Origin of the sequence: Streptomyces sp. SS1-1 (assembly GCF_008973465.1) — a bacterium.
In the GTDB taxonomy this organism is placed as follows: domain Bacteria; phylum Actinomycetota; class Actinomycetes; order Streptomycetales; family Streptomycetaceae; genus Streptomyces.
This window is the reverse complement of sequence record NZ_WBXN01000004.1, coordinates 6,293,043-6,735,820: the sequence shown is the minus strand read 5'-3', so window position 1 is coordinate 6,735,820 and position 442,778 is coordinate 6,293,043. Positions and strand designations below refer to the sequence as shown.

General features: G+C 72.4%; 445 protein-coding genes, 3 tRNA genes, 3 pseudogenes and 2 riboswitches (2 of these 453 cut by a window edge). Of the genes and pseudogenes, 163 read left to right on the top strand and 288 right to left on the bottom strand.

All coding sequences use genetic code 11. The annotated features are described in order from the left end of the window. The 4 genes from F8R89_RS32225 to F8R89_RS32210 all read right to left on the bottom strand — a co-directional run. Positions 1-69: the start of a helix-turn-helix transcriptional regulator gene (locus F8R89_RS32225; RefSeq protein ID WP_151787283.1), read on the bottom strand. 2,745 nt of this gene lie to the left of the window's left edge; the window shows 69 of its 2,814 coding nt (coding positions 1-69); its start codon is at positions 67-69; its stop codon lies beyond the left edge, outside the window. Positions 70-329: 260 nt separating this feature from the next. After that, positions 330-1,160, bottom strand: a complete 831-nt coding sequence (locus F8R89_RS32220) for a helix-turn-helix transcriptional regulator (RefSeq protein ID WP_151787282.1) — start codon at positions 1,158-1,160, stop codon at positions 330-332. 159 nt (positions 1,161-1,319) lie between these two features. After that, positions 1,320-2,786 (bottom strand): aldehyde dehydrogenase family protein, encoded by a 1,467-nt coding sequence (locus F8R89_RS32215; protein WP_151787281.1) that lies wholly within the window; start codon positions 2,784-2,786, stop codon positions 1,320-1,322. 28 nt (positions 2,787-2,814) lie between these two features. After that, positions 2,815-3,240 carry a hypothetical protein gene (locus F8R89_RS32210; RefSeq protein WP_225994558.1) on the bottom strand — a complete coding sequence of 142 codons (426 nt, stop codon included), beginning with the start codon at positions 3,238-3,240 and terminating at the stop codon, positions 2,815-2,817. Between the two features lie 208 nt (positions 3,241-3,448). Between F8R89_RS32210 and F8R89_RS32205 the strand changes: the two genes are divergently transcribed. Together F8R89_RS32205 and F8R89_RS32200 are read left to right on the top strand one after the other, a co-directional pair. Then, complete coding sequence (locus F8R89_RS32205; RefSeq protein ID WP_192806290.1) at positions 3,449-6,190, top strand: ATP-binding protein; 2,742 nt, start codon at positions 3,449-3,451, stop codon at positions 6,188-6,190. Between the two features lie 120 nt (positions 6,191-6,310). Next, positions 6,311-6,718 (top strand): OsmC family protein, encoded by a 408-nt coding sequence (locus F8R89_RS32200; protein WP_151787280.1) that lies wholly within the window; start codon positions 6,311-6,313, stop codon positions 6,716-6,718. Positions 6,719-6,739: 21 nt separating this feature from the next. Here F8R89_RS32200 and F8R89_RS32195 read toward each other — a convergent pair whose 3' ends face one another. From F8R89_RS32195 to F8R89_RS32175, 5 genes are all read right to left on the bottom strand, one after another. Further along, positions 6,740-9,514 carry a helix-turn-helix transcriptional regulator gene (locus F8R89_RS32195; protein ID WP_151787279.1) on the bottom strand — a complete coding sequence of 925 codons (2,775 nt, stop codon included), beginning with the start codon at positions 9,512-9,514 and terminating at the stop codon, positions 6,740-6,742. 180 nt (positions 9,515-9,694) lie between these two features. Beyond that, positions 9,695-10,036, bottom strand: a complete 342-nt coding sequence (locus tag F8R89_RS32190; protein WP_151787278.1) for a hypothetical protein — start codon at positions 10,034-10,036, stop codon at positions 9,695-9,697. 91 nt (positions 10,037-10,127) lie between these two features. After that, positions 10,128-10,847, bottom strand: a complete 720-nt coding sequence (locus F8R89_RS32185; protein WP_151787277.1) for an alpha/beta fold hydrolase — start codon at positions 10,845-10,847, stop codon at positions 10,128-10,130. Between the two features lie 80 nt (positions 10,848-10,927). Further along, a complete protein-coding gene (locus F8R89_RS32180; protein ID WP_151787276.1) occupies positions 10,928-11,878 on the bottom strand; it encodes an alpha/beta hydrolase in 951 nt (316 codons plus the stop codon). 115 nt (positions 11,879-11,993) lie between these two features. Then, on the bottom strand, positions 11,994-12,782 hold the full coding sequence (locus tag F8R89_RS32175; RefSeq protein ID WP_151787275.1) for a DUF427 domain-containing protein: 789 nt from the start codon (positions 12,780-12,782) through the stop codon (positions 11,994-11,996). A gap of 307 nt (positions 12,783-13,089) precedes the next feature. Between F8R89_RS32175 and F8R89_RS32170 the strand changes: the two genes are divergently transcribed. The 4 genes from F8R89_RS32170 (at position 13,090) to F8R89_RS32155 (ending at position 16,564) form a co-directional block, all read left to right on the top strand. Next, a complete protein-coding gene (locus F8R89_RS32170) occupies positions 13,090-13,560 on the top strand; it encodes a carboxymuconolactone decarboxylase family protein (RefSeq protein WP_151787274.1) in 471 nt (156 codons plus the stop codon). A gap of 107 nt (positions 13,561-13,667) precedes the next feature. Beyond that, positions 13,668-14,483, top strand: a complete 816-nt coding sequence (locus F8R89_RS32165; protein WP_151787273.1) for an alpha/beta fold hydrolase — start codon at positions 13,668-13,670, stop codon at positions 14,481-14,483. Next, entirely contained in the window at positions 14,480-16,006 is a 1,527-nt protein-coding gene (locus F8R89_RS32160) for an MFS transporter (RefSeq protein ID WP_151787272.1), read from the top strand. The genes F8R89_RS32165 and F8R89_RS32160 overlap by 4 nt, the downstream gene beginning before the upstream one ends. 63 nt (positions 16,007-16,069) lie before the next feature. Continuing rightward, positions 16,070-16,564 carry a cupin domain-containing protein gene (locus F8R89_RS32155; RefSeq protein ID WP_151787271.1) on the top strand — a complete coding sequence of 165 codons (495 nt, stop codon included), beginning with the start codon at positions 16,070-16,072 and terminating at the stop codon, positions 16,562-16,564. 157 nt (positions 16,565-16,721) lie between these two features. Here the strand turns inward: F8R89_RS32155 and F8R89_RS32150 are convergent, their stop codons facing one another. Continuing rightward, positions 16,722-17,174, bottom strand: coding sequence for a cupin domain-containing protein (locus tag F8R89_RS32150; protein WP_151787270.1), 453 nt, complete (start codon positions 17,172-17,174; stop codon positions 16,722-16,724). A gap of 272 nt (positions 17,175-17,446) precedes the next feature. On the opposite strand from F8R89_RS32150, the gene F8R89_RS32145 reads away from it, so the two are divergent. The 3 genes from F8R89_RS32145 (at position 17,447) to F8R89_RS32135 (ending at position 22,356) form a co-directional block, all read left to right on the top strand. After that, entirely contained in the window at positions 17,447-18,187 is a 741-nt protein-coding gene (locus F8R89_RS32145; protein WP_151787269.1) for an SDR family oxidoreductase, read from the top strand. Positions 18,188-18,299: 112 nt separating this feature from the next. After that, complete coding sequence (aceE, locus tag F8R89_RS32140; RefSeq protein WP_151787268.1) at positions 18,300-20,984, top strand: pyruvate dehydrogenase (acetyl-transferring), homodimeric type; 2,685 nt, start codon at positions 18,300-18,302, stop codon at positions 20,982-20,984. Positions 20,985-21,093: 109 nt separating this feature from the next. Then, the gene (locus tag F8R89_RS32135) at positions 21,094-22,356 is read left to right on the top strand and encodes a 2-oxo acid dehydrogenase subunit E2 (protein ID WP_151787267.1); all 1,263 of its coding nucleotides are present in this window, start codon (positions 21,094-21,096) and stop codon (positions 22,354-22,356) included. Between the two features lie 95 nt (positions 22,357-22,451). Here F8R89_RS32135 and F8R89_RS32130 read toward each other — a convergent pair whose 3' ends face one another. The 4 genes from F8R89_RS32130 to F8R89_RS32115 all read right to left on the bottom strand — a co-directional run bounded on the left by F8R89_RS32130 (position 22,452) and on the right by F8R89_RS32115 (position 26,978). Beyond that, the gene (locus F8R89_RS32130) at positions 22,452-22,943 is read right to left on the bottom strand and encodes a GNAT family N-acetyltransferase (protein ID WP_151787266.1); all 492 of its coding nucleotides are present in this window, start codon (positions 22,941-22,943) and stop codon (positions 22,452-22,454) included. A gap of 66 nt (positions 22,944-23,009) precedes the next feature. Then, a complete protein-coding gene (locus tag F8R89_RS32125; RefSeq protein ID WP_151787265.1) occupies positions 23,010-23,852 on the bottom strand; it encodes an alpha/beta fold hydrolase in 843 nt (280 codons plus the stop codon). 231 nt (positions 23,853-24,083) lie between these two features. Further along, positions 24,084-25,703 (bottom strand): cytochrome b, encoded by a 1,620-nt coding sequence (locus tag F8R89_RS32120; protein WP_151787264.1) that lies wholly within the window; start codon positions 25,701-25,703, stop codon positions 24,084-24,086. 336 nt (positions 25,704-26,039) lie between these two features. Continuing rightward, positions 26,040-26,978, bottom strand: coding sequence for a 2-hydroxyacid dehydrogenase (locus F8R89_RS32115; RefSeq protein WP_151787263.1), 939 nt, complete (start codon positions 26,976-26,978; stop codon positions 26,040-26,042). 205 nt (positions 26,979-27,183) lie between these two features. Between F8R89_RS32115 and F8R89_RS32110 the strand changes: the two genes are divergently transcribed. The 5 genes and pseudogenes from F8R89_RS32110 (at position 27,184) to F8R89_RS32090 (ending at position 31,545) form a co-directional block, all read left to right on the top strand. Next, positions 27,184-27,951, top strand: a complete 768-nt coding sequence (locus F8R89_RS32110) for a class I SAM-dependent methyltransferase (protein ID WP_225994557.1) — start codon at positions 27,184-27,186, stop codon at positions 27,949-27,951. 58 nt (positions 27,952-28,009) lie between these two features. After that, a pseudogene (locus F8R89_RS32105) lies at positions 28,010-28,168 on the top strand (NAD(P)/FAD-dependent oxidoreductase); the annotation flags it as partial. Positions 28,169-28,218: 50 nt separating this feature from the next. Beyond that, entirely contained in the window at positions 28,219-28,962 is a 744-nt protein-coding gene (locus F8R89_RS32100) for a PIG-L deacetylase family protein (RefSeq protein WP_151787261.1), read from the top strand. 91 nt (positions 28,963-29,053) lie between these two features. Continuing rightward, positions 29,054-30,154: a phenazine antibiotic biosynthesis protein gene (locus F8R89_RS32095; RefSeq protein WP_151787260.1), complete on the top strand. Its 1,101-nt coding sequence runs from the start codon at positions 29,054-29,056 to the stop codon at positions 30,152-30,154. Further along, positions 30,154-31,545 carry an aldehyde dehydrogenase family protein gene (locus F8R89_RS32090; protein WP_151787259.1) on the top strand — a complete coding sequence of 464 codons (1,392 nt, stop codon included), beginning with the start codon at positions 30,154-30,156 and terminating at the stop codon, positions 31,543-31,545. Before F8R89_RS32095 ends, F8R89_RS32090 begins: the two co-directional genes overlap by 1 nt. A 6-nt stretch (positions 31,546-31,551) precedes the next feature. Here F8R89_RS32090 and F8R89_RS32085 read toward each other — a convergent pair whose 3' ends face one another. After that, complete coding sequence (locus F8R89_RS32085) at positions 31,552-32,202, bottom strand: DUF5134 domain-containing protein (RefSeq protein ID WP_151787258.1); 651 nt, start codon at positions 32,200-32,202, stop codon at positions 31,552-31,554. 215 nt (positions 32,203-32,417) lie between these two features. Here F8R89_RS32085 and F8R89_RS32080 point away from each other — a divergent pair, with 215 nt between their 5' ends. Further along, positions 32,418-33,314 (top strand): RNA polymerase sigma-70 factor, encoded by an 897-nt coding sequence (locus F8R89_RS32080; RefSeq protein ID WP_151787257.1) that lies wholly within the window; start codon positions 32,418-32,420, stop codon positions 33,312-33,314. Positions 33,315-33,436: 122 nt separating this feature from the next. Then, positions 33,437-33,934, top strand: coding sequence for an Ohr family peroxiredoxin (locus F8R89_RS32075; protein WP_151787256.1), 498 nt, complete (start codon positions 33,437-33,439; stop codon positions 33,932-33,934). A 27-nt stretch (positions 33,935-33,961) separates the two neighbouring features. On the opposite strand, the gene fdxA is transcribed toward F8R89_RS32075, so the two are convergent. Further along, a complete protein-coding gene (fdxA, locus tag F8R89_RS32070; protein WP_151787255.1) occupies positions 33,962-34,351 on the bottom strand; it encodes a ferredoxin in 390 nt (129 codons plus the stop codon). A gap of 172 nt (positions 34,352-34,523) precedes the next feature. Here fdxA and F8R89_RS32065 point away from each other — a divergent pair, with 172 nt between their 5' ends. The 3 genes from F8R89_RS32065 (at position 34,524) to F8R89_RS32055 (ending at position 37,883) form a co-directional block, all read left to right on the top strand. Beyond that, the gene (locus F8R89_RS32065; protein ID WP_151787254.1) at positions 34,524-36,254 is read left to right on the top strand and encodes an L-aspartate oxidase; all 1,731 of its coding nucleotides are present in this window, start codon (positions 34,524-34,526) and stop codon (positions 36,252-36,254) included. Between the two features lie 149 nt (positions 36,255-36,403). Then, positions 36,404-37,156 carry an SDR family oxidoreductase gene (locus tag F8R89_RS32060; RefSeq protein ID WP_151787253.1) on the top strand — a complete coding sequence of 251 codons (753 nt, stop codon included), beginning with the start codon at positions 36,404-36,406 and terminating at the stop codon, positions 37,154-37,156. A 118-nt stretch (positions 37,157-37,274) separates the two neighbouring features. Continuing rightward, positions 37,275-37,883: a YceI family protein gene (locus F8R89_RS32055; RefSeq protein WP_151787252.1), complete on the top strand. Its 609-nt coding sequence runs from the start codon at positions 37,275-37,277 to the stop codon at positions 37,881-37,883. Positions 37,884-37,953: 70 nt separating this feature from the next. Here the strand turns inward: F8R89_RS32055 and F8R89_RS32050 are convergent, their stop codons facing one another. Beyond that, positions 37,954-38,220 carry a WhiB family transcriptional regulator gene (locus F8R89_RS32050; RefSeq protein WP_151787251.1) on the bottom strand — a complete coding sequence of 89 codons (267 nt, stop codon included), beginning with the start codon at positions 38,218-38,220 and terminating at the stop codon, positions 37,954-37,956. 378 nt (positions 38,221-38,598) lie between these two features. Between F8R89_RS32050 and F8R89_RS32045 the strand changes: the two genes are divergently transcribed. Continuing rightward, entirely contained in the window at positions 38,599-39,525 is a 927-nt protein-coding gene (locus tag F8R89_RS32045) for an RNA polymerase sigma-70 factor (protein WP_225994556.1), read from the top strand. A gap of 21 nt (positions 39,526-39,546) precedes the next feature. On the opposite strand, the gene F8R89_RS32040 is transcribed toward F8R89_RS32045, so the two are convergent. After that, entirely contained in the window at positions 39,547-40,296 is a 750-nt protein-coding gene (locus F8R89_RS32040) for an RNA polymerase subunit sigma (RefSeq protein WP_151787250.1), read from the bottom strand. Positions 40,297-40,777: 481 nt separating this feature from the next. On the opposite strand from F8R89_RS32040, the gene F8R89_RS32035 reads away from it, so the two are divergent. Together F8R89_RS32035 and F8R89_RS32030 are read left to right on the top strand one after the other, a co-directional pair. After that, positions 40,778-40,984 (top strand): hypothetical protein, encoded by a 207-nt coding sequence (locus F8R89_RS32035; RefSeq protein WP_225994555.1) that lies wholly within the window; start codon positions 40,778-40,780, stop codon positions 40,982-40,984. Positions 40,985-41,167: 183 nt separating this feature from the next. Further along, positions 41,168-41,722, top strand: coding sequence for a hypothetical protein (locus F8R89_RS32030; protein WP_151787248.1), 555 nt, complete (start codon positions 41,168-41,170; stop codon positions 41,720-41,722). A gap of 32 nt (positions 41,723-41,754) precedes the next feature. On the opposite strand, the gene F8R89_RS32025 is transcribed toward F8R89_RS32030, so the two are convergent. Together F8R89_RS32025 and F8R89_RS32020 are read right to left on the bottom strand one after the other, a co-directional pair. After that, positions 41,755-43,119 carry an NAD(P)/FAD-dependent oxidoreductase gene (locus F8R89_RS32025; protein ID WP_151787247.1) on the bottom strand — a complete coding sequence of 455 codons (1,365 nt, stop codon included), beginning with the start codon at positions 43,117-43,119 and terminating at the stop codon, positions 41,755-41,757. A 96-nt stretch (positions 43,120-43,215) separates the two neighbouring features. After that, positions 43,216-43,950: an alpha/beta fold hydrolase gene (locus F8R89_RS32020; protein WP_151787246.1), complete on the bottom strand. Its 735-nt coding sequence runs from the start codon at positions 43,948-43,950 to the stop codon at positions 43,216-43,218. Between the two features lie 199 nt (positions 43,951-44,149). Between F8R89_RS32020 and F8R89_RS32010 the strand changes: the two genes are divergently transcribed. The 3 genes from F8R89_RS32010 to F8R89_RS32000 all read left to right on the top strand — a co-directional run bounded on the left by F8R89_RS32010 (position 44,150) and on the right by F8R89_RS32000 (position 46,873). Further along, entirely contained in the window at positions 44,150-45,010 is an 861-nt protein-coding gene (locus F8R89_RS32010) for an RNA polymerase subunit sigma (RefSeq protein ID WP_151787244.1), read from the top strand. 168 nt (positions 45,011-45,178) lie between these two features. Further along, on the top strand, positions 45,179-45,628 hold the full coding sequence (locus F8R89_RS32005) for a hypothetical protein (protein WP_151787243.1): 450 nt from the start codon (positions 45,179-45,181) through the stop codon (positions 45,626-45,628). Positions 45,629-45,982: 354 nt separating this feature from the next. Then, positions 45,983-46,873 carry an alpha/beta fold hydrolase gene (locus F8R89_RS32000; RefSeq protein ID WP_225994554.1) on the top strand — a complete coding sequence of 297 codons (891 nt, stop codon included), beginning with the start codon at positions 45,983-45,985 and terminating at the stop codon, positions 46,871-46,873. Between the two features lie 95 nt (positions 46,874-46,968). Here the strand turns inward: F8R89_RS32000 and F8R89_RS31995 are convergent, their stop codons facing one another. Continuing rightward, positions 46,969-49,767, bottom strand: coding sequence for an AAA family ATPase (locus F8R89_RS31995; RefSeq protein ID WP_151787241.1), 2,799 nt, complete (start codon positions 49,765-49,767; stop codon positions 46,969-46,971). Between the two features lie 117 nt (positions 49,768-49,884). On the opposite strand from F8R89_RS31995, the gene F8R89_RS31990 reads away from it, so the two are divergent. Beyond that, positions 49,885-50,244 (top strand): antibiotic biosynthesis monooxygenase family protein, encoded by a 360-nt coding sequence (locus F8R89_RS31990; protein ID WP_151787240.1) that lies wholly within the window; start codon positions 49,885-49,887, stop codon positions 50,242-50,244. A gap of 77 nt (positions 50,245-50,321) precedes the next feature. Here the strand turns inward: F8R89_RS31990 and F8R89_RS31985 are convergent, their stop codons facing one another. Beyond that, the gene (locus F8R89_RS31985; RefSeq protein WP_151787239.1) at positions 50,322-51,287 is read right to left on the bottom strand and encodes a pirin family protein; all 966 of its coding nucleotides are present in this window, start codon (positions 51,285-51,287) and stop codon (positions 50,322-50,324) included. 146 nt (positions 51,288-51,433) lie between these two features. On the opposite strand from F8R89_RS31985, the gene F8R89_RS31980 reads away from it, so the two are divergent. From F8R89_RS31980 to F8R89_RS31970, 3 genes are read left to right on the top strand one after another with little or no spacing between them, the layout of a single operon-like run. Beyond that, a complete protein-coding gene (locus F8R89_RS31980) occupies positions 51,434-51,967 on the top strand; it encodes a MarR family winged helix-turn-helix transcriptional regulator (RefSeq protein ID WP_151787238.1) in 534 nt (177 codons plus the stop codon). Next, positions 51,964-52,425, top strand: coding sequence for a winged helix DNA-binding protein (locus tag F8R89_RS31975; protein WP_151787237.1), 462 nt, complete (start codon positions 51,964-51,966; stop codon positions 52,423-52,425). The genes F8R89_RS31980 and F8R89_RS31975 overlap by 4 nt, the downstream gene beginning before the upstream one ends. Before the next feature lie 49 nt (positions 52,426-52,474). Further along, positions 52,475-52,822 (top strand): tetratricopeptide repeat protein, encoded by a 348-nt coding sequence (locus tag F8R89_RS31970; RefSeq protein ID WP_151787236.1) that lies wholly within the window; start codon positions 52,475-52,477, stop codon positions 52,820-52,822. Positions 52,823-52,880: 58 nt separating this feature from the next. Here F8R89_RS31970 and F8R89_RS31965 read toward each other — a convergent pair whose 3' ends face one another. Beyond that, positions 52,881-54,269, bottom strand: a complete 1,389-nt coding sequence (locus F8R89_RS31965) for a PepSY-associated TM helix domain-containing protein (protein ID WP_151787235.1) — start codon at positions 54,267-54,269, stop codon at positions 52,881-52,883. 144 nt (positions 54,270-54,413) lie between these two features. On the opposite strand from F8R89_RS31965, the gene F8R89_RS31960 reads away from it, so the two are divergent. Beyond that, positions 54,414-55,061: a peptide deformylase gene (locus F8R89_RS31960; RefSeq protein ID WP_151787234.1), complete on the top strand. Its 648-nt coding sequence runs from the start codon at positions 54,414-54,416 to the stop codon at positions 55,059-55,061. 5 nt (positions 55,062-55,066) lie between these two features. Here F8R89_RS31960 and F8R89_RS31955 read toward each other — a convergent pair whose 3' ends face one another. After that, positions 55,067-56,500, bottom strand: coding sequence for a dihydrolipoyl dehydrogenase family protein (locus F8R89_RS31955; protein WP_151787233.1), 1,434 nt, complete (start codon positions 56,498-56,500; stop codon positions 55,067-55,069). A gap of 119 nt (positions 56,501-56,619) precedes the next feature. On the opposite strand from F8R89_RS31955, the gene trxA reads away from it, so the two are divergent. Then, the gene (trxA, locus tag F8R89_RS31950; RefSeq protein WP_151787232.1) at positions 56,620-57,006 is read left to right on the top strand and encodes a thioredoxin; all 387 of its coding nucleotides are present in this window, start codon (positions 56,620-56,622) and stop codon (positions 57,004-57,006) included. Positions 57,007-57,073: 67 nt separating this feature from the next. Here the strand turns inward: trxA and F8R89_RS31945 are convergent, their stop codons facing one another. The 3 genes from F8R89_RS31945 to F8R89_RS31935 form a co-directional block, all read right to left on the bottom strand. Further along, complete coding sequence (locus F8R89_RS31945) at positions 57,074-58,510, bottom strand: aldehyde dehydrogenase family protein (RefSeq protein WP_151787231.1); 1,437 nt, start codon at positions 58,508-58,510, stop codon at positions 57,074-57,076. Between the two features lie 28 nt (positions 58,511-58,538). Next, positions 58,539-59,711 carry a 4-hydroxybenzoate 3-monooxygenase gene (locus F8R89_RS31940; RefSeq protein WP_151787230.1) on the bottom strand — a complete coding sequence of 391 codons (1,173 nt, stop codon included), beginning with the start codon at positions 59,709-59,711 and terminating at the stop codon, positions 58,539-58,541. 206 nt (positions 59,712-59,917) lie between these two features. Beyond that, a complete protein-coding gene (locus F8R89_RS31935; RefSeq protein ID WP_192806289.1) occupies positions 59,918-60,592 on the bottom strand; it encodes a TetR/AcrR family transcriptional regulator in 675 nt (224 codons plus the stop codon). Between the two features lie 99 nt (positions 60,593-60,691). Between F8R89_RS31935 and F8R89_RS31930 the strand changes: the two genes are divergently transcribed. After that, the gene (locus F8R89_RS31930) at positions 60,692-61,255 is read left to right on the top strand and encodes an NADPH-dependent FMN reductase (protein ID WP_151787229.1); all 564 of its coding nucleotides are present in this window, start codon (positions 60,692-60,694) and stop codon (positions 61,253-61,255) included. 84 nt (positions 61,256-61,339) lie between these two features. Here the strand turns inward: F8R89_RS31930 and F8R89_RS31925 are convergent, their stop codons facing one another. Next, positions 61,340-62,221 carry an LLM class F420-dependent oxidoreductase gene (locus F8R89_RS31925; protein WP_151787228.1) on the bottom strand — a complete coding sequence of 294 codons (882 nt, stop codon included), beginning with the start codon at positions 62,219-62,221 and terminating at the stop codon, positions 61,340-61,342. Between the two features lie 207 nt (positions 62,222-62,428). Between F8R89_RS31925 and F8R89_RS31920 the strand changes: the two genes are divergently transcribed. Together F8R89_RS31920 and F8R89_RS31915 are read left to right on the top strand one after the other, a co-directional pair. Further along, a complete protein-coding gene (locus F8R89_RS31920) occupies positions 62,429-62,887 on the top strand; it encodes a MarR family winged helix-turn-helix transcriptional regulator (RefSeq protein WP_151787227.1) in 459 nt (152 codons plus the stop codon). A gap of 60 nt (positions 62,888-62,947) precedes the next feature. Beyond that, on the top strand, positions 62,948-64,141 hold the full coding sequence (locus F8R89_RS31915; RefSeq protein ID WP_151787226.1) for a CaiB/BaiF CoA transferase family protein: 1,194 nt from the start codon (positions 62,948-62,950) through the stop codon (positions 64,139-64,141). 15 nt (positions 64,142-64,156) lie between these two features. Here the strand turns inward: F8R89_RS31915 and F8R89_RS31910 are convergent, their stop codons facing one another. Next, a complete protein-coding gene (locus tag F8R89_RS31910) occupies positions 64,157-64,864 on the bottom strand; it encodes an SDR family oxidoreductase (protein ID WP_151787225.1) in 708 nt (235 codons plus the stop codon). Positions 64,865-64,965: 101 nt separating this feature from the next. Between F8R89_RS31910 and F8R89_RS31905 the strand changes: the two genes are divergently transcribed. Further along, positions 64,966-65,799 carry a helix-turn-helix domain-containing protein gene (locus F8R89_RS31905; RefSeq protein ID WP_151787224.1) on the top strand — a complete coding sequence of 278 codons (834 nt, stop codon included), beginning with the start codon at positions 64,966-64,968 and terminating at the stop codon, positions 65,797-65,799. On the opposite strand, the gene F8R89_RS31900 is transcribed toward F8R89_RS31905, so the two are convergent. Next, positions 65,796-66,662, bottom strand: coding sequence for a fructosamine kinase family protein (locus F8R89_RS31900; RefSeq protein WP_151787223.1), 867 nt, complete (start codon positions 66,660-66,662; stop codon positions 65,796-65,798). The two genes, F8R89_RS31905 and F8R89_RS31900, sit on opposite strands and share 4 nt — an antisense overlap. Positions 66,663-66,815: 153 nt before the next feature. Here F8R89_RS31900 and F8R89_RS31895 point away from each other — a divergent pair, with 153 nt between their 5' ends. Both F8R89_RS31895 and F8R89_RS31890 read left to right on the top strand, forming a co-directional pair. Further along, complete coding sequence (locus F8R89_RS31895) at positions 66,816-67,400, top strand: hypothetical protein (RefSeq protein WP_225994553.1); 585 nt, start codon at positions 66,816-66,818, stop codon at positions 67,398-67,400. Positions 67,401-67,539: 139 nt separating this feature from the next. Beyond that, on the top strand, positions 67,540-67,932 hold the full coding sequence (locus F8R89_RS31890) for a luciferase family protein (RefSeq protein WP_151787222.1): 393 nt from the start codon (positions 67,540-67,542) through the stop codon (positions 67,930-67,932). Positions 67,933-67,948: 16 nt separating this feature from the next. Here F8R89_RS31890 and F8R89_RS31885 read toward each other — a convergent pair whose 3' ends face one another. The 5 genes from F8R89_RS31885 to F8R89_RS31865 all read right to left on the bottom strand — a co-directional run bounded on the left by F8R89_RS31885 (position 67,949) and on the right by F8R89_RS31865 (position 71,788). Continuing rightward, positions 67,949-69,277, bottom strand: coding sequence for an enolase C-terminal domain-like protein (locus tag F8R89_RS31885; protein WP_151787221.1), 1,329 nt, complete (start codon positions 69,275-69,277; stop codon positions 67,949-67,951). Positions 69,278-69,374: 97 nt separating this feature from the next. Beyond that, positions 69,375-69,824, bottom strand: a complete 450-nt coding sequence (locus F8R89_RS31880; RefSeq protein WP_151787220.1) for a TIGR03668 family PPOX class F420-dependent oxidoreductase — start codon at positions 69,822-69,824, stop codon at positions 69,375-69,377. A 52-nt stretch (positions 69,825-69,876) separates the two neighbouring features. Continuing rightward, a complete protein-coding gene (locus F8R89_RS31875; protein WP_151787219.1) occupies positions 69,877-70,140 on the bottom strand; it encodes a hypothetical protein in 264 nt (87 codons plus the stop codon). 181 nt (positions 70,141-70,321) lie between these two features. After that, the gene (locus tag F8R89_RS31870) at positions 70,322-71,212 is read right to left on the bottom strand and encodes an SDR family oxidoreductase (RefSeq protein WP_151787218.1); all 891 of its coding nucleotides are present in this window, start codon (positions 71,210-71,212) and stop codon (positions 70,322-70,324) included. A 174-nt stretch (positions 71,213-71,386) separates the two neighbouring features. Continuing rightward, positions 71,387-71,788: an SseB family protein gene (locus tag F8R89_RS31865; RefSeq protein WP_151787217.1), complete on the bottom strand. Its 402-nt coding sequence runs from the start codon at positions 71,786-71,788 to the stop codon at positions 71,387-71,389. Between the two features lie 192 nt (positions 71,789-71,980). Between F8R89_RS31865 and F8R89_RS31860 the strand changes: the two genes are divergently transcribed. Beyond that, positions 71,981-72,634, top strand: coding sequence for a phosphoribosyltransferase (locus F8R89_RS31860; RefSeq protein ID WP_151787216.1), 654 nt, complete (start codon positions 71,981-71,983; stop codon positions 72,632-72,634). Positions 72,635-72,681: 47 nt separating this feature from the next. Further along, positions 72,682-73,269 (top strand): GNAT family N-acetyltransferase, encoded by a 588-nt coding sequence (locus tag F8R89_RS31855; protein WP_151787215.1) that lies wholly within the window; start codon positions 72,682-72,684, stop codon positions 73,267-73,269. Between the two features lie 14 nt (positions 73,270-73,283). Here the strand turns inward: F8R89_RS31855 and F8R89_RS31850 are convergent, their stop codons facing one another. After that, a complete protein-coding gene (locus tag F8R89_RS31850; RefSeq protein WP_151787214.1) occupies positions 73,284-74,063 on the bottom strand; it encodes an SDR family NAD(P)-dependent oxidoreductase in 780 nt (259 codons plus the stop codon). A gap of 103 nt (positions 74,064-74,166) precedes the next feature. Between F8R89_RS31850 and F8R89_RS31845 the strand changes: the two are divergent. Continuing rightward, positions 74,167-74,730: pseudogene (locus tag F8R89_RS31845) on the top strand (hemerythrin domain-containing protein). Positions 74,731-74,758: 28 nt separating this feature from the next. On the opposite strand, the gene F8R89_RS31840 reads toward F8R89_RS31845, so the two are convergent. The 3 genes from F8R89_RS31840 to F8R89_RS31830 all read right to left on the bottom strand — a co-directional run bounded on the left by F8R89_RS31840 (position 74,759) and on the right by F8R89_RS31830 (position 78,147). Next, positions 74,759-75,283, bottom strand: a complete 525-nt coding sequence (locus F8R89_RS31840; RefSeq protein WP_151787213.1) for a hypothetical protein — start codon at positions 75,281-75,283, stop codon at positions 74,759-74,761. A 173-nt stretch (positions 75,284-75,456) separates the two neighbouring features. Beyond that, positions 75,457-77,673: a catalase/peroxidase HPI gene (gene katG / locus F8R89_RS31835; RefSeq protein WP_151787212.1), complete on the bottom strand. Its 2,217-nt coding sequence runs from the start codon at positions 77,671-77,673 to the stop codon at positions 75,457-75,459. A gap of 24 nt (positions 77,674-77,697) precedes the next feature. Further along, positions 77,698-78,147, bottom strand: coding sequence for a Fur family transcriptional regulator (locus F8R89_RS31830; protein ID WP_151787211.1), 450 nt, complete (start codon positions 78,145-78,147; stop codon positions 77,698-77,700). A 211-nt stretch (positions 78,148-78,358) separates the two neighbouring features. Between F8R89_RS31830 and F8R89_RS31825 the strand changes: the two genes are divergently transcribed. Next, positions 78,359-79,732, top strand: coding sequence for an alpha-lytic protease prodomain-containing protein (locus tag F8R89_RS31825; RefSeq protein ID WP_151787210.1), 1,374 nt, complete (start codon positions 78,359-78,361; stop codon positions 79,730-79,732). A gap of 63 nt (positions 79,733-79,795) precedes the next feature. Here F8R89_RS31825 and F8R89_RS31820 read toward each other — a convergent pair whose 3' ends face one another. The 5 genes from F8R89_RS31820 to F8R89_RS31800 are packed head-to-tail and all read right to left on the bottom strand — an operon-like array spanning position 79,796 to position 83,672. Beyond that, on the bottom strand, positions 79,796-80,872 hold the full coding sequence (locus F8R89_RS31820; RefSeq protein ID WP_151787209.1) for a serine hydrolase domain-containing protein: 1,077 nt from the start codon (positions 80,870-80,872) through the stop codon (positions 79,796-79,798). Continuing rightward, the gene (locus tag F8R89_RS31815; RefSeq protein ID WP_151787208.1) at positions 80,869-81,789 is read right to left on the bottom strand and encodes a DUF6895 family protein; all 921 of its coding nucleotides are present in this window, start codon (positions 81,787-81,789) and stop codon (positions 80,869-80,871) included. Before F8R89_RS31815 ends, F8R89_RS31820 begins: the two co-directional genes overlap by 4 nt. Beyond that, a complete protein-coding gene (locus F8R89_RS31810) occupies positions 81,786-82,751 on the bottom strand; it encodes a DUF6895 family protein (RefSeq protein ID WP_151787207.1) in 966 nt (321 codons plus the stop codon). The genes F8R89_RS31815 and F8R89_RS31810 overlap by 4 nt, the downstream gene beginning before the upstream one ends. Continuing rightward, positions 82,748-83,455: a hypothetical protein gene (locus F8R89_RS31805; RefSeq protein WP_151787206.1), complete on the bottom strand. Its 708-nt coding sequence runs from the start codon at positions 83,453-83,455 to the stop codon at positions 82,748-82,750. Before F8R89_RS31805 ends, F8R89_RS31810 begins: the two co-directional genes overlap by 4 nt. A gap of 31 nt (positions 83,456-83,486) precedes the next feature. After that, positions 83,487-83,672 (bottom strand): hypothetical protein, encoded by a 186-nt coding sequence (locus tag F8R89_RS31800; RefSeq protein WP_151787205.1) that lies wholly within the window; start codon positions 83,670-83,672, stop codon positions 83,487-83,489. A 437-nt stretch (positions 83,673-84,109) separates the two neighbouring features. On the opposite strand from F8R89_RS31800, the gene F8R89_RS31795 reads away from it, so the two are divergent. Both F8R89_RS31795 and F8R89_RS31790 read left to right on the top strand, forming a co-directional pair. After that, the gene (locus F8R89_RS31795) at positions 84,110-85,534 is read left to right on the top strand and encodes an amidase (RefSeq protein WP_151787204.1); all 1,425 of its coding nucleotides are present in this window, start codon (positions 84,110-84,112) and stop codon (positions 85,532-85,534) included. 42 nt (positions 85,535-85,576) lie between these two features. Further along, positions 85,577-86,023, top strand: coding sequence for a type II toxin-antitoxin system PemK/MazF family toxin (locus F8R89_RS31790; RefSeq protein WP_151787203.1), 447 nt, complete (start codon positions 85,577-85,579; stop codon positions 86,021-86,023). Here F8R89_RS31790 and F8R89_RS31785 read toward each other — a convergent pair. After that, positions 86,008-86,832 (bottom strand): TIGR02452 family protein, encoded by an 825-nt coding sequence (locus tag F8R89_RS31785; RefSeq protein WP_192806288.1) that lies wholly within the window; start codon positions 86,830-86,832, stop codon positions 86,008-86,010. The genes F8R89_RS31790 and F8R89_RS31785 overlap by 16 nt on opposite strands. A 312-nt stretch (positions 86,833-87,144) precedes the next feature. Here F8R89_RS31785 and egtA point away from each other — a divergent pair, with 312 nt between their 5' ends. The 5 genes from egtA to F8R89_RS31760 all read left to right on the top strand — a co-directional run bounded on the left by egtA (position 87,145) and on the right by F8R89_RS31760 (position 91,824). After that, positions 87,145-88,476 carry an ergothioneine biosynthesis glutamate--cysteine ligase EgtA gene (egtA, locus tag F8R89_RS31780; protein ID WP_151787201.1) on the top strand — a complete coding sequence of 444 codons (1,332 nt, stop codon included), beginning with the start codon at positions 87,145-87,147 and terminating at the stop codon, positions 88,474-88,476. Further along, complete coding sequence (egtB, locus tag F8R89_RS31775) at positions 88,473-89,792, top strand: ergothioneine biosynthesis protein EgtB (protein ID WP_151787200.1); 1,320 nt, start codon at positions 88,473-88,475, stop codon at positions 89,790-89,792. Before egtA ends, egtB begins: the two co-directional genes overlap by 4 nt. Continuing rightward, the gene (gene egtC / locus F8R89_RS31770; protein WP_151787199.1) at positions 89,792-90,583 is read left to right on the top strand and encodes an ergothioneine biosynthesis protein EgtC; all 792 of its coding nucleotides are present in this window, start codon (positions 89,792-89,794) and stop codon (positions 90,581-90,583) included. Before egtB ends, egtC begins: the two co-directional genes overlap by 1 nt. Next, a complete protein-coding gene (egtD, locus tag F8R89_RS31765; protein ID WP_151787198.1) occupies positions 90,580-91,542 on the top strand; it encodes an L-histidine N(alpha)-methyltransferase in 963 nt (320 codons plus the stop codon). Before egtC ends, egtD begins: the two co-directional genes overlap by 4 nt. A 66-nt stretch (positions 91,543-91,608) precedes the next feature. Next, positions 91,609-91,824, top strand: coding sequence for a dodecin (locus F8R89_RS31760; RefSeq protein ID WP_151787197.1), 216 nt, complete (start codon positions 91,609-91,611; stop codon positions 91,822-91,824). 12 nt (positions 91,825-91,836) lie between these two features. On the opposite strand, the gene F8R89_RS31755 is transcribed toward F8R89_RS31760, so the two are convergent. After that, positions 91,837-92,325 (bottom strand): hypothetical protein, encoded by a 489-nt coding sequence (locus F8R89_RS31755; protein ID WP_151787196.1) that lies wholly within the window; start codon positions 92,323-92,325, stop codon positions 91,837-91,839. A gap of 78 nt (positions 92,326-92,403) precedes the next feature. Here F8R89_RS31755 and F8R89_RS31750 point away from each other — a divergent pair, with 78 nt between their 5' ends. From F8R89_RS31750 to F8R89_RS31705, 10 genes are all read left to right on the top strand, one after another. Then, positions 92,404-93,402, top strand: coding sequence for an LLM class flavin-dependent oxidoreductase (locus F8R89_RS31750; protein ID WP_151787195.1), 999 nt, complete (start codon positions 92,404-92,406; stop codon positions 93,400-93,402). 79 nt (positions 93,403-93,481) lie between these two features. Beyond that, positions 93,482-95,815, top strand: coding sequence for an ATP-binding cassette domain-containing protein (locus F8R89_RS31745; protein WP_151787194.1), 2,334 nt, complete (start codon positions 93,482-93,484; stop codon positions 95,813-95,815). Positions 95,816-95,880: 65 nt separating this feature from the next. After that, on the top strand, positions 95,881-96,204 hold the full coding sequence (locus tag F8R89_RS31740; RefSeq protein ID WP_151787193.1) for a gas vesicle protein: 324 nt from the start codon (positions 95,881-95,883) through the stop codon (positions 96,202-96,204). 37 nt (positions 96,205-96,241) lie between these two features. Further along, a complete protein-coding gene (locus F8R89_RS31735) occupies positions 96,242-96,724 on the top strand; it encodes a gas vesicle structural protein GvpA (protein ID WP_151787192.1) in 483 nt (160 codons plus the stop codon). Further along, positions 96,721-97,479, top strand: coding sequence for a GvpL/GvpF family gas vesicle protein (locus tag F8R89_RS31730; RefSeq protein ID WP_151787191.1), 759 nt, complete (start codon positions 96,721-96,723; stop codon positions 97,477-97,479). Before F8R89_RS31735 ends, F8R89_RS31730 begins: the two co-directional genes overlap by 4 nt. 4 nt (positions 97,480-97,483) lie before the next feature. Next, a complete protein-coding gene (locus F8R89_RS31725; protein WP_151787190.1) occupies positions 97,484-97,747 on the top strand; it encodes a gas vesicle protein GvpG in 264 nt (87 codons plus the stop codon). Then, entirely contained in the window at positions 97,744-98,106 is a 363-nt protein-coding gene (locus tag F8R89_RS31720) for a gas vesicle protein (protein WP_151787189.1), read from the top strand. Before F8R89_RS31725 ends, F8R89_RS31720 begins: the two co-directional genes overlap by 4 nt. After that, positions 98,103-98,933, top strand: coding sequence for a GvpL/GvpF family gas vesicle protein (locus F8R89_RS31715; RefSeq protein WP_151787188.1), 831 nt, complete (start codon positions 98,103-98,105; stop codon positions 98,931-98,933). Before F8R89_RS31720 ends, F8R89_RS31715 begins: the two co-directional genes overlap by 4 nt. Before the next feature lie 8 nt (positions 98,934-98,941). Further along, positions 98,942-99,151 carry a gas vesicle protein gene (locus F8R89_RS31710; RefSeq protein WP_151788365.1) on the top strand — a complete coding sequence of 70 codons (210 nt, stop codon included), beginning with the start codon at positions 98,942-98,944 and terminating at the stop codon, positions 99,149-99,151. Beyond that, positions 99,148-99,441 carry a gas vesicle protein K gene (locus F8R89_RS31705; RefSeq protein WP_151787187.1) on the top strand — a complete coding sequence of 98 codons (294 nt, stop codon included), beginning with the start codon at positions 99,148-99,150 and terminating at the stop codon, positions 99,439-99,441. Before F8R89_RS31710 ends, F8R89_RS31705 begins: the two co-directional genes overlap by 4 nt. Before the next feature lie 101 nt (positions 99,442-99,542). On the opposite strand, the gene F8R89_RS31700 is transcribed toward F8R89_RS31705, so the two are convergent. The 3 genes from F8R89_RS31700 to F8R89_RS31690 are packed head-to-tail and all read right to left on the bottom strand — an operon-like array spanning position 99,543 to position 102,951. Continuing rightward, positions 99,543-100,289, bottom strand: a complete 747-nt coding sequence (locus F8R89_RS31700) for a succinate dehydrogenase/fumarate reductase iron-sulfur subunit (protein ID WP_151787186.1) — start codon at positions 100,287-100,289, stop codon at positions 99,543-99,545. Further along, complete coding sequence (locus tag F8R89_RS31695; RefSeq protein WP_151787185.1) at positions 100,286-102,241, bottom strand: fumarate reductase/succinate dehydrogenase flavoprotein subunit; 1,956 nt, start codon at positions 102,239-102,241, stop codon at positions 100,286-100,288. Before F8R89_RS31695 ends, F8R89_RS31700 begins: the two co-directional genes overlap by 4 nt. Before the next feature lie 2 nt (positions 102,242-102,243). Next, a complete protein-coding gene (locus F8R89_RS31690) occupies positions 102,244-102,951 on the bottom strand; it encodes a succinate dehydrogenase (RefSeq protein WP_062671743.1) in 708 nt (235 codons plus the stop codon). Positions 102,952-103,034: 83 nt separating this feature from the next. Here F8R89_RS31690 and F8R89_RS31685 point away from each other — a divergent pair, with 83 nt between their 5' ends. Continuing rightward, positions 103,035-103,922, top strand: coding sequence for a LysR family transcriptional regulator (locus F8R89_RS31685; protein WP_151787184.1), 888 nt, complete (start codon positions 103,035-103,037; stop codon positions 103,920-103,922). A gap of 22 nt (positions 103,923-103,944) precedes the next feature. Here the strand turns inward: F8R89_RS31685 and F8R89_RS31680 are convergent, their stop codons facing one another. The 7 genes from F8R89_RS31680 to F8R89_RS31650 form a co-directional block, all read right to left on the bottom strand. Further along, complete coding sequence (locus tag F8R89_RS31680) at positions 103,945-104,724, bottom strand: SDR family NAD(P)-dependent oxidoreductase (protein ID WP_151787183.1); 780 nt, start codon at positions 104,722-104,724, stop codon at positions 103,945-103,947. 89 nt (positions 104,725-104,813) lie between these two features. Further along, a complete protein-coding gene (locus F8R89_RS31675) occupies positions 104,814-105,692 on the bottom strand; it encodes an SDR family oxidoreductase (RefSeq protein ID WP_151787182.1) in 879 nt (292 codons plus the stop codon). A 27-nt stretch (positions 105,693-105,719) separates the two neighbouring features. Continuing rightward, positions 105,720-106,727, bottom strand: coding sequence for an alcohol dehydrogenase catalytic domain-containing protein (locus F8R89_RS31670; protein ID WP_151787181.1), 1,008 nt, complete (start codon positions 106,725-106,727; stop codon positions 105,720-105,722). A gap of 133 nt (positions 106,728-106,860) precedes the next feature. Then, positions 106,861-107,763, bottom strand: coding sequence for a LysR family transcriptional regulator (locus F8R89_RS31665; protein ID WP_225994552.1), 903 nt, complete (start codon positions 107,761-107,763; stop codon positions 106,861-106,863). A 117-nt stretch (positions 107,764-107,880) separates the two neighbouring features. Then, entirely contained in the window at positions 107,881-110,055 is a 2,175-nt protein-coding gene (locus F8R89_RS31660; RefSeq protein WP_151787180.1) for a putative bifunctional diguanylate cyclase/phosphodiesterase, read from the bottom strand. After that, positions 110,013-110,825: an SAM-dependent methyltransferase gene (locus tag F8R89_RS31655; RefSeq protein ID WP_151787179.1), complete on the bottom strand. Its 813-nt coding sequence runs from the start codon at positions 110,823-110,825 to the stop codon at positions 110,013-110,015. Before F8R89_RS31655 ends, F8R89_RS31660 begins: the two co-directional genes overlap by 43 nt. Positions 110,826-111,125: 300 nt before the next feature. Then, complete coding sequence (locus F8R89_RS31650) at positions 111,126-112,109, bottom strand: SCO0930 family lipoprotein (protein ID WP_151787178.1); 984 nt, start codon at positions 112,107-112,109, stop codon at positions 111,126-111,128. 860 nt (positions 112,110-112,969) lie between these two features. Between F8R89_RS31650 and F8R89_RS31640 the strand changes: the two genes are divergently transcribed. Then, on the top strand, positions 112,970-113,734 hold the full coding sequence (locus F8R89_RS31640; protein ID WP_151787176.1) for a DUF4239 domain-containing protein: 765 nt from the start codon (positions 112,970-112,972) through the stop codon (positions 113,732-113,734). A gap of 224 nt (positions 113,735-113,958) precedes the next feature. Beyond that, on the top strand, positions 113,959-114,468 hold the full coding sequence (locus F8R89_RS31635) for a hypothetical protein (RefSeq protein ID WP_151787175.1): 510 nt from the start codon (positions 113,959-113,961) through the stop codon (positions 114,466-114,468). Between the two features lie 103 nt (positions 114,469-114,571). On the opposite strand, the gene F8R89_RS31630 is transcribed toward F8R89_RS31635, so the two are convergent. After that, positions 114,572-115,060, bottom strand: a complete 489-nt coding sequence (locus F8R89_RS31630) for a hypothetical protein (RefSeq protein ID WP_151787174.1) — start codon at positions 115,058-115,060, stop codon at positions 114,572-114,574. A 331-nt stretch (positions 115,061-115,391) separates the two neighbouring features. On the opposite strand from F8R89_RS31630, the gene F8R89_RS31625 reads away from it, so the two are divergent. Next, complete coding sequence (locus F8R89_RS31625) at positions 115,392-116,051, top strand: class F sortase (RefSeq protein ID WP_151787173.1); 660 nt, start codon at positions 115,392-115,394, stop codon at positions 116,049-116,051. Between the two features lie 31 nt (positions 116,052-116,082). Here the strand turns inward: F8R89_RS31625 and F8R89_RS31620 are convergent, their stop codons facing one another. Continuing rightward, positions 116,083-116,934: a polysaccharide deacetylase family protein gene (locus F8R89_RS31620; protein ID WP_151787172.1), complete on the bottom strand. Its 852-nt coding sequence runs from the start codon at positions 116,932-116,934 to the stop codon at positions 116,083-116,085. 169 nt (positions 116,935-117,103) lie between these two features. Here F8R89_RS31620 and F8R89_RS31615 point away from each other — a divergent pair, with 169 nt between their 5' ends. After that, the gene (locus tag F8R89_RS31615; protein WP_151787171.1) at positions 117,104-117,565 is read left to right on the top strand and encodes a universal stress protein; all 462 of its coding nucleotides are present in this window, start codon (positions 117,104-117,106) and stop codon (positions 117,563-117,565) included. Between the two features lie 19 nt (positions 117,566-117,584). On the opposite strand, the gene F8R89_RS31610 is transcribed toward F8R89_RS31615, so the two are convergent. Further along, on the bottom strand, positions 117,585-118,400 hold the full coding sequence (locus tag F8R89_RS31610) for an alpha/beta fold hydrolase (RefSeq protein ID WP_151787170.1): 816 nt from the start codon (positions 118,398-118,400) through the stop codon (positions 117,585-117,587). 57 nt (positions 118,401-118,457) lie between these two features. Between F8R89_RS31610 and F8R89_RS31605 the strand changes: the two genes are divergently transcribed. After that, positions 118,458-118,931, top strand: a complete 474-nt coding sequence (locus F8R89_RS31605; protein WP_151787169.1) for a MarR family winged helix-turn-helix transcriptional regulator — start codon at positions 118,458-118,460, stop codon at positions 118,929-118,931. A gap of 6 nt (positions 118,932-118,937) precedes the next feature. On the opposite strand, the gene F8R89_RS31600 is transcribed toward F8R89_RS31605, so the two are convergent. Further along, positions 118,938-120,083, bottom strand: a complete 1,146-nt coding sequence (locus F8R89_RS31600) for a CapA family protein (RefSeq protein ID WP_151787168.1) — start codon at positions 120,081-120,083, stop codon at positions 118,938-118,940. Between the two features lie 212 nt (positions 120,084-120,295). Between F8R89_RS31600 and F8R89_RS31595 the strand changes: the two genes are divergently transcribed. From F8R89_RS31595 to F8R89_RS36390, 4 genes are all read left to right on the top strand, one after another. Beyond that, on the top strand, positions 120,296-120,841 hold the full coding sequence (locus tag F8R89_RS31595; protein WP_151787167.1) for a sigma-70 family RNA polymerase sigma factor: 546 nt from the start codon (positions 120,296-120,298) through the stop codon (positions 120,839-120,841). A gap of 146 nt (positions 120,842-120,987) precedes the next feature. Continuing rightward, positions 120,988-121,503, top strand: a complete 516-nt coding sequence (locus F8R89_RS31590; RefSeq protein WP_151787166.1) for a hypothetical protein — start codon at positions 120,988-120,990, stop codon at positions 121,501-121,503. Positions 121,504-121,654: 151 nt separating this feature from the next. Continuing rightward, on the top strand, positions 121,655-122,308 hold the full coding sequence (locus F8R89_RS31585) for a zf-HC2 domain-containing protein (RefSeq protein WP_151787165.1): 654 nt from the start codon (positions 121,655-121,657) through the stop codon (positions 122,306-122,308). A 105-nt stretch (positions 122,309-122,413) separates the two neighbouring features. Beyond that, positions 122,414-122,554, top strand: coding sequence for a hypothetical protein (locus F8R89_RS36390; RefSeq protein WP_192806287.1), 141 nt, complete (start codon positions 122,414-122,416; stop codon positions 122,552-122,554). Between the two features lie 7 nt (positions 122,555-122,561). On the opposite strand, the gene F8R89_RS31580 is transcribed toward F8R89_RS36390, so the two are convergent. Together F8R89_RS31580 and F8R89_RS31575 are read right to left on the bottom strand one after the other, a co-directional pair. Next, on the bottom strand, positions 122,562-123,425 hold the full coding sequence (locus tag F8R89_RS31580) for an Fpg/Nei family DNA glycosylase (RefSeq protein WP_151787164.1): 864 nt from the start codon (positions 123,423-123,425) through the stop codon (positions 122,562-122,564). A 34-nt stretch (positions 123,426-123,459) separates the two neighbouring features. Further along, positions 123,460-125,550: a SpoIIE family protein phosphatase gene (locus F8R89_RS31575; RefSeq protein WP_151787163.1), complete on the bottom strand. Its 2,091-nt coding sequence runs from the start codon at positions 125,548-125,550 to the stop codon at positions 123,460-123,462. Positions 125,551-125,713: 163 nt separating this feature from the next. Here F8R89_RS31575 and F8R89_RS31570 point away from each other — a divergent pair, with 163 nt between their 5' ends. Further along, the gene (locus F8R89_RS31570) at positions 125,714-127,135 is read left to right on the top strand and encodes a lipase maturation factor family protein (protein ID WP_151787162.1); all 1,422 of its coding nucleotides are present in this window, start codon (positions 125,714-125,716) and stop codon (positions 127,133-127,135) included. On the opposite strand, the gene F8R89_RS31565 is transcribed toward F8R89_RS31570, so the two are convergent. The 8 genes from F8R89_RS31565 to F8R89_RS31530 are packed head-to-tail and all read right to left on the bottom strand — an operon-like array spanning position 127,123 to position 134,963. After that, positions 127,123-127,956: an amidohydrolase family protein gene (locus F8R89_RS31565; RefSeq protein WP_151787161.1), complete on the bottom strand. Its 834-nt coding sequence runs from the start codon at positions 127,954-127,956 to the stop codon at positions 127,123-127,125. The genes F8R89_RS31570 and F8R89_RS31565 overlap by 13 nt on opposite strands. Then, positions 127,953-128,267, bottom strand: coding sequence for an L-rhamnose mutarotase (locus F8R89_RS31560; protein WP_151787160.1), 315 nt, complete (start codon positions 128,265-128,267; stop codon positions 127,953-127,955). The genes F8R89_RS31565 and F8R89_RS31560 overlap by 4 nt, the downstream gene beginning before the upstream one ends. Next, positions 128,264-129,235 carry an aldo/keto reductase gene (locus F8R89_RS31555; RefSeq protein ID WP_151787159.1) on the bottom strand — a complete coding sequence of 324 codons (972 nt, stop codon included), beginning with the start codon at positions 129,233-129,235 and terminating at the stop codon, positions 128,264-128,266. The genes F8R89_RS31560 and F8R89_RS31555 overlap by 4 nt, the downstream gene beginning before the upstream one ends. Then, positions 129,232-129,987 (bottom strand): SDR family NAD(P)-dependent oxidoreductase, encoded by a 756-nt coding sequence (locus F8R89_RS31550; RefSeq protein WP_151787158.1) that lies wholly within the window; start codon positions 129,985-129,987, stop codon positions 129,232-129,234. Before F8R89_RS31550 ends, F8R89_RS31555 begins: the two co-directional genes overlap by 4 nt. Continuing rightward, the gene (locus F8R89_RS31545; RefSeq protein ID WP_151787157.1) at positions 129,984-131,336 is read right to left on the bottom strand and encodes an L-fuconate dehydratase; all 1,353 of its coding nucleotides are present in this window, start codon (positions 131,334-131,336) and stop codon (positions 129,984-129,986) included. Before F8R89_RS31545 ends, F8R89_RS31550 begins: the two co-directional genes overlap by 4 nt. 39 nt (positions 131,337-131,375) lie before the next feature. Then, positions 131,376-132,401: an ABC transporter permease gene (locus tag F8R89_RS31540; protein WP_151787156.1), complete on the bottom strand. Its 1,026-nt coding sequence runs from the start codon at positions 132,399-132,401 to the stop codon at positions 131,376-131,378. Next, a complete protein-coding gene (locus F8R89_RS31535; protein WP_151787155.1) occupies positions 132,394-133,896 on the bottom strand; it encodes a sugar ABC transporter ATP-binding protein in 1,503 nt (500 codons plus the stop codon). The genes F8R89_RS31540 and F8R89_RS31535 overlap by 8 nt, the downstream gene beginning before the upstream one ends. Next, the gene (locus tag F8R89_RS31530; protein WP_151787154.1) at positions 133,893-134,963 is read right to left on the bottom strand and encodes a sugar ABC transporter substrate-binding protein; all 1,071 of its coding nucleotides are present in this window, start codon (positions 134,961-134,963) and stop codon (positions 133,893-133,895) included. Before F8R89_RS31530 ends, F8R89_RS31535 begins: the two co-directional genes overlap by 4 nt. A 197-nt stretch (positions 134,964-135,160) precedes the next feature. Between F8R89_RS31530 and F8R89_RS31525 the strand changes: the two genes are divergently transcribed. Then, positions 135,161-135,868: a FadR/GntR family transcriptional regulator gene (locus tag F8R89_RS31525; RefSeq protein ID WP_151787153.1), complete on the top strand. Its 708-nt coding sequence runs from the start codon at positions 135,161-135,163 to the stop codon at positions 135,866-135,868. A gap of 55 nt (positions 135,869-135,923) precedes the next feature. On the opposite strand, the gene F8R89_RS31520 is transcribed toward F8R89_RS31525, so the two are convergent. The 6 genes from F8R89_RS31520 to F8R89_RS31495 are packed head-to-tail and all read right to left on the bottom strand — an operon-like array spanning position 135,924 to position 145,361. Continuing rightward, entirely contained in the window at positions 135,924-138,932 is a 3,009-nt protein-coding gene (locus tag F8R89_RS31520) for an alpha-mannosidase (RefSeq protein WP_151787152.1), read from the bottom strand. Between the two features lie 40 nt (positions 138,933-138,972). Then, positions 138,973-140,973: an endo-beta-N-acetylglucosaminidase gene (locus F8R89_RS31515; RefSeq protein WP_151787151.1), complete on the bottom strand. Its 2,001-nt coding sequence runs from the start codon at positions 140,971-140,973 to the stop codon at positions 138,973-138,975. After that, complete coding sequence (locus F8R89_RS31510) at positions 140,970-142,226, bottom strand: glycoside hydrolase 5 family protein (protein ID WP_151787150.1); 1,257 nt, start codon at positions 142,224-142,226, stop codon at positions 140,970-140,972. Before F8R89_RS31510 ends, F8R89_RS31515 begins: the two co-directional genes overlap by 4 nt. A 37-nt stretch (positions 142,227-142,263) precedes the next feature. Beyond that, positions 142,264-143,172, bottom strand: coding sequence for a carbohydrate ABC transporter permease (locus tag F8R89_RS31505; protein ID WP_151787149.1), 909 nt, complete (start codon positions 143,170-143,172; stop codon positions 142,264-142,266). After that, positions 143,169-144,062: a carbohydrate ABC transporter permease gene (locus tag F8R89_RS31500; protein ID WP_151787148.1), complete on the bottom strand. Its 894-nt coding sequence runs from the start codon at positions 144,060-144,062 to the stop codon at positions 143,169-143,171. The genes F8R89_RS31505 and F8R89_RS31500 overlap by 4 nt, the downstream gene beginning before the upstream one ends. A 6-nt stretch (positions 144,063-144,068) precedes the next feature. Then, complete coding sequence (locus tag F8R89_RS31495) at positions 144,069-145,361, bottom strand: ABC transporter substrate-binding protein (protein WP_151787147.1); 1,293 nt, start codon at positions 145,359-145,361, stop codon at positions 144,069-144,071. Positions 145,362-145,616: 255 nt separating this feature from the next. Here F8R89_RS31495 and F8R89_RS31490 point away from each other — a divergent pair, with 255 nt between their 5' ends. Further along, positions 145,617-146,627 (top strand): LacI family DNA-binding transcriptional regulator, encoded by a 1,011-nt coding sequence (locus tag F8R89_RS31490; protein ID WP_192806286.1) that lies wholly within the window; start codon positions 145,617-145,619, stop codon positions 146,625-146,627. Positions 146,628-146,645: 18 nt separating this feature from the next. On the opposite strand, the pseudogene F8R89_RS31485 reads toward F8R89_RS31490, so the two are convergent. Both F8R89_RS31485 and F8R89_RS31480 read right to left on the bottom strand, forming a co-directional pair. Further along, positions 146,646-147,204 (bottom strand): annotated as a pseudogene (locus tag F8R89_RS31485) (serine hydrolase); the annotation flags it as partial. An 82-nt stretch (positions 147,205-147,286) separates the two neighbouring features. Next, positions 147,287-147,898, bottom strand: coding sequence for a TetR/AcrR family transcriptional regulator (locus F8R89_RS31480; protein WP_151787145.1), 612 nt, complete (start codon positions 147,896-147,898; stop codon positions 147,287-147,289). An 84-nt stretch (positions 147,899-147,982) separates the two neighbouring features. Here F8R89_RS31480 and F8R89_RS31475 point away from each other — a divergent pair, with 84 nt between their 5' ends. Both F8R89_RS31475 and F8R89_RS31470 read left to right on the top strand, forming a co-directional pair. Then, positions 147,983-148,720: an SDR family NAD(P)-dependent oxidoreductase gene (locus tag F8R89_RS31475; protein WP_151787144.1), complete on the top strand. Its 738-nt coding sequence runs from the start codon at positions 147,983-147,985 to the stop codon at positions 148,718-148,720. Between the two features lie 129 nt (positions 148,721-148,849). Further along, entirely contained in the window at positions 148,850-150,193 is a 1,344-nt protein-coding gene (locus F8R89_RS31470) for an amidase (protein WP_151787143.1), read from the top strand. A 19-nt stretch (positions 150,194-150,212) separates the two neighbouring features. On the opposite strand, the gene F8R89_RS31465 is transcribed toward F8R89_RS31470, so the two are convergent. From F8R89_RS31465 to F8R89_RS31430, 8 genes are all read right to left on the bottom strand, one after another. Next, positions 150,213-151,394: a GDSL-type esterase/lipase family protein gene (locus F8R89_RS31465; RefSeq protein ID WP_151787142.1), complete on the bottom strand. Its 1,182-nt coding sequence runs from the start codon at positions 151,392-151,394 to the stop codon at positions 150,213-150,215. A 16-nt stretch (positions 151,395-151,410) separates the two neighbouring features. Further along, the gene (locus tag F8R89_RS31460) at positions 151,411-151,989 is read right to left on the bottom strand and encodes a TetR/AcrR family transcriptional regulator (protein ID WP_151787141.1); all 579 of its coding nucleotides are present in this window, start codon (positions 151,987-151,989) and stop codon (positions 151,411-151,413) included. A gap of 214 nt (positions 151,990-152,203) precedes the next feature. Then, entirely contained in the window at positions 152,204-152,377 is a 174-nt protein-coding gene (locus tag F8R89_RS31455) for a hypothetical protein (RefSeq protein ID WP_151787140.1), read from the bottom strand. A 450-nt stretch (positions 152,378-152,827) separates the two neighbouring features. After that, a complete protein-coding gene (locus tag F8R89_RS31450) occupies positions 152,828-154,348 on the bottom strand; it encodes an SDR family NAD(P)-dependent oxidoreductase (protein WP_151787139.1) in 1,521 nt (506 codons plus the stop codon). Between the two features lie 122 nt (positions 154,349-154,470). After that, a complete protein-coding gene (locus tag F8R89_RS31445) occupies positions 154,471-155,811 on the bottom strand; it encodes a wax ester/triacylglycerol synthase family O-acyltransferase (protein WP_151787138.1) in 1,341 nt (446 codons plus the stop codon). Between the two features lie 226 nt (positions 155,812-156,037). After that, positions 156,038-157,258, bottom strand: coding sequence for a glucose-1-phosphate adenylyltransferase (gene glgC / locus F8R89_RS31440; protein WP_151787137.1), 1,221 nt, complete (start codon positions 157,256-157,258; stop codon positions 156,038-156,040). Between the two features lie 52 nt (positions 157,259-157,310). After that, positions 157,311-158,462, bottom strand: coding sequence for a glycogen synthase (gene glgA, locus F8R89_RS31435; RefSeq protein WP_151787136.1), 1,152 nt, complete (start codon positions 158,460-158,462; stop codon positions 157,311-157,313). A 38-nt stretch (positions 158,463-158,500) separates the two neighbouring features. Next, complete coding sequence (locus F8R89_RS31430) at positions 158,501-159,220, bottom strand: IucA/IucC family C-terminal-domain containing protein (RefSeq protein WP_151788363.1); 720 nt, start codon at positions 159,218-159,220, stop codon at positions 158,501-158,503. Positions 159,221-159,449: 229 nt separating this feature from the next. Here F8R89_RS31430 and F8R89_RS31425 point away from each other — a divergent pair, with 229 nt between their 5' ends. After that, positions 159,450-160,529 (top strand): DMT family transporter, encoded by a 1,080-nt coding sequence (locus tag F8R89_RS31425; protein WP_192806285.1) that lies wholly within the window; start codon positions 159,450-159,452, stop codon positions 160,527-160,529. Here the strand turns inward: F8R89_RS31425 and F8R89_RS31420 are convergent. After that, a complete protein-coding gene (locus F8R89_RS31420) occupies positions 160,519-161,718 on the bottom strand; it encodes a transglycosylase family protein (RefSeq protein ID WP_151787135.1) in 1,200 nt (399 codons plus the stop codon). The genes F8R89_RS31425 and F8R89_RS31420 overlap by 11 nt on opposite strands. A gap of 289 nt (positions 161,719-162,007) precedes the next feature. On the opposite strand from F8R89_RS31420, the gene gndA reads away from it, so the two are divergent. Continuing rightward, positions 162,008-163,447: an NADP-dependent phosphogluconate dehydrogenase gene (gene gndA / locus F8R89_RS31415; protein ID WP_151787134.1), complete on the top strand. Its 1,440-nt coding sequence runs from the start codon at positions 162,008-162,010 to the stop codon at positions 163,445-163,447. A gap of 839 nt (positions 163,448-164,286) precedes the next feature. Here gndA and F8R89_RS31410 read toward each other — a convergent pair. The 4 genes from F8R89_RS31410 to F8R89_RS31395 all read right to left on the bottom strand — a co-directional run bounded on the left by F8R89_RS31410 (position 164,287) and on the right by F8R89_RS31395 (position 167,503). Next, a complete protein-coding gene (locus tag F8R89_RS31410) occupies positions 164,287-164,631 on the bottom strand; it encodes a GNAT family N-acetyltransferase (RefSeq protein ID WP_151787133.1) in 345 nt (114 codons plus the stop codon). A gap of 22 nt (positions 164,632-164,653) precedes the next feature. Continuing rightward, on the bottom strand, positions 164,654-165,076 hold the full coding sequence (panD, locus tag F8R89_RS31405; protein ID WP_062671016.1) for an aspartate 1-decarboxylase: 423 nt from the start codon (positions 165,074-165,076) through the stop codon (positions 164,654-164,656). Positions 165,077-165,363: 287 nt separating this feature from the next. Next, positions 165,364-166,209, bottom strand: a complete 846-nt coding sequence (locus F8R89_RS31400) for an aldo/keto reductase (protein WP_151787132.1) — start codon at positions 166,207-166,209, stop codon at positions 165,364-165,366. A 100-nt stretch (positions 166,210-166,309) separates the two neighbouring features. Beyond that, complete coding sequence (locus F8R89_RS31395; RefSeq protein WP_151787131.1) at positions 166,310-167,503, bottom strand: MFS transporter; 1,194 nt, start codon at positions 167,501-167,503, stop codon at positions 166,310-166,312. 260 nt (positions 167,504-167,763) lie between these two features. Between F8R89_RS31395 and F8R89_RS31390 the strand changes: the two genes are divergently transcribed. Together F8R89_RS31390 and F8R89_RS37155 are read left to right on the top strand one after the other, a co-directional pair. After that, positions 167,764-168,654, top strand: coding sequence for a LysR substrate-binding domain-containing protein (locus F8R89_RS31390; protein WP_151787130.1), 891 nt, complete (start codon positions 167,764-167,766; stop codon positions 168,652-168,654). Between the two features lie 122 nt (positions 168,655-168,776). After that, positions 168,777-168,899 (top strand): hypothetical protein, encoded by a 123-nt coding sequence (locus F8R89_RS37155; protein WP_264158897.1) that lies wholly within the window; start codon positions 168,777-168,779, stop codon positions 168,897-168,899. Positions 168,900-168,990: 91 nt separating this feature from the next. Here the strand turns inward: F8R89_RS37155 and uvrA are convergent, their stop codons facing one another. Next, positions 168,991-171,459, bottom strand: coding sequence for an excinuclease ABC subunit UvrA (gene uvrA / locus F8R89_RS31385; protein WP_151787129.1), 2,469 nt, complete (start codon positions 171,457-171,459; stop codon positions 168,991-168,993). 292 nt (positions 171,460-171,751) lie between these two features. Here uvrA and F8R89_RS31380 point away from each other — a divergent pair, with 292 nt between their 5' ends. Then, entirely contained in the window at positions 171,752-173,929 is a 2,178-nt protein-coding gene (locus F8R89_RS31380) for an FUSC family protein (protein ID WP_151787128.1), read from the top strand. 115 nt (positions 173,930-174,044) lie between these two features. On the opposite strand, the gene F8R89_RS31375 is transcribed toward F8R89_RS31380, so the two are convergent. Beyond that, positions 174,045-175,475 carry an endo-1,4-beta-xylanase gene (locus tag F8R89_RS31375; RefSeq protein WP_151787127.1) on the bottom strand — a complete coding sequence of 477 codons (1,431 nt, stop codon included), beginning with the start codon at positions 175,473-175,475 and terminating at the stop codon, positions 174,045-174,047. 641 nt (positions 175,476-176,116) lie between these two features. On the opposite strand from F8R89_RS31375, the gene F8R89_RS31370 reads away from it, so the two are divergent. Next, positions 176,117-177,604 carry a non-reducing end alpha-L-arabinofuranosidase family hydrolase gene (locus tag F8R89_RS31370; protein WP_151787126.1) on the top strand — a complete coding sequence of 496 codons (1,488 nt, stop codon included), beginning with the start codon at positions 176,117-176,119 and terminating at the stop codon, positions 177,602-177,604. A 42-nt stretch (positions 177,605-177,646) separates the two neighbouring features. On the opposite strand, the gene F8R89_RS31365 is transcribed toward F8R89_RS31370, so the two are convergent. From F8R89_RS31365 to F8R89_RS31355, 3 genes are read right to left on the bottom strand one after another with little or no spacing between them, the layout of a single operon-like run. Further along, positions 177,647-178,246, bottom strand: a complete 600-nt coding sequence (locus tag F8R89_RS31365; protein WP_151787125.1) for a TetR/AcrR family transcriptional regulator — start codon at positions 178,244-178,246, stop codon at positions 177,647-177,649. Positions 178,247-178,305: 59 nt separating this feature from the next. Beyond that, the gene (locus tag F8R89_RS31360) at positions 178,306-179,022 is read right to left on the bottom strand and encodes an ABC transporter ATP-binding protein (protein ID WP_151787124.1); all 717 of its coding nucleotides are present in this window, start codon (positions 179,020-179,022) and stop codon (positions 178,306-178,308) included. Next, positions 179,019-180,146: an ABC transporter permease gene (locus F8R89_RS31355; protein ID WP_151787123.1), complete on the bottom strand. Its 1,128-nt coding sequence runs from the start codon at positions 180,144-180,146 to the stop codon at positions 179,019-179,021. Before F8R89_RS31355 ends, F8R89_RS31360 begins: the two co-directional genes overlap by 4 nt. Before the next feature lie 332 nt (positions 180,147-180,478). Here F8R89_RS31355 and F8R89_RS31350 point away from each other — a divergent pair, with 332 nt between their 5' ends. From F8R89_RS31350 to F8R89_RS31315, 8 genes are all read left to right on the top strand, one after another. Continuing rightward, entirely contained in the window at positions 180,479-181,840 is a 1,362-nt protein-coding gene (locus tag F8R89_RS31350; RefSeq protein WP_151787122.1) for an MFS transporter, read from the top strand. A gap of 36 nt (positions 181,841-181,876) precedes the next feature. Continuing rightward, complete coding sequence (locus F8R89_RS31345; RefSeq protein WP_151787121.1) at positions 181,877-182,812, top strand: 3-carboxyethylcatechol 2,3-dioxygenase; 936 nt, start codon at positions 181,877-181,879, stop codon at positions 182,810-182,812. Beyond that, complete coding sequence (locus tag F8R89_RS31340) at positions 182,809-183,696, top strand: alpha/beta fold hydrolase (RefSeq protein WP_151787120.1); 888 nt, start codon at positions 182,809-182,811, stop codon at positions 183,694-183,696. The genes F8R89_RS31345 and F8R89_RS31340 overlap by 4 nt, the downstream gene beginning before the upstream one ends. A gap of 11 nt (positions 183,697-183,707) precedes the next feature. Next, positions 183,708-184,523 (top strand): 2-keto-4-pentenoate hydratase, encoded by an 816-nt coding sequence (locus tag F8R89_RS31335; RefSeq protein WP_225994551.1) that lies wholly within the window; start codon positions 183,708-183,710, stop codon positions 184,521-184,523. A 2-nt stretch (positions 184,524-184,525) separates the two neighbouring features. Beyond that, positions 184,526-184,996 (top strand): nuclear transport factor 2 family protein, encoded by a 471-nt coding sequence (locus F8R89_RS31330; protein ID WP_151787119.1) that lies wholly within the window; start codon positions 184,526-184,528, stop codon positions 184,994-184,996. After that, positions 184,993-185,763: an HpcH/HpaI aldolase family protein gene (locus F8R89_RS31325; RefSeq protein ID WP_151787118.1), complete on the top strand. Its 771-nt coding sequence runs from the start codon at positions 184,993-184,995 to the stop codon at positions 185,761-185,763. Before F8R89_RS31330 ends, F8R89_RS31325 begins: the two co-directional genes overlap by 4 nt. Then, positions 185,760-187,373, top strand: coding sequence for a bifunctional 3-(3-hydroxy-phenyl)propionate/3-hydroxycinnamic acid hydroxylase (locus F8R89_RS31320; RefSeq protein WP_151787117.1), 1,614 nt, complete (start codon positions 185,760-185,762; stop codon positions 187,371-187,373). The genes F8R89_RS31325 and F8R89_RS31320 overlap by 4 nt, the downstream gene beginning before the upstream one ends. Positions 187,374-187,529: 156 nt before the next feature. Next, positions 187,530-188,210, top strand: a complete 681-nt coding sequence (locus F8R89_RS31315; protein ID WP_151787116.1) for a TetR/AcrR family transcriptional regulator — start codon at positions 187,530-187,532, stop codon at positions 188,208-188,210. A gap of 4 nt (positions 188,211-188,214) precedes the next feature. Here F8R89_RS31315 and F8R89_RS31310 read toward each other — a convergent pair whose 3' ends face one another. Beyond that, positions 188,215-188,925, bottom strand: a complete 711-nt coding sequence (locus F8R89_RS31310; RefSeq protein ID WP_151787115.1) for an SDR family oxidoreductase — start codon at positions 188,923-188,925, stop codon at positions 188,215-188,217. 211 nt (positions 188,926-189,136) lie between these two features. Here F8R89_RS31310 and F8R89_RS31305 point away from each other — a divergent pair, with 211 nt between their 5' ends. Next, positions 189,137-189,949 carry an SAM-dependent methyltransferase gene (locus F8R89_RS31305; protein WP_151787114.1) on the top strand — a complete coding sequence of 271 codons (813 nt, stop codon included), beginning with the start codon at positions 189,137-189,139 and terminating at the stop codon, positions 189,947-189,949. A gap of 88 nt (positions 189,950-190,037) precedes the next feature. Here F8R89_RS31305 and F8R89_RS31300 read toward each other — a convergent pair whose 3' ends face one another. Beyond that, the gene (locus F8R89_RS31300) at positions 190,038-190,280 is read right to left on the bottom strand and encodes a DUF5302 domain-containing protein (RefSeq protein ID WP_151787113.1); all 243 of its coding nucleotides are present in this window, start codon (positions 190,278-190,280) and stop codon (positions 190,038-190,040) included. Between the two features lie 219 nt (positions 190,281-190,499). On the opposite strand from F8R89_RS31300, the gene F8R89_RS31295 reads away from it, so the two are divergent. Beyond that, on the top strand, positions 190,500-191,441 hold the full coding sequence (locus tag F8R89_RS31295) for an oxygenase MpaB family protein (RefSeq protein ID WP_151787112.1): 942 nt from the start codon (positions 190,500-190,502) through the stop codon (positions 191,439-191,441). Then, the gene (locus F8R89_RS31290; protein ID WP_151787111.1) at positions 191,438-192,943 is read left to right on the top strand and encodes an aldehyde dehydrogenase family protein; all 1,506 of its coding nucleotides are present in this window, start codon (positions 191,438-191,440) and stop codon (positions 192,941-192,943) included. Before F8R89_RS31295 ends, F8R89_RS31290 begins: the two co-directional genes overlap by 4 nt. A 13-nt stretch (positions 192,944-192,956) precedes the next feature. On the opposite strand, the gene F8R89_RS31285 is transcribed toward F8R89_RS31290, so the two are convergent. Beyond that, a complete protein-coding gene (locus tag F8R89_RS31285; RefSeq protein WP_151787110.1) occupies positions 192,957-193,583 on the bottom strand; it encodes a TetR/AcrR family transcriptional regulator in 627 nt (208 codons plus the stop codon). A gap of 140 nt (positions 193,584-193,723) precedes the next feature. Between F8R89_RS31285 and F8R89_RS31280 the strand changes: the two genes are divergently transcribed. Further along, positions 193,724-194,863 carry an acyl-CoA dehydrogenase family protein gene (locus tag F8R89_RS31280; protein ID WP_151787109.1) on the top strand — a complete coding sequence of 380 codons (1,140 nt, stop codon included), beginning with the start codon at positions 193,724-193,726 and terminating at the stop codon, positions 194,861-194,863. A gap of 66 nt (positions 194,864-194,929) precedes the next feature. Here F8R89_RS31280 and F8R89_RS31275 read toward each other — a convergent pair whose 3' ends face one another. The 6 genes from F8R89_RS31275 to F8R89_RS31250 form a co-directional block, all read right to left on the bottom strand. Then, a complete protein-coding gene (locus tag F8R89_RS31275; RefSeq protein WP_151787108.1) occupies positions 194,930-196,762 on the bottom strand; it encodes an AMP-dependent synthetase/ligase in 1,833 nt (610 codons plus the stop codon). Positions 196,763-196,856: 94 nt separating this feature from the next. After that, positions 196,857-199,025, bottom strand: coding sequence for a 3-hydroxyacyl-CoA dehydrogenase NAD-binding domain-containing protein (locus F8R89_RS31270; protein ID WP_151787107.1), 2,169 nt, complete (start codon positions 199,023-199,025; stop codon positions 196,857-196,859). A 33-nt stretch (positions 199,026-199,058) separates the two neighbouring features. Beyond that, on the bottom strand, positions 199,059-200,273 hold the full coding sequence (locus F8R89_RS31265; RefSeq protein WP_151787106.1) for an acetyl-CoA C-acetyltransferase: 1,215 nt from the start codon (positions 200,271-200,273) through the stop codon (positions 199,059-199,061). Positions 200,274-200,315: 42 nt separating this feature from the next. Continuing rightward, positions 200,316-201,464: an acyl-CoA dehydrogenase family protein gene (locus F8R89_RS31260; protein ID WP_151787105.1), complete on the bottom strand. Its 1,149-nt coding sequence runs from the start codon at positions 201,462-201,464 to the stop codon at positions 200,316-200,318. Further along, entirely contained in the window at positions 201,461-202,486 is a 1,026-nt protein-coding gene (locus tag F8R89_RS31255; RefSeq protein WP_151787104.1) for an LLM class F420-dependent oxidoreductase, read from the bottom strand. Before F8R89_RS31255 ends, F8R89_RS31260 begins: the two co-directional genes overlap by 4 nt. Then, positions 202,486-203,640, bottom strand: coding sequence for a CaiB/BaiF CoA transferase family protein (locus tag F8R89_RS31250; RefSeq protein ID WP_151787103.1), 1,155 nt, complete (start codon positions 203,638-203,640; stop codon positions 202,486-202,488). Before F8R89_RS31250 ends, F8R89_RS31255 begins: the two co-directional genes overlap by 1 nt. Positions 203,641-203,912: 272 nt before the next feature. On the opposite strand from F8R89_RS31250, the gene F8R89_RS31245 reads away from it, so the two are divergent. The 4 genes from F8R89_RS31245 (at position 203,913) to F8R89_RS31230 (ending at position 207,567) form a co-directional block, all read left to right on the top strand. After that, positions 203,913-204,617, top strand: coding sequence for a TetR/AcrR family transcriptional regulator (locus tag F8R89_RS31245; protein WP_151787102.1), 705 nt, complete (start codon positions 203,913-203,915; stop codon positions 204,615-204,617). A 74-nt stretch (positions 204,618-204,691) separates the two neighbouring features. Then, the gene (locus F8R89_RS31240) at positions 204,692-205,174 is read left to right on the top strand and encodes a DUF4334 domain-containing protein (RefSeq protein WP_151787101.1); all 483 of its coding nucleotides are present in this window, start codon (positions 204,692-204,694) and stop codon (positions 205,172-205,174) included. After that, entirely contained in the window at positions 205,171-206,262 is a 1,092-nt protein-coding gene (locus F8R89_RS31235; protein ID WP_151787100.1) for an NAD(P)-dependent alcohol dehydrogenase, read from the top strand. Before F8R89_RS31240 ends, F8R89_RS31235 begins: the two co-directional genes overlap by 4 nt. Positions 206,263-206,346: 84 nt before the next feature. After that, complete coding sequence (locus tag F8R89_RS31230; RefSeq protein ID WP_151787099.1) at positions 206,347-207,567, top strand: TetR/AcrR family transcriptional regulator; 1,221 nt, start codon at positions 206,347-206,349, stop codon at positions 207,565-207,567. A 69-nt stretch (positions 207,568-207,636) separates the two neighbouring features. Here F8R89_RS31230 and F8R89_RS31225 read toward each other — a convergent pair whose 3' ends face one another. Continuing rightward, complete coding sequence (locus tag F8R89_RS31225) at positions 207,637-208,845, bottom strand: oxygenase MpaB family protein (protein WP_151787098.1); 1,209 nt, start codon at positions 208,843-208,845, stop codon at positions 207,637-207,639. A 274-nt stretch (positions 208,846-209,119) separates the two neighbouring features. Between F8R89_RS31225 and F8R89_RS31220 the strand changes: the two genes are divergently transcribed. Then, positions 209,120-209,950, top strand: a complete 831-nt coding sequence (locus F8R89_RS31220; protein WP_151787097.1) for an SDR family NAD(P)-dependent oxidoreductase — start codon at positions 209,120-209,122, stop codon at positions 209,948-209,950. A gap of 16 nt (positions 209,951-209,966) precedes the next feature. Here F8R89_RS31220 and F8R89_RS31215 read toward each other — a convergent pair whose 3' ends face one another. Both F8R89_RS31215 and F8R89_RS31210 read right to left on the bottom strand, forming a co-directional pair. Beyond that, positions 209,967-210,845, bottom strand: coding sequence for a hypothetical protein (locus F8R89_RS31215; protein WP_192806284.1), 879 nt, complete (start codon positions 210,843-210,845; stop codon positions 209,967-209,969). After that, positions 210,842-211,174: a deoxyxylulose-5-phosphate synthase gene (locus F8R89_RS31210; protein ID WP_151787096.1), complete on the bottom strand. Its 333-nt coding sequence runs from the start codon at positions 211,172-211,174 to the stop codon at positions 210,842-210,844. The genes F8R89_RS31215 and F8R89_RS31210 overlap by 4 nt, the downstream gene beginning before the upstream one ends. Before the next feature lie 446 nt (positions 211,175-211,620). On the opposite strand from F8R89_RS31210, the gene F8R89_RS31205 reads away from it, so the two are divergent. Beyond that, positions 211,621-214,593, top strand: a complete 2,973-nt coding sequence (locus F8R89_RS31205; RefSeq protein ID WP_151788360.1) for a carbohydrate binding domain-containing protein — start codon at positions 211,621-211,623, stop codon at positions 214,591-214,593. A 43-nt stretch (positions 214,594-214,636) separates the two neighbouring features. Here F8R89_RS31205 and F8R89_RS31200 read toward each other — a convergent pair whose 3' ends face one another. Together F8R89_RS31200 and F8R89_RS31195 are read right to left on the bottom strand one after the other, a co-directional pair. Further along, positions 214,637-218,560: a glycoside hydrolase family 2 TIM barrel-domain containing protein gene (locus F8R89_RS31200; protein WP_151787095.1), complete on the bottom strand. Its 3,924-nt coding sequence runs from the start codon at positions 218,558-218,560 to the stop codon at positions 214,637-214,639. 94 nt (positions 218,561-218,654) lie between these two features. After that, complete coding sequence (locus tag F8R89_RS31195; protein ID WP_225994667.1) at positions 218,655-220,592, bottom strand: ABC transporter ATP-binding protein; 1,938 nt, start codon at positions 220,590-220,592, stop codon at positions 218,655-218,657. Between the two features lie 156 nt (positions 220,593-220,748). On the opposite strand from F8R89_RS31195, the gene F8R89_RS31190 reads away from it, so the two are divergent. Next, positions 220,749-221,513 carry a crotonase/enoyl-CoA hydratase family protein gene (locus F8R89_RS31190; RefSeq protein WP_151787094.1) on the top strand — a complete coding sequence of 255 codons (765 nt, stop codon included), beginning with the start codon at positions 220,749-220,751 and terminating at the stop codon, positions 221,511-221,513. Between the two features lie 346 nt (positions 221,514-221,859). After that, positions 221,860-222,954, top strand: coding sequence for a mechanosensitive ion channel family protein (locus F8R89_RS31185; protein ID WP_151787093.1), 1,095 nt, complete (start codon positions 221,860-221,862; stop codon positions 222,952-222,954). A gap of 6 nt (positions 222,955-222,960) precedes the next feature. Here F8R89_RS31185 and F8R89_RS31180 read toward each other — a convergent pair whose 3' ends face one another. Then, positions 222,961-224,526 carry a M1 family metallopeptidase gene (locus tag F8R89_RS31180; RefSeq protein ID WP_151787092.1) on the bottom strand — a complete coding sequence of 522 codons (1,566 nt, stop codon included), beginning with the start codon at positions 224,524-224,526 and terminating at the stop codon, positions 222,961-222,963. A gap of 245 nt (positions 224,527-224,771) precedes the next feature. Here F8R89_RS31180 and F8R89_RS31175 point away from each other — a divergent pair, with 245 nt between their 5' ends. Next, a complete protein-coding gene (locus F8R89_RS31175; protein WP_151787091.1) occupies positions 224,772-226,991 on the top strand; it encodes an NADP-dependent isocitrate dehydrogenase in 2,220 nt (739 codons plus the stop codon). Positions 226,992-227,133: 142 nt separating this feature from the next. Further along, the gene (locus tag F8R89_RS31170) at positions 227,134-227,931 is read left to right on the top strand and encodes an N-formylglutamate amidohydrolase (protein WP_151787090.1); all 798 of its coding nucleotides are present in this window, start codon (positions 227,134-227,136) and stop codon (positions 227,929-227,931) included. A gap of 9 nt (positions 227,932-227,940) precedes the next feature. Here the strand turns inward: F8R89_RS31170 and F8R89_RS31165 are convergent, their stop codons facing one another. From F8R89_RS31165 to F8R89_RS31155, 3 genes are read right to left on the bottom strand one after another with little or no spacing between them, the layout of a single operon-like run. Then, on the bottom strand, positions 227,941-228,408 hold the full coding sequence (locus F8R89_RS31165) for a hypothetical protein (protein WP_151788359.1): 468 nt from the start codon (positions 228,406-228,408) through the stop codon (positions 227,941-227,943). Positions 228,409-228,428: 20 nt separating this feature from the next. Beyond that, a complete protein-coding gene (locus F8R89_RS31160; protein ID WP_151787089.1) occupies positions 228,429-229,004 on the bottom strand; it encodes an RNA polymerase sigma factor in 576 nt (191 codons plus the stop codon). Between the two features lie 59 nt (positions 229,005-229,063). Beyond that, positions 229,064-230,494: a S8/S53 family peptidase gene (locus F8R89_RS31155; protein ID WP_151787088.1), complete on the bottom strand. Its 1,431-nt coding sequence runs from the start codon at positions 230,492-230,494 to the stop codon at positions 229,064-229,066. A gap of 146 nt (positions 230,495-230,640) precedes the next feature. Here F8R89_RS31155 and F8R89_RS31150 point away from each other — a divergent pair, with 146 nt between their 5' ends. Continuing rightward, positions 230,641-233,208 (top strand): CHAT domain-containing protein, encoded by a 2,568-nt coding sequence (locus F8R89_RS31150; protein ID WP_151788358.1) that lies wholly within the window; start codon positions 230,641-230,643, stop codon positions 233,206-233,208. Positions 233,209-233,578: 370 nt separating this feature from the next. On the opposite strand, the gene F8R89_RS31145 is transcribed toward F8R89_RS31150, so the two are convergent. Beyond that, entirely contained in the window at positions 233,579-235,369 is a 1,791-nt protein-coding gene (locus tag F8R89_RS31145) for a LuxR C-terminal-related transcriptional regulator (RefSeq protein WP_151787087.1), read from the bottom strand. Between the two features lie 95 nt (positions 235,370-235,464). Here F8R89_RS31145 and F8R89_RS31140 point away from each other — a divergent pair, with 95 nt between their 5' ends. Then, a complete protein-coding gene (locus F8R89_RS31140) occupies positions 235,465-236,550 on the top strand; it encodes a M12 family metallopeptidase (RefSeq protein ID WP_151787086.1) in 1,086 nt (361 codons plus the stop codon). 163 nt (positions 236,551-236,713) lie between these two features. On the opposite strand, the gene F8R89_RS31135 is transcribed toward F8R89_RS31140, so the two are convergent. Then, complete coding sequence (locus tag F8R89_RS31135) at positions 236,714-236,920, bottom strand: hypothetical protein (protein WP_151787085.1); 207 nt, start codon at positions 236,918-236,920, stop codon at positions 236,714-236,716. 211 nt (positions 236,921-237,131) lie between these two features. Here F8R89_RS31135 and F8R89_RS31130 point away from each other — a divergent pair, with 211 nt between their 5' ends. Then, the gene (locus F8R89_RS31130; RefSeq protein WP_151787084.1) at positions 237,132-237,365 is read left to right on the top strand and encodes a helix-turn-helix domain-containing protein; all 234 of its coding nucleotides are present in this window, start codon (positions 237,132-237,134) and stop codon (positions 237,363-237,365) included. Positions 237,366-237,538: 173 nt separating this feature from the next. Here the strand turns inward: F8R89_RS31130 and F8R89_RS36385 are convergent, their stop codons facing one another. Both F8R89_RS36385 and F8R89_RS31120 read right to left on the bottom strand, forming a co-directional pair. Further along, positions 237,539-238,171, bottom strand: a complete 633-nt coding sequence (locus tag F8R89_RS36385) for a hypothetical protein (RefSeq protein WP_225994549.1) — start codon at positions 238,169-238,171, stop codon at positions 237,539-237,541. 58 nt (positions 238,172-238,229) lie between these two features. Beyond that, positions 238,230-239,396: a helix-turn-helix transcriptional regulator gene (locus F8R89_RS31120; RefSeq protein WP_413251279.1), complete on the bottom strand. Its 1,167-nt coding sequence runs from the start codon at positions 239,394-239,396 to the stop codon at positions 238,230-238,232. A 258-nt stretch (positions 239,397-239,654) separates the two neighbouring features. Here F8R89_RS31120 and F8R89_RS31115 point away from each other — a divergent pair, with 258 nt between their 5' ends. Then, complete coding sequence (locus tag F8R89_RS31115) at positions 239,655-239,786, top strand: hypothetical protein (protein WP_413251278.1); 132 nt, start codon at positions 239,655-239,657, stop codon at positions 239,784-239,786. Between the two features lie 3 nt (positions 239,787-239,789). Here the strand turns inward: F8R89_RS31115 and F8R89_RS31110 are convergent, their stop codons facing one another. Both F8R89_RS31110 and F8R89_RS31105 read right to left on the bottom strand, forming a co-directional pair. Then, positions 239,790-240,152, bottom strand: a complete 363-nt coding sequence (locus tag F8R89_RS31110; RefSeq protein WP_151787081.1) for a hypothetical protein — start codon at positions 240,150-240,152, stop codon at positions 239,790-239,792. Further along, positions 240,149-240,583, bottom strand: coding sequence for a hypothetical protein (locus tag F8R89_RS31105; RefSeq protein ID WP_151787080.1), 435 nt, complete (start codon positions 240,581-240,583; stop codon positions 240,149-240,151). Before F8R89_RS31105 ends, F8R89_RS31110 begins: the two co-directional genes overlap by 4 nt. A gap of 135 nt (positions 240,584-240,718) precedes the next feature. Here F8R89_RS31105 and F8R89_RS31100 point away from each other — a divergent pair, with 135 nt between their 5' ends. After that, complete coding sequence (locus F8R89_RS31100; RefSeq protein ID WP_151787079.1) at positions 240,719-240,964, top strand: hypothetical protein; 246 nt, start codon at positions 240,719-240,721, stop codon at positions 240,962-240,964. 16 nt (positions 240,965-240,980) lie between these two features. Next, positions 240,981-241,370, top strand: a complete 390-nt coding sequence (locus F8R89_RS31095) for a WhiB family transcriptional regulator (RefSeq protein WP_151787078.1) — start codon at positions 240,981-240,983, stop codon at positions 241,368-241,370. Here F8R89_RS31095 and F8R89_RS37150 read toward each other — a convergent pair. The 33 genes from F8R89_RS37150 to F8R89_RS30930 form a co-directional block, all read right to left on the bottom strand. Then, a complete protein-coding gene (locus F8R89_RS37150) occupies positions 241,342-242,391 on the bottom strand; it encodes a hypothetical protein (protein WP_151787077.1) in 1,050 nt (349 codons plus the stop codon). The two genes, F8R89_RS31095 and F8R89_RS37150, sit on opposite strands and share 29 nt — an antisense overlap. After that, on the bottom strand, positions 242,388-242,624 hold the full coding sequence (locus F8R89_RS31085) for a hypothetical protein (RefSeq protein ID WP_151787076.1): 237 nt from the start codon (positions 242,622-242,624) through the stop codon (positions 242,388-242,390). The genes F8R89_RS37150 and F8R89_RS31085 overlap by 4 nt, the downstream gene beginning before the upstream one ends. After that, positions 242,621-242,953, bottom strand: coding sequence for a hypothetical protein (locus F8R89_RS31080; RefSeq protein ID WP_151787075.1), 333 nt, complete (start codon positions 242,951-242,953; stop codon positions 242,621-242,623). The genes F8R89_RS31085 and F8R89_RS31080 overlap by 4 nt, the downstream gene beginning before the upstream one ends. Positions 242,954-242,965: 12 nt before the next feature. Continuing rightward, positions 242,966-243,787: an N-acetylmuramoyl-L-alanine amidase gene (locus F8R89_RS31075; RefSeq protein ID WP_151787074.1), complete on the bottom strand. Its 822-nt coding sequence runs from the start codon at positions 243,785-243,787 to the stop codon at positions 242,966-242,968. Between the two features lie 13 nt (positions 243,788-243,800). After that, positions 243,801-244,334, bottom strand: coding sequence for a hypothetical protein (locus F8R89_RS31070; protein ID WP_151787073.1), 534 nt, complete (start codon positions 244,332-244,334; stop codon positions 243,801-243,803). Positions 244,335-244,347: 13 nt separating this feature from the next. Then, on the bottom strand, positions 244,348-244,875 hold the full coding sequence (locus tag F8R89_RS31065) for a hypothetical protein (RefSeq protein WP_151787072.1): 528 nt from the start codon (positions 244,873-244,875) through the stop codon (positions 244,348-244,350). A gap of 17 nt (positions 244,876-244,892) precedes the next feature. Next, positions 244,893-245,228 carry a hypothetical protein gene (locus F8R89_RS31060; protein WP_151787071.1) on the bottom strand — a complete coding sequence of 112 codons (336 nt, stop codon included), beginning with the start codon at positions 245,226-245,228 and terminating at the stop codon, positions 244,893-244,895. A 45-nt stretch (positions 245,229-245,273) separates the two neighbouring features. Further along, the gene (locus tag F8R89_RS31055; protein WP_151787070.1) at positions 245,274-246,164 is read right to left on the bottom strand and encodes a hypothetical protein; all 891 of its coding nucleotides are present in this window, start codon (positions 246,162-246,164) and stop codon (positions 245,274-245,276) included. A gap of 9 nt (positions 246,165-246,173) precedes the next feature. Further along, positions 246,174-247,922, bottom strand: coding sequence for a hypothetical protein (locus F8R89_RS31050; protein WP_151787069.1), 1,749 nt, complete (start codon positions 247,920-247,922; stop codon positions 246,174-246,176). 4 nt (positions 247,923-247,926) lie between these two features. Then, positions 247,927-249,282 (bottom strand): hypothetical protein, encoded by a 1,356-nt coding sequence (locus F8R89_RS31045; protein ID WP_151787068.1) that lies wholly within the window; start codon positions 249,280-249,282, stop codon positions 247,927-247,929. A 1-nt stretch (position 249,283) separates the two neighbouring features. Beyond that, positions 249,284-253,732: a hypothetical protein gene (locus F8R89_RS31040; protein ID WP_151787067.1), complete on the bottom strand. Its 4,449-nt coding sequence runs from the start codon at positions 253,730-253,732 to the stop codon at positions 249,284-249,286. Further along, the gene (locus F8R89_RS31035) at positions 253,729-253,941 is read right to left on the bottom strand and encodes a hypothetical protein (RefSeq protein WP_151787066.1); all 213 of its coding nucleotides are present in this window, start codon (positions 253,939-253,941) and stop codon (positions 253,729-253,731) included. The genes F8R89_RS31040 and F8R89_RS31035 overlap by 4 nt, the downstream gene beginning before the upstream one ends. A 17-nt stretch (positions 253,942-253,958) precedes the next feature. Continuing rightward, positions 253,959-254,465: a hypothetical protein gene (locus F8R89_RS31030; RefSeq protein ID WP_151787065.1), complete on the bottom strand. Its 507-nt coding sequence runs from the start codon at positions 254,463-254,465 to the stop codon at positions 253,959-253,961. Between the two features lie 149 nt (positions 254,466-254,614). Further along, positions 254,615-255,004: a hypothetical protein gene (locus tag F8R89_RS31025; protein WP_225994547.1), complete on the bottom strand. Its 390-nt coding sequence runs from the start codon at positions 255,002-255,004 to the stop codon at positions 254,615-254,617. A gap of 3 nt (positions 255,005-255,007) precedes the next feature. Beyond that, positions 255,008-255,508 (bottom strand): hypothetical protein, encoded by a 501-nt coding sequence (locus tag F8R89_RS31020; protein ID WP_151787064.1) that lies wholly within the window; start codon positions 255,506-255,508, stop codon positions 255,008-255,010. After that, positions 255,505-256,335, bottom strand: coding sequence for a hypothetical protein (locus F8R89_RS31015; protein ID WP_151787063.1), 831 nt, complete (start codon positions 256,333-256,335; stop codon positions 255,505-255,507). Before F8R89_RS31015 ends, F8R89_RS31020 begins: the two co-directional genes overlap by 4 nt. A gap of 13 nt (positions 256,336-256,348) precedes the next feature. Continuing rightward, complete coding sequence (locus tag F8R89_RS31010) at positions 256,349-257,221, bottom strand: hypothetical protein (protein ID WP_151787062.1); 873 nt, start codon at positions 257,219-257,221, stop codon at positions 256,349-256,351. Positions 257,222-257,290: 69 nt separating this feature from the next. After that, complete coding sequence (locus F8R89_RS31005; protein WP_151787061.1) at positions 257,291-257,968, bottom strand: hypothetical protein; 678 nt, start codon at positions 257,966-257,968, stop codon at positions 257,291-257,293. Positions 257,969-257,981: 13 nt separating this feature from the next. Further along, the gene (locus F8R89_RS31000; protein WP_151787060.1) at positions 257,982-258,860 is read right to left on the bottom strand and encodes a hypothetical protein; all 879 of its coding nucleotides are present in this window, start codon (positions 258,858-258,860) and stop codon (positions 257,982-257,984) included. Between the two features lie 47 nt (positions 258,861-258,907). Continuing rightward, positions 258,908-260,665 carry a major capsid protein gene (locus F8R89_RS30995; protein ID WP_192806283.1) on the bottom strand — a complete coding sequence of 586 codons (1,758 nt, stop codon included), beginning with the start codon at positions 260,663-260,665 and terminating at the stop codon, positions 258,908-258,910. A 193-nt stretch (positions 260,666-260,858) separates the two neighbouring features. Beyond that, positions 260,859-264,104, bottom strand: coding sequence for a hypothetical protein (locus F8R89_RS30990; protein WP_151787058.1), 3,246 nt, complete (start codon positions 264,102-264,104; stop codon positions 260,859-260,861). Next, complete coding sequence (locus F8R89_RS30985; RefSeq protein ID WP_151787057.1) at positions 264,079-265,887, bottom strand: hypothetical protein; 1,809 nt, start codon at positions 265,885-265,887, stop codon at positions 264,079-264,081. Before F8R89_RS30985 ends, F8R89_RS30990 begins: the two co-directional genes overlap by 26 nt. A gap of 204 nt (positions 265,888-266,091) precedes the next feature. After that, positions 266,092-266,514 (bottom strand): DUF1360 domain-containing protein, encoded by a 423-nt coding sequence (locus F8R89_RS30980; RefSeq protein WP_151787056.1) that lies wholly within the window; start codon positions 266,512-266,514, stop codon positions 266,092-266,094. 5 nt (positions 266,515-266,519) lie between these two features. After that, on the bottom strand, positions 266,520-267,884 hold the full coding sequence (locus F8R89_RS30975) for a terminase large subunit domain-containing protein (RefSeq protein ID WP_151787055.1): 1,365 nt from the start codon (positions 267,882-267,884) through the stop codon (positions 266,520-266,522). Between the two features lie 75 nt (positions 267,885-267,959). Continuing rightward, on the bottom strand, positions 267,960-268,544 hold the full coding sequence (locus F8R89_RS30970; RefSeq protein WP_225994546.1) for a glycosyltransferase family 2 protein: 585 nt from the start codon (positions 268,542-268,544) through the stop codon (positions 267,960-267,962). Positions 268,545-268,709: 165 nt separating this feature from the next. Then, positions 268,710-269,150: a methyltransferase domain-containing protein gene (locus F8R89_RS30965; RefSeq protein WP_151787054.1), complete on the bottom strand. Its 441-nt coding sequence runs from the start codon at positions 269,148-269,150 to the stop codon at positions 268,710-268,712. Continuing rightward, positions 269,147-269,815, bottom strand: coding sequence for a hypothetical protein (locus F8R89_RS30960; protein WP_151787053.1), 669 nt, complete (start codon positions 269,813-269,815; stop codon positions 269,147-269,149). Before F8R89_RS30960 ends, F8R89_RS30965 begins: the two co-directional genes overlap by 4 nt. Continuing rightward, positions 269,812-270,627: an NAD-dependent epimerase/dehydratase family protein gene (locus tag F8R89_RS30955; RefSeq protein ID WP_225994545.1), complete on the bottom strand. Its 816-nt coding sequence runs from the start codon at positions 270,625-270,627 to the stop codon at positions 269,812-269,814. The genes F8R89_RS30960 and F8R89_RS30955 overlap by 4 nt, the downstream gene beginning before the upstream one ends. Before the next feature lie 14 nt (positions 270,628-270,641). After that, the gene (locus F8R89_RS30950) at positions 270,642-271,322 is read right to left on the bottom strand and encodes a glycosyltransferase family 2 protein (protein ID WP_151787051.1); all 681 of its coding nucleotides are present in this window, start codon (positions 271,320-271,322) and stop codon (positions 270,642-270,644) included. Next, positions 271,319-272,341, bottom strand: coding sequence for an NAD-dependent epimerase/dehydratase family protein (locus tag F8R89_RS30945; protein ID WP_151787050.1), 1,023 nt, complete (start codon positions 272,339-272,341; stop codon positions 271,319-271,321). The genes F8R89_RS30950 and F8R89_RS30945 overlap by 4 nt, the downstream gene beginning before the upstream one ends. Before the next feature lie 31 nt (positions 272,342-272,372). Then, complete coding sequence (locus F8R89_RS30940; RefSeq protein WP_151787049.1) at positions 272,373-272,795, bottom strand: hypothetical protein; 423 nt, start codon at positions 272,793-272,795, stop codon at positions 272,373-272,375. 245 nt (positions 272,796-273,040) lie between these two features. Next, complete coding sequence (locus F8R89_RS30935; protein WP_151787048.1) at positions 273,041-273,244, bottom strand: hypothetical protein; 204 nt, start codon at positions 273,242-273,244, stop codon at positions 273,041-273,043. A gap of 11 nt (positions 273,245-273,255) precedes the next feature. Then, on the bottom strand, positions 273,256-273,588 hold the full coding sequence (locus F8R89_RS30930) for a hypothetical protein (RefSeq protein ID WP_151787047.1): 333 nt from the start codon (positions 273,586-273,588) through the stop codon (positions 273,256-273,258). Between the two features lie 106 nt (positions 273,589-273,694). Between F8R89_RS30930 and F8R89_RS36380 the strand changes: the two genes are divergently transcribed. Then, positions 273,695-273,913 carry a hypothetical protein gene (locus F8R89_RS36380; RefSeq protein WP_192806282.1) on the top strand — a complete coding sequence of 73 codons (219 nt, stop codon included), beginning with the start codon at positions 273,695-273,697 and terminating at the stop codon, positions 273,911-273,913. After that, positions 273,910-274,428 (top strand): GIY-YIG nuclease family protein, encoded by a 519-nt coding sequence (locus tag F8R89_RS30925; RefSeq protein ID WP_192806281.1) that lies wholly within the window; start codon positions 273,910-273,912, stop codon positions 274,426-274,428. The genes F8R89_RS36380 and F8R89_RS30925 overlap by 4 nt, the downstream gene beginning before the upstream one ends. Before the next feature lie 52 nt (positions 274,429-274,480). Here the strand turns inward: F8R89_RS30925 and F8R89_RS30920 are convergent, their stop codons facing one another. From F8R89_RS30920 to F8R89_RS30890, 7 genes are all read right to left on the bottom strand, one after another. Further along, positions 274,481-274,894 carry a hypothetical protein gene (locus F8R89_RS30920; protein ID WP_151787045.1) on the bottom strand — a complete coding sequence of 138 codons (414 nt, stop codon included), beginning with the start codon at positions 274,892-274,894 and terminating at the stop codon, positions 274,481-274,483. Between the two features lie 165 nt (positions 274,895-275,059). Further along, the gene (locus F8R89_RS30915) at positions 275,060-275,509 is read right to left on the bottom strand and encodes a hypothetical protein (RefSeq protein ID WP_151787044.1); all 450 of its coding nucleotides are present in this window, start codon (positions 275,507-275,509) and stop codon (positions 275,060-275,062) included. Beyond that, positions 275,509-277,443, bottom strand: a complete 1,935-nt coding sequence (locus tag F8R89_RS30910) for an FtsK/SpoIIIE domain-containing protein (RefSeq protein WP_151787043.1) — start codon at positions 277,441-277,443, stop codon at positions 275,509-275,511. Before F8R89_RS30910 ends, F8R89_RS30915 begins: the two co-directional genes overlap by 1 nt. After that, positions 277,440-277,739 (bottom strand): hypothetical protein, encoded by a 300-nt coding sequence (locus F8R89_RS36375; protein ID WP_192806280.1) that lies wholly within the window; start codon positions 277,737-277,739, stop codon positions 277,440-277,442. The genes F8R89_RS30910 and F8R89_RS36375 overlap by 4 nt, the downstream gene beginning before the upstream one ends. Beyond that, positions 277,736-278,632, bottom strand: a complete 897-nt coding sequence (locus F8R89_RS30900; RefSeq protein ID WP_151787042.1) for a hypothetical protein — start codon at positions 278,630-278,632, stop codon at positions 277,736-277,738. The genes F8R89_RS36375 and F8R89_RS30900 overlap by 4 nt, the downstream gene beginning before the upstream one ends. Before the next feature lie 537 nt (positions 278,633-279,169). Further along, positions 279,170-279,409 carry a hypothetical protein gene (locus F8R89_RS30895; RefSeq protein ID WP_151787041.1) on the bottom strand — a complete coding sequence of 80 codons (240 nt, stop codon included), beginning with the start codon at positions 279,407-279,409 and terminating at the stop codon, positions 279,170-279,172. Beyond that, positions 279,406-279,588, bottom strand: coding sequence for a hypothetical protein (locus tag F8R89_RS30890; RefSeq protein WP_151787040.1), 183 nt, complete (start codon positions 279,586-279,588; stop codon positions 279,406-279,408). Before F8R89_RS30890 ends, F8R89_RS30895 begins: the two co-directional genes overlap by 4 nt. Positions 279,589-279,747: 159 nt before the next feature. On the opposite strand from F8R89_RS30890, the gene F8R89_RS30885 reads away from it, so the two are divergent. The 3 genes from F8R89_RS30885 (at position 279,748) to F8R89_RS30875 (ending at position 280,780) form a co-directional block, all read left to right on the top strand. Then, positions 279,748-280,053, top strand: a complete 306-nt coding sequence (locus F8R89_RS30885) for a sigma factor-like helix-turn-helix DNA-binding protein (RefSeq protein ID WP_151787039.1) — start codon at positions 279,748-279,750, stop codon at positions 280,051-280,053. Beyond that, on the top strand, positions 280,046-280,468 hold the full coding sequence (locus tag F8R89_RS30880) for a DUF6221 family protein (RefSeq protein WP_151787038.1): 423 nt from the start codon (positions 280,046-280,048) through the stop codon (positions 280,466-280,468). Before F8R89_RS30885 ends, F8R89_RS30880 begins: the two co-directional genes overlap by 8 nt. 96 nt (positions 280,469-280,564) lie before the next feature. After that, entirely contained in the window at positions 280,565-280,780 is a 216-nt protein-coding gene (locus tag F8R89_RS30875) for a hypothetical protein (RefSeq protein WP_151787037.1), read from the top strand. Positions 280,781-280,876: 96 nt separating this feature from the next. On the opposite strand, the gene F8R89_RS30870 is transcribed toward F8R89_RS30875, so the two are convergent. The 15 genes from F8R89_RS30870 to F8R89_RS30810 all read right to left on the bottom strand — a co-directional run bounded on the left by F8R89_RS30870 (position 280,877) and on the right by F8R89_RS30810 (position 289,754). Beyond that, a complete protein-coding gene (locus F8R89_RS30870; protein WP_151787036.1) occupies positions 280,877-281,569 on the bottom strand; it encodes a hypothetical protein in 693 nt (230 codons plus the stop codon). Continuing rightward, positions 281,566-281,739: a hypothetical protein gene (locus F8R89_RS36370; protein ID WP_192806279.1), complete on the bottom strand. Its 174-nt coding sequence runs from the start codon at positions 281,737-281,739 to the stop codon at positions 281,566-281,568. Before F8R89_RS36370 ends, F8R89_RS30870 begins: the two co-directional genes overlap by 4 nt. Before the next feature lie 94 nt (positions 281,740-281,833). Next, complete coding sequence (locus F8R89_RS30865; RefSeq protein ID WP_151787035.1) at positions 281,834-282,046, bottom strand: hypothetical protein; 213 nt, start codon at positions 282,044-282,046, stop codon at positions 281,834-281,836. Then, positions 282,043-282,189, bottom strand: a complete 147-nt coding sequence (locus tag F8R89_RS36365) for a hypothetical protein (RefSeq protein WP_192806278.1) — start codon at positions 282,187-282,189, stop codon at positions 282,043-282,045. Before F8R89_RS36365 ends, F8R89_RS30865 begins: the two co-directional genes overlap by 4 nt. Further along, positions 282,186-282,380 (bottom strand): hypothetical protein, encoded by a 195-nt coding sequence (locus F8R89_RS30860; RefSeq protein ID WP_151787034.1) that lies wholly within the window; start codon positions 282,378-282,380, stop codon positions 282,186-282,188. The genes F8R89_RS36365 and F8R89_RS30860 overlap by 4 nt, the downstream gene beginning before the upstream one ends. Before the next feature lie 59 nt (positions 282,381-282,439). Next, positions 282,440-282,805: an HIT family protein gene (locus tag F8R89_RS30855; protein ID WP_151787033.1), complete on the bottom strand. Its 366-nt coding sequence runs from the start codon at positions 282,803-282,805 to the stop codon at positions 282,440-282,442. Beyond that, positions 282,802-283,101, bottom strand: a complete 300-nt coding sequence (locus F8R89_RS30850) for a hypothetical protein (RefSeq protein ID WP_151787032.1) — start codon at positions 283,099-283,101, stop codon at positions 282,802-282,804. Before F8R89_RS30850 ends, F8R89_RS30855 begins: the two co-directional genes overlap by 4 nt. Further along, on the bottom strand, positions 283,098-283,418 hold the full coding sequence (locus tag F8R89_RS30845; RefSeq protein ID WP_151787031.1) for a hypothetical protein: 321 nt from the start codon (positions 283,416-283,418) through the stop codon (positions 283,098-283,100). The genes F8R89_RS30850 and F8R89_RS30845 overlap by 4 nt, the downstream gene beginning before the upstream one ends. Continuing rightward, the gene (locus F8R89_RS30840) at positions 283,415-284,527 is read right to left on the bottom strand and encodes a hypothetical protein (RefSeq protein WP_151787030.1); all 1,113 of its coding nucleotides are present in this window, start codon (positions 284,525-284,527) and stop codon (positions 283,415-283,417) included. The genes F8R89_RS30845 and F8R89_RS30840 overlap by 4 nt, the downstream gene beginning before the upstream one ends. A 253-nt stretch (positions 284,528-284,780) precedes the next feature. After that, positions 284,781-285,155: a hypothetical protein gene (locus tag F8R89_RS30835; RefSeq protein WP_151787029.1), complete on the bottom strand. Its 375-nt coding sequence runs from the start codon at positions 285,153-285,155 to the stop codon at positions 284,781-284,783. 62 nt (positions 285,156-285,217) lie between these two features. Further along, complete coding sequence (locus tag F8R89_RS30830; RefSeq protein ID WP_151787028.1) at positions 285,218-285,613, bottom strand: DUF4326 domain-containing protein; 396 nt, start codon at positions 285,611-285,613, stop codon at positions 285,218-285,220. Positions 285,614-285,908: 295 nt separating this feature from the next. Beyond that, positions 285,909-288,503 carry a hypothetical protein gene (locus tag F8R89_RS30825; protein WP_151787027.1) on the bottom strand — a complete coding sequence of 865 codons (2,595 nt, stop codon included), beginning with the start codon at positions 288,501-288,503 and terminating at the stop codon, positions 285,909-285,911. A gap of 26 nt (positions 288,504-288,529) precedes the next feature. Then, on the bottom strand, positions 288,530-288,844 hold the full coding sequence (locus tag F8R89_RS30820; protein ID WP_151787026.1) for a hypothetical protein: 315 nt from the start codon (positions 288,842-288,844) through the stop codon (positions 288,530-288,532). Next, the gene (locus F8R89_RS30815) at positions 288,841-289,128 is read right to left on the bottom strand and encodes a hypothetical protein (RefSeq protein WP_151787025.1); all 288 of its coding nucleotides are present in this window, start codon (positions 289,126-289,128) and stop codon (positions 288,841-288,843) included. The genes F8R89_RS30820 and F8R89_RS30815 overlap by 4 nt, the downstream gene beginning before the upstream one ends. Positions 289,129-289,172: 44 nt before the next feature. Beyond that, positions 289,173-289,754, bottom strand: coding sequence for an endonuclease domain-containing protein (locus F8R89_RS30810; protein ID WP_151787024.1), 582 nt, complete (start codon positions 289,752-289,754; stop codon positions 289,173-289,175). Positions 289,755-289,844: 90 nt separating this feature from the next. Here F8R89_RS30810 and F8R89_RS30805 point away from each other — a divergent pair, with 90 nt between their 5' ends. Beyond that, a complete protein-coding gene (locus F8R89_RS30805) occupies positions 289,845-290,048 on the top strand; it encodes a hypothetical protein (RefSeq protein ID WP_151787023.1) in 204 nt (67 codons plus the stop codon). 5 nt (positions 290,049-290,053) lie between these two features. On the opposite strand, the gene F8R89_RS30800 is transcribed toward F8R89_RS30805, so the two are convergent. From F8R89_RS30800 to F8R89_RS30700, 21 genes are all read right to left on the bottom strand, one after another. Beyond that, on the bottom strand, positions 290,054-290,392 hold the full coding sequence (locus tag F8R89_RS30800; RefSeq protein WP_151787022.1) for a hypothetical protein: 339 nt from the start codon (positions 290,390-290,392) through the stop codon (positions 290,054-290,056). Then, complete coding sequence (locus F8R89_RS30795; RefSeq protein ID WP_151787021.1) at positions 290,392-290,715, bottom strand: hypothetical protein; 324 nt, start codon at positions 290,713-290,715, stop codon at positions 290,392-290,394. The genes F8R89_RS30800 and F8R89_RS30795 overlap by 1 nt, the downstream gene beginning before the upstream one ends. A gap of 140 nt (positions 290,716-290,855) precedes the next feature. Further along, complete coding sequence (locus F8R89_RS30790; RefSeq protein ID WP_151787020.1) at positions 290,856-291,218, bottom strand: VVA0879 family protein; 363 nt, start codon at positions 291,216-291,218, stop codon at positions 290,856-290,858. A gap of 52 nt (positions 291,219-291,270) precedes the next feature. Beyond that, the gene (locus F8R89_RS30785; protein ID WP_151787019.1) at positions 291,271-291,522 is read right to left on the bottom strand and encodes a hypothetical protein; all 252 of its coding nucleotides are present in this window, start codon (positions 291,520-291,522) and stop codon (positions 291,271-291,273) included. Continuing rightward, positions 291,519-292,076 (bottom strand): WhiB family transcriptional regulator, encoded by a 558-nt coding sequence (locus F8R89_RS30780; RefSeq protein ID WP_225994544.1) that lies wholly within the window; start codon positions 292,074-292,076, stop codon positions 291,519-291,521. The genes F8R89_RS30785 and F8R89_RS30780 overlap by 4 nt, the downstream gene beginning before the upstream one ends. Continuing rightward, positions 292,073-292,519: a hypothetical protein gene (locus F8R89_RS30775; RefSeq protein ID WP_151787018.1), complete on the bottom strand. Its 447-nt coding sequence runs from the start codon at positions 292,517-292,519 to the stop codon at positions 292,073-292,075. The genes F8R89_RS30780 and F8R89_RS30775 overlap by 4 nt, the downstream gene beginning before the upstream one ends. Continuing rightward, on the bottom strand, positions 292,519-293,136 hold the full coding sequence (locus tag F8R89_RS30770) for a hypothetical protein (protein WP_151787017.1): 618 nt from the start codon (positions 293,134-293,136) through the stop codon (positions 292,519-292,521). The genes F8R89_RS30775 and F8R89_RS30770 overlap by 1 nt, the downstream gene beginning before the upstream one ends. Further along, positions 293,133-293,333: a hypothetical protein gene (locus F8R89_RS30765; RefSeq protein WP_151787016.1), complete on the bottom strand. Its 201-nt coding sequence runs from the start codon at positions 293,331-293,333 to the stop codon at positions 293,133-293,135. Before F8R89_RS30765 ends, F8R89_RS30770 begins: the two co-directional genes overlap by 4 nt. After that, positions 293,333-293,764, bottom strand: coding sequence for a hypothetical protein (locus tag F8R89_RS30760; RefSeq protein ID WP_151787015.1), 432 nt, complete (start codon positions 293,762-293,764; stop codon positions 293,333-293,335). Before F8R89_RS30760 ends, F8R89_RS30765 begins: the two co-directional genes overlap by 1 nt. Beyond that, positions 293,761-294,384 (bottom strand): 3'-5' exonuclease, encoded by a 624-nt coding sequence (locus F8R89_RS30755; RefSeq protein ID WP_151787014.1) that lies wholly within the window; start codon positions 294,382-294,384, stop codon positions 293,761-293,763. Before F8R89_RS30755 ends, F8R89_RS30760 begins: the two co-directional genes overlap by 4 nt. Continuing rightward, positions 294,381-295,277 (bottom strand): recombinase RecT, encoded by an 897-nt coding sequence (locus F8R89_RS30750; RefSeq protein WP_151787013.1) that lies wholly within the window; start codon positions 295,275-295,277, stop codon positions 294,381-294,383. The genes F8R89_RS30755 and F8R89_RS30750 overlap by 4 nt, the downstream gene beginning before the upstream one ends. After that, positions 295,274-296,200, bottom strand: a complete 927-nt coding sequence (locus F8R89_RS30745; protein WP_151787012.1) for a YqaJ viral recombinase family protein — start codon at positions 296,198-296,200, stop codon at positions 295,274-295,276. Before F8R89_RS30745 ends, F8R89_RS30750 begins: the two co-directional genes overlap by 4 nt. Further along, the gene (locus F8R89_RS30740; protein ID WP_151787011.1) at positions 296,200-296,490 is read right to left on the bottom strand and encodes a hypothetical protein; all 291 of its coding nucleotides are present in this window, start codon (positions 296,488-296,490) and stop codon (positions 296,200-296,202) included. Before F8R89_RS30740 ends, F8R89_RS30745 begins: the two co-directional genes overlap by 1 nt. Beyond that, positions 296,487-296,933, bottom strand: a complete 447-nt coding sequence (locus F8R89_RS30735; RefSeq protein WP_151787010.1) for a hypothetical protein — start codon at positions 296,931-296,933, stop codon at positions 296,487-296,489. Before F8R89_RS30735 ends, F8R89_RS30740 begins: the two co-directional genes overlap by 4 nt. After that, the gene (locus F8R89_RS30730) at positions 296,930-297,304 is read right to left on the bottom strand and encodes a hypothetical protein (protein WP_151787009.1); all 375 of its coding nucleotides are present in this window, start codon (positions 297,302-297,304) and stop codon (positions 296,930-296,932) included. The genes F8R89_RS30735 and F8R89_RS30730 overlap by 4 nt, the downstream gene beginning before the upstream one ends. Continuing rightward, the gene (locus tag F8R89_RS30725) at positions 297,301-297,588 is read right to left on the bottom strand and encodes a hypothetical protein (RefSeq protein ID WP_151787008.1); all 288 of its coding nucleotides are present in this window, start codon (positions 297,586-297,588) and stop codon (positions 297,301-297,303) included. Before F8R89_RS30725 ends, F8R89_RS30730 begins: the two co-directional genes overlap by 4 nt. Continuing rightward, positions 297,585-297,983 carry an HNH endonuclease signature motif containing protein gene (locus tag F8R89_RS30720; RefSeq protein ID WP_225994543.1) on the bottom strand — a complete coding sequence of 133 codons (399 nt, stop codon included), beginning with the start codon at positions 297,981-297,983 and terminating at the stop codon, positions 297,585-297,587. Before F8R89_RS30720 ends, F8R89_RS30725 begins: the two co-directional genes overlap by 4 nt. A gap of 191 nt (positions 297,984-298,174) precedes the next feature. Then, a complete protein-coding gene (locus F8R89_RS30715; RefSeq protein WP_151787007.1) occupies positions 298,175-298,567 on the bottom strand; it encodes a hypothetical protein in 393 nt (130 codons plus the stop codon). Then, positions 298,564-298,971 (bottom strand): hypothetical protein, encoded by a 408-nt coding sequence (locus F8R89_RS30710; RefSeq protein ID WP_151787006.1) that lies wholly within the window; start codon positions 298,969-298,971, stop codon positions 298,564-298,566. Before F8R89_RS30710 ends, F8R89_RS30715 begins: the two co-directional genes overlap by 4 nt. 94 nt (positions 298,972-299,065) lie before the next feature. After that, the gene (locus F8R89_RS30705) at positions 299,066-299,251 is read right to left on the bottom strand and encodes a hypothetical protein (RefSeq protein WP_151787005.1); all 186 of its coding nucleotides are present in this window, start codon (positions 299,249-299,251) and stop codon (positions 299,066-299,068) included. Continuing rightward, on the bottom strand, positions 299,248-299,529 hold the full coding sequence (locus F8R89_RS30700; RefSeq protein WP_225994542.1) for a helix-turn-helix domain-containing protein: 282 nt from the start codon (positions 299,527-299,529) through the stop codon (positions 299,248-299,250). Before F8R89_RS30700 ends, F8R89_RS30705 begins: the two co-directional genes overlap by 4 nt. Before the next feature lie 192 nt (positions 299,530-299,721). Between F8R89_RS30700 and F8R89_RS30695 the strand changes: the two genes are divergently transcribed. Further along, on the top strand, positions 299,722-300,174 hold the full coding sequence (locus F8R89_RS30695) for a helix-turn-helix domain-containing protein (RefSeq protein ID WP_151787004.1): 453 nt from the start codon (positions 299,722-299,724) through the stop codon (positions 300,172-300,174). Positions 300,175-300,187: 13 nt separating this feature from the next. Then, the gene (locus F8R89_RS30690; RefSeq protein ID WP_151787003.1) at positions 300,188-300,745 is read left to right on the top strand and encodes a hypothetical protein; all 558 of its coding nucleotides are present in this window, start codon (positions 300,188-300,190) and stop codon (positions 300,743-300,745) included. Here F8R89_RS30690 and F8R89_RS30685 read toward each other — a convergent pair. The 10 genes from F8R89_RS30685 to F8R89_RS37250 form a co-directional block, all read right to left on the bottom strand. Continuing rightward, positions 300,663-302,321, bottom strand: a complete 1,659-nt coding sequence (locus F8R89_RS30685) for a recombinase family protein (RefSeq protein WP_151787002.1) — start codon at positions 302,319-302,321, stop codon at positions 300,663-300,665. The genes F8R89_RS30690 and F8R89_RS30685 overlap by 83 nt on opposite strands. A gap of 92 nt (positions 302,322-302,413) precedes the next feature. Further along, the gene (locus tag F8R89_RS30680; RefSeq protein ID WP_151787001.1) at positions 302,414-302,698 is read right to left on the bottom strand and encodes a hypothetical protein; all 285 of its coding nucleotides are present in this window, start codon (positions 302,696-302,698) and stop codon (positions 302,414-302,416) included. Between the two features lie 255 nt (positions 302,699-302,953). Next, a complete protein-coding gene (locus F8R89_RS30675) occupies positions 302,954-304,324 on the bottom strand; it encodes an NtaA/DmoA family FMN-dependent monooxygenase (RefSeq protein ID WP_151787000.1) in 1,371 nt (456 codons plus the stop codon). An 18-nt stretch (positions 304,325-304,342) separates the two neighbouring features. Further along, positions 304,343-305,530, bottom strand: coding sequence for an LLM class flavin-dependent oxidoreductase (locus tag F8R89_RS30670; protein WP_151786999.1), 1,188 nt, complete (start codon positions 305,528-305,530; stop codon positions 304,343-304,345). Positions 305,531-305,616: 86 nt separating this feature from the next. Continuing rightward, the gene (locus F8R89_RS30665) at positions 305,617-306,639 is read right to left on the bottom strand and encodes an ABC transporter substrate-binding protein (protein ID WP_151786998.1); all 1,023 of its coding nucleotides are present in this window, start codon (positions 306,637-306,639) and stop codon (positions 305,617-305,619) included. A gap of 66 nt (positions 306,640-306,705) precedes the next feature. Continuing rightward, positions 306,706-307,491: an amino acid ABC transporter ATP-binding protein gene (locus F8R89_RS30660; RefSeq protein WP_151786997.1), complete on the bottom strand. Its 786-nt coding sequence runs from the start codon at positions 307,489-307,491 to the stop codon at positions 306,706-306,708. Continuing rightward, positions 307,488-308,471, bottom strand: a complete 984-nt coding sequence (locus F8R89_RS30655; RefSeq protein ID WP_151786996.1) for an amino acid ABC transporter permease — start codon at positions 308,469-308,471, stop codon at positions 307,488-307,490. The genes F8R89_RS30660 and F8R89_RS30655 overlap by 4 nt, the downstream gene beginning before the upstream one ends. Positions 308,472-308,645: 174 nt before the next feature. Further along, positions 308,646-308,795: a hypothetical protein gene (locus F8R89_RS36360; RefSeq protein ID WP_192806277.1), complete on the bottom strand. Its 150-nt coding sequence runs from the start codon at positions 308,793-308,795 to the stop codon at positions 308,646-308,648. A gap of 29 nt (positions 308,796-308,824) precedes the next feature. Continuing rightward, positions 308,825-308,932: riboswitch (SAM riboswitch) on the bottom strand. A gap of 38 nt (positions 308,933-308,970) precedes the next feature. Next, positions 308,971-309,870: a glutathione S-transferase C-terminal domain-containing protein gene (locus F8R89_RS30650; RefSeq protein ID WP_151786995.1), complete on the bottom strand. Its 900-nt coding sequence runs from the start codon at positions 309,868-309,870 to the stop codon at positions 308,971-308,973. A gap of 180 nt (positions 309,871-310,050) precedes the next feature. Beyond that, positions 310,051-310,149, bottom strand: coding sequence for a putative leader peptide (locus F8R89_RS37250; protein WP_318841309.1), 99 nt, complete (start codon positions 310,147-310,149; stop codon positions 310,051-310,053). Between the two features lie 150 nt (positions 310,150-310,299). On the opposite strand from F8R89_RS37250, the gene F8R89_RS30645 reads away from it, so the two are divergent. Further along, positions 310,300-311,040 (top strand): class I SAM-dependent DNA methyltransferase, encoded by a 741-nt coding sequence (locus tag F8R89_RS30645; protein ID WP_151786994.1) that lies wholly within the window; start codon positions 310,300-310,302, stop codon positions 311,038-311,040. Between the two features lies 1 nt (position 311,041). Here F8R89_RS30645 and F8R89_RS30640 read toward each other — a convergent pair whose 3' ends face one another. The 9 genes from F8R89_RS30640 to F8R89_RS30600 form a co-directional block, all read right to left on the bottom strand. Beyond that, positions 311,042-311,500, bottom strand: coding sequence for an RrF2 family transcriptional regulator (locus tag F8R89_RS30640; protein WP_062739843.1), 459 nt, complete (start codon positions 311,498-311,500; stop codon positions 311,042-311,044). 71 nt (positions 311,501-311,571) lie between these two features. Then, positions 311,572-312,834: an acyl-CoA dehydrogenase family protein gene (locus tag F8R89_RS30635; RefSeq protein ID WP_151786993.1), complete on the bottom strand. Its 1,263-nt coding sequence runs from the start codon at positions 312,832-312,834 to the stop codon at positions 311,572-311,574. A gap of 90 nt (positions 312,835-312,924) precedes the next feature. Continuing rightward, the gene (locus tag F8R89_RS30630; RefSeq protein WP_225994541.1) at positions 312,925-314,079 is read right to left on the bottom strand and encodes an LLM class flavin-dependent oxidoreductase; all 1,155 of its coding nucleotides are present in this window, start codon (positions 314,077-314,079) and stop codon (positions 312,925-312,927) included. Positions 314,080-314,132: 53 nt separating this feature from the next. Further along, the gene (ssuE, locus tag F8R89_RS30625; protein WP_151786992.1) at positions 314,133-314,690 is read right to left on the bottom strand and encodes an NADPH-dependent FMN reductase; all 558 of its coding nucleotides are present in this window, start codon (positions 314,688-314,690) and stop codon (positions 314,133-314,135) included. Between the two features lie 77 nt (positions 314,691-314,767). Further along, positions 314,768-316,045, bottom strand: a complete 1,278-nt coding sequence (locus F8R89_RS30620) for a sulfite oxidase (protein ID WP_151786991.1) — start codon at positions 316,043-316,045, stop codon at positions 314,768-314,770. Between the two features lie 63 nt (positions 316,046-316,108). Next, a complete protein-coding gene (locus F8R89_RS30615) occupies positions 316,109-316,873 on the bottom strand; it encodes an amino acid ABC transporter ATP-binding protein (protein ID WP_151786990.1) in 765 nt (254 codons plus the stop codon). A gap of 30 nt (positions 316,874-316,903) precedes the next feature. Next, positions 316,904-317,854, bottom strand: coding sequence for an ABC transporter substrate-binding protein (locus tag F8R89_RS30610; protein WP_151786989.1), 951 nt, complete (start codon positions 317,852-317,854; stop codon positions 316,904-316,906). Further along, positions 317,851-318,414 (bottom strand): GNAT family N-acetyltransferase, encoded by a 564-nt coding sequence (locus F8R89_RS30605; protein WP_151786988.1) that lies wholly within the window; start codon positions 318,412-318,414, stop codon positions 317,851-317,853. Before F8R89_RS30605 ends, F8R89_RS30610 begins: the two co-directional genes overlap by 4 nt. Beyond that, positions 318,411-319,538, bottom strand: coding sequence for an LLM class flavin-dependent oxidoreductase (locus F8R89_RS30600; RefSeq protein ID WP_151786987.1), 1,128 nt, complete (start codon positions 319,536-319,538; stop codon positions 318,411-318,413). The genes F8R89_RS30605 and F8R89_RS30600 overlap by 4 nt, the downstream gene beginning before the upstream one ends. Positions 319,539-320,099: 561 nt before the next feature. Between F8R89_RS30600 and F8R89_RS30595 the strand changes: the two genes are divergently transcribed. The 5 genes from F8R89_RS30595 to F8R89_RS30575 all read left to right on the top strand — a co-directional run bounded on the left by F8R89_RS30595 (position 320,100) and on the right by F8R89_RS30575 (position 326,249). After that, positions 320,100-321,107, top strand: coding sequence for an amino acid ABC transporter permease (locus F8R89_RS30595; RefSeq protein WP_151786986.1), 1,008 nt, complete (start codon positions 320,100-320,102; stop codon positions 321,105-321,107). Next, positions 321,104-323,080 (top strand): FAD/NAD(P)-binding protein, encoded by a 1,977-nt coding sequence (locus tag F8R89_RS30590; protein WP_151786985.1) that lies wholly within the window; start codon positions 321,104-321,106, stop codon positions 323,078-323,080. Before F8R89_RS30595 ends, F8R89_RS30590 begins: the two co-directional genes overlap by 4 nt. A gap of 322 nt (positions 323,081-323,402) precedes the next feature. Beyond that, positions 323,403-324,512 (top strand): ABC transporter substrate-binding protein, encoded by a 1,110-nt coding sequence (locus tag F8R89_RS30585; protein ID WP_151786984.1) that lies wholly within the window; start codon positions 323,403-323,405, stop codon positions 324,510-324,512. Positions 324,513-324,553: 41 nt separating this feature from the next. Next, on the top strand, positions 324,554-325,351 hold the full coding sequence (locus F8R89_RS30580) for an ABC transporter ATP-binding protein (protein WP_151786983.1): 798 nt from the start codon (positions 324,554-324,556) through the stop codon (positions 325,349-325,351). Beyond that, on the top strand, positions 325,338-326,249 hold the full coding sequence (locus F8R89_RS30575; protein ID WP_151786982.1) for an ABC transporter permease: 912 nt from the start codon (positions 325,338-325,340) through the stop codon (positions 326,247-326,249). The genes F8R89_RS30580 and F8R89_RS30575 overlap by 14 nt, the downstream gene beginning before the upstream one ends. A gap of 24 nt (positions 326,250-326,273) precedes the next feature. On the opposite strand, the gene glpK is transcribed toward F8R89_RS30575, so the two are convergent. Then, entirely contained in the window at positions 326,274-327,788 is a 1,515-nt protein-coding gene (gene glpK, locus F8R89_RS30570) for a glycerol kinase GlpK (RefSeq protein WP_151786981.1), read from the bottom strand. Between the two features lie 37 nt (positions 327,789-327,825). Further along, positions 327,826-328,593, bottom strand: a complete 768-nt coding sequence (locus tag F8R89_RS30565) for an IclR family transcriptional regulator (protein ID WP_151786980.1) — start codon at positions 328,591-328,593, stop codon at positions 327,826-327,828. A gap of 146 nt (positions 328,594-328,739) precedes the next feature. Here F8R89_RS30565 and F8R89_RS30560 point away from each other — a divergent pair, with 146 nt between their 5' ends. Next, positions 328,740-329,162: an ATP-binding protein gene (locus F8R89_RS30560; RefSeq protein ID WP_151786979.1), complete on the top strand. Its 423-nt coding sequence runs from the start codon at positions 328,740-328,742 to the stop codon at positions 329,160-329,162. Between the two features lie 111 nt (positions 329,163-329,273). Here F8R89_RS30560 and F8R89_RS30555 read toward each other — a convergent pair whose 3' ends face one another. The 3 genes from F8R89_RS30555 to F8R89_RS30545 all read right to left on the bottom strand — a co-directional run bounded on the left by F8R89_RS30555 (position 329,274) and on the right by F8R89_RS30545 (position 330,087). After that, positions 329,274-329,555 (bottom strand): hypothetical protein, encoded by a 282-nt coding sequence (locus F8R89_RS30555; protein ID WP_151786978.1) that lies wholly within the window; start codon positions 329,553-329,555, stop codon positions 329,274-329,276. Positions 329,556-329,719: 164 nt separating this feature from the next. Then, positions 329,720-329,793 (bottom strand) — tRNA-Pro (locus F8R89_RS30550). Positions 329,794-329,835: 42 nt separating this feature from the next. Beyond that, a complete protein-coding gene (locus F8R89_RS30545; RefSeq protein ID WP_151786977.1) occupies positions 329,836-330,087 on the bottom strand; it encodes a hypothetical protein in 252 nt (83 codons plus the stop codon). Positions 330,088-330,336: 249 nt separating this feature from the next. Here F8R89_RS30545 and F8R89_RS30540 point away from each other — a divergent pair, with 249 nt between their 5' ends. Beyond that, positions 330,337-330,681 (top strand): cupin domain-containing protein, encoded by a 345-nt coding sequence (locus F8R89_RS30540; RefSeq protein WP_151786976.1) that lies wholly within the window; start codon positions 330,337-330,339, stop codon positions 330,679-330,681. Here F8R89_RS30540 and F8R89_RS30535 read toward each other — a convergent pair. Beyond that, positions 330,671-331,675, bottom strand: coding sequence for a LacI family DNA-binding transcriptional regulator (locus F8R89_RS30535; protein WP_151786975.1), 1,005 nt, complete (start codon positions 331,673-331,675; stop codon positions 330,671-330,673). The genes F8R89_RS30540 and F8R89_RS30535 overlap by 11 nt on opposite strands. Before the next feature lie 133 nt (positions 331,676-331,808). Here F8R89_RS30535 and F8R89_RS30530 point away from each other — a divergent pair, with 133 nt between their 5' ends. Further along, entirely contained in the window at positions 331,809-332,969 is a 1,161-nt protein-coding gene (locus F8R89_RS30530) for a Gfo/Idh/MocA family protein (RefSeq protein ID WP_151786974.1), read from the top strand. 77 nt (positions 332,970-333,046) lie between these two features. On the opposite strand, the gene F8R89_RS30525 is transcribed toward F8R89_RS30530, so the two are convergent. Both F8R89_RS30525 and F8R89_RS30520 read right to left on the bottom strand, forming a co-directional pair. Further along, entirely contained in the window at positions 333,047-333,658 is a 612-nt protein-coding gene (locus F8R89_RS30525; protein ID WP_192806276.1) for a TMEM175 family protein, read from the bottom strand. Positions 333,659-333,724: 66 nt separating this feature from the next. Beyond that, on the bottom strand, positions 333,725-334,753 hold the full coding sequence (locus tag F8R89_RS30520; protein ID WP_151786973.1) for a LacI family DNA-binding transcriptional regulator: 1,029 nt from the start codon (positions 334,751-334,753) through the stop codon (positions 333,725-333,727). A 106-nt stretch (positions 334,754-334,859) separates the two neighbouring features. Between F8R89_RS30520 and F8R89_RS30515 the strand changes: the two genes are divergently transcribed. The 3 genes from F8R89_RS30515 to F8R89_RS30505 are packed head-to-tail and all read left to right on the top strand — an operon-like array spanning position 334,860 to position 337,887. Then, on the top strand, positions 334,860-336,026 hold the full coding sequence (locus F8R89_RS30515; protein WP_151786972.1) for a phytanoyl-CoA dioxygenase family protein: 1,167 nt from the start codon (positions 334,860-334,862) through the stop codon (positions 336,024-336,026). Positions 336,027-336,047: 21 nt separating this feature from the next. Continuing rightward, positions 336,048-336,824 carry an SDR family oxidoreductase gene (locus tag F8R89_RS30510; protein ID WP_151786971.1) on the top strand — a complete coding sequence of 259 codons (777 nt, stop codon included), beginning with the start codon at positions 336,048-336,050 and terminating at the stop codon, positions 336,822-336,824. Positions 336,825-336,882: 58 nt separating this feature from the next. Beyond that, positions 336,883-337,887: a Gfo/Idh/MocA family oxidoreductase gene (locus tag F8R89_RS30505; RefSeq protein ID WP_151786970.1), complete on the top strand. Its 1,005-nt coding sequence runs from the start codon at positions 336,883-336,885 to the stop codon at positions 337,885-337,887. A gap of 60 nt (positions 337,888-337,947) precedes the next feature. Here F8R89_RS30505 and F8R89_RS30500 read toward each other — a convergent pair whose 3' ends face one another. The 7 genes from F8R89_RS30500 to F8R89_RS30470 form a co-directional block, all read right to left on the bottom strand. Continuing rightward, on the bottom strand, positions 337,948-340,593 hold the full coding sequence (locus F8R89_RS30500) for a hypothetical protein (protein WP_151786969.1): 2,646 nt from the start codon (positions 340,591-340,593) through the stop codon (positions 337,948-337,950). Further along, positions 340,590-341,393, bottom strand: a complete 804-nt coding sequence (locus F8R89_RS30495) for a hypothetical protein (RefSeq protein WP_151786968.1) — start codon at positions 341,391-341,393, stop codon at positions 340,590-340,592. Before F8R89_RS30495 ends, F8R89_RS30500 begins: the two co-directional genes overlap by 4 nt. A gap of 120 nt (positions 341,394-341,513) precedes the next feature. Then, on the bottom strand, positions 341,514-342,536 hold the full coding sequence (locus tag F8R89_RS30490) for a Gfo/Idh/MocA family protein (RefSeq protein WP_151786967.1): 1,023 nt from the start codon (positions 342,534-342,536) through the stop codon (positions 341,514-341,516). A 25-nt stretch (positions 342,537-342,561) separates the two neighbouring features. Continuing rightward, entirely contained in the window at positions 342,562-343,464 is a 903-nt protein-coding gene (locus tag F8R89_RS30485) for a sugar phosphate isomerase/epimerase family protein (RefSeq protein WP_151786966.1), read from the bottom strand. 1 nt (position 343,465) lies between these two features. Further along, positions 343,466-344,404 (bottom strand): ATP-binding cassette domain-containing protein, encoded by a 939-nt coding sequence (locus tag F8R89_RS30480; protein WP_151786965.1) that lies wholly within the window; start codon positions 344,402-344,404, stop codon positions 343,466-343,468. A 5-nt stretch (positions 344,405-344,409) separates the two neighbouring features. Next, entirely contained in the window at positions 344,410-345,489 is a 1,080-nt protein-coding gene (locus F8R89_RS30475; RefSeq protein WP_151786964.1) for an ABC transporter permease, read from the bottom strand. Beyond that, the gene (locus tag F8R89_RS30470) at positions 345,489-346,505 is read right to left on the bottom strand and encodes a sugar ABC transporter substrate-binding protein (RefSeq protein WP_151786963.1); all 1,017 of its coding nucleotides are present in this window, start codon (positions 346,503-346,505) and stop codon (positions 345,489-345,491) included. The genes F8R89_RS30475 and F8R89_RS30470 overlap by 1 nt, the downstream gene beginning before the upstream one ends. A 297-nt stretch (positions 346,506-346,802) precedes the next feature. Here F8R89_RS30470 and iolC point away from each other — a divergent pair, with 297 nt between their 5' ends. The 6 genes from iolC to F8R89_RS30440 all read left to right on the top strand — a co-directional run bounded on the left by iolC (position 346,803) and on the right by F8R89_RS30440 (position 353,917). After that, positions 346,803-347,762: a 5-dehydro-2-deoxygluconokinase gene (gene iolC, locus F8R89_RS30465; RefSeq protein WP_151786962.1), complete on the top strand. Its 960-nt coding sequence runs from the start codon at positions 346,803-346,805 to the stop codon at positions 347,760-347,762. Between the two features lie 34 nt (positions 347,763-347,796). Then, a complete protein-coding gene (locus F8R89_RS30460) occupies positions 347,797-348,675 on the top strand; it encodes a deoxyribose-phosphate aldolase (protein ID WP_151786961.1) in 879 nt (292 codons plus the stop codon). Positions 348,676-348,758: 83 nt separating this feature from the next. Next, a complete protein-coding gene (gene iolB / locus F8R89_RS30455; RefSeq protein ID WP_151788350.1) occupies positions 348,759-349,646 on the top strand; it encodes a 5-deoxy-glucuronate isomerase in 888 nt (295 codons plus the stop codon). 8 nt (positions 349,647-349,654) lie between these two features. Next, on the top strand, positions 349,655-351,529 hold the full coding sequence (gene iolD / locus F8R89_RS30450; protein WP_151786960.1) for a 3D-(3,5/4)-trihydroxycyclohexane-1,2-dione acylhydrolase (decyclizing): 1,875 nt from the start codon (positions 349,655-349,657) through the stop codon (positions 351,527-351,529). A gap of 86 nt (positions 351,530-351,615) precedes the next feature. Continuing rightward, on the top strand, positions 351,616-353,109 hold the full coding sequence (locus tag F8R89_RS30445; protein ID WP_151786959.1) for a CoA-acylating methylmalonate-semialdehyde dehydrogenase: 1,494 nt from the start codon (positions 351,616-351,618) through the stop codon (positions 353,107-353,109). A gap of 22 nt (positions 353,110-353,131) precedes the next feature. Next, positions 353,132-353,917, top strand: a complete 786-nt coding sequence (locus F8R89_RS30440; RefSeq protein ID WP_151786958.1) for a GntR family transcriptional regulator — start codon at positions 353,132-353,134, stop codon at positions 353,915-353,917. 44 nt (positions 353,918-353,961) lie between these two features. On the opposite strand, the gene F8R89_RS30435 is transcribed toward F8R89_RS30440, so the two are convergent. The 12 genes from F8R89_RS30435 to F8R89_RS30385 form a co-directional block, all read right to left on the bottom strand. Further along, positions 353,962-354,918 carry an NAD-dependent epimerase/dehydratase family protein gene (locus F8R89_RS30435; RefSeq protein ID WP_151786957.1) on the bottom strand — a complete coding sequence of 319 codons (957 nt, stop codon included), beginning with the start codon at positions 354,916-354,918 and terminating at the stop codon, positions 353,962-353,964. Next, entirely contained in the window at positions 354,915-355,664 is a 750-nt protein-coding gene (locus F8R89_RS36950; RefSeq protein WP_225994540.1) for a UDP binding domain-containing protein, read from the bottom strand. The genes F8R89_RS30435 and F8R89_RS36950 overlap by 4 nt, the downstream gene beginning before the upstream one ends. Positions 355,665-355,711: 47 nt before the next feature. Further along, positions 355,712-356,254, bottom strand: coding sequence for an NAD(P)-binding domain-containing protein (locus F8R89_RS36945; RefSeq protein ID WP_225994539.1), 543 nt, complete (start codon positions 356,252-356,254; stop codon positions 355,712-355,714). A 19-nt stretch (positions 356,255-356,273) separates the two neighbouring features. Further along, positions 356,274-357,206: an endo alpha-1,4 polygalactosaminidase gene (locus F8R89_RS30425; protein ID WP_151786956.1), complete on the bottom strand. Its 933-nt coding sequence runs from the start codon at positions 357,204-357,206 to the stop codon at positions 356,274-356,276. Positions 357,207-357,219: 13 nt separating this feature from the next. Continuing rightward, on the bottom strand, positions 357,220-358,131 hold the full coding sequence (locus F8R89_RS30420) for an NAD-dependent epimerase/dehydratase family protein (protein ID WP_151786955.1): 912 nt from the start codon (positions 358,129-358,131) through the stop codon (positions 357,220-357,222). After that, positions 358,131-358,868 (bottom strand): nucleotidyltransferase family protein, encoded by a 738-nt coding sequence (locus F8R89_RS30415; RefSeq protein ID WP_151786954.1) that lies wholly within the window; start codon positions 358,866-358,868, stop codon positions 358,131-358,133. Before F8R89_RS30415 ends, F8R89_RS30420 begins: the two co-directional genes overlap by 1 nt. 29 nt (positions 358,869-358,897) lie before the next feature. After that, complete coding sequence (locus tag F8R89_RS30410) at positions 358,898-360,307, bottom strand: hypothetical protein (protein ID WP_151786953.1); 1,410 nt, start codon at positions 360,305-360,307, stop codon at positions 358,898-358,900. Beyond that, positions 360,304-361,812: a GT4 family glycosyltransferase PelF gene (gene pelF / locus F8R89_RS30405; protein WP_225994538.1), complete on the bottom strand. Its 1,509-nt coding sequence runs from the start codon at positions 361,810-361,812 to the stop codon at positions 360,304-360,306. Before pelF ends, F8R89_RS30410 begins: the two co-directional genes overlap by 4 nt. Positions 361,813-361,970: 158 nt before the next feature. Beyond that, positions 361,971-364,064 (bottom strand): hypothetical protein, encoded by a 2,094-nt coding sequence (locus tag F8R89_RS30400; protein ID WP_151786951.1) that lies wholly within the window; start codon positions 364,062-364,064, stop codon positions 361,971-361,973. Between the two features lie 260 nt (positions 364,065-364,324). After that, positions 364,325-364,987 carry an NUDIX domain-containing protein gene (locus F8R89_RS30395; RefSeq protein ID WP_151786950.1) on the bottom strand — a complete coding sequence of 221 codons (663 nt, stop codon included), beginning with the start codon at positions 364,985-364,987 and terminating at the stop codon, positions 364,325-364,327. Between the two features lie 147 nt (positions 364,988-365,134). Further along, positions 365,135-366,448 (bottom strand): MFS transporter, encoded by a 1,314-nt coding sequence (locus F8R89_RS30390; RefSeq protein WP_151786949.1) that lies wholly within the window; start codon positions 366,446-366,448, stop codon positions 365,135-365,137. 77 nt (positions 366,449-366,525) lie between these two features. Further along, a tRNA-Pro gene (locus F8R89_RS30385) sits at positions 366,526-366,599 on the bottom strand. 113 nt (positions 366,600-366,712) lie between these two features. On the opposite strand from F8R89_RS30385, the gene F8R89_RS30380 reads away from it, so the two are divergent. The 3 genes from F8R89_RS30380 to F8R89_RS30370 all read left to right on the top strand — a co-directional run bounded on the left by F8R89_RS30380 (position 366,713) and on the right by F8R89_RS30370 (position 368,612). Beyond that, positions 366,713-367,240 (top strand): DUF309 domain-containing protein, encoded by a 528-nt coding sequence (locus tag F8R89_RS30380; RefSeq protein WP_151786948.1) that lies wholly within the window; start codon positions 366,713-366,715, stop codon positions 367,238-367,240. 73 nt (positions 367,241-367,313) lie between these two features. Further along, a complete protein-coding gene (cobF, locus tag F8R89_RS30375; RefSeq protein WP_151786947.1) occupies positions 367,314-368,087 on the top strand; it encodes a precorrin-6A synthase (deacetylating) in 774 nt (257 codons plus the stop codon). A gap of 69 nt (positions 368,088-368,156) precedes the next feature. Continuing rightward, a complete protein-coding gene (locus F8R89_RS30370; RefSeq protein WP_151786946.1) occupies positions 368,157-368,612 on the top strand; it encodes a hypothetical protein in 456 nt (151 codons plus the stop codon). Positions 368,613-368,615: 3 nt separating this feature from the next. Here F8R89_RS30370 and F8R89_RS30365 read toward each other — a convergent pair whose 3' ends face one another. Beyond that, a complete protein-coding gene (locus F8R89_RS30365) occupies positions 368,616-369,371 on the bottom strand; it encodes a cobalt-precorrin-6A reductase (protein ID WP_151786945.1) in 756 nt (251 codons plus the stop codon). 195 nt (positions 369,372-369,566) lie between these two features. Here F8R89_RS30365 and F8R89_RS30360 point away from each other — a divergent pair, with 195 nt between their 5' ends. Then, positions 369,567-371,033, top strand: coding sequence for a hypothetical protein (locus F8R89_RS30360; protein WP_413251277.1), 1,467 nt, complete (start codon positions 369,567-369,569; stop codon positions 371,031-371,033). 24 nt (positions 371,034-371,057) lie between these two features. Here F8R89_RS30360 and F8R89_RS30355 read toward each other — a convergent pair whose 3' ends face one another. Both F8R89_RS30355 and F8R89_RS30350 read right to left on the bottom strand, forming a co-directional pair. Next, positions 371,058-371,831 (bottom strand): sulfite exporter TauE/SafE family protein, encoded by a 774-nt coding sequence (locus F8R89_RS30355; RefSeq protein WP_151786944.1) that lies wholly within the window; start codon positions 371,829-371,831, stop codon positions 371,058-371,060. 90 nt (positions 371,832-371,921) lie between these two features. Beyond that, positions 371,922-373,109 (bottom strand): thiolase family protein, encoded by a 1,188-nt coding sequence (locus F8R89_RS30350; protein ID WP_151786943.1) that lies wholly within the window; start codon positions 373,107-373,109, stop codon positions 371,922-371,924. Positions 373,110-373,375: 266 nt separating this feature from the next. On the opposite strand from F8R89_RS30350, the gene F8R89_RS30345 reads away from it, so the two are divergent. The 8 genes from F8R89_RS30345 to galE (F8R89_RS30310) all read left to right on the top strand — a co-directional run bounded on the left by F8R89_RS30345 (position 373,376) and on the right by galE (F8R89_RS30310) (position 380,538). After that, positions 373,376-373,858 carry a Dps family protein gene (locus F8R89_RS30345; RefSeq protein ID WP_151786942.1) on the top strand — a complete coding sequence of 161 codons (483 nt, stop codon included), beginning with the start codon at positions 373,376-373,378 and terminating at the stop codon, positions 373,856-373,858. A gap of 39 nt (positions 373,859-373,897) precedes the next feature. Further along, positions 373,898-374,230 carry a DUF3140 domain-containing protein gene (locus F8R89_RS30340; RefSeq protein ID WP_151786941.1) on the top strand — a complete coding sequence of 111 codons (333 nt, stop codon included), beginning with the start codon at positions 373,898-373,900 and terminating at the stop codon, positions 374,228-374,230. A 104-nt stretch (positions 374,231-374,334) separates the two neighbouring features. Further along, a complete protein-coding gene (locus F8R89_RS30335) occupies positions 374,335-375,216 on the top strand; it encodes a PT domain-containing protein (RefSeq protein WP_151786940.1) in 882 nt (293 codons plus the stop codon). A 133-nt stretch (positions 375,217-375,349) separates the two neighbouring features. After that, the gene (locus tag F8R89_RS30330; protein WP_151786939.1) at positions 375,350-376,159 is read left to right on the top strand and encodes an SAM-dependent methyltransferase; all 810 of its coding nucleotides are present in this window, start codon (positions 375,350-375,352) and stop codon (positions 376,157-376,159) included. Positions 376,160-376,209: 50 nt separating this feature from the next. Then, positions 376,210-377,613 carry a glutamine synthetase family protein gene (locus F8R89_RS30325; protein ID WP_151786938.1) on the top strand — a complete coding sequence of 468 codons (1,404 nt, stop codon included), beginning with the start codon at positions 376,210-376,212 and terminating at the stop codon, positions 377,611-377,613. Position 377,614: 1 nt separating this feature from the next. After that, a complete protein-coding gene (locus tag F8R89_RS30320) occupies positions 377,615-378,811 on the top strand; it encodes an amidohydrolase family protein (protein WP_151786937.1) in 1,197 nt (398 codons plus the stop codon). Between the two features lie 16 nt (positions 378,812-378,827). After that, positions 378,828-379,355, top strand: a complete 528-nt coding sequence (locus F8R89_RS30315) for an NUDIX hydrolase family protein (protein ID WP_062668852.1) — start codon at positions 378,828-378,830, stop codon at positions 379,353-379,355. A gap of 100 nt (positions 379,356-379,455) precedes the next feature. After that, on the top strand, positions 379,456-380,538 hold the full coding sequence (gene galE, locus F8R89_RS30310) for a UDP-glucose 4-epimerase GalE (RefSeq protein ID WP_151786936.1): 1,083 nt from the start codon (positions 379,456-379,458) through the stop codon (positions 380,536-380,538). On the opposite strand, the gene F8R89_RS30305 is transcribed toward galE (F8R89_RS30310), so the two are convergent. After that, a complete protein-coding gene (locus F8R89_RS30305) occupies positions 380,477-382,255 on the bottom strand; it encodes a glycoside hydrolase family 15 protein (protein ID WP_151786935.1) in 1,779 nt (592 codons plus the stop codon). The genes galE (F8R89_RS30310) and F8R89_RS30305 overlap by 62 nt on opposite strands. Before the next feature lie 158 nt (positions 382,256-382,413). Between F8R89_RS30305 and F8R89_RS30300 the strand changes: the two genes are divergently transcribed. Together F8R89_RS30300 and F8R89_RS30295 are read left to right on the top strand one after the other, a co-directional pair. Then, positions 382,414-383,121 (top strand): TetR/AcrR family transcriptional regulator, encoded by a 708-nt coding sequence (locus F8R89_RS30300; RefSeq protein ID WP_151786934.1) that lies wholly within the window; start codon positions 382,414-382,416, stop codon positions 383,119-383,121. Between the two features lie 188 nt (positions 383,122-383,309). Then, a complete protein-coding gene (locus tag F8R89_RS30295; RefSeq protein ID WP_151786933.1) occupies positions 383,310-385,535 on the top strand; it encodes an RICIN domain-containing protein in 2,226 nt (741 codons plus the stop codon). A 79-nt stretch (positions 385,536-385,614) separates the two neighbouring features. On the opposite strand, the gene F8R89_RS30290 is transcribed toward F8R89_RS30295, so the two are convergent. From F8R89_RS30290 to F8R89_RS30240, 11 genes are all read right to left on the bottom strand, one after another. After that, positions 385,615-385,688, bottom strand: a tRNA-Pro gene (locus tag F8R89_RS30290). 81 nt (positions 385,689-385,769) lie between these two features. Continuing rightward, positions 385,770-387,098, bottom strand: coding sequence for an MFS transporter (locus F8R89_RS30285; RefSeq protein WP_151786932.1), 1,329 nt, complete (start codon positions 387,096-387,098; stop codon positions 385,770-385,772). A gap of 111 nt (positions 387,099-387,209) precedes the next feature. Then, entirely contained in the window at positions 387,210-387,569 is a 360-nt protein-coding gene (locus F8R89_RS30280; protein WP_192806275.1) for an MmcQ/YjbR family DNA-binding protein, read from the bottom strand. A gap of 30 nt (positions 387,570-387,599) precedes the next feature. Continuing rightward, the gene (locus F8R89_RS30275) at positions 387,600-388,133 is read right to left on the bottom strand and encodes a GNAT family N-acetyltransferase (protein ID WP_225994536.1); all 534 of its coding nucleotides are present in this window, start codon (positions 388,131-388,133) and stop codon (positions 387,600-387,602) included. Then, the gene (locus F8R89_RS30270) at positions 388,130-388,696 is read right to left on the bottom strand and encodes a helix-turn-helix domain-containing protein (RefSeq protein WP_151788348.1); all 567 of its coding nucleotides are present in this window, start codon (positions 388,694-388,696) and stop codon (positions 388,130-388,132) included. Before F8R89_RS30270 ends, F8R89_RS30275 begins: the two co-directional genes overlap by 4 nt. A gap of 76 nt (positions 388,697-388,772) precedes the next feature. Continuing rightward, the gene (locus F8R89_RS30265; RefSeq protein WP_151786929.1) at positions 388,773-389,672 is read right to left on the bottom strand and encodes a LysR family transcriptional regulator; all 900 of its coding nucleotides are present in this window, start codon (positions 389,670-389,672) and stop codon (positions 388,773-388,775) included. A 34-nt stretch (positions 389,673-389,706) separates the two neighbouring features. After that, positions 389,707-390,900 (bottom strand): glycine C-acetyltransferase, encoded by a 1,194-nt coding sequence (locus F8R89_RS30260; protein ID WP_151786928.1) that lies wholly within the window; start codon positions 390,898-390,900, stop codon positions 389,707-389,709. A gap of 28 nt (positions 390,901-390,928) precedes the next feature. Further along, the gene (gene tdh / locus F8R89_RS30255) at positions 390,929-391,957 is read right to left on the bottom strand and encodes an L-threonine 3-dehydrogenase (RefSeq protein WP_151786927.1); all 1,029 of its coding nucleotides are present in this window, start codon (positions 391,955-391,957) and stop codon (positions 390,929-390,931) included. A 165-nt stretch (positions 391,958-392,122) separates the two neighbouring features. Next, on the bottom strand, positions 392,123-392,491 hold the full coding sequence (locus F8R89_RS30250; RefSeq protein WP_151786926.1) for an SgcJ/EcaC family oxidoreductase: 369 nt from the start codon (positions 392,489-392,491) through the stop codon (positions 392,123-392,125). Between the two features lie 34 nt (positions 392,492-392,525). Then, a complete protein-coding gene (locus F8R89_RS30245; RefSeq protein WP_151786925.1) occupies positions 392,526-393,239 on the bottom strand; it encodes an SDR family NAD(P)-dependent oxidoreductase in 714 nt (237 codons plus the stop codon). A 135-nt stretch (positions 393,240-393,374) separates the two neighbouring features. After that, a complete protein-coding gene (locus F8R89_RS30240) occupies positions 393,375-394,322 on the bottom strand; it encodes a LysR family transcriptional regulator (protein ID WP_151786924.1) in 948 nt (315 codons plus the stop codon). 115 nt (positions 394,323-394,437) lie between these two features. On the opposite strand from F8R89_RS30240, the gene F8R89_RS30235 reads away from it, so the two are divergent. Both F8R89_RS30235 and F8R89_RS30230 read left to right on the top strand, forming a co-directional pair. Next, on the top strand, positions 394,438-394,728 hold the full coding sequence (locus F8R89_RS30235; RefSeq protein ID WP_151786923.1) for a muconolactone Delta-isomerase family protein: 291 nt from the start codon (positions 394,438-394,440) through the stop codon (positions 394,726-394,728). Positions 394,729-394,918: 190 nt separating this feature from the next. After that, positions 394,919-395,548 (top strand): GPP34 family phosphoprotein, encoded by a 630-nt coding sequence (locus F8R89_RS30230; protein WP_151786922.1) that lies wholly within the window; start codon positions 394,919-394,921, stop codon positions 395,546-395,548. Positions 395,549-395,592: 44 nt separating this feature from the next. Here the strand turns inward: F8R89_RS30230 and F8R89_RS30225 are convergent, their stop codons facing one another. The 5 genes from F8R89_RS30225 to F8R89_RS30205 all read right to left on the bottom strand — a co-directional run bounded on the left by F8R89_RS30225 (position 395,593) and on the right by F8R89_RS30205 (position 400,077). Further along, entirely contained in the window at positions 395,593-396,171 is a 579-nt protein-coding gene (locus tag F8R89_RS30225) for a GAF domain-containing protein (protein ID WP_151786921.1), read from the bottom strand. Between the two features lie 61 nt (positions 396,172-396,232). After that, entirely contained in the window at positions 396,233-396,832 is a 600-nt protein-coding gene (locus tag F8R89_RS30220) for a GTP-binding protein (protein WP_151786920.1), read from the bottom strand. After that, entirely contained in the window at positions 396,810-397,181 is a 372-nt protein-coding gene (locus F8R89_RS30215) for a DUF742 domain-containing protein (protein WP_055619132.1), read from the bottom strand. Before F8R89_RS30215 ends, F8R89_RS30220 begins: the two co-directional genes overlap by 23 nt. A gap of 2 nt (positions 397,182-397,183) precedes the next feature. Next, positions 397,184-397,618 carry a roadblock/LC7 domain-containing protein gene (locus F8R89_RS30210; RefSeq protein ID WP_062668835.1) on the bottom strand — a complete coding sequence of 145 codons (435 nt, stop codon included), beginning with the start codon at positions 397,616-397,618 and terminating at the stop codon, positions 397,184-397,186. Between the two features lie 92 nt (positions 397,619-397,710). Next, on the bottom strand, positions 397,711-400,077 hold the full coding sequence (locus tag F8R89_RS30205) for an ATP-binding protein (protein ID WP_151786919.1): 2,367 nt from the start codon (positions 400,075-400,077) through the stop codon (positions 397,711-397,713). A gap of 821 nt (positions 400,078-400,898) precedes the next feature. On the opposite strand from F8R89_RS30205, the gene F8R89_RS30200 reads away from it, so the two are divergent. From F8R89_RS30200 to F8R89_RS30185, 4 genes are read left to right on the top strand one after another with little or no spacing between them, the layout of a single operon-like run. Continuing rightward, on the top strand, positions 400,899-401,945 hold the full coding sequence (locus F8R89_RS30200; RefSeq protein WP_151788347.1) for a cupin domain-containing protein: 1,047 nt from the start codon (positions 400,899-400,901) through the stop codon (positions 401,943-401,945). A 3-nt stretch (positions 401,946-401,948) separates the two neighbouring features. After that, positions 401,949-402,629, top strand: a complete 681-nt coding sequence (locus F8R89_RS30195; protein WP_151786918.1) for a DUF1275 family protein — start codon at positions 401,949-401,951, stop codon at positions 402,627-402,629. Next, complete coding sequence (locus F8R89_RS30190; RefSeq protein WP_225994534.1) at positions 402,626-403,831, top strand: Nramp family divalent metal transporter; 1,206 nt, start codon at positions 402,626-402,628, stop codon at positions 403,829-403,831. Before F8R89_RS30195 ends, F8R89_RS30190 begins: the two co-directional genes overlap by 4 nt. 44 nt (positions 403,832-403,875) lie before the next feature. Next, positions 403,876-404,991 (top strand): ABC transporter permease, encoded by a 1,116-nt coding sequence (locus F8R89_RS30185; protein WP_151786917.1) that lies wholly within the window; start codon positions 403,876-403,878, stop codon positions 404,989-404,991. A gap of 57 nt (positions 404,992-405,048) precedes the next feature. Here F8R89_RS30185 and F8R89_RS30180 read toward each other — a convergent pair whose 3' ends face one another. Further along, positions 405,049-406,242: an MBL fold metallo-hydrolase gene (locus F8R89_RS30180; RefSeq protein WP_151786916.1), complete on the bottom strand. Its 1,194-nt coding sequence runs from the start codon at positions 406,240-406,242 to the stop codon at positions 405,049-405,051. Positions 406,243-406,518: 276 nt separating this feature from the next. Here F8R89_RS30180 and F8R89_RS30175 point away from each other — a divergent pair, with 276 nt between their 5' ends. Both F8R89_RS30175 and F8R89_RS30170 read left to right on the top strand, forming a co-directional pair. After that, entirely contained in the window at positions 406,519-407,697 is a 1,179-nt protein-coding gene (locus F8R89_RS30175; RefSeq protein ID WP_151786915.1) for a Glu/Leu/Phe/Val dehydrogenase dimerization domain-containing protein, read from the top strand. A 75-nt stretch (positions 407,698-407,772) separates the two neighbouring features. Continuing rightward, positions 407,773-408,372 carry a TetR/AcrR family transcriptional regulator gene (locus F8R89_RS30170; RefSeq protein WP_192806403.1) on the top strand — a complete coding sequence of 200 codons (600 nt, stop codon included), beginning with the start codon at positions 407,773-407,775 and terminating at the stop codon, positions 408,370-408,372. 63 nt (positions 408,373-408,435) lie between these two features. On the opposite strand, the gene F8R89_RS30165 is transcribed toward F8R89_RS30170, so the two are convergent. After that, the gene (locus tag F8R89_RS30165; protein ID WP_151788344.1) at positions 408,436-409,221 is read right to left on the bottom strand and encodes an SGNH/GDSL hydrolase family protein; all 786 of its coding nucleotides are present in this window, start codon (positions 409,219-409,221) and stop codon (positions 408,436-408,438) included. A gap of 289 nt (positions 409,222-409,510) precedes the next feature. Further along, entirely contained in the window at positions 409,511-410,419 is a 909-nt protein-coding gene (locus F8R89_RS30160) for a LysM peptidoglycan-binding domain-containing M23 family metallopeptidase (RefSeq protein WP_151786914.1), read from the bottom strand. Between the two features lie 4 nt (positions 410,420-410,423). Further along, positions 410,424-410,584: riboswitch (cyclic di-AMP (ydaO/yuaA leader) on the bottom strand. Positions 410,585-411,082: 498 nt separating this feature from the next. Here F8R89_RS30160 and F8R89_RS30155 point away from each other — a divergent pair. Then, a complete protein-coding gene (locus tag F8R89_RS30155) occupies positions 411,083-411,880 on the top strand; it encodes a tyrosine-protein phosphatase (protein WP_151786913.1) in 798 nt (265 codons plus the stop codon). Positions 411,881-411,895: 15 nt separating this feature from the next. Here the strand turns inward: F8R89_RS30155 and F8R89_RS30150 are convergent, their stop codons facing one another. From F8R89_RS30150 to F8R89_RS30060, 20 genes are all read right to left on the bottom strand, one after another. Beyond that, complete coding sequence (locus F8R89_RS30150) at positions 411,896-412,018, bottom strand: DUF6126 family protein (protein WP_151786912.1); 123 nt, start codon at positions 412,016-412,018, stop codon at positions 411,896-411,898. Beyond that, complete coding sequence (locus F8R89_RS30145; RefSeq protein ID WP_151786911.1) at positions 412,015-412,647, bottom strand: helix-turn-helix domain-containing protein; 633 nt, start codon at positions 412,645-412,647, stop codon at positions 412,015-412,017. The genes F8R89_RS30150 and F8R89_RS30145 overlap by 4 nt, the downstream gene beginning before the upstream one ends. A 98-nt stretch (positions 412,648-412,745) precedes the next feature. Next, complete coding sequence (locus F8R89_RS30140; protein ID WP_151786910.1) at positions 412,746-414,131, bottom strand: aspartate aminotransferase family protein; 1,386 nt, start codon at positions 414,129-414,131, stop codon at positions 412,746-412,748. After that, the gene (gene dxs / locus F8R89_RS30135) at positions 414,128-416,080 is read right to left on the bottom strand and encodes a 1-deoxy-D-xylulose-5-phosphate synthase (protein WP_151786909.1); all 1,953 of its coding nucleotides are present in this window, start codon (positions 416,078-416,080) and stop codon (positions 414,128-414,130) included. Before dxs ends, F8R89_RS30140 begins: the two co-directional genes overlap by 4 nt. 31 nt (positions 416,081-416,111) lie before the next feature. Next, complete coding sequence (gene ispG / locus F8R89_RS30130; protein WP_151786908.1) at positions 416,112-417,287, bottom strand: flavodoxin-dependent (E)-4-hydroxy-3-methylbut-2-enyl-diphosphate synthase; 1,176 nt, start codon at positions 417,285-417,287, stop codon at positions 416,112-416,114. A 4-nt stretch (positions 417,288-417,291) separates the two neighbouring features. Next, the gene (gene hpnH, locus F8R89_RS30125) at positions 417,292-418,314 is read right to left on the bottom strand and encodes an adenosyl-hopene transferase HpnH (RefSeq protein ID WP_055619147.1); all 1,023 of its coding nucleotides are present in this window, start codon (positions 418,312-418,314) and stop codon (positions 417,292-417,294) included. Positions 418,315-418,319: 5 nt separating this feature from the next. Continuing rightward, positions 418,320-418,961, bottom strand: coding sequence for a 1-hydroxy-2-methyl-2-butenyl 4-diphosphate reductase (locus F8R89_RS30120; RefSeq protein WP_151786907.1), 642 nt, complete (start codon positions 418,959-418,961; stop codon positions 418,320-418,322). Then, positions 418,958-420,991 (bottom strand): squalene--hopene cyclase, encoded by a 2,034-nt coding sequence (gene shc, locus F8R89_RS30115; protein WP_151786906.1) that lies wholly within the window; start codon positions 420,989-420,991, stop codon positions 418,958-418,960. The genes F8R89_RS30120 and shc overlap by 4 nt, the downstream gene beginning before the upstream one ends. A 143-nt stretch (positions 420,992-421,134) precedes the next feature. After that, entirely contained in the window at positions 421,135-422,199 is a 1,065-nt protein-coding gene (locus F8R89_RS30110; protein ID WP_192806402.1) for a polyprenyl synthetase family protein, read from the bottom strand. Positions 422,200-422,270: 71 nt separating this feature from the next. Next, entirely contained in the window at positions 422,271-423,698 is a 1,428-nt protein-coding gene (gene hpnE, locus F8R89_RS30105; RefSeq protein ID WP_151786904.1) for a hydroxysqualene dehydroxylase HpnE, read from the bottom strand. Then, on the bottom strand, positions 423,695-423,814 hold the full coding sequence (locus F8R89_RS37385; protein ID WP_413251276.1) for a DUF6380 family protein: 120 nt from the start codon (positions 423,812-423,814) through the stop codon (positions 423,695-423,697). The genes hpnE and F8R89_RS37385 overlap by 4 nt, the downstream gene beginning before the upstream one ends. Next, positions 423,814-424,764 carry a presqualene diphosphate synthase HpnD gene (gene hpnD / locus F8R89_RS30100; protein WP_151786903.1) on the bottom strand — a complete coding sequence of 317 codons (951 nt, stop codon included), beginning with the start codon at positions 424,762-424,764 and terminating at the stop codon, positions 423,814-423,816. Before hpnD ends, F8R89_RS37385 begins: the two co-directional genes overlap by 1 nt. Next, positions 424,761-425,660 (bottom strand): squalene synthase HpnC, encoded by a 900-nt coding sequence (gene hpnC / locus F8R89_RS30095; protein ID WP_151786902.1) that lies wholly within the window; start codon positions 425,658-425,660, stop codon positions 424,761-424,763. Before hpnC ends, hpnD begins: the two co-directional genes overlap by 4 nt. Positions 425,661-426,045: 385 nt before the next feature. Beyond that, positions 426,046-426,825 (bottom strand): ABC transporter ATP-binding protein, encoded by a 780-nt coding sequence (locus F8R89_RS30090; RefSeq protein WP_151786901.1) that lies wholly within the window; start codon positions 426,823-426,825, stop codon positions 426,046-426,048. Continuing rightward, positions 426,818-427,747 carry an ABC transporter permease gene (locus tag F8R89_RS30085; protein ID WP_151786900.1) on the bottom strand — a complete coding sequence of 310 codons (930 nt, stop codon included), beginning with the start codon at positions 427,745-427,747 and terminating at the stop codon, positions 426,818-426,820. Before F8R89_RS30085 ends, F8R89_RS30090 begins: the two co-directional genes overlap by 8 nt. Before the next feature lie 99 nt (positions 427,748-427,846). Further along, positions 427,847-428,719 carry a glycosyltransferase family 2 protein gene (locus F8R89_RS30080; protein ID WP_151788343.1) on the bottom strand — a complete coding sequence of 291 codons (873 nt, stop codon included), beginning with the start codon at positions 428,717-428,719 and terminating at the stop codon, positions 427,847-427,849. A 5-nt stretch (positions 428,720-428,724) separates the two neighbouring features. Continuing rightward, on the bottom strand, positions 428,725-429,504 hold the full coding sequence (locus F8R89_RS30075; protein ID WP_151786899.1) for a CDP-alcohol phosphatidyltransferase family protein: 780 nt from the start codon (positions 429,502-429,504) through the stop codon (positions 428,725-428,727). Beyond that, positions 429,482-430,543 carry an iron-containing alcohol dehydrogenase family protein gene (locus tag F8R89_RS30070; RefSeq protein ID WP_151786898.1) on the bottom strand — a complete coding sequence of 354 codons (1,062 nt, stop codon included), beginning with the start codon at positions 430,541-430,543 and terminating at the stop codon, positions 429,482-429,484. The genes F8R89_RS30075 and F8R89_RS30070 overlap by 23 nt, the downstream gene beginning before the upstream one ends. Continuing rightward, the gene (locus tag F8R89_RS30065) at positions 430,531-431,283 is read right to left on the bottom strand and encodes a sugar phosphate nucleotidyltransferase (RefSeq protein ID WP_151786897.1); all 753 of its coding nucleotides are present in this window, start codon (positions 431,281-431,283) and stop codon (positions 430,531-430,533) included. The genes F8R89_RS30070 and F8R89_RS30065 overlap by 13 nt, the downstream gene beginning before the upstream one ends. Next, positions 431,280-433,082, bottom strand: coding sequence for a DUF5941 domain-containing protein (locus F8R89_RS30060; protein ID WP_151786896.1), 1,803 nt, complete (start codon positions 433,080-433,082; stop codon positions 431,280-431,282). The genes F8R89_RS30065 and F8R89_RS30060 overlap by 4 nt, the downstream gene beginning before the upstream one ends. 281 nt (positions 433,083-433,363) lie before the next feature. On the opposite strand from F8R89_RS30060, the gene galE (F8R89_RS30055) reads away from it, so the two are divergent. The 3 genes from galE (F8R89_RS30055) to idi all read left to right on the top strand — a co-directional run bounded on the left by galE (F8R89_RS30055) (position 433,364) and on the right by idi (position 436,157). After that, entirely contained in the window at positions 433,364-434,335 is a 972-nt protein-coding gene (gene galE / locus F8R89_RS30055) for a UDP-glucose 4-epimerase GalE (RefSeq protein WP_151786895.1), read from the top strand. A 165-nt stretch (positions 434,336-434,500) separates the two neighbouring features. After that, entirely contained in the window at positions 434,501-435,436 is a 936-nt protein-coding gene (locus tag F8R89_RS30050) for a cation diffusion facilitator family transporter (protein ID WP_151786894.1), read from the top strand. Positions 435,437-435,563: 127 nt separating this feature from the next. Then, the gene (gene idi / locus F8R89_RS30045; protein ID WP_151786893.1) at positions 435,564-436,157 is read left to right on the top strand and encodes an isopentenyl-diphosphate Delta-isomerase; all 594 of its coding nucleotides are present in this window, start codon (positions 435,564-435,566) and stop codon (positions 436,155-436,157) included. 18 nt (positions 436,158-436,175) lie between these two features. Here the strand turns inward: idi and F8R89_RS30040 are convergent, their stop codons facing one another. Then, positions 436,176-436,691: an ATP-binding protein gene (locus tag F8R89_RS30040; RefSeq protein ID WP_151788342.1), complete on the bottom strand. Its 516-nt coding sequence runs from the start codon at positions 436,689-436,691 to the stop codon at positions 436,176-436,178. A gap of 280 nt (positions 436,692-436,971) precedes the next feature. Here F8R89_RS30040 and F8R89_RS30035 point away from each other — a divergent pair, with 280 nt between their 5' ends. Continuing rightward, entirely contained in the window at positions 436,972-437,727 is a 756-nt protein-coding gene (locus F8R89_RS30035; protein WP_151786892.1) for an enoyl-CoA hydratase/isomerase family protein, read from the top strand. Here F8R89_RS30035 and F8R89_RS30030 read toward each other — a convergent pair. Next, entirely contained in the window at positions 437,714-438,349 is a 636-nt protein-coding gene (locus F8R89_RS30030; protein WP_151786891.1) for a DJ-1/PfpI family protein, read from the bottom strand. The two genes, F8R89_RS30035 and F8R89_RS30030, sit on opposite strands and share 14 nt — an antisense overlap. A gap of 26 nt (positions 438,350-438,375) precedes the next feature. Beyond that, positions 438,376-439,335, bottom strand: a complete 960-nt coding sequence (locus F8R89_RS30025) for a GlxA family transcriptional regulator (protein WP_151786890.1) — start codon at positions 439,333-439,335, stop codon at positions 438,376-438,378. 113 nt (positions 439,336-439,448) lie between these two features. Here F8R89_RS30025 and F8R89_RS30020 point away from each other — a divergent pair, with 113 nt between their 5' ends. The 3 genes from F8R89_RS30020 to F8R89_RS30015 all read left to right on the top strand — a co-directional run. Next, positions 439,449-440,318 carry an SCO6745 family protein gene (locus F8R89_RS30020; RefSeq protein WP_151786889.1) on the top strand — a complete coding sequence of 290 codons (870 nt, stop codon included), beginning with the start codon at positions 439,449-439,451 and terminating at the stop codon, positions 440,316-440,318. Positions 440,319-440,424: 106 nt separating this feature from the next. Then, complete coding sequence (locus tag F8R89_RS37145; protein ID WP_264158896.1) at positions 440,425-440,556, top strand: LPFR motif small protein; 132 nt, start codon at positions 440,425-440,427, stop codon at positions 440,554-440,556. 92 nt (positions 440,557-440,648) lie between these two features. After that, positions 440,649-442,778, top strand: the 5' portion of a protein-coding gene (locus tag F8R89_RS30015) for a Tex family protein (protein ID WP_151786888.1). Its footprint extends 261 nt past the window's final position; the window shows 2,130 of its 2,391 coding nt (coding positions 1-2,130); its start codon is at positions 440,649-440,651; the stop codon falls past the right edge of the window.

Sequence of the window (442,778 nt, the reverse complement as noted above, 5' to 3'; positions counted from 1 at the left end):
CAGCAGGTCGTCGAGTGCCGCGCACTCACGGTGCCGGCCGACCAGGCCGGGAAGCGGGCTGGCGATCATGCGCGTGGCTCCTTAGGTGGCTCCAGGGGCGGCGAGCTCCCACGACGAGTCTCGGAACGGTCCCTTTGCACGATACCCGGAGCAGAGAGAACACCTTGTGTCTACACCTTGTGACACATTCCACGTGCGAGATGGTGCGGAAGTTGTCACAGGGCGACTCCCTGCGCTGTCGGCCCCCGCCTCTCACCGCGGCGGCCACGCGCCAACCGTAGGTGCCGCGCCGTCGGGCCTGACCCCCGGCACCGGTGAGGGCCACACTCTCAGAAGACCGGCAGGAGGGACAGCAGTCGGAGGTTGGTGTGGCTCTCCGTCCCCGGTGTCGCGGTGTAGACCACGAGCCGCTGGGACTGATCGGGGTCGATCAGCGTCTGGCAGTGCAGTTCGAGCGTTCCGATCTGCGGGTGCACGAAGCGCTTGGTGCCGCAGTACGGTCCCAGCACAGGGCGTTGCCGCCAGAGGCCGGCGAACTCGGGACTCCTCTCGTTCAGCGCGTCCACCAGCGAGGCGACCCCCGAGTCGTCCCCGTCGCGGGAGTAGGCGCTGTGGAGATCGGCCACCAGGAGACGGCTCTGCTCGGCGTGATCGCTCTCGGGGTGGATCGCGCGGGCGGCGGGGTCCGTGAACCACCGGTAGTGGGAACTGCGGGCCGGTCCCGTGTAGGCCGTCTGGTCACCCAGCAGGGCCCTGGCGGGGCGTGTCTGACTCAGCGTCTCGCCCAGGTGGTTCATCACCTGGGCGGGAGTGTCCTGGAGCCGGTCCAGGACGCGCATCATCCCGGGCGCGACGTGATCACCGCGGCGCGCCCGGGACGGCAGGGCGTGACCGGCGAGTTGGAAGAGGAGATCGCGTTCCTCCAGTGACAGGCGCAGACCGCGGGCCAGCGCGGTGAGCATCTGCTCCGAGGGGTGCGGACCGCGTGGCTGCTCCAGCCGGCCGTAGTAGTCCACCGACATGTCGCACAGGGCCGCGACTTCTTCGCGCCGCAGCCCTCCGGTACGCCTGCGGCGGCCACGCGGCAATCCGACGTCCTCGGGTTGCAGGGCGTCGCGGCGCGCCCGCAGGAACGCGGCCAGTGCCGCGCGGTCCGCCATGGTCGTCCTTTCGCAGGGACCCGTGCCGCCCGGGCTCGGGCGGCACGGCCGTGATGCGGTGGTTCGACGAGGTGTCAGCCCTCGGTCGACCAGGACAACGTCGTGTCCGGTCGCCTCATTCCCGGACAGTGCGTTCCCCGGAAACGGTGGCACGGTGTGTCAGCGTGTGATCGCCTTGGTCTCCAGGAACTCCTCGAGACCCGCGCGGCCCATCTCCCGGCCGTTGCCCGACTGCTTGTATCCGCCGAAAGGCGCCTGGAAGTTGTGCTGGCCGCCGTTGACGTCGACCTGCCCGACCCGCAGGCGCATGGCGATCGCCATGGCGTGGTCCTCGTCGCCGGTCACCGCCGCGTTGAGGCCGTAGATCGTGGAGTTGGCGATCTCGACGGCATGGTCGTCGTCGGTGTAGGGGATGACGACCAGGACGGGACCGAAGATCTCCTCCTGTGCGATGACCGACTCGGGCGCGACATCGGAGAAGATCGTGGGCCTGACGTAGGCGCCGGTCTCCAAGCCCTCCGGGCGACCGGGTCCGCCCGTCACGAGGGTGGCGCCGTCGGCGATGCCACGTCGGATGTAGTCGTCGACGCGTCGGCGCTGGGTCTCCGAGGCGAGGGGCCCGATCCGTGTGGCCTCGGCGGTGGGATCACCGACCACGTACTCCTGGGCGGCGGCCCGGAGCTTGTCGACCACGACCGCCTGGAGGCCCTCGGGCACGAGCATGCGCACATAGGCGCCGCAGGCCTGTCCGGCGTTGGCCCAGGCGAAGGCGAGTCCGCGGGTGACGGCGGAATCGAGGTCCGCCTCGGGGAGGATGATGTGGGCCGCCTTGCCGCCGAGTTCGAGTGCGACCCGCTTCACCGTGGCGGATGCGGCACGGGAGACGCTCCTGCCCGCGCGGGTGGACCCGGTGAAGGAGATCATGTCGATCTTCGGGTGGCGGGACAGGGCTTCACCGACGACCGGGCCGGTCCCCTGCACCACATTGAACACACCGTTCGGAAGACCTGCCTCGGTGGCGATCTCCGCGAACATGCGGGCGCTGAGGGGGGACATCTCGGAGGGCTTGACGACAACGGTGTTGCCCGCCAGCATCGCCGGGACCACCTTCGTCACCAACTGCTGCAGCGGGAAGTTCCACGGGGTGATGGCCCCGACCACTCCGACGGGCTCGCGGACGACGAGTGAGTTCTCCACCGTCTCGGTCCATTCGAACCGCTCGGCCGCGGCGGTCGCGGCCAGGGTGGACGCGACCGGGAACCCGACCTGCGCCTGCCGGGAGAAGGCCACCGGGGCGCCCATCTCCAGGGTGATCGTGGCCGCCAGTTCCTCGCTGCGCCTCTGCAGGCCCTCGGCCAGGCGCCGCATGACGTCCGCCCGCCGCTGCGGGGACGTCGAAGCCCATCCGGGGAAGGCGGCGACCGCGGCGGCGACGGCCAGGTCCACCTCGTCCGCCGTGGCCTCGTGGAGGCGGGCGATGACCGATTCATCGGCGGGATACACCACGTCGATCAACGGTCCGGTGCCGGTGACGGCGCGGCCGTCGATCCAGTGGGAAGGAGTCGGGAAGGGGGTGCTGGAGCTGTCGTTCATGCCGACCACGAAACATCGCGCGGCGTGGGACATCCATGCCATCCCATGCCCATGATCCAGGTCACACGGAGAGTGTGAGCGTGGTGTCGGTCAGGATGGGGTCGTCCAGGGACGTGTGCCCGAGGGCGTCCCGCGTCAGCCTGCGGATCTCCAGGTCCTTCGCCGTCAGGGGGCCGCCGCCCCGTGTGTCCCCCTCCTCGGCGCTGTTGGCGCGTTCCAGGGCGGTGTGCACCGCCTGGGAGACGTCAGCGGCCTCGTTCACCACGTAGTACATCCACACCACGCGCGAAGCAGCGGACTGGAACGGCACACCGATCAGCCACCTCTCCGGCTCCGCGAACGGGTCTTCGACGGTGGGCCTTCGACGGCGCGCCACCGCCCGCTCCGGTGCCCGGAGCGCGCGTCCGTCGTCCAGGGTGCCCTGCCCCGCCAGGGTCGCTGTCTCTGCGGCGCCGTGCGCGCCGGAACGGTCCATTGCGATGAGCATGGGATGTCGTCTCCTCTCCGCCTCCAATGCCGGTCCGGTCCGGTCCGGTCGGGCGCCGGGAACACCGGTGCGAGTGAACGAAAGGCGTTCTACCCTTTCTGATGAGACGGCCTTCCGTTCTGTGACACCCGCCACGGAGACGGCCGGGCAGCCGACGCGGCTCCCGCCACAGGCCGCGTTGTCAAGCTCGCCGCGTGTGGGGGGCTGCGTGAACGGGGACCGGCACGAGCCGCTGCGTGGTCGGCGCCGTGAGTGCGGAGCACTGGACGGGCTGGTGGCGGAGGTGGAGGCCGGCCGCAGCGCGGCGCTGGTTCTGCGCGGCGATGCCGGCATCGGGAAGTCCGCCCTCCTGGACCACCTGGCGGCACGCGTCACCGGGCACCAGGTGGCGCGCGGGGCGGGTGCCGAGTCGGAGATGGAGCTCCCGTTCGCGGGGCTGCACCAGTTGTGCGCGCCCTTCCTCGAGCACGCCGGCTCCCTCCCTCCCCCGCAGGCGGAAGCGCTGGCCACGGCGTTCGGGGTGAACGCGGGGCAGCCTCCGGACAGGTTCCTGGTCGGTCTGGCGGTGCTCGGACTGCTGACCGACGTCGCCGCCCGGCGACCGCTGTTCTGCCTCGTGGACGACGCGCAGTGGCTCGACCGGGTCTCCGCGCAGACGCTGGCGTTCGTGGCGCGAAGGATGCTCGCCGAACCGCTGGCCCTGGTCTTCGCCACCCGTGAGCAGCGTGGACGCGACGACCTGGCGGGTCTGCCCGAGCTGACGCTGCGCGGTCTGGACGACGCCGACGCCCGTGCGCTGCTGGAGGCGGGCGCCGAAGGACCGATGGACGAGCGGATCCGCGACCGCGTCATCGCCGAGGCGCGCGGCAATCCCCTCGCACTGCTGGAGCTCCCGCATGATGGCGTCGAGGAGGAGACGGCCGTGGGGGCCGTTCCGCACGGCCCTCAGCGGGTCACCGGCCGTATCGAGCGGAGCTACCTCGCGCGGGCCCGCTCACTGCCGGCCCCGACGCAGCGCCTGCTGCTGGCGGCCGCCGCCGAACCGGTCGGTGACGTGTCGCTGCTCAGGAGCGCGATGGAGCGACTGGGTGTCACCCCGGACGCGGTGGAGCCCGCGGTGAAGGAGGGGCTGCTCGATGTCGGCACGCTGGTGCGGTTCCGGCATCCGTTGGTGCGCTCCGCGATCTACCGGTCGGCGGGGCTCGCGGAGCTGCGAGAGGTGCATGGCGTCCTGGCCGCGGTGACCGACGCCGACCTCGACCCCGACCGCCGTGCCTGGCATCTGGCGCGCGCCACGGTCCGGCCGGACGAGGCCATCGCCGCAGAGCTGGAGGCGTCCGCGGGACGGGCACGGGCGCGGGGCGGCACCGCCGCGGCGGCCGCGTTCCTCGCCCACGCGGCCGTTCTGACGCCGCACCCGCCGCGCAAGGCGACGCGTGCGCTCGCCGCGGCCCAGGCGAAGCTGCGCGCCGGTGCGCCCACGGCGGCGCGCGACCTGCTGGAGCTGGCCCGGTCCAGCCCCCTCGACGAACTCGGCCGCGCTCGCGCGGATCTCGTCGAGGCCCGCATCTCCTTCGCCTCCAGCCGCGTCGACGAAGCGTTCCCCCGCCTGCTGGCCACCGCGCGGCGCCTGGTCCCGCTCGACGTGGACCTGGCACGCGAGACGTTCCTCGACACCCTGTCGGCCGCCATGTTCGCCGGGAGCCTCGCGTCCGGAGCGGACGTACACGACGTGGCGGCGGCGGCGCGCGGGACGTGCCCTCCCCCCACGGGGACACCACGCGTCGCCGATCTCCTGCTGGACGCTCTCACCACCCGTTTCCTCGACGGGTATCAGGACGCGGTCACCGTGTCGCGTGAGGCGGTACGCGCGTTCCGCGGGGAGACGGAGCCCGACGAGGTGCTGCGCTGGTCGTGGGCGGCTTCGGCGTTGGCGGCCGACCTGTGGGACCACGAGGGCTGGACGGAGCTGGTCACCCGCCACGTGCGTACCGCCCGTGCCGTCGGCGCGCTGACCGAGTTGCCGCTCGCGCTCAACTCCCGGGTGGTCGTCCACACGACCACCGGTGAACTGGACGCGGCCGCGCTGCTCATCGCGGAGACCGCCCGGGTCCAGGACGCGGTCGGCAGCGGTTTCGCGCCGTACGGCACGATGACACTCGCCGCCTGGCAGGGGCATGCGGACGAAGCCGCCTCGTTGATCGGGGCGGGCACGCAGGACGCCCTCGGCCGCGGCGAGGGCATCGGTGTGGCCGTCGCGTACCGGGCCCGTGCGGTGCTCCTCAACGGCCTGGGCAGATACGAGGAGGCGCTGGACGCCGCCCGTCGGGCGAGCGGGCATCCGCAGGACCTGGTGGCGGCCGCGTGGGGGCTGGTCGAGCTGGTGGAGGCCGGCGTGCGCAGCGGTCGTCTCGACGCGGCCGAGGCGGCACTGGTCCGGCTGACCCGGGACACGGACGCCGCCGGCACGGACTGGGCACTGGGCGTCCAGACGCGGTGCCGCGCGCTGCTCAGTGACGGAACGGCGGCCGAGAGGCTCTACCGGGAGGCCGTCGAGCGGCTCGCCCGCACCCGGGTCACCATGGAGACGGCCCGGACGCGTCTGCTGTACGGGGAGTGGCTGCGCCGCGAAGGCCGCCGCGCCGACGCCCGTAGGCAGTTGCGGATGGCCCACACCCTCTTCGCGCGGTTCGGCGCGCACGCGTTCGCCGAACGCGCCGTCCGCGAACTGCGGGCCACCGGTGAGACGGTGGCCCGCCGCGACGCTGCCGCCGTGGCGGCGCTCACCCCTCAGGAGAGCCAGATCGCCCGCCTGGCCCGGGACGGGCTGACCAACTCCGAGATCGGGGCCCAGTTGTTCCTGAGCCCGCACACCGTGGAGTGGCATCTGCGAAAGGTGTACGCCAAGTTGGGCATCACCTCACGACGACTCCTGCGCACGGTCCTGTGACCGGTGCCGCAGCACACGGTCTCGGGCCGGGCCGACGTGTCACACGCGCCGGGCCCGCTCGGTCACTGCGTCAGAGGAACCGGCCGGACCCGGTCGCCACCTCGGCCGAGAGGAAGTCCCATGACCACGCGTATCGTGACCGTCGCCGAAGGAGCACGGCTCACCCGTTCCGTCTCGATCGGCACGCACCACCTGACCGCCGACGAGCCCGAGCCCATCGGCGCCGACGAGGGCCCCACGCCAGGTGAGCTGCTGCTGGCCGCGCTCGGTTCCTGCACCTCCATGGCCGTGCGCGCTCTGGCGGATCGGCACGACTGGCCACTGGAGCGGATCGACGTGGCCGTGCGGTTCGGACAGCAGGGTCACATCGTCAAGAACGTCGGGCTGACGGGCGACCTGGAACCGGCGCAGCGGGAGCAGTTGCTGGCGGCGGCGGGACGCTGTCCCGTCCACCGCCTGCTGTCCAGGGAGGCGAAGATCGTCACCGTGCCCGCGCTGCTGGCGGAGCCGGACGTGTCGCACGTCTGATCCGGGTTCGCGTCGGGCGGATCAGCGGGTGGTCGCCACCGTCTCCCACCGCACGGATCCGATCTCCTTGCGGGAGGAGATGCCGAGCTTCGCGAAGACCTTGCGCAGATGCCATTCGACGGTGTGCGGGCTGAGGAAGAGCCGTGCGCCGATCTCCGGGTTGGTGAAGCCTCCTTGCGCGAGCCGGGCGATCTCGACCTCCTTCGCGGTGAGGACCGCCGCCTCCGCCGCGGTGCGTCCGGGTACCTTCTCGCCGGCGGCCTTCAACTCCCCTCGGGCCCGTTCCGCGAAAGCCTCGGCACCGGCCGCGTCGAGCATCTCGTACGCCTCGTTCAGCCGGATGCGTGCCTGTGCCCGTCGCCGTTCCCGGCGCAGCCACTCACCGTGCCGCAGCCGTGCCCGGGCGCTGTCCATCCGGACCCCGGCCGTGTCGAGCCGCTCGATCGCCTCCCGGTGCAGGGCGTCGGCGGCCGCTCCCTCGCTCACCAGGGCACGCGCGGCGACGGACACACCGAGCGCCCAGGGGGTGCCGCTCACCTGCGCCATCTCCTCGATCGTCCGTACGGCCCCGGCCGCTCGCTCGGTACGTCCCAGGCGCACGGCGGACTCGACGAGTTCGACCCGGGACTGCAGGGACAGGCCGAGCTCCTGCGGGTTCTCGCAGCCCCGCTCGGCCGCGGCGTACGCCTCCTCGTACCGGCCGAGGCCGTTGCACAGGACTGCGGCAGCCCACTGGGTGGCCGTCGTCACCTTGCCCTCACCGCGCAGGAGGCGGTCCTGGGTGAGTGTCTCGATCGCCTCCCGGGTCGTCGACTCCCGCCCCCTGAAGGGCTCCACGACGAGTGCGCCGTAGTGCGCGAAGAAGGTGCTGCCCGTGGCTTCGCCGATCGCGCCCGCCTCCACGGTCAGGGAGGCGGCGCCGCGCAGATCGCCGGCGAAGACCCGGTTCGACAGGCGCAGCAGAAGGGCCGTGGGCAGCACGGCGAGCGCTCCGCTGCCGCGAGCGAGGTCGACCAGCCGCGCCGACAGCTCGGACCAGGCGGCGAAGTCCCAGGTGCTGTGCGCCATGCGGCACGCCAACGGCAGCCAGCCCAGGCCCTCCTCCCGGGAGAGTTCTCCTGTCCGGAACGCCGCCACGGCGTCCAGGAGGATCGGCGTGCCGGCCGCGTAGCCCTCGGTCACCACCCGGGCGAGACCCGTCAGGAGCCGGGTCTCCCGGCTCGCGGCGCCGGTGTGGCCCGGCGTGCTCAGCACCACTTCGGCGACGTCACGGACCCCGCCCGTGGTCAGCCGGCCCGCGGTCAGGGCCGCGTAGATCGCGTCCCGGTACGTCTGGTCGGCGAGTGCGGGGTCGAACGGCTGGAGCCGCCGCGCGGCTTCGAGCAGCAGCGGCAGTCCGGCGCTGGCGCTCTTGGCCGCCGACGTGATCTGTCCGCGCAGCAGGGTCGCCCGCCCGGCTGCGGCCTCGTCGAGGTGACTCAGCTCCGCCGCGTCGACCAGTTCCCGCGCGCTGTCGAAGGCGCCCGCCTGGTACTTCGCCCGCGCCGCGGCCAGTGCCCTGGCTCCGCGGCGCACCGGATCGGGAGTCAGCTCGGTGGCCCGGTCCAGGAAGGCCGCCGCCGCGGCGACGCCGCCGCGCGCCTGCGCCCTCCCGGCGGAGCCCTCCAGTTCGGCGGCGACGTCCTCGTCCGGGCCCGTCGTGGCACTGGCGAGGTGCCAGACGCGGCGTTCGGGGTGGAGCGCGGGGTCGATCGAATCGGCCAGGGCCGCGTGCACGCGCCGGCGTGCCTCGAATCCGACGGCGCGGTACGCCGCGGAGCGCACCAGCGGGTGCCGGAAGCGGACCCATGTGCCGAGGGTCAGCAGACCCGACGCCTCGGCTTCGGTGGCGGCGCGGTCCACCTCGATGCCGAGACGCTCGGCGGCGCTCCGCAGCAGGGACACATCGCCGACCGGTTCGGTGGCGGCGATGAGCAGCAACTGCTGCGTCTGCGCCGGGAGGGACCGGATGCGGCGGACGAAACCCGCCTCGATCTGGCTGGACAGGGGGCGGGTGTCCGGTGCGCCGAACCCGCCGGCCAGCTCCAGGAGGGTGAGGCCGCGCGGCAGCTCCACCAGGGCCAGCGGGTTGCCGCGCGTCTCGGCGACGATGCGGTCGCCCACCCGCTGGTCGAGCGGACCGGTGACGACCGATTCGAGGAGCCGGCGGGAGTCCCGCTCGCCGAGTCCGCGCACGACGAGCTCGGGGAGGTCGGCGAGCACCTCGCGGGAGCCGGACTCCCGGACGGCGAGGACCAGCAGGACACGCTCGGCCAGCAGCCGTCGGGCGACGAACTGCAGTGTCTGGGCCGAGACGCGGTCCAGCCACTGGGCGTCGTCGACCAGGCACAGCAACGGCTCGTCGCCGGCAGCGGCGGCGGCGAGCAGGCTCAGCGTGGCCAGGCCGACGAGGAACCGGTCGGGAGCGTCACCGACCTGCACGCCGAAGGCCGTTCGCAGGGCTTCGCGCTGTGGCTCGGGGAGCCCTTCGAGGTGGGTGAGCAAAGGAGCGCAGAGCTGGTGGAGCCCGGCGTAGGAGAGTTCCATCTCGGACTGCACGCCGGCCGCCCTGACGACACGGCACCCGGTCGCCCGGTCGAGCAGGTGGTTCAGCAGCTCGGTCTTGCCGATGCCCGCCTCGCCGCGCAGCACCAGAACGCCGCTGTGGCCGCTTCTGGCCTGCGCGAGCAGGCTGTCGAGGACCTCGCACTCGTCCTGCCGCCCGATGAGCTGGGTCCGTGTGCCGTCCCTCACCATGGCAGCCTCCCGGCTGTCACGATACCCCCGCGTTCCACATCCAGCAGACCTGTCCGAAACTGATCGCCGAGGCTCGCGCGAAGCTGGTCGGCCCCTGGTCGGTCCGGTGCCCCGCCCGCTTCCGGCCGGCCGGAAGTCGCTGCCGCGGGATCCGCGGTGGTCGGGCGGCGCGCCGGCGGATCAGGTCATCGAGCCCACGACGGCCGCCGTGCACACGAAGATCGCCAGGCCGATCGCGATCATGGCGATCAGTGTGCCTCGCAACCAGCGGCCGAACCGGCGGCGGTGCGCCGCCTCGGCCGCGCCGATGGTGTCGGCGATGTGCTCGGTCACCATGCGGGCCACGTATTTCTGTTCCTCCAGGTACCACTGCTCCAGGTCCCGCTTCTGGCCGTGGGTCAGCCCGTCGGTCCTCTCGGTGAAGGCGGACACCCGCCGACGGGCGGCGCTGAGGTGCGCCTCGCGGTACAGGTACGCCTGTATGTCGGCCAGCCCGCGCGCGGCCTGCTTGCTCGTGTTCATGAGGTACTCCCGTGTCACTGCGGTCGGGACGCGCCGCGGCGGGCGCGGGCAGGTGGGTCGCCGCCGGTCTCGGCGGAGACCCACCGTCCGCTCAGCCGGTCGCCTGCGCCGCCTCGTCGATCAGCCGGGCGACGTCGCCCGGACGGGACACGCTGACCGCGTGGGAAGCGGTGACGTGTGCCACCGTGGCCCCCGCGCGCTCGGCCATGTACGTCTGCGCCTGGGCCGGTATGTTGCGGTCCTCGGACGCCACGAGGACCCAGGACGGGATGTCCTTCCACGCCGCGGCCGACGCGCCCTCCGCCAGCGCGGCGTCGGCGACGGGCCGTTGGGTTGCCGCCATGACCGCCGTGACCTCCTCCGGGACGTCGGCGGCGAACTGCTGGTGGAATCTGCTTTTCTCGATGTAGAGGTCCGCGGCCCGGGCCCCGTCGGGGAGCGTGACCGGGACCGGGCGGAGCGTCTCGCCGAGGGTGCTGCCCGGGAACTTGCCGGACAGGTCGACGGCGCTCTCGCCCACGTCCGGCAGGAAGGCCGCGACGAACACCAGAGCCTTGACGTGACCGAGTCCCGTGGCCGCGTTGCTGATGACGGAACCGCCGTAGGAGTGTCCGGCGAGGACCACGGGCCCGTCGATGGATTCCAGGAGTTGCCGGACGTACGCGCTGTCCGCGGTCAGCCCGCGCAGCGGGTTGCTCGCGGCCACGACCGGATAGCCGTGTGACTGGAGCCTCTCGACGACGCCGTTCCAGCTGGACGAGTCCGCGAACGCGCCGTGGACGAGGACGATGGTCGAATTCTGTGCACTCATGGGAGTGGCCTTTCGTTGAGCCGGCACACCGTGCGCGTCATGGGGCGCGCCAGGGTGCCGGCGGTGCCGCGCGGAACGGGTCAGTCGGTGCCGAGGGCCTTGCGCAGGACGTGGATCGCCTGCTCGATCGCCGCGGTCGACGCCTGGGTTCCGCGGACCGGGTTGAGCATCATGAAGTCGTGCAGGCTGGCGTTGTAGCGGACGCTCGTGGTCGGCACACCGGCCTGGATCAGCTTGCGGGCGTAGGCCTCGCCCTCGTCGCGCAGCACGTCGTTCTCGTCGACCGCGACGAACGCGGGCGGCAGCCCCTGGAGGTCCTCGAGCGTGGCGCGCAGCGGCGAGGCCGTGATCTCGTCGCGCTCCGCCGGATCGGTGGTGTAGGCGTTCCAGAACCATTCCATGGCCTTGGCGGTCAGGTGCGGTCCGTGGGCGAAGACGCGATAGCTCTCGGTGTCCTGCCCCGCGTCGGTGACGGGGTAGTAGAGGGACTGGTGCAGGAAGGTCACGTCACCGCGCCGCTTGGCCAGGTGGGTGAGGGCGGCGCTCATGTTGCCGCCGACGGAGTCACCGGCGACGACCATGCGGGAGCCGTCGAGGTCCTCCTCGGCGCCCTGGGTGGTGACCCACTGGGCGGTGGCGTAGGCCTGCTCGATGGCGACGGGGTACTTCGCCTCCGGTGAGCGGTCGTACTCGACGAAGACCACAGCCGCCTCCGCGCCCACGGCCAGCTCGCGCACCAGCCGGTCGTGGGTGCCGGCGTTCCCGAGGATCCAGCCGCCGCCGTGCACGTAGAGGATGACGGGAAGCGTGCCGGTGCTGCCGGCGGGCTTGACGATGCGCACCTTCACCTCGCCGACCCGGGCGGGGACGGTGATCCACTTCTCGTCCACGTCGGGCTTGCCGATGGGCCCGGACTGGACGTCGTCGAGCAGCTTGCGGGCTCCCTCGACACCGAGTTCGTACAGCAGCGGCGGCTTGGCGGTCGCGTCGGCGAACTCCTGCGCGGCGGGCTCGAGGACGATGTCACTCATGATCGCTCCCTGAAATGGTGGCTTTTGGAGGACTTTCCACCTCATCAGACCGTCTTGGGAGCCGATGTGTGACGCGCCGGGAGAAAAGACGTGCCCGCCGCACGACGGGGCTCGGCTAGTCGGACGCCACCCGGGTGGGGTCCGCCGGCCTGGGCAGCAGGGAGCCGTCGACGTACAGATCGACGTGCTCGTTGTAGAACGCGGTCAGTCCGGCGATGCGGTTGGCCTGGATGGTCGGGAAGTCGTACGTCCAGGCGATGTCCTCATGGGAGGCGGTGTCGCTGTCGAACGACCAGTAGTCGCTCGTCGTGCCCTTGTAGGGACACCGGGTCACCGTGTCGGAGCGCCGCAGCCGGGTCCAGTCGATGCTCGCGGGATCGAGGTAGTAGCGGGTCGGCAGGCCGGTCTCGAACAGCTTCACGCAGCCGGAGGCCTCCGCCAGCACGACGCCGTCCACCTCGACCCGCACGGTGCTGCGCGAACGGAGCGCGTCCACGCGCGAGTACGGGCTCCGCGGGTGGACGAAGACCGGCTCGTCCTCCTCGAACCAGGCATCGAGCGCCTCCCATTCGAAGCGCACCGTCTCCCGCAGCGCTTCGGGGGAGCCCTCCCCCCACACCCACGCCGCTCCGGCACGGACCTCCGGCCCGACCCGCAGGGTGTGGCGGTGCGCTACCCCGGCACCGAGTTGCTCGGTGTGCCTGTCGTCGTGGAGCGCTCCCTCCACCAAGTCCTCGATCGGGATGCTGAATTGCGGATAGGCCTGCCACTCCCACACGTACAGCGCGCGGCGCGTGTCGAACACGACACGGCCCGCGACCATGCCCCGGATCCGCCGGGGAACGGGTTCGACGTGCCCGATCGGGACGATGAGACTCGGGTGCAGGATGCTTTCGGTAGCCATGGTGATCACCTGGGGTTCGCTGATGGTGTGCTCGCCGGCCCGGGTCCCGGGAGGGCGGCGCCGACTCAGGCCGACCGGCCTGGTCCATTCGCTCGATGGTATCTCCCGCGCCCGGCGAACACACTGAACGCGGGCCGCGCACGCGCTTTTCACTCACACGGTGTGTCAGATGATGTGTCGTGTCTGCTGCTCCGCGACAGGTCCGCACCTGTCGTGCGTGGGGGGGGGGGGGCGACTTCCGTTGTCACAAAGCGCGCGGGCTCCCGGTCAGTGGGCTGTAATCCCGTTCCTCTTGAGGAGATACGACATGGACGCGCGCATCAACTACTTCGGCAACGCGCTGGCCGGCAAGGTGATGAAGCACCTGAACTCGGCCGGGGCGGCGGTCCAGGCCGCTCTGCCGGTCACCACCCAGGAGCTGGTGAAGATCCGTGCCAGCCAGATCAACGGCTGCGGCTTCTGCACCGACATGCACACCAAGGACGCCGCCGCGGCCGGCGAGGATCAGCAGCGGCTGAACCTGGTGGCCGTGTGGCGCGAGGCCACGGTCTTCTCGGACGCCGAGCGGGCCGCCCTGGAGCTGGCCGAACAGGGGACGCGCATCGCCGACGCCGCCGGCGGCGTCTCGGACGAGGCGTGGGCGCAGGCCGCGAAGCACTACGACGAGGACCAACTCGCCGCGCTGATCTCGCTGATCGCCGTCATCAACGCCTACAACCGGATCAACGTCATCAACCAGCAGCCCGCAGGCGGATACAAGCCCGGCATGTTCGGCTGAGGCAGCCGCTCCGGCCCCGCCGGACGCCGTACCGTCCGCCGTCCGCTCGCCCGGCCCGCGAGCGGGTGGCGGGCCCCTCGGGCAACGCCACCCCCCAAGGACCCCTGATGCCAGACCACCGCGCGCTCGAACCACTGCGACGGGTCAGCACCGACATCCTGGACATCGCCTACTACGAGGCGGGTCCCACGGACGGCGACACCGTGCTGCTCCTGCACGGTTTCCCCTACGACATCCACAGTTACGCGGAGGTGGCTCCACGCCTCGCGGACAGCGGGTTTCGGGTCGTCGTCCCCCATCTGCGGGGCCATGGGCCCACCAGGTTCCTCTCCGCGACGACTCCCCGCTCCGGTCAGCAAGCCGCCCTCCAGGACATCGCCGCGGCGGCGGAACCCGTCGAGCCCGAACGCGAGGCGGGTTTCTGGTACTTCTACTACTTCCTCACCGAGCGGGGCCGGGCCGGACTGGCCCGCGATCCGCAGGGGGTCGCACGCGTGATCTGGAAGCGGAACTCCCCGAAGTGGCCGTTTCGCGAACAGGACCTGGAGCGGGCCGCGCGGTCCTTCGCCAACCCCGACCACACCGACGTCGTGGTCCATCCGTACCGGCACCGCCTCGGGTTCGCCCCGGGTGCCGAACCGTACGCACGGCTGGAGGAGCAGCTGGCCGGGCTGCCCCCGATCACCGTGCCCGCCATCACCCTGGACGGGCTGGCCGACGGCAACTTCCCGGCCACGGACGGGTCCTCGACCGCCCGTCACTTCACCGGCCCCCGTCTCCACCGCACGGTCGCGGACGCCGGCCACAACCTCCCCCAGGAGCGCCCGGAAGCGTTCGCGGCCGCTGTGCGGGACGTACGCGACCTGCGACAGGGACACCCCGCCCGCGCTCGCCTCACCGGACGACGCCAGGACACGACATGAACCGATCCCCCACTCCCGAGAGCACCGCCCCCCTCCGCGTCGCCGGCGCCCGCGGACGGTGGACCCTGCTGGCCACCGTCCTGGGCTCCGGCGTCGTGCTGCTCGGCTCGACGGTGACCAACGTCGCGCTCCCACGCATCGGCCAGGACTTCGACGCCGATCTCGACGCCCTCCAGTGGACGGTGAACGCCTACATGCTGACCCTCGCGGGACTCATCCTGCTGGGCGGTTCCCTGGGCGACCGGTTCGGGCGGCGTCGCGTCTTCGTCCTGGGCCTGGTGTGGTTCGCGGTCGCCTCTCTGTTGTGCGGCCTCGCCCCGGACACGACCACGCTCATCGTCGCCCGGGCCCTGCAGGGTGTGGGCGGCGCCCTGCTCACGCCCGGCTCGCTGGCGATCATCGAGGCGTCCTTCCATCCGGACGACCGGCCGCGGGCGATCGGTCTGTGGTCTGGCTTCGGCGGCATCGGCGCCGCCCTCGGTCCCTTTGTGGGCGGGTGGCTGGTGGACGGGCCCGGCTGGCGCTGGACCTTCGTGCTGAGCGCCGTCCCGGCGCTGCTGTGCGTTCCCGTCGCCCTGCGTCATGTTCCCGAATCCGTGGGCACGGCCCGCGAGCAGCCGGCCGGCGCGGCAGGCCGACGCCGGGTCGGCTTCGACGTCAACGGCGCCTTCCTGGGGGCCCTGGCCCTGGGACTGGTCACGTACGCGCTGACGGAGGCGCGCGACGGCGGACCCGTGGCCGTCGCCGCGGCCGTCGGCGGTGTCGTCGTGGGAGCCGCGTTCCTCCGCGTGGAACGACGTGGCGCCGACCCCATGATGCCGCCGGCGATCTTCTCCTCACGGCAGTTCAGCGCCGTCAACGTGATCACCTTGTGCGTCTACGCGGGCACGGGTGGGTTCTTCTTCCTCACCGCGTTGCAGCTGCAGATCGTCGTCGGGTATCCGGCGATGGCCGCCGGGGCGGCGATGCTGCCCAACACCGTGCTGATGCTGCTCTTCTCGTCCCACGCCGGGACACTCGCCCAGCGGCTGGGACCGCGTGTGCCGCTCACCGTCGGTCCGCTGGTGTGCGGAGCGGGGATGCTGCTCATGCTGCGGGTCGGTCCCCACGCGTCCTATCTCTTCGACATCCTCCCGGCCCTGCTGGTGATGGGCACCGGCATGGTCGTCATGGTCGCTCCCCTGACCGTGACCCTGCTGCACTCGGTGGACACCGCCAACGCCGGGCTGGCCAGCGGCATCAACAACGCCGCGGCCCGGGCGGCGGGTCTGGTGTCCGTCGCTGCGCTCCCGCTGCTGGTCGGTATGGGTCCGGAGGCCTACCGGTCCGGTACGGCCTTCGACGCCTCGTTCGGACGGGCCATGCCGCTGTGCGCGGGCCTGCTCGCCGTCGGCGCGTCGGTCGCCTTCCTCATGCTGCCGCGGTCCGCCGCGGCCTCTCGTCCGCCTCACGGACACATCCACGGCTGGCTGACGGAGCCGCCGCTGGTGTCCCGCTTCACCCGTCACCAGGTCGCCGACTGACAACCGTCCGAGCCCCTCGCCGTGACAGAGGCACGGGGCGCGGGCCGCACGAAAGGAACCACCATGTCGTACCCGTACCCGGAACAGAAGTACTGGGGTGAGGACGGTGAGGTCAGTGCCGTCTTCCGTCCGGCCACCACACCGCCCGACCTCGGTGAGAGCGGGACCGGGAAGGACGCCACCCACTATCTGGCCACCACCGCCACCACCAGGGGCGAGTTCGGGTTGTACCGGGTCGAGATGCGCCCCAGGGCGGGCGGCCCGAAGACCCACTTCCACAAGCGGATCTCGGAGTCCTTCTTCATCCTGGACGGCACCGTGCGCGTGTTCGACGGTGTGCAGTGGGTCGACGCCCGCAAGGGAGACTTCCTGCACGTCCCCCAGGGCGGTCTGCACGCCTTCCGCAACGACTCGGACGCGCCGGCCGACATGCTGCTGCTGTTCACTCCGGGGGCCCCGCGCGAGGAGTACTTCGAGCAGGTCTCCCGCCTGGGTCACGCGTCCGAGGAGGAGCGTGCCGCGTTCTTCGACCGGCACGACTCGTACTTCGTGGAGTAGGACGAGCAGGAGGAGCGGAGCGGGAGCCACGCGCACGGACGGGGCCCCGCACCCGTGACACCGGCCAGGCCGGGAAGGTCACGGGTGCGGGGCCCCGTCGTGGTGGTCCGGCCCCGAGGACCGGCGGTGCCCCGGGGTTCAGTCGGTGGGCCGGGGGTCAGGCGGTCGGCCGGGGGGCGCGCAGGTGAGCGCGCTCCTTCAGCTCCGCCTCGTCGACCAGTTCGAGCATGGGCTTGCCGGGCGCGCACATCATCGTGACGACGAACTCCGTCCTCTCGTCGCTGAGCGCGTTGCCGTCCTGGTAGTGGATGGCGTCGCCGCCCGGCTCCCAGAAGGTGCCGCCGGCCTCGATGACCCGCTCGGGCTCACCCTCCAGTTCGAAGCGGACGGCGCCCTTGATGACGTATCCGAACGCCGGCCCGGAGTGGCGGTGCGGCGGGGTGCCGGGGTCGCCGGGCTCCCACTCGACGTGAATGGTCATCGCCGAGGCGCCCTCGGGAACGACGACCGGCGAGGCGTCCTGGAGCATCTTCGCCGCGCGGGTCCAGCTCGGGCCGTCCGCGTCGCCCGTTCCGTGTCCGTGATGGGCGTGCTGTGCATTCTCCGACATCGAGTCGCACCTTCCGTGGTTCCGCCGTGCCCGGACTGCACACAGTCCGCGGGCACAGGATCGTCTCCGGTCGTGATGACCGCTCGCCGTCCTGACCGGACAGCGGGCGGGTCTGTGACAACTCCCCTCTCCGGCGCGGGCGGCGGCCGGCCACACGGTGTCACACGGATGCCCGGCGTTCTGTCTAGGTGAGACGGGCGCAGTGGCACATCCGCCGCCTTCCGCCCAGGACACCCAGCGGGGCCATCGCCCCCCGGACGGAGGAGACGCAGATGAGAGTCGTCGTTGCAGGTGCCACCGGACTGATCGGTTCCAGGACCGTCGCGCGGCTCCGGGACCACGGGGTGGAGGTCGTGCCGGTGTCGCGCGGGGAAGGGGTCGACGTGAGCACCGGACACGGCTTGGACCGGGCGCTGCGCGGCGCCGACGTGATCGTGGACGTCACCGACGCGCCCTCCCGCCGGCAGGAGGCCGCCACCACCTTCTTCACCACCGCGACGGGCAACCTCCTCCGGGCCGCCGCCGCAGCGGACGTCGAGCACTACGTGGCCCTGTCGGTGGTGGGCGCCGACCGCGTCGGGGCGGGCTACTTCCGGGCCAAGGCGGCGCAGGAGGACCTGGCCCGGCGCACCACCGTGCCGTACTCCGTGGTGCGCGCCACGCCGTTCCACGAGTCCGTGGAGGCCGCCGCCGCGGGCGGCGCCCGGCCCGACGGCGTGCATGTGCCGCCGCTCCTGCTCCGGCCCGTCTCGGCGGACGACGTCGCCACGGTCCTCGCCCATGTCGCCGTGGGGCTGCCGCAGTTCGGCGTGGTCGAGGCGGCCGGGCCCGAGGAGCTCCGGCTGGAGGACGTCACGGCCGCGGTTCTCGACCTGCTCGGCCGGCCCGGCCCGGTGATCGCCGACGCGCGGGCCCCGTTCTTCGGTGCGGTGCTCGATGAGCGGGCCCTGCTTCCCGGGCCGGACGCCCGTCTGGGCCATCACACCTTCGCACAGTGGCTCAAGAGCCGCTGACCCCCGCCCGGCGGCGACACCCGCCGCCCGCATCTCCCTGTCCGACCTGTCGCCCCGCGACACCCACCGTATGCGCGGCCGACGACATCCACGCCGTGAAGAGAAGGCTGCCATGAGTGAACCCCGGCCGACCGAGACCCCCGTGAGCAGTGAGCTGGACCAGCTCCCCGACCGAGACCGCGAGGAGACCGCCGAGTGGCGGGAATCCCTCGACGCCGTCGTGCGCAACGCGGGGCCGGAGCGGGCGGTCTACCTGCTGCGGCGGCTGCACGAGTTCGCGGCGGACACGGGCACGTCCCTGCCGGGGCTGCTGAACTCGGACTACATCAACACCGTCCCGGCCGCCGCGCAGCCGGAGTACGACGGTGACCTGGAGATGGAGACCAGGATCACCGCGCTCAACCGGTGGAACGCGGCGGCGATGGTCACCCGCGGCTCGCGCCTGGGACTGGGCGGTCACATCTCCACCTACGCCTCGGCGGCCTGGCTCTACGAGGTCGGCTTCCACCACTTCTTCCGGGGGAAGGACGGCGACGGCTCCGGCGACCAGCTCTTCGTCCAGGGACACGCCTCCCCCGGGATCTACGCGCGGGTCTTCCTGGAGGGACGGCTGAGCGAGAGCCGGCTGGACGCCTTCCGCCGGGAGGCCGGGGGCCGCGGCCTGCCGTCCTATCCACACCCCCGGCGGCTGCCGTGGCTGTGGGAGTTCCCGACGGTCTCCATGGGACTGGGCCCCCTCGGCGCCATCTACCAGGCCCGCTTCAACCGCTATCTGCACGCCCGCGGGATCAAGGACACCTCCGGCTCACGGGTGTGGGCGTTCCTGGGCGACGGGGAGATGGACGAGCCGGAGTCGACGGCCGCCCTGACCCTGGCCTCCCGGGAGGGCCTGGACAACCTGACGTTCGTCGTCAACTGCAATCTGCAGCGCCTGGACGGCCCGGTGCGGTCCAACTCGAAGATCGTCCAGGAACTGGAGGCACGCTTCCGGGGCGCGGGCTGGAACGTGGTGAAGACGCTCTGGGGCGAGGCCTGGGACCCGTTGCTGGCGCAGGACACCACCGGCGACCTCGTGCGGCGCCTGGGCGAGGTGCCGGACGCCGAGTTGCAGACGCTCGCCGCGCGTGACGCCGCCTACATCCGCGAGCACTTCTTCACGGGTGACGCCCTGTCCGCTCTCTCCGCCTCGCTGAGCGACGCGCGGGTGGTCGAGCTGTTCGAGAATTCACGGGGCGGACACGAGCCGTTGAAGGTGTACTCCGCCTACCGGGCCGCCGTGGAGCACCGGGGCGCGCCGACGGTGGTCCTCGCCCAGACGGTGAAGGGCCACACGCTGGGTCCGGCGTTCGAGTCGCGCAACGCCAACCACCAGATGAAGAAGCTGACGATGGAGCAGTTCCGGGCGATGCGCGATCTGCTGGAGCTGCCCATACCCGACAGCGCCCTCGCCGGCGACCAGGTCCCGTTCTGGCATCCGGGGGAGGACTCGCCCGAGGTGCGGTACCTGCGCGAGCGCCGGGCCGCGCTGGGCGGGCCCGCCCCGGTGCGGCGCGTGGTCGCCAAGCCGCTGCCGGAACCGCCCGCCAAGCCCTTCGAGGAGCTGGAGAAGGGGTCCGGCCACCAGGAGATGGCCACCACGATGGCGCTGGTCCGGCTGGTCAAGGAGCTGATGCGCGACCCGGGGAGCGGGGCACGCTGGGTGCCGATCGTCCCCGACGAGGCGCGCACGTTCGGTATGGAGTCGATGTTCCCCACCGCCGGCATCTACTCGCCGCAGGGCCAGACCTACGATCCGGTCGACGCGGACCAGCTGCTCCACTACAAGGAGAGCACGAGCGGGCAGCTGCTCATCGAGGGCATCACCGAGGCCGGTTCCGTCGCCGACTTCGCCGCCGCCGCGACGTCGTACGCCACGCACGGCGAACCCATGATCCCCTTCTACATCTTCTACGCCATGTTCGGTTTCCAGCGGACCGGCGACCAGTTCTGGGCGCTCGGCGACCAGATGGGGCGCGGCTTCGTGGTCGGCGGCACCGCCGGGCGCACGACGATGACCGGCGAGGGCCTCCAGCACGGGGACGGCCACTCGCACCTGCTGGCGGCCACCAATCCGGCGGCCGTCAGCTACGACCCGGCCTTCGCCTACGAGATCGCGGTCATCGTCCGGGACGGTCTGCGCCGGATGTACGGCGAGCGGCCCGAGGACGTCTTCTACTACTTGACGGTGTACAACGAGCCCAAGCACCAGCCCGCCATGCCGCCGGTCCCCGGCATCGAGGAGGGCATCGTCCGGGGCATCTACCGGTTCCGGCCCGCCGAGACGCCCGCTGCCGGGCCCCGGCTCCAGCTGCTCGCCTCCGGTACGGCGATCCACTGGGCCCTGCGCGCGCAGGAACTGCTCGCCTCCGACTGGAACGTGCGCGCCGACGTGTGGTCGGTGACGTCCTGGACGGAGCTGCGCCGGGACGCCATGCGGGCCGACGACGCCCGGACGCGGGGCGAGGAACGCACGCCGTTCGTCACCCGGGCCCTGGCCGGGGCGCCGGGGCCGGTGCTGGCCGTCAGCGACTGGATGCGGCAGGTCCCCGACCAGATCGCCCAGTGGGTCGAACAGGACTACTACTCGCTGGGCACCGACGGCTTCGGGCTGTCCGACACCCGTGAGGACGTGCGCCGCCACTTCCGGGTGGACGCCGAGTCGATCGTGGTGACCGCGCTGGACCGTCTGGCCCTGGCGGGGCAGGTCCCGCCGGAGACGGTCGCGCGGGCCCGCGCGCACTACGGCCTCGACCGGTGAACCCCCGGGCGAGGCGCCCCCTACCGCCCGCGTCGACCGACGCGGGCCGTGCACGACAGGTCCGGCCCGGCCACGCGCCCCGCCGGCCCGTGAGGAGTTGAACGTCATCATGACCGTTTCCGTGACCCTGCCGGCCCTCGGCGAGTCCGTCACCGAGGGGACCGTGACCCGCTGGCTCAAGCAGGTCGGTGAGCACGTCGAGGCCGACGAGCCGCTGCTGGAGGTGTCGACCGACAAGGTGGACACCGAGATCCCCTCGCCCGCCGGCGGCGTCCTGCTGGAGATCCTCGTCGCCGAGGACGAGACCGTCGAGGTGGGTGTCGCCCTCGGCGTCATCGGCGCTCCCGACACGGCCCCGGCGGCCCCGCCCGCGCCTCCGGTCCCGGCTCCGGCTCCGGCTCCGGCTCCGGCTCCGGCTCCGGCTCCGGCTCCGGCTCCGGCTCCGGCTCCGGCTCCGGCTCCGGCTCCGGCTCCGGCCGAGGCTCCCCAGGCCGCTCCGGCCCTGCCCCCCGCCGCATCCGTGCCCCGCGCACCCGCACCGGCACCGGCACCGGCACCCGCCGTAATCGTGGCACCGCCTGCCGCGTCCACCCTTCCGGCTTCCCCCGCGCCCTCGCCCACCCCGCGGGACGACGCGTCCACGCTTCGCGGGCGCACGGTGCCGATGACCCGTATCCGCCGGGCCATCGGCAACAACCTCAAGAGGGCGCTGCTGGAGCAGGCGCAGCTCACCTCCACCGTCGAGGCCGACGTCACCCGGCTGATGCGCCTGCGGAACCGGGCGAAGGACGGCTTCCTGGCCCGTGAGGGCCTCAAGCTCTCCCCGATGCCCTTCTTCGTCAAGGCGGCCGCTCAGGCACTGAAGGCCCATCCGGTCGTCAACGCCCGGATCAGCGAGGACGAGGGGACCATCACCTACTTCGACACCGAGAACATCGGGATCGCGGTCGACACGGAGGCCGGTCTGATGACCCCGGTCGTCAAGGCGGCCGGCGACCTCACCGTCGCCGGGCTCGCCCGGGCCGTCCACGACCTGGCGGACCGGGCCCGCAGCGGCCACCTCACCCCCGACGACGTGTCGGGCGCGACCTTCACCCTGTCCAACACGGGTTCACGCGGTGCCCTGTTCGACACCGTCATCGTTCCGCCGAACCAGGCGGCGATCCTCGGCGTGGGCGCCACGGTCAGGAGGCCGGGGGTCGTGCGCGTCGGTGACGAGGAGGTCATCGGTGTCCGGGACCTGGTGCACCTGTCGCTGTCGTACGACCACCGGCTGGTGGACGGGGCGGACGCGGCCCGCTACCTGACGTCGGTCAAGGCGCTTCTGGAGTCGGCGGCGTTCGAGGACGACCTGTATCCCGACGCCGTGTGAGCGCAGGGGGCCGGTGCGGGTCGCGTGACCCGCACCGGCCCCCTCACGGCGCTGGGAGTCGGCGGCGAAGCCGGTCTCCGAAGCGCCCGCGCGCGTCACCACCGGGGGACGGGCAGGCCGGCCACCAGGTCGTGGACCGGGACCCAGGCGGTGACGGCGCCGCCCTCCTCCGTGCGCCGTACGGGAGCGGGCGCGTGGCGCAGCATGGCGTCGATCCGCTCGTCGCCGGCCCGGAAGAGGCCGTAGAGCGTCGTCCAGCCACCCGCCCGCGCGTGCTCGCCCAGGTGGTGGAGCAGGCGGGTACCCAGTCCGCGGCCCTGCCAGGAGTCCTCGACGAGCAGCGCCGCCTCCACGGCCGTGTGATCCGGCATCAGGTGGCCCACGGCGAGGATGCGGCCGGTGGCGCCGAGGGCCGCCAGGTGTACCGACCCGGGACGGGACAGCAGGGTGGGCACATAGGTGCGGGGGTCGGCCATCGCCCGGTGGTAACGGCTCCACAGGGTCTGCGGCGAGCAGCGGCGGTGCATCGCCACCATGCGGGCGAGATGGCCGGGGCCCACCCGGATGATCCGCGGTTCGCGGCGCATGAGTCCGTCCTCGGGTTCGGGGAAGGGCCGGCGGTGAGCCGCCGGCCCTTCGAGCACAGGATGGGGTCAGCGCACCGAGCGGGCGGCGTTCTCGATGACGCCGGTCACCTTTCCGGGCTGCGAGACGCTCACCGCGTGGGAAGCCCGCACCTGCGTGGTCGTGGCACCGGCCCGCCGGGCCATGAACTCCTGGGCCGCGGCCGGGATGTTGCGGTCCTGGGTGGCGACCAGGACCCAGGAGGGGATGGTCTTCCAGGCCGGTTCGGCCGCTCCCTCGGCGAGGGCCGCCTCGGTGACCGGTCGCTGGGTGACGGTCATGAGGTCGGTCGTGTTGCGGGGCACGTCGGCGGCGAACTGCCCGCGGAACTTGTCGTTCTGGATGTAGAGGTCGGTACCCCGGGAACCGTCGGCGTTCGTCACGGGCACGGGGCGCAGCGCCTCACCGAGGGTGCTGCCGGGGAAGCGTGCGGCCAGATCGCCCGCGCTCTCGCCCTTCTCGGGGAGGAAGGCGGCGAGGTAGACCAGCGCTTTGACGTTCTTGTTGCCGGTGGCGGCGTTGCTGATCACCGAACCGCCGTAGGAGTGACCGGCCAGGACGATCGGGCCGTCGATGCCGGCCAGGACGTCCTTGAGGTAGGCGGAGTCGCCGCTCAGGGAGCGCAGCGGGTTGGCGACGGCGACGACCGGGTAGCCGTCGTGCCGGAGCCTGCCGATGACGTCGTTCCAGCTCGTGGAGTCGGCGAAGGCACCGTGGACCAGGACGACGGTGGGCTTGGGGCCCCGGTCGGTGGTGCCCTTGTCGGCGGAGGCCGGGGCGATGGTGGTGACGAACAGGCCGGCGGCGACGCCGGCGCCGGCCAGGACGGTCATCGCCGTGCGGGTCCGGCTGGTGCGGGAGATGAGGTTCATGTCGAATGCCTTTCGGGCGGGATCGGTGTGCTCTCGCGGCGCCCATGAGGGCTGCTCGCGGGGATGGGCGGCCACTCGGGCCGACGGGCGCGGGGCGCGCGGTGCGGGCCGCCGGATGGGCGGCCCGGTCGCGTCGGCCGTACGTTGTGTCGCCTTTACACCCTTCAGACCGGAGAACCACTGAAGGTGTGACATGTCGTGAAGATGGTGTCGGTCAAGGCGTGTTCGGGTTCAGGACCCGTGTCGACCGGTGATCTCCTCGTGTTCGGCCACCGTGGGCTTGGGGACCTGTGAGCCGGGGCCGTAGAGGAAGCCGCTGAGCCCGCTGCGCAGCCGCTGGGTGCGACGGCGCACCGCACCGTCCCCGTCGCGCGCGGACGCGGCCTTAAGGGGCCGGTACTGCTCGTGCGCGGTCAGCGTGTGCAGGTGCGCCCGGTCGAGGGGCGCGTGGACCTCGACGTACTCTCCGTGCGGCAGGCGCTTGATGACGCCGCTCTCGCGGCCGTGGAGCACGAGGTCGCGGTCCCGGCGCTGCAGTCCCAGTGCCACGCGCTTGGTGACGACGAAGGCCAGGACCGGAACGACGAAGAGGCCGATGCGCACGGCCCAGGTCACGGCGTCGACCGAGACGTGCAGCCGGGTGGCGATGATGTCGTTGGCGGCACCGACCAGGGCGACCGAGTAGACACTGATCCATGCCACGCCGAGGGCGGTGCGTACCGGGCGGTTGCGGGGCCGGTCCAGCAGATGCTGTTCCCGGTCGTCGTCCGTGACCCACGCCTCCAGGAACGGATAGGCGCCCATGGCCAGGAAGATCAGCACCCCGGCCAGCAGCGGCAGGAGGTTGTCCAGGGCCAGGGTGTGGCCCCAGAGGTCGATCTCCCAACCGGGCATGACGCGCAGGAGTCCGTCGGCGACGCCCATGTACCAGTCGGGCTGGGATCCGGCGGAGACCTGGTCGGGACGGAAGGGCCCGTAGTCCCAGACGGGGTTGATCTCGGCGACGGCGGCCATGAAGAAGATGACGCCGGCCACGAGGAAGAAGTAGCCGGCGGCCTTCACGGCGTACACCTTGGGTGACAGACCGACGACATTGCCGCGGGTACGGCCGGGGCCGGGGTACTGCGTGTGACGGTGGCGCACGGCCAGGGCCACGTGGGCGACGATCAGGGCGACCATGAGTGCGGGGATGACCAGGACGTGCAGGGTGTTGAAGCGGGCGATCAGGTCGTCGCCGGGGAACTCACCGCCGAAGAGGAAGAACGACAGATACGTCCCGACGACGGGGATCGACAGGATCGTGCCGTTCACGACCTGGAGGCCGGTGCCGGACAGCAGGTCGCCCGGCAGGTCGTAGCCGGTCAGCCCCCCGAACATGGCGAGGACGAGCAGCCCGAACCCCAACACCCAGTTCAGTTCGCGCGGTTTGCGGAACGCGCCCGTGAAGAAGACCCGGAGCAGGTGGACGAGGATGGCCGCGACGAAGACCAGAGCCGCCCAGTGGTGGGCCTGGCGCACCAGCAGGCCGCCGCGGACGTCGAAGGATATGTGCAGAGTCGAGTCGAAGGCCTCCGACACCAACTGCCCGCGCAGGGGGGCATAGCCGCCCTGGTGGACGACCAGGTCGGAGGAGGGGTGGAAGTAGAAGCTCAGATAGACGCCGGTGATCAGCAGGATCACGAAGCTGTAGAGCGCGATCTGCCCGAGCAGGAACGACCAGTGGTCGGGGAAGATGAGGCGCCGGGCGGAGCGGGCGACACGGTGGCGGCCCAGCCGGCTGTCGGCCCATCGGGCGAGCCTCTCCCCCGTGTGCTTGTGCTCCGGCTCCACCGGCCGGCTGTCGTGGCCCATCTCTTCACCCTTCGTTTCTGCGTCACCCGCGGCTCGCCGGCTCTGCGGCGGCGGGCTCCGTGCACGGGTCACGGCACGGGCGCGGTGCGACGGCTGCCGGCCGTGCGGCCGTGGCGGGTGTGGTGGCGGCCTGCGGATCGCCCGGCCGGGACGAGCGTCCGGCAGACGTATGGCACGGCGGATCCGACTCGTCCGGCTCGGCCCTGTCGGGCGTGATTCGTGTACGGCTGTCATCGACCTGACCGATGAGACGGCGTGGGTGTGACATGCGGGGCGCCCCGCGCGCGGCACCGGTGGGACGGCCCGGGTCGGCCCCCCCCCCGGCGGGGCCGGGCGTCAGCGGGACACGACGTTCTCCAGCTCCTCACCCGCGGCGAACCGGCTCAGCTGACGTCGGACGAGCCGTTCCGGACGGGGCCACAGGGAAGAGGTGAACGCGCCGACGTGCGGGGTGATGAGTACGCCGGGTGCCGTCCGTAGCGGATGCCCCGTCGGCAGCGGCTCGGGGTCGGTCACGTCGAGCGCGGCCCGCAGCCGGCCTTCGTGGGTCTCCTTCAGCAGGGCGTCGGTGTCGACGACGGCCCCGCGTGCCACGTTGACGAGCAGGGCACCGTCCTTCATGCGGGCCAGCATGCCCGCGTCGAAGAGCTGACGGGTCCGTGGTGTCAGCGGAGTGGAGAGCACGACGACACCGGCGTCGGCCACGAGTTCGGGCAGGCGTGCGCCGGAACGGACGGGCCCCCGGGGTGCGTCCCGCTCCGCGCCGGCGACACGGGTCACCGCACATCCGAACGGCACCAGGAGCTCCTCCAGCGCGGAGCCGACGGCGCCGTAGCCGACGATCAGCACGGACCGCCCGTACAGGGACGGGAAGACCTGGGGAATCCACGTTCCGCCGTGCTGAGCGCGGACCGACTTCGGTATGCCCCGCAGCGAGGCGAGGATGAGGGCCAGGGCCAGTTCGGCCGTGCCCGGAGCGGGGGCACCGCCCGCGTTGCACAGCGTCACGGGGCGGGGGACGCGGTCCAGTTCCGCGCGCAGCTCGTCCGTGCCGGAACTGAGGGCCTGCACGGCGCGGAGCCGTGTCATGCGGGGCAGGGGCCTGCTGATGACATCGATGTCCTTGGTCAGTGGCGGAACGTAGAGCTCCACCTTCGCCGGGTCCGTCGGGAAGGCCGAACGGCCGTCCCAGCGGGCGTACTCGAGTCCAGGTGGCAGGTCGGTGAGATCGGCGAGCTGTGCGGGCAGCCATACCTGCGGGCTTCTCACGGTCATGACGGCGTGTTCTGCTTTCCCTCCGGGTTCCGCGAGCCGGAACCAGAGAACTGACTGCGTGTGCCACCCACCTGTGACAGCCCTTCCCCATGACGGACGTCACCTTTGAGCGCTCGGGCCGGCTCATGGGCGGGACGTCCGCTGTCACACGCCCGGCCCACACGTGGTCTAGCTGGACATGCACCCCGTCATCACCGGAGCACCGGTGTCCCGACCGGATCCGGACTCCTACGCCGTCACCGCCGAGTTCTACGACATCCTCCAGGCAGACCGGGACGCGGCACGGGTCCGCGAGCTCTACGGCCGGCATGTCGCGCGGGCCCGTCTGGGCGTGCTGGACATCGGTGCCGGGACCGGCCGGGTCACGCTGATGAGTCTGGCCGAGTCCGCGGTCGACGTGCACGCGGTGGAGCCCGCACGGGCCATGCGCACGGCCCTGCTCACCCGCCTCGCCACCCTGCCCGCGCGTCAGCGCGAGCGGGTGACCGTGCACCCGTACGCCCTCCACGAGGCGTCGCTGAACACGGCGGCGGACGTGGCCGTGTGCCACAACACGGTCGCCTGTCTCCCACCGGCCGCGCGCGGCGCGCTGTGGCCCGCGATCCACGCGGCTCTGGCCCCCGGGGGCACGCTCCTCCTGGAGCCGCCGCCCGCTCTGCTGCCCCCTCGCGACATCGTGCGCCGGCTGCCCGAGCAGCGGGTGGGCGCACACGTGTACGGCGGACGCATGACGATGTCGGCGGCGGGATACCGCATCCGCACACGTGTCGACTACTGGGTGCGCAGTGGACGGCACGTGCTCCGGGAGCACACGGAGTCGTTCTGGATGTGGCCCGCCTCGCGCGCGGGGCTCGTCGACGACCTGGTGCGGCACGGCTTCGTCCCGCTGCCGGGACACGGCGATCCGCGCGTCCTGGCGGTGACACGGCCGCCCGGGCAACAGTGTCACAACGTATGTCGTCGCCCGGTCTGAGGGGTGACCGGACCACTCGGTCCGGCGCTTTCCCCTCACAGACCGGGACAGGGATCTCATGCCGCGTGTGAAGACGTTCGTGATCGTCGGGGGCGGCCTGGCCGCCGGCAAGGCCGCGGAGGGACTGCGCGAGCACGGCCACGACGGGCCGCTCCTCGTCCTCGGGCACGAGCGGGAACGGCCGTACATCCGGCCGCCGCTGTCCAAGGGCTGTCTCCCCCTGAAGAGTTTGCCCGCCCCGCAGGCGCGGCCGGCGGGGGACGCGACATGACCGGCACCGCGCCCACGCCGCTGCGCCCGATGCCGGCCGACTGGCGGCGGGCCCTGGCCGTGGTGGCCCACCCCGACGACCTCGAGTACGGGTGCTCGGCGGCCGTGGCGTCCTGGGTGGCCGACGGCCGGCAGGTCACCTATCTGCTCGCCACCCGTGGTGAGGCCGGCATCGACACCCTGGATCCCGGCCTGGCCGGCCCCCTGCGCGAGGCGGAACAGCGGGCCGCCGGCGCGGCGGTCGGTGTCCGTGCGGTGGAGTTCCTCGACCACCGGGACGGTGTGATCGAGTACGGGGTCTCCCTGCGCCGCGACATCGCCGCCGCCGTCCGCCGTCACCGACCCGAGCTGTTGATCACCCTCAACCACCGGGACACCTGGGCCGCCGGGGCCTGGAACACCCCGGACCACGTGGCGGTGGGACGCGCCGTGCTGGACGCGGCGGCGGACGCCGGCAACCGCTGGATCTTCCCCGAACTGGCCGAACAGGGGCTGCGGCCCTGGAACGGCGTCCGCTGGGTGGCCGTCGCCAACTCGCCGACGCCGACGCACGCGGTGTCCGCCGAGGCGGGCTTCGAGCAAGGCGTCCAGTCCCTGCTGCGGCACCGGACCTACCTCGAAGCCCTGACCGAGGAGGACCCCGAGACGTACGCGCGCCGCCTCCTCGGCGAGAGCACCGGCGTCCACCGCGCCCGGTTCGCCGGCACACCCGCCGTCGCCTTCGAACTGTTCAGCCGATGACCGGGCGCCCGCGTACCCCGCGCGCCGCTCGCGGCCGTACCCGTCACCACCCCCGCCGGCCGCACGGGCCCGCGCCGAGGAAGGACCGATCATGACGTACGACTCCCCCGCCGTCCTGGACGCAGGACCGTCCGACCGTGTCGATCCGGACGAGTTCGTGCGCGCGGCCGTGCGCTGGCACTTCGCCCCGGAGACCGGTTCCCGCTACTGGCTGGACCGGGCCGAACGGCTCGCCTTCGATCCCCTGCGGGCCGTCAGGGGCGTGGACGACCTGGCGCTCTTCCCCGATCTGACCGACGAACTGCGGCACGTCCCGGTGGCCGACCTGATCCCCCGGGGGTACGGCGGAGACGTCCGGCTGCTCAACGTCTTCGACAGCGGAGGGACGACCGGGGCGCCCAAGCGGGTCGTCCAGCTGGAGGACTGGATGCGGCACAGCACCGCACAGGTCGACGGGCGTCTGCGGGAGCACGGCCTGCCCGAGGGCGCCCAGTGGCTGACCGTCGCACCGACCGGCCCGCATCTGGTGGGGGACGTGCTGCAGCGGGCGGCGGCGTCCCTCGGCGGCCCGGGGCTGAGCATCGACATGGACCCCCGGTGGGTCAGAAGGCTGATCGCGGCGGGCCACGACGACGAGGCCGAGGCCTACACCGACCACCTCGTCGAACAGTGCCGGCGGATCCTGCTGACCCAGGACATCGGCGTCCTGGCCGCCACCACGCCCCTGCTGGAGCGCTTCGCCCGCGAGGACGACCTCCTGGAGCGGATCAACGGTTCGGTCCGGGCGATCGTCTGGGGCGGTACCCACATGGACCCCGACACCCGTCACCTGCTGGCCACGGAGGTCTTCCCCGAGGTGCCGCTCATCGGCATGTACGGCAACACCATGATGCTCACCGCGCTCGTCGAGCGCGCCGGTTCCGACCCCTCGCGGCCCTGCGTCTTCGACCCGGTCTCGCCGTACGTGTTCCTGTCGGTCGTCGACCCCGCCACCGGGGACCGGGTCCGGGTCGGCGAGCGTGGCCAGGTGAACGTCAGCCACGTCAGCAGGTCCATGTTCATCCCCCACAACGCCGAGCGCGACACGGCCCTGCGCGTACGGCCCGCTGACGGTCACGCGGGAGACGCCGTGGCGGACGTGGCACCGGTGCCCACGGTGCGGGGCGAGACCGTGATCGAGGGCGTGTACTGATGGCGGCGGCCGGCGGCGCGGAGCCGCTGTACCTGGACGCCCTGGGCCCCCGCGGCCCCTACCGCACCCGGGTACCGGACATCGTGACGGACGTCTCCGGTGCCGAGGTGGCACGGCTGAGCCTGGTCCCGCCGGTGTATGTCGACCGGGCGCTGGCCGCGCTGCGCGAGGCGGGGCCGGTGCCGCGGGCGGGCCTGGACGCGCTGCTGGAGGCGGCCGGGGAGGAGTTCGCCAACGGTACCGTCGGCGGGCTGGGCGTACGCGAGTACGAGTACCTGGTCAGCAGGACCTCCGGTACCCCGCTGTCCGTGGTGCGCGACGCCACGCGGGGCACGGCGAGGTTCGTCAGCCGCGCCCGTGTCTCCGCCGAGCAGGGCAGACCGCGCGGGACGGTCCGGGACCGCCGGGACCCGTCCCTCGGGGCCGGGCACGCCGTGTGGGCCCGCCGGGGCGAGGTGTTCGCCGTCAACGCCTCCGGCAACCATCCCGGGGTCCACCGGCTGTGGCTGGAGGCACTGGCTCTGGGCTACCGCGTCGCCGTCCGGCCGTCGCGGCGGGAGCCGTTCACCCCGCACCGTCTGGTCGGCGCCCTGCACCGGGCGGGCGTCGGCCAGGACCGGCTGGCGCTGCTGCCCACGGACCACCGGACCGCGCAGAGGCTGATCCGCGGTGCCGACCGGGCGGTGGTGTACGGCGGTGACGAGGTCGTCGCCCGCTACGCCCACGACACCCGGGTACTGCCCCAGGGTCCCGGCCGGACGAAGATCCTCGTCACGGCGGACATGGACTGGCGGGAGCACCTGGACACGATCGTCGCGTCCGTCGCCGACGAGGCCGGAACCGCGTGCGTCAACGCCACCGCCGTCTTCGTCGAGGGCGACCCGGCACCGCTAGCCGAGGCCCTCGCGGCGCGCCTGTCCCAACTGCCGGGTCTGCCGCCCCAGGACAGCCGGGCGGTGCTCCCGGTGTGCCCGCTGGACCGGGCCCGCGCCCTCGACTCCTACCTCAGGTCGGTGGCGGCGGGGTCCCTCGCCTGGCTCGGTGGTGACGGCATCGTCGACGATCTGGGCGACGGGAGTGCCGTCCTGCGGCCGGCCGTCCATCAGGTCGGCGACGCCGGTGCCCCGCAGATCGGGACCGAACTGCCCTTCCCCTGTGTGTGGGTGGCGCCCTGGAGCCGTTCGGACGGCGTCGCCCCGCTGCGGGGGACACTCGTGCTCTCGGTCCTCTCCAGGGACCGTGCCCTGCTCGACGCACTGGTGGCGGAACCCACCATCGCCAACGTGTACGTCGGGGACCACCCGACGTACTGGATGGCTCCGGGAGTGCCCCACGACGGGTACCTGTCGGACTTCCTGATGCGCGGCAAGGCCGTGGTCGGGGCCGAGTGACGCCCGTCAGTGGGGCAGCAGCAGCATCACGGCCGTCCCCAGCGACATCGCGCCGTCGCGCACGTGCCCGTACGGGTCCGTGGCGGCGGCGCGGTGCGCGGGGGCCGTGGCGGTCCGCAGCGCGGGCATGGGGCGTGTCAACGACCGTACGGCGCAGCCGAGGAGATACACCGCCAGTACGGCGGTGACCAGCGTCGCCGTCGTCGGGGCGGCCGCGGCATGACCGTGGGCCGCGGTCGCCGACGGGACGTCCGCGGCCAGGGTGCCGGGGACGCCGGCGGCGCCGTGCCTCGACATCCAGGCCATCGCCGCCATGCCGGCGGCGGGCGGCAGCCGGCCGGCGAACACCGCGGCCGTACCCGCCGTGTCAGGACGGCGGCCGAGGGACCTGACGGGCCGGAAGGCGCTCAGCGGGAACCACAGGGCGGCCGCGCTGAAGACCACCGCCATGGCCCGGCCGGACAGGGGCCGGCCGGGACTCCAGGGCATGGCCGCCATGGCCGCCGCCATGGCGAAGTGCAGGAGGAGGTCCACGCGATCACGGCGACCCACGCGCGGGGCCCGGGCACCGTGCCAGAGCACGTGCAGGGCCGCGACGGTGAACGACAGCGTCAGCATGCCGTGCACGGCGTCGAGAGCCGGCGTCCTGTCCGACACGGTGTACTCCTCCTGGTCCACGACGCTTCGCCGACCTGACCGGGAGCGCGATCGATCCGTGACAGTGTCAGGACAGGAACAACGTGTCGGAGAGTACGGAGTTGCCACGGTGTGCAACCTGCGGTGGCAGGGGAGCCGTGTGGACACCCTCCACCCACGCGCCCGCCCGGGGCCGCTTGTAGCATGGGGGTGCACGAGGCCAGAAGGGATGTTCCATGCACGCTGGCGCCCCACCAGGCAGTCTTGACCAGGCGACGGAGGACTTCCTCTCCGCGCGCCCGCAGCTCTTCGGCATCGCGTACCGGGTCCTGGGCAGCGCGGCGGAGGCCGAGGAGATCGTCCAGGAGACATGGCTGCGGTGGCAGGGCACCGACCGTTCGCAGGTGCGTGAACCGACCGCCTTCCTGACCACGGTGGCCACGAGACTGGCGATCAATGTGGCCCAGTCCGCGCGGGCGCGCCGGGAGTCCTACGTCGGGCCCTGGCTGCCCGAGCCCGTCGACACGACCCAGGATCCGCACCTGGGCGCGGAACGGGCCGAGGCCCTGGGGATGGCGGTTCTGCTGCTGCTGGAGAAGCTGAACCCCGTGGAGCGCGCGGCCTACGTGCTCCGGGAGGCGTTCGACTACCCCTACGGACGGATCGCCGAGATCCTGGAGACCAGCGAGGCCAACTCCCGCCAGCTGGTGAGCCGCGGCCGCAAGCACCTGGCCGCCGAACGCAAGGAGGCCGTCACGCCGACGGCCCACCGGCGGCTGCTGGAGGTCTTTCTCTCCGCGGCGCGGACGGGCAACCTGGCCGTCCTGGAGGACGTGCTCACCGCCGACGTCGTCAGCTACACGGACGGCAACGGGATGCGTGGCGCGTCGAGGATCCCGGTCGTCGGGCGGCCTCATGTCTCGCACTACCTCGTGGCCTTCGCTCCGCGCTTCTGGCCGCAGTCGCGGGTCCGGTGGGTCGAGGCGAACGGCCGGCCGGCCGTGCTGGTCCTCTCCGGCGAGGAGGCCGTCGCCCTGCTGAGCGCCGACATCTCGGAGGACGGCATCGACCGGCTCATGTGGGTGATGAACCCGGCCAAACTGGCGCCGTACGTGGCCTCTCTGCAGGACTGACCTGGTGTCGGCGGTTTCGGCCGCCGGCCGGGAAGGCGTCACAGGAGCGGTCGCTCGTCGGTCATCCAGTAGTCCCGGACGCCTGCCGGGGCCGCGCACCGAGACGACACCGGAGTCATGCAGTGACCGAGCGGATCCAGCCGCCCACCCTGTCGACCGCGAGGGACTTCGACGGGGAGGAGTTCTCGCCCATCTACACCACCACGGTGACCGTGCACGGTGGTGCGGCCTCGCACGGCCGGGCCTCGGGCCACGCCCGCTCGGCCGACGGGGCCCTGGACCTTCAGCTGCGGATGCCGGCCGAGCTGGGGGGCGACGGCCGGGGGACCAACCCGGAACAGCTCTTCGCGGCCGGTTTCGCCGCGTGCTTCCACGGCGCCTTGAGTCTGCTCGCGCGCCACGAGGCCCTGGACCCCGCGGCGATCTCCGTCGTGGCGACCGTCGCCTTCGGCCGGGACCCGGAGGACGGCGGCTATCTGCTGCACGTCGATCTGGTGGTGCGGTGGCCGGGTGTCGATCCGGCGACGGCCGGTGAGCTGATCGGGAAGGCGGACGCGCTGTGCCCCTACGCACGCATGGCGTGGAGAGGAACGCCCACCACCATCACCCTCGCCTCCTGACCGGGCGCGCCCGGTGGCGGCCACCGGTCAGGAGGGGAACCATGGATCCACGTCGGCCGCCTCCTCCTTGCGGACGGTGAAGACGCTGATCTCCTTCTTGTGCGGGGCGCTCTGCGGGGGCAGTGCCGCCACCGCCGGGTGATCACCGACCGCGCCACCCCGTTCGCCCGGCGGGCGGGCGGCCTCGTCGAAGTACTCCGCGTTGACGGCGAGGTAGTGGGCCCAGTGCTGTGGCAGATCGTCCTCGTGGAAGATGGCCTCCACGGGGCAGACGGGCTCGCACGCGTGGCAGTCGACGCACTCCTCCGGGTCGATGTAGAGGGTGCGTACCCCCTCGTGGATGCAGTCCACCGGGCATTCGGTGACGCAGGCCCGGTCCTTGATGTCGACGCAGGGCTGTGCGATGACGTACGTCATCCGTCTTCTCCTCCTCGGCCGTCGGGCGTCCGGGGGGCGCCTTCTCGCGCGGTCGCCGGGTTCGTCCGGTTGACCGGGGAGCCCGGCATGTTGTGACGCGCGCGCCGGCGTGTCACACATGGCCGCCCGGCCTGGTCCTAGTCAGTGACCACCCTGAGCGACGGGAGCAAGCGTGTCTCTCACCGAACAACGTCTTTCCACCACCGTGCTGGTCATCGGTACCGGCGGGTCCGGCCTGCGGGCCGCGATCGAGCTGGCCGAGGCCGGCGTCGACGTGATCGCGGTCGGCAAGCGTCCGAAGGAGGACACCCACACCTCCCTGGCCGCGGGCGGCATCAACGCGGCCCTCTCCACGATGGACCCCGAGGACTCCTGGCAGCAGCACGCCGCGGACACCCTCAAGGAGAGCTATCTGCTCGGGGACCCCCGTACGGCGGAGATCGTCACCCGGGGCGCGGCCCTGGGCATCGACGACCTGGAGCGGTACGGCATGGCCTTCGCCCGCGAGGAGGACGGCCGCATCTCGCAGCGCTTCTTCGGCGCCCACACCTTCCGCCGTACCGCGTTCGCCGGCGACTACACCGGCCTGGAGATCCAGCGCACCCTGATCCGGCGCGCGAATCAGCTGCGCATACCGGTACTCGACAGCGTCTACATCACGCGTCTCCTGGTCCACGACGGTGCCGTCTTCGGGGCCTACGGCTTCGACCTCACCGACGGCACCCGTCACCTCGTCCACGCGGACGCCGTGATCCTCGCGGCCGGCGGCCACACGCGCATCTGGCGGCGCACGTCGTCGCGCCGGGACGAGAACACCGGCGACTCCTTCCGCCTGGCCGTCGAAGCCGGGGCCCGCCTGCGCGACCCCGAGCTGGTGCAGTTCCACCCGTCCGGCATCATCGAACCGGAGAACGCCGCGGGCACCCTGGTCAGCGAGGCCGCCCGCGGTGAGGGCGGCATCCTGCGCAACGCCCTCGGCGAGCGGTACATGAACCGCTACGACCCCGAGCGCATGGAACTGTCCACCCGCGACCGCGTGGCGCTCGCCTCGTACACCGAGATCAAGGAAGGCCGGGGCACCGCGAACGGCGGGGTCTGGCTCGACGTCTCCCACCTGCCCCGCCAGACGATCATGAACCGGCTGCCGCGGGTCTACCAGACGCTCCTCGACCTGCAGATGCTCGACATCACCCGGGACCCCATCGAGGTGGCGCCCACGGCCCACTACTCCATGGGCGGCGTCTGGGTCCGCCCCGAGGACCACAGCACCGACGTCCGCGGGCTGTACGCCATCGGAGAGGCCGCCAGCGGCCTGCACGGCGCCAACCGCCTCGGCGGCAACAGCCTGATCGAACTTCTCGTCTACGGCCGTATCACCGGCCAGGCCGCGGCGGCCTACTCGGAGGCGCTCACCGCGCAGCCCCGGTCGGCGGCCGCGGTGGCCGAGGCACGCGCCGAGGTCGACGAGATGCTCGCCGCGGACGGGCCCGAGAACGTCCGGGCGCTCCAACGCGCGATCCGCAACACCATGACCGAGCACGCCGGTGTCGTCCGGGACGAACAGGGTCTGCGCACGGGCCTGGCGGAACTGGACGCCATCGAGGAGCGCATGCGGGACGTCGGCGTCCACCCCGACATCGCCGGCTTCCAGGACCTCGCCCACGCCTTCGACCTCAAGTCGGCCGCCCTGGCGGCCCGCGCCACGCTGGAGGCGGCGCTGGAACGCCGGGAGACACGCGGGTGTCACAACCGCAGCGACTTCCCCGCCATGGATCCCGCGTTCCGCGTGAACCTGGTCTGGTCTCCGACGACCGGGATCACCCACGAGGACATTCCCGCCGTCCCGGACGAGATCGCGTCCCTCATGACCGAGGTCTCCTCCGAGGGAAAGCTCGTCGAGTGACGATCCTCCGCTCACCGGAAAAGCCGGGGCGTCGTCAGAACGCCTGAAACACCGGAAAGACCGAAAAGGCGGCTCTGCTGTCACAGAAGAAGCGAGCACCCGGTCTTATCTGCGGTAGGCGACATCGCACATTCCGAAAGGTTATTCCCATGAAGGTCGTAGTCATCGGCGGTACCGGACTGATCGGCTCCAAGCTGGTCGCCAAGCTCGGCGAGCACGGTCACGAGGCCGTGCCCGCCGCCCCCAACACCGGCGTGAACACACTCACCGGCGAAGGACTGGCCGAGGTGCTGGCCGGAGCCTCGGTCGTGATCGACGTCTCCAACTCGCCCTCTTTCGAGGACGACGCCGTCATGGAGTTCTTCCGCACCTCCACCACCAACCTCCTGAAGGCGGAGGCGAACGCCGGTGTGACCCACCATGTGGCGCTCTCCGTGGTCGGCACGGAGCGGCTCCAGGACAGCGGCTACTTCCGCGCCAAGCAGATGCAGGAGGGCCTGATCAAGGACTCGGGCATCCCCTACTCGATCGTGCACGCCACGCAGTTCTTCGAGTTCATGAAGGGCATCGCCGAGGCGGCGACCGACGGTGACACCGTCCGGCTGGCCCCGGTCAAGATCCGGCCCGTCTTCTCCGACGACGTCGCCGCCGCCGTCGGCCGCACCGCGGTCGGCGCCCCCGTGGGCGGCGTGGTCGAGGTCGCCGGCCCCGAGGAGTTCCAGCTCGACGAGTTGATCCGCAAGGGGCTGGCCGCCAAGAAGGACCCGCGCCACGTCGTGACCGACGTGCACGCCCCGTACTTCGGTGCGGAACTGCAGGAGACCACGCTGCTCCCCGGTCCGGACGCGCACATCGCCGAGACCCGGTTCGCCGACTGGCTCGCGCAGCAGCAGCAGCGCTGAGCCGTGGGACGGCGGGTCCTGTGACGGAGGCCCGCCACCCCACCTCGAGGGGCCTGTCGTCCGCACCGCGGCGCGGCAGGCCCCTTTCGTCACCTCCACGAAGGAAAGCAGACTCACCATGCCCACTCGACGCGACAAGGCGACGTTCCCGTCGGCCGGTGCGCACCCGGCCGTGACCGGGGCCTACACCATCGACCCGCTCCACAGCACGATCGGCTTCTCCGTCCGGCACGCCATGATCACCAACGTCCGGGGCCGGTTCGACCGCTTCGAGGGCCTCCTCCTGCTCGACGGCTCCGACCCGGCCCGCTCCAAGGCCTACGTCAGCGTCCAGACGGACAGCCTGGACACGGGCGTGGCGGACCGCGACGCGCACATGGCGGGGCCCGACTTCCTCGACTCCGCGACGTTTCCCCTGATGGCCTTCCACTCCACGGGCGTCACCCCGCTCGGCGGCGACGAGTTCCGCCTCTCGGGAGGGCTGCGCATCAAGGACGTCGAACTGCCCGTGGACATCGACGTCGTCTTCGGCGGGTTCGGTGACGACGCCTTCGGCGGTCACCGGGTCGGCTTCGCGGGCTCCGCCACCCTGCGGCGCTCGGACTGGGGGCTGGCCTGGAACACACCGCTCGACACGGGGGGTGTCCTCATCGGCGACAAGGTGACCCTGAACCTGGACATCTCGGCCGTACGGGCCGAGCGGGGAGCGGCGGACGCCGCGGCCTGACGGACACGGATGCGGGTGGGCGGGGATGGTCTTCACCATCCCCGCCCACCCGCATCCGTGTCCGGCCCGCTCAGGCGGCCCTCCCCGTGGCACTCGATCCCCGCACCTCGCGCCGGCGCAGGGCGCGGCGCTCCCCTTCCGTGGTGCCTCCCCAGACGCCCTCGACCGGACCGGCGGCGACGGCCCACGCCAGACACTGCCGAATGACGGGGCAATGACGGCAGACGGCCTTCGCCTCGTCCGTCTGCATCGCCACCGGCCCACTGCCGGCATGGCCGACCGGGAAGAAGAGATCAGGGTCTTCGGTCAGGCAGAGGCCCCTTACACGCCAATCCATGGAATGTCTCCTGTTCGAGGAACGGATATCGATGGGGGGGTGGCTCGTCGCGTGGGGGAAAGCCGCGTGAACGCGGGTGGGACGAAATCGCCTTTCACCGGAAGACCGGACGGTCGGCACGGATGTGACATTCGCCCGAGCCGAAGCCCGCCGCGACGGGACAGGCTCCGAACACGAAAAGGCGGCCGGTCCGGAAGGCCCGCCGAAGAATCCCGCACAAAGGTGTTACGAAACGACGGTGCCGCCGGTCATCCGGGGTGAAGGTGAGCACAGCGCCCTGCCGATCCCTCAGTACGCCGGGCCAGCGCTCCGGCGGCGGCGACGACAAGTCGAGCGACCGCCTCCGCACCTACCGGCGACAGAACGGAGACCGGGATCATGCATCCAGAGGCGACCCCCGTGGAAGGCGACCTGAGCGAGGCCGTTTCCGTCTTCGTGGCGCTCCGGCCCCGTCTGTTCGGCATCGCCTACCGCGTGCTGGGCAGCGCGGTGGAGGCCGAGGACGTCGTCCAGGAGGTGTGGCTGCGCTGGCAGCGGACCGACCGCACCGTCGTGATCAGCCCGGTCGCGTTCCTGTCGAGCACCACCACCCGGCTGGCCATCAACGTGGCGCAGTCGGCCCGTGTCCGCCGCGAGACCTACATCGGTCCGTGGCTGCCGGAGCCCGTGGACACCAGCAACGACCCGGAGGTCGGCGCCGAGCGGGCCGAGGCGCTCGAGATGGCCCTGCTCCTGGTGCTGCAGAAGCTCTCCCCGACCGAGCGCGCCGCCTATGTCCTCAGGGAGGCGTTCGACTACGCCTATCCCGAGATCGCCCGCATCCTGGGGCTCAGCGCCGTCAACGTGCGCAAGATCGTGAGCCGGGCGCGCAAACACCTCACCGACGACCAGCGGGACAGCGTCGACGCCACGGAGCACCGGACGCTGCTCCACGCCTTCGTCGCCGCCGCCCGGCAGGGTGACGTCGCCGGCCTGGAGTCACTGCTCACCCCGAACGCGGTGAGTCTGTCCGACGGCAACGGCATCCGGGGAGCGGCCCGGGTGCCCGTCCTGGGCCGTGCCCGCGTGGCGAACCTGTCCACGGCGTACCCGCGGTTCTGGCCCACGGTCGAGGCCGAACCGGTCGAGGCCAACGGACGCGGCGGCATCCTGCTCCACAGGGACGGCCGGCCCGCCACCTTCATGACGGTCGCGGCCACGTCGCGAGGCATCCACCAGGTGATGTGGGTCTTCAATCCGGACAAGATCGCCGCCTTCCTGGACTCCCGCTCCCGTCACCGCTCCCCAGCCGCCCTCTGCGTCTGAGCGGCCCCGGACGCGGGCACGTCAGACGCGGGGGAAGTTCCAGGACCGCAGCTTGTCGGGATTGAGTACGGCCCAGACCTGGACTACTCGTGAGCCGGCCATGTCGAGGCAGACCACGGCGGCGACCCGGCCTTCGTATCGCACGACGAGACCGGTTCGCCCGTTGACGGATCGAGTGTGCAGGGTGGTGCGGGGGTTGCGGGCCAGCAGCGTCAGCAGACTCCGGGCGACCCGGGGGCCTCCGACGACGGGCCGTGTCAGTGCCCGGACCTTGCCTCCGCCGTCGTAGAACGCGACGGCGCCGGGGTCCAGCAGGCCGGCCAGACGGTCCGCGTCCTGGTCGACGCACGCCTGCCGTACGGCCTCGACCGCTTCGTCCTGCGCGCGGGGTGGCGTGGGGCGTGCGGTCCTGTCCCGGAGGCTGTGCCGGGCTCGGCTCGACGGCGCCGGGAGCGCGCCGAGGTCGTCCTCCAGGCACGGATCGAACACCGCGCGGCTCCGCACGGCACCCTGTGGTGCCCTCTGGATCTCGTGCTCGGAGAGGCCCAGCCGTGCCAAGGCGATGCTCCCCACGGCTCGCGTCAACCAGGCCCGCGGGGCCCCTACGCGGCCCTGCTGGTGTTCGGAGAGCCTGTACCACTCCCGGTACGCCTCGTCGGTGACGTACTCGGCGAGGGCGCCGTCGCCCAGCATCCAGTGGGCGACCTCCAGCAGATGCCGCCGCTCGTCGAGCAGCTCCCCGATCGGCATGGTGTCCGCGACTGGTTCCATACCGTCCCCGTCTCCTGGATGTCCCGTTCACCTGGACGCGGTCGTCGCATCGCCCTCTTCGCCACGTTACTCCGCGGCACCGGGACGGCCGCATCCATGTCCCGGGACCGCGCGCGAGGAACTCCGTCTCCCGTGGGCAACAGAACACACTGTCACGCGGTCACACCGTCTGACATTGCGTCGGAAGCGCATCAGTGTGCTGCGTCGGACGGTCCGGCCATGCGGTCCTTCTACCCGTGGCGGCCTCTCACACACCCGTTTGCCGAGAGGAGTCAGCTCGCCGGCCGACGGCACCCTGTACGCCTACGTCAAGCAATGGACGTTGACCCACTTCGACGCCACCTGCGCCGCCGTCGTCCCCGGCTGCACACCGCGCTGATACGCAAGCCGCGCACAGGGCTGTCACAGCGCTCGTCACTGCCCGGTCAATGCGATGTCGGCGGTTCACGCGCCGACGGCACGAGCCGAGGAAGGACGAGGGATGTACCCAAGCACCGACCGGCAGACCGATCCCGCCGCCGTCACCGCCTCACTGGCGGCGGAGGCCGCACTGCTCGAAGGGCGGATGAGCCTGCTCCGAGAGGCGATCCACTCGGTGGACGCACGCATCGACGCGCTCTCCGAGACCCTGAGGCGACTGCGGTGTCCGGCGACCGGACCCACCGACGGCGAGGCGCCCTCGCGGTAGGGGCGGGTCGGTGGCGCGGCGCGACGAACATGGTGTTCGCGGTGTCGCCGGCCCGCCGCGCACGCGGCCCGACGTGGGCCACTCCCCACACGGTGCGGGTATTCTGCCCCCGGTGCCGGGCCGAGTGTCGGAGCCCGGCGTCGGGCGGCCCCGCCGGACCTGGGGTGAGAACGAGAGGAACGCATGGTCTCCGTGACCCCTACGGCTCGCAACATCGAGATCACCGCCGAGGGCCTCCAGGAGGACCTGGCGCGACTGCAGATCCAGAAGCAGGCACTGGAGCGCGAACTGGCCGCGGTCACCGCTCACCTCGACTCCGTGTCGCGTGCCCTCGGCGCCCTTCAAGCTCTCATGCCCGAGTCCGCTCACGCGTCCGCGGCGGCAGGTCCGGCCGACGACGTCGCTGAGGTGCCGGCGACGGCGGCACCGACGCCTGTGCCGCCCACGGACAAGGCGGACGAGAGGGCCGGTGAGGGGAACCGGGCGGAGGACGGCCGCGACTCCGGCCCGGCTGACGCCGACGGCCCGAAGGCGTACGGCAAGCTCACCGAACAGATCCTGGCCTACTTCGCGGAAGCCGGGAACACCGACGTCCGTGCCAGGGATGTGGCGTCCGCGCTGGGCCGCGACACCGACAGCGGCAGCATCAACGCCGTCCGGAGCACGCTGGACCGTCTCGTCGGTCAGTCCCGCGTCCGCCGTGTGGGCCGCGGTCTGTACCGCGCGGCCAAGCGCTGAGCCGCCCTGCCGGGTCCTCGGGTCTCACAGGCCTACGGGGTCCTGTCGGCCGCCGGCGTCCGCGTCCGCGGACTTTCGATCCGCCGTGGGTCACCACTGGAGACGAAGGCCTCCCTCGGTTGCTGGACCGACGCGAGGGAGATGACGTCGCGGCCGAAGAAGGCGGCGGTCACCCACACGGCGAAGACCCGTGCCTTGCGCTCCCAGCTCGGTACGGCCAGCAGGTGATAGCCACGGTGCATCAGCCAGGCCGGGAATCCCTTGATGACCAGACGCCGGTACTGGAAGACGCCCCGGCCCAGCCCGAGTGTGGCCACCGCCCCGAGACTGTGGTGCACATAGTTCCTGACCGGCCGGCCGCGCAGTGACGCGATGATGTTCTTCGCCAGCAACTTGCCCTGACGGACGGCGTGCTGGGCGTTCGGCACCGTACGGGCGTCCGGCCGGCCCGCGGCGAGATCGGGCACGGAGGCGTCGTCGCCGGCCGCCCATACGTCCGCCACCGCCTCGTTCTCCGTCCCGACCCGGAGATCCGCGCGTACCCGCAGCAGGCCCCGCGCGTCGACCGGGAGGTCGGTGTGGTTGTGCACGATCGGATTGGCGGCGTTGCCCGCCGTCCATACGAGCAGACCACAGTCGTACTGCGATCCGTCCGAGAGCACCACGCGGCCGCCCTCCGCGGAGACGAGTTGCGTGTTCAGATGCACGCGCGCACCCCGCTTCTCCAGCGAGCGCACCACCCACTCCCCCGGCCGGTCGGTGACCTCGGGGAGGATGCGGCCCCGTGCCTCGACCAGGTGGAAGGCGATCTCCTCCGCACCGATCTCCGGATAGTGCTTGAGCGAGGCGGACGCCAGGCTCAACAGTTCACCGAATCCCTCCACCCCGGAGAAGCCGCCGCCGACGACGGTGACGGTGAGGAGCCGGCGGCGTTCCGGACCGTGCGGCAGGTTCGCCGCGCGGTCGAAGGAGGTGAGCAGCCGGTCGCGGATCGCCACGGCCTCCTCCACGTGCTTGAGCCCGTACGCCTGGTCGCTCAGTCCCGGGATCGGGAAGGTGCGGGTGACGGCTCCGGCGGTCATCACCAGGACGTCGTAACGAAGTTCGAACTCCGGTCCGGACTGCGGCCGGACCGTCACCGTGTGCGCGCTGTTGCGGACCTCCGTCACCGCACCCGTGATCACGCGGGTTCGGTGCAGGTGCCGCCGGAGCGATACCGCCGCGTGACGGGCTTCCACCGACCCGGCGACCACCTCGGGCAGGAACGGCTGGTACGTCATGTAGGGGCGGGGGTCGACGACGGTGACCCGCGCCTCACCCCGCCGCAACCTCTTCTCCAGGCCCCACGCGGTGTAGAAACCCGCGTAGCCGCCGCCCACGATCAAGATCTCACGCACGGTGTCCTCTGTTCCTCTTGGTTTCACCCTGGAAGACCGGCCGGCACCGCACCGTGTGACAGGACCGGCCCCGGTCCTGTCACCCCCACCCGCCCCTCAGGCGGCGTCCCGCGCGGCCCAGTGCTTCTCCAGGATCTCCGCGACCTCGGCCGGGCGCTGGAGCACCGTCCAGTGGTTGCAGTCCATCTCGATGACCTCACTGGAGCGCAGGGAGGCACCCAGCTTGCGGCCGAACTCGATCTGACAGGCCGGGTCCTGCCTTCCCCAGAAGACGACGGACGGCGCGGACACCGCGGACAGGCCCGGCTCCCACTCCGCCCCCATGGTGAGCGCCGACCTGTACAGCCTGAGCACCGCGTCCTTCATCGGCTCGTCCACTCGGCTCGCCATGTCCCTGGCCAGGTCCAGGGGTACGTCGAAGCCGGACGCCACCTCCTCCGCGAAAGGCTCCGCACGCAGTTCGGCCATGTAACGATCGCCCTGGACCCGGTCCTGCCAGATCCTGGCCAGCGGATGCCAGACGTACCCGGCGTCGACCGGTCCGTTGCCTCCCGCCCAGGTACGGACGAGATCGGGGCGCAGGGAGGCGACGCGGAGGGTGAGGATGCAGCCCCAGTCGTGCCCGACCAGGTCCACCGGCTCACCGATCCGCTCCAGGCGCCGAACGAGCCAGTCCACGTACTCCTCCTTGGTGGAGCCGAAGCCCGGCGGGCGGTCGGCACCGAAGCCCGGCAGATCCCAGGTCTCGACGTCGGGCCTGGTCAGGTGACGGCGCACACCGTCCCATACGTGGTGGGTGTCGGGTACGCCGTGGATCAGGATCGCGGGCATGGTGAACTCCTTCGTCGGTGGGCGGGATCGCGTGAGGTCGGGCGGCACTCATGGTGTCACACTGTTGCATTCTCGTTGTGCCCCGGAGGCGGCCAGAACCCGTTGTCACATGACCGGCTGTTGTGCGGTCTGCACTGCCGAGGGCACGCCCATCCGACCGTGATGGTGGCCCTGTGGTGCCGGCAGGGAAGGACACCTCATGGCTGGGGACGATGACACCGCACCGCTCGCGGAGCTGCTGGACGAGCGGCAGCATCTGATCGACGTCGCCGGCTGGATGCTGGGCCCGGGAGCCGCCGCCGAGGAAGCCGTCGCCGACACCTACCGGCGGTGGTACGGCCTGACCGACGACGAGCGGACCGGCATCAGCGATCCGCGTATGTGGCTGACCAGGAACATGGGGACCATCTGTCTGGCGCGCCTGTCCGCGCCCGCACGCCCGCTGCCGGGCCAGGACGACGTGGACGCCGCCCCCGAGCCCGGTCTGGATCCGCCGGAGACGATCAGCGACGTCCTGCTCCACGCTCTGGACACGCTCACTCCCTCCGAGCGGGCCGCCTTCGTGCTCAACGACGTCTTCGCCATGCCCCCTCGGACCGTCGCCGATGTCGTCGGGCGGACGCCGCGGGAGTGCGCCGAACTCACCGACCGCGCCCGCCGCAGCCTGCGTGCCGCCCGCGCGCGTCCCACCCCCGCACACCAGCACGACAGGATCGTGCGCGCCGTCCGGGATGCCTGCGCACTCGACGACACGAGGCATCTGGTGTCCCTGCTGTCCCGGGACGCGATCGCGTTCTTCGACGGCGGCGGCAAGATCCGTGCCCTGACCAGGCCGGTCCACGGCGCCCAGCAGGTCGCCCGGGCCCTCCTGACCCTCCTCGTCCCCGGCTCCCGCACGCCGCTCCACCTCACAGCGGTCAACGGTCGCACCGCGATCGTCGTGCGCCACCACGAGCAGGTCGCCGCCGTCATCAGTTTCGACATCACCGACCAGCGGGTCACCCACGTCTGGGCCGTCCTCAACCCCGACAAGCTGCGCGGCTGGAACCGCCCCCACTGAGGAGGCACAACCCCGGCGCGCAGGGCGATGCGCCCGTTGCGCTTTCCACGTGTCAGTGGCAACAATGGCAAGGCGAGTCGGTCCCGGACCGCCGTCACATCTTCATCATGGTGACGAGGAACGCCACCGGACGACGAGGTTCCAGCACTCCTTGAGGAAAAGGAAAACATGGTTCCCGCATCGCGCTCGACACGCGACATCGAAGTCACGACGGAGAGCCTCCAGGCCGATCTCAGCCGTCTGCGGCTGCAGAAGCGGGCGCTGGAGAGGGAGCTCGCCGCCGTCGCCGCTCATCTCGACACCGTTCAACGGGCGCTGGGCACTCTGGAAGTCGTGATGTCGTCCCGGGCAAAGGCAACGGCCTTCGAGGACGCCGGGGACGCCACGCCCTCCCGGCGGGGAACCCACCCGGAGCACGCGTACGGCAGGCTGACCGAACAGATCCTGGAATACTTCGCCCAGGTCGGCGACGACGAGGTGCGGGCCCGCGACGTGGCGGTGGCATTGGGCCGGGCCACCGACAGCGGCAGCATCAACGCCGTGCGCAGCACGCTCGACCGCCTGGTCGGCACCTCCCGTCTCCGGCGCAGCGGCCGGGGCCTCTACCGCGCCGGATGAGGTCGGACGGTCCCCTCCGGCCCACGGGAGATGCCCCGGACGCCGACTCGCGGGGGATCGGTGGGCGCCCGGGGCACATGGCCCCCGCCAGGCTCTCGGGGGCGGGGTGCGGTGCTCTCAGCGCCCGCGTGGAACATCCACCCGTCGCCCTGAACACTGTGACGAGTCTACTGCACCTTCACACGATCTGACACCGTCGTAGGACCGCTCTGAGGGTCCTCCGATGGCAAAGATGTTGTCACTTGTTGTGCCCGACCTTGTGATGTCGCTGTCTCTCACGGATCATGGGACGGTGTGAAGCACACGCACCAGCGGGACGTTCTCCCGCACACCCCCGAAGACCCTTCCTCACCCGTGTCTCCCGGCACGCACACGATCACCGTCCCGCACGGCTCAGCCCACGTCGCCGTGCGGTATCACGTCGTCGGCTCGGGACCCGTCTGTCTCGCTCATCCGGGCGGACCGGGCATCGGCTGGGACTACCTGCGCATGCCGGGTCTCGAGGACGCGTTGACCATGGTCTACGTCGAACCGGTCGGTACGGGCGACTCCGGCCGGCTGCCCGATCCACGCGACTACACCATGGCGACGTACACGCACTTCCTGCACGCGGTGGTCGAGCACCTGGGGCTGCCACGGGTCGCTCTGCTCGGTCACTCCCACGGCGGCTTCGTGGCACAGCGCTACGCCCTCGACCACCCCGCACGGGTCTCCGCCCTCGTCCTCTACGACACCTCACCCGTCGCGGACGAGGAGTTCTGGTCGGCGGCGGTCGACGCCATGGAACGGTTCACGAAGGATCACGTGGACGAGCATCCGGAGGTCGCCGACTACGTCACCGCTCTCACGTCCCGTCTCGACCTGCTGAACGACGACGGCGCCACCGCCGTCCTGCGCACGACGATGCCGGCCTATCTGTACGACTACTGGGGAAGGGAGGCGGAGTTCGCGCCCGCTCGTGGCACGCTCCGCATGTACGCGGCCCCTTCGCGCGGGGAGGACTCGCCCTTCGACGTCCGGGAGGAACTGCCCGCACTCACCTCACCGGCCCTCGTTCTGGCGGGCCGTCATGACTTCATCTGCGGACCGCGATGGGCCGACCTGCTCCACGAGGGCGCGCACGACACCGAGTTGAGGATCGTGGAGAGGGCCGGTCACCTCGCGCACCTCGAACAGCCCGCGGAGTTCGACGCTTCGGTCCTGGCCTTCCTCGGTGCCCACGGGATCGTCGGAGACGTCCGGTGACCGTCGTCCACACCGACCGTTCGTGAGCCGGCGGGCGACGGCCCGGAGGGTGTGGCGCCGGCCGTCGCCCGTGGGGTCGACCGTATCCCGGGCGTTCACGCACTCGACGCGGTCGGCGTGAGGCCGGCGAGGGCAGGCTTCAGCTCCGTCCGCCGTTTGATGCCGAGCTTCACGAAGACCTTGCGCAGGTGGTATTCGACGGTGTGCGCGCTGATGAACAGACGGGCGCCGATCTCCCGGTTCGTCAGCCCTTCGCGGGCCAGCCGTGCCACGTTCAGTTCCTGTTCGGTGAGCCGCGTCACCGATCCCCGTGCGTGGACCGGCAAGGTCTCGCCACTCGCGCGGAGCTGATCCGCGGCGCGCTGGGCGAATCCGTTCACTCCGCGGGCTGTCAGCACCTTGTGAGCGGTGCGTAGCTGTTCGCGCGCTTCGGCGGACCGTCCCCTACGGCTGAGCTCCTCGCCGTACAGCAGGCGGCACCGCCCCACCCAGATCGGGATCCGCTCCTGCTCGAAGCGCTTGATCGCGTCCAGATAGAGGCTCTCGGCCTCGTCCCCCGCACGCAGTTGCGCCTCGGCCATGGCCAGCACCGCCAGGGCGTAGTTGGTGCCCACCGGCCGTGTGACGCCGGCCAACTGCTCGAGTGCCTGCTCGGCGAGGGCGCGCTCACCGGTGTGCGTGGCCGCTTCCACCAGTTCGACCAGGGTGCGCATCGCGAGGTTCAGCTCGTGGGTGTACGGCAGTTCGCGCCGGCCGCAGGCCACCGCCTCGGCGAAGCGACCGAGGCCGTTGTGCAGGACCGCCTCGGAGAGGTTGGCCGCGCTCAGCGCGTATCCCTCGCCGCGCTCGAGCCCGTCGGCCCGAATGCGCTCGGCCAGACGCAGCGCCGCGTCCTCCTGCCCCCGGTACGCGGCGAGGAGGAGCCGTCCGTAGGGCGGCAGCGGGTTGCCGGTCACCTCCTTGATGGCGTCGATCTCGTCGCAGGAGGCTTCCGCCCCGTCCAGGTCGCCGTACGTCATCCGCACGAGCACCAGCAGGCTCAGCGCGATCGGCAGAACGGTGACGACGCCCTCGGCGCGAGCGAGCTCGACCTGCCGGTCGGCGAGCGCGCGCAGCCCGGCGGGGTCCCACAGGTCCTGGGCGGCGCGGGAGGCGAACCACATCCAGTGCAGTTCGAGGAAGTCCGGCGCCTGTTCGAGGAACGCGCGCTGAGCTCGCCGCAGGGTGGGCAGTGCCGCCGTCTGTCCTTCGGTGGCGAGCAGTGCCTGGCCGCGCAGGATCAAATCCCGTGCCCGGTCGGCCCCGTCGGCGGCGGACGTCGCGCGGAGGATCGCGTGCGCGACGGCGGCCACCTGTTCGGCGTCGCCGAGCCGGCCGCCGTAGGTCGCCGCCGCGAGCGCCTCGATGTAGGTGTCGCGGGCGAGGACCGGGTCGAGCCCTTCCAGCCCCCGTGCCGCGTCGAGGAGGTGCTGCGCCCCGCTGCGGTCACGCCGTAGCGCGTATCCCGCACGCGCGCGCAGCCGCACCACGAGGGCCTTCTGGAGCGCGGTGAGGGGCAGGGCGCGAGCGGACTCGAGCAGGCGCAGGGCCGCGTCCGACGCGCCCGCGTCGTGCTTCGCCTCCGCGGCGGCGAGCAACCGCTGGCCGCGGAGGGACGGCGAGGGCGTGAGCTCCGCCGCCCGCTCCAGGAACGCGGCGGCGGCCGCAGCACCGCCGCGCGTGCGGGCGCGCACCGCCGACTTCTCCAGATCGGCGGCGACCTCCTCGTCCGGTTCGAGCGTCGCGCCGGCCCGGTGCCAGGCCCGGCGGTCCGGGTCGTGCTCGGCGCTGGTGACGTCCGCGAGGGCGGCGTGCACGCGCCGTCGGGCGTCGGGTGACGCCGCCCGGTACACGGCCGACCGCACCAGCGGGTGGCGAAAGCCGACGCGCGTGCCGACGACGAACGCATCGGCGGCCTTGGCGGCGTCGAAGGCCTCCGGCCCCAGTCCCAGCAGGGCGCTCGCACGCCACAGCAGCCCCGGGTCACCGGTGGGCTCCGCGGCGGCCAGCAGCAGCAACAGGCGCGCGGGTGCGGGCAACGGGGCGAGCTGCAGGACCAGGCTCTGCTCGATACGGCTCTCCAGCGGCAGGGAACCCGTCAAGGCGAATCCACCCGCGATCTGGGCCGGGCTCAGGGCCCGGGGCAGTTCGCGCAGGGCGAGCGGGTTGCCGCGGGCCTCCGCGATCAACTGGTCGCGCACCCGCCGGTCGAGACCACCGGGTACGGCCAGGCGCAGCAGCTCGCGTGCGTCCTCATAGCCGAGCCCTTCGACGGCCATGTCGGGCAGGCCCGCGAACTCCGGGGCGACCTGACGCATGGCGAGCACGAGGGCGATGCCCTCCGCGTCCAGCCGCCGGGCGGCGAAGGCAAGGGCCCGCGCGGATGCCTGGTCGAGCCACTGTGCGTCGTCGACGACGCACAGCAGGGCCTGCTCCTCGGCGGCCTCGGTGAGAAGCCCCAGCAGGGCCAGTCCCACGAGGAACGGGCTCGGCGCGGCGGCGTCGCGCAGCCCGAACGCCACCTCGATCGCCTCCTGCTGCGGGGCCGGCAGCCGGTCGGCCGAACCCATCATGTGGCCGCAGAGCTGCTGGAGACCCGCGTAGGCGAGTTCCATCTCGGACTGGGAGGCGACGATCCGCTCGATGCGGAGGTGGCCCGCGGCCCGTGCCGTGAGATGGTCCAGGAGCGCCGTCTTGCCGACACCGGCCTCACCGGAGACGACCACCGCCCCGCTGCGGCCGGCGCGCGCACGACTCACCAGCGCTTCCAGTTCCGCCAGTTCGGCGCGTCGCCCCCGCAACGGCGCGATGTCAGGAACCATGTCCGCCTTCGCCGGGAAGTACCGCTCCACCATAGGTTTCGTCCACGCATTCTATCGAACTGGCGTCCTGGACCGCCGGGCCTGGCGGTGCCGTACGCGGTGAGCGTCGACCGGCTGTCACAGCGGCGGCGCGTCCTCGGACAGAAGGGCATGACTCAGTTCCTGGAATCGAAGACCGGTGTCACCGGCCCGGTCACCGTCATGAAGAGCTACACCGTGCCGACGGACGAGGCCGACCACTTCACCGAGGTGTATGAGGAGAACGCCCGGATCATGTCGGCCCAGCCCGGCTTCGTCCGCTCCCGCCTGCACCGCCCCCTCACCGACGGCCCGGAGACGCGTTTCGTCCACGTCGCCGACTGGGCCTCGGGCACCGCGCTCGACCGGGCGACCGCCGACCCGGAGTGGCAGGCGTCGCTGCGGCGCATGTTCGACGATCCGGCCCTTCACATCACCTCGGCGCCCGTGGGCTACCGCGTCGTCGTCGAGCTCCACCCCGCCTCGGAGTAGGTCGTGTCCGCGAGTCCCGCCTGCCGCCCGGCGCCCGGCGCGCACCCTTCGTCTGCCGCCGCGGCCGGTCCCGCGGCTCAGCGGGTCCTTCCGCGAGGCTTCAGCGGCACTCCCGGCAGCTCGGGTGCGGGCAGCGGGTCACCGTCGTAGCCCTTCACCTCGCCGAAGCGGGTGCCCTCCATCCAGTCCCGCCGCGCCTGTTCGATCTCCTCCTGGGTGCGGCCGATCCAGTTCCAGAACATGATCAGCTCCTCCTCGAACGGCTCGCCGCCGAGGAGCATCACGGCGGCGTCCGACTCGGCGCGCAGCGGGAGTTCGGTGCGGCCGCAGCCGAGGTACAGCATCGAGCCCGGCAGGACCGGCACCCCGTCCACCTGCGTCTCGCCGGACATGGACAGCACGGCGTACTCGAAGTCCGGTTCCAGCGGCAGGCGGACGTCGGCGCCCCGGCTCAGCGCCAGGTCGGCGCCGACGATCGGGGTGTACGCCGTGCCGGGCGAGCGGGCGCCGTCGAGGTCGCCGAGGATCAGCGTGGCCCGCAGGCCCGGCGCCGTCACGACCGGCAGCTCGGCGTGGTGCTCGAAGTGCGGCTCGGTGTGGCGGTGGCCGTCCGGCAGGGCGACCCAGAGCTGGGCGCCGTGCAGGAAGCGTGCGTGGGAGCGCGGACTCTCCTCCGAGTGGCTGATCGCCCGGCCGGAGGTCATCAGGCCCAGCTCACGCGGGCGGATGGTCTGGAGGCTGCCCGTGGAGTCCCGGTGCAGCACCTCGCCCTGGTGCAGCCAGCTGACCGTCTGCAGGCCCATGTGCGGGTGCGGGGGCACCTGCATGCCGGGCTCGTCGGCGATGTCGTCCGGGCCGTAGTGGTCGACGAAGCACCAGGCGCCGACCATGCGCCGCCCCAGGTTGGGGAGCAGACGGCGGACCTCGGTGGACTCGCCGAGCCGTACCCGCCGGGGGCTGAGGAGTTCGCGGACGGGCTCCGCGACGACGAACCCGCGGCCGCCGCAGACAGAGGGCACCGCCTCGCGATCAAGATTGCTCATGGCGCCCAAACTAACCCCGTCCGGGGCGCCCCGTCAGTCCGTCGTACGGGCTGTCTTGCGGGCGGGTGTCCGGCGGTGGGCTCCGGCGGCGCGGGACCCGAGGGAAATAGTAGCTATGGCCATAGTAGCCATGTACTCTATTTCGCATGAGCATGGGTTCCATGAACGCCACCCCGGGCTACCTGGTGTGGCGGCTGTCGACGAAGTGGCGGGTCGCGGTCGACCGGGCCGTGGCCCCGCTGGGGCTCACCCACGCCCAGTACGCCGTGGTGGCCTCCCTGTACGGCATGCAGCGCGAGGGCGAGCGGCCCAGTCAGCGGCGGCTCGCCGACCACACCGGTCTGGAGGCCCTGTACGTCTCCAAGCTGGCGCGCTCCCTGGAGAGCGCCGGCCTCCTCGAACGCGCCCGTGACCCCCGCGACCCGCGCGCGGTCCAGCTGGCGCTGACCGAGCGGGGCCGGGAGCGGACCCGCGAGGCCATCGAGGTGGTGCGCGGTCTCCACGAGCGGTGGCTCGCCCCGCTCGGCGGCCTCGACAGCGCCACCGCGCGGGAGTTCACCCGGAATCTGGCGACCCTGCTCGACGCGCCCCTCGACGCACCCCTTGATCCGCCCACCCCGGATCACCGGCACCACGACGAGCACGACGAGCACGACGAGCACGACAAGGAGCAGTCATGACCACCACCCCTCCCCGTCTCGACCCGCGTGTCATAGCCCTGGCCCACTACGCGAGCCGCGCCCTCCTGGAGCGCGTGCTGGCCCGCCACGGCGCCACCTTCCAGCAGTCCGTCACCCTGCGCCTGGCCGCTCTCGCCGACGGGCCGGTCGAGTGCGACGAGCTCGTCGGCCAGGTGACCGGCTCACTCAAGTGCGCGCCGGAGGAGGCCCGTTCCGTGGTCGAGGAACTGGCCGGCGCCGGCCTGCTGGCACCCGAAGGGCCGTCCGCCGTGCGCATCACGGACGCCGGACGCGAGCTGTTCACCACCACGTCCGCCGAGACGGCTCCCGTCTCCGCCCGGATCTACGCCGATCTGCCGGAGGAGGACCTGGCCGTCGCCGGGCGGGTGCTGACGCTCATCACCGAGCGGGCGAACCGTGAGCTCGCCGCCCTGACCCAGGACGCGGCCGCCAGGTAGTGGAATATTCAACCACTCGGGCCGGTTGACCCGCGCGAAGGAGGTCAGAGTGGAGACGACGTACTACGACCACGGGACACCGACCGAGCGCTGGGAGCGGGCGCGGATGTTCTTCGACGCCAAGGACTACGCCGCCGCGGCGCGGGTCCTCGGCAGCCTGGTCGAGGAGGTGCCGGAGCAGACCGGGCCGCGGCTGCTGCTGGCCCGCGCCTACTACCACTCGGCCCAACTGCGCCGCGCCGAGGACGAGTTGCGCGTCATCGTCGAGCGCGACCCGGTCGAGCAGTACGCCCGGCTGATGCTGGGCCGTACGCTCCAGCGCCAGGGGCGGCACGCGGAGGCCGAGCCGCACATGCGCCTCGCCTCGGCGCTGGCCGGTGACTTCGAGCAGAGCTGAGGGACAGCGGGAAGGCAGGGGCCCGGACTCCGTGGTGACGGAGGCCGGGCCCCTCCGTCTACGTCTCCTGTGCGGCGCTCCCCCTGCGGTACGCGATCTCGCCCCGTACGGCGTCCACGGCGACGAACACAGCCAACGGGATGCCGAGCAGCGGGACGACGTAGCCGAGCGCCGCGACCAGCGCGGCCAACGGGACGAGAACGCCCGGGGGCACCTGGCGCCAGGCGCCGCGTGGAACCGGCCGTCCGAACGCCGTGCCCCGCCCGCGCTGCCACCACATGCGGTAGCCCCAGACGATCAGCAGGATCAGCGCGAGCGTGAGCGCCATCAGGGCGATCTGGTTGACCAGCCCGAACAGCACCCCGGTGTGCAGGTCGATGCCCCAGCGGGTCAGCTTGGCGAGCACCGGGAAGTCCTCGAACCGCAGGACGTCGGTGACCTCGCCGGACGCCGGGTCGACGGCGACGGCGTCCTGTTTCGTCGGCCAGGCGCGCTGCACCTGCCGGACCACGTAGGCGGACGAGGCGTCGGCGGGCGGCACGATCTCCACCGGGTCCGACAGGCCCTCGGCGCGGGCGGCCGCGAGGACCTGGTCCAGTCCGGCGCCCGGCCCGTCCGGGCCGCCGGTCGCCGCCGCACCGCCGTGGCCGCCGTGACCGTCACCGGACGCCGGGAGGGACGGGGTGGCCTGGCGCAGGGAGGTGCGCAGGTCGTCGATGTGCGCTCCGGCGTACGTCGACCAGGTCAGGCCGGTCGCCGACAGGAAGAGGAAGCCGAGGGCCGCCCAGACGCCGACCGTGCCGTGCAGACCGAGGGTGCGCCGCCGCCCGGCGGTGCCGCGCACCCGGCGCAGGGCGCGCCGCCGCGAGAACCACAGCAGCAGTCCGCCCGCCGCGATCACCCACAGCCAGCTGGCGGCGAGTTCGCTGTACAGCCGGCCGGGCTCCCCGAGGTGCAGGTCGCGGTGGAACTCGTCGATCCAGGTGCGCACCGGGAGGGCGCCGGTGGACCCGTACTGCTCCAGGGCGCCGCGCACTTCGGCGGTGTACGGGTCGACGAACACGGCCAGGGTGTGGTCGGCGTCGACGCCGTCGGTCCCCGAGAGCATCACGCGCGTGGACTCGCCGTCGGCCGGGGAGGGCCGTACGGCCGCGACCGTGCCCTCGGGGTGGGCCTTCCGGGCGGCGGCGACCTGCTGCGACACCGGCAGTTCGGTGTCGCCGACGGGGACGTACAGCTCGTGGGCGTAGAGCAGCTTCTCGGCCTGGAACGCGCCCGCGTACAGGAAACCGGTGGCCGCGGCGACGAGGAGGAACGGGGCGACCAGCACCCCGGCGTAGAAGTGCAGGCGCAGGACCAGCGGGCGCAGGGCCGCCCAGCCGCGGCGCGGCGGGGCCGGGGCGGCGTCCGGCGCCGGGGCCGGGGCGGTCGGGGAGGCGGTGGACATCGGCGGTTCTCCGGGGGGTGGGGACGGGCTGTGCTCGGGCGGTCCGGTAGTCGGACCGGCGTGCCCCGGAGTTCCCGGCACCCCAAGTGACCTGCGCCACAGGGAAGTTCAAGGGGTGGCCGGGCCGCATGGCATGCTGGGGCGATGTCACTCCCGAACGAGCGCGCGCCCCTCGCCGAGCAGGTCGAGCGGCTTCTCTCCGCCGAGAGCCCGCTGCCCATCGTGGCGGCCGGCGACCCCGTGCTGCGGCGTCCCGCCGCGCGGTACGAAGGACAGCTGGACGCGGCGCTGCTGGCGCGGTTCGTCGAGGCGCTGCGGACCACCATGCACGCGGCTCCGGGCGTCGGGCTCGCCGCTCCGCAGGTGGGCGTCGGTCTGCGGATCGCGGTGATCGAGGACCCGGCGCCGGTGCCCGAGGAGGTGCGCGTGGTGCGCGGGCGGGTGCCGCAGCCGTTCCGGGTGCTGGTCAACCCGTCGTACGAGGGGACCGGGCCGGCGCGGGCCGCGTTCTACGAGGGCTGTCTGAGCGTGCCGGGGTACCAGGCGGTCGTGGCCCGGCACGCCGAGGTGCGTCTGCGGGGCGAGGACGAGCACGGGAACGCCGTCGACGAGGTGTTCACGGGGTGGCCGGCCCGGATCGTGCAGCACGAGACGGACCACCTCGACGGGACGCTCTACCTGGACCGGGCGGAGATGCGCTCGCTCGCCTCGAACCTGGCGATGGCCGAACTCTGGGCCGAGCCCGCGCCGGTCGAGGCGGCGCGGGCCCTCGGGTTCGACCTGCCCGGCTGAGCGGGTCAGCTGTCGCGGTACGTCTCCAGCAGGCGCAGCCACACCTCGCTGATCGTCGGGTACGACGGGACGGCGTGCCACAGCCTGCTGATCGGCACCTGGCCGGCGACCGCGATGGTCGCCGAGTGGATCAGCTCGCCGACGCCGGGGCCGACGAAGGTCACGCCGAGCAGGATCTCGCGTTCCAGGTCGACGACCATGCGGGCCTGTCCGCGGTAGTCCTCGCCGTACAGGTAGGCGCCCGCGGTCCAGGAGATGTCGTAGTCGACGGCCCGGACGCGGTGGCCGGCCTGCTCGGCCTCGGCGAGGGACAGGCCCACCGCGGCGGCCTCGGGGTCGGTGAAGACCACCTGCGGGACGGCCCCGTGGTCGGCGGTGGCGGCGTGCGCGCCCCAGGGCGAGGTGTCCGGCTCCCCGCCCCCGGAGGCGCGGGCGGCGATGGCCGCGCCGGCGATCCGGGCCTGGTACTTGCCCTGGTGGGTGAGGAGGGCGCGGTGGTTGACGTCGCCGGCGGCGTACAGCCAGTCGTGTCCGGTGACGCGCAGGCTGTCGTCGGTCTCCAGCCAGGAGCCCGGCTCCAGCCCGACCGTCTCCAGGCCGATGTCGTCGCTGCGCGGGGCGCGGCCGGTCGCGAAGAGGATCTCGTCGGCCTCGATGCGCTCGCCCTGGTCGGTGACGACGACGACCGTGCCGTCCTCCCGGGTCACCGAGGTGACGGACGTGCCGGTGCGGACGTCGGCCCCGGCCTCGGTGAGGGACTTCGCGATCATCTCGCCGGCGAAGGGTTCCATGCGGTTCAGCAGGCCCTTGCCGCGCACGAGCAGGGTGACCTGGGAGCCGAGGGCCTGCCAGGCGGTGGCCATCTCGGCGGCGACCACTCCCCCGCCGACCACGACGAGCCGGCCGGGCGCGGCCTGGGCGCTGGTGGCCTCGCGGCTGGTCCACGGCTTGACCTGGTCGAGGTCCGGCAGGTCGGGCAGGACGGCCCGGCTGCCGGTGCAGACGGCCACGGCGTGCCGTGCGGTGAGCACCGTCCGGGTGCCGTCGGGGCCGGTCACCTCCACGGTGCGGTCGCCGGCCAGCCGGCCGAGCCCGCGGTGGAGGTCGGCGCCGGTGCCTTCGAGCCAGCTGACCTGCCCGTCGTCGTGCCAGTCCTTGGTGACCTCGTTGCGCCGGGCGAGCACCCGTGCCGTGTCCAGGGGGCCCTGCACGGCCTCGGCGAGGCCGGGGAGGTGCCGGGCGTCGGCCTGGGCGAGGACCGGCCGCAGCAGCGCCTTGCTGGGCATGCAGGCCCAGTAGGAGCACTCGCCCCCGAGCAGTTCGCTCTCCACGACCGCCGTGGTCAGTCCCGCGGCGCGGGTGCGTTCGGCGAGGACCTCCCCCACCGGGCCGCCTCCGAGCACCACGACGTCGTACGCGATGGAATCCGTTTCCGTCATGGGGTCAGTCTTACGGGTGGTGTGCCGGCTGGCCACACGGGTACGCGCGCGGAATACGCGGCCGCGCGGCCGTGTTGTCGCCCACGCTTCGCCCGCCCACCCAGGAAGAGGGATACGCCATGAGCAGCACCATGGAGCTGACCAAGGAGAACTTCGACCAGACGGTCACGGACAACGACTTCGTCCTGATCGACTTCTGGGCGTCCTGGTGCGGGCCGTGCCGTCAGTTCGCCCCCGTGTACGAGAAGGCGGCCGAGGAGAACCCCGACCTGGTGTTCGGCAAGGTCGACACCGAGGCGCAGCCGGAGCTCGCGCAGGCGTTCGGCATCCAGTCGATCCCGACGCTGATGATCGTGCGGGACCGGGTCGCCGTGTTCGCCCAGCCGGGTGCCCTGCCGGAGGCCGCGCTGGCCGACGTCATCGGGCAGGCCCGCAAGCTGGACATGGACGAGGTCCGCAAGGCCGTCGCCGCCCAGCAGGAGCAGGCCGGGCAGAACGAGCAGTGAGGTCCGGTCCGGCCGCCGCACGGGTTCCGGGAGCGGAACCCGTGGGCCTGTGCCGGACCGGTCGCGTTCAGAAGGGGTAGCCCGCCACGTCGCCGCGGACCGTCGTCCAGCGCACGTCGGTGAACGCCTCCAGGTTGGCGTCGCCGCCGAAGCGGGCGCCGGTCCCGGACGCTGCGACACCGCCGAACGGGGCGACGGCCTCGTCGTTCACGGTCTGGTCGTTGATGTGCACGATCCCGGTCGGGATCCGCTCGGCGAGGTCCAGGCCCCGGGCCGCGTCCCGGGTGACGATCCCCAGCGACAGCCCGTACGGGCTCGCGGCGGCGAGTGCGGCGGCCTCGTCGGCGTCGGCGAAGGGGCGCACCGGCGCGACCGGCCCGAAGACCTCCTCGGCGTAGGCCGGGGAGTCGTCGTCGACGCCCGCCAGGACGGTCGGGCGGTAGAACAGCCGCTCATGGGTGCCGCCCGCGGCCAGTTTGGCGCCGCCGGAGGCGCTGGCCTCCACCAGGGAGCGGACCTTCTCCAGTTGCCCGCCGTCGATGAGCGGGCCGAGGTGGACCTGGTCGCGGTGCGGGTCGCCGACGGCGAGCGCGTCGGCCTTGGCGGCGAGGCGCTCCACGTACTCCTCGTACAGCGACCGGTGCACCAGGTGCCGGCCCGTCGTCATGCAGATCTGGCCCTGGTGGAAGAACGACCCCCAGGCGGCCGTGGAGATCACCGCGTCGAGGTCGGCGTCCTCCAGGACGATCAGGGCGGAGTTGCCGCCGAGTTCGAGGTGCGCGCGCTTGAGATGCCGTCCGGCGGCCTCGCCGACGGCCCGGCCCGCGGCCGTGGACCCGGTGAACGAGACGACCGGGACGTGCGGGTCGGCGACCAGCGCCTGCCCGGCCTGCGCACCGCCCGGCAGGACGTGCAGCAGGTCCTCGGGCAGGCCGGCCTCGGCGAAGACGGCGGCGAGGGCCAGGCCGCCGCAGACGGCGGTGCGCGGGTCGGGCTTGAGGACCACGGCGTTGCCGAGGGCGAGCGCCGGGGCGACGGAGCGGATGGACAGGATCAGCGGGGCGTTGAACGGCGCGATCACCCCGACGACCCCCACGGGCACCCGGCGCGTGTACGACAGGCGGGGTGCCTCGGTGGGCAGGACCTGTCCGGCCGGGCGGGAGGCGAGGGCGGCGGCCTCGTAGCACTCCTGGGCGGCGACGTGCAGTTCGAAGTCTGCCTTGCCCGGGATGGAACCGGACTCGCGGACGAGCCAGGTGCGCAGTTCGTCGGCGTGGGCCGCGAACAGGTCGCCCGCCTTGCGCAGGACCGCCGCGCGGGCGAAGTGCGGCAGCCGCGCCCATGCGGCCCGGGCGCCGTCGGCGGCCCGCGCGGCGGCGGTGACGTCGTCCGCGCCGGCCAGTGTGACGGTGCCCAGCGCCTCGCCGGTGGCCGGTTCGGTCACCGTGTGTGTGCCTCCCGAGAGGGGGCGGGGCTGCCAGGACTGGGGGTCGAGCAACGGCATGACGACTCTCCGTTCGGTCACCGGGGGTTCACAGGGGGAGCGGAAGTCCCGAGTAGTTCGCGGCCAGTTCGGCGGCGGCCTCACGGGATGCAGTGATCCGGCGCAGCCGGGCGAGCTGCATCCGGTGGTCGAAGGCGTCCCCGTCGGGTCGTGTGTGCAGCATCCTCGTCATGTCGTCCGAGAAGCGGGTGGCCTGCCAGACGCGCTGGAGGCACAACTCGCTGTAGTGGTCGAGGACATGGGTGTCGCCGGCGCGGTGCCACTCGGTGAGTCCGCGGGCCAGGACGCGGACGTCGGACACGGCGAGGTTGAGGCCCTTGGCGCCGGTGGGCGGGACGATGTGGGCGGCGTCCCCGGCCAGCAGGAGCCGGCCGTGCCGCATCGGCTCGTGCACGAACGCCCGCATCGGTGTGACCGACTTGGCGGTGATGGGGCCGCGGCACAGCGTCCAGTCGTCGTCGACGGCGAAGCGTGCGGCGAGTTCGTCCCAGACGCGGTCGTCGGGCCAGTCGCGGGCGTCGGTGCCCTCGGGCACCTGGAGGTAGAGGCGCGACACCGACGGGGAGCGCATGCTGTGCAGCGCGAAGCCGCGTTCACTGCGTGCGTAGATCAACTCCTCGCAGGACGGGGCCACTTCGGCCAGCACGCCCAGCCAGGCGTACGGGTAGGCGCGCGTGTACGACCGGCCGGCCGGCAGCACGCCCCGGGAGATGCCGTGGAAGCCGTCGCAGCCGGCCACCCAGTCGCAGGTCAGGGTGCGCTCCCGGCCCTCGTGCCGGAACCGTACGACCGGTGCCGTGCTCTCCGGCTTTTCCACGGCGAGCGCCTCCGCGCCGAACAACAGCGGGGGCCCTTTGGCGAGTTGGAGCGCGACGAGGTCCTTCACGATCTCGGTCTGCGCGTAGATGGTCACCGTGCGGCCGCCGGTGAGGGACGGGAAGTCGACGCGGTGGCGTTCGCCGTCGAAGCGCAGTTCGATGCCGTGGTGCACCAGGCCCTCGGTGTCCAGCCGTGCGGCGGCGCCGGCCTCGCGCAGGGCGTCGACGGTGCCCTGCTCCAGCATCCCGGCGCGCTGGCGCTGCTCGACGTACTCCCGCGACCGGCTCTCCAGCACCACGCAGTCGATCCCGGCCCGGTGCAGCAGCCGGGCGAGGAGCAGCCCGGCGGGGCCGCCGCCGATGATGCCGACCGTGGTGCGCATGCACGCCTCCCTGGCGTCGACGCCGCGTGCCCCGCGCACGGTTCGGCCGGGGCCGCGGTGCGCCACCGTCACCGCGGGGTCGGCCGGCTCCGCGCGTGCGACGGCCGGACGGCAGTTCGATGTGGACCGTGCCCAGCCTAGGCGGCGGCAGCCGTCCGGGCATCAGGTCGTCGGCACCGATCTTCTCGGCGGCCCGCGCGGGTGGGTCAGGCGTCGGTGCCGGTCACCCGGGCCACGAGGTCGATCCAGCCCTTCTCCAGCCGCTCCAGGGGCATGCCGCGCTGCCGGGTGAGGTGGTTGATGAGGGCGGGGTCGAGGGAGGCCAGGAGTGTGTGCGCGAGCAGGTCGCAGTCGGCGCCGGGCCGGATCTGCCGCAGCAGCATCGTGACGTGGGTGTGCAGGGCCTGCTGGAAGGGGTGGGCGAAGCGCCGGGAGGGCTCGGGCTGGGCCGCGAGCTGCAGGTCCAGCTGCTCCGCGCACCGGTAGAGCACGGCGAGCCCGAAGGCGCGCAGCCGGTCGACCGGGGGTGCTCCGGGGCCCAGCGGGGGCGGGCCGCCCATGAAGTCGGCCTGGAGCGTGCGCGCCGAGTGGTCGAGCAGGGCCAGGAGCAGGCCGGTGCGGTCGCCGAACCGGCGGAACACTGTGCCCTTGCCCACACCGGCGGCAGCCGCGACGGCCTCCATGGTGACGCCGGCGGCGCCGTGCTCGGCGATCAGCCGGGAGGCAGCCTCGAGCAGCCGGGCGCGGTTGCGGGCCGCGTCGGCCCGCAGGCACGGCTCGTCGGAGGCGGCGCCCACGTCGAGCACCGGGGGTGTGCCGAGGGACTCCTCCGGCTGTGGGAACGGCGGCAGAGCGGCGGACATGAAGCCAGCGTAAAGCATCGGGAATGAAACTGGACCGTAGTCCGCTTAGGATGCTAGAAGTTAAACGGACCCCGGTCCGGATCGTTTCGGCAGTGTTTCAGCATCCTTGGAGTTCGCATGTCTGTTCGCATCCTCGCGCTCGTCGGCAGCCTTCGCGCCGGTTCGCACAACCGTCAGCTGGCGGAGGCGGCCGTCAAGCTCGCTCCCGAGGGCGCCGAGGTCGTGCTGTTCGAGGGCCTGGCCGACATCCCCTTCTACAACGAGGACATCGACGTCGAGGGCGGTGTCCCCGCCACGGCCGCCGCGCTGCGCGAGGCCGCCCAGTCCGCCGACGGCTTCCTGCTCTTCTCCCCCGAGTACAACGGCACCATCCCGGCCGTCCTGAAGAACGCCATCGACTGGCTGTCCCGCCCGTACGGCGCCGGCGCCTTCGGCGGCAAGCCGGTGGCCGTGATCGGCACCGCGTTCGGCCAGTACGGCGGCGTGTGGGCGCAGGACGAGGCCCGCAAGGCCGTGGGCATCGCCGGCGGCAAGGTGCTGGAGGACGTCAAGCTGTCCATCCCGGGCTCCGTGACCCGCTTCGCCGAGACGCACCCGGCCGACGACGCCGAGGTCGCCGCCCAGCTGGCCGAGGTCATCGCGCACATCCACGGCCACGCGGGCGAGAAGATCGCCGCCTGACCAGGCACCCCCTGAGGGCCGGAGCCGAGCGCTCCGGCCCTTCGTGACGTCCGGCCCGCCGAGGGTCGGCCCCACCGCCGGGGGTCAGCCCAGAGCGGCCAGCCGCGGCACGGCGGGAGCCGCGAACTCCTCGACGAACGCCGCCGGCCGTCCCGTGCCCGGCGACAGGATCATCGTGTCGATCCCGAGCCCCGTGTACTCCTCGGCGTCCCGGGTGAAGGCGTCCAGGTCCCCCCGGCCCGCGGCCTCACCGCCGTAGACGAGCGTCCTGCGGATCGCGTCGTAGTCGCGCCCCTCGGTGTCGCAGTGGCGGCGCAGCACGTCGAGCTTGTGCGCGACCTCCTTCGGCGAGGTGGCGAAGAGGTTGCACGCGTCGGCGTACCGGGCCACCAGCCGCAGCGTCTTCATCTCGCCGCCCCCGCCGATCATGATCTCGGGACGGGGCGAGGAGAGCGGCGCCGGGACGTTCAGGGTCTCGGCGAGCCGGAAATGCCGGCCCTCGAACGGGCCGTCGGCCTGCGGGTCCCACATCCGCAGGCAGATCCGCAGGGTCTCCTCCAGCCGTTCGAACCGCTCGGCGACCGGCGGGAAGGGCACGCCGAGCCCCACGTGCTCCCGCTCGTACCAGGCCGCGCCGATGCCGAGCGTGGCCCGGCCCCCGGACAGCACGTCGAGGGTCGTCACGATCTTCGCCAGCAGGCCGGGATGCCGGTACGTCACACCGGTCACCAGCGCCCCGAGCCGCACCGTGGAGGTGTGGGCCGCGAGGTAGCCGAGGGTCGTGTACGCCTCCAGCATCGGGTCCTCGGCGCGGTCGTTGAACTCCATCTGGAAGTAATGGTCCATCACCGACAGCCGGCTGACCCCGCCCGCCTCGGCGGCGGCGCCCACGGCGGCGAGTTCGGCGCCGAGCGCCGGACCGCCTCCGGGGTGGTCGAACCGGCTGATGTGCACACCCACCCGCATGGCTGCTCCTCCGTCCACCGGACCAGGGCGGTCCGTCACGGCGACGCTAGGCGCTCGAGTGCGCTCGAGGTGAAGGACGTACGCCGGAAGGAGGACGTGTGCCGAGAAGGAGCCCGGTGCTTGCACGCGCCCTATAGCCGCATCGGCGGGAAATTGCGCGGATGTCCTATCCTGGAAGGACCCACTGTGTACGGAGGCTTCGGGGCCATGACAGCGACGGATCCCTCACTCACCGCCCTCGCCCAGGGCTGGTGCGCCCTCTCCCTGCTCCACGGCAGGATCGAGGCCCACATCGAACGCGCCCTGCAGAGCGAACACGACCTCAGCGTCCGCGAGTACTCCCTGCTCGACGTCCTCAGCCGCCAGCACCACGGCGAAGGCGGACACCTGCAGATGAAACAGGTCGCCGACGCCGTCGTCCTCAGCCAGAGCGCCACCACCCGCCTCGTCACCCGCCTCGAGGACCGCGGCCTGCTCTCCCGCTACCTCTGCCCCACCGACCGACGCGGCATCTACACCGACGTCACCGACGCCGGACTCCGCCTCCTCGACCAGGCCCGCCCCACCAACGACAAAGCCCTCCGCGAAGCCCTCGACGACGCCGCCCGCAACCCCGAACTCGCCCCCCTCGTCCGGGCCGTCGAGACGCTCCACCTGCCCGCCTGACCTGGACCGCGGCCGGCCCGTCATTGACGTGATCTTCGGCGGGGCCGTACACATGGCGTCATGAGCACCCCGCGCCTCCCCCTCGCCGGCATCACCGTCGTCAGCCTCGAACAGGCCGTCGCCGCGCCCTACGCCACCCGGCAGCTCGCCGACCTCGGCGCGCGGGTGATCAAGGTGGAGCGGCCCGGCGCCGGGGACTTCGCCCGCCGGTACGACACCACCGTGCACGGGCAGTCCAGCTACTTCGTGTGGCTGAACCGCTCCAAGGAGTCCCTCACGCTGGACCTGAAGTCCGAGCGCGGGCGGGAGATCCTGCACGGGCTCCTGGACGGCGCCGACGTCTTCGTGCAGAACCTGGCACCGGGCGCGGCCGGCCGGCTCGGCCTCGGGACGGCGGCGCTCGCCGAGCGGTGGCCCCGGCTGATCCCCTGCACGATCTCCGGCTACGGCACCTCCGGGCCGTGGGCCGGCCGCAAGTCGTACGACCTGCTGGTGCAGTGCCAGACCGGGCTGGTGTCCCTGACCGGGGACGCCGGGAGCGGCGCCCGCGTCGGGATCTCCGTGGCGGACATCGCGGCCGGCATGTACGCCTACAGCGGCATCCTCACCGCGCTGTTCACCCGCGCCACCACGGGGTCCGTCCACCCGGTCGAGGTGTCCCTGTTCGAGGCGCTGGCGGAGTGGATGGGGCAGCCCGCCTACTACACGGAGTACGGCGGCACCCAGCCCGAGCGGCTGGGCACCCAGCACCCCACGCTCGCCCCGTACGGCGCGTTCACGGCGGCCGACGGGCGGCAGGTGCTGCTCTCCATCCAGAACGAGCGCGAGTGGGCGGTGCTCTGCGCCCGGTTCCTGGGGCGGCCCGAGCTGACCGACGACCCGCGGTTCGCGACGAGTTCGGCCCGGGTCGCGCACCGCGCCGAGGTCAACGCCGTCGTCGCCGAGCGCTGCGCCCGCTCGGGCGCCGAGGAGATCCTGAAGGAGCTGGAGGACATCGGCGTAGCCTGCGCGGGCGTCAACGACGTGGCCGCCTTCCTCGACCACCCGGTGCTGGCCGCCCGCGGCCGCTGGGGGACGGTGGACGTGCCGGGCGGCGCGAGCGTCCGCGCCCTGCTGCCTCCGGCCGACCTCGTGGGCGTGCCCGCGCGGATGGACCCGGTCCCCGCGGCCGGCGAGCACACCGACGCGATCCTCGCCGAACTCGGCCACACCCCCGAGGAGATCGCGGCCCTGCGCGCCGACGGCGTCGTCTGAGGCACCGCCCTCGCGTCACCAGGGCAGCGGCCCGTGGATGTCGAAGTAGCCGCCGGTCGGGCCGTCGGGGCCGACCTGCGCCATCCGCACGATGACCTCGGCGCCCTCCTCGACGCTCTGGGTGCCGGTGCGGCCGTTGAGGTCGGTGGCGGTGAAGCCGGGCTCCACGGCGTTGATCCGCAGGGCGGGGAACGCCTTGGCGTACTGCACGGTGATCATGTTGACCGCCGTCTTGGAGGACGGGTAGGCGAGGGCCTGGTAGAAGTGCGCCGGCGATGCGGGGTCGGACAGCCCGGCCAGCGAGGCGAGGCCGCTGCTGACGTTCACCACGACGGGTGCCGGGGAACGCTGGAGCAGCGGCAGGAAGGCGTGGGTCACGCGTACGACACCGAAGACGTTGGTCTCGAACACGGTGCGCATCTCGTCGGCGGTGGTGTCACCGGCGGCGGGAATGCTGTTGTCCGGGCCGCGCAGTTCGATGCCGGCGTTGTTGACCAGGACGTCGAGCCCGCCGTCGGCCTCGACGGTCTTCGCGGCGGCCTGGACGGAGGCGTCGTCGGTGACGTCGAGCAGCACGAACCGCGCGCCGATCCGTTCGGCGGCCGCCCGGCCGCGCTCGGCGTCCCGGGCGCCGACGTACACGGTGTGACCGGCCCCGACGAGCCGGCGGGCCGTCTCCAGGCCGAGTCCCTTGTTCGCTCCGGTGATGAGTGTCGTCGTCATGCGTCCAGCCTCCTGCGCGGCGCGGCCCGCTGCCAGCAGTCCGGTCTTCCTGGGACCACCGGTACCAGGCATCCGCCCGGCGGACGGTGTTCACTGGGGGCATGACGGCGACGGAACTCGGGCGGGCCCTGCGCCGCTGGCGGGACCGGGTCCCCCCGCAGGCCGCGGGGCTGCCCACGGGCGGGCACCGCAGGGCGGCCGGGCTGCGCCGTGAGGAACTGGCCCTGCTGGCCGGGATCTCGGCCGACTACGTCACCCGGCTCGAACAGGGCCGGGCGAGCAACCCGTCCGCGCAGATCGTGGAGGCGCTGGCCCGCGCCCTGCGGCTGTCGGCGGACGAACGCGCGCATCTGTTCCGGCTGGCGGAGCTGGCGCCGCCCGGCCCGGAGACGGTCCCCGGGCAGCTCACGCCGAGCGTACGGCGGCTGCTGGACCGGCTGAGCGGCACGCCCGTCGGGGTCCACGACGCCTCCTGGACCCTGCTGGAGGCGAACCCGCCGTACGCCGCCCTGATGGGCGACCCGCGCGAGCTGCGCGGGTTCGAACGCAACGGTGTGTGGCGGGCGTTCCTCGGTCCGCGGGGCCGGGTGCGGCACACGGAGCGGGAACACCGGGAGTTCCAGGCGGGGATCGTCGCCGACCTGCGGGCCACGGTCAGCCGTTATCCCGAGGACCCCCGGCTGCGGGAGCTGGTGGCGCGGTTGCGTGAGCGCAGTGCGCGCTTCGCCGAGCTGTGGGAGTCGGGCGCGGTCGGCCGGCACGAGACCGGCCGGAAGGTCGTCGACCACCCCGAGGCGGGCCCCCTCACCCTGGACTGCGACATCCTCGCGGTGTCCGGCAGCGATCTGCGGCTCATGGTCTACACGGCCGAGCCGGGCACCCCGGACGCCGAACGCCTCGCACAGCTCTCGGCCGGTCTGACGCCGGTCTCCTAGCTGCGCAGGGCCGCCCGCGCCGCCGTGAGAGCCTGTTCGGCGTAGCCGCGGCCGAACAGGACGGCGTGGACGAGGAGCGGGAAGAGCTGGTGCAGGCCGACGCGTGCGGTCCAGCCGTCGGCGAGCGGCGCCCGCTCCCGGTATGCGTCCAGGACGCGGTCCAGGTGGGGGCAGCCGAAGAGCTGGAGCATCGCGAGGTCCGTCTCGCGGTGCCCGCCGTGCGCGGCCGGGTCGATCAGCCGGACGTGCCCGTCGGCGCCCCACAGCACATTGCCGTTCCACAGGTCGCCGTGCAGGCGCGCGGGTGGTTCGGCGGGACCCGCCAGCTCGGGCAGCCGGGCGCAGACCTGCTCGAACACGGCCGCCTCGGCGGGGCGCAGCGTGCCCGTGTCGACGGCCCCGCGGACGTACGGCAGGACGCGGTGCTCGGCGTACCAGGCGGGCCAGTCGGGGCCGGTGGTGTTGCGCATCGCGGCGCGGCCGATGTACGCGTCCTCGGGTCCGCCGGGTGGGGGCGCGCCGAACGCGGGGGCGCCCGCGGCGTGGAGTGCGGCGAGGTCCCGGCCGAACCGGTCGGCGGCCGCCGCGCCGGGCCGGCCGGTGGCGACCCGGTCGGTGACGAGCCATCGCGCGTCGTGGCCGTGGACCCGGGGGACGCGCACGGAGCGGGCGTCGGCCAGCCAGCGCAGTCCGGCGGCCTCGGCCCGGGCGGCCCCCTCGCCGTCGCCGCGCTTGACCACGACCACGCGCCCGTCGTCCAGGGTCACTTCGGTCAGCGTCGCGGTCAGGGGCCGTTCACCGGTCACGGAACGCCCCGTGAAGTGCGCGGCCGCCGCGCCCGGGCTGTCGAAGCTGCTGTGCACGGGGTCCAGCGTACGGCGCGTGACGGGGGCCGGCCCGGGGGCGCGGGCGGGGCTTGTCCCCCGTGCGGACCACGAAGTTCCGTCCGCGTGCAACCTTTCCGTCAAGTCGGCTGTCTCCTCTGATATCAGGCACTTCACCTCTCTGGGGACACAATGGGACGAACAAGAATGGCGGTGGCGGCGACCGTCGCCGCGCTCGTGGCCGCCACGTCGGCCGTGGCGGCCGTCCCGGCCACGGCCGCCACGACCACCACCAAGGCCACGGCCTGCCCCACGGGTTGGGGCAGTCAGGCGGAGATCCGCTCGGCCGCCACGATGAAGTCGGTGACGGACGTCAGGACCGGCCGGCACGCCTGCTTCGACCGCATGGTCGTCGACGTCCCCGGCGCGGGCACCGGGCGGCTCGGCTACACCGTGCAGTACGTGAGCCGCGTCCACCAGGACGGTTCGGGGCGTCCCGTCACCGTCGGCGGCGGGGCCGTGATCGAGGTGCGGGTCGGCGCGCCCGCCTACGACGCCGGCAGCGGCAGGCCCACGTATCCGGCCCGGGCCGGTCAGCGGCTGCCGGGGGTGAACCTCACGGGATACCGGACGTTCCGGGACACCCGGTTCGTCGGCAGCTTCGAGGGGGACACGCAGATCGGACTCGGCGTCCGGGCCCGGCTGCCGTTCCGGGTGTGGGTGGCGGACGGCCGGATCGTCGTCGACGTCGCGCACAACTGGACCGGGGCGCGGTAGGTCCGTTCCGCCCCCGGAGCCCCTTTGGTGGCGCACGCCGCCCGCCGCCCTGGTCGCGGGCGGTGTGTGCGTCCTCACGCGCCGATTACGGTTCGCCCAACCCCTGGTTGCCGGGCCATGATCGCGCGACTATGGGGCCATGACACTGGCCCAACGCGCCATGGAACGCCTGGAAGTCTGGCCCGACCTCAGTGCGGGCCCGGCCGGCTGTGGCGCGGGGCGGGCCCTGCGCTCCGCCCACAGCGAGATCGTGCACTTCCACTCCGACCGGGACGTGGATCTGCATCTCACCCTGCCCGCGATCCAGCGTTTCGGGCGGAACCTGTGGGAGTCCACGGCGGTGCGGCTGGTGCCGGGGTCGCGCTGGGTGACGCTGCATCTGGGCTGCGAGGCGGACGTCGATCTGCTGATGAGCCTCGTCAGTGTCGCCCTGAAGGCCCATCAGGGCGGCCCGCCGCCCGACGGGCCGCCGCACTGGGCGGCCTGCAATTTCCGCCGGGTGACGGTCCTTCCGCGCGCCGAGGCCGGCTGACGGGACGCGCGGCCGGTCAGCGCACGAGACAGGGCCGCTTGGGGTCGAAGGTCCAGCCCTCGACGAGGTACCGCATCCCGGCGGCGTCGTCCCGGCCCGACAGGGCCTTCTCGCGGTGGAGTTCGTGGGCGGCGAGGAGCCGGTCGCGGTCGAGCCGGACACCCAGTCCGGGGGTGTCCGGCACGGCGACCTCGCCGCCGGTGATCCTGGGCGGTTCCACAGTGAGCCGTTCGCGGCCCTCCTGCCAGATCCAGTGGGTGTCCAGGGCGTTGTACTCCCCCGGTGCCGCGGCGCCGCAGTGGGCCATCATCGCCAGCGAGATGTCGAAGTGGTTGTTGGAGTGGCACCCCCAGGTCAGCCCCGACGCGTGGCACAGCTGGGCGACGCGCACCGAACCCTGCATCGTCCAGAAGTGCGGGTCGGCCAGCGGGATGGACACCGACTGCAGGGCGAGCGCGTGGGTCAGCTGCCGCCAGTCGGTGGCGACCATGTTGGTGGCCGTGGGCAGTCCGGTGGCCCGGCGGAACTCCGCGAGCACCTCCCGGCCCGAGTAGCCGCCCTCCGCGCCGCACGGGTCCTCGGCGTAGGCCAGGGTGCCGACGAGCGGACGGCACAGCTCGACGGCCTCGCGCAGCGACCAGGCGCCGTTGGGGTCCAGGGTGATCCGCGCGTCCGGGAAGCGGTCCTTGAGCGCGCGGACGGCCTCGACCTCCCGAGGTCCGGGCAGGACGCCGCCCTTGAGCTTGAAGTCCCGGAAGCCGTACAGGGCGTGGGCGGCCTCGGCCTGCCGGACGATCGCGTCGGGGGTGAGTGCCTCCTCGTATCGCAGGCGGTACCAGTCGACCGGTGAGCCGGGGTCGCGGACGTAGTCCAGGCCGGTGCGGTCCGCGTCGCCCACGAAGAAGAGGTAGCCGAGCATACGGACCGTGTCGCGCTGCTTGCCGTCGCCGAGCAGGGCGGCGACCGGCACCTCCAGGTGCTGTCCGAGCAGGTCGAGCAGGGCGGACTCGACGGCCGTGACCGCGTGCACGGTGGTGCGCTGGTCGAAGGTCTGCGCGCCGCGTCCGCCGGCGTCCCGGTCGGCGAACGCCGCTCCGATCGCGCGCAGGACCTTCTGGTAGTCGCCGACGCGGGCGCCGACGACCAGCGGCCCGGCGTCGCGCAGGGTCCGGGTGATCGCCTCGCCGCCGGGCACCTCGCCCAGTCCGGTGCGGCCCTCGGAGTCCTCCAGGACGACGACGTTGCGGGTGAAGTACGGGGCGTGCGCGCCGGACAGGTTGAGAAGCATCGCGTCGCGTCCGGCGACCGGATACACGGACAGGCGGGTGACGACGGGCTGGGTCATGACGGGACGCCGATCTGCGGGAGCTGGCCGAGCTGTCTACATATGAAGACGGAGGTTACGTCCGTGGACGGCCCCGGGTCAATGGCGTCCCGGACGGTCAGCTCGCCGAGCCGTACTTCCAGCCCGTCCAGTGCAGGACGGACACCACGATGACCGGTCCCTCGGGCGGCCGGTCCACGTACTGCGGGTACTTGCCCCGCAGCAGCTCCACCGCCGTCTCCCGTTCCGCGCGGGCCTCCTCGCCGGGGGCGCCGGGTTCGAGGACGCGGGCGCCGCCGTCGGCGCGCACCCACCAAAGCCGCTCCCAGTCGTCGTCGTACCGGTCCGCGAGCAGGCAGACGGCCGGGTGGACGGCGATGTCGTGCAGCCGCGCCGGGCGGGGGGTGCGCTTCGGCTTGTGGTCGACGGCGGTCACCACGTCGTCGCCGCGCACCGCGAAGACGACCGGCACCAGATGCGGGCGCCCCGAGGGCGCGATCGTCGCCAGCCGTGCGACCCGCTCAGCGGCGAACCGCTCCCGTGCCTCGTCCTGCTCCATGTCCGGCATGACGGCTCCTTCGGCATGACGGCTGTTTCGGCCGGGGGCGCGGGCCGCGGTGTCACGAGTCGGGTGACGCGTCCGCGGTGTCGTCCGACGTGCTGTCCGAGCCGCGCGCGGTCCAGTCGTAGGGCCCGCCGCCGCGCCACTCGATCAGCTCGGGGTCGTCGACGGCCCGGTCCTCGGCGGGCAGGCCCGCGCGGTGGACCAGGTCCATCACGTCGAACAGGCTGTACGCGGTGCCCGTGGTCTCGCCACGGATCGTCACCGGACGCCCGCCGTCCGGCTCCGGTGGCTGCACCACCACTAGGGGACGCGTGCTCATGACACCACCATGCGCTCTCGACGGCCGCCGCGCAGCCCGGCGTACCGGACGGTCAGTCGGACGGCCCAGCGTCCTGGGGCGGGTCTGCTGCCAGTCATGCCGCCGCCCTACCCACGCACACGGGACCCACACCCGGCGGCGGGTGAGAATCCCGTGTGCGCGGCCGGCGGGCGGCGGACGGCTACGGCAGCGGGGTGCCGCCCGTCGCGTTGACGATCTCCGCCGTGATGAAACTGGCCTCCTGGGAGGCGAGGTAGACGTAGGCGGGGGCGAGCTCGGCCGGCTGGGCCGGGCGGCCCATGGGGCTCTGCTTGCCGAACTCGGCCGTGTCGGGCAGCGTCGCCGGGATCAGCGGCGTCCACACCGGGCCCGGCGCGACGGCGTTCACGCGGATGCCGCGCTCGACCAGCATCTGGGCCAGCCCCTGGGTGAAGGTGACGATCGCGCCCTTCGTCGTGGCGTAGTCGAGCAGATGCGGGCTCGGCTTGTACGCCTGGACCGACGTCGTGTTGATGACGCTGCCGCCCTCGGGGATGTGCGGCACGGCGAACTTCGTCAGCCAGAACATCCCGTACAGGTTGGTGCGCATCACGCGGTCGAACTGCTCGGTGCTGATCGCCTCGATGCCGTCCGGCTGGGACATCTGGTAGGCGGCGTTGTTCACCAGCACGTCGATCCGCCCGAACTCCTCGACCGCACGCTCGATCAGCGCCCGGCAGTTGTCCTCGTCCCGGATGTCGCAGGACACGGCGACCGCCTTGCGGCCGGCCTCCTCGACCAGCCGTGCCGTCTCGCGGGCCTCCTCGGCCTCCTCGTCCAGATGGGTGAACAGGACGTCGGCGCCCTCCCGGGCGAAGGCCAGCGCGACGGCCCGTCCGATGCCGGAGTCGCCGCCCGTGATGACGGTCGCGCGGCCCTCCAGCCGGCCGGAGCCGCGGTAGCTGTCCTCACCGTGGTCCGGCGGCGGGTCCATCGGGCCGGTCCAGCCCGGGTGCGGCTGGTCCTGGTCGGGGAAGTCGGGCTGCGGGTGCTGGGTGGCCGGGTCTTGCTGCCGGTGCTGCGGGTCGGTCACGACGGCCTCCTGGACCGGTGGAACGGGTTCGATCCGGGACCGGGTGCCCGCTCCGCGCATGGCCAAAAGCGATCGCGGAAGCCAGAAGCGATCAAGCCGGACACCCCCCGGACGCCGGCGCACCCCGTGCCCCGTACCCCCCGCGCCCCGCGGCCCGTGCCCCGCGGCCCGTCCTCAGGCGTCCTCGTCGCGGTCGAGCAGCGCCCGTACGCCCTGCGCGGTCAGCGCGAGCTGCTCGGGCGACCCGGCGTCGATCACCAGGGACAGCTCGTCGGAGGGCCAGCCGTGGGCCAGCGCGCCGAGCCGGACCGTGTGGTGCCGGCGCGTCTGCGGCATGGCCTCCTCCAGCCGGGCCGACGACGTGAAGACCGGCACCAGCGAGGTGCCGTCCTGCTGTTCGAACACCGGGAGCGTCAGGGCGGCCGGGCCCGGGCCCTCGCCGTCCGCCGCGGCCGGCACCAGCACCTCGCTGTCCGCCAGTGTGCTCAGCGCCGTCTGGTCGGCGCCCTTCTCCACGACCGTGCGCAGGGCGTCCTGCGTGGCCGCTGCCGTGTTGTCGAAGTGGGGGTCGGTCATGGTGCGTCCCCTCGCCCTGGGAGTCGCCGCGGACCGGGTCAGGGGCGGCCCGTCCGGTGCGCGGCCGGACGCACCGGGTACCCCCGGTCCGGCACCGTATGTGGGCGGGCGCCGGGCCGTCCGTCCGGTCCGGCGTTTCGCCGGGGGCGGGCCGGGCACCCGGCGCCCGCGCCGACGCCGAGGAGGAGTCCCATGTCCTTCCGCGACCGCACCCACGCCGGACGGGAACTGGCTCTGCGCCTGGCCGGCGGGACCGGTTCCGGCGATCCCTTCGACCCGGTCGTCCTGGCCCTGCCGCCCGGCGGTGTGCCCGTGGCGGCCGAGGTGGCCCGCGCGCTGCAGGCGCCCCTGGACGTCCTGGTCTCCGGGGAGATCAGCACGCCGGTCCGGCCGGAGACCACGATCGGCGCGCTCGTCGCCGACGACCCGCCGCTGTACGACCGCAACAGCCTGGCGATGATGCATCTGTCGGAGGACCGGCTCGGCGACATCGTCGTGAACGAGCGCAACGCGCTGCACCGGCGCGAGTACCGCTATCGCGGCCGGCGGCCGCTGCCGTCCGTCGAGGGCCGCACGGTCGTCCTCGTGGACGACGGGCTGACCACCGGGCTGACGGCCACCGCGGCGCTGCGGTTCGTACGCCGTCACGGGCCCGCGCGCCTGGTGCTGGCGGTCCCGGTCGGCAGCCCGCGCACGGTCCGCGCGCTGCGGGCCGAGTGCGACGACCTGGTCTGTCTCGTCCAGCCGCCCGGGCTGCACGCGGTCGGCGAGTGGTACGAGGACTTCGGCGCGGTCTCCGACGAGGAGGTCACCGGGACGCTGCACGCGTTCCGGACCCCCGTCTGACGAAAACGGCCTGCGTCCCGGCGGTGGATCATGGCATCGTGCGCGCCATGGACTTCGACGTGCGCCCCGCCGACGTCTTCGAGGACGTCCGTGCCGTGATCGGACCCAGGTCGCCCACGGCGAGCGTCTGCTGGTGTCTGAGCCACCGCCTCCCCGCGAAGGCCGAGAAGCAGCTGCGCGGCCCGGACCGCGGCGCGTACGTCGCCGGGCTGTGCCGCGCCGAACCGCCGCCCGGGGTCCTCGCCTACGACGGCGACGAGCCGGTCGGCTGGGCGGCGGTCGCACCCCGCGCGGCCACGTCGTACGCCCGCAGCCGCACGATCCCGCACGTCGACGATCTGCCGGTGTGGTCGTTGTGGTGCCTGCGGGTGCGGCCCGGCCACCGTGGGCGGGGCGTCACCCACTCCCTGATCGCCGGGGCGGTCGCGTTCGCCCGCGACCGGGGGGCGCCGGTGCTGGAGGCGTACCCGCTCGACAACGGGGACGCCCGGGCCGACGTGACCATGGCGTACGCCGGTCTGCGCCGGAACTTCGAGCGGGCCGGTTTCGCGTACGCCGCCGACACCACGTCCGTGCTGGCCGGGCACCCCCGCGTCCTGATGCGGCTCGACCTGCGCCGGCAGGCCGCCGTATGAAAGACCTGGTGGACCTAGTGGACGGAGAATCCGCCGTCCACGAAGACCGACTGCCCGGTGACATAGGCCGAGGCCCGGCTCGCCAGGAACACGGCGGCGCCCGCGAAGTCCTCCGCCAGCCCGTTGCGCCCGATGAGCGTGCGGGCGGCGAGCGCGGCGACCTTCTCCGGGTCGGACGACAGCCGGGCGTTCAGGGGCGTCATGACGAACCCGGGCACGAGCGTGTTGCAGGTGACGCCGTACGGCGACCACGCCTCCGCCTGGGAACGGGCCAGTGACTCCAGGCCGCCCTTGGAGACGCCGTAGGCGCCGCTCTGGACGAGGGCGCGGTGGGCCTGCTGGGAGGTGATGTGGATGATCCGTCCGAAGCCCCGCTCGGCCATGCCGGGCCCGAACCGCTGCCCCAGCAGGAACGGCGCCTCCAGGTTCACGGCCAGGGTGGCGTCCCAGACGTCCTCGCCGAGCTCGCCCAGCGGGGGCCGCAGGTTGATGCCGGCCGAGTTGACGAGGATGTCGGGCTCGCCGAACACGGCGGCGGCCTCCTCGGCGGCCGTGCGCACGCCGTCCCGCGTGCTCAGGTCCGCGCTGACCCAGGCGGCGCGGCAGCCGTGCTCCTCCAGGGCGGCGACTGTGGCGGCGAGTTCCGCCTCCCGGCGGGCGACGACCACGACGCGGGCGCCGGCGCGGGCCAGCGCCTCGGTGATGGCGCGGCCGATGCCGGAGCTGCCCCCGGTCACGACGGCGACCCGGTCGTCCAGGGAGAACAGTTCGGAGAGGTAGGTCTGCGAGGTCATGACCGCACCCTACGGGTGGGCCGTGTGAGCCCCGCCGGGGCGGGCACTCGAGGTCCGCGGCGGCCCCGCCCGGGGCCGCCCGCGCGGACCGGAGGTGGAGAACATGGGGCACGGCGGAAACGTCATCGACGAGTTGATGACCGATCACCGCGAGGTCGAGGAGCTCTTCGGGAGGATCGAGGCTCTTCCGCCCGGTGACAAGAACCGCAAGCTGTAGGCCGACCAGGTCACCATCGAGCTGATCCGGCACTCGGTGGCCGAGGAGCAGTACCTCTACCCGGCGGTCCGCGAGCATGTGGAGGGCGGCGACGCGATCGCCGACCGGGAGATCGAGGACCACGCCGAGGCCGAGCAGATCATGAAGGACCTCGAGGGCTGCGACGTCGAGGACACGGCGTTCAACCGGCTGGTCAACCGGCTGACGACGGAGGTGCGGGCGCACATCGCGGACGAGGAGCAGAACCTCTTCCCGAAGCTGCGCGCGGCCTGCTCCCCGGAGGCCCTGGACGAGCTGGGCGACAAGGTGCGGATGGCGAAGAAGACGGCGCCGACCCGGCCGCACCCGGCGGCCCCGGACAAGCCGCCGGCCAACAAGCTGCTGGCGCCGGGCGCGGGTCTGGTCGACCGGATGCGCGACGCGCTGACGGGGCGCGGCAGGAAGGCGTGAGCGGGGAGGCCGTCGTGGGGGCGTCCGCTCAGGCGGCGAGGGCCCGGCCCGGGTCCAGGCGGTCCCGCAGGGCGGGCCCGTGCAGGGCGGCCACCGGTGCCACGAGGTCGGGGTGGCGCAGCAGCGCCGCCGCCTCGCGGTCGTACGGGTCGGGCGAGACCAGGCGGCGGAACTCGGCGGGCACGGCGGTGGCGTGCGCGACCTCGGCGGTGGCGGCCACGGCCCGCCGGGCCAGGTCGGGGTCGGTGAGCAGGCAGGCCGCCCAGCTGGCCACGGCCTCGTCGACCCAGGTGCGCCAGGCGCTGTCCGCGTCGTCGGGCACGGCCGTGTCGGCGCCGGTGATCCAGTCGAGGCCCGCCGAGCCGCCGGGGCCGGCCATCGACACGAGGGCGACGTCGGTCGGGGTGGGATAGCGCAGCCAGGCGGCGACGGTCACGGCCTGCCGGGCCTGCGCCTCGCCCAGGGCGTCGGCGAGGGCGCCGCCGCACGCGGGGTAGGAGCGGATCAGCCACTGGGTGGTCGCCGCTATGAGCGGGGAGAGATCTGCGAGCACTGCGGACCGTCCGGGACTGGCGGGGTACGGGGGTCGCCGACACCGTAGCCCCGCTCCCCCGCCCCGGGACGTGGCCGCCGCCACGTTCGGCGCGTGGCCTGCCCCACACGCGCGCAGACGGAACGAGACGTCCGGGCGGCCGCTGGGGCCGCCCGGACGTCTCGCGGGAGTGATCAGACCAGGTCGTACCGGTCGAGGTTCATGACCTTGACCCAGGCGTCGACGAAGTCCTTCACGAACTTCTCCTTGGCGTCGTCGCTCGCGTAGACCTCGGCGAGCGCGCGCAGCTCGGAGTTGGAGCCGAAGACCAGGTCGGCACGGCTGCCGGCCCACTTCAGCTCACCGGTGGCGGCGTCCCGGCCCTCGAACGTGGTCTGGTCCGAGGACGTCGACTTCCACTCGATGCCCATGTCGAGCAGGTTGACGAAGAAGTCGTTGGTCAGGGCGCCGGGGGTGTCGGTGAGGACGCCCAGCTGCGACTGCTGGTGGTTGGCGCCCAGCACGCGCAGGCCGCCGACCAGGACGGTCATCTCGGGGGCGCTCAGCGTGAGCAGGTTGGCGCGGTCCAGCAGCAGGTACTCGGCGGGCAGGCGGTTGCCCTTGCCGAGGTAGTTGCGGAACCCGTCGGCCGACGGCTCCAGCGCGGCGAACGACTCGACGTCGGTGTGCTCCTCCGTCGCGTCGACGCGGCCCGCCGTGAACGGCACCTGGACGTCGAACCCGCCGTCCTTGGCGGCCTTCTCCACGGCCGCGGAGCCGCCGAGCACGATCAGGTCGGCGAGGGAGACCTTCTTGGCGCCGGTGTTGAACTCGCTCTGGATGCCCTCCAGGACCCGCAGGACCTGCGCGAGCTGGTCGGGGTCGTTGACCTCCCAGCCGCGCTGCGGCTCGAGGCGGATACGGGCGCCGTTGGCACCGCCGCGCTTGTCGCTGCCGCGGAACGTCGAGGCCGACGCCCAGGCGGTGCTGACGAGCTGCGAGACGGTCAGGCCGGACTCGAGGATCTTGGCCTTGAGGACCTCGATGTCGCCGGCGTCGATGGGCTCGCCCTCGGCCTGCGGCAGCGGGTCCTGCCACAGCAGGGTCTCCGCGGGGACCTCCGGGCCGAGGTACAGGGACTTCGGGCCGAGGTCACGGTGGGTCAGCTTGTACCAGGCGCGGGCGAAGGCGTCCGCGAACTCCTGCGGGTTCTCGTGGAAGCGCTTCGAGATCGGGCCGTAGATCGGGTCGAAGCGCAGCGCCAGGTCGGTGGTGAGCATCGTGGGCAGACGCTTCTTCGACGGGTCGTGGGCGTCGGGGATGATCGCCTCGGCGTCCTTGGCCACCCACTGCTTGGCGCCGGCCGGGGACTCGGTGAGCTCCCACTCGTAGCCGAAGAGGATGTCGAAGAAGTCGTTGGTCCACTGGGTCGGCTTGGTGGTCCAGGTGACCTCCAGGCCGGACGTGATCGCGTCGCCGCCCTTGCCGGTGCCGTACGTGGACTTCCAGCCGAGGCCCTGCTGCTCCATGGCGGCGGCCTCGGGGTCGTTGCCGACGGCGTCGGCCGGGCCGGCGCCGTGGGTCTTGCCGAAGGTGTGGCCACCGGCGATGAGGGCGACGGTCTCCTCGTCGTTCATCGCCATGCGGCGGAACGTCTCACGGATGTCGCGGGCCGCGGCGATCGGGTCCGGGTTGCCGTTGGGGCCCTCGGGGTTGACGTAGATGAGGCCCATCTGGACGGCGCCGAGCGGGTTCTCCAGCTCCCGGTCGCCGCTGTAGCGCTTGTCGTCGAGCCAGGTGGTCTCGGGGCCCCAGTAGACGTCCTCGTCGGCCTCCCAGACGTCGGCGCGGCCGCCGCCGAAGCCGAAGGTCTCGAAGCCCATGGTCTCCAGGGCGACGTTGCCGGTGAGGATCATGAGGTCGGCCCAGGAGATGGACTGGCCGTACTTCTTCTTGACGGGCCACAGCAGACGGCGGGCCTTGTCCAGGTTGCCGTTGTCCGGCCAGCTGTTCAGCGGGGCGAAGCGCTGCTGGCCGCGGCCGGCGCCGCCGCGGCCGTCGCTGATGCGGTAGGTGCCGGCGCTGTGCCAGGCCATACGGACCATCAGCGGGCCGTAGTTGCCGAAGTCGGCGGGCCACCAGTCCTGCGAGTTCGTCAGCACCTCGGCGATGTCACGCTTCACGGCGTCGAGGTCGAGGGCCTCGAACGCCTGGCGGTAGTCGAAGTCCGCGCCGAGCGGGTTGGCGACGACCGGGTCCTTGGCGAGGATCTTCAGGTTGAGCCGTTCTGGCCACCACTGGCGGTTTCCGCCGCCCTGGGTCGGGTGGGGGGCGCGATCGTGCGCGACGGGGCAGCCGCCTGTGCCCTCCGCCTTCGCGTCGGTGACGATCGCATCGGAGTTCTCAGCCATGGGAAACCTTCCGGACTAGGTGAATCACAGTGCGCGGGGCGCACCGGTGGTGGTGGAGCAGTCGGGGCACAGGCCCCAGTAGATGACCTCGGCCTCGTCGATGGCGAAGCCGTGGTCGTCGGAGGCGGTCAGACAGGGCGCCTCGCCGACCCCGCAGTCGACGTCGGCGACGACACCGCACGAGCGGCAGACGACGTGGTGGTGGTTGTCGCCGACGCGGCCCTCGAACCGGGCGGGGCTGCCGGCCGGTTCGATACGACGTATGAGTCCCGCCGCCGTGAGGGCGTGAAGCCCTTCGTACACGGCCTGGAGGGAGACATGACCGACGCGCTCGCGCACCCCCGAGGCGATGGCCTCGACGCCGAGGTGGTCACCGGCGCGGACGGCTTGCAGCAGGGCGACGCGCGCGGCGGTCACCCGCAGGCCGGCGCCACGGAGCTCCTCGGCGGGGGTGGGAGTCGCGGCTGCGGTCATGGCGCCAACCTATCGCGCTAAACACGAACGACTCAAGAAAACGAACGATGAAAGTCTGGGGTGCCGCAGGGGGGCTGGTCACTGGTGCACATGACACCCGACAGGCCCCTCCATAGCGCTAAAAACCATCTTTTCTGACATTTACTGATCACTTCTCGTCAAGGCCTCCCTTGGTCGCAGACCCAAGCGAACTCGATGGAGGTACTCACGCATGCTCGGCAGACCCACGGACGGCCGCCGCGCCGCCCTGACCGCTCTCGGCGTCCTCGCCGTCACAGCGATGACCACGGCCGCGGCGGCCGCACCGCCTCCCGCGCCGCTGCCCGCGTCCACCGCCGCCCAGACGGTCGGCGCCGACCGGCCCCCGGCCCAGGTGCTGCGGGCCCTGGAGCGGGATCTGAAGCTGACGTCCGCCCAGGCGGCCGAGCGCCTGGTCAACGAGGCCGAGGCGGGGGTGCGCGCGGGCCGGCTGCGTCTCTCCCTCGGGCAGCGCTTCGCCGGCGCCTGGCTGACGGGGTCGACCGCCGCCGAGCTGACCGTGGCGACGACGCACTCCTCGGACGTGTCGGCCATCGAGGCGCAGGGCGCCAAGGCGGCCGTCGTGCGGCGGCCGCTCGCCGACCTCCAGACCGTCAAGGAGAAGCTGGACAAGGCCGCCGCGAGCGCCGCGACGAAGGACGCCCCGGTCTGGTACGTGGACGTGCCGTCGAACCGCGTCGTCGTGCAGGCGGCCCGGCGCACGGCCGCCACCTCGTTCATCAAGGCGGCCGGCGCCCAGGACGCGGGCGTCGCCGTCGTCGTGTCGGCCGAGCGGCCCCGCCCGCTGGCGGACATCGTGGGCGGCGAGGCGTACTACATCGAAAGCTCCGCCCGCTGCTCCATCGGGTTCTCCGTCACCAAGGGCGAGCAGCAGGGCTTCGTCTCCGCCGGGCACTGCGGCAAGCCGGGCAACAAGACCACCGGCGCCGACCAGTCCGCGCAGGGCGAGTTCCAGGCCTCCACGTTCCCCGGCAAGGACATGTCCTGGGTGGCCGCGAACAGCGACTGGACCGCCACCGCCGACGTCAAGGGCGAGGGCGGGCAGCGGACCCAGGTGACCGGCTCCGTGCAGGCGCTCGTCGGGGCGTCGATCTGCCGTTCCGGCTCCACCACCGGCTGGCACTGCGGGACCATCCAGCAGCACGACACGAGCGTCCGCTACTCCGAGGGCACCGTCGACGGGGTCACCCGGACCACGGTGTGCGCCGAGCCCGGCGACTCCGGGGGCTCCTACCTGTCCGGGTCGCAGGCCCAGGGTGTGACCTCGGGCGGCTCGGGCAACTGCACGAGCGGCGGCACCACCTACTACCAGCCGGTCAACCCCATCCTGGGCGACTTCGGCCTGGTCCTGAAGACGGCGACCGCGCAGAAGGGCACGCAGGCCACGCAGGACGAGCCGGCGAACGAGCAGTGGGCGGCGGGCCGCGTCTACGAGGCCGGCAGCACGGTGACCGTCGCCGGGGTGCGTTACCAGTGCCTCCAGAGCCACCAGGCGCAGACCCGGTGGGCACCGGACGGCACCCCCGCCCTCTGGCAGCGGGTGTAGCGGGACGCACCGCGGCCGGTGCGGGGCCGGGCCCCGCACCGGCCGCGGTGCGTCGATCTTCCGTCAGTCCTCGGCGAGCAGCGCGTACGCCGTGGGCACGAACGGGTCGCGGGCGCGGTAGCGGCGGGTGCACACCGCGACCAGCGCCGTCCCGGTGTCCGGCCGGAAGCCGAGGAAGGCCTGCTGGCCGAGGGTGGCCCCGCTGTGGAAGTACATCGGCCCGCCGTCGGTGGGGTGCCGGAACCACGCCACGGTGTGCTCGTGGACGTGTCCCCGGCCGCGCCGCAGCACCGGGGTGCGCACCGCGCGCAGCGCGCCGGCCGCCGGGGAGCCGGCCGGGTCGAGGTGCGCCTCCAGGAAGGTGAGCAGGTCGTGCGGGGTGGCCCGGACGGCACCGGCCGCGTCGAAACCGCCGGCGTCGAAGGGGAGCGTGGGGGTGCGGCCGTCCTTGGCGTGCCCGGTGGCGTCGGTCTTCGGGTCCTCCGGGCGCAGGGAGGTGGCGTGCAGGCCGAGCGGGCGCAGCACGTGGGCGGCGAGCAGTTCGTCCCAGGGCGTGCCGGTGACGGTGGCCAGGGCGTGCCCGAGCACGGCGACGCCGAAGTTGGAGTAGTGCCAGCGGGTGCCGGGCCGGTGCCGGGGGCGGTGGCTCAGGAAGGCGTCGACGACCCGTTCGGCGGGGTAGCGGCCGTAGGGGTTGGTGCGCCAGGCGGGCAGCGCCGTGCGGTGGAAGCCGGGCGGCAGGGCGGGCAGTCCCCCGGTGTGCGTGACGAGGTGGGCGAGGGTCACGGGGTCGGCGCCGACGGGCGCACCCGGCCGCAGACAGGCCGCGGCGGGTTCACCCCCGGTCAGCAGGCCGCTGTCGACGAGCCGCGCCAACAGCAGTCCGGTGAACGCCTTGGAGGCCGAGCCGATCTCGTAGCGCAGGTCCTGCCGGGGCACCGCCGGGGACACAGCGGTGCCCCCGCAGTGCACGGTGCGGCGGCCGTCGCGGGACAGCGCGAGGACGACGTCGGGGGCGTCCACGGCGTCGACGGCCCGCACCAGCCGCTCGGTCAGGCCGTCGTGCTCCCCGCGGGGGACGGCGGCCCGGCGAGCGGTGTCCTCGGCCGCGCCCGGCCACGGCGCCAGGGGGGCGCTCATGCGGTGGCGTGGGTGAGGGCGGTCAGGGCCCGTGAGGTGGCCAGCACCGAGGCGAACGCGGCCACCAGCGTCGGGTGGTACACGAGGTCGAACACCTCGTCCGGGTCGCCCTCGGGCATGGACCGCACGTCCGGCATGGCGCCGTCGGCCTGCTGCGCGGCGGCGAAACCGGCCCAGGCCCGCTCGTCCAGGGTGGGGCGGGGCAGGCAGGCGTCGACGACGAGGAGTTCGCCGAGCAGGTCCCAGCGCTCCAGGTCCAGCCAGTCGTCGATCCAGACCGGCAGCCACGTCGTGAGGTAGTCGGCGAGGTGCGGCGGCAGCCCCTCGGGGCGTGCCCCCCACTCGGTCAGGTGGAAGACGGTGTGGGTGACGTCGTAGGCGATGCGGCCGCTGACGGTCCACGGTTCGGGGGTGTGGCCCAGCCAGGTGGCGGCCGCGAGGTCCGTCTCGGGCGTGCGCGGGGCGAGGCCGAAGCGCCGCTGGAACGCGGCCAGTCCGAGTCGCCGGTTCGGGTCCACCTCGAGCGCCGACCAGCTCTCCAGCCGGTGGTAGAGGCGCACCGCGCGCTCCACCTCGGGCTCGGTGTACCCGAGTTCCTTGTACGGCAGGTACACCTCGAAGGGGATCGGCGACAGGGGTTCGACGCGCTGGCCGCGGGCCAGCATGCGCCCGCCGTCCAGGGTCTCGCGCCAGGTGTGGTCGAGGAGCCGCCGGGCCAGGTCGGCCTGCCGGGACCCGGCCACGCCCTCCCGGAACAGGACCCGGCAGATCAGGGCGAGTTCGCCGACGGGTTTGAAGCGGTCGAGGAAGCCGATCCGGGGGTCGGCGTCGGGGTCGAGGCGGAATCCGTCGCGGTGGGCCCACAGCCACTCCAGGGCGCGGACGCCGACGGTGTGCATGAGACGGGTGTCGGTCATCCGGGCACTCCTTGTCCCCTGTACCGGTGGTGTGCGCCGGCGCCGGCGGCGGCCTCGGCGGTCGGACGGGTGAGGCACCGCGCGGCGGCGAAGGCGGCCATGAGCGTGGAGTGGTAGCAGTGCGGGAAGTCCGGCTCCCGCCCGTCGCCGTACTCCTGCTGCGGGAGGGCGCCCGAGGCGCACTGCGCGTCGGCGATCCGGGGCCACGCGTCCCGCAGGACGCCGGGGTCGGGCGGGTCCGGCAGGCTCGCCGCCACGACGAGCAGTTCACAGCTCAGGTCCCACATCCCGGCGTCGAGGCAGGTGTCGAGCCAGGCGGGCAGCCAGTGGGCGAGGTAGGCGGACAGGTCCGCGGGGACGCCGTCGGGGGCGCGGCCCCAGTCGGTGAGGTGGAAGACGACGTGGGTGAGCGCGTACCCGGCGGACCGTTCGAACGTCCAGGGTTCCGGGAGGCCGCCCAGCCAGGTGTCCCGCAGGATCCGCTCGGCGTCCTCGGCCCGGTGGATGCCGGCGCGCCGCTCGGCCTTGAGCACGCCGAGCCGGCGGGTCGGGTCCTGTTCCGTCAGCCGCCAGCCGCGGGTGCGGGCGGTGGTGGCGGCGGCCGTCTCGTAGCCGGGGTGCCGCAGCCCGGCGGAGGCGAACACGGAGTAGATCTCCAGCGGGTACGTCGCGAACGGCTCCAGTCGCTGGAGGCGCAGGAACAGCTCCCCCTGGCCGGTCTGCCGCCAGGCGAACCGCAGCAGGCCGGCGGCGGCCTCGTGCAGCGGGTCACCGGCCGGGACGGCCGCGAGGACGCTCGTACAGGTCTGGGCCAGTTCCCCGAGGGGCTTCCAGGTGGCGTCGACCTGTCCGTCGGCGGCGAGCGCGCCCTCGCCGAGGGCGAACTCGTCCCGGTGGGCGGTCAGCCAGGCGAGCGCGGCGGCGCCCACCTCCTGGATCCGCGCGACGTCCGTCGCCGTCATACGAGTGCTCCGGCCGCCCGCATGACCCGCGCGGCCTGCACCTGGAGCGCGACCCGGGGGTCGGTGCCGCCCATCAGCTCCACGAAGTCCAGGCCCGCTTCGAGTCCGAGGGTGTCCGGCACGCCGTCGACGACGGTGAGCCAGCGTCCCGCTCCGGCGGCCTGCTGCCAGTCCCGGCGGCGTACCGCCCGGACGAAGCCGCGGGCGAGGTCCACGGGGCGGCCGCGCGCCACGCGGGCCACCGGGCTGTCCTCCCCGGGCACGGCCAAAGCGGCCAGGACGGCGAGTTGATGGGTCAGCGCCTGCCAGCCGGCCGTCTCCAGCCAGGCGGTCCCGGGTTCCCCGGCGTCGGTGCCGGACGGCGGGGGCAGGGGGGAGCCGAGGCGCGCGAGGGTGCGGCGCATCGCCCAGTGGCTCCAGTGGACGGTCGGGCCGGCGTCGGGGCGGGGCGGGTACGCCTCGGCGGTGCGGCGGAAGGCGGCGAGCGCCTCGGGGTCGGGTGGCGTAGGGAAGAGGACGTGCGGGAGCAGCAGATCCGCTCCCAGTACCCGCACGGCCGCGAGGGTGAGACTGCCCTCGGCGTCGTCCAGTGCGGAGGTGCCGGACATGCGCACATGGTCCCCGCCCCGGAGGGCGGAGACCACGTCGGACGCAAGGTCCTGCACCGCGCCCTGCAAGAGGGCCGAAGTGCCTGACTGCTCCATTCAGCGTGCTCCTGTCGGGTTCGCCGGTCCTCTAGCCCTTCTTCGGGCGCGGGGTCGGCGGGGACAGCAGCAGCGCGGTTTCTCCGGAGAGCAGCGCCAGGGCGGCGCACTCCCGGCTGTCACGAAACACTCCGTCGGGCTCTGCGGGGTCGAGGGCCGCGTCGAGGTCCGTACGGACGCCGGTCGTGTCCTTGGTCGCCTTGTCCATGGAAGGCATATCACCATCTCCTCTGGGGTCAGCCATAGCCTCCACAACCCAGATGACCACATCGCCTCAGAAGGCGCATCTTTTCTCACAAGTGCACATACGTCACATGTTCAACATTGAGGATCAAGGTGGCACGGGGAGGGCTGCCGCACGCCGAAGTCAGCGGTGGCTGACGGGCGTTGGGCGCGCCGGTGGGTGAAGTGACGCCCTCCGCCGCGCCGGCCAGATCGACGGCTGCGGCTTCCGCACGGACCCGCACGGCGGGGACGCCGCGCACGCCGGGGGGGACCGCCCAGCGCCTCCACCTGGTCGCGGCCCGGCGGGAGGCGACCGCCTTCACCGAGGCCGGGCGCGCCGCCCTCGAGCCACACCGGGGCGAAAACGTTTCGCCCCGGCCCGCCGGAGGTTACCGTTCGGTAGACATCGTCGTCCCGGAGGTGCCCCGTATGACGCCCGACCGTGCCGCAGGTCTCGTGGAGTCCGCCCGCGCGCTGGCCGACGGGGAGGTGACCTCGCGGACGCTCGTCGCCGAGGCGCTGGCGCGCATCGAGGCCACGCAGGGGTCGCTGAACGCGTTCCGGGTGGTCAGGGCCGAGGCCGCCCTCGCGGAGGCGCGGGCGGCGGACGAGCGGCTGGCCTCCGGTGAGCGGCTGCCGCTGCTCGGCGTGCCGGTCGCGGTCAAGGACGACATGGACGTGGCCGGCGAGCCCACCGCGTTCGGCTGCCGCGGCGAGTTCCCGCCGGCCGCCGAGGACGGAGAGGCGGTACGGCGGCTGCGCGCGGCCGGGGCGGTGATCGTCGGCAAGACCAACACCTGCGAGCTGGGGCAGTGGCCGTTCACTGAGGGGCCCGCCTTCGGCGCCACGCGCAACCCCTGGAACCCGGACCACACGCCGGGCGGCTCCTCCGGCGGGTCCGCGGCGGCGGTGGCGGCCGGTCTGGTGCCGGCGGCCCTGGGCTCGGACGGCGCGGGCTCGGTCCGCATCCCGGCCTCCTGGACGCATCTGATCGGTATCAAGCCGCAGCGGGGGCGCATCTCCACCTGGCCGCGCGGCGAGTCCTTCAAGGGCATCACCGTCAACGGCACCCTCGCCCGCACGGTCGCCGACGCGGCGCTGCTGCTGGACGCGGCCGCCGGCAACCATCCGCGCGACCCGCACCGCCCGCCGGCCGTCCACGCCTCGGGCGCCGTCGGCCGCGACCCGGGCCGGCTGCGGATCGCGCTCTCCCTCAAGCCGCCGTTCACCGCGGTGCCCGCCCGGCTGCAGCCCGAGGTGCGGGCCAAGGTCATCGAACTCGCCGCGCGGCTCGCCGCGTTGGGCCACGACGTGGAGGAGGCCGACCCGCCGTACGGGCGGATCGGGCTGACGTTCGTGCCGCGTGCCACGGCCGGGATCGCCGAGTGGGCGGCCGACGTGCCCTCCCCCGCGCTCCTGGACCCGCGCACCCGCGGGGCCGTCCGGCTGGGCCGGCTGCTCGGCGGGCCCCCGCTGCGGGCGGCCCGGCGCGCGGAGGCGGTCCTGCACCGCCGGATCGGCCGGTTCTACGAGACCTACGACGTCGTCCTCGCGCCGACGACCGCAGCTCCCCCGCCCCGGATCGGCGCGCTGGCCGGGCTCGGCGGCTTCGCCACCGACCGGGCGATGATCGCCGCCTGCCCGTACGCGTGGCCGTGGAACGTGCTGGGCTGGCCCGGGGTCAACGTCCCGGCCGGCTTCGTGGGCTCCCTGCCCGTCGGCGGCCAGCTGCTCGGCCCGGCCCACAGCGAGCCGCTGCTCATCTCCCTCGCCGCGCAACTGGAGTCGGAGCTGCGCTGGCACGAACTGTGGCCCCCGCAGCAGGGCGAGACGGCACCGGTCGCGGCCGGCTGACCCTCTGGACCGGGCGGTGGGGACAGCCCTTAGGGTGCCTGCGTGAACACGCACACCGAAGAGAACGTCCCGGGCCGGTACGGCCGTTCCGCCACCACCGAGGCCGACCCGCGCGCCGTCGGCAGGGTCCGCACCGAGTACGCGCCCGAGCACGACGGCGACCCGGACCCCGGGGAGATCGTCTGGACCTGGGTGCCCTTCGAGGAGAACGACGGCCGGGGCAAGGACCGCCCGGTGCTCGTGGTGGCGCGGGAGGCCGCCGGGACCTTCCTCGCGGTGCAGCTGTCCAGCAAGGCGCACGACGGCGACCGTGAGTGGGTGGCCATCGGCAGCGGCCCCTGGGACCGCACCGGCCGGGACTCCTGGGTGGGCGTCGACCGGGTGCTGCGTCTGCACGAGGACGGGATGCGCCGGGAGGCGTGCGCCCTGGACCGGGGCCGCTTCGACCTGGTCCGGCGCCGGCTGCACGAGCGCTACGGCTGGACCTGACCCACGGGGAACGCGGCGGCGAACGCGGCGCGGGTCGCGCCGTCCCGGGTGCGGTCGAGAACGCCGAAGACCACGCGCTCGAACGCGGAGCCGAACCGTCCGCCCGGTTCGAGCAGGCCCCGGAACGCCTCCGCGACCCGCGCCGGGTCGTTCTGGAAGACGCCGCAGCCCCAGGCGCCGAGCACCAGCCGCCGGTAGCCGTGCGCGGCGGCGACCTCCAGCACCCGCTCGGCGCGGACGGCGAGCGCGCGGGGCAGCTCGCCGGCGCGCTCCGGGACCGTGCGCCGGACGACGCCCGCGTTGGGCGCGGCGGCGGTCAGGAAGCCCGCCGTGTACGGCTCGGCGAGCAGCCGGCCCCGGTCGTCACGGAAGACGGGCACGCCCGGCGCGTGGATGACACGGTCCGTGTAGAACGGGTCGCGATGGGCGCGGTGGTGGTCGTAGAACGCGGGTGCCGCCCGCAGGCACGTGTACAGGGCCGAGGCGCGGCACAGGGCCTCCTCCTGGGCCTGCGCGCCGTTCAGGAAGCCGCCGCCGGGATTGCGGGCGGAGGCGAAGTTCAGCACGGCGGTGCCGGCGCCGAGGCGGCGGGCCGCCTCCAGGCTGCTCTCCCCGGTGACCTCGAACGACGTCGTCACCGGGGCGGCGTCCGGGACGGGGACGGGGTCGGGGCCGAACATCCGCGTGCTCTCGCGGGCCGCGCGGACGACGGCGGCGAGGGACACCTCGCGGCCGTCCGGCGCGCGGTAGGAGCCCGCGGCGACGATCTCCTCGGTCTCCTTGGCGATGCCGCGCAGGCGCGCGCTCATGGCGCCACCCCCGTGCGCGCCATGAACCCGCGACCGCGCGGGCCGCTCGCGTTCTCCCCCGTCGTGCTCACCCGAGCATCCTGGGCGATCCTGGTGCCGCGCCGCAACAGGAATTCCGGCGGCCCGCGGGCCCCGCGAAACGGCCGGAAAGCCCCAGGACAGCCCGGCGAAAGGGAGATTACCGACCTCGAACATGCCGAGTACGCACTCTTGTGCGAGTCGTCGCGAACGTCTTGGGTGGTACGGGTGTGCCGCTCCGGCCCGCGAGATCCGTGGGCCGGTGGCATCGTGGACTCTCAGGAGGATCCCGATATGTCCGACTCGGTCAGTGACTGTACGGAGCGCTCCCGCTCCGTCGTCACCGAAGCCGAAGTGGAGGCCCTGGTCCGGGGCATCTGCTTCAAGACAGGTCCGCCCCGCACGCTCGGGGTGGAAGTGGAATGGATAGTGCAGGAGCTGCGGGACCCGCGGCTCCCCGTGCCACCCGAACGACTCGAAGCGGCCTTCGCCGCCGTACGCTCCCTGCCTCTCAGGTCGGCTCTCACCGTGGAGCCCGGCGGGCAGCTGGAGCTGAGCTCGCCCCCCGCCGGCTCGCTCACCGAGTGCGTCGGCATCGTCTCCGCCGACCTCGCCGCCGTCCGCGCGGTGCTGGCCGGCCAGGGACTCGCCCTCGCGGGCCTCGGCACCGACCCCTGGCACCCCCCGCGCCGCTTCCTGCGCGAGCCGCGCTACGACGCCATGGAGACCGTGCTGGACCGCCGGGGCCCGGCCGGACGCGCCATGATGTGCACCTCCGCGTCCGTGCAGGTCTGCCTGGACGCCGGGTACGAGGAACCCGGCCCGCTGGGCCACGGCCGGCGCTGGTGGCTCGCCCACCAGCTGGGCGCGGTCCTCGTCGCCGCCTTCGCCAACTCCCCGCTGGCCGGACGGGAACCCACCGGCTGGGTCTCCACCCGGCAGCGGTTCTGGATGGACATCGGCCCGGGCCGCGCGGGCGCGCCCCCGCTGAACGGCGACCCGCGCGCCGGCTGGGCGCGGCACGTGCTGGACGCGCCCGTGATGTGCGTCCGCCGCGAGGACGGTCCGTGGGAGGTGCCCGAAGGGCTGTCCTTCCGCGAGTGGACCCGGTCGGGCGCGCCGCGGCCGCCCACCCGGGCGGACCTCGACTACCACCTGACGACGCTGTTCCCGCCGGTCAGGCCGCGTGGCCATCTGGAGCTGCGGATGATCGACGCGCAGCCCGGCGACGACGGCTGGATCGTGCCGCTCGCCGTGACCACCGCGCTCTTCGACGACCCACAGGCGGCCGAGACCGCCTACCGGGCCGTGAAGCCGCTCGCCGAGCGGGCCCTGTCCCGGCCCGCCCCGCACAACCCGCTGTGGGCCGAGGCGGCCCGCTCGGGCCTGGCCGACCCCGAGCTCCACGAGGTGGCGGTCCTCTGCTTCACGGCGGCCCAGGAGGCCCTGCCCCGCCTCGGCGCGGACACCGCGGTCACGGACGCGGTGGCGGCCTACCACGACCGCTATGTCGCCCGGGGCCGCTGCCCCGCCGACGACCTGCTCGACGGGCACCGCGGCACGGACCGCCCGCACCCCCGGACCCGCCCGCACGCGGGGACCCCGCACGGGAAGGACACCCCATGACCGACCCCGCCCTCGACGCCGAGACGCTCCGCGAGCGGGCCCTCACCACCCTGACCACGGCCCGTGCCCGCACGACCCTGCTGACCAGCTGCGTCGACGAACCGGACCTGACCGCCCAGCACTCCCCGCTGATGTCCCCGCTGGTCTGGGACCTCGCCCACATCGGCAACCAGGAGGAGCAGTGGCTGCTCCGCGCGGTCGCCGGACGGGACGCGATGCGCCCCGAGATCGACGGCCTGTACGACGCCTTCGAGCACCCCCGCTCCGAGCGCCCCTCGCTGCCGCTGCTGCCTCCGGCCGAGGCCCGGGCGTACGCGTCCGAGGTGCGCGGCCGGGTCCTGGACCTGCTGGAGGGCACCGCGTTCCACGGGACGCGGCTGACCGAGGCCGGCTTCGCGTTCGGCATGATCGCCCAGCATGAACAGCAGCACGACGAGACGATGCTGATCACGCATCAGCTCCGCAGGGGCCCCCAGGCCCTGACCGCCCCCGACCCGGACCCGGCGCCCCCGTTCACCGGGCCGTCCGAAGTCCTGGTGCCCGGCGGCCCGTTCACCATGGGCACGTCCACCGAGCCGTGGGCGCTGGACAACGAACGCCCCGCGCACCGGCGCGAGGTGGCGTCCTTCCACATCGACACCACGCCCGTGACGAACGGCGCCTACCAGGCGTTCATCGACGACGGCGGCTACGACGACGAGCGCTGGTGGACGAAGGAGGGCTGGGCGCACATCCGGCAGCACGGCATCCACGCCCCGCTGTTCTGGCACCGGGACGGCCGGCAGTGGCTGCGGCGGCGCTTCGGCGTCACCGAGGCCGTACCGCCCGACGAGCCGGTGCTGCACGTGTGCTGGTACGAGGCCGACGCCTACGCCCGCTGGGCCGGACGGCGGCTGCCCACCGAGGCGGAGTGGGAGAAGGCCGCCCGCCACGACCCGGTGTCCGGCCGCTCGACGCGCTACCCGTGGGGCGACGCCGACCCGGCCCCCCGGCACGCCAACCTGGGCCAGCGCCATCTGCGGCCGGCCCCGGCGGGCAGCTACCCGGAGGGCGAGTCGCCGCTCGGCGTACGGCAGTTGATCGGTGACGTGTGGGAGTGGACGGCGAGCGACTTCCTGCCGTACCCCGGCTTCCAGGCGTTCCCGTACAAGGAGTACTCGGAGGTGTTCTTCGGGCCGGAGTACAAGGTGCTGCGCGGCGGGTCCTTCGCGGTGGACGCGGTGGCCTGCCGGGGCACGTTCCGCAACTGGGACTATCCGATCCGGCGGCAGATCTTCTCCGGGTTCCGCACCGCGCGTTCCGCCGAGGGCGCCTGATGTGCCGTCACCTCGCCTACGTGGGCCCCGCGGAGCCGCTCGGCCGGCTCCTCGTGGAGCCCCCGCACGGCCTGTACCGGCAGGCGTGGGCGCCCCGGCACCAGCGGTACGGGACCGTCAACGCCGACGGGTTCGGCGTCGGCTGGTACGCCGACGAGGACCCGGTGGCGGCCCGGTACCGGCGCGCCGGGCCGATGTGGGCCGACCCGTCGTTCGCGGACCTCGCCCGGGTGGTGCGCAGCACCGCGCTGCTCGCCGCCGTACGGGACGCGACCGTGCCGGGCGCCGACCAGGAGGCCGCGGCGGCCCCGTTCGCCGCCGGGGCGTGGCTGTTCAGCCACAACGGCGCCGTGCAGGGCTGGCCCGGCTCGCTCGCGCCGCTCACGCCGACCCTGCCCGCCGTGGACCTGCTGTCCATGGAGGCCCGCAACGACTCCGCGTTCGTGTGGGCCCTGGTGCTCGCACGGCTGCGCGCCGGCGACGAACCGGGGCAGGCGCTGGCCGACACGGTCCTGGAGGTCGCCGAGGCGGCCCCCGGCTCCCGGCTCAACCTGCTCCTCACCGACGGCGCCACGATCACCGCGACCACCTGGGGCGACACCCTCTGGTATCTGCGCCGCGCCGGCGGCGGCACCGTCGTGGCCTCCGAGCCCTACGACGACGACCCGCACTGGCAGGAGGTCCACGACCGCACCCTGCTCGCCGCGAGCCGTGCCGACGTCCTGCTCACCCCGCTCAAGGAACCGAGCGGCGCCCTGGCCTACGCACCACGCAAGGAGCCCAGCACGTGAGTCCGTTCCGTGTCACCCGCACCCTCCCCGAGGACGCCACCTCGGCCGCCCTGCGCGCCGACGTCCTCGCGGGCCTGACCAGCACCCCGAAGACGCTTCCGCCGAAGTGGTTCTACGACGCCCAGGGCAGCGAACTCTTCGAGAAGATCACCGAGTTGCCCGAGTACTACCCGACGCGCGCGGAGCGGGAGATCCTCACCGGCCGGGCCGGAGAGATCGCCGCCGCCACCGGCGCCCGCACCCTCGTCGAGCTGGGCTCCGGCTCCTCCGAGAAGACCCGCTATCTGATCGACGCCCTGACCGGGCTGCACACGTACGTCCCCGTCGACGTCAGCGAGAGCGCCCTCACCCAGGCCGGGCGGGCGCTCGTCGAGGAGCGGCCGGGTCTGGAGGTGCACGCCCTGATCGCCGACTTCACCGCCGGCCTGGACCTGCCGGACACGCCGGGTCCCCGGCTGGTGGCGTTCCTCGGCGGCACCATCGGCAATCTGCTGCCGCCGGAGCGCGCGGAGTTCCTCGCCTCCGTGCGGACGCTGCTGTCCCCCGGTGACGCGCTGCTGCTCGGCACGGACCTGGTGAAGGACGAACGGGTCCTGGTCGCCGCCTACGACGACGCGGCCGGGGTGACGGCCGCCTTCAACAAGAACGTCCTCGCCGTGATCGACCGGGAACTGGGCGCCGACTTCGACCCGGGCGCCTTCGACCATGTGGCGGTGTGGGACCCCCGCCAGGAGTGGATCGAGATGCGGCTGCGCTCCCGTACCGCGCAGACCGTGAAGGTGCCCGCGCTGGACCTGGCCGTGGACTTCGCGGCGGGCGAGGAGATGCGCACCGAGGTGTCGGCGAAGTTCCGCCGGGACGGGGTGCGCGCGGAACTGTCGGCGGCCGGCCTGGAGCTGACGCACTGGTGGACGGACGCCGAGGGCCGCTTCGCGCTCTCGCTGAGCACGGCCCGCTGACGGACGGCTCGCGCGATGCCCCGCGGTGGGGCACGGTGGAGTGACGCGTGTGAGAGGAGCACCCACATGTCGAACCACACCTACCGGGTCACGGACATCGTCGGCACCTCGCCCGACGGCGTGGACCAGGCCATCCGCAACGGCATCGCGCGGGCCTCGCAGACCCTGCGGAACCTGGACTGGTTCGAGGTGACCGATGTACGCGGCCAGCTCGACGGCGGTGACATCGCGCACTGGCAGGTGACCATGAAGGTCGGGTTCCGGCTGGAGGAGTCCGAGTAGGACTCCCCCGCCTCAGGTCCGTCCCTCGCGCTCCTGCGCCTCCTTCAGGCTGGCGGACGGGGCGGTCCAGCGGGCGCGGACGACCGGGAAGCCGGCCCGTTCGGCGTCCTCGCACACCAGCTCGTCGTCGTCGACCACGACCCGGATCTCCCGGGTGCGGGCGAGGCGGCGCAGCGTCTCCAACTTGGTGCGCCGGGCGGGCCTGCGGTCGTCGTTCCGGCGCATGTGCAGGTCCCCGTCGGGCAGGCCGTGCTCGGCGAGCCAGGCGAGCGTGTCGCGCCGGCAGCGGGCGGGCCGGCCGGTCAGGTAGACGATCTCGCACTCCCGCGCGCTCTCGCGGGCCAGCGCGATCCCCTCGTCCAGCGGCGGGTCCTGCGGGGCGGCGGCGAAGAAGCCGTCCCAGTCGCGCGGCCTGCGCTCCAGGAAGTGCTGGCGGTGCCCGGTGTCGGCGAGGGTGTTGTCCAGGTCGAACACGGCGAGCGGGCGTCGGCTGTCGGTCACGTCCGCCAGGGTACGACCGGTCGCGCCGCCGGACCCGCCGGGCAGGAATCTCCCGCGCCGCCCGGCGTTGAACCCTGTATGAGCTCCGTGATCGCCTCGACCCGTTTCTCCGTCCTCGACCGCTCCCGCACCCGCGCGGGGCACACGGCCCCGGAGGCGCTGCGGGACACCGTGCGGCTGGCACGGGTGGCCGAGGAGCTCGGCTACCACCGCTTCTGGGTGTCGGAGCACCACGGGGTGCCCGGGGTCGCCGGGTCGGCGCCGACCGTGCTGGCGGCCGCCGTGGCCGGCGCGACGCGCACGATCCGGGTCGGCACGGGCGGGGTGATGCTGCCCAACCACCGGCCGCTGGTGGTCGCCGAGCAGTTCGGCGTGCTGGAGTCCCTGTTCCCGGGCCGGATCGACATGGGGCTGGGCCGTTCGGTCGGGTTCACCGGCGGGGTGCGCCGGGCGCTCGGCCGGGACAAGGAGGACGCGGAGGACTTCGCGGGCCAGCTGGAGGAGCTGCTGGGCTGGTTCCGGGGCACCTCGCCGACGGGGGTGCACGCCCGGCCCCCGGAGGGCCTGACGGTGCCGCCGTTCGTGCTGGCCATGGGCGAGGGCGCGGACATCGCGGCCCGCGCCGGGCTGCCGATGGTGATCGGGGACCTGCGGGACCGGGAGCGGATGCGGCGCGGCGTCGACCGGTACCGGGAGCGGTTCCGTCCGTCGGAGTGGGCGGCCGAGCCGTACGTGGTGATCTCGGGCACCGTCGCGGTGGCCGCCACGCCCGAGGAGGCCCGCCGGCTGCTCGTGCCGGAGGCGTGGTCGATGGCGTACTCCCGGACGCACGGCACCTTCCCGCCGCTGCCGCCCGCCGGGCGCGTGGAGGCGCTGTCCCTGTCGGGCCGGGAGCGCGAGTTCTACGAGCGGGGGCTGAGCGGGCAGGTGGCGGGCACCGAGGAGCAGGTCGCGCACGCGCTGGAGACGCTGCTGAAGGAGACGGCCGCCCAGGAGGTGCTGGTGACGACCAGCACGTACGACCGGGAGGCGCTGGTGGACTCCTACCGGCGCCTGGCCCGGATCGTCCACTCCTGACGCGGCGGGCGGGAAGGCCGGTGACCTGGTTGCCTAGGCTGAGGACCCCCGCCCCCGCAGCCTCCCGGAGCACCGCCCCATGCACTCCCCGCACGACCCCTTCGTCCGCGTCCGCGGCGCCCGCGAGCACAACCTCCAGGGGGTGGACGTCGACGTCCCGCGCGATGTGCTGGCCGTGTTCACCGGGGTGTCCGGCTCCGGGAAGTCGTCGCTGGCCTTCGGGACGATCTACGCCGAGGCGCAGCGCCGCTACTTCGAGTCGGTCGCCCCGTACGCCCGCCGGCTGATCCACCAGGTCGGCGCGCCGAAGGTCGCGGAGATCACCGGGCTGCCGCCCGCCGTCTCGCTCCAGCAGCGCCGGTCCGCGCCGACGTCGCGGTCCTCGGTCGGCACGGTCACCAATCTGTCCAACTCGCTGCGGATGCTGTACTCCCGGGCCGGCGACTACCCGCCGGGCGCGGAGCGGCTCGACTCGGACTCCTTCTCGCCGAACACCGCCGCCGGGGCGTGCCCGGAGTGCCACGGGCTGGGCCGGGTGCACCGGACGACCGAGGAGTCGCTGGTCGCCGACCCGTCGCTGTCCATCCGGGAGGGCGCGATCGCCGCGTGGCCGGGGGCCTGGCAGGGCAAGAACCTGCGCGACATCCTCGACGCGCTGGGCTACGACGTCGACCGGCCGTGGCGGGAGCTGCCGGCCGAGCAGCGGCGGTGGATCCTGTTCACCGACGAGCAGCCCGTCGTCACGGTCCACCCGGTGCGTGACGCCGACCGTATCCAACGCCCGTACCAGGGCACGTACATGAGCGCCCGGCGGTACGTCATGAAGACGTTCGCCGACTCGCGCAGCGCGACGCTGCGGGCCCGGGCGGAGCGGTTCCTGACCTCCGAACCCTGCCCGCTGTGCGGGGGCGGCAGGCTGCGGCCGGAGGCGCTGGCGGTGACGTTCGCGGGCCGGACGATCGCCGAGCTGGCCGCGCTGCCGCTCGTGGAGCTGGCGCAGACCCTGGACGGCGGCGGGTCGGAGACCGCGCGGGTGCTGACCGGGGACCTGAGGGCCCGTATCGCGCCCGTGGTCGAGCTGGGCCTCGGCTATCTGAGCCTCGACCGGGCCACGCCCACGCTGTCGGCGGGCGAGCTGCAACGGCTGCGGCTCGCCACGCAGTTGCGGTCCGGGCTGTTCGGTGTGGTGTACGTCCTCGACGAGCCGTCGGCGGGCCTGCACCCGGCGGACACGGAGGCGCTGCTGCGGGTGCTGGCCCGGCTGAAGGAGGCCGGGAACTCGGTGTTCGTGGTCGAGCACCACCTCGATGTGATGCGGGGCGCGGACTGGCTGGTGGACGTGGGGCCGCGGGCCGGGGAGCACGGCGGGCGGGTGCTGCACAGCGGGCCGGTGGCGGAGCTGGCGTCGGTCGCCGAATCGGCGACGGCCCGCTTCCTGTTCGACGACGCCCCGCCCGCCCCGCGCCCGGTGCGCACGGCCCGGGACCGGCTGACGGTCGGGCCGGTCACCCGGCACAATCTGCGCGGGGTGACCGCCGCGTTCCCGCTCGGGGTGTTCACGGCCGTCACCGGGGTGTCGGGGTCGGGGAAGTCCACGCTGATCGGGGAGATCACCGAGGACCTGCCGGGTGTGGGGCGGCTCGTCTCGGTCGACCAGCGGCCGATCGGCCGTACCCCGCGCTCCAACCTGGCCACGTACACGGGGCTGTTCGATGTGGTGCGCAAGGTGTTCGCGGCGACCGACGAGGCCCGTGCGCGGGGGTACGGTGCCGGGCGGTTCTCCTTCAACGTGGCGGGCGGACGCTGCGAGACCTGCCAGGGCGAGGGGTTCGTCAGCGTGGAGCTGCTGTTCCTGCCGAGCACGTACGCGCCGTGCCCGGAGTGCGGCGGCGCCCGCTACAACGCGGAGACCTTGGAGGTGCGGTACCGGGGGCGCGATGTCGCCGAGGTGCTGGACCTGACGGTCGAGGCCGCCACGGACTTCTTCGCGGACACCCCGGCCGTGGCCCGCAGTCTCGGCACGCTCCTGGACGTCGGTCTCGGCTATCTCCGGCTCGGGCAGCCCGCGACCGAGCTGTCCGGCGGCGAGGCCCAGCGCATCAAGCTGGCGAGCGAGCTGCAGCGCGGCCGGCGCGGGCACACGCTGTACCTCCTGGACGAGCCGACGACCGGACTGCACCCGGCCGACGTCGAGGTGCTGATGCGTCAGCTGCACGGCCTGGTCGACGCCGGGAACACTGTGATCGTCGTGGAGCACGACATGTCCGTCGTCGCGGGCGCCGACTGGGTGATCGACCTGGGTCCGGGCGGCGGTGACGCGGGCGGCCGGATCGTTGCGGCCGGCACCCCGGCCGAGGTGGCGGCGGCGCCGGACAGCGCCACGGCACCGTATCTGGCGCGCGTCCTGCCGTGAGGTGTCCGGCCCGGACGGCGTAGCTCCGGGAGCGGGTCCGGGCCGCTGTGGCCAGAGTGGGGTCCATGACCGAAACGGGAACCGGCGAGCGCCGCAAGGGTTCCGCCTCGTCCGCCGCGCGCCGGCGCACCGTGCGGGGGGCGGGAGGCGCCGCCCGCAGTGCCGCCGAGGCGCTGACGCAGCTGATCGGGCATCCCCTGGAAGGGGTGTCGGCCGTCTGCCGCGGTGAGGACGGCGGCTGGGTCGTCGACATCGACGTGCTCGAACTGGCGCGCATCCCCGACACCACGAGTCTGCTCGCGACCTACCAGGTGGAGCTGGACCGGGCGGGCGAACTGCAGCAGTACCGGCGGATCGCACGGTACCGGCGCGGCGCCCAGGACCAGTGACCGCGCGCGCGACCGCCCCACGGGAAGGACCTCCCGCATGACCGTCCACAGCGACGAGATCGTCTGCGCACCCCGCGCCGGCAACGTCTACGACGTACTGGAGCTGATCCTCGACCGCGGCATGGTGATCGACGTCTTCGTGCGCGTCTCCCTGGTCGGCATCGAGATCCTCAAGATCGACGCCCGGATCGTGGTCGCCAGCGTCGACACCTATCTGCGTTTCGCCGAGGCGTGCAACCGCCTCGACCTGGAGAGCGACCCGCGTTCCAAGACCGTGCCGGAGCTGTTCGGCGGGCCGGTCGCCAAGACCATCGGCAAGGCCGGCGCCAAGCGCACCGCCCGCTCCCTGACCGACAAGGTGCGCGACGTGCTCAGCCCGGAGGCCGGGACGCCCGAGGAGGAGGCGGCGGAGGCCGCGGTGGAGGAGGAGACCGCCGAACCCGCCCGCCGGCCCGCCCGCAAGCGCCGCAGTGACGACGACCGCCCGCGGCCGAGGCGCCGCGCGGCCGAGGAGGAATGACCGTGACGGCCACCGCCGCCCCCACCACCGCCGGCACGCTCTACGTCTACGGCATCGTCCCCGAGGGTGCCCGCCCGCCCGGCACCCCGGGTGTGGACGGGGCGCGGGTGCGGCTGCTGACCGGGTCCGGGCTGTGCGCGGCGGTCTCGGACGCGCCGGCGTCCCTGCGGGCCAGGCGCCGGGACCTGACGGCCCACCAGGCGGTGCTGACGGAGCTGGCCGCGCAGGGGCCGGTGCTGCCGATGCGGTTCGCCATGCTCGGTGCCGGCCCGGAGGAACTGCTCGACCGGCTACGGACGCACCGGGCCCATCTGACGGCCCAGCTGGAGGCCGTGCGGGGCTGTGTCGAGATGAACGTGAAGGGCGCCGTCGTGCCCGGGCACTTCGCCGACCTCGTGCGCCGGGACGGCTCCCTGCGGGCGCTCGCCCGGCGCACCCGGCAGCGCCCCGGCTACGAGGCGAACGTGCGGCTCGGCGAGGCCCTGGCGAAGGGGGTCGCCCGGGAGGCGCGCGGCGCGGCACGGGACGTCCTGGCCCGGCTGGTCCCGCTCGCCGTGCGCACCGCGCAGGGCCCCGTCGACGACGAGCAGGTGCTGAGCACGTCGTTCCTGGTCCGCGCCGCCGACGAACAGCGGTTCCGCGAGGCGGTGACCGAGCGGGCCGGTGCCGTCGGCGACCGGCTGGCGCTCAGCCTCACCGGCCCGCTGCCCTGCTACAGCTTCGTGGACCCGCCGGCCGCGCCGGCCGGGCGGTGACCCGATGGGGCTCCTGACCGAGATCCTGCTGCTGCCCGTGGCCCCGGTGCGCGGCACGCTGTGGGTCGCCGAGCAGCTGCGCCGGGAGGCCGAGCGCCAGGCGTGCGACCCGCGCTGGGTGCAGGCCCGGCTGGCGGCGCTGAACCGGGACCTGGACGAGGGTCTCATCGACGAGGCGGCCTTCGAGGCGGAGGAGGAACGGCTCCTCGCGCGCCTGGAGCGTCCCGTCCACCAGGGCGGGCTCCCGCCGCACGGAGGCGCCCGGTGACCGACCTCTCCACCTGGCCGTCCGGCCTGGATCCGCAGCCGGCCGGGCCGCCCTCCGGAAGCCTGGCGGACCTGCTGGAGCGCGTGCTGGACAAGGGCATCGTCATCGCCGGCGACATCAAGATCGACCTGCTCGACATCGAGCTGCTGACCATCCGGCTGCGCCTGTTCATCGCCTCGGTGGAGACCGCGAAGAAGGCGGGCATCGACTGGTGGGAGACGGACCCGGCGCTGTCCTCACGCGCCGCCCGGGACGCGCTCGCCGAGGAGAACGCCCGGCTGCGCGCCCGTCTGGAGGCCCTGGAGGAAGCGGACCCCGACGCCGGCACCGGTTCCCACCCCACGGAGGTGTCCCGATGAGCACGCTCCCGGCCGGCCGGGCGACCGCGCCCGACGTGGAGCCGGCGCCCACCCTCCTCTGTGTCTTCGCGGTGACGGACTCCCCCGCGCCGCCGGACGTGCTCGCCCGGACGCCGGGCCACGACGGCGGCGGCCCGCTGCGCGCCCTGCCCGCGGGCCCGTTCCATCTGGTCGTACAGGACGTGCCCGCCGCGGACTTCGGCGAGGAGGCGCTCGCGGAGCGGCTGAACCGGCCGGACGTGCTGGAGCGTTGCGCCCGCGCCCACCACCGGGGTGTGGAGGCGGCCGCGGGCGCGGGCTCCGCCGTCCCGCTCCCGATGGCGACGCTGTACCTCGACGACGGCAACGCGGTCCGGGCCGTGACCGCCCGGGAGGCGTCCCTGCGGGCCCTGCTGGAGCGGCTGCGCGACCGTACGGAGTGGGCGGTGAAGGTGCACGGCCCGGCGGCCGGGGCCGCGGACCCCGCCGACGGAGAGGGGGCCGCCGACGGGCGGTCGTACCTGCGCCGGGCCAGCGCCCGCCGGCGCACCGAACGGGAGACGCGCGAACAGGCGATGGCCCGGGCCCACGCCGTCGACCGGGAGCTGCGGGCCCACGCGGTCGCCGCGACCCGGCACCGGCCGCAGAGCGAGCGGCTGACCGGCACGAGCGTGCCGCAACTGCTCAACGCCGCCTATCTGGTCGACGACGTCCGGCGCGAGGAGTTCGTGCGGGCCGTCGGCCGGCTGGCCCGCGAGGCCGGGACCGCCGGCTTGGAGGTCACGGTGTCGGGGCCCTGGATCCCGTACTCGTTCGCCCGGCCGGACCCGGTGGAGGTGGTGACGTGAGCGCGCCGGTGCCGTGGGACGGCCCGGAGCCGTACGCGCCCGTCGGGGTGCCCCTGGTCGATCTGCTGGACCGGGTGCTGGCGACCGGTGTCGTGGTCAGCGGCGACCTGGTGCTGGCCATCGCCGACGTGCCGTTGGTGCGGATCTCGCTGCACGCCCTGCTGGCGTCGGTGAGCGAGCGGGTGCCCGCGCCCTGGCCGGACAGCGGGCCGCTGTGACCGCGCCCCGCGCCCACGCCGTGGACCTGGACCCGGAGCGGGTCTCGAACGACCTGGCGGCGCTGGTCCTGACCGTGGTGGAGCTGCTGCGGCAGCTGATGGAACGGCAGGCGGTGCGCCGCTTCGACGAGGGCACGCTCAGCGCCGAGCAGGAGGACCGGCTCGGCACCGCGCTGATGCTGCTGGACGAGCGCATGGACGAGCTGTGCGCGCAGCACGGGCTGCGACGCGCCGACCTGAACCTGGACCTCGGCCCGCTGGGCCCGCTGCTCGCCGATCCCGGCCGGTGACCGGGGGAACACCAGACGGGACCGGGAGGAGCACCTCTCCCGGTCCCGCCCGTCCGCACCGCTCGGCGAACGTCTCGTGGGGGGCCGCCGCCCCGGGGGTGTTACCGCTTGGCCTTCCGGGTGGCGCGCAGCCACTCCTTGTTCATGCTGGTGATGGACATCAGCGGGATGCCCTTGGGGCAGGCTGTGGCGCACTCGCCGGCGAGGGTGCAGCCGCCGAAGCCCTCCTCGTCCATCTGGGCCACCATGTCGAGCACGCGGGTCTCGCGCTCGGGGGCGCCCTGCGGGAGCACGTTCAGATGGTTGACCTTGGCGGAGGTGAACAGCATCGCCGCGCCGTTGGGGCAGGCCGCCACGCAGGCCCCGCAGCCGATGCACTCGGCGTGCTCGAAGGCGAGATCGGCGTCGGGCTTGGGCACGGGCGTGGCGTGCGCCTCGGGGGCCGCGCCGGTCGGCGCGGTGATGTAGCCGCCGGCCTGGATGATCCGGTCGAACGCCGACCGGTCGACGACGAGGTCCTTGATCACCGGGAAGGCGGACGCCCGCCACGGCTCGATGTCGATGGTGTCGCCGTCCTGGAAGGACCGCATGTGCAGCTGGCAGGTCGTGGTGCGCTCGGGCCCGTGGGCGTCGCCGTTGATGACGAGCGAGCAGGCGCCGCAGATGCCCTCGCGGCAGTCGTGGTCGAAGGCGACGGGGTCCTCGCCCTTGAGAATGAGTTCCTCGTTGAGGGTGTCGAGCATCTCCAGGAAGGACATGTCGGAGGAGATGCCGTCCACCTCGTACGTGGACATGGCGCCTTCGGCTTCGGCGTTCTTCTGCCGCCAGACGCGCAGGGTGAGCTTCATGCGTAGCTCCGCTGGGTGGGGTGGACGTACTCGAAGACCAGGTCTTCCTTGTGCAGGGTCGGAGCCTCGCCGGTGCCGGTGAACTCCCACGCGGCCGCGTAGGCGAACTCGTCGTCCTTGCGGGCGGCTTCGCCGTCCGGGGTCTGGGACTCCTCGCGGAAGTGGCCGCCGCAGGACTCGGTGCGGTGCAGCGCGTCGAGGCACATGAGCTCGGCGAGCTCCAGGTAGTCGACGACGCGGTTGGCCTTCTCCAGCGACTGGTTGAACTCCTCGCCGGTGCCGGGGACCTTGATGCGGCGCCAGAACTCCTCGCGGATCTGAGGGATGCGCTCCAGGGCCTTGCGCAGTCCGGCGTCGCTGCGGGCCATACCGCAGAACTCCCACATCAGTTCGCCGAGTTCGCGGTGGAAGGAGTCCGGGGTGCGGTCGCCGTCCACGGCGAGGAGCAGGTTCAGCCGGTCCTCGGTCTCGGCCAGCACCTCCCGGACGGCGGGGTGCTCGTCGGTGACCCGCTCGTGGTGGGGGTTGCGGGCGAGGTAGTCGTTGATGGTGGCGGGCAGGACGAAGTAGCCGTCGGCGAGGCCCTGCATCAGCGCGGAGGCGCCGAGCCGGTTGGCGCCGTGGTCGGAGAAGTTGGCCTCGCCGATCGCGAACAGGCCGGGGATCGTGGTCTGGAGGTCGTAGTCGACCCACAGGCCGCCCATCGTGTAGTGCACGGCGGGGTAGATCCGCATGGGCACCTGGTACGGATCCTCGTCGGTGATCCGCTGGTACATGTCGAAGAGGTTGCCGTACTTGGCCTCGACGGCCTTGCGTCCCATGCGCTGGATGGCGTCGGCGAAGTCGAGGTAGACGCCCTGGCCGCCGGGGCCCACTCCCCTGCCCTCGTCGCACACGTTCTTCGCGGCGCGGGAGGCGATGTCACGCGGGACCAGGTTGCCGAAGGACGGGTAGATGCGCTCCAGGTAGTAGTCGCGCTCGTCCTCGGGGATCTGGTGCGGCGGGCGGGTGTCGCCCTTCGCCTTGGGCACCCAGATGCGTCCGTCGTTGCGCAGCGACTCGCTCATCAGGGTCAGCTTGGACTGGTGGTCGCCGGTGCGCGGGATGCAGGTGGGGTGGATCTGGGTGAAGCAGGGGTTGGCGAAGTACGCGCCGCGCCGGTGCGCCCGCCAGATCGCGGTCGCGTTGGAGTTCATGGCGTTCGTCGACAGGTAGAAGACGTTGCCGTAACCGCCGGAGGCGAGGACGACGGCGTCCGCGAAGTACGTGGAGATCTTCCCGGTGATGAGGTCGCGGGCGACGATGCCGCGGGCCCGTCCGTCGACGACGATCAGGTCGAGCATCTCGGTACGGGGGTGCATCTCGACGTTGCCGGCCGCGATCTGCCGGCTCAGCGCCTGGTAGGCGCCGAGCAGGAGCTGCTGGCCCGTCTGGCCGCGGGCGTAGAAGGTGCGGGAGACCTGGACGCCGCCGAAGGAGCGGGTGTCGAGCAGGCCGCCGTACTCGCGGGCGAACGGCACGCCCTGCGCGACGCACTGGTCGATGATCTCCACCGAGATCTGCGCGAGGCGGTGCACGTTGGACTCGCGGGCGCGGAAGTCGCCGCCCTTGACGGTGTCGTAGAAGAGGCGGTGGATGGAGTCGCCGTCGTTGCGGTAGTTCTTCGCGGCGTTGATACCGCCCTGCGCGGCGATGGAGTGGGCGCGGCGCGGGGAGTCCTGGTAGCAGAACTGGACGACGTGGTAGCCCTGTTCGGCGAGCGTCGCGCCCGCCGAGCCGCCCGCGAGGCCGGTGCCGACGACGATGACGGTGTGCTTGCGCCGGTTGGCGGGGTTGACCAGCTTGGCCTCGAAGCGCCGGGTGTCCCAGCGTTCGGCGACGGGGCCGGAGGGGGCCTTGGTGTCGGCGACGGGTTCGCCGGTCGTGTAGGCGGTGTAGTCGGGGTAGGTCATGTTCAGCTCACCACTCCGGTCATGACGCCCACGGGTACGGCGATGAAGCCGGCCGTGAGCAGCAGCGCGAGGACGTTGGCCGTGGCCTTCAGGGCGCGGTCGCGGGTGCGGCTGCCGGCGCCGAGGGTCTGGGCGGCGCTCCAGAAGCCGTGCCGGATGTGCAGGCCGACGGCGAGCATCGCCACGATGTAGATGACGTTGCCGTACCAGGTGGAGAAGGTGTCCACGACGTTCTGGTACGGGCGTCCCTCCTGGAATCCGCCCGCGTGCACGGTGCCGGTCGTCAGGTCCAGGAGGTGCCAGACGATGAAGAGGCCGAGGATGACGCCGCCCCAGCGCATGGTGCGGGTGGCGTAGGAGGCGCGCGGCTTCTTGTGGACGTACTTGCTGGGGCGGGCCTTGATGTCGCGGCGGCTGAGCTGGTAGGCGGAGACCGCGTGGGCGACGACGGCGACGACCAGGACGACGCGGATGATCCAGAGCGTCCACTCGTAGTGCATGAACGGCTCGCCGACGGTGCGCAGCCAGTGCGCGTAGTGGTTGAAGTCGCCGGCGCCGAAGAAGATCTTCAGGTTGCCGATCATGTGGACGACCAGGTACAGCAGCATGATCAGTCCGCTGACCGCCATCACGGTCTTCTTGCCGACGGTCGAGTCCCACACCGTGCGCGCGAAGGACGGCCGTCGGTCCGTCCGCGTTGCCAGAGCCATGCCCAGAACGCTAGGGCCGGACGGCCCGATCGGTCCAAGACATGGTGCGCCTTGTTTCGATAGCCGCCACCTATGATGGCGGTATGCAGTTCCAGCAGCTCCAGTACTTCGTGGCGGTCGCCGAGACCCGGCACTTCACCCGTGCCGCCGATCTGGTGCACGTGGCGCAGCCCTCGCTGTCGCAGCAGATCAAGGCCCTGGAGCGGGAGCTGGGCGCGGACCTGTTCCTGCGGGCCCGGGGCAACATCACGCTGACGGACGCCGGGGAGGCCCTGCTGCCGCTGGCCCGGCGCATCCTGGCCGACGCCGACACGGCCCGGCACGAGGTGCAGGAGCTGGTGCAGCTGCGCAGCGGCCGGGTCAGGCTCGGCGCCACCCCGAGCCTGTGCACGGGCCTGCTCCCGGACGTGCTGCGCGCCTTCCACGACCGCTACCCGGGCATCCGGCTGCTGATCGAGGAGGGCGGTTCGCACGACCTGGTGCGCGAGCTGGCGCGCGGGGCCCTCGACCTCGCCCTCGTCGTGCTGCCCCTGCCGACGCCCTCCCCCGCGCTGACGACGGTGGAGCTGCTGCGCGAGGACCTGGTGGTGGTGTCCTCGCCGGAGGCGCCCGCACCCGGCGGCCCGGGCCGGCGCGCGGTGCGCGTCGCCGACCTGGAGGGCGAGCGTCTGGTGATGTTCCGGCACGGCTACGACCTGCGTGAACTGACCGTGGCGGCCTGCCGTGCCGAGGGCTTCGAACCGGACCTCGCGGTCGAGGGCGGCGAGATGGACGCGGTGCTGGGGTTCGTCCGGGCGGGCCTGGGCCTGGCCGTCGTGCCGCGCATGGTGGCGACGCGGTCGGGCCGGGGGCTGCGGGTCACCCCGCTGGCCCGGCCCGGGCTGCACCGGACGATCGCGCTGGCCCACCGCAGCGACGTGGCGCCGCCGCGGGCCGCGCGCGAGCTGCAGCGGATGCTGCTGGAGCGGTGAGCGTCCCGTCACCGCCCGGCGCTCACCAGGTGGGGATGAAGCCCCCGTCGATGATCAGATCGCTGCCGGTGATGTTCCGGGAGTGGTCGCCGGCGAGGAAGACCACCAGGTCGGCGATCTCGGCGGGCCGGGAGAAGCGCCCGGTGACGGTGGCCTTGGACGCCTGGGCGACCACCTCCTCCGACGTGATGCCGGCGGCGGCCGAGACCGTCCGCGCCACTCCCCCGCCGCCCAGCCACAGTTCCGTCTCGACCGGGCCCGGGCTGACGGTGTTGACGCGGATGCCCTTCGGGCCGACCTCCTTGGACAGCGCCTTGGAGAACGCCACCAGGGCGGCCTTGCCCGCGCTGTAGTCGATGACCAGCGGGTCCGGGAGGGTGGCGTTGACGGAGCCGACCGTGATCACCGAGCCGTCGCCGGCGTCCAGCATCACGGGCAGCGCCGCCCGGGTGACCCGGACCGCCGCGAGCAGGTTGAGGTCGATCGAGCGCCGCCACTCCTCGTCGGTGACCGACAGGAAGCCGCCGGTGCGGGCGGGGGCGGTGCCGACGTTGTTGACCAGGACGTCGACGCGTCCGCCCGCCGCGGCGACCAGTTCCCCGGCCGCCTGTGGCTCGGAGAGGTCGACCGGCACCCAGGTCACCGAGCCGTCCTTCACCAGCTCCTCCAGCCGGTCCGAGGAGGTGCGCGACCCCGCGACGACCTGGGCGCCGGCCTGGGCCAGCGCCTCCACGACCGCCAGTCCGATGCCCTTGCTGGCTCCGGTGACGACGGCGGTCCTGCCCTGCAGTTCCGTACTCATGCTGCCCCACTCCGATCGGACCCGAGGACCCCCTGCGCCCATGCTCCCCCTTGTGGGGCCGGCCCGCCCGACGGCCGTCGTACACCGCGTCAGTCGCGGACGGACAGCAGGTCCGGCATGCCGATGCGGCCGTAGAACTCGGCGCGGACGGCGTCGGCGACGTCGCTGACCCGCTCGGAGCCGTCGTCGGCCGGGTCGATGGTCGTCCGGAACGGCCGCTCGCCCTTCGGGGTGCCGACGACACGGACGATCGCGCGGGCGACCTCCCGGACGTCGGCGTCGTCCGGTGCCAGGGCCGCGAGCGCCTTGCCCACGTCGTCCATGAGGCCGCCGTACAGGGCGTCGTACGCCTCGGCCGTGGCGGTGTCCGCCGGGTGCATCGCGTGGGCGAAGTGGTTGGTGCCGGAGGTGAAGGAGCCGGGGACGACGAGGGCCGAGTCGATGCCGAAGCGGCTCAGTTCGACGGCGTAGCTCTTGGCCAGGTGGTCCATGGCGGCCTTGGCCCCGAAGTAGGGGGCGAGGTACGGCGGGGTGCCGCCGTAGGTGCTGGTCGAACCCACCCACACCAGCAGGCCGTCCCGCCGTTCTCGCATCTGCGGGAGGACGGCCCGGTTGACGCGCTGGGTGGACACGACGTTGGTGTCGTAGATCTCGGCGATCTGCTCCGGGGTGAAGGACTCGGCCGGGCCGAGCACCATGTGCCCGGCGTTGTGGACGACGACGTCGATCCGCCCGGCCTCGGCGACGGCCGCGTCCACGGACTCCTGGTCGGACACGTCGAGTTCGAGGGGACGCAGGTCGACGCCGTGCTGTTCGGCGTAGGCGCGGGCGTCGGCGACGGCCGGGGCGTTGCGGCCGGTGGTCCGCCGCATGCCGGCGTGGACGGTGTGGCCGGCGTCGGCGAGGGCGCGGGCGGTCAGGGCGCCGAAACCGCTGGAGGCACCGGTGACGAGGACGGAGGAGGGCATGACGGTCTCCTTGGGGGATGCGGAAGGTCAGCCGAAGGTGATGACGCTGCGGCCGTGCGCCGAGCCGTCGGCCATCGCGTCGAGGACGCCGGGCGCCTGGTCGAGGGTGATCGGGGTGACCTCGGGGAGGATGTCGTGGGCCGCCGAGAAGGCGAGGGTGTCGCGCAGGTCGTGCGGGGAGCCGGACGGCGAGGCCACCACGTGCAGCCGGTTGAGGATCATGGGCTGGGTGGGCAGCGTCAGCGGCTCGGGGCCGTAGCCGAGCAGCAGCAGGGTGCCGTCGGGAGCGAGACCGCCGAGGGTGGCGGCGGCCGCCTCCGTGGAGGGAGCCGCGTTGAGGACGACGTCGGCGCCGCCCCACGCCTTCAGGGCGTCCGCCGGGTCGGACTCGCCGGTGGCGACGAACAGGTCGGCGCCCAGCGCCTTCGCCTGGTCCTCGCCGCGCCGGGACCGGCCGATCACGGCCACGTCCGCGCCCATGGCGACGGCGTAGCGCACGGCGAGCGCGCCGACGCCGCCGAGACCGACGACCGCGACGCGGGAGCCCGCCGTCGCCCCGGCCTGGCGCAGCCCGTTGAAGGCGGTCAGACCGGCGCACATCAGCGGGGCCGCGGCGACCGGGTCGAGGCCGTCCGGCAGCGGGGTGGCGAAGGCGGCCTTGAGCAGGACGTACTCGGCGTAGCCGCCGTCGGCCACCACCCCGGTGATCCGCTTGCGCGGGCAGAGGATCTGTTCACCGCGCACGCAGTAGTCGCAGTGGCCGCAGGAGTCGTACAGGAACTGGCCGCCGACGGCCGTGCCGACCTCGGGGAAGGTGACGCCCTCCCCGACGGCGGTGACGACGCCGGTGATCTCGTGCCCGGGGATCACGGGGTACCGGGCGAAGGGGTAGTGGCCGCGCAGCAGGCTCAGGTCGGAGAAGCAGACGCCGCAGGCGGTGACCTTGACGAGGACCTCGCCGGCGGCGGGCTGCGGGATGTCGTGGTCGTCGAGGGTGAGCGGCAGGTTGGCGCCGGTGGCTACGGCAGCACGCATGGCGGGCTCCAAGGGGGCTGGGTGGGAAGGAGGCCGGTGGGTCGTCCCGGCGCTTTCCAGCCTTGGGCCCCGTCGCCCTCCCGTCCAATGCCGGTCCCGGTGCCATTGATGCCCAGCCGGCATCGCCGCAGGTCTACGCGCCGGCCCGGCCCGCGACGGCGGCGCGGGCCGTCTCGACGAAGCCGGTCACGGCCGGTGAGGAACGCCGGGCGGGCCAGGCCAGGGAGACCTGTCCGGGCGGTACGCCGGCGACGGGGACGTAGGCGATGTCGGACCGGGGGAACGCGGCCGCGGCGGCCCCCGATACGAAGGCGATCCCGCGTCCGCTCCGGACGTAGCCCAGCAGTTCCTCCATGTCGTGGAAGGCGGGGCCGTGGTCCGGGCGGGTGCCGTCGGGCCGGGGGTCGGCGTTCCAGACGGCCGACCACGCCTCGCTCGCGTCCGCGTACTCCAGGACGGGCTCGCCGGCGAGGTCCGCGAGGGCGACCTCGCCGTCGTGCGCCCGGGGGTGGCCGGCGGGCAGGACGGCGCTCAGGCGCTCCGTGTAGAGCGGGAGGAGGTCCACGCCGTCGGTCTCCAGCGGCGGCCGGACGAACCCCACGTCGACGCTCCCGTCGAGCAGCGCCCGCGCCTGACTCCACCAGCGCAGGCGCACCAGTTCGACGGAGACGTGCGGGAAGCGCGCCGAGAACGCGTTGAGCGCCGGTCCGACGTCCGTGCCGAGCATGAAGCCGACGACCAGCGCGTCGTCGCCGGCGCCGATGCGGCGGGCGCGCTCCTGGGCGGCCTCGGAGGCGGCGAGGAGGGCTCTGGCGTCGTGCAGGAACTGCTCGCCCGCCGGGGTGAGGGCGACCTCGCGGGTGCTGCGGGTGAACAGCTCGACACGCAGCTCGTGTTCCAGCTGGCGCACCTGGCGGGACAGGGCGGGCTGGGTGACGTGCAGGGCGACGGCCGCCCGCCCGAAGTGCCGGCGCTCGGCGACCGCCACGAAGTAGCGCACCTTGCGCAGGTCCAGATCGATCGGCCTGTCGCGCATGGCCGGACCCGCCTTCCCGGCGGCCTGTACGGACGTGGCGCCGCCGTCTCCCCGGTCACGCTATCCGACCGCGCGGGGCCGGGCCGCCGGGCATCCCCGCGGCCCGGTGCGCGCGGCTCAGCCCGTCGCGTCGACCAGCGCCAGTTCGTGCAGCCGCTCCGGCGGGCCGGGGCGGGCGTAGTACCAGCCCTGCGCGGTGTCGCAGCCCAGTATCCGCAGCTGCTCGGCCTGGGCGCCGGTCTCGACGCCCTCCACGGTCACCGCGAGGTCCAGGCTGTGCGCCAGGGAGACGATCCCCTCGACGATCTTGAGGTCGACGGGGTCGGCGGGGAACCGCTGCATGCTCTGGGTGAACGACCGGTCCAGCTTGAGGACGCTCACCGGCAGCCGGCGCAGGTTGGCGAGGTTGGAGTAGCCGGTGCCGAAGTCGTCCAGGGCGATGTCGACGCCCATCTCGGCCAGCCGGCGCAGCGGCTTGAGCAGGGCGTCGTCGGCGCCGATGAGGGCCGACTCGGTCACCTCCAGGCACAGCGCGTCGGGTTGCACGCCCGCGCGTTCCAGGATGTCGACGGTGTCCTGGACCAGACCGGGGTGGGTGAGCTGGCAGGGCGAGAGGTTGACGTTGATGCGGAGTGGGCCGCCGTCGTGGTACCGCTCCCGCCAGGCGCGTGCCTGACGGACCGACTGCTCCAGCACCCACCGGCCGAGCGGCACGATGAGGCCCGTGTGCTCGGCGAGCGGGATGAACCGGTCCGGGCCGAGGATGCCGTGCTGCGGGTGCAGCCAGCGCACCAGGGCCTCCGCGCCGCGCACACTGCCGTCGCCGAGGTGCACCAGCGGCTGGTACTCGATGAAGAACTCGCCCCGGTCCAGGGCGGTCGGCAGGGCCGTGGTCAGGCCGTGCCGGGTGATCGCGCGGGCGTCGGCCTCCGGGTCGGCCAGCTCGAAGCGGTTGCCGCCCGCCGACTTGGCCCGGTACATGGTGATGTCGGCGCTGCGCAGCACCTCCGCCGCGCTGCGCTCGCCGGCCGGTCCCTCCACGACGCCGATGCTGCCGCGGACGGTCAGCTCCCGGCCGTCGACGCTGATCGGCGCGAGCAGCGCGTTCATGATCCGGGAGGCGAGTTCGTCGACCTCGCGCTCGGTGCCGGGGCCGGTGGTGAGGGCCACGAACTCGTCGCCGCCGAGCCGGGCGACCATCTCGCCGGGCCGGGTGGCGCAGGACTGGAGCCGGTCGGCGACCTCGACGAGCAGCCGGTCGCCGGCCGCGTGGCCGAGGCTGTCGTTGACGGTCTTGAAGCCGTCCAGGTCGAGGTAGCACAGGCCGAAGCGCTGCCCCTCGCCGGCGGCCAGCGCCTTCTCCAGCCGCTCGAAGAAGAACGTGCGGTTGGGCAGACCGGTCAGGGCGTCGTGGGTGGCCTCGTAGCGCAGCCGCAGATTGAGCAGCCGGCGCTCGGTGGTGTCCTCCATGAGGGCCAGCTGGTACCGCGGGGCCCCGTCGGCGTCCCGCAGCAGGGACACCGTGAGGTTGGTCCACAGCACGGTCCCGTCGGGACGGTAGAACGCCTTCTCGAGGTGGTAGTGCTCGCGCTCGCCGCGGACCAGCTCCTCGTAGAGCTTCCAGGTCTGCGGGGCGTCCTCGGGGTGGGTCCAGTCCAGGACGTTGCGGGTCTGCATGGTCTGCCCCGAGACGCCGAACATGCGCAGCAGGGCGCCGTTCACCTGGAGGATGTTGCCGTCCAGGTCGGCGATGCCGATGCCTATGGCCGCGCCCTCGAACACCGCCCGGAACCGTGCCTCGGTGGCGTGCAGGGCCTGGGCGACCACGCCCTGGGCCTTGAGGGCGGCCGCGGAGATCGCCTCCTGCTCGGCGAGGGTGCGGGCGCGCAGCGCCTGGGCGTAGCCGGCGGCCATGGCGTGCTGGAGCCGGGCCGAGCGGGCCCGCAGGTCCTCCTGGTCGCCGTCGCCGCCGCAGTAGAGCACCAGGTAGGCGTCGACGCAGTCCAGCGAGCGGCTGAGCGCCTCCGGGTCGGTGCAGTGGACGCCGACCAGGGCCGCGCCGACCGCCTTGCCCTCGTCGGCGTCGAACGCCCGCGCCTTGAGGGCGTCGCTCAACCGCCGGGCGAGCGGCAGCAGTTGCGCCTCGAACTCCGGCCGGGTCGACGACGTCGCGGTGACCGGGAAGACGGCCCGGCTCCAGATCGTCGCGAACCGGCGCAGTCTGTCCTCCGGCTCGTCGAGCCCCCCGCTCACGCCGTACGCCCCACGCCGGCGAACCCGGAGAAGGCCCATCGGTCGTCGTCCTCCGGTGCGGTGTCCGGACGCCAGAGCGGCATCGGCACCAGTCCGGGTTCCACCATGTCGTACCCCTCGAAGAACCGCGCGATCCCGTCGCGCGAACGCATGATCAGCGGGTTGCGGATGTCCTCGTACACGTCGACCGCGCCCTTGGCCGTCTCCTCGGACAGCGGGATGCCCTCGTACGAGGCGTGCGTGAGCACCAGCATGCTGCCGGGCGGGAGCGCGTCGCGCAGTTCGGCCACCGCTCCGTACGGGTCGTCCTCGTCCTCCACGAAGTGCAGTATGGCAACGAGGAGCACGGCGACCGGCCGGTTCAGGTCGATGAGGCGCCCGACCTCCGAACTGGTCAGGATCTCCTGGGGCTTGCGCAGGTCCGCGGCGACGACGCCCGTGCCCTCGTCACCGGCGAGGACGGCCTCGCTGTGGGCGACGGCGACCGGGTCGTGGTCGACGTACACCACACGGGAGCGGGGGTCGGCCGCGCGGGCCACCTCGTGGACGCTGCCGAACGTCGGTATGCCGGAGCCGATGTCGAGGAACTGGGTGACGCCCTCGCCGGCGGCGAAGCGCACCGCGCGCCGCATGAACGCCCGGTTGGCCTGCATGATCTTGGGCAGACCCGGCATGAACTCCATGGCCTTGCGGGCCGCTTCCCGGTCGACCTCGAAGTTGTACGAACCGCCCAGGTAGTAGTCGTAGATGCGCGAGACGCTGGGGACCGAGATGTCGATGTTCCGTGGGGCCCAGGCGGGACGCTCCATCTGACTCTCCAACGCGTAGGCGATCCGGTGTTCGAGCTGAGGCTACTGATCGCCCGCCAATGGAGCGAGCGGAAACGGAAATTGACCATCCGTTCCCGGTCACTGCCGGTGGCACGTGCCGCGCCGGAACCCCCCGCACTTCCCGGGAAAACCACCGAAGCATTCCACAGGGCCGCGAAGCGGGGGAATCCGGGAGGACGCGCCCGGCCCGTGACGGCACACGGGTCCGCCCCCTGAGCGGTGGGTTCAGGGGGCGGACCGGGGCCGTGCGCGTGGATCAACCCTGGGGAGGTCTGATCCTCACTTCTCCGACGCGCCGACCGGCTTGCCGTCGGGGCGGATGGCGTACCAGGTGCCGCCCACGCCCTGACCGTTGGTGTCACCGGGCTTCTTGTCCCCGGCGAAGGTGTAGATCGGCACGCAGTCGATGGTCTGCTGCCGGATGCCGTCGGGCCGGTCGAAGACCACGTAGCCCTGACCGCGGGGGCCGGACCCCTTCAGGTCGATGCCCTTGGTGTCCTTGGCGTCCACGGGCTTGATGACGGGCCACTTCTTCAGGCACTCGCCGGTGCAGGCCGTCTTCATCGGCCAGGGCGAGTCCTTCATGAAGCGGTACACCGTGTGCCCGTTGCCGTCGATGACGATCTCGCCGAGCTTGGGGTCCTTGCGGGTGGACAGGCCCGGCAGGTCGGTGGTCCGCGCGCCGGCACCGCCCTGCGCCTTCTTTCCGTCGGGGGCGAGCGCGTACCAGGTGCCGCCGACGCCCTGGCCGTTGACGTCCCCGGCGTTGATGTCCTTGGCGAAGCGGTACGCCGGCCAGCCGGCGACGGTGAGCTGCTTGGTGCCGTCGGACCGGGTGACCGAGCCGAGCAGGGCCTTGTCGATGCCGGCGCCGGCCTCGGCGTCGTCGGCGGGGACCGGCGGCCACTTCTTGGCGCAGTCGCCGTCGCAGTTCGACTTGGCGGGCTCGGCGGTGTCCTTGTCGAAGCGGTAGAGCGTCAGACCGCCGCTGTCGGTCAGCACCTTGCCGAGCTCGGCGTTGGTGGAGACGGACAGCTCACCGGCGGTGGACGTCTGCGCGCCGATGCCCTCCTCGCCCGGCGCGCCGGCGTCGGCACCGCCCAGACCGGTGCCCGCGGATCCGTAGCCGCCGCCCGTGGCGGCCGTGGCTCCCACGTTCTGGCTGCTCGCCGGCGGGGTCGTCTCCTGCCCGCATGCCGTCGTCAGCGCCAGCAGCGCCACGGCGCTCACCGCGAGCGAGGCGCTCCGCCACGAGGTCTTCATCGTCAACTCCCCAGAATCACACGGGTGTCGCAGCGCCCTGCTGCGCCGCCGCACGACGAGGAGTACGCAGGGGGACCCCGTACGTGTTCAACGGGCGGACGAAATTCTTTCGGGAACCTGTGAGACCCCTCCCGCCCCAGGCGTACGCCTGGTCACGCGCGTGCAGCCGCCCGTCCCCCGTTCGGGGCAATCCACCCGATCCTCGGCGTGTGGCGGCCGGCAGGCAATCAAGATCTTCGTCGTGCACGGACCCGAACCCACACAATCCACCCTCACCTCGCGGCTGTTGGCCGTGGCGGTGCTGACCTGGCTGCTGGTGACGGCACCGGCCGGGGCCGCGGTGGCCGACGCCTGCGCCTACGCGGACACGGGACCCGGCGGGGTCCAGGCCGTGGCGGTCGCCGGGAGTCTCACCTGGCCCACCCCGCCGCAATGTCCCCCGCCGACCCCGACGCCCACCCCCACGCCGACACCGACGCCGACACCCGAACCGCCGCCTCCGCCTCCGCCTCCACCGCCTCCGCCGAAGCCGAGCCCCACACCCACGCCGAAGCCCACGCCCGAGCCGAAGCCCGAGCCCCCGGCGCCCGGGCCCACACCGCCCCCGCCGGCCCCCGCGCCGCCGCCGGCACCCAAGGCCGCCCCGGCCCCGGCACCCCCGCCGAAGCCCCGGCCGACACCGCCGCCGCCCGCGCCCGAGCCCAGCCCGACCCGCGTCCACTACCCGCCGCACCGCGTCAGCGCGCAGCGCCAGGTGCCGCCCGGCGCCCCGTCGCCCCTGACCTTCGTCCTGCTGATCGCGGTCCCCGCCATCGCGGCGGTCGCCGCCCTGCGTCCCCGCTGACCCCTGGAGGATCCCCTTGCCGGAATGGCTTGTTCTCACCCTCGCGATGCTGGCCGCCTGCGGAGTGGTGGTGATCATCACCCTCGTGCGGCACAGGACCGCCCCCGAGGACGAGGACCCCTCCGAGACCCCGGACGTCATCGAGTACATGACGATGTGGATCGGCGTGGTGTACGCCATCGTCCTGGGTCTGGCCATCGCGGGCGTCTGGGAGGGCCGCAGCGCCGCCCAGGACCACGTCCAGGCGGAGGCCGTGGCGCTGCACGAGATCACCGAGCGCGTCCGGGTCTACCCGCCCGAGGTCCGCGACCGCATTCGGGAGGATGTCAACGCCTATGTCGGACACGTCGTCACCACCGAGTGGAAGGCCATGGCGGACGACGGCGAACTCACGGACCGCGGCACCGCGCTGTTCCAGCGGCTGCGGGAGGACGTCACCGACTACGAGCCGGCGTCGGACTTCGAGGCGCAGGCGTACCAGCCGCTCGTCGACCAGGTGACCGCGGCCGACCAGGCGCGCATCGCCCGCGGCGACTCCACCGGCGCGACCATGCCGGGCGTGGTGTGGTTCGGGCTGCTGGCCGGGGCGGTGATCACCATCGGCATGGTGTTCGCCCTGCAGATCCGGCGCACTCCCCGTGAGCTGGTCCTCGCCGGGCTGTTCTCCGCGCTGATCGCGTTCCTGCTCTTCCTGATCTGGGACTTCGACTCCCCGTACAACCACGGGGCCGCCGACGCGGCGCAGCCGTTCCTGGACCTGTTCCCGCGCGCCAAGGGCTGACGCGCCCTCACCCCGCCGCAGCGCCGGGGGACGCACGCCGCCGCACCGGCCGCGTCGCCCGGCCGCAGCAACATGTTCCCCTGGGCGGCCCACACGGTTGCCCCATTCGTACGACACCGATCGCGCGGGTGCGCGCGCGTTCCTAGCGTTCCGGACATCGAGGTGCGTGTCCGGCGCAGACGGAGGAAGGTCCGTCGCCGCTCCTCGGGACCGGGAGGAACACCATGCGAGCGATACGTGTCGCGTCGGCCGCGCTGCTGGGCCTGGGCGCCCTCGCCGCGACCGCGCCGGCCGCCCACGCGAGCGGCGACGACTCGGGGTTCTGGGCCAGGGTGGTGCCCGGCACGGTGGAGCCCGGCGGGCAGGTGAGGCTGCACGCCAACGGCTGCGAGCAGAGCGTGACCGTCTCGTCCGGGGTCTTCGACACGGTCGTGATCCCCCGGTGGCGGACCACGGCACGGGTCACCGTCGACCGGGACGCGAAGCGGGGCGCCACGTACGAGGTGTCGTTCTACTGCGGCACGTTCTGGCAGAGCGCCGACCTCAGGATCGCCGGGGGCCGGCCCGAGCCCGGGCACCGGCCCGTCCCCGACAAGGGCGTCAAGGCCGGTGCGGGCGGGACGTTCGCCGGGTTCGACCTCAAGGAGATCGGTCTGGGCGCCGCCCTCGTCACCGGCGCGATCGGGACCGCGTACCACCTGTCCCGGCGGCGCGCCGACGAGGGCGACGCCTGACCGCTCCCTGGCTCCGCTGCCACGGAGCTTCGCCCCGGCCCCCCTCGTGGGGGTCGGGGCGAAGCTCCGTGGACGTGCGTGCGACGGCCGAAGGGGTGGCCGGTCAGATCGTCCTCTCCGCCCGGCGCCGCATCCAGAACACGCCGCCGCCCGCGAGGGCCGCGGCGATGAGGCCGCCGCCGATGGCCATGTCGGCCGGCGTCGCCCCCGTCGACGAGCTGCCGCCGAGGCCGCCGCGGACACCGCCGACGACGGTGAAGGCGGCGGGGTTCGTCAGGGTCCGGCCGCCGCAGTTGACGGTGATGCTGTGCGCGCCCGGACGGGCCTTGTGGTCGACGGTCGCGGTGCCCCGGGCGGTGCTGCCGCCGGTCGGCGACAGGGTCGTGGGCCGGAACGCGTCCGAGGTCGCGGTGCCGCCCGAGTGGCAGCCGTCGACGGTGATGGTGAGCTGTCCGCCGCGGGCGATGACGCTGGGCAGCGCCACGATGTTGCTGGGGCCGGGCATGCCGTCCCGCGCAACGGCCGCCGGGGCGGCGACGCCGAGAGCGGCAACCGCGGTGGCAGCGGCCGCCAGGGTACGTGTGGTACGCATGTGATCCTCCGCGGAAGACGCCCCGGGTCCCGTCCCCGGTCCGATCGGCGAGAAAGCGCCTCCCAGAAAGACCCTCAGATGCCGTGCGCGGGGCCGCATTTCGGCGCTGGTCCGTCCTGGTGAGGGGACACGCCGGGCGACCGCCCCGCGAGAACGATCACCGCAGGTCACGCACCGTCAGAATTTCTCGGGGGCCCGCACCTCGTATGGCGCACCGAAAATCGCCGCGCCACCCGTTCGTCTCCGCCCCGTCGCCGCCCGGCCGCGAGGGACTTAGCGTTCCGTTATGCGTGGAAGACACGGCGACGGCCGGGTCGAGAGGGGTAGCCGAATGTCTGGGTCCGAGCTGGAGCGAGCGGAGGAGCGGCGCAGGACGCGCGCTCCCTGGGGCGTGATAGCGCTGGTGCTGCTGACCGGTCTCGCGCTCATCCGCAACGGGTCCGGCGAGTTCGACGTCGGCCCGCCCCAGCCGGCGCAGGCGGCCGCGGCCGACAGCCGTCTGCCCGCCCACCTCGCCAGGTCCGTACGGCCCCTGCCGTACGCCATGCCGAACCGGGTGCGGATCCCCGGCATCCAGGTGAACGCGCCGATCATCCCCGTCGGGCTGGACGCGGACGGCTGGGTCGCCGCGCCGCCGCCGGAGGACCCGAACCTCGCGGGCTGGTTCACCGGCTCGGTGACACCGGGTGAGAAGGGCACCGCGGTTGTCGTCGGCCATGTCGACAACACACAGGGACCGGCCGTGTTCTACGGGCTGGGGTCGCTGGAGAAGGGCAAGCGGATCGAGATCGCCCGCGAGGACGGCAAGACGGCCGTCTTCCAGATCTACGGCATCGAGGTGTTCGAGAAGAACGACTTCCCCGGCGACCGGGTGTACGCCTCGAAGGGCACCGCCGAGCTGCGGGTCATCACCTGCGGCGGCGGCTTCACCAAGCAGAGCGGCTACGACGGGAACGTGGTCGTCTTCGCCGGCCTGGTCGAGGTCCGCTGAGGGACCCCGGCCGGCCGGCGGGCGCGCGGCGTCAGACGAGCCGCACGTCGGGGACGGTCAGGTGGTACCCGGCGTCCAGCAGCTCCGGCAGATAGGTCCGCAGGGCCGCGACGCTCTGCGAACGGTCGCCCCCGGCGTCGTGCGAGAGCACCACGACGCCGGGGGCGGCGCCGTCCCGGACCGCGTGGACGATCTTCCGGGTGCCCGGCGTGGTCCAGTCGAGGGTGTCCACGGTCCACGCCAGGGGCTCCATGCCCAGGTCGGCGCCGAGCTGGAAGGCGGTCCGGTTCCAGGCGCCGTAGGGGGCGCGGAACCAGGCGGGGCGCTCGCCGCAGGCGTCCTCGACGACGTCGCTGGTGCGTTCCATCTCCTCGCGCATCCGGCGGCGGCTGAGCCGGGTCAGCAGCGGGTGCGACCAGGTGTGGTTGCCGATGACATGGCCCTCGTCGGCCATGCGGGCCACGAGGTCCTTGTTGTAGTCGGCCATCTCGCCGCACACGAAGAACGTGGCGCGCACGTCGTAGGCGCGCAGGGTGTCCAGGACGCGGGGGGTGTAGCGGGGGTCGGGGCCGTCGTCGAAGGTCAGCAGCATGGTGCGGCCGCGGGCCGGCATCCGCAGCAGGGGCGCGTGCCGCACGAGGGGCCGGTGGGGGGCCGCGCGGGGCGGGCCGTATCCGGTCAGGGGCCGCAGGCGGTACGAGTTCGGCTTCTGGGCGGGGCGCGCCGGGGGGCCCGCGGCCGGGGCGGGGGCCCGGACCGGCTCGTCTCCGCCGGTGACCGCGGCGAGGACTCCGGCGGTGCCGGCGGCCGAGACGGCGGCGGCTCCGGCGAGCAGCAGACGGCGGCGGGTGAGCAGACGCGGGGGCAGCTGATCCTTCGTCATGACTCATGGGTCGCCCGGCCGGTGACCGGCGCACCAGTGCGGCACCGGGACGGCGGCATCGAAGCACCCGGGCGGCCGAGCCCGGGTCACCCGTCGGCCCCCGCACGCGGGACGGTCGTGGAGGGCCTGCCCGGCGCCCGGAGCAGGGGCTTCCGATAACCTCCGTGCCGTGACGGAACAGGACGCGCAGCGGTTCGAGCGGGGTACCGACGGGCCCAAGGTCATCGTGGTCGGCGTGGACGGCTCGGAGTCGTCGCTCCGCGCGACGGCCTACGCCGCGGGGCTGGCGCGCCGGCAGGGGGCGCTGCTCGCCCTCGTGTACGTGCAGCCGGTGGTGACGGCGGGGGTCGCGCTCGGCGCGCCGGTCGGGGAGACGACGGACGAGATCGCCGAGGAGCTGATCGCCTATCTGCGGGAGGCGACGGAGCGGGTGAAGGGGATATTCGATCTGCGCTGGGAGTTCCACACCTTCCGTGGCGACCCCTACGGCGGCCTGGTGAAGGCGGCGGACGAGCTGAAGGCGGACGCGGTGGTGGTGGGCGCCTCGGAGCAGGCCGGGCACCGGATCGTCGGCTCGGTGGCGGTACGGCTGGTCAAGGCGGGGCGCTGGCCGGTGACCGTGGTGCCGTAGCCGCCGTGCCGGGCCGCGGTCAGAGGGTGCGCAGGAAGTCGAGCACGATCGCGTTGAACTCGTCCGGCTTCTCCATGTGGAGGTAGTGGCCGACGCCGTGGATGGTGGCGGTGCGGCCGTGCGGGACGGCCCGTGCGAGCCGTTCGGCGGCGTCGAGCATGTCTGCGGGTTCCAGGGAGCCGTTGAGGGCGAGCAGCGGGACGTCGAGTCTCGGCAGCCGGGCCCAGGAGCCGGTCACCGGCACGAGCCGGTCCTTCTCGTCCGGTGTGTGCTTGGAGAGGGTGTGCAGGGCCATCTCCCGCAGGCGCCGGGCGATGTCCGGGTCGACGTCGCCGGCGTCGCGGTGTTCGCCGGGGATCACCCGCAGGAAGGCGTTCAGCCAGCCCTCGATGTCGCCGGCGCCGAGGGTGCGCGCGTACTCGGCCTGGATGCCCTTGGTCCACGGGTCGGTGTAGGTGAAGTCGCCGGTGGCGGCGCCGCAGGTGACCACCGCGCGGACCAGTTCCGGGTGTTCCAGGGCGGTGTCGGTGGCGATGACGCCGCCCATGGAGACGCCGACGAGGACGGCGGGGCCGGCGTCGAGGTGGCGCAGCAGGGCGGCGAGGTCGTCGGCCCAGCGGAAGGGCTTCGTGGCGTTGGCGGAGAGGCCGTGGCCGCGTACGTCGACGGCGATCACCCGGTGGTGGGCGGCGAGCGCCGGTATCTGGGCGGCGAAGGCGCGGTGGTCGACGTAGCCGGGGTGGACGAGGACCACGGGGTCGCCGGAGCCGGTGTCGAGGTAGGCGAGGTCGCCGTCGGCCGAGGCGAAGAAGCTGGGTTCCACAGCAGCTGTCATGACAACCAAGGTGTCATCCCATCGCCGCTTTGACAACCCAGGTGTCATGATGGAGGGGTGAACGACACCGCCGAGCCCCTTCCCCCCGACGAGCTGGCCCACCGGCTGACCGAGGTCTTCGACCTGGTGGGGCCGCTGTACCGGCTCACGCAGCACAGCGTCGAGCGGGGCGCGGCCGCCGAGGGCCTGTCCGTCGCCGTCCGGGCGGTCCTGGACCTGCTCCACCGGCGCGGGCCGCTGACCGTGCCGTCGATGGGCCGCACCCTGGCCGTGAGCCGCCAGTTCGTGCAGCGCACGGTGAACGAGGCCGCGGAGCGGGGCCTGGTGGAGAGCGTCCCGAACCCGGCCCACCGGCGGTCCTCCCTGATCCGGCTCACGGACGCCGGACGGCGGGCGATCACGGCCGTGCTGGCCCGCGAGCACGGCGCGCTGCGCGGGACCGGCGGTGACCTGACGGACGCGGACGTGACGGCGTGCGTGCGGGTGCTCGGGGAGCTGGTGCGGCTGATGGAGCGCGGCGACGGCGGCTGACCGCCGCTATTGCGCCATCCGCAGACCGTCCTCGGCCGCGCCCCGGCTCAGGACGACGTCCCGGATGCGGTCCCGCACGCCCTTCAGGTCCGCGCCGCCGGCGATGGCCTGGTTGAGGTCGACCACCCGGCCGGCGTCGACGTCGAAGACCTGCGGCAGGAACTCCGCCCTGGTCACCTCCCAGCGTCCGCCCTTCTTCTCGGGCGGCGTGAAGGTGAAGCGGCCGAGGGTGGACTCGTTGCCGCGCGGGTCCTGCACACCCTGGTCGTTGTACATCGCCCCGGCGACCTGGTCGCCCATGCCGTAGACCACCCAGGTGCCGTTGACCTTCTCGTACGCCTGCGGGACGTGGGCGTGGGTGCCGAGGATCAGGTCGATGTCCGGGCGGTCGCCGCTGCGCGAGGCGGTGAGGTCGCGGGCCAGGGTCAGCTGCTCGTCGTCCGGCGCGTCCTGCCACTCGGTGCCCCAGTGCAGGGACACCACCACGACATCGGCGCCGGCCTTCCGGGCGGCGCGGGCGTCCGCCACGATCTTCTTCTCGTCGATCAGGTTGACCGCCCAGGGCTGACCGGCGGGCAGCGGGAGGTCGTTGACGCCATAGGTGTACGCCAGGTGCGCCACCGTGGCCGGGCCCGCCCGCAGCACGGTCGCGGTGCGCGACTCGCCCTCGGCCCGCGCGGTGCCCGCGTGCTTCACCTTCGCCCGGTCGAGGGCGTTCAACGTGCGCAGGATGCCGGCGGCCCCGTCGTCGAGGCTGTGGTTGGAGGCCGTCGAGCAGCCGTCGTAGCCGGTGGCGGCGAGACCGCGGGCGACCTCGGGCGGCGACTTGAACAGGGGGTAGCCGGTGTACTCGCCGTTCTCGCCGTACACGGTCTCCATGTGACACAGCGCCAGGTCGGCGGCGGACACGACGGGCTTGACGCCGGCGAGCATCGGACGGAAGTCGTACCCCTTGCCCCCGGCGTCGAAGCGCGCGCGGTCGATGACGGACGTGTGCGGCAGCACGTCGCCGGTGGCGACGAGCGTGAAGCCGCGGGGACCGGCGGACGGACCCGGCCGGGCCGCGACCTCGCGGTTGTGGGCCTGGCAGGCGGCGCCTGCGGCGAGGACGGCTGTGACAGCGATGGCCACAAGCCGACTGCGTGCGATCATCAGCTCACCCCTTGTGGTCGTATATACGCATCAAATAGGTACGAAGCGGGACACCATCGCAAACAATTCGGCCACTCCGATTAGCCCGTCCGCGCACCCGCCGCAGGCGGAAGGGACCGTTCACCGCACCGTTCACCGACGCGATCGACCGTCCGCCGCAGGCCGTTGCGCGCGCCCTGTCCCCCGGTCCGGGCTTGCGTTGCGATACGGCCATGACGGCCGGAACCACCCTCACGAACAGGACGACCGCCGAGCACGAGCTCGCCGCACTGCAGCGGGAGCACGGCCGGCCCCTCTTCGCGCTCCTCCTCCGGCTCTGCGACGGAGACCGGCAGCGCGCCGAGGATCTGGTGCAGGAGACGCTGGTGCGCGCCTGGAAGCACCCCGAGGCCCTGCGCGCCGACGACTTCGACTCCGTCCGCCCCTGGCTGATGACCGTCGCCCGGCGGCTCGCGATCGACGCGCGGCGGGCCCGGCAGGCACGGCCGGCCGAGGTCGGGGACGCGGTACTGGAGAACGCCCGCGTCATGTCCGATCACGCGGAACGGGCCGCCGAGGCGCTCGACGTCCGCGAGGCTGTGAAGACTCTCACTCCCGAACACCGTGAAGTCCTGGTGCTGGTGTATTTCCAGGGGGCGAGTGTGGCGGAAGCGGCCCGGACCCTCGGGATCCCGCCCGGTACGGTGAAGTCGCGCGCCTACTACGCGCTCCGCGCCCTGCGCAGGGTGCTTCCGGGATACGCGCCCGACCTGCGGTGAAACCGACGGCCGAGTCAAACCTCCGTAAAGCGCCTTGCTGAACACCCCGGTTGAGTAATCGGCTGTCCCCATCCGTGTTCCGGATAGGGCAACGGCCCACGACCCCGGGGTGGGGCGACGCACCCACCGGAGGAAGGCAGGAAGGGATGCTGCACACAGGTCAGGAGAGCACGGACGGCACAGGCGGCGGCGAACTCACCGTCCCCATGGCGTGGTTGTACGCCGAGTACATCGCCGACGAGCTGCTGCGCACCGGTGATCTGATGCCACCGACGTCCTTCGAGTTCCGCGCCGGCCGGGACGCGCTGGCGCTGACCATCTTCCTGTCCGACACCGACGGCGAGCTGTCCGGCATCCGGGTCGTCACCCAGCTGGAGACGTGGCTGTCCCTGACCGCCTACGACCAGCCGTGGCAGCACTGGGTGCGCGAGACGATGGCCGACCTCGCGGCGCGGGCCACCGCGGCGGGCGAGCCCGCCCCCGATCTGCGGCTGGCCGAGGCGGCCTGGCGCTGGCTGCAGGAGACCGAGCTGCTCGCCCCCGATCTGAACGCGGTGCCGGGGGGCGGCACGTCGGCCGGCGAGGACGAGGGACCCAAGGTCTGGACCCCCGCGTGGCAGCTCGGACTGCCCCTCGGGCACCTGGCCATCCACCTCTTCTGAGAATTTCTCCCCCGGGACCAATCCTCGGCGCCGACCGCTCCGAATCCCCTGGTTGCGATTCTGTGTGTGGCTTGAGTGTTTCGGCCGTCCGGTGCGTACCAATGGGCGCACGGAGTAACACACCCCACACCCAACGGCACGAGGATTCGGCATGAGGTCCCTGGAGAGGCATCGCGACGTCGCCGCGTACGCGCTCGGCGTGCTCAGCGAGGCGGAGGCGTTCCGCTTCGAGGACCACCTCATGGAGTGCGCGCGGTGCAGCGCACACGTGACCGAGTTCGGGCCCGTCACCCGCCAGTTGATGCTGTACCGGCGGTCGACGCCCCGCTTCGTGCACCCCATGGCCCAGCCGGGCCCGCAGATGCTGAACCGGCTGCTCGACGCGGTGGCCGCACGGCACCGCGCCGGCCGCCGGCGCACCCTCTACGCCCTGGCCGCCTCGGCCGTGATCGCCCTGGTCGGCCCCGGCGTGGCACTCATGGTGACCGGCGAGGAGCACACCCTCCAGGTCATCGAGGCCACGGACGCGCGCTCGGGGGTGTGGGCGCAGGTCAGGACCGAGAACGAGGTCTACGGCACCCAGGTCGAGCTCAAGGTGAAGGACGGCGCCGGACCGCGCGCCTGCCATCTGATCGCCGTCGGCCGGGACGGCGCGGAGGAGACGGTGACCAGCTGGTCGGCGGCCCACCACGACGCCCGCGAGAACACGATGAAGGGCGCCTCGGCGATGCACACGGAGGAGATCGCGCGCTACGAGGTGCGGACCTCCGACGGCGAGCATCTGGTGACGATCAAGCCCGGATGACACGGACGGCACGAGGCGGCCGGGCGGCACGGGGTGGCACGGACGGCACCGTTGAACCGTGAAGTTCCGTCAGCGCGGGGGTGTCCGTGCAGTTGCCCAGCCCCTGTGAGCAGCGGAAACTGTAACCGTCGGTCGGCCGGCTCCACGGCGGCCCTGACCGTGCTGGCGCGCTGCACGGCGATCCCGGCGCTGTTCCTCGCCGTGGTCGCGTTCATCGCCTGGCCGGCCACGCGGGGCCTGACCTGAGGGGCCGCTACTTCAGCAGCCGGGACAGCCGGCGGTCCGCGAGCGGCTTGCCGCCCGTCTGGCAGGTCGGGCAGTACTGGAGCGAGGAGTCGCTGAAGGAGACCTCGCGGATCGTGTCGCCGCACACCGGGCAGGGCTCGCCCGTGCGGCCGTGCACCCGCAGGCCGCTCTTCTTCTCGGCCTTCAGCCGCCCGGCCGCGACCCCGCGCGAGCGCTCGACCGCCTCGGTCAGCGTCGTCCGCAGCGCCTCGTACAGCCGGGTGACCTCCTCCGGGGTCAGCGACGCCGCCAGCTTGAACGGCGACATCTTCGCGGCGTGCAGAATCTCGTCGCTGTAGGCGTTGCCGACGCCGGCGATCAGGCTCTGGTCGCGCAGGGCGCCCTTGATGCGCCGGCGTTCGCCTTCGAGGAGCGCGGCGAAGCGCGCCTCGTCGAAGTCGTCGGCGAGCGGGTCGGGGCCGAGGCGGCCGATGCCCGGCACCTCCCGCGGGTCCGTCACGACGTACACCGCGAGCCGCTTCTGGGTGCCGGCCTCCGTCAGGTCGAACCCGGCGCCGGTCTCCAGGGCCACCCGCAGCGCGAGGGGCCCCTTGCCGGGGCGGGGCAGGCCGCTCGGCAGCTCGTCCTTCCAGTGCAGCCAGCCCGCCCGCGCCAGATGGCTGACGAGGCGGGGCCCGCCGTCCGTCTCCAGGTCGAGGAACTTGCCGTAGCGGTGCACGGCGGCGACCCGGTGCCCCTCCAGCGCGCCGACAGGCGGGTCGTACGTCTTCAGGACACTGATCGCGACGGGCAGCACCCGGACGATCTCGTGGCCGACCAGGTGCTCGGTGAGGAAGTCCTTGAGCGCTTCCACCTCGGGGAGTTCCGGCATACGTCCAGGGTGCCATCCGCCGCCGACAACGCCATCAGGCCCGTTCCGGCACCACGAACTCGCACCACACGGCCTTGCCGCCGCCGCGCGCCTCCACGCCCCACGCGTCGGTCAGCAGGTCGACCAGGAGCAGGCCCCGGCCGGACACCCCGGACTCCCCCGCCTCGCGGCGCCGCGGCAGGGCGCTGGAGGAGTCCTCCACCTCGACGCGCAGCCGCCGGTCGTGGCCGGCGAGGACCCGCAGGGTGACCACGGCGGCGCCCTCGGTGTGCATGAGGGCGTTGGTGATGAGTTCGTCGGCGACCAGTTCGATCTCGTCGGCGCGGTCACCGGCGCTCCAGGCGCGCACGGCGGCGCGGATCATGTGCCGGGCGCCGGTCAGGGCCTCCGGGTCGCCGGGGGCGACGTGCTGCTGGAGGCGTCCGCCGGCCTGCGGGGTGTCGAGGACGCGGCGACGCAGCAGGAGCAGGGCCACGTCGTCGTCGCCGCCGCGTTCCTCGGCGACGTCGATGAGCCGGTCGGCGAGCTCCCGTACGTCCGTGGGCCCGGCGCTGACGAGGCCGGTGAGGGTGCGCATGCCGTCGTCGAGGTCGGCGCCCGGCAGCTCGACGAGGCCGTCGGTGCAGAGCAGGAGCGTGTGGTCGGCGTCGAGCTCCAGGGTGCCGACGGGGTACTCGAGGCTGCCGAACTCGGCGGACAGGCCGAGCGGCAGCCCGCCCTCGACGGGGACGCGGCGGCAGGTGCCGTCGGGGGCGCGCAGTATCGGTTCGATGTGCCCGGCGCGGACGACCTGGACGACCCCGGTGGACAGGTCGGCCTCGGCGTAGAGGCAGGTGGCGAAGCGGTCGGTGTCGAGTTCGTGCAGGAAGACGGAGGCGCGGGCCATGACGGTGGCCGGGGTGTGGCCCTCGGCGGCGTAGGCGCGCAGCACGATGCGGAGCTGGCCCATGACGGCGGCGGCGTGCGTGTCGTGGCCCTGGACGTCGCCGATGACGGCGCCGACCCGGCCGCCGGGCAGCGGGATCAGGTCGTACCAGTCGCCGCCGATGTCCCGGCCGAGGGTGCCCGCGGCTCCGGCGGCGCGGTAGCGGACGGCGACCTCGGCGCCGGGCACGCTGGGGATGGTGCGCGGCAGCATGGCCTGCTGGAGGCCGGTGGCGAGGTCCTTCTCCTGTTCGTAGAGCATGGCCCGCTGGAGGCTCTGCGCGATGCTGCTGCCGAGGGCGACGAGGACGTTGCGGTCCTCGGTGGAGAAAGCGCCCCGGTCGCTGTAGAGGAGGCCGATGGCGCCGATCGGGCGGGCCTGCGCGATCAGCGGCATGTAGGCGGCGGCGGTGATGTGCAGGCCGGTGATGTGCGGCCACAGGATCGGGTAGCCCTCGGCGAACTCCTCCGGCGACTCGATGAAGCGGGGGCTGAGGGTGCGGACGACCTCGCTCATCGGGTACGGCTCGTCGATCCGGGTGACCAGGGTGCCCGGGACGAAGCTGCCCGCGGGGCCCTCCGCGACCAGCCGGATACGGCTGCCGGCCTCGACGAGGCCCATGACGAGGCTCTTGGCGCCGAGGAGGGTGAGGCCCTGGACGTCCTTGAGGATATCGATGACGTCCTGGACGGTGCGGGCGTGCGCCAGAGCGGCCGTGGTGAGCTGCACGACGTTGGTCTGCTGCCGGCGCGCCTCGTCCTCGGCGGCCTGTTCGAGCCGTTCCTCGCTCTCGGCGAGTTCGTCGGTGGCGTCGCGGACGATGCCGATGATGCGGCGCGGCCGGCCGGTCTCGTCCCGCCGGATGTAGCCCTGGGTGTGCGTCCAGCGCAGCTCGCCGGAGCGGGTGCGGATACGGAAGTAGGCGCCGTAGTTCTCGCTGCCGTCCTTCAGGGCCTGGGAGACCAGTCCGTCCAGGCGGAAGGCCTCGGGCTGCGGGACCCGCACGGCCAGGCTCTCGGGGTGCCCGTCGTACTCGTCGGGGCGCACGTCGAAGACCTCGTGGGCCTGGGCGTCCATATGGAACAGCCCGCTGTCCAGGTCCCAGTCGAAGCTGCCCATGCGGTTGAGCGCCAGGATCGGTTCCGGGTGGGTGGGCCAGTCGTCCGGGAGTGACAGGGCGCTCGCTCCCCGATCAACCATGGGGCCACCTTGCCAGGATTTGCCCGATTCTTCGACCGGGGCGGCGGGCGGGTGCCCGTGTGACGCGCGAAGGAGTGACAGGTGGGGCGGCGGGTGTGCGCGGGGCGCGACCATGACAGGGCAGGAGCATGAACAGCGGGCACCGGGAGAGGAGGGCACGGCCGTGGACTGGTTCGTCGCACCGGGGTACGAGACGAGCCGACTGGTGTTCCAGCGGGCCCTGGCCGGGGTCTATCTGGTCGCGTTCCTGACGGCGGCCCTGCAGTTCCGGGCGCTGATGGGGTCGCGGGGTCTGCTGCCCGTGCCGCGGTTCGTGGCGCGGGTGCCGTTCAGGGCCGCGCCGAGCCTGTTCCAACTGCACTACTCGGACCGCTTCTTCGCCTGGTGCGCCTGGTCGGGGTGCGCGGTGTCGGCGGCGCTGGCGGCCGGCGTGGACGCGCTGGTGCCGCTGTGGGCGGCCCTGCCGCTGTGGCTGGTGCCGTGGGCGCTGTATCTGTCGATCGTGAACGTCGGCCAGACCTGGTACTCCTTCGGCTGGGAGTCCCTTCTGCTGGAGGTCGGCTTCGCGGCGGTCTGGCTGGGCAACGACGAGGTGGCTCCGCCGGTCGTGGTGCTGTTCCTGCTGCGCTGGATCCTGTTCCGCGTGGAGTTCGGCGCCGGGCTGATCAAGATGCGCGGCGACGCGTGCTGGCGGAAGCTGACCTGCCTGGACCACCACCATGAGACGCAGCCGATGCCGGGGCCGCTGAGCTGGTTCTTCCACCATCTGCCGAAGCCGCTGCACCGGGTCGAGGTGGCCGCCAACCACGTCACCCAGCTGGTGGTGCCCTTCCTTCTCTTCGCCCCGCAGCCGGTCGCGACGGCCGCGGCTGCCCTGATGATCGCCACCCAGCTGTGGCTGGTGCTGTCCGGCAACTTCGCGTGGCTGAACTGGATCACCATCGTGCTGGCCCTGTCGGTGGTCGCGTTCCCCGCCGATCCGCCGGACCGGCCGGACGCACCGCTGTGGTACGAGGTCACGGTCCTCGTGGTGGTCGCCGTGCTCGTCGGTCTCAGCTACCGTCCGGTCGCCAACATGATCTCCCGCCGTCAGGTCATGAACCGGTCCTTCGACCCGCTGCACCTGGTCAACACGTACGGCGCCTTCGGCAGTGTCAGCCGGGTCCGGTACGAGGTCGTGATCGAGGGCACCACGGACACGGCACCGCGTGAGGACTCGGACTGGCGGGAGTACGAGTTCAAGGGCAAGCCCGGTGATCCCCGGCGCTGGCCGCGCCAGTTCGCCCCCTACCATCTGCGGCTGGACTGGCTGATGTGGTTCGCCGCGCTGTCGCCGTCGTACGCCGGGTCGTGGTTCGGGACGCTGATGGAGCGGCTCCTGGAGAACGACCGCGCCACGCTGCGGCTGCTGCGCCGCTCGCCGTTCCCGGCGGACCAGCCGCCGCGCTTCGTGCGGGCCCGTCTGTTCCGCTACCGGTACACGACCTGGCGGGAGCTGCGGGAGACCGGCACGTGCTGGGAGCGGACGTACGTGCGCGAGTACCTGCCGCCGACGCGGCTCGCGGGCGGCTCTCAGAGTCCGTAGACGCGGACGGCGGTCTCCTCGAAGATCTGCCGGTGGCCGGCGGGGTCCGTGAGCGCGCGGGCCGTGTCGAGCACCTGCCCGTACGAGGCGGCCGGCGTGCACACCGGCCAGTCCGAGCCGTACATCAGCCGCTCAGGACCGAAGGCGTCGAGGACGGTGTCGGCGTACGGGCGCAGGTCGTCGAGCGTCCAGCGGGCGTGGTCGGCCTCGGTGACCATGCCGGAGAGCTTGCAGACCGTGTTGGGCAGGGCGGCCAGGGCGCGCACCGCCGGCTCCCACGGCTGGAGGGCGCCGGAGGCGATCGGGGGTTTGCCGAGGTGGTCGAGGACGAAGGTGAGGCCGGGGTGGCGGGCGGCCGCCTCGACGCAGGCCGGGAGCTGGTGCGGCAGCACGACCAGGTCGTGGACCAGCCCGGCCTCCTCCAGGGCGGTGAGGCCGCGCCGGACGTCCGGGCGCAGCAGCCACTTCGGGTCGGGTTCGCCCTGGACCTGGTGGCGTATCCCCTTCAGATACCGTCCGCCGGGCAGCTCGCGCAGCCGGGCCAGGGTGTCGGTGACGTCGGGGCGGGTGAGGTCGGTCCAGCCGACGACGCCGGCGACGAGCGGGTGCCGGTCGGCGAGGGCGAGGAGTTCCGGGGTCTCCTCGGGCACGGTCACCGTCTGGACGACGACGGTACGGCCGACGCCGGCCGCGCGCGCCTCGGGCAGGAGGTCGTCCAGGCCGAAGTTCCGTCGCAGCGACTCCAGTTCGGGGCCGGTGATCCAGTCCTGGTCGCGCACGGACAGGTCCCAGACGTGGTGGTGGGCGTCGACGACGGTCACGGCAGCTCCCACACCACCGGCAGACCGGCGCCGGCGCCTTCGCGGGAGTAGTCGTGCACGACGTCGAGGAGCTGGGCCATCCGGGCCTGCCAGGCCACGTTGACGGGCAGCTCCTCCAGTTCGGCGAGGAGCCGGCCGTAGTCCTCGCACTCCAGGAGGTGGAAGAGGTCGGGCCCGCTGCGCCAGATCGTCCAGGAGGTGGCCCCGGCCGCGCGGATGGCGTCGGTCAGCGCCTTCGGGACGTCCTGGTGGGCGGCTTCGTACGCGTCGACGCGGTCGGCGCGGACCCGGGTGTGCAGGGCGACCCTCATGGCGATGCCTCCTCGGACAGCAGACCGGAATCGAGCAGTTCCTGCCAGAACCCCATCGGCACGGGCGTCGCGAACTGCTGGGCGCAGTCCGTGACTTCGGCGGCGGACCGGGCGCCGACGAGGACGCTGGCGACGGCCGGGTGGGCGGCGCAGAAGGCCAGGGCGGCGGCCCGCACGGTGATGCCGTGGCGTTCGGCGAGTTCCTTGATCCGCAGGGCCCGTTCCACCACGCGTGGCGGCGCCTGGGCGTAGTCGTAGGTCGCGCCGGGCCTCGGGTCGGCCAGCAGGCCGGAGTTGAAGGCGCCGCCGACGACGACGGACGTGTGGCACTCGACGGCCAGCGGCAGCAGCTCGTCCAGGGCGCTCTGGTCGAGCAGCGTGTAGCGGCCGGCGCACAGGACCACGTCGACGTCGGTGTCCATGACGAAACGGGTCAGCATGGCGGTCTGGTTCATCCCCGCTCCGATGGCGCCCACGACGCCCTCGGAGCGCAGCTTCTCCAGCGCCGGATAGCCCTCGCGGAAGGCCTGTTCGCCGTGGTCGTCGGGGTCGTGGAGGTAGACGACGTCGACCCGGTCGAGGCCGAGCCGCTCCAGGCTGGCCTCCAGGGTGCGGCGGACGCCGTCGGCGCTGAAGTCCCACACGCGGCGCCGGTCGGCGGGGACGGCGAACCCGTCGGCCAGGTCGTCGCCGGTGGCGCCGGGGACGGGCTCGAGGCGGCGGCCGACCTTGGTGGAGATCGTGTACGCGTCCCGGGGGTACTGCCGCAGGGCGGCGCCGAGACGGCGTTCGGACAAGCCGAGTCCGTAGTGGGGGGCGGTGTCGAAGTAGCGGATGCCCGCGTCCCAGGCGGCGGCCACCGCCTCGTGGGCCTCCTCCTCGCCGACCTCGCGGTAGAGGTTGCCGATGGCGGCCCCGCCGAAGCCGAGGGGGCTGACCTGGACACCGGTGCGGCCGAGCCGGTTCACCGGGCGGCCTGCCGGAGGCGCAGGCCCTGCATACCGCCGTCGACGGCGAGGGCCGTCCCGGTGGTGGCGCCGGACAGCGGGCTCGCCAGGTAGGCGATGGCACCGGCGACCTCGGCGGCGGAGACCAGGCGTCCGGTGGGCTGGCGGGCCTCCAGCGCGGCGCGTTCGGCGGCCGGGTCGGGGGCCGCGCCCAGCAGCCGTCCGACCCACGGGGTGTCCACGGTGCCGGGGTTGACGCAGTTCACGCGGATGCCCTCGTGGACGTGGTCGGCGGCCATGGCGAGGGTGAGCGCGTGCACGGCCCCCTTGGAGGCGCTGTAGAGGGCGCGCTGCGGGAGCCCGGCGGTGGCCGCGACGGAGCAGGTGTGGACGATCGCCGCGTGCGCGGAGGCCCGCAGGTGCGGGAGCGCGGCGCGGGCCACCCGGACCATGCCGAGGACGTTGACGTCCAGGACCCGGTGCCACTCGGTGTCGTCGTTGTCCTCGACGGTGCCCTGGGCGCCGACGCCCGCGTTGTTGACCAGCACGTCGAGTCCGCCGAGCGCGGCCACGGCGTCCGCGACGGCCGTGCGCACCGAGGCGTCGTCGCTGACGTCGGCGCGGTACGCGAGCAGCGGCTTGTCCACGGCGGAGGGGTCGAGGTCGAGGACGGCGACGCGGGCGCCGCGTGCGGCGAGGAGGTCGGCGGTGGCCCGGCCGATGCCGGAGGCGCCTCCCGTCACCAGCGCCGTGAGTCCCTCGAAGTCGCTCATGCCATCTGCCCCTTCCGCCGCGTCTGGAGGTCGGCGGCCCAGAAGGCGCCGGCCGGGTACGAGTACCGCGCCAGGGACTCGGGCCGCATGGCCGCGGAGAATCCCGGCGCGGTGGGTGCCGTGTAGTGACCTTCCCTGATCACCACCGGGTCGAGGAAGTGGTCGTGCAGATGGTCGACGTACTCGATGACACGGTCCTCGGTGGTGCCGCTGACGGCGATGTAGTCGAACATCGACAGGTGCTGGACGAGTTCGCACAGGCCGACCCCGCCGGCGTGCGGGCACACGGGGACGCCGTGCTTGGCGGCGAGCAGCAGGATGGCGAGGTTCTCGTTGACGCCGCCGACGCGGGCGGCGTCGATCTGGAGGACGTCGATCGCCCCGGCCTGCAGGAGCTGTTTGAACACGACCCGGTTCTGGACGTGTTCGCCGGTGGCGACCTTCACGGGGGCGACGGCCCCGCGGATCGCGGCGTGCCCGAGGATGTCGTCGGGGCTGGTGGGTTCCTCGATCCAGTACGGGTCGAACTCCGCGAGCGCGCGCGTCCATTCGACCGCCTCGGCCACGTCCCAGCGCTGGTTGGCGTCGACGGCCATGCGGACGTCCGGTCCGATCACCTCGCGGGCGACGCGGCAGCGCCGTACGTCGTCCGCGAGGTCCGCGCCGACCTTCAGCTTGATCTGCCGGAAGCCGTCGGCGACGGCCGCGGCGGCGAGCCGGGTCAGCTTGTCGTCGTCGTAGCCGAGCCAGCCGGCGGACGTGGTGTACGCGGGGTAGCCGCGCTCCAGGAGCCGGGCCGTGCGCTCCCCCGCGCCCTCGCGTCCCCGGCGCAGCAGGGCGAGGGCCTCGTCGGGGGTGAGGGCGTCGGTGAGGTAGCGGAAGTCGATCTGGCGGACGATCCACTCCGGCTCGGCGTCGGCGAGGAGCCGCCACAGGGGTTTCCCGGCGCGCTTGGCGGCGAGGTCCCAGACGGCGTTGACGACCGCGCCGATCGCCATGTGCATCACGCCCTTCTCGGGGCCCAGCCAGCGCAGTTGGCTGTCGCCGACCAGGGCGCGGCTGAGGCTGCCGGGGTCGGCGCACAGCTCGTCCACGGACCGGCCCACGACATGTCCGCGCAGGGCGTCGATGGCGGCGACCTGCACCTCGTTGCCCCGCCCGATGGTGAAGGTGAACCCGTGTCCCTCGTGTCCGTCGCCGGCGTCGGTGCGCAGTACGACGTAGGCGGCCGAGTAGTCGGGGTCGGGGTTCATCGCGTCGGAGCCGTCGAGCTCGCGGGAGGTGGGGAAGCGGATGTCGTGGGTCTCGACCGCGGTGACGCGGGCGGGGGTGCCGGGGGCCTGGGACACGGAAGTCCTTTCCGTCGGGGAGCAGGAGGGCGGCGGGGGTCAGTCCTGGGCCCGGCCCGTCGTCACACGGGCGATCATGAGCGCGATGAGGATGATGCCGCCGTAGATGGCCTGGATCCAGAACGACGGGACCTGGGCGAGGGTGAGCAGGTTCTGGACGACGCCCAGGAGGAGGACGCCGGTCAGGGCGCCGAACATGGTGCCCCGGCCGCCGTCGAGGCTGATGCCGCCGATGACGGCCGCCGCGAACACCGTGAAGATCATGTTGTTGCCCTGGTTGGCGCTGATCGCGCCGACGTACCCGGTCTGGATGATGCCGCCGGCGGCGGCGAGGGTGCCGGCGACGACGAACACGCCGAGCATCACCCGCTCCACCCGGATACCGGCGGCGCGGGCGGCCTCCGCGTTCCCGCCGATGGCGTACAGGGCGCGGCCGACGCGGTGGTACTTGAGCAGGAACCCGGTGACCGCGAACGCGGCGGCCGCGAGCCACACCGACATCGGCACGGTGAGGAAGGTGGTCGTGGCGAGGGAGTAGAAGCTGTCGGGCATCCCGAACAGCGTCTTGCCCTTGGTGGCGCCGACGAGCAGTCCGCGCAGGACGATCAGCATGGCGAGCGTCACGATGAACGCGTTGAGCCGGAACTTCACGACGAGGACGCCGTTGAACGCGCCGACCGCCGCGCCGACCACGAGGACGGCCAGGAGGGCGAGCGCGGGCGGCAGTTCGACGCCCCAGCCGGACTGGGCGGCGGGCAGCACGAGCAGCGCGCCGACGGCGGGCGCGATCCCGACGACCGACTCCAGGGACAGGTCGAACTTGCCGGTGATGAGGACGAGCGACTCGGCGAGCACCACCATCGCGAGCGCGGCGGACGCCCCGAGGACGGAGATCAGGTTGCGTTCGGTGAGGAACGAGTCGTTGAGGACCGCGCCGAGGACCAGCAGCAGCACCAGGGCGGGGACCAGGGCGAGTTCGCGGGCGCGGCGCAGCAGGACGGTCCGGGCGGCGCGGACGTCCGGGAGCTTCGCGGACGGGGCCGGCGCGGCCTTGAGGTCAGCCATGGTGGTCCATTCCTTCGATGGAGGCGATCAGCTCGTGGTCGTGCCAGCCCGCCGGGTGCTCGGCGACGACCCGGCCGTGGAACAGGACGAGGACGCGGTCGCAGCGGCGCAGGTCGTCGAGTTCCTCGGAGACGACGAGCACGGCGACCCCGTCGTCGCGGGCGCTGTCGACACGGGCCAGCAGGGACTCCTTGGACTTCACGTCGACGCCTGCGGTGGGGTTGATCAGGACGAGCAGCCGGGGGCCGGAGGCGAGGGCGCGGGCCATGACGACCTTCTGCGCGTTGCCGCCGGACAGGTCGGCGACGGGCTGGCCGGGGCCCTCGGTGTGGATGCCGAGCCGGTCGACGAGGGCGGTCGCGAGGGCGCGTCTGCGCTCGGTGCCGACGAACCCGAACCGGCCGAGGCGGTCCAGGACGGTCAGGGTGGCGTTGTCGCCGACGGTCATGCCGGCGACGAGGCCCTGGTCGTGCCGGTCGCGGGGCACACAGCCGACGCCGGCGCGCAGGGCGGCCCGTACGTCCCCGAACGGCAGGGTGGCGCCGCCGAGTCGCGCGGTGCCGCTCGCCGGGGTGTGCAGTCCGGCGAAGGTCTCGGCGAGTTCGACCTTGCCGCTGCCGCTGATCCCGGCGAGTCCGACGACCTCGCCCTCGCGCACGGTGAGGTCGACGCCGGTGTACGCGGGTGAGCTGAGCGCCCGCGCCTCGAGCAGGACGGGTGCGTCCGGGTCCGTGTCGCGCGGCGCGGCGCCCTGTGCGGCGACGGCCTCCGGGGACTCCCCCGCCATGGCCTCGACCAGGGCCCGGCGCGGCAGGTCGGCGACGGGGGCCGTGGTGATCCAGCGGGCGTCGCGCAGGACCGTGACGGTCTGGCAGACCTCGTACACCTCCTGGAGGTGGTGGGAGATGAACAGGAAGGTGACGCCGGAGTCCTGCAGGGCCCGCATCCTGGTGAACAGCCGCTCGATCTCCCGTTTGTCGAGCTGGGCGGTGGGCTCGTCGAGGATGATGAAGCGGGCGCCGAAGCTCAGCGCCCGGGCGATCTCCACCATCTGCCGGTCCTCGACGCCGAGGTCGGCGGTGCGGGCGTCCGGGTCGACGCGTACGTCCCAGGCGGCGAGGAGGTCCGCGGCCTCGGCGCGCAGCCGGCGCCAGCTGATGACGCCGCGCCGCTGGGGCTGCCGGTGGAGGAACAGGTTCTCGGCGACGGTGAGTTCGGGGACGACGGTGGGCTTCTGGTAGACGCAGGCCACCTTGCGGCGCCAGGCGTCGCGGTCGGCGAGCGGCGGCGCGGGTTCGCCGTCGAAGCGGACCTCGCCGCGGTCGGCGCCCTGGAGCCCGGTCAGGATGCCGACCAGGGTCGACTTGCCGGCGCCGTTGCGGCCGACGAGGGCGTGGGACTCGCCGGGCAGGACGGTGATCCGGCCGTCGGCGAGGGCGGTGGTGGGGCCGTAGCGCTTGACGATGCCCCGCGCGTCGACGAGTGGGGTCGTCATCGGACCGTGTTGCCCCACAGCTCGGGGTCGTCGACGTTCTCCTTGGTGACCAGCGGGGCGGGCAGCTGGTCCTCCAGGATGCCGCTGGGCAGCTTCACGATGGTGGAGTCGTGGTCGGTGGGGCCGGGCCGGAAGGTCTTCCCCTCCATGGCGGCGCGGATGTAGTACATGCCGTACTTGGCGTACAGGTCGGCGGGCTGGGAGACCGTCGCGTCGATCTCGCCCTTGCGGATGGCGTCGTACTCCTGCGGGATGCCGTCGTTGGAGACGATCCGGATGTGCCCGTCCTGCCCGGCCTTCTTCAGCATCCCCTTGGACTTGAGGGTCTGCAGGGTCGGGGCGAGGTAGACGCCGCCGGCCTGGAGGTAGATGCCCTTGATGTCGGGGTGGGCGTTCAGGAGGGTGTCCAGCTTGGAGGCCGCGGTGTCGGACTCCCACTTGGCCGGTATCTCCAGGACCTTCAGCTTCGGGAAGTTCTTCCTCACGCAGGCGCGGAACGCCTCCGAGCGGTCACGGCCGTTGACCGAGGCGAGGTCGCCCATGATCTGCACGACCTTGCCACTGGTGACGTTCTTGCCGAGGTAGTCGCAGGCCTTCTCGCCGTACGCCACGTTGTCCGCGCGCACCACCATGGCGACCTCGCCGTGGTCGGGGGCGACGTCGACGGCGACGACCGGCACGCCCTTGCGTGCGGCCTGGTCGAGACCGGCCTCGATGGCCGCGCTGTCCAGGGGGGCGACGACGAGGCCCTTCACGCCCTGGTTGAGCTGGTTGTTGATGTCGGTGATCTGCTGGGAGGGGTCGCTGTTGGAGTTGACGGTCTTCAGCGTGTCCACGCCCTCCGTCTTCGCCATCTTCGGCACGTAGTCGTTGTACGACTGCCAGAACGGCGAGGTGAGCAGCGGCAGGATCACCCCGACCCGGCCGGTTCCGCCGCCCGCGGCGCCCGCCGCTCCGGTGTCCTCGGTGCTGCCGCACGCGGCGAGGAGGAGCGTGGCGCCCGCCAGCGCTCCCACCGCCCTCGCCGTGCGTGACCTGGTCTGCTTCCGCGCTGGTGTGCCGGGCATGGGGCGGCTCCTCGTCGAGCGTGTTCGAGCACAGGGGTCGAGCAGATGCCCGCATACTTATCAGACCACTTCGGCGAGACAACACCCTCTGGAGCCGATTTTCACGGCTTCCGGCGATAGTGGTCCGACCACCTCGGTGATTACACTGCCGCACAGCAGGTGCCCCGCAGGTGCCTGGCGGCGACGGGAGGAACGGCGTGGACGACGAGACGGCGCCGCAGAAGGGGACCGTGACCCAGCGGGCCATCGAGCGGATCAAGGCGATGATCGGGGAGGGCCGGCTGGAACCCGGCCAGCGGCTGCCGACCGAACGCGACCTGGCCGTGCAACTGGGCATCTCCCGCAGCTCGATGCGGGAGGCGATCCGCGCGCTCACCGTGCTGGGCGTCCTGGAGGCCCGGCACGGATCGGGCATCTACGTCACGCAGCTGGAGGCCGGTGATCTGCTGGAGACGTTCGGGGTGGTCGCCGACCTGTCCCGGGGGCCCCGCCTGGTCGAACTCCTGGAGGTGCGGCGGGTCCTGGAGTCGACGGCGACGGCTCTGGCGGCGGCCCGCATCACCCCGGACCAGCTCGCCCAGGTGGAGAAGCACCTGACGGCGATGAACGCCACCGACGACCCCGAGGAGATCCTCGCCCACGACCTCGCCTTCCACCGGGAGATCGCGGCGGCGGCCGGCAACGACACGATGGCCGCGATCCTGGAGGGCCTGTCGTCGCGCACCTTCCGCGCCCGTGTGTGGCGCGGCTACCAGGAGGAGGGCGCCTTCGAGCGCACCCGGCGCGAGCACGCGGCCATCCACCGCGCCCTGGCCGCCCACGACCCGGAGGCGGCCCGCGCCGCCGCCGCGGCGCACGTGGGAGAGGTGGAGGAGTGGCTGCGCTCCCAGCTGGAGGCGTTCTGAGCCGGGGCCGTTCCGGCGGTGGGGCGGGTGCGTGGCCGCGCCCGCCCCGTCCGCCTCAGGCTCGCCGCAGCCGCAGCGTCACCAGCTCGAAGGGCCGCAGCCGCAACGCGACCCGACGGCCCTCGTAGGACGGTGACTCGGGCAGCGGACGTTCCAGCAGGTCCGTCGCCGTCACGCCGGCCACCTCGAACCCGGCCGTCAGCGTGGCCCGGACCCGGCCGCCGTGCGCCTCGTGCAGACGGACCACCACGTCCCCGCTGCCGTCGTCCGCCAGCTTCACGGCCGTGACCACCACGGCGTCCCGGTCGACGCTCACCAGCGGGGCCACCTCGCGGGTGCCCGCGAGGCGCCGCTCGGGCAGGTTGATCCGCCAGCCCTCCCGCACCGCGTCCCCGATCCCGGCGCCCGGCACCAGCGCGTGCCGGAAGCGGTGCACGCCCTGGTCGGTCTCCGGGTCGGGGAAGCGCGGGGCGCGCAGCAGCGAGACACGGACCGTGGTGGTCGTGCCCCGGTCGCCGTCGGTGCGGACCGTCCGGGTCACGTCGTGGCCGTACGTCGAGTCGTTGACGACGGCGGCGCCCCAGCCGGGCTCCTCCACGTGCACGAACCGGTGGTTGCAGGCCTCGAACTTGGCCGCCTCCCAGCTGGTGTTGGTGTGGGTGGGCCGGTGGAAGTGCCCGAACTGCGTCTCGGACGCGTAGCGTTCGGCGTGCACATCGAGCGGGAACGCCAGCTTCAGGAACTTCTCCGTCTCGTGCCAGTCGACCTCGGTGTCGAACAGCACCCGCCGCTCCCCCGGTGCCAGCGACAGCCGCTGGGTGACGCGGGAGTCGCCGAAGGTCCGCACGATCCGGACCTCGCCGTCGGCCGCGGTGATCTCGTCCACGTCGGTGAGGTCGGTGACGGTGTGCCGGTAGAACGCGTCGACGTCCCAGGCGTCCCACATGTTCGGGAAGTCCGGGTGAAGCTGGAGGAGTCCCGCGGCTCCGCCCGGCGCGACCGTCTCCCGGTCCGCCTCGACGTCGTACGCGGACACGACGAGTCCGCGCGCGTCGATCTCCACGCGCAGCAGGCCGTTGTCGAGGACGAAGCCGCCGTCCGGGCGGGGCGTGAGGGCCGTGCGGTCCTCGGTCACCGGGGTCCGCGCGCCACCCGCCGGTACCCCGGCACGGGGGTGCGGGGCTGCGTTGAAGACGAGTTCGGTCGTCCCCTCCCCCGCCAGGGCCCGCTGGGCGGCGTCGATGATCGCCTCCAGCTCACCGGCGAGGCGCGCGTAGGTGGCGCGGGCCTCGCGGTGCACCCAGGCGATGGAGGAGCCGGGCAGGATGTCGTGGAACTGGTGCAGCAGCACCGTCTTCCAGATCCGGTCCAGCTCCTCGTACGGGTAGGGGAAGCCGGTGCGCACCGCGGCCGTGGCCGCCCACAGCTCCGCCTCGCGCAGCAGGTGCTCGCTGCGCCGGTTGCCCTGCTTGGTGCCCGCCTGGCTGGTGAGGGTGGCCCGGTGCAGCTCCAGGTACAGCTCGCCGACCCAGACCGGGGCGTCCGGGTACTCGGCCTCGGCCTTGCGGAAGAACGCGTCCGGGGTCTCCCAGACGACGGTCGCCGAGCCCTCGAGGTCGCGCAGCCGGGCCGCCTTGGCGATCATCTCGCGGGTCGTGCCGCCGCCACCGTCGCCCCAGCCGGTCGGCGCGAGGGAGTGCCGGGCGCGGCCCTTGTCCTTGAAGTTGCGGGCGGCGTGGGCGATCTCGGCGCCCTTCATCGAGCAGTTGTAGGTGTCGACGGGAGGGAAGTGGGTGAAGATCCGGGTGCCGTCGATGCCCTCCCACCAGAAGGTGTGGTGCGGGAACTTGTTGGTCTGGCTCCACGAGATCTTCTGCGTCAGCAGCCACTTGGAGCCGGCCGCCTTGATGATCTGCGGCAGTCCTGCGGCGAAGCCGAACGTGTCGGGCAGCCACGCCTCGTCGTTCTCGATGCCGAACTCGTCGAGGAAGAACCGCTTGCCGTGCACGAACTGACGGGCCATCGCCTCGGAGCCGGGCATGTTGGTGTCGGACTCCACCCACATCCCGCCCGCCGGGACGAACCGCCCGTCGGCGACGGCCTTCTTCACCCGCGCCCACACCTCGGGCCGGTGCTCCTTGACCCACGCCCACTGCTGCGCCTGGGACATGGCGAAGACGAAGTCGGGTTCGTCCTCGACGAGGGCGGTCATGTTGGAGGTGGTGCGGGCCACCTTGCGCACGGTCTCGCGCAGCGGCCACAGCCAAGCCGAGTCGATGTGCGCGTGCCCGACGGCGCTGACGCGGTGCGCGGACGGCACGGCGGGCGCGGCGAGGACGTCGGTGAGCCGGGCGCGGGCGGCGGCCGCGGTGCCGTTGACGTCCTGGAGGTCGAGGGCGTCCAGGGCGCGTTCCACGGCCCGCAGGAGGTCCCAGCGGCGGGCCGACTCGACCGGCAGCTCGGCCATCAGCTCGCCGAGCACCTCCAGGTCGGCGACGAGCTGCCAGACCTCCTCGTCGAAGACGGCGAGGTCCATCCGGGCCAGGGTGTACTGCGGTTCGCTGCCCGCGGTCTCCTTGTCGCCCAGCTTCGTCGGCAGGAAGGGGTGGTAGTCGAGGATGACGGGGTTGGAGGCCGCCTCGATGTGCAGCGTCACCTCCTCGCCGCCCTCGGCGGGCGCGGCGACGCGCACCCACTGGTTGCGGGGGTTGAGTCCCTTCACCGGGGTGCCGTCGGGCCGGTACACCAGGCCCTCGCACTGGAAGCCGGGCATGTTCTCGTCGAAGCCGAGGTCGAGCAGCGCCTCGACGGTCCGCCCGGCCCACGCCTCGGGGACGGTCCCGGTGACCCGGAACCAGCTGGTGCCCCAGGGTGCGCCCCAGCGGGCGCCGGCCTCGATCGGTTCGGCCGGGGCGGCGAGTCCTTCGGCGACCGGTACCGGCTCGTCCGGGGCGTGCCACACGGCCACGTCGAGCGGCACGGACTCCGGGTACACGGCGGGGCGGACGCGTTCGTCGAGGACGCGCTTCAGGCGGGCTTCGACCAGGGTGCGGTCGTCATGCATGCGGGATGCTCCATCGGTAGGTCGTCCGGGCGGGCGGTGGTCACCAGCGGTGGGTCACGGTCACGGGGGCCGACGTGGTGTACAGCTCCCCTACGGCGCGCAGTTCGAACCGTGCCGCCGTCTCGCCCGGTTCGGGGCGCAGCCCTGCGGTGAAGAAGGCGTGCTGGCAGGTGCCGCCGAGGAAGCGCCGGGTGCCGTCGGGCAGCACGCGGTGCAGGGTGTGGTGGCGGGTGGCGCCGGGCGCGGGGTTCCAGGAGAACCGCAGGTCGCCGCCGGACGCGCCGGTGACGCGGAACCCGGAGGGTGCGGCGGGGGTGGGGGCCGTGTCGTGGACGGCGATGCCGCCGAGCCGCCAGCGCACGGGACCGCCGCCGGCCGGGGTGAGCCGCACCCCGAGGGCGTGCACGGTGCCGGTGAGCCCGGTGAGCCGTACGGTCGTGGTGGTCCAGCCGTCTCCCGTGGTCACGTGGTGGTAGGTGTACGGCGGTGCCTCGCCCGGGGCGGCCGGGTCGGCGGTGGCGACGGCGAGCTCCACGTCGACGCGTCCGGCGTCGGTGCGGTGGGTCAGCTCGACGACGGTGTGCCGGGTGAGCGGCAGCCGGGTCGCGTACAGGTCGAGGACGGCGGGCCGGTCGAGGTCCCCGGCGACGAGCACGCTGGACCCGCCGTGCCAGGCGTCGTCGAAGTCGAAGGTGACGGTAGGCCGTTGTCCCTCGGTGCGGACGACCCAGCGGCGGGAGGGCAGGCGGTCCTGGAGGCCGAGGTGGTTCCAGGGCGTGTCCGAGGTGACCGTCCCCTTCTCGTACCAGCGCAGCCCGTGCCCGGTGTTGAAGACGCTGGCGAACGGCAGCCGGGTCACGGTGGACCGGTCGGCGACGGAGACGGCCGGGGCCCGCCAGGCGTCACCGGCGTCCGGGCGGGACGGGTCGAGGGACCGGCCGGTCCAGAAGCGGTCGTCGGCGGCGTGGAAGTCGCCGGGTGTCCTGTGGTCGGCGGGCAGGTGGTTGCGGGTCCACTCGGGCCGGTAGAAGCCGAGGGACACGACGTGGGAGCGGTCGCGGGGCACGATGGCGTCCCAGTCGACGGACGTGTTCCAGCCGTTGGACTCGACGTCGACGCCCGCCCACAACTCCCTGCGGTCGCGGCCCAGTCGCTCCGCCAGCTGCCCGGAGGAGGCCAGGGTCGCCGCCGTCCAGCGGAAGTCGACGAACATGTCGTCGGCCGCCTGGAAGAAGGGCTCGTTCCGCTCATTGAGCGCGCCCTGCCAGCTCACGGAGCCGTTCACGGTCATCGCGTCGTACCAGGTGACCCGCTGCCCCTCGGCCCGGGCGCGCGCTTTCAGCTCCCGCAGGAAGCCGAGCATGTCCGCGCCGAGCGCCGCGTCACCGCCGCCGGTCTCGGCGTTCACGAACCAGCCGTCGAAGCCGTACGCCTTCGCGACCTCGACCAGCTTCGCGGCCAGCGGGTACCGGCCCGCCGCGTCCCGCTGCACCAGGTCCCGGGTCCACCGCAGCTGCCCGCCGTAGGCGACGGGCGGCAGGAAGACGTTGCCGAGGACGGGCACGCCGTGCCGGTGGGCGGCGTCCACGATCGGCGCGTTCGGCGCGAGGATCAGCCCCTCGCCGGAGGAGCCGCCCCAGAACACCAGCTCGTCGATGTACGCCCAGTGGGTGAGGGCGTAGTAGTCGGCGGTGGGCGAGCCCTGCGACGGGTTGCTCGCGGTCGGCCCGAAGGACACCAGGGACTGGATGCGGGCCTGGTCCACGCGCGCGGTCGGGTTGGCCGGGGTGGGGGTGAAGCGGGGGGCGAGCGGGACGGTGGAGGCGTTGAGGGCGAGGTCGGGGTCGCCGGCCGGGCGCCAGGACTTCAGGCTGCGCCAGGTGATGCCGGGATCAGGTGTCCCGGCGGGCAGGGAGTCCGGGTACCAGTAGGAGGCGTACGGCGGGCCCGCCGGGGCCTTGGCGGCGGCCTGCGCGGGGAGCGACGGCAGGAGTGCGGCCGCCGCGCCGGCGATGAGGACGGTGCGTCTGGTGGGGTTCACGAGCGGGTGCCTCCTTGGGGGGTGGGGAGTACCTGGTCGGGAGCGACGACCTCGGTGATGCCGCGTGCCGAGAGATGGGCGGGGTCGTCCGCGCGGCTGTCGAGGACGGTGGTGGGGCGGGCGCCGTCGGCGGTGAGCCGGAAGAAGGCGTCGAAGACCGGGCCGCCCGGCGCGCACAGGGAGCGGCGGGCCGGATCGGCGGGGACGATCAGGGCCGTCGTACGGGGCTCGGGTGCCCGGGGCGTCGCGCGGGCCGCCCGCTCCAGCACCCGGGCGGTGTCCTTCGGGGTGCGGTCGTTGGTCAGCAGGCCGAGCCCGTACTCGAGTTCGGGGAAGTCGGCGAGGTCGCGGGACACGTCGTGCGAGCACCACCAGGTGATCCCCCACAGGCCGGGGCAGTCCAGGGCGTGGGTGACGGTCGCCTCGGTGAACGCGGCGGCGTGCTCGGGCGGCACGAGGGGCGCGGGCGCACCGACCTCCTGGAGCCACACCGGGCGGTGCGGGTCGTCGGCCCACGCCTTGCTGAGTTCGATCAGGTAGGCGGCGTGGTGCTCGGACGGCACGGAGGCGCGGCCGTGCCGCTGGGCGGTGCCGTTGAACACCCAGGAGTGGACGGCGGTGACGGCGCCGTGCCGGGCGGCCTGGCCCGGGGTGAACGGCTGGTCGTCCTGGTACCAGGTGGCGTCGTACTCGGCGTGCAGGTGCAGCCGGCCGGGGGCGCCCTCCTCGCAGGCGGCGAGCATCCGGGTGAGCCAGCGGTCGATGTCGGCCTCGGTGGCCCGGTCGGGGTCGGGGTGGGGGCTCGCGGAGAACTGGTTGACCTCGTTGCCGAGGGTCATGCCGAGGAAGTTCGGCCGGTCGGCGAGGGCGGCGGCGAGGGCGCGCAGGTAGGCGGCCTGGCCGTCGAGGACGTCCGGGTCGGTGAAGAGGTTGCGGCGGTGCCAGGTGCGGGTCCAGGCCGGCAGGAAGTCGAAGCTGCTGAGGTGGCCCTGGAGACCGTCGACGTTGACGTCGAGGCCGCGTTCGGCGGCGGCGTCGACGAGTTGGACGAGGTGCTCGACGGCCCGGCCGCGGATCAGGGTGCGGTTGGGCTGGAAGTACGGCCACAGCGGGAAGACGCGGATGTGGTCCAGGCCCAGCGCGGCGATGGAGTCGAGGTCGGCGCGCACGGAGTCCGGGTCGAAGTCCAGCCAGTGGTGGAACCACCCTTCGCTCGGGGTGTAGTTGACGCCGAAGCGCACGGCAGGAGGCATGCGTGTCCTTGTGACGGAGGTGCGAGGGGGGGCGGGTTCAGCCCTTGACGGCGCCTTCGCCGACCCCGCGGAAGAAGTACCGCTGGAGGCAGGCGAACAGGGCGATCAGCGGGGCGACGGCGATGATCGTGCCGGCGGCGACGAGGCGTTCGTCGTTGGCGAAGGTGCCGTGCAGATAGTTCAGGCCGATGGTCAGGGTGAACTTGGACGGGTCGCTGAGCACGATGAGCGGCCACAGGAAGTCGTCCCAGGCGCCCATGAAGGCGAAGATCGCGACGACGGCGAGGGTGCCCTTCACGGACGGCACGGCGACGCGCAGGAAGCGCTGCCAGACGTTGGCGCCGTCGACGAAGGCCGCCTCCTCGATCTCGTACGGCAGGTTGAGGAAGGCGTTGCGCATCAGCAGCACGTTGAGGGCGCTGACGCAGCCGGGCAGCACGACCCCGATCAGGGTGTTGTTCAGGCCGAGCTCCCGCATGGTGGTGAACTGGGCGATGATGATGCCCTCCACCGGGACGAGCATCGCGAGGATGAAGACGAGCGTGGCGGCCGTACGGCCCCGGTAGCGCAGGCGGGCCAGGGCGTACCCGGCGAGGGCCGCGCCGACGCAGTTGGTGACGACGTTGGCGGCGGCGACCTTCAGCGAGTTGAGGGCGTAGTCCCAGACCGGGATGGTGTCGGCGACCCGCTCGTAGTTGTGCGGGGTGGGGTCGGCGGGCAGGAAGCGCGGCGGGGAGCTGAAGATGTCCTCGGTGGGCCCCTTGAGGGACGTCGACAGCTGCCACAGGAACGGGCCGACGGTGAGGGCCAGCACCCCCAGCAGGAGCAGATAGCGCAGGGCGAGTTCCCAGACGCGCACCCGGCGGCCGTGCTCGTCCGTGATCCGGGGTTCGCGCGGGGCGGCCGGCCGGGCGGGGGCGGGCGGCGCCTTGTCGATGACGCTCATGACGCGTCCTTCCGGTCGGCCCGCAGCACGAGCAGCATGAGGGCGACGGTGACCACGAACACGACGACGGAGATCGCCGAGGCGTAGCCGACCCGGCCGGTCAGGCCGGTACCGGTGCGCTGGACGAGCATGACGAGGGTGGTGTCCTCGCCCGCCGGGCCGCCGCTCGGGCCGGCCATCAGGTACACCTCGGAGAACACCTTGAATGCGGCGACCGAGGACAGCGCGCCGACCAGGACCATGGTGGAGCGGACGGCGGGCACGGTCACGGTGAGGAAGCGGCGGACGGCGCCCGCCCCGTCGACGGCGGCGGCCTCGTGCAGTTCGCGCGGCACGTTGGCGAGCGCGGCCAGGTAGATGATCATGTAGTAGCCGAGGCCCTTCCAGACCGTCACGGCCATGGCGGACAGCAGGAGCAGCCACTGGTCGCTGAGGAAGCCGACCCGGCCGACGCCGATCGCCTCCAGCACCGAGTTCACCAGGCCGCGTTCGTCGAGCAGCCACACCCAGATCAGTCCCACGACGACGATCGAGGCGACGACCGGGGTGTAGAAGGCGGACCGGAAGAAGGTGATGCCGGGGATGTTCTTCTGCACGAGCAGCGCGAGCAGCAGGGGCAGGACGACGAGGGCGGGGACGACGACGAGGACGTACAGAGTGCTGTTGCGCAGCCCGATCCAGAACATGTCGTCGTGCAGCAGCTCGCGGAAGTTGGCGAGCCCGACGAACTCGCCGGGGACGAGCGTGCGCCGGTCGGTGAAGGCGTTGACCAGGGTGGAGACGAACGGGTACAGGATGAACGCGCCGGTGATCAGCAGGCCCGGGGCGGCGAACAGCCAGGGGCTGGACGGCAGTTGGCGCCGCACCCGGGACACGGTGGAGCTGGCCATCGTCGGCTAGCCCTGCTGCTGGAGAAGCCGGTCGCAGGCCGCGACAGCGTTGTCGAGCGCTTCCTTCGGGCTCTCCTTGCCCTGGAGCGCCTTGGCGACCTCGTTGCGCAGCGCGGTCTTCATCTGCTCGCTGAACAGGACGGGCGTGTAGTTCACGGCGTTCTTCAGCGACTTGGCGGCGGCGACCCGTACGCGGGTCTCGTCGGTGCCGTCCTCCTTCGTGAAGTACGGGTCGTCGAGGGAGCCGGCGGTGCTGGGGAAGATGGCGACCTTCTTGGCGAAGGACATCTGGTGCTCGGCGTCGGTGACGTAGTGCGCGAAGGCGACCGCGGCGGGGGTGCGCTTGGTCTGCGCGTTGACCATCACGCCCATCACGTACATGTTGACGTGCCCGGTGCTGGTGATCTGGTCGGTGATGCCGATGTTCTTGTACAGGTTCGGCGCCTGCTTCTTGAAGTTGCCGAGGTCGAGCGCGCTGCCGGGGTTCATGGCGACGGCCCCGGTGAGGAACTTCTTGCCGGAGGACTCGGGGGTGGCGGTGAGCGCCTGCGGGTCGAGCGCCTTGGCGTCGTACAGCTCCTTGTACTTGGCGAGGAGTTCGACGCCCTTGGTGTCGTTGAACGCGAAGGCGGTGCCCTCCTTGTTCATCAGCGGGACGCCGTAGCGGCCGAAGTCCTCGATCGTGGGGACGTTGGCGAGGGTGGCGACCTTGCCGTCCGTCTTCTCCGCCATGGTGAGGGCGGCGTCGAAGACCTCGTCGTACGTCTTCGGCGGCTTCTCCGGGTCGAGCCCGGCCTCCTTGAAAAGAGTCTTGTTGTAGAAGAGCGGGCCGGTGTTGAGGTACCAGGGGAAGGCGTACGTGCCCTTGAGGCCCGGCACCTGGTGGCTGGCCCACGCCCCGTCCAGGTACTCCTTCCTGTACTTGGCCGCGACCTTGTCCAGGTCGAGGGCGAGGCCCGCCTTGGCGAGCGGGGCGACGAGGTCGGGCGAGACGTTGACGACGTCGGGGAGCGTGCCGCCCGCCGCGTCGGCGCTGATCTTGTCGGCGTAGCCCTCGGCGGGCTGGTCGACCCACTTCACCTTGGTGCCGGGGTACTTCTTCTCGAACCCGGCGATCACGCCTTCGAAGTAGTCCTTGAAGTTGGCGCGCAGGTTCCAGGTCTGGAAGGTGATGTCCCCTTCGACCTTGCCGGAGGCGTCGGCGCCGGCGCTGTCGCCCCCTGACGAACCGCAGGCGCTGAGGGGGAGCGCGACACAGACGGCGAATGCGGCAGCGAGGGCTCTACGGGAGAGGGGCACCGTGAACCGGCCTCCTTGATGGGCGGGTTGGTGGGACGAGGCAGACCCTGCACGCCGTCGCGCGGGACCGTCAATGGCTCTCGCACAGCTAATTGCATTAGTGACTAATGCGCATTAGACGATCCCAGCTGAAGCGCATTAGGATCACGCCACTGAACCGCATTAGTGCGCGGCGCCGCATGAATGCGTCCTGGATGGGGGGATCACTCGATGACGGCGACTCCGGGCCGACGCCCACCGGCCCGGCGGCCGACGATGAAGGACATCGCACGGCACGCCGGGGTCTCGCAGAGCGCGGTCTCCTTCGCGCTGAACGGCCGGCCCGGGGTGTCCGAGGACACCCGTGAGCGGGTGCGACGGGTCGCGGAGGACCTGGGCTGGCGGCCCAGCACGGCGGCGCGCGCCCTGTCCGGGGAGGGGGCGGCGACGGTCGGTTTCGTGCTGGCGCGCCCCGCCGACACGTTGGGGGTCGACTCGTTCTTCCTCCAACTGGTCTCGGGCATCCAGGAGGTGCTGGCGGAGCGGCATCTGGGGCTGCTGTTCCAGGTCGTGGAGGACGTCGCCGACGAGTGCGGGGTGTACCGGCGCTGGTGGGCCGAGCACCGGGTCGACGGCGTCCTGGTCGTCGACCCGCGCACCGACGACCCCCGCCCGGACCTCCTGGACGAACTCGGCCTGCCCGCGGTCGTGATCGGCGGCGCCCCGGACGACCGGCACCCCGGTCTGTCGACGGTGTGGGCGGACGACGCGGGCGCGATGGCGTCCGTGGTGGAGGGCCTGCACGCCCTCGGTCACCGGCGGATCGCCCACATCGCCGGACTGCCGGGGCTGGCCCACACCGAGCGCCGGATCGGCACGCTGCGGGCCGAGGCGGGGCGGCGGGGCCTGGCCGAGGTGCGGTCGGTGACGACGGACTACTCGGACGCCGAGGCCGCGGCCGTCACCCGCAGGGTGCTGGAGGGCACCGCTCCCCCGACGGCGCTCATCTACGACAACGACGTGATGGCGGTGGCGGGCGCCGCCGCCGCGACCGAACTCGGGTTCTCCGTACCGGCGGACGTCTCGGTGGTCTCCTGGGAGGACTCGGCCCTGTGCCGCATGGTCAAGCCCTGGCTGTCGGCCCTGTCCAGGGACAGCGCCGAGTTCGGCCGTACGGCGGCCCGTGAGCTGATCGCCCTGCTGGACGGGGGGTCGGCGCGGGCGGTCGGGGTGCCGGTGCCACGGCTGGTCGAACGCGGGAGCACGGGGGTGGCGCGGGACGCGTGACGGGCCCCGGCGGCCCGGTCAGCGCAGCCCCCGCCCCCCTTCGTACGCGGCCGTCACGATCTCCATGCCCCGGGTGTCCTCGGCGGGCTCCCGCATCTGGTGGGTGACGTAGGCGACGACCGGCCGGCTGCCGGGGCCGATCATCACGAGCGACCCGCCCCAGCCACCACCCCAGCCGCACGCGCCGCCGAACAGGCCGTAGCCGAGCCCCCACCGCGTCGGCATCCCCAGCACCCGGTCGTCGCCGTCGAACTGCTCCTCGCGGGCGCGGTCGCAGCCGGCCGGCGACAGGAGCCGTACGCCGTTCGCTTTTCCCCCGCAGGCCAGGACGGACTGCACGAGCGCGACCGAGCGGGCGTTGCCGTATCCGCTCGCCGCGGGGATCTGGGCGCGGCGCCAGGCGAGGCTGTTGCCGTCCCGGACGCGCACGCCGTTCCCGGCCTCGGAGTCCGCCGGACCGCCGGGCGCACTCGACGTGTAGTCCTCGTCCCGCCCGGCCGGGGGGGGCGCCGGGGCGACCCGGTGGTCGTGCTCGGCCAGGAGGGCCGATGTGGAAGTCGGCGCCGAGCGGCCATGCCCCCATCCACGCGCACGGCGGCGCCGCGGTCAACCGGATTACGGACCGGTGACCGGCTCAGGAGACGCGAACGCGGTGACCGTCAGCCCGCGGAGCCGGAACCCGGCTTGGGCAGCACCGCCATTGCGGTGTCCGCGACCCCCCGCAGCACCCGTGGGTCCAGACCGGCCTTGCCGACCGCCTCCATGCCACGGACCACCGTCAGCAGCAGCGCCGCCAAGTCCTCCGGATCGGCGGCCGCGTCGATGTCGCCGTGGCGCTGGGCGGCGGCGATCTCCGTCCGCAGCAGCGCGAGCAGCGCCGCCATGGCCTCGGCCGACCGCGCGGCCACCACCGGGTCCCGCTCGGCCAGTTCGGCGGTGCCCTTCGCCATCAGGCACCCGCGCCGCTCGGTGTCGGACGCGGAGTTCTCCGCCATCATCCGCACATAGCCCGCCAGTCGTGCCATGGCCTCCGCGTCCGGGCCGCCCGGCAGATGCTCCTCGGCCACCTCGACGACCGCCGCGCACCAGTCCCCGAACACCCGGTGGAACAGCTTGCCCTTGTCGCCGAACGCGCCGTACAGGCTGCCCTTGCCGAGGCCGGTCGCCCGGGCGATGTCGTCCATCCGGGTGCCCGCGTAGCCCGTCGCCCAGAACTGCTCCCGGGCCTGCTCCAGAACCCGGCGTTCGTCGAATGCGCGTGGTCTCGCCATGCCCGCAGCCTATCCGTTCTTGACCCGATCGTCCATAACCACCTACGTTGTGGACGATCCATTCCACAACTGAAGGGGTTCGCCATGTCCGGCGTACTGCAGGAGAAGGTGGCCGTGATCACCGGGGGGACGAGCGGGATCGGGCTGGCCGTGGCCCACCGGTTCGTCCGGGAGGGCGCGCGGGTCTTCGTGACCGGCCGGGACGCCGACCGCCTGGACGCGGCGGTGAAGGAGCTGGGCCCGGCCGCCGTCGGCGTGCGGTCCGACGTCTCGGTCCTGGCCGACCTGGACACGCTCTACGACCGCGTCCGCGAGGAGGCCGGACGCATCGACGTGCTGGTGGCCAACGCGGGCATCGTCGCGGACGCCACCCTCGGCGCGCACACCGAGGCGAACGTCGACCTGACGCTCGCCGTCAACGTCAAGGGCCCGCTGTTCACCGTGCAGAAGGCGCTGCCGCTGCTGTCGGAGAACGCCTCCGTCCTGGTCGTCGGGTCGAGCAACAGCGTGCGGCCCAACGAGCAGCTCGAGGTCTACAGCGCCTCGAAGGCGGCGCTGACCAACCTCGTGCACAACTGGGCCCGGCAGTCACGGGCCCGCCGCTTCCGCGTCAACCTGCTCAGCCCGGGGCCGACGCGGACCCCCGGCCTGCTGGGCGCGGCGGGCGCGGACGTCGACCGGTTCGCCGAGACCTTCGTACCGCTGGGGAGGCTGGCCGACGCCGAGGAGATCGCCGAGGCGGCCCTCTTCCTGGCGTCGGACGCCTCGTCGTTCGTCACCGGCGCCGAGCTGTTCGCGGACGGCGGCTACACCCGGGTGTGACACGGCCTCGGCCCCGCGCCCGCCGGGCCCGGATCCTCCACCCGGACATCCGGGCCCGCCCCCTCGACTCGGGGCCCGGCGCGGGGCAGAGTTCTCCTGCATACCCGTCAGTACGCAGAAGGAGCGCCCGTGACCAGCTGGGTCGGCCGGACCGCCGCCGAGATCGCCGCCGCCGTACGCGAGAAGCGGGCCACGCCCCGCGAGGTGGTGGCCGAGCACCTCGCCAGGATCGAACGGCTCGACGGGCATGTGGGCGCCTTCCGCGTGGTCCGCGCCGAGGCGGCGCTCGCCGAGGCCGACGAGGTGGCCTCGCGCGGGGATCTCGGCGAACTGCCCCTGGCCGGCGTGCCGGTGGCCGTCAAGGACAACCTGGCGGTGCGCGGCGAGTCGATGCGGGTCGGCTCGGCGGCGACGCCGGACGCCCCGGCCGCCGAGGACCATGTCACGGTGGCCCGGCTGCGCGCCGCCGGAGCGGTGGTGGTGGGCCTGACGAACGTGCCGGAGCTGTGCGTCTTCGGCACCACCGAGGGCGTGCACGGCACGGCCCGCAACCCCTGGGACACCTCCCGCACGGCGGGCGGTTCGTCCGGCGGCAGCGCGGCCGCGGTCGCCGCGGGCCTGGTGCCGCTCGCCCTCGGCAACGACGGCATGGGGTCCCTGCGCATCCCGGCGGCCAACTGCGGCCTGGTCACCATCAAGCCGGGCCACGGGGTGGTCCCGGCGGGCATCGGCGACGGCGACTGGTTCGGGATGTCGGAGAACGGCCCGCTCGCCACGACGGTGGAGGACACCCGGCTGATGCTGGCGGTCCTCGCCGGCACCGAGGTCGCGGCGCCGGCGACACCGGACACGTACCGGATCGCGGTGTCGCTGCGCAGTCCCCTCGCCGGGGTCACGATCAGCAAGCCGTACGCGAGTGCCGCGCGCGAGGCGGCGGCGCTGCTGATGAAGGCCGGTCACCAGGTGCGCAGGGCCGACCCGCCGTACCCGATGTCGCTGGGCGTCACCTCGCTGACGCACTGGACGGCGGGTACGGCGGTGGACGCCCGGGGCCTGGACACCGCGCTCCTCACCCGCCGCACGCGGGTGCACGCGGCCGTGGGCCGGCGGTTCGTCGGCCGGGCGCGCTCCGGCGGGGACCGGGAGCGGCTGCGCGCCCGGCTGGAGCCGTTCTTCGCCGAGTACGACGTGCTGCTCACCCCGGCCCTCGCGCGCCGCTCGCCCCGGTCCGTGCCGTGGCACGAGCGGGGCTGGCTGCGCAACGTGCTGGCCAACACCAACTACTCGCCGCTGACCCCGCCGTGGAACCTCACGGGCTGGCCGGCGATGGCGGTGCCGTTCGGGACGCTGCCGTCGGGGGCGCCCACCGCCGTGCAGCTGGTGGGCCGCCCCGGCTCCGAGGCGGCGCTGCTGGCCCTCGCGGAACGCGTCGAGGAGCTGCGGCCGTGGCGCAGGACGGCGCCGCTGGACTGAGCGGGCCGCCCCGCCCGGCTCAGATCTCCTGGGCGAACGGCCCGTCGACGCCGAAGGCCAGCTTCGCGAACCGCTCGCCGATACGGCGGTGGGTCGCCGCGTCGGGGTGCAGGCCGTCGGGGAGCGGCAGCTCCTCGAAGTCCGCCTCGCCGTAGAGCTCGCGGCCGTCGAGGTAGTGCAGGTGCGGGTCGTCGGCGGCCCGCTCCCGCACGATTCGGGACAGCTCGTCCCGGATGACGTTCAGCGTCAGCTTCCCGGTCGCGCGCTCCGCGGGGTCGCCCATCGCCGCGAACCGCAGCCGGCCCTCCCGCAGACCCGTGAAGTCCGGGGCGCAGGGCCCGGGGGTGTCCTCGTGGATCGGGCACAGGATGGGCGAGACCACCAGCAGCGGTGTCGTCGGGTGCCCTTCGCGGACGGTGTCGAGGAAGCCGTGGACGGCGGGCCCGAAGGCACGCAGCCGCATGAGGTCGAGGTTGACCAGGTTGATCCCGATCTTGACGCTGATGAAGTCGGCGGCGGTGTCGCGCAGGGCGCGGGCGGTGAACGGGTCGAGCAGGGCGCTCCCCGCCAGGCCCAGGTTGATCAGCTCCACGTCGCCGAGGGCGGCCGCGGCGGCGGGCCAGATGCCGGTGGGGCTCGCGGCGTCGGAGCCGTGGCTGATGGAACTGCCGTGGTGCAGCCACACCTTGCGGCCGGGGTCGCGGGCGGGCTCGACGGGCGCGTCGGTGCGCAGCGCGATCAGCTCGATCGTCTCGTTGTGCGGGAGCCAGATCTCGACGTCCTTGTCGCCCTCGGGCAGCCCGTCGAAGCGGACGGTGCCGGGCGGCCCCGAGCGGTACTCGTCGGTGCCCGCCGTCATGTCGACGGTGATGACGTTGCCGCCGTCGACGCTGCCCTGTGCCACCAGGCGTCCGTCGGCGAGCAGGTCGTACACGCCGGCGGGGCGCTCGGGCACGCCGACGTAGCTGCGCCGGGTGGGCAGGGCGTCGAGCTCGACCGTGGTGGCCCGGGTGCGGAAGACGAGCCGTACGCCGGACGGATGCGACTCGGCCATGGCCAGCTGCCCGTCGGTGTTCTGCGCACGGGCGCGGGCGGGCAGCCGGTGCGGCAGCAGCCCGTGCTCGGTCCGCTCGGTGTCGAGGGCGCCGCGCAGCAGGTCCGCGGTGACCGTGGTGGTGATCCAGTCGTGCTCGGTGTTCATGTCCTCAGCCTGTCGATCAGGAGGTGGGCTCGGTGGGCCAGTTGCGCAGCAAGGAGTCCAGGGCGTCCAGGATCCGGTTCCAGGTCTCCTCGGAGTCGGGCGCGCTGTGCCGGAAGCCGCCCGCCGACTCCAGGCTGGAGTACCCGTGGAAGACGCTTCCGAGCAGCCGGACCGCGTGCGTGGCGTCCGGTTCGGTCAGGTCGTAGCCGCGCAGGATCGCCCGGGTCATCTGCGCGTGCCGGGGCCCGGCGCTGCGGGCGGCCGTCTCGGGGTCGAGCGGCGTGCGGGCGGCGGCGGCCCGGCCGGGGTGCTCGCGCTCGTAGTCGCGGTAGACGTTGGCGAAGGCGACCAGGGCGTCCTTGCCGGCCCGTCCGGCGACGGCGTCGGCGGCCCGGTCGGCCATCTCCTCCAGCGCGAACAGGGCGATCCTCGTCCGCAGGTCCTGGGTGTTCCTGACGTGCGAGTACAGGCTCGCGACCTTGACGCCGAAGCGCCGTGCCAGTTCCGACGCGGTGACCTGCTCGAAGCCGATCTCGTCGGCCAGCTCGGCGCCGGCGCGGACCAGCCGGTCCGGGGTGAGTCCTACGCGTGCCACAACGATCCTCCCGCTTGCCTTAATCGAGTATGCAACCACCTAAAGGCTTTAGGCAAATGCGCAAGCGATCAAGGAAAAGGGAGGGAGTGGGAGGGAGTGGGAAGGAGCAGGCGGGAGCGGAAAGAGGACTGCGATCCGGCGCCGGACATGCCGAAGCCGCGGCCGGTGTCGTCGGCCGCGGCTCTCCGCGTTCGGTGGGTCGGGTCCGGCGCCGTCAGTCGACGCTGGGCAGGATGTGGGGCTCGGCGAGGTCGTCCTCGTAGCCCGCCAGCCGGATGGGGGCGGACCGGGCCCACACGTCGAGACTGCCGATCTCCTTCGACCCGCGGCCCGCGCGCTCCGTGCGTTCCTTGGAACGCTGTTCGCCGTTCGTCTTCTCAGGTGTCACCGCGCACTCCTTCTGTGTCGGATCACCCTCGGGGGGCGGAGCCGGCCAGTCTGCGGTCCGGTACCTGACGCCCCTTCGGGTCCAGCTCAACGTCGATGCGGACGCGGTGGCGTCGGTAACTGGTGTGCAAGCAGGCCGTTGTGCACCGGCTTGTCCCGGGACGGACCATGGGTGTGGGTTGGGACCCTGTGGCGCTGTCCGTCCGCTCCAGATTAACCAAATGAGCGCATGCCTGCTCGATGGGGCTGCAAACAACGTGTAAATCTCCGGAGTCGACCGGTAACCACCCGCCCGGCATCGGCTGTTCTGCCCCTGAACGCGACGTTTGTGCGTCACCCGTTCGGCGTAGCAGGGCCCCGGTTCGGGACCCAACTCACCCCGGACCCGCGCTCCGCCCGGCCGGATCCGGCCAACACGCCCCGAATCACCGCGATTCGGGGCGTGCGGGCGTCACCACTTGCCGGGCGCGTAGTCCTTCAGGAAGACGCCGTACAGGTCCTCGCCCGCCTCACCGCGCACGATCGGGTCGTAGACCCGGGCGGCACCGTCGACCAGGTCGAGCGGGGCGTGGAAGCCGGCCTCGGCGAGCCGGAGCTTGTCGTAGTGCGGGCGCTCGTCGGTGATCCAGCCGGTGTCGACGGACGTCATCAGGATGCCGTCGGTCTCGAACATCTCCTGCGCGCTGGTGCGGGTCACCATGTTCATCGCGGCCTTGGCGGCGTTGGTGTTGGGGTGCCCGGCGCCCTTGTAGCCGCGGCCGAAGACGCCCTCCATCGCGGAGACGTTCACCACGTACGCCCGTCCGCTCGTCGCCTTCTTCGCGGCCTCGGCCATGCTCGGCCGCAGCGCGCTGATCAGGATGAAGGGCGAGGTGTAGTTGCAGAGCTGGGTCTCCAGCAGCTCGACCGGGGAGATCTGGTCGATGGTCTGCACCCAGGTGTTGGACTCCACGACGTCGGGGACCAGGCCGCCGGCGTCGATGGCCGTGCCGTCCAGGTGCCGGGCGACGCTGGCGTTGCCCGCCACGAGGGCGAGGTCGGCGACCTTCTGGGCGTCCAGGCCGCTCGCGCCCAGCGGCAGCGCGGTGAGACCGTCGACCGCGCCGGAGTTGAAGGCGCCGATCACCTGGTGGGCGGGCAGCTCGCCGGCGGGCAGCGGGGCGCTCTCGCCCTCGACCAGCGCGGCGTAGGCGGAGGGCAGCCGGCGCACGGTCTGGGTCGCGTTGTTCACGAGGATGTCGAGCGGGCCCGCCTCGGCGACCCGCTCGGCGAGGGCCACGGCCTGCGCGGGGTCGCGCAGGTCGATGCCGACGACCTCCAGGCGGTGGAGCCAGTCGCCCGAGTCGTCCATCGCCTTGAAGCGGCGGATGGCGTCCTTCGGGAAGCGCGTGGTGATCGTGGTGTGGGCGCCGTCCCGCAGCAGCCGCAGGGCGATGTACATGCCGATCTTGGCCCGGCCGCCGGTGAGCAGGGCGCGCTTGCCGGTGAGGTCGGCGCGCACGTCGCGCTTGTCCCGGTTGAGCTTGGCGCAGTCCTGGCAGAGCTGGTGGTAGAAGTAGTCGACCTCGACGTACCGGGTCTTGCAGGTGTAGCAGGAGCGCGGGCGCTGGAGTATCCCCGCGATCCGGCCCTCCTCGGTGCGGGAGGAGGGCAGCAGGCCCTCGGTCTCGTCGTCGATGCGCTGGGCCGAGCCGGTCGCGGTGGCCTCCGTGACCGCCTTGTCGTGCGCGGTCTTCGCCGCCCGGCGTTCCTGGCGGCGGCGCTGCTTCACGGTGCGGTAGACGCCCGCGGTGGCCCGGCGCACGGCGATCGCGTCGGGGTGGTCGATCTCCAGCTTGTCGAGCTCCTCGAGCACGCTGAGGCAGACGGCCAGCCGCTCGGGGTCGATGCCGGGGCCGTACACGACGTCGTCGGCGGGCTCCTGTCCGGCCTCGGTCCTGATCGCCGTCGAGCCGTCGTCTGTCACCGTCATCGCCGCTGCCGTTCCCTGATCACCCGCGGCGCTCCGGTCGCGCTCGCATTCGAACGCGGAATTCTACGATTCGCCGGGCCTCTCCTCCAAAATCCGCCGGAAGGGGCCCCGGGGCGCGCCGGTCAGGGGTCGCAGGCGGTGATCAGTGCCGCGACCTCCTCGGTGATCGCACCGGCGAGGACCCCGAGATCCGGAACGGCCCGCCCGTCGGCCACGAGACCGAAGTGCACACCACCCCGGTACGTCGAGATCGCGACGGCCAGCGACTGACCCCGGGCCAGCGGGGCGAAGGGATAGACCTCGGCCACGGGGTGCCCGCCGAGCTTCAGCGGGATGCCGGGGAGCGGGACGCTGGTGACCAGGATGTCGAACCAGAGCCGCGCCGCCTGGGCGACCAGCGGCCCGGCGAAGCGGTGACCGAGCGCCGGCACGTGGTCGGCGAGCAGGGCGACCGCCCCGGCGCCCCGGTGGGGGCCCGCGTCCTTGTTGCGGTCCATGGCCGACCGGACCGCGGCGAGGCGGCGCAGCGGGTCGGGGTCGTCCACCGGGAGCCGCATCAGATAGCCGGAGAGGCGGTTGCCCTGGGGGTGCGCGGTGCGTGGGCGGCGCCGGGAGACCGGGATGAGGGCGCGGGGCGCGACGCCCTCGCTGCCGTCGCCGCGCTCGTCCAGCCAGCGGCGCAGGGCGCCGGCGACGACCGCGATCAGGACGTCGTTGACGGTGCCGCCGACGGCCTTGCGGACGCGGTGCACGTCGTCGATGTCGACGACGACTCCGGCGGTACGGCGGGTGCCGCTCGGCTCGGCGGTGAGCGCGGGCGTGGAGCGGGTGGCCAGGGTGGACACGGCGACGGAGGCCCCGATGTCCAGGGCCCGGCCCACGTCGGACACGGCGCCGCGCACCACGTCGGGGAGCCGGCGCACATCGGGCAGCCGGCCGCGCGCGGGCTCCTCGGGGCGGGGCCGGCGGGCGGGCAGGTCCATCGGGTCGAGGACGGCGGCGGCCAGGGTCAGCGCGCGCAGGCCGTCGGCGAGGGCGTGGTGGAACTTGAACAGGACCGCGAACGACACCCCGTCCTCGCCGGGCAGGACGTGTGCCTCCCACGGGGGCCGGCCGCGCTGCAGGGGGCGCTCCATCAGCCGTCCGGCCGCCGCCTGGAAGTCGGCGGTCGGCGCGTGCAGCCGGACGTGGTCGAGCGGGTCGAAGTCGGGGGCGGGCTCGCGGGCGGCGCCGCCGAACGAGAACGGCGACCGCAGCAGACCACGCGGGCGCCAGGCATCGCGGATACGCATCCGCAGCCCCGGCACGGCGGCGGCCCGCGCGGCGAGCAGGTCGGCCGCGTGGGCGCCCGCGGTCGGGGTGTGCGCCATGAACACGCCGAGCGCCCCCAGGTGCATCGGGTGTTCGGCGGACTCGATGTTCCAGAACGCAAGGTCGAGAGGGGCGAGCAGGTCGGAAGTCAATGGCTTGCCTCGCGTCGGCGGAAGGGTGGATCAGCAGTCAATCGCTCCCTGACGATTACAGTCAAGTACGATCAGGCTACGCACAGTTAACAGCAGATTAAGTCCCGCCTCTCGTGAAGGCAGCGGACTCATGGTGCATATGGGGCCACTCCACCACAGGGAGCGGCACCGGGCATCCCGTGCGTGTCACCCGGGAGGCGTCATCCGCGCCCGTCGCCGGCGGCCGCTACGACACCCGCTGCCCCTTGCCGAGCGCGATCACACCGCCCTGGGACACCGTGTACAGCTCCACGTCCCGGTCCGGGTTGACGCCGATGGTGGCGCCCGGCGGCACGTCGACGTTCTTGTCGAGGACCGCGCCCCGCACCACCGCACCCCGCCCGATGTGCACGTTGTCGTGCAGCACCGACCCCTGCACGACCGCCCCCGGGTCCACCACCACACCCGGCGACAGCACCGACCGGGTGACCTGCCCGCGGATCAGGCAGCCCGCGCTGATGATGGACTCGCCGGCGATGCCGCCCGCGTTGAACCGGGCCGGGGAGAGCTGGCCCGAGTGGGTGTAGATCGGCCAGCTGCGGTTGTACAGGTTGAACGCCGGGCGCTCGGCGATCAGGTCCATGTGGGCGTCGTAGTACGCGTCCAGGGTGCCCACGTCCCGCCAGTAGCCGCGGTCGCGGCTGGTCTCGCCGGGGACGTGGTTGGCCTGGAAGTCGTACAGCTGCGCCTCGCCCCGCTCGGTGAGCTGGGGCAGGATCGAACCGCCCATGTCGTGCACGGACGTCTCGTCCTCGGCGTCCCGCTGGAGCGCCTCGACGAGCGCCTTGGTGGTGAAGACGTAGTTGCCCATGGAGGCGAACACGCGCTCCGGGTCGTCCGCGAGACCGGGCGGGTCGGCCGGCTTCTCCAGGAAGCCGCGCACGGTCTGCCCGTCCGGGCCGGGGCTGATCACCCCGAAGGCCGAGGACTCGGTGCGCGGCACCCGGATGCCCGCGACGGTGACGCCCGCGCCGCTCTCGATGTGCTGCTCCAGCATCTGGCGCGGGTCCATGCGGTACACGTGGTCGGCGCCGAACACGGCGACATACTCGGGGCGTTCGTCGTGGATCAGGTTCAGCGACTGCAGGATGGCGTCGGCGCTGCCGAGGTACCAGCGCGGGCCGAGCCGCTGCTGGGCCGGGACCGGGGTGACGTAGTTGCCGAGCAGGCTCGACATCCGCCACGTCGTGGTGATGTGCCGGTCCAGCGAGTGCGACTTGTACTGCGTGAGGACGCAGATGCGCAGGATGCCGGCGTTGACGAGGTTGGACAGGACGAAGTCGACGAGCCGGTAGGTGCCGCCGAACGTGACCGCCGGTTTCGCGCGGTCGGCGGTCAGGGGCATCAGGCGTTTGCCCTCCCCGCCCGCCAGAACGATGCCGAGTACCGAAGGTCCACCACCACGCATGGCCGCTCCCCTCACCCCTGGTTGCTTCCCAGCCTGCCCGGAGCGGCGCGCCCTAAGCCTGTTTCAGGATCTCCCCGTAGAGCCGGACCGTGCGGCGGGCCACGGCGTCCCAGCCGAACTCCCCCACCGCGCGCTCCCGTCCGGCCTCGCCCATCCGCCGGGCCGCCTCCCGGTCCCCCACGAGCGTGTCCAGGGCCCGGGCGAGGCCCGCCTCGAAGTCGTCGTCCAGCGGGACCAGCAGTCCGGTCCGGCCGTCCTCGACGACCTCCGGGATGCCGCCGACCCGGGACGCCACCACCGGCGTGCCGCAGGCCATCGCCTCCAGGTTCACGATGCCCAGCGGCTCGTACACCGAGGGGCAGACGAACACCGCCGCGTGCGTGAGGAGTTGGATGACCTCCGGGCGCGGCAGCATCTGCGGGATCCAGTGCACGCCCGCCCGCACCCGGCTCAGCTCCTCGTACAGGTCGCGGAACTCGCGGTCGATCTCCGGGGTGTCGGGGGCGCCCGCGCAGAGCACCACCTGCGCGGCGGGGTCGATGTCCCGTACCGCCCGCAGCAGATGGGGCACGCCCTTCTGGCGGGTGATGCGGCCGACGAACAGCACATAGGGGCGGTCGGCGTCGATGCCGAAGCGGGCGAGGACGTCGGTGCGCGGGTCGGGGCGGTACAGGGTGGTGTCGATGCCGTTGTGCACGACGTGGACGCGGTCCGGGTCCAGCGCCGGGTAGCAGCCGAGGATGTCCTCGCGCATGGCGCCCGAGACGGCGATGACCGCGTCGGCGGACTCGACGGCGGTGCGCTCCGCCCAGCTCGACAGGGCGTATCCGCCGCCGAGTTGCTCGGCCTTCCAGGGCCGCAGCGGCTCCAGGGAGTGCGCGGTCAGCACGTGCGGGATGCCGTACTGGAGCTTGCCGAGGTGGCCGGCGAGGTTGGCGTACCAGGTGTGGGAGTGGATCAGTTCGCGGCCGGCGAGGGCGGCGGCCATCGCCAGGTCCACCGAGAAGGTGCGCAGCGCGTCGTTGGCGGTGTCGAGCGCCGGCCAGGGGCGGTGCCGTCGTACGCCGACCGTGCGGCCCTCGCCCCAGCAGTGCACCTCGAGGTCGACGAGCTCGCGCAACTCCCGTGCCAGGAACTCGACATGGACGCCCGCGCCGCCGTACACGTCCGGCGGGTACTCCCGGGTCAGCAGTCCCACTCGCACCCGGAACCCCCTGTCTCAGCGGCTGGTCGTCCCCATGGTCACCCAGATGGGGCGTGCGGGGAAGAGCGCGGGGGCCGGGTGAGGCAGCAGTCGCCGCACAGGCCGCCGCCGGGCACCCGGTAGTAGAGGCAGCAGCTGTGGCGCCGGAAGGCCGTCCCGGTGAGGGTGCCGGTGCCGGCGAGGAGAGGGTGGGCGAGGAGCCGGGCGGTCAGGCCGCGGGTGCGGGCGGCGGCGTCGGCCCGGCCGTGGGCGCGGGTCCAGCCGTCGAGTTGCCGGGCGGTCGCCGCGAGGGCCGATCCGGCGTTGCCCCACAGCAGCCCGCCGGCCACCTTGTGCCGTCGGCCCAGGGCGGCGGCGAGGGGTTCCAGGTGCCCGTCCAGGACGACGGTGGCGACGGTCGCCGCGTCGGCGGGCCGTGCGCGCGTCGCGCCGAGCCACAGGTCGTCTGGGGCGGAGGTGGCCGGGTCCCAGTGCAGCAGCTCCGGATCGAGGTCGGGGACGGCCCCGTAGAGCGCGGCGCAGCCCAGGGTGACCGACCAGAGGCGGGCGGCCAGGCCCTGCTGGGCGACGGACGCGGCGACCCGGTCCTCCCCGGTCCGCAGGGCGCGCGCGACATGCCGGACCCGCAGGTCCAGGGCGTCGCCGTCGGCGTACGCGCGGGCCAGGGGCGTCCCGGCCCGCGGCGCCTCCGGCGGGGTGCGCAGGGCGAAGAAGCCGCCGAGCGGGCGGAGCAGGGCGAGGCCGGGGTCGAGGTCCACGGGAAGCAGTAGTACCAAGCCCTCCTCAGGGCTCCGCCCCGGGGTGTCCCTCATGCGGACACCCGACCGGAGGATGACACCGGGGCCGTCGTACTCCATCAGCAGTACGACACAGTGGGTGCTCTGGGACGACGACGGGAAGAGCGGCGCACGGCATCGTGTTGGTCATGATGGCCGACCGTTCGCCGCGCCGGGGTCACGGCCCCCGCCCTCCGCAGAGGAGCCGCCCATGAGCGCCCTCGCGTTGTCCGTGCTGCTCTCCCTGGTCTCGGCCGTCGCCTACGCCGGCGGCGCGATCGTGCAGGAGCGCGTCGCGGTGTCCTCCCCCGGGCAGCAGTTCGCGCCGATGCGCCGGCCCGGCTGGTGGGCCGCGATCGCGCTGAACGGCCTCGGCGGTCTGCTGCACGTGGTGGCGCTGGCGTACGGCCCGCTGAGCCTGGTGCAGCCCCTCGGCGCGCTGACGATCGTGTTCGCGCTGCCCATGGCGGCGCTCTTCGTGGGCCGCAGGGCCGGCGCGACCGCCTGGCGGGGTGCCGTGATGGCGACCGTGGGCCTGGCGGGCCTGCTCTCCCTGGTCGCCGCGTCCCCGGCGCAGTCGCTGGACACGGCCGAGCGGGTGGCCGTGGCCCTGGTGACCGGCGGCCTCGTCGTGGCGCTGATGGTCGCGGGCCGCGCCGCGCACCGGCACCCGGCGGTGCGCAGCACCCTGCTCGCCAGCGCCTCGGGCATCGCGTTCGGCATGTCCTCCGTGTTCACCAAGGTCGTCGCCGTCGACTGGAACGGCGGGGTGTCCCTCGGCGACCTTCCGGCGCTCGGCACCATCGGGGTCTTCGCGACGGCCGGCCTGATGCTGTCGCAGGCCGCCTACCGGGGCGCGGGCCTGGCGGCGCCGCTGGCCACGCTGACGGTGGTGAACCCGGTCGTGGCGGCCGCCGTCGGCCTCACCCTGTTCGACGAGGCCTTCCGGTACGGCACCACGGGGACCGTGCTCGCGCTCGGCTGCGGTGTGGTCGCCGCGGGCGGCCTGATCCTGCTGACGACCGAGCGGCTGGCCTCCGCCGCCCCCGTCCCGGCGCCGGAGACGGTCCCGTCGGCGCCGCGCGAGGAGATCGTCGTCCCGGACGTGCCCGGCCTCCCGGACGTGCCGGAGGTCCCGGACGTGCTGGAGGACCTGCTCGTCCCGGCGCACGCTGCCCAGGTGGCCGCCGGGGACGCCGGGCCGCGGCCGGTCTGCCTGTACGGCCTCTTCCCCGGCCTCTACGACCCGCCGCCGTCGGCCGACCGGCACCGGATCCGGGTCACATCCTGACGCCGCCGGCCCGCAGATAGGCCACCGGGTCGATGTCCGAGCCGAAGCCCGGGCCCGTACGCACTTCGAAGTGCAGGTGCGGGCCCGTGCTGTTGCCCGTGGACCCGGAGCGCCCGATGCGCTGGCCGGCGCCCACGGACTGCCCGTCCTTCACGGAGATCGCGGACAGATGGGCGTACTGCGTGTAGCGGCCGTCGGCGTGCCGGACGACCACCTGGTAGCCGAACGAGCCCTCCCAGCCGGCGCTCACCACGGTCCCGGCGCCGACGGACTTCACGGACGTGCCGGTCGGGACGGGGAAGTCGACGCCCGTGTGGTAGCCCTTCGACCAGGACGAGCCGGCCTTGCGGTAGGGCGTGCCGGTGCTCGCGCCGACCGGGGCGACCAGCGAGCCGCCGCTCTTCGTGACGCGTTCCTCGCGGTCGGTGGTCTGCTTCTTCCGTGCCGGTTCCCCGGCGGGCTTGCGGGCCGGGGACTTGGGGGCGGCCTTGCGGGCGGGCGCCTCGGGGGCGGCCGCCTTGCCGCGCAGCGCGAGACGCTGGCCCGGCAGGATCAGGTCGGGGTCGGCTCCGACGGTCGTACGGTTCGCGGCGTACAGGCCCCGCCAGCCGCCCCGCACGTTCCGGTCCTCGGCGATCCGGGACAGCGTGTCGCCCGGCACCACCGTGTACATCTCGGCCCTGCCCGCACGGGACTGGGGCGTGGTCTGCGGCTGGACGTCCTGGACGGAGGTCTTCTTCGCCGCGGCCCGCGTGGTGTCCCCGACGGCCTTCGTGGTGGCCGAGTCCGGGTGCACGCCGGGGCTGCCCCCGCCCCTGGTCAGTCCCGCCCGGACCGAGCACTGCGGCCAGGCGCCGGGCCCCTGCCCCTCGAGCACCTTCTCGGCCACGGCGATCTGCTGGTCCTTCGTGGCCAGATCCGCGCGGGCCGCGTACCGGGTGCCGCCGTACGCCTCCCAGGTGGACTGGGCGAACTGCAGGCCGCCGAAGTAACCGTTGCCGGTGTTGACGTGCCACCGGCCGGTGGACTCGCAGGCGGCGACCTTGTTCCAGGTGTCCAGGTCGGCGGCCTGGGCGACACCGGTGCCGATGAGCGGGAGGGCGATGCCCGCGCCGCCCGCGGTGACGGTGAGCGAGGCGCGGTTGATCCTGTTCGGCTGATACCGGCGGTGCCGGCCGCGTACGGCCATGGAGGAGCCCCCCTCGACTGCGTCAGGAGGGGCAAAAGTAAGCGCCGCGAACAGGCCATGACAAGACGGCAAATCAGCCGCCTGTTCGCGCCAAGTGGCGCGGAAGGGGCGCACTTTGACCGACGCGCGGTGCCACTGAGTGCGCCGGGGCCTTCCGTGCGTATGTGCCTGCGACATCGCGCCACCCTGATGTGCGGTCGCCGTACCGGCACGTCAGGATGGACGAGGGGCAATACTGGCGGGCGTGAGTGGCACCGCTGCCATATCGAGATCACTAGGAGCCAACGGCATGAGCACTTCGGCGCAGATCGGCGTCACGGGTCTCGCGGTCATGGGCCGCAACCTCGCCCGCAACTTCGCCCGCAACGGCTACACGGTCGCGGTGCACAACCGTACGCCCGCGCGCACCCGGGCCCTGGTGGACGAGTTCGGCGGCGAGGGCGACTTCATCGCGGCCGAGACCGCCAAGGAGTTCGTGGCGGCGCTGGAGCGCCCGCGGCGGCTCGTCATCATGGTGAAGGCCGGTGACCCGACCGACGCCGTGATCCAGGAGTTCGCGCCGCTGCTCGAGCCCGGCGACATGATCATCGACGGGGGCAACGCGCACTTCGCGGACACCCGCCGCCGTGAGCGGGACCTGCGCGAACAGGGCATCCACTTCGTCGGCATGGGCGTCTCCGGCGGTGAGGAGGGCGCCCTCAACGGGCCGAGCATCATGCCGGGCGGCCCGAAGGAGTCGTACGACTCGCTGGGCCCGATGCTGGAGAAGATCTCCGCCAAGGCGAAGGACGGCTCGCCCTGTGTGACGCACGTCGGCCCCGACGGCGCCGGGCACTTCGTGAAGATGGTCCACAACGGCATCGAGTACGCCGACATGCAGCTCATCGGTGAGGCGTACCAGCTGCTGCGGGACGTCGCCGGGTACGAGCCCGCGCAGATCGCGGAGATCTTCCGCACCTGGAACCAGGGCCGGCTGGACTCCTACCTCATCGAGATCACCGCCGAGGTGCTGTCCCACGTGGACGCGGCGACCGGCAAGCCGTTCGTGGACGTCGTCGTCGACCAGGCCGAGCAGAAGGGCACGGGCCGCTGGACCGTGCAGATCGCGCTCGACCTCGGGGTGCCGGTGTCCGGCATCGCGGAGGCCGTCTTCGCCCGGTCGCTGTCCGGGCACGCGGCGCTGCGGGAGGCGTCGCGCGGGCTGGCGGGCCCGAAGGCCACGCCGCTGAGCGAGTCGGAGGCCGCGGCCTTCGCCGACCGGGTCGAGCAGGCGCTGTACGCCTCGAAGATCGTGTCGTACACGCAGGGCTTCCACGAGATCGACGCGGCCCGCTCCGAGTACGACTGGGACATCGACCTGGGCGCCGTCTCGGCGATCTGGCGCGGCGGCTGCATCATCCGCGCGGCGTTCCTGGACCGTATCCGGGCCGCCTACGACACCCGCCCCGACCTGCCGAGCCTGCTGTCCGACGAGACCTTCGCGCAGGAGATCGCCGACGCGCAGGACGACTGGCGCGAGGTACTGGTCGCCGCGACCCGCCAGGGCGTGCCGACGCCGGGCTTCGCCGCGGCCCTCGCCTACTACGACGCGCTGCGCGCGGAGCGGCTGCCGGCCGCGCTCACGCAGGGGCAGCGGGACTTCTTCGGCGCCCACACCTACCGCCGGGTCGACCGGGACGGCTCGTTCCACACGTTGTGGGGCGGGGACCGCTCGGAGGTGTCCGCGTAGGGCTCTCCGTCCAGGAGGTGTCCGCCGGGGAGTCTTCCGTTCGGGAGATCTCCCGCTCCACCGTCTCGTCCGCCCCGCTCCCGGTCTCGACCCGGGGGCGGGGCGGACGTCTGTCCGGGTGAGCCCGGGGTGCCCCGAGTGGCGCTCCCGGGTGGGGGGTGCCGGGCCGCCCGCCGAGGCTGGCCTACGCCGTACTGCCAACGCCCACGCTGTCGTTCCTCCGCTCCCCGACGGCGGCGGACCGGTCTTGCCTGGCGACGGTGCGGCCACCGCGGTTCGAGATCGCGCCGTAGCCCGCCGGCCCGGCGGGTCAGCTGAGCGAGGCCGGGCGCAGGGTTGAGCACCGCTCTGGCTCCCGTCAGGATCGGTGCCGTGGATCAGATCCGGGCCGGCCGTCAGCTGAGCGGCGGCCCCGGCTCGGGGCTCGGCACCGGCTCCGGTCCCGGCGGGATCGGCGACGGGGCGGGCCCCGGTGGTACGGGGTCGGGCGGCGACGGTGGGCCCGGCGGCACCGGGTCCGGTGACGGGGGCGGCCCCGGCGTGGGCGGCGGCGGCCCGGGGGCTGGAGGCTGCGGGGCCGGTGCCGGGCCAGGGGTCGGGGGCTGCGGGGCCGGTGGGGGCTCCGGGGGTGGGACCGGATGGGGCTCCGGGTGCTGCGGCTCCGGGTCCGGCGCCGGTCCGGGGACCGGATCCGGATACGGGTTCGTCATGGCGTCCTCCAGCGACTCGACGCAGGTCGGCTCTGGACTACTGCCCCGCGTACCCGGGGCGGGCGCGGGCAGTCACCCGCCCGCACCACGCACGACCTGCCGGCAGACGCCGTGAGACGCCGGAAGACGTCAGAACCGTTCGGGATGCGCCCGCAGCCAGTCCTTCGCGGCGGTGAGCAGCCGCGGGTCGGCCGCCGGGGCCTCGTCCGGATGCCGCTCGGCCCACTTGACGACGTACGGGCAGAGCGGCGCGACGACGACGCCCTCGCGCTCCGCCATGCGGTACAGCTCGCGGGCGAGGGAACCGGCGATGCCCTTCCCCTCGTGGGCGGGCTCCACGATCGTATGGACGGGGACGAGGGCGCGGGACGGCTCGTCGAGGACGAAGTACTCGATGTGGCCGACGACCTCGTCGCCCTGGACCGCCTCCAGGCGGCCCGCCGCCCGGTCGTCACGGATCTCGGTGTCGCTCATCGCACGCTCCTGCTCCTGGGACTCAGGCCACCGGCACGGCTTGCGGACTGCGCTCCTGGTCGGAGCCCGGCACCGGCTCGGACGGGTCGGCGCCGAGGGCGACGATCCGGTTGGCGCCGTCCACGTGCACGACGCGCGGCTCGTACTCCCGCGCCTCGGCGTCGGTCATCTGAGCGTAACTGATGATGATCACCAGGTCGCCGGGGTGGACGAGATGGGCGGCGGCCCCGTTGATCCCGATGACACCGGACCCGCGCTCCCCCTCGATGACGTATGTCTCGAGGCGGGCGCCGTTGGTGATGTCGACGATGTGCACGAGCTCGCCGGGATAGAGATCGGCGCCGTCGAGCAGATCCGCGTCGATGGTCACCGATCCCACGTAGTGCAGGTCGGCCTGGGTGACGGTGGCACGGTGGATCTTGGACTTGAACATGGTGCGCAGCACGTTGGACTCCTGGAAGTCGGCTCCCTGCCGGCTTTGTGCAGGTCAAGGGCGATCTTCACTGTACACGGGCAGTCGTTGGGGTCCACGGTTGTGAGGAACATCTCCCAGGGGGTGTGACGGGGGGCGAACACGTCGACGGCCAGGGCGGTGGACCGCCACGGCCACGCCGCGCGAACCTCCTTGGGCGAGGCGGGGGCGACAGGGTGCCGTGGCCCGTCGGGTCACGTGCCGGAGCAGCGGTGGTGGAGCAGGAGCGGGGAGGCGGGCGCGTCAGCCTGTCCACTCCCTCAGAGCATCTCCAGGGGTGTGGCCGCCGTGGGCGGCGGGAACGCCTCGTCGAGGACTTCGAGCGCCTCGGTGGGAAGGCGGAGGTCCACCGCGCCGCGGTTCTCCCGTACGTGGTCGGGAGATCCGGAACGTGGGATCGCGGACACCCCCTGTTCCAGCACCCAGGCCAGTGCCACCTGGGCCGGTGTGGCTCCGAGGGCCCGGGCCACGGCACCCAGTACCTCGGCCCCCAGGATCCGCCCCTGCTCGATCGGTGAGTAGGCCATGACCGCCACCTCGGCCTCGCGGCACCAGGGGAGCAGATCCCACTCGATGCCCCGCCGTGAGAGGTTGTACAGCACCTGGTCGACGGCCACGGCGTCCCCGCCGGGGAGGGTGGCCAGCTCGGTCATGTCGGCGCCGTCCAGATTGCTCACGCCCCAGTGCCGGATCTTCCCCGCCTCCATCAGGTCGGTGAATCCCGCCAGGGTCTCCTCGAGGGGCCACCGTCCCCGCCAGTGCAGCAGGTACAGGTCCAGCCGGTCCGTACCGAGCCGCCGCAGGCTGCCCTCGCAGGCGGCGACGGTGCCCTTCCGGTCGGCGTGGCCGGGCAGCACCTTGCTGACGAGGAAGACCTCGTCCCGCCGTCCGCGGAGGGCCTCCCCGACGAGTTCCTCGGCCGCTCCGTCGCCGTACATCTCCGCCGTGTCGACGACGGTCATCCCCAGGTCCACGCCCAGCCGCAGCGCGGCGATCTCCTGTTCACGCCGGCCCGGGTCCTCGCCCAGGTACCAGGTGCCCTGTCCTGCGGCCGCGATCTCCTCGCCGGAGGGGAGCACGATCGTTCTGGCCGGTTCCGCAGACATCTGGGCCTCCCGTCCGCCGCGGATCCGTGGCCCGCGCACCCGCACCGGGTGCCCAGCCGCACGCCTCCCAGACAGCCGCGCCGCATACGCCGCGGGAAGGTCAGGAGGGGCGTGCGGACCTCGCCGGGAGTTCGCCCGGACCGGGTGCCCGATCCCGCAACGCGACGACCACCGACACGACGGCGCCGCAGGAGAGGACCGTCGCGAAACCGATCATCGCGCTCTGCACGGCGAAGTACCGCAGGGCGATGCTGAACAGGACGGACGGCAGGCCCATGCCCAGGTAGGCGACGACGAAGAACATGGCGAGGACCCCCGCGCGTGAGGCGGGCTCGGCCACCGCGCCGGCGCGTTCGACACCTCCCTTGAACAGCAGCCCGGAGCCGGCTCCCGACAGGGACACGGCGACCAGGTAGAGCCAGAGCGCCGGATGCTGGAGGGCGACGGCGCACAGGACCAGCCCGACCGGGAAGACCACCGCCCCCACGGTCAGGAGCCGGGGCAGTGGGAGGCGGCCCAGCACCAGCTGGGCGGCCGCCGCGGAACCGAACATGAGGAAGGCCGCCAGGCCCACCACGAGGTGCGAGTCGGTGTGCAGGCTGCCGTGGAGCACGCTCGCCCCGAGGGAGGAGATCAGGCCGAGGATCGCGAAGGCGAAGGCGCCCAGCGCGCCGGCCGCGCCGAACGCCCGCCGGCCGCCGGGGCGCAGGACGAACCTGCTGGACGGCCGGGCGGCGGGCAGCTCCAGGTCCACGGTCTCCGGGGTGCACAGCACCAGGGCCAGGCACACCGCCATGGCGAGCGTGAAGATCACCTGGGCGGTGATCAGGGGCGCGGGGAGCCACTCGGCGACGACTCCGGCGACCAGGGGGCCCGAGGCCAGGCCGCCGAGGTTGGCGGCGGTGGCCACGACGCCGGGCAGCACCGAACCCGTCCGGTCGGGACGGGCCTCGTGGTGGAGGTCGTGCAGATACGTCGTCGCGGTCGAGGCCATGAGCCCCAGTCCGACACCGTTGAGGACCCGGCCCGCGATCAGCCCCGGCAGGTCCCGCCACGCGATCAGTACGACCGACGCGAGGATGCCGACCAGCAGCGCCGGGACGATGATGCGCCGCCGGCCGAGCCGGTCCGACAGGTGTCCCAGCCCCAGGAAGGCGCCCGCCGCCCCCACGACCATCGAGGCGTACGCCACGGTGACCGTGGTCGCGCCGAAGTGGTCCCGGGCCTCGTACAGCGGCCACAGCGGGGTCGGCGCGGTGCCGAAGGCCATCAGCACGGCGAAGGCCACCGCCACGAACCAGAAGCCGGTCGCGTGCGAGGCACGGCGCCGGCCGGGGGCACGGGGCGGCAGGCCGGCGCGGGCGAGTGCCCGGGGGTGGTGGGTCGGGTCGCCGGGAGCGTCGGCTGTGGGACGGCTCAGCGGCGTCGGTGCGGCAGGCAGGGGTACCCCTCCTCGGACGGAAGCGGATGACGCCTTCCATCCTCCTCACCAGCGAGGATCAATGCCAACGAATGTTTTTGCTGAGGTCGAGCAATACGGGAGATACTTGTCCTGTGGAGCTACGTCAGCTGGAGCACTTCATCGCGGTCGCCGAGGAGCTGAGCTTCACGCGCGCCGCCCGGCGGCTGCACGTGGTGCAGTCGGGGGTGTCCGCCGCGATCCGCTCCCTGGAGCGCGAGCTCGGCTGCGCGCTGTTCGAGCGCACGTCGCAGCGGGTCCGGCTCACCGGGGCGGGCGCGGCGCTGCTGCCGGAGGCCCGCGCCACCCTGCACGCCGCCCAGGCGGCCCAGGACGCCGTGCGCGCCGCCCAGGACACACTGCGCGGCACGGTGAACGTGGGCGCGATGGCCTCGGTCGAGGTGGTGGACCTGCCGGCGCTCCTCGGGCAGCTGCACGCGCGGCATCCGGCGATCGACGTCCGGCTGCGGCTGGCGACGACCGGCTCGGAGGGACTGGCGCACGCGCTGCTCAGCGGAGACCTGGACGTGGCCTTCCTGTCGCTGCCCGAGCGCAGACCCGCCGGGATCGACGCCCGCGAGCTGGCGACCGTGCCGCTCGTCCTCGTGGTGAACGCCGCCCATCCGCTCGCGCGGCGGGGGGAGTTGACGCTGGCGGACCTCGCGGAGGAGCCCTTCGTGGACTTCCCGCCGGGCTACGGCAACCGCGAGGTGGTCGACCGGGCGTTCGCTGCGGCGGGCGTCGTACGCCGGGTGGCCCTGGAAGTGCCCGACATCGACATGGGGGCGGCCCTCGTCCGGCACGGTCTGGGCATCGCCTTCCTGCCCGCGTTCGCCGTCGCCCGCACCCCGGGCCTGCACGTCCTGGACGTCCACGGCACCGTGCTGCGCTGGAGCATGCATCTCGGCACGTCGTCGACCCGGCGGCCCAGCTCGGCTCTGCGGGCGCTGCTCGACCTGGTCGACCTGCACGTCCTCGCCCTGTGACGCCCGGGCCCCGTCGTGCCCCGCACGCCACGACGGCCTGCGAGAAGTCCGCCCGACACGCCGGCCCGGCCCGCGCCCGCCACGCCCGGGGTACCCCCGACCCCCGACCCCAGGGAGGCGTCATGGACGCCCCCGCCACTGCCCGGGGAAGCGCCATCGCCACGGCCGCCCCGTACACCGCGACACGGATCTGCTCCCTCAGCAGGTCGGCCGCGACCTCGGAGGACAGCGGGCCGGGCGTGTGACCTGGCGCCCCCTGACCGCGGTGGGTCCGGTCGGTCGAGGGGGCGCGGCCGGCTCCCGGAGCCGTCGGCCGTCGCGAAGGGCTTCTGGCCGTCAGGAGCGCGTGAGCCGGGCCGCGAGGTAGGGCGCGGTGGCGCTGCGGCGGGCTTTCGCCACCTTGGCGGGCGGGCCCGCCGCGACGACCCGGCCGCCCGCGTCGCCGCCGCCCGGGCCGAGGTCGACGACCCAGTCGGCGGTGGCGATCGTGTCCAGGTCGTGCTCGACGAGGACGACCGTGTTGCCCGCGTCGACGAGGCGGTGCAGCTGTCGCAGCAGCAGCGCGATGTCAGCGGGGTGCAGCCCCGCCGTCGGCTCGTCCAGCAGGTAGAGCGCGTGCCCGCGGCGGGCCCGCTGCAGTTCGGTGGCCAGTTTGATGCGTTGCGCCTCACCGCCGCTGAGTTCCGTCGCGGGCTGGCCCAGCCGCAGGTACCCCAGTCCCACCTCACGCAGCGTCTCCAGACTGCGGGAGGCGGCCGGGACGGAGGAGAGGAACGTGGCGGCGGCGTCGACGGACAGCGCCAGCACTTCCGCGATGTTCTTGCCGTGGTAGGTGACTTCCAGCGTCTCGGCGTTGTACCGGGCGCCCCGGCAGGTCGGGCACGGCGCGTAGGTGCCGGGCAGGAACAGCAGTTCCACCGCGACGAACCCTTCGCCCTGGCAGGTCTCGCAGCGCCCCTCGGGCACGTTGAAGGAGAACCGTCCGGCCGAGTAGCCGCGCGCCCTGGCCTCGTCCGTCGCCGCGTACAGCTTGCGCACGGCGTCGAACATCCCCGTGTAGGTGGCCAGGTTGGACCGGGGGGTCCGGCCGATGGGCCGCTGGTCGACCAGGACCAGCCGGTCGAACGACTCCACCCCCGACGCGTCCTCGACGTCAACCTCCAGCTGTGCCTCGTCGGGCTCCTCGGGCACGAGTCCGAGGTGGCCGCGGACGACCTCGGCGAGCACCTGCGTCACCAGCGTCGACTTTCCGGAGCCGGACACGCCCGTCACCGCCGTCAGCACGCAGAGCGGTACGTCGACGGACACGTCGTGGAGGTTGTGGCGGGAGACGCCGCGCAGGCGCAGCCAGCCGTGCGGTGCGCGCGGGCGGTGGTCGAGCGGCTGGGCGCGCCCGAACAGGTACCGGCTCGTGGCCGACTCCTCGACCCGTTCGAGACCGGCGACCGGGCCGCTGTACAGCACGCGTCCGCCGCCCTCGCCCGCCCCGGGACCGATGTCGACCACCCAGTCCGCCCGCCGTACGACGTCCATGTCGTGCTCCACGACGAACAGGGAGTTGCCCGCCGCCTTGAGGCGGTCCAGCACGTCCAGCAGCGGTTCCGCGTCGGCGGGGTGCAGGCCCGCGGAGGGTTCGTCGAGGACGTAGACGACGCCGAACAGCCCCGAGCGCAGTTGGGTGGCGATGCGCAGGCGCTGCGCCTCGCCGGGCGACAGGGTCGTCGAGCGGCGCCCGAGGCTGAGATATCCGAGGCCGAGACCGAGCAGTACCTCGATCCGCGCGACCAGATCGCCGCAGATCCGGACCGCGACCTCGGTCGTCTCCCCCGACCGGGCGGTCGACGTGGTGGCGTCGGCCTCGGACCGCCCGGCGACCGGCCGCAGCAGTGCCACGACCTCGGTGAGCGGCTTCGCGTTGATCTCGGCGATGGAATGTCCGGCGAAGGTCACGGCGAGCGCCTCGGGCCGCAGCCCGCTGCCGTGGCACTCGGGGCAGGGCACGCTTCTGACGAACCGGAGCGCCCGTTCGCGCATCTTCTCGCTCTTGGAGTCGGCGAGGACGTGCATGACGTGCTTGCGGGCGCTCCAGAACTTGCCCTGGTACCCGTAGTCGACGCGGTCCTCCTCCGGCTCGATGTACACGGAGGGCTGCTCGTCCGTGTACAGCAGCCAGTCGCGGTCCTTCTTCCGGAGTCTGCGCCAGGGCCGGTCGATGTCGATCCCCAGGCCGTTCACGACACTGCGCAGGTTGGCGCCCTGCCAGGCTCCCGGCCAGGCGGCGATCGCCCCCTCGCGGATGCTCAGCGAGGGGTCCGGGACGAGCAGGTCCTCGGCGACGTCGTGCACGACGCCCAGTCCGTGGCACCGCGGGCAGGCGCCGGCCGCGGTGTTGGGTGAGAACGACTCGGCGTCCAGCCGTGCGGCCCCGGGCGGGTAGGTGCCGGCGCGGGAGTACAGGATGCGCAGCAGATTGGACAGGGTGGTGATGGTCCCGACCGTCGAGCGCGAGCTGGGCGATCCGCGGCGCTGCTGCAGGGCCACGGCCGGGGGCAGTCCGGTGATCTCCTGCACGTGCGGTGCGCCGACCTGCTGCAACAGCCTTCGGGCGTACGGTGCCACGGACTCGAAGTAGCGACGCTGGGCCTCCGCGTAGAGCGTGCCGAACGCGAGCGAGGACTTGCCCGAGCCGGAGACCCCGGTGAAGGCGACCATGGCGTCCCGTGGCACGTCGACGTCGATGTTCCGCAGGTTGTTCTCGCCGGCGCCCCGGACATGCACGTAGGGGTCGGTCGTGTCCTCGTTCACCGTTCCTGAGTACCCCGATCGCGACGGGAACCGCGCGGCGGGCGCCGTCGGTCCCCGATCGCCTGTTCCGGAGATCTTGCCGATCGGTCGGTGGGGGTTGTTTGGCCTCAGGGGTCACGGGGACCCGGACGCACGCCGCCGGGGCGCCGGGGCTCAGCCTGGCGGGCAGGCGGCGGAACGACCGTTCCACCTGATCCGGGTGAACGGCCCTGGAGGCTTCCTTGCCTGACGGTCGCCGCACCTCCATCCCGCCGACGCGACGCGGCAGGGCGTTCCGGCCGCGTGGACACCCGTGAGCTGGCTGCGGGCCTTCGGGGACGTCCTGCGATCCGGGCTCACGGTCGAGGAGACGCGGCTGGAGCCCCTGCTCGCCCTGCGTGCGGCCGCCGGGGTGGCGCTCGTCATCGGGCCGACCCTGTGGCTGGTCTCCCCCGCGTATGCCGCGTCCGCCGCCCTGGGCGCCTACTCCGCCGGCGGAGCCACCTTCCAGCGCAGCTGGCGTCCCCGCAAGGTCGTCGCGCTCGGCGCGGGCGCGGGTCTGGCAGTCAGCACCTTCGTGGGCTATCTGGCGGCGGGGCGACTCGTGACGTTCCTCCCGCTGCTCGCCCTGTGGGCCTTCGTCGCGGGAATGGCGTGGGCCGTCGGATCGACCGCCGGGATCGTCGCGGCGACGACCGTGGGCAGCATGCTGGTGACCGTCACCCTGCCCACGAGCGTCGGGCGGGCTCTGGAGCACGCAGGGGTCATCGCGCTCGGAGGCGTGGCGCAGGCCGCGCTGATCCTGCTGTTCCCGGTCCGGCGGTGGGGCGCGCACCGTGACGCGCTGGCCGACGCGCTGGCCGCCGTGGCCGACCACGCCCGCCGGCTGCGGCACGACCCGACCGCGCCGTTCGACCCGGAGCCGCTGATGACGGCCCGGGACGCGGCCGCCGTGACACCGTCCCAGGCCCGCACCCGTCCTCCCGTCCTGCACGGCCCCCGGGGACTCGCCGAACGCATCCGGCCGGTCGTCGCGGCGCTCGCGGACCCGGACGTGGGCGCCCCGGCCGAGGGACCCGGGCGGGACCGCGCCCGGGAGTTGCTCGCCGCGGCCGCCGACGTCCTGGACGCGGCCGCCCGTTCGATCCGACACGGCACCCCTGCCGAGGTGCGGCCCGAGAGCGCGGACGTCCTGCGCGTCGACGAGGAGCACGAGGTGCTGGAGGGCCCCGCGCGGCAAGCCGCCGAACGGCTCGTGGAACTGCTCGGCGAGGCGCTGGACATCGCCGGCAGCGGCGGGGCGCGTGCCGGAGCGTCCACGCCGCCCGGTCTCGCCGGCGCCCGGTTCCTGGTGCGCCCGACCCTGTTCAAGCTGGTCCCGGTCGTCGTCGTGGCGGTCCGCCGTGAGCTCCGCCGGGACTCGCCCGTGTTCCGGCACGCCGTCCGCCTGGCGGCGGTGGCCACGGTCGGCTATCTGATCGCCGCCCGGCTGCCCCTGGGGCACGGTTACTGGGCGCCCATCGCCTCGGTGATGGTGATGCGGCCGGACTTCCACCGGACGTACGCGCGTGCCGTGGCCCGTCTCGCCGGGACCCTGGTGGGGGTGGCGCTCGCCACCGGTGTGGTGCGGGCGTTGGGCACGGACGCCCACCTGTCCGCCGTGCCGGCGGTCGTCTCGGCGGGCCTGTCGTACACGCTGAACCGCACCGGCTACGCCTACTCCCAGTGCTTCACCGCCGCGTACGTCGTCTTCCTGCTCGGCATGGGCGGCCAGGCATGGGAGCAGACGGTCCCGGAGCGGGTGGTGCTCACCCTGCTCGGCGGGGCCCTGGCCATGCTGGCGTACGTGGTGTACCCCGCGTGGGAGACCCCCCGGCTGCCGGGCCGGCTGGCGGACTGGCTCGCCGCCGACGGCCGCTACGCGGCCGCCGTGCTCCGCAGCCACGCCCGACCGACCCGGGAACGTCGCGCGGACATGCGCAGGGCACTGCTGGCGAGCAGGGACGCACGGGCCGCCTGGCAGAAGGCCTATGAACAGGCAAGACGCGAACCGGTCGGCCCCCGCGGCCTGACGTCGCGCGAGGCGGAGGACGCGCAGGAGGCGCTCAAGCGGTTCGGCCGGGCGGCGATGCTCATGGAGAGCCACGTCCCGCGGGCCGACAGCCCTTTCGCCGCGGAGGCGGAGCGGCTCGCCGAGGCCCTGGAGGCGGACACCGAGCAGGCGGCCGAGGACGTGCGCGAGCACAGGAACCCGGACTGGGGACGCGTGGAGGAGGCGCTCCGCGCCTGGCAGGGCAGCGCCCTCGGCACCGGAAGCCCGGTCCTGCGGCGTGAGGCCGAACTCGAGAAACGGGCCTTGGAGGACCTCGCCACAGCAGTGAGCCGCACGCCCCTGGAACGGGACGTCGGCCCGGCTCGCGAGGAGCAGCGGGTGCGGGCGACCCTGGCCGCGGAAGACGACGGACCAGGGCCCGCGCACCGGGGCGGGTGACGGCGCGGCGGCGGACAGCGCCCGGGAGTCGGCTTTCCGCCGGACGGCCGGACCCCTGGACGGGCCGCCGTCCTCATGACGGCGGCCCTGGGCCATGTGGCTGAAGGCCCGTGTCTCAGGTGAGGGTCCACCGCTGGTTGGAGCCGCCCGAGCAGGAGTAGATCTGGATCTGGGCGCCGTTGCCGCTGCCGGCCGCGTCCAGGCAGCGGCCCGACTGGACGCCGACGATCGAACCGTCGGAGTTCAGGCGCCACTTCTGGTTGTCGCCGCCCCAGCAGCTGTAGATCTGGACCTTGGCGCCGTTGCCGGTGCCGGCGGCGTCCAGGCACTTGTTGCCGTAGACCCGGATCTCACCGGAGTCGGTCACGGCCCACTGCTGGTTGCTGTTGGAGTGGCAGTCGTACAGCTGGACCCCGGTGCCGTCGCTGGTGGAGGCGTTGGGGACGTCCAGGCAGCGGCCCGAGGCGACGCCCTTGATCTGGCCGCCGTCGCCGGTCGGCGGAGGCGTGGTCGTGCCGCCGTTCAGGGCGTTGAGGACGGCGGTGTACGCGGCCTTCTTGCTGCCGTCGTTGTTGAACAGCAGGGGCGTGTCGCCGGAGCGCCAGGAGTCGCTGTCGCGGACGCCCCAGACGGTGACGCCGAGGCAGCGCGAGACGGCCAGGCAGTCGTTGACCACGGCGGCGTACGTCGAGGACGAGGCGCCCTGGATGTCGAGCTCGGTGACGGCGACGTCGACGCCGAGGGCCGCGAAGTTCTGCAGCGTGGTGCGGAAGTTGCTGTCGTACGGGCTGCCGCTGTTGAAGTGCGACTGGAAGCCGACGCAGTCGATCGGCACGCCGCGCGACTTGAAGTCCTTGACCATGTTGTACATGGCCTGGGTCTTCGCCCAGTTCCAGTTCTCGACGTTGTAGTCGTTGTAGCAGAGCTTGGCGGACGGGTCGGCGGCGCGCGCGGTGCGGAAGGCGACCTCGATCCAGTCGTTGCCGGTGCGCTGGAGGTTGGAGTCACGCCGGGCGCCCGAACTGCCGTCGGCGAACGCCTCGTTCACGACGTCCCACTGGGCGATCTTGCCCTTGTAGTGGTTCATCACGCCGTTGATGTGGTCGATCATGGCCTGGCGCAGCGAGCTGCCGCTGAGGCTCTGCATCCAGCCCGGCTGCTGGGAGTGCCAGGCGAGCGTGTGGCCGCGGACCTGCTTGCCGTTCTGCACGGCCCAGTTGTAGACGCGGTCGGCCGAACTGAAGTTGAACTGGCCCCGGTTCGGCTCGGTGGCGTCGATCTTCATCTCGTTCTCGGCGGTCACCGAGTTGAACTCACGGTTCGCGATCGAGGTGTACGTCGAGTCGCCCAGCTTGCCCGAGGCGATGGCGACGCCGAAGTAGCGGCCGCTCTGCGCCGCGGCGGCGCCGAGCGTGCTCTCGGCGGCGTCCGCGTTCGTGGGCGGGACGAGTGCGGCCGTCAGCCCGAGGACGCCGGCGGCGAGCGCCAGCAGTGGGGTTCGGAGCCTTTGACGGACGGCGGCTCTGGGAAGGGCTTGGATGCCCATGGGGGGTGCCTCCTTAGCGGTTCTCACGGAACGACCGAAGAGCAGGGGAAACCGGGGAACGGACGTGCGGGGGGCCGGAGCGGCCTGGGCCGGTCGGCAGGGCCGGTCCACGGCGTGTCGTGCGCGGATCGGGTGGTGCGGCTCAGGACATCGGGAACCGAGGTTCGGTATATCGACCCTCGGCCGGTTTCCCAGACAGATCATTGGGGGCTTGACAGTGAATCGTCAACCCGTGCGGCACGGATTTTTTCCGACTGATTTTCGAAACTTTCGTTGAGTTTTTCGTCACTCTCCCCTCTTCCGCGCGCGGGAGGGGCGCGCTGCGACCCACGCCCACCGGGCCACGGTCGATGCGCGCATAACGGCTGCTCAGCGACGTCAACTGCCCAACAAACGCTAGTAGTCCGGGCTCTTGCGGCGACCTGAGGGCACGGCCGGCTCCCCGCTCCTCGCGCCCCCCGAACCGGCAGCGTTTTGCAGACAGATCAGTGAAACACCTTGACCGCGACGCTCCGCATTCCTAGCTTGTGGCGCCGGAGATCCCTGGAGCGTTCGAAAGTTTCGGCACGGTTCACCCGCTCCCGCACGGCCGTTCGGCGCTTCGTCGGCGGTACCCCCACTCCCCCCAAGGAGGTTCTCCGATGTGGTCACGCACGCCCGCCGCGGTGCGCCCGAGACGCCTGCTCGGCGTCCTGGCGCCCTTGCTGTTGCTGGCGGCCTTCCTCGGCGCTCAGCCGGCCGCGGCCGCGACCGTCGACACGAACGCCTGGTACGTCCTGGTCAACCGCAACAGCGGCAAGGCGCTCGACGTGTACAACCTGGCCACGAACGACGGCGCCAGGATCACCCAGTGGACGAGGAACGACCAGAACCAGCAGCAGTGGCGGTTCATCGCCTCCGGTGACGGCTCCTACCGGATCGCCTCGCGCCACTCCGGCAAGGTGCTGGACGTGTACAACTGGTCGACCGCGAACGGCGGTTCGATCGTCCAGTGGTCCGACCTGAACGCCGCCAACCAGCAGTGGCGCCTGGCCGACAGCTCGGACGGCTACGTACGCCTCGTCTCCCGCCACAGCGGCAAGGCACTGGAGGTGCAGGGCGCCTCCACCGCCGACAACGCGAACATCGTCCAGTACGACGACTGGGGCGGGGCCAACCAGCAGTGGCAGCTCGTCAAGGTCGGCTCGGACAGCGGGGGCGGTGATCCCGGCGACCCCGACTCCTGCGACCTGCCGTCCAGCTACCGCTGGAACTCGACCGGCGCGCTGGCCCAGCCCCGGCAGGGATGGGTCTCGCTGAAGGACTTCACCGTCGCCCCCTACAACGGCAAGCAGCTCGTCTACGCGACCACGCACGACACCGGGACCCGCTGGGGTTCGATGAACTTCGGTCTGTTCGGGGCCTGGTCGGAGATGGGCTCGGCGAGCCAGAACGCGATGAACAGCTCGACGGTCGCGCCCTCCCTCTTCTACTTCGCCCCCAAGAACATCTGGGTGCTGGCGTACCAGTGGGGCGGTACCGCCTTCTCGTACCGGACGTCGAGCGATCCCACCAACCCCAACGGCTGGTCGTCCGAGCAGGTGCTGTTCTCCGGCAGCATCTCCGGCTCCGGCACGGGCCCCATCGACCAGACGCTCATCGGTGACGGCACGAACATGTACCTGTTCTTCGCCGGGGACAACGGCAAGATCTACCGGGCGAGCATGCCGATCGGGAACTTCCCGGGCAGCTTCGGCTCGACCTCGACCGTGGTCATGAGCGACTCCACGAACAACCTGTTCGAGGCGCCGCAGGTGTACAAGCTCCAGGGCCAGAACCGCTACCTCATGATCGTCGAGGCGATCGGCTCGCAGGGCCGGTACTTCCGCTCGTTCACGGCGACCAGCCTGGGCGGCACCTGGACGCCCCAGGCCACGTCCGAGAGCAACCCCTTCGCCGGCAAGGCCAACAGCGGCGCCACCTGGACGAACGACATCAGCCACGGTGAGCTGCTGCGCACCAGCGCCGACCAGACGATGACCGTCGACCCCTGCCATCTGCAGCTGCTCTACCAGGGCCGCAGCCCGAACTCCGGAGGTGACTACGGCCTGCTGCCCTACCGCCCGGGCCTGCTGACCCTGCAGCGCTGAGAAGGCCTTCTCCGAGGGGGAGGCGGTGCGGCAGGTCCGGTGTCAGGCCGGGTCCGCCGCACCGTCCTGGGGGACGAGGCAGCGGCGCACCAGGTCCAGCGTGCGTTCCGTGACCGTGCCGAGGGGGGCGCCGCCCTCGACGGCGGCCAGGGCGGTGTGGAGCATGCCGGCGATCAGGTCGGCCGTGAGGGCGGGTTCGGGGGCGCCGAGCTCCCGGACCGCCGCGCGGAACGGCTCCACCTGGCGCAGGTGCAGCTCCACCAGGCGCTCCTGGCAGGCGGGCGGGAGACCGGCGTTCATGAGCGCGGCGGCCGGCCGGTGGGCGCCTTCGGCGCCGAGGCGCAGGCTCTCCCGGAAGAACGCCTCGACGCGTTCCAGCGGGCCGTCCGCCCCGGCCAGGGCGCGCGCGAGCGCCTCGTCGGAGCGCCGGAACGCCTCCTCGGTGACGGTGGCCAGCAGAGCCGCCGAGGAGTCGAAGTACTGGTACACGCTGGACCGCGCGAGGCCGGCCCGGGCGCCGACGGCCGCCGGGGTGACGGCCGCGGCGCCCTCGTGCACCAGGAGGTCGATCGCCGCCCCGATCAGCGCCTCGCGCTGCTGCGCGCGGTGTTCGGCGACGGTGGAGGCGTTGATCTTCGGCATACGGGAGGGGCTCCTGGGTGACGGACGGGGCGGGGGCCGGGGCGCCGGCCCCCGCCCGGTCAGGACAGCCGGCCGTCGACCATCTCGTGGACCCGGTCGGCGGCGTCCATTATCGCCGTGTCGTGGGTGACCATGACCGTCGCGGTGCCGTGCCGGTGGGTCTGCTCGGCGATCAGGCGGACCGCCTCCGCCGAGCGCTCGCGGTCCAGCGCCGAGGTGGGCTCGTCGACCAGGAGGACGGCGGGCGACGTCATCAGGGCGCGGGCGAGCCCGGCGCGCTGGCGTTCGCCGCCGGACAGCTGGTGCGGGCGGGAGCCGGCGCGATGGGCGAGGCCGACCGCCTCGATGAGTTCGTCGGCCCGGGTCCGGCCCGCCGCGTCGAGGCGTCCGTCGATGTGCAGGGGCAGCAGGAGCTGTTCCCGGACGGTCAGCGAGGCGAGCAGGTTCGACTGCTGGAAGACGAAGCCGATGTGGCGCCGGCGGGCGGCCGTGCGGTCCTTGTCCGACAGGGCGGTCAGCTCGGTGCCGGCGATGTGGACCGTGCCCGAGGTGGGCCGCTGGAGACCTCCGGCGACGGCGAGCAGGCTGGACTTGCCGGACCCCGAGGGGCCGACCACGGCGACGAACTCGCCCGGTGCGACGGTCAGTTCGACGTGGTCGAGGGCCGTGACGGCCGTGTCGCCGTCGCCCAGGGTCAGGCTGACGTCGTGCAGCCGCAGTCCGCCGGCGGCGGTGGCGTCCTGGGGGGCCGGGTGGTCGGTGCTGGTCGTGGTCATCGGGTGGCTCCCAGGGCGGTCAGGGGGTCGACGGCGGTGATGCGGCGGACGGCGACGACGGCGCCGATGGTCCCGAGGCCGATGAGCAGGCCCGCGGACGTGGCGATGGCGGGGGCGGACAGGGAGAACGGGGCCTTGCCGATCATCGCGCTGCCGAGAGCGAGACCGACGGCGGTGCCGACGGCCGTGGCGGCGACGAGGACGGCGACGACCTGGGCGAGGGCGTCGCGCAGGATGTAGCGGGTGGGGGCGCCGAGCGCCTTCAGCAGGGCGATCTCGGGCTTGCGCTGGACGGTCCACACGGTGAAGAACGCGCCGACGACCAGGGCGGAGATGGCGTACAGGAAGCCCTTGATCAGGGCCATGGTGCTGGACTCGGCCGTGTAGCCGGGGGACGCGCCGTAGCTGGTCTCCTTGCTGTCGGCGCGGGTGCCGGTGGCCTTCTCGACGGCGCTGACGTCGGCGCCGTCCTCCAGGGTGAGGGCGACGGCCGTGGCCTGCCGCAGCGCGGCCTCGGGCAGTTCGCCGGGCAGGCCGTAGTGCAGGTGGCGCCAGGTGTCGAGGTCGGCGTAGGCGACGCCGATGTGGCCGTAGGAGACGGTGTCGTCGACCAGGCCGACCACCTTCAGCGGGACCTCGCTCTTGTCGGCGGTCAGGACGTCCCCGATCCGCACGCCGAGGTCGGCGATCTCCTGGGTGATGACGATGCCGCCGCCCGCGTCCTTCAGGCCCTTGCCCTCGGTCGGCTCCGGGGCCAGGGGCGAGTCGGGTGCCATGCCGAAGACGGCGAGGTTGACCTGCTCGCCCTTCTCGGCGCCCTTGGTGATCTGGGCGTTGGTGAGGGTGTTGCCGAACGTCTCGGCGCGCTTCACCCCCGGTGCCTTGGACCACGCCTCCCAGTCCTCCTGCTCCACGGTGGATCGGGAGAACTGCTCGCTGGTCGCCTTCTCGTCGAAGGCGATGTGGGTCAGGGGCAGCGCGCGCAGCCCGGAGATGCCGGCGTCGGCCAGTCCGGAGGCCAGTCCGGACAGGAGGACGCCGAGGACGGCGATGAGGGCGACCACGGCGCCCATGAGGGCGAAGCGGCCGCGGGCGAAGCGCAGGTCGCGTAGGGCGAGGAACACGGGGACTCCGGGCGAGGGGACGGGAAGGGCACGTCGTCCGGCGCAGGGATCTTTACTCACACTTGACGACGCGAGTGTCGGCATCCTATCCGATGCCGACACTCGCGTCGGTATGAGGAGTCGCGTGCGCACGCCGGCCGCGACGGACCGCGTTGTGGGAAATGTCCTCCGACCCTTGACACCGCCTGCTGCGGATCGTCAATGTAATGACGATTCTAGAACGTAACTTCTAGATTTCGTCGATGGAACGCGACCCGGTGCGCGGTCCACCTCATCCCTGCGGGCCGCCGCCACGGCACAGGTCCGCTCTGTCCCGGAACAGGGAGAACTTCATGAGGATCACCGACCACATTCCGCAGCAGAAGATGAGCGGTCTGCAGGTCCGCGCCATCGTCATCGCGATCGCCCTGGTCGTGCTCGACGGCTACGACGTCTCGCTGACCTCGTTCTCCGCCCCGTACATCGAGAGGGGCTTCGGCGTCTCCAAGGCCGAACTCGGACTCGTGATGTCCGGCGCCCTGATCGGCATGCTCGTGGGGTCGATCATCGTCGCGCCGCTCGCCGACCGGATCGGCAGACGCAGGATGGGGGTCATGGCGACCGTGACCATCGCGGCCGGCATGTTCATCGGCCCGTTCGCGTCGCCGGACACCGGGACATGGCCCCTGGTCGTCAGCCGGATCGTCACCGGTGTCGGGGTCGGCTGTCTGGTGGCCGTGGTCGGCGTCATCCTCTCCGAGTACACGGGCAAGCGGGTGTACGCCCTGGTCATGGCGGTGTACGCCGCCGCGATCAACATCGGTGGACTGCTCGGCTCGATGATCGTCGGGCCGATGCTGGACACGCGCGGCTGGCAGTACGGCTGGTGGATCGGCTTCGCGCTGAGCGCGATCGCCGCCGTCGCCACGTACGCCCTGCTGCCCGAGTCGCTCGTCTGGCTCTCCGAGGGCCGCCGCACGGACTCCCTCCAGCGGCTCAACGCGCTGCTGGCCAAGATGCACCGCCCGGCGCTCGCCGCACTCCCGGAGACCGACTCGACGGGCGTCAGGGCGAAGGGCACCCTGCGCACCGTGTTCACCGGCCGGACCGGGTTCTACACGCTGCTCATGAGCGTCGGCTACATCGCCTACATGCTCAGCTTCTACTTCATGACGAACTGGGCGCCCAGCAGCGTGGCGTCCGCCAACGACAACCCGGCGCTGGCCCCGCAGCTCGTCACCGCGTTCAGCATCGGCGGCATCCTCGGCAACGTCCTCTTCGGTTTCCTCGGCGGCCGCGTCAACATCCGCTTCCTCGCCCCGGTCTTCCTGGTCCTGGCCACCGTCACCCTGTCGCTGTTCGGCATCGTGGGGTCGGGCATGCCGACCGCCTGGTGGACCCTCTTCCTCGCCTCCTTCTTCGTCTGCTCCGGCACCGCCGCCTTCTACGCGATCGTCCCCACGCTCTACCCGACGCTGGCCCGTTCGACCGGCTTCGGCGTGGTGATCGGCGTCGGCCGGTTCGGCGGCATCGCGGCGCCGGTCGTCGGCGGCGCCGCCTTCGACGCGGGCCTGGGGATGGGCACGGCCTTCACCGTCTTCTCGCTGCCGATGCTCCTCGCCGGCGCCAGCATCATCGTCCTCCACCTGAGCCGCCGGTCCGACACCTCGTCCGAGGCCCGGCCCGAGCCCGCACTCTCCGGCACGTCCGCGTAGCGGCCGTCCGCCCCCTTCCGAGAAAGGAACCGTTCCATGCCGCTGGCCGTCGCCGCGCTCTCCCACGCGCCGTCCTTCGGCAACGTCGACCCCGGAGGGGAGACGTTCGCCGAGATCAATGCCGCCATCGACGAGGTCAAGGAGTTCGTCGGGGCGTACGACCCCGACCTGGTCGTGGTGTTCGGCCCCGACCACTTCAACGGCCAGCTCTACTCCCTGATCACCCCCTGGGCGATCGGCGCGGTCGCCGAGGGCATCGGCGACTACGGCACCACCGCGGGCCCGCTCCCCGTCGACGCCGACGCCGCCCGGGCCCTGCACGCCGCCGTCCTGGCCGAGGGCATCGACATCGGCCGCAGCGAGCGGATGACCGTCGACCACGGGGTGGTGCAGCCGCTCGACTTCGTGTTCGGCAAGGACTTCACCCAGCCGATCGTGCCGGTGTTCGTGAACGCCATCGGTCTGCCGCTCACCCCCATGCGGCGGGTGCGCCTGATGGGCGAGGCGTTCGGCCGCGCCGCCCGCACGCTGGACAAGAAGGTGCTGTTCCTCGCCTCGGGCGGCATCTCCCACAACCCGCCGATCCCCCGCTGGGACGGCGCGCCCGGCACCGTGCGGGAACGTCTGGTCGCCTACGCCCCCTCCTCCGAGGAGCGGCGCGAGCGCGAGCAGGCGATCGTGCGGGGCATCCAGGCGATCGCCGACGGCAAGGCCCCCAGCGACCCGCTGAACGAGGAGTGGGACAAGCTCGTCCTCGACGCGTTCCGCTCCGGCGACCTCGGCGCGGTCGACGGCTGGGAGAACGGCTGGTTCATGGCGGAGGGCGGCTCGGCCGCACACGAGATGCGCAGCTGGATCGCGGCCTACGCGGCACTGTCGACCGCCGGTCCCTACCGCTTCGCCGTCGACCGCTACTGGGCCGTCGAGAAGTGGGGCGCCGGCTTCGCCGTCCAGGCGGCGGTGACCGCATGAGCCCCGACACGCGGCACAGGCACCTCGCCACCCTGTGGGAGGAGATCGCGGACCTGGAGCACACGCTGCGGTACGTGGACGCGGGCGGCTACCGCACCCGGGTCCTCGACATCGCGGGGGCGGCCCCGGACGCCCAGACGGTCGTCCTGGCCAGCGGCACCAGCGGGCACATCGAGGCCTGGACGCAGAACGTGCGGGCGCTCGCCGAGGCCGGTTTCCGGGTGGTCGGCTACGACTACCCGGGCCACGGCCACACCTCGCTCGCCGACCATCCGCTGGAGATCCGCGACTACGAGGAGCACCTGCTCGCCCTGCTCGACGCGCTGGAGCTGGACCGCGTGCACCTGGCCGGCGAGTCGCTCGGCGGCTGGCTCGCGCTGAAGTTCGCGCCGAAGCACCCCGAGCGGCTGCGCACGGTGATCCTGTCCGCGCCGGGCGGCCGGGTCGTCGGCGAACCCGGGCTGGACCGCACGCAGTCGGTGAGTGCCCGGGCGGTGAGCGAGCCGACCTTCGAGAACGTGCGCAAGCGCCTCCAGGTCGTCATCCACGACCCGGAGAACATCACCGACGAACTCGTCCGGGTCCGCCAGGCCGTCTACTCCCGCGACGGGTTCAGCATGGCGAACGTCTCCGCCCTGCGCGAGCCCGAGCGGCGGTGGCGCAACCGCGTCACGGACGACGACTTCGCCGCCGTGCCGGTCCCGGCGTTGATGGTGTGGACCGACAACGAGCCGACCGGCGACGAGGCCGAGGGGGCGCGCCTGTGCGCCCTCATCCCGGACGGCCAGTACCTGCTGATCCGCGGCGCCGCGCACTGGCCGCAGTGGGAGGGGGCCGCCGAGTTCAACGCCGCCGCGGTCGCCTTCCTCCACAAGCATGCCTGACGGACCGAAGCATGCCTGACGAAAGGACCGGAGTGAGCGTCACCCGGGAGACCATCAGCCAGATCGCCCGCGAGCTGTTCGAGGCCCAGCGCGGCGTGTACACGGTGCCGTACGTGAGCCCCCGGCTCCCGGAGCGCGACCTCGACACGGCCTACGCCATCTCCGCCGCCTTCGCCGCCCTGCGCGAGAGCGAGTTGGGGGTGAAGCGGGTGGGCCGCAAGGTCGGCCTGACCAACCCGCTCGTGCAGCAGCGCGTCGGCATCGACGAGCCCGACTACGGGATCATCCACGACGACATGGTGCACCCCTCGGGCACCCGCCTGCCGCTGTCCTCGTACAACCGGCTGCTCATCGAGGCCGAGGTCGCGTTCGTACTCAAGGACGACGTCCTGGACCCGTCCCGCGAGGCCGTCGAGGCCGCGATCGACTACGTGACCCCCGCGTTCGAGGCCGTCGACTTCCGCTACGGCGGCTCGGTCGGGCAGATCGTCGACACCATCGCGGACAACGCGGGCTGCAGCGGCGTCGTCCTCGGCGAGGAGCGGCACCCGTACGGCGAAGTCGACCTGCGGGACGTGGAGCTGGTCATCACGGGCGGCGGCACCGAGATCACGCGTGGCGTCGGCCGCAACGTGCTGGGCGACCCGGTCAACGCGGTGATCTGGCTCGCCGAGACCGCGATCCGCACCGGCGAACCGCTGCGGGCCGGCGAGGTGCTGCTGTCCGGGTCCATCGGCTACATCGAGCCGTGGCCCGCCGACGTCGAGTGCGTCGCCACCATCACCGGACTGGGTCGCGTGGTCGCGACCGCGGAAACGAAGGGCTGACCATGACCGACTACCGTCCCGTCGACGCGACCACCCGCGTCGAGATCGAGCAGCTCATCGCGGAGATGCTCCACCGCCTGGACCACAACCGGGCGGACACCACCTGGGAGTTGTATACGGAGGACGGCGTCTCCGTCGGCCCGATGGGCGACATGGACCGCGAGGCCATGAAGGCGTGGGGCGCCAAGCGGGCACTGCAGACCGACGTCGTGGGCCGGCACCACATCGGCGGGATCCGGCTGGTGTGGGCCGCTGACGGGGACGAGGTCGAGGGGACCGTGCAGTACCTCACCTTCCGCGACACCAACGAGCCGCAGACCCTGCCCGCCTCCGTCGGTGAGTTCCGCGAGCGCTACCGCAGGGTGGACGGCCGGTGGCTGTTCGCCCGCCGGGAGATCGTGCCGGTCTTCGGCGGCCGGGCGGCCGCGGCGCACGCCGCGCGCGTGGCCGGGCAGGAAGGAGCCGCCCGGTGAAGCGGGAGGCGCTCGGCGACCGGAAGCCGGTCCTGTACCACCAGACGGTGCCCGCGTTCTCCGTCCCGGAGTGGGCGGTGGCCGCCGGGTACGACGGTGTGATCCTGGACCTCCAGCACGGCGAGCTGGGGCTGGAGGCGGCCTGCGGCATCCTGCGCTCGATCCCTCGGGACAACGCCTACGCGTACGCCCGGGTGGGCTCGCTGGATCCCGCGCCGATCCTGCGGCTGCTCGACAGCGGGGCGCGCGGGATCGTCGCGCCGACCGTCGAGTCCCGGTCCCAGGCCGAGGCGCTGGTCGCCGCCACCAAGTACCCGCCGGCCGGCAACCGCAGCCTGGGCCCGTCCCGGCCCGCGCTGTACCGGGGCGACGCGTACACCGACGCGGGCAACCTGGCCGTGTCGGCCATCGCCCAGATCGAGACGGTGGCCGGCCTCGAACGCGCCGAGGAGATCGTCTCGGTGCCCGGACTGGACTCCGTCTACATCGGCCCCGCCGACCTGGCCGTCTCCTACGGGCTGCCGGGACGCGGCGACTGGGAGGACGGCCCCGTGCGCGAGGCGATCACCCACCTCCGGGAGGTGACGCGCGCGCACGGCGTCACCCTCGGCATCTACTCCGGCCGGCCCGAGTACGCGGCCGGCCTGTTCGCCGACGGCCTCGTCGACTACGTGGGCCTCGGCATCGATCTCGTCCTGCTGAACCGCGCGTTCGGCGACACCATCGCCGGGCTGGGCCCGGCACGATCCGCACGGAGCACCACATGAAGAAGGCCTGCGACGTCCTCGTCGTCGGGGCGGGTCCGGTCGGCCTGACCCTGGCCAATCTGCTCGGGCAGCAGGGCATCGACGTCCTCGTCGTCGAGCGGGAGCACGAACTGGTCGACTACCCGCGTGCCGTGGGCATCGACGACGAGGCGCTGCGCGCGATGCAGACCGCCGGCCTGGTGGAGGACGTGCTGCCGCACACCATCCCGGACCAGAAGATCTACATGATCAACGGTGAGGGGGCGATCCTCTCCGAAGTGAACCCCACGACACGGGAGTTCGGCTGGCCGCGCCGCAACGGCTTCGTGCAGCCGCTGGTCGACCGGGTGCTGCTCGCCGGCCTCGACCGCTTCCCCAACGCGGCCGCGCGCTTCGGCGCCGAGGTCGTGGATCTCGCCGAGGACGCCGACGGCGTGGTCGCCACGCTCGGGGACGGCGGCACGGTGCGCGCGCGGTACGTCGTCGCCGCCGAGGGCGGGTCCTCCCCCACCCGCAAGCGCCTCGGCATCTCCTTCGAGGGCGAGACACGGCCGACCGACGGCATCGTGATCGACGTGGCCAACGACCCGATCGGCACGCCCCACGCCGTCTTCGGCGGTGACCCGGCCCGCAGTTACGCCTCCATCGCGCTGCCGCACGGCATCCGGCGCTGGGAGTTCACCCTCTTCGAGCACGAGGGCGAGGCCGAGGTCGAGGACGACGCGTTCGTGTTCGGCCTGCTGGCGCCGCATGTGCCGGACCCGTCGAAGCTGGACATCATCCGCCGCCGCGTCTACCGGCACCACGCCCGGATCGCCGGGCGGTTCCGGCACGGGCGGATCTTCCTGGCCGGTGACGCCGCCCATGTCATGCCCGTCGTCGGCGGGCAGGGGTGGAACTCCGGTATCCGAGACGCGTTCAACCTCGGCTGGAAGCTGGCGGCCGTCGTCAAGGGCCTGGCGCACGACGGTCTGCTGGACACGTACGAGACCGAACGGCTCGGCCATGTCACGCAGATGGTGGCCGTCTCCCTGCGGATGGCCAAGGAGATGACGGACCACGATCCGGAGAAGGCCGCCGAACGCGACCGGATCGCCGCCTTCCGTACGCCCGAGGAGCGGGAGGCGCAGAAGCGGCAGGCGTTCAAGCCGCAGCCGAAGTTCGACCGCGGTGTCGTGGTGCACACCCCGCTGCCGGTGTCCAAGTCGCTGCCCGCCCGTGACGTGCCCCGGCTGGCGGGCACGATCTTCCCGCAGCCGACGGCCACCGACGCCGACGGCGTCGAGATGCTGCTGGACGACGCGACCGGTCAGGGCTGGCGGATCCTCACCTGGAACAACGACCCGGCGGTGTTCCTGTCGGCGGAGAGCCGTGCCGCGCTGGACCGGTTCGGCGCGCGTCTCGTGCAGGTGGTGCCGAAGGCGCAGCTCCCGTGGGCGCGCAAGCGGGCCACGGCCGGTGTCACCGTCGTCGGTGACCTCGGCGGCGAGGCGAGCCTGCAGGCGTGGTTCGACGCGCGGCCGGTGGGCGCGGTGGTCCTCCGCCCCGACCATGTGATCGCCGCCGAGTGCCTGACGCAGGAGCTCGACGACGTGGTGGCCCGGGTCCTGGAGGCCGCCTGCGCCGCGTGACGTGGTGAAGGCGGGCACCGGAGACCTCGGCGGGACCGGAGAGAGCCGTACCGTGCGGCCACTTCGGTCCCGCACCGGCCTGCTGCTAGTAGCGCCGTTCTAGAATGACGGCGCTGGTGACACGGTACGTATGACGGACGGCGACGGGGTGGCGGCATGACGCGGAGCACACGGCAGGGCGAGGGCACCAGGGGCACGCGGCAGGCCCGCTCGGACAGGAGCCGGGAGCAGATCCTGCTGGCGGCGCTGGACCTGGCACTGGAGCACGGCTACCAGGGCACGACCATGGCGGCGGTCAGCGCGTCCTCCGGTCTGCCGATCGGCTCGGTCTACTGGCACTTCAAGAGCAAGGAACAGCTCTTCGTCGCCCTGCTCGAGCACTGCTACAAGGCCTGGATGGAGCTCCACTCCGGCCCGGAGGGGCTGCGCCGCAAACTGTCCCGGGGCATCGCCGGCCTGTCCGGCGCCGACCCCGAGCACTACACCAAGGAGGAGGCGCTGCTCAAGGCCGCCGCGATCTGGGCGCTGAGCAGGCAGCTGGGCGGTCTGGGCGAGGACAACGAGGTCCGCGCGGCGTATCTGCGGATGCGGGTGGAGATGTTCAAGGTGGACGTCGAGCGGATCACCGAGTCCGTCCCCGTGGACGTCGTCGAGCGCTTCCCCGAACTGCCCACCCGGCTCACCGTGCTGAGCCTGGCGCTGACCGACGGCTTCTATGTGCACGCCAACTCCGACGTGCACCTGGAGCTGGACTTCGCCGGGTACGCGGACATGGCCGCGCGGGCCCTGGAGGGCCTGGTGGACGACTACGCCCGCCAGGCCGCCGAGGCGCGGTAGCGGCTCACACGCCGCGGGTGAGTCCGCCGTCGACGCGCAGGTTCTGCCCGGTGGTGTAGGTGGCGTCGCAGGCCACGAAGGCCACGGTCCGGGCGACCTCCTGGTAGGCGGCGGCCCGGCCGAGGGGGATCGCGGAGGTCCACGCGTCCGGAACGGTCTCCGGGTCGGCGACGGTGTATCCGGGCAGCACGTTGTTGACCCGGATGCCGTCCGCGGCCACCTCGTCCGCCCACAGCTTGGTCCAGGTCGTCATCGCGGCGCGGGCGACCATCGAGGTGGGGAAGCGGGGCGAGGGCTCGGCGGGGCTGGCCGAGGAGATGTTGACGATGCTGCCGCCGCCCTGGGCGCGCATCGGTGCCAGGGCTGCGCGGCAGGCCCGCACCACGTTGTAGAAGTACAGGTCGAAGCCGGTGGCCCAGTCGTCGTCGGTCAGCTCCTGGAGCTTTCCCTTCGGGCCGTGACCGGCGCTGTTGACCAGCACGTCCAGCCGTCCCCAGAGCGAGACCACCCGCTCGACGGCCTCCTCGACGACTCCGGCCTGCGTGTAGTCGCCCCGGATGGCGAGGCCGCCGAGCTCCTCGGCCAGCGCGACCGCTCCCTCGCCGCGCGCCAGCACCGCCACGCGGTGGCCGCGCGCGGCCAGTTCGCGCGCGGAGGCGGCGCCGATGCCGCTGCTTCCGGCGATCACGAGGGCGGTGGGAGGTGTTGCGGTCATGGTGCGCCACTCCTGGTACGGAGCCGTATCAGAACGACCCCTCTAGAATCTTCATTCCAATCGAACGTAACCGGCGCCCGGCCCGACCGTCAACCAGGCAGGACCGCCCCCGCGACCGCCACCGGTACGCGGATCGCGGGGCCCCGATGAAGTCCGATGGAAATCGCCGTAGTTGATCACTTCGATCACCACGTTGTGTGAAGCTGTCCCCATGGAATCCTCGGAATCTTCGCCCGCCGACATCGTGGCGAGGCTGCAGACCGATCGCCCCCATTCGGCGCGGGTCTGGAACTACCTGCTGGGCGGCAAGGACAACTACCCGGTCGACAGCGAGGTCGGCGACGCCATCCTGTCCACGTTCCCGGAGTTCGCCGCCGTCGCCCGGCTGCAGCGGCGGTTCCTCGCGCGTGCCGTGCGCTTCCTGGTGCGGGAGGCCGGCATCCGGCAGTTCCTGGACATCGGGACGGGCCTGCCGACGGCGGACAACACGCACGAGCTGGCCCAGCGCATCGCGCCCGAGAGCCGGATCGTGTACGTGGACAACGACCCGCTCGTGCTGGTGCACGCCGAGGCGCTGCTCACCAGCAGCGACGAGGGGGCCTGCGCCTATGTGGACGCGGACGTCCGCGATCCGGAGCGGATCCTGGCCCAGGCCGCCAAGACGCTCGACTTCAGCCGCCCCGTCGCCCTCACCATGCTCGGCATCATGGGGCAGATCTCGGACGACGACCGTCCCGCGGAGCTGGTGAGCGCCCTGCTCGCCGGGCTGCCCGCGGGCAGCTATCTGGCGCTCAGCGACGGCACGAACACCAACGAGGCGCTGAACGCGGCGGTCGCGGCCTACAACCAGCAGTCGGCCAACACCTACCACCTCCGATCGCCGCAGGACATCGCCTCCTACTTCACCGGCCTGGAGCTGGTCGAGCCCGGGGTCGTCGCCACGGCCTCCTGGCGTCCGGACCCCGACGCGCCGGACGCGGACGCGCCCGACGTCTCCGTCGCCGGGGTCGCGATCAAGAACTGACCGGACGGACAGCGGGACAGCGGGTCAGAAGAAGGGGGCACCGGCCACAGGCCGGCGCCCCCTTCGGCGCTTCTCCCCCCCGGTGGGATCAGCCGCCGCTCTTCCGGCGGAACGACCGCTGGCTCGCGGCCGGGCCGTGGGCCGAGCGCACCTTCGACCCGTTCGCGTGCCCGGCGACCTCGGCCGCGTCGGCCTGCGCGCCGTGCTTGCGGGCCAGGGCCTCACGGAACTTGCGCTTCAGGTCGTAGGCGCCGCCTTCGTCCGGCGTCAGGGACGACGTCTCGGCGTCGGCCGGTTCCGAACCTTCCGTGGCGGGCTGCTCTGCGGTCATGGTGACCTCCTGGGTTCGGGGGGACGGGTGAGCCCAGCTTGTCATGCCTGAACCCCCGTCAGGGCCGGCCGGACCGTCCCAGGACGCACCAGGTTGCCGCGTCCGGAGTATTGACGCCAGATGATACAAGTCAATAGCTTCAGTATCATCGACTCACACCCGGTGCTCCCCATGGCATCAGCCCGGCCGATGCCGCGATGCCGACAGGAGGGATCAGCCATGGGCCGCTACAGCCGGCTCGCCCGCATCCGGCAGATGGACCCGCAGCAGGACTTCGAGCAGATCTACCGCTGGATCACGCAGTACGAGTTCCCCCGCGACTATCTCCATGGCACGTCGATCGCGTTCCTGCGTGACTACGGCGTCCCGCGCATCTCCCAACTGCTCGACCGGACGCAGGAGTTCGAGCGTGCCGGGCAGAAGCGCTACGACGACACGGTGCTGATCGCGTACGAGATGGTGCGCGACGGGATGGACTCGGAGCACGGCCGTACCGCCGCCCGGCACCTCAGCCGTATCCACGGCCGGTACCGCATCCTCAACGACGACTACCTCTACGTCCTGGCCACCACGGTGGTGGGACCGAAGCGGTGGATCGACCGGTTCGGCTGGCGGCGCCTGTGCGAGCAGGAGACCGAGAGTCTGGCGCTGGTGGGCCGGCGGATGGGCGAGATGATGGGCATCTCCGGCGTGCCCGGCACCTACGCCGAGTTCGAGCGGCTGCATGACGCGTACGAGCGTGAGCAGTTCGCCTACGATCCCGCCAACCGCCGTGTCGCCGCGGCCACTTTGCGGGTGATGGCCGCCTGGTACCCGGGCCCGCTGCGGCGCGTGGCCACGCGGGTGGCGCTCGCCGTGCTGGACGAACCGCTGCTGACCGCGCTGGGCTTCCGGCCGCAGCCGCGCGGGCTGCGCACCGCCGCCCGCCGCGCGCTGCGCGTCCGGGCCGCGTGCATCCGGCTGTTGCCCGCCCGGCCCGAGAGGTTCCCGCGCGGCCCGAAGCCGCGCACCTACCCCTTCGGCTGGACCCTGGACGACCTGGGTCCGCACTGGGCGCACTCCCGTCCGCCCGCACCACTCCACGACGAGGAGTCGCCGCAGGGGGTTGCCACGCCCCCGGGGTCGTCCGCCGTCCCCGCCCACCGTCAGGAGAACCGATGACCGACACCACCCCGGCCGCCGCCCCGCAGACCGCGACCTTCAGCACGCACTCCCCCGCCACCGGCAAGCCGATCGCCGAGCACCCGGTGCACGGGCCCGCGGACGTCGACCGTGCGGTGGCGCGGGCCCGGGTGGTCCAGGCAAGGTGGGCCGCGCTGTCCGCGCCGCGGCGCCGGGACCATCTGCTGCGGTGGAAGAAGGCCATCGCCGCCGAACTGGACCGGGTGGCCGCCACGATCGCGGAGGAGACCGGCAAGCCGGCCGGTGACGCCGCGCTGGAGGTCGTGCTCACGCTGGAGCACCTGGCGTGGGCCGCCCGCAACGCCGGACGGGTCCTGAGCCGGCGGAGGGTGCGGACCGGGCTGTTCACCGTGCACCAGCGGGCCTCGCTGGTGCACCGGCCGCTCGGTGTCGTCGGGGTCATCGGCCCGTGGAACTACCCCCTCTACACCCCGATGGGGTCGATCGGCTACGCCCTGGCCGCCGGGAACGCGGTGGTTTTCAAGCCGTCCGAACTGACGCCGGGCACGGGGCTGTTGCTGGCGGAGCTGTTCGACACCGCCGTACCCGAGCACGCCGGGCTGCTGAGCACCGTCACCGGGGCGGCGTCCACGGGCGAGGCCCTGGCGCGGTCCGGTGTCGACAAGCTGGCGTTCACCGGGTCGCCGGGAACGGCCCGGGCGGTGATGGCGGTGTGCGCGGAGTCGCTGACGCCGTTCCTCGCCGAGTGCGGCGGCAAGGACGCGGTGATCGTCACCGCGGACGCCGACCTGGACGCCGCCGCCGACGCGATCGTCTGGGGCGCGCTGAGCAACGCGGGGCAGACGTGCGCGGGCGTGGAGCGCGTGTACGCGGTGCGGGAGGTGCACGAGGAGTTGTGCGCACGGGTGGTGAAGCTGGCCGGCGCGCTGCGCACCGGGGACGACGCGGAGTCCGTCTACGGCCCGATGACGCTGCCGACTCAGGTGTCCGTCGTCGAGCGGCATGTGAGCGGCGCCCTGTCGGCGGGCGCGCGGGCCGCGCTGGGCGGACCCGAGTCGGTACGCGCTCCGTATGTCGCCCCGGTCGTGCTGACCGAGGTGCCGGAGGACGCGGCGGCGATGACGGAGGAGACGTTCGGGCCGGTCGTCGCGGTCAACGCGGTGGCGGGCGTGGACGAGGCGGTGGAACGCGCCAACGCGTCCCGTTACGCGCTGGGGGCCGCGGTGTTCTGCGGCAGCGGGCGCGCGGGGGCGGTGATCGCGGCGCGGCTGCGCGCGGGCGCGGTGTCGGTGAACTCGGTGCTGGGCTTCGCTGCCGTTCCGTCGCTGCCGTTCGGCGGGTCGGGGGACTCCGGGTTCGGGCGGATCCACGGCGAGGAGGGGCTGCGGGCGTTCACGTCGGTGCAGTCGGTGACCGTGCAGCGGTTCGCCCCGGCGATCGCGCTGACCTCGTTCGCGGTCCCGGCGGCCACACGGGAGCGGGCGGTGCGGGTGGCCCGGGCGCTGCACCGGCGCCGCTGAGCGGCGCCGGCGGTCAGGCGTCCAGCAGGGGGGCCAGGTAGCGCCGGGCGAAGGCGCGGGCCTGGTCCTCGTCCTCCATCTCGATACAGCTGTTGGGGTTGAGCAGGAAGGACACGGCGACCCGCACCATGAGTTCCGCGACCGGTCGCGGGTCGTCGTCGGGACGGCCCTCGACCTGCTGCGCGCGCCGCAGATGGGCGGTCAGGTACTCGACGGTCGCCGAGAGCGAGGAGGCGCCCTGCACGGTCAGATAGGGCAGGACGACCTCGGGTTCGAGCCGCAGCATGCCGCCGAGGAGCGGGTGGGCGCGGCTGTGGCGCAGCGCGACCGCGAACCCCTCGACGACCCGCTCCCGCATGGTCGGCAGCCCGGCGACCGCCGCGTCGAGCCGCTCGAAGAACCGGCCCAGTTCACGCAGCAGGGTGTCTTCGACCAGCTTGTCCTTGGTCTGGAAGCGCCGGTAGACGGTGACCCGGGAGACCCCGGCCCGCTTGGCGACGTCGTCCACGGAGGAGCGGCGCACCCCGAGGAGCGTGAACTGCTCCAGGGCCGCGTCGAGGATGCGCCGTGCCGTGTCGTCCTCCGGCTCCGGCCGCGCCAGGGCCCGGGCGAGCCACGAGTCGTTCGTGTCAGTTCTCATGGTGCTCCTCACGATACCGGCGAACGACTCCCCCAGAAACGCTGACACAACTACCATATCTTTGTATCCCCTTCTTCGTATCTCACTGCGTGCCCCACCCGACCGAGCCACCGACCGGCACCCGGATCCCGGAGGACCTGATGGGCAGTCGACTCACCGAGGAGCAGGCCGCGTTCGCGGCGGCCGTACGAGACTTCGCCAAGCGCGAATGCGGTACCCGGGAACAGCGCGACGCGCTGACGGACGGCGGCCGCGAGGCTCACCATCCGGAGCTGTACCGCAGGCTCGCCGACCTCGGCTGGCTCGGGGTGTGTCTGCCCGAGGAGTACGGCGGCGCCGGCGGTGGCACGGCCGACGCCTGCCTCTTCCTGGAGGAGACGTCGTACGGCATGGTCCCGTGCGGCGGGTTCGTCACCACCGTCATCACCGCGAAGGCGTACGAACGGTTCGGCGGCGAACGGCAGCGGCGGGAGGTGCTGACCGGCGTGGCGCGCGGGGACGTGCTGGCCATCGCGATGTCGGAGCCGGGGGCCGGATCGGACGTGGGCGCGCTGCGCTGCCGGGCCCGGCAGGAGCGGGACGGCACCTGGGTGATCGACGGCCAGAAGACCTGGATCTCCAACGCGCACTGCGCCGAGAGCATCCTCCTCGTGGCCCGCACCGGCGAGGACAAGCACGGCGGCCTGACCATGTTCCATCTGCCCGCCGGCACCCCGGGCGTGGAGATCCGGGGCATCGAGACGATGCGGGGCCGCGAGGTCAACGACGTGTACCTCACCGGCGTACGGCTGCCCGCGGACTCCGTCGTCGGCGAGGTGAACGGCGGCTGGAAGCAGCTGATGGCCGGCCTGAACCACGAGCGGCTGTTCCTCGCCGCGAACATGCTGGGCCTGGCGCGCCGCGCCTTCGACGACGCCGTCACCTACGTCCGCGAGCGCGAGCAGTTCGGACGGCCCGTCGGCTCGTTCCAGGCGCTGCGGCACCGGATCGCGGACCTCGCCACCGAGATCGAGTGCACCCGGTTGCTGGTGCGCGAGGTGGCGCTGGACTGCGACGCGCAGCCGGACAAGCTGTTCTCGCGCGAGGCGTCCATGGCGAAGCTGAAGGCCACCGAGCTCGCCAAGCGCATGGCGCTGGAGGGCATGCAGATGATGGGCGGCTACGGCTACACCACGGAGTTCGACATGGAACGGCATCTGCGGGCCGCGGTCGTCTCCACGGTGTACGGCGGGACGAGCGAGATCCAACGCGACGTGATCGGCAGGACGTACGGGCTCTGAGGCGGACGGACGCGAACGGCCGCCCGCCCCCGGGAACGGGGCGGGCGGCCGTCGCCACGCGGGCGCTCAGTCGTCGTAGAGCGAGGTCAGGGCGTTGGCGTACTTGTCGCGGATGACCCGGCGCCGCATCTTCAGCGACGGCGTCAGCTCGCCGGTCGCCGGGCCCCACTCCTCGGCCAGCAGCTCGTACCGCTTCACCTGCTCGGTGCGGTTGAGCCGGGTGTTGGCGGCGGCCACGGCGCGGTCCACCTCGGCCCGGATCTCCGGATGCCGGACGAGTGCCGACAGACCCCCGTCCGTCCCGATGCCGTGCTGCGTGGCCCAGGCCGGGGCGGCCTCCGCGTCGAGGACCAGCAGGGCGACGAGGTAGGAGCGGTTGTCGCCGTGCACCATCGCCTGGCCGATCAGCGGGTGTTCCTTGAGGGCGTTCTCCACCAGGGCCGGCGAGACGTTCTTGCCGGTCGAGGTGATGATCATCTCCTTCTTGCGGTCGGTGAGCCAGAGATAGCCGTCCTCGTCGATCCGGCCGATGTCACCGGTGGCCAGCCAGCCGTCCGCGTCGAGTGCGGACCGCACCGAGCCGTCCGGCTGGAGGTAGCCGTCGAACACGGACGTGCCGCGCACCAGGATCTCGCCGTCGTCGGCGACGCGGATCTCCACGGACTCCACCGGCCGTCCCACCGAGCCCAGCCGGAAGCCGGTCCTCGGGCTGTTGCTGGTGGCCACGCCCGTCGTCTCGGTCAGCCCCCAGGCGTCCATGACGACGATGCCGAACCCGGCCCAGAACCGCACCACGTCGGCCGCCATCGGGGCCGACGCGCTGGCCGACCAGGTCACCCGGTCCAGGCCGCCCGCCGCCAGCATCGGCACCAGCACCTCCTTGCGGACGCGGGCGTAGCGCTCCTCCAGCTCCGGCGGCGGTGTCTCGCCGCGTTCGCGGTACCCGACGTGCTCGCGCCCCACCGCGAACGCCTCGTCGATGACGCCCCGTTGATCGTCCGGCATCAGCGAGAGCACGGCCCGCACGGCGGCCGACAGCTTCTCCCAGATCCTCGGCACCCCGAAGAACTGCGCGGGACGCACCTTGCGCACCACCTCGCCGACCTTCGTCGGATCGGCGCACAGATACACGTGCGAGGCCCGGTGACAGGGCAGGTAGATGCCCAGCATCCGCTCGGCGATGTGCGCGAACGGCAGGTAGCAGATGTGCTCGACGTGCGGCGGGAGTTCGACCACGGCGTCCAGCGCGAGCGCGTTGGAGAGCACCACCCGGTGGGTGAGGACGACGCCCTTGGGTTCACCGGTGGTGCCCGAGGTGTAGACGACGGTCAGCGGGTCCTCGGGGCGTGCGCTGTCCAGTTCCTTCGCGAACCGCTCCGGCACCGGCTCCCGGAGCAGCGACGCGTAGGGCAGGTGATCCCCCTCCGCACCCGCGTCGGCCACCACCAGCCGCTCCAGCGGGGTGCGGGAGTCGGCCAGCAGCGGCTCCCAGACGGGTAGTTGCTCCGCTCCTCCGACGACGGCGAGGCGGGCCCGGCAGTTGCGGGCGATGTGGGTGATCTGCTCGGGGGCGGAGGTGCCGTAGACGCTCACCGGGATCGCGCCGAGGCGGACCAGCGCCAGGTCCGACAGCCAGTGCTCGGGCCGGTTGGCCATCATCAGCAGCACATGGTCGCCCCGGCCGACGCCCAGCGCCCGGTAGCCGGCGGCGAGCGCGCGGGTGTGCTCGTGGATCTCGGCCCAGGTGAGGGTCGTCCAGTCGGTGTCGGGGTCCTCCGACTGCCAGGACAGACCGGGGAGTTCCGGGTATGCCTGGGCGTTGCGGGCCAGCAGCCGGGGCAGGGTGCGGGCGGCGGGGTCGTCGGGCAGGTCGCCTGCGGTGCGGGGTGCCGATGTCATCGGGGCCTCCTAGCGTTGCGGGTCGGGGAGGGAACGTCTGGGGAGACCGGGGCGGGGGGAAGCCCTGCGGGCGTACCCGGTGCCGGGGAACCGCTCAGGAGTCGGTGAAGGTCTCGCCCCGTTCGGCCTTGCGCAGCAGCAGCCCGGGCGGGGTGAAGCGGTCGCCGTGGCGGTCGGCGAGCGCGCGGGAGCGGGCCACGAAGCCGGGCAGTCCGCCGTCGTAGCCGTTGATGTACTGGAGCACGCCGCCCGTCCACGGCGGGAAGCCGATGCCGAGCAGCGAGCCCATGTTGGCGTCGGCCACCGAGACCAGGACGCCCTCCTCCAGGCAGCGGACCGCGTCCAGCGCCTCGACGAAGAGCATCCGCTCCTTCAGCTCGGTGAGGTCGGCGGGCTGCCGCGCGGGGTCGGTGAAGTGCTCGCGCAGTCCGGGCCACAGACCGACGCGCCCGCCCTGCTCGTCGTAGTCGTAGAACCCGGCGCCACCGGAGCGGCCGGGGCGGCCGAACGCGTCGATCATGCGGTCCACGACCGCGTCGGCGGGGTGCGGATCCCAGGTGCCGCCCGCCGCCTCGACCGCGCGCCGGTTCTCCTCGCGGATGCGGCGCGGCAGGGTGAGAGTGAGTTCGTCCATCAGGGAGAGGACCTTGGCGGGGTAGCCGGCCTGGGCGGCGGCCTGCTCGACGGAGGCGGGCTCGATGCCCTCGCCGACCATCGCGACGCCCTCGTCGATGAAGCGGCCGATGACGCGGGAGGTGAAGAAGCCGCGCGAGTCGTTCACGACGATCGGGGTCTTGCGGATCTGCCGCACCAGGTCGAAGGCCCGGGCCAGCGCCTCCTCGCCGGTCTTCTCGCCCTTGACGATCTCGACCAGCGGCATCCTGTCGACGGGTGAGAAGAAGTGCAGCCCGATGAAGTCGCGGGGCCGCTCGACCCCCTTGGCGAGGACGGTGATGGGCAGGGTGGAGGTATTGGAGCACAGCAGGGCGTCGGGGGCGACGACCTGCTGGATGTCCTGGAACACCCGGTGCTTGAGTGCGGTGTCCTCGAAGACGGCCTCGATCACCGCGTCGCAGCCCGCCAGATCCCGCGGGTCGGCCGTCGGGGTGATGCGGGCGAGCAGGGCATCCGCCTGCTCCCGCGTCGAACGGCCGCGCGCGACCGCCTTGGCAACCAGCTTCTCGGAGTAGCCCTTGCCCCGGGCCGCCGCGTCCGCGTGGACGTCCTTCAGTACGACGTCGATGCCCGCGCGGGCGCACGCGTAGGCGATGCCCGCGCCCATCATGCCCGCGCCGAGCACGGCCACCCTGGTCACCGTGCGGGCCGGGACGTCCTTGGGGCGCCCGGCCCCGGATTCGACCGCCTGGCGGTCGAAGAAGAACGCCTGGATCATGTTCTTGGTGATCTGCCCGGTGACCAGCTCCGTGAGGTACCGGGCCTCGATCGCGAAGGCCGTGTCGACGTCGACCTGGGCGCTCTCCACGGCCGCCGCGAGGATGTTGCGCTGCGCCGGGCAGGGGGCGCCCCCGGTCTTCTTCCTCAGCAGCGCGGGAAGGGCCGGGAGGTTCGCCGCGAACCCGGCGCTCGACGGGATGCGGTGGCCGGGGGCGTCCCAGGGCTGCGCGGACTCGGGGTGCGCGTCGATGAACGCGCGGGCCCGCGTGAGGAGTTCACCCGGGTCGGTGACGATCTCGTCGACCAGCCCGGCCTCCAGGGCGCGGGCCGGTCCGTACCGGGTGCCCTCCAGGAGGACCTTCCGCAGGGCTTCGGTGACGCCGAACATGCGGACCGTGCGGGTCACTCCGCCGCCGCCCGGGAGCAGGCCCAGGGTGACCTCGGGGCAGCCGACCTTGGTGCCGGGGGCGTCCAGGGCGATGCGGTGGTGGCAGGCGAGGGCGATCTCGTAACCGCCGCCCAGTGCGGCCCCGTCGATGGCGGCGACGACCGGCTTGCCCAGGGTCTCGAGGACGCGCAGCGAGCGCTTGACCCGCATGCCCGCCTCGTACGACGCCTCGGCGGTCCCGGGCGTGACGGAGATCAGGTCGCGCAGGTCGCCGCCGGCGAAGAAGCTCTTCTTGGCGGAGGCGACGATGACGCCCCGAACGCCGTCGCGCTGCTCCGCGAGCCGGGCGGCTACGGCGTCCAGCGAGTCGATGAACGCCGCGTTCATGGTGTTGACGGACTGGGACGGGTCGTCGAGGACGAGGGTGACGACACCGGTGTCGTCCTGCTCCCAGCGGATGGTCGTGGACTCGATGCTCATGCGGGTGCGCTCCTGGGGATCCGTGGGGAGGGGTCAGAGGCGTTCGACGACCGTGGCGATGCCCATGCCGCCGCCGACGCACAGGGTCGCCAGCCCGTAGCGCCTGCCCTGGCGTTCGAGTTCGTCGACGAGGGTGCCGAGGATCATGGCGCCGGTCGCGCCGAGCGGATGGCCGAGGGCGATCGCGCCGCCGTTGACGTTGACCTTGTCGAGCGACAGGCCCATGTCCTTCACGAAGCGCAGGACGACCGCGGCGAACGCCTCGTTGATCTCGACGAGGTCGATGTCGTCGATGGTCAGGCCGGCCTTGGCGAGCGCCTTGCGCGAGGCCGGCGCCGGACCGGTCAGCATGATCGTGGGGTCGGCGCCGGACACGGCGGCGGAGACGATCCGCGCGCGCGGGGTCAGCCCGTACCGCTCGCCGACCTCCTTGCCGCCGACGGCGACGAGCGCGGCGCCGTCCACGATGCCGGAGGAGTTCCCCGCGTGGTGGACGTGCTCGATCCGCTCCACCCAGTGGTACTTCTGCAGCGCCACCGCGTCGAAACCGCCGAGGTCGCCGATGTCCGCGAAGGACGGCTTGAGGCTGCCCAGGGAGTCGGCGGTGGTGCCGGGCCGCAGGTGCTCGTCCCGGTCGAGGACCACGAGGCCGTTGCGGTCCCGCACGGGGACGACCGAGCGGTCGAAGCGGCCCTCCTTCCAGGCCGCGGCCGCGCGCTCCTGGGACAGCGCCGCGTAGGAGTCGACGTCGTGCCGGGAGAAGCCCTCCAGGGTGGCGATCAGGTCGGCGCCGACGCCCTGCGGGACGAAACCCGTGTCGTGGTTGGTGCGCGGGTCCGCCGACCAGGCGCCGCCATCGCTGCCCATCGGGACGCGGGACATGGACTCCACACCGCCCGCGAGGACCAGGTCCTCCCAGCCCGAACGGACCTTCATGGCGGCCAGGTTGACGGCTTCGAGCCCGGAGGCGCAGAAGCGGTTCTCCTGGACGCCGGCCACCGTGTCCGGCAGCCCGGCGAGGACGGCGGCGGTGCGGGCGATGTCCGCGCCCTGGTCCCCCAGCGGGCTCACCACGCCGAGCACGATGTCGTCGACGGCGGCCGGGTCGAGGCCGGGGAGACGGTCGCGGATCTCGTGGATCAGGCCGACGACCAGGTCGACGGGCTTGGTGCCGTGCAGGGCGCCGTTCGCCTTGCCACGGCCGCGCGGGGTGCGGATCGCGTCGTACACATACGCTTCGGTGCTCACGGGGAGGCCTTTCGCCGGGAGTGGGCGGTGCCGGACCAGGGGTCAGCGCAGGAATGAGCGGCCGATGATCTCCTTCATGATCTCGGTGGTGCCGCCGTAGATGGTCTGGATACGGCTGTCGAGGAACGCCCTGGCCACCCGGTACTCGCTCATGTAGCCGTAGCCGCCGTGGAGTTGCAGACAGCGGTCGACCACGCGCTTGTTCAGCTCGGTGGCCCACCACTTGGCCATCGAGGCGCGCACGGCGTCGAGTTCGCCGGCGCTGTGCTCGGCGACGCAGCGGTCCAGGAAGGCGCGGGTGACGGCGTTCTCGGTGGCCATCTCGGCGATCTCGAACCGGATGTGCTGGAGCCGGGCGAGCGGTCCGCCGAACGCCTCGCGTTCCTTCACGTAACGGGTGGTGATGTCCAGGAGGTCCTCGGCGGCGGCGAGGGCGCCGACCGCGATGGCCAGCCGCTCCTGGGCGAGGTTGCCCATGAGGGAGGCGAAGGCGCCGTTCTCCTCCCCCAGCAGGTTCTCCTTGGGGACGCGGACGTCCTGGAAGAACAGCTCGGCGGTGTCCTGGGCCTTCTGGCCGATCTTGTCGAGGTTGCGGCCCCGTTCGAAGCCCTCCATGCCGCGCTCCACGACCAGCAGCGACAGCCCGTGCGCGCCGCCCTCGGGGGTGGTGCGGGCGACCACGATCACCAGGTCGGCGAGGATGCCGTTGGAGATGAACGTCTTGGTGCCGTTGAGCACGTAGTGGTCGCCCTGGTCGGTGGCGGTGGCGCGGATGCCCTGCAGGTCGGAGCCGGCGCCGGGTTCGGTCATGGCGATGGCGGTGATGAGGTCGCCGGAGGTGAAACCGGGCAGCCAGCGGCGCTTCTGCTCGTCGTTCGCGAGCCGGGTGAGGTACGGGCCGACGATGTCGTTGTGCAGGCTGAGGGCGAGCCCGGAGGCGCCGGCACGGGCGAACTCCTCGATGAGGACGGCGCTGTAGCGGAAGTCGCCGGTCCCTCCCCCGCCGTACTCCTCGTCGACGGCCAGGCCGAGCAGGCCCTGGCGGCCGGCCGAGCGCCACACCTCGCGGTCGACGACCCCGTCCTTCTCCCAGCGTTCGTGGTGCGGGACGACCTCCTTGGCGAGGAAGGTGCGCACCGTCTCGCGGAAGGCCTCGTGGTCGGGGCCGTACAGGGAGCCTCCGGAGGTCACAGCCAGCTCCTCACGTGCTCGATCAGTCGGGCGGGGTCGGGGCCTACGGGGGTGACGTTGAGCATGGTCACGCCCGCCTCGCGGAACACCTCGACGCGGTCGCGGACGTAGCCCTCGGGTCCGGCCAGGCAGAGCTGCTCCAGCAGTTCGGCCGGTACGGCGGCCTCGGCGTCCTTCCTGCGTCCGGCGAGGTAGTGCTCCTGGACGGCGGAAGCGGCGGCCTCGTAGCCGTAGGAGCAGACGAGGTCGTAGTAGAAGTTGCGGCCGGGCGCGCCCATGCCGCCGACGTAGAGGGCGACCGTGGGGCGCATCAGGTCGCGTACGGCTTCGGCGTCGTCGCCGATGGCGAGCAGGCCGCCCGCGACGACGGTGAGGGGGCCGAGCGCGGGGTCGCGCCGAGCGGTGCCCTCGGCCAGGGACGGGCCCCACACCTTGGCGGCGTGCTCGGGGGCGTACAGGAACGGCAGCCAGCCGTCGGCGATCTCGGCGGCCGTGCGGACACCGGCCGGGCCGAGGGCGGCGAGGTAGACCGGAATGGCGTCGCGGACCGGGTGGTTCAGGAGTTTGAGGGGTTTGCCGAGGGTGCCGCCCTTCTCGGGCGGGACGGGCAGGTCGGTGATGCCGTGGTGCTCGATGACCTCGCGGCGCCAGATCCGCCGGGACAGCTCGATCACCTCGCGGGCGCGGCCCAGCGGACGGTCGTAGCGGCGGCCGTGCCAACCCTCGACGACCTGGGGTCCGGAGGCACCGACGCCGAGGACGGCGCGTCCGCCGGTGAGGGCGTCGAGTCCGGCCGCGGTCTGGGCGATGAGCGCGGGGGTGCGGGAGTAGACGTTGAGGATGGCCGAGCCGATCCGCATCCGTTCGGTCTTCGCGGCGAGGTAGCCCATCACGGTCGGGGAGTCGAAGCCGTACGCCTCGGCGACCCAGACGGCGTCGAGTCCGGCGGCCTCCAGGGTGGCGGCCCGGTCGGCGGCGGTGCGCGGGTCCTCCGCGTAGGCCAGGGGTGAGGACAGTTCCATCAGCTGTGGTCCTTCAGCAGGTCGGGCACGTCCCAGTCGCGGGCCACGTCGGAGGTGTGGGCGCCGGGGACGGCCGGGGGGAGCCTGAGGGTGCCGGGTGTGTGGGAGAAGCGAGGTGCGGGGGCGGGCTGGGTGACGCCGTGCGCGTCGGTGTAGGTGCCGCGCGCGGTGAGGTGCCGGTGCTCGGCGGCCTCGCGCAGGGAGAGCACGGGGGCGACGCAGGCGTCGGTGCCCTCGAAGACGGCCGTCCAGCGGGCGCGGCCGGCGGTCCGGAAGCGGGCGGCGAACTCGGCGCGCAGAGCGGGCCAGTTGCGCGGGTCGTCGCGGTCGGGCAGCGCGTCGGCGTCGAGGCCGAGCAGGGAGACGTACGTCCGGTAGAACTCCGGTTCCAGGGCGCCGACCGCCATCCAGCCACCGTCGGACGTCTCGTACACGCCGTAGTAGGGGCAGCCGCCGTCGAGCAGGTTGTGGCCGCGGGCGTCGCGCCAGGTGCCCTCGGCGAGCATGCCCCAGAAGAGGCTCGTCAGGTGCGCGGTGCCGTCCACGATGGCGCAGTCCACGACCTGACCGCGTCCGGTGGCGCGGGCGGTGACCAGCGCGGCGAGGACGCCGGTGGTCAGGTAGAGGGAGCCGCCCGCGTAGTCGCCGAGCAGGTTGGCGGGAAGGACGGGCGGTCCGTCCGGGGCTCCGATCATGGAGAGGGCGCCGGCGGTGGCGATGTAGCCGATGTCGTGCCCGGCGAGGGAGGCGAGCGGGCCGTCCTGCCCCCAGCCGGTCATCCGGCCGTACACCAGGGCGGGCCGGCCGGCCATGCAGTCCTCGGGGCCGACGCCGAGTCGTTCCGCGACGCCGGGCCGGTATCCCTCCAGCAGGATGTCGGCGCGCGCCGCCAACGCCCGTACGGCGGCCGGTCCTTCGGGCGACTTGAGGTCGACGACGACGGAGCGCTTGTTCCGGTTGGTCAGGTCGTGTGCGGGGTCGCCGCCGAGCGGGGTGCGGCCGGGGCGGTCCACGCGGACCACGTCGGCACCCAGGTCGGCGAGCAGCATCGCGGCGAACGGTCCGGGGCCGATCCCCGCCAACTCGACCACGCGCACACCGTCCAGCGGGCCCGTGACCGCGCGGCCGGGAGGGTCGGTGCAGTTCGAGCTCATGGGTTCCTCTCTCGGCGCACGGCGGACCCGCCGCCGACGATCGGGGACTTACTGAGCGTTCGCTAAAACGTAGGAGCGGCACGCCGGACGGTCAACTCCCCGTGCGCCACTTGTTTTTACGGATCGAGGCGAGGAAAGTGGGGCCCGTTCGACACCCGTACAGGGCTTGCATGCAAGGATTCACTGAACGATCGCTAAGCAACAGGAAGGGAGTGGGCCGTCCACCCAGCCGTACGATGTCGCCGATCGCCGTCCGCCCCGGAGGAGAGCCGTTGAACACCGCGCCCAGCCAGGAGACCACGCCACCGGCCGGACACTGGCGCTCCTACGCCCCGCTCGACCTGCACCCGATCCTGATGCACGCCATGCGGGCCTTCAACGAGCAGGGTTATCACGGCACTTCGGTGCGGGACATCGCCGGCCGGGTCGGCGTCACCGTGCCCGCGCTGTACTACCACTACGAGAACAAGCAGGCCCTGCTGGCGACCCTCCTGGAGACGTCCATCAAGGACGTCCTGGACCGCTGCCGGGCGGCGGCCGGGGAGGCCGGGGACGATCCGCTGGCCCGCTTCTGCGGCATGGTCGAGTCGATCGTGCTGTACATGGCCCACCGCCGCCAACTGGCCTTCCTGGACACGGAGATCCGCAGCCTGGAGCCGCAGAACCGGGCCCGGTACGTCGCCCTGCGCGACTACCTGGAGCACATGCTCCTGGACACGGTCGAGGAGGGCCGCGCCCAGGGCGCGTTCACCACACCCATCCCCGCCGACGCGGTGCGCTCGGTGCTGGTGATGTGCCAGGGCGTCGCCAACTGGTTCCGCGAGGACGGCCCGCTCACCGCGGAGGAGGTCGCCGAGCGGCACGTGCTGCTGAGCCTCGGCACCGTGGGGCACCCCGGCGCCGTCGCCGGCGACATCGCCCTGATCCGCCCGCGGACCCCCGCGGCCCGCGGAGCGGCGCCGCGCCCGGCCGGCTGACCGGCTGCGGCCTCCGCGTCCGGCACGGCCGACCGCACCCCACGCGTCAGCACCGACCGACGAGAGGACACCCCATGGACGTGCACGAGGCCCGCACCCTGTTCCGCCGGCTCCAGGAGCAGGACGGCACGGTCGACTCCGCCGAACTCGACGCCGTCTGGGCGGTGTTGCCCACCGTCCGCGCCGAGGACATCCTCGGTGAGTGGAAAGGCGGCGAGTTCGACACCGGCCACCCGCTCAACGGCATGCTGGAGAAGGCGGGTTGGTACGGCAAGACGTTCCACTCGCTGCACGACGCCAAGCCGCTGATGTGCCGGAACGAGGCGGGTGAGCTGTACTCGAACGTCGAGCTGGGGCAGGGCGAGGCGAGCCTGTGGACGGTGGAGTTCCGGGGCGAGTCGACGGCCACGATGGTGTACGACGGGCGGCCGGTGTTCGACCACTTCAAGTGGGTGGACGAGGCCACGCTGCTCGGCATCATGAACGGCAAGGACGTGCCGCCCGAGGGGCCGTACTACTACTTCTACCTGGAGCGTGCGCCCGAGGCCGGCGCGTGAGGCGGATCCGCGCGGCGGTCGTCGAGGCGCCGGGCGCCCCGTTCACCGTGCGGGATCTCGACCTGGGCGAGCCACGCCCGGACGAGGTGCTGGTGCGGATGACCGCGGCCGGGGTCTGCCACACCGACCTGGCCATGCGGGACATCTGGCCGCGCCGGCTCACCCCGACGGTCTTCGGCCATGAGGGCGCGGGGCGGGTCGAGGCGGTCGGCGCGGAGGTGCGGGGCGTGGCCCCCGGCGACCGGGTCTGCCTCACCTTCGCGAGCTGCGGGACGTGCGACCAGTGCGCGACGGGCCGTCCCGCGTACTGTCTCCACGCGCCGGCCCTGAACTTCTCTGGCGGGCGCGCCGACGGCACCAGCCCCCTCTCCCGCGACGGCACGCCCGTGTACGGCGCCTTCTTCGGCCAGTCCAGCTTCGCCACGTACGCCGTGGTGCGGGAGCGGGGTGTGGTCCCGGTGCCGGCGGATCTGCCGGACGAGGTCGCGGCGCCGCTCGGATGCAGCGGGCAGACGGGGGCGGGCACGGTACTGAACAGGCTGCGACCGGAGCGGGGCGCGTCCCTGGTCGTGATGGGGGCGGGTGGGGTCGGCCTGAGCGCGGTCATGGCGGCGGTGGCTGTGGGCTGCGACCCGGTGGTGGCGGTCGACCCCGTCCCAGCACGCCGCACCCTGGCCGTCGAGCTGGGCGCGAAGGCGGCGCTGCCTCCCGGGGACGGCCTGGTGGGGGCCCTGCGGGACCTCACGGGGGGCGGGGCGCACCATGTCGTGGAGACGACGGGACGTCCGGAGGTGGCCCGGCAGGCGGTGGCCGCGCTCTCCCCGCGCGGGGAGCTGGCCCTGCTGGGTCTGGGCGGCGAGGTGACGTTCGACGTGATGCCGTTGCTGGCCAAGGGGGTGCGGGTGCACGGGGTGATCGAGGGGGACTCCGATCCGGCCCGGTTCCTGCCGGAGCTGATCGGTCTGTGGCGCCGGGGCCGGTTCCCGGTGGAGAGGCTGGTCGCGGCGTTCCCGTTCGAGGAGATCGGCGCGGCGGTGGCGGCGATGGAGGACGGCAGTGCGGTGAAGCCGGTGCTCACCTTCGACTGACGCGCCGTCCCATGCCCCGTCCGCGCGGACGGCGGGAAACGGAGGGCCCCCGGCCGCCTGACCGGGTGTGATTGACTAATCGCCATGGCTCCCGCCTCCTCGTCCGCCCGTTCGACCGCGCCCGCGGAACCGGCTCCGGCCACGCGGCCCCGCAACCGCAGACAGCTGATCGTCGAGGCGGCCGGGCGGATCTTCAGCGAGCGCGGCTACCACACGGCCTCCATGGAGGAGGTCGCCGCGCAGGTGGGCATCTCGGCGGCCGCGCTGTACCGGCACTTCCCCAACAAGTACGCGCTGTTCGCGGAGTGCGCCGACGTCATGGTGGACGGGCTGGTCTCCGCGCTGGACGAGGTGCCGGCCGGGGCGAGTCTGACGGACGTCCTCACCGCGCTCACCCGGATCACCGTCTCCCATCGCGCGTCGGGCGGCGTGTATCGCTGGGAGGCGCGTTACCTCAACCGTGAGGACCGCAGGCGCCTGCGGGTGAAGTTCCAGCGCCTGGTCGACCGGGTCGACGAGGCGGTGCGGCGCGAGCATCCCTCGCCGTCCGACGAGCATGCCCTGCCGTCCGACGAGCGTCTACGGGCCGTGGCGGCCCTCGGTGCGATCGGGTCCATCACGATGCACCACACCTCCATCGCCCAACGCCGCGCCGAGGACCTGCTGGTGGCGTCGGCGCGGGGCGTGGCCGCGAGCGATCCGGCGGCGGGCCGGACGCGGGCGCGCCCCGTCGAACTGCCCGCCCGGCCGGTGCCGCGCACCCGGCGGGCGGAGATCCTCGCGGCGTCCGTCCCGCTGTTCGCCCGCAACGGGTTCGCCAGTGTCACCAACGGGCAGATCGCGGAGGCGGTGGGACTGACGCCGTCGGCGCTGTACCGCCACTACCCGGGCAAGATCGACATCCTGGCGGCGGCCTGTCTCCAGGCGGCGGCGCTGCTGTCGCAGGGCGTGGAGCGGAGCCTGGCCGGGGTGGCTGACCCTCGGGAGGCCGTCGTCGCGCTGGCGTCGACGTATGTGGCGTACGGCTTCGAGCACACCGAGCTCAACAGCGTCGCCGAGGCCGAGCTCGGCGGGCTGCCCGATCATCTGCGGCGGCCGGTGATGCTGGCGCAGCGCGAACACATCGCCGTCTGGGAGCAGCAGTTGCGGCTGGTCCGCCCGGAGCTGGACCCCCGGCAGACCAGGGTGCTGGTGCACGCGGGGTTCGGTGTGGTGGTCGAGGCGGGACGGGCCCTGCGGTGGCAGGACGGCGCCGCGAACCGTGAGGCCGTGACCGCGCTGATCCTGGGCGCGCTGGGCGTGTGAGCCCGACCGGTGTCCGCCCCTGGGCCCGGGTGGCCGCGGGGCGGACACACATGTGCTCGGCCCCTGTGCTCAGGACGGCCGGTTGCCGGTGGGGATGGTGATGGGCGTGGTGGTCCCCGAGGAGCCCTTGTTGAGGAACAGCATGGCCAGCGCGCGGATGAACTGGTCGAGCGTGTAGAACGCGCCGGGCATGACGGGCGACAGCCCCTCGCGGAAGAGGATGAACGCCGGCCACGCCGTACGGACCAGGACCGCGGCCGCGTAGTCGCGCTTGAGGCCCAGCCAGTCGCCGACCTGGTCGCTGAGGACGTAACGCACGAACTCGTTGAGGAAACCGCGGGTGACGCCGAGGTCGATCTGCGCGGTCAGGCCGAGCAGGTCCTCGGCCAGCTCGATGCCCTCCTTCGAGGGCGTGAGGATCGGGGTGAGCACCCGCGCCGACTGCGCGCGGGCCTCCGCCCACGTCTTGGGGATGTGCTCGTAGGGCACGCCGAGCAGGCTGATGGCGACCTGCCACATGTGCAGGAAGGCCTCCTGGTCGGCGGCCGGGTACGGGATCTTCCACTCGAGCAGCTTCTGGTGGACGTAGGTGCCGAGGCTGTGGAAGGTGACCAGGATGTCGGCGGCGCTGATCGGGATCGACTCGTCGGCGACCGCCTTCCAGTGCGGCGACTGCGGCAGCAGATGCCGTACGGCGGCGTGCACGACACGGGTCTTGTTGGCGGTGACGACGAACTGCCCCGTCGGCTTGAAGGCGCCGAGCTGGGACAGGTCGTAGCCGAAGGTGAACGTCTTGGCCGCGCGGTCCTGCATGTCGGCGCCGCCCGCGGACCAGTACACGCTCTTGGCCTCGCGCGGGATGACGGTGCTCATGATGCCGCTGCCGAGCCCGTACAGCATGAACAGGTACGTGTCCTTGCGCCGGTTGAAGTCGGCGGCACGGGCGAGTTTCGCGGGGTCGGCCCAGGAGGGCAGCCGGTTGACCTGCGCCAGGTAGGCCGCGAAGTCGGAGGGGACACCGGTGGGCAGCGGGTCGTTGTTGTCGACCCAGGACTCCCACGCCCGGTTGATCGCCGGCACATGTCCGTTGTCGATCATCCGGGCCATCAGCGGGTCCGCGAGCTCGTCCCAGATCCACTCGGGTCCGGTCCCCGCGGCGGCTCCCGCACCGGCGGCGGCCGAGCCGGGTGACGCCCACGCCTGCACGGGGTTGGCGACGCCGACGAGGCCCAGCGCGACACCGAGTGACAGGGCCCTTCTCCTGCTGAGGTTCTCCATTGACTTACCTGCTTCCCTGATGAGCCATACCGGTTCCGGGTGCCTGTGCAGACTTGCCAGTTGCGCGACAGATACGTGCCGAACCTCGTCGCACGGATGTGATTTTCGATTAACATAGCGAGGTGCGTCCCCCCGGGCAATGGTCATGACACGACGGTCGTCCGGGCAGCGCCCCGCCACGTTTCACCCACCGTCCGCCGGGTCACCCGGCGCTGGCGGGCGCCCCGTCCGGGAACCCCGTCGGCCCGCCCCCGACGACGGAGGGAGCACACGCATGACCTCGCACGACGCACCCGGCACGGCCCTCGTGACGGGGGCCTCGTCCGGCATCGGATGGGAGTACGCGACCCGGCTGGCCGGACGCGGCCGGAACCTGGTCCTGGTCGCCCGGCGGGCCGAGCGCCTGGAGGCCCTGGCGCGGGAACTGCGCGCCGACGGCGTGAACGGCGTCGAGTCGCTGGTGGCGGATCTCGCCGACCCGGACGACCTGGCCCGCGTCGCGGAACGGGTGTCCGGCGACGACGTGGACCTGCTGGTGAACAACGCCGGCATCAACGGCTACGGGCCGTTCGCCGAGGTCGACGCCGGCCTTCTCGGCAAGGTCCTGAGCGTGAACGTCGTGGCGCTGACGACGCTCACCCGTGCCGCGGTGCCGGGCATGCTGGCGCGCGGCCGGGGCGCCGTGATCAACGTGGCGTCCCTCCTGGCGTTCGCCGGCGACCTGCCGCCCGACCCGCTCCCCCGACGGGCGGTCTACGCGGGCTCCAAGGGCTACACGGTCACGTTCACCCGCACCCTCGCCGCGGAACTGGCCGGCACGCCGGTCCGCCTCCAGGTCGTCTGCCCCGGCCTCACAGCGACCGAGTTCCACCTGGGCGCCGGGGCCACCCCGGTGCCCGGCGAACGCCGCACCCACGACGAGGGCGGCATGCCGCCGGAGGACGTGGTGACGGCGTCGCTCGCCGCCCTGGAGACCGGCGAGGTCGTCTGCGTCCCCGGCCTGACGGACCCGGAGGCGGTGTCCCGCCTGGCCGCCACGGAACTGGAACTCCGCAGGGGGTCGGGCGGGCGGGTGGCGGAGCGTTATCGGCGCGGGGCCGCGTAGCTCGCGCCCCGGCCGGTCAGGTCCGCGGGACCGAGTCCTCCGCCGCGACCGCTCCCCAGGCAGGGAGCGTCTCACCTTTGCCCGCGCTGATCCGGGTCACCTCGCACCGCATCCTCCGGACAGCGGCGAAGAGCCGCCGCCCGACCCGCGGACCGTCCTCCGGGGGGAACGAGATCCGGATCTGGTGCGGGCGGGCCATGTCGTACGTGAGCAGCCAGTCCGTACCGACGGTGGCGAAGTGATCCTGGCCCGCGTCGCCCTGGTCCGATCGCCAGGTGCCCCGGTCCGCGGTCGGGGCCAGTGCGTCCCGCAGGATCGCCGAGCGCCGCTCATGGGCGAAGGGCCCCTCCGTGAGCCACAGGCATCGGTGAAGACGCGGCCGGAACGTGGTGAACCAGGGAGCCGGCCCCGGCTCCATGTCCGCGAGCAGACGGGAGCCCACACGTCCCCTGGCCCACGCCTCGATGAACGCGGCGGCGCCCATGGGATGCGTCTCGTACCGGCCGTCCCCGCTCCACACCACGACGGGCCAGCGGTCGGGGGTGCCGGAGGTGAGCCAGCAGAGCCGGTCGGTGTCGATCGTGCCGCCCCAGATCAGCAGTCCGCCCGGAGCGGGGTGGAGAGGGTACGGGTAGCGTCCCCGGTCCGCCTCCGCCCTGCCCGACGGCCTGCCGGTCTGCCACGCCAGGCCGTTGTGCCGGCTGGTGCCGAACGGGGTGTGGAGGCGGAGGTAGTCGCAGAACTCGCCCCAGCCGTAGGCCGCGACGAGGTGTTCGTAGTCGCCGGGCAGCGGCCGTCCGAGCGTGGCCTCCGCGGCCGGCCAGTCTCCCCGTGCGTCGACGGGTACCGCGGGTGGGGGCACGAAGCGGGTCAGGCTCGCGGCGGTCTCCGTCATGGCACGTCGTAGCGCACGAGCGCCCGGGCGAAGGGCACCCCTGCGCGGCGGGCGTACGTCAGCCGTTCGCGTACCTCCCTCAGCGTGCGCGGCCGGAACCCGGGTCCGCCGCAGCAGCTCTTGTGGAAGCGGACACCCGCGTTGAGCAGGACGCCGAGCACGCGCCATGCGTCGCGGTCCCGGCGCGGTGGCGCGGCGAAGGCCGATCCCGCGTGGATCAGCGGTCGCGCACAGCGCGGGCAGATCCGCCGGGGCCGGTCCTTGTCGTAGGGCTGCTTGTACGAGGCCCTGCAGGGGAGGCAGACGTAGGCGGTTTTGCCATGGGACATGCCGTCAGGGTAGGTGCCCCCACCGGACCCGCTCGACAGGTTTTCGGGACAGCCCGCAGCACGGCCCCCAACTCCCCTGCCCCTGGTGCAAGTTCTTTCATCCACCTTGCAACGGTGTTACGTTCTACGACACTTCCGGTCCGGCGGGCCGGAGGGGCGCGGCCTCCCCGCACCCTCACGCGCCCGGCCCGCCGGACCGGTTGCCATCGCGGTGACCTCGACGGCGGCAGCCCGCGTGCCGGATCCCTTTACGACTATGTCATGCACAGGTAATCTCCGAGCGCCTGCAAGACGTTTCTGAAGCTTTCAGGCGTCTTCTGGGCACGTAGGTACGGATGCATCGGGATCCCGAGGCGCGTCGGGTCTGCGGTGTGCGTCCACGAGGAGCCCTCCCGGCTCCCCTCACCCCACTGGAGACGCACATGAGACGACGTCACCGGCCCTGGATGCGCGGCTGGACCGCCGGGACCCTGTCGGCCGGACTCCTCGGCCTGGCCGCGGTCACCGGCCAGCCCTCCCCCGGCACCCATCCGGAGGCCACGGCCCTCGCGAACACGGCCGCCACCGCCAACTCCGCGACCGTCTATTACTCCACCAAGACCCGCGACTGGTCCACGACCTACCTCCACTACGCCCCCGACGGCGGTTCCTGGACGACCGTGCCCGGCACCCGGATGCAGGCCGCCTGTACGGACTGGGTGAAGCTGACCGTCGGTCTCGGGGCGGCCACCGGGCTGCAGGCCACCTTCAACGACGGCTCCGGCACCTGGGACAACAACTCCGGCCGGAACTACGCCCTCGGCACGGGGAACATCACCGTCAAGGACGGTGTGATCGCCCACTCCGACCCCTGCGCCGGCGGCGGCGGGGGGCCGGGTGACGGCAACCGGGCGACCGTCTACTACTCCACCCGCACCCTCGGCTGGACCACCGCCAACCTCCACTACCAGCCGGCCGGCGGTTCGTGGACGACCGTCCCCGGCGTCGGTATGCGGGCCGCGTGCACGGGCTGGTGGCGGAAGGACGTCGACCTCGGGACGGCCACCTCCATGAAGGCGGCGTTCAACAACGGCAACGGCGTCTGGGACAACAACGGCGGCGCCGACTACACCCTGCCCACCGGAGTCACCACGGTCGCCGAGAACAAGGTCACCCCGGACGCGGACGACCCCTGTGCCGACGAGGCGCCCGATACGCGGGCCCCGACCGCGCCCACCGGCGTGACCGCCCGTGCCGACGGCGTCTCCGTCGTCCTCACCTGGGAGCCGTCCACCGACGACACGGGTGTCACCGGGTACCAGGTCACCCGTACCGGCGGCACCCGGGGCGAGGTCGTGTCCGACGTCGGGTCCACCGTCTTCTCCGACACAGGGCTGGAGGAGAACACCGCCTACTCCTACACCGTCCGGGCCGTCGACGCCGCCGGCAACGTCTCCGCGGCCTCGGCCGCCGCGACGGCCACCACCGGCACCAAGCCCTCGACTCCCACGACCGGTAAGCCCCTCGGCACCGACCCGCGCAAGGACCCCATCTACTTCGTCCTCACCGCCCGCTTCAACGACGGCGACCCCGCCAACAACCGCGGCGGCAGCCAGCACGAGAAGTCCGGCAACGCGGCCAACGACGACCCGATGTTCCGCGGTGACTTCAAGGGACTGGTCGAGAAGCTCGACTACATCAAGGGGCTCGGCTTCTCCGCCGTCTGGATCACCCCGGTCGTCCTCAACCGCTCCGACTACGACTACCACGGGTACCACGGCTGGGACTTCTACAAGGTCGACCCGCGCCTGGAGTCCGCCGGGGCCTCGTACCAGGACCTCATCGACGCGGCGCACGCCAAGGGCATGAAGATCTACCAGGACGTCGTCTACAACCACTCTTCCCGCTGGGGCGCCAAGGGCCTCTTCACACCGACCGTGTACGGGGTGCGCGACGCGCAGTGGAGCTGGTACTACGACGCGAAGCAGGCCGGGTTCGAGTACGACGGGGTCACCGTCGAACCCAAGAGCGGCAAGTCGTACTACAACGGCGACCTGTGGTCGACCACCGAGCCGTCCGGCAACACCTGCCTCAACTGGGGCGTCCCCACGGGCGGCAAGAGCCCCGAGGGCTACACCCTCTACAACTGCCAGTGGCCCAGCCCCACCTCCGGCATGTTCCCCAAGGCGCTCTACCACCAGTGCTGGATCGGCAACTGGGAGGGCGAGGACTCCCGTTCCTGCTGGCTGCACGAGGACCTGGCCGACTTCAACACCGAGAACGCGCAGGTGCAGAACTACCTCATCGGCGCCTACGACAAGTACATCGACATGGGCGTCGACGGCTTCCGTGCGGACACCGCCGTCCACATCCCGCGCACCACCTGGAACCGCCGCTTCCTGCCCGCCATCCAGGAACGCGTCACCCAGCGGCACGGCGCCGAGGCCGCCCGCAATTTCTTCGTCTTCGGCGAGGTCGCCGCGTTCGTGAACGACAAGTGGAACCGCGGCTCGGTCAACCACTCCGCGCAGTTCTACACGTGGAAGGAGCGCAAGGAGTACAGCGCCGACGACGCGAAGGCCGCGCTGGAGATGTACGACTACGAACAGCAGCAGGGCACCGGCAACCAGCCGACGTCCACGAACGCGTTCCTGGACGGCAACAGCTACCACGCCCCCGACCACAGCCGCGCCTCCGGCATGAACGTCATCGACATGCGGATGCACATGAACTTCGGCGACGCGAGCAACGCCTTCCACAACGGAAAGGATTCGGACGACAGTTACAACGACGCCACGTACAACGTCGTCTACGTCGACAGCCACGACTACGGGCCCAACAAGAGCAGCGAGCGCTACACGGGCGGCACCGACGCCTGGGCCGAGAACATGTCCCTGATGTGGACCTTCCGGGGCATCCCCACCCTCTACTACGGCTCGGAGATCGAGTTCCAGAAGGGGAAGAAGATCGACTGCGGCCCCAGCTGCCCGCTGGCCACGACCGGCCGGGCGTACTACGGCGCCCACCTCGCCGGCACGGTGAAGGCCTCCGGCTTCTCGCAGGTCGAGTCCGCCTCCGGGGCCGTCGCCACCACGCTGCAACAGCCGCTGGTGAAGCACGTCCAGCGCCTCAATCAGATCCGCCGGGCCGTCCCAGCGCTCCAGACGGGCCAGTACTCCACCGCCGGCATCAGCGGTGACATGGCCTTCAAGCGCCGGTACACGGGCGGTGGCACGGACAGCTTCGCTCTGGTGACCGTCTCGGGCGGCGCCACGTTCACCGCCATCCCGAACGGCACCTACCGCGACGCGATCACCGGCGACACCCGCACGGTGACCACCGGCACCCTCACCGTGCCCGCCCCGGGCAAAGGCAATCTCCGCGTCTACGTCCTTGACGGCCCGGGCAAGATCGGAGTCGACGGGCCCTACCTGAAGTGAGCCGGGTGGCCGGCGGGGGTCTGCCGCCGGCCACACCGCTCCGTCACTCCAGCCCGGTCGGCCGACGGGACGCCCTCATCGCCTCCGACGCGTCCCGCAGCGGGCGCAGGCGGTACGTGTAGGAGTAGTCCCGGTCGGCGAACAGCTTGTACTCGTCGTGCGTGTGGGCGCCCCAGCTGTTGTCGCCGCCGACGCCCATCTGGTGGTGGGCGACGCGCAGGACGACCTCCTCGCGCGGGGTCAGCTGGTAGGCGTGACGGGCGCCGGTCGACAGGTCCTCGGGGGTGAAGTGCGAGGCGTTGACCTCGACGAGGGGTTCGCCGGTGACGAGGAGGCCCGGGCCGTGGCCGCCGGTGAGGGCGAACCAGCGGACGTCGGTCCGGTTGCCGTTCTCCTGCGGGCGCAGATAGGGGGTGCCCAGGCCGGAGACGGTGCCCGAGTGGAGGCCGACGTCGGTGGCGTGGTTGCGGTCCCAGTGGTTCTCCTCGGGGCCGCGGCCGTAGTAGCGCAGCTTCTCCAGCCGGGCCGGCAGGAGGAGAAGGGTGCCCACCTCCGGGATGTACGGGAGCGAGGCCGCGCCCGGGTGGAGGGTGTTGTCGACCTTGATCTCGCCGTTGCCGAAGACGGTGTACGTGGTCGTGTACGTCGAGGGGGTGGTCGTGGGCAGGGTGCCGGTCACCTTGATCTGCACCGCCCGGTCCCGCACCGTGCGCACGGCCACGTCCGTGACCTCGCGGCGGGCGCCCGCGTCGCGCCAGGTCTCGTTGCGGGTGTGCTGGCCGTTGCCCCGGTCGTTGTCGGTGGGGGCCCGCCAGAAGTTCGGGGCGGGGCCGGAGACGATCAGCGGGGCGCCGTCCGCCTCGTAGGAGGTGATGACCCCGGTCGACTTGTCGATGGTCACCGAGAAGCTCCGGCCCTTGACCGTGACGGCTTTCTCGCTGTCCGTGTGGCGCAGGGCGGGGACGCTCGCGAGCGGGGCCGGGGTCACCGCGGGAGCGTCCGCGTCGACGGGGATCTGCTTCCCAGCGACCTCGAAGCCCGGCTCGGCCCACTTCGTGCGTTCCCGGGTGGTGAACGACAGCCGTAGGAAGTGCTCCGTTCCTGGTGCCGGGTTTCGCGGTACGTCGAAGGGGACGGTGATCCGCTTGCCGGACAGCGGGGCCACGTCCAGCTGGGCCCGGCTGAGGCGGCCGTGCCGGACGACCTCGCCGTCGGCCAGCAGCTCCCACCGCCCGTCGAAGGCACGGAGGTTGGTGAACAGGTACTCGTTGGTGAGGGTGAGCGCGGCGCCGGGCGCGAGCGCCTCGCCGTCGGCGGGGGCGACGTCGATCGCCTGGTAGACCCGCTTGACCTCGGCGGACTTGCCGGTCAGCTGCCGGTCGGCGGTGACGATGCCGTCCCCGGAGAACGCCCCGTCGTTGGGGATGTCGCCCCAGTCGCCGCCGTACGCGTAGAACGTCCTGTCACGGGGCCGGCGTTGGGTGACGTGGACCGTGGCCGCGTCGAACCAGAACCGTACGCCAGCGTCGCCGCTCCCCCGCCCCTCGTCGGCCAGTTCGGCGGTGCTCAGGGCGCGGGCGTACACGCGGGCCCGGCGTACCGTGCCGCTGAACTCGCGGGTCGGGTTGTCGACGTCGGTGCACAGGGCCAGTGGCGCGGTGTTGTTCGCGGGGCGGCGGGTGGTCGTGCGGGTGGCGCGGACCTGTCCGTCGACGTACAGGGTGAGGGTGCCGGCGGTCGCGTCGAAGACGCCCGCGACGTGGTGTTCGCGGCCGGTCCAGTCGTCCGGCAGTCCCCAGTTCACCGCGGTCCACTGGCCGTCGGAGTACAGGAAGAACTCCAGGGCGCGGTCGCTCTGTTTGAGGGCGTACTGGGTGTCGCCCTTGGCGATGACCGGCTGGTGGCCGCCGGTGAGGCGGGGGGTGATCCAGGCCTCCAGGGTGAGGGAGCCGGTGAGGTCGAGGCCCTTGTCGCGGGCGAAGACCGTGCCGCCGGAGACGCCCTCGGCGCGGGTGAACGTGCCGGCGGGGGCGACGGTCTCGCCGCGCAGGGAGGCCGGGCCGGACTCGGTGAACAGCGTGCGCGCGGGGGTGGGCCACTCGAGGGCCTGGTCGGCGAAGTCCCAGATCCAGCCGCCCTGGAGGACGTCGTGGCGGCGGACGACGTCCCAGTACTTCTTGAAGTTGCCGTTGGAGTTGCCCATGGCGTGCGAGTACTCGATCATCACGTACGGCCGCCGGTCGGCGGTGTCCGCGGCGCGGGCCTCGACGCGTGCGGGGCTCTCGTACATCGCGGAGCGGATGTCGCTGACGCCGGGCCGGTCGTCGCCCTCGTACTGGATGACCCGGGTGGGGTCGTAGGAGCGGATCCAGTCGTGCATGGCGCGGAAGGTGCTGCCGCCGCCGGCCTCGTTGCCGAGCGACCAGATGACGACACTGGCGTGGTTCTTGTCGCGGTGGACCATGGCGCGGGCCCGGGCCACGCACGCCGTGGTCCACTCGGGCTGGTCCCCGGGGTAGCGGTCGCGGATGCCGTGGGTCTCCAGGTTGGTCTCGCCGACGAGGTACAGGCCGTACTCGTCGGCGAGTTCGAGCCATTGCGGGTTGTTGGGGTAGTGCGAGGTGCGGACGCTGTTGATGTTGAGGCGCTTGATGACCTCGATGTCCTTGACCATGTCGGCGCGGGTGAGGGCCGAGCCGTGGACCGGGTGCATCTCGTGGCGGTTGGTGCCGCGGAACGACACCGGCTTGCCGTTGACGCGCATCAGGCCGTCCTTGAGGGCGAACTCCCGTACGCCGACCCGATGGGAGAGGGTCTCCACCACCTGGCCCGACGGGTCGCGCAGGCGGAGCACGGCCGTGTAGAGGTACGGGTCCTCGGCGGACCACAGGCGCGGGCGGGGCACGGACTTCGCGGCCTCCACGGTCTTCTCGCCGCCGGCGTCGAGGGTGGCCGTCTGCCGCAGCGGCCGGGACCACACCGGGTGCCCGTCCGCGTCGTACAGCTGGGTCTCCACGGTGTACTCGCCGGCGCCCCGGCCGCCGTAGTCCCGGACGCTCGCGGTCACCGCCAGCTCGGCCGGCGTGTAGCCGTCGCTCAGCGGGGTCGTGAGGCGGAAGTCGCGCAGGTGCACGGGCGGGGTCGAGTACAGGTACACGGACCGGAAGATGCCGCTGAGGCGGATCATGTCCTGGTCCTCCAGCCAGTCGCCGTCGGAGTAGCGGTAGACCTCGACGGCGATCTGGTTGGTGCCCGGCCTCAGGTACGGGGTGATGTCGTACTCGGCGGGGTCGTAGGAGTCCTCGTGGTAGCCGGCGAGCTTGCCGTTGATCCACACGTAGTGGGCGGACTTGACGCCCTCGAAGTGCAGGAACGTCCGGCGTCCCGCCCAGTCGCGGGGGACGGTGAAGGTGCGCCGGTACTGGCCGACCGGGTTGTACCGGGTGGGGGCGGCGGGCGGCTGCGCGTCCTCGCCGAGGCCGTTGGGACCCCACCAGGGGTAGGTGATGTTGACGTAGATCGGCCGGTCGTGGCCGTGCAGTTGCCAGGCCGACGGGACGGGGATCGTGTCCCAGTCGTGGTCGTCGAGGTCGGTGCGGTGGAAGTCGGTGTCCCGGTCCTCGGGCCGGTCGGCGTACGCGAACTTCCAGGTGCCGTCGAGGCTCAGCCGGTACGGCGAACGGGTGCGGTCGGCGGCGAGGGCCTGCCGGACGTCGGCGTACGGCATGAGCGTGGTGTGCGGGGGCTCGGCGCCGACCTGGAAGAGGCCCATGGCGCCGTTCCACTCGGGCGGTCCGGCCTCCGCGCCGCTCGCGTCGGCCGCGTAGGCCGCGTAGGCCGCGCCGGACGTGCCGGACACGGCGAGCGCGCCGAGCAGGGCCGCGCCGCCCTCCAGGAGACGCCGGCGGCTGACCGGGACGCGGGGCAGGGGCGACGGGCCGGCGGGAGTGGGGGGAGTGATCGGCATCGACGGCGGCCTTCCTCTGGACGACGGTGCGGCGCTGCACGGTGGTGAGGGAGCGTCAGATCATGTGCGGTGCTGTGGGGAAACCGAACGCACCCTAGGTCGCCGACCCCGTGGAAGCAATGAAGCTGTCGTTGTCTGTTGGTTCCTGAGGGGTGTGGGGGCCGACCTTGGCCGAAAGCGGTTGCTGGAACTGGGTGCGGTACAGCTCGGCGTAGCGCCCGCCGGCCGCCAACAGCTCGTCGTGCGTGCCGCGTTCGGCGATCCGGCCGTCCTCGACGACGAGGATGAGGTCCGCCGTGCGCACGGTGGACAGCCGGTGCGCGATGACGAGTGCGGTGCGTCCCTGCAGCGCCTCGGCGAGGGCTTCCTGGACGGCCGCCTCGGAGGTGTTGTCGAGGTGGGCGGTGGCCTCGTCGAGGACGACGACGCGCTGGCCCGCCAGCAGCAGCCGGGCGATCGTCATGCGCTGCCGTTCGCCGCCGGAGAGGCGGTAGCCGCGCTCGCCGACGACGGTGTCGAGGCCGTCGGGCAGGGAGCGGACGAGGGTGTCGAGCCGGGCGCGGCGCAGCGCGTCCCAGAGCGCGGAGTCGTCCGCGGCGGGGCGGGCCAGCAGCAGGTTGGCGCGGACGGTGTCGTGGAAGAGATGCCCGTCCTGCGTGACCATGCCGAGCGTGGCCCGCAGCGACGCGGCGCTCAGGTCGCGCACGTCGACCCCGCCGAGGCGGACGGCGCCCTCGTCGACGTCGTACAGGCGCGGGAGGAGCTGGGCGATGGTGGACTTGCCGGCGCCGGACGAGCCGACCAGGGCGACGGTCTGTCCCGGTTCGGCGCGGAAGGAGACGCCGTGCAGGACCTCGTCGCCGCCGCGGGTGTCGAGGGTCGCGACCTCTTCCAGGGAGGCGAGGGAGACCTTGTCGGCGGACGGGTAGCCGAAGCGCACGCCGTCGAACTCGACGGACACCGGTCCTTCGGGGATCTCCCGGGCGTCCGGCTTCTCCTCGATGAGCGGCCGCAGGTCGAGGACCTCGAAGACGCGCTCGAAGCTGACGAGGGCGCTCATGACCTCGACGCGGGCGCCGGCGAGCGCGGTGAGCGGCGCGTACATCCGGGTCAGCAGGAGCGCGAGGGAGACGACGGCGCCGGCCTCCAGGGTGCCGCGCAGCGCGAACCAGCCGCCGAGCCCGTAGACGAGGGCGAGGGCCAGGGCGGAGACCAGGGTGAGCGCGGTGATGAACACGGACTGGGCGGTGGCGGTGCGCACCCCGATCTCGGCGACGCGGCGGGCGCGGGCGGCGAACTCCTCCGACTCCTGTTCCGGGCGCCCGAACAGCTTGACCAGGGTGGCGCCGGGCGCCGAGAAGCGTTCGGTCATCCGGGTGCCCATGGCCGCGTTGAGCGTGGCGGCCTCGCGCTGCATCCGGGCCATGCGGTGGCCCATGCGCCGGGCCGGGACGACGAAGACCGGGAGGAGGACGAGGGAGAGCAGGGTGATCTGCCAGGACAGGGTGAGCATGACGGCGAGGGTGAGGACCAGGGTGACGAGGTTGCTCACCACGCCGGACAGGGTGTTGCTGAACGCGCGCTGGGCGCCGATGACGTCGTTGTTGAGGCGGGAGACCAGCGCTCCGGTGCGGGTGCGGGTGAAGAAGGCGACGGGCATGCGCTGTACGTGGTCGAAGACGGCCGTGCGCAGATCGAGGATGAGTCCTTCGCCCAGCCGGGCCGACAGGCGTCTGCCGAGGATGCCGAGGGCCGCCTCGGCGACCGCGATGAGGGCGATGAGGAGGGCGAGTCGGACGACGGTGCCCTCGTCGCCGCCGCGGACGATGGTGTCGACGACGTCTCCGGCGAGGACGGGGGTGGCGACGGCGAGCAGCGCGGTCAGCACTCCCAGCACGACGAACAGGGCGATACGGCGACGGTGGGGGCGGGCGAAGGCGGCGATACGGCGCAGCGTGACGCGGCTGAACGGGCGGCGTTCCCGTTCGGCGCTCATGACGCTGTGCAGCTGGGTCCAGGCGGTCGTTTCCATGCTCATGCGGGAAACCTAGGACCTCGAGCAATGTTGAGGTCAAGGGGGGCACGATCCGGGCAGGTGTGCGAACCCCCGGTCGAACCCCCGGTGGAAGGCGGCCGGGCCGCTCAGTACCGTACGAGATCCGTCCAGGGACAGCGAAAGGACCCCGCCATGCCGGTCCGCGTCGAGCGTCAGGGGCACGTCACCACGGTCGTCCTCTCCCGTCCGGAGGTGCGCAACGCCGTGGACGGGCCCACGGCGGCCGCGCTCGCCGCGGCCTTCCGGGAGTTCGAGGCGGACGACGGGGCGCGGGTGGCGGTGCTGTGGGGCGAGGGCGGCACGTTCTGCGCGGGCGCGGACCTCAAGGCGATGGGCGCCGGGCGCGGCAACCGGGTCGCCGAGGACGGTGACGGGCCGATGGGGCCGACGCGGCTGCGGCTGTCGAAGCCGGTGATCGCGGCGGTCGCCGGGCACGCCGTGGCGGGCGGGCTCGAACTGGCCCTGTGGTGCGATCTGCGGGTCGCCGAGGAGGACGCGGTGTTCGGTGTCTTCTGCCGACGCTGGGGTGTGCCGCTGATCGACGGCGGCACGGTACGGCTGCCCCGGCTGATCGGTACGAGCCGCGCGATGGACCTGATCCTGACCGGACGGCCGGTGCCGGCGGCGGAGGCGCACGCCATCGGGCTGGCCAACCGGGTCGTGCCGACCGGGCGTGCCCGCGCCGAGGCGGAGCAACTGGCCGCCGTCCTGGCCGAGTTCCCGCAGGACTGCCTGCGCTCCGACCGGGCCTCGGTGCTCGACCAGGAGGGGCTCGACGAGACGGCCGCGATGCGCGGTGAACTCCGGTACGGCATGGGCGTGCTGGCGGAGGGCATGGAGGGTGCGGCCCGCTTCGCGGCGGGCGCCGGGCGGCACGGGTCGTTCACGGACCGCTGAGGATCGCTGACGAACCTCTGGCGAACCGCTGACGGGCCTCCGGCAGGACAGGCACGGGCGCCGGGCGCGCGCCCCGGCCGTGCCTCCGTACGACGCCGGTGCCCCGGTCGCCCCTCGAAGGTGGCGGGCGTTCCGGGGAGAATGCCCGGAAGCGGACGGTGCGGCCGTCGCCGGGGACGAACTGGTGTGCGCCGTACGGCAGGATGAGCCCGCGCGCCAGGCACGGGGGACGGGACGGGCGGCGCGACGGCACATCGCGGAATCGAGCAGGGGACAACGTGACGACACCTCATATCGCGCCGTCGGCGACGGCGCCGGGCGGCGGCTTCCACCCCGGGGGTGACCGGTGAAGCGGGCGCTCACGGTGGACGACCTGGTGATGGGCGGGATCGCGCTCGCGGCGGGCCTGCTGGCGGCGCTCGCGCTGCGCGTCCTGTTCCGCTGGCTGCGCAAGCACGCCGACCGCACCCGCTGGAGCGGTGACGACCTGATCGTGGACGTGCTGCGGACCGTGGTGCCGTGGGCGGCGTTCCTCGGCGGCGCGGCCTCGGCGGGCGCGGCGCTGCCGCTCACCCGGACGGTGCAGCGGCATGTGAACCAGTCGCTGACGGTGGTGCTCATCTTCGTGGTGACGCTGGCGGCGGCGCGCGGGATCGCCGGGGTGATGCGGTCGGTGACGCAGTCCCGGCCGGGGGTCGCCGGCTCCGCGACGATCTTCGTCAACATCACCCGGGTGCTGGTGCTGGCCATCGGGTTCCTGGTGGTGCTGCAGACGCTGGGCATCTCCATAGCGCCGATGCTGACCGCGCTGGGCGTCGGTGGTCTCGCGGTGGCGCTGGCCCTCCAGGACACCCTGGCGAACCTCTTCGCGGGCATCCACATCCTGGCCTCGAAGACGGTCCAGCCCGGCGACTACATCCGGCTCGCCAGCGGCGAGGAGGGCTACGTCGAGGACATCAACTGGCGCCAGACGACGGTCCGGGCGCTCTCCAACAACCTGATCGTCATCCCCAACGGGGCGCTCGCGAAGACGAACATGACCAACTTCATGCGTCCCGAGCAGCAGTTGACGATCCTGGTGCAGGTCGGTGTGGCCTACGACAGCGATCTCGACCTGGTGGAGCGGGTGACGGCCGAGGTCGTCGCCGAGGTGATGAAGGACGTCGACGGGGCGCTGCCGGAGCACGAGCCGGTGATCCGCTTCCACACGTTCGGCGACTCCCGGATCGGCTTCACCGTGATCCTCGGCGTCGGCGAGTTCAGCGACCAGTACCGGATCAAGCACGAGTTCATCAAGCGGCTGCACCGGCGCTACCGCCGGGAGGGCATCCGCATCCCGGCGCCGACCCGCACGGTGGCGATCCAGCAGGGCGCGGTGGCCATCCCGCAGCAGCGCCTCGCCGGGGAGGCGGACGAGACCGTTCCCGTCCGCCTCGACTGACCGACGCTAGAGCGTGGCGGAGTTGTCGTGGCTCCGGGCCGGCGTACGGCGGCCCGGGGCGAGCGAGGCGCTCACCGGGGTGACCGTCCAGTCCGGGTGGCCGGGCATCCGCGGCGTCTTCGTGCCGTACAGCCAGTCCCGGAGGAATCCGCCGAGGTCCTGGCCCGCGACCTCGGACGCGACGGCTATGTAGTCCTCCGTCGACGCCGAGGCGTTGCGGTGGCGGGCGAGGAAGGTGCGCTCCAGGGCGTTGAAGGTGGCCTCGCCGACGAGGTTGCGCAGCGCGTACAGCACGAGGACGCCGCCGAGGTAGCGCTGGCTGTCGAACAGGTTGGCGGCGTTCGGGGCGGCGACCGGTCCGGAGGTGCGGCGCCACTGGTCGCCCTGGGCGTAGGTGTTCTTCATCCGGGCCTCCATGGTGGAGAGCCCCAGGGAGTCGGTCCAGCCGCGCTCGTAGCGGTAGAGCAGGCCGTAGAAGTCGGCGTGCCCCTCGTTGATCCACAGGTCGGCCCAGTCGGCGGGGCTGACGCTGTTGCCGAAGTAGGAGTGGACCAGCTCGTGCATCATGTGCGAGCCGATCTTGGACTCCTCCTGGAGGAGGTAGTTCGGCTTGTACAGGGTGAGGGTCTGGGTCTCCAGGCCGGTGAAGTCGAAGGCGTTCGGGGCGTCGGAGTTGCAGGGCAGCAGGCCGTACGTCTCGAACGGGTAGGCGCCGAGGCGCGCCTCCAGCCACTCCACCAGGCCGGGCGTCAGCGCGAGGGCCGGCTCCAGCGCGGCGGCGCGGGCGGCGGGGACGACGTCGCGCAGGGGCAGCCCGTGCGGGCCCCGCCGCTCCTTGATCACGTAGTCGCCGACGGTGATCTGCACCAGCTCGGTGGCCATGGGCTCGCGCGAGCGGTAGGTGTACGCCGTACGGCCGCCGGAGAGGGTCTCGGTGCGCACGAGCAGGCCGCTCGCGACGCCGCGCAGTCCGGCCGGGACGGTGAGGCGGAAGGTGAAGTCGGCCTTGTCGGTCGGGTGGTCGTTGCAGGGGAAGACGGTGTGGGCCAGGTTCGGCTGGCCGCAGACCGCGAACCCGTCGAGGGTGTCGACCCAGCCGGTGAGCGGCTGCGGGATGCGGCGCGGGTCGGCCGAGTACTCCACGCACACGGTCGTCGAGGACTTCCCGGGCAGCGTCCGCGCGGGCGTGACGCGCAGCTTCTCGTCCACCTGCTCGAAGGTCGCGGCGCGGCCGCCGACGCGGACGGAGCGGATGTCGAGGCCGAGGCAGTCCAGGGAGAGGCGGGACAGCGCCTGGGTGGTGCGGATCCGCAGGGTGACCTTCGCGTCGACCAGGCGGGTCGCGGGGTCGTAGGAGAAGTCGAGGTCGTACGCGTCGACGCGGTAGCCGTCGTTGCCGAGGGCCGGGTAGACGCGGTCGCCGAGGGTCTCCGCCCCCGGGGTGCCGGACTTCCTCGTGGCCGCCGGCTCCCCCGCCGTCGGTGCGGCCTGGGCCGAGGGGGCGCCGGCCAGGGCCGCCGCGGTGCCGATGAGGGCGACCGCCGGGGCCGTCACTCGGGTGCGATATCTCATGGTCCGCCTTCGCTGGGGCGGCCGGGTGGTCAGGACCGGCCGCCGGTCGGTGATCTCCCTACATGACTGCCGGACCACGCGATCAGGTTGCACGGAGGCCATCCGTCCGTTTGCGTGGATCCGGACGGGGACCGATCGGGCCCCGCGCGGCATCCGGCGCCCGTGGCCGGACCCCTGTCGAGGACGGGTCGGTCACGAGATATCTTGATGTCGAGCAATGTTGCAGACGTGGAGCGGAGCACCCGGTGACTGACTCGACCATCATCTATACGCACACTGACGAGGCCCCGGCCCTGGCGACGTATTCCTTCCTGCCGGTGGTCCAGGCGTACGCCTCGCAGGCGGGCGTGCCCGTGGAGACGCGGGACATCTCGCTGGCCGGACGCATCATCGCGGTGTTCCCGGAGTACCTGACCGAGGACCAGCGCATCCCGGACGCCCTCGCCGAGCTCGGTGAGCTCGCCAAGACGCCGGCGGCCAACATCATCAAGCTGCCGAACATCTCGGCGTCGATCCCGCAGCTCAAGGCCGCCATCGCCGAGCTGCAGGGCCAGGGCTACGCGCTCCCGAACTACCCGGACGACCCCAAGACCGACGAGGAGCGGGAGATCCAGGCCCGCTACGACAAGGTCAAGGGCTCCGCGGTGAACCCGGTGCTGCGCGAGGGCAACTCCGACCGCCGCGCCCCCGCCTCGGTGAAGAACTACGCCAAGACCCACCCGCACCGCATGGGCGCCTGGACCCCCGAGTCCAAGACCAACGTGGCCACCATGGGCGAGAACGACTTCCGCTCCACCGAGAAGTCCGTCGTGATCTCCGAGGCCGGCGCGCTGCGCATCGAGCACGTCGCCGAGGACGGCGCCACCACCGTCCTGCGCGAGTCGGTGCCCGTCCTGGAGGGCGAGGTCGTCGACGCGTCCGTGCTGCGCGTCGCCGCGCTGCGCGAGTTCCTCACCGCGCAGATCGCCGAGGCCAAGGCCCAGGGCGTGCTGTTCTCCGTGCACCTGAAGGCCACGATGATGAAGGTCTCCGACCCGATCATCTTCGGTCACGTGGTGCGCGCCTTCTTCCCGAAGACCTTCGAGCGCTTCGGCGCCGACCTCGCCGCCGCGGGCCTGTCCCCGAACGACGGTCTGGGCGGCATCTACAAGGGCCTGGAGTCGCTGGCCAACGGCGCCGAGATCAAGGCGTCCTTCGACGCCGAGCTGGCCGAGGGCCCGGACCTGGCGATGGTCGACTCCGACAAGGGCATCACCAACCTGCACGTGCCGTCCGACGTCATCGTCGACGCCTCGATGCCGGCCATGATCCGCACCTCCGGCCACATGTGGGGCCCGGACGGCCAGGAGGCCGACACCCTCGCGGTGCTGCCCGACTCGTCGTACGCCGGTGTGTACCAGGCCGTGATCGACGACTGCCGCGCCCACGGCGCCTACGACCCGTCGACCATGGGCTCCGTCCCGAACGTCGGCCTCATGGCGCAGAAGGCCGAGGAGTACGGCTCCCACGACAAGACCTTCGAGGTCAAGGCCGCCGGCACGGTCCGCCTGGTCGACCAGGGCGGCAACGTGCTGATCGAGCAGCCGGTCGCCGCCGGTGACATCTTCCGCGCCTGCCAGACCAAGGACGCGCCGATCAAGGACTGGGTGAAGCTGGCCGTCACCCGTGCCCGCGCCACCGGCGACCCGGCCGTCTTCTGGCTGGACGAGACCCGCGCGCACGACGCCAATCTGATCGCCAAGGTGAAGCAGTACCTGCCGGAGCACGACACCGAGGGCCTGGACATCCGGATCCTCAACCCGGTCGAGGCGACCAAGCTGTCGGTGGAGCGCATCCGCCGCGGCGAGAACACCATCTCGGTCACCGGCAACGTGCTCCGCGACTACCTGACCGACCTCTTCCCCATCCTGGAGCTGGGCACCAGCGCCAAGATGCTGTCGGTCGTCCCGCTGATGGCGGGCGGCGGCCTGTTCGAGACGGGCGCCGGCGGCTCCGCCCCGAAGCACGTCCAGCAGCTCGTCAAGGAGAACTACCTGCGCTGGGACTCCCTCGGTGAGTTCTTCGCGCTGGTGCCGTCCCTGGAGCAGTTCGCGACGGCGACGAACACCCCGAAGGCGAAGGTCCTCGCCGACACCCTCGACCGCGCCACGGCGACCTTCCTCAACGAGGACAAGTCCCCGACCCGTCGCGTCGGCGGCATCGACAACCGCGGCAGCCACTTCTACCTGTCCCTGTACTGGGCGCAGGAGCTGGCGGCCCAGACCGACGACGCCGACCTCGCCAAGGCGTTCGCCCCGCTCGCCGAGACCCTCGCGGCGAACGAGCAGAAGATCGTCGAGGAGCTGAACTCGGTCCAGGGCGAGCCGGTCGACATCGGCGGCTACTACCAGCCCGACCCGGCCAAGGCCGCCGCGGTCATGCGCCCGTCCGCCACGTGGAACGAGGCGCTGGCGTCCCTCAGCTGACGCCTCCGTCGCACGATTCCGCCCCGGCCGGTCCTTCCGGCCGGGGCGGAGCCGTGTCCGGACCCCCGGGCGCGGGCCCGTTGTCAGTGGCGTGTGGCACCTTGATCGTCGTACTTCACCGACAGCACCTTTGGAGCAGCGCATGAGCGTCGTGCCGCCCTCGTTCGACCACCTTCCCGGCGACCCCGCGTCCCCGGTGATCCTGCACGTGCCGCACTCGTCGCGGGAGATACCGGCCGGCGTGCGGTCCGGGATCGTCCTGGACGACGCCGCCCTGGAGCGCGAGCTGGACCACATCACCGACGCGCACACCGCGTCGATCGCCGAGGAGGCGGCCCGAGCCGCCGAGCTCACCCCGTGGCGGTTCGTGAACCGGCTGTCCCGGCTCGTCGTCGATCCCGAGCGGTTCCCGGACGACCGGGAGGAGATGCTGGCCGTCGGGATGGGCGCCGTGTACACGCGGACCACGCACCGCGAGCCGCTGCGACCGGACGGCACCGACCCCGGGCCGTTGGTCGAGCGCTACTTCCGGCCGTACGCGCAGGCCATGACGGAGGCCGTCGCGGACCGGCTGACCGCCACGGGACGGGCCGTGATCATCGACGTGCACTCCTATCCGGCCGACCCGCTGCCCTACGAGCTGCACGCCGACGGGCCCCGGCCGCCGGTGTGCCTGGGCACCGACTCCTTCCACACGCCGCCCGGGCTGCTCGCCGCCGCGCGGGAGGCGTTCGCGCCCTGCGGGCAGACCGGGCTGGACAGCCCGTTCGCGGGGACGTACGTGCCGCTGGAGTTCTACGGCGAGGATCCGCGGGTGTCCGCCCTGATGGTCGAGATCCGGCGGGACACGTACATGACGGAGCCGGGCGGTCCGGCAGGTCCCGGACTCACCCGGCTCGCGGGCGCGCTGGCGGCACTGGTGGACGCCGTCACCCGCTGATCCCCCGGCTCAGGCCCGCGTCCACTCCGTGACGACGACCTCCGCGCCGGTCCGCAGCCTCAGGGCGAACGGGCCGGTGAGGGGGGCGTCGCTGGAGAAGCGGCCCAGGGCGTCGGTGTCGACCGTCACCGCCGGCTGCGGCCCGCCCAGCACCTCGACACGGGCCGGCCGCGGCGGCAGCACCTGTCCCATGAGGCCCTGCGCGGTGACCTCCACGTCGACGGTCACCTCGCCCGCCTGGAAGGTCAGCATCCGCGGGACGTCCGCGGCCCCCCTCACCGGGATGGCGTCGACCACCGAGTCGAACGTCAACTCGGCGATCCTGGCGTCCAGATCGCGCAGCGCGAAGGCGGCGACGGCGATCTCCCGCAGCTGCGCCGGGACGGGGTCGAGGATGGCGGCCGCCTGGCGCAGCTCGGCCTCCAGAAGGTCCCCGTCGAACCCGTCGTCCTCGAAGGGCTCCCGGCCCTCCGGCATCTCGTCGTGCCGATCGTCGGTCACAGCGCCCCCCGTGCGTCGAGCCGCGCCCGCAGCCGGCGCAGGCAGCGCTGGCGCAGCGGTCCGATACTGCCGACGGCGATGCCCAGCGCGGCCGACACCTCCTGGTAGCTCGGCGGCGGCGACGCCATCAGCACCCGCAGCAACTGGCGGCAGCGCTCGCCGAGTTTCTCGAACTCCTGCCACATCCAGCGGATCCGTTCGCTCTCGGCGGCCGCCTCCTCCGAGTCGAGGACCGACTGCTCGGGCGTGCGCTCCTCGCTGACCCGGTCCAGCAGCTGCGGATCGCTCGTCACGGTCAGCCGCCGCAGACTCTTGAGGACCTTCAGGCTCTCGTGCCGCGCGGTGCTGGCGAGCCAGGAGCCGGCCTTGTCCGGTTCCCGGATCCGCCCCAGGTTCTGGGCGAAGCGGAACCACACGGTCTGGTACACCTCGTGGGCGTCGGCCTCCCCCAGACGGTGGGCGCGCACCACCGACCACACCAGGGGGCTGAGCCCTTCCACGAGCGCCTTCCAGGCCGCCGCGTCGCCGTCCACGGCGGACCGGACCAACGCGCCGACGTCTGCACGGTCCACAACCCCACCCCTCGTGTACGACACGTCATCGTACGCCGTGGAGGGGGCCGTTCCGACCGTCATGACCCGGCGGCCGGCGGGCCGACGGGCACCGGGCGCCAGGTCGTGGGGCGCAGGGCCGGCACATGCGCCCCGCGCACCTCCGCGAAGCCCGACGCGGCGGCGAGCATCTTGTACCGGGCGACGCGCGGGTCGTTCTCCGCCTGCGCGGACATGTGCGCGGAGATCATCCCGGCGACCAGCGGGGTGGCGAACGAGGTGCCGCTCCAGTGCGCGTGGCCGTCGAACGTCACCTGGTCCGGCTTGGCGCCGGGGTCCTGCTCGCTGAGCACACCGGTGTGGCGCGGGGACTGGCAGGTGCAGGAGTAGCCGAAGCCGTAGCGGCAGGCGTCGTACGTGGAGTGCTGGTAGACGTACGGCACGGGCCGTTCGAAGCCGGTGAGGACGCTGGTGAGGCGCTCGCCGGGGGCGTACACCTTCACCCAGGCGCCGTGGTTGCTGAAGCAGGCGCCGTACTCGCCGTCGGCGCGCAGCGCGCCGACCGACAGCACCGAATCCTGGTAGTCGGGCAGGTCGGCGTAGGCGGCGGGCCAGAAGGGCGTGGCGCTGCCGTTGTTGCCGGCGGCGGCCACCAACAGGGTGCGCTGCTCACGCAGTTCGCGCATGAACGCCTCGATGCCGAGCAGTCCGTCGGTGCGGCCGTTGGAGGTGCCGGCGGAGAGGCTGAGGATGTCGGGCCAGCCGCCCTCGTCGACGGCCTCGAAGAGCTTCTCGCCGAACTCGGACTCCAGGATGGCGCCGGCGTCGTTGAGGGTGTTGCGCACGGTGATGGAGGTGTTGGGTGCCACGGCGGCGACGAGTCCGGCGATGAACGTGCCGTGTCCGACGTACTGCTGGAGGACGCCGTCGTCGTCGCACTCCTGGAGCTGGAGGTCGCCGTCGGTGTGGGCGAGCAGCGGGGAGGACCGGAAGTCGTTCATGAGCCCGGTGTCGACGACGAGGACGCCGACGGCGCTGTCCGCGTCCCAGGTCCCCTCGACGGGGGCGGGGTTGAGCCCTTCGCCCTGGCCGACGGGGACGGGTTCGTCGCCGGGGCAGGAGTTGACGGCGATCGACACCAGGTGGTTGCGGCTGACGAGCCGGCGCCCGGCCCGTCCCTCGACCTCCCGCAGGGCGCGCAGGGCGTGCGCCACGGGCCGGTCGCCGCCGCGGTCGCCCTCCCCGGGGTCGCCGACCTGGATGCGGGTGATGCCGGAGCGGTTGGTGCGGGGGCTCGCGCGGCGCACGTGGTCCTGCACCAGTTCGGGCTGGGCGGTGAAGTGGGCGCGGACGGTGTCCTCGACGAGGGCGGCGTCCTCGCCGTCCCGGACGAGCACATGGCCCTTCTCGTAGATGAACTCGGCCGAGTCGTCCGGTCCCATCGCGAGGGGGACGTCGGGCATGGAGCGCTGGATCTGCTCGAACTGCTCGTGGAATCGCCGTGGTGCCATGGATGTCCTCCCGATGGGGCGACGGTCGTCAATCAGAGCCGTGGGACGCCTGATTGATACAGCGACAAACCGTGTGGCACGGTTCCGGGGCAACTACCATCCGTGGAGTGACAGCGGGAAGCGACTCGGTTCTCGAACTGCTGCCGATGGTGTTCGCCGCCCCGAACGACGCGCTGGCGAGGGCGGAGGGTGTGCTCGACGCCGATCCGTCGCCGTTGCGCGCCTCCGTGGCCCATCAGGTGATCGGCATCTGGCAGCGCGACTGGGGCGACATACGGATCGCCCTGCACCATCTGCGGCGTGCCCGGGATCTCGCGGCCCGCGCGGAGTCGGCCGAGCGGGAGGCCGACGTCCTGGCGACGCTCGGGGTGGCGTTGGTGCACGCGGGGCGCACGCAGCAGGGGCTGGCCGCGCTGGAGCGCGGGGTGGAGCGCGTCAGCGGGCATCCGCGCGCCCGCGTGCTGTTCCGGCGTGCCTACGCCCGCTGGGTGCTGGGGCACCACCGGGAGGCGCTGGAGGACGTCCGCCGGGCGATCCCGGTGCTGCGGCAGGCCGACGACGTCATCTGGACGGCGCGGGCCCTGACGCTGCGGGCGACCGTGCATCTGGCGCTCGGCGCGGTGGACCGCGCGGACGCCGACTTCACGGCGGCCGAGACACTGTGGGACACCACCGGCCAGGAGCACGACAAGGCGGACGCCGTGGAGAGCCGGGGGCTCGCCGCGTTCCGGTCCGGCGACATACCGGCGGCGCTGCGCCTCCTCGACGAGGCCGAGGAGCGCTACGCCAAGCTAGGCACCCCGACGTTCATGCTCAGCATCCGGCGCTGCGAGGTGCTGATGGCAGCCGGTCTGGCACCGGAGGCGCTCGCCGAGGCGGACGCGGCGATCGCCGTCCTCGACCGCATCGGCGGCCAGTCCACCCGCAAGGCCGAACTGCTGCTCGCGGCGGCGACGGCGGCCCGGCTCGCGGGCGACGCGCACACCGCGATCGCGCGCGCCGACATGGCCGTACGGCTGTTCACGGGACAGCGGCGGCCCTGGTGGGAGGCGCACGCCCGGCTGGTGCTCATCGAGGCGCGGGTGGCCGCCGGGCGCGGCTCGGGCCGGCTGGTCGCCGACACGGCCGCGGTCGCCGAGCGGCTGGCCTCCTTCGGCGCGCCCGCCGCACCGGAGGCGTCGCTGCTCGCGGGCCGGATCGCGCTCGGTCTCGGCTGGCGCGCCGACGCCGAACGGCATCTGGCGCTGGCCGCCCGCAGCAGGCGCAGCGGGCCGCCGCTGGCCCGGATGACGGGCTGGGCGGCGCAGGCGCTGCGGGCCCGGGCGGCCGGGTCGGGGCGCGGGGTGCTGGAGGCGTGCCGGCGGGGCCTGGACGTGCTGGACGCGCACCGGATGACGCTGGGCGCGTCCGAGCTGCGGGCGCGGGCGAGCGCGCAGGGCGCGGAGCTGGCGGCGCTGGCGCAGCAGGCGAGCCTGGAGAGCGGGGGGCCGCGGCGGCTGCTGGTGTGGAGCGAGCGCTGGCGGGCGACGGCCCTGTCGGCGCCCCCGACCAGACCACCGGCCGACCCGCAGCTGCAGAGCGACCTCACGGCGTTCCGGGAGATCGCGGCACGGGCCGAGGCGGCCCGGATGGACGCCCGTCCGGTACCGGCGCTGGAACGCGAACAGCGGCGCCTGGAACGGGAGATCCGCGCCCGGACCCTGCACATGCGGGGTGACGCCCCGGGCGACGGGCACCGCTTCGACCCGGGCCGGCTGCTGGACCGGCTCGCGGACGACGTACGGCTGGTGGAGCTCGCCGTGCTGGACGGGCGGGTCCAGGTGCTGCTGTGCGGGCAGGGGCGGGTGCGCCGGTACGAGGCCGGGCTGCTGGCGGAGGCGGAGGTGGAGGCCGAGCACGTCCAGGCCGGGCTGCGCCGGCTCGCGCATCCGGGGGCGGAGGCGCGGCTGCCGGTGGTGGAGGCGGCCGGGCGGCGTCTGGAGGAACTGCTGCTGGGGCCCGCGGCGGCACAGCTGGGCGACGGACCGGTGGTGGTCGTGCCGCCGGCCCGGCTGCACCGGGTGCCGTGGGCGCTGCTGCCGTCGCTGCGGGAGCGGGTGGTGAGCGTGTCGCCGTCGGCGAGCAGCTGGCTGCGGGCCCGCGAGACGGAGCCGCCGCCGCGGGGCCGGCATGTGCTGGTGCGCGGGCCGGGGCTGGCGACGGGCGGCGCCGAGGTGCCGCACCTGGCCGTCCGGTACGGCGGCGCGGTCGTCCTCGAACACGCCGACGCGCGGGTGCCGCGGGTGCTGGAGGAGCTGGACGGCGCCGAGTTGGCGCACATCGCGGCGCACGGCGCGTTCCGGGCCGACAGCCCGCTGTTCTCGTCGTTGCGGATGGCGGACGGCCCGATCGTCGTCCACGACTTCGAACGGCTGGCCCGTTCCCCGTACCGGATCATCCTGTCCTGCTGCGACACGGCCCGTTTCGCGTCGGTCGGCGCGGACGAACTGCTGGGCCTGGTCACGGCGTTGCTGCCGCTGGGCACGGCGGGCGTGGTGGCGTGCAGCGCACCCGTGAACGACGCGGCGGTGGTGCCCCTGATGCTGGCCCTCCACAAGGGCCTGGACGCGGGCCTGTCCCTGGCGGAGGCGCTGAGGGACGCGAGGTCCGCCCTCCCGGCCGACGCCCTGCACCGGGCGACGGGGTGGGCGTTCACGGCGTTCGGGGCGGCTTGAGGGACAGAGCGGAGTCTTGAGGGACGGAGCGGAGCGCGGTCGAGGGGTGCCGTTGGGGTGGCGACAGCCACGGCCGGACGGTACGGACTTCAGGCCGGGCGCGCGGCGTTGGGCTCCGCCAGCACGGGTCACGGCGACGCGGGCGAGGGGCCGGCACGCGCCGAGCAGGCGCCTGGGCCGGCGTTCACGGCTCCGGGGCGCCTGAAGGGCGGGTGCCCGGCTCGGGTTCAGATCGAGCGCTGCCACCTCGGGGCGGTACGGATCACCAGCCACCGCGCGGACGACGGGGCCGGACGCGCCCCACCCCGGGCACCGGGCCGGGCGTTCGCTGCGGTCGGGTGGCCGGGGCGGTCCCGGCGTGCGGTCCCACTCAGGCCGAGCACGCCCCCTGGGCCGACAGCAGCCAGGGCAAGGCGCCCCGGTCGGGCGCGCCGAGGCGGGCGTAGGCGCTGTACAGGTGGTTGCCGACGGTCCGGACGGACAGGGTGAGCTTCTCGGCGATCTCCCGGTTGGTGAGGCCGACGGCCGCCAGGTCGACGATCTGCCGTTGCCGGGCGGTGAGTTCGCCGAGGGCCAGACCGGACAGCGCGGGCGTCCGCGCGCCCTGGCAGCGGCGGGCCAGCGCGACCGCGCGGGTGCGGGAGGTGCGGGCGGCGCGCGGGTCGCGGTGTGCGCGGGCCGCTTGCGCGTGCGCCTCGGCGGCGAACAGCAGGAAGCCGCGCGCCCCGAGTTGTTCGGCCACCCGGTCCAGGGCGTCGCCGTCGCCGCGTGCCAGGGCGTCGGCGTGCGCGGCGAAGACCCCGGTGAGGCGGCCGGCGGCCCGCCCGGGGTGCCCGAGGCGGACGGCGTCGTACGCGTCGTCCTCCGCCGCCGTCGGCCGGGTGACCGCCCCACCCCCGTGAGGGCGGCCACCCGTGATCGTGGGCACGGCCGGGGCGTCGCCCGACTGTGCTGTGGCGAGGGCCAGTTCGCGGTGGCAGGCGGCGTCGCCGGTGCCGTCGCGCAGCCCCTCCCTCGCCCAGGCCGCGGCCTCCCGCAGCTCACCCCGCAGACGGGCGTAGCGGGCCCGTACGGCCGCGTATCCTGCGGGCAACGGTGCGCCCTGCGCGACCAGCCACTCCCCCACCGGCGCGGCCACGGTCCGGACGTCCGCGCGTTCGATCCGGCCGAGGAGCGCGGCCCGCTCGGCCTCCAGGGCGGGGCCGCAGCGGTCCGGCGCACGGGTCAGGCGGCGCGCCCGCAGCCGGCCCGCAGTCGCCCGCAGGACCGGGCCGTGCAGGGGGTGCGCGAGCCGGACGGCGCCCCGGTCGTCGACGCGGACCAGGCCGTCGGCCTCCAGGTGCTCCAGCGCGCGCAGATCGAGCGCGTCCCGTTCCGGGTCGACGGGCAACGGCTCGGCGAACGCGAGGCGTTGCAGCGTCTCGCGCTCCGCGGGGCAGGACCGGTCCAGGAGCCGGGCGGTGCGTTCGCGTACGGTCGCGGTGACCGGCAGCGGGCCGCGCCACGCCCAGCCGTCGGTGCCGTCGACGCGGCTGAGCAGTCCGCGCTCGCGCACGGCGTCGACCAGGTCGCGCAGCAGCCGCAGGTCGCCCTGGCACAGGTGGTGCAGCCGGTTCACGGTGAGGGGCTCCAGGCCGGGGGCGCCGGGCGCGCCGGCCAGCAGGCGCGCGGTGTCCTCCCGGGACAGCTGCCCCAGGGTGAGGCGGGGCAGCAGGTCGCCGGTCCAGAGGCGGGAGATGGCGGCCGGTGCGGGCGCGGCCTCGGCGGTGACGACGACGAGGCGAGTCCGGCCGTGCACGGCCAGTTGGTGGACGAGCGCGGCGGAGGCGTCGTCGAGCAGATGCGCGTCGTCGACCACGAGCAGCCGTACGTCGGACAGGTGCCGGCAGGCGTCGTGCAGGGAGGCCGTCCCGGGAACGAGGTGGGCGAACGCGGCGAAGCGGATGTGCCGGGTCTCGGGAGTGCCGGCCACCCGGGCGCACCCGGTCCCGCGCGTGGCCTCGGCGACGAGCCGGGACTTGCCGCAGCCGACCGGCCCGGTGACGACGACGCCGTCCCGGCCGGCGCCCAAGGAGGCGCGCACGACGTCGAGTTCGCTCTCCCTGCCGGTGAACGGCCAGGGCGGATCCAGGGTCCTGGCCGCGCGTTCGTAGCTCGTCACGGCATTAGGAGCACGGTGACTCAGATCTGATACACCGGTACTTGAGTAGCCCCCGACTCAGGCGTCCGGGGTGCCGCGACGGCACCCTTGGGGGCATGACCGCTCGCTACTGCTCCCTCGCGCAGCAGTCGGCGCCGGCCTTCCCACCGGGGCTGGCCGCCGGGCGGCTCCACGCGCTGGTCTCCGGGCACCGTATGTGGGTGAACGGCACCGTCCTGCACTACCACTTCTTCGACCGGGACACCGACACGTCCGTGATCGCCGACCGTGGCACGGGCCGGACGCGGGCGGTGTCGTGGGTGGGCGGCAAGGAGCAGCGGGACGTCGTGCGCGAGTGCTTCCAGGAGTGGGGCGGCCTCGGGATCGGCCTGTCGTTCGTGGAGGTGGACGACCGATCGGAGGCGGAGCTGCGGATCGGCTTCCAGAGCGGCGACGGCTCCTGGTCCGCCGTCGGCCGGGACGCGCTGCGGGTCGGCTCCGACGAGCGCACCATGAACTTCGGCTGGGACCTGACCGCGCCGGGCGAACGCGGGACGGCCCTGCACGAGATCGGGCACGCGCTGGGCATGCTGCACGAGCACCAGAGCCCGTTCGCCGGGATCCACTGGGACGACGAGGCGGTGTACACGGACCTGGCGGGGCCACCGAACTTCTGGAGCCGGGACACGACGTGGTTCAACGTCCTGCGCAAGCTGGACGCGCACGAGGTCAACGGCTCCGTCTGGGACCCTCATTCGATCATGGAGTACCCCTTCCCGGCGGGACTGATCCTGGAGCCCGAGCAGTTCCGCGCGGGCCTCACCCCGCCGGGTGTGCTGTCGTCCGCCGACAAGGACTTCGTCCGCCGCTGGTATCCGCCGGACCCGGTACGCGAGCCCCGCGTACTGGTGCCGTTCCGCTCGGCGCCCCTGCGGCTCGCACCCGGCACCCAGGCGGACTTCACCATCGAGCCCCCGGAGACGCGCACGTACACGGTGGGCACCTTCGGGGACGCCGACACCCTCGTCGTGCTCTTCGAGGAACGCGACGGCCGCCCCCGCTATCTCGCGGGCACCGACGACGGCGGCACCCCACACAACGCCACGGTGCGGACCCGTCTGGTCAAGGGCCGCCACTATGTGGTCCGGGTCCGTATGTACTCCACCTGGGGATCCGGCGAGACGGCCGTCATGTGCTGGTGACCCATAGGTGAACCACCCACAGTCCAGCGCCGGGGGATGGGGGCCGGACGCCGCCTTCGGGGGACAGTGTCGCTTAGGCACTCCCCGGGGGGTGGTGTCCGGCCATAGGAAAGGGCCGGGTCCGCTGCACGGGGGTGGCGGCGGACCCGGCCCTGTCGGGTGGCTACTCGGGGATGACCTCTTCGACGAGGGAGAGGATGTCGTCGAGGCGGGTGCGGAGCCGTTCGATCTGGAAGATGAGTCCGGCCGGCGCAAGTCCCGCGAGGTCGGCGGCGCGGGCGGCTTCGAGTTCTTGGCGGGCGAACTGGATGCGGGCTCGGTGCGAGTCGGTGAGGGGTTCCGCGTGGGGGCGGGACGGCTCGTTGGTCATGTAGTGCCACCTGCTGGATGTGCGCCGGGCTGGACGTGTGGGGGATGCAAGTATCGTTGACTGGTGAACTGCTATTAGGCAATGCGTCAAAACGGGGATCACTCGAACGAGCGTTTTATTCGACACTCTCTTGCGGTCAGGCTAGTGATCGGCATCGAGATGTACCACAGACGGTACAGACAAAGATCAACGAGGCGGCCAGCGTGTACGCGTGCCATCCGATCCCCTGCCCGAGTGGGTACTCACCCGCCGTCGCGAGATCGGAGACCACATCCGCGCCGCCCGGACCGCCGCGAAGCTGAGCCAGGAACAGCTCGCCGAACGCGTCGACCTCGACCGGAAGACCATCAACCGGATCGAGCAGGGCACCCACAGCACGGGCGTCGACCACCTCATCCGTATCGCGCATGCGCTCGACGTCCCCCTCGCTGACCTGGTCCGCTGACCCGTAGATGATCAACCCCGTCGGGTCGCTCTGAACAGGCTTATGCGTGGCGTCTTTACGCCAGGCGCACACACGCCACGCGGTAGGCCCGCTGCCGCGCCGCAGGGGAACAGCAACGGCAGCGGGCCCCAGGGCCGCCCCTACCTGACGGAGGGGAACAGGGGCAGCCCCGCTCACACCTCCCGTATCGACTGCACGGGAGAACCCTCAGGCTCGGCATCCAGAACATGCCGGCCCGCCGCGATGAACCGGGCCACCACCAGCCGGTCGCACAGAGCGCCGGGCGAGTCCATGGGCACCGACCAGTACGACGAGACCGCAGGGCCGGGCTCGGTCGCGTCCAGGCGCGGTACGCCGAGGAGGGTGTCGCGGCCGAGGACGGCGACGTCGACCTCATCCCACTCGGTGGCGGCGTCCCGCCAGGTACGCGGCATCGACGCGGGAACGAGCGCGTAGTAGGAGCGGCGGTGCGGGTCGCAGATGACCGGGCCGCCGCGCAGCGCCTCCGCGAGGACCGCGTCCGTCTCAGGCAGGCTCAACGGCCCGGTGAGGGCGCGGACGAGGCGGCCGGGGATACGGACGGCGGAGAAGAGTGTGCCGAGCGGGAGGAGGGCGACGCCGGTGTCCTCCCACTCCGTGCGCGCCCGGTCCCGGCCGGCCGCGGGGAGCGTCGACAGCAGCCAGTGTGTGGCGGCGAGCCGCCGGTCTGCGGCCGGGTGGACGATGACCTTCGGCGTGCTGGCGGGTAAGGCGTCGTTGCGGTCGTCGTTCACGTCCTGCTCCCCTGTGTGCGTGCTCCGTCTCACACACGCGACCGTAGGGGCGGCTCGAGCAGGGCGAGGACCGGAATCCGGTCCCCTCCCCTCACGCGGCCAGGATGCCGATCTGCACCGCCAGCTCCGACGCACGCCGGCGACGCTGCGCCTGCTTCGACTCGACCTCCTCGAGGATGATGCGCCGCGCGTACCCGTTGTAGGCGATCGTCTCCGGCGCCGCCCGGGCGGCCTTCTCGAGCGTGGCGATAGCCACGTCCGGTTGCCCGTCCAGCTGGTAGCCGCGCGCCTCCTCGATGCGGTGCCGGGCCCGGCGGGGTCTCGAGGGGATGACGACCTCGTCGGCGCGGGCGGCCTGGCGCACGGACTCCCCGCCCTGGTGGAGTTCGACGGCGACGGTTACGGCGTGGGCGCCCATGATGGCCTGCGAGAACGAGGTGATGGGGTGGTAGTAGTCGCCGGGGAGTCTCGAGGCCATGTCGTTGGCCTTGTCCCAGTGCCGCCAGGCGGTGCCGGTCTCGCGGCGGCGGGCCGCGGTGTAACCCAGTTCGAACTCGAGGGCCCCGGCGATAGCGAGGACGTCGTCGCCGGCGTCGGGGAGGAGTGGCTCGAGGAAGCGGACGGCCTCGAGGTTGATGGCGTCGGCGGCGTCGAAGTGCCGGGGCCCGGTGTCGCGGTGGGCCTGCGCGAGCAGCCACGCGGCGACGCCGATGGCATGCGGGTCGCCGGAGTCCTGGGCGGCGACCATGCCGCGCTCCGCGACGCGCCACAGCAGGGCGGCGTCGGGCTGGTAGGCGATGAAGAACTGGCTGAGGCTGTACGCCTCGGCGAGGAGCGCCTGCGCGCGGCGGCGTTCGCTGCTCGAGTCCGCGGCCCGCACGAGGGCCTGGGCGTCGCGGATCAGGTCCGGGAGGAGCCGGCCGATGACCTCGCGGTGGTTCGGTGCGGAGTGGCGGGCGGCCCATGCTCGAGCGAGGCGGGCCTCGAGGTGTGCGACCGGGGGTGGCTCGAGGCTGGTGGTGAGCGCGAAGCTGTCGACGGCGGCCTTCACTGCGGCGAGGCGCGGGTGGCCGGGGCCGACGAAGAGGTCGACGTGTGCGTCGGGTTGGCCGGTGAGGTCGGCGAGGTCGCGGACGCGGAGGGCTTCGGCGATACGCATGACGGTCTCGAGGCCCGGTGCCTGCTGCTGCCCGTTCTCGATCTTCTTGAGGGTGTGGGGTGAGACGCCGATGAAGTCGGCGAGTTGGGCGCGGGTCATGCCGCGGCGTTCGCGGAGGATCTGTACGCGCTGGCCGAAGCGCAGTGGGTCAGCGTATGGGTCCGGGGTAGCATCGGATGGCACGGTCTCGCCCCTCTCTGTACAGCTCGTCACTGTCAGGGTATGGGGCGGGACCATTCTCGTGTGAGGGTCTGGGATTGGACTATGCCCGCGCGGGTGATCCGGGGTGCCGGTCGATACGCTTGTCGCATGTCCCCCTCCACTTCCCGCCCTGGGATCGTGCGCTCTGCTGCGGTCGTGAACGAGGACATTCGCGCCCTGGTCAGGACGGCCGGCGGCTACCTGTATGGGGAGACCCGGGAGCGGTACGAGGAGCTCGTCGCGGAGTGGGCGGAGGCGGTGCGCGCCGAGGTCGTCGAGGCTGCGTGAACCTCACGCCCCGGTCCGGTTGTACTCCTCGACCAGCGGGTGCGGCGGTTCGGGTTCGATACCCGCCCGGTTCATCTGGCGGGCCCACCGGTCCGTCGTCGCAGCGAACGCGCGGACGATCGCTTCGAGCCGTGACATCTTCCCCCGTAGCTGGCCGTTCTCCTCGTCGACGCGGCGCACCGTCGCCTCCAGCACCGCCAGGTTCGCGGCCTGCTGCGCGGGCGCCGCGTTGGCGCGGGCGGCTGCCTCTTGTGCGGCGGCGGTTGCGCGGGCGGCCTTGAGAGTGGCACGGGCAACGAACCATCCGCCCCCTCCGAGGATGCTGCCCAAGGCGCCGATGACGGCTACCCAGTCGCCGGCGTTCATGCGGCCTTGCCTCTCCGGGGCAGCCTCGGCGTAGGGGGGACCGAGTGCTCGGGCACCGTGCTTGCCCACCAGATGACCCCGACGTGCGAGGTGAGATACCAGAGTGCGACGTAGGCGCCGCGCGAGTAGTCGCCGACGATGACGGCGTAGGTGTAAGCGATGGCCCACACCGTGGGGGGTATGAACGCGGTGAGGAATCCGAACCAGTCGCGGCCGATCTTCAGGAATGCGCTGGTGAAGGTGACGAGTCCGCACACGATCCACAGCCATGACCAGTGCCGTAGTCCGCACACTTCGGTGAGGAGTTGCAGGCCGTGGTCGTTGGGTGGATCGGCGAGGAAGGACACGCCCCAGCAGGTCTTGCCGACGCCGAGGATGGCGAGGAAGGTGCCGCGTCGGCCGAGCCGTTGACGTATTCGTCTGCCTGGCATGGGCGGCCCCTTCCGCTGATCCTCGATCGGCAGTGTGGCATTGCCCGGTGGCACTTTCGTTCCGGTCTCATCTGTCACAGCATCATCGCTGCATAATGAATTTCAGCCGCCCGGCTAACTGAATGCGAGGGCATCATGCAGGAGACCGTGCGCCGCCCCGGCCGCCCGAGAGACCCGCGGGTCATAGCCCGCGACGAGACCATCTACCAGCTCATCGCGGACGGCCGCCGTACCCGCAGTGAGCTTGCCGCCTGCACCGGACTCGACCGCACCGCGGTGCAGTTGTCGTGTCAGCGGCTGCATCGTGCGGGCCGGATCCGGCAGTGCCTGGTCAACGGGTCGGTGTCGTGGTCCGTTGCCGACGGCACCCCCTGCCCCTGAACCCGGGAGGCTGACTGTGGAGACCGTCGAGTTCTTCTCCGCCGAGGATGTCGCCTGGCAGGCAGACGCGCCGTGCGCGGTCGCCGACTTCGACTTCGTCCCGGACGTCGAGACCGACGCAGGAGCGGACGAGGCGCAGGCCTGGTGCCGGGCATGCCCGGTGCGCACGCAGTGTCTGGCGTGGGCGATGCTGCACGGCGCCGAAGGGTACTGGGGTGGGACGACCACCTATCAGCGGAACCAGTTGAAGCGGGTGCGGACCCGAGCGAAGTGCCCGCTGTGCACATCGACCGAGCTCGCCTACACCGACCCGCACGAGCTGTGTCTGGCGTGCGGGGTGTCCTGGATCCGGGATGTGCGCGAGCAGCCGATCGCCGCTACACCGCTACCGCAGACGGCCGCGTAGCCCGGTCCAGTTCGACCGCCCTGGTCCAGGCATCCATCCACCGCCACGCATGCTGAGACAGGCGAAGCTGCGCGGCCACCTCCCGGCCCGCCGCCGACAACTCCTCCCGCATCGCCGCCGACTCCCTCAGCAGCTTCAGCTCCCGGTACCAAGTCCGCGGCCGGTCCGCCAACACCCCGGCGCCCATCTCGTGCAGACGCCGGTACTCGGCACGCGGTGACGCCACCCACGGCACCCCCGTCGCGCTCATCTCCAGCGGCTTCAGCCAGGACTTCGCGGCGTTGAACTTCGTGTCTGCAAGCGGGGCGATCCCCACCCCCAGCGACGCCACCGCGCGCGGCCACAACGCCACCGACACCGGGCGGCCCGGCGGATCGGCGGCCAACCCGAACGCCCGGCCCGCACCCGAAGGATCGCCGCGCATCACGAACCCGGCGCCCTCCTCGACAAGCCGGGCGACCGCGCCGCCCACCACCTCCGGATCGTTGGGGTGGGAATGGAACGAGCCCGGCCAGCCCACCACATCCGAATCGACACGCGGCAGCCCGTAGTACATGTCGGGCAGATAGTTCGGCAGGACATGGCCGCGCCCATGGCGGGCGTACACGTCCAGCAGCGCCGGGGTGGACACCGTGACGAGGGAGGCGTTGCGGCAGGCGAGGGCGAGGTTGTGCCAGGAGTGCGGGCCCCGGCCGGGCCGGTGCACCTGCCAGGCCGGGTTCGACGGGTGGATGGACGACAGGTCGTCGTCGACGTCGACGACCACGGTGATGCCCTTCGCGCGCATCACGGCGACGGCCTGCGCCATCCGCTCGTGCGTGACGCGCTGAAGGACGATCACGTCCGCGTCGACGTCGATGACATCGACGACTTCGTCGCCCTGCACGATGGCCTTCAGGCGGCGGTCCGCCGGGGCGACGACGTGGACGTCGAAGCCCGCGGCGGCGCAGGCTTCGCCGGGCCACCGCATCCGGAAGCTGCCGCAGCCGAAGTTGTCGGACGGGTAGACGTGGACTTTCACTCGTCGGCGTCCGTCGTCTTCCGGGCGGCTCGCCGCGCGGGCGTGGCGGTGCTGCGCTTCTCCAGCTCGTCGACGCGGCCGGTGAGCGTGGCGACCTGCTCCTCCAGTTGGGCCAGCCGGTCCTCACGTCCGGCCGGCGTACCGCTGGTGGCATCGTCGGGCGCGGGGTGTCCGGCTTCGGCGAGTACCTCGCGGGCGATGTGGCGGATCCGCCCGTCCAGGGGACTGCTCATGCCTCGACTCCCTTCGGGGACACCTGGCCGCGCGCCAGCAGGCCCAGCACGGCGAGGACGACAGCGTTGGTGGCACCGACCGTCTCAGCGGACACGTTCAGCCCGTAGGCGGCCAGCAGCGCGGCCCCGGCGGCGACGACCGCGGTGAACGCGGACGGCGCGATGGGCCGGGTCAGGGCGGCAGTGATCGCACCGAACACGGCCGTGATGACGGCGACGATCGCGCCGGCCTGCTCGCCGGACATGCCGACGTTGAAGGTGACGATGAGGGAGAGGACGGCGCTGATCGTGGAGATGATGAGCGCGGGCTCCCGGCCGAAGATCTTCATGGTGGGTTCCTCCTAGTTGGCCAGCCGTGCGGCCAGCAGATCGGCGACCTTGGTGGCGAGCAGGTCGAGGTCGACGCCGCCCACTTGCAGTGAGGTGACCTTCTCCTCGATGGTCTTCACGCGGGCGAGGGTCTCGCGGCTCGTGGCGGCGATGGTGCCGACGGCGTACTTCGCGGTCCAGGTGGTGTTGCCGTCCGCCCAGTCGGCGTTGTTGTACGGGGGCGGCACGGCGGGGATGTGGTCGGCGTACCAGAACTTCTTGGCGTCCGCGTCCGTCATTGCCACGTCGGTCTCCTTCGAGGGCTGTCCGGCCGCGCGGGCGACGATGCCCGGGAACACGACCTCCTTGAACTGCTTGATGCGCGCCGCCCCGGGACACGCGGTGCCGCTCGTGGACCACTGCGGGAACATCGAGTGGTAGCCGAACCCGGGGTCGTCGTGGGTGCGGCAGACCCGCAGCGGGATGCCGTGCTTCTGGTGCAGCCACACGCCGAGATCGATGAGTTCTTCGATCTGGTCGGCGGTCCACGGGTCGGTGCCGCTGGTGTTCGATGCGGTCTCGATCGATACCGCGCCGGTGCCGTCGGCGCGGCGGTTCGCTCCAGCGTTGGCGTCGGCGCGGGTCTCGGTGCCGATGTACTGGCCGAGGTCACCCGCGTAGCCGAGACCGAAGTGGGCTTCGAGGTTGGTGGAGTCGCGCCAGTATTCGTAGATGCGGCGCGCGGTCCATGGCGCGATGACGGAGTGGACGATGAACTGGGTCGGTCGGATCGCCGGCTGCGCGTCCGACTCAGGCTGCAGTTCCATCTTCACGGCGCCGGGGTACCAGGCCATGGGGGCACGCTCCTTACAGGGGGAAGACGACGATGCGGCGGGACAGGAACGTGCCCGTACCGGACGCCACCCGGTACTTCGCCGTGAACGTGTTGGAACCCGGAGTCAGGTCCGTGTGCAACGCCACCCCCGACGCGACCACCCCCGCACCCGCCACACCGAACACGCCGATGCCCCGGTTGTCCGCCGGAGCGATCGACGACGCGCCCGACACCTCATACGCCATACGCGACGACCCGGCACCCGAGTTCTCCAGCGAGCCGTGCACCAGCACCAGCGCGAACGGACCCGTCTCCACGGTCACCTCGGGGCCCAGCGTGGTGAGGTCGGTGTAGCTCGTCGACGTCGTCGTCTCCGACACCAGGGTGCTCGCGGAGGCAGGCACGCGTTCGGTGATCTCGTTGGTGCCCGACACCGTGAAGTAGGCGCCGGACGTGGTGGCCTTCGCCGGTGAGGTCTCGTTCAGGTTGTCCCGCACGAACGTGTTGAACTGGGCTGCGGTGAAGACGCTGCCGGAGACTGCCGTCATCGGCGCGGACCAGGCCATCGGGCACTCCCCTTCAGAACGGCATGACGATGATGCGGCGGGACAGGAAGGTGCCGGTGCCCGAGCTCACCCGGTACTTCGCGGTGAACGTGTTGGAGCCCGGGTTGAGCGCTGTCCACAGGGACACGTCGGAGGCGTTGACGTTGCCGCCCGCGACGCCGAAGAAGCCGACACCGCGGTTGTCGGCAGCGGCCAGGCTGGTCGCGCCGGAGATGTTGTAGGCCATGCGGGCCGAGCCACCCCCGGAGTTCTCGGCGGAGCAGCGGACGATGACCAGTGCGGCAGGCCCGGTGTTGACCGTGACGGTCGGCCCGATGTTCGCGCCGACGCCGGTCAGGTCCGTGTACGTGGTCGAGGTGGTGGTGCCGGTGCCGAGTTCGAGGGCGGTGACGGCGCGGCGTTCGGCGATGGAGTTGATGCCGTCGGCGGCGAAGTACGAGCCAGCCGCCGTGGCCAGGGCGGGTGCGGTCTCGTTGAGGTTGTCCCGGACGTACTGGTTGAACTGGGCCGCAGTGAATGTCGAGTTCGCGACCGCTGTCATGGGGGCGGACCAGGCCATCAGAGGGCCGCCTCGTACTCGCGCTGTTCGGCACGGAGCTCGGCAGGGGTCTGTCCGTGCGGCAGGCCCAGCCGCACCGCCTCGACGTGCCCGTCCGGGTACCAGTTGCGGGTGCCCGGCACGGGCCGTTCCAGGAGCGCCTCCCAGATCCCGTCGGGGTCCGCCGGCCACTCGACGGGGGCGACCATCTGGCAGCCTCCGTCGCCGGCGCAGTGGAAGGTGCCCTGCCCGGGGTTGAGCCTGACCGCGTTCGCGCAGTAGCGGCGGGGGCAGTCGGCGATCCACCTGCCGTGGTTGACGCGCGCCCTGGCGCGGGCCGTGATGAGTTGGGCCATGCGTGGGACGGTAGACACCGCCCCGCGAAGATCATTCCGGGGTGGTCAGGTGCCGAACCGGCCCAGGTCGAACTGTCCTTGTGTGGCGTGGTCGAAGATGAAGACCGCGTCGGGGTCGTCGGCGGCGGTCGGGTCGAACACGCCGTCGTTGAAGCCGAGCCCCGACGCGTCGAAGGTGAACGGGTTCGCCGGGACGATCAGCCCGGTGCGTTCACAGCCGAGCGTGGCGTAGTGGACGCGCTGCTCGCAGCCCGTGTCGCTGTCCTCGCTGGGCATGCGGGCGATGGTGTGCTCGATGCTCTCGATATGGAAGGACGCATCGAGTCCTAGTTCCCCGTGCTGAATGGTGATCATGTCGGAGATCGTGCGGGACAGGATCTGCAGCAGGTGCTCATGATCGGACGACACCAGCCGCATCGTCACTGTCGGCCGGCGTTGCGAGTAGTGGGCGAGGAGCAGCTGCGCGATGGCGTAGGCGTCGTTGGCGTTCGCCCATGGGGCGTCGCCCGGATTGGAGCGGCGGCCGTGCCGGCCCACGCTGACAGAGTCGGCCGAGGACACCTTGACGGTGCGGTCGGTCGGGACCGGGCGGCCGCGGACTTGCAGGCGGGTGATGGTGACGGCGCCGCCGACGGCGGTGACGCTGATGGTGGTGGACTGGCCGGAGCGGCGTGAGATCGACGCGAGGACGGTGCCCGGGCCGGAGAAGATGATGTCGGTTCCGTTGACGGGGTCGAGGGCGTCACGGAACGGGTCGGATGCCTTGGCCTGCACCTGGATGGTTTGGCCGAGCGCGAGGGCGATCGTCTCGTCGCTGGACCAGACGGGTGTGTAGGTGTCTTGGGGGCGGCGGACGTCGACGTCGAAGGACACGTCGTTGATGATGTCGCGCCAGCCGTGGGAGTAGCCGAACGGTTCGAGGAAGGACAGAGACATGGGCGGTCCCTAGCTGAGGGCGGCCCAGTGGGCGCGGGTGTTGGGGGTCTGGCTGGCGAGTGTGATCGAGGATGGCAGGGAGGTCTGGCTGCCCGGTCCGGTGAGGAAGCGGGCGGTGGACGTGGTCAGGCCGGGATTGACGCTCATGGCGCCGCCTGCGCCCATGGAGAACTGCGGTGGCGTTGTGCCGACGGCGAGGATCGCGATGTAGTAGTAGCCGACCGCGAGGGTTTGCGGGCTGGTCAGGGCGATGGTTTTCCCGCCGGTGCTGGTCCAGTTGCTGGCTTGGTCGGCGCTGACGGCGAGGCGGGTGCCGCTGCTGTCGTAGAGGCCGACGAAGCATTGTCCGGAGGTGAGTCCGCTTCCGGCGGATTCGATACCGAGGTGGATATTGCTGACGACCGTCGACCGATTGACGATCTTCACCTTGTGCAGGTAGACGGTCCCGGACGTGATCGTGTTGGACGTGGAGCGCAGGGTTGCCGGATCGCTGGTCCACGCGATCAGGTTGTGATCGGCAGGAGTGAACGACGAGTCGTTGACCGTGGTCAGCGGGTAGGACAGCAGCCCGGCTTGGATGGTGCCGCCGCCGAGGAACGCGGTGATGTCCCGGAAGACAGTGGAGGCCACCTTGCTGTAGGTGGTGGTGGTGCCCGAGTTCGCTTCGATACGGATGCGTTCGAAGATGTTCGGGCAGGCCGCGGACGTGTTGGCGTCCTGCACAGCGACCAGGGAGTCTCCAGTGTGGACGTTCAGATAGTTCGCGGAGAACCGGTTGTTCCACGCTCCGGTGCCGCACACGAAAGCTTTGTTGCTGGAGCCGCCGTCGCGGCAGGTCACGTAGTTGAGGTCGAAGCTGTTCGACTCGCCGGATGCGACGTTGACGAGGGTCTGAAACTGTTCCAGGTTGCTACCGATGAACCGGTTGTGTGATCCGGCGATGTAGATACCGGTGGAGGTAGCGCCGTTGGCGTAGGCCTCGCACATCGTCCACACCGTTTGGTTCATGGTGCCAGCGGGTGAGTCGATGCGATAGGCGGTGCCGCCTGCGCCGGACAGATCGACGAACGACCGGGTGACGGTGAGGTCGCCCGGGTTGAAGTCGGCGTGTTCGGAGAACATGCGCCACCCGTTGCCGACGCCACCGATCTCGATGTTCTCGAACACGCTGCGGAACGGGCTTCCGAGGTGGAGGGCGTAGCCGGTGTGGGTGCCGTCCCATGGGCCGTGGATCTGCAGGCTGCGGAAGCTGGACTGCCAGAAGGAGCGGTGTCCGCTGTCGGCTCCGTTGGTGGTGTTCGACGAGATGCCGTGGCTGGCGCCGCTGATGGTGATGCCGAAGTCGGCGAGGTGCGCCCGGATGACCTCGGTGAGGTGGATGGCGGAGTCGAGTCCGCTGCCTGCGGCGAGGGTCGTGACTTTGGGGCCTTGCCCGGTCAGGGTGAGGTCGATTTCGGTTTCGACATCGTCGGCGCCTGCGAGGACGAGTTGCGCGGCAAGGTTAAAGGTGCCTGCGGACAGAACGATCCGCCCGCCGCCCTCGGCCAGGGCAGAGTCGATGGCGGCCTGGATCTGCACGTCGTCGGCGGTGCCGTCGCACACGTACTGCGCCCTCGACCGCACACTCGCCGGCGCATCGGACGCCGCCACCAACTGGTAGAACGTGGCGGCGGCGAGCTCCGTCCACACATCCTCAAACGCCTGGTTTACGGGCACATCCCAGTTCAGGGTGCCGTGCTCGATGGGTGAGAAGGGCATCGCTCTATCCTCCGAATCCGCCTTCGCCGAAACCGCACTCGCCGAACCCCAAGCAGTCCCCGCTGTGCCCGGTGTCGCAGTCGGCCGGCCGTACTGCGGTGAACGTGGCCTGTGGTGTGAGCGACGCGGCGCGCAGAAGCCGGTGGTGCCGGTCGCGGAAGATGAAGGTGCCGTCGGGGCCGACGTAGGCGATCGACGGCGGGCCTTCCGAGGAGACGAGGTCGGTGACCGCGGTGAACGCGTCGACTTCTTCAAGCCACCACCAGGGCACGAACGTGGCCCCGAGATCGAGGTCGCGGGGGCCGGTCCAGCCGACAGCGTCGAGGACGACACCGATGAGGGTGCCGGTGCGCTGCGCCTCGAACAGCTCCGTCGAGATGGTGTTGCCCTGCAGCAGCGACAGCAGGTCCAGGCAGGTGATGTCCACGCTGCGGTCGCCGCGGTCCGGGTGCACCTCGAAGTCTTCGATGCGGCCGGTGAACAGCGGGTACAGGGTGTCCTGGTAGACGGTCTCCGCTTTCACGGGGGCGGCTGGTGACATGTCGTCGGCGATCGGCGAGTCCGGGTTCTCCGGGCTGTAGATGCGGTCGGCGTTGCACAGGATCATCGACAGGGTGCCCACCCGTGGCGGCGACAGCTGGCGGGCCTGGTCACGGCCGTAGGCGAAGGTGACCGGGCCGCGTTGCAGCACGGCATCGGTGACGTCGTCGTACCCTCCGTCGAAGCCGCCGTCGCCGGTCCAGTCCACGGCGACGGTGTACCCGTCGGTCATGACCGGGGTGGTGTTCACGTTGTCGAAGAAGGCGTAGTCGTTGGCGCCGTCGTCCCGGTAGGCCAGCAGCTGTGCCTGCAGGTCGGTGTCGCTAACCCAGGCGGGGGCAGTCTCCGTATGTTGTGCTGTCCAGACGCGGCCGTCTGGAGAGGTCTCCCAGGACAGGGTGCCGTCGGCTTCGCTGATGCGGAGCCACGCGTGCTGGACGGGGTCGTAGGGGACAACGCCGGGGTCCTCGTCGGTGTAGTCGACGTGGACGGCCATCAGCAGCAGGTTCGTGGATACGTCGATCTCGAAGACGATCTGTGTGCCGACCACGCTGGAGACGACGAGGAGTTGACAGAACACGCTGCCCGTCGCGCCACCCACTGAGGGCGGGATTACTTCGACGCCGACGTGTGAGGAGGCCAGTGTGTACGCGGGCTGGGATGCGTAGGCCGCGTAGCCCTGATTGCAGGGCACTCTCGCCCGGCCGGCGGGCTGGTCGGGTAGCGCACCGCCGATGGCCTCGTTGTAGTTGTCTGGCCATTTGACTGTGTCGACGGTGGGGGCGGTGAAGTCATCGGTGAGCGTCTCGAAGGCGGCCATGTCACATCCCCGCTGTCGAGGGCAGACGCCGCTGCGTCTTCAGCCGGGCGAGGGACTTCGCGAGCCAGTTGTCGAGTTCCATCTGCGACCCGATGACGCCGCGGTTGTCGAGGGTGACGTGGTAGTGGTGATGGATGTCCCCGCTGCTCGCACCGTCGCCGCCACGCACCGGCATCGAGGCCAGGGCGCCACGCGGGATCCGCATCGAGTTCAGGGCGGCCATGGTCGGCCGGCCGTAGTAGCGGACCGCGGCCGCGCGCATCATGAACTCGTCGCGGGAGGCGAGGATGGGGATGCTGTCGGAGGTGCTGGTACCAGGGCCGACGATGGGGCCGCCGCGCGCGTACTTGCCGTACTGGCCGTAGGTGCCGAACTTGCCCCAGTTCCCGAAGGTGCGGCTGTAGGGGTTGCCCTTCCAGATCTGGGCGATCATGTCGTGGAAGCGTCGGACGTTCGCGGACATGCCCTTGAACGTCATGTCTTCGAAGACGTTCTTCCCCGAGCGCACGGCTTTCTTGATCTCGGAGACGGCCGCCCAGAATCCATCGGCGACCTTCATCTGCTCACGCTGGTAGTTCTTCGACATGCCCTGGAAGCTGACGTCCTCGAAGAGGCGTCCGCCCCACTTGCCGCTGTCGACGAGGCGCTGCAGTTCGGCGACCGCAGCCGCGTACCCCGAGCGGGGGCGGCTGGCCTTCGCTGTGGCGCGGGCGGAGATGGTGCGGGCGTTGCCCGCGGCCGCCGCGCCGATCCTCTTCGCGGCCTCGGACACCTTCGGGTGGGAGGCGGCCATTCCGGAGACGAGACCGTCGCCGATGTTCCGTCCGATCGCCGCGAACACGGTTGAGGGGCTCTTGATGCCGAGGGCTTTCTTGATGGCCTTCTGCATGCCCTTGGCGATGGACAGCATGAGCTTCTCGATGTCTTTCTGCTGGGCTTTCAGCCCGGTGAGGAAGCCCTTCCCGGCGTGCTTCCCGGAGTCGTAGAGCAGGTCGGCGCCGAGCTTGCCGAGCTTGCTGGACTCCTTGTTGATGTTGGCGTTGAGGCTGTTGTACTGCTTGATCGTGGCCTTGTCCGCTCCGGCGAGGGACTTCGCGAACGCGCCGCCCTGCTCGGGTCCCATCTCCAGGATCTGCCGGATGAGGTCCTTGTTGACGCCCTTGGCCTGCAGCTTCTTCACGCTGGCGGTGAAGGCTTTGATCTGATTGAGGGACGCCTGCATCTGCCCCTTCACGTACTTCGGGGAGTAGGCGTCCTCCTGCACGATGGAGGCGAGGCTGCCGGTCGCGCGGGCTTTGCTGGCGGTGTCGGTGGCGAACTTGTTGGCGTCGGCGATCTTCTTCGAGATCGCGTCGCGTTTCCCGGCGAGGGTCAGGAGATCCTTCGTTTCCCGGTTGACCATCTTCAGCAGGTTGGATTCCTTGCGGCCGGAGAACGCGGCACGGATGTCCTTGGCGAGGTCGGCCGACACCGACTTGATCTTCGCTTTGGATCCGGTCAGGCCGCTGATGAACCCGGCACCCACGTCCTTCGCGAGGGCCCTCGTCTTCCTCGACGGCGAGGAGATCTGCAGCTCCGTGCGCACCGCCGTGACCACAGCCGCCGCCATCGCGCGGGCCGCCGCCTCCACCCCGCGGGTCGCCGCGCCGATCCCCGCCGCCAGCCCGTCGCCCGCTGCCGCGCCCGCGCCGGCCAGTCCCCCGCCTGCCATCCCCGCGGCGGCGGAGAACTTGCCGGAGTTGATGGCTTCCAGTAGCGGCAGGTGCTGCGCGGTCGCCTTGGCGTTGACGACGAACTCGCCGTTGGAGACACGGGCAAGGATGCTGTCGGACGTGCCCGTGCCGGGCCCGGTGATAGGGCCCCCGGAGGGGAAGCCGGGGATGCGGCCGCCGCGCGCGTAGCGGACCAGACCGCCCGTGGCGAGGCGACCGCTCGCGCCCAGGAACGTCAGACCATCGGACCGTTTTGCCGGCGTGTAGTGGGCCGTGATCGTGACGGACTTGCTGCGGACGGTAGCAAGATCTTCCTTGGCCTTCCTGACCTTCCGCTGCAGATCCTGGATGTTCGCGGTGAGTGTGGCCTTCTTGCTGCCCTTGGCCGTCTTGAGCTGGGTCTCGGCCTGCTTGACCTTCGCCTGCCACACGCCGATGTCCGCGGTCAGCTTGGCTTGCTTGCTCGCCTTCGCACCCAGCAGTTGACGTTCGGCCAGCGCGACCTTCAGCCGCCAGTCGGCGACGTCCGCGGTCAGCTTGGCTTTCTTCTCACCCTTCGCCGACTTGAGCTGCTTGTCCGCCTCGGAGATCTTCGACTTCCAGTCGGTGATGTCCGCCTTCAGCATCGCCGTCTTGTTCGGCGTCTTCAGGATCTGCGAGGCGAGCTGCTCGGCTTCCGTCTTCGTCAGGCCCATCTGCTGGGCAGTCGAGACGAGCTGCTGACGGCCCCGCTCATAGATCTGGATCGCACCCGACCAGGAGCCCGTCGACTCCCGGTTCGCGGCCGCCGCCTCGTCCGTCTTCTGCGCCAGGTTCGACAGCGCGGTCGCAGCGGCCTGCGCCTTCGGACTGTTCAGGTCGAGGACGCCGTTGACCACGTTCAGCGAGCCGGCGTTCTCCTTCGCGGCCTTCGCTGCCGCGTCGATGGACGCCTCGAACCCGATCATCCCGCCGAGCGCGGCCCGGTTCACGTCGTTCAGTGCCTGGATGCTTTGCCGCAGTCCGTCGGCGCTCATCTTCTGCTCGGCGAGCTTCGCCGACGTGTCCTGCGCCTGCTGCCCGAACAGGCCCATCGCATCCGCCGCAAGCTGCTGCTCGAACTTGGCGTCTGCGAGGGCCTCCTTGTAGCCGTCGAGGCGGCTGGTGAACTCCTCGGTGTCCCGGCCGCCCTTGCCGTACTCGGCGGTCAGCCGCTTCAACGCGTTCGCCGCGAGGTCGGCCTGCCCGTTCTTGACGAGCCCGGCGAGGGCGTCGTCGATCGCGTTCAGGTTCTCCTTCGCATCCTTGACCGGCGTGGAGTCCCAGCTACCCAGGCCGCCGAGGGTGACGATGAACTGCTGAATGTTGTCGGTCGTCGACGGGTCGGTCAACGAGCGGACCTTGCCGTACAGGCCGTCGAGATCCTTACCGAAGTGCTTGGCCGCCTCCCCGGTCGCCTTGCCCTCGGCGCCCAGCCGCTTCAACGACGAGGTCAGCTTGTCGACGTCCGGCGGTGCCGCCTTGCTGCCCTGCGACAACTCCGACAGGGCGACCACGAGGAGGCCGATCCCCGTACCCGCCACCGCGATCTTCGTGGCGCGGGAGAGGCTGCCGATCGCGGCAGCCAGCCGCGGCAGGATGCCCGTCGCTCCCGCGGCGGCCGCCTGCATCCCGGACACCGCGGCGGTGAACGCGGCCACCCCGCCGGAGATCGCGGCCATGCCTGCAGCGGCGAGGCGGACCGCCTTCAGGGCGAGGGCCATCTGCAGGAGGCTGGTGATGACGTCGGGTGGCAGGGACGCGGCGATCCCGGCGAGGGCGTTGACCACGGTGAGGAGGCCCGGGCCCACGTTGGATGCGGCGACGAGGATGTTCGACAGGGCCTCCGCGACCCGGGACAGGGTCTCGCGGACGAGGGGTGCGTTGGCGCGCGCGTACTCCATGAACTCGCTGACGCCGCCGGACACCTTGCCGGTGTTCAAGGTGCGGGTGAAGCGGACAAGGGCGTCGTTGGCTTTCGCCAGCGAGCCGACCGCGAAGTCGGAGAACGAGTTCATGAACCGGTCGAAGCCGGGTGACGCCAGCCCGCCGGCGGCGATCGTCACGAACCGGTTCAGCTCCGTCGACGTGCCCTTCACCAGCGGCGTCAGCTTCGGGAACACTGACGTGAACGCCTGGATGCCTTTCGTGGCGACGGGCATTGTGTTGCTGGCCAGCGCGTCCGACCACTCCTGGTAGCGGTCTTTGAGGACGCTGACGGCGGCTGCGGTGGTGCGGGTCGCGGCGGGCATCTGCGCGACCTGCTTGGCATAGGCGGCCTGCGCCTCGGCGGCTTTCGCGGAGGTGGCGCCGTGCTCGTCGACGGCTTCCTTGTACTTCTTCTCCGCCTCCCCGGCCTCGGTGATCGCGGACACCTGCCCGGCTGCGGCTGCCGCGAATGCGCCGACCGCGACGGCCGCGGCGCCGAGTCCGGCGGCGATGGGCGCGGCCTGCGCGGCGATCGGGATCAGTGCTGGGGACAGCAGCAGGGACGCGCCCCGCAGCCCCTCCACCGCATCGGAGAACCGGTTGGTGTTCGCGGTGACGGTGGTCAGGGTGCCGTTGATGAGGCGGCCCTCGGACGTGAACCGTCCGCGGATGTCACGCAGGCGGCCCTGTGCGTCGCGGGACAGGCCGTTCAGGGCGAGGAGGGCTGGGCTGGTGTTGGCGTTGACGGTGATCGTCGCGTCGCCGAGGTTGCCGCCGGTGGGGGTGCTCATTGCAGGGTCACTCCCATCGAGGCGAGGAAGCCTTGAGATGCGTCCTCGGCGCCTCGCCACCACCAGGGCGCGCCGGGGTCCTGCTGCGGTTCGATCTCGCGGCGTTCACGGCCGGGCAGTGCCCATGCCGAGACACCGAGGTCGGCGTCGAATCGGGCGCGCGCCTGTTCCTCGGTCTGTCCGTCGCGGACGTTCAGCCGCTGCAGCATTTCGTGGTAGATCGCGTTCAGGAAGCGGTCGGCTGGGAGGTCGGCGAAGTCGACGCCTCGGGCTGCGTACTCTCCGTCGAGGGCGTGCCAGATTCCGGGCTGGCAGACCCATCCGATGAGGACGGAGACGGCTGTGTAGGGCGCAGCCCGTACTCCTCCAGCAGCCACATGATGACGTCGGACAGCTGGTCGTCGTCGATCGGGTTGGTCTTGTCGGTGAGGCGGGCGGAGAAGCGTTGCCACGATTCGGGGAGCAGCGCGAGTTCGAGGGCCTGCTTGAGCATGCCGAGCTGCTCGACCATGGTGTCGACCTGGCCGCGGTCGTTGTACAGGGTGACGAACTGGGCGAACACGTCGGCGGGCAGGACCGGCGCGGCTTCGAAGGTGTCGTCGTCGATGGTGAAGGTGAGGCGCTTCCGCTTCCGCGTGAAGTCCTTCGGGCCGGCCGGGGGCGGGGGCGCGGCGGCCATGACGGGGGGCGTGGTGGTGGTCACGCCGGTCGGGGTTGTGAGCAGCTCGGTCATGCGGGTGACGGTAGGTTCACCCCGCGCATGATCATTCCGGGGTAAGGGCGCTTCCGGAACTGCACTTCCGGAAGTGCAGTCACATGGCTTTGCTCCAACTAGTCGCGCATGCCGAAAGACACAGCTACGCGCGCACAGGGAGCGCAAGACTAAAGTGCAGCCCTAAGTGCCTCTTTGAGAAAATTATTGGGTTTGTTCCCTGGATGATTGACGACGGTCGCGAACACGACCTGCCCGCCCACCGTGAATCGCAGGGCCTTCTTCGTGCGGGGCACGATCCGGTGCGGGCGGGTCCCGTTCAGTACGTAGATCGCGGCCGGGTGGTCGACCTTGATGATGCCCTGGAAGTCACCCGTCGGGCCGCGCCGGATCTGCGCCCGGATCCGCGCCTTCATCCCGCCCGGCGCCCGGCGGATCGCCTCCGCCTCCACCCTGCGGACGCGGCGCTCCATGTTGTTCCACACCATGCCGCCGGGCAGGCGCAGCATCCGCTCGATCCGGCCGCGGTGAAGGTCGAAGCTCGTCGACACCGAGAACACGGCTCACCCCCTCGGCAGGGAGACGATCGCCCGGACCTCGTTGCCGACGCAGCCGCCGGCCGGGCCCTGCGCGATCAGGGGGCGCAGGATGAAGTCGGCGATGTCCCGGTCGGCGTTCATCTGGCACAGGGTCACCGACAGGGCGCGCATCATCTCCTGCGCGTCGCGGAGCACCTCGCGGGCGGACGTATCGAGTTCCGTGGTGGTGGGTGCGGTCATCGGGTCGTCGGGGTTGGGGGCGCAGCGCACCACCTGCACGACGATCTCGGCGGCTTCCCACGGGGCGTCGCAGGCGTTGCCGACGCGGCGGGTCAGCGGGTCGGGGAACGTCTCGGTGGGGTAGATCTGGGCGACGGACACGGCGAGGAGTCCGCAGTCGCATTCGTCCCAGGCGATCGCGCCGGGCACGACACCGGACCTCTGCGGCGTGGTGGTGAGTTCGGCGTGCACCGCCTGCCGCAGCGTCTCGGCGACGGTGTACCACTTGTCCGCCCCGCTGATCATGTGCCGGGCTTTCGTACCGTCGGCGCGTCCACCCGGTACACGCGGGAGCGCTGCCGGAGCCCGGCCGGGTTCCACGTCGCGACGAACATGTCCACCAGGTACAGGCCGGTGCGGCCCTGCCGGAACAGCTCGCCCACATCGGGGTAGCTGATGGTGACGCCCTGCCGCACCAGCTGCTGAAGGCCGGCCGGGAGCTTGCAGTCCCCGCCGTCCGCGGCCTTCGCGATCTCGCAGGCGAGCTGGCCCATCGCGAGCGCGGTGCCTTCGGGCAAGGGTTCGCCGTAGCGGGCGGTCACCGACCAGGCGCCCGACCCCGAGTCCACGGCGAGGTTGTTGCTGCGCGGCCACATGCCGCCGTCCGTGCGGACGAGCAGGCGATGGTTGTCCAGGCGGTACGCCGACGGGGACAGCGCCGCCCCGTCGATGACGACCTCGGTGATGTCGTACACCGGTGCCGGCAGCCGCACCTCCGACACCTGCGCGCAGCCGCAGCCGGATGTGCAGGACCCGCAGGTCAGGTTGAACCAGAGGCCGCCGATCAGTGCGGGCTGCGGCCAGGCCTGCCCGGTCCATGGGGGGCCGAAGTCGTCGTAGAACCGGCCGTCGTTGCAGTCGTCGCGGCACGGGCGGAGCGTCACCTCGCACAGTCCGAACCGCATCCCGGACAGGGCGTACAGGGTTTCGGTGGCCGTCGTGACGGCGATCCCGGTGACGGCCGGGTTCAGCGTCGACAGCTCGCACGTCCACTGCACGGGCCAGTCCGAGCACGGGCCGCGCATGCCGCCGCTGCCGGACGGTGTGCTCAGGATCGGGTTGATGACGGGCATCGCGTACCCCCTCTCACGGCGTGGTGTTGTCGGTGATCAGACCCAGCAGGGCGAGGGCCGCGGCGAGGGACTCCCCGGCGGTGCCGTCCGCCCACGACCCGTCCACCGCGGGGCGGCTGACCGGGGCGGCGCCGAAGAACCCGGCCGTGTTGTTGGCGCCGTCCAGGGTGTGCCGGACGGTGCCGTACAGGGCGTCGACGAACTCGAACTTCCCAGCCCACTGCGTGTTCTGTGCGTCGGCGGACAGGCGGGCGTAGGAGCGCTGGGTGCCGTTGAAGCCGTCACCGCTCCAGTTGGAGACGATCAGGTCGGTGCCCGTGGCTTCGAGGTCGAGGGCTGAGCCGTCGACGCGGAACCGGTAGCCCTTCGTGAAATCCGTGACCGTCAAGTTGCCGCCCGAGACCTGCGCGGGCCCGGCGACGTTGAGGGCGGCGAGGAAAGCTGTGCCCTGCTCAATCGCGGCGACCCGGGTGAGTGCGTTCTGCACGAACCCGTCGAGGTTGCTGACCTGCCCGGACAGGGTGGTCACCGTGCCGGTCAGCGTGTTGACGACCGTAAGGGTGGCATACGTGGCGTCGGCGCGGGTGACCTCGCCGTCGATCGCCTCGTCCAGATCAGCGTGCGTCACAGGCTGCACGCCCGTGCCGACCGCGACCTCGAACGCCTCACTGTCGATGTGCACCCAGTACAGGCCCTCCTCCGCCCAGAACTCCAGGCGCCCCGTACCCGACGTGGACAGCGGGTTGGCGAGCGGCACCGTCCCGCCGGCGTCCGCCCACAGGGTGGCGAGGGTGTTCGAGTCGTGGACGAACACCCTCGCCGGAACCTGAGTGGCCAGCTCCCCGGAGGGGAACCAGAACAGCTCGCTGTACTGCGCCAGAGCCATCGGACCCCTCTCCTCGAACGGGACGGGCCCGGCCGCTCACCATCGACCGGGCCCGCGCGGTGGCGCGTGCTACGCGACGAGTGTCGTCGGGTTGCAGGCGATCGTCGGTGGCTCGGTCGTCGTCACGTTCCACAGCCAGTGCTCGTCGAGGTCCAGTTCCAGACCGGCGGGCAGGTAGTCCGCGCCGACCATGTCGAGCCACTGCGCTGTTGCGGCGCGGGACTCGCTGGTGGTCTCCAGCGTGGAGCGGCCGTTCTCCACCATGTACGAGCCGAGCTGTGTGGCGCCCACGTTGGGCCACGCGTTGTAGATGAACCGCTGCACACCGGACGGGTCGCAGGCGCCCGCGCCGGCGACCTCCTGCCACACCTCCAGGCTGTAGCGGCGGTCGGGGTTGCCTTCGGAGACGGCGAAGCCGGTGCCGGTTGTGGGGCTGCCGGTGGTGAGTTCCCGGGCGGAGATCATGAGGGCGACGGCGCTGGTGTTGATCTCACAGAACTGGCTGGTGAGGTTCATCCGCTTCAGCGTGGGGTCGTCCTTCTGGTTCACGCACGGGAGACCCGAGGCGGTCCGCTCGAAGAACTCGGTGCCGTCCTCGTACTGCGGTTCCATCTGGACCTGCACGAAGCCTCGGGTGACGACGACGAGACCGGACGTGCCGGTGATGGGGACACCGCAGGTGTCGAGTTCGATGACCCTCATGTGCGTGCCCTTGATCGGGGTGGCGCACGTGGAGACGGTTGCCATGGTGATCTATCTCCTACTCGGTGGGCACGCCCAGGACAGTGTGTGCGGCCAGGTGGCAGCACTCGAAGCCGATCAGGTAGGTCCGCTCGGCCTGCATGCGGAGGGTGTTGGTGGCCCGGTTCAAGCTGTCGCGGACCTGGGTGAAGTACACGTTCGACCGGTAGCCGAACGCCGCGCCGGTGGCGTACATCCACGTGGTGCCGGCCGCCGGGGTGGAGCCGTCCGGGCCGGTGCCCGGGTAGCCGCCCCCGGCGACGATGAGGTTGCCGCCCGGTGTGACGAGGCGGCCGTCGTCGTCGACGCGGGCCAGCTTCCACGCGGCCAGCGTCGGCAGCGCGGAGCGCGGGATGTGGATGAGGCCCTGGCCCTTGTAGCAGTCGGCGAGGTTCTGCTCCAGCGCGCCGAGCGCGGTCGCCACGTCGGCGCCGGTGACGACCGGGGATGCGGTCGTCTGCAGGACCACGTCCCCGTCGGTGACCTCAGTGCCGGCGGCCAGGTGCGGGAAGACGACGCTCTGGTCGGCGGCGAGGCCGGTCCAGAACGCGGTCTCCAGCTGGTGCTGCTCGACGCGGGCGAGGGCGTCCTGCGCCACCGTCTGCGCCTCACCGAGCCCGACCGGCCCGCACTGGAACTCGGCGATCACCGTGACCGGGGTCGCCCCCCGGAACTCCTGCTCGACGTTCGGGGTTTTCGCAGGTGGCGCCGGAGGACTGCCGGTCCCGGTCACGGACAGGCACTCGTCGTAGGTGGTGTCACCGGTCGGGCAGCGCTCGATCCAGGTGACCCCGTTCTGCCAGTGGACGCTGTCCGGGCTGGGAGTCTGGACGGTGTCCCACAGGCCGTGCGGCAGGGGGGTGAACACCGTCGGCAAGTCGATGAGTTGGCGTGCCATCGGCGCTCACCACCCTTCGTCAGGTCGCGTCACGGAATCAGGGGGTGTCAGACCCGGGCCTCGTCGCCGAGGAGCGCACCGGTGGCGCCCTTGACGTTGAACGGCACCGTGTAGCGGCGGGACTCGTGGCCGACGCGGGCGACGAGGTGCGCCTCCTCGGACCATGCGGCGGTGTGGTCGTTCGTCTCGTTCAGCACGCTGTCGCGGACGACACCGAGGTCGAGGCTCATGCCGTTGCCGTGGAGGAACGTGCCGGCCGCGTACAGCAGGAAGTCGACGGTGGTCGGCCAGGCGGTCATCTTGCTGCTGTTGCCGAACTGCGAGGCGCCGCGGACCTGCCAGTCGTCGACCCACTGCGGGCGGACGTTGCGGACGGTGAACTTGGCGTCGATGTCCGCGTTGGACACCTCGGTCAGGTCGACGCCTGCCTTCCAGGCCATGTCGGCGCGGACGGCCTCGCGGACCCAGGCGGGGAACACGATCTCCAGGACGTCTTCGAGGGCCATGCCGTAGCGGGCCCGGTAGTCGGTCGCGGCGAGCGCGGCCGCGTTGAAGATGCGCGGGGCGGCGGAGTCGTCGGTCTGGCCGCCGATGGTGGTGGCGTTGCTGGAGCGGGCGACCATCAGGGCGATGAGACGGGCGTTGATGGCGTGGTCGTGGGCGGCCATCAGCAGCTTCAGCATGTTCGCTGTGGCCTCGGGGTAGGCGGCGTCGGCGAGGTTGCCTGCGGTGAGGCAGATGCCGTATGCCTCCAGACGCTCCTCGTCGAAGTCGGGGCAGGGTACCCGGATGCACGGCTTGGTCGGGGAGCCGGTGGCGGCGGCGATGTCGTCGGCCTCGGTCCACAGCCAGGGATTCGAGGTGCCGTCGAAGGTCTCGGCGAACGGGGCGAACGCGCCGCCGTCGATGGCGTCCGCGAGGGACGGGGAGACGGGGAACTGGACGCCGCCGCGGGTGACGCCGAACGTGGGCAGGTCGATCAGGCCGGAGGATCCGGCGATGTTGAAGAAGTCGTAGCGGGTCTCGGACGGGGCGCACCAGCCGCCTGCCGCGACGAGGGCTTCGGCGGAGAGGCCGTCGCGCTTGGTGAGGAACCGGAAGAGTTCCTCGACCTCGGACGGCTTGGTGCGGTCGTCGATGGAGTGGGAGAACTCGTTCCTGATCGACGCGACCGTCTGGTAGTTGGGGTTGCCGCGGGTGACGGCCATGGACTTGGCCTTGCGGCCGACGACGTCGATGACGGCGTCGAGGCTGGTGAGGTCGCCGCCGTGGGCGACGCCGGGGATGTCCACGGACGCGGTGATCGCGAGGCGCTGGGTGGGCACGTTGGGCTTGGGTGCGTGCTGGGCGGTCTCCGCGAGGGACGCGGTGGCGCGGCGGGCGATCTCCTCGGGGCGGACGGTGCCGCCGCGGCGGTCCATCATGAACGCCGACAGTGCGGCGGTGACGCCCTGCGCGGTGGCCTCGGCGATCGCGCCGGCGTCGACGGCCGGGGGCTGCTCGGTGGTCTGCGCGGTGGCGGGGGCGCCGTGGACGCGGGACTGGAGCTGGGAGAGCTGGTCGGCTACGCGGGCCTGCTGGATCTGGGCCTGCTGTTCGGCGCGGACCTCGCGGACGCGGAGTTCGCCGCGGATGCGGTCGAGGTCGTCGGTGAGGCGCATCGCGTAGGTGAGGGTGTCGGGGTCGACGTTGTCGATGGCGCTGACGCGCTCGAACTCGGCGACCGCGCGGGTCTCCAGTTCGGCGAGGTCGGCGTCGCTGGAGAGGGTGAGGTCGGACGGGGCGCTGAACAGCTCGTCGGCCACGATGTCCTCCGTGATCGAAGGGTTGGTTGCGGGCTCATTCGCGCCCTTTGATCGTGGAGGTTAGCGCATAGCACACACACCGGTAAAGGTCAATTCCCTTTACCGGTGCGCATAAATGAACTGGTCAGGCTCCTGCCGGGGGCGGCGGAGGCGGCTTCGGCTTCCGCTTCTTATTGCAACTGCACACGTTTGCTCACCTCCCTCCGGGGTGGACGCGGCGCGACAGCATCCGCATCACGAGCCGCACAGCCTCACGCTCCTGCTCCGCCTGCGACCGACCCCACGCCACCGTCGGACGACCAGCCGCCACCAGCGCCTTCACCGTCTTGTCGGCCTCCCCCGGTGCAGCCGACGCCACCCGCGCCCGCATCTTCGGCACAGGGAACCCCGGCACGTTCACCGCCAGCAGACCCACCAGCCGCAACTGCCCGCCGATCCGCCGCCAGTCACCCGACACCTGACCGGCCGCCTGCAACTCGTACACCCGCAGCGGATCCACACCCGGCCGCACACACCCCGCGACCCAGATGCCGTTCTCGTCGTTGCCGACCGCCACATCCGCCACCGCGGCGCCGGTGTTGTCGTAGTGCTCCGCCGCCGGGACCGCCCCGTAGTGCAGCGGCGCATGCCCCGTACCCACCGTGATCTGACCGACCGCCACCCGGGAACCGTCCGCGCACACCACCTCACCGGTGCGGTAGTACGGGTGGTCGTCCTCGTGCGGCGGCTGCACGCACACCTCGTCCTGCCCGATGTGGCAGGCCCCCCACTGCGCGGCGTGCCCGTAGATCCGCCCGTCGTCCGTCACCGTGATCGGCGTCGGCAGGGACAGCTTCGGATCCGTGAACCACTCCGCCGGAGGCCGCCACACCTCCCCCGACGCGGTGACCGCGTGCAGGGCCCGGAACGGCTCCGGCTCCCGCCCGGCGTCGCGCAGGTGCGCGGCGACGTGGTCGTACACGCCGCGCCGGTCCGCCTCCGGAATGCTCGCGCCGCCGCGCGCCCCGTGCAGGGCGGCGATGACCGCAGAGCAGGCGGTGAGGTTCGCGGCCCCGGCCGTGCCGTCCTCGCTGATCTGGTGGTGCAAGAACTTCGCCGCGCTCTTCGGCATCTCACCGTCAGTGACAGCAGCCCCGTCGTACCAGGCGTAGGCGGCGCGCGCCTTGTCCACCGTCAGCTGGTCGATGCGCTTCTCGTTCGCCGGACCGTCCCACTCCCCATCCGCCGTCGCGGTGTCGTGGGTGCCGATCGCGCCCATCTCCTGCACCCGCAGCGTCGCCAGCTCTGCCTCGGTCACCGGCTGCCCGCCGGCCACGACCGCACCGGCCTCGTCGAGGAGGGCGATGTACGCCTCGGCGAACGCGGGGATGTCGACGAGGGTGGCTGCGCGGATGCGGCCGCCGTGGAAGATGACCTTCTCCGGCTGCGCGAACAGCATCTCGAACAGGTCGTCTTCCTCGCTGTCGCTGCTGCCCGCGTTGACGTCGTCGGGGAAGACGTACTCGACGTCGGCGTCGCCGATGCTGTCGGCGTCGATGCTGACGCCGCGCAGGAACTTCCCTTCGATCTTCGCGTGGACGCGGCGGCCGTCGTCGTCGGACAGGTCGAGGACGCCGGCGCCCATGATGCGGTTGCCGTCGCGCCAGATCTTGTCGATGCGGCCGACGTTGACGGCGATGGTGCGGGCTTCGCCGCCGTGGGAGTCTTCCTTGTTCCACCTGAGTGGGACGGGCAGGTCGGCCCAGGTGAGGGCGCCGGGGGCGAACTCGCGGCCGTCGCCGGTGACGATGCCCTCGACGGCGAGGGGTCCTTCCCACGGGGCGGTGTCGCCGCTGTAGTCCATGCTTTCGTCGCCGTCGTCACCGGGCTCGCTGGTGGTGTCGTCGGTGTCGCCGGTCATCTCGGCGCAGGCGGTGTCGGCTTCCTCGCGGCTGGCGAAGCAGCCTTGCAGTTTGTTGTCTTCGTCGACGACGGCCCACGGCGTGTCGGCACCGCAGTCCGGGTGGTCCTGCACAGTGCGGTACACGGTGCCTCCCTGCTCGTGATCGGTCGGGGGGATTGTGGCCGCAGCAAGAGCCATGATCGTTCCGGCTGTGGCTTGGTCGTTGTCCTGCGGCCAGACGGTGACGATGGTGCCTCGGCAGCGGGCGCCGCCCAGGCACTTGGTGTAGCCGCCCGTCGGGTAGGCGGCGCGCGCGTCGGGCAGGTTCGTGAACCGGGTGCCGTCGATCTCGCGGCAGGCTGGGCAGGAGTTCTTGTCGAGGATCTCCGTGGCCGTGTACTCGGCGGGCGGGGCGACAGCGAGGACGGCCATGCGGCCTTCGTTCTGTGCGGCGGTCATGGCCGCGCCGATCTGCTCCTCAACCGCTGCGCCGGACAGGGAGGCGAGGTGGTCGTCGACAGCAGTCGCGACCTGGGTGGCGCTGCCGGAGCCCCACACGCGCATGGCCTGGCGGACAGCGGACTGTACGAGCCCGGTGCCGAGGACGCGGGCTGCGGTCCGGCCGATCTGGCGGAGCCGGTCGCGGATCGCGGCGGCGGTGACGGCTTCGTCGTCGAGGGACCAGTCGGGGATGGTGATGCCTTGGGCTTCGGCCTCTTGCTGCTGGGCTTCGCCTGCCTCGCGGGCGTAGGAGATCATGCGGGCGATGAGGAGGGCGGCGCCGTCGCTGGTGTCGACGGTGAGCTGGTTGAGGCGGTCGAGGTCGTCGGCTTCGGCGGCGGCCTGTACGGCGGCGGTGATCTGTGCGCGCTGCGCCTCCTGGACGTCGGTCCATGAGGCGACGGCCGCGTCGACGGCCTCGTGCCACGCCCTGTCCATGGCGGCGAAGTCGACGTGGCTGCGCGTCTCCAGGTCGGTGGGCTGGCGGCGCAGCGGCCCGGCCGCGGTGAGGCTGGCGGCCAGCGGAACATCGGTGTAGTCCCCGGCGAACGCGACCCTCACCCGATCGAAGGTGACCGGGCCGAGGCGCTCTTCCATGGGGATGATGACGTCGAGTTCGTCCGAGTACGCCGCGCATACATGCGCGACCCATGGCGTGTGCTGGTCGGGCAGCGAGACGTCCGCGCCGCTCGACATGAGTGCCTCGGTGGCCAGCTCGTGCGCGGCCTCCAGGGAGGGCCCGTACTCCCGGTCGTCCCCGACGGACCACACCCATGAAGGCTCGTCCGAGTCGCCGTTCCAGTGGGCCGCACCGAACAGCCTCGCGTGCACCTGAGGAAGCCCTTCGGCGAGGCGGCGCACAGCGTCCACGATCAGCGCCCGGGCTTCGTCGTCGAAGTCCGCTCCCTTGCCGAGGTAGTAGAGCGTGCAGTGCAGCTGCTCCTCGGCCTCCCCGCCGTCGACCGCCAGCCGCGCCGCATCCTCCGGCGTCGGCATCAGCGCGATCATCGCGCCCTGCAGGTGCGAGCCGTCAGCGGCGGCTGTGAGCGTGGCCATGCGAGCTCCGAGTCGTCGAGAAGAACCCGCTCACGTCCATCAGCGGGGAGTGCTTGCCGATCGTGAACCGGCCGAACGCGTCCAACCTGGCCTCGTACACCCCGGACGCCCCGGGCCTGGGCAGGCTGTGCAGCTTCAGCGCGGCGTGCGTGAACGGACACGACCATGCGTGCTGCGAGCACAGCGCCGGGTGCAGTAGTTCGGGTGGCCGGCCGGTCGCGAACCGCACCGCGTGCAGGGCCTGTGCCTGCTGCACCATGCGTTCCTGCCGGGCGGCCGCAGCGGCCTGCCGCGCCTCCTGCCCGGGTGGCCCATCGGCCGACGTGGCGGGTGCGCCGCGCTCGGCTGGCTCCGGTTCGGGCTCGGGCGCCCGGCCGCGTGGGGCTTGGCCGGGTGCCTGTGCGGCGACGGGCTGGATCTCGACGGGTTCACCGATGAGGGTGGACAGGGCGGATCCGGCGCCGGACGGCAGGGTCTTGATGATGACCTTGAGTGCCTGCTCTTTGAGTTCGTCGTCGGTGGGCTTGTCGGCGTCTTCGAAGCCGGTCTCGCGGCGGAGCGCGTCCCCGTTGATCTCCATGCGGTCGTACAGCTGGATCGCGTTGTCGGAGCGGTCGGGGCGCAGCGTCAGCTCCGACATGTCGTACCAGACGACCCACTTCGCCCAGTCCTCGACGCGGGATGCCTTGAGTCGGGGCTGGAGGTAGTTGGTGGTGAGGGCGGCGGCGATGAGTTCGGCGTCGGGTGCGATGTTCACCTTCAGGGAGGTCTCGTCGACGGCCCAGGCGTTCCAGTGGTTGAGGTCGCCCATGCCGAGCAGCACCTCGGGTGGGACGTTGAGCTGGGACGCGAGACGCTTGATCGCGGAGTCCCGCTTCTCAATGATCTTGTCGTCGATCTTCAGGGTGAAGTCGAGATGCTTGATCCGGTCGACGTACTCGGCAGGCACCTTGATCGGGATCGGTACGACCGCCGACGCCGTGCCCGGAGTGCGGATCGCCTCCGCCGCGATCTCGATCCACTCCGCCATGAACGGATCCGGGGCGTCCGCGAACTCCTCCCGCACCGGGAAGGTGATCTCATCCGGGACGAGCCACACACCGGCCGACGCCAGCCGCGACAGGTACTGGGCGACGATGTGCCGGTTGACGAGCTCCAGCTCCCGCATCGTCGTCCGCGCCGCCCGGGCCGGGGAGTCGGCCAGGTGGTGGTAGCGCTTGTTCGGCCGCCACACCCGGATCGGCGCCATGCTGTCGGCCGCGAGCGGCCTCCAGATGTTGCCGGTCCGTGGGGAGTTCTCGTCGATGACCTCGTACTTGCCGCGCGCGGCCCGGACTTCGTCGATGGAGCGGACGGACCACTTCTCGACGCCGTTGACGTTCTCGACGATGAGGTAGCCCTCACCCGGGACCGACAGCTGCGTGCCGAGCCCGGCCATGATCTGCGCCTGCCCCGCCACCCCGCCCGCGAATTGGGTCATGAGGTCGACGGCGGTGCCGGCGTCGGCGCGGACGGGTTCGTCGGCGCCGGGCTCCAGCTTGGCCGCGTAGAACCGGACCCGGGACAGCATGTTGGATTCCCAGTCGGCGGCGTACCGGAATTCACCGAGGCTGTCGTAGTACGTCCACGCCTCGTCCTGCCAGACGTCGGTGCTGCGGATCAGCTCGGTGCGCGGACTGGCGACGGCAGCGGCGGCGGCGGTGAGGGAGGGGGGTTCGTCGGCGGGGGGCTGGCTGGGGGTGGGCAGGGGTCCGCGTCGGGTGAATGCGTGGTACCAGGCCACGGGGCGCCTCCTGCTCGCTGGTCTGCGCGGCAGAGTAGGCAGCACCCAGGAAAGATCATTCCGGGGTGGGGTGCGGGAGCCGCCCGCGGAACGCGCGAAACGCGGGCGGCTCACCCTTTCCCCACCAGTACGGGCCCGACGGATAGGCCGCGCACCTGCGCCGGTGACGCTACGCCCACCCGACGCGTGATCGTTCCGGAGGTGCTACGCCCACTCCTGCGCGGCGAGCAGCGCACCGGCCGCCCACACCGCGCCCCAGACCAGCAGCGGCACCGGCAACCCGACCACCGCCCACGTCCCGGCCGTCACCCCAGCCGCCACCCACCCGGACGCGCACCACGGGCACGACAGCAACTCGGCCAGCCAGTACGGCGACCAGCGGGCGCGGCGCACATGACGCTGCCCCAGCTCGTCGTCCGGGTCGTAGGACCACGCGTCCCGCATCACGGCCTGCGCCGACGGGGACGCCGCGGCGTAGCGCTCCAACTCGGCAAGGGTGAGTGCCCGCCACCCGCCGGCGAGCCGGTCCCGCAGCCACAGCACCGGCGGGAACGTGTCCTCCACCACGAGCTTCGTGCCCCGGTATGTCACCAACGCCATCACGATGAGCAGCAGCCAGGTCTCCATGCCGGTCACCGTAGCCGCGTCCCAGCGATCTGCTTTCTGGCCAGATCACCACCAAGCGAGCCCTGCCCGCGGGTCATCGTGCCGACCAGCTTCATCTGCCAGGCCGGCCACACCATCGCATCCAGGCGGTCCGGGGACCAGCCGAGTTCCTGATACCAGGTCGCCATCTGGTCCTCCAGCTCCGGGAACACACCGGCCATGTGCCAGCGGCCCTGCGCTGCCAGCGCCGCCACGGGCTGCGCGCGCACCGTCTTCCCCCGGGTCGCTGTCACGGTGCGGATCGGGATGTTCACGCCGAGCGCCTCGGACGCGGTGCGCAGTGTTGCCACACACATCGCCCCGCCGTAGTTGGTCTCGGCCACGATCTCATCGGCTTCCCAGTCGACGGCGGCCTGCACCGCCCGCCTGCCCCACTGGTCCGGGGACAGCTTGCACGAGCGGTCGTCGAGGACGTACCCGTGGTGCTGCGGTCGGCCACCGTCACCGGGGATCACCAGCCCGGACTTGCCGACGACGACGATGCCCTGCTCGCCGGCGCCGCCGGACGGGTCGATGCCGACGGAGACGCGCACGAGGTCGGGGACCTCGTCGGCGCGTACTCGGGTCTCCTCGATCGTGGCCCTGGTCCACAGGGCTTCGGCGACCTCGTCGATGAGACGGCCGTGCAACTCCTGCGCGCCGATGTCCGTGCCCGCGTAGGTCTCTTCGAGGGCGTCCTTGACGGACTGCTCCAGGTGCGGATTGTCGTACATGGTGGCGTGCGTGTGCACGACCCCGGAGATCTCCCCGGACAGCATCCGCTTCAGCAGCGGGCGCGGCTTCGGTGTGGTCGCGGCGATCCAGTGCGGGCGCGGCCCGGACCGCAGGCCGAAGCGGAGCTGGTCGTAGGTCTGCTCCATGTACCGCCACGTCGCGAACTCCTCCAACACGGCGAGGCAGGAGTTGCCGCCCGCGCGGAGACGCTCGACGTCCTCCGGGGTGTGCGATCCGAACAGCTTCGCCTGCGAGCCGTTGGGCCAGCGGATGACGGTACCGCCGGGGGCTTGGACGAGGCGCGCGCCGGGGTCGGCGTTGCGGATACCACCCGGGCCTTCGTACATGGAGGTGACGCCGTCACCCAACGTGGGGGCGATGATGGCGATCCAGTGCGGCACCGGGCCGGGCAGGCAGGGCGGGCCGTTGACGTGCTGGCGGACGTACTCGGCGCAGGCCTTCGACTTGCCCGCGCCTCGGCCGGCCATGAGCAGCCAGCCGGTCCAGTTCCCGGGGGGTGGGATCTGGTGGGGTTGTGGCTGCCAGCGGGGTTTGAGTTGGGCAGCGAGGAGGGCCGCGGCGCGTTGCGCGATGTGGGCCCGGTCCTCGGTGGTCATGGTCGGATTGTCAGGCGTTCAGCGGCCCGTGGATTCCGGAGGTTGGTACAGCTGTGACCACTGACGTTCGCTGACCTACCTGCGCAGGGCGTCACCGCGATTGGGTAGACCGGCGGAATTTCTTCCATGGTGGTGCCACGTCCAACTGATCCGCGGCAGGTGCACGATCTTCGCTCCGGCGGCGATGCAGCCGAGGGTGAAGGCGTAGTCCTCGCCGGACACGGCCACGTTGGGGTCGCGGGCGAAGCCGACCTGTTTGGCGAGTTCGGTCCGCACCAGGATCGTGATCGTCGTGCTGTTCGGGCAGGCCGGGTCGAAGGGGCGGCCGAAGAACATGGGGAACGGGTCGGTGCCGCCGACGACGCGGAACCACGGGTAGACGTAGTCGGCGCCGGTGTCCTGTGCGCAGGCGAGGAGGTGCTCGATGTGGTCGGGGTCGAGTTCGTCGTCGCTGTCGAGGAATGCGGTCCATTCCGTGTCGACGAGGTGGAGGCCGTGGGCGCGGGTGATGGCCGCGCCCTTGCGGTGGATGTCCTCGGCGAGGATGTGCTCGACGGGCACGCTCTGCGCGCGGACTGAGGCGGCGGCACGGTCGAGCATGCCGTTCGCGCGCCGCGCCTCGTGGAACGGCGTGACGACGGTGACGCTAGGGGTGGCCACGCTGTGGCTCCTCCCGCCCCGCATGTTCGTCGACATGCGCGCGGACTGCCGACAGGTCGAAGCCGACCTTTGCCGTCGTGCGGCCGGTTGTCCGGAGGCTGACGGACACAGTGACCAGTTCCTTGCATGCCGGGCACTGAACCTGAGCGCTGGCGCCGTCGGGCTTCATCGCGGTGTCCCCCTCCACAGGATCTCGTTGTCGCCCTGGATCAGCAGCTCCAACGTCGACCAGAACTTGATGCCGTAGTCCGCGTTCGCCGCGAACGACCCATCGAAGTAGTGGAACGACGGGATGCACCAGAAGCTCACGTGCGTCGGGTCCGCGAACGCATGCCACGTCCCCGACAGGCAGTTCGGCACCCGAATCTCGAACACCCCACCCGAGCGCAGGACGCGGTGCGCCTCGTTCATCACAGCGATCCGATCCGCGCCGGCGGGGATGTGCTCCATCACGTGGGATGCGCGGATCGCGTCCACGGTGTTGTCGCCGGTGGGCCAGGGGACTTGCTGTGCGGGGCGTTGCCAGTCGCCTTGCCCGTGGGTGGGGTCGAGGTTTGTCCATCCGGCTTGGACGAGGTGGCCGCCGCCGATCTCGATGCTCGTCATCCGTGCCTCGCGCTCCCTTCATAAGCCAGCCACCGTGTGGCCAGGTGACTGCCGGGCAGCGCCCACGGGCGCAGCCCGACCTCGCGCAGCACGAACGGCTGCGAGATCTGGTCCTGGAACGACCACCGGTCGGTCTCCTCCGACCAGCGCTCCCCCAACTCCCGCACCGCCGCCGTGTGACGGCGGGCCATCACCCCGGTCGCCCACAGCCCCCAGTGCTCCGGGTGCCCGGCCGCCCGATAGGCGGCGGCCTGCTCCAGCGACGGCTCACCCTCATACTTCGGCAGCGCCGCAGACTCGGCCGCCTCCGCGAACAGGCAGTCCCGCCACGGGTGCACGAACTGGCCGATGGGTTCCTCGTCCGTCAGCCGGGCCGTCGCTTCGATCGCGAACTGGGCTGAGACGACGCGGAAGCTAGCGTCCACCCACAGGGACACCTCCGCGTCCGTGTACTCCCACGGCCGGTACTTCGGTGCCTTCGCCGCACGGTTCGGGTGCACGCCCGGCCGCGGCTCGTGCACGACCGTCCAGCCAGCCGCCGCCACGGCATCCGGCACCGTGTCCGTCACCACGATCCACTCGACGTCCACCCCAGCCTGCGGCAGCACCGGCTTCAGCACGTCGTAGTCGTCGTAGATCGCCGTCACGATCGCGACCTGGCTCACGACGGGTTCCGATACCAGTCGACCACCTTGGCGATCCGCTGCCACGAATGCTCGGGCTTCCAGTCCAGCCGGTCCCAGCCCTCACCGCTCGCGACGATCCGGGTGGGTGTCTCACCCTTCCGCATCGGCAGATGCTCCACCCCCGCTGTGGACCCGGTCATGTCCAGGACGGCGGCGGCGAGTTCGTTCACGGTGACCGCGACACCGGTGCCCGCGTCGAAGGTGACGTCGTCCCCGTGGGCTGCGGCGTCGACGAGCATCCGGCCGACGTCGTCGGCGTGGACGAGGTCCATGGTCTGTTCGCCGTCGCCCCACACCGGCAGCGGGCGGCCCTCCCACGCGGCGCGCGCGAACGTGGGCAGGATCTTCTGCGGGTGCCCGGGCCCCCACTTCTGGCCGGGCCCGTAGGCGTTGTAGGCGCGGACGTGGGAGACGGGCAGGTCGTAGGCGGTGTGCCAGGCGGTCGCCAGGCGGTCGGCTGCGATCTTCGTGGCGGTGTACACGCTGGGGAAGACGGGCGGCATGGTGATGCCGACGTAGGCGGCGTCGTGGTCCTGGCACCAGCGCAGCACCCGCAGGGTGCCGATCACGTTGGCGTGGACGGCCGCTTCGGGCGCGTCGAACAGCTCCGACGTGCCGAGCATCCCGGCGAGATGGACGATCGTGTCCGCGCCCTTCAGTGCTGCGAGGTCACCGAGGACGTCGTTGCCGTGCGCGCGGTCGAACGACCACGCCTCATGGCCGGCGGCCTCAGCCGCGCGGATGGCGGCCTGCCCGAGGAAGCCGGAGCCTCCGGTCACTGCAATGCGCATGCTCCTGCTCCTGTTCACCATGGGGTGCGGCCCCACTTCTGCTGGAAGGTGGCCCGGTCGCGGCCTGCCTGCTCGCCGAGTTCGGGGCGCTCGTACATCGACCCGTTGGGGCAGCGGTGGTCCACGGTGAGCCCGGGCACCAGGAGCGCCCCGCCCTGCTCTCGCGCGCGCCAGTCGAGGTCGTCGTCGCTGTACCACCAGGCCATCGACTCATCGAGGCGCAGCCCTGCTTCGCCGCGCAGCATGTACGCGAACCCGGTGATCCGCTGCCGCAGGTCGACCGGCTCCGCCTTCGTGTGCAGCAGCTGCTCGGTGCCGCCGTGCTGGTCCGGGTAGGCGAGCACCGCTGTGGTGGCGCGCATCGCCGTCGACAGCGTGTGCACCCAGCCGGGCGGGACGACGACGTCGGAATTGAGGACAGCGATGTCCCACTGCTCCGAGCCAGCGCGACGGGCGGCAGCGTCTGCGAGTGCGAGCCCGATGTTCCACAGCTGGCTGATGTTCGGCGGGTCGATCGGCACTACGGCGGCGCCGACCTTGCCATGCCAGGGGCCCGGGTCGATGGGCGGTTCGGAGCCGTTGTCGATGACGAACACGTAGTCGACCTGGTCGACGATGGAGTTGATGCAGTCGGCGAGCAGGTCGTGCCGGTCCCGGGTCGGGATGACCGCGGCCCGGAACACGCCGGCGCTCACGCGTTCAGCCACTGCGGGTGCGCGGCGTACCACGCCACGATGTCCGCCAGGGTCTGCCCGAGCGGGCGCGGCCCGGGCCAGCCCAGCGAAGCGAGCTTGCTCCCGTCCAGCGCGTACCGGTGATCGTGGCCGGGGCGCTGAGAGTGGTAGTCGACCAGCTCGTAGTCCAGGGGGCGGCCCGCGATCTCCGCCATGCGCAGGGCCACATCGAGGTTGGAGGCTTCCTCACCGACGATGTTGTAGCGCAGTGGGCCGTCCGGGGTGGTCGGGTAGTAGGTGGCACGGTCGTCGCCGTCGAAGCGCTGCGTGAGCCACAGCCAGGCGGCGGCGAAGTCCCGGACGTCGACCCAGCAGCGCGACCCGGACACCCCGTCCGGGCTGGCGTGCACGGTCAGCTTCTCCCCGCGGAAGACGGCGCGGGCGACCTTCGGGATGAACTTCTCCGCGGCCTGCGGCGCGGGCGCCAGCAGGTTCATCGTGTTCGTCACGATCAGCGGCACACCGAGGCCACGCCAGTAGGAGTAGGCGATCGCCTCCTGCGCCGCCTTCGACGCGGCGTAGGGATTCGAGGGTCGGATGCTGTCCCACTCGTGGTGCCGGTAGCCGTCGCCGGCCGGGCCGAACACTTCGTCGGTGGACATCTGCAGGAACAGGCGGGGCTTCGCTGCGCGCGCGTACTCCAGCATGTTCAGGATGAGCTCGACGTTGTTCCGCACGAACGGCACCGGCTCGGTCAGGGAGCGGTCGACGTGGGATTCGGAGGCGATGTTCCACACGTAGTCGATCGCGCCGATCTGCTCGGCGAAAAGCGGGGTGATCGGCAGGGCCAGGTCGTGGGCGATGACATCCACGCGGTGCCGGTGCTCGGGTCGGGTGTCGAGGACGGCGTTGATGCGGGCGCCGTCACCGTGGTGCCGGTAGGAGACAGGGCATGTCACGTGCCAGCTGGTGTGGTCGAGTACGTGGGCGAGGACGGCGGAGCCGACGAAACCCGAGGCGCCGGTGAGCAGGAGTCTCATGGCGGGGACGGTAGAGACCCCACCGCGAAGATCATTCCGGCTGGTCGTTGCTGCCGGGCAGGGCGCCCGCGCCGAGGAGATGCTGCTGCGCCGCGCCCAGCGCCCGCATCCGCTGCTCCGCCCCGAGGTCCAGAGCGTCCAGGGCGGCGGCCAGCGCGGACGCCACGAGCTCGCCCTCCAGGTCGAGGCGGCGTTCGAGGGCGACCATGACGCCGGCGTCGACGGCCTGCTTCGCGGTGGCGGCGGCGAGCCGGCGTTCCTCGCGGGACTGCTTGAGCCACGTCATGAGTTCGCGTGGCGGGGTGAGGGGGTCGCCGCCGGATTCGACGTGGGCGCGTAGGCGTTCGCTGATGACGGTTTCGACGTAGGCGGCGCGGGCGGTGGCGGTGCGGACGAGTCCGAGGAGGGCTTCGTGGGGGGTGATGTTCTGTTCGCGGGCGATGTCTTGGGCCATGGCCCATGCCTCCTCGACGTGCGGGTGGACGCCTTTGTGCCAGGCGCAGGTGCCGTATCCGGGGTGGCCGGTGAGTTGTCCGGCGGGGGCGGAGCATCCTCGGCCGTTGCGGTTTCGGGCTGGGCAGCGGGCGGGGTAGGGCATGGGTGGATTGTGGCGTGTGTGGGGGTGGGGAGGTTCCGGGCGCAGGGGTTGGCCCCCTGGTCCGTGGGCGTTCGGATCAGGGGGCCTCGGCCATGCTCGGGTCAGAAGCCGCCGCCGGGGAAGATCCCGGCGCGGCCCGCGGCGGTGGGCGGCCGGACCATGTCGAGGTAGTGGTACAGCGCGCGGGTCGAAAGGCTGAGTGCGCCCCAGTCGGCGGCGTCGAGGTCGGCGACGACCTCGCGGATCTCGGCGAGGGACAGCTCGACGGTGGCTGTCCCTTCGTCTGTGACCTTGATGATCTGCATGGGTTCTCCTCTCAGGCCGCGAGCAACATGCGCGCGGCGAGCTGGTGGTAGCAGCGGGAGCCCTTCAGGCCGGCCTTGCAGGTGCAGGCGGTGGGGGCGGTGCGGTAGGTCTCGGTGCCGTCGGTGGAGACGGCGATGAAGACGACGGAGCGGAGGGGGATGATCGCGCCGTCTTCGATGAGTTCGCGGGCGGAGGTGACCTGGTGGGCCTTGTAGTCGGCGAGGTCGACGGCGGCCTTGCGGACCTTGGTGCGGCACTTGGGGCCGTAGCCGTCGGGGGTGGGGTTGCGGAGGGTGCGGCCGCAGCGGAGGCAGTTGGTGTGGGTGGTGGCTGCGGCGTTCATGGTGGCTCCCTCGTTCGCGGTTATGACTACAGAGTATGCCTACCCGCTTCTCATGTCAACGGAGTTGGCCCATTGAGTTCGCCTACAGGGATGGCATACTGGGGTCATGGCAGACACCGACGAGCAGAAGATCGAAGAGATCCGGGCGCTCACCGAACGCATGGCCAGCGATCGGGCCCGCATCTTCGAGTTGATCCCCCAGGTCTTCCCCGAGAAGCGCGGCGAAGAGCCCGTGCGCGGCCGGCTCACCGAGGTCGTGAAGGCCTCCGGGTTCACCCGCGAGTACGTCGCCCGCATCCGAGACGGGAAGGTCAAGCCCTCATGACCGTGCCCATCGCCGAGGAACGAGCAGCGGTCTACCGCTTCTACGCAGCCGATGACACGCTCCTGTACGTCGGCGTGACGCAGCGCTTCGGCACCCGGTGGAGCAACCACGCGAAGCAGAAGCCGTGGTGGTCACAGGTCGCCCGGCAGGCGGTCGTCTGGTACGAGACGCGGGCCGAGGCGCTGAAGGTCGAGGCTGAAGCGATCAAGACGGAGAAGCCGGTGCACAACGTGCTGCTCCAGCCGAAGCCTCCGAAGCCGCGCCGTCCCATGAGCGAGTTGGACCACACCTACTCGCCCAAGTTCCGCATCCCCCGCCGCATGTGGGACGCCTACGGAACAGCCGCCTCCCGCCGAGGCATCGACCGCAGCGCCGACCTCGTCGACCACGTCCGCGCCTTCATCAAGGAGCACGGCAACGAACACGAGCGAGCCGAACTCGCCGCCGCGGAGGAGGAACTCGCCGAACGCCGCGCACGCAAAGGCGGCCGGCCGAAGAAGGAGCCCTCTGCATGACGAAGGCCCCGCCCCCCGAACCCGGGAGCGGGGCCCCACCACGACGACAGCGCTAGTCGCCCAAGCTCTGCGCCATCTTCAGCTTGTCGAACTCCCCGTCCTCATTCGTCCACCCCAGACCGTTCATCGACTTCGCCACGAGCAGCACCGTGTAGTCGTCCTCCGACAGCGACTCACACGCCCCCGGCCGGCCCTTCCCGCCCTCCTCGGTCTTCCGCTCCAGCGTGTCGTGCGCATCCTCGGCGACGGTCTCGTACCCCATGCCGACCATGTCGGCGAGGGTCTTGTCGAGCGCGTCGACCCGCTCCTTCGCCTCGCCCACGGTCGGCTTGTCGTCGGCGTCACCGCCAGTCCACTTCGTGAGCGCCGTCGCGCAGTCCGCAGCAGTGTCGTCTGAGTCGGAACAGCCGACCGCGGCCCCGGCGAGCAGGAGCGTGGCGGCGAGCAGGGTGATGGTGCGGCGCATGATGTCCCCCCAGGCGCGTGCGTATTGGTGGGCGGGAGCGTAACGCTCGCCGCCGACATCCGCCCCGGGAACGGCGAAGCCCCACCTCGACGGGGGGGTAGCGAGGTGGGGCCTGCCAGGGTGTGCCGGGCTCGAACCGGCCCGCGCCTCAGTGTGGCACGCGGCTCACAGGTTCGTAGTCGACCGCCCGAAACCCCGCACGTGGTTGTGGACCTCGACCCGCGTCCCCGCCTGCCTGCCACCGGCGAGGAGGGTCCGGCCGCCGGCGAGCGCCAGGAAGAACAGCAGCGCCCCCACCCCCGACAGGCTGCTCAGCAGCTGGCCGGCGCCGATCAGGAACTGGCCGCCACCCCACAGCAGTACACCGCCACCAGCACCCGCGGCGACGAGGCGCTGCGCGACCGGGTCCAGCAGTGGCTGCGGCGTCAGGTCCCGCGGCTGAGTGCGCGCGGGCGCGTTCGGGAGTTGGGAGCGGCGCATCGGCACCATCTGCCCGTAGGCATCCGGCACGTACACGACCGGGTCCCGATCGGCGTGCAGCTCGACCGCGGCGTTGGCGGCGGGCTGCCCGGGCTGGGCGTACCGCTGGTAGGGCTCAGGCAGTCGGCGCGTCATCACGCCTCCTTCGGCAGGTAGTAGCGCTCCGAGCGGCCGTCACGGCGCGACAGCACCCCGTGCCGCCTCCACTCCTCGATCGCCCGCATCGCCGTGTCCCGCGACACCCCGGCGGTCTGGGCGAGTTCCTTCTTCGTCGCCCCGTCCGGCGACCCGGCGAACAGCCGGTACAGGTCCGGCCACTGGTCCCGGCCGACCTGGCTGCCGTCGGGAAAGCGGAGCGGGGCGAACTGCTCGACCCACGGCTCGTCGGTGAGCGCGGGCTGGGGCTCGGTGTCCCGGACGTCGGAGTAGTAGAAGCCGACCTCTTCCGCGATGTCGAGGTCGGTGACGTACTCGGCGCGGTAGACGCGCGGGGTGTCGTGCTCGGGGGTCTGCGCGAGGAACTTCCCCGGCAGGTCCAGGGCCTCGGGCCGCCAGCCCTTCGTCTGGCATCCGGCGCCGAAGATCAGCGGGGCGTGCCCGGACTCGCCGGCCCGCGTCGAGATGCGGTTGGCGTAGTTGCCGCGCGCGTCCGTGGACCCGCCGAACACCTTCCGAGAGGGCTGCTGCGTCGCGGACACGAACTGGATCGCGAGGAACCGGGCGATCGCCAGCAGACTCTCGTACAGGTCGGCGAGTTCCTTGTCCTGCCGCACCAGTTCGGCCAGCTCATCGGTCACCACGAAGATCGCGCTGCCGTGCTCGCCCGGCACCCACTTACGGACCGGGCCGCGCCCCTCCGCCATGCTCTTGCGGGACAGCTCGGCGAGGATCGCGCCGCGCCGGTCGCACTCGCTCCGTATCCACTCCAGCAGCCCGCGCGCCTGCTCCGCGTTCCGGGCGAGGGCCTTCATCCGCCCGGCCCACGGGCCCAACTCGGGGGCGCCGGGCTTCATGTCGATGCCGTACAGGTCGACGTCGGTGCACCGGTTGAGGCGCTTCAGGATCAGGTTGACGATGCCGGACTTCCCCCAGTCGGAGGCGCCGGCGACGAGGGTATGCCGGTACAGCAGGCGCAGCAGGAACTCTGCGCCGTCCTCGTCACGGCCGAGGAGGACGGGCTCGCGGCAGGTGGTGACGCCGGTGTCGGTGACGGTGAGGGTGCCCGCGAGCGCGTCCGACATGGCGACCTTCACGATCAGATCGTTCGGGCCGGGCCCGTCGGCGAGGGTGAGGCGGCCGGGGGTTCCCATGTTCGCCTGCAGCTGCGCGGCCCGCTTCACCAGCGCGGCGGGCGCGGTGTTCTTCCCGGGCGGGGTCTTCAGGATGCACGACCAGGAGCCGTCCGCGGTGCGGTGGAAGGCGTGTACGGCGAGCGGCACCGCCCCGGTGAGGGCGTGGAAGCCGCGCCGCAGCGCCGTCTCCTCCGGGCTCGCGCCGGTGAGTCCGGGGTCGGCGGCCTCCAGCCCGATCGCCGCAGGCACCGCGCCCTTCGCCTTCACGGTGTCGACGTGCAGCTTCATACGGGCGTTGCGCTGCCCGGCGAGCCACGGCCCGTACACCCCGTAGGCGACGCCGGTGGACAGCACCCACGCGGTCGCCGTCGGCCAGGAGAACCCGGCCGCGGCGGCGGTGGTGATGTCCGCGAGGGCGAGGAACCCGCCCGCGCCGACGTGCGTGACCGTGGGGTTTTTGTGCTTCAGGCCGAGGACCGCGGCGGCCCCGGCTCCGGCGGCGAGGGTGCCGTAGGCGAGGGCCGCACCAGGGCTGTCCTGGGCGAGGCCGAGGATCGTGAGGGCGGTGGTTCCGCCGGCGGGGGCGAGTTCGTAGCGGCGGCGGGCCATCCACTGGCCGACGCGGGTGGCGCAGTACAGGCAGCGCGTCCACACCCCGGGTGACGACGACGATGATGACGACGGCCGTGACCTGGGGATTTGGTAGGTCGGCGAGTGCGCGCCGTCCGTCGTCATCGTCATGGGGATCGGCGTGTACACCGGCGGCTGGGTGGTCATGAGTGGGCCTTCGCAGCGTGCAGGGCGCCCTGGGTGCTCGTGCCGAGGATCCACAGGGCGAGGTCGATGAGCTTGCGGACGGCGTGCAGTGTGAGGGTCAACGCCATGGCGATGACCAGCACGGATGCGCCGATGGTGCGGGCGACGGGGGCGCCGGTGCCGGAGGCGAGGCTGCCGACGACGACGGTGTAGCCGAGGAGGGCGGCGAGTCCGGGGTGGGTGGGGAACCAGGACGCGGCGACGATCGCGGCGAGTAGACCGGCCGCGGTGGCGAGGAGGAGCGTCGGCTTGTTCACAGGTACGGCCCTTCTCCGAGGCGCTTGGCGGTGCGGCGGATGCTGTCCGGGTTCATGTCGGGTCGGAGGCGGATGGCCTCGGCGACGATGTCCGTCTGGCGGACGCCGTGGGCGGACAGCGTCCGGACAAGGTCGGCGGGGCCGGACGCGGCGGCGGCAATCTGGTGGAGAGGGTCCGGGGTGTCCGGACGGGTGTCCTTGCTGGTGGGGGGTGGCGTGTCCGGTGCGGTGTCCGACTGGCTGTCCGAGTGTCCGGACGTGTCCGGACGCGTGTCCTGGGTGTCCGGGATGCCGGACATGGACAGTGCGAGCGGGGTGCGGCGCTGGATCTCTTCGCGCTTGCGGATGCGTCCCAGCTCGACTTGGAAGGTGACGTCGTCCCGCTCCATTGCGACCTTCCCCTGGGCGCGGATCAGGGCGACTTCCTCGGCCGCTTCGCGCTCGATCTCTGCGGCGCGGCGTCGGGAGATGTACTCGCTGTCCCGGATGACGGCGTTGATCTCCGCCTCCTGCTCGGCGGTGAGCGCGGTCGGGTCTCGGCGGAGCCTGATGTCTCCGGTCCAGGCGATCTTGGCGACGATCGGGGGGAGCGCACCGGCGAAGGCTGCAGCGGGGGTGATGGTCCAGCCGTGCCATCCGAGCAGGGCGCAGGCGACGCCGAGGGTGATCCACTCGACGGCTTCGACGAGCCGTCCGCCGATGCCCTTGTAGGACAGGTACTGCACGGTCCCCCACAGTCCGTCGACGCTGATCGCGGCGAGCAATCCCCATGCCCCGGAGTGGACCAGGTCGGTGATGCTCCATCCCGTCCAGGCGAGGGAGACGAACGTGAACAGGATGGCGAGGGGGGTGAGGGCGGTGAGGCGGGACTTGATGGCGGCGGTGGTCTTCACTTCGAACTCCTGGTGCGGTGTCGGCGGTGGGGGGTGCGCCAGGCGACGTATGCGGCGGCGGTGGTCGTGAGGGCGGGCCAGGGTTGGTGGGTGGTCCAGGCGAGGAGGGCGCATGCGGTGAATCCCCATCGGGCGAGTGGGCGGTGGATGGCGCGCCGCATGCGGGTCTCCTTTCGGGCGGTGTTGGCCGGATCTCCAGGGCGTCCGTGCGGGACGGGCGCCCTGGGCTACCGGTCATCGGGTGGTCAGGGGGTGAGGCCGCGGTCTGCCTCTCGGAGGGCGCGGCGCAGGCGATTCGTCGCGCGGCGGGCCATCCGTTCAGACCGGGACAGGCGCGGCTCTGGTCGCTGTTCGGATGTGGTGTGTCCCTGGATTGGCATGATGGTTCTCCTTGGGTTGGGTGCCGGCCGCGCGACGGGGGATGTGTGGCGCGGCCGACGGTCTGCGGGGGTTCAGCGGATGACGGTGGTGAGGGCTGCGGCGCTGAGGGTGGCGATGAAGGCGAGGCCGGCCCAGAACCGGACGCCCATCAGGCGGTCACCAGTCCTCGCCGGGGATTCGGCCGTCGCGGAGAGCGGCGGCTTCCTCCCGGTAGTCGCGGGCGTGGTTCTCGGCGATCCGGATGGTGGCTGCGGCCTGGCGGCGCGTGGTGTCGGAGTTCGCCGGGTTGGCGGCGGCCTCGCGCGCTGACTGCGCGGCACGCTGCGATCGGGCCGCGCACTTCTCGCGGTCGGCGGCGAGTTCGAGCATCTCGGCGCGGCTGGGGCGGCGGCTCATGCGGCGGCCGGGGCGTTGTAGTGCAGGGCGGTGGTGCGGCGGCCGGTGATGCGTCCGGCGGCGACGAGGCGGCGCTCGGGGCGGGGGTGGGGGATCTTCGGGATGACGGGTTTGTTGTCGTCGTTGCCGGGGGTGTGCGCCGGGCTGTGCTGCGCCTGGGTCTGATCGGTACGATCCACGGTGTCACTCCTGGTTAGGTCAGGCGGTGGCTGGCCCGGACGGGAGTTGCACCTCCCGTCCGGGCATTTCTCATTGGCGAGCAGCGTGGGCTGCGTCTACCTCTGAGCGTATGCCATGGCATACACTTAGGCAAGCGGCCCACCCAGGAAGGGACGGGCATGGCCGAAGACCACACCGAGGAGGCGCGCAGAGTGAGCGATGCCCTGGATCAGGTCGAGGAGATCGCCGACCCGGTCGAGCGTGCCGTGGCGATCAGCGAGGTACTGAAGGACTACGAGACGCGCGCGCCGAAGTTGCGGGATCTGAGGCGTGAGGCCGTGCTTGCGATGCGCGCGGATGGGGTCTCGTACCGGAAGATCGCCGCCAAGTTGGGCGTGTCGCTCGGCACGGTGCAGAACATCGAGCGTGGTCATGGCAGCGGGTGGGGCACGAAGTCCCGGAGCAAGGAGACGCAGGATGGATGAGCTGGTGCGGTGGCTGGGCGAGCAGCTCGACGTCGACGCTGCGCGGTCCACGGCGGCGGCCGAGGAACTCGGGGCCGACTGGTACTACGACGACGGTTTCGTACTCGCGCGTCGTGAAGACGACATGGTGGCCACCGGGTCTCAGGACTTCCTGGAGCGGGAGCGTGGCGAGCACGTTGCGACCCACGATCCGGCGCGGGTGCTGCGCGAGATCGACGCCAAGCGGCAGATCCTGGAGATCCACCACGTCATCGGCGGCTGGGAGGACGAGGACGGCCAGGACATCGGCTTGGGCTGCAACGAGTGCGGCTACTCGGCCGAGTACAGCGACCGCGGCGGTTGGTGCGACACGGTCCGCCTGCTCGCCCTGCCCTACGCGGACCGGCCCGGATTCCGCGAGAAGTGGCGGCCGTAGCCAAGCCCGCACAGCCCCCGTCTCGTGTCGAGGCGGGGGCTTCGTCATGGAGTAGCCCAGCGCGCGCCGGCCGCGCAGCTGCGCGAGGCTGGAGCCATGGCCGACGACCGCCCGGTGACCGTGTACCCGCCCGACGAGCAAGGCGGCCGCAGGGTGCGCGTCGACGGCACCATCCTCGGCCGCGCCTACAGCGTCCGGGACATCGCCGCCTTCATGCAGGAGGCCGGCCTCCAGGAGTTCGATGAGATGGACGTGGTGCGTAGCGGGCTGATCGAGTGGCGGGGCGGCGGTCCCGACGTCTGGACGCATTGACGGGGCGGGGCGTAGCGTCTTGTCCACCACCGAGGGGGGGCGCCCTCGTCGGCCCGCCGTACCCAGTAGGGGCGGCGGGCCGCGTGCTGTCCCGGGTCAGTTGTCCTTGTTGGCCATGGGCATGTAGTCGCGGTGGGCGGTGAGCGCCTTCACCGCTCCGCGCGCGGCGAGCCGGGCGATCTCTTCGGTGACGCCGCCGGTCTCCTCCCACAGCATGGTGCGCTCGCGGTACGCGTACACCTCGGACTCGATGGCCTCGCGGAGCTGCTCGCGGAGGTGCTCGGGCAGGAGTGCGGCGTCCCCGTTTCCGCGGGCGCGGAGGGCGGTGAGTTCGGTCTCCGCTCTGCCGAGCGCTGTGAGGGCGACGTCGGGGGTGGGCGGGTTGAGGGCCTCGTTCCATCGGTAGTCGCAGCGGTTGCATTTTCGTTCGAGGCGTTCGGGGAACTTGTCGGGGGTGCCGACTTGGCCGTGGCCGGGTTCACCGAACTCTTTGTATGTGGTGCGGGCGCCGACGTCGCCGCACTTGATACACGTGGCGTCGTCGCCGCTGTAGGGCGGCAGGGTGATGCTCATGCTGCGTTCGGTCATGAAGGCGTGTGCCCAGTCCTGCCGGTACACGCACTGCGGGTCCGGGCACACCCACCCGCCGTTCGTGGCGACGAGGACGGGGCTCTGCCCGGTGGCGTGCTCGGCGCCGCACGTGAACGGGTGCATGCCGCCCTCGCGCTGGAACCGGTTCAGAGCGGCTACCTGCTCGGGCGTCCACGGGGCGCGGGTCTTCTCGGTCATCGTTGCTTCTTTCGTGCTGCGCGCTGTATGGCGCGGCGGGTGGCTCGGTTCGGTCGGGGGTCGGGTGTGTCGTCGTCGACGTGCTGCTCGGTGCGGACGAGTTCGGTCTGCCAGGTGATGCCGGGCTTCGGCGTGTGCTCGCCGCGGGGTGTGCTGGACGGCCCGGTCATCGGCGTCTCCTTGTGGTGAGGCGTGCGATGCGGTGGACGAGGTGGCGGAAGAGGACGGCGGCGGAGGCGAGGCCGAGGGTGGCGATGGCCGCGTTCATGGGGTGCTCCGCGGGTCTTGTGTGGCGGCCTCGTGTGCTTCCCGCCGGTAGGAGGCGGCGACCATCGCGAAGATCGCGGCCGATACCAGGCCGGGGATGGCGAAGTACGGGTGGTAGGTGGCGGGGTAGATGCCGGACGCCGCGGCGAGGATGACGCCGGCGGTGCAGCCGCGGGCTTTGGCGCGGGCGGGGTGCTGGGCGCCGGTCATGGGTGCCTCTGGTTGTTGTGGGCGTCTCGTGTGGGTGGTGGGGTGTCGTGGAGTGCGGTTTCGGCGAGCTGGCGGAGGGTGTGGAGGAACAGGGCGAACACGGCGACCACCGCGGTGACGGCGAGGGCGAGGATGAGGATCACCAGCCCTCCTTGAAGTGCGGGGCGCGGGCGCTGAGGTAGCGGTTGTCGTCGGCGGAGCGGGCGCGTACCGGGCTGGTGCGGGGGTGCAGGCTGCGGGGCGCGTAGCAGTGGCGACAGAGCCACCAGCGCCAGCCCAGGCGGGCGTATTGGTGGGGTGCGACGTCGGCGGGGCGGTGGGGGTGGATGTGCATGCGAGGCTCCTCGGGTGGGGGTCCGGCCCGGTGGGGGCGGGCCGGACGACGGGGCGGGGTCAGGCGGTCTGCTTGCGGTTGCGGCGGCCGCTGTACCAGGGCAGGGCGAGGCCGTCGTTCTCGGCGCGGGGCACGAGGTGCAGGTGCAGGTGGAACACGGACTGCGTGGCCGGGCGGCCCTTGCTAGTGATCAGGTTGTACGAGCCCAGCCCGGCGACGAGTTCGGCGGCGCACTGCATCGTGGCGGCCGACACCTTGGGGTAGGCGGCGAAGTCCGGGACGTGCTCGCGCGGGATGACGAGCAGGTGGCCGTCGACGACGGGGTTGAGCGGGACGATCGCGAGGGCCTCGGGCCATTCGTGGACGATGGTGGCGGGGGCGCGGCCCGTGACGATCTCGCAGAAGGGGCAGGGCTGGTCGGTCATGCGTGCTCCTTGTCGGCTGGTTGTGTGTGGACCCAGGCGGGGGTGCGGCGGGCTGTGCGGGCGTGTGGCGGGTGTTGGAGGGCCTGACCCTCCCGGACTGCCCGCGCGGCTCGTTCGGCCGTCACGCGGGCGCGCAGGTACCGCCACGCGCCTCGTACAGCCCGCGCGCCGGTGACGGTGGCGGCGAGGGTGAGGATCGCGGCGACGACCGCGAAGAAGATCACCCACCCGGCGAGGGCCTCAGCGACCGTGGTGAACGTGGTGATCGCCTCGATGAACAGCTCGGCGTCGCTCACTGCTGCTCCCCGTCCTGTCGGGTCTTCGTCGCCTCGCGGTGGTTCTCGTTGGCGGGGGTGCCGTAGCCGGGCTGGATACCGAGCGCGTGGCAGCAGGGGGTGCAGCGGCGGCGACCGAGGCGGGAGAACACGCCGGGCATCCACCAGCGGCGGCGCAGTCCACAGGCGGCGCGCTCGGGGATGGGCCGGTTGTCGTCGATGGCGTTCCGCATCTGGTCGGCTGTGATCGCCGCGCTGTGGATGGCATGCAGGCGTCGCCACTTCCCGCACACCAGCCACCAGTGCCCGGCGTTCTCGGGGATCGGGTGCGCGGTCACTGCTGCGCCCCGTCCTGCCGCGCGTCGACGGCGGGCTGGCCCTGCGGGCAGGTGTCCAGTGCTGCGCCGCAGTTGACGCAGCGGGTGTGCATGGCCCCGCAGGGCTCGGCACAGACGGTGCGGTCGAACCATGTGTCGAACTCGGTGCAGCGGTGGACGATCCCCCGCTCGCCGTCGGCACACTGGTCGTGTCCGTCGTGGAGGCCGGCGAGGTGGGCGACGGACTCACCGTGCACCGGCGGCTCCGACTGCGCGTCGGCGGCGGGCCGGGTGAGCGTGTAGTCGGTGGTGCCGGGCCGGGCGTCGGGGACGTCCCATGCCTCGGTGTCGGGCTGCTGGGGCGCCTCGTCGACGGGCGCGAGTAGGCGGCGTCCGCAGGGGTGCTCTGGGTGGGGGTGGTCGAAGTCGCAGACGATCTGCTGCTTGGCCACGTCGGCGAGTGCGGCGAGGGCTTCAGCGGCTGCAGGGCTGAGGTCGGGCGCGGCGTGCACGGTGACGACGGGCTCCGGCGGCTGCGTCTCGTCGGCCAGGCGGCGCAGCTCGTCAGCCTCGCGGTCGAGGATCTCGGCCTCGCGTAGCCGGTCCTTCGCCACGAAATGCGCCAGGTCGTGCAGACCTTCGGTGAGCGCCGACGCCTTCTTCGACATACGGTCGGCGGCTTCGCGGAGGACGGCGGCCCGGTCGGCGGGCGGCGGCAGCACCGCCAGCACCGCGTCGGCGAGCGTGGTGACGTCACCGGTGCAGAGGGCGCACGAGATCGAGTAGGTGTGTCCGGGGCGGTCGCCGTGCTTGTGGTGGTCCCACTTCTCCCGGCCGGTCTCGTAGGTCCAGCCCTCGCGGGGCGTGGCGAGGAGGGCCTCGGCAATGCTCTCGCGGAGCGCGGCCTGGTCGGTGTGGCTGGGTGTGGCAGACACGCCAAGCCCGGCAGACGCGGCTTGCTGAGCGTCGTACTCAGCCAGCACCTCCCGCGCCCGGGCATGCGGGCAGCGGCCCTCGCACAGCCAGCTGTGGGCCTGGCAGTAGCCGTGATGGTCGAGGGCGCACGGGTCGGGGTCGAGGAAGTCGCGGACGAGGGCGGCGAGCTGCTCGCTGGTCGGGTCGGTGGTCATGGTGTGCGTGTTCCTTCCGGGTGGGATGCTTCGGGGACGGCCGGCCGCCGTGGCTCCAACACGGCGGCCGGTCTTCTCGTGGGTCACGGGGTGGGCTGGCCTGTGGCGCGATCCGGCGTGCCCCATCGGGTGCAGAAGTGTTTGTGCTTGCCGTCATGTCCGGCATCGAGTTCGCAACGCAGCGGACCCTCGCCGGGGATGTCGATGTGCTCGGGGCAGATCTCGGCTGAGTTGCGGAGGTGGCGGCGGGCGGTCACTGTGCGCCGTCCTTGGTGGTGGTCGGCACGGCCGGAACAGCAGCAGCGGCGGCGGGGTGCGTGCGCCGGTACGCGTCGACCGCCGTGTGGCCGTTGACCACGATCCGGGGGGCCGCCCACTGGGCGAGCTCCAGCGCGGTCGCCCGGTTGAACCGGTGCTCGGCCAGCCAGTCGTCCTCGCGCTCGGACGGCACGCGCTCCCAGGACCATTCGCCCTTGGCGTTCATGCACTGCTGGTTGCGGACGACGGCCCACCGGTCGTTGCCGCGGTGCTCGACGTAGACGGTGAACACGGGGCGGTTGATGTCGTCCTCGGGGAGGACGGACACCTCGTAGCGGGTGATCTGGACGGTGGCCTTGGGGTCGGTCATGGGTGGTGTCTCCTCGGTCGGTGGTGCGGGGGCGGGGTACGCCCGGGCGGGCGGGGTGACGGTCAGGCGGCGGCGAGCTGGCTGTTGGCGAGCTCCAGCAGCACGTCGGCGTGGCACGGGAGTTCGGGCGGGCACCAGCACATGAGGTCTCGGGCGGCGAGGTCGCGGCGGATTCGGTCCGGCAGGGTCGGGTGCGCGTGGACCCAGATCTCGTACAGCTCGACGGCGAGGGTGTGCGCGTCGTGCTGGCCGTTGGCGGGGACGAAGTCCTTCAGGCCGGGCGGGCGGTGCTGGTTGGTGTGGCCGGCCCATTGGACGGCCCAGCCGGTCCCGGTGTTGGTCTGCACGACGGCCCAGGGGTTGCCGAAGGGGGTGCCGCGGCCGACGTAGCGGGCGCCTTCAGGTGCGCGCCAGCCCTTGGTGCGGCGGCGTTGGATGCGGCGGGGTGTGGTGGTCATGGCTGCCTTTCGTGGGTGTGGTGTGGGGTGGGTGTCGCGTGTGGGGGTGATCGACTAGGCGGGGGCCGGCGGAGATTGTTTACGGGTAAAGGAGGTGGACAGGTGGACAAAAGGTGGACGTGTCCACCACCCCCTGTCTCGCGTAGCGCGTGAGTGAGAGTAAATGTCCTTTTTGTGTATGTATGTGGGGGCAGAATGGGGGCCGTTTTTCTCGCGACAGGGGGTGGTGGACAAATGTCCACCTGTCCACCTCGGCCGAAGGTGGACGGATGTCCACCCCTCATGTCCACCTCGATTAGTCCGCTTTGACACAGATCCGGTCCCCCTCCTCGAACACCCAGTCCCGAGCCACCGCGAGAGCGACCGCCTTCTCCGCGATGGCGCGATCCCGGGACGCGAGCGACTTCTTCAGGCCGCCGTAGGTGATCCCGCCGACCTGCGAGGCGTGACGGTGGACGAGGCGGGCGACGCGCTCCAGGGCGAGGTCGGCGCCCTTCTTCGCGACGTGGGTGCGCAGTTCGAGTTCGACCTTGGCGTCGGTCTGCTGCTGCTTGGCGAGTGCGGCCTCACGCTCGGCCCTGCGGACGAGGGAGTCCCGCACCGCGCAGGAGGCCTTCCAGACGACGCCGGCCAGCTCCCAGTCCTCTTCGGTGGCGTTGAGGCGGCCGCCGTCGAGGAGGGCGAACAGGGCGGCGAGCTTGACCTTCATCAGGTTGGCGTGGCCGTCGAGTTCGGGCACTTCGAGTTCGCCGCGTCCGCGGGCGACGCGCTCGCGCCACAGCATCTGCTTGATGGACACGGGGAAGTCGATGTCGACCGGGGCGTCGGGGCGGATACGGCCGGGGTGCGGCTCGATGGGGCCGGGCCACGGCGGCGGGTTGTCGGGGATGGTGGGGTCGTCGGCCCAGCCCCAGAAGAATCGCTGCGGTGTTCCGGTGTGGGCGTCGGCGAGGAGGACGGTGGCGATGGACGGCTGGAAGCCGGCGAGGAGGCCGAGGCTGTAGGAGCCGGGCGCGATGTAGCGGGTGCGTTCTTCGGAGGCGTTGGTCTGGCCGAGGGCTTCGCCGATGGCGGCGCGCCGCAGGGTCTCTCCGAGGATGGAGCCGGAGCGTTCGCCGAGCTTGGCCATGGTCTGACCTTCGTCGACGTAGAAGAACGCGTTGTGCCGGACCTGCTTGCGGACCTTCGCCATGACGGGGTCGCCCTTGTAGGGGCCCTTCTGGTGGATCTCGCCGGTGGGTTCTTCGACGGCGCCCATGAAGGTTTCGGCGATGCCTTCGCCGGAGCCGATGGGCAGGCCGTCGCGGAAGTCGTCGTCGGCGGGGTGCATGAGGTCGCGGACGCATCCGGCGGAGATGGACTTGCCGGCGCCGGAGGTGCCGACCATGGCGGCGAAGATGTTGAGGCTGGCCCGGCCGCCGATGCCGGTGACGGCCCGGATGTGGTGGGAGATCATCCCGGAGAGTCGGGCCAGGGTGGAGTAGAGGACGGTGTCGCCGGAGCAGCCTTGGGAGTGGGCGGCTTGCCGGATGTGCTGGAAGACCGGGCGTGCGTTCCAGAACGTTTCGGGCAGAAGGCCGGGCCGCTGCGTCGAGGTGGTGTCGTCGGGGTCGTCTTCTTCGGCGGGGGCCTCGGTGGGCCAGTACTCGTCGTCGTGCGGTGTGTCGTCTCGGGGCGCGGCGGGCGGGCGGCAGTGGCGGCGGATCTCGGCGAGGGCTGGGGCCGGCAGTCGTCGGGCGGCCGGGCTGGCGTCCTGGTCGAAGGCTGCGCGGAGGATGTCGAGGGTGGCTTCGCGTTCGTTGCCGCCGTGGTGGATGTGCGCCCACAGGGTGGGGATGGTGAGCTTCTTTCCTCCCGGCTGCTGGCCGACGGGGAGGCCGGAGCGCTCGCTCCAGTTGACGGCGACGTGGTCGTCGCAGACGAGGCTGTAGTCGCTGTCGGGTGAGCCTTCGCTGCCGCTGGGGCGCAGCCACTTCTCGCGGCCGTCGGCGGCGGTGCCGCGGTAGGTCCAGCCCTCGGGTTCGAGGATGTCGCGGAAGGTGAGCTGGCTCGCGAGGATGTCGAAGACGCCGGTGCCGCTGGTGGAGCGGGGGAAGGTTGCGGGCCGGGCGGGTCGTGCAGGGGTGGTGCGGCCTGTGCGTTCGTCTTGCCGGGCCCGCTTCTCGACGGCGGCCTTCTCCAGGATGCGGCGTGCCTCGGGAGCCAGGCGGGTGATGGCTTCGCGCATGGTGGCGAGGTCGACGGGTGCGCCGGTGCCGGCGTGGCTGCTGGAAGGGCGGGCGGGTTCGGTCTTGCGGTTGACGGTGCCGGGCACGCGCATGAGCCGGTCGAGGTTGCCGACCTGGGTGTCCCAGGCGCACCCGTGCTGGTAGGCGGCGGCGCCGAGGATGGCCTGTAGGGCTGAGGTCATCTCCTCGACGGCGACCCGGTTGTCGTCGGTGATGATGTGCGTTTCGGTGAGCGCCCATACGGGGTTGCAGCCGCCGCCGGTGTCGACCCAGCCGGACGGCTCGGGCAGTCCGGTGGAGGTGACGATCTCGCGGACGTGGTCGGCGTCGATGGGGTGGGGCATCTCGTCGGGGCCGGGCTTGTGGCCGAGGGTGCCGTAGTCGCCGTCGGCCCACAGCCAGGTGAGGGCGTGGGCGAGGTCCTTTCCTCCGCGGCCCTTGGCGGGGTGTTCGCGCAGGGTGGTGACCTGGGCGTAGATCCCTTTCGGGGTGCGGGTGTCGAGTTCGGCGATGTAGCGGACGGCGGCGGCGATGCCGACTTCGTCGGTGGTGAAGCGGCGTCCGACCCAGCGGTCTGCGTCGGAGCAGATGCTGAGCAGGCCGGGCGCGTCTTGGTACTGGTAGGCCAGGGATGCTCTGACGAGTTCGATGTCTGCGGCCACGTGTGTGGGCGCCTGGTGTGCGGTTGTCACTGGTCCACCGCCGGGAAGTAGTAGGCGCCGCCGGGCTGGCCGATGCAGCGGGCGTTGCGCGGGCAGAGCCGGGGCTCGCCTGTGTGGCCGGCGGGGTGGATGTGCTGGTGCTCGCAGTACGGGCAGCAGGTGACGACGAGGTAGAGCAAGGGTCGGCCTTCGTGGTCGTGGATGTCGGCGTCGTGTGCGGCGATGAGCCGAGCGGGCGCGGGCCGTAGGCCGTGGATGGGTTCGGGCTGGTCGCGCGCGGTGGGGTGCGGGGGCTCGGGGGTGTCGTCGCCGAAGAGCATGAGGGGAGCGGCGGTTGTCATCGGTCGCCCTCCTTGAGGACTGTGTCGAGCTGGGCGAGGACGCCGCGGATCCACCAGCGGGCGCGGTTGCGTGCGCACTTCGCGTTGGGCTGGTTGGCGAGGTCGATGCGGATGTTGTCGAGAACCAGTTCGTTCCAGGCGATGGCGGCGTAGAGGCGGGCGTGCTGCTCGCCGTGTTCCTGCTCGGCCTGCCGCTCGGCGGTGGTGGCCTGGACCGCGTCGAGGTCGACGGGTTCCGTGGGCCAGGCGCCGGTGCGCTGTGGCGGCTGCTGGTTCTCGGTCACTTGGTGGTGCTCCTTGCGTGAAGGTGCGGGGCGGGCAGCGCGCGTTAGCGGGTCGCAGCGCTGTGGCTGTGGGGCTCACCTGCCTCGGCCTCAGTGAGCAGCTGGACCAAGCGGCCGATCTGCTCGGGCGTGAGGTGCTTGCGAATCGCTCGGGCGATCTGCTTCGGGCCGTGGTTCAGGTGGACGCGCGGCGAGTGCTTTCGGCGTGGCGTTCTCGGCAGCGGCGGCCGGTTGCGGACGGAGTACGGCGTGCGTGCCGCGATGACCTCGTCTGCGCGACGCAGTTCATCGGCCGTGGGCTGGCTGAATGCGTTGAGGTGGTAGGCGCGGGCCTTCTCCTTCCAAGGCAGAGAGGAGGGGCCCCATTCGGCAGTGCGATCGTGGCGAGACATGACCGAGTTGCATCGGTCGCAGAGGAGCCCGCGCACGATGAACAGTCCCTCGCCCTGGAAGTGGTCGATGACGAGCTGGCCGCGGGTCGTGTCACGCTCGGCGGTCTCACAGATCTCGCACGCCTCGCGTGCCCGGGCCCGCATTGCGTCGTAGTCGCCGCAGCTCAATCCGTACAACTCGTGGTTGCACGTGAGGTCTGCGCGATGGCTGTGGCCTGAGCCGATGTTCACCATGAGACGAGAATACCGTTCGCGACCGCAGTTCGCGACCGTATAGCGCGGACGCGTAGCGCGACCGTGACAACCTGTGTCACCATGAGGGCCATGACCAGCGAAGCCGAGGCCCAGATCCGGGACGCCGCCCGTAAGCGCGAGAAGTCGAAGGCCGCCTTTGAGCGGGACGACGCCGCGCTGCGAGAGCTGTTCGTGGCCTGGCGTGCCCAAGGTGTCGGCCCTTCCGACATGGCCCGCTGGTCCGGCATGACCCGCGAGTGGGTGGCGAAGATCGCCCCCAAGCCCAAGCCCTGATCGCTTCACCACAGCCCCCCTTCTGGTTTCGCTCCGAACTGCCTGGCCTCCGGGGGGCACCGGTGCTCGATGACCGCCTGGTGCCGGCACGTCTCCCCGCTGCGGCACCGCCACCTCAGATCCGGTTCACCGCTGCGCAGCCGGGCCAGGCACCACACGAGCCGGTTCGGTTCCCGCAGTGCGAGCGCCTCGTCGAGCGGTATGGGCGCGGCGTCCGCGGTGACCTTCAGTGCGGCGCGGTGGCCGACGAGCTGGCGTAGCACCGGCTGTCCGCAGTGCTCGCAGGGGCGGGGCCCGGCCGCGGGGCGGCGGGAGTTGTCGCCTCCCCACGGCCGGGCGGCCATCAGGCGACCTCGTCCGTGTCGTGCTCGAAGAGGGTGCCGCCGGAGGTGCGGCGGTCGTACATCTCGCGCTGCACGCTGCGGAGTCGGCCGCGGGTGACTTCGTCGGCGGCGACTTCGATCGAGGTGACGCGGATCTTGACGGTGGGGTTCTTGTCCTCGTCGGGTCCGGGTTCGGTGCGCTCGACGTGGCCGAACTCGACGACGGCCATCCACCGGCCGGCGCGCTGCTTGAACATTTCGGTGGCGTGGGGTTCGAGGGCTTCGGCTACGTCGGTGAGGACCTTGCTGTCGAACTTGACGTCGGCGTCGATGTTGGGTGTCACGGTGTGCCTTTCTGGTTGTGGAGCTGGCTTGTGGATCTGTGGATCTGGGTGGGCCCGCCCTCCGTTTGGGGGGAGGTGGAGGGCGGGCCCGGGTGGCGGCCGCGGCGCTGTGCGCCTGGGGGCCGGCCGCCGGAGGATGGTCAGCTGGCCGGGGCGAGCGGGAAGGAGTGGATGGTGTGGCCGTCCGGCAGGTCGACGGTCCAGGGGCCGCCGAACAGGCCGTAGGCGGCCCAGTCGCAGCCGCGTCCGCTGTACGTCTGGCGCTTGTCGAGGGCGCCGAGGGTGCGGCCGATGCACTCCTGGCCGAGAACGTCGGAGGCGGCGACGTCGGTCCCGTTGGGGTGCTTGCGCGGGTGGCTGGTGAGGGCTTCGCGGAAGTCGGCTCCGGTCGCGGTGTCGCCGCATGTGGGGCAGAGGAACGCCCACTTCATCGGGTCGTTGCCGAACCGTTCGGTGGCTTCGGTGACGAGTTCGGCCTGCGTGAGCCTGCGGTGGGTGGTCATCGTGTTCTCCTTGGGGTTGGTGGCCCCGCCGGTTCGGTCGGCGGGGCCGCTGTCACGTGGTCTTGCGGACGGCGGTGAGGGGACGGCGGCCGCGCGCCGTCGGGGCCCGGTACGTGGGCGGTGCCGCCCAGGTCCGCGGTGCACCCGGCCCGGGCGGGATCTCCGGCAGGCCCTTCAGCGCGTTCGGCGTGTGCGCCGGGCAACGCAGCCCGATCAGGAACGCGCGAACCCCGTCCACCTGCCTGCAGTGCCGGCGCTCCGGGCCGATCCAGTGACCGCACTCGCGGACCCGCTCCCCGCTCACGACGCGGCCCTGTCACCGCGGAGCACCGCGTCCGCCAGATGCTCCGCCAGCACGCACTCCCGGTCGCAGGTCCGCGTCACCGGACCGACCGGAGCACGCCCGTGCCCGGCGATGAACGCCGCCTGCCACGACGTGTACGCACGGCCGGCGAACTGCACAGTCGCGCCCCCCTGCCACTGCAGGTGACCGTCGCCGGTCGCGATGGTGCGCCGCTCGACCGCTTCCCGGATCGACGTCGGCCTCGGCATGGGAGGCTTGGCCGTCTTCGGCGGGGCGACGGTCACCCGGATGCCCACGGCCATCTGCTTGGCGACCGCGCGGCGTTCACCTGGGGTCATGCCGCCGCGGATGCCGTACTCGTTGTCGCCGACGGCGAGCGCGTCACGCAGGCACTGCCGCCACACGGGGCAGCTGCGGCAGACCTGCCTGGCCTGGTCGATACCGGCGGAGTTGTTGTCGGGGAACATGCGGTCGGGGTCCGTCTTGCAGGCGGCCCGGTCGCGCCAGTCGGTGGCGCGGTCGTGCATGGGTACGGATCCGGTGTAGTGGCTCATGCCGCCCTCCCGAAGATCGCCGCGTACTGCTGGTTGAGGTGGTCACGCATGGGCTGGTCGGTGGTGTGGTCGGGTGCGATGCAGCCGGGGTAGGTGCAGCTGGGCAGGACACGCCCTTCGGGCTCGCGGCCGTGCCGGATACGGAAGGCGATACGGCGGGCCGCGTAGTCGATGCCGCGGTGCTTGAGGACGGGGCAGGTCTTCTCGCGGAGGTAGCCGGTCCAGCGCATGTGTCCGCCGTCGACGGCCTCGGTCTGCGCTTGCCAGGCTTGTTCGAGGGTGAGGGTGGTGTGCCGGCTGGCTGGGGGAAGGTCGAGTTCGCGGCGGATCCGGCCGACGCGTTTCGGGTTGGTGTGGAGGAGGCGGCCGATGCTGCGGTCGGAGTGGCCTTCGGCGAGGAGGCGGATGATGTCGGCGCGGGGCACGCCCTGCGGGCCGGGCATCAGCGGGCCACCGCCGGGAGGTTGTGCCACTCCACGCCGCGCAGCGCGTTCTGCGCCCACGCCTCGGGTACCTCGGCGAGGACGTGCCCGAGAGAGTGGAGGCCCAGCGCGAGGATCATGTACGCGTCGCTTTGGTCGTAGCGGTGCTTGCCTTCGGTGAGCAGCCCGTACCGCTGGTGGACGGCGTCGCGGATCATGGCCTTGCCGACCTCGTACCGCTTCTTCGGTGGGACCGTGCCGGGGACCGGGCGCTTCTTCCCGGTGGCGTACTCGTTGCGGGCCTGCGGGTTGATCACGGCGTAGGGGATGCCGCGCTTCCACAGGTCCTGCCGGAGGAACCAGCGCAGTGCGGAGAGCGCGTCGGCGCCGTTGTTGTTCTTCGAGTAGGCGGGGCCTTCGATGACGACGTAGTCGGCGTGGCGGTAGAAGGAGGCGCAGCCGTCGAGCTGCTGCTGGAAGCGTTCGTGGAGGCCCTTCGCGGGGGCGTGGACGTAGTCGGTCCAGCCGACGCCGGCGACTCCGGTGACGATGGTGGCGGCGTCGAGTGCGATGACGAGGGGCCGGGGCCCGGCCGCTGCGGGTGCGGCCGGGGCCTCGACGTCGAAGAGGGCGGTCATTGGTTTCCCCCCGGGGTGGTGTCGTACAGGTCGGCGATGCGGGTGGCGTAGGCCTTGAGGCGGGCTTCGATGTCGTCCGTCTGCTGCTCGGCGGCCTCGGTGGGGGTGAGTCGCGGCTTGCGGCACAGCAGCCAGAACGCGAGGGCGAAGCCCGCCAGGAACAGGACATAGAGCCCGGTGATGATCGGCTCGGCCATCAGTGATCCACCTCCGTCTTGCGGAAGCCGGGCTGCCACGGGCCCGAGTTGGCGATCCGGCCGCCCTGCGGCATGCCGACGGCGTCGTCGAGACGGGCCTGCAGCCGGTCGGCGCGGCGCGTCTCGCTGGCCGCCTCCGCGCGGGCCCGGGCCACACCGCGCACCAGGCGCTCGATCCGGGCGGCGGCGTGACGGGCCTTGTCGCCGTCGAACCGGGCGGGCCGGGCGGCGAGACGGGCGTGGTCGCGGGTGAGCTGCTCGTGCTCGTCGAACAGGTCGCTGAACTTCTCAGCAGCGGTCCGGCGCGCGGCCACCTCGGCACGGAGCTGCGACTCGGCGGTCTCCGCGCGGCCGCGCCAGTAGGCGGCCCGGTCCTTCCACATGCACACGTTGGCTTCGGCGGTGCGCCGCCACACGAAGGGAACCCTCACGACGTCTCACCCCGGACCGCGTCGAACACGTCGCGCGCCCAGCGGGCGTCACCCAGCGCCGTGTGCGCCACCCCCGGGCCGGGCGGTTCGACGCCGGCCCAGCGGGACAAATCCCGCGACGAGAAAGGGAACGGCACCTCGTCGGAGGGCTGCGCCGTACCGCCGACCCTCCGGACCATCTCGGTCATGCCCAGCTTCCGGCCGGCTGCGAGGGTGGCGATACACACCGGCCGGTAGTGCCAGGGCGTCGCGCCGGTCTGGAGCATCCGATGCAGGAACGAGGCGTCGAAGTGGGGGTTCGAGCCGACCATGACCGCGCCTGTCAGGGCCTTGAAGATCCGCCCTGCTACGTCGAGGTAGTCGAGGGGAACGACGGGCACGGCGAGCATGTCGGCTGCCGCCGCCCCATCAGGGACGGCGAACCGCTCCGCGTAGCCGCCGATGCGCAGTGCTTCCGGCTGCGCGGCAGCAAGCTCTGCGCGAGTGGGCCGGATCTGCCACAGGTACTCGGTCTCGGTACCGTCCGGTTCGCGGCGGATGATGGCGACCTCCCACGGCATGTGCCTGATCGGGTCCAGCCCCGTGGTCTCGCAGTCGACGAAGGCGATCGGAGCGCTCATCGGCGGGCCCCCTGCCCGGGCTGGGCGGCGGCCGGCCAGTCGGTGCCGGTGGGCTCGTCGTCGACGAACTCGCCCTCGATCGGCCCCTCCTCCTCGCCGCTACCGGCGTCGTCCGGGAGATCCGCCGACGGCTGCGGCAGCGGCGGCGCGAACCCCGACGGCAGTTCCTTGGCGACCTCGGCCTGCGCCCGCAGTTGCTCGCGCATGTACTCCGCGCTGGTGGGCACCCACTTGGCGAGGCGGCGAGCGGCGGTCTTCAGCCACATCGCCTCCTCGTTGGTGTTCCACGGGGAGTAGTCCGCGCCCTTCCCGGACGCGCTGTCGGACTTGGCCTTGGCGTCCATGACCTGTTGACGGTTGAGGATGACGACCTTGGAGGTGGCGCCGTCTTTCATGACCGCGTAGGCGTATACGCCGACGAGTTCACCGCGGTCGCCGCCGAACCAGTCGACGTCGTGGACGGGGCGCTCGTCGCGGCCGATGACGTACCGGAAGGAGTCGTTGGCGCGGACGGTCTCGACGACGACCGAGGACACGGCGCCGGCCCGGTAGATGAGTTCGACGATGCCCTGGTAGCCGACGATCCCCTTGATGATGAAGTTCCAGTTGTGGTCCTTCGACTTGCGGGGGGTGAGGTAGAACTGCTCGGTGCCGGGTTCCAGGCCGAGGCGGGCGGCGGTCTTCAGCTCCCGCAGGAACACGCCGACGTCGTTCTTCGCGGCCCGCTCCAGCATCTGGTTACCGCGGATCGCCCCGACGGCGAGGCGCACCCACTGGTCGGCGTTGACGTGGGACGGCAGGAGAGCGGCGTACTCCTCCTGGTACTGGGTGACCATGGCGCCGGGGCCCTCGTCGCGGGTGGCGATGGCGGTGGAGACGGTGTTGTCGGTCATCGGGCGTTCCTTCGGGTGCGTGCAGGCATGAGGGAGTAGGTGTGGCCGTCGCGGACGGTGCGGGTGGCGATGCGCTGGCGTTCGCAGACGGCGCGCTGGCCGGTGCCGATCGCGTCGAGGAGCTCGCCCTTGCAGGCGGTCAGCTCGTCCTCGGCCGCCCAGTAGGCGTCCTGCGCGGCGTAGAACCGGTCCCGCAGAGCGGTGCCGATCTCGATGTCGACGGGGTCCAGGCCCTCGGGGATCTCACGGATCGCCTGGTAGGTGGCAGAGTGTCCGTCGATGTCAGGCCGGTTGTCGCGGGCGAGGTCGTCCATGAAGCGGGCGCCGGCCTCGCGGAGGATGCGGGCCTCGTCCTCGTCGTAGTCGACGACGTACTCGCGGTAGTCCGCCCCAGCGATCAGGACGGCGAGGTGGCAGACGGGCAGACCGAGGACGTCGAGGTACCACAGGCACTGGGCTCGGTAGTGCACCGGGATCTCGGCGGTGCCTTCCTTGCCCCAGCCCTCGTCGTCCCGGGCGGTCTTCGCCTCCAGCAGCGCGAACGGCTCGTCTGTCTCCGGCAGGTATAGAAGCCGGTCCGGGTTGGCGATCTGCCACCGCCTGCCGGTGGCCGCGTAGGTGCCGGAGGTGTGGACGATCCACTCGGGGTGGAGCTCTGCGAACTCGGCGCAGATGGTGGGCTCGTGCTTCTTTCCCCACCGCATCTGGGGGTTCTCCTCGACGGGGCCGACCAATCCCTTCTTGCGGTGCCAGAGGGAGAACCGGGACTCGTGCGGGGAGAGGCCGACGACCGCGGCGATCTCACTGCCGCCGATCCCGTTCGCGCGGGCGGCGTGCCACTCGGGTGTGCCGGCCTCGAACCATCCGAGGAGGGTGGGCCCGGCGGCCGGGGCCTGAGCCCCGGCCTGCGCGGTGGACGTCATCAGGCGTCCGCCTTCCTGCTCTGGCAGTTGTGGCTGCTGGCGAGTGCGTTGATGTCGAGGAGCGTCTTCACGCCGACGGCCTGGACGAGGTGGCCGCAGGGGATGCAGCGGAGTTCGGTCGCGGGGACGTCGCTGCCGTCACTGCGGGTCCACACGGGGGTGAAGTCGCGGAGGCGGCCGATGGTGGTGGCCTCGTAGTCGGCGAGCACGTTGACGGCGGCGGCGGTCGGGTCGACCTCGCGGCGGAAGTGGGCTTTGAGGGCGAAGAGGATCGTGTCGACGGCGCTCACTCCGACTCACCGCCCTGGGTGACGTCGACCCAGCCGCCGAAGTCGTCCGAGTCGGTCGGCGACCACGTGACGTCGCCGTCCTCGACGCGCCAGCCGAACGCGACCTTGTAGGTGCCGCAGGGCGACCAGTCGACGTGCTGGACGAGGAAGCGGATGGTGGACGCGTGGTGCTGCCGGGTGTAGGTGTGGCCGGGCTCGAAGAAGTCGGCGGGCAGCATCCGCAGGTTGTCCGGGCGGACCGCGCCCCGCTCGACCTTCGACGCGAGCACCTCGACCGGCGTGCCCTCGCGGGCCTTCTTCGTCAGCCAGGCCACGACGTCCGCCTTCGGCAGCAGGTCTGCCTCGGCCAGCACCTCGTCGCGGTAGTTGTGCGCGAGGCGGTACGCCTCCTTGGCGTCCAGCCGCAGCGACAGGGCGACGTGCAGTTCCATGCGGGCGCTCATGCCGCACCCGCCTCACGCTGCCCCGGCACGGACGGCCGGCGGAACCGCAGCACCCGACGCGCGACCGCGGTCAGCTCAACCAGCAGACGCCGCACGTCCACCATCGACACCTCGACCTGCGCGGTGTCCATAGCCGCAACGTCCTCAACCTGCTCGACCGCCGCGTCCAGCTCGCCCTCGCGGGCCACGCCGTGCACCACGTCGGACAGCTCGTCGAGCGCCGTGATGATCGCGTCCCGGTCGTCCGGGTTGGACCAGTGCTGCACCAGCTGGACGAGGGTGTCGGTGCGGATCTGGTCGACACGCAGGACGCCGTGGAGGTGGTTGGCGCCGACCTCGAAGGAGAGGCCCGGCTTGGAGGAGTGGTTCATCGGGTGCCTCCGGTGGCGGGAAGGAGAAGAGCGAGAGCGGCGGCCGTCGTGATCGCGGCGTGGACGGCGGCACGCTCGGCGTGCGCCCGGGCCCGGTTGAGGTCGTGGCCGGCGTGCACGACGCCCTGGTGCAGGGCGGCTGTGGCGCGGCGTGCGGCGGGGCGCGGGTCGAAGTCAGCGAGGTCGGCGTCGACGAGGAGGAAGTAGAAGACGCTGCCCGTCCCCCAGATCCCGAACGCGAGGGCGACCATCTCGGCCCACTCGGCCGGCGAGTGCGTGCTCACGAGCGGTCACCCGCCTTGGTCGCGCTACGAAGACGGCGGCACTCTCGGCAGATACGGCTGTTGCGCCACCGATACGTGTTGGCGGCGTCGAAGAGGTGTCCCCGCTTGCAATGCGTCTTGGCCGCGTTGATGGCAACCAAGTTCTCGCCGCGTAGCGTGTTCTCACGGCTCGTCACCGGCTCCAGATGAGCCGGATTAACGCAGTGCCGGACGCGGCAGAGGTGGTCGAGTTGAAGGCCTTCGGGGATCGGGCCAACAATCTCCTGATACGCCACCCGGTGCGCCATCTGATACCGGCCACCGAGCTTCATCTCGGCGTATCCCGAGCCGTTCAGGCGGCCGGTCCACAGCCAGCACTCCCCAGTGCGGTCCGTGCGGATTTCCAGCCGTTCCAAGGCCGGACCTCGGAGTTGCCGGCACCCGCACGAGGATGTTCTGCCATTCCGCAGGTTCGACGCAGACACGTGGGCCTGGCCGCCACAGGCGCACTCACAGAACCAGAGCGTCTCGCGACGCTCATTGGCTCCGCTGATCTTGATGACCTTGAGTCGACCGAAAGTCTGGCCAGTCAGGTCAAAGCGCGGGCTCATCGAGTCCCCCCCGTCTCGGGCAGGTCGTGACCCAGCCGGTAGTCGTGGTGCACGACCGCGTAGTGCTCGCCGTCCGTCGCGTCGGCGTGGAGCATGCGGTAGGCGGTGCGTTCCGCAGGGGTGCCGTGGCGGGCGCGCTCGGCGTACACCTCGGCTACCGGACGGGCCCGCAGCGCCTCGGCTGCGGCGTCGAGGGTCTCGTTGTCGACCTCGCTCGCGGCCTCCAACTCGGCGACCCGGGCCCGGAGCCGCTCCAACTCAGCCGCGGTCTCCGGGGACTGCAGCAGCTGGGCGGAGTCCAGCGCGAGCGCGATACTGATCGCCCTGCGGTTCTGGGTGAGCGCGGCGTGGATCACGTCCGCGGCGGAGTTCACGGCCTTCGTGTTCATCGCCGCACCGCCAGACGAACCTCTTCCATCACCGGCTCGTCCGACGCCACCGTCACCGACACATGCACCGGCACCGACGGGAACCTCTCCGAGTCCGACCACGACCGGGTGTGCAACGTCCACACCGTCTGCCCCCACGGCAGCACCGTCGTCGTGATCTGGCCGCCCATCACGAACAGCCACTCCGCCAGCACGTCCATCTGCGTGGACGCCACCAGCACCCGGTCGTGCAGCGCCTCCCACGCGATGTGCTGCTGCGGGAGTTCCTTCTCGGTGACGGTCGTCTCGTAGGCGACCTCGTTGCGGCGGCGCGCGGCCTGCGCGTCGGCGAACGACGGCTGCGCCTTCGGCAGCGTCAGCACGAGGGTGCTGCGGCCGGGGAGGTCAGTAGGATTGATACTCAAGGTGATCCACTCCTTCAAGGGGTTCAGGTGGATTGCCGAGTCGTGGGGCCTGCCGGACCTGGCAGTTGGGCGGGCCCTTCGGCGTGTACTGAGGTCAGGCGGCGTCAGCCGGCCTGTGCTCGGCCGCCTGGTGCTGCGGCACCTCGCCCGCGGGGCGGGTCATGATGCGGCGGAGGTCTTCGACGAGTTCGTCGCTGGGATCCGGGGCCTGCGCGACGCGGGCGCGGATGCGTGCGGCGGTGTCGGGGCCGAGGAGTGCGATGCACTCGGCGCGGGTCATGCCGCGGCCTTGACGGGGACGCGCTTGATGACGGTGCGCAGGTCGATGTCGTAGGTCTCGGCGATGCGCATGGCCGAGTTCAGGTCAGGCTGGGCCTGGCCCCTGAGGTAGCGATACACGGACGATTCGGGGATTCCGGTTCGTCGGCTGATCGCATAGCCGCTGTCGTCGCCGTGGCACTTGGCGATGTACTGCAGCTTGGTGATGTTGAGGCGGAACACGTATTCACTCCTCTCTTGGGCAGGATCGGCGCTGGTGGGCGGGGGTTCCTTGCTCACGAGGGAGACTCTTCCACAATCCTTCCTCCCTCGCAAGGGTGCACGCTTGTAAGGGAAGGGTGAAATTGCACGCGAACGCTTGTTCGAGCGGACGCGCGACCAGCAACAATGCAGGTCAGTGACCTGATCACAACTCTTGCGAGCGAGGGATTTTCTAGCTACTCCCTAACTAGGGAGGTAGTGTTTGTCGACATGACGGATGGGACCCCCACACGCGCACGACGATTCGCCGACATCGTCGTGCCCGCCGCCGAACGCGCCGGCTACACCGGCCACGGGGCCAAGGCCCGCTTCGCACGCGACACCGGGATGACCGAGAGCAGCGTCACCCGACTCTGGCAAGGCAAAGCCCTGCCCGAGGCCCGCTTCTACGAGGCCATCGCCCAGGTGACGGGCATCCCACTGGGCACCCTCCTCGTTCAGGGCGGAGTTCTCTCACACGAAGCTCTTCAGTCACTGTCCGAAACCGATCGAACGCAGGTAGGCTCTGGTCTCACTCCGGAGCAAGCGGCCGACCGGCTGGGGCTGAAGGACGAGGTGGGACGCCAGATGTTCTACGCAACCTTCGAGCGTCTCAAGCGTCTAGAAGACAACCCCTCCGCCCGCGCCGACGCTGACCACGGAGGGACGGCAGCTCAACTGTGATGCGGGGGTACGCATGGAACGAACGGGCCGCACTAGGGTCGCCGCCATCGCATCAGCGGTCACGCTGATCCTCGTAGGCTTCGCTCTCCTGCTGCACGGCATAGCCTTCGAGAACCTGCCCAGAGCCGTCGGCGGCCTCGGCATCAACCTCGTCGGCGACACCGCCATCGTCCTCTTCATGATCCGCGCCTGGATCACCGACACCAACGCGCAACGCCGCGAGCTCACGGCAGCACAGCACGTCGCCCTCGCCCAACGCGACCACTACTTCGCTGCCCAGGCCGCCGTCGAATGCGAACGCAGCCGCGTCACCCGAGACGCCGCCGCCGAGCGCGCCGCGAACGCCGCCCGCCTCCGGGCCGAACGTGACTCCCTGGCCGCCGAGTTCGAGGAGCGCCGCGCCGAACTCATCGCAGAGACGATGGAAGCCACCTTCCTCATGATGCGCAGCGGCAAGCTCACCGCAGACGAGCAGTCCGCCGGGAAGCTCATCCCCTTCCCCGCCCAGCTCCTCCCCCACCGCCAGGCCGAGCAGGCGCGGTCTCGGGAGCACGGAGTGGTCGGTCCCTGAACCCCGGCTCCCCGGCGAACGCCAGCGTGACCCGGCCGTCCTCCACGCCCCGCACACCCGGCGCGGCCGCCGGCCACAACCGCACGGTGACCACCTTCCGGATGACGGCCCGCTTCTGATCGAGCGACAGTCCAGGCTCCGTCACCTGCCCGTCCGCCCCGGTCGCCCCGTTCCACCTGACGTCCGGGTCCGGTGCGTGGATCAGCGACAGCAGCACCGGGTCGACGCCGGTGACCTCCCGCAGTGTCTTGCGTTCCGCTTCCAGCTTCGGCAGCAGGCGCTGCTCCATCGACGCCAGCGACGCGGCCGACAGCCGGAACTGGCCCGTGGTTTCGTCGAACTCCTCGGCCAGGGCGCGCGCCTCGCGGAGCTGTTCCTCGAATGCGTTGATGCGGCGCTGCGCTGCGGTCATCGTCGCCTCCACGTCGCCGCTGCTCGGCACCAGCGCGGCGAGGGCCGTGGCCTTGTCGGTGAACCAGTCCAGGATGGCGAGCTCGACGTAGGCGTCCAGCCAGTCCTCGCGGATCGACACGTCCTGCCGCTCCGAGCAGTGCAGTCCCGGCCTACGGCGGCGTCCCTTTCCGGTCTTGGTGAAGCCGCGGAGCACCGCGTGGTCGCCGCACGGCCCGCACAGGCCGATCCCGGACAGCAGGTGCACCGGCTCCGAACCGCGCTGCGTGCGGCGGTCCGTGTCCGTGAGGATGGCAGTGACCCGGTTGAACATGGCCCGACCCTCCGGGCTGTCGAGCCCTTTGATGGCGGGCCATGTCGCGGGCGTCCACTGGCCGCCGTTCTTCCGCTCCCCCAGGTAGGCCCGGTTCAGCAGCATCAGGCGGGCGTTGCGTGTCGTCCACAGGAAGCCGTCCGGGCGGCGGGCATCCGGATCGGCGTTCAGCCAGCGCAGCAGCGACGCCATCGACCGGCCCCGGTCGATGTGGACCATGGCCCGGTACACGTACTGGCCGGTCGTCGGGTGTTCGCGCTGGGCGACGCAGCGCAGTTGCCCGCCGACGGTCTCGTAGTCGCGGACGTACCCGAAGAGGAGCCGGCCGTGCGGGTCGCCGGCCGCGGCGGTGCGGGCGGCGGTGCGTAGGTTGCGGTCGCGGATGTCGTCGGCTTCGGCCTCGGCGTCGATGGCGTGCTGGGCGGTGGCTTTGCGGTCGTCGCTGCGGGAGAGGTCGTAGACGGTGCCCTTGTAGCAGAGGAGGACCCCGGCGCCGAGGCAGGCCGCGCGGAGGCGGACGTAGGCTTCGAGGTCGCGGTAGTAGCGGGATGCTTCGTAGGCGACGACGATGCGGATGACGCCGGGTTTGGGTGGGGTGTTCTCGATGGTGTCGAGGAGGTCTTCGAAGTCGTCGCGTGCGCGAGTGGCGTGGCGGGACGCGGACAGCCCTGGGTCTTTGAACTCTTCGGCGATGCTCCAGTTGTAGTCGCGGCACAGGGTGCGGCCGGCGCCGAGCTGGTCTTCGACGCTTTCGCCTCGCTTGTTGGGGTCGCGGGAGGCGCGGCCGTAGAGCCACGCCTCGAATCGCGTGTCGGGGAAGACGAGGTGCAGGTATGACGGGTCGAAGGCCATGGTGGAACGGTACCGGTGTGGGCCGGTGTTAGCTACGTCTTCGGGGGAGGGCGACGTCCGGCCCGCGACGTGCGGATCAGTGCGTGGACCGTTCAGAACGGCGGTCGGCAGGAGCCGGGCGGGGGTGTGGGGTTGAGCCGGTTCCCGGCGCGCATGTGCGGTGGCCAGCGCTCGTCGATGACGGACGCGGTCTTCTTGCAGGCCCCGCACGCGTCGTCCCAGTCCGGCACCCACAGGTACGGAGAGGGCGAGATGCTCGGATGCACGATGCCGCACAGGGTCGCGCCGGACGCCGTGTAGGCGTAGGCCGTGTCATAGGCGTGCCCCACTCCCCCGAAGAGGACCGGTGACTCCGCCCGCTCCCATCGTCCGTACATGGGCTGGTACTGGGGGCGTGACACCTCATCCGGGCCGTCTCCGAGTTCCCTCCACGCGCGACACCAGGAGCAGAACCACCGCTCCCTGACCCAGGGGTCCGCTTCCTCTCGCGGTTCCGGCACCGGCCTCCGGGCCATGGCGTGCCCGCACACGTCGCACGTCATGGGCCGGCCGGGGTTCGACGGCTCACCAGCATCTCCCTCGCACCGGTGCCTGTGGAGATCCAATACTTTACGGACCGGTCAGGACGCCATTCAACGCTCCCCCACCGCATCCGGGTGGGCCAGGCCCAGGTGGTCGCGGAGGGTCGGGCCCTCGTAGTCGGTGCGGAAGACGCCCTGTTCCTGGAGGAGCGGGACCACCTTGTCGGCGAACTCGTCCAGGCCCGTCGGGGTGAGGTGGGGGACGAGGATAAAGCCGTCGCTCGCGTCGGACTGGACGTACTCGTTGATCGTGCGGGCGAGTGTCTCCGGGGAGCCGACGAAGTTCTGCCGGTTGCCGGTGTGGATGACCAGGTCGCGGATGGACCAGTTGTTCGCCTCGGCCAGGGCGCGCCACTCGCGGGCGGTGGCGATCGGGTCCCGGTACATGCGGACCTGGGCGCGGCCCTGTGCGATGTGGCTCTCGCTGACGTCCGGGTCGACGTCGGGCAGCGGGCCGTCGGGGTCGTAGGCGGAGAGGTCGCGGTTCCAGACGAACTCCAGGTGCCGCAGGGCGGTGGCTCCGCTGACCTGCCGGCGGCGTACCTCGCGGGCGAGTTCCTCCGCCTCGGCGTCGGTGTCGGCGAGGGCGAAGGTGGCCGCGGGCAGGATGAGCAACTGGTCGTCGCGGCGGCCGTACTTGGCGAGGCGGGACTTGACGTCCGTGTAGAAGGCGCGGCCCGCCTCCAGGGTGCCGTGCCGGCTGAAGATGGCGTCCGCCTCGGCGGCGGCGAACTCGCGGCCCTCGTCGGAGTCGCCGGCCTGGAAGATGACCGGCCGGCCCTGCGGCGGGCGCGAGACGTTGAACTGCCCGTGGATGGCGAAGTGCTGCCCGGTGTGGGTGAAGGAGCCGGCCTTGGCGTCCTTGAGGAACGTCCCGGTGGCCTGGTCGGCGACGATCTCGTCGCCGTGCCAGGAGTCGAGGAGTTCCTTGACGGTGGCGAGGAACTCCTTGGCACGGGAGTACCGCTCCTCCTGCGGCAGGAAGCCGCCGCGCCGGAAGTTCTCGCCGGTGAAGGCGTCCCAGGAGGTGACGACGTTCCAGGCGGACCGTCCGCCGGAGAGGTGGTCCAGGCCGGCGAACTGGCGGGCGACCTCGTACGGCTCGTTGAAGGTGGAGTTGATGGTGCCGGTCAGCCCGATGTGATCCGTGACGGCGGCGAGCGCGGTGAGCACCGTGAAGGTGTCGGGGCGGCCCACGACGTCCAGGTCGTAGATCTTCCCGCCCTGTTCGCGCAGCCGGAGGCCCTCGGCGAGGAACAGGAAGTCGAATTTGGCGCGTTCGGCGGTCCGCGCGAAGTGCGCGAACGAGCTGAACTCGATGTGGCTGCCGGCCCGGGGGTCGCTCCACACGGTGGTGTTGTTGACGCCGGGGAAGTGGGCCGCCAGATGGATCTGCTTCAGGGGCTTCGAGGAGGTGGTCATGGCGAGCGTCCTTCCGGCTCAGGCGGCGGCGTAGCGGTTGGCGGGCCGGGCGAGGCCGAGCAGGCCGCGCAGGGTGCCGGCCTCGTAGGCGCGGCGGAAGACACCCCGGCGCTGGAGTTCGGGTACGAGGCCGCGGGTGATCGCCGGCAGGTCGTGGCCGGCGACGGCGGGGCGCAGCCGGAAGCCGGTGAGGCCGGCGGTCTGAAACTCCTGCAGGAGGTCGGCGAGTTCAGCGGGGCTTCCGGCGAAGATCAGGGCGTCGCTGGTGTACGCCTCCCCGGCGAGCGCGTCGAGCCGTTCCCGGCGGGCCCGCGCGGCGCCCGGATCGTCGTCGAGGAACACGACGAGGTCACCGAAGACGTGCAGGGGCTCGTCGGCGCGGCCCGCCGCCCGCTGCTCGGCGCGGATCACGGCGGCCACGGCCCGTGCCTCGTCGGCGTCGTGCGGGGTGACGTAGCCGATGTCGGCGGAGCGGGCGACGAGCCGGTAGGGCACGGTGTCGTGGGCGAGGGCGCTGACGATCGGCTGGCCCTGGGGCGGCCGGGGCGTGATGGAGGGACCCTTGACGCTGAAGTGGCGGCCTTCGAAGTGGATGTGGTGGAGCTTGTCCCGGTCGATGAAGCGCCCGGTGGCGGTGTCGCGGATCTCGGCGTCGTCCTCCCAGCTGTCCCACAGCCGGCGGACGACCTCGACATAGTCTGCGGCCTCGTCGAAGAGCTCGTGGACGGAGGGGGTGTCGTACCGGTCGATGCGTTCGATCGTGCGACGGCCGAAGCGGGCGGCCTCGTTGGGGCGCGCGGAGATCTGGACGCGCAGGCCCGCCCGGCCGGAGCTCACATAGTCGAGGGTGGCGATGGCCTTGGATATGTGGAACGGCTCCGTGTGCGTGGCCACCACGGTCGGCACCAGTCCTATGTGGTGGGTCAGGGGGGCGACGCGGGACGCGATGAGGACGGCGTCGAGCCGGCCGCGGACCTGGTCGGTGCGCCCGTCGGGGTCGAGGAAGTGCGAGGACTGCGGGCCGAGGCCGTCCTCGAGGGTGACGAGGTCGAGCAGGCCCCGCTCGGCCTCGGTGATCAGGTCGGTCCAGTAGGCGGCGGTGAACAGGTCCCGGGGCCGGGACACCGGCTCCCGCCAGGAGGCGGGGTGCCAGCCGGTGCCGTCCAGGGCGACGGCGAGATGCAGGGGTGTGGGGTTCGCGGACACGGTCGGTGCCTTCCTGGTGGTCCGTACGACGGCGCCGGGCCCTCCGCCGGAGGAGGGGAGGGCCCGGACGCCCCGGTAATGGGTCGTCAGGAGTTGTCGAGCGGCAGGCCCGGCGGGTTCACCTCCGCCTTCTTCACGGCCTCGCCGGAGAGGTTCCACGCGGCGAGCCACTTCGCGTACTGGCCGTTGTCGATGAGGTGGTTGATCGCTTCGGCGAGGGGCTCGGCGAGTCCGCTGTCCTTCTTCGCGGTCGCGGCGATCAGTCCCTGCAAGGTCGCCCCGGCGCCGGAGAACCGCCCGGCGATCCTGGTCGCCTGCGGTGTGCCGCTGGTCTGCGTGACGTGGTACGCCAGGTTGGGGCTGGGCCCGAAGTAGGCGTCGATCTTGCCGCTGTTCAGGGCCAGATAGGTGCTGTTGTTGTCCTGGAAGTACTTGACGGTCAGTTCCTTGCCCTCCTTCTCCAGGCGGCTCTTCCACTCGAGCAGGATGCGTTCCTGGTTGGTGCCGGCGCCGACGGAGACGGTGGTGCCGGCGAGGGTCCGGTAGTCGCCGTCGAAGCGGAACCCGGAGTCCTTCGGCGCCTCGAACGCCAGGTCGTCCTTGCGGTAGGAGGCGAACTCGTACTTGCGCTTGCGCTCCTCGGTGTCGGTGATGTTCGAGAAGCCGACGTCCACCTTGCCGCTGTCGATGCCGACGAAGAGGTTCTCCCAGGTGAACCGCTTGACCTCGGGTTTCAGCCCGAGGACGGCGGCGACCAGGCGCGCGAGGTCGATCTCGGAGCCGGTGAGGGTCTTCTGGTCGCTGCCCACGAAGCCCAGGGGCGGCGCCCCGGAGGGCAGCGTGCCGGAGCCGACGACGAGCCGTCCGCTCTTCTTCAGGCCGGCGGGCAGCTTGGCGCTGATGGACTTCACCTCGGACACCTTCAGGGTGGTCTCCTTGGCGGCGCCGTTGGAGAGCCGGCCGACGGTGACCGTGCCGGCGCTGTCCTGCGTCGAGGTGGCGGCGTCGCTCTCACCGCCGCAGGCGGTGAGCCCGGTGGCGAGGGTGGCGGCGGCGGTCGCGGCGGTGATGCCGCGGAGCAGGGCACGTCGGGTGATGTGGGTGGGCATGGCCGTCCTTGGGTGTGCGGGGCGGGTCGTGGGCGGGCGTGGGGGGAAGCGAAAGGGGGGGTGGGGTCACAGGACCTTGCTGAGGAAGTCCCTGGTCCGTTCGTGCCGGGGGGCGTCGAGGACCTCGGAGGGCGGGCCCTGTTCGACGATCCGGCCGCCGTCCATGAAGACGACGCGGTCGGCGATCTCGCGGGCGAAGCCGATCTCGTGGGTGACGATGACGAGGGTGGTGCCGCTGGTCGCCAGGTCCTTGATGACGGCGAGGACCTCGCCGACGAGTTCCGGGTCGAGGGCGGAGGTCGGCTCGTCGAAGAGGATGACGCCGGGGCGCAGCGCGAGGGCGCGGGCGATGGCCACGCGCTGCTGCTGCCCGCCGGACAACTGGCGTGGGTAGGCGCCGGCCTTGTCGGCGAGACCGACGCGGGCGAGCAGGTCGCGGGCGAGTTCGAGAGCGGCGGGCTTGGCGAGCCGGCGGGCGGCCACGGGGGCGGCGGCGACGTTGTCGAGGACCGTCAGGTGCGGGAACAGGTTGAAGTTCTGGAAGACGAAGCCGATCCTGCCGCGCTGGGCGAGGATGGCCCGCTCGCCGAGTTCCTTGAGGCGCCCACCGTGCCGGCGTACGCCGATCGGTTCGCCGTTGAGGCTGACGTACCCGATCTCGGGTTTCTCCAGGTGGTTGACGACCCGGAGCAGCGTGGACTTGCCGGAGCCGGACGGGCCGAGGATCACGGTGACCTCGCCGGGCCGCACGGTCAGGTCGACCCCGTTGAGCACCCGGTGGGTGCCGTACCACTTGTGCACGTCGTGCACCTGGACGGTGGCGGGCGGGTGGTTGTCGACGGCGGTGCTCATACGGCGGCCTCCCGGCGTGCGCGGGCCCTCAGCTCGGTGACGGAGGCCCGCAGTCTCTGGAGCGGGGTCGGCGGCAGGGAGCGGGTGGCGCCCCGGGCGTAGTACCGCTCGACGTAGAACTGGACGACGGAGACGACGCTGGTCAGGACGAGGTACCAGACGGTGGCGACCATGAGCAGCGGCACGATGTCGCCGGGGTAGGTGGAGCCCATGGACTGCGCGGCGCCGAACAGGTCGAGCAGGGACACGTAGAACACCAGCGAGGTGCCCTTGATCAGGCCGATGAGCTGGTTGACGTAGTTCGGCACGATGGACCGCAGGGCCTGCGGGAACACGATCCGGCGGAACTGGTAGCCCTTGGGCAGTCCGAGCGCGGCGGCGGCCTCGTGCTGGCCCTGGTCGACGGAGAGGATGCCGCCCCGGACGACTTCGGCGGCGTACGCCGACTCGTGGAGGCTGATGCCGACGACGGCGATGACGAGGTCGGTGGCGAGCTCGGACTCGTCGAAGGTGAGGAAGGCGGGCCCGAAGGGGACGCCGAGGCTGAGCGTCCTGTAGAGGGCGCTGAAGTTGTACAGGAACAGCAGGACGACGATGAGCGGGATGGAGCGGAACGCCCACACGTACACCCAGCTGACGGCGCGCAGGACGGGGCTGCGGGAGAGCCGGGCGAGGGCGAGCAGGACGCCGCCGAGCAGGCCCAGGACGGCGCTGTAGGCGGTGACTTCGAGGGTGACGAGGAGGCCGTCGACGATGGTGGGCCGCAGGAACCAGTAGCCGAAGCGGTCCCACTGGTAGAAGGGGTTGGTGACCAGGCCGTGGACGAACTGGGTGGTGAGGACCAGCACGGCGGCGGTGGCGATCCAGCGGCCGGGGCGCCTGAGCGGCAGCACGCGCTGGGCGGTGAGCGGTCCGGACGGGGTGGCGGCGGGCGGCGGCGCCTCGGCCAGGGAGACGGCGGCGCCTGGGGGTTCACTCATGGTGGGCTCCGGCTGGAGTCGGACGGGCCCGGGGGACGTGGACACCTCGGCCGCGGGCACGGCCGGTCGACGGCGGGGCCGGGGAGGTGGGGACGCACGGTCACCGGGGCGGGGCGGGGGACGGCACACCGCTGCGGCGGTGGGCGTCGGGGGTGCGGTGCCGCGGCGAAGAGGTCAGCCGCGGCGGCGGGCGCAGCCCGGTGCGGTACACAGTGCGCTGTTCACGCGGAGCAGATCGACGGCCCGGTCGGCGGCGAACAGCGTGGCGTACGCGTGGACGCGGCCGCGAGGGCGGCCGGTGGCCGTCCTGGGGGCTGCGTCCATGGCGTCACTCACTTTTCCGGCCGCTCGGGCCCGCGCGCTTACCGAAGTCATCCGGTCCGGTCGTCACCTGGGGCACCCCACCGCGATGCGAGGGTTGCCGGCCAGCGAGCCAGGGCTTGTCGCTGACACTCATGACCGATCTGGGTCGTAGTCAAGCCAGTTGAACGGGTAAATGTCAACGGTGGTCCACGGAGCGGGACGGCTCCGGGGCGGTCCGGGCGGTGTGCGCCGCCCAGTCCAGGATCTGCACGGCGGCGCCGGCGGCCTCCAGGCCCCGGCAACGGGCGTGGTGGCGGTGGGAGATGGCGTCCAGGTCGAGGTGTGCGCCGAACGCCGGGTGGGCGGCGAGCCGGCGGGCGTACTGCCACAGGGCGGTGTGGGCGGCGATCCGCTCGACGGCGGCGGCGTCCAGGTGGTGCCGGTGCACGGTGTCGAGTTGGACGAGGGTGACCCACAACTCGACGTCGGCGGCGGTGATCTGATCGCGGATCATGTAGTCCCGGCCGGTCAGCCAGCGGTCGAGCGCGCCGAGGGAGCGCAGCAGGGTCTCCAGGGCCGCCTCGCGCTCCGCCCGTCCGGCGCCGGCGGTGCCCGCGTTCTGCGCGGCGTCCTCGATGTCCTCGGCGCACATCCGCTCGACGGCCTCGATCTCGGACTCGGCGCCACAGGGGTAGAGGGACGCGTGACAGCCGCCGAAGTGCCGGTCGAGGTCGCGCATGATGTCGGGGGCGTGCGTGCTGACGATGCGCCCGGACCAGTCGTCGCTGAGGACCGGGCCGAGGGCCGGGCCGGGGTAGCGGTGGGCGCTGGCCTCGTACAGGGGGCGCAGCGCGGTGTGTCCGCTGTCGGGGCAGTCGGGGACGGCGGGCAGGAAGGTGGCCGGGCAGACGCCGCCGAGCTGGAGCAGGCTGTGGGCGACGGCGATGCGCAGGCCGTCGGGGCAGGCGGTGGAGAGGTGGAGGCGGTAGCGGCGCGGCACGGCGTAGTGGCCGCTGCGCGCGTCGCTGCCGATACGGCCGCGGAAGGCGGGGGTGGTCCGGGTGGACGGGTGTGCGGCCGACGGTGCGACGGTCATGGCTCTCCCCTGGGCAGGCGTGTGGGCATACGGCGGGGCCGGCGGGTGGCGTCCGGCGGGCGTGGGCATGTGGCGGAGTGGGGTGTGCGGGCATGCCGGTGGGCATGCGGACCAACGCGTGGCGGGGGGGGGTGGCGGGGCCGCGCTCGGAGGTCGGGGCGCGAGAGCCGCGCTCCGAGGTCAGATCGCGCTGCAGACGCGCTGCAGGTCGATGTGGCGGCGGGAGGTGAGGAGGGGCGTACGGGTCACTCGTCCGGTGACCGTCCCTGCGCGCCCCATGCTTCCCTACCTTTTCACTAGGAAACCTATGGTGAGTGTCGGTCCCCGCGCGCCCGTCGTCAAGAGGGCGTCCGCGGATCGGTCGCCGCGCCCGCTCCCCCCTGGAAAACCGTGTGCCCTGCGGCGGTGGCCGGCAGTACCGTGCCCGCCGTGATCGATGACGACGGATACTTCGGAGAGCCCATCGCGGCCCGCTACGACACCACGTCGGCGGACATGTTCCGTCCGGAGGCGGTGGACCCGGCGGTCGGCCTGCTGGCGGAGCTGGCCGGCGACGGCGCGGCGCTGGAACTCGGCGTCGGCACCGGCCGGATCGCCCTGCCTCTCTCGGCGCGGGGCGTGCCCGTGCACGGCGTCGACATGTCCCGGGCGATGGTGGCGCGGCTGCGGGCCAAGCCCGGCGGCGACGCGGTGGGGGTGACGATCGGGGACTTCGCGACGACCCGGGTGCCGGGCGATTTCGCCGTCGCCTACCTCGTGTACAACACCATCAACAATCTGACGACGCAGGACGCGCAGGTCGACTGCTTCGTGAACGTGGCCGCGCATCTGCGTCCGGGCGGCTGCTTCGTCGTCGAGGTGGGCGTGCCCGAGCTGCGGCTGCTGCCGCCGGGACAGAACGCGGTGCCGTTCCGCATCAGCGACTCCGGCTGGGCGTTCGACGTCCTCGACCCCGCCACGCAGGCCATGAGCTCGAACTACGTGACGATCGTCGACGGCCGGGCGGAGCACCGCTCCATCCCCTTCCGGTACGTCTGGCCGGCGGAGCTGGACCTGATGGCACGGATCGCCGGGCTCCGGCTGCGGGACCGGTGGGAGGACTGGAACCGGACGCCGTTCACAGGCGAGAGCCGCACCCACGTGTCGGTCTGGGAGAAGCCGGCCGCGTGAGCTACGGGTTGGTCCACGCCTCCGGGTCGTCCGCGAGGTGCAGGACGTCGTCGGGGAGCTTCGCCGCGGCCACGTCGGCCAGGGTGACCTCGCCGAGGATCTTGCGGACGTTGGCGCGGACGGCGATCCACAGCGGCAGGAGCGATTCGGCGGGGCCGATGTAGGAGAGGTCGGGCGGGCGGACGCCGCGCACGGAGACCAGGGGGCCGTCCGCCACCCGGATGACCTCGGCGATGGCGATGGCGTCCGCCGGGCGGGCGAGCCGGTAGCCGCCCTTGCCGCCGCGCTGGCTGACGACGAGGCCGCCGCGGCGCATGTCGCCGAGGATGCCCTCGAGGAACTTGTGCGGGATGCCCTGGGCGTCGGCGATCGCCTCGGCCTTCAGGGAGGTGTCGTCGCCGGCCGCGGCCAGCTCCAGCGCCGCCCGCACCGCATAGTCCGCCCTGGCCGAGATCCGCATGCGCTGATTATCCCTCACGCGCTTCCCGCGCTCACCCACCGGTCCGGGGTGCCGTGAGCGGGGGCGGGAGGTCAGGCCGGCAGGTGGAACGGCGGGTGGGCGCCGTTGAGGAAGTAGTCCCCGATCTCGCGCAGCCGGTGGGCGACCGGCTCGCGCAGGGTGTGGGTGCGGGTGTCCCGCCAGAACCGGTCGAGGCCGTGCCGGGTGAACGCGGCGGGGGCGCCGATCGTCTCCAGGGCGCGACTGGTGATGTCCTGCGCGGCCCGGGAGGCCGCGGCCTCGGCGGCGCCGGCGAGGACGGCGATCTCCGCGCACTCCTCGTCGTCGAGGTCCTCGCCCCGGTCGAGGCCGCCGACCAGGGCGTCCACCGCCTGGTCGGCGAGGGCGGACGCGGCCCGCGCGGCGACCGTGAGCTCGCCGTAGGCGGCGAGCGCGTACGGGTCCTGGGGCGGGCCGCCCGGCCATGGCTGGGCCGAGAAGGGCTGCCAGGGCGTCCGGACGACCCGTCCGTGCTCCCGGACCTCGCCGAGCAGCCCTTCGGCGACGCCGAGACAGAACTGGGCGGAGACCAGGCGGGCGGCCGGCACGGACAGGCCGGCGAACGGCGACAGCGCCCCGTCGTCCGGGGAGAGCGACCCGAGGATGTCGTCCGCCCCGACGGGGACCGCGTCGAAGCCGACGCCGCCGCCCGCGGCGAGCCGCTGCCCGAAGGTGTCCCCGGCGCCCGCGCCGAGCACGCCGGGGTGGGCGGGGTCGACCAGGACGGCGACCGGTTCACCGGTGCCGGGCACGGCGGCGCGGACGACCAGCCGGTCGGCGACGCCGACTCCGGTGTCGTAGCGCTGGTGGCCGTCCAGCAGATGCCCGTGCGTGGCCGGGGTGAGCATCAGCGGGGGTTCCTGGGAGGCGATGCCGCCGCCCCAGCACCACTGCCCGTCCGCGAAGGCCCGCTCGATCCGGGCGGCCCGCTCGGGTCCGCCGAAGAAGCGGGCGGTGGAGGACAGGAAGTAGTGGTTGCCGAGGAGCCGGCCGATGGCCCCGTCGGCGGCGGAGACGGTCCGTACGACGGCGTACGCCGTGCGCCAGTCCGCTCCCCCGCCCCCGAGCGCGGCCGGGACGAGCAGGGTCAGCAGCCCCGACTCGCGCAGCCGGGCCACCTCGTCGTGCGGCGCCTTGCCCGCCTGCTCGCGCTCGGCCACGTCGGTGGCGAGGTCGTCGGCGAGGTCGCGAGCGATGTGCCGCCAGCCGGCGGGGGCCGGAGCCGGGGCCGGCGCGGAGGCGTCCCGCCCGGCGTGGCCGGACACGGCGGCCGGGTCCGGTGGGGCGATCGTCATGGCGTCATCCTCACTCGCTCCACGGACCAGGGTCAACACTTCCCTAGTAATTCGATAGGAATTCTAGGGAACGTGTCTCGATCCCGTCGCTCACCGCCCGGCGAAGGGGACTTGGGCGGCCGGCGCGGCGGCCGGGGTGCCGTGGAACGGGTGCGTCCACAGCCCGCGCGCCGCCAGCCGCGGCAGCACGTTCTCCCCGAACCAGTACGCCTCCTCCAGGTGCGGGTAGCCGGAGAGCACGAACTCGTCGATGCCGAGCCGGTGGTACTCCTCGATCCGCTCGACGACCTCGTCGTGACTGCCGACCAGCGCGGTGCCGGCGCCGCCCCGCACCAGCCCGATGCCCGCCCACAGGTTGGGGTGGATCTCCAGGCCGTCCGCACGGCCGCCGTGCAGGGCGAGCATCCGCCGCTGCCCCTCGGACTCGCTGCGGGCCAGCCCCGCCTGCACGGCCCGGACGGTCTCCGTGTCGAAGCCGTCGAGCAGCCGCCGTGCCTCGGCCCACGCCTGTTCGGCGGTGTCCCGGGTGATGACGTGCAGCCGGATGCCGAAGCGCGGCTCACGGCCCTGCGCGCGGGCCAGTCCCCGCACCCAGGCGATCTTCTCCGCGACGGCGGCGGGCGGTTCACCCCAGGTGAGGTAGACGTCCGCGTGCCGGGCGGCGACCTCCCCGGCGAGGGGCGAGGAACCGCCGAAGTACACCTCGGGCACCGGGTCCGGTACCCGCGCCAGCCTCGCGTCCTCGACCTGGAGGTGCTCGCCGACCAGGTCGACGCTCCTGCCCTCCCACAACTCCCGGACGATCTGCAGGAATTCGCCGGTACGGCGGTAGCGGTCGTCCTTGTCGAGGAAGTCACCGTAGGCGCGCTGCTCCTGGCTCTCGCCGCCGGTGACCACGTTGAGCAGGAGCCGGCCGCCGGTGTGCCGCTGGAAGGTGGACGCCATCTGCGCGGCGAGTGTCGGGGAGACGGCACCGGGCCGGAACGCGACCAGGAACTTCAGGCGTTCGGTGTGCCGGCTGACCATGGCGGTGGTCAGCCAGGCGTCCTCGCACCAGGCCCCCGTGGGGGTGAGGGCGCCGGTGAAGCCCAGGTCCTCGGCGGCGCCCGCGATCCGGCTGAGATAGGCGACGGACGGCGGCCGGTCGCGGCCCGAGGCCGTGGCGGGGCTGCCGTGGCCGCCGCCGACGACATGGCGGCTGTCGCCGTTGGTGGGCAGGAACCAGTGGAAGGTCAGGGGCGGCACGGGTTCTCCGTTCGGGGTGGGCAGGGCGGGCGGGGCGGCGGGTGGAGAGGTGGTCAGCCGGTGGCCGCCAGCACCACGGGGCGTCCGCCGAGTGCGAGCGAGAACTGGTCGGTGACCTGGGCCAGGGCCTCGGCGGAGGCCGGGGCGACGGTGAGCGTGCCGTCGTCGGCCGCGGTGATGTCCTTGTCGAGGGTGAACCAGCCGGGGGTGATGTGGGCGGGACCCATGGAGTTGAGGACGGGGCGCAGGGCGTAGTCGATCGCCAGCACATGTGCGGTGGTGCCACCGGTGGCGAGCGGGAGGACGGTCTTGCCCGCGAGGGCGTACTGCGGGAGCAGGTCCAGCAGGGCCTTCAGCAGACCGGAGTAGGCGGCCTTGTAGACGGGGGTGCCGATGACGACGCCGTCGGCCCGCTCGAACAGGGCGGTGGCCTCGACGATCGCCGGGTGCGCGAAGTCGGCGTGCAGCAGCGCCTCGGCGGGCAGGGTGCGCACGTCGAGCGGGATCACCTCGTGCCCCTGGGCCCGCAGCCGGTCGTCGAGCAGGCGCAGCAGCCGGGCGGTGCGGGAGGTGGCGGAGGGACTGCCGGAGACGGACAGGACGGTGGCCATGAGCGGACCTTTCGGAGGCGGGGCGGGTGTGCGGTCGGCGGTCCCGGGCCGGACGCGCCGGTCCGGGGCCGGGGCGGTCAGATCACGGTCACCGGGTGGCGCACCACGGCGTCGAACAGATAGCCCTGGGTGTTGGGCACGGACACGTCGGGCTGGCGCCGGCCGGCGGTGTCGGTGGCGCGGGCCAGCAGGTGGGTGGCGCCGCGGCCGGTGGGCCGCCAGGGGACGGACCAGCGGGTCCAGGTGCCGGCGCGGGGCCGGTCGTGGAGGTCGGCCCGCCGCCAGGTCGCCCCGCCGTCGGTGCTGACGTCGACGCGTGCCACGCCGTCGGCGCCCGACCAGGACCGGCCGTGCAGGACATGGCCGCGTCCGGCGGCGAAGGTGGCGCCGGACGCCAGCTCGAACGCGCTCTTCAGGGTCTGCCGGGTCAGCGGGGCGCTGCCCTGTGGCGGGTGGGCGGGCCCGAACAGCCGGTAGAAGGTGGTGTTCCAGGGCGAGTACAGCGGCTGCGCGGACACCTCGATGTCGCCGACCCACTTGATGGAGGCGATGCCCACCCAGGAGGGCACGAGGACCCGCACCGGATACCCGTGGTCGTGGGGCAGCGGCTCGCCGTTCATCTCGTAGGCGAGGAGGACGTCGTCGAGGGCCTTGGCGAGCGGCAGCGGCCGGCGGACCCGGCCGAGGCTCTCGCCTTCGCTGACGTACTCGGCGTCCAGGCCGCGCGGCTGCACGTCGACCGCGTGCCGGGACAGTCCGGCGCGGCGCAGGACGTCGGCGAGGCGGACCCCGCGCCAGCGGGCGACGCCGATCGCGCCGAGGGTCCAGGCGGTGCCGCTCACCGTCTCGCCCTGCTGGGTCGTGTAGTGGCTGCGGCCGTTGCCGGCGCACTCCACGAACGCGGTGCGGGTGACGGACGGCAGGGCGCGCAGGTCGTCGTAGCCGAACTCCACGGGCCGGTCCTCGGCGGGGGCGCCGCGCAGTCCGCCGCCCCACAGCCGCAGCCGCCAGTCGGCGGCGTCCAGGACGGGGGTGGCGGTGTGGTTGCGGACGAAGAACCGCTCGTTGGGGGTGTGGTGGCCGGTGCCGCGCAGCGCCTCCCAGCGGGTCTCGGCGTTGGTGCCGCGCTGGATGAACCACTCGGGCGGCAGCGGTTTGACGATGGGTCCGGCGGCGTGGGCGGTGCGCGGCGCGGGCAGGGTGGTCGCGGCGGCGGTGGCGGCGAGCAGGGTGAGCATGCGGCGCCTGCTGACGCCGTCCGCTCTGGCGTCACCGGCCAGCCACTGGCGCAGTCTGCGGCGGTCGTAGGCGGCCTCGTCGAGCCGGGCGGCGGGGGCGGTGCCGGGCGGGATCATGGCGGTCCTCCTCGAAAGGGCGCGAAGGGGCGCGAGGGGGTGCGAAGGGGCGGGGCGCACGGGTCAGAGGACCTTGGACAGGAAGGCCCGGGTGCGTTCCTGCCGGGGCGCGTCGAGGACGGCGGCGGGGGGCCCTTGTTCCACGACGAGTCCGTCGTCCATGAACACCACGGTGTCGGCGACCTCGCGGGCGAAGCCGATCTCATGGGTGACGACGACCATCGTGGTGCCCGTGCCGGCCAGGTCCTTGATGACGTCGAGGACCTCGCCGACGAGTTCCGGGTCGAGCGCGGAGGTCGGTTCGTCGAAGAGCAGCACCTTGGGTTCCAGGGCGAGCGCGCGGGCGATCGCCACGCGCTGCTGCTGTCCGCCGGAGAGCTGCCGGGGGTAGGCGCCGGCCTTGTCGGCGAGGCCGACCCGGTCGAGGAGCCGGCGGGCCGTCGCGACGGCCGTGGCCGGGGGTACGCGCCGCGCGGAGACGGGGGCCTCGACGAGGTTGTCCAGGACGGTCAGATGCGGGAACAGGTTGAAGTTCTGGAAGACGAACCCGATGCGGGTGCGCTGCCGCAGGACGTCCTTCTCCTTCAGTTCGTGCAGCTTGTCGCCGACGCGGCGGTGGCCGACGAGTTCGCCGTCGACGCTGATCCAGCCCCGGTCGACCTTCTCCAGGTGGTTGATGGTGCGCAGCAGCGTCGACTTGCCGGAGCCGGACGGGCCGAGGATCACGGTGACCTCGCCCTCCCGGACCCGCAGGTCGATCCCGCGCAGCACGTCCAGCGGACCGAAGCTCTTGTGGACGTGGTGGACATCGATCATGACGTCGCTCATGGGTCCTCCTCCCCTGTCCCCGTGGGCCGGTCAGGTGTGTTCGGGCGGGTTGATGCGCGACGCGTCGATCGCGGAGGCGGTGGTGCCCCACTTGGCGAGGATGCGCCGGTAGGTGCCGTCCTCGATGAGCCGGTCGACGGCGGCGCGGAACGCCTTGGTGAGCGGGGAGCCCTTCTTGAAGGCGAAGCCCACGTCGAGGCGGTGGTATTCGCCGAGGAAGCGGGTGTGGGAGGCGGGCTGGGCCGCCTGGTACCGCAGTCCGTTGATGGTGGACATGATGACGTCGATCCGGCCCTGCTGGAGCGCGGTGAGGGTCGCGGCGTTCTCCGAGTAGACCTTCACGTCGTACGGCTTCTTGCCGGCCTTGGCGCACACGTCCTTCTGGGCGGTGAGGGTGGCCTCGAAGGTGGTGCCGGCGCCGGTGCCGATGGTTAGCCCGCACAGCTGGGTCAGGTCGGTGACCTTCTTGATGCCGTCGTTGTCGTCCTTCACGGCGAAGCCCTGGCCGTCGTTGATGTAGGTGACGAAGTCGATCGTCTTCAGGCGTTCGGTCGTGACCCCGAAGTTGCCGGTGCCGACGTCGTACTTGCCGCTGCCGAGGGCGGGCAGGATCGTCTCGAAGGAGGCGTCCTGCCGCTCCAGCTTCAGGCCGAGGATCTTGGCGACGGCGTCGGCGAGGTCGATGTCCTGTCCCGCGGGCGCCTTGTCGGTGCCGTTCGGGTAGTACGCGCCGGGCGGGAAGCCTATGGAGCTGCCGATCTTGAGGGTGCCGGCCTTGCGGACGTCCGGGGGCAGCAGGGCGGCGACGGAGTCCACCTCGCGGACGGCGGCGACCGGGTCGTCGGTGGGCGCGGGCGAGCCCTGGGCGCCCACGGCCGCCGCGCCGGTGTCGCCGGAGCCGCAGGCCGTCAGCGCGAACAGGGGCAGCAGGGCGAGGGCGGCGGTGGCGCGCAGCCGTGTGCCGAGGGGGCGGAGTGTCACTGGTCCTGGGCCTTTCCGGGGTGTTCCGGCGCGGTGGGGTGTTCCTCGAAGGGCGCGGTGAGGTGTTCCTCGAAGGGCGCGGTGAGGTGCTTCTCGAAGGGCAGCGGGCCGATGGTCTCCGGGTCGGCCCGGGTGTCGAACAGCGGTGTGTAGCCGGTGGCGAGGTAGAGGCCGCGGGCCTCGGGCTGGCGGGGTCCGGTGGTCAGAAAGACCCGGCGGTACCCGCGCTCGCCCGCCTCGCGTTCCAGTTCGGCGACGACCCGGCGGGCGAGGCCGCGGCGGCGGTGCGCGGAGTGCGTCCAGATCCGTTTCAGCTCGGCCGTGGTGGCGTCGTAGCGGCGGAAGGCACCTCCGGCGACGGGTTCGCCGCGTTCGAGGAGCAGCAGGAGCAGGCCGCCGTGGGCGGGGGTGAACTCCTCGTCGGGGTAGCGGGAGATCTCGGCGTGCGCGTCCTTGCCGTAGCGCGTGGAGTACTCGTGGGCGAGTTCGCTCAGCAGGGGTCCGACGCGCGGGTCGGAGACGGGTACGTGGACGACGGTCAGTTCGGGGGCGGAGGTCATCCGGTCACCGCCGTGAGGGTGCGGGGTCCGCGGGCGGTGCGCTCGGCGTCGCGCTTGGCGACCTCCTCGCGGACGATCGGGATGACGTACCGGCCGAAGTCGATGGCGTCGTCGAGCAGGTCGTAGCCGCGGGCGGAGAGGATGTCGACGCCGAGGTCGTAGTAGTCGAGGAGGGCCTGCGCGACCGTCTCGGGCGTGCCGACCAGGGCGTTGGAGTTGCCCGCTCCCCCGGTGGCGGCGGCGGTCGGGGTCCACAGGGCGCGGTCGTAGCGCTCGCCGGCCTCGGCGATGGCGACGAGCCGCTGGGAGCCGGTGTTCTCGGGTGCCTCGCCGCGGTGGTGGCGGACGACTCCGGACGCGCGGCGCTCGCGGATGGCGCCGACGGTGCGGTGCGCCTTCTCCCAGGCGAGTTCCTCGGTGGGCGCGATGATCGGGCGGAAGGCGACCTGGAGGCGGGGGACGTCGGTGCGGCCCGCGGCCTTCGCGGCGGCCTTGACGTGCTCGATCTGCTCGGCGGTCTTCGCGAGGGGCTCGCCCCACAGGCAGTAGATGTCGGCCTCGGCGCCGCCGGCCGCGTACGCCGCCGGGGACGAGCCGCCGAAGGAGACGCCGGGGCGGGGCTGCTGGACGGGGAAGACGTCGCTGACGAAGTCGTGGAAGCGGTAGTGCTCGCCCTCGTGGTCGAAGGGGTCGCGGGTGGTCCAGATCTTCTTGACGATCCGGATGTACTCGCGGGTGCGGGCGTACCGCTCGTCCTTGGTGAGGGTGTCGCCCTCGCGGCCCTGCTCGTGGTCGTTGCCGCCGGTGATGAAGTGGACGGTGAGCCGGCCCTCGCTGATCTGGTCGAGGGTGGCGAACGTCTTGGCGGCGAAGGTCGGGTAGGAGACGTTGGGCCGGTGGGCGAGGAGGATCTGCAGACGCTCCAGGCGGCTCGCGATGAAGGCGGCGGCGGGCGCGGGGTCGGGCGACCCCGACCCGTAGGCGAACAGCACCCGGTCCCAGCCGTGCTCCTCGTGGGCGCGGGCGAGCCGGAGTGTGTAGTCCTTGTCGAACGCGGGGCCGGAGCGCGGTGTGGTTTCGGATCCGTCGTGGGTGGCGGCGATGCCGAGGAACTCCACGGGCATGGCGAGGGTGCCTTTCAGCGTGGGCGGCGGCCTGCGGGCATGCGGAACTGCCCTGCGGCGGCGCGCGGGTGAGGAGCCGTCAGATGGCGGCGGGGGTACGGGCGTGACGACGACGGACGTCGGTTCAGGAGGAGCTGCGGCAGCGCGCGTGAGAGAAGAGCTCGGCCCGCGACGGGGTCACCGAGGGAGGGAAGGGCCGGTCAGGCGGCCCGCTGCCGTGTCAGGCGCAACACGCCGCGGACCACACCCGACCGAAGTCGATGTGATCGCGCGTGACCAAGCGCTGCTGGGCAGTCATGGGGACCATTGAGCAGTACATCGTCCGGCCCGTCAAGCAGCGCCCGTATGCCGGACCGGGCCGGGCCCGTGCGTCGCCGCCCTGTTGACAGGGCGACGTCAGGGGCACATACGATCGACGGCGGACCGGCTGTGCGCTGTGCGGCAGCCTCTCCGGCCGCGTTGAGGGACGCGGCGAGCGTGACGACACCGGACGACCCCGGCACCCCGTGCGTGCCGCGGGGTCACCCACGCCCGCGTTCCCTCCTCCCGGAGAGCCCTCCCATGGTCACCTCGCCCGATGTCTCGTCCCTGCCCGTCACCAAGAGTCCCGGCGCGTCCGGTCCTCCACCGGGTGCCGAACCCCGGATCGTGCCGCGCCGGCACCCCGGCCGGTGGCTGACCGCCGCGGTCGCCCTGCTGCTGTTCGCGATGGTGGTGAACTCCGTCGTCCGCAACGAGGCCTTCCAATGGGGCGTGGTGGGGCGGTACTTCACCACGACCGCCGTGCTCGACGGTCTGCTGCTGTCGCTGTGGCTGACCGCCGCGGTCATGGTGCTGGGCTTTCTGCTCGGGACCGTGCTCGCCGTGATGCGGCTGTCGGCGAACCCGGTGCTGCGCACGCTGAGCTGGGGCTATGTGTGGATCTTCCGGTCCACGCCGCTGCTGGTGCAGCTGCTGTTCTGGTTCAACATCGGCGCGCTCTACCCGACGCTCGGCCTCGGCATCCCCTTCGGCCCGCAGTTCGTCACCGTGAAGACGGTCAACCTGCTCGGTCCCACGCTCACCGCCGTGATCGGCCTGACCCTGCACGAGTCCGCGTACGCGGCGGAGGTGGTGCGTGGCGGCATCCTGTCCGTGGACGCCGGGCAGACGGAGGCCGCGCAGGCGCTCGGGCTGAGCCGGGGCCGTACGCTGCGGCGGATCGTCGTCCCGCAGGCGATGCGTTCGATCGTGCCGACCGCCGGGAACATGCTGATCGGCACCTTGAAGGGCACCAGCATCGTCAGTGTGCTCGCCGTGCACGACCTGCTGTACTCGGTGCAGTTGATCTACAACCAGACGTACCAGATCATCCCGCTGCTCATGGTCGCCACGCTGTGGTACATCGCCGTCACGACGGTGCTCAGCGCCGGGCAGTTCTACGTCGAGCGGTACTACGCGCGCGGCAACTCCCGCGCTCTGCCGCCCACTCCGCTGCGGCGGGCGCGGGACCAGCTGCTCGTGCTGCGGCGCCGGCTGGGCGCGGCGGCCGCGTCCGACGCCCGTCCCGTGATCGGCGGTGACCGATGAGCGCGGACGCCTCCCCGCCGGTCCTGGTCGTCGTCGGCGCGGGGCCCCGCGCGACGGGACTGCTGGAGCGCATCGCCGCCAACGCGAGCGAACTGTGGGGCGGGGACGACCGGTTGCACGTCCATCTGATCGACCCGCACCCGCCGGGGCCGGGTCGTATCTGGCGCCAGGAGCAGTCCGCGCTGCTGCGGATGAACTCCATGGCGGAGGACGTCACCATGTTCACCGACGAGTCCTCCACCATCGAAGGGCCCGTGCGGCCGGGGCCCTCGCTCGCCGAGTGGGCCGCCCAGTTCTCCGGGCGGGGCCCGCGCCACGCGCCGTACGCCGAGCCCGCCGACCCGGACGTGCTGGCCGAGCTGAGGGAGCTGGCCGGCTCCGACTTCCCCACCCGGCGGGCCCAAAGCGCTTACCTGGACTGGGTGTTCCGCCGGGTGCTGACCGAACTGCCGCCGGGGATCACCGTCGAGTGGCACCGGACGACCGCGACCGCCGTCACCGGCCCGCCCGACGGGCCGCAGGAGGTGCGACTGGCCGGCCGCGCCGACCCGCTCGTCGCCGACCTGGTGGTGCTGGCGCAGGGCCACCTCGGCGCGGCACCGGACGCCGGGCACCGCGCGCACGTGGACTTCGCGCGCCGGCACGGGCTGTTCCATCTGCCGCCCGCGTTCTCCTCGGACGCCGACCTGTCCGCACTGCGGCCCGGCGAGGACGTGATCCTGCGCGGTTTCGGCCTGGCGTTCGTGGACCTGGTCTCGCTGCTCACCGAGGGCCGCGGGGGCGTCTTCCGCACCGGGGCCGACGGCACGCTCACCTATGTGCCGTCCGGCCGTGAGCCGGTCCTGCACGTCGGGTCGCGGCGCGGGGTGCCGTACCACTCGAAGACGCGCTACCGGCTCCAGGGTCCCCGGCCGCCGCTGCCCCGGCACTTCGGGCCCAAGGCCGTCGACGCGCTGCTCGCCCGGGGCCGCCCGCTGGAGCTGCGGCGCGACGTGTGGCCGCTGATGGCGAAGGAGATCGGGTTCGGCCACTACCACGAGCTGTTCCACGCCCACCCCGAGCGCACGGCGCTGCCCTGGACGGAGTTCTCCGCCGCGTACGACGAACTGGGTTGGTACGACGACGCCATGACCGCTCTCGTCGCACGGGCCGTGCCCGATCCCGCGGACCGGCTGGACTTCGAGGCGCTGGACCGCCCCCTGGACGGTCTGGCGTTCCCGACGGCCGAGGCGTTCCAGGAGCATCTGCGCGGCCATGTGGCCGCCGATGTCGCCCGCCGCGAGGACCCGGCGTTCAGCGCCGACCTCGGCGCGTTCTACGCCCTGCTGTCGGTGTACGGGCAGTTGCCGCGCCTGGTGGCCGCCGGACGGCTGACCGCGCGGTCCCTCGCCACGGAGCTGGACGGCTGGTGGCACGGGTTCTTCAGCTTCCTGGCCTCCGGGCCGCCCGGCTTCCGGCTGCGGCAGCTGCTGGCCCTCTCGCGGGCCGGGATCGTCCGCTTCCTGGGCGCGGGCGTCTCGGTCGGCACGGACGAGGAGACCGGCACGTTCACGGCGTCCAGTCCCACGGTGCCCGGTCATGTCGTGCACGCGAGCGCTCTGATCGAGGCGTATCTGCCGGGCCCCAGTCTGGAGCGGACCGAGGACGGGCTGCTGCGCGGGCTGTACCGGGCGGGCGCGCTGACCGAGGAGGTCGTCTCCGACGCCGGGCACCGGCACCGCTCGGGCCTGCTGGCGGTCGTCCCGGCGGACGGGCACGTCCTCGACCCGTCCCTGGGCGGCCCGCACCCGCGCCGGATCGCGCTGGGCGCCCCGACCAACAGCCGTGCCGTCGCCGCGTTCGCCCGCCCCCGCACGGACGCGCCCGGTTTCCGGCAGAACGACGCCGTCGCACGCGCCCTTCTGCGCGCCCTGCGCGCCGCCCCCGCGACCTGCGGTATCTCGGATGGCGAGAAGGAAGTGTCCATCATATGAAAAGCCTCTTGGGGTAGCGCCCACCTTCTGCCACGATCCCCATCAACCAGGTAGGAAAACTATGGATCTGCGGGGTGGGGTGGCCATGGGTGCGCGTGACCACGCAGACCTGTGCCGTCTGCTGCTGACCTCGCGTCGGCACATCGACTTCGCCCGCACGTCCAGCGCCATCTGTCGGGGCCGCTGACGCCCGCGCGGGACCTGTCCGCACCGATCCTGGGTCACCCCCGCCGGCACCGTCCGTGCCCGGCGCTCCGCCGCGGCGCGCATCTGCGCGCGCCGCCGCCCTTTCCTGCTCACTCATCCCTGAGAGGACACCTCCGTGTCTGCCGCTCGCCCGCTCACCGCCCTGCGCACCGTCGCCGTCCTCGCGGCGCTCCCCCTGCTGCTGACCGCCTGCGGCTACGGCGCCGACTCCTCCGACGACGACGGCAAGAAGGCCGAGGTCGCGGCGGGCGCCAAGAAGCTCTCCACCGACACGGTGAAGATCGGCTACTTCCCCAACCTCACGCACGCCACCGCCCTGGTCGGCGTCCAGGAGGGCCTGCTCCAGAAGGAGCTCGGCGGCACGAAGATCGCGCCGTCGACCTTCAACGCCGGCCCGTCCGAGATCGAGGCGCTCAACTCCGGCTCCATCGACATCGGCTGGATCGGCCCCTCCCCCTCCATCAACGGCTACACCAAGGCGCAGGGCAAGAACCTGCGGATCGTCTCCGGCTCGGCCTCCGGCGGCGTCAAGCTCGTCGTGAACCCGAAGAAGATCAAGTCCCTGAAGGACGTCAAGGGCAAGAAGATCGCCACCCCGCAGCTGGGCAACACCCAGGACGTGGCGCTGCTCAACTGGATCTCCGAGCAGGGCTGGAAGGTCGACGCCGAGAGCGGCAAGGGTGACGTGTCCGTCGTCCGCACCGACAACAAGATCACCCCGGACGCCTACAAGTCGGGTTCGATCGACGGGGCGTGGGTGCCCGAGCCGACCGCGTCCAAGCTGGTCGCCGACGGCGCCAAGGTGCTCCTGGACGAGTCCGACCTGTGGCCCGACAAGAAGTTCGTGATCACGAACATCATCGTGTCGCAGAGCTTCCTGAAGGAGCACCCGGACGTCGTCGAGGCCGTGCTGCGCGGTTCGGTGAAGACCAACGAGTGGATCAACGCCAACCCGGACCAGGCCAAGGCGTCCGCGAACAAGGCGCTGGAGACCCTGTCCGGCAAGGCCCTGCCCGCGAACGTGCTCGACCCGGCGTGGAAGTCGATCCAGTTCCTGGACGACCCGCTGGCGGCGACCCTCGACACCCAGGCCGAGCACTCGGTGGTGTCCGGTCTCCTGGACGAGACCGACCTCAAGGGCATCTACGACCTCCGTCCGCTGAACAAGGTCCTGAAGGCCGAGGGCAAGGACGCGGTCGACGACGCCGGTCTCGGCGTCAAGTAACCGCGTAACCGCATCCGTTCAGTCCCCAGGAGGTGACGACCATGGCCACCACGACGGCCACGACCGAGAAGGTCGCCGAGGACGCCGCGCCGGCGCCCCGGGCCACCCGGATCGAGCACGTCTCGAAGTCCTTCGCCGGCCCGGGCGGGCAGCAGCTCGTCCTCGACGACATCACCCTCGACGTCGCCCCCGGCGAGTTCGTCACCCTCCTGGGGGCTTCCGGCTGCGGCAAGTCCACCCTGCTCAACCTGGTCGCCGGGCTCGACCGGCCCAGCGCGGGCACCATCACCACCGACGGCCGCCCCGCCCTCATGTTCCAGGAACACGCCCTGTTCCCCTGGCTGACGGCGGGCAAGAACATCGAACTCGCCCTGAAACTCCGGGGCGTGGGCAAGGCCCAGCGGCGCGAGCGCGCCGAGGAACTGCTCGAACTCGTCCGTCTCAAGGGCGCGTACGGCAAGCGGGTGCACGAGCTGTCCGGCGGCATGCGCCAGCGCGTCGCCATGGCCCGGGCGCTCGCCCAGGACAGCCGGCTGCTGCTGATGGACGAGCCCTTCGCCGCCCTCGACGCCATCACCCGGGACGTGCTCCACGACGAACTGACCCGTATCTGGCGGGAGACCGGCGTGTCCGTCCTGTTCGTGACACACAACGTCCGCGAGGCCGTGAAGCTCGCCCAGCGGGTCGTCCTGCTGTCCTCACGCCCGGGCCGCGTCGCCCGGGAGTGGACCGTCGGCATCCCGCAGCCCCGCCGCCTCGAGGACACCGCGGTGGCCGAACTGTCCGCCGAGATCACCGAAGAACTGCGTGGGGAGATCCGCCGCCATGGCCGGCACTGACAACGGAGTCGACACCGAGGTCGACACCCGCAAGAGCGGCACCGAGGACCTGGCCGGGCTGGAGGCCGGGCTCGACGCCCTGGACTCGGTGCAGGTCCGCCGCACCCCGCTGCGCGAGACCCTGATCCGCAAGGTGCTGCCGCCGGTGACGGCGGTGGTGCTGGTGCTGGCGGTGTGGCAGGTGCTCGTCTGGGCGGAGGTCGTCCCCGCCTACAAGCTGCCCTCGCCGTCCGAGGTGTGGGGCGAGGTGCGCGACGCCTGGCTCAAGGGCACCCTGCTCGACTACATCTGGACATCGGTCTCGCGCGGTCTGCTCGGCTTCCTGCTGGCGCTCGCGATCGGCACCCCGCTCGGCCTGCTGGTCGCCCGGGTGCGGTTCGTGCGCGCGGCGATCGGCCCGATCCTGTCCGGGCTGCAGTCGCTGCCGTCGGTGGCCTGGGTGCCGCCCGCCGTGCTCTGGCTGGGCCTGAACAACTCGATGATGTACGCCGTGATCCTGCTGGGCGCGGTGCCCTCGATCGCCAACGGGCTCGTCGCCGGCATCGACCAGATCCCGCCGCTGTTCCTGCGGGCCGGGCGCACCCTGGGCGCCACCGGGCTGCGCGAGGCGCGGCACGTGGTGATGCCGGCCGCGCTGCCGGGTTACCTCGCCGGTCTGAAGCAGGGCTGGGCGTTCTCCTGGCGGTCGCTGATGGCCGCGGAGATCATCGCCTCCTCCCCCGACCTGGGCGTGGGCCTCGGCCAGCTCCTGGAGAACGGCCGCAACAACAGCAGCATGTCCCAAGTGTTCCTGGCGATCTTCCTGATCCTGCTCGTCGGGATCGCCATCGACCTGCTGATCTTCAGCCCGCTGGAGCGCCGGGTGCTGCGCGGCCGGGGCCTGCTGGTCAGCCGCTGACGACGGGGCGCGCGTCCCTCGGGCTCACGGGTGCCGGGGGGCGCGGACCCAGCCGAGCGACCGTTCGACGGCACGCTGCCAGGACTCGTACTCCCACTCCCGCCGCTGGGCGTCCATGTCGGGCAGCCACTGCGCGGCCCGGTGCCAGTTGCGGCGCAGCACCGCCAGGTCCGGCCAGTACCCGGCGGCGAGCCCGGCCGCGTAGGCGGCGCCCAGCGACACCGTCTCGGCGACCAGCGGGCGTACGACGGGGACGTCGAGGACGTCGGCGAGGATCTGCATGAGCAGGTGGTCGGAGGTCATGCCGCCGTCGACCTTGAGCTGTCTCAGGGCGAGGTCGGAGTCGGCGTTCATGGCGTCCACGACCTCGCGGGTCTGCCAGCCGGTGGCCTCCAGGACGGCCCGGGCGAGATGCCCCTTGGTGATGTACGAGGTGAGGCCGACGATGACGCCGCGGGCGTCGCTGCGCCAGTGCGGGGCGAACAGGCCGGAGAACGCGGGCACGATGTAGCAGCCGCCGTTGTCCTCGACCGTGCGGGCGAGCGTCTCGATCTCGGGGGCGCTGTGGATGAGGCCCAGCCGGTCGCGGAACCACTGCACCAGGGAGCCGGTGACCGCGATGGGGCCCTCCAGCGCGTACACGGTCGGCTGTTCGTCGATCTTGTACGCGACCGTGGTGAGCAGCCCGTGCTCGGAGCGCACGAGGTCGGTGCCGGTGTTCATGACCAGGAAGCTGCCGGTCCCGTACGTGCACTTCGCCTCGCCCGGCGCGAAGCAGGTCTGGCCGAACAGGGCCGCCTGCTGGTCGCCGAGGGCGGCCGTGATGGGGACGCCGGGCAGCACGGCGCGGGCCTCGCCGTAGCGCTCGGCGGAGGAGCGGATCTCGGGGAGCATGCCGGGCGGCACCCCGAAGAAGTCCATGAGCGCCGGGTCCCAGGTGAGCGTCCGGATGTCCATGAGCATGGTGCGGCTGGCGTTGGTGGCGTCGGTGATGTGCAGTCCCCCGTCCGGGCCGCCGGTGAGGTTCCAGATCAGCCAGCTCTCGATGGTGCCGAACAGCACCTCGCCGTCCCGGGCGCGCCGCTCCAGTCCGTCGACATGGTCGAACAGCCAGCGGATGCGGGGCGCGGAGAAGTAGGTGGACGGGGGCAGCAGGCAGTGGTCGAGGAAGAAGTCGTCGCCGGGGTCCCGGCGCAGCTCCTCGACGAACGGGGCGGTGCGGGTGTCCTGCCAGACGATCGCCCGGCCCAGCGGGACGCCGGTGCGCGGGTCCCACAGGACCGTCGTCTCACGCTGGTTGGCGATCCCGATGGCGGAGATCTGGTCCGGTGCCACCTGGGCGTTGGCCAGGGCCTCGGGGACGACGCGCTGGAGGTTGCGCCAGATCTCGACGGCGTCGTGCTCGACCCAGCCGGGCTGCGGGAAGAACTGCTGGTGCTCGCGCTGGGCGACGGACACCAGGCGTCCTCCGTGGTCGAACAGGATGCACCGGGTGGAGGTGGTGCCCTGGTCGATGGACATCACATACCGCTCCACCATGATCGGCCCTCCTTCCGGTGTGTCGTGGGCTGCCCGCCTACCAGCGGGCCGCGCCGAGGTCCCTGGAGATCGCGCGTGCCGCCTCGCGCAGCACGGTGATCAGCGCCGGCTGGGGCCGGCCTTTCGTGTCGCAGATCCGCTCGACGGCGCCGGACACGCCGATCGCTCCCACGACGAGCCCTCCCTGGCCCCGGATGGGGGCGGCGATCCCGGCCTCGCCCATGCTCATCTCCTGCACCTCGGCGCCCCACCCCAGGTCCCGTATCTCGGCGAGCGCGCGGTGCAGGTCGGCGAAGTGGACGAGGGTGTGCCGGGTGTAGGCCTCCGGGATGTCCTCGAGGAGCGGTTCGACGGGGGCCGCGCCGAAGGCCAGCAGGACCTTGCCGAGGGAGGAGGCGTGCAGCGGGAGCAGCGCGCCGACGTCCAGGGTCTGCAGGGTGTCGTCGGGCCGGAAGACATGGTGGATGACGAGCACCCTGCCCTCCAGGGGGGTGCCGAGCCGGACGGCCTCGCCGCTGCGGGCGGCGAGGGCGTCGGCCCAGTTGATCGAACGGGACCGCAGTTCGTTGACGTCGAGGTAGCTGGTACCGAGGTGCAGCAGGGCCGCCCCGAGCTGGTACTTGCCGGTCGCCGGGTCCTGTTCGACGAAGTCGACGTGCTGCAGGGTGCGCAGGATGCCGTGGGCGGTGCCCTTGGCGAGGCCCAGGGAGGAGGCGACCTCGCCGAGGCCGAGCCGCCGGGAGCCGCCGGCGAGCAGTCGGAGGATCGCCGCGGCCCGCTCGATGGACTGGACGGGGCCGGCCATGACACAAGCCTAGTCCGATTTACCCCTTTAGGGACTCTCGTTCGGTAATGCCGACCCGGGTTCGTTGACCGGCTTGGTCTGTCTTCCTACCGTTTCTCCTCCGGGCCCGGCCTTCCACCGGCAGGGCTCCCCCAGGAGGAGGACCGATGATCACTGCGCAGCTCCGTGCCGCGCCTCAGGGGGAAGTCGAGCACCTGTTCAGCCTGCCGCACGCACCGGAGGCGGCGGGCGGCGTACGCCGCCGGGTGCGCGGCGTGCTGGCCGAGTGGAACCTGACGGCGGAGGCCGCGGCGGACGTCCTGCTGGTGGTCTCCGAGCTGGTCACGAACGCCATCGTGCACGCCCTGCCGCCCGCGACCCTGCGGGTCTCCCGCGACCGGGGCGAGACGTGCGCGGCGGTCCGCGTCGAGGTGACCGACACCGGCCCCGCCGCCTCCCCATCCGCCGTCGACCCGGACGAACACGGCCGGGGCCTGGAGATCGTCAGCACCCTGTCCGAGCGCTGCGGGGTCCGGGTGCAGCCGGGCGGAACGTGCCGGTGGGCGGAGCTGCGGGTGGGGGAGGTCTGACGACGCGCCTCCGGTGCGCCTTCCCGGCCGGAGCACCGGCTAGGTGACATCGACGGCGGCCAGCACGGGGCCGGCGAACGCCAGGATGTACTGCGTCGCGACGGCTCCGCGTCACGCCGCGGGGCTCACCGCGGCGTCGGGCAGGCACAGCGCCAGAAGTCCCGCGATCGCGGACAGGCCCATCGACCACCGGGCCACACCCACCAGGGGCCCGCTTGTTCCGGCGCCGCTGTACGCCTGATCGAGCACGATGACGAGGAACGCCCCGTAGGCGAAGGCGAGCAGCAGGAGGCCGATGCCGGCGAACACGCGCACTGCCCGCGTGGACGGTGCGAACGGATCGGTCGCCGGCGCCTCGGGGGCGGAGGCGGAATGCGGGTCGGGTGCGGTCACGACCACCATCCTGGCCCCCGCACGCCCCCCGGCCATCGCCCCGCATACTCATGCGCGGAGCGAGTACGTACTCAGAGGTCCCCTGAGCACTCGGAAAAGATCAAAGGCCTCGGCTCACCTGAGTGAGCCGAGGCCCTTGTCTGCGACGATGGAGAAGACTCCCGTCGGGACGACAGGATTTGAACCTGCGACCCCTTGACCCCCAGTCAAGTGCGCTACCAAGCTGCGCCACGTCCCGGTGCCCGTCACACGGCGAACCGTGTGATCACGCAGGTCAACCCTACCTCATGGGCGGCGCCGCCCCGACGGGCGTCTCGGCCGGGGTCACGGCCGTATCCCGGTCGGCCATGGGGTGCGCGGGTCGGCGCGCCGGACCCCGGGCCGCCCCGCCGCTCTGCCCCCGTCCCGGACTCCAGGACATGCCCCCGACGAACCCGGCCAGCAACACGGTCACCAGCGCGACCACCCACCACGGCAGGCCCGCCGTCGCCGCGAAAGCGACCACCGCCATCAGCGCGAGAAGTGCCACCACGTCCCGCTCCCCCCTTCACCCCATACCTCATGAGCCCCCTGCATCACGGGAGCAGCCACGCGTCACAGCGGGCATATGACGCAACAATACGCGAGACCGTCGTACGACCCACTTCGGACCATCCGTACATATGACAGGACGGTTCATATGACGGGCTGCCCGACGGAGACGGAGTGTCCGTCCACCCCCTCCGCCACCCCACACTGTGTCCAGACCGGACGGCGACCGCCCCGGGCTAGGGTCGGCCGCATGACGCACAGCTTCGCTCTCCACATCCCCGACGCCGAGCTCGAACCCGAGCCCCTGGCCCCGGAGCAGATCGTCTCCGGGACGCCCGAGGTGACCGGCAAGGTGGTGTGGGAGTCCGCCGACGGACGTCAGGTGCGGGGCATCTGGCAGATCACGCCGGGCGTGGTCACCGACACCGAGGCCGACGAACTCTTCGTGGTGATCAGTGGTTCGGCGACCGTCGAGGTCGAGGGCGGCCCGACGCTGAAGGTGGGGCCGGGCGACATGGCCGTGCTGCGCGAGGGCGACCGTACGACGTGGACCGTGCACGAGACGCTGCGGAAGGCGTACGCGATCAATCTGTGAGCGGGCGGCCCGTCGTGCCCCGGATCTCCAGCGCGGGCGCGGCGAGCCGGACCCCGCCCGCTCCCCCGGTGCCGGCGAACCGGTCCAGCAGGCACCGGGCGGCACGCCGGCCGACCTCGTAGCCGGCGTTGTCGACGGTGGTCAGCCAGACGTGCCGCAGCCGGGCGATGCTGGTGTTGTCGTAGCCGACGACCGACAGGTCGTGCGGCACCCGCAGCCCCGACTCCTCGGCCGCCGACAGGGCACCGATGGCGCAGATGTCGTTGACCGCGAACACGGCCGTCGGCCGCCGCGCGCCGCTCAGCAGCCGGACCGTCGCCCGGTAGCCGCCCTCCTCGGTCATGTCGCCGCTCTCGACGAGCGCCCCGTCCGCCAGGCCGTGCTCGCGCATCACCGTCTCGAAGCTGCGCCGCCGCAGCTCGCCGACCGCCCCGTAGCCCGCGATGTGCGCGATGCGCCGGTGGCCGAGGCCGATGAGGTGCTCGGTGACGAGGCGGGCGCCGCGCTCGTCGTCGTTGGCGACCACGTCCACCCCGGCGGGCGCCGGTTCGCGCGCGCCGGCGACCACCACCGGCAGCCGCTCGGCCGCCTCGGCGAGCGCCGCCGGGTCGGGCAGGGTGCCGACCACGACCAGCCCGTCCACGCGCAGGTCCAGCAGGGGGCCCGCGGGGTCCTGGCCGGTACGGCGGTTGAGGCGGGCGTCGGCAAGGAGCATGTGCAGGCCGTTGTCGTGCAGCAGGGAGTTCAGGCCGTCGAGGAGGTCGACGAACCAGGGGTTGCGCAGGTCGTTCAGCAGGACGCCGACCGTGCGCGTGCGCTGTTCGCTGAGGCTGCGCGCCGCGGCGTTGGGCCGGTAGCCCAGCTCGCGCACGGCGCGCAGGACGGCCTCGCGCTTCTCGGGGCGCACCTGCTCGGAGCCCCGCAGCACCAGCGAGACCAGCGACTTCGAGACGCCGGCGCGGTCGGCCACGTCACGGATGGTCGGCTGTCTCATGGGTATGGACCGTTCCATGCGCTCAGGGCGCTTGTCAAAGGCAGGTGGCGTGCGGGACGGGGGTTGACACCGGTCGCGGCGGCGACCCAAGGTGGCCCGGACAGAAAATGGACCGGTCCAATGAGGGGCTGCAATGGTGGACACGCTCGGCGTCGCCGTCGTCGGATTCGGCTGGATGGGGCGCGTGCACACGCAGGCGTACGCCCGCCTCACGCACCACTACCCGGACCTGCCGCTGCGCCCGGAGCTGGTGACCGTCGCCGAGGAGGTGCCCGGCCGGGCCGAGGAGGCCGCCGCGCGCTACGGGTTCGCCTCGGCGACCCGGGACTGGCGCGAGGTCGCCGCCGACCCGCGTGTCCGAGCGGTCAGCGTCACGGCGCCGAACTTCCTGCACCGGGAGATCGGTGTGGCGATGGCCGAGGCCGGCAAGCACCTGTGGATCGAGAAGCCGGTCGGGCTGACCGCCGGGGACGCCCGGGCCGTGGCCGACGCGGCCGCGCGGGCCGGCGTGCGCTCCGCCGTCGGCTTCAACTACCGCAACGCGCCCGCCGTCGAGACCGCCCGCGACCTCATCGCGTCCGGTGACCTCGGCACCGTGACCCATGTGCGCATCCGTCTGTTCAGCGACTACGCCGCCCACCCGCAGGGTGCCCTGACCTGGCGTTACGAGCGTGAGCGCGGCGGCAGCGGAGTGCTGGGCGACCTCGCCTCGCACGGCGTGGACCTCGCGCGCTTCCTCCTCGGCGACATCGCCGCGCTGACCGCCGACACCGCGATCTTCGTCCCCGAGCGGGCTCGGCCGACCGCCGCCACCGCCGGGCACACCCTCGCGACCGGCGAGCTCGGTCCGGTCGAGAACGAGGACTACGTCTCCTGCCTGCTGCGGTTCGCCTCCGGGGCGCGCGGTGTGCTGGAGGCCTGCCGGGTCTCGGTGGGCGAGCAGAACAACTACGGCTTCGAGGTGCACGGCACCCGGGGCACGGTGTCCTGGGACTTCCGCCGGATGGGCGAGCTGAGGGTCGGCCGCGGCACCGCCTACCAGGACCAGCCGGTCGCCACCGTCCATGTGGGCCCCGGCGACGGGGAGTTCGGCGCCTTCCAGCCGGGCGCGGCGAACGCGATGGGCTACGACGACCTCAAGGTCGTCGAGGCGTACCGGTTCCTGCGGTCGATCGCCGAGGACACGCCCTACGGCGCCACGCTGGACGACGCGGTGCGCAGCGCGGCCGTCCTGGACGCGATGGTGCGCTCGGCGGCCGACGGCACGTGGGTGGACGTGGCGGCGCAGGGCTGAGGGCGCCCGCGTCAACGCATCCGCTGCCCCCGTCAGCGCGCCCGCTGCCCGCTTCAACGCACCCGCTGCCCCCGTCGTCAGCGCGCCCGCTGCGCGCGCCGGCCGATGGCCACCTTGAACGGGGCCATGACCAGCCAGAGCCACATGGCGGCCTGGCCGTACGCCAGGGCGAGGGGCACGCTGGCGGCGAACACCACCACCGTGACCGCGAGGTCGACGGCGAAGAGCCGGAAGCCCTCCGGCGGTCCCGCCGGGCCGCGCAGCCAGGAGCGCCGGGCCAGCAGGAGGACCACCGCGAGGTCGGCGGCGCCCAGCGCGGCGACCGTCGCCGCGTACGCGGCGACCGACTCGGGCTCCCTGCCGTACTCGGCGAGGAGCTTGGTGGGGAAGGGCAGCAGGGCCGCGACGCCCAGTCCCAGGATGGACAGCGTGATCAGCTGCCCGTCGACCTGCCGGACGTAGCCGAAGATCCGCCGGTGCTCCCGCCAGAACGCGCCGAGCACCAGCACGCTCAGCGCGTACGCCCCGAAGTTCGGCAGGAGTTCGCGCAGGGCGTCGTCGTAGTCGGCCGGGTCGAGGTTCTGGGGGACGGAGAAGTCCAGGACCAGCAGGGTGAGGGCGATGGCGAACACGCCGTCGGCGAGGGCCACCAGCCGGTCCGGTTCGCCGTCCGGGATCGATTTCCACATGCGCACGACGGTAGGGAGCCGCGGCCGGCCCGGGCGGCGTACACGCCCGGGCCGGCCGTCCGGCCGTCACCCGATGGGCGCCGGCATGTTGTACGGCGTCACCACCTGGATCGCCGACGGCACCGTCGGCCCGGCCGGGGGCAGCGCGCCGTGCGCCCGCATCACCACGTGGCACGCCTCGCGCAGGTCGTGCCGCAGGTCGTGGTGGAGCACGACGGACAGCCGGTGCTCGCGCAGCAGCCGGGTGTTGTCCCCGTCCAGGTCGTGGGCGACGAACACCGCGCACGCGCGACCGAGGTCCTCGAAGGCGCGCAGGGTGGCGATGTTGCCGCCGCCGATGGAGTAGACGGCGCGGATGTCCGGGTCGCGTTCCAGCGCGGCCCGCACCAGGTCGTACTGGGTGGCGTCCAGTCCCTGGCCCTCGGCGATCTCCACGAGGGTGCGCTCGGGGTGCAGGGTCCGCATGGCGCTGCGGAAGCCCATCTCGCGCTCCTCCTCGTTGCGGAAGAAGCCGCTGCTGAGGCTGGTCAGCACGTTGCCGGGCCGGTCCCCCAGCCACTGGCCCATGAGGTAGGCGGCGGTGGCGCCCGCGGCCCGGTTGTCGATGCCGACGTAGGCGAGGCGGGCCGTGGCGGGGAGGTCCGTGACCAGGGTGACGACCGGGATGCCGGCGTCCACGAGCCGGGCGACGGCGGCGGTGACCTCGGGGACGTCCGGGGCCTTGAGGATGACGCCCTGCGAGCCGCGGCGGGCGATGCGGTCGAGCGTGCCGGTCAGTTCCGCGACGGGCCCGGTCTCCCGGAAGTGGAAGCGGGAGCGCACCACGGCCGGGTGCAGCGCCGGCAGTTCGGCCTCCAGGGCGGCGCGGACGGCCGTGGTGAACCGCTGCGGGGCCTGCATGACGATGTCGACCATGAAGGTACGGCCCTGGAGGCGGACCTGGGTGCGCTGCCGGTCGAGGTCGGCGATGGCCTGGTGGACCTCGCGCGCGGTGCTCTCGCGCACCCCCTTGCGGCCGTTGAGGACCCGGTCGACGGTGGCCTCGCTCAGACCCGCCTGACGTGCGATCTCCCGGATCGGGAAGGGGTGGCCCATGCGACGGCTCCTGAGGGGTTTTTGATGGCTTCCTGCTGGTTGTTCGACGGGATTGTCAGGACAAGAATGGCATCACTGAGCCGCCCCTGTCATCGAGAGGACGACGATGTCTCTCACTTCCACGCACCGCCCGGTGTGGCTGTCCGAGCGCGACTGCGACCTCGCGGACTTCCGTGAGCTGGTCGAACGGACGACCGACCGCGCCGACTACCCGTACGCCCGTTCCGTGGAGCAGGGCGTCCTTCTGTACGACAGCGCCCGTCTGCGCGCGGCGGACGACCCGCGGGAGGTCCGGGCCGAGCTGGTGCGCGCCCTCGCGAACGGTCCCGGCATCGTGGTCCTGGAGGGCGCCTTCCCCGACCCGGCGGTCGTCGACCGGCTCACCGCCGTGTTCGACGCGCTGATCGCGGAGCAGCGCGCCGCGGGCACCGCCGCCGGCGACCACTTCGCCAAGCCGGGGGCCAACGACCGCGTGTGGAACGCCCTGGAGAAGGCCGCCCTGCACGACCCGGCCGCGTTCGCCGACTACTACGCGAACGACATGCTCGCCCTGGTGTCGACGGCCTGGCTGGGGCCGGGCTACCAGGTCACCTCGCAGGTGAACGTGGTCAACCCGGGCGGTGCCGCGCAGAGCGTGCACCGCGACTACCACCTGGGCTTCCTGTCGAACGAGGTGGCGGCCGCCTATCCGGCGCACGTGCACACGCTGTCCCCCGCGCTGACCCTCCAGGGCGCCGTCGCGCACTGCGACATGCCGGTGGAGTCCGGGCCGACGATGTACCTCCCCCACTCGCAGCGCTACACGCCGGGGTATCTCGCCTGGCGGCTGCCCGCGTTCCAGGACTACTTCGAGGCGCACCACGTGCAGCTCCCGCTCGCCAAGGGCGACGCGGTCTTCTTCAACCCCGCGCTGTTCCACGCCGCCGGCACCAACCGCTCGGCGGACATCCGGCGCACCGCCAACCTCCTGCAGGTGTCGTCGGCGTTCGGGCGGGCCATGGAGACGGTGGACCGCGAGGCCGTGGTGAACGCCGTCTACCCGGTGCTGCTGGACCGGGTCGCCGGGGGCGCCGGCGCCGCCTGGGCGGAGAACGTGATCGCCGCGAGCGCCGAGGGCTACCCGTTCCCCACGAACCTGGACGCCGACCCGCCGGTCGACGGACTGGCCCCGCCGTCCCAGGCGGAGACCGTGCGGCGGGCGCTCGCCGAGGGCCGGACCCCCGAGGCGCTGCGCGAGGACCTGCGGGCCGCCGCCGAGCGGCGCGAGAGCTGACGGAAAGGACCCGGAACACCCATGGGACTTCTCGACGACAAGGTCGTCCTCGTCAACGGCGGCAGTCAGGGCGTCGGTGCCGCCGTCGCCCGGGCCGCCGTGCGCGAGGGGGCGGTCGTGGCCGTCACCGGGCGCCGCGCGGAGCCCGGTGAGGCCCTGGTGGCCGGGCTGACGGCCGCCGGGGGCAAGGCGATGTTCGTCCAGGCCGACCTCGCGGACGCCGAGCGGGCGAGCTCCTCGGTCGCCGAGGTCGTGGCCGCGTACGGCCGGATCGACTGCCTGGTCAACTCGGCGGGTCTGACGTCCCGGGGCACGCTCCTGGACACCACGCCCGAGCTGTTCGACCAGCACATCGCGATCAACCTGAAGGCGCCGTTCTTCGCCATGCAGGCCGCCGTGGCCGACATGGTGACGCGCGGCGAGCCCGGCACGATCGTCAACATCATCACGTCCTCCGCGCACGGCGGGCAGCCGTTCCTGGCGCCGTACGTCGCCGCCAAGGCCGGTCTGGTGGGCCTCACCCGCAACGCCGCGCACGCGCACCGCTGGGACCGCGTCCGGATCAACGGCCTGAACATCGGCTGGACGGCGACCGAGGGCGAGGACGTCACCCAGAGGACGTTCCACGCGGCGTCCGACGACTGGCGGGAGCGGGCGGCCGCGAAGCTGCCCATGGGCAAGCTCGGACAGCCCGACGAGATCGCCGACTTCGTGGTGTTCCTGCTGTCCGAGCGGTCGGGTGTGGTCACCGGCTCGGTGATCGACTGGGACCAGAACGTCCTCGGCGGCCTCGACTAGCAGTCGCGCATCCCCTCCCCTCCCTCGTAATCCCCCTGCTCGACAAGGAAGTTGCAGCATGCGTATCGGAATCCTCGGCCTCGGCCGTATCGGCGCCTTCCACGCCGAGACCCTCGCCGGTCTCGACGTGGTGGACTCCCTCGTCGTCACCGACCCGTTCACGGACGCCGCCAAGGCCGCCGCGGAACGGTTCGGCGCCGAGGTCGTGGACTCGCCGCAGGCCCTGCTGTCGGCCGGTGTGGACGGCATCGTCGTCGCCGCCGCGACCGACGCCCACCCCGCGCTGATCCTGGCCGGCGTCGAGGCGGGCATCCCCGTCTTCTGTGAGAAGCCCGTCGCCCGCACCATGAGCGAGGGCGTCCAGGTCCTCAAGGCCGTCCAGGACAAGGACGTGCCCATCCAGATCGGCTACAACCGGCGCTTCGACGCCGGGTTCGTCGCCGCCCGGGACTCCGTGCGGAGCGGTGAGCTGGGCACGCTGCACACCGTGCGCTCGACCACGCTGGACCCGGCGCCGCCGCCGGCCGCGTACATCGCCGCGTCCGGCGGTATCTTCCGCGACTGCTCCGTGCACGACTTCGACATCATCCGCTGGGTGACCGGCCGCGAGGTCAGGGAGGTGTACGCGGTCGGCGGCAACAAGGGCGCCGACTACATCGCGGACGCGGGCGACGCGGACACCACCGGCGCGATCCTCACCCTGGACGACGGCACCATCGCCGTGGTCTCCAACTCGCGGCACAACGCGCGCGGTTACGACGTCCGCATGGAGATCCACGGCTTCCAGGACTCCATCGCGGTCGGCCTGGAGGACAAACTGCCGCTGCGCTCGGTGGAGCCCGGCGTGACGTTCCCGGCGGGCACCCCGCACGACTTCTTCATGGACCGCTTCACCGACGCCTACCGCGCCGAACTCACCGCGTTCACCGAGGTCGTGGCCGGCTCGCGGCCGTCCCCCTGCACGGTCGAGGACGCCTTGGAGGCGGGCTGGATCGCCGACGCGTGCACGCTGTCGCTGCGGGAGCACCGCCCGGTGACGATCGAGGAGGTGCGGCTGTCCTGAGAGGCAAGTTCGGCGAGAAGGACGTGCCCGCGCCGCTTTGGAAGGGTCGCGGGCCTGCCTTCAGCCGTCGAGGAATCCCCTCAACTCCGCGGTCAGGTCGCGTAGCCCAGGCACGACCGCCGTTTCCTCGCAGCGTTCCATCAGGCCATGCGCGTGGGCGAGGCGTCTGCGCGCCCAGCGGCGGGAGCCCGTGGAAGTGGTCGAGTCGGCCGCCGATTTCTCCGAAAGATGCTCCATCAGGAACAGCGCCCGGACCAGAGCGAAGGATTGGTAGGCAGGCAGCACTTCCGCATCGGTGACCGCTGCGGGATAGCCAAGGCTCTCCAGCTCGTCCAGGTAGAGCCTGCACAGAGCCTGGCGTTCCGGCCAGTCGCTGTCCTTGAGGTCGAGAGCGGCATGGTCCTCGACCAGTTGCACCACCTCGTAGAGCAGTGGGAGGTGTCCATGGGGCTCGAGATCGAGTGCGACCATCTTGCCGTTATCGGTGATCAGCCAGTTCTCCGCGTGCGCGTCGCGACCCGGCATGGCAGGCGATGTGAAGGAAGCGAGCGTTTTCCAGCGAGCAGCGAGGGTGTCCGCAAAGGGAACGCCGAGTCGGCCCGCGCGTTTGGCCAGGTCGCCCGCGACCCCCGAATAGGCGTCCGTGACCGTGGCTGAGGCCTGTCCATTCCGCAGTCCGGACTCCTCGGTCGCCCAGACGTGAATGCGCGCCAGATAGCGCACGGCACGAGAGACCGCTGCGAGCGGGTGCGCTTCGCGCCCTTCGTAGGCGTCCGCGATGACCGCCGCCAGACTGCGGCCCACCGCGCGACGGGACGCTAAGGCGGTGTCCGGAGCGGGGTCACGTGAGGTCGGCCAGTCTTCGGGAAGACCGACCATCGCCAGGGGGACAGGCAACAGCATCCAGTCCGGTGCCCGGGTGTTTCGCAGATACCGCCGCAGAGACGCCAGGCGATCGCGCTCCGCCTCGGCCTCGCCACGACTGGTCGGCTTAAGCACGAGTGTCGCCGACAGAAGACGCTGCGGGTCGTCGAGTACGAAGGTCTCCGATCGTCCCCCGAGGACCTCTTGCCTGAAGGGCTGGGCGTGGACGGCCGTCCACGCGGCCTCCTGATAGAGCCAGGCCTGATCTCCCTGGCGGACCGCGCGACGGATCTCCGATACCTTCGGGTCCGCGTGTTCGTCATCACCGAGTTCCGGTGTCTCGTTCTCCTGCTGATTCCCGTCCGCTCCATCGGCCGGCGTGCCCTTCCTCGCCCGGGCAGCCGCGAACTCTGCAAGCTGCATCAGCGGCCAGGGCCACTGCGGATCAAGTTGCCACGCCTGGACAGCGAGGTCGACGGCCGCGGCGAACTCCTCCGGCGCCCTGGTCAAACGCCACAGTTGGTGATGGCCGGCGGCCGAGACACTGTAGTTCCCGGGATTGAGGTCACCGATGTCCCGGGCTCGGGCCTTGTACTCGAGCGCGGTCCGGAGGTCCCTCTCGCTGCCCGTACGCGCCCGCCGCAGATAAGCCTCGCCCAGCAGGCCGTGCACGTTGTCCGGAGCCCGGTCATCCTGCGATGTCGTTTCGAACCACTCGATCGCCTCGGCGATGTGGTTCGGCGCGCGTGTGAGGGAGTGGAGCCGCAGGCAAACCTCGCCAAGCAAGCCGGTGACTCGCGCGGAGGGGAACTTCTCGCCGATCGCGTCGCCACCGCTGGCCGCCGCATTCTCTTCCAGGCAAGCGGTGAGCACGTCCTTCGCTTCGTGCAGGAGCATCACCGCCTCGTCGTCGGCACCGCCTGCGAGCTTCACGACCTTCGCGTAGTACAAGGCCGCCCGGCCCAGCGCCACCCGGGCTTCTCTGCTCTCCTCTCCGGCCAGCAGAAGATCGTTGCGCAACTGGCTGTACAAGGCGGAAGCCGATCGGACGTCCAGCCCGTCGACCGGCTCGGCGTGCGGAGACTGTGCCCTCTTGAGCCGGTACTCCCCCAGAGTGACCAGCCAGCGGGAAGAGCCCACGACGTGTGGCCCCGCTCGTTCGATCAGAGCATCGGCCACATCCCAGATCGCGGGAAGCTCCGCCGGATCGTCGGACAGCCGCGTGAGCACTTCGAGTAGAAATGTGAAGTGCCCCGCGCTGGTGTCCTTCTTCGCCTCGGCGTACTCCAGGTCCGCGCGGGCTCCCCGCAGGAGGCCGAAGGGCTGCCGGGTGTTCCGGGCCAGGTAAAGCCTGGTGACTCCGCGTTTCCCGCGCCAAATGCGTCGTGCCTTGCTCTCCGGGGCCAGCAATCGGTCCGCCTCGGGTTCGACCGTCTCCCAGCAGCGCATCGCCTCTTCGAGCATGGGACGGACCAGTCGGCTGCGGCCCTGGGACATTTGTTCCGTCGCGTAGTCCTGGAGCGACCCGGCTAGGTACAGCTGCACATGGAAGAACGTGGCATCCCAGCGCAGCCCGGCGAAACGCGTCCCGACCACGGCAGGTCCCGGTCGCAGGACATTCCGGACGGCGAGACAGACGAGGATGGCCCGCTCGGGGTCCAATTCGTTGTACGAAGCGCGCCAGACGACGGGCAGGGCTCGCAGGGCAGTCCGAGGGTCCAGCAGTTCTTGAAAGGTACGGTCCGGGCAGAAATCCGTGACCCGGTCCAGAAGGTCTGGGGTGAACGGGAAGTTCAGCGCGAGCGTCTGGCGGTACAGCAGCGTCAGAAGGTCCTCGCTCACCGGGTTTCCGCCTGCCCGGTGGTAGGCCGCCGCACCGGATGGATGTCCTCACGAAAGCGCTCGTCGCCGATCAGGAAGGCGGATTGCGGCAGCACCATGTGCGCGCCCTCTCGCCCCAAGGCGATGCCCTGCCGGCTCACCGCGATGATGTGCTCTTCCAAGGGGTCACGCGCGAGCACGAGCAACGCCGCACGGAGTTCGAGGGCTTCTGGTTTCTCAAGCATGAGGTCGTACACCTCGAAGAACCGGACCTGCCGGTACGGCGCTCCAGCGACCTTCATCGGACCGTCCACCACCCGGCGCACCAGGGTGAAGTTGATGGACGCGACCGAGGGAGCCAACTCTGGGTGACCGATCTCGGCCACCTCCTCAACGAGTTCACGGCGCAGGCAGTCCGACGCCGGCTCACGGCCGGACCCGCCATACAACCAACGTGCGAAGTCCGGCACCTTGACCGCTCGTACGAAGCCACGTAAGTCGCACCGCATCACCTCCTGGCTGCGCTCCTCACACTCGAAGCCCAGCTTGTCCAACTTGCGGCGACCCGACTCGTAATACTTGACCACTCCCCCGGGCGGGCCGAAGGTGGCCGGACGCGTGGGCGAGTCGAACAGGACGTAGCAGTCTTCGTCGTCGAGCCGCAGGAGCACGGCCACCGATAGGCGTACGCGCCGCCATGGTGTGAACAGGAGTACCAGCAGATGGAGATGCCGCCGGTTCTGCCAGAGCGTCTTGCCGATGTACATGACCAGTGCCGCGGCGACTGTGACGGCTACGCGAACGGCGATGTCCTCGAGCACAGGATCCCCCCTCTTCGAGACGGGGATCCTAGCGGGTGTTGTGTCACGTTGCGCACACTGCCGGTGATCAAGGGTGGCATTGAAGCAACAGGAGGGTCGGCTACGAACGGGCCGTGTTCGTCACCGGTACATGGCTGGCCGCTCCGGAAGCTCGACCACGGCCCGGCCGCCCCGCTCCAGGGCCCGTACGCCCGCCGCCGACACCGCCGCGACGGCGTAGCCGTCCCAGGCGCTCGGGCCCGTCACCTCGCCCCGGCGGGTGGCGTCGACCCATGCCTGGACCTCGCGGTCGTAGGCGTCGGCGAAGCGTTCCAGGTAGTCCTGGGCGATGGTGCCGCCCCAGTGGCCGGCGGTCTGGGTGACCAGGGCGTGGGCGTCGCCGACGCGGGCGGTGCCGCGTTCGCAGACGACCTCGGCCTGGACCTGGTAGCCGAAGCCGCAGTTGACGAAGATCTCGACGTCGGCGACCGCTCCGCCGTCCGTCTCGAAGACGACGAACTGGGGGTCGCGCAGGCCGGCGGGAGCATCGCCGGACGGTGTCGGGGTGAGCACGGTGACGGACGTGATCTCGTGGCCGAGGAGCCAGCGGGTCACGTCCATCTCGTGGGACACGGAGTCCTCGATCAGCATCGAGGAGGTCCAGCCGGACGGGCTCGCCACATTGCGGTGCCGGTGGTGCAGCAGCAGCGGGCGGCCCAGCCGGCCCGTGTCCAGCAGCGCCTTCAGCCGCGCGTACTCGGCGTCGTAGCGCCGCATGAAGCCGACCTGGACCCGGCGCCGGCCGAGCGCGCACTCGGCCTCGACGATCCGGAGCGCGGCGGCCGGGTCCGGGGTGAGCGGCTTCTCGCACAGGACCGGCAGACCGTGCTCGAACGCCGCCATGAGCGCCGCCTCGTGGGCGGGGCCGGGTGAGGCGACGATCACCGCGTCGACGTCGGGTGAGGCCATCGCGGCGGCCGGGTCGGTGTGCACGGCGCAGCCGCCGGCCCGGGACGCGACGGCCTCGGCGCGTCCCCGGTCGACGTCCACGACGGCGGTCACGCGGGCCCCGCTGACGGTCTGCCGGACGCGGCGCACATGGTCGGCGCCCATCCTGCCGGTGCCGATGACGGCGACGCCCAGGTCGTCCGGACGGTGGGGCATGGTGTTCGGCGTCCTCTCGGGGGCGTCAGGCGCCGCAGGACCGGAGGAACCTGCGGGTGCGGACCGCGATGGGCAGGGGCTTGTCCGGCTCGCAGGGGTACATGTCCTGCTCGACGATCGCGAACAGGTCGACGTCCAGCTTCTGCGCGGCCTGAAGGACCGGGCCGAGCTCCGGCACGCCGGCCGGGGGCTCGCACATGACGCCGCGGGCCACGGCGGGGCCGAAGGGGACCTCGTTCTTCACGACGTCCGCGAGGATGTCCGGGTCGACCTGCTTGAGGTGCAGATAGCCGATGCGCTCGCCGTAGGTCTCGATCAGCTTGACGCTGTCGCCGCCGCAGTAGGCGTAGTGCCCGGTGTCCAGGCACAGGTTGACCAGGTCGGAGTCGGTCGAGTCGAGGAAGCGCTCGACGTGGGCCTCGGTGTCGATGTGGGTGTCGGCGTGCGGGTGGACGACGATGTCCAGCCCGAACCGCTCGCGCACCTCGCGGCCGAGCCGTTCCATGCCCTGGGTGAGGTGCCCCCACTGCTCGGCGGTGAGCTCGGAGGGCTCCAGGATCTCGGCGGTCTTGTCGTCGCGCCAGAAGGACGGGATGACGACGAGGTGCTTGGCGCCCATGGCCTGGGTGAGCGAGGCGACCTCGCTGACGTGCTCCCAGGTGGAGTCCCAGACGCCGGGGCCGCGGTGCAGGCCGGTGAAGATGGTGCCGGCGGAGACCTTGAGGCCGCGCCGGGTGATCTCGTCGGTCAGCCGGGCCGGGTCGGTGGGCAGGTAGCCGTACGGGCCCAGCTCGATCCAGTCGTAGCCGGCCTCGGCGACCTCGTCGAGGAAGCGGTCCCAGGGCACCTGGGCCGGGTCGTCGGGGAACCAGACGCCCCAGGAGTCGGGGGCGGAGCCGACCCGGATACGGTCCAGCGCTGCGGGCATGTCAGGACTTCCCTTCCGAGGAGGCCACGGGTGCGGTGAGGGCGTCGGCTTCCGGGAGCTCCTCGACGTCGACGCCGCGGACCTGCGACAGTTCGTGCTTGAGCGCGGCGAGTTCGGTGCCGCCGGCCATGTGGTTGGTGAGCTCTTCGAGGCTGACCTCGTCGCGGGAGGCGTTGAGCTCCATGGTGCCGAGGCGCAGGACGCTGAAGTGGTCGCCGACCATGTAGGCGTGGTGCGGGTTGTGGGTGATGAAGATGACGCCGAGGCCGCGGTCGCGGGCGGCGGCGATGTATTTCAGGACGACGCCGGACTGCTTGACGCCGAGGGCGGCGGTGGGCTCGTCCAGGATGAGGACGCGGGCGCCGAAGTAGACGGCGCGGGCGATCGCCACGCACTGGCGCTGGCCGCCGGAGAGCGTGCCGATGGGCTGCTCCAGGTCGTCCAGGACGATGCCCATGTTGCGCAGTTCCTCGTCGGCGGTCTTCTTCATCCGCTGGATGTCGAGGCGGCGCAGGGGCCAGGGGCCCTTGGTCATCTCGGAGCCGAGGAAGAAGTTGCGCCAGACCGGCATCAGCGGGACGACGGCGAGGTCCTGGTAGACGGTGGCGATGCCCTTGTCGAGGGCCTCGCGCGGGGTGGAGAAGCGCACGGGGGTGCCGTCGACGAGGAACTCGCCCTCGGTGTGCTGGTGCAGCCCCGAGATGATCTTGATGAGGGTGGACTTGCCGGCGCCGTTGTCGCCCAGGACGCAGGTGACCTGGCTGGGGAAGACCTTCAGGTCGACGCCGTGCAGGGCGCGGATGTTGCCGTAGGACTTGCCCGCGCCGCGCAGTTCGACGAGCGGGGCTCCCCCCTCGGGGGTCCGGTCCTCGGAGGTCCGGTCCTCGGGGGCCTGGTCCTTCACCTCGGCACCCTGGGTGCCGTTTCCTTCGGTGGTCATGTCGGTCACCTCCTGGTCGCCGTGCGCTGGACCCACTGGTTGATGAGGACGGCGCCGAGGAGCATCACGCCGAGGAACGCCTTGAACCAGTCGGGGTTCCAGCCGGCGTAGACGATGCCCTGCTGGACCATGCCGAACATGAAGGCGCCGAAGACCGGGCCGATCGCCGAGCCGGCTCCGCCGGTGAGCAGACAGCCGCCGATGACCGCCGCCGCGATGTAGATGAGCTCCTGGCCGACGCCCTCACCGGACTGCACGGTGTTGAACGAGAACAGCTGGTGCATGCCGACGAACCAGGCGCCGAACCCGACCAGCATGAACAGCGAGATCTTGGTGAAGGTCACGGGGACACCGACGGCCCGCGCGCTGTCCTTGTTGCCGCCGACGGCGAAGATCCAGTTGCCGTACTTGGTGCGCAGCAGCACCCAGGTGGCGAGGGCGGCGAAGACCAGCCACCAGACGACGGTGATCTTCACGTTGACGCCGCCGACCTCGAAGGACGAGGCGAACAGCGCCTTGGCCTGGTCGAAGCCGTCCATGTCGCTGATGTCGTCCGTGGCGACGTTCCCGGTGACCAGCTTGGTCACGGCGAGGTTGACGCCCTGGAGGATCAGGAAGGTGCCCAGGGTGACCAGGAAGCTCGGCAGTCCGGTCTTGACCAGCATCCAGCCGTTGAACAGGCCGACGCCGAGCGAGACGACGAGGGCGACGATCACGCCGACCCAGACGTTCATCGTCAGCTGGTAGCTGACCATGCTCGCGGTCAGGGCGGAGGTGATGACGGCGACGCCGGCGGAGAGGTCGAACTCGCCGCCGATCATCAGCAGGGCCACGGGCAGCGCCATGATCCCGATGGTCGACGACTGGTACAGGATGTTCGCCATCGAGCTGCCGTCGCGCACGGCGGGCGCCGTGACGAGGAAGAAGACCAGCACCGCGACGGCGCCGAGGAAGACGCCCACCTCGGGCCGGGCCAGCAGACGCAGCGCCAGCGGGCGCCGGGCGGTCCGCCCGTCGGTCTCCTTGCCCGGGCCGGGGGCCGGCGGTGGGGTCACCGCCGGCTCAGCCTGTCGGGTCATGCTCATCACCGGGTGCCCTTCGCGGCGAACTTGTCGATGGTCTCGACGTTCGACTTGTCGACGAACGCCGGGCCGGTCAGCACCGGGGCCTCGCCGCCGCCCATGTAGTTGCCGTTGTTCTTGTACAGCCACAGGGAGTCGATGGCCAGGTAGCCCTGGAGGTAGGGCTGCTGGTCGACCGCGAACTCGATGTCGCCCTTGCTGATCGACTTGGTCAGGTCCTTGTTGAGGTCGAAGGTCGCGACCTTCGCCTTGCTGCCGGCCTCGGACACCGACTGCACCGACGTCAGCGCGAACGGGGCGCCGAGGGCGACGACGTAGTCGATGTCACTGTCCGTCTTCAGTTTGGCGGTGATCGTGGACTTCACGCTCGGCATGTCCGTGCCATTGACGTTCAGGGTCTCCAGGTCGCCCTCGAACGTCTTCTTCACACCGTCGCAGCGCTGGGTGAGGCCGATGTTGCCCTGCTCCTGGATGACACAGACGGCCTTCTTGGCGCCGGACTCGTTCAGCCGCTTGCCGAGGGCCTCGCCGGCCACCGTCTCGTCCTGCCCGAAGAACTCCGTCAGGCCGAGCTTCTGCCACTCGCTGACGCCGGAGTTCAGGCCGACGACGGGGATGTTCTGCGCCTTGGCCTTGCTCACGACGTCCTTGAGGGCGTCCGGCTTGGCCAGGGTGATCGCGATGCCGTCGACCTTCTGGTCGATCGCGTTCTGCACCAGGTTGGCCTGGCTGCCGGCGTTGGGGTCGGCGGAGTAGATCAGCTTGATGTTGTCCTTGGCGGCGGCCGCCTCGGCGCCCTTGCGGACGATGTCCCAGAAGGTGTCGCCGGGCGACTGGTGCGTCACCAGGGCGACCGTCATACGGGGCGTGTCGGCCTTGCCCGCAGAGGCGTTCGCCCCGCCCTCCTCGGCGTCCTTGCCGCCGGAGCTGCTGGAGCAGCCTGCGAGGGTGAGCGCGGCCGCGGCGGCCACGGCCACGACGGAGGCCAGCTTGCGCGAGCGGGGGTAAGAGCGGTCCATCTTTCCAGCACCTCACTGTGCGACGGGGTGTGCGACGGGGGGAAAGGGTGATCACCGGGTTACACGGTCCGGGCCTTGCCTGGGCCGGGCAGTGTGCCGTGGAACACGACGGTTGCGCTGGGACGGGATCAAATCCCTAGATGCGCCCGCTGTCAATACTTTGTTAAGACATCATTTCACGCTCAGGTCCGAATGTAAGTACAAAGTATTGACAGCGTCGGTCTCCGCGTCCTACACCTGGGAGGCGGCAGGCCCCTCGGGACCCGCACCCCCTGTCCAGCTCTAGGAGCGTCACGCATGGCCGAGACAGCCAAGCCCTTCGACTTGATCACGATGGGAAGAATAGGAGTCGACCTCTACCCCCTGCAGTCCGGCCTCCCTCTGGAGCGGGTGGAGACGTTCGGCAAGTTCCTCGGAGGCTCGGCCGCCAACGTCGCCGTCGCCGCCGCCCGGCTCGGCCGCGACACCGCCGTGATCACACGCACCGGCGCCGACCCGTTCGGCGCGTACCTGCACGAGGCGCTGAAGGACTTCGGCGTGGACGACCGCTGGGTGACCCCGGTCGCCGCCCACCCGACCCCCGTGACGTTCTGCGAGATCTTCCCGCCCGACGACTTCCCGCTGTACTTCTACCGGCAGCCCAAGGCGCCCGACCTGGAGATCCGCACCGACGAGCTGGACCTCGGCGCGATCGCCGCGGCCCGGGTCTTCTGGATCACCGGCACCGGCCTGAGCGAGGATCCGAGCCGGACGGCGACACTGGCCGCGCTCGCCCACCGCGCCAAGGCCGGCGTCACGGTCTTCGACCTCGACTGGCGCCCCATGTTCTGGCGCGACCCCGACCAGGCACGCCCGTACTACGCCGAGGCCCTGCGGCACGCCACGGTCGCCGTCGGCAATCTGGACGAGTGCGAGGTCGCCACCGGCGTCCGCGAGCCCGAGGCGTGCGCGGAGACCCTGCTCGCGGCCGGCGTGGAACTGGCGGTCGTCAAGCAGGGCCCCAAGGGCGTGCTGGCGGTCCACCGCGACGGCACCCGGGCCGAGGTGCCGCCGGTACCGGTCGAGGTCGCCAACGGGCTGGGGGCGGGCGACGCCTTCGGCGGCTCCCTCGTCCACGGGCTGCTGTCCGGCTGGGACCTGGAGACGGTCATGCGCCACGCCAACGCCGCCGGAGCGCTCGTCGCCTCCCGCCTCGCCTGCTCCTCCGCCATGCCCACCGGGTCCGAGGTCGCGGACCTCCTCGCCCGGGCGTCGTGAACGCCCGCCGAGCCACCCCTGAACGGAGCTTTCGTTGAGTCTCTCCATCCCCGACCTCACCGCGGTCAGAGCCCGGCACCCCGAGGCGATCGCGGAGGCCGCCGCCCGGCGGGTGCGCCGCCCGCTGATCGGCGAGAGCGGGCGCCTGATGATCGTGGCCGCCGACCACCCGGCCCGCGGCGCCCTCGGCGTGGGCGACCGGCGCCTCGCCATGGCCAACCGGGCCGAGCTGCTGGAACGTCTCTGCGTCGCGCTGTCCCGGCCCGGCGTCGACGGGGTCCTGGCCACCGCGGACATCCTGGAGGACCTGCTGCTCCTCGGCGTCCTCGACGGCAAGGTCGTCATGGGCTCCATGAACCGGGGCGGCCTCGCCGGCGCCTCCTTCGAGATGGACGACCGCTTCACCGGGCACCGCGCCGAGGACATCGAGCGCATGCGGTTCGACGCCGGCAAGCTGCTGGTCCGCATCGACCTCTCCGACCCCGGCTCCCTGGCCACCCTGGAGTCCTCGGCCCGCGCCGTCGACGCGATGGCCGCGCGCCGGCTGCCGCTGTTCGTCGAGCCCTTCGTCTCCCGGCGCGTCGACGGCAGAGTGCGCAACGACCTGTCCGCCGAGGCCGTCACCCGCTCCATCGCCATCGCCTCCGGCCTCGGCGGCACCTCCGCCTACACCTGGCTGAAGCTCCCGGTCACCGACGACCCCGACCGCATGGCCGAGGTCCTGGAGACCTCGACGCTGCCCGTGGTGCTGCTGGGCGGCGAGGTCGGCGGCGACCAGGAGGGGGCGTACGAGCGCTGGCGCAAGGCGCTGCGGCTGCCGACGGTGCAGGGGATGGTCGTCGGCCGCTCGCTGCTCTACCCGGCCGAGGGCACTGTGGAGACGGCGGTGGACACGGCCGTCGGCCTGTTGTGACACGCACGGCGACGCGGAGGAACGACTGTGACGCGGAGGAACGACTGTGGCGCGGAGGAACGACTGTGACGCTCGATGACGCGATGACGTACCACCTCCCGGCGGGGAAGGCGCCCGGCGGCCCGTACGTCGTGGACGTCACCCCGGAGACGGCCCGCTGGGGGTACTCCAGCCTGCGGGTGCTGGAGCTGCCGCCCGGCGGCACGCACAGCTTCGAGACCGGCGACAGCGAGTGGATCGTGCTGCCGCTGGCCGGCGGCTGCACGGTGACGGCCACCGACGACTTCGGCCACGACACCTTCCCGCTCACCGGCCGCGACGACGTGTTCAGCGCCGTCACCGACTTCGCCTACGTCCCGCGCGACGCCCGGGCGGCCGTCACCTCGCCGGGCGGCGGGCGGTTCGCGCTGACCGGGGCGCGCTGCACCCGGCGGCTGCCGGCCCGCTACGGACCGGCCTCCTCGGTGCCGGTGGAACTGCGCGGCACCGGGAACTCCTCCCGGCAGGTGAACAACTTCGGGGCGGCCGGGGTCTTCGAGTGCGACAAGCTGATCGCCGTCGAGGTGATCACGCCGGGCGGCAACTGGTCGTCGTTCCCGCCGCACAAGCACGACGAGCACCGGCCCGGCGAGGAGTCGGTCCTCGAGGAGATCTACTACTTCGAGTTCGCCGGCCACGAGGGCACACCCGGCCTCGGCTACCAGCGTGTCTCGCCGTCCGGCCACGGCCGCGGCACCGACGTCCTCGCGGAGGTGCGCGACGGCGACGTCGTCCTCATCCCCGACGGCTGGCACGGGCCGTCCATGGCGGTGCCCGGCCACCACATGTACTACCTCAACGTCATGGCGGGCCCCGAGGACGAGCGCGCCTGGCTGATCTGCGACCACCCCGACCACGCCTGGATCCGCGGCACCTGGCCGGACCAGCCCGTCGACCCCCGTCTGCCCCTCTACACCGCCCCGTCCCAGTGAGGTCACCGATGAGCCCATCCACCGTCCGTCTGACCGTCGCCCAGGCGCTGGTGCGGTTCCTGTCCGTCCAGTACACCGAGCGCGACGGTGTCCGGCACCGGCTGATCGCCGGCACCTGGGGCATCTTCGGGCACGGCAACGTGGCCGGCGTGGGCCAGGCGCTGCTGGAGGCGGGCGAGGAGGCCATGCCGTTCCACCAGGGCCGCAACGAGCAGTCCATGGTGCACGCTGCGGTCGGCCACGCCCGCCAGCTCAACCGGCTCTCCGCACAGGCCGTCACCACGTCGATCGGCCCCGGCGCGACCAACCTGGTCACCGGCGCGGCGCTCGCCACCATCAACCGTCTGCCGGTCCTGCTGCTGCCCGGCGACTACTTCGCCTCGCACGCCCCGGACCCGCTGCTCCAGCAGCTGGAGCACCCGACGGAGGCGGACGTGTCCGTCAACGACACGCTGCGCCCGGTCTCCCGGTACTTCGACCGGATCACCCGCCCCGAGGCGCTGATCCCGTCCGCGCTGCACGCCATGCGGGTCCTCGCCGACCCCGCCGAGACCGGCGCGGTGACGCTGGCCCTCCCCCAGGACGTGCAGGCGGAGGCGTACGACTGGCCGGAGGAGTTCTTCGCCGAGCGCGTCTGGCCCGTACGGCGTCCCGCGCCCGACCCGGCCGAACTGGCGGCGGCCGTCGAGGCGATCCGCTCGGCGCGGCGCCCCCTGCTCGTCGCGGGCGGCGGGGTGCACCACAGCGAGGCCGAGGACGCGCTGCGGGCGTTCGTCGAGGCGACCGGCATCCCGGTGGCGTCCACGCAGGCGGGCAAGGGCTCGCTGCGCTTCGACCACCCGGCCGACCTCGGCGCCATCGGGCACACCGGCACCTCGGCCAGCGACGACCTCGCCCGCACCGCGGACCTGGTGATCGGCGTCGGCACCCGGTACACCGACTTCACGACGGCGTCCGGAACCCTCTTCCAGCACCCGGACGTGCGCTTCCTGAACGTCAACATCACCGGCTTCGACGCGCACAAGCTGTCCGCGCGGACGCTGGTCTGCGACGCCCGCTCCGGGCTCACCGCCCTCACCGAGGCGCTGGCCGGGCACCGGGTGGACGCCGCCTACGAGGCGGAGTACCGGGCCGGCCGGGAGCGCTGGGACGCGGTGGTCGAGGCCGCGTTCCGGGCCGACGACACGGCCGTCCCGACGCAGACGCAGGTGCTGGGCGCGCTGGACGCGGTCGTCGGCGACGACGACGTGGTGATCAACGCGGCCGGTTCGCTCCCCGGCGACCTGCACAAGCTGTGGCGGGCCCGCTCGCCGCGCCAGTACCACCTGGAGTACGGCTACTCCTGCATGGGCTACGAGATCCCGGCCGCGATCGGCGTCCAGCAGGCCGCGCCGGGCACCCCGGTGTGGGCGCTGGTCGGCGACGGCACGTATCTGATGATGCCGACGGAGATCGTGACCGCCGTGCAGGAGGGCCTGCCGGTCAACGTCGTCCTGATCCAGAACCACGGCTACGCCTCCATCGGCGGTCTGTCCGCCGAGACCGGCGGCGAGCGGTTCGGCACCGCCTACCGCCACCGGGCCGCCGACGGGAGCTTCACCGGCGCCCCGCTGCCCGTGGACCTCGCCGCGAACGCGGCCAGCCTCGGCATGGAGGTGCTGCGCGCCAAGACCGTGGGCGAGCTGCGGGAGGCGCTGGCCGCGGCCCGCGCCTCGGACCGGCCGACCTGCGTGTACGTCGAGACGGACACCACCCGCTCGACGGCGCCGGGCGCCGAGGCGTGGTGGGACGTCCCCGTCGCCGAGGTCGCCGGCCGCGAGGCCGCCGTCGAGGCCCGCGAGCGCTACGACCGGCAGGTCACCGCCCGCCGCCACCACCTCTGAGCCCTCCTCTCCCGCTCCACCTCCGAGCCCGCGCTCCCCCGCTCTCCCCCCGCTCCCCCTGCCCCCTCGAAAGGCCCCGCATCGCCATGAAGACCCTGACCCACTGGATCGACGGCAAGCCCGTCGAGAGCACGTCCGGCCGCTACGGCCCCGTCCACAACCCCGCCACCGGCGCCCAGGAGAAGCAGGTCGGCTTCGCCACCGTGGAGGAGGTGGACGCCGCGGTCGCCTCGGCGAAGGCGGCGTTCGAGAGCTGGGGCCAGTCGTCGCTGGCCCGGCGCACCGCGATCCTGTTCAAGTACCGCGAGCTGCTGGACGCGCACCGCGACGAGCTGGCGCGGCTGATCACCGCCGAGCACGGCAAGGTGCACTCCGACGCCCTCGGCGAGGTCGCGCGCGGACTGGAGATCGTCGAGCTGGCCTGCGGGATCTCCGTGCAGCTGAAGGGCGAGCTGTCGACGCAGGTGTCGACCCGGGTGGACGTGGCGTCGATCCGGCAGCCGCTGGGCGTGGTCGCCGGCATCACGCCGTTCAACTTCCCGGCGATGGTGCCGATGTGGATGTTCCCGCTGGCGATCGCGTGCGGCAACACCTTCGTGCTGAAGCCCAGCGAGAAGGACCCGTCGGCGTCCCTGCTGCTGGCGGAACTGGCCGCCGAGGCGGGACTGCCGGAGGGCGTGCTGAACGTCGTACAGGGCGACAAGGTGGCCGTGGACCGGCTCCTGGAGCACCCCGACGTGGAGGCGGTGTCGTTCGTCGGCTCGACGCCGATCGCGAAGTACATCCAGCTCAAGGCCGTCGAGCACGGCAAGCGCGTACAGGCGCTCGGCGGCGCCAAGAACCACATGCTGGTGCTGCCCGACGCCGACCTGGACCTCGCGGCCGACCAGGCGATCAACGCGGCGTACGGCTCGGCGGGCGAGCGCTGCATGGCGGTCTCGGTGGTCGTCGCGGTCGGCGGCATCGGCGACGACCTGGTCGCCCGGATCGCCGAGCGGGCGCGGAACCTGCGCGTCGGCCCGGGCGACGACCCGGCGTCCGAGATGGGCCCGCTGATCACCCGGGAGCACCGCGACAAGGTGGCGTCGTACGTGGCGGGCGCGGCCGCGCAGGGCGCCGAGGTCGTGGTCGACGGCACGGGCCTCACGGTCGAGGGGCACGAGGACGGCTTCTTCCTCGGGGTCTCGCTGCTCGACCGGGTGCCGCTGACGGCGGACGCGTACCGGGACGAGATCTTCGGCCCGGTGCTGTGCGTGGTGCGCGCGGAGACGTACGAGGAGGCCCTGAAGCTGATCAACGACTCCCGCTGGGGCAACGGCACCGCGATCTTCACCCGCGACGGCGGCGCCGCCCGCCGCTTCCAGCTGGAGGTGAAGGCGGGCATGGTCGGCGTGAACGTGCCGATCCCGGTGCCGGTCGGCTACCACTCCTTCGGTGGCTGGAAGGACAGCCTCTTCGGGGACCACCACGTCTACGGCAACGACGGCGTCGCCTTCTACACCCAGGGAAAGGTGATCACCACCCGCTGGCCGGACCCGTCCGACGGCGGCATCAACCTCGGTTTCCCCAGCAACTCCTGACCCGGACAGGGAGGTTCGTCCGATGGCGAGGACCCGCGGCGCCGCCCGTGCCGGATCCGTCTGCGCGCTGGACCCGCTGCACTTCGCCCTGGACCGGGGCAGTCCGGTGCCGCTGTACCACCAGCTCGCGCAGCAGCTGGAGGCGGCGATCACCCGCGGGGCGCTCGCCCCGGGCGACCTGCTGGGCAACGAGGTCGACCTGTCGGTGCGGCTGGGCCTGTCCCGGCCCACCGTCCGGCAGGCCATCCAGTCGCTGGTCGACAAGGGCCTGCTGATCCGGCGGCGCGGGGTGGGCACGCAGGTGGTGCACAGCCAGGTGAAGCGGCCCCTGGAGCTGACCAGCCTCTACGACGACCTGGAGGCGGCCGGCCAGGGCCCGACGACCCGCGTCGTCCGCAACGGCCGTGTCCCGGCCCCGGCCGACGTGGCCGCCGCGCTCGGTGTCGCGGAGGGCACCGAGGTCACGGTCCTGGAGCGGCTGCGCTGCACGCACGGGCAGCCGGTGGCCATCCTGTGCAACCACCTCCCGGCGGACCTGCTCGACCCGGACACGGCCCGGCTGGAGGCGACGGGCCTGTACCGGATGATGCGGGCGGTCGGCATCACCCTGCACAGCGCCCACCAGACGGTCGGCGCCCGCCGCGCCACGGCCGAGGAGGCCACCCGCCTCGACGAACACGAGGGCGCGGCCCTGCTGACGATGCAGCGCACGGCGTACGACGACACGGGGCGGGCGGTGGAGTACGGGACGCACATCTATCGGGCGTCGCGGTACGCGTTCGACTTTCAGTTGATGGTCAGGGCCTGAGGCGTGTCCGCACGATCGGCACGGGGAGAGCACTCCCTGGCGCGTCATGCCGGAGTGCGGTCGCCGGCGTACCAGGCGACGGTGTGCCGGACGCCGTCCTCGAGGGAGACGGAGGGCTCGTAACCGGTGAGGGACCGCAGCAGGCGCAGGTCCGGGCAGCGGCGGGCCACCGACCCCGCGGGGGCCGGCGCATAGGTGATCTCGGGGTCGTGGCCGACGACGCGCAGCACCAGCTTGGTGAGGTCTGCGATGTTGGTCTCCTCGGCGTCGTTGCCGATGTGGACGATCCGGCCGTCGGCGACTTCGGGCACCATCAGCCGGCGGATCGCGTCCACGGCGTCGTCGACATGGCAGAAGGCGCGGGACTGTTCGGCGCCGTACACGCGGAACGGGTCCTCGCCACGCAGCGCCCGCAGGGCCACTTCCGGGATGACGTGGGACTCGCCCATGCGGGGTCCGTAGACGTTGTGGAAGCGCCCGATGACGCAGGGGATGCCGCGGGCGCGCGCGGTGTGCACGACGGCGGCCTCGCCGAGCATCTTGCTGACCCCGTAGGCGAAGCGCGGCGCGGTGATGTCCCGCAGGGTCAGCGGCACGTTCTCGGGGGTCGGCACCGGTACCGTGCCGGCGCTGACGCCGCCCGCGTACACCTCACTGGTGGAGGCGAAGAACAGGCGTTCGCCGGGCCGGATCCAGTCCAGCGTGTTCAGCACGACGAGGCTGTTGACGCGGACCACGCGCGCCGGGTCGCGTTCGACGTTGCGGACTCCGACGACGGCGGCGAGCAGGTACACCTGGTCCCAGCCGTGCGGGATGTCCCGGAAGCCGTCCGGCCGGGTGAGGTCGGCGTGCAGCACCTCGGCTTCGACGGAGGCGAGGGCGGGGTCGTCGCGTCCGCGGGAGAAGTCGTCCACGACGGTCACGCGATGGCCGTCGGCCACGAGAGCGCGGGCCAGGTGGAGGCCGATGAAGCCCGCGCCGCCCAGGATGAGTGTCTTCATGCCGCCACCACCGGGACCGGGGCGGCGGGGGCCGCCGAGGTGTAGCCGAGGCCCTCGTAGCGCACGCCCCGGGCGGTGATCCCGGCCTTGTCGAGGATCCGCCAGGAGTCGAACACCATGCGGGTGCGTGCGCCCTCCAGCGCGCGGTTCATGTCGAGGGCGCGGTAGTCGGGGTGGTCGGTGACGACGAGCACGGCGTCGGCCTCCCGGAAGCCCGTGAGGAGGTCGTCCACGGGTTCGCCGCCGCGGGCCCGGATCACCTCCGCCCCCACCAGCGGGTCGTGGCCGAGCACCCGCAGCCCGGCCTCCTCGAAGACCGGCATCATGGCGGCGATCGGGGTGCCCCGCATGTCGTCGGTGGGCGGCCAGCCCTTGTACGCCCAGCCGAGCACGTACAGGGTGGTGCCGCCGACCGCCCGCAGGGCGTCGGCCACGCGGGCCGCCACGTGCACCGGCAGGTCCTCGTTCAGCTTCCTCGCCGCCCCGATCAGTCCCGGCCGGTAGCCGGCCCGTTCACCGGCGAACGCCATGATGTACGGGTCCTTGGACAGGCAGCCGCCGCCCACGTACCCGGGCTTGGCGATGTCCGGGCGCGGATAGTCCAGGTTGGTCGCCCGGACCACCTCGAGCGGGTCCAGTCCGAAGCGTTCGCTGAGCATGGCGAGTTCGTTGCCGAAGGCGTAGATGACGTCGGTGTGGCAGTTGTTGGTGAGCTTGACCAGTTCGGCCGCCTCGAGGCTGGACACGGGCAGGACCTGCTCCGCGAGTCCGGCGAAGAGGCCGCGTCCGCGGTTCAGGCTGTCCTCGTCGAGGCCCCCACGACCTGGGGCAGGCCGGTCAGTTCCGTCAGGGCCCGCCCCTGGATGGTGCGTTCGGGGGCCATGACCAGGCGGGCCCGGCCCCAGGCGTCCAGCAGCCGCGGCAGGACCACCTCACGGGTGGTGCCGACCGGTACGGTGCTGCGGACGACCACCAGGGTCTCGGGCGTGCAGCGCCGGGCGACCTGCTCGGCCGCAGCGGCCAGGTTCTTCAGGTAGGGCTCGTGGGTCTCCTCGTCGACCGGGGTCGACACGCACAGGATGGCGGCGTCCACCGGTTCGGCGGGCAGCTCGGAGCCGATGAAGATCCTGCTGCCGATGTACTCGGCGAACGTCTCGTCGACACCGGGTTCGTAGACGTGGGGCCGGCCCCGCCCCAGGGACTCGAGGACGGCCGGCTGCACGTCGACCCCGTGGACCTCGAACCCCTTGCGGGCCAGGGCGGCGGTCAGGGTGAGGCCGACGTAGCCCATGCCGATCACGCCGATCCGGTGGAACGGGTGCGTCTGCTGCGTCATGGTGTGCTTCTCCTGTCGGTCAGGGACATGGCGGGGACACCATGTCCAGGTCACGCACGGTCACGTAGCCGGCGAAGCCCTCCTCCCGGTACCGGCGGCACGCGTCGGCGATGTTCTGCGGCCGGGTGGCGTAGTCGATGGCGACGACGACCTTGCCCGCCCGGCGCAGAGCCCTTGCCCCGGCCAGGTTGGGGGCGCAGTAGTCCAGGTCGCAGGGGACGTCGGTGGCCCGGTAGAACAGCTCCTCCATGCCGATGCCGTCGACGGCCTCCAGGTAGCCGGGGTGGCGCCGCAGTTCGGGCGCGTTCTGCGGGAAGACCCAGAACCCGGGATCGATCCGCTTGGCGTAGGCGCTGATCCGGCGGATCAGGTCGACCATGCGCGCGCCGCGTTCCTCCGTGCTCAGACCCGGCACCCGCTCCGGGGCGATCAACTCGTAGGCGACCACGGAGTCCAGGTAGACGCCGTCGAAGCCGGCGGCGAGCGCCCGGTCGACGCGTGGCCGGATCGCCTCCTGCCACCAGCGTTCCTGCCAGTACTTCACGAAGTACTCGCCAGGCCACTCGGGCCACTCGCCGAGGAACAGGTCGGGATGCCGTTCCCGCATGCCCGGGTAGTCCGGCCGGAACCATTCCAGGGACCCGATCTCGAAATAGGCGAGCACCTTCTTGCCGGACCGCTTCAGCCGTCCGATCTCGTCCGCGGAGAAGTAGGACGCCGACGCGTCCCGCGCCAGGTCGACGACGGCCAGCCGGTGTGTTCCGTCTGCCAGTTCGTCCAGCCCGCCGTCCCGGTAGCCCTGCAACTGGACCACCGCGCCGGTGATGCCGTCGACGTCGCCGCCGGCGGGCGCGCCGGCCGGTGTGGGGGTGTCGCTCCCCTGCCCGCCGGGGGTGACGCATCCGGCGAGTACGGCGAGGCAGCAGGCCAGGAGCGCTGTCCTCCACGGCATTCTCACGGCACCCTCAGCCCTCCCAGACGGCCCGCACCGAGTCGGCGAGGCCGTGCTCGGGTTTCCAGTCGAGGGCGGCGCGGATCCGGTCCACGTCCGCGGCGATCCACGGGACGTCACGGGACCTGGACGGCGCCCGGGCGGTCTCGACGATCCGGCCCGTGAACCCGGCGGTGCGGGCGAGCAGCGCGACGGCGTCGCGCACCGGGACGGCCTCGCCGCTGCCGACGTTGAGCACCGGGTCCGGAACGCGGTCGGCGAGGGCCGCCGCGACGATCGCCGCGGCCACGTCCCGGACGTCGACGAAGTCCCGGTGGGCGTCGAGCGGTCCGAGCGTGATGTGGTCCGCGCCGGTGCGGAAGGCCGCGCGCAGGGCCTGGGCGGCCCGGCCGAGCAGGTTCTCGGGCGGCTGGCCGGGGCCGGCCGGGTTGAACACCCGGAGGACCACCGCGTCCAGGGCGCCCTCGGCCGCGGTGAGTTCGACCAGCCGGGTGCTCGCCAGCCGGGTCACGCCGTACGCGCTCGACGGGGCGGTCGGCGCGTCCTCGCGGACGGGGACACCGGGCGTGGTCGCGCCGTACTCGGCGGCCGAGCCGAGCACCACGAGCCGGGCGGCGGGGGCCGCCACCCGCATCGCCTCCAGAAGCCGCGCGGTGACCAGGACGTTGGTCTCCACCAGCGCGACCGGGCCACCGGACAGGCGGCCCGCGCAGTTGACCACCACGTCGGGTCCGACCCGGTTCAGCAGCCGCCCCAGGGCGTCGGTGCCGTCCAGGACGAGGTCGTGCCGCTCGTGGCGGGTGTCCGGCCGGTGCCGCCGGCTGACGCGCACGAGGGTGCCGACGCGGTCGTCCCGCTCCAGGAGGCCGGCGACCGGCCTGCCGAGGAATCCGGACGCGCCGAACAGCACAACGGTGGAGGTCATCAGGCGACCACCTTCCGGGTGTCCCGGACGGCGGGCAGCAGCGTGGACCGCATGCCCGGGAAGGCGAGGTTGGCACGCTCGTAGTCCTCCGGGCTGCCGATGTCCATCCAGTAGCCGTCGAAGTCGTAGACCATCGGCTTCTCGTCGCGCGCCAGCAGGTCGAGCACGAGCTGGTCGAAGCCCAGGGCCGTGTTCTTCGGGTAGCGCGCGAGCGTGCGGCCGGAGACGGCGTACACGCCCATGCTGACGCCGTAGGACAGGGTGGGCTTCTCCGTGAAGGAGACGAGCCGGCCGCCGACCGTCTCCAGGGTGCCGAACTCGATCTTGACCTCGCGCCGGTGTCCGGCGATGGTCAGCGGCGCGCCCGACGCCTGGTGGGCGCGCAGGAGTGCGGCGTAGTCGAGGTCGGTGAGCACGTCGCCGTTCATGACGAGGAAGTGCTCGGGCAGCCGGTCCAGGAAGTTGAACAGCGGGCCGATGGTCGACAGCGGCCGGTCCTCCTCGGCGTAGTCGACCGTGAGGCCCCAGCGGGATCCGTCCCCGACGAAGGCCTTGACCAGGGAGCTGAGGTGCCCCACGGCGAGGGTCACCCGGGTGAAGCCCTGGGTGGCGAGCTGCTGGAGGATGATGTCGATGATGGCGTACTCCCCGCCGATGGGCATCAGCGGTTTGGGCAGGGCCGTGGTGTACGGCCGCAGCCGGACACCGCGTCCTCCGGCGAGTATGGCGACGTGCATGGCTTCGACTCCTTTGCGGGGGCGTCGGGTCATCGGTAGGGGGCGACCCGTCCGATGTTCTGCCGCAGCGCTGTCAGGAAGAGCGCGAGCAGGGTGAGGCAGCCCGTCAGGAAGACGGGGACCTCTCCGTACGGTGCGAAGCGGGACGAGAGCGAGAGTGTGGCGGCGATGTCGAGCACGGCCACCACGCCGACGACGGTCAGGGTCCAGCGGAACTCGCCGTGGTTCACCAGGATGTAGCCGGCGAAGTAGGCGCCGCCGAGCAGCAGGTACGCGCCGAGCAGCAGTACCGCCCTCGGGGTGAGGACCCCGGCCGCGGCGAGCACGGTCAGCAGGAGCACCCCGAGCACGGCCAGGACCAGCATGCTCGCGCCCAGTTCACGCAGCAGCAGACGCCAGGCGTGGCGGCGGAAGTCGGCGGTCGCCGCCGTCCGGCGCAGCAGGGCAAGGGCCTGGTCGTGGAAACGGTGCGAGCGCCATTCCAGGACGCCCATGCCGAGCACCAGGGGTGCGACCGTGATCGCGAGGTCCAGCGGCGCCGTGATGAAGCGGGCGCTGTTGAACATCAGGAAGAGCGCGGACAGTGCCGCGTACACGACGCACGGCAGGGTGCGGATGAGCGTGGGCCGTACCGTGTCCGGCCGGTTCGGGGCGGTCGACCCGCCGGGCGCCCGGGTGGCCCACCAGGCGGCGCCGAGGGCCAGGGCGCTCGTGACGGCTCCGGCGAGCAGGGTCGGGCTGGCCCGGTCCGGGTCGAACCCGAGCAGGAGGTAGGTCAGGCCGAGGCCGGCGGCGGGCAGGGCGATCAGGGCGAGGCGCCACTCCAGCCCGTAGAACACCATGGCTCCGGTGGCGAGTTGGTAGGCCACCTGTGCCACGACGAAGGCGACCATGCCCGCTCCGCCGTCCCCGGTGGTGGCGAGGAGGGCGGCGTCCGCGACCGCCACGCCCAGTCCCAGCAGGGTCAGTCGCCGCCACAGCCGTGCCGCGGCCCGCGGCCGGCCCTGTCCGAGCATCCGGTAGGCGGCCACGCTGGTGCCCATGCCCCAGACCCAGCCGAGCGAGGTGGCGAGCAGCATGCCCCGGACCAGGGCGGGCCCGCCGAGCGCGACGAGGACCGCCGGGTACACCAGGCTGGGCACCGCGTAGAGCGGGCCGTGGGCCAGCAGCCTCGTCGTGTGCGAGCGGGGAGTTCCGGTGCCGGGCGGCGGGCCGTGGACGGGCCGGGGCGGCAGGCGCCGGAACAGCTCACGGGACAGGGCGAACACGTCCCGGCCGTAGCGGGCCGTGGCCTCGTCGTCGGTCAGTCCGCGGCGTTCGAGGAGAGTGGCGATCTGCAGTTCGTCCGCCACGACCGGCAGGTCGGGTTCCAGGGTGGTGAGCAGTTCCGCCACCGCGTCGGGCCCGCGCGGCGGGTCGGCCCGGTCGACAGGGTTCATGGAGCCGTCACCCTTTCGAGCCCCGCGGCGCCGTGGACGGGTGCCGGCGACTGCGGCACCAGGTCGTCGTAGAGCGCGCGGTAGCCGTCGTTCCACTGGGTCAGGGTGAACCTCTCCAGGACCCGGGCCCGCGCGGCGTCGCCGAGGCGGCGGCGCAGTCCGGCGTCGCGCAGCAGCCGCACGCACGCCTCGGCCACCGCGCGGTGGTCACCGGGCGGGACGAGGATCCCGGCGTCGCCGACCGCCTCCGGCACCCCGCCGACCTTCGTGCAGACCTGGGGCCGCGCCGTGGACATGGACTCGACGACGGTGTAGGGGAACCCTTCCGAGACGCTGGTGAGCGCGGTGAGGTGGCCGGCCTGGTAGGCGTCCACCTGGCGCGGCACCCGGCCCTCGAAGACGGCGGCGCCCGTCAGGCCCAGTTCCTCGATCAGCGCGAGGCAACTCGCGTGATAGGCACGGTGACCGGCGGAGACGGGTCCGAACATGCGCAGCCGGGCGTCCGGGACCTCGTGGCGCACCAGGGCGAACGCCCGGATGAGCGTGTGCAGGTCCTTCAGCGGGTCGACCCGCCCGACGAACACGACGGTCGGGACCTCGGGTTCGCCGACGGCCACCGGGTAGTCGGCCGGATCGATCCCGTTGTACATGGTGCGGATCCGCGCCGGGTCGGCACCGCCGTAGAGCTGCCACCTGCGGTTGTGCCGGGAGTGCGGCGCGAGGAGGTCGGCGCTGTGGTAGGCGGCCTCGGTAAGCGCGCGGTGGAAGCGGAGCATGAGCAGGGTGCTCGGGGTCATGTGGCCCTGGCGGAGGACGTCCTGGTACCGCTCGCGCAGGTACACGCCGTGCTCGGAGATCACCAGGGGTGTGCCGTGGGCCCATTTGGCGGCCAGTCCGACGAGGACGCTCGGCCCGTTCATCGCGAGGTGGCACACGTCGGCGTCGACGGGCGGATGGGAGAGGGGGCGGAGCGTGTGCTCCATGAGGTCGGCCGCCGTGAACGCGTCGTGCAGGCCCAGCGGCCCGGTCCCGGCGGCCCCTTCGTCGCCGGCCTCCCGCCAGATGCGCGTCATCCGGTCCAGCGCCTCGTCGGAGGTGAGCGCGGCACGGAGGTCGCCGGTCTGCGCGTGGTCGTGGACGGCGCGCAGGGCGGGGACGAAGGACGCGGCGGCCCGGCGGGCGGCGGCGGGGTCCTGCCCCGGGGGATGCGCCAGGGCACGGAGGATGTGCTCGTGCGCCTCGGTGAACGTCTCGGGGGGCGGGGTGCGCCGCGCACGGCGGGGGCGCCGGGGCGGGTCGCCCCACAGCGGTACGTCGACGACCTCGGTCAGGTTGTCGGGGGCTGGCCAGACCATGGGTTCGGTGCCGTCGACGGTCAGCGCCACGACGGTGAAGGCGTGTTCCGGCATGCCGCGGATGATCTGGTCGCACCACAGGCTGACCCCGCCGGGGTGGAAGGGATAGGAGCCCTCGGCGACCAGCAGCACGCGGAGCGGCCTGCGCACGGCGGCCGGGACGACCTCGGGAGAGGGTCCGTCGGGGGGCGGTCCGTCGGGGCCCGGTATGCCGGTGGGCAGCCCGGTGGGGGGCAGCCGGCCGGGGGGCAGCTCATCGGGCCCCGTGACAGGCGGTCGTCCGTGGGCGCAGAGGCCCACCCGGCCGGTCATCGCGGCCTTGCCTTCAGGGTCACGGTCTCTCCCTCGGTCAGGCCGAGCCGGGACACGGTGTCGGAGCCGTACTTCTCCGCCTCGTCCGGCCCGCGCTGGTCGGCGGCGGTCGCCGGCCGGGTCTCGACCCCGGTGACGAAGAGCGAGTTGTCGCCGCCCGGGGTGTAGGTGACGGCGCCGGTGACCCGGTTCCACACGGCGTCCTTGTGGTGGTCGAGCTCGGCGAAGTGACGGGTGCGCTGGTCGGCGTAGGTGGCGAGGGTGAGCCAGTCGACGTTCCGCAGCGGCACGTCGTAGTAGCGGCTGTACCGGGCGAGCAGCGCGTTCAGCCAGTCGAAGGCGAGGCTGTGGCCGGGCGCGTAGGCGTGGGCGTTGCCCTGGTGCAGGGTGTGGCTGTAGACGGAGCCGCTCATCAGGTGGGCGAGGGCGACGTCGGCCTGTTCGTCGATGGTCCTGCGGTAGTCGGCGCGGACGGCCGGGCTGTCCTTCGGCAGGGCGGTGTTCCGGTAGAGCGCCACCTGCTCGGCCGGGTTGGTCGCCTGGAAGGCGATCATCGTCGGCCAGTCCGGCACCACCATCACGTCACGCTCCAGCGGGTGCCGGATGCCGCAGTTGAAGCACGAGGGCTGGTGGCCCGGGAAGTCGATGTTGCCGTGCATGTACTTGACGCCGAGGTCGGCGGCGGCGCGCAGCAGGTCCTTGTTGGAGGCCTCCAGGCCGTGGTCGACGGGTGGGTCGAGGCTGTCGGGCCGGTCGGCGTAGGCACCGAGCCCCGAGTACTCGGGCGTCTTGAGGACGGTCGCGGGGACCGGGAGGCCGACGGCCGCGGCCCGCGCGAGGTTGTCGTTGATCTCGTTGTAGTCGCGCTCGTACGGCGTCGTGTTCATCTGGGGGTGGGTCATGGTGTGGTTGATCCAGCGGAACTCGTCCTTGAGGCACAGGCTGTAGCTGCTGAGGTCGTCCGCCGTGCCGTCGGGGTCGCAGGTCGCGGGCGCGTCGGGGTCCAGCAGGCTGCCGTTGAAGGCGAGGTTGAGGCGGAAGTCCCCGGCCAGGGGGTACCGCTTGCGGAAGGCTTCCTGCTCACGGCTCAGCGACAGCATCTCGGGGCCGGTGGCGCGGTAGCTCCTGACCGGTCCGGACTCGGGGGCGGGTCCGCGGAGCGTGGTGAGGAACCAGTCGTCCACGTCGACGTTGAGCCAGTGCCGCTGCTCGCCCAGGAAGACGCCCCTGGTGGCCCATCGGACCAGTCCGAATCCGAGCAGCCTGTTCATCATGTCGTCGGGTCCCATGGAAAAGCCCACGGACAGTTCCTCCCGGCCGCCGCCCACGTCGCGGTCCACGTAACCGACCACGGACGAGCCGAGGGTCAGCAGGGGCCGGGCCCGGCATCCCGGCGCGGGCTGCGAGCGGTACACGTAGCTCTCCGACAGGGGGAGCTTCGCGCCGGGGGCGAGGTAGTCGAAGACCTTCCTGCCCTCGGCGGTCAGTCCGACGTCGACCGGCCGCTTGCCCACCGGTTCCTCGGACTCGGCGCGCAGACAGGGGAGCGTGTCCGGGGAGGCGTTCAGCGCCACCTGCCGCACCTTGTACGTGCGTTCGTACTGCCACAGCCGGTCCCACTCGGCGCTGCTGACCGAGTCCGACGACCCCGAGGCGTCGGTCAGGGTGTTGTTGGTGAGGAGGATCGCGTTGTACCTGCCCGTTCCGTCGTCACGTACCAGGGCGTCCTCGTCGATCGGATCGTCCTTGGTCAGCAGGACGTCGTAGGGCGTGCCGATCCGGTCCAGGACTGACCGCCAGGCCGCGAGGCCGAAGTCCCGCTCGTCCGTGGCGACGATCAGCTGGCGCAGTGCCACCTGCTCCCCCGGGGCCGCCGGGCGGTCCGGGGGAGCATCCCCGCGCACCGGCACGAGGTGTTTGGCCGGTACGTGCGGCTGGGGCGGCACCGCGCGGTCGGCGAGGGCCGCCTGGCGGCCCGTTCCCGGCGGTGCCACTCCCAGAGTGATCAGCAGCGGGACCAGTCCCACGACCACCAGGGCGAGAAGGGTCAGCGGGCCGCGAGGCTTCAGGGTCTGCGCGTTCGGCCTCATCGCATTCGTCCCGTGCGTCGTCGTGGGCGTGAAGCCCGTTCCGGGTGTTTCGTGGACGTAAACTTACGATGTATACGGACCACATTGCACCTGTATGTCCGGATGGTCAAGACGGGAAAGAAGGGTCCTGACGGAACGACCGCGACCCCGGCCGGAGCGGCCCACGAGGGCGCTCCGGCCGGGGTCGCACAGAGGACCGGACTGGATATTTACGATGTATACGTACATCGTTCCCCTGAGGGGCCGGCACGCAAGCGCGGTCAGCGCGCGAACGGCCCCTCCAAGGCCGCCCATTGCAACAGCATGATCGTCTTGGCGTCGGCGATCTCCCCCGTGCGGATCATCTCCAGGGCCCGCCGGAAGGGCAGTTCGACGATCTCGATGTCCTCGCCCTCCTCCTCCAGGCCCCCGCCCTCGTGGGTGCGGGTCGACGGGCCGTACTCGGCGGCGTAGAAGCTGACGCGTTCGGTGACCGAGCCGGGGCTCATGTAGACGTCGAAGACGTGCTGGACGGCGCCGATGGTGTGCCCGGTCTCCTCGACCACCTCGCGGCGCACGGCGATCTCCGGGTGCTCGTCGTCCTCGTCGAGCAGTCCGCCCGGGGTCTCTACCAGCATGCCGTCGGGGTGCCCGTTGACGTACACGGGGAAGCGGAACTGGCGGGTGAGCAGGACGGTCTCGCGCGCGGGGTCGTACAGCAGCATGGTGGCCCCGTTGCCCCGGTCGTGGGTCTCGCGCTGCTGGGTGGTCCAGGTGCCGTCGGCGTGCCGGAAGTCGAAGGTGGTGGTCCGCTCGACGTACCAGTGGCTGGACAGCAGCTGCACGTCGCGGACCCGGACCCGCGGGTTGCCGGTGAGGTCCCGGCCGGCCTGGTCGAGCCCGGTGCGGCCGCGGCGGTCGGGGGTGTCGATGCCGGCGGTCATCGGGCACCGGCGGGGTGGCTGAGCGAGTTGGTCATGGAGCGATTCCACCATCCCGGCCGGACCCGCGCGGCTCGTCCGACGCCGTCCACGCCCACCCATCCCGCGCAGGCCACCCGACGACATCCACACCCACCCGCCCCGCCCGGCTCACCCGACGACGTCCACGCCCTCCTGGCCCGGCTCGGTGCCCATGGGCGCGGTGGTCCCGGCGGCCCGGCGGCGGGCGTCCGGGTCGGTCCGGGCGTCGTAGCGGACCAGGCCCGGCAGGGCGGCGGCGAGCAGGCCGACGGCGGCGACGCAGACGAGTCCGCCGCTCCAGATCGCCGGGCGGGCGCCGGTCCAGCCGGCCATCGCGCCCGCGCGCACCTGGCCCAGCTGGGGGCCGACGCTGTACGAGAGGACCTCGATCCCGGCGAGGCGGCCGCGCAGCCGGTCGGGGATGGTCTGGTTCCAGATGGTCGAGCGGCCCAGTCCGCTGAGCATGTCGCCCGCGCCCGCGAGCGCCAGGAACACCAGGACCAGCCAGACGTTCGACGTCCAGCCGGCCGCCGCCATGGCCAGTCCCCAGCCTGCGGCGCCGAACACCACGAGCAGCCCGTGCCGGGAGCTGCGGGAGACCCAGCCGCTGGTCAGGCTGAGCAGCAGCGATCCGACGGCCCCCGCCGAGTACATCAGGCCCAGCGCCCACTCGGCGTGGAGCTCGTCGGCGAGGAAGGGGAAGATCGTGTTGGGGAAGGCGAACACCATCGCGGCCAGGTCCACCGTGTACGTGCCCAGCAGCACCGGCCGGGACCAGGCGTACCGCGCCCCTTCGGCAATGCCGCGCAGCGACGGCCGCGCCGCGTGCTCGGCCGGCGGCACCGGCGAGAGCAGACGGCACATCAGCACGGAGACCAGGAAGCAGCAGGCCGTCGTGGTGTACGCCGGGACGTTGCCCGCGTAGGCGACGACCAGGCCGGCCAGGGCGGGTCCGGCGATCGCGCCGGCCTGCCAGCGCAGGGCGTTCAGCGCGGCCGCGGCGGCGAGCTGGTCGTGCGGGACGATCCTGGCGAGCAGCGAGTCGAGTGCGGGGCGCTGGAGTCCGGCGAGGGCCGCCACTCCGGCGGCCACCAGGTACAGCGGCCAGAGCATGGGGTGCGGCAGCAGCGCGTTGGCCAGCAGCACGAGGGCCAGCACGCCGAGCCCCGCCTCGGTCAGCACGATGACCTTGCGACGGTCCACGGCGTCCGCGAGCGCGCCGCCGTACAGGCCGAACACGACCAGGGGCACGAGTTCGACGGCGCCCATCGCGCCCACGGCGAGCGGGGAGCCGGTCAGTTCCTTGATCTGGAGGGGCAGGGCGATCAGCGCCATCACGCTGCCGAGGTACGTGACCAGGCCCTGCACCCACAGCAGCCGGAAGTCCCGGGAGGAGCGCCAGGGCGCGAGGTCGGGCAGCACGGCGAGGAGTCTCGAGATCATGAGCGAATGCTCCAGGAATGCTCAAAGGCCGGTTTCGGACGACTCCGAAACCGGCCTTTGTCTGCGACTCTCACGAGTCGGGACGACAGGATTTGAACCTGCGACCCCTTGACCCCCAGTCAAGTGCGCTACCAAGCTGCGCCACGTCCCGGTGCCTGCCACGCGGAGCACCGCGCGCTCGGGCGGACAGCACTTTACCCCACTCCGTCCCCCGCGCCGAAGCGGGCGTCCGTGTCGGACGGGCGGGGAGGGACAATCGGGGGCATGGGCAGCACATCGCCGGAACGAGGACAGGCCGCGGCGCGGGATCGGGACGCCGAGGGCCGGGCACGCAACGCCCGGCCCCGGGACGGGCTGGGGCGGCCGCTGCCGTACGGCGCGGACGGGGTCGACCGGCAGCCGGAGGGGGTCGTGCGCACGCCCGCGGAGACGGTCGCCGAGGCGCAGGAGCTGCTGGACGCGGGGAAGCCGTTCCACGCGCACGAGGTGTTCGAGGACGCCTGGAAGTCGGGTCCCGAGGAGGAGCGGGCCCTGTGGCGGGGGCTGGCGCAGCTCGCCGTGGGGCTCACGCACGCGGCCCGCGGGAACGTGACCGGCGGGGCGCGGCTGCTGCGGCGCGGGGCCGGTGCCGTGCAGGAGTGGGTGGCGGGGGCCGGGGTGGAGCGGCCGTACGGGCTGGACCCGGAGGGCCTGGCGGCGTGGGCGCGGGAACTCGCGGACGACGTGGAGCGCGCCGGCGGCCGGCCCGTGGACGCGCGTGAGCGGGCACCGCGGCTTCGGGGAGCGGCGTAGAGGGATGTAGAGCGATGGAGGCCGGGACGGACGCGGTGTCGGGGGCGGCCGCGGGGTGCGGCAGACTCGGGGCGTGCGAACCATTCATGTGATCGGCATCGGCGCGGGCGATCCCGAGCAGTTGACGCTCCAGGCGGTCAGGGCGCTGCGGGACACGGACGTGTTCTTCCTCCTCGACAAGGGCGAGGTGAAGTCGGACCTCACCGGGCTGCGCCGGGACCTGCTGGACGCGCATGTGCCGGAGGGCACGTACCGGGTCGTCGAGGCACGGGACCCCGAGCGGGACCGCTCGGCCGGGGGTGCCGCGTACTCCCCGGCGGTCGGCGACTGGCGCAGCGCGCGGGCCGGGATCTACGCGCGGCTGATCGCCGGGGAGCTGGGCGAGGACGAGACGGGCGCCTTCCTGGTGTGGGGCGATCCCGCGCTGTACGACAGCACGCTCGCGATCCTGGAGGAGGTGCTGGCCTCGGGGACGGTCGCGTTCGCCTACGACGTCGTACCCGGCATCAGCAGCGTCTCGTCGCTGGCCGCCCGGCACCGCACGGGCCTGAACCGGGTCGCGCGGCCGGTGCAGATCACCACGGGACGGCGGCTGGCCGAGGGGTTCCCGGAGGGCGTGGACGACGTGGTGGTGATGCTCGACGCGCATCAGCGCTTCCGGCAGTACGCGGACGAGGACCTCGACATCTACTGGGGCGCCTATCTGGGGACGCCCGACGAGATCCTGGTCTCGGGCCCGATCGCCGAGGCGGCGCCCGAGATCGAGCGGGTGCGGGCAAAGGCCCGGGAGCGCAAGGGCTGGATCATGGACACCTATCTGCTGCGCAGGAATCCGCGGGAGCGGTAGGGGCTCCCCACGCGCACTGTCGGTCCCTTGATCGATACGCTCCCGTCGTCGGTTCGGGGAGGGGACGTCATGGAGCGCGGCAGCGGCAGCGGGCGCGGGCGAAGGGTCACGGGAGCGATGGCGGGGGTGGTGGCGGTCGCCGTCCTGATGGGCGGCTGTTCGTCCGGCGATTCCGACGGCTCCGGCGACTACGGCGGGTCCGGCGGGTCCGGCGGGTCCGGCGAGGCCGGCGGCTCCGAGTTCGACCGGGCGTGGCAGGAGAACTACTGCCGACAGCTGGGGGCCTGGCAGCGTGTCAGGAACTCCGCCGAGGACGGAGCCGGGTCCGACGCCGCCGAGGAGGCCGAGGCCGCGGGTGCGGTGGTCACCGCCGCGCGGCGGTTGTCCAGCGCCTCGTACGAGGGGGCGGGTGACGGCGCGACCATGCTCGACATCACCGTCGCGGCGATGCGCGGCGACGGCGCCGCCGAGGGCCAGGCGGTGGAGTACTGCGGCACGGCCGGCTTCGAGTCGCTGATGCGCTGACGGTCACATGGTCCGGCCGTCCAGGCCGAGCCGTTCCAGGACGCCCCGCACGTCCGGTACCGCCTCCACCCCGTCCGGGAGCGCGGGGCGGCGTACGACCACCACGGGGACGCCGAGCCGGCGGGCGGCCGTGAGCTTGGGCGCGGTCGCGGAGCCGCCGCTGTCCTTGGTGACGAGGACGTCGACGCGGTGGTCGCGCAGCAGGTCCGTCTCGCCGGGCACGGTGAACGGGCCGCGGGCCAGCAGCACGTCGGTGTGCGCGGGCATCGGCGGCTCGGGCGGTTCGACGCAGCGGACGACGAAGCGCAGGCCGTCCAGGTGCGCGAAGGCGGCCAGGCCGAGGCGGCCGGTGGTCAGCAGCACCCGCCGGCCGAGGCCGGGCAGGAGCGCGGCGGCGTCGGCGAGCGAGGCGGCGTCGTGCCAGCGGTCGCCGGGCTCCGGGCGCCAGCCGGGACGGCGCAGGACGACGGCCGGGACGCCCGTGGTGTGCGCGGCCCGCACCGCGTTCGCGGTGATCGACGCGGCGAAGGGGTGGGTGGCGTCGACGACGGTGTCCACGTGCTCGGCGCGCAGCCAGGCGGCCAGGCCCTCGGCGCCGCCGAAGCCCCCGACGCGTACGTCCCCCGCGACCGCGCCGGGGCGGGACACGCGTCCGGCGAGCGAGGTGGTGACGCGCACGCCGGCGTGCGCCGTGAGCGCGGCGGCGAGTTCGCGGGCCTCGGTGGTGCCGCCGAGGACCAGGATGTGGCGGGGGCACATGGGGCGAGCGTACGAGGTGGGTGTCCGGGGCCCTCCGGCGCCCTGACGTCGGACGAACACTATGAACACAACGACCGGACCATGGTGGGCGCGACCGCCCGCTCCCTAGCATCGCCGCGCACGGCTCGACGGGACATCGGCCCAGGACGAGGGCGAGGACGTCGAGGACGACAACGAGGGTGAGGGAGCGGCGTCGTGGACCGGACGAGAACCCAGGCAGTGATCCGAGGACCGGTCCCGGTGACGGCGGCCCGGCGCCCGATGCTCGCCGCCGTGCTGGCGGGGACGCTCGCCGCCGGGCTGCTGGCGGGCGCCTCCCAGGCGCGCGCGGAGACCGCCGGCCCGGTGCGCACCGCCTGCCCGGACCAACTCGCCGGGCGGGCCGACTGCTACACCGGCCGGGACGCGAACGGCGCCCACTACGCGCTCGCGGTGCCCACCGACTGGAACGGCTCGCTGGTGGTGCACGCGCACGGCGGGCCCGACCTCGGCGCGGAGTCCGACCCGGCGCGCAGCCTGGACGACCTGGGCCGCTGGTCGGTGATGGTGAAGGAGGGGTACGCCTGGGCGGGCTCGTCGTACCGGCGGGGCGGGTACGGCACGCGGATGGCGGCGGCCGACACGGAGAGCGCGCGCCGGGTCTTCGTCGGCGCGTTCGGCAGGCCCGAGCGCACCTTCGTGCACGGCCAGTCGTGGGGCGGTGACGTCGCGGCGAAGGTCGTGGAGACGTACGGCCGCCGGGGCGGGCCGTACGACGGGGCGCTGCTCACCAACGGGGTGCTCGGCGGCGGTTCGCGCGGCTACGACTACCGGGTCGACCTGCGCGTCGTCTACCAGTTCTACTGCGGCAACCACCCGCGTCCGAGCGAGCCGCAGTACCCGCTGTGGCAGGGGCTGCGGGCCGGCTCGACGATGACGTCGGCCGGGCTGCGCGCCCGGCTCCAGGAGTGCACCGGGTACGCCTCCGCGCCCGGCGACCGCACCGCGCTCCAGCAGCGCAACCTGGACGACATCCTGGCGGTCACCGGCATCCCGGAGCGCACGCTGGAGTCCCATCTGCGGTTCGCCACCTTCACGTTCCGCGACATCGTGCACGAACGCCTCGGCGGCCAAAACCCGTTCGGGAACCGCGGGGTGCGCTACTCCGGTTCGCACGACGACAAGGCGCTGAACGCCGGCGTCGCGCGTTTCTCCCCCGACCCGACGGCCGTGCGGGACCTGTCGTACGACAGCGATCTGACGGGACGCGTCGAGGTGCCGGTGCTGACGATGCACGCGATCGACGACCCGACGGCGTTCGTCGAGCACGAGGCCGCGTACCGCGACACCCTGCGGGGCGCCGGACGGGACCGGTACCTGGTGCAGTCGTTCACGCGGGAGCACGAGCACAGCGCGCTGAGCGACGCCGAGTACGCCACGTCCGTCACGGCGCTGGACACGTGGGTGCGCACGGGACGCAAGCCGACACCCCGGTCCCTGGCGGCGGCGTGCCCGGCGTTCGACCGGACGTACGGCACGGGCTGCTTCTACGATCCGGCGTTCCGGCCCGCGCCGTACGCCTCACGGGTGGAGCCGCGTCCGGGCGGTCTGCGGTGGCCGGCGATGACGTCGGCCCAGGAGCGGGCGTGGAGCAGGGTGGCGGGGGTCGGGATCGCGCCCTGAGCACCCTGGGCGCGGGGGCGGGCGTCAGCGCAGCAGCAGCTGGAGCCCGCCCACGACCGTCGCCGCGATCACCAGCTGCTCGAACAGCCGCTGGTTGATCCGGCTGACGGCCCAGGTGCCGAGCAGCGCGCCGGGCACGACGAACAGCACCAGGGCGGCGTCGAGCAGCAGCGAGTCGCCGTCGATCAGCCCGAGCCCGGCGCTGAACGGCAGCTTGGAGGTGTTGACGATGAGGAAGAAGAAGGCGGAGGTGCCGAGGAAGCCGAGCTTGCGGAAGCCGGCCGACAGCAGGTACATCGACATCACGGGGCCGCCCGCGTTGGCGACCATCGTGGTGAAGCCGCCGAGGACGCCGTAGGAGCGGGCCTTGAGGCGGCCGGAGCGGGTGGTGACGGCGTCGGGGTCGTCCTCCCGCTCGGCCGCCCGGCGCCGCCGGACCGTGACGGCGGCCATCATCAGCAGGATCGCGCCGATCGAGGTGCGGACGACGCCGTCGTCGGCCCACACGAGGAACAGCGTGCCGAGGACGACGCCGGCCGCGACCGCGGGGAACAGGCGCCAGAGCGTGGGCCAGTGGGCGTGCCGCCGGTAGGTGAGGACGGCGAGCACGTCCCCGGCGATCAGGATCGGGAGCAGGACCCCGGTGGAGGCGCGGGCGGGCAGTACGGCGGCGAAGACCGCCAGGCTGACCGTGTTGGCGCCGCTCACGGCGGTCTTGGAGAAGCCGACCAGGAGGGCCGCGCCGGCGAGTGCGGCGAACTCCCAGCCCGTTATGTGCCACAGCGTCATCGTGTCCATGCGGGGACCGATGCTATGTGCGGACATCAGGTCCTGGTAGGCCCGTCTCGTCTGCTGGGAGATCGCCGGCGGGTGCGCGCCGGGCGCGTGTCAGTGCCGTTCGACCAGCACCGCGCTGCCCTGGCCGACCCCGACGCACATGGTGGCGAGGCCGCGCTCGGCGCCCGTGCGGCGCATCCGGTGCAGCAGGGTGGTCAGGATGCGGGCCCCGGAGCAGCCCAGCGGGTGGCCGAGGGCGATGGCGCCGCCGCTCGCGTTGACCAGGTCCGGGTCGATGCCGAGGGCGTCGACGCTGGCGAGGGCCTGCGCGGCGAACGCCTCGTTGAACTCGGCCTCCTGGAGGTCGGCGACGGTCCAGCCGGCCCGGTCGAGGACCTTGCGGGTGGCGGGGACCGGTCCGATGCCCATCACGTCGGGGTGGACGCCGGCCGAGCCGCCCGCGACATAGCGGCCCAGGGACTCCAGGCCGAGGTCGTTCAGTGCCTCCTCGCTGACCAGGAGGAGACCGGCGGCGCCGTCGTTCATCGGGGAGGCGTTGCCCGCGGTGACGGAGCCGTCGGCGCGGAAGACGGGCTTGAGCCGGGACAGCTTCTCCAGGGAGGTGTCCTCGCGGATGCACTCGTCGCTGTCGACGAGCACGCCGTCGGGGCGCTCGACGGGGAGGATCTCGTCGTCGAAGTGCCCGTTCTTGCGGGCCTCGGCGGCCCGCTGGTGGCTGCGGAGCGCGAACGCGTCCTGCCGTTCGCGGGAGACGCCGTGCCGGCGGGCGACCTCCTCGGCGGTCTCGCCCATGGACAGCAGGCCGTGCAGGTCCTTCATGGCCGGGTTGACCAGCCGCCAGCCCAGGCGGGTGTCGACGGTCTCGATGCGGTGGGGCAGCGCCTCGTCGGGGCGGGGCAGGACGAAGGGGGCGCGGCTCATGGACTCGGAACCGCCGGCGAGCACGATGTCGGCCTCGCCCGCCGCGATGGCGCGGGCGGCCGTGGTCACCGCCTCCAGGCCGGAGGCGCACAGCCGGTTCACGGTGGCGCCCGGCACCGAGTCGGGCAGTCCGGCCAGCAGGGCCGCCATCCGGGCCACGTTGCGGTTGTCCTCGCCGGCCTGGTTGGCGGCGCCCCAGTAGACGTCGTCGACGCGTGCCGGGTCCAGTGCGGGGACGCCGGCGACGATCCCCCGGATCACGGCGGCGGCGAGGTCGTCCGGGCGGACGGACGACAGGGCTCCGCGCAGCTTGCCGATGGGGGTGCGGCGGGCGGCCGCGAAGTGGACGGGACGCACGACTGGACTCCTGACCGGGCGGGTGGATCGGCACGTTAATTAGCACCGCTAGTTTTGGACTATAGACCGACTGCCGCCCCGCTGGGAAGATACGCCGCCCCAGGGCCGGGGGACCACGGCGGCGACCGGCCCGGAGACGGGCCGCCGTACGTTTTGCACCGGTTCGCTCGGGGCACCCGCGCACGCATGGAGTGGCGCGGCACCGCTGTGACGGACGGGGCCGCACCGCTCCTCCCGGCCCTCGACCACGCCAGAAGGAGTTCGACATGACCGTGGTCTCCAGCACGCTTCCGGAGGCGGCCCGCAAGGTCGCCGGCGACGCCCTCCAGGACACCCTCGTCGATCTGCTCGGGCTGTCGCTGATCGGGAAGCAGGCGCACTGGGCCATCGTCGGCCCGCGCTTCCGCTCGATCCACCTCCAGCTCGACGAGGTGGTGACGCTGGCCCGGACACACGCCGACACGGTCGCCGAGCGGTGCGCCGCGATCGGGGTGGCCCCGGACGGCCGTCCGGAGACCATCGCGGCGGCCTTCGCGCTGCCCGGCCCGGAGGCGGGCTGGCTGCGCGACACCCGGGTCGTGCAGCTGGTCGTGGACGCCCTGGGCGCGGCCGTCACACGGCTGCGCGAGCGCGTCGCGGCGACCGCCGAGCCGGACCCGGTGACACAGGACCTGCTCATCACCATCACCAGCGACCTCGAGAAGGAGCGCTGGATGTTCGACGCCGAGAACTGGCCGAGCGACGGCTGAGACACCCGGCGGACACCGACGCGGAGGCAAGGAGACCCCGTGACCGACGCCCTCGAACTCGACGCGCTGTGGGAGGACTTCCACCGCGTGGTGAACATGACCTCCCAGGAGCTCGCCGCCTGGCTGCGGGTCGGCGAGGCGGGCGAGACGGCCGAGCCGCTGCCGGACCGGGCGGGCCCGCCGGCCGGGCAGCACGTCCTCGCGATCCTCCAAAAGCGCCGCACCGACCTCACGGACGACGACGTACGGCTCATGTACGACGTGGTGGACACCGTGTCCGTCCGCGCCGACCTGGAGAACGAGCCCGAACCGGAGCAGACCCGCCACCGGCACGAGCTGATGACGATCGGGCACGACCCGCTGAAGCCCTGAGCGAGCCGCGCCGGTCACCCGATCGGGCCGTGGCCGATGGTGGGGCCGGGGGGCCGGTGATGGGCTGAACGGGACACGCGTCCCTTCTCCAGGAGGCTCTCCCGATGACCCGTCGCACCGTCCGGCTCGCCCGCGTCCTGTCCACGGCCCTGACGGCGGGCACCCTGCTCGCCACCGCCGCCTGCGCCCAGGAAGGGGGCCGGGACACCGGGGCCTCCGGCGTCAGCGCGTCGCCCGCGGCGGCCCGGCAGCAGACGGAGTCCCCGACGGGATCGCCCACCGGCTCCCCCACCGGTTCACCGACCGGCTCCCCCACCGGATCGCCGTCGGGCACCCTGTCCGAGTCGGGCGCCGAGACCGCGCTGATCACGGCGGCGGACATCGAGGACGACTGGACTCAGGTGAAGGACACCGAGGCGGAGAACTGGCACGACGGTCTGCTGATCGGCAAGGTCGACGTCTCCGACTTCCTGTCCGCCAAGACCGACGCGGCCGACTGCCAGCGGCTGATGGACTCCCTGTTCGACGACGACCTGCTGGGCAAGCCGTCCGGGGCCAACGCGCTGCGCGGCTTCACGCAGGACGACTCGCGGCTGCTGTATCAGGTCGCCGCGTACGACCGGACGAACGTCCAGGACTCCCTGGAGTGGATGGCGAAACTCCCCCAGGAGTGCGGCCAGTTCACGATGACCGAGGACGGCGAGAAGCGGACCGTCCAGGTCACCCGGACCGATGTGCCCTCGGTGGGCGACGCCCGTGAGGCCGTGCGGATCTCGGTGAGCGGCCCCGTCGACGGCACGGAGGCGACGCTGACCCTGGACGTGGCCGCGGTCCGGGTGGGCGACAACGCGATCACCGTCACGGCGGGCGGTCTCGACGGCGACGAGCACGACTCGGTGGTGTCGGCGGTGAAGCTCGGCACCCAGCGGCTCCAGGACGTCCTGGCCGGCAAGTCCCCGGCGGCCTCGCCCAGCCAGTTCGACTGACGCTCGGGCGGCGCGCCGTCCGCACGCCGACGACCGTACCGGCTGTGCCGATTCCCGGGACAACGTGATCAACGGGGCGGCACAATGGCGGTGATGGCCGGTTTCGGTCGTGCGTGCGAGGAAGGGACGAGTCGTGAGCGATGGCCACACCCCGTCGGACGGGTCGGCGAGGCTGAACACCGGTGTGGCGCACAACGCGCGCGTGTGGAACTACTGGATCGGCGGCAAGGACAACTACGAGGTCGACCAGCAGGTGGGCGAGCACGTGGCCGGGATGTTCCCGGTCATCCGTGACATCGCGCGCGCGGACCGCGACTTCCTCGGCCGGGCGGTGCGCTTCGTGGCCGAGGAGCGCGGCGTACGGCAGTTCCTCGACATCGGCACCGGGCTGCCGACGGCCGACAACACCCACGAGATCGCCCAGCGCATAGCGCCCGAATCCCGGATCGTGTACGTCGACAACGACCCGATCGTGCTGGTGCACGCCCGGACCCTGCTGACCGGCACGAGGGACGGCGTCACCGCGTACATCGACGCCGACGTGCACGACCCGGACGCCATCGTCGAACGGGCCTCGCGGACACTGGACTTCGGCCGGCCGGTCGCCGTGATGATGCTGGGCATCCTCAACTTCGTACTGGACTACGACCAGGCCCGGGACATCGTGCGGCGCGTCATGGCCGCCACCCCCTCCGGCAGCCTGCTGGTGCTCACGCACCCCACCTTCGACGCGGAGCTCGGCGGCGAGGGCCAGATCCCGGCGATGAGGTTCTGGAACGAGAACGCCACCCCGCCGATCACCGCCCGCGGCGGCGAGGACATCGCCGCCTTCTTCGAGGGCCTGGAGCTGCTGGAGCCGGGCATGGTCTCCTGCGCCCAGTGGCGGGCCGACGGCTCCCCCGCCCCGGTGCCGCAGTACGGCGCGGTGGCCGTGAAGCCCTGACGCCCCCCACGCACCGCCCGCCCGGCGGCCGAGCTCGTCGAGGAGACCGTATGACCACCCTTGCCGACCCCGTCCCGGGAGGGCGTCCCGGGGAGGTCGAACGGGCCACCACGCTCGGCGGCGAGCTGGCCGGGCGGGGTGTGCACGGGATCGTGCTGGCGTACGTGGACACGGCCGGGATCGGCCGGGTGAAGACGGTCCCGACCGCCAAGCTGCCCTCGGCGGCGGCCTGGGGCGTCGGCATGTCCCCGGTGTTCGACACCTTCCTCGCGGACGACTCCATCGTGACCACCGACGTCCTCGGCTCCCCGGACGGCGATCTGCGCCTCTACCCGGACCTGACGGCCCTGGTGGAGCTCGCCGCCCAGCCCGGCTGGGCCTGGGCGCCGGTCGACCGGACGGCCCAGGAGGGCGCGCCGCATCCGGCGTGCGCCCGCACGTTCCTGCGGCGCACGGTCCGCGAGGCCGCCGAGCGGCACGGCGTGACGTTCCGCGCGAGCATCGAGATCGAGTGGGCCTTCGCCCGACCGCCGGGCGCCGACGGGGCCTTCGTGCCCGCGACCACGGCTCCCGCGTACGGCGCCACACGGCAGGTGGAGCTGAGCGACTGCGCGGCGGAGCTGCTCGCGGCGCTGGCCCGGCAGGGCGTCGAGGCCGAGCAGTTCCACCCCGAGTACGCGGCCGGGCAGTTCGAGCTGTCGGTGGCCGCGCTGGACCCGGTCGCCGCGGCCGACCAGAGCGTGCTGGTGCGGCAGACGGTCCGCGCGGTGGCCAGGCGCCACGGGCTCGCGGTGTCCTTCGCACCCGCGCTGCTCGGGCGGGGCGTCGGCAACGGCGGCCATGTCCATCTCTCCGTCTGGCGCGACGGCGTCAACCTGCACGCGGGCGGCGCACGCCGGTACGGCCTGCGCCCCGCGGCCGAGTCCTTCGCGGCCGGCGTGCTCCGCCGGCTCCCGGCCCTCACCGCGGTGACCGCGCCGAGCCCGGCGAGCTATCTGCGGCTGAGGCCGTCGCAGTGGGCCGGGGTGTTCACGGCGTGGGGCCACGAGACCCGGGAGGCCGGGCTGCGGCTGGTGACCGGCACGACCGGCGGACGCGAGCGGACCGCCAACATCGAGGTCAAACCGGTCGACCTGGCCGCCAACCCGTATCTCGCCCTGGGCTGCCTCATCGCCGCCGGTCTGGACGGGATGGCGTCGGACGCGCGGCTGCCCGCGGAGATCACCGGGGATCCTGCGCACCTGGACGAACGGGAGGCGGCGGCGCTCGGGGTGCGCCGGCTGCCCGCCTCGCTGAGCGAGGCCGTCGCGGCGTTCCGCGGGGACGAGGTGCTGCGCGCCGCGCTCGGACCGGTCCTCGCCGACGCCGTGACCGCCGTACGGGAGGGCGAGGCCGCCCGGGTCGCGGGGCTGGACGACGACGGGGTCGCCGCGGCCTACCGGTGGGTGTACTGACATGGACGGCACCGGGCCGGTCCACGAGGCCCTCGCGGAGCTGCCGCTGGTCGACCACCACTGCCACGGGGTGGTCACCGCGGATCTGGACCGCGCCGGCTTCGAGTCCCTGCTCACCGAGGGCGAGCCCGGCCCCGGCTGGTCCCCCTTCGACACCCCGGTGGGGGTGGCCGTACGCCGGGACTGCGCACCCCTGCTCGGTCTGCCCCGCCACGCCCCGGCCGACGTCTATGTGGCGCGGCGCGCCGAGCTGGGCGTGCGGGAGGTGGACCGGCGGTTCCTGCGGGCGGCGGGTGTGGCGGCGCTCTGTGTGGACACCGGCCACACACCGGTGCCGCTCACCACTCCGGCGGAGCTCGCCGAGGCGGCCGGGGCGACCGCCCACGAGGTCGTCCGTCTGGAGGCGGTCGCCGAGTCCGTCGCGGCCTCGGGGGTGGAGGCGGACGCGTACGCCGAGGCGTTCCGGACGGCCGTCGAGGAGGCCGTGCGCCGGCCCGGCGTCGTCGCCGTGAAGTCGGTGGCCGCGTACCGCACCGGCTTCCACCTGGATCCGGCGCGCCCCACGGACGCGCTGGTCACGGCGTCGGCCCGGCAGTGGCTGGCGGACGGCGGCCGGCTGTCCGACCGGGTGCTGACCCGGCATCTGCTGTGGACGGCGGTCGATCTCGGTCTGCCGCTGCAGCTGCACACCGGGTTCGGCGACGGCGACCTGCGGCTGCACCGGGCGAACCCGGTCCTGCTGACCGACTGGCTGCGGCTGATCAGGGGCACGATCCCGGTGCTGCTCCTGCACTGCTGGCCGTACCAGCGCGAGGCCGCCCACCTCGCCGTGGTCTTCGACCATGTGTACCTGGACGTGGGGCTGGCGCTGCACCATGTGGGCCCGGCCCGGGCGCGGGCGGTGCTCGAGGAGGCCCTGGAGATCACCCCGTTCCGCAAGCTGCTGTACAGCTCCGACGCCTACGGCCTGGCCGAGTTCCACGCCCTGGGCGCCCTGGCGTACCGCCGGGGTCTCGGGGAACTGCTCCAGGAGCGGGTGGACGACGACGACCTGAGCCTGCCGGACGCGCTGCGCATCGCCGCGTGGACGGCCGGCGACAACGCCCGCCGCCTGTACGGTCTCTCCCCCGCGGAACCATCCGCGGACCCGTCCGCCGACCCGACCACGACCGAGCGTCCGCACTCCCGGAAAGTATGATCAAGCAATGTCTGACATGACCGAAACCACGCCCGGCTGGCTGTCCACGGACGACCTGGAGCAGGCGCGCGCCCGCATGCCGATCCTGTACGTCGAGGCGGTGCCCGTGCGCGTCGACGACAGCGGCGAGGTCACCAGCATCGGGCTGCTGCTGCGCATCGGACCCGACGGAACGGTCAGCCGGACCCTGGTCTCCGGCCGCGTGCTGCACCACGAGCGGGTGCGCGACGCGCTGCTGCGGCACCTCGAGAAGGACCTCGGCCCGGTGGCGCTGCCCCGGGTGCCGACCTCGCTGCAGCCCTTCACCGTGGCCGAGTACTTCCCGACGCAGGGCATCACGCCGTACCACGACCCGCGTCAGCACGCGGTGTCCCTCGCGTACGTCGTCCCGGTCAGCGGCGACTGCCGGCCCCGGCAGGACGCCCTCGACCTGGTCTGGTTCAGCCCTCAGGAGGCCCTGTCGCCGGCGGTGCAGAGCGAGATGCCGGGCGGGCACGGGGTGCTGCTGAAGCAGGCGCTCGCGCATGTGGGATGCGTGGTCTGAGGGGGCGCCGGTTCGTTTGACGCTGCCGCGCGCGAGGCGCATAGTCGGAGGTATACGTCGTAAATGTACGGCGTTGTGACCGATCCGGGAGCGGCTGCCCATGACGCGCGGCGAGCCGGTGAGTACACCGTCGACGGTCCTCGTCACCGGCGGTGCGGGGTTCCTCGGCAGCCACGCCTGTGTCGATCTGCTCGACCACGGCTACGAGGTGATCGTGGTCGACGACTACTCGCACAGCAGCCCGCGGGTCCTGCAGCGTCTGGAGCGGATCGCCGGCCGGTTCGTGGGCGCCGTGTACGAGCTGGACGTCCGGGACCGCAGGGCCCTGTCGGCGGTGTTCGACCGGCACACCGTGGACGCCGTGGTGCACTGCGCGGGGCTGCGCTCGGTGAGCGCGTCGACGCGCAGGCCCGTGGAGTACTACGACAGCAACGTGGGCGCGACGACGTCCCTGCTGCAGGCGATGGACGACCACGGGGTGCGCCACCTGGTCTTCTCCTCCTCGTGCGCGGTCTACGGCGAGGCCGGCCCCGGTCCGCTGGACGAGTCGACGCCGGTCCGCCCGGCGAATCCCTACGCCGCCTCCAAGTGGGCGTGCGAGCAGATCCTCGCCGACGTGTGCCGCCGGCGGCCCGACTACACGGTGCTGTGCCTGCGGTACGCCAATCCGGCGGGCGCCCACCCCAGCGGTCTGCTGGGCGCCGGCCCGCCCGGTGAGCCGGACAACCTCCTGCCGTCGCTCGCCCGGGTGGCCGGCGGCCGTCGGGAGTCGCTGCCGGTCTTCGGCGACGACTATCCGACCCGTGACGGGACGACGGTCCGCGACTACCTGCACATCATGGACGCGGTCGGCGCGTACCGGCTGGCGCTGGACCACCTCGGCGACGCGCCGGGGATGCACGTGTTCAACCTGGGCCTGGGCGAGGGCCGTTCGGTCCTGGAGGTCCTCGCCGCGTTCTCCCGGGCGACGGGCTGGCGCGTGCCGTACGAGGTCGTGCCCCGCCGCCCCGGCGACGTGGCCGAACTCGTCGCGGACGCCGGAGCGGTGACACGTGCGTGGGGCTGGCGGCCGACCCGCGACCTGAACGACATGTGCCGGGACGCCTGGCGGTTCCAGCAGCTCAATCCGTACGGGTACGGGGAGACAGGGCGGACGCCGTCTCCACCAGGGCGATGTGACTGAACGCCTGGGGCGCGTTGCCGAGTTGGCGGCCCGCGTCCGGGTCCCACTGCTCGGCGAGCAGACCGACGTCGTTGCGGATGGCGAGGACCCGCTCGAACGCCTCGCGGGCCTGTCCGGTCCGGCCGGTCGCGGCGAGGGCGTCGGCGTACCAGAGGGAGCAGGCCACGAAGGTGCCCTCGGTGCCCTGCCCGGTGTCCGGGCCGGGTGTGTAGCGGCGTACGAAGCCGCCGTGGCCGAGGGCGCGCAGGGCGTCGACCGTGCCGCGCACCCGTCCGTCCGCGGCGGGCAGGAAGCCGAGCCGGGGGATCAGCAGCGCGGAGGCGTCCAGGGCGTCGGAGCCGTAGGACTGGGTGAAGGTGTGCCGTGCGGGGTCCCAGCCCTCGCGGCAGACCTCGCGGTGCACCTGGTCGCGCAGGGCCCGCCAGCGTCCGCGGGCGCCGTCGCGGCCGAGGAGGCGGCCCATCCGCAGGGCGCGGTCGGCGGCCACCCAGGTCATGACCTTTGAGTGGGTGAACTGGCGCCGGGGGCCGCGCAGTTCCCACAGCCCCTGGTCGGGTTCGCGCCAGTGCCGCTGCAGATGCCCCATCAGGGCCTCGACCAGGCTCCAGACATGGGCGGGCAGGTCGATACCGGCCCGCAGGGACAGGCACAGCGCGTCGAGGACTTCCCCGTAGACGTCCAACTGGTACTGCCCGGCGGCGGAGTTGCCGAACCGGACGGGTTGTGAGCCCTCGTAGCCGGGCAGCCAGGGCGCCTCGGTCTCGGGCAGCAGGCGCTGGCCGCCCACGCCGTACACGGTCTGCAGGTCGGCCGGGTCGCCCGCGACGGCCCGTACCAGCCAGTCCACCCACGCCGTGGCCTCCTCCCGGTAGCCGTTGCGCAGCAGGCAGGACAGGGTCATGGCGGAGTCCCGCAGCCAGCAGTACCGGTAGTCCCAGTTGAGGTCGCCGCCGATGCGGCCGGGCAGGGACGTCGTGGGGGCGGCGACGACACCGCCGGTGGGCGCGTAGATGAGGGCCTTCAGGGTGATCAGGGACCGTACGACGGCGTCCCGCCAGGGGCCTTCGTAGCGGCACTGGGCGGTCCAGCGCCGCCAGAAGCCGGCGGTCTCCTTGAGCAGCGTCTCCGCCGGGACGGCCAGCGGCTCGGGCGGTCCCGGCCGGTGGGACGGCGACCAGACGAGGGTGAGGGCGACGCGCCGGCCGGCGGTGACCGTGACGTCGTGGACCGTGCGGTCGTCGGCGCCGGACGGCTCGGCGGGCGGGTCGGTGCCGAGCCAGACGGCGTCCGGGCCCGCGATCGCCACCGCGCAGCCCTCGACGGCACGGATCCAGGGCACGACCCGGCCCTGGTGGAACCGCAGCCGCAGCTCGCTGCGGAGGGTGACGGTCCCGGAGATCCCCTCGACGAGCCGGACGACACAGGGCAGCCGGGTGCGGGGCGGCATGAAGTCGGTGACCCGCACGGTGCCCGTGGGGGTCGTCCACCACGACTGGAGCAGCAGGGTGTCGGGCCGGTAGGTCCGGCGCGTGCAGCGGGTGGCGCCGGGCGGGGCGAGCCGCCAGGAGCCGTTGTCCCGGGTGCCCAGGAGGGCGGCCAGGGAGGCGGGCGAGTCGAACCGGGGCAGGCACAGCCAGTCGACGGAGCCGTCCAGGCCGACGAGCGCCGCTGTCTCCAGATCGCTGATCAGGGCGTAGTCCTCGATGGGTGCGCTCATGACGGTCACTCGTCCATGGGTTTACGTCACCCGTTTACGACGTATATGTACATGTTACGCGGCCGATCGCACCCGGCAACCGGGCCCGGTCGCGCCGATGCGCGTACGTTTACCCCGTAACCGTGGGGTCGCGCGGTGCGACGACGAGGAGGTCGGCGATGGCGAAGGAGCCCGGACCGGGACCGGCGCGGCGCGCCAGCGACCGGGGCCGCTACGGGCGGCTCAACCGCGAGCGCGTTCTCGGCGCGGCCCTGCGGCTGGTCGACCGGGAGGGCCTGTCGGCCCTGAGCATGCGGCGGCTCGGCGCCGAACTCGGCGTCGAGGCCATGGCGTTGTACCGCTACGCCGCCTCCAAGGACGCCCTCCTCGACGGTCTGGTGGAGGCCCTGCACGCGGAGTTGGAGGACCGGCTGACCGCCGGGGAGGCGGCCGGCGACTGGCGGGCCGAGCTGCGGCGGGTGGCGCTGGCGACGTACGCGGTGTGCCTGGACCACCCGCAGGTGGTGCCGCTGCTCTCCACGCGGATGCTGGCGGTGCCGCTCGCCCGGCGGCCGCGGGCGACCCTGCGCCACCACGAGCGGGTGCTCGGGCTGTTCGAGGAGGCCGGCTTCGACACGGACGGCTCCGCGCGGCTCTTCCGCGCCTTCACGGGCTGGGTTCTCGGCTATGTGTCGGTGGAGCTCCAGGCCATGGTGGACAACCCCGAGGAGGCCGAGTCCGGGTTCCGGCTCGGCCTTCACCACATGGACCCGCGGGAGCTGCCGCGGCTGCGCGCCACCACCCCGGCCCTGGCCGACCGGGCCGGACCGCGCGACCTGACGGACGGCCTGGACGCGCTGGTGGACCGGTTCACGCACCCCGGGTGAGGCCGGCGTGACCCGCACCTCGACTCCAGAGGTGCGTCAACTCTGTTCGCCGCGTGCTTACTTCACGTCTTGACGAAAGTGGTCCATACCTTTAGGTTCACGGGTCAGCCAGGACAGCGCATCCCGCGTCGGGCCTTCACGACCTGAACGCGGCCCCACCCGCGCACCCCCCACGAAGGGCCACCCGTATGCCCGGAATCCCCGACCCCCTGCCCCCCGCACCCCGCCGCCCGCGCGGACCCCGCGTGGCCGCGCTCGTCACCGTGGCCGCCGCCTCCCTGCTCACCTCGGGACTCGCGCCGGCGAGCGCGGCGGACCGTGCCTCAACCGCGCTCCCCACCGGGTTCGTCACCGTGATGAACGCCGCGAGCGGCCGCTGCCTGGACGCCCGGGCCGCCGCGACCGCCAACGGCACCGTCGTGCAGCAGTACGCCTGCAACAACACGACGGCCCAGCAGTGGAGCCTCACCGCCACCGGCGACGGCTACGTCCGCATCGGCAACCGCAACGACACCGGTCAGGTCGTGGACGTCGCCGATGTCTCCAGCGCCGACGGCGCGCCCGTGCACCTGTGGGCGTACGGCGGCGGCGCCAACCAGCAGTGGCTGCCGGTCGACCTGGGCGGCGGCGCCTACCGGTTCGTCAACCGGCACAGCGGCAAGTGCCTGGACGACCCGGGCGCCTCGCTCGCGGACAGCGTGCGGTTCGTGCAGTACACGTGCAACGGCAGTGCCGCCCAGCGGTTCCAGGTGGTGCCGGTGAGCCAGTCGACGGCGGCCCCGGACCTCGGGCCGAACGTCGCCGTGTTCGACCCCTCGATGTCCGCCTCGGCCATCCAGGGCAGGCTGAACTCGATCTTCCAGCAGCAGGAGACCAACCAGTTCGGCACCCAGCGGCACGCGGTGCTGTTCAAGCCGGGCTCCTACGACGCCGATGTCAACGTCGGCTTCTACACACAGGTCGCCGGTCTCGGTCTCACCCCGGACGCGGTCACCGTCAACGGGGCCGTGCACGCCGAGGCGGACTGGTTCCCGCCGCAGAACGCCACCCAGAACTTCTGGCGCGGCGCCGAGAACCTGTCGGTCAACCCCGCGGGCGGCCGCGACCGTTGGGCCGTCTCGCAGGCGGCCCCGTACCGCCGGATGCACCTGCGCGGCGACATCGCCCTGGACGACGGCGGCTGGGCCAGCGGCGGCCTGTTCGCCGACACGAAGGTCGACGGGCGGGTCGACTCCGGCAGCCAGCAGCAGTGGCTGACCCGCAACTCCCAGCTCGGCGGCTGGACCGGCTCCAACTGGAACATGGTCTTCGTCGGCAGCCAGGGCGTGCCGGACACGACGTTCCCGGCGCCGCCGTACACCACGGTCGCGCAGTCCCCCGTGACCCGCGAGAAGCCGTTCCTGTACGTCGACGGCGACAACGCCTACAAGGTGTTCGTGCCCGCGGTCCGGTCCGGCTCCTCCGGCACCAGCTGGGCGAACGGGGCGCCCGCCGGCACCTCGCTGTCGCTCGACACGTTCCACATCGTGAAGCCGGGCGCGAGCGCCGCCTCGATCAACGCGGCGCTGGCCGCGGGCAGGAACCTGCTCGTCACGCCGGGGATCTACCACCTCGACCAGACCCTCCAGGTGAACCGGCCCGGCACGGTCGTCCTCGGTCTGGGCCTCGCGACGTTCGTCCCGGACAACGGCGTCACCGCGATGAAGGTCGCCGACGTCGACGGCGTGAAGGTCGCGGGCCTCCTCTTCGACGCCGGAACCACCAACTCGCCCACGCTCATGGAGGTCGGCCCGGCGAACGCGTCCGCGTCGCACGACGCCGACCCGACCTCGCTGCACGACGTGTACTTCCGGGTCGGCGGCGCGGCCGTCGGCAAGGCCACCACGAGCCTGGTGATCAACAGCGACGACGTCATCGGCGACCACATGTGGATCTGGCGCGGCGACCACGGCAACGGCATCGGCTGGAACAGCAACACCGGTGACACGGGCCTGATCGTCAACGGCGACGACGTCACGGCGTACGGCCTGTTCGTCGAGCACTACCAGAAGTACCAGACCATATGGAACGGCAACGGCGGCCGGACGTACTTCTACCAGAACGAGATGCCGTACGACCCGCCGAACCAGGCGGCCTGGATGAACGGCTCCACCCAGGGCTACGCCGCCTACAAGGTCGCCGACTCCGTCACCAGCCACCAGGCGTGGGGCCTCGGCAGCTACTGCTTCTTCAACGTGAACCCGGGTGTCACCGCCGAACGGGCCATCGAGGCGCCGAACCGGCCAGGGGTGCGCTTCACCAGCATGGTGACGGTCTCCCTCGGCGGCACCGGCACCATCCGGCACGTCGTCAACAACGCGGGCGGCCCGTCCAACTCGGCGACGAACGTGGCGAACCTGCCCAGCTATCCGTAGAGCGCGACCGCCCGGGTCCGCGCCGGGCACACGAAGAAGGGCTTCCGCGGGGGTGAACCCGTGGAAGCCCTTCGCACCGTCGGGACGACAGGATTTGAACCTGCGACCCCTTGACCCCCAGTCAAGTGCGCTACCAAGCTGCGCCACGTCCCGGTGCCCCGCTGACCTGGGGTTTCCCCGGGCCGAACGTGCAGGGAAACTCTACCGCACTCGGGTCGGTGGTCGCGCACCCGTTTACGGCCCGGACCCCGGGACCGCGGCTGTGTCCGCCCGGACCAGGCCGCGGATCGCGCGCACGCAGAGCAGCGAGGCCGCCACGACGAAGCTCATGCCGCCCGCCGCCAGCAGCACGTGGTCCGACCCGAACGCCCCCGCGGCCGGGCCCGCCAGGGACTGGCCGACCGGCATCATCGCCAGGGAGCCCGCCACGTCGTAGGCGTGGATGCGGTTGAGGACGTCCGCCGGGACCTGGGTCTGCACGCTCGTCGCCCACATCACGCTCCAGAACGCCATGCCGACGCCGGCCACGGCCGCTCCGGCCGCCATGGCCGCGACGGGCAGACCCGCGCCGACCGTCACCGGGAACGCGGCGAAGGCGAAGACGCCGAACGCGCCGGCGCGCAGCATGCGGCGCGGGCGCAGCCGCAGCGCGAGGAGGCCGCCGATCACGGTGCCGGCGCCGAGGGCGGAGTTGACCAGGCCGTAGGAGCGGGCCCCGTGGTGCTGGACGATCTCGGCCGCGACCAGCGGGATCGTCGGGCCCCACACGGTGATCATGTAGACGCACCAGACGGCGATGACGCCCCACAGCCAGGTGCGGGACCTGAACTCCCGCCAGCCCTCGACCAGATCGGCCCGGAAGGCGTGGCCGCCGGTCAGGGCGCGGGCGACGCCCGAGCGGACCCTCGGGGGCAGCCGCAGCAGCAGGAGGCAGGCGGCGCTCACCGTGTAGGTGGTGGCGTGCGCGGCGAACACCCCGCCGGGTGAGGCGAATCCGACGAGGACGCCCGCGAGGGCGGGGCCGGCCAGCTGGGCCACGGCCTCGGCGACGCGGATGGCGCCGTTCGCGCCCTGGACGTCGGCGGCGAGGCGGGGCACGGTGCCGGCGACGCCGGGCTGGAACACGGCGCCCGCCACGCCGTTGACGAAGCCGATCGCGCAGATCTGCCAGAGGACGACGTGTCCGGAGAAGAACAGCGCGGCGGCCAGGGACTGGGTGCAGACGCGGACCAGGTCGGCGCCGATCATCAGCCGGCGGGTGTCGAAGCGGTCCGCGAGGACCCCGCCGAAGACGATCAGCCCGGCGAACGCGGCGGACGTCGAGGCCAGGGCGAGACCGACGGCACCGGCGCCGTAGCCCTGCTGGAGCAGGCCCGCCGCGAGCGCCACGGGCAGCATGGTGTCACCGAGCTGGGCCACGGCCCGCGCCCCGAAGAACAGGGCGAAATCGCGTGACCACACCGGCCTCGGCCGGTCCTTGGCCGTGCCTGCCCTGGGTGACGGGCTCCGTGTCGTCCCGTCCTGGGCCCCGCCCGGCGGTGTCCGCGGCGGCGTCCCGCGCATGCCCACGATCCCTCCCGTGCCTCGGGAGGAGTGCGAGCCGCGGCCCCTCCGCCCCGGCTCCCCCCTCGCTCCGGATGATCGCACGCGGGGCCGATGACGCGGCAGGCGCTCTCATGGGCCTTCGGGCAGCCCCAGTTCCGGGTGGGCGTCGAGCAGACGGGTCGGGGCGGCCTGGCGCCAGGAGTCGGCGAGGACGGCGCGCAGTTCGTCCTCGTCGTCGAGGGCGGCGATCCGGGCCCGCACCCAGGCGAACTGTGCCTCGTGGTCGGCGATCCAGAACTTCTCCGGTTCGGCGAGGACCAGTTCGTCGCGCTCCTCCTTGGGGCAGCGCACCGCGAGGGAGGTCTCGTCCTCGGGCAGGGTGGCGAACATCTTGCCCGCGACCCGGAACGTGGGCATGCTCCAGGCGATCTTCTCCGTCGTGTCCGGGAGGGACAGGGCGATACGGCGTACGTCTTCGGCGTCCGGCATAGCCGGAACCGTAGCGGCCCGCACTGACACTCACCTGGTGGGAGCGGGGACGCCCAGGCGCTTGTAGTAGATCGTCGTCGGGCGCGGCTCGCCGTCCGGGCTGGTCGCGTAGTCGGGGATGACGCCGGCGCGGGTCCAGCCGGCCGAGCCGTACAGGCGTTCGGCGGGGCTGCCGGTCTCGGTGTCCAGGTGGAGCAGGGTGATCCCGGCGTCGGCGGCGGCCGTCTCGGCGGCGGTCAGCAGGGTCCGGCCGAGGCCCCGGCCACGGGCCCGGGGGTGCACCATCAGCTTGACGACCTCGGCGCGGTGCCGGCTGTTGGGCTTGTCGGCGAAGGCCAGGCTCACCGTCCCGACGACGTGTTCTCCGTCGTACGCCGCCCACACCGCCAGGTGTCCGCCGTCCACCGCCTCCGCGCGCCCCGTCCACCAGGTCTCGGCGTCGGCCAGGTCCAGGGAGGCGAGGAAGCCGACGGAGGATCCGGCCGCCACGGTGTCCACGAGGAGGGCGGCCAGGTCCCGGGCGCACGCGCGCAGCCGGGTGCCGTCCAGACGGGTCGGGATCACGGCAGCACCACCGCCAGCAGATAGCGGACCTCGCCGGGGCCCGGGCACCGGAAGCGTGTGGCCCCCCATACGCGGGTGCGCAGGCAGTCCCCCGCCTCCAGCCGGTGCCCGCTCTCCTGCACGGTCACCTCCAGCACCCCGTCCAGCACCCACAGGTGCTGCTCGAGGCCCGGTACGGGCGGCCGGTCGTAGGCGATGTCGGCGCCCGCGCCGAGCCGTCCCTCGACCAGTTCCGCCCGCAGGCCGGCGTGCGGCGGCGACACGGACCGCCGCACGAAACCGGAGGGGCGGTCCTGCCACACCTGCTGGTCGGCCGCCCGCACCACCGGGGCGGGGGCCGACTCGACCTCGCCGAGGAGGCGGGACATGGTGCGGCCGTACACATGGCACAGCCGGTTGAGCAGGGCCGCCGTGGGGCTGGTCTCGGCGCGCTCGGCCCGGGAGAGGGTCGAGCGGCTGATCCCGCTGCGGTCCGCCAGTTCGTCCAGGGACCAGCCGCGCTCCGCCCGCAGTTCGGCGAGCCGCGCGGCCAGCCGGGTGTCGACCGTGTCCCCCCTGTCCATGGCCGGGCCGGTCGTCGTCGTCCGTCTCATGTCCGGGACGCTATCCCGCACATGAGACACCGGTGTTACGGAAGGCTCACTCCCGCGCCGCCGCGCCGAGCGCGTCGAGGACCGGGCTGATCAGCGGGTGCTCCTCCGCGCCACGGCGTACGGCGGCGAAGACCCGGCGGGTGGGCGCGACCCCGTCCACGGGGCGGACGACGACCCCGGTGAGGTCCATGCCGCGCAGCGCGGAGCGCGGGACGAGCGCCACTCCGGCGTCGGCCGAGGCGAGGGCGACGACCGCGCGGAAGTCGTCGGAGGAGTGGTCGAGGCGGGGCTGGAACCCGGCGCTCTCGCACGCCAGCACCACCACGTCGTGGCAGGGGTTGCCGGGGTACGGGCCGATCCAGGTGTCCTTGGCCAGCTCCGCGAGCGGGACGACGTCGGCGCCGGCCAGCCGGTGGCCGACGGGGACGACCGCGTCGAAGGGCTCCGCGTACAGCGGCACATGGGCCAGCCGGGGGTCGTCGGCGGGCGCCCCCCGGTACTCGACGGCCACGGCGACGTCGATCTGCCGGTCCAGCAGCATCGGCAGGCTGGCGTCGCCCTCCGCGTCCAGGACCCGCAGGCGGATGCCGGGGGACGTCCGGGCGAGGTGGGCCACCGCCGGCGCGACGACCAGGGCGATGCCGGTGGCGAAGGAGGCGACGGTGACCGTGCCGGCCGCACCCGAGCTGTAGGCGGCGAGCTCCGCCTCGGCCCGCTCCAGCTGGGCGAGGACGGCGTTGGTGTGGCTGAGCAGGATCTCACCGGCCGGGGTGAGCCGTACGCCCTTGGCGCCGCGCTCCACCAGCCGGTGGCCCGTCTCCTGCTCCAGGGCCGTGAGCTGCTGGGACACCGCCGACGGGGTGAGGTAGAGCGCGGCGGCCGCCGCTGTCACGGTGCGGTGGTCGGCCACCGCACGGAGGATGTGGAGCCGCCGTGCTTCGATCATGGGATCGATTATCGCGCGCCCCCGTCGCCGGGTCTCAGCCCTCCAGTTCCGCGCGCGCCGAGACGAAGGCGTCGACGGCGCGGTTCACGTCGTCCGTCGAGTGCGCGGCGGACAGCTGGACGCGGATGCGGGCCTGCCCCTGGGGGACGACCGGGTAGGAGAAGCCGATCACGTAGACGCCGCGTTCCAGCAGCAGCTCGGCCAGCCGGCCGGCCTTGGAGGCGTCGCCGATCATCACGGGCGCGATGGCGTGGTCGCCGGGGAGGATCTCGAAGCCCTCCTCGCTCATCCGGCGGCGGAACAGCGCGGTGTTCTCGGCGAGCCGGACCCGCAGGTCGTCCGCCGACTCCAGCAGGTCCAGGACCTTCAGCGAGGCCGCGGCGATCACCGGGGCGAGGGTGTTGGAGAACAGGTACGGCCGGGAGCGCTGGCGCAGCAGGGCGACGATCTCGGCGCGGGCCGCCACATAGCCGCCGGACGCGCCGCCGAGGGCCTTGCCGAGGGTGCCGGTGATGATGTCGACGCGGTCCATGACGCCGTGCAGCTCGGGGGTGCCCCGGCCGCCGGGGCCGACGAAGCCGACGGCGTGCGAGTCGTCGACCATGACCATGGCGTCGTAGCGGTCGGCGAGGTCGCAGATCTCGCGCAGCGGCGCCACATAGCCGTCCATCGAGAACACGCCGTCGGTGACGATCAGCTTGCGGCGCGCGTCGGACGCCTCCTTCAACCGGGCTTCCAGGTCCGCCATGTCGCGGTTGGCGTAGCGGAGGCGGCGGGCCTTGGACAGGCGGATGCCGTCGATGATGGAGGCGTGGTTGAGGGCGTCGGAGATCACCGCGTCCTCCGGGCCGAGCAGGGTCTCGAAGACACCGCCGTTGGCGTCGAAGCAGGAGGAGTACAGGATCGTGTCCTCCTGCCCGAGGAACGCCGACAGCCTGGCCTCCAGCTGCTTGTGCACCTCCTGCGTGCCGCAGATGAAGCGGACCGAGGCCATGCCGTAGCCCCAGCGGTCCAGCGCCTCGTGGGCGGCGGCGACCACGTCGGGGTGGTCGGCGAGGCCGAGGTAGTTGTTGGCGCAAAAGTTGAGGACCTCGCCGGGGCGGCCGCCCGCGGTGACGTTGACGGTCGCGGACTGCGGGGTGTCGATCACCCGCTCCGGCTTGTGCAGACCGGCGGCGCGGATCTCGTCGAGGGTGGCGCGCAGGTCGTCGCGCACGGAGTCGAACATGGCCAAAGCTCCTGAAGGGGTGGGGAAGTTACGCGGTCCAGTCGAGGATGACCTTGCCGCCGCGGCCGCTCGCCGCGTCGGCGAACGCCGCCTCGAAGTCCCGGTAGCCGTAGCGGCCGGTGATGACGGGAGCGAGGTCGAGGCCGCCTTCGAGCAGCACGGACATCGCGTACCAGGTCTCGAACATCTCCCGGCCGTAGATGCCCTTGAGGGTGATCATCGAGGTGACGATCCGGGACCAGTCGACGGGGAACTCCTCGGCGGGCAGGCCGAGCATGGCGATCCGGCCGCCGTGCGTCATGTTGGCGATCATGTCGCGCAGGGCCTCGGGGCGGCCGGACATCTCCAGACCGATGTCGAAGCCCTCGCGCAGTCCGAGCGCGCGCTGCCCCTCGGCGATGCCCGCGTCGGACACGTTCAGCGCCAGCGTCACGCCGATCTTGCGGGCGAGGTCCAGCCGCTCCTCGCTGACGTCGGTGATGACGACGTGGCGGGCGCCCGCGTGCCGCGCGACGGCCGCCGCCATCAGGCCGATCGGCCCGGCGCCGGTGATCAGGACGTCCTCGCCGACCAGCGGGAACGACAGCGCGGTGTGCACGGCGTTGCCGAACGGGTCGAAGATCGCGGCCACGTCGAGGTCGACGGGCACCCGGTGCACCCACACGTTGGCGGCGGGCAGCGCGACGTACTCCGCGAAGGCGCCGTCGCGTCCGACGCCGAGGCCGACCGTGGCCCGGCACAGGTGCCGGCGGCCGGCCAGGCAGTTGCGGCACTTCCCGCACACCAGGTGGCCCTCGCCGCTGACCCGGTCGCCGGGCTTGATGTCGGCGACGTCCCGGCCCGTCTCCACGACCTCGCCGACGAACTCGTGGCCGACGACGAGCGGGGTGCGGATCGACTGCTGCGCCCAGCCGTCCCAGGAGCGGATGTGCAGGTCGGTGCCGCAGATGCCGGTGCGCAGCACCTTGATCAGCACGTCGCCGGGCCCGATGGACGGCTCCGGGACGTCCGCGAGCCAGAGTCCGGGCTCCGCCTTCTCCTTGACCAGCGCCTTCACGCCACGGCTCCTGAGGGTGAGTCCCGGAAGCGGGCATGCCGATCAGGCCCGGGCCCGGGAAGAGGGGTGGAATCGCGTAGCAATCTGCCGCACGGCGGCGCCCTGGTCCATCGAGGATTTCTTAAGCGGCGCCACAGCTCTTCTTCACACCCCTCGGGGGGCCTGCTACAGGCGGGAGACCTGGTAGTGCGCGAGGGCCCAGCCGTCCTCCTGCCGCCGTGCGAGGACGGCGAGCTTGACGGCGACCGGGTCTCGGTCGGTGAACGTGAACTCGGTGTCCAGGTATCCGAGCACCAGGTCGTCCGCGTACCGGCGGGTCTCCAGGATCCGGTAGCCGGCCCGCATCCCCAGGGGCTGGGAGGCGTAGTACGCGGCCACGGCGTACCGCCCCACCCCGTAGGGGTGCAGTCCCTGGAAGATGGCGTCCTCGGTGAAGACGTCGGCCACGTCCTGGGGCCGGTGGGCGTCCACGGCCGTCCGCCAGCGCTCGAGCACCTCGCGCAGGATCGTCTCGTCATCGGTGGTGCCGTTCATGGCTCCCATCCTTTCCCGGTGTGTCCTCGTCCGCTCAGTGACCGGCGCTCATGCCGCCGTCGACGTGCAGGATCTCGCCGGTGACGAAGGGCGCCGACTCCAGGTAGAGCACGGCGTCGACGACGTCACCCATCTCGCCCATCCGTCCGACGGGGTGGAGGGCGGAGAGGAACTCGTGCGTCTCCTCGGGGTGCATGGGCGTCTTGATGGTGCCGGGCGACACGGCGTTGACGCGGATGCCTCGGGTCGCGTACTCCACCGCGAGGGACTTGGTCGCGGCCTGGATGCCGCCCTTGCTCAGCGAGGCCAGGACGGACGGGACGCGGGAGTCGGCGTTGTCGACCAGGCTGGTGGTGATGCTGACGATGTGCCCGCCGCCCTGGGCCAGCAGATGCGGCACGGCCCTCTGGGTGAGGTGGAAGACGCCGTCCAGGTTGATCCCGGTCACGGCGGCGTAGTCCTCGGCGGTGTAGTCCGTGAACGGCTTGGCGACGAAGATGCCCGCGTTGTTGACGACGGTGTCGATCCGGCCGAACCGCTCGAGGGCGGCGGCGACGACGCGCTCCGCGGTGGCCGGGTCGGCGATGTCGCCCTGCACGGTCAGGACGGCGGGGTCGTCGGAGGGGGCGATGGTGCGCGAGGTGGCGACGACCGCGTACCCGAGCTTGCGGTAGCCCTCGACGACGGCGGCCCCGATGCCCTGGGAGGCGCCGGTGACGATCGCTACCTTCTGGATGCCTGCGTTCATGATGTCGAACCTTCTCTGGTGGTTGACCGGACACTAGCCGACCGGTCGACTAATTGGGAAGGTAGGACGCTTGCACGGCGGAGTCAAAGGTTCCAGGGCCCGTGCGCGGGACCCGTTTCCTCCCGTCTGGGAGGCTCAGGCTCCCAGCGCAGGCCGGCCGGGCAGCGCGTGCGGGTCGTCGGCCGGCAGCCATGCGCCGGGGGCGTGCACGCCGAGGTCCCCGACCCCTTCGCTCAGGGCGTCCACCACGCCCAGCACCCCGGCGCGGTCCTCGTCCGCCCGCCACACCAGGGACCACGTCCAGTAGACCTTCGGCCCGACGACCTCCCGGCGGACCAGGTCGGGCGGCAGCGGACTGCCTTGCCCCTTCGGCGAGTTGAGCACGGGCCGGGTGCAGCGGCGTACGTGGTCGAAGAAGGCGGGACCGGTGATCGCCCCGTCGGAGATGCGCACCGCGCGGGCTCCGACGTCCTCCGCCAGCCGCTCGGCGTAGGCGTTCCACGACGCCCACGAGGTGAGGTCGTCGTCGATGAGGACGTCCATGTCGCCGGCCGCCACATCGCCGCTGTCCGTGCCCTTGGCGACGGCGTAGAGACGGTCGGCCCCGAGGAGCCGGGCCCGCAGCCCGAGCCGTTCGAGGTCCCCCGCTCCCACCCGGCACACGGCCAGGTCGAGGCTTCCGTCCGCCACCCGGGTCGCCTGTGTGTGCGAGGGCGCCACCCACGCGTCGATGTGCAGCCGGGCGACCGGGGCGGTACGCGCGGTCAGGTCGGGTGGAAGCCAGTTGACGTACCCGAGCCGGACCGACTCCGAGTCCGACAGCCGGCCGGCCCGGCGCTTGAGCTCGTCCGCGCGCTCCAGCAGGTCGCGGGTGGCGGGCAGCAGCGCGGCGCCCGCGGGCGTGAGGGAGACCGAGCGCCGGTCGCGGTCGAACAGCCGCACCCCGAGGTCCCGTTCGAGCGCCTTGATCTGCTGCGACAGGGACGGCCCCGCGATCAGCAGACGCTCGGCGGCCCGCCCGAAGTTCAGTTCCTCGGCGACGGCGATGAAATACCGCAGCTGACGCAGCTCCACGCCGGTCATGCTACGCGGGCTGCGAGGCCGCGCCTCCCAGCAGCGAGGACGCCGGTAGTGGCGGGGGCGGAAGGCGGTGCCCATGCTGGAAACGGCCGGCCCGCACCGCGAGAGGACGAGAGCCATGCGTGAATTCCTGGTCGAACTGATCACCACGATCCCCGACGGCACCGGTCAGGACGAGGTCGACCGGCGGCGCGCGGCGGAAGCCGTCCGGGCCGCCGAACTGGCCGCCACCGGGCACCTCGCCCGCCTGTGGCGTCCCGTCGGCGAGCGGCGCAGCATCGGCGTGTGGCGGGCCGCGGACGAGGAGGAGCTGCGCGCGAAGGTGCTCGGCACGCTCCCGCTGTGGCCGTGGATGACGGCGACCGTCACCGCTCTGGAGCCCCATCCGAACGACCCCGGCAGCCGGTGACGGCCCTCGCCGTGCCGCGGACGGGCTCTGGGCGGCCCATGGTCGTGGAAGGCCCCGCCGTCACCCGACCCCGTCGTCACCCGATCCCGTCGTCACCCGATCCCGGCGACAATCGACGCAGGACACCCGACCGCGGGTGTGCGGGCGCAAGCCCGCGCATCCCGGCCGGCCGACCGACCAGGAGCCGCTCATGAACACCGCACGGGACCTCGCGATCGTCGCCCTCGACCTGGCGCAGGACCACCGCGTGGAGCAGGGCGAGCTGTCCCTGGCGCTGGCGGCGGCCGAGGTGTTCGACCTGCTCGACGCCGGCGCCCTGACCCTCGCCGAGGACCGCATCGCCCCGAACGCGCAGGCCCCCACGGGCGACCGGCTGCTGGACGAGGCGGCCACGGCGCTCATACGGCAGGAACCGTACGAGTCGGTCGAGGACTGGCTGTGGCGGCGGGGGCGCGGGCTGTCCGCGGCGTACGTCGAGGATCTGGAGCAGACGGGGACCATGTCCAGGTCGCGGGGGTTCCGTCTTCCGCTGCGCGCCGCACGCACGGTGCCGGGCGACCCGGCGGCCCGGCAGCGGGCCGAGCAGCGCTGGACGTCGCGCGAGCCGCTGCTCGCCGCGCTGGGCGCCGCCGCCGGGATCGGCACCGAGCCGGCGGCACCCGGCCCCGGCGAGGGCCCGGCGGACACGGACGCGCTCACCGACGACACGTCCTCGGCCGTGCTGGCCGCGCTCGGCAACGCGGTGATGGAGCTGGAGGCCGTACGCCAGCGGCGCGCGATCGAGGACGCCGCCTTCGACAACGTGTGGCGGGGCTTCTAGCGCGAGGCCGGGGGTGCGGGCGCGGATGCGGGCGCGGGCGCGGCTCACAGCAGGGGCAGTCCGTCCGCCTGCCGTCGCTCCAGCCGGGCCACCAGGTCCACCGCCGACGCCTTGATCGTCTCCAGACCGGCCTTCCCCCAGGGCCGCGGCTCCATGTCGACGACGCACACGGTGCCGAGCACCATGCCGGTGGAGTCGATCAGCGGGGCGCCCAGGTACGACCGGACGCCGAACTCGTCGACGATCGGGTTCCCCGCGAACCGGGGGTAGTCGCGGACGTCCTCCAGCACCAGCGCCTTGCGCCGGACGACCACATGGGGGCAGAACCCATGGTCGCGTCCCAGGTAGCGGCCGAGTCGCGGCTTGCTGTCACCGGCCCGCGCGAGATCCACGGCGGGCCGCACATGCAGCCCGGCGAAGAACTGCCGGCTCTCCCCCACGAAGTTCACCATGGCGTACGGCGCCGCGGTGAGCTGGGCGAGGTGCTCCGCGAACCCGTCCAGGGCAGGGTCGGGATGCTCCCCGAGGCCCATGGCGAGCCACCGCTCCGCGCGGGCGGGGGCCTCCTTGTCCTCCGGGGTGAGCAGCAGGCGGGCGACCGGGTGCGGTGGGCCGTAGCTCATGGGCGGGTTCCGTCGCTGTGGACGCGGGTCATATGCGGCTCCGTGCGGGTGTGTGCGGATGTCACCTGTGGGCGCCGTGGCTCGGTGCGTGGGCCGGCGCGTGGGCGAGGAGGTGCCGGACCAGGGTCAGCAGGGTCTGGACGCCCGAACTGGAGATCCGGGCGTCGCAGCGGACGACCGGGATCTCCGGGTCGAGGTCGATGGCGGCCCTCACCTCCTCGGGGTCGTACCGGAAGCCGCCGTCGAACTCGTTGACGGCGACGATGAATCCGAGGCCCCGCTGCTCGAAGAAGTCCACGGCGGCGAAGCAGTCCTCCAGGCGCCGGGTGTCGGCGAGGATGACCGCGCCGAGCGCGCCCTCGGAGAGCTCGTCCCACATGAACCAGAAGCGCTCCTGTCCGGGCGTGCCGAAGAGGTACAGGACGTGTTCCGGGTCGAGGGTGATGCGGCCGAAGTCCATGGCGACCGTCGTCTCGACCTTGTTCTCGACGCCTTCCAGGTTGTCGGTCGCGGCACTGACGGTCGTGAGCAGCTCCTCTGTGCTGAGCGGCGCGATCTCGCTCACCGCGCCGACGAAGGTGGTCTTGCCTGCCCCGAACCCTCCCGCCACCAGGATTTTCAACGCGGTGGGGAACGGATCAGAGCTGTCGTCGTAGTCCATCGAGCACTGCCTCCAGAAGAGCCCGGTCTGTCGGGTTGTGGTGGAACTCGGGGGGCTTGGTGGTGAGCGCCCCGCAGTCGACGAGGTCCGACAGCAGCACCTTGGTGACCGCCGCCGGCAGCTTCAGGTGGGCGGCGACCTCGGCGATCGAGACCGGGGCGCGGCACAGGTCGAGGGCCTGTTCGTGCTCGGGGCCCAGATAGCCGAGGGGGGTCGCCCCGGTGGCCATGACCTGTGACATGAGGTCGAGCGCGACGGTGGGCCGGGTGCGGCCGTTGCTGACGGTGAAGGGGCGCACCAGCCGTCCGGCCGCGTCGTCGAGCCAGGGCCCGTCGCCGGCCGCCGTCACGTTCAAGGCCTCAGCGCCGAGGGGTCGACGGCGTGCTGCCGGGGTGCGGTGACCAGGTACGGGCGGACGCTCTTGACGAGCATCGCCATCTCGTAGCCCAGCACGGCGGCGTCGGCCTCCCGGCCGGCCAGGACGGCGAGACAGGTGCCGGAGCCGGCCGTGGTGACGAACAGCAGCGCGGAGTCGAGCTCGACGACGACCTGGCGCACGTCGCCGCCGTCCCCGAAGCGGACGCCGGCGCTGCGGCCGAGCGAGTACAGGCCGGAGGCGAGGGCCGCCATGTGGTCGGCGCTGTCCGGGTCGAGCCCGTGGACCGATTTCACGAGCCCGTCGCAGGACAGGAGGACCGCGCTGGAGGTGTGCGGCACGCGCTGCACGAGGCCGCTCATCAGCCAGTCGAGGTCGGACACATGGGCGGTCGGCGCTTCGCTCGCCATGATGGATCGACTCCTTGAGGTACGAAGGTCTGCGGGAGCGCTGGGTGCGGGGGTGGGGATCCGTGCGGACGGCGGGTGGGTCAGGGACGTGGTCATCCGGCCGGTGCGCTCCCGTCGGGCCAAGTGGGCTGGTCGGTACCGGACGGCTGTCCGGGGTCGGCGTCGGCTGTCGGGGCCGGGCCGCTGGGTGACGTGCCGGCGCCCATGGAGGCTGAGCCCATGGAGGCTGAGCCCATGGAGGGTGGGCCCATAGAGGCTGGACCCATGGGCGAGGCGGTACCCATGGGTGGGACGCCCATGGGCTCGATGTCCAGGGAGGAGGCGCCCAGGAGGGGCGTGTCCCTGGGGGACGTCTCGGTGCGGGATGTCTCGGTGCGGGACATCTCGGTGGCAGAAGCGTCCATGGGTGTCTTCTCCATGGACGGCAGGCTGGTCATGTGGGGGACGTCTGTGTGCCGCGCGTCCAGCGGGGCCGGGGCCAGGCTCGCGGAGGGGGACGTGTCGCTGTGCCGTGTCTGACCGTGTGCGGCCGGACCGTGTGCGGCCTCCATGGGGGGCAGGACGGTGTGTCCTGAACCCATGTGGGCCACCGGCAGGTGATGGCTCGTGTCCATGTGGGCGGCGGACGTGTGCGTCGACTCCATGTGCTGCTGGGTCTCGGCGAGTCCGATGCCGCGCTGGAAGGCCGCCATCAGTCCCGGGTCGTGCCCGGCGACCTCGTCGGACTCCTGGCGGGCCACCGGACCGTCCCGCAGTTGCGGCGCGATGTGCTCCTGGGCGCGCCGCCGGGGCAGTTGGGGTTTGCCCATGGTGCCCCGGACGGCGCCGGCGCGCGGGGTGAGCGGTCCGACGCTGTTCTCGGCGAGCTGGCGGCGGTCGGCGTCGCTGATGCCGGGCACCGCCTCCGCCGGGTTGGCCCGCCCCTGGTGGGCGCCGCGCACGGGCAGCGGCGGTCCTTCGCCCTTGGCCGGGGCCGGGACGGTGCCGCGGGTGCCGGTGCGTGGGCGCGCCTGGCGGGGCGCCGGCAGGTCGGGCTGGGCGGCGGACGCGCCCCGTGTGCCGTCCGCGGGCGTCTCCGGGTCGGCCCGCCGGTGCTGCGGTGGCCTCGGCGCCGTCTGCCGTGCGGCCGATTGCGGCGGCAGCGGGACGGGGGCGGAGGGGCCGGCGGGGGCGGAGGGACCGGCGGTCCGGTGCCCCGGCGCCTCTGTCATCCGGGGTTCCTGGGCCCGAGGCGCGCCTGCGGGGGCGCCGGGCTCCGCGCCCAGCAGTCCCTGCGGGACGACGAGGACGGCCTGGACGCCGCCGTAGATGTTGGTCTGCAGACGCACATGGATGCCGTGCCGTTTGGCGAGCTGCGAGACGACGAACAGGCCGATGCGCCCGTCCGACAGGAGGCTGGCGACGTTGACCTGGTCGGGGTCGGCGAGCAGGGCGTTCATCCGGGCCTGTTCGCCGACGGGCATGCCGAGCCCGCGGTCCTCGACCTCGACGGCGAGTCCGGACGTCACCAGGTTGGCCCGCAGCAGCACTTGGGTGTGCGGGGCGGAGAACACCGTGGCGTTCTCGACCAGTTCGGCCAGCAGGTGGATGACGTCGGCGACGGCGTGGCCGCGCAGGGTGCCGTCGATCGGCGGCACCAGTTTGACCCGTGAGTACTGCTCGACCTCGGCGATGGCCGAGCGCAGGACCTCGGTCATCGGGACGGGGTTGCTCCACTGGCGCCGGGAGACGGCGCCGCCGAGCACGGCGAGGTTCTCGGCGTGCCGCCGGATGCGGGTGGCGAGGTGGTCGACGTGGAAGAGGCCCTTGAGGAGGTCCGGGTCCTCCATCTCGTTCTCGAGCTCGTCGAGGATGGAGATCTCCCGGTGCACCAGCGACTGAAGGCGCCGGGCGAGGTTGACGAAGACCTCCAGCTTCTGTTCGCTGCCGGCCTGGCTCGACAACCGGGAGGCCTGCACGACGGCGTGGACCGCCCCGTCGTGGGCGCGGGCCAGGTCGGCGGCGAGGAGATCGAACTCGTCGGCGTCGTCGGGCGGTCCGTTGCGCGGCGTGCGCTTCGGCGGGCCGTCGCCGCGCCGCAACGCCTCGACGAGGGAGCGAAGTTCGGCCTCTCCCCGGGCGCTGGCGCGGCGCAGGGCGCCGACCCGCCGGCTCACCGTCCGGGCCGCGCGGTCGGCGGCGACGGCGGCGATGACGATGCCCGCGAGGGTCACCGAGAGCGCGCCGGCCAGGACGACCCACAGGACCGGGGTCGGCCGGGCTCCGGTGGAGCGCACCACGAACAGCACCGCGGCGCTGGCGCTGAGGGACACGGCCACGGGTGGCAGGACGGCCAGGCGCAGCAGTTGGGGCCGTATCTGGGTCTCGGGCAGCGCGGGTGCGGGACGGGCGGCGGGGCGCCCGTGCCTCCCGCCCTCACGGCGGTCAGCGCGTGTGGCCGGGGCGCGGAGTTGAGACATCAAGGTCCTCGTACTGGTCCGTCGGTCGGGGCCTGGGGGGGTGCACGCGGTCTGCGTGGGCCCGGGGCTGTGCGCCTGCTCGGTGCCGGTCGACGGAACCGAGGGAATTCGGCTGCGTGTCGCCCGACGGACACTCACAGTAGTCGCCTCCGCATCAAGTGCGGTGGGCAGTTGACAAACTCCCGCAGACGGCGTCCCGCTCTGGTATGAGGGCTCGTACGACAGACCGATAACCGGTCACGCCGCGCGTCCGGGAAGTGACATCGAACGATCAGAGCTGGTCAGAAGTGGTCGCCGCCGGCAAGCTTGTCCGGCACCCGAGACGACCCTCACCCTTCGCCGGAGCCGCCCCCGGCCCCCCGTGCCGACCTCCATCGGAGCGCCGGGCGCCGGCCCGCACCCCACCACACGCCCCCAGAGCGTCACCGACCGTAGCGGCGCACGCGGCGATCCACGCGCCCCTCGGCACACCCGAGCGCCGGGCGCACGCTCCTGAACAGAGGTCAGGTCCACAGGAGTTGGCGCGGACGCCCATCCCGCGCGGCTTCCGTCCGACGCCGTACGGGGGATGCTGTACCGCCGCCGTGCCGATCAACGCGCGTACACGACATGAGGCACCTGACGCTCCGCCAAAGTCCGCCAGTCAGCGGCCTTTTGCCAGACCCCAACGCCCGGCATTTCACCCGCCGATGAAATCCAGCGACCCGACAGCCCTGGCTCCCGCGGATCATCCCCCCGGCCGCAGGCCCGAGTTGCCCAAGGTGCGTCTTTCAATAACTCGTGTCAGCTTTGAGGGAAGGCGTCTCGAAAGGGTGATCGACATGACCTCGGCGTCACCGCATTGGGTGTCCCTCAACGAAAGCCCCCCACTGTTCGAGAGCGATCTCGGCAGTATCCAAGTCGTCGACAGACAAGGCCTTTCCATCCTCGACGGGCTGTCGATCAAGCGAGTGGTCCTGGGGCCGAACGCGATCAGGGAACCGCAATGGAACGTCAACGCCAACCAGCTCGCTTATGTCGTGCGCGGCGAAGTGCTCATATCGATGCTCGGCTCCGGAAACGAATTCTCGTCGTTCGTGGCCGGCGAAGGGCAGATGTACCATGTGGAATCCGGATCCGTTTACCACATAGAGAACCTCGCCCCGACCGAGGCCGAGGTCATCGTGGCCCTGCGCAGCGAGAAGCCGCAGCACTTCTCCCTGCGCGACAGCTTCTCCGCGATGACCAACCCCGTGCTCGGCAACACGTACGATCTGCCGGCCTCCGCCTTCGACGCGTTCGCGCGGCCGGACGCCCAGCAGATCCTCCCGCGCGGGAAGAACTCCTCGGTCAATCCCACCCAGCGGTTCCCCAACGCCCATCTCTTCGACGTCGAGGGCCAGCACCCGCCGACGGCGTACGAGTACGGGTCGGCGCGGCTGGCACGGAAGCAGTTCTGGGCGGCCCTGGAGGACATCTCGATGTACTCCCTGCGGATCAAGGAGAACGGGATGCGTGACGCGCACTGGCATCCCGTGACCGCGGAGATGGGGTACGTGGCCGAGGGGCGGGCCCGGATGCGCATCCTCGATCCCGACGTCACCCTGGACGAGTACGAACTCAAGCAGGGGGACGTCTATTTCGTGCCGCGCGCCTATCCGCACCACATCGAGGTGCTCGGCGACGACGCGTTCCACTTCCTGATCTTCTTCGATCAGCCGACGCCGGGTGACATCGGTTACCGGACCACGGCGACCGCGTTCTCCCGGGAGGTGATGGCGTCCACCCTCGGCGTGGACGAGCGCAGTCTGCCGGACTTCCCCTTCACCACTGCCGATCCCCTGATCGTCGCGCGGAAGAACCCGACCCCGCCGGCGAGGGAAGCCTGACCCGTGCGGGCGACCTCGCCGACGGCACCGACACCGACGCGTCTGTCCGTCGTGGCCGTGCTCCTGTCCTTCGCCACAGGAGCCGGTGACGCGTTCGCCTTCGTCCAGCTCGGCAGCGTGTTCACCGCCAACATGACGGGCAGCCTCATCCTGTCGGGCCTGACGAGCCGGCCGGGATACGGGGCACTCGTCTCGGGCGCGGCCACCGCGCTGGGGGCCTTCCTGATCGCGGTGTACCTGGCCTCCAAGGCGGTCCCGAAGCATCCCGCCGCGCGGTGGAGCCAGATCAGGGCCGTGCTCCTGGCCGTGGTGGCCCTCGACCTCGTGGTGCTGATCCTCAGGTCGGTCCACTCCACCCCGGGCACCACGCTCCGGCTGCTGATGCTCGCGGCGTCCGCCGCGGCGATGGGCGCCCAGACCGCCGCCGCCAAACGGTCGGCGCACGGCGCGGGGGTGACCACGACCTTCGTCACCGGCACCCTGACCAGCCTGGCGCAGGACGCCGCCGACGGCAGCACCCGGCACGCGGGCGTCCGCCTGGCCGTGGTGGTGACGCTGGTCCTGGGCGCCCTGGCGGCCTCCGGGGCCATGGCGATCGACGCCCGCCTCGGCCCCGCCGTGGCGGCGGTCGGCGCCGCCGCGGCGATCCTCGCGCTCCCCCGGGCAGGGAGCCCGGCACCGTGACGACCGCCCGCCTCGCGCCCTCGCCGCCGCGGTCGCGCCGCTCGTCGGTGCGGCTGCTCGGCCCGGCCTTCGTCGCGGCCATCGCCTACGTCGACCCCGGCAACCTGGTCACCAACGTCACGGCCGGCGCGGAGTTCGGCACGGCCCTGCTGTGGGTGGTCGTCCTGGCGACGCTGGTCGCGGGCCCTGTGCAGTATCTGGCGGCGAAGCTGGGGGCGACGACCGGCCTCACCCTTCCCCAACTGGTCGCGAAACGCTGCTCCCCGCCCTGGCGAGTGGCGTACTGGCTGCAGGCCGAGGCCGTCGCGATCGCCACGGACGTCGCCGAGGTGATCGGTGCGGCCTTCGCGATGTACCTGCTGTTCGGCGTGCCGCTGCCGGTCGGCGGAGTCGTCGCCGCGGTGGTGGGCGGGGCCATGCTGGCCGCGGGCGACCGCCTCGGCGAGCGGTTCCTGCAGGGGGTGGCCCTCGTCTCCCTGTGCGCGATCGGCGGGGCCTTCCTGTTCTGCCTGACGTACCGCACGCCCCCGCTGCACGCCCTGGGCACCGGCATGGTGCCGACCCTGCCGGGCGATGGGGCCCTCTACCTCGCGGCGGGCATCGTCGGCGCCACGATCATGCCGCACGCCATCCACGTCCACAGCGCCCTCGCGCAGACCCATCAGCGCCTGCGGGCGCACCGCGCCGACGTGTTCCTGGCGATGCTGTTCGCCGGGAGCATCAACGCCGCGATGGTCGTGGTCGGAGCCGGTGCCCTGCACGGCCTGAGCGGCGACGACTTCGGCGACATCGCCCGCGGGCTGTCGGAGCGGGTCGGCGGCGCCGCGCAGACCGCGTTCCTGGTCGCGCTCCTCGTCAGCGGGCTGACGTCCACGGCCGTGGGCACCCAGTCGGGCGAGGTGGTGATGAGCGGGCTGATGCGCCGCAGGATGCCGCGGTCGCTGAGGCGCCTGATCACCGTGGCGCCCGCGGTCGCGCTGCTGGCGGCCGGTGTCTCGCCGGTCGGCGCGCTCATCATGAGCCAGGTGGTCCTCGCGATCGGTCTGCCGCTCGTCCTCATCCCGCTCGGACTGCTGACCTCCTCCCGCCGTGTGATGGGCGAGCACGTCAACAGCCTCGCCGTGAAGGCCGGTCTGGGGGCGGCCATCGCGGCCGTCACCCTGCTCGACGCGGCCCTGCTGCTGGAGCAGTTCTTCCCCTGAGCCACGAACCCCACGGTTCCCCCCACTAGTTCTTAGGAGTTGCCATGGCCGGCACAGGTGACACCCCGGAGCCGACCGGACAGCCGCCCGGGGCTCCTCCCGCGGACTCCCCCGTCGCACGGTTCCTGCGCGAGCTGAGGGAGGCCATCACGCCCCGCGCCGGAATCCTCCTCCTCGGCGTCCTCATCCTGGAGTTGGCCTTCGTCGTCTCCTACATCGGCGCCTTTCACTCGCCCAAGCCGCACAAGCTCAGCCTGGCCGTGGTGGCCCCGCCGGCGGCGCAGTCACAGGTGATCGACAAGCTGAACGGCATTCCCGGGGAGCCGCTCGCGGGCCGGCCCGCCGACAGCGTGGCGCAGGCGCGGACGATGGTGCTGGAGCGTCAGGTGGACGCCGCCCTCCTGGTCACCCCGGCGGCTCCCGCGAACCAGCTGCTGGTGGCGTCCGCGGCCGGCCCGTCGAGCGTGCAGGCGCTGCAGACGGTGTTCCAGAAGGCGGACCCGGCGCGTCCGGTGCGGATCACCGATCTGCGTCCGCCGAACGAGGCGGACGGACGGGGGCTGGCCAGCTTCTATCTGGCGGTCGGCATGGTGGTGGGTGGCTATCTGGGCTCCGCCGCGCTGTCCGCGTCGTACGGGGCCAGGCCGGCGACGTCCCATCGGATGCTCATCAGGCTGGGCGCGCTGGCCGGGCTGTCGGTCCTGTCGGGGCTCGGCGGCGCGATCATCGTCGATCTGGTCTTCGACGCGCTGCCCGGGCACTTCGTCGCGATCTGGTGGATCGCCGCCCTCACCACGTTCGCCGCGGCGGCGACCGGGATGGCCTTCCAGGTCCTGCTGGGGCCGGCGGGCATCGCCCTGTCGGTGCTGATCTTCGTGGTGCTCGGCAATCCGAGCGCGGGCGGTGTCTATCCGGCGGCGCTGCTGCCGCCCTTCTGGCGGGACCTCGGGCCGGCCCTTCCCAACGGCGCTTCGGTGACGCTGATCCGCAACTACGCGTACTTCGGCGGGCACGACACCGCCACGGCCTGGTGGGTCCTGTCCGCCTGGGCGGTGGGCGGCGTCCTGGTGAGCGCGCTCGTCGCCGCGCTCCGGCGCAAGCCCAAGGGCATCGGCGCCCTCGGGACACCCGCCGCCGGAGCGGCCGGGACCAGCGCCTGACGGACGGCGGGCCCGGGACCGGCACCTGACGGACGGCGGCCCCGCCCCCCGTCTCTGTCAGCGCTCCCCGGCGAGGTCGAGCTGTCCCTTGGCGCTCCCCTCCCCGTCCTCGCCGGCCCGGGAGGGCTGCCAGGTCCGCGGGACCGGCCCCGACACCGTGCGCCACCACGGCTCCACGGGCAGCTCCCCCGCCGGTTCGAACGGCTGACCGGGCTGGGGGAACGCCACCGCCTGGCCGACGTCCCCGGCGGCGTCCCGCATCCACTCCCCCGGCTCCGCCCACGGGTGCGGCGCCAGGTTGAAGGTGCCCCAGTGGATGGGGAGCAGCACCCCGCCGGGGGTGCCGCCCTGCAGATCGAGGTGACTGCGGACCCCCTCGGCGGGTGTCATGTGGATGTCCGGCCAGAAGTGGGAGTAGGCGCCGACCTGGATCATCGTCGCGTCGAAGGGGCCGTGCGCGGCGCCGATGTCCCGGAAGCCGTCGAAGTAGCCGGTGTCACCGCTGTGGTAGACGCGGTGCTCACGCGAGGCGACGACCCAGGACGCCCAGAGCGTGTGCTGGGTGTTGCGCAGCCCGCGGCCGCAGAAGTGGCGGGCCGGGGTGGCGGTGAGGGTGAGGCCGCCGACCTCGGTCGACTCGTGCCAGTCCAGTTCGCGGAGCCGGTCGGCGGGGACGCCCCAGTGCTCGAGGTGCGCGCCGACGCCGAGCGGGACGGCGAACAGGGTGTCGGTGCCGGCCAGCGCCTTGATCGTGGGGAGGTCGAGGTGGTCGTAGTGGTCGTGCGAGATGACGACGACGTCGACCGGGCCGAGCGCGGCGAGCGGGAGCGGCGCGGGGTGCAGCCGCCTGGGGCCGGCGAACGGGAACGGGGAGCAGCGCTCGCCCCACACGGGGTCGAACAGCACACGGCGGCCGTCGATCTCGGCGAGGATGCTGGAGTGCCCCATCCAGGTCAGGCGCAGCCCCGTGGCGGGCGGCTTCGCGAGGTCGGCGTAGGTGGTGGGGTGCACCGGCACGGTGCCCTTGGGCGTGCGCAGCGGCCGGGTGTCCTTGTCGAAGAAGACCTTCGCGAACTCCAGCATCGAGCCGGAGGGTCTGGTGCGGGCGGTCCCGCCCGGGTTCTGGAACACGCCGTCGCGGAAGTGCGGCGACCGGCGGATGCGCGCCATGCGCTCACCGCTGGGGTCCACGCCGAAGGCCGTCGGCCGCAGGACGCTCAGCCCGGCGCTCGGGAATCGGGAACCGGCCACGGTACCTCCAGGTGGAGTCGGTGAGGCTTCCATTATGGGCGGCCACCCCGACGGTCCCCCGCGATCACGGCCGACAGCCCCCTGTCATCCCGAACGCCGGGTCGCCGGTGTTCGTTCCCGGGTCCGGCGGCGAAACGCACCGCCTGCGTTGACATGTCCTTGCCTTGGTCGTGATACTGACCCGTCGTTCAGGAGCTATGCGGCTCTCCCGGCCGCCCGGGCGCCTCCGTCATCTCGCGGACGACCGCGCAGACCGCCGCCGAGCCCGGAGTTCGCATGACCTCGCCGTTCCTGTCCCTCACCTGGACCGACCATGTCACGGGCCGCCAGGGCTTCCTGGTCGTGGACCGGCTGGTGCGGGGCGTCTCCAGCGGCGGACTGCGGATGCGGCCGGGCTGCACGCTGGAGGAGATCGCCGGGCTGGCCGCGGGCATGACCCTCAAGGAGGCCCTGCACTACGACCCGGAGGCGCGGTACGTCCCGCTGGGCGGCGCCAAGGGCGGCATCGACTGCGATCCCCGGGACCCGGAGGCGTACGGGCTGCTGGTGCGCTACCTGCGCGCGATGCGGCCGTACGTCGAGACGCTGTGGACCACGGGCGAGGATCTGGGGCTCAGCCAGGACGTCGTCGACCGGGCGGCCCGGGAGGCGGGGCTCGTCTCGTCGGTGCAGGCGGTGTACCCGCTGCTGGACGACGAGGCCGCCGCCCGGCGCCGGCTGGCCGAGGCGTTCGCGGTGGACGTCGACGGCATCGGGCTCGACGAGCTGGTGGGCGGCTGCGGCGTGGCCGAGTCGGTGCTCACCGCGCTGGACCGGGCCGGGGTGCCGCGCTGGCGGACCCGGGTCGCCCTGCAGGGCCTGGGCACGATGGGCGGGGCCACGGCGCGGTTCCTCGCGCGCGCGGGGCTCACCGTGGTGGCCGTCGCCGACATCAAGGGGACCGTCGCCAACCCGGCGGGGCTGGACGTGGAGGCGCTGCTGGCGGCGCGGGACGGCTACGGCACGGTGGACCGCGCGGCGTTGCGCCCCGGTGACCGTGAACTGCCGGGCGACGCCTGGCTGTCGGCGGAGGCGGAGGTGCTGGTGCCGGCGGCGGTGTCGTACGCGGTGGACGCCGCGAACCAGGGCCGGATCAGCGCCCGCTGGATCGCCGAGGCGGCGAACATGCCCGTGCGTCCGGAGGCGGAGCTGCTGCTGGCCGCGCGCGGGGTCACCGTGCTGCCGGACGTCGTCGTCAACTCGGCCACCAACGCGTGGTGGTGGTGGACGCTGTTCGGGGACATCGGCCCGGACGCCGACGAGGCGTTCGCCCACACGCGGCGTGCGATGCGGGCCCTGACCGACCGGACGCTGGCCCGCGCGGAGGCAGACGGCACGACCCCGCGGGCCGCCGCGCACGCCCTCGCGGCGGACCGGCTGCCGGTGATCACCGAACGGTTCGGCTGGCACCGCTGACGAGCGGTCCCGCCGAGGGCGGTGCGGGCCAGGCCGTAGGGTGACGGCGTGGCGAGGGCGAGAGTGCGGTTGAGCGTGGCGGAGCGGCGGGCGGACCTGCTGCGGGCCGCCGTGGAGCAGATAGAGGCGCGGGGTGTGGCGGCGGTCAGGATCGCCGACGTGGCCTCGGCGCTCGGGGTGAGCAACGCGCTGGTGCTCTACCACTTCGACACGAAGGAGAAGCTGGTCGCGGCAGCGTTCGCGCACGCCGCCGAGGGCGACCTGACGCGGCTGCGCGGGATCCTGGGCCGCCGGACGACGGCGGTACGGCGGCTGCGGGCGGCCGTGCGCTGGTACGCGCCGACCGGTCAGGCCAAGGGCTGGCGGCTGTGGATCGAGGGCTGGGCGGCGGCGTTGCGCGATCCGGCCCTGCGGGAGGTCACGCGCGAGCTCGACCGGCAGTGGAAGAGCGCCCTCGCCGGGGTCCTCGCGGAGGGCGTGGCCGCGGGCGAGTTCGACTGCCCGGACCCGGCGGCGGCCGCACTGCGCCTGACCGCCCTCCTCGACGGTCTGGCGGTCCAGCTGACGTCGTATCCCGGGTCGCTGTCCCGCGCGCGGGCCCAGGAGTGGGTGGACGAGGCGCTGGCCCGGGAGCTGGGCCTGGAGCGGGCGGCGTTGACCGCCTCGGCGCGGTGAGCGGCCGCCCGTGACCGGACCGGTCACGGGCGGCTCCGCTGTCGCCCGGCCGTGCCGCCGGGCTCAGGCCACCGACTCGATGCGCATCTTGATGTCGTACGCCGAGAGCGCGCCCTTGGCGGTCACGTGGTCGCCCGAGGACTCGCCGCGCAGGCGCCGCCCGATCCAGGGGACCAGGTACTCGCGCGCCCACTGGACGTCGTCGCGCCGGATCTCCAGCGTCCCGCGGGGCGGGAGCGGCGGCCAGGGCTGGTCCGGGTCGGCGGGGATCTGAAGGCCCAGGACCTGGCCGGCGCGCAGCGCCACGCGCGTGTGCCCCTCGGGAGAGAGGTGGAGCCGGTCGCTGTCCCAGGCCCGGCGGTCCTGGACGGTCTTCAGGGACCACAGGTCGAGCACCGGGCAGCCGTAGCGGTCGGCGATGGCGCGGACGTGCCCGTTGTACGTGGCGATCTTGCCGCGCAGGTGCTTCAGCACGGGCACGCCCCGGGTGTCGAAGCCGGTCGTCACCATGACCGTGCCCGCCGCCGAGGCGAGCCGGGCGACGGCCCGTTCGAACCGTTCGGCCACTTCGTCGGGGTCGGTGCCGGGCCGCAGGATGTCGTTGCCGCCCGCGCAGAACGACACCAGGTCCGGGGCGAGTTCCACGGCCTTGGGGACCTGTTCCGCCACGATCTGGTCGAGCAGTCTGCCGCGCACGGCGAGGTTCGTGTACCGGAAGTCGCCCTCGGGACGCCGGTCGGCCAGAAGGACCGCGAACCGGTCGGCCCAGCCGACGAACGCCCCGTCGGGGCCGGGGTCGCCGACGCCCTCGGTGAAGCTGTCCCCCACCGCGACGTACGACCCGATCACTCTTCTGCTGTCACTCTTCGAATCGTCTGTCACGTCGGGACATGATTCACCTTCCGATGTGACCTACGCGACCGTAGGAAAGGGTTGACGAGCGGTGAGATAAGCCACTGCCAAAGCCTTCACCAAACCCGGAATACCGGTCCACGCGGGGATGTTGAGAGCCGAAACGCCACGCGTGGGTGTGCACGACAGACCGAAGGCCGGACCCGGGGATCGGGGTCCGGCCTTCGGCTGCGTGTCAGGCAGGTGGTGCGCGTGCGTGTCAGGGAGGCGCGCCGTGGGGCGGGGGTCAGCCGATGGCGACGCCCTTGGAGCGGAGGTAGGCCACCGGGTCCACGTCGGAGCCGTAGTTCGGCGTGGTGCGGATCTCGAAGTGCAGGTGCGGGCCGGTCACGTTGCCGGTCGCGCCGGAGAGGCCGATCTGCTGGCCCGCGGTCACCGTCTGGCCGCTGGAGACGGACAGCGAGGACAGGTGGGCGTACTGGGCGTAGTAGCCGTCGGCGAGCCGGATGACGACCTGGTTGCCGTAGGCGCCGCCCCAGCCGGCGGAGACGACGGTGCCGGCGCCGACCGCCTTCAGGGGGGTGCCGGTGGCGGCGGAGAAGTCCACGCCGGTGTGGTAGCCGCTGGACCACATGCTGCCCGCCACCTTGTACGAGGTGCCGACGGCGGCGGTGGACACCGGGGCGCTGAAGCCGTTGACGGTGCTCGTCTCACCGGCGCTCTGGGCGGCCGTCGCGGCCTTCTTCGGCGCGGCGGGCTTCGCGGACGGCTTGGACGGCGCGGTGGACGGGGCCGACGCCTTGGGGGCGGCGGTCGCGGCCTTCTTGCCGATCGAGAGCTTCAGGCCCGGGTGGATGAGCGACGGGTCGGAGCCGACGGCCTCGCGGTTGTCGGCGTACAGCTTCTTCCAGCCGCCGCGGACGTCCTGCTCGTCGGCGATCTTCGACAGGTAGTCGCCGCGCTTCACCTCGTAGGTGCGCGTCTTCTGCGCGGAGGTCTTCTGCGCCGGGGCCTTCTCGGCGGCGGCCGGGACGGACTGGACCGCCTTCTGCGGGGCGGACTGGCCGGTCGCGGCGTGGGCGCCGGTGGCCCCGATCAGCGGGAGCGCGAGAGCGGCGCCACCGGTTCCGGCGACGGCGATCGTGCGGGTGAGGCGCAGGGACTTGGGACGGCGATGCTTACCCTTCGCGGGCATGGCGAATTCCTCTCCGGCGCCTGCGAGGTGAGCTGTCGGGTGCGGGCTGGAGATGCCCGGCCGCGTCGGGACGCGACTTGACCCCGAGCCTGTTCCGGGACCGGAACAGGCGACGTACCTGTGGGTCCCCCGCTCCTGCCGTGTACGGGTGGGTGTGCGCGGATTCCGGTCGGCGGCAGGATTAGGCGTCCGTCCGGATTGGTGGCGAACGTAAGCGAGAAAGACGCATGGGAACAAGTGAGGGGTTCCGTCCGAATACGTTCGGCTTGATCCTTTACGGGATCCACCGGTCACCCTGCGTGCATTTCGAGAGGGCCGCCACCCTCGAATTCCCTTGCGAGAAAGGCCGATTACGTGAGCATGACGGGCGACGCACCGTCACCGATATGACGCTCCTCACGTGACCCTGCTCCAGCTTTCCCTATTCCGGAGCGAGTTGGAATGAAGGCATCAATTCGGACAGAAAGCCTGAATGCGACGGCGGCGGATATCCAGACCGATCATTACCGACATAAGGCCACTTCGCCCGTTTCAGACCATTACTCCCTTGCTGCGGCCTGTGGACAACTGCTTGGCGCACACAGCCATGTCGTATCGTCGGAGGCGCACCTCGCCGGCCTCACCGCCGAGCCGCGCCGGCGGGGACGACCGGGAGGAGCCCCCGTGACGCAGCAGATCCCGTCGACCGAGCCCGAGCTGGCCGGTGTGCGCAACTTCCGCGACGTGGGCGGCCTGCCCACCGTGGACGGACGACGGGTGCGGCACGGCGTGCTGTTCCGCAGCGGCCACCTCGCCCACGCCACCGCCGAGGACGCGGCCTTCCTCGACTCGCTGGGGCTGCACACGATCTTCGACTTCCGCAACGCGGCGGACCAGAAGCTGGAGGGTCCGGACGTCGAGCTGCCGGGCGTCCGCAATGTGAACCTGCCGCTGTCCGACCCGGCGGACGGCGCGGAGTTCTGGAAGATGGTCCGCGACGGCGATCTCGACCAGCTGCGGGAGATCCTGGCGGACGGCAAGGGCGCGGCCCGGATGATCGCCTCCTACCGCTCCATCGTCACGGAGCGCACCGGCGAGCACTCGCAGGTGCTGCGCTCCCTGGTGGAGGACAGCGTCCCGGCGCTGATGCACTGCGCGGCCGGCAAGGACCGCGCGGGCCTGTCGATCGCGGTGACGCTGCTCGCGGTCGGCGTCGAGCGGGAGGCGATCGTCGCCGACTATCTGAAGTCCAACGAGAAGCACCGCCGCTACAAGGTGCGGCGCGGCAGCGACGCGCCCTCGGCCTACTCGCCGGAGGTCATGGAGCTGCTGAGCCCTCTCTTCGACGCGCGCGCGGAGTATCTGCAGGCCGCCTTCGACACGATCGACGCGACCTGGGGCGACGTCGACACCTACCTGGAGCAGGGCCTGCGGCTCACCCCCGAGGCGCGGGAGCGTCTGCGGGGGCGGCTGCTCGACTGAGAACGAGGGGTACGCCTACTTTCCGCCGCCCGCCTCGAAGAGGAAGTAGATGAAGGCGGCGAAGACGTGCCCCACCGCGATGTAGATGATGAGGCGCACCCACAGGGCGCGGGGGAACTTCTCCTCCATGTCGGTCATGGCGTCACTCCAGGGGTGGGGCCCAGGCACAGGGTGGCCGTGGGGCTCTGCAACAGGGTGTGGACGAACAGGAGCTCGACGCCGCCGTCGTCCTCGGCGGCGAGCCGGTGCGGGGTCAGCGAGTCGAAGTGCGCGCTGTCCCCGGGGGCGAGCCGGTGCGTGGTGTCCCCGAGGCGCAGCCGCAGCCGCCCCTTGAGGACATGGAGCCACTCCTCGCCGGGGTGCACGCGCACGATGTCGCCCTGCGAGCCGTACGGCACATGGACGCGGAGGGCCTGCATCGCGCGGCCGGACACCCCGGCCTGCCAGTACGACCAGCCGCCGGCGGCGGTGGGTTCCATGTCGTGGGCGCGCACGACGGCGTCCCGGTCCGGGACCCTCTCGCCGAGCAGCTCGCCGACCGTCGTACCGTAGATGCGGGCGAGTGCCAGCAGCATCGGCAGCGACGGCTGGCGCTGACCGGTCTCCAGCCGGGAGAGATGGGCGGCCGACAGCCCGGCGGCGCGGGCCGCGCCCTCCAGCGTGAGGGCCGCCCGGCGACGCAGGGCCCGCAGCTGCGGCGCGACGACCGGTAGGGACTCGGCCGGCCCGGTCGCCTCGTCACCGGGCGGGTTCTCGGGAGAGCTCATGCTCCCATTCAGCCGCAGACTTACCTCGGGGGCAAATTTCTTGCCTCAGAGGCAAGGCCGCCACGGAGCCGCACTCGCCGGCGTACTCACCGCAGCCCTCACCTGTTGGCGACCGCCTGCTTGATCAGTGTCTTGCCGAAGTCCCACATGAGCCCTCCGCCGCTGTGGGCGTCGTCCATGACGTCCGTGAAGGCGTCGACGAACCGGTCCACCTCTCGTTCGCCGATGATCAGCGGCGGGATCAGCTTGATGACCTCCAGGTGGTCCCCGGAGACCTGGGTGAGGATGCGGTGCCGGCGCAGCAGCGGCACGACCACCATCTGCGCGAACAGGCCCTTGCGCGCGGCCTGGAGCATCGTCCAGCGGCTGCGCAGCTTGAGTGAGTCGGGCCGGCCGAACTCGATGCCGATCATCAGCCCGCGTCCGCGCACATCGGCGAGCAGCTCGTACTTGTCGGTGAGGGCGGCCAGCCGTGACCTCAGCAGTTCTCCGGTGGCCCGGACGCCCGCGACGATCTGCTCGTCCTCCATGACGGACAGCACGGCGAGCCCGGCCGCCATGGCCTGCGCGTTCGAGCCGAAGCTCGCCGAGTGGACGAGCACCCGGTCCATGGACGAGTAGACCTTCTTGAAGATCCAGTCCTTGCCGATCGTGGCGCCGACCGGGACATAGCCGCCGGAGAGCGCCTTGGCCACGCACACCAGGTCCGGTTCGACGCCCTCCTCGTGCTGGTAGGCGTAGAAGTCGCCGGTGCGGCCGAGGCCGGTCTGCACCTCGTCGGCGATGAGCAGCGCCTTGTGCCGGTGCAGCAGCTCCTGCGCGGCCCGCAGATAGCCGGGCGGGGCCTCGTGCACGCCCTTGCCCTGGATCGGTTCGACGATCAGCGCGGCCACGTCGCCCTTCGCCAGCTCCCGCGCCAGCGCGTCGAGGTCGCCGAGCGGGACGGCCGTGTCGGGCAGCAGCGGCGCGAAGCCGTCCCGGAAGCCGGACTCGCCGTTGACGGACAGCGAGCCGGTGGTCAGTCCGTGGAAGGCGTGGTCGCAGTACAGCACCCTGGGCCGGCCGGTGACGAACCGCGCGAACTTCAGCGCGGTCTCCACCGCCTCCGTGCCGCTGTTGCCGAAGAACACCCGGTCCAGGTGAGGGCTGTGGGCGAGCAGCTTCTCCGCCAGCAGCCCGGGCAGCGGCTGGCAGTCGAAGCGGGTGAGGTCGGCGAGCTGTGCGTCCAGCACGTCGTGCAGCGCCTTGCGGACCACGGGGTGATGGCGGCCCAGGCCCATCACCCCGAACCCGGCGAGCATGTCGAGGTAGTCGTCGCCGTCGGCGTCCCAGAAGTAGGCGCCCTCGGCCCGCTCGTACACCTTGTCGAAGCCGATGGTGTGCAGCATGCGCGGGAGCTGGTGGTTGAGGTAGCGGGTGTGCAGCTCGTAGCGCTCGGCTCCGCGCTCGGCGAGGAGTCTGCCGAGGTCGAACTCGCTGGTCATTCAGCCTTCTCCTTGACTGACGCGACGGGACGGCCCGCGGGGCGGCCGCCGTCGGACGGGTCGGTCGAACCGCCCGCGGCCTCCTTCAGGGCGAGGCTCGCGCTGATCCGGCCGGCGACCTCGACGGGCGTGAGGCCGATGTCGGCCAGCACCTCGCCCCGCTTGGCGTGCGCGAGGAACTGCTCCGGGATGCCGAACCGCCGCACCGGCACGTCCACGTCGGCGTCGCCGAGCGCGAGCGCCACGGCACCGCCGACCCCGGCCGAGCGGCTGTTGTCCTCGACGACGGCCACCAGCCGGTGCTGGGCGGCCAGTGGCGCGAGCGCCGGGTCGACGGGCTTGACCCAGCGGGGGTCGACGACCGTGCAGCCGATGCCGCGTGCCTCGAGCAGCTCGGCCGCCTGGAGGCACACGGGGGCCATCACACCGACGGCGACGAGGAGGACGTCCTGGTCCGGCCCGCGGTGCAGGACGTCGAGCCCGCCCACCCGGTCGACGGCCGGGACCGCCGGTCCGACCGACTCCTTCGGGAAGCGCACCAGCGTCGGGGCGTCGTCCACGGCCACGGCCTCCCGCAGCTGCGCCCTCAGCTGGTCGGCGTCCCGGGGCGCGGCGATCCTCAGGCCGGGGACGACCTGGAGGATCGACATGTCCCACATGCCGTTGTGCGAGGCGCCGTCGACGCCGGTGACACCGGCCCGGTCCAGGACGAACGTCACCCCGCAGCGGTGCAGCGCGACGTCCATCAGCAGCTGGTCGAAGGCGCGGTTGAGGAAGGTGGCGTAGACGGCGACGACCGGGTGCAGTCCGCCCGTGGCGAGGCCGGCCGCCGAGACGGCCGCGTGCTGCTCGGCGATCCCCACGTCCCAGACCCGGTCGGGGAACCGCTCCGCGAACTTGCCGAGGCCGACCGGGTGCAGCATGGCCGCCGTGATCGCGACGACGTCCTCACGCTCCTCGCCGATCCGGACGATCTCGTCGCCGAACACCGACGTCCAGGACGGCCCGCCCGACGGCGCGAGCGGTTCGCAGGTCAGCGGGTCCATCACACCGACGGTGTGGAAGTGGTCCTCCTCGTGGGCGAGGGCGGGCTCGTAGCCGCGCCCCTTCTCCGTGAGGCAGTGGACCAGCACCGGTCCGTGGAAGCGCTTGGCGCGCCGGAGCGCCGACTCGACGGCCCCGATGTCGTGTCCGTCGATGGGGCCGACGTACTTCAGTCCCAGGTCCTCGAACATGCCCTGGGGCGCGAAGGCGTCCTTGAAGCCCTTCTTCGCGCCGTGCAGGGACTCGTAGACCGTGTGGCCGACCAGGGGCGTGCGCAGCAGGACGTCCTTGCCCCAGGCCAGCACCTTCTCGTAACTGTCGGTGGTGCGCAGGGTCGCCAGATGGTTGGCGAGGCCGCCGATGGTCGGGGCGTACGAGCGCTCGTTGTCGTTGACGACGATGATCAGCGGCCGGTCCTTGGCAGCCGCGATGTTGTTCAGCGCCTCCCAGGCCATGCCGCCGGTCAGCGCCCCGTCGCCGATGACCGCGACGACGTGCCCCTTCTCCCCCTGCACCTGGCGGGCCTTGGCGAGCCCGTCGGCCCAGCCGAGGGCGGTGGAGGCGTGGCTGTTCTCCACGATGTCGTGCTCGGACTCCTCACGGGAGGGGTAGCCCGACAGGCCCCCCTTGCCGCGCAGCTTGGAGAAGTCCTGACGCCCCGTCAGCAGCTTGTGCACATAGCTCTGATGGCCGGTGTCCCAGACGATGCGGTCCACCGGCGACTCGAAGACCCGGTGGAGCGCGACGGACAGCTCCACCACCCCCAGGTTGGGCCCGAGGTGCCCGCCGGTCCTCGCGACCGCGTGCACCAGGAACTCCCGGATCTCGTCGGACAGTTCACCGAGTTCCGCCTCGGACAGCGCCTTCAGGTCACGTGGTCCCCGGATGCTCTCCAGAATCGTCATGCTCGGGCCCCCTCTCGGTCCGTGCCGTGCTTCAACTCACCGTCACTGCCGGTTTCCCCGTGCCGGTGGGGACGCCCGCTGCGGCCCCGTCCTGTTCCATCTGCTCGGCGATCTTCATCGCCTCCTCGATGAGGGTCTCGACGATCTTCGACTCGGGGACGGTCTTGACGACCTCGCCCTTGACGAAGATCTGCCCCTTGCCGTTGCCGGAGGCGACGCCGAGGTCGGCCTCACGCGCCTCGCCGGGGCCGTTGACGACACACCCCATGACCGCCACCCGCAGCGGCACCTCCATGCCGTCCAGGCCCGCGGTGACCTCCTCGGCCAGCTTGTAGACGTCGACCTGCGCCCGCCCGCAGGACGGGCAGGAGACGATCTCCAGCCGCCGTTCCCGCAGCCCGAGCGACTGCAGGATCTGCATGCCGACCTTGACCTCCTCCGCGGGCGGAGCGCTCAGCGACACCCGGATGGTGTCGCCGATGCCCTGCGAGAGCAGCGCGCCGAACGCCACCGCGCTCTTGATCGTGCCCTGGAAGGCGGGGCCCGCCTCGGTCACGCCGAGGTGCAGCGGGTAGTCGCACTGGGCGGCGAGCTGCTTGTACGCCTCGATCATGATCACCGGGTCGTTGTGCTTCACGGAGATCTTGATGTCCCGGAAGTCGTGCTCCTCGAAGAGGGACGCCTCCCACAGCGCCGACTCCACCAGGGCCTCGGGCGTCGCCTTGCCGTACTTCTGCAGCAGACGCCGGTCCAACGAACCCGCGTTCACGCCGATCCGGATCGGGGTGCCGTGGTCCTTCGCGGCCCCCGCGATCTCCTTCACCTTGTCGTCGAACTGCTTGATGTTGCCCGGGTTCACCCGGACCGCCGCGCAGCCCGCCTCGATCGCCGCGAACACGTACTTCGGCTGGAAGTGGATGTCCGCGATCACCGGGATCTGCGACTTCCGCGTGATCGTCGCCAGCGCGTCCGCGTCGTCCTGCGTCGGGCACGCCACCCGCACGATCTGGCAGCCCGACGCCGTCAGCTCCGCGATCTGCTGCAGCGTCGCACCGATGTCCGACGTACGCGTCGTCGTCATCGACTGCACCGACACCGGGGCGCCGCCGCCGACCGCCACCGGTCCGACCTGGATCCGCCGGGACGTACGTCGCGGGGCGATCGGCCGGGCCGGTACCTCGGGGACGCCCAAGGAGATGGCGGTCATGGGATCACTCCCGGTTTCCGGAGACGGTCTCACGCATGGCGCGCAGCGACTCCTTGAGCGAGCCCATGGTGGCGAGGACGGCGGTGGGTTCGTAGCCGCAGTGCGCCATGCAGTTGGCGCAGCGCGGGTCCTTGCCGCGGCCGTACTTGTCCCAGTCGGTGTCCTCGATCAGCTCGCGGTACGTCGGGACGTAGCCGTCGCTCATCAGGTAGCAGGGGCGCTGCCAGCCGAAGAGGGAGTAGTTCGGGATCGCCCAGGCCGTGCAGGGGAAGTCGACCTTGCCCTCGAGGAAGTCGAGGAACAGCGGCGAGTGGTTCAGCCGCCACTTGCGGCGGTTGCCGCCGGCGAAGGCCTTCTTGAACAGCTCGCGGGTCTGCTCGACGCCGAGGAAGTGCTCCTGGTCCGGTGCCTTCTCGTAGGCGTAGGCGGGCGAGATCATCATCTCGTCGACCTGGAGGTCGTCGTTGAGGAAGTTGAGCACCTCGATGATGGTCTGCGGGGTGTCGGTGTTGAAGAACGTCGAGTTGGTGGTGACCCGGAAGCCGCGCCGCTTGGCCTCCTTGATCGCCTCGACGGCCTCGTCGAAGACGCCCTCCTTCGCCACGGACTCGTCGTGACGCTCCCGCAGGCCGTCGATGTGCACGGCGAACGCGAAGTACGGCGACGGCGTGAACTTGTCCATCTTCTTGCGCAGCAGCATGGCGTTGGTGCACAGGAAGACGTACTTGCGCTTGGCCACGAGCTGCCGCACGATCTCGTCGATCTGCGGATGCATCAGCGGCTCGCCGCCGGCGATGGACACCATCGGCGCCCCGGACTCCAGCACCGCGCCCACGGCCTGCGCCACGGGCATGCGCTGCTTCAGGACCCCCGCCGGGTGCTGGATCTTGCCACAGCCCTCGCATTTGAGGTTGCACGCGAACAGGGGTTCCAGCTCGACGATGAGCGGGAACTTGTCACGCCTGCGGAGCTTCTGTTCAGCCAAGTAAGTAGCGACCTTGATGGACTGGCGCAGCGGCATGGCCATCTGGCTCACCTCCTGGGGAGCAGCAAGGAACGGTGCCATTCATAGAAAGCAGGCAGAACGGAACGAAGAACGCGGAAGGCCGATATTCCACCGCGCAATGTGCCGATCCGGACGAGTTCATGTTCTGGAGCGTCCACGACCACCCGGACGGCCGCAACCGGGCGCTCGCCCGTGCGTACGGCGCTCAGGAGCGTGGCCGCGGATTCCATGTCGACCGCGATCGCGCCGGTCGTGAGCAGATCGGACCGTTCCTGACCGCGGACCACATGGTCCGAGCCGGTGAGCGGTCCGGTGTGGACGGTGCGGCCCGGGACGGACCGCGTGAGGGCTTTCACCAGCAGGTCGGTCCCCGTGCACGGAACGGTTCCCGCCGGATCCCGGGTCTCCTCGGCGACCACGAGGTCGCCGGGGTGCATCCCGGGGGCGAGGCCCGCGCAGAAGCCGGTGGCGAGGACGGCCGCCTCCGCCAGCGCCGGGTCGGCCAGCAGACGGGTCACCGAGCGCTCGGCCGAACGGGGTCCCATGCCGGTGCGCAGCACGGTGACCGGCCCGCCGGCCCCGCCCCGGTCGCCGGTGCGCAGGGCGATCTGCTCGATGCCGAGCGCGCAGGCGATCAGCAGCGGGGCCGGGGCGGGCTGTGGGTTCATCCGCTCCCCTCGGCGTCGGCGGCGGGGGTGGTGGCGGTGGCGGTCGCCTTGCCGGCGAAGGGTTCCCCGTGCAGGTACCGGCCGAGCGCGGTCAGCGGGAAGACCTGCCGGTAGAGGTGGTAGTTGATCGAGAAGTCCCAGGGGAAGCCGGTGCCGGTGAAGTACGGCTCGTCCCAGGTGCCGTCCGGCCGCTGGGTGGCGGCCAGCCACTCGATGCCGCGTTCCACGGCCTTGGAGTCCTTCTCGCCCGCCGCGAGGAGGGCCATCAGCGCCCAGGCCGTCTGCGAGGCCGTCGAGGCGCCCCTGCCGCTCCACTCCTTGGCGTACTTGTAGGAGCGCAGGTCCTCGCCCCAGCCGCCGTCGTCGTTCTGGACGGACTCCAGCCAGGCGACGGCCCGGCGGATCGCCGGGTGGGAGCCGGGGAAGCCCGCGGCCGTCAGGGCCGGGACGACGGACCCGGTGCCGTAGAGGTAGTTGACGCCCCAGCGCCCGAACCACGAGCCGTCGGGCTCCTGTTCGGCGAGGAGCCAGGCGATGCCGCGCCGGGTGCGCGGGTCGTGGGCGAGCCCCTCGACGGCGAGCATCTCGACGACGTGCGCGGTGACGTCCGCCGACGGCGGGTCGATGACCTCGCCGAAGTCGCAGAACGGCAGCCGGTTCGGGAAGGGGCTGGTGTTGTCGACGTCGAAGGCGCCCCACGCCCCGTTGCGGGACTGCATGCCGAGGTTCCAGCGCACCCCGCGGCCGATCGCGCGTTCCATGCGCTCGGCGTCGTGGTGGCGGACCCGGCGCAGCGCCAGGACCACCTCGGCGGTGTCGTCGATGTCGGGGTAGTTGTCGTTGTGGAACTCGAACGCCCAGCCGCCGGGCGGCAGTTGGGGGCGCCGGACCGACCAGTCGCCGGGCCGGACGATCTCCTCGCCGAGCATCCAGTCGGCGGCCTTGACGAGTTGCGGGTGGTCGGCGGGCACGCCCGCGTCCACCAGAGCGATGGTGGCCAGACAGGTGTCCCACACCGGTGACTGGCACGCCTCGATCATCCGGGCGCCGTCCTCGCGCCACACGGCGAAGCGGTCCAGGGACGCCAGTCCCTCGCGCATCACCGGGTGCTTCAGGTCGTAGCCGAGCAGGTGCAGCGCGATGATCGAGTAGACCGCCGGGGGCTGGATGCCGCCCCAGCAGCCGTCGTTCTCCTGCCGTTCGATGATCCAGCGGGCGGCGGTGTTCATGGCCGCTCTGCGGAGTCTGCGCGGGACGACCTTGCGCAGCTGGTGCAGGGCCTTGTCCAGCCGCTGGAAGGCACCGTCCCAACTCGCCACCGGGGCGAGCGGCTTGGGCGGGTTGGGGTTCGCCGGGTCGGTGTGCAGCTCGTCGAGCGGGAAGGGCGCGGGGCGCACCGGGCGCTTCGCGGAGACGATCGTCAGCGGGACGATGGTCTGCCGGGCCCAGCAGCCGAAGTCGTAGATGTTGAGCGGCACCCAGGTGGGGAAGTAGATGAGTTCCGGCGGGAGTTCGGGCAGGTCCTCCCACTTCCACCAGCCGAACAGGGCCAGCCAGATACGGGTGAACACGCGGGCCTCGGCGATGCCGCCCCGGGCCCGGATCCAGGCGGAGGCCTTCGCCATGTGCGGGGCGTCGGGGGCGTCGCCGGCCAGCCGCAGGGCGACGTACGCCTCGATGGTGGTGGACAGTTCGCCGGGCCCGCCGTAGAAGGTGGCCCAGGTGCCGTCGTCGCGCTGCTCGCCGCGGATGAAGAGGGCGGCGGCCCGCGTGGTCTCCTCGTCCCGGATGCCGAGGAACTGACGCAGCAGCAGGTCCTCGGCGTCCATGGTGACGTTCGTCTCCAGGTCGCCCTTCCACCAGCCCTCGGGGTCCTGGCGGGCCAGGAGGAAGTCGGTGGCGCGCCGGGCGGCGCGTTCGGCGGCCTCGTGCGCCCCGGTCGCCAGGGGGGTCTCGCTGTGGATCTCACTGGCCGCGGCGGCCCGGGGCGGCAGGGCCGCCCCGGTGCTTCCGTCGGTCGTCGCTGTCATGGCTTCCCCTTCGTGCAGTGCTGCAAGCGGTGCGTCTGCTGTGGGTCCGCCGTCGGCCGGGGCGCTGCGTCCAGCGCCTCCGGCCGGCGACTACGCGAGGACTATTCGACCGATATGGATCATCTCTCTTCCCCCGATGGTGTTCATCTCTTGCGGACGACGACGAAGTCCGCGAGCGCCGTGAACTGCGCCCGCACGCGCTCGGGCATGTCGACGGCGTCGAGGGCCTCGACGGCGATGGTGTGCTGGCGGCGTGCCTCCTCGGCCGTCCACTCGCGGCCGCCCGCCTCCTCGATGAGGGCGGCCCGGGCGGCGAACTCCTCCTCGGAGAAGGTCGCGAAGTCGCTGCTCTTGGCGTCGGCGGCGAGGATCTCACCGAGCCGCTCGGAGGCGCTGCCGCCCGCCGCGAGCGCGGCGACGACCGGCAGGGACTTCTTGCGCTGGCGCAGGTCGCTCCAGGTCTGCTTGCCGGTGGCGTCCGGGTCGCCCCAGATGCCGAGGAGGTCGTCGACGGCCTGGAAGGCGAGGCCGAGGTGGTAGCCGTACGTCTCCAGGGTGTCGGCGGTCCGCTCGTCGGCGCCGCCGAGGACCGCGCCGATGGAGGAGGCGCAGGCCAGCAGGGCGCCGGTCTTGTTGCCCTCCATCTCCAGGCACTCCTCGACGCTGACGCGGTCGCGGTGCTCGTAGGAGATGTCCTGCGCCTGACCGTCGATCAGGGCGCGGGTGGCGGTGGTGAGCCGGCGGGCGGCGCGGCCGGCCTCGGCGGTGCCGCGTTCCAGCAGGACGTCGTAGGCGAGGGCGAACAGGGCGTCCCCGACGAGGATGGCCTGGGCGGGGCCGTGCACCTTCCAGACGGTGTCGCGGTGCCGGCGCTGCTCGTCGCCGTCCATGAGGTCGTCGTGCAGCAGGGAGAAGTTGTGGACGAGTTCCACGGCGACGGCCCCGGGGATGCCGGCCTCGGGGGCGGCTCCGGTGACCTCGGCGGAGAGCACCGCGAGGGCGGGGCGCACGGCCTTGCCGCCGTCGCCGGCCGTGGGGTTGCCGTGGGCGTCGATCCAGCCGAAGTGGTACGCGGAGACGGTGTCCATGGGAGCGGCCAGGCGGTCGATCGCCGTCCGCAGTACCGGTGTGGCCAGGGTCCTCCCGCGCTCCAGGAGCGCGGTCACGTCGACCGCGGTCTCTCGAGCGGCCTTCTCGGCCGGGGGCACAGTGGGCACGGTCTCTCCTCTTGTAGCGGTACCGGGGGTGCGGGGGCCTGCCGCCGCGTGCTCGTTCAGCATCAGGCCGCCTCCTCGACGGCGAAGAGATGGCCGGGGCGGGGCCTGCCGAGGGCGCCGAGGGCGGCCTCGGCCGCTCCGACGCCGCTGCGGACCGCACTCTCCATGGTCGCGGGCCACCCGGTGGCGGTCCACGCTCCGGCCAGGTACAGGCCGGGTGCCTTGGTACGGGCGCCGGGCCGCAGCCGTCCGACGCCGGGGGTCGGGGCGAACGTCGCGGTGCGTTCGCGGGTGACGAAGAAGTCCTTCACGCGGGCGCCCCGGGCGCGCGGCAGCAGCCGCTCCAGCTCGGGCAGGTACCGCTCGCGGAGGGTGGCCACGGGTGCGTCGATCTCGTCCTGCGCGGCCGACTGGGACACGGCGAGGTACTGGCCGTCGGTGAGGCCGGCGGCCTCGGTGCGGTCGAAGACCCACTGCAGCGGGGTGCCGAGGGCCGTCAGGAAGGGGGCGGCGAGCACCGTGCGGTCGTAGACGACGTGGACGTTGAGGATCGGCGCGGTGCCGATGCGCAGCAGCCGGCCGGGGTCGTCGAGGGCGCCCTCGGGCAGCAGGGCGTGGGCCTCGCGCTGGGGCACGGCGAGCACGACGGCGTCGGCGGTGAGCGTCTCGCCGGGCACCTGGACGCTCCAGCGGCCGCCGGCGTCGCGGGAGAGCGAGGTGGCGCGGGTGCGCAGTTCGGTGCGGACGCCCGCGGAGTCGAGGGCCTTGCGGGCCAGTCCGTCGTGCAGGTCGCCCAGCGGGACCCGGGACCAGCCGATGTCGGCGGCGCCCGGTTCGGACAGCAGGCCGGTCTTGAACACCATGGCGGCGAGTCCCAGCGAGGCGTCGCCGGCGACGGCGTTGAGGGTGGCGACGCCGACCAGGTCCCACAGGGCCTCGACGGCGCGCGGGGACTGGCCGTGCGCGGCGAGCCAGCTGCCGAAGTCCTGGTCGTCGAGGGCGGGGTCGGCCGGGTCGAGGCCCTTGAGGGCGAGCGCGGCGCGTCCGACCCTGGCCCGTTCGGCGAGCGACAGGTGCGGATAGCCGGCGAGGCTGCGGCCGAGGTGCAGGGGGACGGGCAGCGGGTCGCGCCGCAGCCGGCCGAGCCGCCGGCCCTCGGGCTTGCCGAGGTCGACGACGGGCACGTCGAGACGTTCCTGCAGCGGGGCGAGCGCGGCCCCGTCGATCCGGTCGAGGAACCAGCGGTAGGCGGTGCAGCAGCGCAGATAGACGTGCTGACCGTTGTCGACGGTCAGGTCGCCGCGCCGGAAGGAGAAGGCGAGGCCGCCGAGCCGGGGCCGGCCCTCCAGCAGGGTGACGCGCACGCCCGCGTCGGCGAGCGCGAGCGCGGCGGTGACACCCGCGAGCCCGCCGCCGATGACCACGGCGTCCCGCCCGGAGCGGTCGGAGGCGCCGGAGAGCGGCCCGTCGGACCGTGTGCCGTCGGTCATCGCGCGCCCTCCCCCGTGCGACCGCCGTGCCGGCATCCGGACGCCGTTCGGCCGGTCGTCGTCAGGGACGCGGTACGGCCGCGGAGGGTTGCCCGCCGTTTTCCGCCCAGCTGCATCAGGCACGCCTCCTGACGGCTCGCCGGGTCACGTGCCGGGTGTCGAGGCCGGACAGGCCGCGGACGGCGACGTAGGCCTTCTCCCGGCCGGGCAGGGAGACACGGCCGCGCAGGACGGCCTCCGGGTCGCGTTCGATGCGGTCCAGGAGGCGGCGGTAGATGCCGGCCATCGCGGCGACGCAGGCGCCGCTGCGCCGGTCGAGCATGGGGAGCAGCCGGTAGCCCTCGGCGAACAGGGCGCGGGCCCGGCGGACCTCGAAGTGCACGAGGCCGGCGAAGTCGGAGCCCTCCGGCGGGGTCGGCCCGTGGAAGCCGGCGGAGCAGCCGAACTTGGCGAGGTCGTCCGCGGGCAGATACGTACGGCCGCCCTCGCCGTCCTCGCGGACGTCGCGCAGGATGTTGGTGAGCTGGAGGGCCAGGCCCAGGGTGTCGGCGTACTCGGGGGCGCGTTCGGCGCCGCGCGCGTGCGGTTCGGTGCCGAAGACGCCGAGCGAGAGACGGCCGATGGCGCCCGCCACGCAGCGGCAGTACACCTTGAGGTCGTCCCAGGTCTCGTAGGTCTCGCCCCGGACGTCCATGAGCACGCCGTCGATCAGCTCGTCCAGGCCGCCGAGCGGGATCGGGAAGGTGGCGGCGGCGTGCGCGAGCGCGACGGCGACGGGGTCGGTGTCGTCCTCGTCGATCTCGCCCTCGCGGATCCGGGTCAGGACCCCGCGGGTGTCCTCGAGCCGGGCGGTCTTGACGTCGCCGGGCAGGGTGCCGTCGCCGATGTCGTCGACCCGGCGCGAGAACGCGTACAGCGCCGACATCGCCCGGCGCTTGGGCGTGGGCAGCAGCCGGATGCCGTAGGCGAAGTTCCGGGCCTGCCGTCCGGTGACGGTCTCGCAGTAGCTGTAGGCGGCGAGTACCGGTGCGGACACGTGTGGTGCAGACTCCACGGTCCGGATCACCCCTCTCCTCGCAGGGTCCCGCCCACCTCGCGCAGCAGCCGGAGCTTGCCGGCCTTGGGCGGGCCTGTGAGTACGTCGTATTCGGCGGCGGCGATCGCTTCGACGGCCGCCCTTCCCCCCGCCACGAAACCCGCCAGCAGCAGCTTGAGCCTGCCGTGGACGCTACCCACGAGGGGCGTGCCTTCATTCAGGAGGTTCCGGGCGCGTTCGGCTTCGTATGCAACCAGTGCGCGCACCGATGCGCCTGCTGTTTTCGCGGCCAGGTCGTTTTCGTCGACGTGGAAGCGCTTCATGTCCTCGGCGGGCAGATAGATCCGGTCACGTCCGAGGTCCTCGGCGACGTCCTGGAGGTGCTCGACGATCTGGAGCGCGGTGCACACCGCGTCGGAGAGCCGGATCCGCTCGGGCGTCGCGGTCCCCGTGACAGCGAGGACGAGCCGGCCGACGGGGTTGGCGGAGAGTTCGCAGTAGGCAAGGAGGTCGTCGTAGGTCTCGTACCGGCCGACGAGCTGATCCTGGCGGTTGGCGGCGATCAGGCCGAGGAACGGCTCGGGGGTCAGCGAGCGGCGGTGGACCGTCGGCTGGAGGCGGCGCAGCAGGGGGTGGCGCGGGGTGCCGTCGAAGACGCGGCGCAGGTCGGCCTCGAAGGCGTCGAGCAGCACGAGGCGGTCGTCGGCGTCGGGGCCGGACACGCCGAGCAGGCGGGCGTCGGCGCCGCCGGGGGCGAGGTCGCCGTCGCCGATGTCGTCGACGAGGCGGGCGAAGCCGTAGACGGCCATGAGGTCGGCGCGCCAGGCCCTGGGCAGGAAGAACGGCGCCACGGGGAAGTTCTCCGCGGCGGCCTTGTCGAGGGTGGTGCGCTCCGGATCGGCGGTGAGCGCGTCGGCTCCCGTCATCGTCGACTGCCCGGCGCGAAGACGGCGCACGCTGCGTGGAGCTGGGGAGTTTCCGTAGCCATTGCCGTCACATCTCCCGTTCTACACCGCAGACCCGATGCGCACTATTTCGGACACGCCGCCCGGGCCTCCGTGCCGCGGCCCGGAGGCGGGCATCACGCCTTATCGCCCCACTTGCGTGTTTCGGTACCGGTACAGCTTACGTTGTACAACGCTGCACGGCTCCTGGGGGTGTCCTGCACATCACAAGAACACACCGATCGGCGTCAAGATTCCTGACACCAGGCGGAGTTGACGTTTCCTTTGCAGACGCGGGGCCCCGCCGGAGCAGTTCCGGCGGGGCCCCGCGAAGCGTTCTGGGCCGCACGGCCCACCACGGGGTGGACTACTTGCCCGTGAACTTCTCGTACTCCTTGAGGACCTCGTCCGTCGGACCGTCCATCCGGAGCTCGCCGCGTTCCAGCCACAGGACGCGGTTGCAGGTGTCGCGGATCGACTTGTTGTTGTGGCTGACGAGGAAGACCGTGCCGGCCTCCTTGCGCAGCTCGCGGATGCGGTTCTCGGAGCGCTTCTGGAACTTGCGGTCACCGGTGGCCAGCGCCTCGTCGATCATGAGGACGTCGTGGTCCTTGGCGGCGGCGATGGAGAACCGCAGCCGGGCGGCCATGCCGGAGGAGTAGGTGCGCATCGGCAGGGTGATGAAGTCGCCCTTCTCGTTGATGCCGGAGAAGTCGACGATGTCCTGGTAGCGCGCCTTGATCTGCTCGCGGGTCATGCCCATGGCGAGCCCGCCCAATATGACGTTCCGCTCGCCGGTGAGGTCGTTCATCAGGGCGGCGTTCACGCCGAGCAGCGAGGGCTGCCCGTCGGTGTAGACCTTGCCCTTCTCGGCCGGGAGCAGCCCGGCGATGGCCCGCAGCAGGGTGGACTTGCCCGAGCCGTTGGAGCCGATGAGGCCGATGGCCTCGCCCCGGTAGGCGACGAAGGAGACACCGCGCACGGCGTGCACCTTGCGCACCCCGCGCTCCTCGCCGCGCTTGAGGATGCGGCTCAGGGCGGCGGTGGCGCTGCCCTTGCCGGACTTGGCGCCGTTGACGCGGTACACGATGTGCAGCTCGTCGGCGATGACGGTGGGGACGCGCTCCCCGGCGTTCTGGTCAGCCACGGCCGTACCTCTCCTCCGCCTTCCAGAAGTACACGAAGCCGCCGGCGGCGAACAGCACGGCCCAGCCGAGCGCGACCATCCAGACGTGGTCCGGCAGGTTCGAGGAGCCGTAGCCGTCGATCAGGGCGAAGCGCATGAGGTCCATGTAGATCGCGGCCGGGTTCCACTGCAGGACCGTGGCGATCCACTCCGGCTTGCCCTCCAGCATGATCGGGATGGAGAACATCACGCCGGACGCGTACATCCAGGTGCGCATCACGAACGGCATCAGCTGGGCGAGGTCGGGGGTCTTGGCGCCGGCCCTGGCCATGATCATCGCGAGGCCGGTGTTGAAGAAGAACTGCAGCACCAGCACCGGGACGATCAGCAGCCAGGACATCGACGGGTAGCTCCCGAAGGCGACCGCCACGACGAACAGCACGACCATCGAGAAGAGAAGCTGCTGGAGCTGCTGCAGCGCGAAGGAGATGGGCAGCGAGGCGCGCGGGAAGTGCAGGGCGCGCACCAGTCCGAGGTTGCCGGAGATCGCGCGGACGCCCGCCATCACCGAGCTCTGGGTGAAGGTGAACACGAAGACGCCCGTGACCAGGAACGGCACGTAGACCTCGCGGGACATGCCCCGGTCGGCCTGCAGGATCAGGCCGAAGATGAGGAAGTACACGGCGGCGTTCAGCAGCGGGGTGGCCACCTGCCAGAGCTGCCCGAGCTTGGCCTGGCTGTACTGGGCGGTCAGCTTCGCCCGCGAGAACGCGAGGATGAAGTGCCGCCGGTCCCAGAGCTGCCGGACGTACTCGAACAGCGAGGGGCGGGCGCCGCTCACGGTCAGCCCGTACTTGGCGGCCAGCTCGGCCGCCGTGAGTCCCTCGTCGGGCGACGGCGGCGCGCTCACCGCGACCGGGCCGTCGTGCGTTGTCTCACTCACCAGTCGAAACTTTCGTCATCGAGATGCGCAGCCCCCTGTGCGGGTCTGGCATGTACCTGCGGCCGGGGTGCGGGCCGGTGCTCCTCAGGGCCGAGCCTGTCAGATGACAGGAGGCCGGCCCAGTCGGGTCAGCCGCCACACCGTACGCCACTTCATGGGACGCCGGGGACCGCACGAAGTCGTCCATCCTTCCCGGAATCCCCCGAACCATGCCTTCAGCGCGGGCCCCGAGGGACGCCGGAGAAGGGTGAGCAGCAGCCACACCCCGAGGTAGACGGGGACCAGCGGCGCGGGCAGGTTGCGGCGGGCGAGCCAGACCCGGTTGCGGGCGACCATGCGGTGGTAGACCGCGTGCCGGGAGGGCGCGGTCGTGGGGTGGTACAGCACCATGTCGGACCGGTAGTCGATCATCCAGCCCGCGTCGAGGGCCCGCCATGCCAGATCGGTTTCCTCGTGCGCGTAGAAGAATGCGTCCGGCAGGCCGCCGACTTCCGCGAGGACCTGGGTGCGCACGGCGTTGGCGCCGCCCAGGAAGGTGGTGACCCGGGAGGAGCGCATCGGGTCGGAGGCGCGCAGCCGCGGGACGTGCCGGCGCTGGGTGACCCCGGTCTCGGGGTCGGCGATGCGGAAGCTGATGATGCCGAGCGCCGGGTCGGCCTCGAAGGCCTGGCGGCACAGCTCGGCGGTGTCGTGCCGGGCGAGCAGGCCGTCGTCGTCGAGGAAGAGCAGCACGTCGACGTCCCGGCCGCTCGGGCCGAACGCCTCGATGCCGACGTTGCGGCCGCCGGGGATGCCGATGTTCTCGGGCAGCTCGATCGTGCGGACGCCCTCGGGGACGTCCGGAACGGGTGAGCCGTTGCCGACCACGACGACCTGGACCGCGTCGCCGTCCTGCTTGGCGACCGAGTCGAGCAGGGCGCGCAGCTCCTCGGGGCGGTTGCCCATGGTGATGACGACCGCGCCGACCTTCATGGCGCTCACTTCAGCCTGCTGGAGGCGAGGATGGACACCAGGTGCAGCAGGGTCTGGACGAGGGCGATGCCGGCGAGCACCGCGACGCCGAGCCGGGAGAAGAACAGGTCGCCGCGGACCTGGTCGACGACGGCGAGGACCAGGATGAGCAGCGACGCCTCGATGCCGAGGATCAGCCGGTGGAACTTCAGGGCGGCGGCGGCCCGGCGGGCCAGCGCCATGCCCGAGGAGCGCATCTCGGCGGCGGCCTCCTTGACCGGCTCCTTGCCGGTCTGGTGGCGGGCGACGCCGACGAGGTCGGTCTCGGCCTTGATCAGGATGGCGCCGAGCGCGGCGAGCGTGCCGAGGAAGGCCCACAGCCAGTCGATACGGCCGCTGCCCCACAGGTCGGCGGCGCGCAGCCCGAAGCCGGTGAGCACGGCTGCGTCGGTGAGGTAGGCGCCGACCCGGTCGAGGTAGACGCCGCTGAGGGAGTACTGCTTGCGCCAGCGCGCGATCTCGCCGTCGACGCAGTCGAGCAGCAGGTACATCTGGACGCACACGACGCCCAGCACGGCGCCCGCGATCCCCGGCACGAGGAGTGCCGGGGCCGCGAGGACACCGAAGACGGTCATCAGGTACGTGAGCTGGTTGGGCGTGACCCTGGTGTTCACCAGGTAGCGGTCGACCCGCAGGGACACCTCGCGCATGTAGAGGCGTCCCATCCAGTGCTCACCGCTGCGCCGGTCCTTCACCCCCGCGGGGTGGACGACGGGGCGTAGTTCAGCTACCGATGGCCTTGACATAGTCGGCGTAGACGTCCTTGATCTGGTCGGTTGTCAGGTCGAGGTGTTCGAGGATCGTGTACCGGCCGGGCCGGGTCTGCGGAGCGAACTCCACGGCGCGGACGAACTCGTCGTCCGTGAACCCGATCTCGCTCGGCAGCACGGGCAGGCCGTGCCGGCGCAGCACCTCGGCCATGAAGGCCGACTCGTCGTGCGCCCCGCGCAGGTACATGGCGAAGGCCGCGCCCAGTCCGCACTGCTCGCCATGGGCGGCGGCGCGCTTCGGGAACAGCAGGTCGAAGGCGTGGTTGATCTCGTGGCACGCGCCGGAGGAGGGGCGGGAGTCGCCCGACACCGACATCGCGATACCGCTGAGGACCAGGGCCTCGGCCAGCACCTGGAGGAAGCCGGTGTCCCCTATGCCGCCGGGGTGCCGCAGGACGGCCTCGCCGGCCTGGCGGGCGATCGCGGCGGCGAGGCCGTCGATCTTCTCGCCCTTGACGCGGTGGGCGAGCTCCCAGTCGGCGATGGCGGAGATGTTGGAGATCGCGTCCCCGATGCCGGCGCGCACGAAGCGGGCCGGGGCCTCGTGGATGACGTCGAGGTCGATGACGACCGCGATCGGGTTCGGCACACCGTAGGAACCGCGCCCGGCGTCGTTGTCGAGCGTGGCGACCGGCGAGCACAGTCCGTCGTGCGCGAGGTTCGTCGGGACGGCGACGAGGGGCAGGCCCACGCGGGCCGCGGCGAACTTGGCGCAGTCGATGATCTTGCCGCCGCCGAGACCGACGACCGCGTCGTAGTGGCCGGCCTTTATGTCGCCGGCCAGCCGGACCGCGTCGTCCAGGGTGCCGCCGCCGACCTCGTACCAGGAGGCGCCGGGCAGCGCGGGGGCGAGCCGCTCCCGCAGCCGGGCGCCGGAGCCGTTGCTGACGGCGACGGCGAGCTTGCCGGAGTGGGAGATGCGTTCGTCGGCGAGGACGCAGGCCAGGTCGTCGAGGGCACCCGGGCGGATGTCCACGACGACCGGCGAGGGGATGAGCCGGGTCAGTACTGGCACGCGATCTCCCGTCCACGGGCGAGGTCGTCGTGGTTGTCGATCTCCACCCACTTGACGTCGCCGATCGGCGCCACGTCGATCCGGAAGCCGCGGTTCACGAGCTCCTGGTAGCCGTGCTCGTAGAACTGCTGCGGGTCGGTCTCCCAGACCGTCTTCAGGGCGTCGGCCAGCTCGGGGGCGGCGTCGCCCTCGATGAGGGTGACGCCGATGTACTCGCCGGTGGCCTCGGCGGGGTCCATCAGCTTGGTGATCTTCGTCATGCCCTTGGCGGGGTCGACGACGACCTTCATCTCCTCGTCGGCCAGCGACTTCACGGTGTCCAGGGCGAGGATGATCCTCTTGCCCTCGCCACGGGCGGCGAGCAGGGTCTTCTCTACGGAGACCGGGTGCACGGTGTCGCCGTTGGCGAGGATCACGCCGTCCTTGAGGGCGTCACGGCCGCACCACAGGGAGTAGGCGTTGTTCCACTCCTCGGCCTTGTCGTTGTCGATGAGGGTCAGCTTGAGGCCGTACTTCGCCTCCAGCGCCGCCTTGCGCTCGTACACGGCCTCCTTGCGGTAGCCGACGATGATCGCGACCTCGGTGAGGCCGATCTCCGCGAAGTTGGCGAGGGTGAGGTCGAGAACCGTCGGTTCGCCCTCTATGCCCGCGGGGCCCACCGGCACCAGAGCCTTGGGGAGGCTGTCGGTGTAGGGGCGCAGACGCCGTCCGGCGCCGGCCGCCAGCACGAGGCCGATCATGCGGGTTCTCCTTCATCGTGTACGGCGGGTGCGCCGCCCTTGTGGGCGGTCACCCAGAAGCGGATGCTCTCGACGAGCACCACCAGGGCCACGGCCACGGCGAGTGCCGTGAGCGCGACCGTGAACTGCGACGCGGTGAGCACCGCGGCGAGGAGGGTGACGAGCAGGGTCCGTCCTTCGTGCCCCCCGATGGTGCGCACCAGCCAGGCCGGGGGCGCGCCGGCGCCACCGCGGATGCGGTACACCGTGTCGTAGTGATGGTAGGCGACGGCCGCCACCAGGCCGAAAGCCGCGGGAAGGGCTCCCTGGACGTCCGCCTTGGCCGCCAGCAGCAGGACGGTGCCGTACTCGGCGGCCCGGAAGACCGGAGGGACCAGCCAGTCGAGGGCGCCCTTGAGGGGGTGCCTCACGGCCTCGCCCGCGAGCAGCGCGTACAGCACGGCGAACAGGACGACCGGCCACTCGGGGCCCCAGCCCCAGGCGGCGAGCGTGACGGCGACGGCGCCGGCAACGGCACTGATCAGGGCGGTCGGACGCTTCGGGCCGGGCAGGCGACGTGCGACGGTCTCGGCCAGCGGACCCGAGTCGGCGAGCTCGGCGAGGGCCTGGGCGGCCCGGTCGGTGCGGCGGGCCTTGCGGGTCAGCGAGCGCAGGACCCGGCCGGCCGTGGTGTACGTGGCGGCGAACGCGCACCCGATGAGCAGGGCGTAGAAGGTGATGCGCGGAGTCGTGAGGGCCGTCAGCACGGCGATCATCGCCCAGCGTTCGCCGATCGGCAGCACGATCATCCGCCGCACCCACACCGTCCAGCCGACGCTGTCGAGCTTGTCGGAGAGGGCGGCGGTGGGGCTGGTGTTGGCGGTGGCGTCGTGGTTCGCCTCGTTGAAGGAGAAGTCCACGACGTGCCGGCAGGTCTGCAGGACCATCGCGCCGAGGGCGAGCGCCCACACGTCGTCGCCGCCGCGGGCCGCGCCGAGGGCGAGCCCGGCGTAGTAGGCATACTCCTTGGCCCGGTCGAAGGTGGCGTCGAGCCAGGCGCCGAGCGTGGAGTACTGCAGCGAGTAGCGGGCGAGCTGTCCGTCGGTGCAGTCGAGCACGAACGAGAAGATCAGCAGCAGGCCGGCCGCGACGAAGCCGCCGCGGGTGCCGGTGGCCGCGCAGCCCGCCGCGATCAGCGCGGTGATCAGGGACGCGGTGGTGACCTGGTTGGGGGTCAGGCCGCGCCGGGCGCACCAGCGGGCGAGGTAGCGCGAGTAGGGGCTGATGCAGAAGGTCGTGAAGAAGCCGTCGCGGGCCTTCACGGCCGACTTCAGGCGTATGGCCTCGTCGTCGACGGAGGCGACGGACTGCCGGGCCTCGTTGCGGGCCTGCGGGTCCTCCGGGACGGCGGCGACGAGGCTGCCGAGCTCGGGGCGGTGCACGTCGGTGCCCTCGGTGTCGAGGGCGGTGGCGACCCGGTCGGCGAGGCTGTCGACGGCCACCGCCGTGCCGCCGCCGGCGGAGGTCTCGCGGGCGACGGCGCGGGTGAGCGCCTGCCGGCCGGCGGGCTGGGCGGTGACGGCGCCGGGGATCGCGGCGAGCGGGAAGCGGGGGTCGGTCAGGCCGAGCCGCAGGGCGTGCAGGTGGCCGACGAAGCGGGCGTCGACCAGGGCGACGCGCTGGTCACCGGGGACCTGGGCGAGAAGGGTCTCGGCGTCGGCCGGGTCCGAGGCGGTCCGGACATCGTAGCCGAGGGACCGCAGATCGCCCTCGATCGACGATCCGGGGACCGGCTGACCGGTGAGGATGGCGGTCGGCAACCGAACTCACTCCCTGGGTGCCGGCGTGCTCGCGCCGGTCATGTTCATGGTGGCGGCGCCCCTTGCCGGTGGCGGCCGGGCGGCGTGTCGGCAGAGGCTATCGGATGACGGGAAGCCGACGTTCACCGGCCGTTCGGCGTGACGATCGACAAGGTTCGCCCGGTGCCGCCCGGCGATCATCATCGGGGATCGCCGGGGCCGCCCACAAACCCGCCCGGTACAGACCGGGGCACCGGGGACATTGCGGGAGGCCGCGGTGGGTCGGCATAGGGTGGGCGACCATGACATGGCTGATCACAGGCGGGGCCGGCTACATCGGAGCACACGTGGCGCGGGCCATGACGGACGCCGGGGAGCGGGTCGTCGCCCTGGACGACCTCTCGGCCGGGTACCCGGCGCGGCTGCCGGCCGAGGTGCCGCTGGTGCGCGGCTCGTCCCTGGACGGCGACCTGCTCGAGCGGGTCCTCGCCGAGCACAGGGTGACCGGTGTGGTGCATCTCGCGGCCCGCAAGCAGGTGGCGGAGTCGGTGGCGCAGCCCACCCGCTACTACCGGGAGAACGTGGGCGGTCTCGCCACGCTCCTGGACGCGGTCGCGAAGGCCGGGATCCGGCGCCTGCTGTTCTCCTCGTCCGCCGCCGTGTACGGCAACCCGGATGTGGACCTCATCACGGAGCGGACCCCGTGCGCCCCGGTGAACCCGTACGGCGAGACCAAGCTGGCCGGGGAGTGGCTGGTGCGGGCGGCCGGGCAGGCGCACGGCATCGCGACGGTGTGCCTGCGCTACTTCAACGTGGCGGGAGCCGCCGCTCCGGAACTCGCGGACACCGGCGTCTTCAACATCGTGCCGATGGTCTTCGACCGGCTCACCCGTGACGAGGCGCCGCGGATCTTCGGCGACGACTATCCGACGCCGGACGGCACGTGCGTCCGTGACTACATCCATGTCGCCGACCTCGCCGAGGCGCATCTGGCGGCGGCCCGGCACCTCTCCTCCCCGGACGCGGGCGGCGACCTCACGCTGAACATCGGCAGTGGGACGGGCGTCTCCGTGCGCGAGCTGATCGACGTGATCGGGGAGGTGACCGGCGACCGGCGGCCCGCCGTGGTGGAGGGGCGCCGGCCCGGGGACGCGCCGCGCGCGGTCGCCTCGGCCGAGCTGGCCGCCCGGGAGCTCGGGTGGACGGCCCGGCGCGGGGTACGCGAGATGGTCGAGTCGGCGTGGGCCGGCTGGCGGCTCCACCACGGCGGCTGAGCGGTACGGGCCGGGTGCGCGGCGCTGACCTGCGGAACGTTTCCGCAGGTCACGGCATATGACAACGGTATTCAACGCCGCGTTGCCGGATACCCCCTACCCGTAGTTGACTGTCATCCCGGACGGACGGTTGCGATCGTCGTACGACCAGAAGGGCGGCTTCCCATGGGGGCTGGGCACGATCACGGGCACGCGCACGGGCCCCCGACCGGTACGGCGGCCGCCGCCTACCGGGGGCGGCTGCGGATCGCGCTGGGGATCACGCTCGCGGTCATGGTGGTGCAGATCGTCGGCGGTGTGGCCGCGGACTCGCTGGCCCTGGTCGCGGACGCGGCGCACATGGCGACGGACGCGGTGGGCCTCGGCATGGCCCTGTTCGCGATCCACTTCGCGAACCGGCCGGCGAGCACCACCCGCACCTTCGGCTACGCCCGCGCGGAGATCCTCGCCGCCCTCGCGAACTGTCTGCTGCTGCTCGGCGTCGGCGGGTACGTCCTGTACGAGGCCGTCCAGCGGTTCTTCACCCCGGCGGACACCGAGGGCGGCCTGATGGTCGTGTTCGGCGCGATCGGTCTGGTCGCCAACCTGATCTCGCTGTCGCTGCTGATGCGGGGCCAGAAGGAGAGCCTCAACGTACGCGGCGCGTTCCTGGAGGTGGCGGCGGACACCCTCGGCTCGCTGACGGTGATCGTCTCCGCGGCCGTGATCCTGGGCACCGGCTGGCAGGCCGCCGACCCGATCGCCTCGCTGGTCATCGGTGTGATGATCGTGCCGCGCACGCTGAAGCTGCTGCGCGAGACCCTCGACGTCCTGCTGGAGTCGGCGCCGAAGGGGGTCGACATGGACGAGGTGCGGGTGCACATCCTCGCCGTGGACGGCGTCGAGGACGTCCACGACCTGCACGCGTGGACGATCACCTCGGGGATGCCGGTGCTGTCCGCCCATGTGGTGGTGCGCTCCGACGTCCTGAACGCCATCGGTCACGAGAAGGTGCTGCACGAGCTCCAGGGCTGCCTCGGCGACCATTTCGACGTGGAGCACTGCACCTTCCAGCTGGAGCCGGCGGGCCACGCGCAGCACGAGTCCCGGCTCTGCCACTGACCGGCCGGAACAGGCGTACGGTCCCCCGTGGGCGGTTCCCCAGCCGCCGCGCCGGGCACGATCACTTGCCGGGAGTGCCGGATTCGTACGGCACACTTGGGGCGCAACACCGATGTGAAGGATGGGTATGCCGATCACACCTGCCACCTCGACGCAGAGTGCGTCGAAGGGCGACGCTGACGCGATTCTGCTGGAACTGGTCGACGAGAACGGTGTGACGATCGGCACCGCGGAGAAGCTCGCCGCCCATCAGCCGCCCGGGCAGCTGCATCGCGCGTTCTCCGTGTTCCTCTTCGACGAGCGGGGCCGGCTGCTGCTGCAGCAGCGGGCGCTCGGCAAGTACCACTCCCCCGGTGTCTGGTCCAACACCTGCTGCGGCCACCCGTACCCCGGGGAGGCCCCCTTCGCGGCGGCGGCCCGGCGCACGTTCGAGGAGCTGGGCGTCTCGCCCTCGCTGATGGCCGAGGCCGGCACGGTCCGCTACAACCACCCGGACCCCGACTCGGGCCTGGTGGAGCAGGAGTACAACCATCTCTTCGTCGGCCTGGTGCAGGGCGCGCTGCGGCCTGACCCGGAGGAGATCGGCGGGACGGCCTTCGTCACGGCGGCCGAGCTGGCCGAGCGGCACGCGAAGGAGCCGTTCTCGTCCTGGTTCATGACCGTGCTGGACGCGGCCCGCCCCGCCGTCCGCGAGCTGACGGGCCCGTCGGCCGGCTGGTGACGCCCGCCGGGGCCCGTATCAGAGGTACGGGTCCCGGACCGGTTTCAGCGGGACGGCGGCCCAGATCACCTTGCCGCCGCTCGCGGTGTGCTCGACGTCGCAGACGCCGCCCGCCTCCCGGGTGATCTCCCGGACCAGGAGCAGCCCCCGGCCGCCGGTCTGCCCGTAGTCGGCCTCCAGGGCGGTCGGCCGGTAGGGGTGGTTGTCCTCGACGGACACCCGCAGCCACTCCGCGCCGACGGCGACCTCCACGGCGAGCATCGGTGACAGCAGCGCCGCGTGCCGTACGGCGTTCGTCACCAGCTCCGAGATGATCAGCAGCAGCCCTTGGACCAGGTCGTCCGGGACCGGTACGCCCTGGCGGTACAGCAGGTCCCGCACGGCGTGCCGCGCCTGCGGGACGGATGCCTCCACGGCGGGGGCGGTGAACCGCCAGACGCCTTCGTACGGCAGTGGGTCCGGCGTCCGCGGATCGAGGGAGTCCTCCGCGCCGCCCGCTGGGCGCGGGCCGGACCCGCGCCCGTGGTTCTCCATCGTCCGGTCGCCACCCTTGCGCTCGATTGTCACCACACGTCGAGTGTTGGTAACGCACCGGTCCCGACCGGAGAACTGAACAGAAGTCAGCAGGTATCGAGCGTTTATGACCGTTGGCGTATGACACGGTCAGATGTGGGACCACTGTTGACCCGCCGGATGCCGAATTGGCGAACTATTCGGGTTGTACGGGTTTGGGGGCGTGCCGGGTCCGGACGATCCGCCCGGCGGAGGCCCCTCTCCCGAGGGCCGCCCGGCACCGGCGGATAGCATCCGGCGCATGGAGCCCCAGCTGCTGCACCGCGTCGCCGACGCGGTCGCCACCGTCGTCGTCCACCATCCGGCCAAGCGCAACGCGATGACGGCCGCGATGTGGCGGGCGCTGCCCCCGCTGCTGGACACGCTGGCCGCCGACCCGGACGTCCGGGCGCTGGTGCTGACCGGCGAGGGCGGGACCTTCTGCGCGGGCGCGGACATCTCGACGCTCCAGGGGTCCCCGCGGGAGGCGCAGGAGCTGGCCGTGGCCGCCGAGGAGGCCCTGGCGGCCTTCCCGAAGCCGACGCTGGCCGCGGTCCGAGGGCACTGCGTGGGCGGCGGGGCCCAGCTGGCGGCGGCGTGCGATCTGCGGTTCGCGCAGGAGGGCGCGCTGTTCGGGGTCACACCGGCGAAGCTCGGGATCGTCTACCCGGCCTCCTCCACCCGGAGGCTGGTGGCGTTGGTCGGTCCGGCCACCGCCAAGTACCTGCTGTTCTCGGGCGAGTTGATCGACGCGGAGCGTGCCCTGCGCACGGGTCTGGTGGACGAGGTGCTGCCCGAGGGGGAACTGGACAAGCGGGTCGCGGAGTTCACCCGGGTCCTGGCGTCGCGCTCGCAGCTGACCCAGGCCGCCGCCAAGGAGTTCGCGAGCGGCCGCACCGACCGCGACGGGCACTGGGCGGAGCGGGCGCGCGAGAGCGGCGACACCGCGGAGGGGGTCGCCGCCTTCCTGGAGCGCAGGCAGCCGCGCTTCACCTGGACCGTCTCTACACGAGGGTGAACCGGCTGCCGGTGCGGAACTCCTCGACGAGGTGCGCGGGCGCCTTGGCGGGCGAACCCGCGTCGTAGGGCGGCCGCGGGTCGTACTCGATCAGGAGCTGGACGGCCTGGGCGTGCTCGTCGCCGGCGATCCGGCCCACCAGGGTGAGGGCCATGTCGATCCCGGCGGAGACGCCGGCGGCGGTGACGTACTTGCCGTCCGTGACGACGCGGTCCGCGGTGGGCTGGGCGCCGTACTGCCGCAGGAAGTCCAGGGTCAGCCAGTGCGAGGCGGCGCGGCGGTCCCGGAGCAGCCCGGCGGCGGCCAGGAGCAGGGAGCCGGAGCAGACGGAGGTCGTCCAGGCGGTCGTGGCGTCGGCCGTCCGGAGCCAGTCCAGGAAGGTCTCGTTCTCGATCTCGGTGAACGTGCCGGGGCCGCCGGGCACCACGACGACGTCCGGGTGCGGCACGTCGGCCAGGGCCTTGTCCGCGGTCAGCGTGAGGAAGCCGGTGTCGGCGCGGACCGGCCCCGCCCGCTCGGCGACGAAGTCGACGCGCGCGTCCGGGAGGCGGCTCAGCGCCTCGTAGGGGCCCACGACGTCGAGGGCGGTGAAGCGGTCGTACAGGACCATGGCGATCTGCATGGCGTTCCCTTCGGGGCGGTCGGAGGTCAGGGCGTGGACGCGGGGCGGAAGCGGCGGCGGTACTCCGCCGGGGACACGCCGAGAGTCCGTACGAAGGCGCGGCGCATGGCCTCGGGGGTGCCGTAGCCGCCGGCCCGGGAGATCTCCTCGACGCCGTCGGTGGTGTCCTCCAGGAGGCGGCGGGCGTGTTCGAGGCGGACCCGGTCGACATAGCGGCCGGGCGTCATGCCGGTCTCGTGCTGGAAGGCGCGGGCGAAGTGGCGCGCGGAGAGGCTGGCGCGGGCGGCGAGCGCCTCGACGGAGAGATCGGCCTCGGGGTGCTCGGTGATCCAGCGCTGCACGTCCCGCAGCGGCTCGCGCCGCGCGGTCTGGGCGGCGAGCTGGGCGCTGAACTGGGCCTGGTTGCCGGGCCTGCGCAGGAAGACGACGAGGTGGCGGGCGATCCCGAGGGCGATGTCCCGGCCGAGGTCCTCCTCGACCAGGGCGAGCGCGAGGTCGATGCCGGAGGTGACGCCGGCGGAGGTGGACACCTGTCCGTCGCGCACGTAGATGGGGTCGGGTTCGACGGCGACCTCCGGGTGGTCGCGGGCGAGCTTGCCGCAGTACGCCCAGTGGGTCGTGGCGCGGCGCCCGTCCAGGAGCCCGGCCCCGGCCAGCAGCAGGGAGCCGGTGCAGACGGAGACGAGGCGTTCGGCGGTGCGGGCGTGGGCGCGCAGCCAGTCGGTGAGGGCGGGGTCCGGGTCACGGGTGCCCTGGCCGCCCGGGACGACGAGGGTGTGCGCGTCGAGCCGGTCGCCGAGCGCCCGGTCCGGGACGAGGGTCAGACCGCCGGAGGTGCGGACGGGGCCGCCGTCCAGGGAGGCCGTACGGATGCGGTAGGTGCCCGGACGGTAGGTCTCGGCCGCGGCGAAGACCTCCAGCGGACCGCTGACGTCCAGGCTCAGGACGTCGTCGAAGAGCACGAAGAGAACGGTTCGCTGGGCCATGCCTTCGATTCTTCGAGCCCCGGCGGACGGCCGCAATGACGAGGACCCCACCTTTCCTGCCATGGCGGACGCGCGCCCCAGGCGACGTACCAAGCGGTTGGTAACCTCGGGCCATGACTACTGCCGCCCTGGAGCCCCGTGCCGGCCGCCGCTGCCAGAACATGCTCAACTCCCTCCACGCGACGCTGTACTTCGCGCCCGAGACGGGCGAGGAGCTGGGCGCGCTCGGGATCACGCATCCCAAGGCCGTCAACTTCGCGGTGCGGGCGGCCGCGATGGGCCCGGTCGGCGCGGGCGCGGTGACGGCGGCGTTCTACAACTACAAGCACGAGGCGGTCGCCCGGCACGTCCCCGCCGTCTGGTCGGTCGCCTCCCCCGAGGCCGTTCTCGCGGCCCGCGCGCGGGCGGTGGACCGGGCGCTGCGCCGGCTGCTCGGCGAGGAGGCGGTGGCGTCGGCGGAGATGACCGAGGCGGCCGGGCTCGCGCTGCGCGCCACCGAGGGGTGCTCCCGCAGCGCCCGGCCGCTGTACTCGGCGTACGCGGACCTGCCGGTGCCCGAGCAGCCGCACCTCGCGTACTTCCACGCGACGACGCTGCTGCGCGAGCACCGGGGCGACGGGCATCTGGCCGTGCTGATGTCGGCCGAACTGGACGGTCTGGGGGCCGTGGTCACCCACACCGCGACCGGCAAGGGCATGACCCCGAAGTGGGTGTTCGCGACCCGCGGCTGGTCCCAGGAGGACTGGGACGCCGCCTGCGGCCGGCTGCGCGAGCGCGGTCTGCTGGACGAGGCGGGCGAGCTGACGCCCGAGGGGGTCGCCCTGCGCCAGGAGATCGAGGCCGAGACGGACCGCCTCGACCAGGCGCCGTACCGGCGTCTCGGGGCGGAGGGCGTGGCCCGGCTGACGGAGCTGGGCGCCGGGTTCGCGCGGACGGCGGCGATGGCCGGGGCGTTCCCGGCGGACCTGCTCGGCAAGGGCTGACATCGGCCGGGCCGCCGCGGACCGGCCGACCGGGCATGACGTGCGCCGGGCGCGGTACCCGTGACCTCGACGGCCGACCGGCGGCCGCCGAGGAGAGGTGAACGACGTGTTCCATGCCATCGCAGATGTCCTGCGCCAGATCGGCGGCGCCATCGCCACCGTCGTGACGCTCCCGTTCCGGGCCCTCGCCCGGCTGTTCGGCGGGGCGTCCGGCAGCGCCCACGGCCGCCGGGCCTGACCCGCCCCGCCACGGACCCGCCCTGATCCCCGGTTGTCGGCGTCACCTGCCACAATTGCCGCGCAACCTCAGTCAGAAGGCGGGACGGGATCGTGACGACACCCCTCACAGGGTCCATCGAAGGCAGGATCGCCGCGGAGCTCGGCGTACGGGAGCGGCAGGTGAAGGCCGCCGTGGAGCTGCTCGACGGCGGTTCGACGGTGCCTTTCATCGCCCGCTACCGCAAGGAGGCGACCGAGACGCTCGACGACGCGCAGCTGCGCACGATCGAGGAGCGGCTGCGCTATCTGCGGGAGCTGGAGGAGCGGCGGACGGCGATCCTGGACTCGGTGCGGGAGCAGGGCAAGCTCACCGAGGAGCTGGAGGCGCGGATCCGCGCGGCCGAGACCAAGGCCCGGCTCGAGGACATCTATCTGCCGTTCAAGCCCAAGCGCCGCACCAAGGCGCAGATCGCCCGGGAGGCCGGGCTCGAGCCGCTGGCCGAGGGCCTGCTCGCCGACCCGACGGTCGAGCCGCTGGCCGCCGCCTCCGCGTTCGTGGACGCCGGCAAGGGCGTCGCCGATCCGCAGGCCGCCCTGGACGGCGCCCGGGCCATCCTGACGGAGCGCTTCTCCGAGGACGCCGACCTGATCGGCGAGCTGCGCGAACGCATGTGGACGCGCGGGCGCCTGGCCGCCAAGGTGCGCGAGGGCAAGGAGGAGGCGGGCGCCAAGTTCGCCGACTACTTCGACTTCGCCGAGCCGTTCACCGAGCTGCCCTCGCACCGGATCCTGGCGATGCTCCGCGGTGAGAAGGAGGAGGTCCTCGACCTCGTCCTGGAGCCGGAGGAGCCGACCGACGGCCCGTCCTCGTACGAGGGGATGATCGCGCACCGCTTCCAGATCGCCGATCGGGGGCGTCCGGCCGACAAGTGGCTGCTGGACACGGTCCGCTGGGCCTGGCGCACCCGCGTTCTCGTCCACCTCGGCATCGACCTGCGGCTGCGGCTGCGCACGGCCGCCGAGGACGAGGCCGTCGGGGTGTTCGCCGCCAACCTCCGCGACCTGCTGCTGGCCGCCCCGGCCGGCACCCGGGCGACGCTGGGCCTCGACCCCGGCTTCCGCACCGGCGTCAAGGTCGCCGTCGTGGACGCCACCGGCAAGGTCGTCGCCACCGACGTCATCCACCCGCACGTCCCGGCCAACCGCTGGGACGAGGCCATCGCCAAGCTGGCCCGGCTGGCGAAGGAGCACGCGGTCGAGCTGATCGCGATCGGCAACGGCACGGCGTCCCGCGAGACCGACAAGCTCGCCGGTGAACTGATCACCCGGCACCCGGAGCTGAAGCTCACCAAGGTGATGGTGTCCGAGGCCGGCGCCTCCGTGTACTCGGCCTCCGCCTTCGCCTCGCAGGAGCTGCCCGACATGGACGTGTCGCTGCGCGGCGCCGTGTCGATCGCCCGCCGGCTGCAGGACCCGCTGGCCGAGCTGGTGAAGATCGACCCGAAGTCGATCGGCGTCGGCCAGTACCAGCACGACCTGTCCGAGGTGAAGCTGTCGCGCTCCCTGGACGCGGTCGTCGAGGACTGTGTGAACGGTGTCGGTGTGGACGTCAACACGGCGTCGGCGCCGCTTCTCGCGCGCGTCTCCGGCATCACCTCGGGTCTCGCGGAGAACATCGTGTCCCACCGGGACGCCAACGGCCCCTTCACCTCCCGCGGGCAGCTGAAGAAGGTGGCGCGGCTCGGCCCGAAGGCGTACGAGCAGTGCGCGGGCTTCCTGCGCATCCGCGGCGGCGACGACCCGCTGGACGCGTCCAGCGTCCACCCCGAGTCCTACCCGGTGGTGCGGCGGATCGTGAAGACGTCGGGCCAGGACGTGGCCGCCCTGATCGGCAACACCGGGGTGCTGCGCTCGCTGCGGCCCGACGACTTCGTGGACGAGACGTTCGGTCTGCCGACCGTGACGGACATCCTCAAGGAGCTGGAGAAGCCCGGCCGCGACCCGCGCCCGGCCTTCCGCACGGCGACCTTCAAGGAGGGCGTCGAGAAGATCTCCGACCTGTCCTCGGGGATGGTCCTGGAGGGCGTCGTCACGAACGTGGCGGCGTTCGGGGCGTTCATCGACATCGGCGTCCACCAGGACGGTCTCGCGCACGTCTCCGCCCTGTCGAAGACGTTCGTGAAGGACCCGCGGGACGTGGTGAAGCCCGGCGACATCGTCAAGGTGAAGGTCCTCGACGTG

What these genes read in the sequence shown, in the direction of transcription:
- F8R89_RS32220 (WP_151787282.1), bottom strand. Translation starts at nt 1,160, where the DNA reads ATGGCGGACCGCGCGGCACTGGCCGCGTTCCTGCGGGCGCGCCGCGAC.
- F8R89_RS32215 (WP_151787281.1), bottom strand. Translation starts at nt 2,786, where the DNA reads ATGTCCCACGCCGCGCGATGTTTCGTGGTCGGCATGAACGACAGCTCC.
- F8R89_RS32210 (WP_225994558.1), bottom strand. Translation starts at nt 3,240, where the DNA reads ATGCTCATCGCAATGGACCGTTCCGGCGCGCACGGCGCCGCAGAGACA.
- F8R89_RS32200 (WP_151787280.1), top strand. Translation starts at nt 6,311, where the DNA reads ATGACCACGCGTATCGTGACCGTCGCCGAAGGAGCACGGCTCACCCGT.
- F8R89_RS32195 (WP_151787279.1), bottom strand. Translation starts at nt 9,514, where the DNA reads ATGGTGAGGGACGGCACACGGACCCAGCTCATCGGGCGGCAGGACGAG.
- F8R89_RS32190 (WP_151787278.1), bottom strand. Translation starts at nt 10,036, where the DNA reads ATGAACACGAGCAAGCAGGCCGCGCGCGGGCTGGCCGACATACAGGCG.
- F8R89_RS32185 (WP_151787277.1), bottom strand. Translation starts at nt 10,847, where the DNA reads ATGAGTGCACAGAATTCGACCATCGTCCTCGTCCACGGCGCGTTCGCG.
- F8R89_RS32180 (WP_151787276.1), bottom strand. Translation starts at nt 11,878, where the DNA reads ATGAGTGACATCGTCCTCGAGCCCGCCGCGCAGGAGTTCGCCGACGCG.
- F8R89_RS32175 (WP_151787275.1), bottom strand. Translation starts at nt 12,782, where the DNA reads ATGGCTACCGAAAGCATCCTGCACCCGAGTCTCATCGTCCCGATCGGG.
- F8R89_RS32170 (WP_151787274.1), top strand. Translation starts at nt 13,090, where the DNA reads ATGGACGCGCGCATCAACTACTTCGGCAACGCGCTGGCCGGCAAGGTG.
- F8R89_RS32165 (WP_151787273.1), top strand. Translation starts at nt 13,668, where the DNA reads ATGCCAGACCACCGCGCGCTCGAACCACTGCGACGGGTCAGCACCGAC.
- F8R89_RS32160 (WP_151787272.1), top strand. Translation starts at nt 14,480, where the DNA reads ATGAACCGATCCCCCACTCCCGAGAGCACCGCCCCCCTCCGCGTCGCC.
- F8R89_RS32155 (WP_151787271.1), top strand. Translation starts at nt 16,070, where the DNA reads ATGTCGTACCCGTACCCGGAACAGAAGTACTGGGGTGAGGACGGTGAG.
- F8R89_RS32150 (WP_151787270.1), bottom strand. Translation starts at nt 17,174, where the DNA reads ATGTCGGAGAATGCACAGCACGCCCATCACGGACACGGAACGGGCGAC.
- F8R89_RS32145 (WP_151787269.1), top strand. Translation starts at nt 17,447, where the DNA reads ATGAGAGTCGTCGTTGCAGGTGCCACCGGACTGATCGGTTCCAGGACC.
- aceE (WP_151787268.1), top strand. Translation starts at nt 18,300, where the DNA reads ATGAGTGAACCCCGGCCGACCGAGACCCCCGTGAGCAGTGAGCTGGAC.
- F8R89_RS32135 (WP_151787267.1), top strand. Translation starts at nt 21,094, where the DNA reads ATGACCGTTTCCGTGACCCTGCCGGCCCTCGGCGAGTCCGTCACCGAG.
- F8R89_RS32130 (WP_151787266.1), bottom strand. Translation starts at nt 22,943, where the DNA reads ATGCGCCGCGAACCGCGGATCATCCGGGTGGGCCCCGGCCATCTCGCC.
- F8R89_RS32125 (WP_151787265.1), bottom strand. Translation starts at nt 23,852, where the DNA reads ATGAACCTCATCTCCCGCACCAGCCGGACCCGCACGGCGATGACCGTC.
- F8R89_RS32120 (WP_151787264.1), bottom strand. Translation starts at nt 25,703, where the DNA reads ATGGGCCACGACAGCCGGCCGGTGGAGCCGGAGCACAAGCACACGGGG.
- F8R89_RS32115 (WP_151787263.1), bottom strand. Translation starts at nt 26,978, where the DNA reads ATGACCGTGAGAAGCCCGCAGGTATGGCTGCCCGCACAGCTCGCCGAT.
- F8R89_RS32100 (WP_151787261.1), top strand. Translation starts at nt 28,219, where the DNA reads ATGACCGGCACCGCGCCCACGCCGCTGCGCCCGATGCCGGCCGACTGG.
- F8R89_RS32095 (WP_151787260.1), top strand. Translation starts at nt 29,054, where the DNA reads ATGACGTACGACTCCCCCGCCGTCCTGGACGCAGGACCGTCCGACCGT.
- F8R89_RS32090 (WP_151787259.1), top strand. Translation starts at nt 30,154, where the DNA reads ATGGCGGCGGCCGGCGGCGCGGAGCCGCTGTACCTGGACGCCCTGGGC.
- F8R89_RS32080 (WP_151787257.1), top strand. Translation starts at nt 32,418, where the DNA reads ATGCACGCTGGCGCCCCACCAGGCAGTCTTGACCAGGCGACGGAGGAC.
- fdxA (WP_151787255.1), bottom strand. Translation starts at nt 34,351, where the DNA reads ATGACGTACGTCATCGCACAGCCCTGCGTCGACATCAAGGACCGGGCC.
- F8R89_RS32060 (WP_151787253.1), top strand. Translation starts at nt 36,404, where the DNA reads ATGAAGGTCGTAGTCATCGGCGGTACCGGACTGATCGGCTCCAAGCTG.
- F8R89_RS32055 (WP_151787252.1), top strand. Translation starts at nt 37,275, where the DNA reads ATGCCCACTCGACGCGACAAGGCGACGTTCCCGTCGGCCGGTGCGCAC.
- F8R89_RS32050 (WP_151787251.1), bottom strand. Translation starts at nt 38,220, where the DNA reads ATGGATTGGCGTGTAAGGGGCCTCTGCCTGACCGAAGACCCTGATCTC.
- F8R89_RS32045 (WP_225994556.1), top strand. Translation starts at nt 38,599, where the DNA reads ATGCATCCAGAGGCGACCCCCGTGGAAGGCGACCTGAGCGAGGCCGTT.
- F8R89_RS32040 (WP_151787250.1), bottom strand. Translation starts at nt 40,296, where the DNA reads ATGGAACCAGTCGCGGACACCATGCCGATCGGGGAGCTGCTCGACGAG.
- F8R89_RS32035 (WP_225994555.1), top strand. Translation starts at nt 40,778, where the DNA reads ATGTACCCAAGCACCGACCGGCAGACCGATCCCGCCGCCGTCACCGCC.
- F8R89_RS32030 (WP_151787248.1), top strand. Translation starts at nt 41,168, where the DNA reads ATGGTCTCCGTGACCCCTACGGCTCGCAACATCGAGATCACCGCCGAG.
- F8R89_RS32020 (WP_151787246.1), bottom strand. Translation starts at nt 43,950, where the DNA reads ATGCCCGCGATCCTGATCCACGGCGTACCCGACACCCACCACGTATGG.
- F8R89_RS32010 (WP_151787244.1), top strand. Translation starts at nt 44,150, where the DNA reads ATGGCTGGGGACGATGACACCGCACCGCTCGCGGAGCTGCTGGACGAG.
- F8R89_RS32005 (WP_151787243.1), top strand. Translation starts at nt 45,179, where the DNA reads ATGGTTCCCGCATCGCGCTCGACACGCGACATCGAAGTCACGACGGAG.
- F8R89_RS31995 (WP_151787241.1), bottom strand. Translation starts at nt 49,767, where the DNA reads ATGGTGGAGCGGTACTTCCCGGCGAAGGCGGACATGGTTCCTGACATC.
- F8R89_RS31990 (WP_151787240.1), top strand. Translation starts at nt 49,885, where the DNA reads ATGACTCAGTTCCTGGAATCGAAGACCGGTGTCACCGGCCCGGTCACC.
- F8R89_RS31985 (WP_151787239.1), bottom strand. Translation starts at nt 51,287, where the DNA reads ATGAGCAATCTTGATCGCGAGGCGGTGCCCTCTGTCTGCGGCGGCCGC.
- F8R89_RS31980 (WP_151787238.1), top strand. Translation starts at nt 51,434, where the DNA reads ATGAGCATGGGTTCCATGAACGCCACCCCGGGCTACCTGGTGTGGCGG.
- F8R89_RS31975 (WP_151787237.1), top strand. Translation starts at nt 51,964, where the DNA reads ATGACCACCACCCCTCCCCGTCTCGACCCGCGTGTCATAGCCCTGGCC.
- F8R89_RS31965 (WP_151787235.1), bottom strand. Translation starts at nt 54,269, where the DNA reads ATGTCCACCGCCTCCCCGACCGCCCCGGCCCCGGCGCCGGACGCCGCC.
- F8R89_RS31960 (WP_151787234.1), top strand. Translation starts at nt 54,414, where the DNA reads ATGTCACTCCCGAACGAGCGCGCGCCCCTCGCCGAGCAGGTCGAGCGG.
- F8R89_RS31955 (WP_151787233.1), bottom strand. Translation starts at nt 56,500, where the DNA reads ATGACGGAAACGGATTCCATCGCGTACGACGTCGTGGTGCTCGGAGGC.
- trxA (WP_151787232.1), top strand. Translation starts at nt 56,620, where the DNA reads ATGAGCAGCACCATGGAGCTGACCAAGGAGAACTTCGACCAGACGGTC.
- F8R89_RS31945 (WP_151787231.1), bottom strand. Translation starts at nt 58,510, where the DNA reads ATGCCGTTGCTCGACCCCCAGTCCTGGCAGCCCCGCCCCCTCTCGGGA.
- F8R89_RS31940 (WP_151787230.1), bottom strand. Translation starts at nt 59,711, where the DNA reads ATGCGCACCACGGTCGGCATCATCGGCGGCGGCCCCGCCGGGCTGCTC.
- F8R89_RS31935 (WP_192806289.1), bottom strand. Translation starts at nt 60,592, where the DNA reads ATGCTTTACGCTGGCTTCATGTCCGCCGCTCTGCCGCCGTTCCCACAG.
- F8R89_RS31930 (WP_151787229.1), top strand. Translation starts at nt 60,692, where the DNA reads ATGTCTGTTCGCATCCTCGCGCTCGTCGGCAGCCTTCGCGCCGGTTCG.
- F8R89_RS31925 (WP_151787228.1), bottom strand. Translation starts at nt 62,221, where the DNA reads ATGCGGGTGGGTGTGCACATCAGCCGGTTCGACCACCCCGGAGGCGGT.
- F8R89_RS31920 (WP_151787227.1), top strand. Translation starts at nt 62,429, where the DNA reads ATGACAGCGACGGATCCCTCACTCACCGCCCTCGCCCAGGGCTGGTGC.
- F8R89_RS31915 (WP_151787226.1), top strand. Translation starts at nt 62,948, where the DNA reads ATGAGCACCCCGCGCCTCCCCCTCGCCGGCATCACCGTCGTCAGCCTC.
- F8R89_RS31910 (WP_151787225.1), bottom strand. Translation starts at nt 64,864, where the DNA reads ATGACGACGACACTCATCACCGGAGCGAACAAGGGACTCGGCCTGGAG.
- F8R89_RS31905 (WP_151787224.1), top strand. Translation starts at nt 64,966, where the DNA reads ATGACGGCGACGGAACTCGGGCGGGCCCTGCGCCGCTGGCGGGACCGG.
- F8R89_RS31895 (WP_225994553.1), top strand. Translation starts at nt 66,816, where the DNA reads ATGGGACGAACAAGAATGGCGGTGGCGGCGACCGTCGCCGCGCTCGTG.
- F8R89_RS31890 (WP_151787222.1), top strand. Translation starts at nt 67,540, where the DNA reads ATGACACTGGCCCAACGCGCCATGGAACGCCTGGAAGTCTGGCCCGAC.
- F8R89_RS31885 (WP_151787221.1), bottom strand. Translation starts at nt 69,277, where the DNA reads ATGACCCAGCCCGTCGTCACCCGCCTGTCCGTGTATCCGGTCGCCGGA.
- F8R89_RS31880 (WP_151787220.1), bottom strand. Translation starts at nt 69,824, where the DNA reads ATGCCGGACATGGAGCAGGACGAGGCACGGGAGCGGTTCGCCGCTGAG.
- F8R89_RS31875 (WP_151787219.1), bottom strand. Translation starts at nt 70,140, where the DNA reads ATGAGCACGCGTCCCCTAGTGGTGGTGCAGCCACCGGAGCCGGACGGC.
- F8R89_RS31865 (WP_151787217.1), bottom strand. Translation starts at nt 71,788, where the DNA reads ATGACCGACCCCCACTTCGACAACACGGCAGCGGCCACGCAGGACGCC.
- F8R89_RS31860 (WP_151787216.1), top strand. Translation starts at nt 71,981, where the DNA reads ATGTCCTTCCGCGACCGCACCCACGCCGGACGGGAACTGGCTCTGCGC.
- F8R89_RS31855 (WP_151787215.1), top strand. Translation starts at nt 72,682, where the DNA reads ATGGACTTCGACGTGCGCCCCGCCGACGTCTTCGAGGACGTCCGTGCC.
- F8R89_RS31850 (WP_151787214.1), bottom strand. Translation starts at nt 74,063, where the DNA reads ATGACCTCGCAGACCTACCTCTCCGAACTGTTCTCCCTGGACGACCGG.
- katG (WP_151787212.1), bottom strand. Translation starts at nt 77,673, where the DNA reads ATGGCTGAGAACTCCGATGCGATCGTCACCGACGCGAAGGCGGAGGGC.
- F8R89_RS31830 (WP_151787211.1), bottom strand. Translation starts at nt 78,147, where the DNA reads ATGACCGCAGCCGCGACTCCCACCCCCGCCGAGGAGCTCCGTGGCGCC.
- F8R89_RS31825 (WP_151787210.1), top strand. Translation starts at nt 78,359, where the DNA reads ATGCTCGGCAGACCCACGGACGGCCGCCGCGCCGCCCTGACCGCTCTC.
- F8R89_RS31820 (WP_151787209.1), bottom strand. Translation starts at nt 80,872, where the DNA reads ATGAGCGCCCCCCTGGCGCCGTGGCCGGGCGCGGCCGAGGACACCGCT.
- F8R89_RS31815 (WP_151787208.1), bottom strand. Translation starts at nt 81,789, where the DNA reads ATGACCGACACCCGTCTCATGCACACCGTCGGCGTCCGCGCCCTGGAG.
- F8R89_RS31810 (WP_151787207.1), bottom strand. Translation starts at nt 82,751, where the DNA reads ATGACGGCGACGGACGTCGCGCGGATCCAGGAGGTGGGCGCCGCCGCG.
- F8R89_RS31805 (WP_151787206.1), bottom strand. Translation starts at nt 83,455, where the DNA reads ATGGAGCAGTCAGGCACTTCGGCCCTCTTGCAGGGCGCGGTGCAGGAC.
- F8R89_RS31800 (WP_151787205.1), bottom strand. Translation starts at nt 83,672, where the DNA reads ATGCCTTCCATGGACAAGGCGACCAAGGACACGACCGGCGTCCGTACG.
- F8R89_RS31795 (WP_151787204.1), top strand. Translation starts at nt 84,110, where the DNA reads ATGACGCCCGACCGTGCCGCAGGTCTCGTGGAGTCCGCCCGCGCGCTG.
- F8R89_RS31785 (WP_192806288.1), bottom strand. Translation starts at nt 86,832, where the DNA reads ATGAGCGCGCGCCTGCGCGGCATCGCCAAGGAGACCGAGGAGATCGTC.
- egtA (WP_151787201.1), top strand. Translation starts at nt 87,145, where the DNA reads ATGTCCGACTCGGTCAGTGACTGTACGGAGCGCTCCCGCTCCGTCGTC.
- egtB (WP_151787200.1), top strand. Translation starts at nt 88,473, where the DNA reads ATGACCGACCCCGCCCTCGACGCCGAGACGCTCCGCGAGCGGGCCCTC.
- egtC (WP_151787199.1), top strand. Translation starts at nt 89,792, where the DNA reads ATGTGCCGTCACCTCGCCTACGTGGGCCCCGCGGAGCCGCTCGGCCGG.
- F8R89_RS31760 (WP_151787197.1), top strand. Translation starts at nt 91,609, where the DNA reads ATGTCGAACCACACCTACCGGGTCACGGACATCGTCGGCACCTCGCCC.
- F8R89_RS31750 (WP_151787195.1), top strand. Translation starts at nt 92,404, where the DNA reads ATGAGCTCCGTGATCGCCTCGACCCGTTTCTCCGTCCTCGACCGCTCC.
- F8R89_RS31745 (WP_151787194.1), top strand. Translation starts at nt 93,482, where the DNA reads ATGCACTCCCCGCACGACCCCTTCGTCCGCGTCCGCGGCGCCCGCGAG.
- F8R89_RS31740 (WP_151787193.1), top strand. Translation starts at nt 95,881, where the DNA reads ATGACCGAAACGGGAACCGGCGAGCGCCGCAAGGGTTCCGCCTCGTCC.
- F8R89_RS31735 (WP_151787192.1), top strand. Translation starts at nt 96,242, where the DNA reads ATGACCGTCCACAGCGACGAGATCGTCTGCGCACCCCGCGCCGGCAAC.
- F8R89_RS31730 (WP_151787191.1), top strand. Translation starts at nt 96,721, where the DNA reads ATGACCGTGACGGCCACCGCCGCCCCCACCACCGCCGGCACGCTCTAC.
- F8R89_RS31725 (WP_151787190.1), top strand. Translation starts at nt 97,484, where the DNA reads ATGGGGCTCCTGACCGAGATCCTGCTGCTGCCCGTGGCCCCGGTGCGC.
- F8R89_RS31715 (WP_151787188.1), top strand. Translation starts at nt 98,103, where the DNA reads ATGAGCACGCTCCCGGCCGGCCGGGCGACCGCGCCCGACGTGGAGCCG.
- F8R89_RS31700 (WP_151787186.1), bottom strand. Translation starts at nt 100,289, where the DNA reads ATGAAGCTCACCCTGCGCGTCTGGCGGCAGAAGAACGCCGAAGCCGAA.
- F8R89_RS31695 (WP_151787185.1), bottom strand. Translation starts at nt 102,241, where the DNA reads ATGACCTACCCCGACTACACCGCCTACACGACCGGCGAACCCGTCGCC.
- F8R89_RS31690 (WP_062671743.1), bottom strand. Translation starts at nt 102,951, where the DNA reads ATGGCTCTGGCAACGCGGACGGACCGACGGCCGTCCTTCGCGCGCACG.
- F8R89_RS31685 (WP_151787184.1), top strand. Translation starts at nt 103,035, where the DNA reads ATGCAGTTCCAGCAGCTCCAGTACTTCGTGGCGGTCGCCGAGACCCGG.
- F8R89_RS31680 (WP_151787183.1), bottom strand. Translation starts at nt 104,724, where the DNA reads ATGAGTACGGAACTGCAGGGCAGGACCGCCGTCGTCACCGGAGCCAGC.
- F8R89_RS31675 (WP_151787182.1), bottom strand. Translation starts at nt 105,692, where the DNA reads ATGCCCTCCTCCGTCCTCGTCACCGGTGCCTCCAGCGGTTTCGGCGCC.
- F8R89_RS31670 (WP_151787181.1), bottom strand. Translation starts at nt 106,727, where the DNA reads ATGCGTGCTGCCGTAGCCACCGGCGCCAACCTGCCGCTCACCCTCGAC.
- F8R89_RS31665 (WP_225994552.1), bottom strand. Translation starts at nt 107,763, where the DNA reads ATGCGCGACAGGCCGATCGATCTGGACCTGCGCAAGGTGCGCTACTTC.
- F8R89_RS31660 (WP_151787180.1), bottom strand. Translation starts at nt 110,055, where the DNA reads ATGGGCCTTCTCCGGGTTCGCCGGCGTGGGGCGTACGGCGTGAGCGGG.
- F8R89_RS31655 (WP_151787179.1), bottom strand. Translation starts at nt 110,825, where the DNA reads ATGGAGCGTCCCGCCTGGGCCCCACGGAACATCGACATCTCGGTCCCC.
- F8R89_RS31650 (WP_151787178.1), bottom strand. Translation starts at nt 112,109, where the DNA reads ATGAAGACCTCGTGGCGGAGCGCCTCGCTCGCGGTGAGCGCCGTGGCG.
- F8R89_RS31635 (WP_151787175.1), top strand. Translation starts at nt 113,959, where the DNA reads ATGCGAGCGATACGTGTCGCGTCGGCCGCGCTGCTGGGCCTGGGCGCC.
- F8R89_RS31630 (WP_151787174.1), bottom strand. Translation starts at nt 115,060, where the DNA reads ATGCGTACCACACGTACCCTGGCGGCCGCTGCCACCGCGGTTGCCGCT.
- F8R89_RS31625 (WP_151787173.1), top strand. Translation starts at nt 115,392, where the DNA reads ATGTCTGGGTCCGAGCTGGAGCGAGCGGAGGAGCGGCGCAGGACGCGC.
- F8R89_RS31620 (WP_151787172.1), bottom strand. Translation starts at nt 116,934, where the DNA reads ATGACGAAGGATCAGCTGCCCCCGCGTCTGCTCACCCGCCGCCGTCTG.
- F8R89_RS31610 (WP_151787170.1), bottom strand. Translation starts at nt 118,400, where the DNA reads ATGACAGCTGCTGTGGAACCCAGCTTCTTCGCCTCGGCCGACGGCGAC.
- F8R89_RS31600 (WP_151787168.1), bottom strand. Translation starts at nt 120,083, where the DNA reads ATGATCGCACGCAGTCGGCTTGTGGCCATCGCTGTCACAGCCGTCCTC.
- F8R89_RS31595 (WP_151787167.1), top strand. Translation starts at nt 120,296, where the DNA reads ATGACGGCCGGAACCACCCTCACGAACAGGACGACCGCCGAGCACGAG.
- F8R89_RS31590 (WP_151787166.1), top strand. Translation starts at nt 120,988, where the DNA reads ATGCTGCACACAGGTCAGGAGAGCACGGACGGCACAGGCGGCGGCGAA.
- F8R89_RS31585 (WP_151787165.1), top strand. Translation starts at nt 121,655, where the DNA reads ATGAGGTCCCTGGAGAGGCATCGCGACGTCGCCGCGTACGCGCTCGGC.
- F8R89_RS31580 (WP_151787164.1), bottom strand. Translation starts at nt 123,425, where the DNA reads ATGCCGGAACTCCCCGAGGTGGAAGCGCTCAAGGACTTCCTCACCGAG.
- F8R89_RS31575 (WP_151787163.1), bottom strand. Translation starts at nt 125,550, where the DNA reads ATGGTTGATCGGGGAGCGAGCGCCCTGTCACTCCCGGACGACTGGCCC.
- F8R89_RS31560 (WP_151787160.1), bottom strand. Translation starts at nt 128,267, where the DNA reads ATGAGGGTCGCCCTGCACACCCGGGTCCGCGCCGACCGCGTCGACGCG.
- F8R89_RS31550 (WP_151787158.1), bottom strand. Translation starts at nt 129,987, where the DNA reads ATGAGCGACTTCGAGGGACTCACGGCGCTGGTGACGGGAGGCGCCTCC.
- F8R89_RS31540 (WP_151787156.1), bottom strand. Translation starts at nt 132,401, where the DNA reads ATGGCTGACCTCAAGGCCGCGCCGGCCCCGTCCGCGAAGCTCCCGGAC.
- F8R89_RS31535 (WP_151787155.1), bottom strand. Translation starts at nt 133,896, where the DNA reads ATGACGACCCCACTCGTCGACGCGCGGGGCATCGTCAAGCGCTACGGC.
- F8R89_RS31530 (WP_151787154.1), bottom strand. Translation starts at nt 134,963, where the DNA reads ATGCCCGGCACACCAGCGCGGAAGCAGACCAGGTCACGCACGGCGAGG.
- F8R89_RS31520 (WP_151787152.1), bottom strand. Translation starts at nt 138,932, where the DNA reads ATGCATGACGACCGCACCCTGGTCGAAGCCCGCCTGAAGCGCGTCCTC.
- F8R89_RS31510 (WP_151787150.1), bottom strand. Translation starts at nt 142,226, where the DNA reads ATGCCTCCTGCCGTGCGCTTCGGCGTCAACTACACCCCGAGCGAAGGG.
- F8R89_RS31505 (WP_151787149.1), bottom strand. Translation starts at nt 143,172, where the DNA reads ATGAGCGTCATCGACAAGGCGCCGCCCGCCCCCGCCCGGCCGGCCGCC.
- F8R89_RS31500 (WP_151787148.1), bottom strand. Translation starts at nt 144,062, where the DNA reads ATGGCCAGCTCCACCGTGTCCCGGGTGCGGCGCCAACTGCCGTCCAGC.
- F8R89_RS31490 (WP_192806286.1), top strand. Translation starts at nt 145,617, where the DNA reads ATGAAGGACATCGCACGGCACGCCGGGGTCTCGCAGAGCGCGGTCTCC.
- F8R89_RS31480 (WP_151787145.1), bottom strand. Translation starts at nt 147,898, where the DNA reads ATGGCGAGACCACGCGCATTCGACGAACGCCGGGTTCTGGAGCAGGCC.
- F8R89_RS31475 (WP_151787144.1), top strand. Translation starts at nt 147,983, where the DNA reads ATGTCCGGCGTACTGCAGGAGAAGGTGGCCGTGATCACCGGGGGGACG.
- F8R89_RS31465 (WP_151787142.1), bottom strand. Translation starts at nt 151,394, where the DNA reads ATGAACACCGAGCACGACTGGATCACCACCACGGTCACCGCGGACCTG.
- F8R89_RS31450 (WP_151787139.1), bottom strand. Translation starts at nt 154,348, where the DNA reads ATGACGGTGACAGACGACGGCTCGACGGCGATCAGGACCGAGGCCGGA.
- glgC (WP_151787137.1), bottom strand. Translation starts at nt 157,258, where the DNA reads ATGCGTGGTGGTGGACCTTCGGTACTCGGCATCGTTCTGGCGGGCGGG.
- F8R89_RS31425 (WP_192806285.1), top strand. Translation starts at nt 159,450, where the DNA reads ATGAGCGCCCTCGCGTTGTCCGTGCTGCTCTCCCTGGTCTCGGCCGTC.
- F8R89_RS31420 (WP_151787135.1), bottom strand. Translation starts at nt 161,718, where the DNA reads ATGGCCGTACGCGGCCGGCACCGCCGGTATCAGCCGAACAGGATCAAC.
- gndA (WP_151787134.1), top strand. Translation starts at nt 162,008, where the DNA reads ATGAGCACTTCGGCGCAGATCGGCGTCACGGGTCTCGCGGTCATGGGC.
- F8R89_RS31410 (WP_151787133.1), bottom strand. Translation starts at nt 164,631, where the DNA reads ATGAGCGACACCGAGATCCGTGACGACCGGGCGGCGGGCCGCCTGGAG.
- F8R89_RS31400 (WP_151787132.1), bottom strand. Translation starts at nt 166,209, where the DNA reads ATGTCTGCGGAACCGGCCAGAACGATCGTGCTCCCCTCCGGCGAGGAG.
- F8R89_RS37155 (WP_264158897.1), top strand. Translation starts at nt 168,777, where the DNA reads ATGGACGCCCCCGCCACTGCCCGGGGAAGCGCCATCGCCACGGCCGCC.
- F8R89_RS31375 (WP_151787127.1), bottom strand. Translation starts at nt 175,475, where the DNA reads ATGGGCATCCAAGCCCTTCCCAGAGCCGCCGTCCGTCAAAGGCTCCGA.
- F8R89_RS31370 (WP_151787126.1), top strand. Translation starts at nt 176,117, where the DNA reads ATGTGGTCACGCACGCCCGCCGCGGTGCGCCCGAGACGCCTGCTCGGC.
- F8R89_RS31365 (WP_151787125.1), bottom strand. Translation starts at nt 178,246, where the DNA reads ATGCCGAAGATCAACGCCTCCACCGTCGCCGAACACCGCGCGCAGCAG.
- F8R89_RS31360 (WP_151787124.1), bottom strand. Translation starts at nt 179,022, where the DNA reads ATGACCACGACCAGCACCGACCACCCGGCCCCCCAGGACGCCACCGCC.
- F8R89_RS31350 (WP_151787122.1), top strand. Translation starts at nt 180,479, where the DNA reads ATGAGGATCACCGACCACATTCCGCAGCAGAAGATGAGCGGTCTGCAG.
- F8R89_RS31345 (WP_151787121.1), top strand. Translation starts at nt 181,877, where the DNA reads ATGCCGCTGGCCGTCGCCGCGCTCTCCCACGCGCCGTCCTTCGGCAAC.
- F8R89_RS31340 (WP_151787120.1), top strand. Translation starts at nt 182,809, where the DNA reads ATGAGCCCCGACACGCGGCACAGGCACCTCGCCACCCTGTGGGAGGAG.
- F8R89_RS31335 (WP_225994551.1), top strand. Translation starts at nt 183,708, where the DNA reads ATGCCTGACGAAAGGACCGGAGTGAGCGTCACCCGGGAGACCATCAGC.
- F8R89_RS31330 (WP_151787119.1), top strand. Translation starts at nt 184,526, where the DNA reads ATGACCGACTACCGTCCCGTCGACGCGACCACCCGCGTCGAGATCGAG.
- F8R89_RS31320 (WP_151787117.1), top strand. Translation starts at nt 185,760, where the DNA reads ATGAAGAAGGCCTGCGACGTCCTCGTCGTCGGGGCGGGTCCGGTCGGC.
- F8R89_RS31315 (WP_151787116.1), top strand. Translation starts at nt 187,530, where the DNA reads ATGACGCGGAGCACACGGCAGGGCGAGGGCACCAGGGGCACGCGGCAG.
- F8R89_RS31310 (WP_151787115.1), bottom strand. Translation starts at nt 188,925, where the DNA reads ATGACCGCAACACCTCCCACCGCCCTCGTGATCGCCGGAAGCAGCGGC.
- F8R89_RS31305 (WP_151787114.1), top strand. Translation starts at nt 189,137, where the DNA reads ATGGAATCCTCGGAATCTTCGCCCGCCGACATCGTGGCGAGGCTGCAG.
- F8R89_RS31300 (WP_151787113.1), bottom strand. Translation starts at nt 190,280, where the DNA reads ATGACCGCAGAGCAGCCCGCCACGGAAGGTTCGGAACCGGCCGACGCC.
- F8R89_RS31295 (WP_151787112.1), top strand. Translation starts at nt 190,500, where the DNA reads ATGGGCCGCTACAGCCGGCTCGCCCGCATCCGGCAGATGGACCCGCAG.
- F8R89_RS31290 (WP_151787111.1), top strand. Translation starts at nt 191,438, where the DNA reads ATGACCGACACCACCCCGGCCGCCGCCCCGCAGACCGCGACCTTCAGC.
- F8R89_RS31285 (WP_151787110.1), bottom strand. Translation starts at nt 193,583, where the DNA reads ATGAGAACTGACACGAACGACTCGTGGCTCGCCCGGGCCCTGGCGCGG.
- F8R89_RS31280 (WP_151787109.1), top strand. Translation starts at nt 193,724, where the DNA reads ATGGGCAGTCGACTCACCGAGGAGCAGGCCGCGTTCGCGGCGGCCGTA.
- F8R89_RS31275 (WP_151787108.1), bottom strand. Translation starts at nt 196,762, where the DNA reads ATGACATCGGCACCCCGCACCGCAGGCGACCTGCCCGACGACCCCGCC.
- F8R89_RS31270 (WP_151787107.1), bottom strand. Translation starts at nt 199,025, where the DNA reads ATGAGCATCGAGTCCACGACCATCCGCTGGGAGCAGGACGACACCGGT.
- F8R89_RS31255 (WP_151787104.1), bottom strand. Translation starts at nt 202,486, where the DNA reads ATGGAACTGTCCTCACCCCTGGCCTACGCGGAGGACCCGCGCACCGCC.
- F8R89_RS31250 (WP_151787103.1), bottom strand. Translation starts at nt 203,640, where the DNA reads ATGAGCTCGAACTGCACCGACCCTCCCGGCCGCGCGGTCACGGGCCCG.
- F8R89_RS31240 (WP_151787101.1), top strand. Translation starts at nt 204,692, where the DNA reads ATGGACGTGCACGAGGCCCGCACCCTGTTCCGCCGGCTCCAGGAGCAG.
- F8R89_RS31230 (WP_151787099.1), top strand. Translation starts at nt 206,347, where the DNA reads ATGGCTCCCGCCTCCTCGTCCGCCCGTTCGACCGCGCCCGCGGAACCG.
- F8R89_RS31225 (WP_151787098.1), bottom strand. Translation starts at nt 208,845, where the DNA reads ATGGAGAACCTCAGCAGGAGAAGGGCCCTGTCACTCGGTGTCGCGCTG.
- F8R89_RS31220 (WP_151787097.1), top strand. Translation starts at nt 209,120, where the DNA reads ATGACCTCGCACGACGCACCCGGCACGGCCCTCGTGACGGGGGCCTCG.
- F8R89_RS31215 (WP_192806284.1), bottom strand. Translation starts at nt 210,845, where the DNA reads ATGACGGAGACCGCCGCGAGCCTGACCCGCTTCGTGCCCCCACCCGCG.
- F8R89_RS31210 (WP_151787096.1), bottom strand. Translation starts at nt 211,174, where the DNA reads ATGTCCCATGGCAAAACCGCCTACGTCTGCCTCCCCTGCAGGGCCTCG.
- F8R89_RS31205 (WP_151788360.1), top strand. Translation starts at nt 211,621, where the DNA reads ATGCGCGGCTGGACCGCCGGGACCCTGTCGGCCGGACTCCTCGGCCTG.
- F8R89_RS31200 (WP_151787095.1), bottom strand. Translation starts at nt 218,560, where the DNA reads ATGCCGATCACTCCCCCCACTCCCGCCGGCCCGTCGCCCCTGCCCCGC.
- F8R89_RS31195 (WP_225994667.1), bottom strand. Translation starts at nt 220,592, where the DNA reads ATGGAAACGACCGCCTGGACCCAGCTGCACAGCGTCATGAGCGCCGAA.
- F8R89_RS31190 (WP_151787094.1), top strand. Translation starts at nt 220,749, where the DNA reads ATGCCGGTCCGCGTCGAGCGTCAGGGGCACGTCACCACGGTCGTCCTC.
- F8R89_RS31180 (WP_151787092.1), bottom strand. Translation starts at nt 224,526, where the DNA reads ATGAGATATCGCACCCGAGTGACGGCCCCGGCGGTCGCCCTCATCGGC.
- F8R89_RS31170 (WP_151787090.1), top strand. Translation starts at nt 227,134, where the DNA reads ATGAGCGTCGTGCCGCCCTCGTTCGACCACCTTCCCGGCGACCCCGCG.
- F8R89_RS31165 (WP_151788359.1), bottom strand. Translation starts at nt 228,408, where the DNA reads ATGCCGGAGGGCCGGGAGCCCTTCGAGGACGACGGGTTCGACGGGGAC.
- F8R89_RS31155 (WP_151787088.1), bottom strand. Translation starts at nt 230,494, where the DNA reads ATGGCACCACGGCGATTCCACGAGCAGTTCGAGCAGATCCAGCGCTCC.
- F8R89_RS31150 (WP_151788358.1), top strand. Translation starts at nt 230,641, where the DNA reads ATGGTGTTCGCCGCCCCGAACGACGCGCTGGCGAGGGCGGAGGGTGTG.
- F8R89_RS31140 (WP_151787086.1), top strand. Translation starts at nt 235,465, where the DNA reads ATGACCGCTCGCTACTGCTCCCTCGCGCAGCAGTCGGCGCCGGCCTTC.
- F8R89_RS31135 (WP_151787085.1), bottom strand. Translation starts at nt 236,920, where the DNA reads ATGACCAACGAGCCGTCCCGCCCCCACGCGGAACCCCTCACCGACTCG.
- F8R89_RS31120 (WP_413251279.1), bottom strand. Translation starts at nt 239,396, where the DNA reads ATGACCCGCGCCCAACTCGCCGACTTCATCGGCGTCTCACCCCACACC.
- F8R89_RS31110 (WP_151787081.1), bottom strand. Translation starts at nt 240,152, where the DNA reads ATGAACGCCGGCGACTGGGTAGCCGTCATCGGCGCCTTGGGCAGCATC.
- F8R89_RS31105 (WP_151787080.1), bottom strand. Translation starts at nt 240,583, where the DNA reads ATGCCAGGCAGACGAATACGTCAACGGCTCGGCCGACGCGGCACCTTC.
- F8R89_RS31100 (WP_151787079.1), top strand. Translation starts at nt 240,719, where the DNA reads ATGCAGGAGACCGTGCGCCGCCCCGGCCGCCCGAGAGACCCGCGGGTC.
- F8R89_RS31085 (WP_151787076.1), bottom strand. Translation starts at nt 242,624, where the DNA reads ATGAGCAGTCCCCTGGACGGGCGGATCCGCCACATCGCCCGCGAGGTA.
- F8R89_RS31080 (WP_151787075.1), bottom strand. Translation starts at nt 242,953, where the DNA reads ATGAAGATCTTCGGCCGGGAGCCCGCGCTCATCATCTCCACGATCAGC.
- F8R89_RS31075 (WP_151787074.1), bottom strand. Translation starts at nt 243,787, where the DNA reads ATGGCCTGGTACCCCGGCGCCGTGAAGATGGAACTGCAGCCTGAGTCG.
- F8R89_RS31070 (WP_151787073.1), bottom strand. Translation starts at nt 244,334, where the DNA reads ATGGCCTGGTCCGCGCCGATGACGGCAGTCTCCGGCAGCGTCTTCACC.
- F8R89_RS31065 (WP_151787072.1), bottom strand. Translation starts at nt 244,875, where the DNA reads ATGACAGCGGTCGCGAACTCGACATTCACTGCGGCCCAGTTCAACCAG.
- F8R89_RS31060 (WP_151787071.1), bottom strand. Translation starts at nt 245,228, where the DNA reads ATGGCCCAACTCATCACGGCCCGCGCCAGGGCGCGCGTCAACCACGGC.
- F8R89_RS31055 (WP_151787070.1), bottom strand. Translation starts at nt 246,164, where the DNA reads ATGTCTCTGTCCTTCCTCGAACCGTTCGGCTACTCCCACGGCTGGCGC.
- F8R89_RS31050 (WP_151787069.1), bottom strand. Translation starts at nt 247,922, where the DNA reads ATGCCCTTCTCACCCATCGAGCACGGCACCCTGAACTGGGATGTGCCC.
- F8R89_RS31045 (WP_151787068.1), bottom strand. Translation starts at nt 249,282, where the DNA reads ATGGCCGCCTTCGAGACGCTCACCGATGACTTCACCGCCCCCACCGTC.
- F8R89_RS31040 (WP_151787067.1), bottom strand. Translation starts at nt 253,732, where the DNA reads ATGAGCACCCCCACCGGCGGCAACCTCGGCGACGCGACGATCACCGTC.
- F8R89_RS31035 (WP_151787066.1), bottom strand. Translation starts at nt 253,941, where the DNA reads ATGCTGCAGCGGCTGAACGTCCGCGACGGACAGACCGAGGAACAGGCG.
- F8R89_RS31030 (WP_151787065.1), bottom strand. Translation starts at nt 254,465, where the DNA reads ATGACCGAGCTGCTCACAACCCCGACCGGCGTGACCACCACCACGCCC.
- F8R89_RS31020 (WP_151787064.1), bottom strand. Translation starts at nt 255,508, where the DNA reads ATGATCAGCGGGGCGGACAAGTGGTACACCGTCGCCGAGACGCTGCGG.
- F8R89_RS31015 (WP_151787063.1), bottom strand. Translation starts at nt 256,335, where the DNA reads ATGCCCGTCATCAACCCGATCCTGAGCACACCGTCCGGCAGCGGCGGC.
- F8R89_RS31010 (WP_151787062.1), bottom strand. Translation starts at nt 257,221, where the DNA reads ATGGCTCTGGCGCAGTACAGCGAGCTGTTCTGGTTCCCCTCCGGGGAG.
- F8R89_RS31005 (WP_151787061.1), bottom strand. Translation starts at nt 257,968, where the DNA reads ATGGCAACCGTCTCCACGTGCGCCACCCCGATCAAGGGCACGCACATG.
- F8R89_RS31000 (WP_151787060.1), bottom strand. Translation starts at nt 258,860, where the DNA reads ATGGCACGCCAACTCATCGACTTGCCGACGGTGTTCACCCCCCTGCCG.
- F8R89_RS30990 (WP_151787058.1), bottom strand. Translation starts at nt 264,104, where the DNA reads ATGGCCACGCTCACAGCCGCCGCTGACGGCTCGCACCTGCAGGGCGCG.
- F8R89_RS30980 (WP_151787056.1), bottom strand. Translation starts at nt 266,514, where the DNA reads ATGGAGACCTGGCTGCTGCTCATCGTGATGGCGTTGGTGACATACCGG.
- F8R89_RS30975 (WP_151787055.1), bottom strand. Translation starts at nt 267,884, where the DNA reads ATGACCACCGAGGACCGGGCCCACATCGCGCAACGCGCCGCGGCCCTC.
- F8R89_RS30965 (WP_151787054.1), bottom strand. Translation starts at nt 269,150, where the DNA reads ATGACGAGCATCGAGATCGGCGGCGGCCACCTCGTCCAAGCCGGATGG.
- F8R89_RS30955 (WP_225994545.1), bottom strand. Translation starts at nt 270,627, where the DNA reads ATGCGCATTGCAGTGACCGGAGGCTCCGGCTTCCTCGGGCAGGCCGCC.
- F8R89_RS30945 (WP_151787050.1), bottom strand. Translation starts at nt 272,341, where the DNA reads ATGAGACTCCTGCTCACCGGCGCCTCGGGTTTCGTCGGCTCCGCCGTC.
- F8R89_RS30940 (WP_151787049.1), bottom strand. Translation starts at nt 272,795, where the DNA reads ATGGCCCAAGACATCGCCCGCGAACAGAACATCACCCCCCACGAAGCC.
- F8R89_RS30935 (WP_151787048.1), bottom strand. Translation starts at nt 273,244, where the DNA reads ATGCAGATCATCAAGGTCACAGACGAAGGGACAGCCACCGTCGAGCTG.
- F8R89_RS30930 (WP_151787047.1), bottom strand. Translation starts at nt 273,588, where the DNA reads ATGAACGCCGCAGCCACCACCCACACCAACTGCCTCCGCTGCGGCCGC.
- F8R89_RS36380 (WP_192806282.1), top strand. Translation starts at nt 273,695, where the DNA reads ATGGCAGACACCGACGAGCAGAAGATCGAAGAGATCCGGGCGCTCACC.
- F8R89_RS30925 (WP_192806281.1), top strand. Translation starts at nt 273,910, where the DNA reads ATGACCGTGCCCATCGCCGAGGAACGAGCAGCGGTCTACCGCTTCTAC.
- F8R89_RS30920 (WP_151787045.1), bottom strand. Translation starts at nt 274,894, where the DNA reads ATGCGCCGCACCATCACCCTGCTCGCCGCCACGCTCCTGCTCGCCGGG.
- F8R89_RS30915 (WP_151787044.1), bottom strand. Translation starts at nt 275,509, where the DNA reads ATGACGCGCCGACTGCCTGAGCCCTACCAGCGGTACGCCCAGCCCGGG.
- F8R89_RS30910 (WP_151787043.1), bottom strand. Translation starts at nt 277,443, where the DNA reads ATGACCACCCAGCCGCCGGTGTACACGCCGATCCCCATGACGATGACG.
- F8R89_RS30895 (WP_151787041.1), bottom strand. Translation starts at nt 279,409, where the DNA reads ATGAGCCGCCGCCCCAGCCGCGCCGAGATGCTCGAACTCGCCGCCGAC.
- F8R89_RS30885 (WP_151787039.1), top strand. Translation starts at nt 279,748, where the DNA reads ATGGCCGAAGACCACACCGAGGAGGCGCGCAGAGTGAGCGATGCCCTG.
- F8R89_RS30880 (WP_151787038.1), top strand. Translation starts at nt 280,046, where the DNA reads ATGGATGAGCTGGTGCGGTGGCTGGGCGAGCAGCTCGACGTCGACGCT.
- F8R89_RS30875 (WP_151787037.1), top strand. Translation starts at nt 280,565, where the DNA reads ATGGCCGACGACCGCCCGGTGACCGTGTACCCGCCCGACGAGCAAGGC.
- F8R89_RS30870 (WP_151787036.1), bottom strand. Translation starts at nt 281,569, where the DNA reads ATGACCGAGAAGACCCGCGCCCCGTGGACGCCCGAGCAGGTAGCCGCT.
- F8R89_RS36370 (WP_192806279.1), bottom strand. Translation starts at nt 281,739, where the DNA reads ATGACCGGGCCGTCCAGCACACCCCGCGGCGAGCACACGCCGAAGCCC.
- F8R89_RS30865 (WP_151787035.1), bottom strand. Translation starts at nt 282,046, where the DNA reads ATGACCGGCGCCCAGCACCCCGCCCGCGCCAAAGCCCGCGGCTGCACC.
- F8R89_RS30860 (WP_151787034.1), bottom strand. Translation starts at nt 282,380, where the DNA reads ATGCACATCCACCCCCACCGCCCCGCCGACGTCGCACCCCACCAATAC.
- F8R89_RS30855 (WP_151787033.1), bottom strand. Translation starts at nt 282,805, where the DNA reads ATGACCGACCAGCCCTGCCCCTTCTGCGAGATCGTCACGGGCCGCGCC.
- F8R89_RS30840 (WP_151787030.1), bottom strand. Translation starts at nt 284,527, where the DNA reads ATGACCACCGACCCGACCAGCGAGCAGCTCGCCGCCCTCGTCCGCGAC.
- F8R89_RS30835 (WP_151787029.1), bottom strand. Translation starts at nt 285,155, where the DNA reads ATGACCGACCCCAAGGCCACCGTCCAGATCACCCGCTACGAGGTGTCC.
- F8R89_RS30830 (WP_151787028.1), bottom strand. Translation starts at nt 285,613, where the DNA reads ATGACCACCACACCCCGCCGCATCCAACGCCGCCGCACCAAGGGCTGG.
- F8R89_RS30820 (WP_151787026.1), bottom strand. Translation starts at nt 288,844, where the DNA reads ATGACAACCGCCGCTCCCCTCATGCTCTTCGGCGACGACACCCCCGAG.
- F8R89_RS30810 (WP_151787024.1), bottom strand. Translation starts at nt 289,754, where the DNA reads ATGGTGAACATCGGCTCAGGCCACAGCCATCGCGCAGACCTCACGTGC.
- F8R89_RS30805 (WP_151787023.1), top strand. Translation starts at nt 289,845, where the DNA reads ATGACCAGCGAAGCCGAGGCCCAGATCCGGGACGCCGCCCGTAAGCGC.
- F8R89_RS30800 (WP_151787022.1), bottom strand. Translation starts at nt 290,392, where the DNA reads ATGGCCGCCCGGCCGTGGGGAGGCGACAACTCCCGCCGCCCCGCGGCC.
- F8R89_RS30790 (WP_151787020.1), bottom strand. Translation starts at nt 291,218, where the DNA reads ATGACCACCCACCGCAGGCTCACGCAGGCCGAACTCGTCACCGAAGCC.
- F8R89_RS30780 (WP_225994544.1), bottom strand. Translation starts at nt 292,076, where the DNA reads ATGAGCCACTACACCGGATCCGTACCCATGCACGACCGCGCCACCGAC.
- F8R89_RS30775 (WP_151787018.1), bottom strand. Translation starts at nt 292,519, where the DNA reads ATGCCCGGCCCGCAGGGCGTGCCCCGCGCCGACATCATCCGCCTCCTC.
- F8R89_RS30770 (WP_151787017.1), bottom strand. Translation starts at nt 293,136, where the DNA reads ATGACCGCCCTCTTCGACGTCGAGGCCCCGGCCGCACCCGCAGCGGCC.
- F8R89_RS30765 (WP_151787016.1), bottom strand. Translation starts at nt 293,333, where the DNA reads ATGGCCGAGCCGATCATCACCGGGCTCTATGTCCTGTTCCTGGCGGGC.
- F8R89_RS30755 (WP_151787014.1), bottom strand. Translation starts at nt 294,384, where the DNA reads ATGAGCGCTCCGATCGCCTTCGTCGACTGCGAGACCACGGGGCTGGAC.
- F8R89_RS30750 (WP_151787013.1), bottom strand. Translation starts at nt 295,277, where the DNA reads ATGACCGACAACACCGTCTCCACCGCCATCGCCACCCGCGACGAGGGC.
- F8R89_RS30745 (WP_151787012.1), bottom strand. Translation starts at nt 296,200, where the DNA reads ATGACGTCCACCGCGCAGGCCGGGGCTCAGGCCCCGGCCGCCGGGCCC.
- F8R89_RS30735 (WP_151787010.1), bottom strand. Translation starts at nt 296,933, where the DNA reads ATGAGCGCCCGCATGGAACTGCACGTCGCCCTGTCGCTGCGGCTGGAC.
- F8R89_RS30730 (WP_151787009.1), bottom strand. Translation starts at nt 297,304, where the DNA reads ATGAACCACTCCTCCAAGCCGGGCCTCTCCTTCGAGGTCGGCGCCAAC.
- F8R89_RS30715 (WP_151787007.1), bottom strand. Translation starts at nt 298,567, where the DNA reads ATGAACACGAAGGCCGTGAACTCCGCCGCGGACGTGATCCACGCCGCG.
- F8R89_RS30705 (WP_151787005.1), bottom strand. Translation starts at nt 299,251, where the DNA reads ATGACCCGCGCCGAGTGCATCGCACTCCTCGGCCCCGACACCGCCGCA.
- F8R89_RS30695 (WP_151787004.1), top strand. Translation starts at nt 299,722, where the DNA reads ATGACGGATGGGACCCCCACACGCGCACGACGATTCGCCGACATCGTC.
- F8R89_RS30690 (WP_151787003.1), top strand. Translation starts at nt 300,188, where the DNA reads ATGGAACGAACGGGCCGCACTAGGGTCGCCGCCATCGCATCAGCGGTC.
- F8R89_RS30685 (WP_151787002.1), bottom strand. Translation starts at nt 302,321, where the DNA reads ATGGCCTTCGACCCGTCATACCTGCACCTCGTCTTCCCCGACACGCGA.
- F8R89_RS30680 (WP_151787001.1), bottom strand. Translation starts at nt 302,698, where the DNA reads ATGTACGGACGATGGGAGCGGGCGGAGTCACCGGTCCTCTTCGGGGGA.
- F8R89_RS30675 (WP_151787000.1), bottom strand. Translation starts at nt 304,324, where the DNA reads ATGACCACCTCCTCGAAGCCCCTGAAGCAGATCCATCTGGCGGCCCAC.
- F8R89_RS30665 (WP_151786998.1), bottom strand. Translation starts at nt 306,639, where the DNA reads ATGCCCACCCACATCACCCGACGTGCCCTGCTCCGCGGCATCACCGCC.
- F8R89_RS30660 (WP_151786997.1), bottom strand. Translation starts at nt 307,491, where the DNA reads ATGAGCACCGCCGTCGACAACCACCCGCCCGCCACCGTCCAGGTGCAC.
- F8R89_RS30655 (WP_151786996.1), bottom strand. Translation starts at nt 308,471, where the DNA reads ATGAGTGAACCCCCAGGCGCCGCCGTCTCCCTGGCCGAGGCGCCGCCG.
- F8R89_RS36360 (WP_192806277.1), bottom strand. Translation starts at nt 308,795, where the DNA reads ATGGACGCAGCCCCCAGGACGGCCACCGGCCGCCCTCGCGGCCGCGTC.
- F8R89_RS30650 (WP_151786995.1), bottom strand. Translation starts at nt 309,870, where the DNA reads ATGACCGTCGCACCGTCGGCCGCACACCCGTCCACCCGGACCACCCCC.
- F8R89_RS37250 (WP_318841309.1), bottom strand. Translation starts at nt 310,149, where the DNA reads ATGGGGCGCGCAGGGACGGTCACCGGACGAGTGACCCGTACGCCCCTC.
- F8R89_RS30640 (WP_062739843.1), bottom strand. Translation starts at nt 311,500, where the DNA reads ATGCGGATCTCGGCCAGGGCGGACTATGCGGTGCGGGCGGCGCTGGAG.
- F8R89_RS30635 (WP_151786993.1), bottom strand. Translation starts at nt 312,834, where the DNA reads ATGACGATCGCCCCACCGGACCCGGCCGCCGTGTCCGGCCACGCCGGG.
- ssuE (WP_151786992.1), bottom strand. Translation starts at nt 314,690, where the DNA reads ATGGCCACCGTCCTGTCCGTCTCCGGCAGTCCCTCCGCCACCTCCCGC.
- F8R89_RS30620 (WP_151786991.1), bottom strand. Translation starts at nt 316,045, where the DNA reads ATGATCCCGCCCGGCACCGCCCCCGCCGCCCGGCTCGACGAGGCCGCC.
- F8R89_RS30615 (WP_151786990.1), bottom strand. Translation starts at nt 316,873, where the DNA reads ATGAGCGACGTCATGATCGATGTCCACCACGTCCACAAGAGCTTCGGT.
- F8R89_RS30605 (WP_151786988.1), bottom strand. Translation starts at nt 318,414, where the DNA reads ATGACCTCCGCCCCCGAACTGACCGTCGTCCACGTACCCGTCTCCGAC.
- F8R89_RS30600 (WP_151786987.1), bottom strand. Translation starts at nt 319,538, where the DNA reads ATGCCCGTGGAGTTCCTCGGCATCGCCGCCACCCACGACGGATCCGAA.
- F8R89_RS30595 (WP_151786986.1), top strand. Translation starts at nt 320,100, where the DNA reads ATGGTCACCTCGCCCGATGTCTCGTCCCTGCCCGTCACCAAGAGTCCC.
- F8R89_RS30590 (WP_151786985.1), top strand. Translation starts at nt 321,104, where the DNA reads ATGAGCGCGGACGCCTCCCCGCCGGTCCTGGTCGTCGTCGGCGCGGGG.
- F8R89_RS30580 (WP_151786983.1), top strand. Translation starts at nt 324,554, where the DNA reads ATGGCCACCACGACGGCCACGACCGAGAAGGTCGCCGAGGACGCCGCG.
- F8R89_RS30575 (WP_151786982.1), top strand. Translation starts at nt 325,338, where the DNA reads ATGGCCGGCACTGACAACGGAGTCGACACCGAGGTCGACACCCGCAAG.
- glpK (WP_151786981.1), bottom strand. Translation starts at nt 327,788, where the DNA reads ATGGTGGAGCGGTATGTGATGTCCATCGACCAGGGCACCACCTCCACC.
- F8R89_RS30565 (WP_151786980.1), bottom strand. Translation starts at nt 328,593, where the DNA reads ATGGCCGGCCCCGTCCAGTCCATCGAGCGGGCCGCGGCGATCCTCCGA.
- F8R89_RS30560 (WP_151786979.1), top strand. Translation starts at nt 328,740, where the DNA reads ATGATCACTGCGCAGCTCCGTGCCGCGCCTCAGGGGGAAGTCGAGCAC.
- F8R89_RS30540 (WP_151786976.1), top strand. Translation starts at nt 330,337, where the DNA reads ATGACGCACAGCTTCGCTCTCCACATCCCCGACGCCGAGCTCGAACCC.
- F8R89_RS30535 (WP_151786975.1), bottom strand. Translation starts at nt 331,675, where the DNA reads ATGAGACAGCCGACCATCCGTGACGTGGCCGACCGCGCCGGCGTCTCG.
- F8R89_RS30530 (WP_151786974.1), top strand. Translation starts at nt 331,809, where the DNA reads ATGGTGGACACGCTCGGCGTCGCCGTCGTCGGATTCGGCTGGATGGGG.
- F8R89_RS30525 (WP_192806276.1), bottom strand. Translation starts at nt 333,658, where the DNA reads ATGTGGAAATCGATCCCGGACGGCGAACCGGACCGGCTGGTGGCCCTC.
- F8R89_RS30520 (WP_151786973.1), bottom strand. Translation starts at nt 334,753, where the DNA reads ATGGGCCACCCCTTCCCGATCCGGGAGATCGCACGTCAGGCGGGTCTG.
- F8R89_RS30515 (WP_151786972.1), top strand. Translation starts at nt 334,860, where the DNA reads ATGTCTCTCACTTCCACGCACCGCCCGGTGTGGCTGTCCGAGCGCGAC.
- F8R89_RS30510 (WP_151786971.1), top strand. Translation starts at nt 336,048, where the DNA reads ATGGGACTTCTCGACGACAAGGTCGTCCTCGTCAACGGCGGCAGTCAG.
- F8R89_RS30505 (WP_151786970.1), top strand. Translation starts at nt 336,883, where the DNA reads ATGCGTATCGGAATCCTCGGCCTCGGCCGTATCGGCGCCTTCCACGCC.
- F8R89_RS30490 (WP_151786967.1), bottom strand. Translation starts at nt 342,536, where the DNA reads ATGCCCCACCGTCCGGACGACCTGGGCGTCGCCGTCATCGGCACCGGC.
- F8R89_RS30485 (WP_151786966.1), bottom strand. Translation starts at nt 343,464, where the DNA reads ATGCCCGCAGCGCTGGACCGTATCCGGGTCGGCTCCGCCCCCGACTCC.
- F8R89_RS30480 (WP_151786965.1), bottom strand. Translation starts at nt 344,404, where the DNA reads ATGACCACCGAAGGAAACGGCACCCAGGGTGCCGAGGTGAAGGACCAG.
- F8R89_RS30475 (WP_151786964.1), bottom strand. Translation starts at nt 345,489, where the DNA reads ATGAGCATGACCCGACAGGCTGAGCCGGCGGTGACCCCACCGCCGGCC.
- F8R89_RS30470 (WP_151786963.1), bottom strand. Translation starts at nt 346,505, where the DNA reads ATGGACCGCTCTTACCCCCGCTCGCGCAAGCTGGCCTCCGTCGTGGCC.
- iolC (WP_151786962.1), top strand. Translation starts at nt 346,803, where the DNA reads ATGGCCGAGACAGCCAAGCCCTTCGACTTGATCACGATGGGAAGAATA.
- iolB (WP_151788350.1), top strand. Translation starts at nt 348,759, where the DNA reads ATGACGTACCACCTCCCGGCGGGGAAGGCGCCCGGCGGCCCGTACGTC.
- iolD (WP_151786960.1), top strand. Translation starts at nt 349,655, where the DNA reads ATGAGCCCATCCACCGTCCGTCTGACCGTCGCCCAGGCGCTGGTGCGG.
- F8R89_RS30445 (WP_151786959.1), top strand. Translation starts at nt 351,616, where the DNA reads ATGAAGACCCTGACCCACTGGATCGACGGCAAGCCCGTCGAGAGCACG.
- F8R89_RS30440 (WP_151786958.1), top strand. Translation starts at nt 353,132, where the DNA reads ATGGCGAGGACCCGCGGCGCCGCCCGTGCCGGATCCGTCTGCGCGCTG.
- F8R89_RS30435 (WP_151786957.1), bottom strand. Translation starts at nt 354,918, where the DNA reads ATGAAGACACTCATCCTGGGCGGCGCGGGCTTCATCGGCCTCCACCTG.
- F8R89_RS36945 (WP_225994539.1), bottom strand. Translation starts at nt 356,254, where the DNA reads ATGACGCAGCAGACGCACCCGTTCCACCGGATCGGCGTGATCGGCATG.
- F8R89_RS30425 (WP_151786956.1), bottom strand. Translation starts at nt 357,206, where the DNA reads ATGCCGTGGAGGACAGCGCTCCTGGCCTGCTGCCTCGCCGTACTCGCC.
- F8R89_RS30420 (WP_151786955.1), bottom strand. Translation starts at nt 358,131, where the DNA reads ATGACCTCCACCGTTGTGCTGTTCGGCGCGTCCGGATTCCTCGGCAGG.
- F8R89_RS30415 (WP_151786954.1), bottom strand. Translation starts at nt 358,868, where the DNA reads ATGCACGTCGCCATACTCGCCGGAGGACGCGGTGTCCGGCTGCGGCCG.
- F8R89_RS30410 (WP_151786953.1), bottom strand. Translation starts at nt 360,307, where the DNA reads ATGAACCCTGTCGACCGGGCCGACCCGCCGCGCGGGCCCGACGCGGTG.
- F8R89_RS30400 (WP_151786951.1), bottom strand. Translation starts at nt 364,064, where the DNA reads ATGAGGCCGAACGCGCAGACCCTGAAGCCTCGCGGCCCGCTGACCCTT.
- F8R89_RS30395 (WP_151786950.1), bottom strand. Translation starts at nt 364,987, where the DNA reads ATGACCGCCGGCATCGACACCCCCGACCGCCGCGGCCGCACCGGGCTC.
- F8R89_RS30390 (WP_151786949.1), bottom strand. Translation starts at nt 366,448, where the DNA reads ATGATCTCGAGACTCCTCGCCGTGCTGCCCGACCTCGCGCCCTGGCGC.
- F8R89_RS30380 (WP_151786948.1), top strand. Translation starts at nt 366,713, where the DNA reads ATGGGCAGCACATCGCCGGAACGAGGACAGGCCGCGGCGCGGGATCGG.
- F8R89_RS30370 (WP_151786946.1), top strand. Translation starts at nt 368,157, where the DNA reads ATGGAGCGCGGCAGCGGCAGCGGGCGCGGGCGAAGGGTCACGGGAGCG.
- F8R89_RS30365 (WP_151786945.1), bottom strand. Translation starts at nt 369,371, where the DNA reads ATGTGCCCCCGCCACATCCTGGTCCTCGGCGGCACCACCGAGGCCCGC.
- F8R89_RS30355 (WP_151786944.1), bottom strand. Translation starts at nt 371,831, where the DNA reads ATGGACACGATGACGCTGTGGCACATAACGGGCTGGGAGTTCGCCGCA.
- F8R89_RS30345 (WP_151786942.1), top strand. Translation starts at nt 373,376, where the DNA reads ATGACCGTGGTCTCCAGCACGCTTCCGGAGGCGGCCCGCAAGGTCGCC.
- F8R89_RS30335 (WP_151786940.1), top strand. Translation starts at nt 374,335, where the DNA reads ATGACCCGTCGCACCGTCCGGCTCGCCCGCGTCCTGTCCACGGCCCTG.
- F8R89_RS30325 (WP_151786938.1), top strand. Translation starts at nt 376,210, where the DNA reads ATGACCACCCTTGCCGACCCCGTCCCGGGAGGGCGTCCCGGGGAGGTC.
- F8R89_RS30320 (WP_151786937.1), top strand. Translation starts at nt 377,615, where the DNA reads ATGGACGGCACCGGGCCGGTCCACGAGGCCCTCGCGGAGCTGCCGCTG.
- F8R89_RS30315 (WP_062668852.1), top strand. Translation starts at nt 378,828, where the DNA reads ATGACCGAAACCACGCCCGGCTGGCTGTCCACGGACGACCTGGAGCAG.
- galE (WP_151786936.1), top strand. Translation starts at nt 379,456, where the DNA reads ATGACGCGCGGCGAGCCGGTGAGTACACCGTCGACGGTCCTCGTCACC.
- F8R89_RS30305 (WP_151786935.1), bottom strand. Translation starts at nt 382,255, where the DNA reads ATGAGCGCACCCATCGAGGACTACGCCCTGATCAGCGATCTGGAGACA.
- F8R89_RS30300 (WP_151786934.1), top strand. Translation starts at nt 382,414, where the DNA reads ATGGCGAAGGAGCCCGGACCGGGACCGGCGCGGCGCGCCAGCGACCGG.
- F8R89_RS30295 (WP_151786933.1), top strand. Translation starts at nt 383,310, where the DNA reads ATGCCCGGAATCCCCGACCCCCTGCCCCCCGCACCCCGCCGCCCGCGC.
- F8R89_RS30285 (WP_151786932.1), bottom strand. Translation starts at nt 387,098, where the DNA reads ATGCGCGGGACGCCGCCGCGGACACCGCCGGGCGGGGCCCAGGACGGG.
- F8R89_RS30280 (WP_192806275.1), bottom strand. Translation starts at nt 387,569, where the DNA reads ATGCCGGACGCCGAAGACGTACGCCGTATCGCCCTGTCCCTCCCGGAC.
- F8R89_RS30270 (WP_151788348.1), bottom strand. Translation starts at nt 388,696, where the DNA reads ATGGACAGGGGGGACACGGTCGACACCCGGCTGGCCGCGCGGCTCGCC.
- F8R89_RS30265 (WP_151786929.1), bottom strand. Translation starts at nt 389,672, where the DNA reads ATGATCGAAGCACGGCGGCTCCACATCCTCCGTGCGGTGGCCGACCAC.
- F8R89_RS30260 (WP_151786928.1), bottom strand. Translation starts at nt 390,900, where the DNA reads ATGTTCGACTCCGTGCGCGACGACCTGCGCGCCACCCTCGACGAGATC.
- F8R89_RS30250 (WP_151786926.1), bottom strand. Translation starts at nt 392,491, where the DNA reads ATGAACGGCACCACCGATGACGAGACGATCCTGCGCGAGGTGCTCGAG.
- F8R89_RS30245 (WP_151786925.1), bottom strand. Translation starts at nt 393,239, where the DNA reads ATGAACGCAGGCATCCAGAAGGTAGCGATCGTCACCGGCGCCTCCCAG.
- F8R89_RS30240 (WP_151786924.1), bottom strand. Translation starts at nt 394,322, where the DNA reads ATGACCGGCGTGGAGCTGCGTCAGCTGCGGTATTTCATCGCCGTCGCC.
- F8R89_RS30235 (WP_151786923.1), top strand. Translation starts at nt 394,438, where the DNA reads ATGCGTGAATTCCTGGTCGAACTGATCACCACGATCCCCGACGGCACC.
- F8R89_RS30230 (WP_151786922.1), top strand. Translation starts at nt 394,919, where the DNA reads ATGAACACCGCACGGGACCTCGCGATCGTCGCCCTCGACCTGGCGCAG.
- F8R89_RS30225 (WP_151786921.1), bottom strand. Translation starts at nt 396,171, where the DNA reads ATGAGCTACGGCCCACCGCACCCGGTCGCCCGCCTGCTGCTCACCCCG.
- F8R89_RS30220 (WP_151786920.1), bottom strand. Translation starts at nt 396,832, where the DNA reads ATGGACTACGACGACAGCTCTGATCCGTTCCCCACCGCGTTGAAAATC.
- F8R89_RS30210 (WP_062668835.1), bottom strand. Translation starts at nt 397,618, where the DNA reads ATGGCGAGCGAAGCGCCGACCGCCCATGTGTCCGACCTCGACTGGCTG.
- F8R89_RS30205 (WP_151786919.1), bottom strand. Translation starts at nt 400,077, where the DNA reads ATGTCTCAACTCCGCGCCCCGGCCACACGCGCTGACCGCCGTGAGGGC.
- F8R89_RS30200 (WP_151788347.1), top strand. Translation starts at nt 400,899, where the DNA reads ATGACCTCGGCGTCACCGCATTGGGTGTCCCTCAACGAAAGCCCCCCA.
- F8R89_RS30185 (WP_151786917.1), top strand. Translation starts at nt 403,876, where the DNA reads ATGGCCGGCACAGGTGACACCCCGGAGCCGACCGGACAGCCGCCCGGG.
- F8R89_RS30175 (WP_151786915.1), top strand. Translation starts at nt 406,519, where the DNA reads ATGACCTCGCCGTTCCTGTCCCTCACCTGGACCGACCATGTCACGGGC.
- F8R89_RS30160 (WP_151786914.1), bottom strand. Translation starts at nt 410,419, where the DNA reads ATGCCCGCGAAGGGTAAGCATCGCCGTCCCAAGTCCCTGCGCCTCACC.
- F8R89_RS30150 (WP_151786912.1), bottom strand. Translation starts at nt 412,018, where the DNA reads ATGACCGACATGGAGGAGAAGTTCCCCCGCGCCCTGTGGGTGCGCCTC.
- F8R89_RS30145 (WP_151786911.1), bottom strand. Translation starts at nt 412,647, where the DNA reads ATGAGCTCTCCCGAGAACCCGCCCGGTGACGAGGCGACCGGGCCGGCC.
- F8R89_RS30140 (WP_151786910.1), bottom strand. Translation starts at nt 414,131, where the DNA reads ATGACCAGCGAGTTCGACCTCGGCAGACTCCTCGCCGAGCGCGGAGCC.
- dxs (WP_151786909.1), bottom strand. Translation starts at nt 416,080, where the DNA reads ATGACGATTCTGGAGAGCATCCGGGGACCACGTGACCTGAAGGCGCTG.
- ispG (WP_151786908.1), bottom strand. Translation starts at nt 417,287, where the DNA reads ATGACCGCCATCTCCTTGGGCGTCCCCGAGGTACCGGCCCGGCCGATC.
- hpnH (WP_055619147.1), bottom strand. Translation starts at nt 418,314, where the DNA reads ATGGCCATGCCGCTGCGCCAGTCCATCAAGGTCGCTACTTACTTGGCT.
- F8R89_RS30120 (WP_151786907.1), bottom strand. Translation starts at nt 418,961, where the DNA reads ATGAACCCACAGCCCGCCCCGGCCCCGCTGCTGATCGCCTGCGCGCTC.
- shc (WP_151786906.1), bottom strand. Translation starts at nt 420,991, where the DNA reads ATGACAGCGACGACCGACGGAAGCACCGGGGCGGCCCTGCCGCCCCGG.
- hpnE (WP_151786904.1), bottom strand. Translation starts at nt 423,698, where the DNA reads ATGACCGACGGCACACGGTCCGACGGGCCGCTCTCCGGCGCCTCCGAC.
- F8R89_RS37385 (WP_413251276.1), bottom strand. Translation starts at nt 423,814, where the DNA reads ATGCAGCTGGGCGGAAAACGGCGGGCAACCCTCCGCGGCCGTACCGCG.
- hpnC (WP_151786902.1), bottom strand. Translation starts at nt 425,660, where the DNA reads ATGACGGGAGCCGACGCGCTCACCGCCGATCCGGAGCGCACCACCCTC.
- F8R89_RS30080 (WP_151788343.1), bottom strand. Translation starts at nt 428,719, where the DNA reads ATGAAGGTCGGCGCGGTCGTCATCACCATGGGCAACCGCCCCGAGGAG.
- F8R89_RS30075 (WP_151786899.1), bottom strand. Translation starts at nt 429,504, where the DNA reads ATGTCAAGGCCATCGGTAGCTGAACTACGCCCCGTCGTCCACCCCGCG.
- F8R89_RS30065 (WP_151786897.1), bottom strand. Translation starts at nt 431,283, where the DNA reads ATGATCGGCCTCGTGCTGGCGGCCGGCGCCGGACGGCGTCTGCGCCCC.
- galE (WP_151786895.1), top strand. Translation starts at nt 433,364, where the DNA reads ATGACATGGCTGATCACAGGCGGGGCCGGCTACATCGGAGCACACGTG.
- F8R89_RS30050 (WP_151786894.1), top strand. Translation starts at nt 434,501, where the DNA reads ATGGGGGCTGGGCACGATCACGGGCACGCGCACGGGCCCCCGACCGGT.
- idi (WP_151786893.1), top strand. Translation starts at nt 435,564, where the DNA reads ATGCCGATCACACCTGCCACCTCGACGCAGAGTGCGTCGAAGGGCGAC.
- F8R89_RS30040 (WP_151788342.1), bottom strand. Translation starts at nt 436,691, where the DNA reads ATGGAGAACCACGGGCGCGGGTCCGGCCCGCGCCCAGCGGGCGGCGCG.
- F8R89_RS30035 (WP_151786892.1), top strand. Translation starts at nt 436,972, where the DNA reads ATGGAGCCCCAGCTGCTGCACCGCGTCGCCGACGCGGTCGCCACCGTC.
- F8R89_RS30030 (WP_151786891.1), bottom strand. Translation starts at nt 438,349, where the DNA reads ATGCAGATCGCCATGGTCCTGTACGACCGCTTCACCGCCCTCGACGTC.
- F8R89_RS30025 (WP_151786890.1), bottom strand. Translation starts at nt 439,335, where the DNA reads ATGGCCCAGCGAACCGTTCTCTTCGTGCTCTTCGACGACGTCCTGAGC.
- F8R89_RS30020 (WP_151786889.1), top strand. Translation starts at nt 439,449, where the DNA reads ATGACTACTGCCGCCCTGGAGCCCCGTGCCGGCCGCCGCTGCCAGAAC.